Origin of the sequence: Pseudomonas trivialis (assembly GCF_036864995.1) — a bacterium.
In the GTDB taxonomy this organism is placed as follows: Bacteria; Pseudomonadota; Gammaproteobacteria; order Pseudomonadales; family Pseudomonadaceae; genus Aquipseudomonas; species Aquipseudomonas trivialis.
Window position 1 is genome coordinate 4935103 of sequence record NZ_CP142151.1, and the last position, 457925, is coordinate 5393027.

The following is a 457925-nucleotide window of genomic DNA, read 5'->3' on the forward strand; positions in this document are numbered from 1 at the left end:
CCTGTGCCTCGGGATGAGCGGAACTTTATCCAGGTGCACTACCTTCCGGCTCGTCGTGATCCCGCAGACCATATCGCGTATGGTGCGAACGCATTGCTTGGTCGCCTGCTGCGAGCGGTTAACTGGTCAGCCCAGCGCGATACTATCAAGCAGTTGACCACAGACATATCGGAAAGCCTAACCGACAACGAGTCGGTTCTGAATCTCAGTGCAGGGCTGTCCAAGACTTGGAAGGAGCTCCATAAAGGGCAGTTCTTCGCGAGCCCAAGTGTGACGTTCATTGCCAACGAAATTGAGTCACTGCTCCGACATCTGTCCGTATCTTTTTCGCCAGGCCACGGTGAGCAGATGGTCGATTTTTCAAGGCTTAGCGATGGTCAGAAATCGATGCTGTATCTGTCATTGGTTTTGTCATCACAGGCTATAGGACGGGCAGTGCTAAATGGCGATGATCAGTCCTTCGACTCGGATAAGCTAAGACCGGCGGTCTTCACGATTGTAGCCCTTGAGGAGCCCGAAAACAGCTTATCCCCCCACTATCTGGGTCGGATAGTTTCCTCGTTAAAAACACTAGTGGGCAGCCCAGGATTCGCTGACTCGCAAGCATTGATTGCCACCCATGCCCCGTCGATGTTGCGACGTGTCGAGCCATCTGCGATCAGGTACCTGCGGCTGGATGAAACGCGGAGCACGGTAGTGACCAAAATCAAAATGCCGCCCAACAAAAAAGGCGAGGCGTACAAGTTCGTAAGAGAGGCGATCCAGGCTCTACCCTGAAGTGTACTTCTCACGTTTGGTGATATTAGGGGAAGGTGATAGCGAGGAGATCGTGCTGCCTCGCTTGCTCGCAGCCAAAGGGTTACTAGTAGATGAAGCGGCTATTTCGATTGCGCCGTTAGGCGGCCGCCATATCAACCATTTTTGGAGACTTCTCAGCGGCCTGAAGATCCCTTACGTTACTCTTCTTGATCTTGACGTGGCACGGTTTGGTGGAGGTTGGGGGAGGATCAAGTATGTCGCTACTGAGCTCAAGGAGCACCGGCCAAATGAGCTTTACTTGCCGGAGGATCAGCTGGCAACGCTACCAAAATGGAACAATGCCACTCATAAGATTCTGAAGGTAGAAAAAGATCCGCAATACAGATCTTACATTGGTGACCTTGAGCCGATGGGGGTGTTTTTTTCGGCGCCAATGGACCTCGACTTTTCGATGCTCAAAGCTTTCCCTGAGGCTTACGGCTTGACGGCCGATAAGCTGCTTCCCCCGAAACTTGCCCAGGTCAAGTCCGTGCTAGGTGATAGCCATTTTGACGCCAAGCAGTACTCACTGACTGAGCGTAAGCACTTCATTGCGTATCACAAGCTTTTCAAACTCGATAGCAAACCCAAGTCACATATTGAAGCGCTTTCGCAACTGACCGATAAGCAGCTCAAGGACTCTATGCCTGCATCCTTAGAACGCTTGGCAGATTTCGTAATAGCCAAAGTCGAGGCGCTCCAGGAATGATCCTGATCGAAGATTGGACGCCCTCTGAAGGCATAGTGCTCGAACCGAATGCCACAACAGCGGTGAGGGAGCTCAAGCGTTGCGTTGCACTCACTGCTGGCCCAGGTTCAGGGAAATCCGAGTTGCTCGCACAGCGGGCCGATTTTTTGCTGACGACAGGAACATGCCGCTACCCGAAAAGAATTTTGGCCATCGCCTTCAAGGTCGACGCGAGCAACAACTTGAAAGAGCGAGTCTGGAAAAGATGTGGGGCTGAGTACGCTAATCGGTTCGATAGCTACACGTTTCACGGTTTCGCTAAACGGATCATTGAGCGCTTTCGGCCGGTTCTCACTGGTGATGACGCACTGGATGCCGGATTCCAAGTTGTGCCCAAGGGAAAGGCCCATCCTGTTCAGACCGAGTTTGGTCTTCTTATTCCACTGGCCATCAAGATCCTTGATGCTTATCCGATGGCTGTGAATGCCCTAAGGCAGACCTACAGCGATGTGTTTCTTGATGAGTTCCAAGACTGCACGAACGAGCAATACGCGCTGGTCAGCAAGATCTTCGCAAGTACAACGCGGCGAGTCACCGCAGTAGGTGATGTAAAGCAGAAAATTATGGGGTGGGCGGGTGCGCTTGATGGCGTATTTGGCAAATTTGAAAGTGACTTCTCTGCAACTCATCTCAACATTTACCGCAATTTTCGTTCGCAGCCACGGCTTCTACGTTTGCAAAACGAGATAGTCAAAGTCCTCGATCCAGGCTCTGAAATGCCAGAAAGCCTGCTTGAAGGAGAAGGCGGGGAGATCCATGCCCAAGCTTTCGACAACTGCACAGAAGAAGCCGCTAGCTTGGCAGCGCAAATCAACACTTGGATCAACGTGGAGGGTTTAGCTCCTTCTGAGGTCGCGGTTCTTGTGAGAAGCCAACCTGAGGCCTATACCACCCGGTTGGCAGTGGCACTCGACGCAATGGGCATATCACACCGTAACGAGAACCAGATGCAGGACCTAGCCACCGAGCCTATGGCAATGGTGATTGTGGACTACTTGCTATGCCTTTACGGTTCGCGAGAGCCCAGGGCGTGGACGAGGTTAATGCGCCGGATCATTCCTTCGGACGATGACGAGCAGGCCGGCGCCGTGCGCACCAACTGGAACAGATTCATCAAAGAGGCTCGTAAGTCAGCGGCCGAGGATTTGGCCAAGAACTGCTATGCACAGCGGTGGAGTCTTTTAAAGGAGTTCCTGTCAATGGTTGGTGTGAGTTTGCTCACGAGCCTTTCCAATGACTACGAGTCGAGGGATCGACTGAAGGAAGTCATCCGAGATATTAAAAAGCACATTGATGCCGCCTTAGAGCAGGAGCCCGACTTGATTCAGGCTCTGTCCCAACTGTCAGACGACCAGTCGATCCGGATCCTCACGGTTCACAAGAGCAAGGGTTTGGAGTTTGACTCTGTGATTTTGCTTGGTGTGGAAGAACAGGCCTATTGGGGCAATGACACTCATGAAACCCGTTGTACGTTTTTTGTCGGAGTGTCACGTGCCAAAAGGAGGCTGGTGGTAACCACGGCCCAAACCAGGGACAACCTCAGTAACATAAGCAGCTGGCGCTATAAGCGGAGCCCTCAAGCTGAGTTTATGACGTATATCTCAGAATGGCGGAGTGAAGTCCGTTAAAACAAGCATTCTACTCTCAAAGCCCTGCTTCAAGTACAGGCTTTTTGGATGTAAGAGCTGGTTGGGTTCGGGCAAAAGTTACATCCACGGCCACGACCGGTGTAACCCGACCAACACCAAATTTAATGCTATCGGCTAAGCGCGTTCTTCAACCCCAATAGTTCGGAAGGCCAAGCTGCCACAACTAACAACTGAAAAAATCAAAACTACTAACGCACTCAATCAAACAAAGGCCTATTTTCGGGCGAGATGACCACATCAGCTAACGTGATACTTTTTATTGGCTGATCGTACAATAAAAAATCTTGTATATCCAACGCTGCAAGCTCATAGCGATCAAATTGATTCAGCATCACATCTTCACGCAACTCCATAAGAAGTCGCCCCAGAACGTTCGCACCTACCAAGTTATGGTGTTCCGACGGTGAAGCCCCCCAGAACCTATCCTTTGAGGACTGTTCCACAATAGGAAGACTCTTTGTTTTTAGCAGCAGCTTTGAAAAATTATCCCAGTTCTGAAGAAGCTTTGCGCGCAAGCACCATCTCATAATCCTGACTCGTGTTCTCAGCCAATCCGGCCTAGAGTCGGAACGGTATGGCTTTGAACGCATTTTTGCGGTCATGGGGCTAGTTTGCGCAATTATCAGACGCTGAACGTCAGGGAGATGAGGAAAACGACACGCCTGATAAAGCGCTTCTGAAGTGAGAATTTTTTGGCCATTGACAAACAGGGGGAAGCCACCGGCCATATTGGAAAGTCCGCCAAACTCCTCGTTGGTTTTCAGGAACACTATGCTTTCGCTACGTTCGTACTCCCGTATGGCTACCTTCCCCATCTGATTCTACCTACCCCATTGTCTATTAAATGCCGCATCTGCGTTCGTCGAACGAGGAAATAAAGGATACCATGGATCCCCTACCCATAAAGCAAGCGGAGCATTATTAGGGCAATTTCGATAAGTAACAAACATTGATCCAAACCCAAGCATATCAAGGGTATTATAACCAAGCGGTCTATGTCTGGCTGGTAGATTTGGACAAATCGTTCTAATCTTGGCACCAGCTATTAAGAACTGCTGCTCGATTAAATCGCGGCCTGCAGCTGATGAAAATATTGCATGCCCTCCCCTGCTATTGCCGGCCCTAAACGCTGGCGGATGCGCCATATCTGCAATATAAGCCGTAACATCATCATCATCGGGCGCACTTTTAGGTCTTAATACATCTGTAATAGAGTTATGGTAGAGCCTATCCTCAAACTCAATAACGTACTTCCAGAAATAATTAATATTTTTTCCCGACGCTCTTATTACCTGATCAAGCCTCCGCCCAACATTATATTTCCCGTAGGAGTGCAACGCAATAGCTACAATGTACAACTGAGCATTCTGCGGCGCAGGGCCATTTATCCAAGATGTAAGATCTGTAAGCAATCTATTTCCGGAAAAAACAGCATCATCTAAATAAAAATAACAACTCGAGTCATCCGAATTAACTTCAACCTCCTCACCAAGTTCCTCTTCCACCAACCTTGAAAACATATCAACAAGATCTCGCTGGCTATTACCACCTTGTTGAATATCGAGGAGGGAAGCTTCAGACCAGAAGCCGGTTGCGTCATCACCGATAAAGTCATCGTCATAAATCAATCCTGAAAAAGTTTCCTCTATCTCACTTTTGGAGAAGTAGGTTTCTTTAAGGATGTGTACCGTTTCCCGCAGAACGTCTAGCTGCACGTCCTCATCGAACTGTGCTAGCCAACGTTCTACATGCGCCTCATCCGGCTCATTGATACTACCCTGCTTGTAGTCGAGCATGATTGCTAACAATTCAGCTACCAACCTCTGGCGTTCTGGCATAGCGGTCCCTCCCTGGTGCAATTAGAACAACAACGAGAAACCATATTGCCACCATGCGATTTTGAGGGATAGTGCTCCGGTATTTGACCAAAGCAAACGTCATAGCAGGAGGGCTCAACATGCTTGGGATTGAGGTCGCACAAATCTAAATCAGGAACGCGCTGCTCCTCCCTCCGGCTGGCGAGCTCGGTGAGGTTTTTCTGCGAAAGGGCTGGACCGACAGGCCTGAGGTTTAGAGGGGGCTGAATTTCCCATTGCACTGCCAAGGTCCATACCGGCAGCTTGTGTCGCTTCATCCCCTGGAAAGCGTCCATAGCTTAAAGCCCCAGGAACAAGCGTAGTGAAATCCCTGTGATCCAAGTTGAGGCTGGTCCGCAGCATAAACAGTACAAACACGGTACAGTACTCAGCTTAGGCAACCTTCTCAAAATTACGCTCAACACCAGAAAATACGGGGGCCCCAGCTATGCCAAGCTACGTTCACCTACGAACACTTTCTCTAGGCATAGCAGCTCGCCCAGCAACTCATAATCCCTTGGTCGTAGGTTCGAGTCCTACTGGGCCCACCATCTTGAAAGCCGCGCATTGCGCGGCTTTCGTCGTTTCTGGTCTCAGGCTTTTCCCGTTACAAGCCTGTAACATGCCCCCAACCGCCCCCCATCCCGGAGCCCCCTTGGCCACCCTAGACGAAATCGACCGCCAACTCATCGCTGCGCTGCAACTTAACGCACGCGAAAGCGTGGCCATGCTCGCTCGCCAGCTCGGCATCGCGCGCACTACGGTCACCTCTCGCCTGGCGCGGCTGGAGAAAACCCAGGTGATCACCGGTTACGGTGTCCGCCTCAGTCAACGTGTCGCCGACGGTGGTTTGCAGGCCTATGTAGGTATCACCGTACAACCACGCTCCGGCAAGGAAGTGCTGCGCAAACTCAGCGCCATGGCCCAGGTGCAGCAACTCTGCGCCGTCAGCGGCGAATTCGATTACGTGGCCTGGCTGCGCACCGATTCGCCCGAGCAACTCGACCAACTGCTCGATCAGATCGGCAGTGTCGACGGCGTTGAAAAAACCACCACGTCGATCATCCTCAGCAACAAACTGGATCGCGCACAACCAATCTGATCGATCGACTCGTCATATTGACTAAAACAAGCTCAATATGACGACACATTGCGTCTTATTAATGACCTCTGCGCTCCCTAAACTGGCTGCCATCTTTTCCTATACTCAGCGGGTCGCTTCCCGTCGAGTCGTCAACAAGGTCAGCCATGAGCATTCCGTCCAGCACCCTCAGCAAGACCATTCGCCACCCTGCCGACGGTAAAAAACCGATCACTATCTTCGGCCCGGATTTTCCGTTTGCCTTTGATGACTGGATCGAGCATCCGGCGGGCCTGGGCAGCATTCCTGCTGCCAATCACGGGGCCGAGGTGGCGATTGTCGGCGCGGGGATTGCCGGGTTGGTCGCGGCCTATGAGCTGATGAAGCTGGGTCTGAAACCGGTGGTGTACGAAGCCTCGAAAATGGGCGGCCGTTTGCGCTCCCAGGCGTTTGAAGGCGCCGAGGGCATCATTGCGGAGCTGGGCGGCATGCGGTTTCCGGTGTCGTCCACAGCGTTCTATCACTATGTGGACAAGCTGGGACTGGAAACCAAACCGTTTCCCAATCCGCTGACGCCAGCCTCCGGCAGCACAGTGATTGATCTGGAAGGCGAGACTTACTACGCGCAGAAGCTCTCGGACTTGCCGGTGCTGTTCCAGGAAGTGGCCGACGCCTGGGCCGATGCCCTGGAGGCCGGTTCGCAGTTCGGCGATATCCAGCAGGCCATCCGCGACCGCGATGTGCCGCGTCTGAAAACGCTGTGGAACAAGCTGGTGCCTCTGTGGGACGACCGCACTTTCTATGACTTCGTGGCCACCTCGAAGGCGTTCGCCAAGTTGTCGTTCCAGCATCGCGAAGTGTTTGGCCAGGTGGGTTTCGGCACCGGCGGCTGGGACTCGGACTTCCCCAACTCGATGCTGGAGATCTTTCGCGTGGTGATGACCAACTGCGACGATCACCAGCACCTGGTGGTCGGCGGCGTGGCGCAGGTGCCCATGGGCATCTGGCGCCATGTGCCGGAGCGTTGCGCCCACTGGCCGGCCGGCACCAGCCTCAGCTCATTGCACTGCGGCGCGCCACGCGCCGGGGTCAAGCGCATTGCCCATGCGGCGGACGGCCGTTTCGCAGTTACCGACAATTACGGCGACACCCGCGAATACGCTGCGGTGCTCACCACCTGCCAGAGCTGGCTGCTGACCACACAGATCGAATGCGACGAAACCCTATTCTCGCAAAAGATGTGGATGGCCCTGGACCGTACGCGCTACATGCAGTCGTCGAAAACCTTCGTGATGGTCGACCGCCCGTTCTGGAAGGACAAGGACCCGGAAACCGGCCGCGACCTGATGAGCATGACCCTCACCGACCGCCTGACCCGTGGCACTTACCTGTTCGACAATGGCGACGACAAGCCGGGCGTCATCTGTCTGTCGTACTCGTGGATGAGCGACGCGCTGAAAATGCTGCCGCAGCCCATCGATAAACGGGTGAAACTGGCGCTGGACGCCCTGAACAAGATTTACCCGAAAGTCGACATAAAGGCGCGCATCATCGGCGATCCGATCACCGTGTCCTGGGAAGCCGACCCGCATTTTCTCGGTGCCTTCAAGGGCGCATTGCCCGGCCACTATCGCTACAACCAGCGGATGTATGCGCACTTCATGCAGAAGGACATGCCCGCCGAGCAGCGTGGGATTTTCATTGCCGGCGACGATGTGTCCTGGACGCCTGCGTGGGTCGAAGGCGCGGTGCAAACCTCCCTCAACGCGGTGTGGGGCATCATGAATCACTTTGGTGGCGGCACTCACCCCGAGAACCCGGGACCGGGTGATGTGTTCGATGAAATCGGGCCGATTGCCCTGCCTGAATAACTGCCCGACTCAAGGAGCTGCGTCATGCGTGTCGCCCTGTATCAATGCCCGCCGCTGCCGCTGGACGTGGCCGGCAACCTCAAGCGCCTGCACCAGGTGGCGCAAGAGGCCGCCGGCGCCGATGTGCTGGTGCTGCCGGAGATGTTTCTCAGCGGCTACAACATTGGCCTCGAAGCGGCAGGTGCCTTGGCCGAGGCGCAGGACGGGGATTCTGCCCAGGCCATTGCCGAGATTGCGCGAAACGCCGGCTTGGCGATTGTGTACGGCTACCCGGAGCGCGCCGAAGATGGGCAAGTCTATAACGCTGTGCAGTTGATCGACGCGCAAGGTCAGCGCCTGTGCAATTACCGCAAGACGCACCTGTTCGGCGACCTCGACCGTTCGATGTTCAGCGCCGGCGGCGATGATTTTCCGCTGGTCGAACTTAACGGCTGGAAGCTGGGGCTGCTGATTTGCTATGACTTGGAGTTCCCGGAAAACACCCGGCGCCTGGCCCTGGCCGGTGCCGAGCTGATCCTGGTGCCCACGGCCAACATGGTGCCGTTCGACTTTGTGGCTGACGTCACCGTGCGGGCGCGCGCCTTCGAGAACCAGTGCTACGTGGCCTACGCCAATTATTGCGGGCATGAAGGTGAGATCCAGTATTGCGGGCAAAGCAGCATCGCCGCGCCGGACGGTCAGCGCGTCGCCCAGGCGGGATTGGACGAAGCCTTGATCGTCGGGGCGCTGGATCGCCAATCGATCCTCGCTGCCCGCGCCGCCAACCACTATTTGCAAGACCGCCGCCCGGAACTGTACGGCGCGCTGCACAAGCCCTGATCCAGCGGGTTTGTTAGCATAGGCACTTCCCTCGCTTCGGAAGTGCCCATGCCTGCGCCGGCCCAATCTCATCCCATCCACCTGACCTTGGCCAACGGCCTGCGCGTCTCGTTGCGCCATGCACCGCGCTTGAAGCGTTGCGCTGCAGCCTTGCGCGTGGCTGCCGGTAGCCATGATGTGCCGTTGGTCTGGCCTGGGCTGGCGCATTTTCTTGAGCATTTGTTGTTCCTGGGGACCGAGCGTTTTCCTGCAAGCGATGGGCTGATGGCTTACGTGCAGCGTCATGGTGGTCAGGTCAATGCCAGCACCCGCGAACGCGCCACCGACTTCTTCTTTGAGCTACCGGTCTCGACCTTTGCCGATGGGTTGGAACGGCTGGCAGACATGCTTACCCACCCTCGGCTGACAAGCGAAGACCAACTGCGCGAACGGGAAGTGCTGCATGCGGAGTTTATCGCCTGGTCCCAGGATGCGGCTGCGCAACAGCAAGTGGCGCTTTTGCAGGGCCTGGCGGCCGATCATCCGTTGCGGGGCTTTCACGCAGGCAATCGCGACAGCCTGCCGGTGGAAAGCGAGGCGTTTCAACAGGCCTTGCGGGCATTCCATGAGCATTTTTATCAAAGCGGGCAGATGACCTTGAGCCTTGCAGGCCCACAGCCGTTGGCAGAACTGGAGGCGTTGGCGCAACGCTTCAGCGACGCCCTGGCTTCAGGCCCCCTGCACCCGCAAACCTTGCCGCCGCCATTGATGCCCGGCCAGGCGCAGAGCTATCAACACCTGGCCGGCAATCACTTGCATCAGGTCATTTGCTGCGAAGCCCCTCGCGAAGCACTGGAATTTCTATGTACCTGGCTCAACGCTTCGGCACCGGGCGGGCTGCTGGCTGAACTGAAAACGCAGCAACTGGCCACCGCGCTGCACGCCTCGGTGCCGTACGACTTTGCGGGGCAGGCGCTGCTGGTTATCGACTTCACCGTCGAGACTCAAGAAACAGCGCAGATCGAGACACTGCTGTACGACTGGCTGAGCTTTTTTGCCCACAGTGACTGGACCTCCCTGCGCGAAGAATTCGCCCTGTTGGCCGCTCGTCAACAGCAGACCCAGGGCGCACTGGCGCTGGCCCGCAATCACGGCGAAGCACTGTCGGAACCTGCGGTCGCAGCACTCAAGGCCATGCTCGACTCATTGCACCTGCCCGTGTCCCGACACGGGTGGCAGCCTGCTCCCAACAATCCCTTCCTGCGCCCCCCTGTCAAGGAAGAGCGCGCAGGCCTGATTCGCGGCCAGACCAGCGCCCATCGCGGGTTGCGCACCTTTGCCCAGGATCGTTCACGGGGCCGCAAGGACGCATCGGCGCTGACCTTCAGCCATGCGCTGGCCGATGACAGTGATGAAGGCGCGTTGTATCTGCAGTGGCGCTTCAACGCGCCCGCCCCCGAGCTGGACAGTACGCTGCAGACATTGCGCGAAAATGCCGGTCAGGCCGGTGTCGAATTGTCTTTCGAGGCTACGAGCAATGACTGGCGGGTGAAGATGATCGGTCTTCAACAGCCAATGCCTGCGGTGCTCGAAGCCTTGGCCCATGCGCTGAACCAGCCGCAAGCGCCAGCTCCCGCGCCGGTGCCGATGATCGCCATTCGGGCACTGCTCAAGGCGCTGCCTGAGTGCTGTGCCAACGCGACCGGCGCCGATGAGACGCCAGCGTCATGGTCCGACGCTCGCTGGCAAGGCTTGGGCATAGGGCTGACAGCCATGTGCGAGACCGCGATCAAAGCGGCCGCCGCGCGCTTGCCTGGACAACCCGCGATCATCGATCACGACGTTGCAGATCTTGCCGGCCAACACCTTTGGCACGCAGTAAAAACCGACACGAGCGAAGCCGCCCTGCTGCTGTTCTGCCCCACACCGAGCGGATCCCTGGCCGATGAAGCCGCCTGGCGCCTGCTCGGTCACCTGCTGCAAGCCCCCTTCTACCAACGCCTGCGCGTCGAGCTGCAATTGGGCTACGCGATCTTCAGCTGCGTCCGACAGATCAACGGACAAACCGGACTGCTGTTGGGTGTGCAATCGCCCACGGCGTCATTGGAAGACATCGTCGGGCACCTGCAAACCTTCCTCCAGCAGTTGCCGACGTTGATCGAGCGCAGCGACGAGTTGGGCAACCAGCCCTTGGCCGAACAATTCGCCCTACAGGCGCTGCCCACCGCGCAAGCTGCAGAGCTGCTGTGGCACGCGCACCTGGCAGGCCACCCGTCGGATTACCTGCTGCAACTGCAACAACGGATTCTGGCGTGCACCCGGGGCGACCTGCTGCACGCCGCCCGGCAGTTGCAAAATGCAGCGGGTGGCTGGCGCTATGTCGCCAATGGCCCACGTATGATCGACTGAACAGCGATCATTGCTGCCTTTGCAAAAGGCTTTTTCCATCAAGACAGCGCTAACTTGAAAAGAATTGCGTAACATTCACACGCACACATCTGAACATCTCCGACAGGAGATGGACTATATGTATTACACATCCCATCCCTACGTAGGAGTAAGAACATGACCTGGTCCAAACCTGCTTACACTGATCTGCGCATTGGTTTCGAAGTCACCATGTACTTCGCCAGCCGTTAATCCGCTGGGTAATACAACGCCTCGGTTCGCCCGGGGCGTTTTTGTTTTGAGCTTTGTTTGATGGAGCGACCATGTTTGTCCAGATTCTAGGTTCCGCCGCCGGCGGTGGTTTCCCGCAGTGGAACTGCAACTGCGTGAACTGCGCAGGTTTTCGCGACGGCAGCCTGCGCGCCCACGCGCGCACCCAGTCATCCATTGCAATCTCCGACGATGGTGTGAATTGGGTACTGTGCAACGCCTCACCGGATATTCGCGCGCAGTTGCAAGGCTTTGCGCCGATGCAACCCGGACGGGCGCTGCGGGATACCGGCATCAGCGCGATCATCCTGATGGACAGCCAGATCGACCACACCACCGGCCTGCTGAGCCTGCGCGAAGGTTGCCCGCACCAGGTGTGGTGCACCGACATGGTCCATGAAGACCTGAGCACCGGTTTCCCGCTGTTCACCATGCTTACCCACTGGAACGGCGGCCTGACCTGGAACCGCATCGAACTGGACGCCAGCTTCACCATCCCGGCCTGCCCCAATCTGCGCTTTACCCCGCTGCCGCTGCGTAGCGCCGCGCCGCCCTATTCGCCGCATCGCTTCGACCCGCATCCGGGTGACAACATCGGCCTGATCGTCGAAGACCTGCGCACCGGCGGCAAGCTGTTCTACGCCCCAGGCCTGGGCAAGGTCGACGCGCCATTGCTGGAGATCATGGCCGGCAGCGACTGCCTGCTGGTGGACGGCACGATGTGGGACGACGATGAGATGCAGCGCCGCGGCGTCGGCACACGCACCGGTCGCGAGATGGGCCACCTGGCGCAGAACGGCCCCGGCGGCATGCTGGAAGTGCTGGAACAATTGCCCGAGCAGCGCAAGGTGCTGATCCACATCAACAACACCAATCCGATCCTCGATGAGGACTCACCCGAACGCGCGGAACTGGTGCGGCGCAATGTCGAAGTGGCTTACGACGGCATGAGCATTGAATTGTAGGAGCTATCGAAATGACTGACACAGCCCTGACCACCGCCGAATTTGAAGCAGCCCTGCGCGCCAAGGGTGACTTCTACCATATCCATCACCCTTACCACGTGGCGATGTACGAAGGTCGCGCCAGCCGCGAGCAAATTCAGGGCTGGGTCGCCAACCGCTTCTACTATCAGGTGAACATTCCCCTGAAAGACGCCGCGATCCTGGCCAACTGCCCCGACCGCGAAATCCGCCGCGAGTGGATCCAGCGCCTGCTCGACCATGACGGTGCGCCGGGTGAGGACGGCGGCATCGAAGCCTGGCTGCGCCTGGGCCAGGCGGTGGGCCTGGACCCCGACCAGTTGCGCTCCCAGGAACTGGTGCTGCCCGGCGTGCGCTTTGCGGTGGACGCCTACGTCAACTTCGCCCGCCGCGCCGGCTGGCAGGAAGCCGCCAGCAGTTCGTTGACCGAGCTGTTCGCGCCGCAGATCCACCAGTCGCGCCTCGACAGCTGGCCCCAGCATTACCCCTGGATCGATCCGGCCGGCTATGAGTATTTCCGTACCCGCCTGGGCCAGGCGCGCCGCGATGTGGAGCACGGTCTGGCGATCACGCTACAGCATTACACCACCCGTGCAGGCCAGGAACGCATGCTGGAAATCCTGCAGTTCAAACTCGACATTCTGTGGAGCATGCTCGACGCCATGAGCATGGCCTACGAACTCAAACGCCCGCCGTATCACAGCGTGACCGAGCAGCGGGTCTGGCATAAAGGGATCACCCTATGAGCTTTGATCGCAGCAAAAAACCCGTGTGGCGCCAAGGCTATCGCTACCAGTATGAGCCTGCGCAAAAAGGCCATGTGCTGCTGTACCCGGAAGGCATGATCAAGCTCAACGAAAGCGCCGCGCTGATTGGCGGCTTGATTGATGGCGAGCGCGATGTGGCGGCCATCATCGCCGAGCTGGACCGGCAATTTCCCGGCGTGCCTGAACTCGGTGAAGACATTGAGCAATTCATGGAGGTCGCCCGTGCTGAGCACTGGATCGAACTTGCCTGAAAAGCCGCCTGTCGGCCTGCCATTATGGCTGCTCGCCGAGCTGACCTACCGCTGCCCGTTGCAGTGCCCGTATTGCTCCAACCCGCTGGATTTTGCCGAGCAGGGCAAGGAGCTGACTACCGAGCAGTGGATAAAGGTATTTCGCGAAGCTCGCGAGATGGGGGCCGCGCAGCTGGGGTTTTCCGGCGGCGAACCGCTGGTGCGTCAGGACCTCGCCGAACTCATCAGCGAGGCGCGCAAGCTTGGGTTCTACACCAACCTGATCACCTCCGGCATCGGCCTCACCGAACAGAAGATCAGCGACTTCAAGAAAGCCGGCCTGGACCATATCCAGATCAGCTTCCAGGCCAGCGACGAGCAGGTGAACAACCTGCTGGCCGGCTCGAAAAAAGCGTTCGCGCAAAAGCTGGAAATGGCTCGCGCGGTGAAGGCCCACGGCTATCCGATGGTGCTTAACTTCGTCACCCATCGGCACAACATCGACAAGATCGACCGCATCATCGAGCTGTGCATTGCGCTGGAGGCGGACTTCGTTGAGCTCGCCACCTGCCAGTTCTATGGCTGGGCGCAGCTCAATCGGGTGGGATTGCTACCGACCCGGGAGCAACTGGTGCGCGCCGAGCGCATCACCAACGAATACCGCGCCAAGCTAGAAGCCGAGGGCCATCCCTGCAAGCTGATCTTCGTGACTCCGGATTATTACGAGGAGCGGCCCAAGGCCTGCATGAACGGCTGGGGCAGCATCTTCCTGACCGTCACACCGGACGGCACTGCCCTGCCCTGCCATGGCGCGAGGCAAATGCCGGTGCAATTCCCCAATGTGCGCGACCACAGCATGCAGCACATCTGGTATGACTCGTTCGGCTTCAATCGTTTTCGTGGCTATGACTGGATGCCCGAGCCGTGCCGTTCATGCGATGAAAAGGAAAAGGACTTCGGCGGCTGCCGCTGTCAGGCGTTCATGCTAACGGGGGATGCCAGCAATGCCGACCCGGTGTGCAGCAAGTCCGAGCACCACGGCATCATCCTGCAGGCAAGGGAAGAAGCCGAGCACGCCACTCAGACCATCGAACAACTGGCGTTTCGCAATGAGCGTAATTCACGGCTGATCGCAAAAGGCTGAAGGACCACCATAAGGTCTGAAAATGCGGGAGGGGCTTGCTCCCGATGGCGGTGGCTCAGTCAACAAATCAGTGACCGCTCCACTGCCATCGGGAGCAAGCCCCCTCCTGCATTTGATCTTCAGCGCAACAGACAGGCCTTAACGCTTGGCGATGATGTACACCGCATGGATGATGCCCGGGAAGTAACCGCACAGGGTCAACAGGATGTTCAGCCAGAACGCGCCGCCGAAACCTACTTGCAGGAACACACCCAGTGGCGGCAGCAGAATGGCGATGATGATGCGAATGATATCCATGGGTCAGCTCCAGAAAATCGGCTCGTGCGAGCCGTGTAGCTAATCGACCTTGGGCGTCCGCGAGGGTTCAGTGGTTTCTGGCATTGCGCCATCGTCAGACCCGCCCTGACTTTTTCGCAGGCAAAAGAAAACCCCGCCGAAGCGGGGCTTTGCAGACTGTTTCCCTGACATCCATTTCACTCCGCCATCCTGGCAGAATCCTACGTGTCCATGTTGTTGCTTTGCGCTTCCTGCGCGACGTCCATGTGAAGTAGATTATCGATGGATCCAATTTGGCGATAGAGGACGAATAGCAGTACGTCATGTAAGAGAATGCTTACACGCCTTTTAAAGCCTTAAAATAGTGCCTCATCCAGCAAAAACAATGATTCGCTACCGGCTTTGACCGACGCACTCAGCGAATGAATACGCGGCAGCAGGCGCGCAAAGTAGAAGCGTGCAGTGCCCAGCTTGCTCGCATAAAAGTCTTCGTCGCCTTGTTTGCCCCACGCTGCCTTGGCCATGCGCGCCCACATATAGGCGTAGGCCATATAGCCAAAGGCGTGCAGATATTCCACCGATGCCGCACCGATTTCATTCGGGTTGGTCCTGGCGCGGTCCAGCACCCAGGCGGTCAGCTCATCCAGGTTATCCACGGCCTTGCCGAGCGGCCGGGTGAATTCGCCCAGTTCGGCGCCAGCGGTGGCGATGAACTCGCGCACTTCATCGGCAAACAGCGTGTAGAAAGCGCCACCGCTGCCGACGATCTTGCGCCCCACCAGGTCCAGCGCCTGGATGCCGTTGGTGCCTTCGTAGATCTGGGTGATGCGTACATCACGCACCAGTTGCTCCTGGCCCCACTCGCGAATATAGCCATGGCCGCCAAACACCTGCTGACCCAGCACTGTGGTTTCCAGGCCCAGATCGCTGAGGAATGCCTTCGCCACTGGAGTGAGCAATGCGACGAGGTTGTCGGCACGCTCACGCGCGGCAGCGTCTTCACTGAACTTGGCGATGTCCAACTGCGTCGCCACGTAGGTGGAGAATGCGCGACCGCCTTCGTTCGACGCCTTCATGGTCAGCAGCATGCGACGCACATCGGGGTGCACGATGATCGGGTCGGCCGCTTTGTCTTTGGCCTGGGCGCCGGTTGGCGAACGGCTTTGCAGCCGGTCGCGCGCGTACTCAATCGCGTTCTGATAAGAGCGCTCACCGGAGGCCAGGCCCTGGATGCCCACGCCCAGACGCTCGTAGTTCATCATGGTGAACATTGCCGCCAGGCCACGGTTAGGCTCGCCCACCAGGAACCCCACGGCCCCGTCGAAGTTCATCACGCAGGTGGCGGACGCCTGAATCCCCATCTTGTGTTCGATGGAGCCGCAGCTCACCAGATTACGCGCGCCCAGGCTGCCGTCGGCATTGACCATGAACTTGGGCACCAGAAACAGCGAGATGCCCTTTGGCCCGGCTGGCGCGTCTGGCAGCTTGGCCAGCACCAGGTGAATGATGTTTTCAGTGAGGTCGTGTTCGCCACCGGTGATGAAGATCTTGGTGCCGCTGATGGTGTACGAACCATCCGCCTGCGGCTCGGCCTTGGTGCGAATAATCCCCAGGTCGGTGCCGGCATGGGCTTCGGTCAGGCACATGGAACCTGCCCACTCACCGGAATACATCTTCGGCAGATAAGTGGCCTTGAGCGCTTCGGTGGCGTGGGTGGCGATCGACACGCAGGCACCGGAGGTCAGCATCGGGTACAGGCCAAACGCCAGGCTGGCCGAGTTGATCATCTCTTCAACCTGGGCCGATACCGCTTTGGGCATGCCCATGCCCCCAAAGGCAGGATCGCCGCCAACACCCACCCAGCCGCCTTCGGCATAGGTTTTGTAGGCCTGTGGATAACCGTCCGGGGTAAACACGGCGGTGTCGTCCCAGCGACACCCTTGTTCATCGCCGCCACGGCTGATCGGGGCGATGGATTTGGCGGTGACTTTGCCGGCTTCCTCGAGGATCGCCTCGACGGTTTCGGCGTCGACGCTGTCTGCCAATGCCGGCAATTGGGCCCAGGTAGTGGCGACCTCGAACACTTCGTTGAGGACGAAGCGCATATCACGCAGCGGCGCTTTGTAATCAGCCATGGCAAACCTCGTGAGAACGTAAAAGTGATTCAATGGGATCGGTTTTACAGGCTCCAAGTGTAACCGAACAACTTTTCAAACACATAGCGTCAGTTCGTGACCGCCAAGTATTTCAGAGTCACGCCAAGCCCCTTCCCACACCGTTACAGCGCAAACGCATTCGCCGGCAAACTCATCAGGCAGTCACTCCCTGCCTCCACCGCCGCCCGGTGCATACCCGTACGCGGTAACAGCCGTTTGAAGTAAAAGTCGCACGTCGCCAGCTTGACCTGGGCAAACTCCGCGTCATCCAGCGCCTGCGCCGCAATCGCCATGCGCAGCCACAGGTACGCGAGAATGATGTAGCCGCTGTACATCAGGTAATCCACTGCCGCCGCGCCCACTTCGTCCGGGTTCTTCATTGCCGCCATCCCCACCCTGGTCGTCAACTCGCCCCACTCCTGATTCAACTGATTGAGCAGTGCCACCTGCGCCTTGAGCTGCGGATGCTCGGCGTTCGCCCCACAGAACTTATGCACAATTTTGGTAAACCCGCGCAGCAACTTGCCCTGGCTGCCGAGCACCTTGCGCCCCAGCAGATCGAGGGCCTGGATGCCATTGGTGCCTTCATAAATCGGCGCAATCCGCGCATCGCGCGCCAACTGCTCCATGCCCCATTCACGGATATAGCCGTGCCCGCCAAACACCTGCATGCCGTGGTTGGTCACCTCAAGCCCGGTGTCGGTCATGAAGGCCTTGCAGATCGGCGTGAGGAACGCCAGCAGGTCGTCGGCTTCCTGGCGCGCCGTAGAATCGCTGCTCAGGTGCGCCGTGTCGATCAACTGCGCAGTGAAATAAGTCAGAGCGCGATTGCCTTCGTTAAAGGCTTTCATGGTCAGCAACATGCGCCGCACATCGGCGTGCACGATGATCGGGTCGGCGGCTTTCTCGGGCGCTTTGGCGCCGGTCAGCGAGCGCATTTGCAGGCGGTCATTGGCGTATTTCACCGCCCCCTGGAAGCTCGTCTCGCCATTGCACAGGCCCTGCATCCCGGTGCCCAGGCGCGCGTGATTCATCATGGTGAACATGCAGTTGAGGCCCTTGTTCGCCTCGCCGATCAAAAAACCCCTGGCACCATCGAAATTCAGCACACAGGTGGCGGACGCCTTGATGCCCATCTTGTGTTCGATAGACCCGCAATGCACCGCATTGCGCTCGCCCGAATCAGCGTGAAACTTGGGCACGATAAACAAGGAGATGCCCTTGGTGCCCGCAGGCGCGTCCGGCAACTTGGCCAGCACCAGGTGGATGATATTGGCGCTCAGGTCGTGCTCGCCGGCAGAGATGAAAATCTTGCTGCCAGTGACCGCATAGCTGCCATCCGCCTGGGGCACGGCGCGGGTCTTGATCAGGCCCAGGTCGGTGCCGCAATGGGCTTCGGTGAGGCACATGGTGCCGGTCCATTCCCCGGCGGTGAGTTTGCTCAGGAACGTGGCTTTCTGTTCTTCGGTGCCGTGGGCATGGATCGCCGACATCGCGCCGTGGGTGAGGCCGGGGTACATGCCCCAGGATGTGTTGCTGGAACCGATCATCTCGCTCAGCACCAGGCCCAGTGACTGCGGCAAACCCTGGCCACCGTAGGCCGGGTCCGCCGCCACGCCATGCCAGCCGCCTTCCACATACTGGGCGAAGGCGTCCTTGAACCCCTTGGGCGTGGTGACCACCCCGTTGTCAAAGTGGCAGCCTTCCTCATCGCCGCTGCGGTTGAGCGGCGCGAGTACGTTTTCGCAGAATTTCGCGCCTTCTTCGAGGATCGCGCTGACCATGTCCGGGCTGGCGTCGGTCGCGCCCAGGGCGGCGTAATGGCTGTGGAAGTCGAACACGTTGTCGATCAGAAAGCGCATGTCGCGCAGGGGAGCTTTGTATTCAGGCATGACAGTTTCTCCGGCAGCAGATGGTTTCAACCTACTGCTGGCCGCTGCCGCGAACAATCACTGTAGCGCCGCTGAATACAGCGCCATTACTCAACCCGCAGCGCGCTCCATGCGTACCGCGCCGCGCCGGTTCTGCCCGGCCGCCACCACGCAGTTACGCCCGGCGCCCTTGGCCGCGTACAGCGCCTGGTCGGCGGATTTGAGCACTTCTTCGGGCGTGCGTTGCTCGGCCTGGCGTTCGGCCACGCCGATGCTGACGGTCACCGACACACTCGACGCGCCGCTGTCCGCGCGGCGCTGGCGGCCCTGTTGATCGTCGTTGGGCCGATCAGGGTTGCGCAGCTTGATGTCGTAATGGGCGACGATCTCGCGAATTTCCTCCAGGTGCGGCAAGCACTCGTCCAGGGTCTTGCCGGCAAACACCACGGCGAATTCTTCACCGCCGTAGCGATAGGCTCGCCCGCCGCCGTTGACCTTCGACAGCTTGCTCGCCACCAGGCGCAGCACCTGGTCGCCCACATCGTGCCCGTGGGTGTCGTTGAAGCGCTTGAAGTGATCGACGTCGGTCATTGCCAGCACATAGTTGCGCCCCAGGCGCTGCATGCGCTCGTTCAGCGCGCGGCGCCCCGGCAGGCCGGTCAGTTCATCGCGAAACGCCATCTGATAGGCCTCATGTGCGACGCCGGCTGCGATCATCAGCATCACCTGACTGCACATGATGTTCAGGGTAAACGGCAGGATGAACGTTTGCGGCAGCATCCAGAACAGCCCCAGCAACCCCACCAGTTGCGCTGCATGCAAGGGGCGCGGCTGATACCAGTACTGGGCGGCCAGGGTGACGAAGCCCACCAGGAACATCGGGTACGCCAACTGGATCAGGCTCATCCAGGTGCCATGCAGCATTGGCCAGCGAATCTCCGCCAGCCAGTCCAGCAGCCCCTGGGGATAACGCTGTTCAAGCGCCAGCGCAACGCTGCCCAGCGCCAGCAACACTGCGCAGCGTGCGATGAAATCGCGAAACAGGTGGGTCTTTTCCTGCCACAGCGCGTAAATGCTGAACAGCAACGGCAGCAACAGGCAACACAGATGAAACACCACCGCCGCGTCTGCGCGCACGCGGCCGTTGTCACGGTAGAAGTCGGTCTGGGTGTCGAGCAGGAAATACACGATGTACACGGTGATCATCAGGAACAGCTCGCGCTGGCGGCGATAAACCGCGCAGTACGCGCCGCCCAGCAGCAGCACCAGGGTCGGCAGCACGTTGAACAGCGAAGTGAAGAACACATTGAGGTCCTTCAGGTACGCAGCCGAAAGCCCCGCCAGCAACAGCAGCAATGAGGGCAGAAAGTGACTGAAGCGCACTGCGGACACGCGTGACAAGGGTTGAGCTCCGACCCGCAAATGGAGGATGGCATCGAGACACGGCGGCGACAGTTAATCACACTCTGCGGCGCACGCATCAAATTGCCATCACTTTAACGGCAGAAGGTCCCAATCCCTGAGCGCGACTCCGTACTTTTGTGTTCAACATCAATCGAATGTGGAGGGGGCTTGTTTCCTCCCACAAAAAAACCGCCGCCCCTGAGGGCGGCGGTTTCAGAACACTTCGAAGGCTTAGTAAGCCAGGCCGAAGTGTTCTTCTTTCATGTCCATCAGGTTGTTGGCGCCCGACAGCATGGTGGCCACGTGGGTACGGGTACGCGGCAGGATGCGCTGGAAGTAGAAGCGCGCGGTCTGCAGCTTGGCGGTGTAGAACGCCTCGTCGCTGGTGCCGGCCGCCAGTTTCTCAGCCGCCACTCGCGCCATGTCGGCCCAGAAGTAGGCCAGGCACGCGTAACCGGAATACATCAAGTAGTCCACCGAAGCGGCGCCGACTTCTTCACGGTCTTTCATCGCGGCCATGCCGACCTTCATGGTCAACTCGCCCCACTCCTTGTTCAGCGCCGCCAGCGGCGTCACGAACTCTTGCACCGCCTCAACACCTTCGTTGGCCTGGCAGAACTTGTGCACGATCTTGGTGAAGCCCTTGAGCGCTTCGCCCTGGGTCATCAGCACTTTACGGCCGAGCAGGTCCAGCGCCTGGATACCGGTGGTGCCTTCGTACAGCATCGAAATGCGGCTGTCGCGCACGTTCTGCTCCATGCCCCACTCGGCGATAAAGCCGTGGCCGCCGTAGATCTGCACGCCGTGGTTGGCCGATTCAAAACCGACTTCGGTCATGAACGCCTTGGCGATCGGCGTCATGAAGGCCAGCAGGCCGTCAGCCTGTTTTTTGGCTTCGTCGTCGGTGCCGTATTTAACGATGTCGACCTGCTTGGCGGTGAAGTACACCATCGCGCGGTTGCCTTCGGCGAAGGCTTTCATGGTCAGCAGCATGCGGCGCACGTCGGGGTGCACGATGATCGGGTCGGCAGCCTTTTCCGGCGCTTTCGGGCCGGTGAGGGAACGCATCTGCAGGCGATCACGGGCGTATTTCAAGCCACCCTGGAAGCCGATTTCGGCGTGGGCCAGGCCTTGCAGCGCGGTGCCCAGGCGAGCGGTGTTCATAAAGGTGAACATGCAGTTCAGGCCTTTGTTCGCCGGGCCGATCAGGTAACCGGTGGCCGCGTCGAAGTTCATCACGCAGGTGGCGTTGCCGTGGATGCCCATCTTGTGTTCCAGGGAGCCACAGCTCACTGCGTTGCGCGCGCCGATGGCGCCGTCTGCATCTGGAATGAACTTGGGCACGATAAACAGCGAGATGCCTTTGGTGCCGGCCGGTGCGTCCGGCAGGCGGGCCAGTACGATGTGGACGATGTTGTCGGCCATGTCGTGTTCACCGGCCGAGATGAAGATCTTGGTGCCCGAGACTTTGTACGAACCATCGGCCTGAGGCTCGGCCTTGGTGCGCAGCATGCCCAGGTCGGTGCCGCAATGCGGCTCGGTCAGGCACATGGTGCCGGTCCACTCGCCCGACACCAGTTTGGTCAGGTAAGCCTCTTGCTGCTCGGGAGTGCCGTGCTCGGAGATGGTGTTCATCGCACCATGGGACAGGCCCGGGTACATGCCCCACGACCAGTTGGCCTCGCCAACCATTTCGCTCACCGCCAGGCCCAGGGATTCCGGCAGGCCCTGGCCACCGTGCTCCACATCGTGGGCCAGGCTCGGCCAGCCGCCTTCGACGAACTGCTTGTAGGCTTGCTTGAAACCGGTCGGGGTCTTAACGCCTGACTCGCTCCAGGTGCAGCCTTCGATGTCGCCTACGCGGTTCAGCGGGGCCAGCACCTGCTCACAGAACTTGGCGCCTTCTTCGAGGATGGCGTCAACCATGTCCGGCGTAGCGTCCTGGCAAGCCGGCAGGCTTTGATAGTGCGCTTCATAGCCGAGCAGTTCGTCACGAACGAAGCGAATATCACGCAAGGGGGCCTTGTAGTCAGGCATAGCGATAAACCTCTGCTGATAAATCTGGGATGAACAAACCGCGCGGAAGTGCCAGGGCGGTCAAACAGGTGTTTGAAACATACGTTTACGACCTGGGGTTGTCAAGGGTCGTCCGGGCACCGTTTGTCTTGACGCACCTAAGGGCCAGGCACAACAAAGCGCACGCAAAGCCACTGCGTCAAATTGAGTGTAGAGATGATCAGGATAAAACCGCGCCAAATGTAAGAGGGGGCTTGCTCCCGATGGCGATACATCAGTCGTACATCCAGTGACTGACCCACCGCTATCGGGAGCAAGCCCCCTCTCAGCTGTTCAACGACTAGGCGTAAGTGTCGATCAGGCTGCCCAGCATTTCATCCGAGGCCTTGGCGACTTTGACGCCCAACTCTACTTGAAATTTACCCTGGGCCATTTCAACCATGTTGCTCGCCGAATTGGTTGCCTGGGCACGGTCGTTGGCTTGCAGACGGTCGCTTTGCGCGGCCGAAGGCTGAGTGGCGGCGGCGCTGGCGATCTTGCCGGCGGCCTGGTCGACACGGCTTTGCCCGGTCTGAATGCTGCTCAGTCCCGAGTAAAACGCGCTGCTTCCAGAGATTTCCATGGCGTAGGCCTGCCTTTAGAGAATCATGAAGCTGAATTGAAGCAGACAACCTGGCAAAAGGCCCGCTAAAAACACTAATGGCACAATGCCTGTCGATAGCCAAAATCAGTCAAGCTGGTGCAGATGCAGGTAGCTGGCGACCGCTTCAGCCCCGGCGTGCGTGAGTTTCGGCACGCGTCCCAGGCAAGGCGCCGGCAGGCGCTCGGCCAGGGTGGCGAGGTTTTCTTCCAGACGGGAGGTCGCCGGGTCGATGATATTGGCCACCCACCCCGCCAGCGTCAAACCGTCCCGCGCAATTGCTTCGGCCGTCAGCAGCGCATGGCTGATGCAGCCAAGACGCACGCCCACCACCAGAATCACCGGCAGCTTGAGCGCCATGGCCAGGTCCGAGAGGCTTTCCTGGTCCGCCAGGGGTACGCGCCAGCCGCCCGCGCCTTCGATCAAGGTGAAATCCGCCTGTCGCGCAAGGATTTGCTGCATCGGCCCGAGCAACGACGGCACCGTCAATGCCACACCCGCCTCGCGCGCTGCCAGATGCGGCGCGATGGCCGGCTCGAAAGCCACCGGGTTGACCTCGGCATAGCTCAGCGGCACGGAACATTCGGCCAGCAACGCCAGGGCATCGGCATTGCGCAAGCCTTCGTCCGTGACCTCACAACCCGACGCCACCGGCTTGCCCGCAGCGGTGCTTTTACCGGCCCGGCGCGCGGCATGCAGCAGGTCGGCGGCGACGGTGGTCTTGCCGACATCGGTGTCGGTGCCGGTGATGAAATACGCAGCGCTCATCGAGGTTTCTCCAGTACGGCGTACACCACTTGATAAGTGGCTGGCAGGCCAGGGGCCTGACGAAACTGCTCATAAGCGTCCACCAGCGCAACCATCCGCGCGCGGCCGGTCAGGCCGCCCGGACGGCCCGGGTTCAGGTTATGTGCCCCCAGGGCCTTCAGTTCGTGGGTCAGGCTGCGCACATCCGGGTAGTGCAATACATGGGGGCGCCGCTCCAGGCTCACCACCCGCAAGCCGCTGGCCGCACACAAGCGTTGATAGGCTTCGAACGGGCGGAAGCGATTCACATGAACCATACCATCGGCCGCGCGCCAGCTTTCGCGCAGCTCATCAAGCGTGCCCACGCATAAGCTGGAAAACGCCAGCACACCGCCCGGTTGCAGCACGCGCGATGCCTCACCGAGCACCGCCTCGAAATTGCCACACCATTGCACCGCAAGGCTGGAGAAGAGCAGCTGCACGCTGTCAGCCTTGAGCGGCAAGCGTTCGGCATCACCAGCGATAAAGTGAGAGGCGCCACCCAGCGGCCGCGCGTGATTGAGCATGCCTTGGGCAATGTCCAGCGCGACGCCTTCGCTGGCAGGCCACCGCTCGCCCAGCACACGGCTGAAATAGCCGGTGCCGCAGCCCATGTCCAGCCAGTGTTGTGACGCGCAGGCAGACGGCACACGGGCCAGCAGCGCATGCCCTACCGCACGCTGCAGCTCGGCCACGCTGTCGTAGCTGGCTGCGGCGCGGGAAAAAGAGGCCGCGACCTGGCGCTTGTCCGGCAACGCGCCCGGCAAGGCAGGATGGGAGAGATCAGTCATCAACGCACTCGTGTAAAAAAGCCTGGATGGCCGCCGCGACACCGTGGGGGTCCTCCAGAAAAAGCGTGACCGGCCTGTTCAATCAGGCCGATTTCCACATCGGGGAGCAACGCCAGCAATTGGCCGGCGGCTTCGGCGGGCACCAGTTCGTCAAGGCCGGCAAACAGATGCAACTGCGGCCCGCGAAACCCCTGCAGGGCGGCGCGGGTGTCCATTTGGGCGAGCAGCTCCAGGCCCGGCATCAGCGCACCGGGGGCACTATGCGGCGCGCCGCTGACCAACAAGCGCGACAACCCGCGAGGATCCGCGCAGCCCTTGGCACACAACAGGCCAAAGCGCTTGAGGGTGACCTGGGAGTCGGCGTGGCAGCCAGCGAGAAACGCATCGAACGTCTCGACGGGCATGCCGTGAGGCCAGCCGTCGTGGGCGACAAAACACGGGTTGCTCGCCAGCGTCAGCAGGCCGCAGCAGCGCTCACCGCGCCGCGCCGCCAGTTCCGAGGCGAGCATGCCGCCCAGGGACCAGCCGCCCAGCCAAGCGTTGTCCGGCAGCGTGGCATCGAGTTCGTCCAGCCATTCGTCGAGGTTGCTGGACGCCAGCGTCGGCAGCGGCTCGACCTGTACCTGCAGATGGGCGTTCAGGCCCCGCAGGGCGTCGGCCAGCGGTTCCAGCGGCGACACGCCAAGGCCCCAGCCGGGCAGCAGAATCAGGTGGTCACGCATGCTCGGCTTCCAGGCAGAAACACGCCTCCAATGCATTCAGCAGCTGTTGCACCTGCGCCTCGCTGTGGGCTGCCGTCAACGTCACGCGCAACCGGGCGCTGCCGGCGGGCACGGTGGGTGGGCGAATGGCGGTCACCATGATGCCGCGCTCGCGCAGCCGCTGCGACAGGCGCATGGCCTTGGCGCTGTCGCCAATCAGGATCGGCTGGATCGGCGTGAAACTGTCCATCAGCGCCAGGCCCATCTGCTCGGCGCCCCGGCGGAACTGGCGGATCAGCCCGTTGAGGTGCTCACGCCGCCAATGCTCGGTGCGCAGCAGCTCAAGGCTTTTAAGCGTGGCGCAGGCCAGCGCCGGGGGTTGGCTGGTGGTGTAGATATACGGCCGGGCGAACTGGATCAGGCTTTCGATCAGTTCCTCACTGCCCGCCACAAACGCGCCTGCGGTACCGAACGCCTTGCCCAGGGTGCCGACCAGCACCGGCACGTCCTCCTGGCTCAAGCCGAAATGCTCAACGATGCCACCACCAGTGGCGCCCAGCGGACCAAAGCCATGGGCGTCGTCCACCATCAACCAGGCACCTTTGGCGCGGGTTGCACGGGCCAGCGCTGGCAGGTCGGCCAAGTCGCCGTCCATGCTGAACACGCCATCGGTGACCACCAGCGTATTGCCGGTGGCTTTCTCCAGGCGCTTGGTCAGGCTCTGGGCATCGTTGTGCAGGTAGCGATTGAAGCGCGCGCCGGACAACAGACCGGCATCCAGCAGCGAGGCATGGTTGAGACGGTCCTCAAGCACTGTATCGCCCTGCCCCACCAACGCCGTGACCGCGCCGAGGTTGGCCATGTAGCCGGTGGTAAACAACAGCGCGCGTGGGCGACCAGTAAGGTCGGCCAGCGCTTCTTCCAGTTCATGGTGCGGCGTGGCATGGCCCACCACCAGGTGCGAAGCGCCTCCGCCCACGCCCCAGCGCGATGCACCGGCGCGCCAGGCTTCGATCACCTGCGGGTGATTGGCCAGACCCAGGTAGTCGTTGTTGCAAAAGGCAAGCAACGGCTGACTGTCGACAACCACCTGCGGCCCTTGCGGGCTCTGCAGCAACGGGCGCTGGCGGTAAAGGTGTTCGGCACGGCGGGCAGCAAGGCGCGCGGCAAGATCGAAGGACATTAGGCCTCGGTTTATCAGATTCAACTCGGCCAAAACTGTGGGAGGGAGCTTGCTCCCGATAGCGGTGTATCAGTCAATGCATGTACCGACTGACACGCCCTCATCGGGAGCAAGCCCCCTCCCACACTGGTCTCTCATTTCAATCAATCAAACAGCAGCGTTATAGAACTGCTCGCTGCTCTTGTGCTCCACCAGCGCCTGCTCAATCGCCGCCTGGTGCACCTCATCGGCGTGCTCTTCACGGGCCTCCGGCAAAATCCCCAGGCGCGAGAACAGCTGCATGTCCTTGTCCGCCTGCGGGTTGGCGGTGGTCAGCAGCTTGTCGCCGTAGAAGATCGAGTTGGCACCGGCAAAAAACGCCAGCGCCTGCATCTGCTCGTTCATCGCCTCACGGCCGGCCGACAGCCGCACATGGGACTGCGGCATCAGGATGCGGGCCACGGCGAGCATGCGGATGAAATCGAACGGGTCGATGTCCTCGGCGTTTTCCAGCGGTGTGCCGGCCACTTTCACCAGCATGTTGATCGGCACCGACTCCGGATGCTCCGGCAGGTTGGCCAGCTGGATCAGCAGGTTGGCGCGGTCGTCGAGGGACTCGCCCATGCCGAGGATGCCGCCGGAACAGATTTTCATCCCCGAATCGCGCACGTAGGCCAGGGTTTGCAGGCGCTCGCCGTAGGTGCGGGTGGTGATGATGCTGCCGTAGAACTCCGGCGACGTATCCAGGTTGTGGTTGTAGTAATCGAGGCCGGCCTGGGCCAGCGCTTCGGTCTGGTCCTGATCGAGACGGCCGAGGGTCATGCAGGTTTCCAGACCCATGGCCTTTACGCCCTTGACCATCTCCAGCACGTAAGGCATGTCCTTGGCAGACGGGTGTTTCCACGCCGCGCCCATGCAGAAGCGGGTCGACCCGATCGCCTTGGCGCGGGCGGCCTCTTCGAGGACCTTCTGCACTTCCATCAGCTTTTCTTTTTCCAGGCCGGTGTTGTAGTGGCCCGACTGCGGACAATATTTGCAATCTTCCGGGCAGGCGCCGGTTTTGATCGACAGCAGGGTCGACACCTGCACGCGGTTGGCGTCGAAATGCGCACGGTGCACGGTCTGCGCCTGGAACAACAGGTCATTGAACGGCTGCACGAACAGTGCTTTGACTTCGGCCAAAGACCAGTCGTGACGAAGAGTGGCAGTGAGGCTGGCGCTCATGGGCGATTCCTTGATTATGCTTGGGCAGACGCTGCGGGAAGGGCAATACCCACAGGCACGACACGGATGCTCGGCATATTTAAGGAAGATTCATGCACTGTCAACTTAACCTCAAACACGAAGTTTACATCTGGCTAAAAAACAACCAAACCTGTTTAGTCTGCGATGAAGCGACCCAATCCATCGATTGTGTGTGCAACGCCTGCGAAACCGAGCTGCCCTGGCTGATGGACGCGTGCGAAGTCTGCGCCCTGCCCCTGCCGATGGACGGCCTGATATGCGGCCAATGCCACACGCAACCGCCTGCATTTAAACAAGTGATCGCGCCCTGGACCTTCAGCTTTCCCGTCGACACCCTGATCAGCCGCTTCAAGCACCAGGCCCGCTGGCCCCTCGGGCACATGCTGGGGCGCTTGCTCGGGGTCTATCTGCAGCACCGCTTCGACACCACCGGACTCACGCGCCCCGACTGCCTGCTGCCGGTGCCCATGGCGCCCAGGCGCCTGCGCGAGCGCGGCTACAACCAGGCGCTGATGCTGGCGCGCTGGCTCAGCAGCGATCTCGACATCCCCTGCGACCCCTACCTGCTGCTGCGGCCCTTCGAGACCGTGGCCCAGCAGGACCTCGACGCCAAAACCCGCAAACGCAATCTGCTGCGCGCCTTCACCCTGGCCCCCGGCGCCCAGGTGCAAGGCCGTCACCTGGCGCTGGTGGACGACGTCCTCACCACCGGCGCCACCGCCCACAGCCTGGCGCGGCTGTTGATGGGCGCAGGCGCACGCCAGGTCGACGTGTACTGCCTGGCCCGCACGCCCAAGCCCGGAGCTTGACTCTCATGCGCCACGGCGGCAACGTCCGCTCATCCCACTGCAGTGTGTGCCCATGTCTCTGCCCACCCCCCTCAGCCAGCACATCATCCGCCGTCCGCAACGCATTGCCCTGCTCGGGCACATTGCCGAGCAGGGCTCCATCACCCGCGCCGCCAAAGCGGCCGGCTTAAGTTACAAGGCCGCCTGGGACGCAATTGATGAACTCAATAACCTCGCGCAAAAGCCGTTGGTGGAACGCAGCGTCGGCGGCAAGGGCGGTGGCGGCGCCAGGCTGACGCTTGAAGGCGAGCGCGTGTTGCGCCTCTATCAGCGCTTGCAGGCCTTGCAGGCCGAAGTGCTCGGTTCGGACGAGGCCGCCCGCGACTTCAACCTGCTGGGACGCTTGATGTTGCGCACCAGCGCGCGCAACCAGTTGCACGGCCAGGTCATCGCTATCCAGGCCCAGGGCCGTAACGACCTGATCCGCCTGGAACTGCCCGGCGGGCTGACCCTCGACGCGCGCATCACCCACGACAGCACACAACGGCTGGAGCTGGAGCCAGGCATGGAAGTGGTGGCCCTGATCAAGGCCGGTTGGCTGGAACTGTTGGCAACGGACCACGCCGCAACACCTGGACACAATTGCCTGAGCGGCAAAATCGACACGATTCTCGACGCCGACGGCGGCCCCAGCGAAGTGCGCATCATCCTGCCCAATGGCCCGGTGTTGTGCGCGCTGGCGCAGCCCGCCGCGCTCAAGGCCCTTGATGCCGTCGAAGGCCAGCCGATCCAAGTGCAGTTCGCGCCCGGCAATGTCCTGCTCGGCACGCCCGCGTAGGCGCTGACCGTCTTCAACCTGCAACAATTTCGTCACGCGTGCTCCTTAAGGTGTCTGCAAAAACCGCTGGGAGCCTGCAATGAACCTATTAGAAGAAAACCAAGCCACCGACCTTGAGCAAATGGTGGGCCTCACCCGTCGCCGCTTTATCGGCGCCGGCGCCCTGTGTGGGGCCGCGATGTTCCTCGGCGGCAACCTGCTCAGCCGCAGCGCCCTCGCGGTCAACGCCGCCTCCGCCAGCCCGCTGCTGGGCTTTGCCGGCATCGCCGCCGATACCCGCGACACCATCACCCTGCCGCCGGGTTACAGCGCTTCGGTGCTGATCAGTTGGGGCCAGCCGCTGAGCAGGCACGCGCCGGCGTTCGACGCGTCCGGCAACGGCAGCGCCAAGGCCCAGGAACAGCAGTTCGGCGACAACAACGACGGCATGAGCCTGTTCGCCTTTCCCGGCGACGACAACCGCGCGCTGCTGGCGATCAACAACGAGTACACCAACTACCGCTACCTCTACGCCCACGGCGGCGCGCCGCAGTCGGCCGAAGACGTGCGCAAGGCCTTGGCCAGCGAAGGCGTGTCGGTGATCGAGGTACGGCGCAGCGGCGACACTTGGCAGTTCGTTCAGGACTCGCGCTACAACCGACGCATCCACGGCAATTCGCCGATCCGCCTGAGCGGCCCCGCCGCCGGCCACGCCTGGCTGAAAACCAGCGCCGACAACACCGGCAAAAAAGTCCTCGGCACCTTCCAGAACTGCGCCAACGGCAAGACTCCGTGGGGCACGTACCTGACCTGCGAAGAAAACTTCACCGACTGTTTCGGCAGCAGCAACCCGCAGCAGAGCTTCGATGCCGCGCAAAAACGCTACGGCGTGGTTGCCGCCAGCAAAGAGATCAACTGGCACCCCCATGACCCGCGTTTCGACATGGCTAAAAACCCCAACGAACTCAATCGCCACGGCTGGGTGGTGGAGATCGACCCGTTCGACCCGCAATCCACCCCGGTCAAGCGCACTGCCCTGGGCCGCTTCAAGCACGAAAACGCGGCCCTGGCCGAAACCCGCGATGGCCGCGCCGTGGTGTATATGGGCGACGACGAGCGCGGCGAATTCATCTACAAATTCATCAGCCGCGACCCGATCATCCACGATAACCCCAAGGCCAACAGAGACCTGCTCGACCACGGCACCTTGTACGTGGCGATCTTCGACGCGGGCGATGGCGATGCGGATCATCCAAGGGGCAAGGGCCAATGGGTCGAGCTGACCCACGGTAAAAACGGCATCGACGCCAGCACCGGGTTTGCCAGCCAGGCCGAAGTGCTGATCCACGCACGCCTGGCCGCCAGCATCGTCAAGGCTACGCGCATGGATCGCCCGGAATGGATCGTGGTGAGCCCCACGGACGGCCAGGTCTACTGCACCCTCACCAACAACGCCAAGCGCGGCGAAGACGGCCAGCCGGTGGGCGGGCCCAACCCGCGCGAGAAAAACGTGTATGGCCAGATCCTGCGCTGGAAGGCCGACGCCGATAACCATGGCAGCAGCACATTCAGCTGGGACCTGTTTGTGGTAGCCGGCAACCCCGGCGTGCACGCCGGCCAGCCCAAGGGCGGTTCGTCCAACATCAACCCGCAGAACATGTTCAACAGCCCCGATGGCCTGGGGTTCGACAAGGCCGGGCGCTTGTGGATCCTCACCGATGGTGACTACAGCAATGCCGGCGATTTTGCCGGCATGGGCAATAACCAGATGCTCTGCGCCGACCCGAGTACCGGCGAGATCCGGCGCTTCATGGTCGGGCCGGTGGCATGCGAGGTGACGGGCATCAGCTTTTCGCCGGATCAGAAGACACTGTTCGTGGGGATCCAGCATCCAGGCGAAACCGGCGGCTCGACCTGGCCGGAGCATCTGCCCAATGGCAAGCCGCGGTCCTCCGTGGTCGCGATCCGGCGCGACGATGGGGGCATTGTCGGCGCCTGACCGCTACAGCCGCCTACCTTGATTTCAGCCAACCCAAAAACCCTGTGGCGACACCTCTGTGGCGAGCTCGCCACAGAGGTGTCGCCACAGACAACCACCTATCCCAGTCCCGGTGCGCTACCATACGAGGCCCGACGCGGCGCCCTGCTGCGCGCAGGAGTTCGCATGGCCCACCCGTTTGAAACGCTCACCCCCGACCTGGTCCTCGACGCCGTCGAAAGCATCGGTTTCCTTAGCGATGCGCGCGTGCTGGCGCTCAACAGCTACGAAAACCGCGTGTATCAGGTGGGCATCGAAGACAGCGAGCCGCTGATCGCCAAGTTCTATCGGCCGCAGCGCTGGACCAGCGAGGCGATCCTCGAGGAACACCGCTTCACCTTCGAGCTGGCCGAGTGCGACGTCCCGGTGGTTGCGCCGATGATCCACAACGGCGAAAGCCTGTTCGAACACGCCGGGTTCCGCTTCACGCTGTTTCCACGCCGGGGTGGCCGCGCGCCGGAGCCGGGCAACCTTGATCAACTGCACCGCCTTGGGCAACTGCTCGGCCGCTTGCATGCGGTGGGCTCAACCCGCCCGTTCGAACACCGCGAAGCCCTGGGTGTGAAGAACTTCGGCCACGACTCCCTCACCACCCTGCTCGAAGGCAACTTCATCCCCAAAAGCCTGCTGCCCGCCTACGAGTCGGTCGCCCGCGACCTGCTCAAGCGCGTGGAAGAGGTGTACAAGGCCACGCCGCACAAGAACATCCGCATGCACGGCGATTGCCACCCCGGCAACATGATGTGCCGTGACGAAATGTTCCACATCGTCGACCTGGACGACTGCCGCATGGGCCCGGCGGTGCAGGACCTGTGGATGATGCTCGCCGGTGATCGACAGGAATGCCTGGGGCAATTGTCGGAATTGATGGATGGCTATCAGGAATTCCATGACTTCGACCCGCGCGAACTGGCGCTGATCGAACCGCTGCGCGCCCTGCGCCTGATGCACTACAGCGCCTGGCTGGCCCGGCGCTGGGACGACCCGGCGTTCCCCCACAGTTTCCCGTGGTTCGGCAGCGAGCGTTATTGGGGCGATCAGGTGCTGGCGTTGCGCGAGCAGCTGTCGGCGCTCAACGAAGAACCCCTGAAGCTGTTTTAACAGGTGGAGGGGGCTTGCTCCCTCCCACCTAAAGCAAAGCCAATCCCCCAGGCTGACAAATATCCTTACAATCACGCCTTTGTCAGTTGCCCGAGCAAGGATTCCGCATGCACGCCGCCAACCCCCGCAAGGGGTACATCCTGGGCCTTAGCGCCTACATCATTTGGGGCCTGTTCCCGCTCTACTTCAAAGCCATCGCCAGCGTGCCCGCCGCCGAGATCATCGTGCACCGGGTGTTGTGGTCGGCACTGTTCGGCGGTTTGTTGCTGATGGTGTGGAAACACCCGGGCTGGTGGCGCGAGCTACGCGACAACCCCAGGCGCCTGGCGATCCTGGCCCTCAGTGGTTCGTTGATTGCGGCCAACTGGCTGACTTATGTGTGGTCGGTGAACAGCGGGCGCATGCTCGAAGCGAGCCTGGGTTACTACATCAACCCGCTGGTGAATGTGCTGCTGGGCATGCTGATCCTCGGCGAGCGCCTGCGCCGCCTGCAATGGGTGGCCGTGGGCCTGGCGACGGTGGGTGTGGCGCAGCAGGTGTGGCAGGTCGGCAGTTTGCCGTGGGTGTCGCTGGTGCTAGCGCTGACCTTCGGTTTCTACGGGCTGATCCGCAAGCAGGCGCCGGTCAAGGCGCTGCCGGGGCTGGTGGTGGAAACCTGGATGCTGGTGCCGATTGCCGTGGCGTGGTTGCTGTTCAATCCTTCGGCCCACAGCGCGCAGATGGCATTCTGGAGCACATCCGAAGCCTGGTGGCTGGTCGCGGCCGGTCCGGTCACGCTGGTGCCGCTGGTGTGTTTCAACGCCGCCGCACGGCATCTGCCCTATACCACCTTGGGGTTTTTGCAGTACATAGCGCCCACTCTGGTGCTGCTCCAGGCCGTGCTGCTGTTCGGCGAGCACCTGGCGCCGGCCACGCTGATCGCCTTCGCGTTCATCTGGGCCGGGCTGGCGGTGTACAGCGTGGATATCGGGTTGAACGCGCGCAAACGCTGATCACTCCTCGCTGCGCAGCTCCACCATCAAGTCATCGGCGAGTGTTTCCAGGGATTCCTGCAGGGTTTCCAGGGACAAGCCGGACGGCACCTGCAGCAGGGCTTCGGCGCTGAACAGCGGGTCGCCACTCATGGGCGCCGGGCGCACATCGGTGCTCAGGCGCTCCAGGTTGACGCCCTCGCGGCTTAGCAACGCCGTAATCTCACGCACGATGCCCGCGCGGTCATTGCCCAGCAGCGTCATCACAATCGACTTGGACGTCGACGCCTGCCCGCTGCTGCCCTCGCCCACCAGCACACGAATGCCATGGGTGGACAGGTCCTCCAGCGCGCCCACCAGCGCCTGTCGGCTCTCGGCCGGCACGCTCACTCGCAGAATCCCGGCAAACTGCCCGGCCATATGGGCCATGCGGCTTTCCAGCCAGTTGCCACCATGGGCGGCAATGTTCTGCGCGATGCGTTCGACGAGGCCGGGTTTGTCGGCGGCGATAATTGTGAGTACAAGATGGTCCATGGCGAAGCCCTCTGGAAATCAATCTACAAGGTGGACCCGCAGGCCCTCGAAAACAAATCGTGTACCATTTTTATTTTTATCTGGAACAATCCAACGGTTTCTTGAGAACATCCGGCTCTTCGCTGTGACCGCATGACCAAAACGGGTCGCCAAACGACCTGTTTAGTCTGATGTCCACAAGCACAAATCATCATGTAGTATGCCCAACCGTGCACTACATAATGATCATCAGATAAAGCGCATAAGCTCCGCAGAGTGAGGCAAGCAATGACTGAACACGTTCAAGTCGGTGGCCTGCAGGTCGCCAAAGTCCTGTTCGACTTCGTCAACAACGAAGCGATTCCCGGCACCGGCCTCACGGCCGAGCAGTTCTGGGCCGGCGCCGACCAGGTCATTCACGACCTCGCGCCGAAGAACAAGGCCCTGCTCGCCAAACGCGACGATTTTCAGGCGCAGATCGACGCCTGGCACCAGGCTCAAGCCGGCCAGGCCCACGACGCGGTGGCCTATAAAGCCTTCCTGCAAGACATCGGCTACCTGCTGCCGGAAGTCGCAGACTTCCAGGCCACCACTGAAAACGTCGACGACGAAATCGCCCGTATGGCCGGCCCGCAGCTGGTGGTGCCGGTGATGAACGCGCGCTTTGCCCTCAACGCCTCCAACGCCCGCTGGGGCTCGCTGTACGACGCGCTCTATGGCACCGACGCCATCAGCGAAGCCGACGGCGCCGAGAAGGGCAAGGGCTACAACAAGGTGCGTGGCGACAAGGTCATCGCCTTCGCCCGCGCCTTCCTTGACCAGGCCGCGCCACTCAGCGCCGGCAGCCATGCCGAGTCCACCGGCTACAAGATCGTCGATGGCGTGCTCATCGTGGCCCTTAAAGGCGGCAGCAACAGCGGCCTGCGCGACGATGCCCAACTCATCGGGTTCCAGGGCCCGGCAGCCGAGCCGATTGCGATCCTGCTGAAAAACAACGGCCTGCATTTCGAAATCCAGATCGACGCCAACACCCCGGTTGGCCAGACCGATGCCGCCGGCATCAAAGACATCCTGATGGAAGCCGCACTCACCACCATCATGGACTGCGAAGACTCCGTCGCCGCCGTCGATGCCGACGATAAAGTGGTGATCTACCGCAACTGGCTCGGCCTGATGAAGGGCGACCTGGCTGAAGAAGTCGCCAAGGGCGGTACCACCTTCACCCGCACCATGAACCCCGACCGCGTCTACACCGGCGTGCACGGCGAAGACGTGACGCTGCACGGCCGTTCGCTGCTGTTCGTGCGCAACGTGGGTCACCTGATGACCATCGACGCGATCCTCGATAAACACGGCAACGAAGTGCCCGAAGGTATTCTCGACGGCCTGCTCACCAGCCTGGCGGCGATCCACAGCCTCAACGGCAACAGCAGCCGCAGCAACAGCCGTACCGGCTCGGTGTACATCGTCAAACCGAAGATGCACGGCCCTGAAGAAGCCGCGTTCACCAACGAGCTGTTCGGTCGCATCGAAGACGTGCTGAACCTGCCACGCAACACCCTCAAGGTCGGGATCATGGACGAGGAGCGCCGCACCACGGTCAACCTCAAGGCCTGCATCCAGGCGGCCAGCGAGCGCGTGGTGTTCATCAACACCGGCTTTCTCGACCGCACCGGCGATGAAATCCACACCTCCATGGAAGCCGGCGCGATGGTGCGCAAGGCCGCCATGAAAGCGGAAAAATGGATCGGCGCCTACGAAAACTGGAACGTCGACATTGGCCTGCGCGCCGGCCTGCAGGGCCGTGCCCAGATCGGCAAAGGCATGTGGGCCATGCCCGACCTGATGGCCGCCATGCTCGAACAGAAAATCGCTCACCCCCTGGCCGGTGCCAACACCGCCTGGGTGCCGTCGCCAACCGCCGCCGCCCTGCATGCGTTGCACTATCACAAGGTCGACGTGTTCGCCCGCCAGGTGGAACTTGCCCAGCGCGAACGCGCCTCGGTGGACGACATCCTGACGATTCCGCTGGCCGGCACTACCGATTGGTCTGACGAAGAAATCCGCAACGAGCTGGACAACAACGCTCAGGGCATCCTCGGTTACGTGGTGCGCTGGATCGACCAGGGTGTGGGCTGCTCCAAAGTGCCGGACATCAACGATGTGGGCCTGATGGAAGACCGCGCCACCCTGCGTATTTCCAGCCAGCACATAGCCAACTGGCTGCGCCACGGAATCGTCAGCCAGGCCCAGGTGCTGGAAAGCCTCAAGCGCATGGCGCCGGTGGTGGACCGCCAGAATGCCGGGGATGCGCAGTACCGGCCGTTGGCGCCGGACTTCGACAGCAACATCGCGTTTCAAGCGGCGGTGGAGTTGGTGATTGAAGGAACCAAACAACCCAATGGCTACACCGAGCCGGTGCTGCACCGCAGGCGTCGGGAGTTCAAGGCCAAAAACGGCCTGTAAATGAAAAAGCCCTGATCTCTCGATCAGGGCTTTTTCTTTGGTTTCAGGTTGACTGGAGTAGCGCTATCGGGAGCAAGCCCCCTCCCACATTTGCAAGGCATTCACAGCTCGACATGTGGGAGGGGCTTGCTCCCGATGAGGCCAGCACCGTCACCTCACCATCAGGAAATCATCCCCAACTCCTGCTTCACCATCTGCGCCAACTTCACGCTATCAATCGGCTTGAGCAAAAAATCCACCACGCTCAAATGCATCGCATCAATCACATCCGGCGCCTCGGCGTCCCCCGACATGATGATGATAGGCAACGCCGCGCGGGTAGATTCACGCACTTGGCGGATCAGCTCAAGACCACTCCCGGGAGCCATGCGCAGGTCGGTAATCAACAAGCCGATCGAGCTGCTGGTTTTCAATAATTCCCACGCTGCCTCACCGCTGTCGGCCGTCATGCAGCGAATACCGTCCAGCCCCAGAATCTCCGCCAACAGTTCACGCGCATCCTTGTCGTCATCAACAATCAATACACGTTGTGGCGGTAAATCAGGTTCCAGCATCACGGCGCTCAGCGCCTCGCGCTCGGCATCACTCAAAATATCGTGGTCGGACATACAGTTCTCAGCAGTTCTATTCAATCTCGCAGCACACTCGTCAGACATCTGCGCAAGGGCGTTCAATGTGCACTTCGTCGGAAACTTTGCCTAGTGGGCGTTCCACGGGGTTTGCACGATAGTCCCATAGGGTTTTTCCCTAGTCCGTGCAGTCACTTCGCTACCTAGACTTACGTCCAATGGGCACCCGCCGTGCACCAGCCGACCATGCAGCACGATAACGACAAAAACATTGCGGTCACTGTTATGAGTAAAGCTGATGCTTTCGCCCAGGCGGGAAAAACCGCCGTGCTGCAGAACATCCACGGCACCCTGCAATTCCTGCAGCGCTTTTCGCCGTTCAACCAGATGGAAAACACGCACCTGGCGTTTCTGGTGGAACAATGCCAGTTGCGCTTTTACGGCCCCGGCGACAGCATCCTCAAACCGTCGGGCGGGCCGGTGGAGTACTTCTATATCGTCAAGCAAGGCCGCGTGGTGGGTGAACGCCCGGACTCGACCGAAACCACCTTCGAAATCACCACCGGCGAATGCTTTCCGCTGGCCGCATTGCTCGGTGAACGAGCGACCCGCACCGAACACAAAGCCGCCGAAGACACCTTCTGCCTGCAACTGAACAAGCCGGCCTTTATCAAGCTGTTTGCGCTGTCCAGCCCGTTCCGCGATTTCGCCTTGCGCGGCGTCAGCAGCCTGCTGGACCAGGTCAACCAGCAGGTGCAGCAAAAGGCCGTGGAAACCCTCGGCACCCAATACTCCCTGAACACCCGCCTGGGCGACCTTGCCATGCGCCATCCGGTGATGTGCAGCCCGCAGACACCGCTGCGCGAAGCCGTGACGCTGATGCATGAGCAGCAAGTGGGCAGCATCGTGATCGTCGACGACCAGCAGGCGCCCCTGGGCATCTTCACCCTGCGCGACCTGCGCCAGGTGGTGGCCGACGGCACCGGTGACTTCAGCCAGGCCATCGCGGGGCACATGACCCAGGCACCGTTTTTTCTCACCCCGGACCACAGCGCCTTCGACGCCGCAATCGCCATGACCGAACGGCACATCGCCCACGTGTGCCTGGTCAAGGACCAGCGCCTGTGCGGCGTGGTGTCCGAACGAGACCTGTTTTCCCTGCAACGGGTCGACCTGGTGCACCTGGCCCGCACCATCCGCAACGCGCCCAGGGTCGACAACCTGGTGGCGATGCGCGGCGAGATCGGTCAACTGGTGGAGCGCATGCTCGCCCACGGTGCCTCGTCCACCCAGATCACTCACATCATCACGCTGCTCAACGACCACACCGTGTGCAGGGTGATCGAACTGACCCTCGCCGAAAAGGGCGACCCGGGCGTGCCATTCAGTTGGCTGTGCTTCGGCAGCGAAGGGCGCCGCGAACAGACGCTCTACACCGATCAGGACAACGGCATCCTGTTCGAGGCCAGGGACGCCGCCGAAGCCGCCGAGCTACGCGGGCGCCTGCTGCCGTTGGCGCAGCAGATCAACCAGAGCCTGGCGCTGTGCGGCTTCAGCCTGTGCAAGGGCAACATCATGGCTGGCAACCCCGAGCTGTGTCTGTCTCGCTCTGAATGGGCACGCCGGTTTGCGGCGTTCATCCGCGAGGCCACCCCGGACAACCTGCTGGGTTCGAGCATCTATTTCGACCTGCGCGTGGTGTGGGGCGATGAGCAGGGCTGTGAGCAACTGCGCCAGGGCATCCTTGACCAGGTCGCCGACAACCGCATCTTCCAGCGCATGCTGGCCGAGAACGCCCTGCGCCAGCGCCCGCCGGTTGGGCGCTTTCGCGACTTCGTGCTGACACGCAACGGCGCCGAAAAGGCCACCCTCGATCTCAAGGTGCAGGGCCTTACGCCATTCGTTGACGGCGCGCGACTGCTGGCCCTGGCCAATGGCATTCACGCCAATAACACCCTGGAGCGTCTGCGCCAACTGGTGATAAAGGCCGTGATCGAGCCGCTGGATGGCGCCGCGTATGAAGAGGCCTATCACTTTATCCAGCAGACCCGCATGCAGCAGCACCAACTGCAAAGCCGGGAAAACCAGCCGTACTCCAACCGAGTCGACCCCGACAGCCTCAACCACCTGGACCGCCTTATCCTGCGCGAATCCCTGCGCCAGGCCCAACGCCTGCAGAGCAGCCTGACATTTCGGTACCAGCTGTGAGCCTGTTCAACTGGCTGCGCAAGACAAAACCGCGGCTCGACGCGGCGCAGCAGCAACACCTGCTGCAACTGCCCACACCCAGCGCACTGGGCGACGGTTCTTTGCGCAGCCAGCGCTGGGTGGTGGTGGACCTGGAAACCAGCGGTCTGAACCTTAACCGCGACCAGGTGCTGTCCATCGGCGCCGTGGTGATCGAGGACGGCGCGGTGGACTTCTCGCAACTGTTCGAACGCACGCTGCACCGCGCCGACAACCGGCTCAGCCCCAGCGTGCTGATCCACGGCCTGGGCCCCAGCGCCATCGCCGCCGGCAGCGACCCGGTGGAGGCGCTGCTGGACTTCATGGCGTTTGTCGGCGACAGCCCGCTGCTGGCCTTTCATGCGCCGTTTGATCAACACATGCTGGGCCGCGCGCTCAAGGACAGCCTGGGCTATCGCCTGGCCCACCCGTTCCTCGACGTGGCCGAGATCGCCCCGCTGCTGTGCCCCGACGCGCCACTGCGTGAAGCCGGGCTGGACGACTGGATCCACCACTTTGGCCTGCAGGTGGGCGAACGTCATCACGCCAGCGCCGATGCCCTGGCCACGGCGGAACTGATGCTGATCCTGTTCAGCCGCGCGCGCCGGCAGCACATCGACTCACCCAAGACCTTGCAGGAGCGCTTGGGCCAATGGAGACGGCGCAAACACGCGCCATCGGTTTAATGTCATCTCCCGACAAACGCCAATTGCGCCCATCCGATGCCTCTGCCACAATCGCGAATAATTCTCGTTAGTTTAAACAATTCGTTTATCCGGTGATGCCTTGTCGTCAGTCCAGCCTCCCCACAGTGAGCTTGTTGGTGCGTTGTATCGCGACCATCGTGGCTGGCTGCTGGCCTGGCTGCGGCGCAACGTGGCCTGCGCCAGCCGCGCCGAAGACTTGAGTCAGGACACCTTCGTGCGCCTTCTGGGGCGTACTGAACTGCGCGAACCCCGCGAGCCGCGTGCCTTCCTGGTGGCCATCGCCAAGGGCCTGCTGTTCGACTACTTCCGCCGCGCCGCGCTGGAACAGGCCTACCTCACCGAATTGATGCTGATCCCGGAAAGCGAACACCCCTCGCCCGAAGAACAGCAATTGATCCTCGAAGACCTCAAGGCCATCGACCGCCTGCTCGGCAAACTGTCGAGCAAGGCTCGCGCCGCGTTTCTGCACAGCCGTCTGGACGGCATGGGCCACGCCGAAATCGCCCAGCGCCTGGGCGTCTCGGTGCCCCGCGTGCGCCAGTACCTGGCCCAGGGGATTCGCCAGTGCTACATCGCCTTGTACGGCCAGCCGCTGTGATAGGTGCCAAACCGGTCTCGGCGCGGGTGCTGGATGCCGCGATTGCCTGGCAACTGTCCCTCGACGCGGGCGACGCCAGCGCGGTGGAACAGGAAGAATTGCGCAGATGGCTGGCCAGCGATGCCGAACACGCCCGCGCCTGGCGCCAGCTGGGCATGCTCGATCAGCGTTTCAGCGCAGCCTCGGGGCCGGCGCGGGCGGCCTTGCTGCAGTCGCGCGAAGGCATTCGCCACCGCGTGCGCAAGCTGGGCCGGGGCCTGGCGAGTATCGCGCTGGTGTGCGGGCTGGCGCTGTTTGCCGGCGAGCGCTATGTACCGCTGCATTACTGGCTGGCCGACCAACGCACCGCCACCGGCGAGCAACGCACGCTGACACTGGCCGATGGCACCTCGATCAACCTCAATACCCACAGCGCCATCGACGTGCGCTTCGACGAAAAGCGCCGCCTGATCGTGTTGCAGGCCGGGGAAATTCTGATCGAAACCGGCCATGACGACGCGCGCCCGTTTTACGTGCAAACCCCCGACGGCAGCCTGCGTGCGCTGGGCACGCGGTTCATCGTCAAGCGCGAAGACCACGCCACGCGCCTGAGCGTGTTGCAGTCGGCCGTGGCCGCGCAGCCTGAGGCGCAGCATCAGGCGCAGGTGGTCAAGGCCGGCCAGCAAGTGCTGATGCGCAGCGATGGTCTGGGCCCCTTGCTGGCCGTCACCCCCGGCGCTGACGCCTGGACGCGCGGCATGCTGGTGGTCGACAACGCGCGTCTCGCTGACGTGATCAAGGAGCTCGGCCGCTACCGTAGCGGCCACCTGGGCGTGGATAAAAACGTGGCCGACCTGCGCATCACCGGCAGCTTCCCGCTGCGCGATACCAACCTGGCGCTCAATGCATTGCTGCCGACGCTGCCGGTGCAGATCGAGCAGCACACACCGTGGTGGGTGACGGTGCGCGCCAGGCCTTGAAATGCGGGAGGGGGCTTGCCCCCGATGAGGCCCTCAACAACAACCCAAAAAATATTTACCGCCCGCCCTATCACTTTCCAATTCTCATCCGGCACCTAGGCAATCGAGAACTATTTCCATCAGGAGCCGCCCCTTCATGTCCCGCACGCTCGACACCTTGTTGCGCCCCAGCCTGTTAGCCGTGGCCATTGCCTTCGGCGCCCCGCTCGCCAGCCCCTCGCTGCTCGCCGCCGAACAAACCGCAAGCGTGCGCGCCTACAACCTGCCGTCCGCGCCACTGGCCAGCACCCTGAACCAGATCGCCAGCCAGGCCGGCCTTGCGTTGACCCTCAACCCGACGCTCGCCGCCGGCAAGACCTCGGCACCGGTCAAGGGCCAGTTCGATGCGCAGAGCGCGCTGCGTGAAGCCTTGCGCGGGACGGGGCTGCAACTGGAGCAAGGCACGGCAGGGACGTTTACGTTGGTGCCAATTCCGGACGGGGTTGTGGCGTTGCCGCAGACCAGCGTTATCGGGCAGGGCAATTATGAGAGTGCGTGGGGGCCGGTGGAGGGTTACCTGGCCAAGCGCACCGCCGCCGGCACCAAGACCGACACTGCACTGGTCGAAGCGCCGCGCTCGATTTCCGTTGCCACCCGCGAGCAGATGCAGGATCGCAACGTCCAGAACCTGGACGATGCCGTCAAATACATGCCCGGCATTGTGTCCGCCAGCTACGGCAGCGACACACGCTACGACTGGATGCGCGTACGCGGCTTCGAACCCACCCAATTCCTCGACGGCCTGCCACTGCCGCGCGGTGTGTACGCCAACCCTAAAGCCGAAACGTGGAATCTGGACCGCCTCGCCCTGCTGCGCGGCCCGGCTTCGTCGGTCTATGGCCAGACCCCACCGGGCGGTCTGCTGGACATGGTCAGCCGGCGTCCCAGCGCAGAATCGAGTAACGCGGTGCAGGTGCAGTACGGCAGTGACAACTACCGCCAGATCAACTTTGACAGCACCGGCAAAATCGATGACGAAGGCCGGTTTCTCTACAGCCTCAGCGGTGTGCTGCGTGATGCTGGCACCCAGGTCGACCATATCGACAATAAGCGCTACAACATCGCGCCCAGCCTGACCTGGAATATCGATACCGACACCAAGTTGACCCTGCTGTCACAGTTCACCCGCGATGATACCGGCACCACCAGCCAGTTCCTGCCGATCCAAGGCACCAAGATCAAATCACCGCTAGGCGAGGTTTCCCACCACAAGAACCTTGGCGATCCCGATTACGACTTCTACGACCGTACCTATTACGCGCTCGGCTATGCTTTCGAGCATCGCTTCAACGATACCTGGCAATTCAAGCAGAACCTGCGCTACACCAAGTCCGAGTTGGCGTTCCAACAACTGACGGTCGGCTCCTTCGCGTTCTCCCCTGCTGATGCCAATGGCAATATCAGCCGCTCCTCGACCAACGTGGACGAGGACATCAGCCAGTTCGCAGTGGATAACAATTTCCAGGCTGACTTCGCCACCGGCGACATCACTCACACTCTGCTGCTGGGTCTGGATCATCAGCGCACCGATACCTCTTACCTGGCGATTTTCGGTGACGGCGGCACCACCAACATTTTCAACCCGGTCTACGGTCAGCCGATCGTACGCCCGGCGCGCTCAACGGCCTTCTACGACTACAACCAGAAAACCGTGCAGACCGGCCTTTACGTGCAGGACCAAATGGCCCTCGATAACTGGCGCCTGACCCTTGGCGGCCGTGAAGACTGGGTACACCAGGGCACAACCTACTTCAATAAAAACGACGCCACCAATACCGACCGCAGCAAGAACTTCAGTGGCAACGCGGCGCTGAGCTATGTGTTCGACTCAGGTTTCGTGCCCTACCTTTCCTACGCCGAGTCGTTCCAGCCCGCGAGCAACGCCAGCGTAGACCCCGTCCAGTCGTTCAAACCGACCGAAGGCCAGCAGTGGGAACTGGGGATCAAATACCAGCCGCCCGGCTCCAACACACTGCTCAGTGCCGCGGTCTACGACCTGACGCAGAAGAATGTACAAGTCACCAGCTTCCAGTCCGGTGGCGCCTCGGTCACCGATCAGACCGGTGAAGTGAAGGTCAAGGGCCTGGAATTGGAAGCCGTATCTGACGTGACCGACAACCTCAAGGTAATCGCGGCCTATACCCTGGCCAAGTCTGAAGTGCAAAAGGGCCAGTACAAAGGCAACCGTCTGCAACTGATCCCCAATCAGCAAGCCTCGCTGTGGACCGACTACACCTGGCATACCGGACTACTCGACGGTTTCGGCATCGGCTTTGGCGCGCGCTACACCGGCAACACCTATGGCGACCAGGCCAACACCTGGACCGGCAAAGCCAATGCCTACACCGTGTTCGACGGCGCCGTACACTATGACCTGGGCCGACTGGACACCAGCCTCAAGGGTGCGTCGGTGAAAGTGAACGCCACTAACCTGTTCAACAAGGATTACATTTCCACCTGCGATGGCTCCTACTGCTACTTCGGCGACCAACGCAGCGTAGTCGCCAGTGCCACTTATCAGTGGTAATCCGCTGAGTTAACCACCAAGCCGTCCTCCGGGACGGCTTCGGTGCGTTTGAAGGCTAGAAAAATGAAAAGCAAAACCATCCGCCGCTGGTCCTTCATCCACACCTGGACCAGCCTGATCTGCACCGTATTCCTGTTGCTGCTCGCCCTCACCGGGCTGCCGCTGGTGTTCCATCATGAGATCGACCACCTGCTGGGCAATGAGCCGACGCTTGCGCAGATGCCGGCCGACACGCCGCAGCTCGATCTGGAACGACTGGTCGCCAAAGCCCAGGCCCATCGCCCGGGCGAGGCCATGCAGTACCTGGCCTGGGACGAGGACGACAAAAACGGGGTGATCGCGATCATGGCGGCGACCGCCGGCACCGAGCCCAATTCGTCGCACACCTTCATGCTCGACGCACGCACCGGTGAATCGGTGGAGATGCCCTCGGCCAATGGCGGTTTTACGCTGTTCGTGCTGCGCCTGCATGTGGACATGTTCGCCGGCCTGCCGGGCAAGTTATTGCTGGCGTTCATGGGCTTGCTGTTTGTGCTGGCGATTGTCTCCGGCACGGTGCTGTACCTGCCGTTCATGCGGCGCTTGAAATTCGGCACGGTGCGCCAGGATAAATCCACGCGCCTGCGCTGGCTCGACCTGCACAACCTGCTCGGCGCGGTCACCCTGACCTGGGCGCTGGTGGTGGGCGTGACCGGCGTGATCAGTGCCTGCGCCGACCTGATCATCGCTGCCTGGCGCGCCGACAGCCTCAGCGCCATGATCGAACCCTACAAAAACGCCCCGCCGCTGACGCAGCGCGCACCGGTCACAGAGTTGCTGAGCATTGCCGCCAACGCAGCGCCGGGCATGCAGCCGGACTTCATCGCCTTCCCTGGCACACGCTTTTCCAGCGAGCACCACTACGCCGTGTTCATGAAAGGCAGCACGCACCTGACCTCGCACCTGCTCACGCCGGTGCTGATCGACGCCCGCACCCTGGCCGTCACCGCCATTGCCGAACGGCCGTGGTACATGGACGCCATGGGCATGTCGCAGCCATTGCACTTTGGTGACTACGGCGGCATGCCGATGAAGATCCTGTGGGCGGTACTGGATGTGCTGACCATCATTGTGCTGGGCAGCGGGGTGTACCTGTGGCTCGTGCGGCGCAAGGCGGGCAAGGCATGAAACCGCGCCAGTCGAGTTTCTGGAAGGTGTTTGGCATACCGCTGGGGATCGGTCTGCTCAGTGCCGCCGGGCTGTTTGCAGCGCTGTTGGGCGACGGGCTCTGGGACGTTTTGAGCTGGGTGGGGCTGGGAGTTCCTGCGGTGATTGGCGCCTGGGGGTTGTTGGCGCGGCGCGGCTGAGTGCGCTATCGGGAGCAGGCCCCTCCCACATTTTGAATTGTGAATACTTTCAAAATGTGGGAGGGGGCTTGCTCCCGATGAGGCCCGAAAAAACACCACAATCTCCTCGCCAGCCACCGCCCAACCTCATAGGCTAGGCCCCAGTCCACTTCGAGGAATGCCCATGTCCACGCCCAGCATGACCCTGTTCCATAACCCCGCTTCACCCTTCGTGCGCAAAGTCCGTGTGCTGCTGATCGAAACCGGCCAGCAGGACCGCGTGGCCCTGCACGACTGCGTGCCGACGCCGGTCAGCCCGGACGCCCAAGTGGTGCAAGGCAACCCTGTCGGCAAGATCCCGGCCCTGCGCCTGACCGATGGCAGCATGCTGCACGACAGCCGAGTGATCCTCGATTACCTCGACCACCAGCACGTCGGCAACCCACTGATCCCTCGCGACGGCTCAGCCCGCTGGCGCCGCCTCACATTGGCCTCGATGGCCGACGGCATCCTGGATGCCGCCGTGCTGACGCGCTACGAGCTCGCCCTGCGCCCGGTGGAAAAACACTGGGCCCCGTGGCTGGATGAACAACGCAACAAAATACGCCGCACCCTCGCCGAGCTGGAACAGGATGCGATGGCCGAGCTGACCAGCCATTTCGACGTCGCCGCCATCAGCATGGCCTGTGCCCTGGCCTACCTCGATTTCCGTCATGCGGATATGCAATGGCGGGCGGATAACCCCAGGCTTGCGCAGTGGTATGCCGAGGTCAGCCAGCGGCCTTCGATGCTGCAGACCCAGCCACCTGCCTGACGTTCTGTGGCGAGCGGGCTTGCCCCGCGTTGGGCTGCGAAGCAGCCCCCTCAAGCAGATTGCGGTGCTTCAGACACTCCTCTGCGGCTGGTTTTGGGGCTGCTGCGCAGCCCAGCGCGGGGCAAGCCCGCTCGCCACAACAGCGTGTTGATCCTGCTCACCAACTGGTCCCTTAACTGTTGATCCTCGCGCAAGCCCATCATTGCTCAACCCCCTTGCGCCGGCCCACGCCGTACCAATCCAGTTTGCGCGTCAGCACCATCACCGTGCCGAGCAGGGCGAACAGCAACAGCGAGCCCATCAGCAGCGCATAATCCTCTGCGCCGAGCAGCCTGTACAACAAGCCATACAGCGCCGCCAACCCCGCCGAGAATCCCAGGCCATGGGCAAGGCTGCGCAGCACATGGCACAGGTAAAAGCCGATCAACAGCACACAGGCACTCGCCGAGATCAGATAGGCCAGGGCGAACCCCAGGTGCTCGGCCAACGACAGCAGCAGCAGGTAAAAGAACGCCAGGGCCACACCCACCAGGGCGTACTGGATCGGGTGCAGCGCGAGGTTCTTCAGCACTTCGAACAGGAAGAAGCCGCCAAAAGTGAGGGCGATGAACAGCAACGCGTATTTGATCGCGCGGTCGCTCTTGAGGTACTGGTCCACCGGATCGATGAAGTTCACGCCGAAGCTGCGGTTGTTGAAGTCCTCACAGGCCTGGCGGTCCAGGCAGCTTTGCAGGGCTTGCTCCAGGTTGGTGGCGAAAAACGAGGTTTGCCAGCGAGCGGTAAAGCCCTTGTTCGTCACCTCCCGTTGCGTCGGCAGGAAGTTGCCGATAAAGCTGGGGTGCGGCCAGTTGGAAGCGAGTGACACCTGGCTGGTCTTGCCCACTGGCACCACGTGCATCTGTTCGGTGCCTTGCAGGCGCAGGTCGAACGCGAACTCCAGCGCGGCGGGCTTGTGGCTGTCCAGCGCCGGCAGCGCCACGTGCACCCCCTCCCCCAGCCAGTCCACCTGGGAGCCCGGTGCGAACGCGAGGCGCTGGCTGCCCAGTTCCAGTTTCAGCGCATTTTCGATGCCGCGAATATCACTGACACCCACCGCCAGAAACGCCGGCTCAAAGCGGTAATCGGCAAAATTCTCGGTAATGCCCAACTGCTCAGGCAACTCGAAACGCCCGCTGATGCGGTTGTCGGCATGGAACAGCCGCGCCTGGTAGATGCCACGCGTACGCAGCTCGGTGTGCACCTGGCCATCGAGTTCAAAGCGCTCCGGCAGGAAATACAGACGACCGCGTTCTTCACGGGTTTCTTCGTAGCGTTGATTGAGTTTTTCATTGAGCTTCCACTCGCGCACGGTCCTGCGATACGGCACCACCATCACCGGCCCGGTGAGGCGCTGTGGGTAACTGGAGCTGCGGGCGATATCCGCCAATACGTCATCGCGCCTCTGCTGACGATCACTGATGAGGCCATCGATCATCATCAACGGAATCAGCAACAGCAACATCAGCAGCGCAATGGCGCCAAGTTTGTAAAGCAAGCTGCGGTTCATGGGGCTCTCCCTGTTTTGGATGGGCAGAGCGTGAGCCGCGCATGTGGGCGATTTATGTGGGCATCGTGGAGACTGTGTGGAGATGCAGCACCACTTGCACGCCGCCCGGCACATTGCCGATGTCCATGGCGCCGCCGTGCAGCTTCATCACTTCCTCGACAAAGTTGAGGCCCAGGCCGGTACTTTTGCGTCCGCTGGCCGGGCGCGGCAGCGAGTAAAAGCGCTCGCTCAGGCGCGGCAGGGCATAGTCGGGAATCGGCTGCGCCTGGTTGAACAGGCTGACGTCCACATCGTGATGCCGCACCTGCGCGCTAAACCTCAGCGTGCCGCCCGCCGGGGTGAAATCCAGAGCGTTATCGAGCAGATTGCCCAGCGCCTGGCGCAACAGAAAGGGCTCGCCGAACACCTGCACATCCGCCGCAATGGCCTGCTCAACCCGCAGCCCGGCGCCTTCGATACGCGCGCACTGCGCCTTGAGCACCTCATCGACCAATGCCCCCAGCGCAATGCTCGCCTGCTCTTCCAGGCCCTGGCGCTGTTCGACCTGCGCCAGGTTCAGCAGGCGTTCGATCAGGTGCTGCAGACGCGCGCTTTCGCTGTCGATATTGCCGACGAAGCGCTGCTGCTGCTCGCGGCTCATATCGCCCTGCAACAACTCCGCCGCGCCGCGAATCGCCGCCAGCGGGCTTTTCAACTCGTGGGTCAGGGTGTGCACGTAATGCTCGACGTATGCCTTGCCTTCCAATTGCGTGCGCATGTGCTCCACGGCGGTGGACAACTGCTTGAGCTCGCCACCCCGGTAATGCGGCAACTCGGCACGACTCCCTTCGCTCACCGCCTCGGCATAGGCGGTGAGACGCCGCAAGGCAGCGCTCAGCCACCACGACAGCAACGCGCCGAGCAGCAGGCCGAGCACCACCAGCCCGGCGCCGTACCACAGCAAACGGCGCTCGGTGCGGTCGACATAGGGCTGCAAGGAACTGTTGGGCTTGGCCACGGTGACCACGCCGATGATCCGGCCGTTGTCGCGGATCGGTGCGCCCACGTGCATCACCGACGAGGCCGGGTCGTCGGGGTCGCTGCGGGTGGAGCGCGCGCCGTATTCACCGCGCAGGGTCAGGTACACGTCATTCCAGCGGGAATAGTCCTGCCCCAGCGCTTCGCCCGCGGAGTCGAGCAGTACACGGCCTTGGGCGTCGGTCACATAGATGCGATGGTTGACCTGGTTTTTCGGCAGCCCCCAGATGGTCGCGCCCGGCTGGCGGCTGCCGTAGGCCGTGAGCAGCTGCGGCCAATGGCTTTGGCCAAGGGTGCCGTTCTTCACGTCATTGCGCAGCACTTCGGCCAGCAGGTTCGCGGTGTCCACCAGGGTTTCCTCGGTGGACTGGCGCACACCGGGGCGGATTTCGTTCATGACGGTGCTGAGCACGAAATAACCGGTAAGGCCGATAAACAGCGCATACACCAGGAAAATCCGCAGCCCCAGGCGCATCAGCTGTTGCCGGGGCTGTAGCTGTAGCCGAGGCCGCGATGGGTCTGGATCGGCTCGGCCTGCGCCGCCACGCTGCGCAATTTGCTGCGCAGGCTTTTGATGTGAGTGTCGATATTGCGCTCGTAGCCGGCGTCGGCGGGCACGCCCACCGCGTCCAGCAGTTGCTCGCGACTGAATACTCGCTCGGGTTGCTCCAGCAGGCTTTGCAACAGGCGGAACTCATGGCGGGTCAGGCTCAGGGGCTGGCCGCGATAGGTGATCTGCATGCGCTCCCGATCAATCTGGAACACTGCGGGCGCCACAACCGGGCCGACCCGCTTGAGAATCGCCCGCACCCGCGCCGCCACTTCACGCGGGCTGAACGGCTTGACCACATAGTCGTCGGCGCCGATCTCCAGCCCCACCACCCGGTCGATCTCGCCATCCCGGGCACTGAGAAACATCACGGGCACTTCGCTGAAACGGCGCAATTGCCTGCAGGTTTCAAAGCCGCTGATATCCGGCAGGCCAATGTCGAGAATCACCAGGTCGGCCGGGGTCTGGCGCTGATGCGCAAGCGCCGCCTGGCCGAGGGTCAGCCAAGTGGTGGCGAACCCTTCGCCCTGCAGGGCGAAGATCAGCGTATCGGCAATTGCGGCTTCGTCTTCGACAATCAGGATGTGCGCCATGGCGATCCGTCAGCAGTCCGGTTTGTCGGCAGTGTAGCGCCGCGCCGGGTTCACCGCCGCGCCGAATTCGCGCAGGGCCTTGGCGCCGATCAGCAGCGGATAGTTGAAGCTGCTGCGGTCGGTGAGGTTGACCTCGACGGTGCGCTTGACGTCGCCCAGGCACATTTCCAGGTCGATCACCGGGCGCTTGGTCACGCTGGTCTCGTCCTTGTCGTCATCCTCGTCAGCGCGGCTCTTGATCTTGCTGATGCGCGCGACCTTGTGCTCGTACACCTTGTTCGACGCGTCCTGGCCGCCTAGGCGAAAGCGCACCCAGTCGTCGCCGTCACGGGTGAAAGTCTGAATGTCGCGGGCCGACAGCGAGGCGGTCAGCGCGCCGGTGTCCATCTTGGCCTTGAAGGTCTCGCCGATCTCCGGCAACTGGATGTATTCGTAGCGCCCGTAGAGGGTCGGTTCGGCGGCCATGACGGGCAGGGCAACCAGGGTGAACGCGGCAAGGAGCAATTTCACGGCGTGATTTCCTCGAAAGAAGGTGGGCGGATTCTAGACCGCAAACCCGGCACTTAGTTGGATGAGCGAGCATAGCGTGCCCGTTGTGAAACATTCGTGGGGTGATTTGCGATTTGGCCTCTGCACTGCGCTTGCTTATGATGAGCGGCCCACAAGCATTCCAAGAGTTGCTTATGCGCCGCCTGCTCACCGGCTGTTCCGTCACGTTGCTGCTGTTGCTCAATACGCTGATCCTGATCGGCCCGTTACTGGTGTTCGCGCTGCTCAAGCTGGCAGCGCCGGGGCGCTGGCGCGACCATGCCTCGGCGGCGGTGATGTGGATCGCCGAGACCTGGGCCGAGATCGACAAGCTTATCTTCTCGCTGTGCATCCCGACCCAGTGGGACATTCGCGGCGGCGCCGACCTGCGACGCGACACCTCCTACCTGGTAATCAGCAATCACCAGTCGTGGGTGGATATTCCGGCACTGATCCAGGCGCTCAACCGGCGCACGCCATTTTTCAAGTTTTTCCTGAAAAAAGAACTCATCTGGGTGCCCTTCCTGGGCCTTGCCTGGTGGGCGCTCGACTACCCGTTCATGAAGCGCTACACCAAGGCGTTCCTGGCCAGACACCCGGAGCTGGCAGGGCAGGACCTGAAGATCACCAAACAGGCCTGTGAACTGTTCAAGCGCCAGCCGGTGACGGTGGTCAATTACCTGGAGGGCACGCGGTTCAACGAAGCCAAGCGGGTGCAGCAGGAATCACCCTTTACCCGCCTGCTCAAGCCCAAGGCGGGCGGCGTGGCGTTTGTACTGGCGGCGATGGGTGAACAGCTGGACGCGATCCTTGATGTGACCGTGGTTTACCCACAGGCAAAGATCCCGGGGTTCTGGGACTTGATCAGCGGCGGCGTGCCAACCGTGATCGTGGATATCCGCACCCGTGAGCTGGATCCGGCGTTGTGGCAGGGGGATTACGAAAACGATCCGGTGTTTCGCCAGACCGTCCAGAACTGGGTCAACCAGCTCTGGCAGGAGAAAGACGCGCGCATCGAACAGCTGCGCGCGCAGCAGGCTTAGCTGCCGGTGCCCCAGGCCTGGGCCAGCTTGCCCAGTACCGAGCCATTGGCGCCCTGACTGCCCAGGTATTGCAGGATCACCGGCGCAAACTGACCGATCATGCCGCTGTCCATGCCCAGGGCGCTGAACGCGGTGTTCAGGTCGTTGGTGTTCTTCACGTTGCCCAGCAGGCCGTCCAGGCCGCTGGTCTTGCTGCCGCCGCTCTGGCCGAGCATCCCGCTCAAGGCCCCGAGGCTGCCCAGTGCATTGTCGCCGGACAGCTTGTCCAGCCCCGGCACGCTCTTGGCCAATTGCGAATAGTCGTTGCCGCTCAGTTGGTTCTTGGCCAGGCCCAGCATGGCGCCGGTGCCGCCCACGGCCTGTTCGGGGGTGACATTGAGTTGCGAGGTGAGTGCGCTCAGCAGACCGGCCGTCTCGGACGACGGCGCGGCGGCAGCGGCCTTGTTGTTGCCGCCCTGCATGCCGGAAATCGCATTGGCCGCATCACCAAGGCTGAACCCTGCGGCGAACACCGGGGCCGCTGCCAGGGTCATCAGGCAGGAAAGGGCGAAACCGCGTGAAATTTTCATCGAAACAACCTCTGCAGGTGGGGGCGAAAGCAGGCGTTGGACTGGCGATAACAGGGCTTGTTCCCAACCGCATCCGAAACGCCTCGGCCCGCGTATAACGCTTACAGGCCGCCCGGAGCTGGATGGAATGACTGCGCAAATTGGATTACCCTCTGCCCACCGTGCGCAGTCCCGTCGCCCTCGTTCGAGAGCCTGGAGAAGCCCCATTACGCTGACCGATGCTGACCCATTACGCCCGCTGCTGGCCCAATGCGCCCTGGGCAACCGCCAGGCGTTCGAAACCCTGTACCGCAGCGTTTCGCCGCGCCTGCATGGGGTGGCCTACCGCTTCATGGGCCGTGCGGACCTCGCCGAGGACGTGTTGCAGGAGGCCTTCGTGCGCATCTGGTACAACGCGTCGCGCTACGAGCCACACCTCGCGTCGCCCATGACCTGGATGGTGAACATCACCCGCAACCTGGCCATCGACCAATTGCGCAAACGCCGTGAGCAACCCCTTGTCGACGGCCAGCAGGATGCCCTGCTCGACGAAGGCCCCAGCGCCTATGACCGGCTCGACAGCGAACGCAACGCCCGCGCCCTCAACCGTTGCCTGGACACCCTCGACGGCATGCAGCGCCAATCGATCACCGTGGCTTACTTTCGAGGCTTGTCATGCTCGGAGCTGGCCGAACACCTGGCGGCCCCCCTGGGCTCGGTCAAATCCTGGATTCGTCGCGGCATGGAACGCCTGCGCAGGTGCCTTGAATCATGAACTACCACACCACCGCCCTGCGTCGCGCCCTGGCCGCCGACTACGCTATCGGGCTGATGCCCGCCACCGCCCGTCGGCGGTTTGACGCCCTTCTGCTTAATGATGCCGCCTTGCGCGCAGAGCTTGGGCATTGGCAGGAGGCCCTTGCCAGCCTCACTGGCAGCCTGCCCGAACGCGCGGTGCCCGATCACGTGTGGTCAGCCATTCAGGCACGGATCGAGCCGCAGAGGCTGCACGTACCGGCGAAAAAACCGTGGTGGATGAAAATGCGCCTGCTGGCAACCGTGTGCGCCTTGATCGTGGCAGTGTTGATCGGCGTGCTCTACCCACGCGACACAGGCCTTGCATACCGCACCACGCTGGTCGCCGCCGACCAGCAGCCAGCGTTGCGGATCGACACGTTTGCCGATCACCTGCAGGTTGAACCGCTCGCAATAGCCGCATTGACGCCTGCGCAGGCGCTGGAATTATGGGTTATTCCCGCCGGTGGCAAACCGATCTCCCTGGGGTTGGTACCGACTGCAGGCAGGGGCCGAATTCCGTTGAGCGAGGCACAGCAAACGCTGCTCAAAGCCCCGGCCACTCTCGCCGTCACACTCGAACCCGAAGGTGGGTCACCGAGCGGCCAGCCGACCGGCCCAGTGCTATATAAAGGCCAATTGGCATCACTCTGACGAAGATCGCCGACGATGGGCTCCGGAACCCATCTTCATTGGCAAGGTCCATGAACTGACTACAAAATTTGTCAGGAAGAGACTTATGACTGCGATCCAACCCCCAGTGATTGAGCACAAGCCTCCATTCTGGAGCCGTGCGCGCCTGTTTATCGGCGCCTGTGTCGTCGTGGTTGCCGGTGTCGGCGGCGCGCTCTACACCAAAGACAGCGTCAAATCCGCCGCCACCCTGGTGACGACCGCCCAGCAGCCGGCAGCGCAGATCATGGCGCACAAGGATTACCTCGAAGTGCAGCCGATTGCCGCCACGGCCCCGGCGCCCGACCAAAGCCTGGAACTGTGGGCCATCCCCGAAGGCGGTACGCCCGTGTCCCTGGGGCTGTTGCCGGAAGACGGCAAAGGCATCATCGGCCTGAACCCGCGCCAGCAGGAAACCATCAGCAAACCGGTGGAATTGATGGTGAGTTCGGAAACCAAGGGCGGTTCGCTGAGCAAGCAGCCCACAGGCCCGACGGTGTACCAGGGTGCACTGGCTACCCGCTGACTCAAATCTATTGAACACAGCAGAACCCATGTGGGAGGGGGCTTGCCCCCGATGGCGGTGGATCAGCTACAAGTATGCTGACTGACACACTGCTATCGGGGGCAAGCCCCCTCCCACATTTGAACCGCATCGGCTGGGTGACTTGCTCGTGGCGGAGGATGACGCTTATAGTTCGGCCGTCGTCCACATGGCGATACGGGTTTGGCGACCCGGTGAATGGTGCAAAAGCTTCTGCTTTTTTGCAGGTTCTTTTGTAGCCGCAATAGCTGCTTTCATGGCGGCTGTGCGCGGGAGACCTTCAGGTCTGCCGGTTCCATTCCCGGTTCGCCAACCTGCGTACAGCTGCCACCCAATTCGTTTGGCGACGAATACGTGTGTAGCCCACCTCTATTTGAATGGGTTTTAAAACATGAACCGATACATACCACTCACCGGTCACGACAGCACCACCCCTTCCCTGCTCATCGACACCCAAGTCCCGCTGGACGTGCTCCACGACGCTGCGCTCTACCGCATCCTCGCCGTCACCCAAGTCATGGAAAACCTGGCCTTTCGCGAAGGCCTGCAAACCGACAACGTCATCCTCCAGGACTTTGCCCTGCTCTGCGCCATCCCGTTGCGCGATGGTTGTGATTTGCTGGATGTGATCAGCCGGCGGCTGCAATCGTAGGCATAGACCTGAACTTAAGTAGCCCGTTTCCGAAACATTAGTCCCCCCCTGCATGCGTCTTACATCAGTTGTAGTGCCTTCTATAGTCGTGTGCGCCACATTCACTAAGAGGTGCTAACAATGCAGGGGCCTTCTGCATTTACTTTTGAACTACATCCAACTCTTTCACTGTTCGGCTACAGACTTTCGTTAAATACCCACACATAAATTAAGCTCGAAATCTTCTATCACAATATTGCAATGCTAGGGCGTTGCGCGAGCAATTATTAACCAACGAAGACAGATCAATAGCATCTTCTACCGCCGCACAAGCAAGACCGACGCAATCTAAATGCCCATCATATTTTGATTAGGAAGTACCCTCAAACACAGGACATCATTCCCGCGTTCTCTCGGTCAAAAGCCTGTAACAGCAAAATAACTAAGTCGGGAGTGGGGGAGCGGTAGGAAGTCCTTGAAAATCCTCAACACAAACTGACGACCTCAGTTAAAAACCAAAAATGGAGTAAGTAATGAAAACAATGCTCGGAGTAGCAGCGGTAATTCTGATGGGAGCCCCTATTGCTCACGCTTCTGTAAAAGACGCCAAGGAAATATCAGAACTAACCACAAAAAAACAAACAATAACCCCCACCAAATTACTATTGCAGCTTTTGACAGGTCGAGATGCACCCGCGGCATGATTGCACTGTTACCTTTTTGCAATAATTAAATCGTAGGCTATCAGGGGATCTATTCCCCTGATATCCATTTTAAGGCATTCATGGAAGATCTAATTTACTTTACTGAAAACGTTCCTTCCGGAGTTATCGTCCCATCGACAGTCTTTACCTACCAAGGAGAAGAAGTTTTAATCAGTGGGCCAGCAGGCGTCTCGCGCATTTCGGCGAGTGATGAAGATGGCTTTCGAGAAGCCTTGGTCGGTGCAGGATCGTTGATTGAGGGACTTCCTGACGAAGTCCGCGGTATCATTGAGTTACTTGCTGATCCAATAACCAGCAGAACTGTCAGTTATCTGCTTTGCTCTGCGAAAAGCTGCCGCGATGTCATAGAGGACGTGATGGCACTTAGCCAGGCAAAAGTTATGATTGTAGGCTGCGGTGGTATAGGCAGTTCTGTGTGCATGTTATTAGCAGGTGCCGGCGTCAAAAACTTCTATTTAGTAGACGCTGATGTGATCGAGAAGAGTAATCTGAATCGACAATTTTTCTGGACGCTGAAAGATATCGGGCAAAAGAAAATCCATGTATTGAAACAGGCGCTTGATGCCCGATTTGAAGGTATCAGCGTCGATTACCTGGATGCAAAAGCCGACATGGATCATCTCTGCCAGATGGCTGCACTAGGTTTCGATGGCGTCGCTATTACGGCTGATAATCCTCCTACCTTGGCCAGAGATGGATGGAAAATATCGAAGACCTGTGGGATTCCAGTTGTAGCCGGTGGTTACCTGCACCATCTTTGCGCGTCATTTCACTTCGAGCCTCACGATTATCACGTTGTTGAAGAGGCAGCTCAAATGGCTGAGAACGAAAAATGGGCAGCCCTACCGAGCGCTATTATGCCCAGCTATGGGCCAATGAATTTATCGCTCGCTGCGGCATTGAGTTCAAACTTGATATCTTCTATAGCTAAATGCTCATTTGGAACACAGGAAACAAGTATAGCTCGTTGGGACTCCCGAACCACTTAGCCCACTAGAAGAGGTTTACACGTGCATAATAAAGGATGTATTTTTTGCGAAATCGTACATAGACAAGCGCCTTCACACATTTTCTGGGAGGATGATATGCATATTGCATTTCTTTCGATTTTCCCAAACACGGTTGGCGCTACAGTTGTCATTCCAAAGAAACATTATTCCAGCTATGCATTTGCTCAGGATGATGCGCCACTTGCTGAGCTCGTAATTGCCTCGAAGAAAATTGCGAGGATTCTTGATGACACACTGGAGGATGTGGGGCGAACCGCAATGGTTTTTGAAGGATATGGTGTAGACCATCTTCACGCGAAACTCTTCCCAATGCACGGGACGGGAAACCATAGCGAATTTAAAAAAATCTCATCAAATATTGATAGGTTTTTCGACCGGTACGAGGGATATATTTCTTCACATGATTGGCGACGTGCAGATGATGAGCAGCTAGCAGCCTTGGCGCAAAATTTAACTAGTGCAAGCAATCTGAAAAGTTGTTCTTCATGATTCCGCGAACCGTGCTTAGGCATGTTGCCCCGCCAAAGCGCGATGCGCGCTCTGACTACTAGAGGGATTTATTGCCCTGCATGCACCATAACAGCGCGGCATCGATAAATGCTGAAAGCATAGAATTCCTAAGACACAAAAAGGGCGATCCGTAGCAGACTGTGTGAAAACCTAGCAATCTGCTGGCCGGTTAAAGAAGATGCCCGTATCGCAAGATACGGGCATTTTGCTTATGCGCTATATCCAAGGTGAAGACCGCTCCCAGAGCGCGCTGTTTCCACTTTCGCTGGACGAACTTATCCCCGATGACCATCTGATTCGGGTGATCGAGGCCTACATTTCCCTGCTGGACCTTGAGCCGTTGGGTTTCGACAAAGCCAGGCCCAAGGCCACGGGACGCCCTTCGTACGATCCTGCCGATCTGCTCAAACTCTATTTGTACGGCTATTTCCAGCGTATTCGCTCGTCGCGACGACTCGAGGCCGAGTGTCAGCGCAACGTTGAAGTCATGTGGCTGTTGGGCCGACTGGCCCCTGACTTCAAAACCATCGCTGATTTTCGCCGTGACAACAGTGCGGCGTTCAGCGCCACCTGCCGCGCCTTTGTTCAGTTTTGCCGACACGCTGGCCTGATTGCTGGCGAGCTGGTGGCCATCGATGGCAGCAAGTTTCAGGCAGTGGCTTCGAATCGAAAGCACATGACGCCGAAAAAGCTCAAACACCAGGAAGCGGCGCTCGGGAAGCGCATTGCACGCTATTTGGCGCAGCTCGATGAGGCGGATCGTGGCGAGGAAGGGGAATTCATTGACCGCTCGGCGGTGCAGGCGACGCTTCGGGAGTTGCAGGTAAAAAAGGCCAATAACCAGACTTGCCAACTGCTCATGGAAGCTCAAGGTCTGGTTCAACACATTGTGGGCGAGTCCGATGCGCAAAAAATGCGCACGCCTTCTGGCAAGTTCGTGGCGTACAACATCCAAAGCGCCGTGGACGCTGAACATTGTCTGATTCTGCACCACGAGGTAACTCAGGATGGCGCTGATCGGCAGCAGCTTGAGCCAATGGCAAAAGCTGCTAAAACCGAGCTGAATCAATCGCAATTAAGCGTCACGGCCGATGCCGGCTACTCCAATGGCGAACAGTTTCAAGCCTGTGAAGATGTCGGCATCATGGCCTTCGTACCGCCTAATCGCTCGGTCAACAATCAAGGTGACGGTACTGTGTTTTTTGATCGCACGGACTTCAAATACGAGGAACAACGCGACGCTTATCAATGCCCTGGCGGTAAATGGCTAACACTTAAGCAGATGAGCAAGGCAATCGGATTTATCAGGCGACTATCGCCGATTGGCGTTTGTCCGTTAAAAAGCCGCTGTACCAAAACGAGCCGCCGCTACCTCACGCGCCATGCTCATGAAGCCGCTTTTGAACGGATGGAGCAGCGAATGCGGGCCCATCCCGAGATGATGGCTAGCCGACGATCTATCGTCGAACACCCCTTCGGTAATCTCAAGCAATGGCTATTTGGCAATGGCCGGTTCTTGCTACGACAGCTGAAAGGCGCCAGAGCCGAAATGGCACTGGCGGTACAAGCCTACAACCTGAAAAGGGCGATCAAGGTGCTCGGAGCACAAAAGCTGATGGCGTTGACGGGCTGAGAGGCCCATTATTTTTCAGATTTCAGAAAAGCCAATGCCCCGACAAGTCGGGGCATTGGCTTTTAAGTAGCGGCAGACTGCGTTTTCACACAGTCTGCCGTAGGTCGCCCTTTTCATTGGCACAACGATTTACGCCGCGCTGAACAGCTTATGCGGATCAATCACAAACTTCTTCGGCACACCTGCATCGAACTCGCCATAGCCACGCGGCGCGTCATCCAGGCTGATGACCTGCACACCGACGATGTCGGCAATGTTGATGCGGTCCCACATGATCGCCTGCATCAGTTGGCGGTTGTACTTCATCACCGGCGTCTGCCCGGTGTGGAAGCTGTGGGATTTGGCCCAGCCCAGGCCAAAGCGGATGCTCAGGCTGCCCATTTTCGCGGCGGCGTCCACCGCGCCTGGGTCTTCGGTGACGTACAGGCCCGGAATACCGATCTTGCCCGCCACGCGCACCACGCCCATCAGCGAGTTGAGCACGGTGGCCGGCGCTTCGGCCTTGACGCCGTCGTGGCCGTGGCCGCGTGCTTCGAAGCCCACGCAGTCAACGGCGCTGTCCACTTCGGGCTCGCCCAGCAATGCGGCGATCTGTTCGTGCAGCGGGGTGTCGGTGGACAAGTCGGCAATTTCGAAACCCTGGGCCTTGGCGTGCGCCAGGCGGATCGGGTTGACGTCGCCGATGATCACCACCGCCGCGCCCAGCAGACGCGCGGAAGCCGCTGCGGCCAGACCGACCGGGCCGGCACCGGCGATGTACACGGTGCTGCCTGGGCCGACGCCGGCAGTGACAGCGCCGTGGTAGCCCGTCGGCAGGATGTCGGAGAGGCAGGTCAGATCGCGGATTTTCTCCATGGCCTTGTCGCGGTCCGGCAGCTTCAGCAGGTTGAAGTCCGCGTACGGCACCAGCACGTATTCAGCCTGACCGCCGGTCCAGTCACCCATGTCGACATAGCCGTAGGCGCCACCGGCACGGGCCGGGTTGACGGTCAGGCACACGCCGGTGTGTTGCTCCTTGCACGAGCGGCAGCGACCGCACGCCACGTTGAAGGGTACGGAGACCAGGTCGCCGATTTTCAGGTTCTCGACATCGCTGCCCTTCTCGATCACTTCACCGGTGATTTCGTGACCGAGCACCAGGCCGGTCTGGGCAGTGGTGCGGCCGCGCACCATGTGTTGGTCGGAGCCGCAGATGTTGGTGGAGACCACGCGCAGGATAACGCCGTGTTCAATCTTCCTGCCACGGGGGTCCTGCATTTTGGGATAGTCGATTTTCTGTACTTCGACCTTGCCGTTGCCGAGATACACGACACCACGATTACCAGACATGCTTTCACCTCGCTGTTGTTTTTATGGAACTGCGTTGCCCCTTTTGGGTGGGCAGCGCGTTAAGTGCTCGGGTACAGATGCTGTTTCCTTGTGTTTTTCCTGCGGGCCTCATCAGGGGCGAGCCCCCTCCCACAGGGGAGTGCATTCCAAATGTGGGAGGGGGCTTGCTCCCGATGGCGCCAGTCAGAGCACCACGGTCCTATTGGCATTGAGAAACACCCGCCGCTCAATGTGATACCCCACCGCCCGCGCCAACGTCAGCCCTTCGATATCCCGCCCCTTGGCAATCAAGTCCTCGGGATAGTGACTGTGGTCCACCACTTCCACCCCCTGGGCAATGATCGGGCCTTCATCCAGATCGTTATTGATGTAATGCGCCGTGGCACCGACCAGCTTCACCCCCTTGTTGTACGCCTGGTGATAAGGCTTGGCGCCCTTGAAGCCCGGCAGCAACGAGTGGTGGATGTTGATCGCCTTGCCGTCCAGCTTGCGGCACAGCTCCGGCGACAGCACTTGCATGTAGCGCGCAAGAATCACCAGTTCTGCGCCCGTCTCTTCAATCACCTGCCACACCTGACGCTCCTGGGACGGTTTGTCGTTGGGGTCGAGGGGGAAATGGTAGTAGGGAATCTGGTGCCAGTCGGCCAACGGTTGCAAATCAGGGTGATTGGACACCACCGCGACCACGTCCATTGACAGTTGGCCGATGCGTTGGCGATACAGCAGGTCGTTGAGGCAGTGATCGGCCTTGGAGACCATGATCACCACTTTTGGCCGGTAGTTCGGCGCCGTCAGCTCGAAGATCATGCCAAAGGCTTCACCGCGCGTGGCCAGGCCATCGCGAAAACCCTGCTCGTCAAAACCATCTGGCTGGCGAAATTCCACCCGAATAAAAAATCTTCCCGAGAGGCGATCGTCGAACGAATGGTGCTCGGTGACGTAGCAGCCCTGCTCGAACAGGTAGCGGGTGACCGCGTCCACCGTGCCGAGCACGCTGGGGCAGTCGGCAGTCAAAATCCATGTATCGGGTGCGCGGCTCATGGTTTATTCCTCAGGCTTGAACACTCAGGCCGAACTCGGCCGAGGCATCCTGCAGCCACAACCACCAGTAATCCGAGAAGCTGCGACGAATCAGCAGTTCCCAGGTGTCTTCTGCCGTGTGGCGGATCACCAGTTGCGACTTGGCGAACACCGTGCCCACCGCCTTGCCCACCGGGAAGTTGTTGGGGTGCACGTCGTAGCTGGTGGACTTCATCAGCACATCGCGCACGTTCGGGCCGCTGAGCTCGAGGATCTGCTGGCCGCCGCTGACGTTGACGATCTGGATATGCAGCTCGCCCAGGGCCGCGCGCAGGTTTTGCTCGGCGGCAAACTCTTCACCGCCTGGCACGATCAACAGCCACTCATCCGGGCCGAGCCATTGCAGGCTGGTTTCGCCCTTGACGATGACCTGCAGGGCGCCCGGCAACTCAATGCCCAGGGCTTTGTGCACGCCAGCGGCGAAGGCGGCGTCATGGCCATCGCCACGGATGGTCAGGTGGCCGAGGAGTTTCTTTTCACGCACGGTCACGCCGGCATTGTTGCGGCCCTTGCCGACCAGGCTGGCGAGGTCGGCATGGTGCAGCGAGGATTCGGCTTTGGCGCCGGTGGTGGGGCGTTGTTGGTAAACATTGGCTGCTGTCATAAAGCACCTATCTGAATTCTGGGGTGACTGTTCAGGCCTCATCGGGAGCAAGCCCCCTCCCACATTTGAAATGTATTCACAAATCAAAATGTGGGAGGGGCTTGCTCCCGATGGCCGCGCCGCGGTCTATCAGATGTTCTGCCGATCCCCTTTCGGATCAAAGAACACCGAGGACACAATCTCCGCCTCGATCACACTGCCATCCGCCTGCGGCGAGAACACCCGTTCGCCGATGCGCTTCAAGCCGCCCTTCACCACACCCATGGCAAACGAATAACCCAGGGAGTTGTGCGCATAACTTGAGGTAACGTGACCGACCATCTTCATCGGAATCGTCTGCTTGGCATCCAGCACAAGCTGCGCGCCTTCGGGCAGCCACACATTCGGATCGATCGGCTTCAAGCCCACCAGTTGCTTGCGCTCTTCACGCACACAGTCTTCACGGTTCATGCCGCGCCAGCCGATCCACGAGAACGGCTTGGTGCGGCCTACGCACCAGCCCATGTTCAGGTCGTCCGGGGTCATCGAGCCGTCAGTGTCCTGGCCGACGATGATGAAGCCCTTCTCGGCCCGCAGTACGTGCATGGTTTCGGTGCCGTACGGGGTCAGGTTGTACTTTTTGCCGGCCTCGACGATTTTCTCCAGCACGCCCATGGCGTAGTCGGCCTGCACGTTGACTTCATACGACAGCTCACCGGTAAACGAGATGCGGAACACCCGCGCCGGGACGCCGCCGACCAGGCCTTCCTTCCAGGTCATGAACGGGAAGCCGTCCTTGTCCAGGTCGATATCGGTCACCTCACTCAGCAGCTTGCGGCTGTTGGGGCCGGACAGGGTCATGGTCGCCCAGTGGTCGGTGACCGAGGTGAAGTACACCTTGAGATCCGGCCATTCGGTCTGTTGGTAGATTTCCAGCCACTGCAGCACGCGAGCGGCGCCGCCGGTGGTGGTGGTCATCAGGAAGTGGTTGTCGGCGAGGCAGGCGGTTACGCCGTCGTCGAAGACCATGCCGTCTTCCTTGCACATCAGGCCGTAGCGCGCCTTGCCCACGTCGAGCTTGGTCCACGCATTGGTGTAGATACGGTTGAGGAACTCGCGGGCATCCGGGCCTTGAATGTCGATCTTGCCGAGGGTGGACGCGTCCAGCAGGCCGACGCTGTCGCGCACAGCCAGGCATTCGCGTTTCACTGCGGCGTGCAGGTCTTCACCGTTGCGCGGGAAGTACCACGGGCGTTTCCACTGGCCGACGTCTTCAAACTCGGCGCCGTTCTTCACGTGCCAGGCTTGCAGCGCGGTGTAGCGCACCGGTTCGAAGATGTGCCCACAGTGGCGGCCCGCTATCGCGCCGAAGGTGACCGGCGTGTAGTTGGGACGAAACATGGTGGTGCCCATCTGCGGGATGGTCACGTTCAGCGAGCGCGCGGCAATGGCCAGGCCGTTAACGTTACCCAGCTTGCCCTGGTCGGTGCCGAAGCCCAGCGCGGTGTAGCGCTTGACGTGTTCGACCGACTCGAAGCCCTCGCGGGTCGCCAGTTCGATGGCAGCGGCGGTGACGTCGTTCTGCAGGTCGACAAATTGTTTGGGCGCCCGTGCAGTGGCTTTGTCGTGGGGCACCTGGAACAGCGCCAGGGTTGGTTCTTCCAGACGGCTCAAGGCTTTTGGCAGCGTGCCTTCCACTGGCGCAAACCCGGCTTCGCTGGCCGCGCGCACGCCGCCTTCAAAACCGTCGGCCAACGAATCGCCAAGGCCATAAACGCCATTGATACCGCCGACGCACACGCGCTTCTGCGGCGCTTCGCCCGGCACGAAACCGAGGATGTCTTCACGCCAGGTCGGTTTGCCGCCCAGGTGCGAGGCCAGGTGCACCACCGGGCTGTAACCGCCGGAACTGGCGACCAGGTCGCAGTCCAGCCATTCGCCGGGGCTGCTGACTTTATGGGCTTTCACATCAATTGCGGCCACGCGTGCGGCGGTCACATGCTTGCTGCCACGCGCTTCGATCACGGCGCTGCCGGTGAGGATACGAATGCCCTTGGCGCGGGCTTCTTCCACCAGCGCGCCGCGTGGGTTGTGACGCGCATCGGCCACGGCCACCACGGTGAGGCCGGCGTCAAACCAGTCCAGTGCCACGCGGTAGGCATGATCGTTGTTGGTCGACAGCACCAGTTTCTTGCCCGGTGCCACGCCGTAGCGGCGCACGTAGGTCGACACCGCACCGGCGAGCATATTGCCCGGCACGTCGTTGTTGCCATACACCAGCGGACGCTCGCATGCACCGGTGGCCAGCACGACACGCTTGGCGCGCACCCGGTGGATACGCTGACGCACCACGCCAATCGGCGCACGGTCACCGAGGTGATCGGTGAGGCGTTCGTGAATGGTCAGGAAGTTATGGTCGTGGTAGCCGTTGACCGTGGCGCGGGGCAGCAGCACCACGTCCGGCAGAGCCTTGAGTTCTGCGATCACGCTGGCGACCCACTCGGTGGCCGGCTTGCCGTCGAGGCTTTCGCGCGAATCGAGCAACGAGCCGCCGAACTCTTCCTGCTCATCGGCGATGATCACGCGGGCACCGCTGCGTGCAGCCGCCAGTGCCGCGGCGAGGCCGGCAGGGCCTGCACCCACGATCAGCACGTCGCAGTGACGGTTGAAATTGTCGTAGGTGTCCGGGTCGTTCTCGGTCGGCGAGCGGCCAAGGCCGGCAGCCTTGCGGATGTACTTCTCGTAGGTCATCCAGAACGATTGCGGGTACATGAAGGTTTTGTAGTAGAAACCCGGCGGCATCAACTTGCCGCCGACCTTGCCGAGAATACCCATCATGTCGTTGTTCACGCTCGGCCAGCCGTTGGTGCTGGTGGCGACCAAACCCTGATACAGCGCCTGTTGCGTGGCGCGCACGTTGGGGATTTGCGTGGCTTCGGTGGCGCCGATCTGCAGCACCGCGTTCGGCTCTTCGGCGCCGGCGGCAAAGATGCCGCGCGGGCGCGAGTACTTGAAGCTGCGGCCGATGATGTCGACGCCGTTGGCCAGCAGGGCTGCGGCCAGAGTGTCGCCTTCAAAGCCTTTGTAGCTCTGGCCGTTGAAGGTAAACGTCAGGACCTTGTTGCGGTCGATGCGGCCACCGTTGGACAGGCGATTGATCTGGCTCATACCTTCTCTCCAGAGGCCTTGGCGGTGAATTGTGGCTGCTCACCGATCTTGTAGGTTTCAAGGATTTCGTAGGTCACGGTGTCGCGGGTGGCGTTGAAGTACTGACGGCAACCGGCGGCGTGAATCCACAGCTCGTGGTGCAGGCCACGGGGGTTGTCGCGAAAGAACATGTAGTCGCCCCACTCGGCATCGGTGCAGGCATTCGGGTCCAGCGGGCGCGGGATATGCGCTTGGCCGGACGCGTGGAATTCCTCTTCGGAGCGCAGTTCGCCACAGTGAGGACAGAAGATATGCAACATAGGAAATTTCTCCTGTTAGTGGGCGACGGCCGCAGCGCCGTGTTCGTCGATCAGCGCACCGTTGTGGAAACGGTCGATGGAGAAAGGTGCGGCCAATGGGTGCATTTCACCTTTGGCGAGGCTTGCGGCAAACACGTTGCCTGAGCCGGGAGTGGCCTTGAAGCCCCCGGTGCCCCAACCGCAGTTGAAGAACATGTTCGGTACCGGGGTCTTGGAAATGATCGGGCACGCATCCGGCGTGGTGTCGACGATGCCGCCCCATTGACGGTTCATGCGTACACGGGACAACACCGGGAACATCTCGACGATGGCCTGGATCGTGTGTTCGATCACCGGGTACGAGCCGCGCTGGCCGTAGCCGTTGTAGCCGTCGATACCGGCGCCGATCACCAGGTCGCCCTTGTCGGACTGGCTGATGTAACCGTGCACGGCGTTGGACATGATCACGCTGTCGATAATCGGCTTGATCGGCTCCGACACCAGCGCTTGCAGCGGGTGGGATTCGATTGGCAGACGGAAGCCCGCCAGCCCGGCCATGTGGCCCGAGTTACCGGCGGTCACCACACCGACGCGCTTGGCGCCGATAAAGCCCTTGTTGGTTTCCACACCGATGCACACGCCGTTTTCCTTGCGAAAACCGATCACTTCGGTCTGCTGGATCAAGTCCACGCCCAGTGCGTCAGCCGCGCGGGCAAAGCCCCAGGCCACGGCATCGTGACGGGCCACGCCGCCGCGACGTTGCACGGTGGCGCCCAGCACCGGGTAGCGAGTGTTCTTCGAGCAGTCGAGGTACGGGATCTCGTCGGCAACCTGTTTGGCGTTAAGCAGTTCGCCGTCCACGCCGTTGAGGCGGTTGGCGCTCACGCGGCGTTCGGAATCACGGATGTCCTGCAGGGTGTGGCACAGGTTGTAGACGCCCCGCTGGGAGAACATCACGTTGTAGTTGAGGTCCTGGGACAGGCCTTCCCACAGTTTCATCGCGTGTTCGTAAAGGTGCGCCGATTCATCCCACAGGTAATTGGAACGCACGATGGTGGTGTTGCGCGCGGTGTTACCGCCGCCCAGCCAGCCCTTCTCGACCACGGCCACGTTGGTGATGCCGTGCTCCTTGGCCAGGTAGTAGGCGGTCGCCAGACCATGCCCGCCACCGCCGACGATGACCACGTCGTAGACCTTCTTCGGGGTCGGCGTGCGCCACATCTTCTGCCAGTTTTCGTGATGGCTGAGGGAGTGCTTGAAGAGGCCGAAGCCCGAGTAGCGTTGCATAGTCATTACTCCAAAACCGCGCTCAGCGATAAACCGGGAAATCAGCGCACAGGGCAGACACGTGCTTGGCCACGTTGGCCTCGACGTCGGCATCGCCGAGGTTGTCGAGGATGTCGCAGATCCAGCCGGCCAGCTCGACGCACTGCGCCACTTTGAAACCGCGCGTGGTCACCGCCGGGGTGCCGATACGCAGGCCCGAGGTCACGAACGGCGACTGCGGGTCGTTCGGCACGGCGTTCTTGTTGACGGTGATGTGGGCGCGACCCAGGGCTGCGTCGGCGTCTTTGCCGGTGAGGCCCTGGCGGATCAGGCTGACCAGGAACAAGTGGTTGTCGGTGCCGCCGGAGACCACATCGTAGCCACGTTTGATAAACACTTCGGCCATCGCCTGGGCGTTGTCGATCACCTGTTGCTGGTAAACCTTGAAGCCAGGCTCAGCCGCTTCCTTGAAGCACACGGCCTTGCCGGCGATCACGTGCATCAGCGGGCCGCCCTGGGCACCGGGGAACACGGCGGAGTTGAGTTTTTTCTCGATCTCTTCGTTGGCCTTGGCCAGGATCAAACCGCCACGCGGACCGCGCAGAGTCTTGTGGGTGGTGGTGGTGACCACGTCGGCGTAGGGCAGCGGGTTCGGGTACAGGCCAGCGGCAACCAGGCCGGCGACGTGGGCCATGTCGACGAACAGCAGCGCGCCCACCTTGTCGGCAATCGCACGAAAGCGCGGGAAATCCAGAGTCTTGGAGTAGGCGGAGAAACCGGCCACGACCATCTTCGGCTTGTGCTCGACGGCCAGACGCTCGACTTCGTCGTAGTCGATCAGCCCGGTGTCGGTGTTGATGCCGTATTGCACCGCGTTGTACAGCTTGCCCGAGGACGACACTTTGGCGCCGTGGGTCAGGTGACCGCCGTGGGCCAGGCTCATGCCAAGGATGGTGTCGCCGGCGTTGATCAGCGCCAGGTACACCGCGCTGTTGGCCGACGAACCGGAGTGCGGCTGCACGTTGGCGTAATCGGCGCCAAACAGTTGCTTGGCACGCTCGATGGCCAGGGCTTCGACCTTGTCCACATGCTCGCAGCCACCGTAGTAGCGCTTGCCCGGGTAGCCTTCGGCGTATTTGTTGGTGAGGCCGCTGCCTTGCGCCTGCATCACACGTTTGCTGGTGTAGTTCTCCGACGCGATCAGCTCGATATGATCTTCCTGACGCTGCTCCTCGGCATTCATCGCCGCCAACAGTGCGTCGTCATATCCCTGGATCTGGTCTTGTTTGCTGAACATCGCGTCTCTCCCAGCCTTTCGTATTGTTGAGGCCCGTGCAGGGCCCTTTGATGCGATGGTAGGGCTGGGGCGTGCAGGTCAAATGCCTGCGCACGCCACGCAAAGGTGCGTTTACGACATCGCCTGAATATTGTGTAGAGGCCTCTGTGGGAGCTGGCTTGCCTGCGATGGCATCGCTGCGGTGCAACTGATGCTCCGAGGTGTCTGCACCGCAGGCAAGCCAGCTCCCACAGGGGTTAGGCGATGATCTTGCGAAGGAGGAAAAGCAGCAGAAAATGCGCCGGATACAAAGCATATGCCCAGCGACGCATGGCCGGCGGCGAGACATTTTTGACATGTCGCAACAAGACCAATCCGGCCAATGGCGCAATCAGGCACGCAGCCAGCCCGGTCAGCGCCACGATTGAGCCGCTATTGAGCAAAATCTGCCATTGATTAGCCGCCACACAAACCAAACCCGGTAACACACTGAAATACCATGGCCGGCGAAACACCAGCAGCATCGCCAGCGGCAGCAATACACCGAACACCCCGAACATCAAATGTGGGGAAAACACAGCACCTGACGCGAGCGCGATCAGCGCCAATCCTCGATCAATCAGCGCCTTCTGCTGCCATCCTCGGGCAACCAGCAGACCCAGCGCGAGGGTGGGCAGCACGTTCAAGGTATCGGCATCGTCGATAAACATCCGATACGGCACTTCGCTGATCACGCTGAACAGCAGCAGCCAGCCCAGATAACGCCAGTGGCCGGTCACCACTGCGGTGCGCATACGGTGCAGGTTCGCCGCAATCGCCAGGCAAAACCACGGGAACGCCAGGCGCCCCGGCACATACAGCCCATCCAGGCTCACACCGACGTAGCGCAGGTGATCGAGCACCATGCTCAGCAGCGCCAGCCACTTGAGCAGATCCAGGGCGCCATCACGCACGCGTGCGACAGGCGTAGTGTGAGTACCGTGCATAATTCCCCACTGACTTTGCATTTACAGTGCGTGCGCACCCCGGCCGATGTTGGGTAAAGTGCGCACCAACATCGACCACAGGAACGGGCCATGACCGACAAGAGCCAACAATTTGCCAGCGACAACTATTCCGGGATCTGCCCGGAAGCCTGGGCCGCCATGGAACAAGCCAACCAGGGCCATCAGCGCGCCTACGGTGACGATGAATGGACCCACCGCGCCGCCGACGGTTTCCGCAACCTGTTCGAAACCGACTGCGAAGTGTTTTTCGCCTTCAACGGCACCGCCGCCAACTCACTGGCGCTGTCGTCCCTGTGCCAGAGCTACCATAGCGTGATTTGCTCGGAAACCGCTCACGTCGAAACCGACGAATGCGGCGCGCCGGAGTTTTTCTCCAATGGTTCCAAGCTGCTCACCGCGCGCACCGAAAACGGCAAGCTGACCCCGGACTCGATTCGCGAAATCGCCCTCAAGCGCCAGGACATTCACTACCCCAAGCCGCGCGTGGTCACGCTGACCCAAGCCACTGAAGTGGGCAGTGTGTACACCCCCGAAGAAATCCGTGCCATCAGCGTCACCTGCAAGGAACTGGGCCTGAACCTGCACATGGACGGCGCGCGCTTCGCCAACGCCTGCGCCTTCCTCGGCTGCTCGCCGGCCGACCTTACCTGGAAAGCCGGGGTGGACGTGCTGTGCTTTGGCGGTACCAAAAACGGCATGGCGGTGGGTGAAGCAATCCTGTTCTTCAATCACAAGCTGGCCGAAGACTTCGACTACCGCTGCAAACAGGCCGGCCAGCTGGCATCGAAAATGCGTTTTCTCTCCGCGCCATGGGTGGGCCTGCTGGAAAACGACGCGTGGCTCAAGCACGCCCGCCACGCCAACCACTGCGCGCAGCTGCTGAGCAGCCTGGTGGCGGATATTCCCGGCGTGGAGTTGATGTTCCCGGTGCAGGTCAACGGCGTGTTCCTGCAACTCTCGGAACCGGCGATTACGGCGCTCACGGCCAAGGGCTGGCGGTTCTACACCTTCATCGGCAAAGGCGGCGCGCGGTTTATGTGTGCGTGGGATACCGAGGAAGAGCGTGTAAGGGAATTGGCCGCTGATATCAGGGAAGTGATGAACGCCTGACGCAGGAAATCGGAGAGTGGGTACTGGCCGATTGCCGAGGTTGTTTTATGGCATGTCCGACAGCCTACGATTTCAAAATCATTGACTAGCCTCTTGGAACCCGGAAGGAAAACGCAGACAGGTCTGCCACTTTCCGGGGCTGACCGCCCGCCGAATAAATCGGCAGGAAACGGAAATCCAATAGAGGGTTACACCATGGAAGATGCTGCACGCTACGCAATGAACGCAAAACAATTCGGCACTCTTGCGCCAACCTACATAGGTTGGGACGACTTCAGGAAACTGGCGAACGTCGGAGACACCATCAGGGAGCCTTCCAGGACCTTGACCGTTACCGGGAAAGTGTTCGAACTGACACCTTCAGGTGATCAGTTCGCCATCCACGTCTATACCCGATAACGATCAGGGGTAGCGCCGGGGACTCATCCACCCCGGCGCAGTCCCTGTGTTGGAGGGGGCAAGCCCCCTTCCACATTGAACCGTGCCTCCCTGGGTCGAGGCTTTATCAGAATTCGATACGCACATCGCCCTTCGGCACGCTGCAGCACGACAGGATGTAACCCTCGGCTTCGTCTTCTTCGGTAATCCCGCCGTTGTGCTCCATCTCCACTTCCCCGCCCAGCTTCATCACTTTGCACGTGCCACAGATGCCCATGCCGCAGGCCTTCGGAATCAGCAGGCCCAGCTTGGCGGCGGCCGCATGCACGGTTTCGCCCGGCGCCACACGAATGCTCTTGCCCGAGGCGATGAATTCCACCTGATGCAGGTCCGCCAGGTCGACTTCCGGAGCGTCGGCAGCCTGTTCGGCTTGCTCCACCGCGTCGGCGCGGGCTTCTGGTGGCGTGGCGCCGAAGGACTCTTCGTGATACCGCGCCATGTCGAACCCGGCCGCTTCCAGCAGGCGCTTCACCGCGCTCATGTACGGCGTGGGACCGCAGCAGAACACTTCGCGCTCGAGGAAGTCAGGCACCATCAGTTCGAGCATCTTGTGGTTCAGGTAGCCGCGATAACCCGCCCAGGGTTCGCCCAGGCCATGTTTCTCGCAGATCAGGTGCAGGCTGAAGTTATCGATCCGCGACGCCATGTGCTCCAGCTCGCGGTGGTAGATGATGTCTTTGGGCGAACGGGCGCTGTGGACGAAGGTCATGTCGACATTGGCATTGGTGTCGTAGAACCAGCGCGCCATGGACATCACCGGGGTGATGCCGACACCGCCGCTCAGGTACAGCACTTTGGGGCTGGGAAAATCGATGGCGTTGAACAGACCGACCGGCCCGTGCACCGCCAGCTCCTGCCCTTCATGCAGGGTATCGTGCAGCCAGTTGGAGACCCGGCCACCCGGTACGCGCTTGATGGTCACCGAAAAACTGTAGGGCACCGACGGCGAACTGGAGATGGTGTAGGAACGCATGATCGGCTGGCCTTCGATTTCCAGCTCCAGAGTGACGAACTGCCCCGGCTTGAAAAAGAACAGAATCGGCTGGTCGGCCATGAAGCAGAAGGTGCGCACGTCCCAGGTTTCCTGGATGACTTTGACGCAACGGACGATGTGCCGACCATTGGCCCAGGTCTGGGTCGTTACCGGATTCAGGAAATTGTTGGACATGCTTATTCTCCGTAGCCGTAGGTCGGCCTGATGGTGGCGATTCTGCGTAACGCCGGAACCACCCACTTACCTATCTGCGACATTCACATACTTACGGCGACCAGCCCCCAACGACAGGGGGTTGCGCGTCGGGATCAGATTGGGCCATGTCGCCCATGGATAAGGTTCGTCGCAACGCCGGCCCCACACTCACGCCCAACAAGACACTTTCTTTACGCCTTGCATTGCAACAACCGTAGCCACTTTCACCGGCCACACAGAATGGCCTTGAGGACACACACGATGGACGTCACCGCAACCTTAAGCTTGGGCGATCCGCTGGAACCCGCACGCAAGGCCACCGCGCAAATGCTGCAAGAGCGTGAGCGCACCTTTTCCCTGCCGCAGCCGTTTTACTCTGATGAGCGGTTGTTTGATATCGACATGCAGGAGATCTTCCAGAAAGAGTGGTTGATCGCCGGCATGACCTGCGAAATCCCTGCCAAGGGCAACTACCTGACCCTGCAGATCGGCAAGAACCCGATCATCGTGATCCGTGGCGCCGAAGGCGTGGTGCATGCGTTCCACAACGTGTGCCGTCACCGTGGCTCGCGCCTGTGCACCAGCGACAAGGGCAAGGTCGCCAAGCTGGTCTGCCACTACCACCAGTGGACCTACGAACTCGATGGCCGCCTGCTGTTCGCCGGCACCGAGATGGGCGCCGATTTCGACATGAAGCAGTACGGCTTGAAGCCGGTGAACGTGAAGACTGCCGGCGGCTACATCTTCATCAGCCTGGCGGAAAACCCGCCAGCCATCGATGACTTCCTGTCGACACTGAACCACTACATGGAACCCTACGACATGGAAAACACCAAGGTGGCGATCCAGACCACCTTGTTCGAAAAAGCCAACTGGAAGCTGGTGCTGGAAAATAACCGCGAGTGCTACCACTGCAACGCGTCGCACCCGGAACTGCTGAAAACCCTGCTGGAATGGGACGACGTCACCGACCCACGGGCCGACCAGGCCTTCAAGGACCACGTCGCCGCCTCGGCCGCCGCCTGGGACGCCGAGAAGATCCCTTACGCCCACGCCAGCTTCGGCCTGCGCAACCGCATCGTGCGCATGCCGCTGCTCAAGGGCACCGTGTCGATGACGCTGGATGGCAAACAGGGCTGCGCCAAACTGATGGGCCGCATCAAGAACCCGGACCTGGGCTCGATGCGCATCCTGCACCTGCCCCACTCCTGGAACCACTGCATGGGCGACCACATCATCGTGTTCACCGTGTGGCCGATCAGCGCCCAGGAAACCATGGTCACCACCAAGTGGATCGTGCACAAGGACGCGGTGGAAGGCGTGGACTACGACGTCGACCGCATGCGCCAGGTGTGGGACGCCACCAACGACCAGGACCGTCGCCTGGCCGAAGAGAACCAGCGCGGCATCAACTCCACCGCCTACCAGCCAGGCCCGTACTCCCAGACCTATGAGTTTGGCGTGGTGAACTTCGTGGACTGGTACAGCGAGCGGCTGCTCAATAACCTTGGCGCGGCGCCAGCGCCTTATCTCAAAGGTGTGGCTGCACACGAGTAACTGATTCCCCACAGATCAGAAATGTGGGGCTTTTGTGGGAGCTGGCTTGCCTGCGATGCGGACACCTCGCAGCCCGGTGGCACCGGGGTGATGCCATCGCAGGCAAGCCAGCTCCCACATTGGATATCATCAGTGTTCAAAAAATGCTCAGCCCCCTTCAAACCCTTTATCGCCCTGCCCTCCAGCCTTTACCCAACAACTTATCCACAAAGCCACCCACAGCAATTGTGGGCAACTGCATCGTTCAGCTGAAATTAAATCAAGAAAATCCGTGACTTATTCAGTTGGCGCAGTTTTATCCCGCACTGATCACTTATTGATCAACCCCATCAAAGCCACGAGCTGAAAGGGCTGCAGCGGTGCGCGAACACCTTATCCACAGAAGCACCAACAGACTTTGGGGGCAACTTTCAAAGCACTGTGGAAAACCATGTCAAAGCTTCATAAACCGGGGTATCCAGGGTTTTTTGGCAGCTGAAAACACGACATTGATCAGGATTTAACCAGATTCATGCAAGCCACGTTTTATAAGGCCTGTAGCTGATAGCGAACATCTTATCCACAGAAGCGCCAACAGACTTTGGGGGCAAGTTCAGGACTTGATCAGCGGAAAAACCCAATAAAAACCGCCAGTTAGCCTGGTTGTTTTTCGTACGGCAGGCTGCAGGGCTTGATTTACACGGGGTGTGGACATGCGCGAACAGGTTATCCACAGACGGGTCAACAGGGATTGTGGGTAATTGCCCAGGCACCGCTAAAACAACAGTGGGAGGGGAGCCAATCCCCTCCCACCGTTGTTCAGCGTACGACGCCTTCTTCGATGAGCAACTTGAGAATGGCCTGGGCGCCCTCTTCGGCGCTGACGCCCTTGAGCACCTGGCCACCGCCGCCGCTGGCCTTGGCCGTGGCGGCTTTCATGCGGTCGGCGCCGCTCTTGGCCTTGATCACTTTGAGGCGCTTGGGCCGAGGCTTGGCCGGGTGCAGCGAGGCGCCTGTGAATAACTCGTCTTCTTCGACTTCAACCTCGTGGGCCGCCAGCTCGCCGCGTTGCGCCGGGCCGTACGCGCTCTGCCGGGGCTTGGGCGCGGCGTTATCCACAGTCGCCAGAAACGGCAGGCGCACCTTCAGGCGCCGCCGCTGACCACGGGGCAACGCCTGCAGCACATGGGCCACGCCACCGTCGATGGACTCCACTTGCGCCAGCCCCACAATCAGCGGCCAGCCCAGGTGTTCAGCGAGCAAAAACGGCAGCATGCCCGAGCCTTCGCCGGTTTCGGCCTGGCTGCCGGTGAGCACCACCTGGGCGCCGGCCTCGCGCAAATAATCGCCGAGTACCGGCAGCGCATCGGCGCCGCTTGGTTGTTCCAGCACGTGCAATTGCGGCAGGCCCATGCCGAGGTAGCTGCGCAAGGTGGGCTCATTGATGTTGCCGGCGTGCAGCACCTGCAACTTGTCCCCAGCCATTTGCAGGCCCAGCTCGACGGCACGCGCGTCCTGCTCGGCACGGCGCGCCCGCCCGGAGGTGGGGTGGGCGCCGATGGACACCAGGCTGATTACATTGGTTGTCATGCTCATGTCCTCAAGCCGCGTCGCGCTTGGCGCCGTGGCGGTGGGCCTCGACCGCATCGATCAAGGCTTGCAGAATCGCGGCGCTTTCGCCGATCACCGACAGGTCGGCCCGTTTGATCATGTCGCAGCCCGCGTCAAGGTTGATCGCCACCACCTTGTCGCAGGCACCGATGCCTTGCAGGTGCTGGATCGCCCCGGAAATGCCCACGGCCACGTAGACCCGCGCCGTGACCCAGGTGCCGCTGGCGCCGACCTGGCGGTCACGCGCCATGAAGCCGTCGTCCACCGCCACCCGTGATGCGCCTTCGGTGGCACCGAGTGCGGCGGCGGTCTGGTGAAACAGTGCCCAGTCCTTGACCCCGTTGCCGCCGGAGAAAATGAATTCAGCCTCGGCCATGGGAATCGCTGCCGGGTCCACCGCCACCGCGCCCAAATCTTCGATACGCGGCAGGCTGCGCGCCAGGGTTGTGGATAACTCAACCGGTAATACCTCATGGCGCGTGTCGCTGACCGGCTCGGCGCATTCGACGGCGGCGAGGATCAGCCGTGGCAACGGCCGCGCCACATCCTGCTGGCCGGCACCGGCGCGGCCGATGCATTGTTCGTCCTTGACCTGCCACACCCGCGTGGCCGGACGTTCCTTGAGGCTGGCGGCAAAGCGTCGACCCAGCTCACCGCCGCCGCTGCGGCTGTCGGGCAGTAACCAGTGGCGTGGGTTGAACTGGTTATCCACAGCGCGCAGCCCCTGCACCCGTTGCTCCGGTGAATAACCGTCGAACTCGTGCCCCTCCAGCACCAGCAGGCGGTCGACGCCAGCGGTGGCGAATGTGCTTTCCTTGTGCTCGCCAAACACCACGGCCAGCACCGCGCCGTCGTGGCCGGCCAGTTGCCGTGCCAGGCCCAACAGATCACGGTCGTGGCTGCTCAGGCGGCCGCCGACCATGTCCGGCACCACGTTGATGTAAAACGCAGGCTCGGCAATCCGGTGCAACGGCAACTGCACTTCCACTGCCGCCGTACGCTTGGCCGCGCCGCCCTGCTGGGCGCCGCTGCGGTCGATGCGCTTGATGCCGTTGGGGCCGATAAAGCCCACGCCATGCACATTCTTGCGCATGACGCCGTTGGGCCCCATCCAGCTCTGCTGCACAGGCTGCATGGCCGCGTGCAAGGGATGCAGACGGTTACGGGCGATCCATTCGGCCCGTGGGTCGCGGCGGATAATGTCGCTCATCAATGCACCTCCGCAGGTTCACGCTTTAAGGGGGCTTTGGTCGGTGCAGCGTCTTCCAGCAACGCGTCAGCCACCAACTCGGCGATGTCCTTGATCAACGGCCGCGGTTCGACCACGCCTTCGAGCATTGCCGTGCATTGCGGGCAGCCCACGGCCACCAGTTCGGCGCCAGTCTCGCGGATGTCGTCCATGCGCATGTCCGGGATCCGTTGCTTGCCGGGAATGTCCGTGATCGGCGCGCCGCCACCGCCGCCGCAGCAGCGCGAACGGAAGCCCGAACGTTGCATCTCCTTGACCTCGATGCCCAGCGCACGCAGTACCTGACGCGGCGCCTCGTACTCGCCGTTGTAACGGCCCAGGTAGCAAGGGTCGTGGTAGGTCACGCTGTTGCCCTTGTGCTGGCCCAGGTTCAGCTTGCCCGCGTCGATCAGTTCGGCCATGAAGGTGCTGTGATGCTGCACCTGGTAGTTGCCGTTGAAGGCGCCGTATTCGTTTTTGAGTACGTGAAAACTGTGTGGGTCGCAGGTGACGATGCGTTTGAAGCAGTACTTCTCCAGGGTCTGGATATTGCGTGTCGCCAGCAGCTGGAAGGTCGCTTCGTCGCCCAGGCGGCGGGCCACGTCGCCGCTGTCGCGTTCTTCCAGGCCGAGGACGGCGAAGTCCACCCTGGCGGCCTTCAGCACTTTGACGAAGGCGCGCAGGGTGCGCTGGTTGCGCATGTCGAAGGCGCCGTCGCCGACCCAGAACAGCACATCACAGCTGGCCTTTTCGCTGAGCAACGGCAGGTTCAGATCCGCCGCCCAGTTGAGGCGACCGCCCGGGGCGAAGCCGCCGGGGTTGTCGGTGGCGATCAGGTTTTCGAGCACTTCAGCGCCCTTGTTCGGCGTGGCGCCCCTTTCCAGGGTGAGGTGGCGGCGCATGTCGACGATGGCATCCACATGCTCGATCATCATCGGGCACTCTTCCACGCAGGCGCGGCAGGTGGTGCATGACCACAGGGTCTCGGCATCCACCAGGCCGTTGACGATTGGCTGGTGCGGGTTGCCGCTGTGTTCGCCGATGGGTTTGCCCGGGTAGGGGCTGCCGGCAAATTTTGCGTCGGTGCCACCGGCCAGGCCGACGACCATGTCCTGGATCAGTTTTTTCGGGTTCAGCGGCTGGCCGGCGGCGAAGGCCGGGCACGCCGCTTCGCACTTGCCGCACTGCACGCAGGCGTCGAAACCGAGCAGTTGGTTCCAGGTGAAATCCTTGGGCTTTTCCACGCCCAGAGGCGCGCTTTTGTCCGTCAGGTCCAGCGGCTTCAAGCCGGTGGAGCGGCCGCCGCCGAAGCGTTCGGCGCGGCGGTGCCAGGCCAGGTGCAGGGCACCGGCGAAGGCGTGCTTCATCGGGCCGCCCCAGGTCATGCCGAAGAACATTTCGGACACGCCCCACAGCACACCCACGCTCAGCAATGCAGCGAGCAACCAACCGCCAAAGTCAGCGGGCAGAATGCCGGCGACCGGCAAGGTCACCAGGAAAAAGCTCACCGAAAACGCCAGCAGGCTTTTCGGCAGGCGCATCCACGGGCCTTTCGACAGGCGCGCGGGCGGGTTGCGGCGGCGCAGGTACATGAATATCGCGCCGACAAACATCAAGGTCGAGGCCAGTAGCAAAGCGTAGCCGAGGATACGGTTTTGCAGGCCGAACCCATGCACCAGGATCGCCAGCAGTGCGGACAGTACAAAGCCCAGCGCCGTGGCGACGTGGGTGTTGGCGATGTATTTGTCGCGGGCGACCACGTGGTGCAGGTCGACCATATAGCGTTTGGGCATGGCCAAAAGGCCGCCCAGCAGGTCGACTTTGGACGCGCGGCCACGGCGCCACATGTTTGCCCGGCGCAGGGCGCCGAGGACGGCGAGGCCCAGGGCGGCAAACAGGAGAATAGGCAGCAAGGTGTTCAACATGGTGAAGCTCCCACAGACCACACAAATCTAAAGTGAAACTGGCCTTTAATGTGGGAGGGGGCTTGCCCCCGATAGCAGTGGGTCAGCTAAAGCTGCATCAACTGACACTCCGCTATCGGGGGCAAGCCCCCTCCCACATTTTTCGACCGTGTGCGGGTCAGAAATCCTTGCACAAGCGCAGGGCGTCATAGATCGCAGCGTGGGTATTACGCTGCGCCACACAGTCACCGATGCGGAACAGCAAGTACCCCTCGCCCGCCTCGCTCAGGCACGGCTGCGGCTTGATCGCGAACAAGGCTTCGACGTCGATCTGGCCCTTGTTGCGCGAGGCTTCCTTGAGGGCGTAGTAGATGGCCTCGTCCGGGCGCACGCCGTTCTCGACCACCACCTGGTCCACCACCCGCTCCTCTTTGGCGCCGGTGTATTCGTTCTCCAGCACCGCCACCAGTTTGTCGCCCTCGCGATAGACCTTCTCCAGCATCATGTCGCCGGTCATGATCACTTCTTTCGGGTACATGCTGCGGTAGTAGGTGGGGAACGACGTACCGCCAATCGCCACGCCCGGCTTGATGTCGTCGGTGACGATCTCCACCTGGCAGCCCTTGTCGGCCAAAAAGTCTGCCACCGACATGCCGGTGAATTCGCAGATGGTGTCGTACACCAGCACGTTCTTGCCCGGTGCGACCTTGCCGTCGAGCACGTCCCAGCTGCTCACCACCAGGCCTTCGGCGGCGCCCCAGTGTTCGTTCTGCTCGATGAACGGATGCCCGCCTACCGCCAGCACCACCACGTCAGGACGCAGGTCGAGGATGGTGTCGGCGTCGGCGGCCACGCCCAGGCGCAGGTCGACTTTCAAGCGCGCCAGCTCCAGCTGGAACCAGCGGGTGATCCCGGCAATCTGGTCGCGCTGCGGGGCTTTCGAAGCAGTGGTGATCTGCCCGCCGATGAATTCCTTCTTCTCGAACAGGGTCACGTCGTGACCACGTTCGGCCGCCACGCGCGCAGCTTCCATCCCGGCCGGGCCGGCACCGACCACAACGACCTTGCGTTTCGGTCCGGTGGATTTTTCGATGATATGCGGCACGCCCATGTATTCACGGGAGGTCGCGGCGTTCTGGATGCACAACACATCCAGGCCCTGGTACTGGCGGTCGATGCAATAGTTGGCGCCGACGCACTGCTTGATCTGGTCGATCTGACCCATCTTGATCTTGGCGATCAGGTGCGGGTCGGCAATGTGCGCACGGGTCATGCCGACCATGTCCACGTAGCCGCCTTCGAGGATGCGCGTGGCCTGGTTCGGGTCCTTGATGTTCTGCGCGTGCAGCACCGGCACCTTGACCACTTCCTTGATACCGGCGGCCAGGTGCAGGAACGGCTCCGGCGGGTAGCTCATGTTGGGGATCACGTTGGCCAGGGTGTTGTGGGTGTCGCACCCCGAGCCCACCACGCCGATGAAATCGAGCATGCCGGTGTCGTCGTAATACTTGGCGATCTGCTTCATGTCCTCGTGGGACAAGCCGTCCGGGTGGAACTCGTCACCGCACAGGCGCATGCCCACGCAGAAGTCATCGCCCACTTCGGCGCGTACGGCCTTGAGCACTTCCAGGCCAAACTTCATGCGGCCTTCAAAGGTGCCGCCCCATTCATCGGTGCGCTTGTTGACGCGCGGGCTCCAGAACTGGTCGATCATGTGCTGGTGCACGGCGGACAGTTCCACACCGTCCAGGCCACCGGCCTTGGCGCGTTTGGCGGCGCTGGCGTAGTTGCCGATCACGCGCCAGATCTCTTCGGGCTCGATGGTCTTGCAGGTAGCACGGTGCACCGGCTCACGCACGCCGGACGGCGACATCAGGGTGGGCCAGTTAAAGCCATCCCAACGCGAGCGACGGCCCATGTGGGTAATCTGGATCATGATCTTGGCGCCATGCTTGTGCATGGCGTCGGCCAGGTTCTGGAAGTGCGGGATGATGCGGTCGGTGGACAGGTTCACCGAACTCCACCATTCCTGGGGGCTGTCGATGGCCACCACCGAGGAGCCGCCGCAGATGGCCAGGCCGATACCGCCCTTGGCTTTCTCTTCGTAATACTTCACATAGCGGTCGGTGGTCATGCCGCCGTCGGTGGCATACACCTCGGCGTGGGCGGTACTGAGCACGCGGTTGCGGATGGTCAGTTTGCCGATCTGAATCGGCGCAAACATTGCTTCGAAAGCCATGGCACGGTCCTCGGCTTACAACGGCTTGACGGTGAACAAACCATCTTCGTGGCCCTCTTCGGAGCCTCCGTAGACTTGTTCGGCCACAGTGCGAATCTTGCTGCCACGGGCTTGAAGGATCTGGTCCATGGCGCCGGCGAACCAGCCGGTGAACATGTAGTCGACCTTGCGTCCGACCTTGCCGTACACATAGACAAACGCCGAATGCTCAAGCTTGACGCTGGCGGTGCCTTTGTCCAGGTCGATGTCCTGGATCTTGAACAGGCCCCAGCCGCGTTGCGACAGGCGCTTCATGTAGTGCTCGAACACGGCGACGCCTTCCAGGCCGTGGCATTCGGCTTCCTTTTCACACCAGTGCCAGGCGGACTTGTAGCCGGCCTTGTAAAGGATCTCGGCGTAAGCATCCGCGCCCAGCACTTCTTCGATACCCATGTGGTTGTTGACGAAGAAATGGCGCGGCACGTACAGCATCGGCAGGGCGTCGGAGGTCCAGACACCGGTTTCGCTGTCGACTTCGATAGGCAATTGCGGGGCGATCTTGGCCATGGAAACTTAACTCCAGAAAAATTCGTAGTGGTGTAGCCGGTGGGTGTCTGGCTTATTCGCCCCAGACGTCCTTCAAGACGTTGACCCAGTTCTCGCCCATGATCTTGCGCACCACGCGTTCGCTGTGGCCGCGCTTGAGCAGGGTCTCGGTGAGGTTGGGGAATTCGCCCACGGTGCGGATGCCCAGCGGGTTGATGATCTTGCCGAAGCTGGTCAGGCGGCGGGCGTAGCCCTTGTCATGGGTCAGCATTTCGAAGAAATCCTGGCCATGGCCCTGGGTGAAGTCGGTGCCGATGCCGATGGCGTCTTCGCCGACGATGTTCATGGTGTATTCGATGGCTTCGGCGTAGTCGTCGATGGTCGAATCGATGCCCTTGGCCAGGAATGGCGCGAACATGGTCACGCCGACAAAACCACCATGGTCGGCAATGAACTTGAGCTCTTCATCGGACTTGTTGCGCGGGTGCTCTTTGAGGCCGGACGGCAGGCAATGGGAGTAGCACACCGGCTTTTTCGATTCGAGGATGACTTCTTCGCTGGTCTTGGAGCCGACGTGGGACAGGTCACACATGATGCCGACGCGGTTCATCTCGCCGACGATCTCACGGCCAAAGCCGGACAGGCCGCCGTCGCGCTCGTAGCAGCCGGTGCCGACCAGGTTCTGGGTGTTGTAGCACATCTGCACCACCCCCACGCCGAGCTGCTTGAAGATCTCGACATAGCCCAACTGGTCTTCAAAGGCGTGGGCATTCTGGAAGCCGAAGATGATGCCGGTCTTGCCCTGCTCTTTCGCGCGACGGATGTCGGCGGTGGTTTTTACCGGGATCACCAGGTCGCTGTTCTCACGGATCAGGGTCTGGCTGGCAACGATGTTGTTGATCGTGGCCTGGAAGCCTTCCCACACCGACACCGTGCAGTTGGCGGCAGTGAGGCCACCTTTGCGCATGTCTTCGAACAGGTCGCGGTTCCACTTGGCAATAATCAGACCGTCGATAACGATGCTGTCGGCGTGCAACTCGGCTGGGCTCATCAGGCGTCCCCTTATTGGCGATTCATGCGCCGAATCGTCTGCCGGCGCTTTGGGGCCAGCATATGCCCCGGGGCTGAACGGACCGGGTGCAAAAACGACAGGGGAATTGCCGAAAGCGTCAATCCGCGACAAAGGCTGCACAGACAGGCCTGACTGGCGGCTGTTCTTTGTCTTACGCTTGAGCCAGAATTCGGCCATCACCTGATATGAGACGGCGCAATGAAATCGATTTTCCTGGCTTTGGCACTCATCGCAACCGGCGTCCACGCCGCCGAAGACACCGACAGCACGCCGTGCGACGGCATCGAAAACGACCAGCAGACCCTGGCCTGCGCCACCTACAACAAGACCACCGCCGAGCAATTGCTCAAGGACAACTATCAGGGCCTGCTCGAGCGCATGGGTTCGACCTACGGCAGCGACAAGACCAAACTGGCCGACATTACCGCCCGTCTGAAGGACGCCCAGCAAAAATGGGAAAAACTGCGCGACGCCGACTGCGCCGTGGACACCTTCCCGGCGGTGACCGGCAGCAAGGCGTATGCAATTGCGCAGAATGATTGCCTGGCGCGGATGAGTGATGAACGGTCGGAGTTTTTGGAGTCGATTGGGCAGGAATAAGCGACAATCTGCGCCAACTTGATCTTATCCAGGGCTATTCATGACTATTTGCGGCATCGAAATCAAAGGCAGCGAAGCCATCATCGCGGTGGCCTCACTGGATAACCAGACGCTGACCCATGTGGCCCTGTCCACCAAGAAAATCGCCCTCGACGATGACGATGAAGCCGCCAATGTCAAAGCCTTTGCCGCGCAGGTGAGAGCCTTTGTGCAGGCCAACGTCGTCACCCGCATCGCGATCAAAAAGCGCAGTAAAAAAGGCGAGTTTGCCGGTGGCCCGACCACGTTCAAGATTGAAGGGGTGTTTCAGTTGCTGGATGGGGTTGAGGTGACGCTGCTGTCGCCCCAGACCATCAATGCGCAGAACAAGAAGCACAACTTTGACCTGCCGGCGACACTGAACAAGTATCAGCATGAGGCTTACAAGGCGGCGTGTTCGGCATTGCTGAAAAAATAAGCCACACCAGAATCTACTGTGGGAGGGGGCTTGCTCCCGATGGCGGCAGGTCAGTCAACAATCCACTCGCTGATGTACCGTCATCGGGAGCAAGCCCCCTCCCACATTTTGATTTTTGTCACCCTCTGCGCTCTTCACCAATCCTGTGGAAAGCGATTTATACCTAATGATGGACACAGCCATAGTTGGTTATAAATTGATCAAACCACCTCCCGTCGCCGATCCTCCCTCGGGCACTTGGCAAACCGCGCTCTATAGCTGCGGGTGAAATACGACGGCGACTCAAACCCGCACGCAATGCTCACCTCCAGCACGCTCATGCCGCTTTGGCGCAACAGCTGCCGGGCTTTTTCCAGGCGCAGGCCAAGGTAGAAGTTGCTTGGCGTGTCGTTCAGGTGCAAGCGGAACAGCCGCTCCAACTGGCGCCGGGTGACCTTGATCGCTTCGGCCAGGGCCAGTGTGCTCAACGGCGGTTCGGTGTGTTGCTCCATCTCGCCGATCACCTGCACCAGCTTCTTGTTGTTGATGCCGTAGCGCGTGGCGATCTGCATGCGCTGGTGGTCTTTGCGCGGGCGGATGCGGCCGAGCACGAACTGTTCGGAGACCTGGATCGCCAGGTCGGGGCCGTGGGCCTGAGCGATCAGGTCGAGCATCAGGTCGATGGAGGCGGTGCCGCCGGCGCAGGTGATGCGGCGGCGGTCGATTTCGAACAGTTCCTGAGTCACGCTCAGGTGCGGATACGACTCCTTGAAGGCATCGACGGCTTCCCAGTGCAGGGTCAGGCGGTGGCCGTCGAGCAGGCCGGCTTCGGCCAGCACGCAGGCGCCGGTGTCGATGGCGCCCAGGGTTACGCCGTCATGGTCGAGGCGGCGCAGCCAGTGCTGCAGGGCAGGTGTTGCGAACTGCAGCGGTTCGAAGCCGGTCACCACCAACAGCGTCGCGCCTTTGTTCAGCGGTTCCAGCGCGGCGTCGGCGTTGACCGACATGCCGTTGCTCGCCAGCACCGCACCGCCGTCGGCGCTCAGTATGTGCCAGCGGTACAGCTCGCCGCGAAAGCGGTTGGCCACTCGCAGCGGTTCCAGCGCAGAGATGAAGCCAATGGCGGAGAAGCCCGGCATCAGCAAAAAGTAGAAATCCTGGGACATGGTGGCGCTCTCGTCGGCAGGCTAAGTGGCACTGTGATACTCCCGTTGCCGGGCGGATTCAAGGGGGCAGGTCGCTGCAGTGCAAGCGCCGGTCGCCGCTGTGCGTTTTGTGCTCGACGAAGATCCGTAACGTGGCGTCACGGTGCACAAAGACGCCGAACCCCACAATAACGAGCTGCCGAGGCCCCTACCATGAAACGACAGATCAGCCGCTATGCGCTCGCCCTGAGCGCCCTCTTGAGTACACACGTGTTCGCGGCCGACGCAGCGTCCTGCCAGAACGTGCGCATGGGCGTGGTGAACTGGACCGACGTCATCGCCACCAGCGCCATGACCCAGGTCCTGCTCGATGGCCTTGGCTACACCACCAAGCAGACCAGCGCCTCCCAGCAGATTATCTTCGCCGGCATCCGCGACCGGCGCCTGGACCTGTTCCTGGGCTACTGGAACCCGCTGATGACCCAGACCATCACGCCGTTCGTCGAAGCCAGGCAAGTCAAAGTCCTCGACAAGCCGAGCCTGGAAGACGCCCGCGCCACCCTCGCCGTGCCGACTTACCTGGCCGACAAGGGCCTGAAAACCTTCGCCGACATCGCCAGGTTCGACAAGGAGCTGGGCGGCAAGCTCTACGGCATCGAGCCGGGTTCAGGCGCCAACACGCAGATCAAGGCGATGATCGCCAAGAACCAGTTCGGCCTCGGCAAATTCCAGCTGGTGGAATCCAGTGAAGCCGGCATGCTCGCCGCCGTCGACCGCGCCGTGCGCCGCAAGGAAGCCGTGGTGTTCTTCGGCTGGGCGCCGCACCCGATGAACGTCAACATTGCGATGACCTACCTCAGCGGCAGCGAAGACGCCCTGGGACCGAACGAGGGCATGGCAAGCGTGTGGACCGTCACCTCGCCCACCTACGCCCAACAGTGTCCCAACGTGCACAAGCTGCTGACCAATCTGACCTTCACTGCCGCCGACGAGAGTCGGATGATGCAGCCGCTGCTGGATCACAAGGACGCCCTGGAATCCGCCCGGCAGTGGCTCAAGGACCACCCGCAGGACCAGGCGCGCTGGCTGGAAGGCGTGACCACCTTCGACGGCAAACCGGCGGCAGCCAACCTGCAACTGACCGGTAAATAACCCGTTTTCAATCACCGTTTCGCGGTCGCTTTCGACCGCGAGCGGCACCACCACGCCTGTAAGGAACCGCCCCATGAATCACGACGTCATCATCACCTGCGCACTCACCGGTGCTGGCGACACGACCAGCCGCAGCCCCCACGTGCCGGTCACCCCCAAACAGATCGCCGCCGCTGCCGTAGAGGCCGCCAAGGCCGGCGCCACGGTGGTGCACTGCCACGTACGTGATCCAGAGACCGGCAAGTTCAGCCGCGACGTGGCGCTGTACCGCGAAGTGATGGAGCGCATTCGCGAAGCCGACATCGACATCATCGTCAACCTCACCGCCGGCATGGGCGGCGACCTGGAGATTGGCGGCGGCGAACACCCCATGGAGTTCGGCCCCAACACCGACCTGGTCGGCCCGCTGACCCGCCTGGCCCACGTCGAAGAACTGTTGCCGGAGATCTGCACCCTGGATTGCGGCACCCTCAATTTCGGCGACGGCGACACCATTTACGTGTCCACCCCAGCGCAATTGCGGGCCGGCGCCAAACGCATCCAGGAACTGGGCGTAAAAGCCGAGCTGGAAATTTTCGACACCGGCCACCTCTGGTTCGCCAGGCAGATGATCAAGGAAGGCCTGCTGGATAAACCGCTGTTTCAGCTGTGCCTGGGCATTCCCTGGGGCGCGCCGGCCGACACCACCACCATGAAAGCCATGGTCGACAACCTGCCGACCGACGCGGTGTGGGCCGGCTTCGGCATCGGCCGCATGCAGATGCCGATGGCGGCGCAGGCGGTGCTGCTGGGCGGCAACGTGCGGGTGGGACTGGAAGACAATCTGTGGCTGGACAAGGGTGTGCTTGCTACCAATGGCCAGTTGGTGGAGCGCGCCAGCGAGATCCTCAGCCGCCTGGGTGCGCGGGTCATGACCCCCGCCGAAGGCCGAATCAAGATGGGTCTGACCAAACGCGGTTAAAGAAGGTGGGAGGGGCTTGCTCCCGATAGCGGTGTGTCAGCCAATAAATCCATCAACTGACACATCGCCATCGGGAGCAAGCCCCCTCCCACAAGGGATCACCGAACTCTTTAGGAATGTCTCCATGAGCTTTATCACTGAAATCAAAACCTTCGCCGCCCTCGGCAGCGGTGTTATCGGCAGCGGCTGGGTGTCCCGCGCCCTGGCCCACGGCCTGGATGTGGTGGCCTGGGACCCGGCGCCCGGTGCGGAAGCCGCCCTGCGCAAACGCGTCGCCAATGCCTGGGGCGCACTGGAGAAACAGGGCCTGGCACCGGGCGCATCACAGGATCGCCTGCGCTTTGTGCCAACCATTGAGGAGTGCGTGAAAGACGCCGACTTCATCCAGGAAAGCGCCCCTGAACGCCTGGAGCTGAAACTGGAACTGCACAGCAAGATCAGCGCAGCAGCCAAGCCCGATGCCTTGATAGGCTCCAGCACCTCCGGCCTGTTGCCGAGTGAGTTCTACGAGGGCTCGACCCACCCGGAGCGTTGCGTGGTCGGGCACCCGTTCAACCCGGTGTATCTGCTGCCGCTGGTGGAAGTGGTGGGCGGCCGGCACACTGCGCCCGAGGCCATCCAGGCGGCAATCAAGGTGTACGAATCCCTCGGCATGCGCCCGCTGCATGTGCGCAAGGAAGTCCCGGGATTTATCGCTGACCGCCTGCTCGAAGCGTTGTGGCGCGAGGCGCTGCACCTGGTGAATGACGGCGTGGCCACCACCGGTGAGATCGACGATGCGATTCGCTTTGGCGCCGGGTTGCGCTGGTCGTTCATGGGCACTTTCCTCACCTACACCCTGGCGGGCGGCGATGCCGGTATGCGGCACTTCATGGCACAGTTCGGTCCGGCGTTGCAGTTGCCGTGGACTTACCTGCCCGCACCGGAATTGACCGACAAGCTGATCGACGATGTGGTCGATGGCACCCGCGATCAGTTGGGCAAACACAGCATTTCGGCGCTGGAGCGCTATCGTGATGATTGCCTGCTGGCAGTGCTTGAAGCGGTGAAGAGCACCAAGGCAAAACACGGTATGAGCTTCGCCGAATAAAGGACCACTTTCCATGCCCGCATTGATCACCTACACCACCAAAATCCAGCCCGCCTGGGTGGACTACAACGGTCATCTGCGCGATGCGTTCTATCTGCTGATTTTCAGCTACGCCACCGACGCGCTGATGGACACCCTGGGCCTGGACAGCGACAACCGCGAAGCCAGCGGCCACTCGTTGTTCACCCTGGAGTTGCACCTGAACTACCTGCACGAAGTCAAACTCGGCGCCGAAGTGCAGGTGCACACCCAACTGATCGCCTTTGATGCCAAGCGCCTGCACCTCTATCACAGCCTGCATCTGGCTGGAGAGGAAAAAGCACTGGCCGGCAACGAACAGATGTTGCTGCACGTCGACCTGGCCGGCCCGCACGCAACGCCGTTCAGCGAGGCCACACTGGCAAGACTCATGGCCCTCAGCGCCGGGCAGAAGGATCTTCCCAGGCCTGCCCTGCTGGGCCGGGTGATCGGTTTGCCGACAAAAAAAGCCCCGATCCAGCCGTGACGGGATCGGGGCAGAGGTGCTTGTGTGAGCCATGCATCCCGAGGGTGACCAAACCGTCAAGCTGCTTGCCTGGGTGCAGTGTGCCGGTTCATGCGCTCGGCACCTGACCCCAAAACGACACGCTCATAGCCATTCGAGGCATTCGGGCATTCTGCCCTTGCCGACCGGTCGGGGGCCTACCAGAATCCGAGTCAATCCAGCTCCGTTAACCAGGGTAAACGTCATGATGCACGCGGATTTGATTGACCAGGATGACCTGCTGAGCCAACTGCGCTCGCTGGGTTTCGAAGTGTCCAGCGGCGCCAGCGCCGAGCAGGCCTGCGAGTGTGCGGTGCGCGGGTTGAGTGAAGCGCGGGCGAAGGCGCTCAAGGGTATGGTCGAGCAGATGTATGGCGGCAGTGCGACGATCCTGCCGGCGGTGAGGCAGGCGATTGACAGGCAGTTGCTGCCGGCATTGATGCAGTTCAAACAGAATTCCGGCGCCTGACAGGGCGCTATCGGGAGCAAGCCCCCTCCCACATTTTGAATTGTGAATACCTTCAAATGTGGGAGGGGGCTTGCTCCCGATACAGGCGACGCGGTCTACAGCCTTACACTGGCAAACGTCGACTCATTGCGCGCCTGGCTCAACGCCGACATCGGCCCCGATAACGGCGACAACAGCGCCTGCGGAATCGGCAGCATCGCCACCTGCTGGGTGGTGTTGGAGCCGACGCGTTCATCGCGTGGCGGAATGCCGAAGTATTCGCGGTAGCACTTGGAAAAGTGCGGCGTGGACACGAACCCGCACACCGATGCCACTTCGATGATCGACATCGGCGTTTGCTTGAGCAACTGCCGGGCACGGATCAGGCGCAGCTTGAGGTAATAGCGCGACGGCGAGCAGTGCAGGTATTTCTGGAACAGCCGCTCCAGTTGGCGCCGCGATACAGCGACGTACACCGCCAGTTCATCCAGGTCGATCGGCTCTTCGAGGTTGGCTTCCATCAGCGCGACGATTTCCTGCAGCTTCGGCTGGTTGGTGCCGAGCATGTGCTTGAGTGGCACACGCTGGTGATCCTGTTCGTTGCGGATGCGTTCGTAGACGAACATCTCGGAGATGGCCGCCGACAATTCACGGCCGTGGTCGCGGCTGATCAGGTGCAGCATCATGTCCAGCGGCGCGGTGCCGCCGGAGCTGGTGAAGCGGTTGCGGTCCAGGGTGAACAGCCGCGTGCTCATGGCCACGCGCGGGAAGGCTTCCTGCATCGACGCCAGGCATTCCCAGTGCACGCTGCAATCGAACCCGTCGAGCAAACCGGCACAGGCCAGCGCCCAACTGCCGGTGCACACCGCACCCAGGCGGCGCGACTGGCGCGCCTGGCTCTGCAGCCACGACACGTGCTCACGGGTCACGGTGCGCTGGATGCCCACGCCGCCGCACACAATGACGGTGTCCAGGGCCGGGGCCTTGTGCATGGAGGCATCGGGCGTGATTTGCAGACCGTCGCTGGCCCACACCTGGCTGCCGTCGGCACTCAGGGTAGTCCAGCGATACAGTTCGCGACCGGACAGCTGATTGGCCATGCGCAGCGGTTCCACCGCCGACGCCAGGGAAATCAGCGTGAAATTGTCCAGCAGCAAAAAGCCGATGGATTGAGGCGCACGGTTCTGGGGTTGGGCCCCTGAGTTGAACGACGTCATCGCGGTATCTCCTCACACAAAGCAGTTGATGGCCTCAGGCGAGGCTCTTGTTATTGCGCTCTTCATCCATAAAGAAGAGAGGCTTTGAATTGATAGAGCAAATGCCGTGCCTGAATTTGAATGCCTATTCAATAAATCCTGAAAACGACCTGTTGACGCGTCTATATAAGCCCACGCAGGAAGTACGGGATAGGGCCGAAAAAGGCGCTCGTTTAAAAGGGGTGAGCAGATCGGTAGCACTTGTGGGAAGGCGCTTTGCGGGCGTAGGAGTAGTCTGTCACCCCATGCGCAGGTGACGGGTGATGGCGGGGGAAGTCGTTCGCTAGCTACTTATCTATTTGCGACGCGCTAAAAGGTGGCGCTTTTGGGTTCGGGTGTTCACTTTATGAGCAGCTTTGTTTGAACCACCGCTATCGCAGGCAAGCCCCCTCCCACATTTGAAGGTATTCACAATTCAAAATGTAGGAAGGGGCTTGCTCCCGATGCAGGCAACTCGGTCTCAGCACTCAACCGCGCTGACCGCCAAGCCACCGCGCGACGTTTCCTTGTACTTGTCATGCATGTCCGCGCCGGTATCGCGCATGGTGCGGATCACCCGGTCCAGGGAGATAAAGTGCTGCCCATCGCCACGCAGGGCCATTTGCGCGGCATTGATCGCTTTCACCGCGGCAATCGCATTGCGCTCGATGCACGGTACTTGCACCAGCCCGCCCACCGGATCGCAGGTGAGGCCGAGGTTGTGCTCCAGGCCGATTTCGGCGGCGTTGCACAGTTGCTCCGGGGTCGCACCAAGAATCTCCGCCAGCCCGGCGGCGGCCATGGCGCACGCAGAACCCACCTCGCCCTGGCAGCCGACTTCGGCGCCGGAGATCGACGCGTTCTTCTTGCACAGAATCCCCACCGCCGCAGCGCCGAGCATGTAGTCGACCACGTTGGCTTCGGTGACGTCTTCGCTGAATTTCATGAAGTAGTGCAGCACCGCCGGAATGATCCCTGCCGCGCCGTTGGTGGGCGCGGTGACCATACGCCCGCCGGCGGCGTTCTCTTCGTTGACCGCCAGAGCGAACAGGTTGACCCACTCCATGGCGCTCAGGGTCGAGCCGATCACATTCGGTTTGCCCAGCTCTTGCAGGCTGCGGTGCAGCCTGGCCGCACGGCGCCGCACATTCAGCCCGCCAGGCAGGATGCCTTCATGCTTGAGGCCCTGCTCCACGCAATCCTGCATGGCGCGCCAGAGCTTCATCAGGCCGCTGCGGATTTCCTCTTCGGAGCGCCACACTTTTTCGTTGGCCAGCATCAGTTCGGCGACGCGCAGGTTGTGGGTCTTGCACAACTGCAACAACTCGGCCGCGCTGGAAAAATCATAGGGCAGCTCGGTGCGGTCCATGTCGGCCACGCCGCTTTGCGCCTGGGCCTCATCCACCACAAAACCGCCACCCACCGAGTAGTAGGTGTCGCGGTGCAATTCGCCGTGTTGGTCAAACACCACAAGGGTCATGGCGTTGGGGTGAAACGGCAGGTTTTCGTCGAGCAGGCGCATGTCCCGCGCCCACACGAAGGGCACCGGCAAACGCCCGTCGAGCAGCAGCGTGTCGGTTTCGCGCAGGGTGCTGATGCGGATGCCGATCTGCGATGGATCAATGGCGTCCGGCCACTCGCCCATCAGGCCCATGACGGTGGCAGTGTCGCTGCCATGACCGATGCCGGTGGCCGACAATGACCCGTACAGCTGAACTTCGACGCGGCAAACCTGTTCCAACAGGTCACGTTCACGCAGTGTCTGAACGAACAACGCCGCGGCGCGCATGGGGCCGACGGTGTGAGAACTCGAAGGCCCGATGCCGATCTTGAACAGGTCGAAAACACTGATAGCCATAAACGTGAAACTCCTCGGTGGACACAAATCGGACACCCGGGAGCTGCTACGCTCAGATCGCCCAGATGGCGGCATCATCAGGCTTTTGTCGGCCGTCACGGCGTCTCACACCGACGCAACCATGCTCACCAGCGTCGCCTGCGTGCAATCGCCTGTTTTGGCCGCTTTTTGCGGTGCGCAAGGCTGAAAACTGCGGTTTTGCCTTGGGAAAAATCTGTAAGCGACGTCACCAATACTGGATACGACCCTCCCTGTACTGGATACGACGCCCCCTGTAGGCGTCAGATTTTCACTGGTACATGATCAGTCCCGACTCGTTTGCAAGGCACCGTGCCAGAGCTGCATCGCACGCTCCAACCGCAACACATATAAAGCGCGGCGATTGCCGCCAGAAAAAACACAGGAGTCTAGCCCTATGAAAGCTTCACCCTCGTTGTTGTTGGCCGCCATGCTGAGTCTGCCCGTCATGACTCACGCTGCAGAACCGGAACAGTGCAAGACCGTCAACTTCTCCGATGTCGGCTGGACCGACATTACCGTCACCACCGCGACCACCAGCGAAATCCTCAAAGGCCTGGGCTACAAGCCGCGCACCACGATGATTTCGGTACCTGTGACCTACAAGTCGCTGGCCGACGGCAAGAACATGGACATCTTCCTCGGCAACTGGATGCCGACCATGGAAAACGACATCAAGCAGTACCGTGATGCCGGCACCGTGGAAACCGTACGCGCCAACCTGGAGAACGCCAAGTACACCCTGGCCGTGCCGGAAGCGCTGTACAACAAGGGCCTGAAAGACTTCGCCGATATCGCCAAATTCAAGGACGAGCTGGACGGCAAGATCTACGGCATCGAGCCTGGCAATGACGGCAACCGCACCATCCAGACCTTGATCGACAAAGACGCCTTCGGCCTCAAGACCGCCGGTTTCAAAGTCGTCGAGTCCAGCGAAGCCGGGATGCTTTCGCAGGTGGAGCGCGCTGCCCGGCGCGACAAGGCCATCGTGTTCCTTGGCTGGGAACCGCACCCGATGAACACCCGCTTCAAGATGAAATACCTGACCGGGGGTGATGATTCATTCGGCCCCAACTACGGCCAGGTCACCATCTACACCAACACCCGCAAGGGCTACACCCAGGAGTGCAGCAACGTGGGCCAGTTGCTGAAAAATCTGGTGTTCAGCCTCGACATGGAAAGCACCCTGATGGGCAAGATTCTGGACGACAAACAGAAGCCCGACGCCGCCGCCAAGGCCTGGCTGAAAGCCAACCCGCAAGTCCTCGATACCTGGCTCGCCGGTGTCACTACCGTTGATGGCAAACCCGGGCTCGACGCTGTTAAAGCTTACCTCGCCAAATAACCCCCGCTGACCCCGGGCCGGTGCGCTGGCCCGGGATGTTTTCCCCTTCGCATGTGGACATTCACTACCATGCTGACTGAACAGAAAATCCCACTAGGCCAGTACATCGCTGCCTTCGTCGAATGGTTGACCGAACACGGTGCCAACTACTTCGACGCAATCGCATCGACACTGGAAACGATGATCCACGGCGTGACGTTCGCGCTGACCTGGTTCAATCCACTGGCATTGATCGGTCTGATTGCGCTGCTGGCTCACTTCATTCAACGCAAATGGGGATTGACTGTCTTTGTCATCGTCTCCTTCCTGCTGATCCTCAACCTGGGGTACTGGCAGGAAACCATGGAAACCCTCGCGCAGGTGCTGTTCGCCACCCTGGTCTGCGTGGTCATCGGCGTGCCGCTGGGCATTGTTGCCGCGCACAAGCCGATGTTCTACACCATGATGCGGCCGGTACTCGATCTGATGCAGACCGTACCGACTTTCGTCTACCTCATCCCTACCCTGACCCTCTTCGGGCTGGGTGTGGTGCCTGGCCTGATCTCCACGGTGGTGTTCGCGATTGCCGCGCCCATCCGGCTGACCTACCTGGGCATCCGCGATGTACCGCAAGAGTTGATGGACGCCGGCAAGGCCTTCGGCTGCTCGCGCCGTCAGTTGCTCTCGCGCATTGAACTGCCCCACGCGATGCCGAGCATTGCCGCCGGTATTACCCAATGCATCATGCTGTCGTTGTCGATGGTGGTGATCGCCGCGCTGGTGGGCGCCGACGGCCTCGGCAAACCGGTGGTCAACGCACTGAACACCGCCGATATCGCCCTGGGCTTTGAAGCGGGCCTGGCGATCGTGTTGCTGGCCATCATGCTCGACCGCATCTGCAAACAACCCGAAGCCAAAGCAGGGGGTGATGCATGAGCATTATCCGATTCGACAAGGTCGACGTGATCTTCTCCAAAGACCCACGCGAAGCGCTCAAGCTGCTGGACCAGGGCATGAGCCGTAACGAGATCCTGAAAAAGACCGGGCAGATCGTCGGCGTGGAAAACGCCAGCCTGGATATTCAAAAGGGCGAAATCTGCGTGCTGATGGGCCTGTCGGGCTCCGGCAAGTCGAGCCTGCTGCGCTGCATCAACGGCCTCAACACCGTGAGCCGCGGCCAGTTGTTCGTCGAGCATGAAGGCCGCCAGATCGACATCGCTTCGTGCACACCCGCCGAGCTTAAGATGATGCGCACTCAGCGCATTGCCATGGTGTTCCAGAAGTTCGCCCTGATGCCCTGGCTGACGGTGCGCGAAAACATCAGCTTCGGTCTGGAAATGCAGGGTCGCCCGGAGAAAGAACGACGCAAGCTGGTGGATGAAAAACTCGAGCTGGTGGGCCTGACGCAATGGCGCAACAAGAAGCCGGACGAGCTGTCGGGCGGCATGCAGCAACGTGTGGGCCTGGCCCGTGCGCTGGCGATGGACGCCGACATCCTGCTGATGGACGAACCTTTCTCCGCCCTCGACCCGCTGATCCGCCAGGGCCTGCAGGATGAACTGCTGGAACTGCAGCGCAAGCTGAACAAGACCATCGTGTTCGTCAGCCACGACCTGGATGAAGCGCTCAAACTGGGCAGCCGCATCGCGATCATGAAGGACGGCAAGATCATCCAGTACAGCGTGCCCGAAGAGATCGTGCTGAACCCGGCCGATGACTACGTGCGCACCTTCGTCGCGCACACCAACCCGCTGAACGTGCTGTGCGGCCGCAGCCTGATGCGCACGCTGGACAACTGCACGCGCGTCAACGGCTCGGTATGCCTGGACCCAGGCGGCGATTCGTGGCTGGACCTGGCCGAAGGCAATACCATCCAGGGCGCGCGGCAGAACGGCGTGGTCATGAATCTGCAGAACTGGGCGCCGGGCCAGGCCGTGGAAAGCCTGGAGCGGGTGCCGACGCTGGTGGATTCCAATATCGGCATGCGCGATGCGTTGCAGATTCGCTACCAGACCGGCAACAAGCTGGTGTTGCATGACAACAACAAGGTGGTAGGCATCCTCGGCGACAGCGAGCTGTACCACGCGCTGTTGGGCAAGAACCTGGGCTGACAGACACTGCACAACACATGTGGGAGGGGCTTGCTCCCGATAGCGGTGTATCAGCCACAGAGGATGTGGCTGACAGCCTGCAATCGGGAGCAAGCCCCCTCCCACATTTTTTTGCGCCGATTCCAGCCTGTGATTTTTATTGATTGAACGTTCAATCAAAACAAAATAGACTGGCCCTCAAGCCGATGGACGCATTTGGCCCATCAGCGGCCTAAGGAAGAGGTGAAACATGCCCAAGGTCGGTATGCAACCCATACGCCGCCAGCAATTGATCGAGGCCACTTTGACGGCCATCGACCAGGTCGGCATGGCAGACGCCAGCATTGCGCTGATCGCGCGTCTGGCCGGTGTGTCGAACGGCATCATCAGCCACTACTTTCAGGACAAGAACGGCCTGATCGCGGCGACCATGCGTTACCTGATGAACGTGCTGATCGAGCGCGTCCAGGAACGTCGACAGGCGTTGGAAGACGACAGCCCCCGTGCACACCTGCAGGTGATCATCGGCGGCAACTTCGACGCCAGCCAGGTCAGTGGCCCGGCAATGAAAACCTGGCTGGCCTTCTGGGCCGCCAGCATGCACCACCCGTCATTGCACAGGTTGCAGCGGATCAACGATCACCGCCTGTATTCCAACCTGTGCTGCCAGTTCCGCCGGGTGCTGCCGCTGCCCGAAGCACGCAGCGCAGCCCGCGGCCTGGCGGCCCTGATCGACGGTTTGTGGTTGCGCGGCGCCCTCTCGGGAGACGCTTTCGACACGGCGCAGGCGCAGCGGATCGCTTACGAATACATGGACTTCCAATTGGCCAAGCAGGCGAGCTAGCGCACCAATACGCGCTCAACTCACCAAACGCGCCAACCCATTAATGCACATGCGAGGACTTTATGGCCCGTTTCGAAACGCAAAAACTCTACATTGACGGCGGCTACAGCGACGCTGGCAGCGATGCCACCTTTGAAGCCATCAACCCGGCTAACGGTGAAGTTCTCGCCCACGTGCAACGCGCCACCTTCGATGACGTCGAGCGTGCCGTGGTCAGCGCCGAAAAAGGCCAGAAGATCTGGGCCGCGATGACCGCCATGGAGCGTTCGCGCATCCTGCGTCGCGCCGTCGACATCCTGCGCGAGCGCAACGATGAGCTGGCTGCCCTGGAAACCCTGGACACCGGTAAAGCTTTCTCCGAAACCCAATTCGTCGACGTCGTCACCGGCGCTGACGTGCTGGAATACTACGCAGGCCTGGTGCCCGCCATCGAAGGCGAGCAGATCCCGCTGCGCGACACCTCGTTCGTCTACACCCGCCGCGAGCCGCTGGGCGTGGTGGCCGGTATCGGCGCGTGGAACTACCCGATCCAGATCGCCCTGTGGAAATCCGCACCGGCCCTGGCCGCCGGCAACGCGATGATCTTCAAGCCCAGCGAAGTCACCTCGCTGACCACCCTGAAACTGGCCGAGATCTACACCGAAGCCGGCGTACCGGCAGGCGTGTTCAACGTGCTCACCGGCAGCGGCCGCGAAGTCGGCACCTGGCTCACCGAGCACCCGCGCATCGAGAAAGTCTCGTTCACCGGCGGCACCGACACCGGCAAGAAAGTCATGGCCAGCGCGTCCAGCTCCTCGCTCAAGGAAGTGACCATGGAACTGGGCGGCAAGTCGCCGCTGATCGTGTTCGAAGACGCCGACCTGGACCGCGCAGCCGACATCGCGATGATGGCCAACTTCTACAGCTCCGGTCAGGTGTGCACCAACGGCACCCGCGTGTTCGTGCCCAAGCATCTGCAAGCGGCGTTCGAAGCCAAGATCCTTGAGCGTGTGGCGCGTATTCGCGTCGGCGACCCGCAGGACGAAAACACCAACTTCGGCCCGCTGGTCAGCTTCGCCCACATGGAAAGCGTGCTCGGCTACATCGCCAAGGGCAAAGAGCATGGCGCACGCCTGCTGTGCGGCGGCGAGCGCATGACCGAAGGCGACCTGTCCAAAGGCGCCTACGTGGCCCCGACCGTGTTCAGCGATTGCACCGACGACATGGTGATCGTGCGTGAAGAAATCTTCGGCCCGGTGATGAGCCTGCTCACCTACGAGACTGAAGAAGAAGTGATCCGCCGCGCCAACGACACCGACTTCGGCCTGGCTGCGGGCCTTGTGACCAAAGACCTGAACCGCGCCCACCGCGTGATTCATCAGCTCGAAGCGGGCATCTGCTGGATCAACGCCTGGGGCGAGTCCGACGCGAAGATGCCGGTGGGCGGCTACAAGCAGTCGGGTGTGGGCCGTGAGAACGGGATCAGCTCGCTGAACAACTTCACCCGCATCAAATCGGTACAGGTTGAGCTGGGCGACTACGCCTCGGTGTTCTAAAACCGGGGGCAACGCCCCCTGTGGCGAGCGGGCTTGCCCCGCGTTGGGCTGCGAAGCAGCCCCATTCCAGCCCGGCACATTCTTTTTTCAGATAGAACTCCAGCGCTGACTTTGCGACTGCTGCGCAGTCGAACGGGGGGCAAGCCCCCTCGCCGCAAAAGCAGCCGAACCAAATTTTACGAGGGTACATTCATGTCCCAAGAATACGACTACATCATTGTGGGTGCCGGCTCCGCCGGTAACACCCTGGCGACCCGTCTGACCGAAGACGAAGGCGTCACCGTTCTGCTGCTGGAAGCCGGCGGCCCCGACTATCGTCTTGATTTCCGCACCCAGATGCCCGCAGCGCTGGCGTTCCCGCTACAGGGCCGTCGCTACAACTGGGCCTACGAGACCGATCCCGAGCCACACATGGACGGGCGCCGGATGGAATGCGGTCGCGGCAAGGGCCTGGGCGGTTCCTCGCTGATCAACGGCATGTGCTACATCCGCGGCAACGCGATGGACTATGACAACTGGGCCAAATTGCCGGGCCTGGAAGACTGGACTTACCTCGACTGCTTGCCGTACTTCCGCAAGGCCGAAAGCCGTGATATCGGCCCGAACGATTGGCACGGCGGCGATGGCCCGGTCAGTGTGACCACGCCCAAGGCCGGCAATAACCCGCTGTTCAGCTCCATGGTGGAAGCCGGCGTGCAGGCCGGTTACCCGCGTACCGAAGACCTGAACGGCTACCAGCAGGAAGGCTTCGGCCCGATGGACCGCACCGTCACGCCCAACGGCCGTCGCGCCAGCACCGCGCGCGGTTACCTGGACACCGCCAAGAAGCGTTCGACCCTGACCATCGTCACCCACGCCCTCACCGACAAGGTGCTGTTCGAAGGTAAACGTGCAGTGGGCGTGCGTTACCTGATCGGTGCCGCCGAAGAGCGCGTTGAAGCCCGTGCACGTAAAGAAGTATTGGTATGCAGCGGCGCCATTGCTTCGCCGCAACTGCTGCAACGCTCCGGCGTCGGCCCGGCCAAACTGCTGGAGAGCCTCGACATCCCGGTGGTCCACGACCTGCCCGGTGTCGGCGAAAACCTGCAGGACCACCTTGAGCTGTACCTGCAATACGCCTGCACCCAACCGGTGTCGCTGTACCCGTCGCTGCTCTGGTACAACCAGCCAGCCATCGGTGCCGAGTGGCTGTTCAACGGCACCGGCATCGGCGCCAGCAACCAGTTCGAAGCCGGCGGTTTCATCCGCTCGCGTCCGGAATTCGAATGGCCGAACATCCAGTACCACTTCCTGCCGGTGGCGATCAATTACAACGGCAGCAAGGGTGTGCAGGAGCACGGTTTCCAGGCGCACATGGGCTCCATGCGTTCGCCAAGCCGTGGTCGTGTGCAGGTGAAGTCGAAGAATCCACGGGACTACCCGAGCATCCTCTTCAACTACATGGCCTCGGAGCAGGACTGGGAAGAATTCCGCGATGGCATCCGCCTGACCCGCGAAATCATGCAGCAGCCGGCGCTGGACCCTTACCGCGGCCGCGAAATCAGCCCGGGCATCGAGGTGCAAACCGATGAACAGCTCGACACGTTCATCCGCGAGCACGCCGAAACGGCCTACCACCCTTCGTGCTCGTGCAAGATGGGCACCGACGAGATGGCCGTGGTCGATGGCGAAGGCCGCGTGCATGGCATGCAGGGCTTGCGTGTAGTGGATGCGTCGATCATGCCGATCATCACCACTGGCAACCTGAACGCGCCAACGATCATGATCGCCGAAAAAATTGCCGACAGGATCCGCAACCGCCAGCCGTTGCCGCGCAGCACTGCCGACTACTACGTGGCGGGCGATGCGCCGGTGCGCGGCAAGCCGCTGCGTGAGATTGCGCAGTAACTGATACCCCTTGTGGCGAGCGGGCTTGCCCCGCGTTGGGCTGCGTAGCGGCCCCAAAATCTTTGGGAGCGCTTTGCACTCCAACGCGGGGCAAGCCCGCTCGCCACAACGGTGCACCTGCCACAAAGAACTGCCTTTCCTTGATCAGCTCACCGGCCCAGGCCTACTCTGTTCGCCTGCCCGCGCTGAGCCGCCCACAAGGAAGGCCCCATGTTCGACCACCACGTCACACTCAAACAGCACTTCAACGCCCTGCGCACCACCGCCGACTTCTTTTCTCTGCGCTACGTGCGCGAATCCGGTCAGTACCTATCGGTGCGCAAGAACGTGGCCGAGCCGCCGCACCTCAGCCACGACGAAGGCGCCATGCTCACCGTGCGTCTCAACGGCGTGCAAGCCTACGCCGCGACCAACGACATCTCCCTCGCCGGCCTGCAAGCCGCCCTCGAGCGCGCCGAACAGCAAGCCCGCCAGATCAAACCCCATGCCTTGCTCGACCTGCACCAGCAGCCGGTGTCCAGCGACGTGGCTGATTATTTGTCGCCCAACCTCGAACACGCCTTCCCGTCCCTCAGCGACTGCTACCAATTGCTGGGCGATGAATCCGCCGCCGTGCCCAGGGACGAGCGCCTGGTGAGCTGGGACGTAAGCCTGGGCCTCACCCACGTCGAGCAGATCTACCTCAACAGTGCCGGCGCCGAACTGCGCCAGGCCCAGCGCTTTGTGTTCCCCGGCGTCAACGTCACCGCCTTTGATGGCCACGACAGCCAGACCCGTACCCTGGGCGGCAGCAACTTCGGCCAGCAGGGTGGCTTCGATGTGATCAGCCGCTTCGGCCTGATCGGCGCTGCGCCACGCGTCGCCGATCAGGCGCTGCAACTGCTGCTCGCGCCGAACACGCCCCAGGGCCCGCGCGACCTGCTGTTGATGCCCGACCAAATGATCCTGCAGATCCACGAGTCCATCGGTCACCCGCTGGAACTCGACCGTATCCTGGGGGATGAGCGCAATTACGCCGGCACCAGTTTCGTCAAGGCCAGCGACTTCGGTCATCTGCAATACGGCTCGCCGTTGCTCAACGTGACCTTCGACCCGGACATCCCCGAGCAACTGGCCAGCTATCACCATGACGATGACGGCACCCGCGCCAGCAAACAATTCCTGATCCGCGAAGGGCTGTTGCTCAAGCCTTTGGGCGGTGCCTTGTCGCAATTTCGCTCAGGCCTGGCAGGCGTGGCCAATAGCCGCGCCAGCGGTTGGAACCGTCCGCCCATCGACCGCATGGCCAACCTGAACATCGAGGCGGGCAACCAGAGCCTGGCGCAGATGATTGGCGCCATCGAGCACGGCATTCTGATGTCGACCAACCGCTCCTGGTCCATCGACGATGCACGCAACAAATTCCAGTTCGGTTGCGAATGGGGCCAGTTGATTGAAAACGGCGAACTCAAGGGCGTGGTGAAAAACCCCAACTACCGGGCCATTTCTGCGCAGTTCTGGCGCAACCTCAGCGCGGTGGGCGACGCCAGCACGTTCCAGGTATTGGGCACGCCCAACTGCGGCAAGGGCGAGCCCAACCAGGTGATCCGCGTCGGCCATGCGTCGCCGGCCTGTGTGTTCAGCAACGTGGATGTATTTGGGGGAGATGCCTGATGAACGATTTCAAGGCATTGGTGCAGTGGCTCCAGCAAGCCGTCACCGACAACGAACAATTTCACTTGGGCTACGCGGCCGAGTCGTCCGAATTCGTGCGATTCAACCACGCCAGGGTACGCCAGGCCGGGCATGTGCAGCAGGCCAGCCTGAACCTCAAGCTGATCAGTGATGGCCGGCATGCCGACCTCGGCATCACCCTGGCCGGCTCGCCAGCCCTGGATCGCCAGCGCCTCGCCGATGGCATGCAGCAGTTGCGCGAGACCTTGCCGTTGCTGCCACAGGATCCTTACCTGCTGCTCAATCAGGAGCCTTGGCAAAGCCACAATGAACAAGCAAGACCGCTGCCGGACCTGGCCCGTGTGCTGGATGAAATCAGCCAGGCCGCAGCCGACGTTGACCTGGTCGGTTTCTACGCCGCAGGCCCGATCAGCCGTGGCTTTGCCAGTTCGAACGGCGCGTTCGGCTGGCATCAGGCCAATAGTTTCAACTTCGACTTCAGCCTGTTCCACGCCAACGGTGAAGCAGTAAAGGCCAGCTACGCCGGGCACACGTGGGACAGCGCCGAATTCGCCGCGCGCCTGCAGCAGGCGCGCGCGCAGTTGGCGTTCCTCGGTCGCCCGCTGCACCCGCTGCCACCCGGGCAATACCGCGCCTACCTGGCACCGGCAGCGCTGGAAGAAGTCATCAGCATCATCACCTGGGGCGGTTTTTCGGCCCAGGCCATCGCCAGCAAAGGCAGCTCGCTGCAAAAGCTCTATGCCGGTGAGCAGCCGTTGAGCCCATTGGTGACCGTCACCGAGCAGATCAGTGGCTCGCTGAGCCAGGCGTTTTCCACCGAGGGCTACCCGCGCGGCGATGTCACGTTGATCAAGGCCGGTGATGCCTGCGACCAGTTGGTGAATTCGCGCAGCGCCGCCGAATACGGCCTGCCCGCCAACGGCGCCAGCAGTGATGAATCCCCCAGCGCCCTGCAGATGGCGGCGGGCACGCTCGCCCAGGCCGATATCCTCAAGCAACTGGGCACCGGGCTGTACATCAGCAACCTGTGGTACCTGAACTACTCCGACCTGCCGGCCGCCCGCCTCACCGGCATGACGCGCTTCGCCACGTTCTGGGTGGAGAACGGTGAAATCAAGGCGCCGGTCAGCACCATGCGCTTTGATGACAGCGTCTACAGCCTGCTCGGCTCGCAGCTGGAAGCGCTCACGGCAGAGCGGGAATTGCTGTTGTCGCCGAGCACCTACGGCCAGCGCAATACCGCGTCCAATCTGCTTCCGGGCGCGCTGGTCAACCGCCTCACCCTGACCCTCTAATCCCTGGGGAAGGGGGCTTGCTGCCGATGGTGGCGTATCAGTCATGCATGCGGTGACTGACACACCGCCATCGGCAGCAAGCCCCCTCCCACAGTGTCCTGCATTGCTTCTGACATCTCCTTCCGAACTTGCATTACTCCCCGTGCAGCCTGTTGTCGCCTGCTGAAAAGCTCGCTATAACGGTTAGTGGCAGACCGCCATCCCACAGGAAGTGCGACGATGAATCATGGAAGTTTCGTCATAGAGAAGCTGTTCAAGCATTACAACATTCACGTAGAGCAACTGGGCAACGACCCGCAGAAGAAAACCGTGCTGATGGTCAATGGCGCGCTGTCCACCACGCGCTCCTTTGCGCGCACCAGCAAGTGCCTGGCCGAACATTTCAATGTGCTGCTGTTCGACCTGCCGTTCTCCGGTTACTCGCGCGAACACAACACCGACCTCGACCTGGTGACCAAGGACGACGAGGTGCACATCCTGTGTGCGCTGGTGGAGCGCTTCGCGGTCAACCATCTGGTGTCGGCGTCCTGGGGCGGCATCTCCACGCTGCTGACCCTGGCCCATAACCCGCCGTCCATCGAAAGCTCGGTGGTGATGGCCCTGGCGCCCAACCTCAATCCCGTAATGCTCGACTACGTGGAACGCGTGCGCGTGCTGATCGAAGCCGATGACAAGTCCGCCGTCGGCCATCTGCTCAACGAGACGGTCGGCCAGTACCTGTCGCCGCGACTCAAGCGCAACAACCACCGCCACCTTTCAAACATGGCCACTACCGAGTACCGCCAGGCGCGTTTTCATATCCACCAGGTGCTGGCGCTGGGCGATGGCAACTACCTGCCGGCGCTGCGCCAGATCGAAACGCCGGTGCACTTTCTCAACGGCGCGCTGGACGCCTACACGCCGGCCGCCGATGCCCGTTTATTCAAGCAATATGTGGGAGGCAGCAGCTTTGCCGTGGCCGAACACACCGGCCACCTGCTCGACCTGGAGTCCCGCGAGGCGGCGGCAGCAGTGCACCGGGCGCTGTTGGACTTTTTGGTCGGCAAACACGCGACGCTGTCGGAATTAGACGAACCGCCAATGGGAAAACGTACGGCGGATGGCGCATAATCGGCGATACATAGCCAGCTAACCAAAGGACTGCCATGCCGATCCGCGCTCCTCTCGATGCCAAGACCGCTCGCTGGCTGCCCTGGGTAGTGGCGATTGCCTTCTTCATGCAGTCGCTGGACGGGACGATTCTCAACACGGCCCTGCCGGCCATGGCCCAGGACCTCGCGGAAAATCCGCTGCGCATGCAAGGGGTAGTGATCGCCTACATGCTCACCGTCGCCTTGCTGATCCCCGCGTCGGGCTGGATCGCCGACCGCTTCGGCACCAAAAAAATCTTCTTCGGCGCAATCATGCTGTTCAGCATCGGCTCGCTGCTGTGCGCGCTGTCCAGCAGCCTGAGCATGCTGGTGGGCGCGCGGGTCGTGCAGGGCCTGGGCGGCGCGCTGATGCTGCCGGTCGGCCGGCTGGTGGTGCTGCGCGCCTACCCGCGCTCCGAGCTGGTGCGGATCATGGGGTTCATCACGATTCCCGGCCTGCTCGGCCCGCTGCTCGGCCCGACCATGGGCGGCTGGATGGTGCAGTACGTGACCTGGCACTGGATCTTTCTGATCAACCTGCCGGTAGGCATTATCGGCTGCTTCGCCGTGTGGAAATTCATCCCCGACCTGCGCGGCAGCGAGCGCACGCGCTTTGACGGCATGGGCTTTGTGCTGTTTGGCGCGGCGATGGTGCTGATCACCATCGCCATGGAGGGCCTGGGCGAACTGCACCTGCCGCACCTGCGCGTGATGCTGCTGCTGTTCGGCGGGCTGGCCTGCCTGGCGGCGTACTGGCTGCGCGCCGGGCATATCGAGAACCCGCTGTTTTCGCCGGTGCTGTTCAAGACCCGCACCTTTGCCGTGGGCATTCTCGGCAACCTGTTCTCACGCCTGGGCAGCGGCGCCCTGCCCTTTCTGGTGCCGCTGCTGCTGCAGGTGGCGCTGGGTTATTCACCGTCCCAGGCCGGCATGAGCATGCTGCCCCTGGCGGCGGCAGCAATGTTCGCCAAGTCCATCGCGCGGCCGCTGATCGAACGCCTGGGTTATCGCGTGGTGCTCACCGGCAACACCCTGGCGCTGGGCCTGATGCTGGCGAGCATGGGCCTGGTCAGCGAGCAGACGCCCTACCCGCTGCTGCTGGCCATGCTGGCGGTGCTGGGGGCGATCAACTCGTTTCAATTTACCGCGATGAATACCGTCACCCTGATCGACCTCGATGACGCCCAGGCCAGCAGCGGCAACAGTTTGCTGTCAGTGGTCGCGCAATTGTCCCTGAGCCTGGGCGTGGCCTGCGCCGGTGCGCTGCTCGGCGGGTTCACCGCCGACGCCGGCAACGATGGCGTGAACACGGTGCTTGGCGCGTTCCAGCTGACCTTCCTCACGGTGGGCATCATGGCGATGCTGGCAGCGGCGATCTTCCTGCAGTTGTCGCCAAGCGACGGCAAACGGGCGATCAACCGCGAACACGATCTCGAGCACTGACGGGCGTCTCGTCTAGAACTTGCGGGGAAAATTTCACAGGGCTGCTACACTGCGCGACATTTTGTTTTGCAGAGCCAGTCCCGTGACTACCATCGCCACCGCTTTTAATACTTTGCCCCTGTCCGCCGCCATGCTGGCTAACCTCGACTCGCTGGGTTACGTCGAGATGACGCAGATCCAGGCGCAAAGCTTGCCGGTGATCCTCAAGGGGCTGGACCTGATTGCCCAGGCCAAGACCGGCAGCGGCAAGACCGCCGCCTTCGGCATCGGCCTGCTGAACCCGATCAACCCACGCTACTTCGGCTGCCAGGCGCTGGTGATGTGCCCCACCCGTGAGCTGGCCGACCAGGTCGCCAAGGAAATCCGCCGCCTGGCCCGCGCCGAAGACAACATCAAGGTGCTGACCCTGTGCGGCGGTGTGTCCCTCGGCCCGCAGATCGCCTCCCTCGAGCACGGCGCCCACGTCATCGTCGGCACGCCGGGGCGCATCCAGCAACACCTGCGCAAGGGTTCGCTGGTACTGGACGGCCTGAACACGCTGATCCTCGACGAAGCCGACCGCATGCTCGACATGGGCTTCTACGACGCCATCGAAGACATCATCAGCAAGACTCCGCCACGCCGCCAGACCCTGCTGTTTTCGGCCACTTACCCGGTGAGCATCAAGCAGCTGGCGTCCAAGTTCATGCGCGCGCCGCAACAGGTGAAAGCCGAAGCGTTCCACTCCGATGACCAGATCGAGCAGCGTTTCTACGAGATCTCCCCGGAAGAACGCATGGACGCCGTAACCAAGGTGCTGGCGCACTTCCGCCCCGCGTCGTGCGTGGCGTTCTGCTTTACCAAGCAGCAGGTGCAGGAAACCGTGGATCACCTGACCGCCAAGGGTATTTCCGCGGTCGGCCTGCACGGCGACCTGGAACAGCGCGACCGTGACCAGGTGCTGGCGATGTTCGCCAACCGCAGCACCTCGGTGCTGGTCGCCACCGACGTGGCCGCGCGCGGCCTGGACATCGACGCGCTGGACATGGTGATCAACGTCGAACTGGCCCGCGACTCGGAAATCCATATCCACCGCGTGGGCCGTACCGGCCGCGCCGGTGAGACCGGCATCGCCATCAGCCTGGTGGCGCCGTCCGAAGCGCACCGTGCCCAGGCTATCGAGCAACTGCAGAAGTCGCCGCTGAACTGGGACCAACTGGACAACCTCAAGCCGCAAAGCGGGGGTCCGTTGCTGCCGCAGATGAGCACCCTGTGCATCGCCGCAGGGCGCAAGGACAAAGTGCGTCCAGGCGACATCCTTGGCGCGTTGACCGGTGACGCGGGTATCCCCGGTGCCCAGGTCGGCAAGATCGCGATCTTCGATTTCCAGGCCTTCGTGGCCGTGGAACGCGGCATCGCCAAACAGGCGCTGCAGCGCTTGAACGACGGCAAGATCAAGGGCCGTTCGTTGCGCGTGCGGATCCTGTAAAAATCTCAAGCTATACAGAGATCCAAATGTGGGAGGGGGCTTGCCCCCGATGGCGGTGTGTCAGTCAGTCCATCTGTCACTGATACACCGCTATCGGGGGCAAGCACCCTCCCACAGTTTTGATTACATTTCAGATGAATATTTGTATGAGGACATGGCTGTGCGCTCGACCGAAGTTGTGATCATTGGCGCCGGCGCCGCAGGCTTGATGTGCGCACTGACCGCCGCCGGACGCGGGCGCAAGGTGATGCTGATCGACCACGCGAACAAGGCCGGCAAAAAGATCCTGATGTCCGGCGGTGGCCGCTGCAACTTCACCAATATGTACACCGAGCCTGCCAACTTCCTCTCGCACAACGCACACTTCTGCAAGTCTGCCCTGGCGCGCTACACCCAGTGGGATTTCATTGCGCTGGTGGCCAAGCACGGCGTGCCGTACCACGAGAAAAAACTCGGCCAGCTGTTCTGCGACAACAAGTCCAGCGACATCCTCGGCATGCTGCTCGACGAATGCATCCAGACCGGTGTGAGCCTGCACCTGGATACCTCGATCGAAACCATAGCCAGGGTCGACAACGGCTATCGCTTGCAGACCACCCTGGGTGAGCTGCACTGCGAATCCCTGGTGATCGCCACTGGCGGCCTGTCGATCCCGACCCTCGGCGCCACCGGCTTTGGCTATCAGGTAGCCAGACAGTTTGGCCACGAACTGCTGCCAACCCGTGCCGGGCTGGTGCCGTTCACCATCACCGACCAGCTCAAGGAACTGTGCGGCGAGCTGTCCGGTACATCGGTGGATTGCCTGGTCAGCTGCAACGGCCAGAGTTTTCGCGAGAACATCCTTTTTACCCATCGGGGCCTGAGCGGGCCGGCGATTCTGCAGATTTCCTCGTACTGGGAATCGGGCGACACGGTAGAGATCAACCTGCTGCCTGATCATGACGCGCACATCTGGCTGCAACAGCAACAGGCCGAGCGTCCCAACAGCGAGCTGAAAACCCTGCTGGGCGAAATCTTCACGAAAAAGATGGCCAACCTGCTGGCGGACACCTGGTTTGCGTCCAAGCCGATGAAGCAGTACACCCATGCCGAAATTGCCGACATCGCCAACAAGCTGGGCAACTGGCAATTGGTACCGGCGGGCACCGAAGGCTATCGCACCGCCGAGGTGACGCTGGGCGGGGTGGATACGCGGGAAGTGTCGTCCAAGACCATGGAATCCCTGAAAAGCCCCGGCCTGTACTTTATTGGTGAAGTGCTGGACGTGACCGGGCATCTGGGCGGGTTCAACTTCCAGTGGGCCTGGGCGTCGGGTTATGCGGCGGCGCAGTACGCCTGAAGGATGTACTCGATAAAATGTGGGAGGGGGCTTGCTCCCTCCCACATTTGGTTTGTGGTGTGCCAGAGAGATATTTTGCCCTCTGATGTGATCACCGCCCTTGCCGTGGCGTCATTACTGGCTCAATTTAGCGACATCGCTCCGGAAGACGCCCGACTTCATGTCATCGACCTCGTTCAAGCACTCCCTTAGGCGCCTGTGGGCGCTGGATAAATTCAGCTACAGCATTCGGGTGTTCATCGCCCTCACCGGCAGCATGGCGCTGTGCTGGTATCAGAATGAAATGGCGCTACTGATCCCGCTGTTCCTGGGGATCATCGCCAGCGCCCTGGTCGAGACCGATGACAGTTGGCAAGGCCGCCTCAACGCCCTGGCGGTGACGCTGGTGTGTTTCAGCATCGCCGCGCTGTCGGTGGAGCTGCTGTTCCCCTACCCCTGGTTTTTTGCCCTATCTCTGGCCCTGGCGACGTTTTGCCTGACGATGCTCGGCGCGCTGGGCGAACGCTATGGCGCGATTGCTTCGGCCACGCTGATTCTGTCGGTGTACACCATGATCGGCGTGGACCAGCGCGGCGGCGCGGTCACCGACTTCTGGCACGAGCCGCTGCTGCTGGTGGCCGGCGCGGCCTGGTACGGCGTGCTGTCGGTGCTGTGGCAGGCGCTGTTTTCCAATCAGCCGGTGCAGCAAAGCCTGGCGCGGTTGTTTCGTGAGTTGGGCCGCTATCTCAAGCTCAAGTCGTCGCTGTTCGAACCGATCCGCCAGCTGGATGTGGAGGCTCGCCGCCTGGAACTGGCGCAGCAGAATGGCCGGGTGGTCGCCGCGCTGAACGCCGCGAAGGAAATTATCCTGCACCGCGTGGGCAATGGTCGACCGGGCTCGAAGGTCAGTCGTTACCTCAAGCTGTACTTTCTCGCCCAGGACATCCACGAACGCGCCAGTTCGTCCCACTACCCGTATAACGCGCTGGCCGAGGCGTTCTTCCACAGTGATGTGCTGTTCCGCTGCCAGCGCCTGTTGCGTCAGCAGGGCAAGGCCTGCCAGGCGCTCGGCGAGTCGATCCAGTTGCGCCAGCCGTTCATCTATGACGACAGCTTCGCCGAGGCCCTCGGCGACCTGAACGCCTCGCTGGAACACCTGCGCCTGCAGAGCAATCCGGCCTGGCGCGGCCTGCTGCGTTCGCTGCGGGCCCTGGCGGCCAACCTGTCGACCCTCGACCGCCTGCTCGGCGACGCCAGCAACCCTGACGCCCTGGCCGACGCCACCGACAGCAACCTTCTGGACCGTGCGCCGCGCAACCTCAGGGAAATGTGGACACGCCTGCGCACCCAGCTCACGCCGACATCGCTGCTGTTTCGGCATGCGTTGCGCCTGTCTCTGGCGCTGACCATCGGCTACGCCACCCTGCATGCCATTCACGCGTCCCAGGGTTACTGGATCATCCTCACCACGCTGTTCGTTTGCCAACCCAACTACGGCGCGACGCGGCGCAAGCTCGGCCAGCGGATCATCGGCACGGCCATCGGCCTCACAGTGGCCTGGGCGCTGTTCGACCTGTTTCCAAGCCCCCTGGTGCAGTCGATGTTCGCCATCGCCGCCGGCCTGGTGTTCTTTATCAACCGCACCACCCGCTACACCCTGGCCACGGCCGCCATCACGCTGATGGTGCTGTTTTGCTTCAACCAGGTGGGCGATGGCTACGGGCTGTTTCTGCCACGGCTGTTCGATACTTTGCTGGGCAGCCTGATCGCGGGCCTGGCGGTGTTCCTGTTTCTGCCGGACTGGCAGGGGCGGCGCCTGAACAAAGTGCTGGCCAACACCCTGACCTGCAACAGCATCTACCTGCGCCAGATCATGCAGCAATACGCCGCCGGCAAGAGCGACGACCTGGCCTACCGCCTGGCCCGACGCAACGCGCACAACGCCGACGCGGCGCTGTCCACTACCCTGGCCAACATGCTGATGGAGCCGGGGCACTTTCGTAAGGAAGCCGACGTGGGCTTCCGCTTTCTGGTGCTGTCGCACACCCTGCTCAGCTATTTGTCAGGGCTGGGCGCACACCGCGACACGCAATTGCCGCCGCAGACGCGCGAGCAGTTGATCGACGGTGCGGGCGACAGCCTCGCGGCGAGCATCGATGAAATCGCCAGCGGCCTGGCCAACAAGCAACCGATTGCGATTCAAAGCGATGCAGAGGAAGCCCTGGCGGCGCAGCTTGAGCAGATGCCGGATGAAATCGATGAAGGGCAGCGGCTGGTGCAGACGCAGTTGGCGTTGATTTGCCGGCAGTTGGGGCCGTTGCGCACGTTGGCGGCGCATTTGATCAAGGATACCCGCGCGGCTTGAATCGCTATCGGGAGCAAGCCCCCTCCCATAGTTTGATGTGTGAATACCTTTCAAATGTGGGAGGGGGCTTGCTCCCGATTGGCCCTCAAGAACATTACATCCCGTGCTGTTTCATCAACCGCGCATAACTGCCATCAGCCTTCATCCTGGCAATCTCGCGATCAAACCCCGCCACAATCTGCGCATGCTCGGGGTTCTTCAGACTCACCAGGATATGCAGGCTGTTTTCACTCAACGGTCTGGGCAGAAACTCCACCGCATTGCGCACCCGCGCCGACTCACGCGCCAGGTAAAAGCGCGCCACGTATTCATCCTCCACCGTCAGTCGCACACGCTCGGCCGCCAACATGCGCACAGCCATCGCGAAGTTGTGCACCGGGATCTTCTGCAACTGTGTGTCGGCATCGAACGCCGCCGAATACGCATAGCCGCGCACCACCGCGATGGGCGCCTCGTGCAGTTGCGCCAGGTTCTCGAACTCGATGGGGTCTTCGCGGCGCTTGATGAATCGCACGCGATTGAGCAGGTACTCGGCGGAAAACTCCCCCAACTGCGTGCGCGCCTCGTCATACCAGGCGTTGATCAGCACGTCATAACGTCCATCGCCTACGCCCTTGAGTGCACGGGCCCAGGGCACCTGCTCGAAGTCACTGGCGTAGCCGGCGCGGGCCAGGGCAGTCGTGACGATATCGGTGGCCAGGCCGCCGTTGACCAGCGTGGCATCGGTAAACGGCGGCCACGCATCTGCAGTCAGGCGCAAACGCTGCGCGTACACGGGCTGGGCCAGCAACAACGCTCCAAATAAAGCAACGGCACGAGAGAATCGCGGCATGCTCAAAATCCTTGGCAGGCAGGCGGTGGCCCTGGCGCAGGGCAATCCTGAGGCTGTAACAGTAGCTCAGATTACACAAACTGACCGGCGGTGCACCCATACAATGATGGCAAATTGAGGTCACTCACAAAAATAGCTGATTTAGACACAGCCGCTCGTCCCGCTTACTATCGGCACCAGGCATTTATCGGACATTCATCATGACAGTGGATTGGCTCTGCAAGCATCACACCGACCTGGGCAAGGAACAGCTGTACGCCATCCTGCGGTTGCGTTGCGAAGTCTTCATCGTTGAGCAGCAGTGCGTTTATCAGGACATCGACGGGCAGGACCTGGACGGTGACACCCATCATCTGATGGCCTGGAAAGGCGATGAACTGGTGGCTTACCTGCGCCTGCTTGACCCAGCGCTGCAAGGCGGCGATGTGGTCATCGGCCGGGTGATCGTGGCGCCCTCGGCGCGCGGTACGGGGTTGGGGCACCAGATGATGGAAGAGACACTCAGGCAGATTGGGCATATCTGGCCGGACACACCGATTTATCTATCGGCCCAGGCGCATTTGCAAGGGTATTACGGGCGGTATGGGTTTGTGGCAGAGGGTGAGCAGTATATTGAGGATGGGATTCCACATAGGGGTATGCGGCGTGCTTGAGGGCGCTATCGGGGGCAAGCCCGACCACCGCCAGCTTCAGGGATACCCCAACACCCGCTTGATCGACGCCAGATTTGCCTTGATCCACTGACGGTCTATCGCCCCCCAACTGCGAATCCGATACTGCCCCGCATGGTTGCGGGCGCCGTCTTCCTGCTCGAACTCACACACAATATCCAGATCCGCCAACGCCGCAATCGTGTCCTGGGCGGTGCGGCGCGGCATGCCCGTCAGCTCGGTCAACGCCGGCACGCTGCTGGCCTGTCCGCTGTCGATCAGGTAGGCCACATACAGGCGGCGGTAGAAACTGCTCTTGGTCTTGCTCACGTCCATGGTCGTTCGCCTTGTGCTTAAGTCTTGCCCTGCAAATCGCGCCAGGTGAGGTACACCCGCAGGTCGAATTCCACCTGATGGTAGCCCGGCATCATGTACTCGCAGAGTTTGTAGAACGCTTTGTTGTGGTCCGATTCCTTGAAGTGCGCCAGCTCGTGCACCACGATCATGCGCAGAAACTCCGGCGCCGCTTCCTTGAACAGCGCGGCGATGCGAATCTCTTTCTTGGACTTGAGGTTGCCCCCCTGCACCCGGGAAATCGTGGTGTGCAGGCCCAGGGCGCGGTGCGTGAGATCCAGGCGGTTATCGAACAGCACCTTGTCGATGACCGGCGCATTACGCAGGTGTTCCTGCTTCAAGGCCAGGGCATACGCATACAGCGCCTTGTCGCTCTGCACGGCGTGGCGCTCGGGGTAGCGTTGCTCGAGGTAGGCGCTCAACTGGTCCCTGGCGATTAGTTGGCGAACTTGTTCCTGGAGGGCCGCCGGGTAGGCCTGGAGGTATTTCAGGGTGGTCATTGAGGTCTGCAACAGGCTTGGGATGGGCGCCAGTGTAGCGAATTCAACGTTGCCGAGCGCGTGCCCAGTCGACGACTTCGTCGGCCATCAAGGGCTTTGATGCCCATGTGCCCTGAATAAACCGGCAGCCATTGGCCTTGAGCCAATCGGACTGCGCCTGGGTATCCACGCCCTCGGCCACCACCAGTACGTCGAAATGCGTACACAGCTCGATAATGCTGCGGGCCATCGCTGCGTCCCGCGCCGAATCCGGCAGCCGGGCGACCAGTTGCGGGTCCAGCTTGAGGGTATCGAACGCCAGGTCACGAAGGTGGGCGAGTGAGCAGTTGCCCAAACCGAAGTCGTCCAGGGCGATCCGTACACCGATGCGGCGCAATAGCTTGAGCTGTTTGATGGATTCTTCGAGGTTGCTCATCAGGCTGTCTTCGCTGATTTCCACCTCCAGCTGACGGCCCTGCAACCCATGTCGGTCAAGCACCTGCTGCAACTGGGTCGCCAGGTTGGGCATATTGAACTGACTTGCGCTCAGGCTCACGCTCAGCACCAGTTCACCATCGAAACAGGTCTGCCAGGCCTGGCGTTGCGAGGCGACTTGCTGGTAAATCCAGGCGCTCAACTGGCTGATCAGCCGCGCTTCTTCCAACAGCGGCAGGAAAAGCCCCGGCGGTACGTCGCCAACGCTGGGGTGCTGCCAGCGCAACAGCGCTTCGACGCCGCGCAAACGGCTGTCGTCCAGGGATACCTGGGGCTGGTATACCAGGGTGAATTCCTTGTTATGGATTGCCGTGCGCACGCTGTCTTCCAGCATCAAGCGCGAGCGTGCGCGGCCGTTCATTTCCTGGTCGTAATAGCGATATTGCTGACGCCCCGCGCGCTTGGCTTCGTACATGGCAATGTCGGCCGCGCGCAGCAGGCCGTTCAGGTCCGAGCCACAATCGGGAAACGTGGCAATGCCGATGCTGACCCCAAGCATCACATCCAAACCGTCAACCTGATGACAAACAGACACTCGTTCGATCAGCTTCTCTGAGATCTTTGCCGCCTGCTCCGGGAACTCCAGCTCCAGCAACGCGGTGAATTCATCCCCACCCATGCGGCCGAGAAGGTCGCACGAGCCCAGGCATGCCTTGATCTGCTCGGACACCCAGCGCAGCACCCGGTCACCGGCATCATGGCCCAACGAGTCGTTCACCCGCTTGAACCCATCGAGGTCCAGGTACAGCAGCACCAGCGATGCCTCACTGCGCTCGCCGCGCAGCAGAATACTGTCCACCGCCTGTTGAAAGCCGCGACGGTTCAACAGCCCGGTCAACGGGTCGGTCACGGCCTGGAACTCCAGTTGCTGATGCAGGTGACGCACTTCGGACATGTCCAGCACCGTCACCACCATGGCCTTCTGCTCGACAGGCAGGCGCGCGCAGGACAGCGCCACCGGCACCTGCTGGCCTCGGCTGGTACGCAGGATCGCATCGTGCAGGCGCCAGGTTTCGCCGCTGCGGTAACCGGCGTACATCTGCGAATCGAGCCAGGCCGGCACATGGGGTTTTTGCAGGAAGCGCAGAAACTCCTGGCCCTGCAGCTCATCCGTGGTGGCGTTGAGCAGACGCGAGATCGCCGGGTTGGCGTACTGAATCACCCCGTTCTCGCCGACCACCAGGATGCCCTCGGCCGCATTGTCGAGCACCGAGGCGTTGAACGCGCGGGCCAGTTCCAGATCATGGCTCAAACGCTGCAAGGCCCGGCGGTTGCGCTGGTGGTCAAGCAACGCCTGGACCTTGGGCTTGAGGATAAGCGGATCGAAGGGCTTGAACAGGTAGTCGATGGCACCGCTGGCATAGCCTTCCAGCACGGAGGCCGGCGATTGCGCGTTGGCACTCAGGAAGATGATCGGCGTCATGCAGGTGCGCTGACTGCCGCGCATCAGGCGAGCGACTTCAAAGCCGTCCATGCCGGGCATCTTCACGTCCAGCAAGACCAGATCGACGTCATGCTCCAGCAACAGTCCCAGCGCTTGCACACCGGAATCGGCGGTTATCACCTGCCAGTCGTCATGCTGCAACAGCGCGCGCATGCTGATGAGGTTTTCCGGGTAATCATCGACCACCAGAAGAACCGAACTGCCATCGCGGTGGTGTGGAGCGCATTCCATGCTACGTCTCTTCCTTAGGAACTGACCCGGTCACTTCCGACAGAAAACCCGGACAAATACTGAGGCCTCACTCTAGCCTTGGAACCTGCAAATCAGAAGTGACGCAGGTGCCATCATTGCGCCAAAGCCGGGGAAGCCGACTAACGGTCGAGCGCTACACCCCACGGGGTGCGGGAACATGGCTTTTTGGTATTCCTTTGACGCCAGAAATTTGCCACAAAATAATTAACAACCTGGTGAGTTCCGCCTATAAATAACTCTGGAGCCCTCGGGCTAAAGCCTTCTCTTTCCTTAAAAGGCCAACACCATGATCGACCTTTCCACCTGGAACCTGAGCATTCCGGTAGGCTCGCCTCCCTCGACCATCGACACCCCCAAGCTGATGAATGGCTTCAAGGACCAGTACTTTCAGGCTGAAGGCAGCAACGTGCAATTCTGGACACCGGTAACCGGCACGCGTACCGACAATGCCATCTACCCCCGCAGCGAACTGCGCGAAACCTACGCCGACGGCCGCCTGCGCAACTGGAACTACCCCGACGCCGACAACTTCCTGCGCGCGACCCTGGAAGTGAATCAGGTGCCTTCCAGCGGCAAGGTCGTGATCGGCCAGATTCATGCCTACGACAGCCAGAAACCACTGATCAAGCTGGAATATCAGTTCAAGGAAAAAACCCAGAGCGGCAACATCGTCGCCAAAGTGCGCATGCGCCCGGACGACGAAGAAAGCCGCGTGATCACCGTCGCCACCAATGTGCCGCTGGACAAGAGCTTTACCTACGTGATCAATCTCAACAAGGCCGGGCTGCTGAGCGTGGAGGCTGCGGACGGGCAATGGAACGAGCGCATCGGCGCGGCATGGGGTGCGAAGCCTTTGTACTTCAAGGCGGGAGTGTACGTGCAGGACAACAGCGGCGACAGCAAGGAAGGCGCGCGGGTGAAGTTTGCGAAGTTGGATATTGATCACGAGTGACCTGATTCGTCCCTTGCGACGCTAAGCACGCTCCTGCGTGAGCGCCGGACGTATCTGGCGCTCACGCCGTGCAGCCTTAAAAAACCCACCACTATGGCAGCACCAACGTTATCTGTTTTGGCTGAAAAATATAAACCGTATTAGCGGAAATGGATGTAAAGGTAGAGTTAATCTCAATATCCCCCGGCCCGAGGGTTCTCATCGAGGGCATACCCACACCTACCATCAGGTCAACCGGTGCAGTGCCAGCGAATACCGTATATGAATGATTAAGGACCGCCGAAGGACTGCCCGTCGTTATATTTTCAATAGTAACCTCCCATGTATCGCCTGCCTGTAGCTTAACCGGCAACACACTGCCGGGCACCATCAAACCAAAGCCGCCATAATATTGAAACGTCGCATAGGGCTTATTATATAGGGTGTAGGCCACGTTTGATTTATCGGCGGGATCAAACCCTACTTGATCCTCAAGTTTATCGGTAAAAAAGTCCGAATAATAGGCATCAGGCTCTATCGAAAGCACTCTAAATTTAAATGGCATAACGCACCTCACATCGCAGTTGATCAAATTATGACAAGTGCAAAGTCAGGCACGTGTACCGGAGTTGCAAGGCGCCCACACGTGCCCTTCGTACTGCTACGCAACTGAAAACTATGGCATCACCAACGTTATCTGTCTTGTCGGAAAAATATAAATAGTACTGGTAGAAATGGACGTGAAGTAAGAGTCAACTTCAATAACGCCGGGCCCGAGTTTGTACATCCCGGGTCTGATACTCACTCCTGTGGCAAAATACTGCGGCGCTGTACCAGGATGCACCGTAGAAATATGGTTAAATACCGCCAAGGGGTCGCCCGTCGTTATATTTTGCATATCCACGTTCCATGTATCGCCAGGCTGTGGTTTAACGGGCAGCACACTGAAGGGCACCCTTAAATTAAAGCCGCCTTGATATTGAAACCTCGCATAAGGTTTATTATATTTAGTGTAGGCAACATTTAACGGGTCTTTATGATCAAAACCGACATCATCTTCCAGCGGATCCAGAGAAAATTCCGAATAGTAGTACTCAGGCTCAATCGAAAGTACTCTGTATCTGAATGGCATCATGCACCTCACATGCGACGGGCCCAGGATCCTGCCTATTGAAAACGATCATATAAGCCTTGCGATGCAAAACAACTGTCAACCTTGACAGTTGACAATCCCACCCCCATACCTTGCAAGCAGCAAGGCCCACGATGTCTGCCAGTTCTTCGCAAGCACGCTTGCGCCTACCTCATGTTATTCACTGCACATCAGCATAAAACCCATAGACGAATCACCCGCTGGTTTGTCATCACCTACCATGAGGGTCAGAACGTTAACGTAATTTATAGCGGGGACACTGCCTAACTTGGCGTGACCGTAGAAAACGTGATCATTGGAACTGACGTCAGTAACCGAAACCGCACAGAAGCGCGGCTTTTCTTTAAAAATACCGGGGATAAATCTGACCTTGTAATCTGAAAAGTAATCGGGCTGTGCAGTCAACTTCACCTCCGTTATCCACTCCGGTGATTGCGTGGTAATAGTGCCATCTTTATCGATAGACGCCGTGAATATCTGATTTTTTGCGAATACGGGCGCAGCCGTACCCATCGCCAGCAAGGCCATGATTGCGCCAGCAGCTTTGATAAATCTCATCATCAATGTTCCTTTGTTGAATGGGGTGTATTGCAGCCGTTACCTTAAACCACCCAAGCCGGATAAGATCACCGTTTTAAAGACAGTCAGAAAAAATAGAAATTACTGCAGGCATTGAGGATTTAAACTTACAAAGGCAATGGAATACCCAAGGCACTTCCCAATATCACGAGATTATTTACGTTTGCCAATTCTGCAGGACGGCACAAAACCGGACCTTGCCCAGCCTTAGCACTTACGACTCGCCATTCATGAATAGCAAAAACCAAAACAGTATTAAATATATACTTCCCGAATGAAAAACATAGACTGCATTAGCAGAATACAATTTGAAACTACAATTTTTTTCAATTATATTTGCGCCCAACGCTCTAGTGGCCGACATTTTTAAAAAGCACGCACATCCTGTTTACTGCCAGCATCAATTGTGCCTTTAACGTTAAAAACCGCTGCGGGATTCATCTTACCTGCATTGATATCAACTGAATTTGATCCTCCAGCCCCCCCAGGGCCAAACGGTTTCATTATGCCTCCCGGCGTCTTACATACATTTGCTGTCAAGGACGCCGCTGGCAATCAATTTGGCTTTCTCAGATCGATATACGCTTGCTGGGCTTTTAAATATCAAACTTTTTTAACCACAACGATAAAAATGAAAAGCGCCTCTCCTAAACCTTGAATCGCTTACTGCGTAGAAGCGCCAACTACAGCAACTCCAGAAGCACCTGCCTCTCCTGAAGAAGATAGATCGTATTAGTGGAGACTGACGTGTAAGCAGAAGTTATTTCAATTTCACCCAAGCCAAGCAAAACCATATTAGGCACCGATACGAATATATATAAACTCGAAACCACTCGCTCAGCATTAACCACTCTTGAATCCGTAAAAAAAGCCGATAAGTCATTCGTCTGGATATTCTTAATATTAACTTCCCACTTGTCGCCACTCTTTGGTATAAAGGGCAATGCGCTGTAGGGCAACTCTAAACTCATGCCATACGAATACGCATATTTTTCATACGTTACATTGGGTTTAGTGTATGTAGTATGTGGTGGCTTCTCGGAATAAAAGACGATTTCATTCTCGATCGTATGCTGAAACCCATGTGAACAGTAGGCATCAGGCGCTATCGCAAGTATTTTATATCTGAACGCCATCACGCACCTCATAAATTTGTTAATCTACGGACATGCTTCAAACCTCATCATAGAAGCCTTACCTTACAAAACAACTGCCAACATTCACAATTGACAAGCAGTTAGACAGACATATACAAATACATTCTGACTTTGAACAACCAAAACAGTAAGCTCGCCAACATAATACCACTCGATAAAAATCCAAAAAAAGCCCGCATTGCTGCGTGCCTCTTTTTAAACACCTGAGATTCAGTTCACCTTGGTGTTCAACTCACCGGTCAAAACTGGATATCTATCAATTTTAAATGAGGACTCATCAAAACGTTAAACACACTAAACTCTTCTGCAATAAACGGACGTGTCCGGCCTCACGCTTACAAGGTTTTTATGGAAAACTACGACAATATCAAATTTATTTGTATTGGCTGAAAAATATAGATTGCATTAGCAGAATACGATTTAAAGGAACAATTAATTTCGATTACACCTGCACCGAGTATTTTAATCGATGGCATATTTAAAAACTCACGCACATCCTGCTTATTACGACCAGCATCAATCGTTTTTGTAAAGCTAAAGACCGCCGCGGGATCACTCGTCGTGACATTTATAATATCAACAGTCCATTCATCACCCGTTTTTGGTGCAACGGGCAATACACTGAAGGGCATCACTAAACCCATACCACCCAAATACTTAAATGTCACATTAGGGTTACTTGGTTGAGTGCTTGCAGTGCTTAATGTGTTTTCAGGATCAAAATTCATTCCGTCTTCGAGTTTATTCGTATAAAAATCCGAACCGTACACATCAAGCGATATCAAAAGCAATTTATGTCTGAATGGCATCATACACCTCACATAATTACTCATCCAACGGCGCCTATTGAACGATGATCATAGAAGCCTTGCCATGGAAAACAACTGCCGACCTTGACAGTTGACAACCCAGGTAAAGAGCACTCAACACTATGTGAATATATTTATTAATTAAAACAGACACCTCGCGGTCACTGTGCCGCCTGATCAAATTTTTCACACAAAAAAGCCCGCATCGCTGCGGGCTTCTTTTCAATCGATCGCTGAGACTTAGTTCACCTTAGCGTTCAACTCACCCTTCAAATACCGCTGATACATCGCTTCCAACGAAATCGGCTTGATCTTCGAAGCATTGCCCGCCGTACCAAACGCTTCATAACGCGCAATGCACACATCACGCATCGCCGTCACGGTCGCACCGAAGAACTTGCGCGGGTCGAACTCGCTCGGGTTGGTGGCCATCAGGCGACGCATCGCACCGGTGGAGGCCAGGCGCAGGTCGGTGTCGATGTTGACCTTGCGCACGCCGTGCTTGATGCCTTCGACAATTTCTTCAACCGGCACGCCGTAGGTTTCTTTGATGTCGCCGCCATACTGGTTGATGATCGCCAGCCACTCCTGGGGCACAGAGGAAGAACCGTGCATCACCAGGTGGGTGTTGGGGATGCGCTTGTGGATTTCCTTGATGCGGTCGATGGCCAGTACGTCGCCGGTCGGCGGCTTGGTGAACTTGTAGGCGCCGTGGCTGGTGCCGATGGCGATGGCCAGGGCGTCGACCTGGGTCTTTTTCACGAAGTCAGCGGCTTCTTCCGGGTCGGTCAGCATCTGACTGTGATCCAGCACGCCTTCGGCGCCGATGCCGTCTTCTTCGCCGGCCATGCCGGTTTCAAGCGACCCCAGGCAACCCAGCTCGCCCTCCACCGAAACGCCGCAGGCGTGAGCCATGGCCACGGTTTGCTGGGTGACGCGTACGTTGTACTCGTAGTCAGTGGGGGTCTTGCCGTCTTCGCCGAGGGAGCCGTCCATCATGACCGAGCTGAAGCCCAGTTGGATGGAGCGCTGGCACACGTCAGGGCTGGTGCCATGGTCCTGGTGCATGCACACCGGGATGTGCGGAAATTCTTCGATGGCGGCGAGGATCAGGTGACGCAGGAAAGGCGCACCGGCGTATTTGCGGGCACCGGCCGAAGCCTGGACGATCACGGGGGAGTCGGTCTTGTCAGCGGCTTCCATGATGGCGCGCATCTGCTCAAGGTTGTTGACGTTAAAGGCTGGGACGCCGTAGCCGAACTCGGCTGCGTGGTCCAGCATTTGACGCATGCTGATAAGTGCCATTGTGTTGTCTCTCCCGGTAGAGGGTCGTTAATCGTGCAAGCCTGCCGTAGCGGCGGCTGCTATTCAAGTTATTGCAGATCAAGAGGTTAAGCCTGGCCTGCTGAATCGTTATAGCTGTCGGATTCAGTTGGCTTTGCAGCCCCTTCCGATCAAATCATCGGTGGCGACCCAGTAAACCAGGCCTTCCTCACCTTTTGTGTGAAACGCCAATTGGCCGTCGCTATACAGCACACCCGAGGCTGCAACCTCTTGCTTGAGGCGATAAACCTGGTCCGAACCGCCAAGGCGCACATCCACTTCGGAGCGGGCCGCATTGGCAAATCGCCAGTTGACCTCGGCCTTGCTGTCGCAGGTCCAGGTAGTCCACTTGTCAGCAGGCTCTGCCTTGCTGAACATGTTCATGCTGCTGCAACCGGCCAACAGGGCCAGTGCCGCCAGGGCGAAAACGCCTTTCATTGCCAATCCTCGCAGGGCGGCCAACGGCCGCCAGTTGATCAGACCCGTCAAGGGCAACCCTGTTCCTGACCGTTGGGCGCGGCGTCGTATTTCTCCAGCCGTTCATTGCCGATGCGCTTGTTGATCACCGGCATGGTCTCGGCCTGCCAGTCGGCCTGGTAGCAGCTGTTCTGCGGTGCCGCTGCCTTTTCAGGCGCAGGCGGCGCGCTGGGCGTACTGCCGCAGCCGGCCAGAAGGCCCACTGCGATCACCAGTGCCAACGACTTGATCATGGGAATGCTCCTTTTCCAGATCATGGCAGGCCTCAGCCCTTGGCCCGGGTTTCCAGCACTTCAACGGCCGGCAGGACTTTGCCCTCGACGAATTCGAGGAACGCGCCGCCACCGGTAGAAATGTAGGAGATCTGATCAGCAACGCCATATTTATCGATGGCCGCCAGGGTGTCACCACCGCCGGCGATGGAGAATGCCGAGCTCTCAGCGATAGCCTTGGCCAGCACTTGGGTGCCATTGCCGAACTGGTCGAACTCGAATACGCCGACCGGGCCGTTCCACAGAATGGTCCGGGACGCCTTCAGCAGTTCAGCGAAGTTGGCCGCAGTTTGCGGGCCGATATCCAGAATCATGTCGTCATCTGCCACGTCGGCGATGAGTTTGACGGTGGCTTCGGCGCTTTCGGCGAACTCCCTGGCAACGACCACGTCGACCGGCAATGGCACACTGACCTTGGCGGCAATGGCGCGGGCGGTGTCCAGCAGGTCCGGCTCGTACAGCGACTTGCCCACCGGGTGGCCAGCAGCCGCCAGGAAGGTATTGGCAATGCCGCCGCCAACGATCAACTGGTTGCAGATCTGGCTCAGGCTGTTGAGTACATCCAGCTTGGTGGACACCTTGGAGCCAGCGACGATAGCGGCCATCGGTTGTGCAGGCGCGCCCAGGGCCTTGCCCAGTGCGTCCAGTTCAGCGGCCAGCAACGGGCCAGCAGCGGCAACCTTGGCGAACTTGGCCACGCCGTGGGTCGACCCTTCGGCGCGGTGAGCAGTACCGAAGGCGTCCATCACGAACACGTCGCACAGCGCCGCATATTGCCGGGCCAGTTCGTCGCTGTTCTTTTTCTCGCCCTTGTTGAAGCGCACGTTTTCGAACAGCACGATGTCTCCGGCTTTAACGTCGACACCGTCCAGGTAGTCGGCCACCAGCGGCACATCACGGCCCAGGGCCTTGCTCAGGTATTGCGCCACCGGCTTGAGGCTGTTTTCAGCCGAGAACTCACCTTCGGTCGGACGACCCAAGTGGGAGCAGACCATCACGGCCGCGCCTTTTTCCAGAGCCAGCTTGATGGTCGGCAGCGAGGCCAGGATTCGCGCATCGCTGGTGACCACACCGTCCTTGACGGGGACGTTGAGGTCTTCGCGAATCAGTACGCGCTTACCTTGCAGATCGAGGTCGGTCATCTTCAACACGGTCATGGGTCGCAGTTCCTGAGTTACTGTTGAGGTTGTTGGGGTGAAGCCACTTGCAGGTAGTGCTGGGCCACGTCGAGCATGCGGTTGGCAAAGCCCCATTCGTTGTCGAACCAGGCCAGGATGTTCACCAGCCGGGGGCCGGAGACGCGGGTCTGGCTGGCGTCGACGATTGCCGAATGCGGGTCGTGGTTGAAATCACAACTGGCGTGGGGCAATTCGGTATAGGCCAGCAGGCCTTTGAGCGGGCCGCGGGTGGCGGCGTCGCGCAGTATCCGGTTGACCTCCACCGCATCGGTGTCGCTGATGCTCTGCAGGGTGATGTCCAGGCAAGACACGTTTACCGTCGGCACCCGTACGGCTTTGGCCTGGATTCGCCCGGCAAGTTCCGGCAGCAATCGCTCGATGCCACGGGCCAGGCCGGTGGACACCGGGATTACCGACTGGAACGCCGAGCGCGTGCGACGCAGGTCTTCATGGTGATAGGCATCGATTACCGGCTGGTCGTTCATCGCCGAGTGAATGGTGGTAATCGACACGTAATCGATGCCGATCGACCGATCCAGCAGGCGCAACAGCGGCACGCTGCAGTTGGTGGTACAGGACGCGTTGGACACCAGCAACTCGGCGCCGGTCAGGCAGTCCTGGTTGATGCCGTAGACAATGGTGGCGTCGACATCCGCCTCGCTGGCCATCGGTTGGGAAAACAGCACACGCGGCGCGCCGGCGTCGAGAAAACGCTGGCCGTCGGCGCGGGTGTTATAGACACCGGAACATTCCAGCACCAGGTCGACGCCCAATGCCTTCCAGTCGATGCCTTCGGGGGTGGCACTGCGCAATACCTGCACGCAGTTGCCATTGATATGCAGACAGTCGTCTTCAACCCGCACTTCGCCGGGAAAGCGGCCGTGGGTGGAGTCAAAGCGTGTCAGGTATTCGATGCTGGCCATGTCGGCCAGATCGTTGATCGCGACAATCTCAAACCCGGCTGCCGCCCCTCGTTCGAACAGCGCACGCAAGACGCAACGACCAATGCGGCCGTAGCCGTTGAGTGCAACTTTGTAGGGACGCGGTTGGGGCATGGGGTTCTCGATCAACTTGGGTGAAGGGGTGAATGTGCCACCGCCTTCGCGAGCAAGCCCGCTCCCACATTTTGATCGGGTTCACAGAGTTGGAATTGTGAACCCATTCAAGTGTGGGAGCGGGCTTGCTCGCGAAGAGTCCAGCACAGCCACCTCAATCTACAGCCTTAGTCTTCCAACAGCTCTTCAGCCTGACCCAGGATATTTTCCAGGGTGAAACCGAACTCTTCGAACAACGCTGGCGCCGGTGCCGACTCACCGTAGGTGGTCATGCCGATCACGCGGCCTTCCAGGCCCACGTACTTGTACCAGTAGTCGGCGTGTGCCGCTTCGATAGCGATACGCGCACTGACCTGCAACGGCAGAACCGACTGCTTGTAGTCGGCGTCCTGGGCTTCGAACAGGCTGGTGCACGGCATGGACACAACGCGTACGTTGCGGCCTTGCTCGGTCAGCTTGTCATAGGCCTGAACGGTCAGGCCTACTTCGGAACCGGTGGAGATCAGGATCAGTTCCGGCTCGCCAATGCAGTCCTTGAGCACGTAGCCGCCACGGCTGATATCGGCGATCTGCGCTTCAGTACGCACCTGGTGTTGCAGGTTCTGACGCGAGAAGATCAGCGCCGAAGGGCCGTCCTTGCGCTCGATGGCGTGCTTCCAGGCCACGGCGGATTCCACCGCGTCGGCCGGGCGCCAGCAATCCAGGTTCGGCGTGGTGCGCAGGCTGGTCAGTTGCTCGACCGGCTGGTGCGTCGGGCCGTCTTCGCCCAGACCGATGGAGTCGTGGGTGTACACATGGATCACACGCTTCTTCATCAGCGCAGCCATACGCACGGCGTTGCGCGCGTATTCCATGAACATCAGGAAGGTCGCGCCGTAAGGCACCAGGCCGCCGTGCAGGGACACGCCGTTCATGATGGCGCTCATGCCGAACTCGCGCACGCCGTAGTACATGTAGTTGCCGCTGGCGTCTTCGGCCGACACGCCTTTGCAGCCTTTCCACAGGGTCAGGTTGGAACCGGCCAGGTCGGCCGAGCCGCCGAGGATCTCGGGCAGCAGCGGACCAAAGGCGTTCAGGGTGTTCTGGCTGGCCTTACGGCTGGCGATGGTTTCGCCCTTGGCCGCGACTTCGGCGATGTAGGCCGAGGCTTTTTCCGAGAAGTCGGCCGGCAGGTCACCGGCCAGGCGACGTACCAGTTCGTTGGCCAGTTCCGGGAATTCGGCGGAGTAGGCGGCAAAACGCTGATCCCACTCGGCTTCAGCAGCCAGGCCTTTTTCCCTGGCGTCCCATTCGGCGGCGATATCGGCCGGAATTTCGAACGGGCCGTAGTTCCACTTCAGCGCTTCGCGGGTCAGGGCGATTTCCGCGTCACCCAGCGGGGCACCGTGGCAGTCTTCCTTGCCCTGCTTGTTCGGCGAGCCGAAGCCGATGGTGGTTTTGCAGCAGATCAGGGTCGGTTGCACGCTCTTGCGTGCAGTGTCGATGGCGGTCTTGATTTCTTCCGGGTCGTGGCCGTCGACGTTGCGGATCACCTGCCAGTTGTAGGCTTCGAAACGCTTCGGAGTGTCATCGGTGAACCAGCCTTCGACTTCGCCGTCGATGGAAATGCCGTTGTCATCGTAGAAGGCAATCAGCTTGCCCAGGCCCAGAGTGCCGGCCAGGGAGGCGACTTCATGGGAAATGCCTTCCATCATGCAGCCATCACCCAGGAACACGTAGGTGTGATGGTCGACGATGTCATGGCCAGGACGGTTGAATTGCGCGCCCAGGACTTTTTCAGCCAGTGCAAAACCCACGGCGTTGGCCAGGCCCTGGCCCAGGGGACCGGTGGTGGTCTCGACGCCCGGGGTGTAGCCGAATTCCGGGTGACCCGGGGTGCGGCTGTGCAGCTGGCGGAAGCTCTTGAGGTCGTCGATGGTGACGTCGTAGCCGGTCAGGTGCAGCAGCGAATAGATCAGCATCGAACCATGGCCGTTGGACAGCACGAAGCGGTCGCGGTCGGCGAAGGAGGGATTGCTCGGGTTGTGCTTCAGGTAATCACGCCAAAGGACCTCGGCGATATCCGCCATGCCCATCGGGGCACCGGGATGGCCGCTGTTGGCTTTTTGCACGGCATCCATGCTGAGGGCACGAATGGCGTTGGCACGCTCACGACGGCTGGGCATCGCTGTTCTCCTGAGGATTCTGAATAGTGAGTGATTAAAAGAAACGGAAAAAAGGACCGGCATTTTCCCTCAGCCACCGCCTGTGGGCAATGACAGATACTCACATGAGGCCGTTTTTCCTGTGGCTGGCGCGCCAATGCCCTGTAGAACCGCGCCACCCGCTCGTCCAGAAGATAGAGCGGCTGCTTATAACTGCCACTTATCGTTCAATATCAAAACTTTTTGATATTGGCCTTGCGATGACTCCACCCCATCACTAGACTGCTGGCCTTATGAACCTGACCGTGCCTTCCCTGCGTCCCGACGATAGCGATGAGCTGGCCGCCCTGTGCAAGGCCGCCGGTGACCCGTTGCGCCTGAACGTATTGCGCGCGCTGGCCAACGATTCGTTTGGCGTGTTGGAGCTGTCGCGGATCTTCGCCATCGGTCAGTCCGGCATGAGCCACCATCTGAAGGTACTGGCTCAGGCCGACCTGGTGGCCACCCGCCGCGAAGGCAACGCCATTTTTTACCGGCGCGCCCTGCCCCACACCGACTTGCTCGGCGGCAAACTGCACGGCGCCCTGCTCGAAGAAGTCGACAACCTGAGCCTGCCCGGCGACGTGCAGACACGCATCAGCGAGGTGCACGGGCAACGCGCAGCTGCCAGCCAGGATTTTTTCTCACGGGTGGCCGAGAAGTTTCGCGCCCAGCAGGACTTGATTGCCGGCCTGCCTCAGTATCGCGAAAGCGTATTGGCGCTGCTCGACAAGTTGAGCTTCAGTAACGAGGCCACCGCACTGGAGGTAGGCCCCGGCGACGGCGGTTTCCTGCCGGACCTGGCGCGGCGTTTTGTGCAGGTCACGGCGCTGGACAACAGCCCGGCGATGCTGGAGCTGGCCCGCCAGCTGTGTGAACGCGAGGCGCTGGACAATGTCACCCTGCAACTGGCTGATGCGTTGAGCGACACGCCCCTGCAGGCCGACTGCGTGGTGCTGAACATGGTCCTGCACCATTTCGCCGCCCCGGCAGACGCCCTCAAACAAATGGCCGGGTTGCTGCACCCCGGCGGTAGCCTGCTGGTTACGGATTTATGCAGCCACAACCAGAATTGGGCCAGGGAGGCCTGCGGTGATCTCTGGTTGGGTTTTGAACAGGACGATCTGGCCCGTTGGGCCACCGCTGCGGGACTCGTTCCCGGGGAAAGCCTCTATGTAGGTTTACGTAATGGTTTCCAGATCCAGGTCCGCCATTTTCAGCGACCGGCTGGCGACACTCACCATCGGTAAATATCAGGAAATCATCGAGATGAGCGAATACTCCCTTTTCACCTCCGAGTCCGTGTCTGAAGGGCATCCGGACAAAATCGCCGACCAGATTTCCGATGCGGTGCTGGACGCCATCATTGCTGAAGACAAATTCGCCCGCGTGGCGTGCGAGACGCTGGTGAAAACCGGTGTAGCGATCATCGCCGGTGAAGTGACCACCACCGCCTGGGTCGACCTGGAGCAGATCGTTCGTGACGTGATCACCGACATTGGCTACAACAGCTCCGACGTCGGTTTCGACGGCGCGACCTGCGGCGTGATGAACATCATCGGCAAGCAGTCCCCGGACATTAACCAGGGTGTGGACCGCGCCAAGCCGGAAGACCAGGGCGCCGGCGACCAGGGCCTGATGTTCGGCTACGCCAGCAATGAAACCGACGTGCTGATGCCGGCCCCGATCACCTTCTCGCACCAGTTGGTGCAGCGCCAGGCCGAAGCCCGTAAAAGCGGCCTGCTGCCGTGGCTGCGTCCGGACGCCAAGTCCCAGGTGACCTGCCGTTATGAAGGCGGCAAAGTCGTGGGTATCGACGCCGTTGTACTGTCGACCCAGCACAACCCTGACGTTTCCTACGCCGACCTGCGCGAAGGCGTGATGGAGCTGATCGTCAAACACGTGCTGCCTGCCGAGTTGCTGAGCAAGGACACCCAGTTCCACATCAACCCGACCGGCCAGTTCATCATCGGTGGCCCGGTGGGTGACTGCGGCCTCACCGGTCGCAAGATCATCGTCGACAGCTACGGCGGCATGGCCCGTCACGGCGGCGGCGCGTTCTCGGGTAAAGACCCGTCCAAGGTTGACCGTTCGGCGGCCTACGCAGGTCGTTATGTGGCCAAGAACATCGTGGCCGCCGGCTTGGCCGAGCGCTGCGAGATTCAGGTTTCCTACGCGATCGGCGTGGCCCAGCCTACGTCGATCTCGCTGAATACCTTCGGCACCGGCAAGATCAGCGACGACAAGATCGTCAAGCTGGTGCGTGAGATCTTTGACCTGCGCCCGTACGCAATCACCACCATGCTCGACCTGCTGCACCCGATGTACCAGGAAACCGCAGCCTACGGGCACTTCGGCCGTACGCCTGCGCAGAAGACCGTCGGCGACGACACCTTCACCACCTTTACCTGGGAAAAAACCGACCGCGCCAACGACCTGCGCACCGCCGCCGGCCTGTAACTTCGGCAAGCGGAAATACCCGGTAAAAAGCCCCGCCCTGTCGGGGCTTTTTTGTGCCCGTGGGAATCATTTAGGCTGAGGACCCTTTTCGAGCAAGGATGCTCATGATGCGTCTGGTGATTGTTCTCTTACTCTGTACCCTGGCCTGTCGAACATGGGCCGAAGATTGCCCCCCACAAGCGCAAATGCAGGTCGGCACCCTGGCCGAACAGATCCGATTGTGGGACGACAGCTACCACCGCCTCGGCCAGTCGCCCGTCAGCGATGAACTCTACGACCAGGCCCGCCAGCGTTTGGCCAACTGGCGCCAGTGTTTCCCCCAAACCACAACGGTGGCTGACCAGCCATTGGCCAGCGCGCGGGGCACGCTGCGCCATCCGGTCGCCCATACCGGCCTGGAAAAGCTCGCCGACGAAGCGGCCGTCGCAGCCTGGCTGAGCAATCGGCATGACGTGTGGGTTCAGCCCAAGGTTGACGGCGTCGCCGTCACGCTGCGGTACCGCAAAGGCCGCCTGACGCAGGTGATCAGCCGCGGCGATGGCCAGCTCGGCCAGGACTGGTCGGTGTCTGCGCGCAGGATTCCCGGCATTGTCCAGCAACTGCCGGAGCCCCTCGACCTGCTGCTGCAGGGCGAACTCTACTGGCGCCTCGACGACCACGTGCAATCGGCGCAGGGCGGGCTCAACAATCGCGGCAAGGTGGCCGGCCTGATGAACCGCCGACAGTTGAGTGACGCCGAGGCCGCCGGCATCGGCCTGTTCGTCTGGGCCTGGCCGGAAGGCCCACCCTCCTTCGTCGAACGCCTGGCCAGCCTTGAGCGCTGGGGCTTCAGCGATACCCGGCGCTACAGCCAGCCCATCCAGAACATCACCGATGCCGCACACTGGCGCACCTATTGGTACAACCAGCCCCTGCCTTTCGCCAGCGACGGCGTTGTGCTGCACCAGGCGCAGCGCGCACCCGCCGAGCGCTGGAAAGCCAGCCCGCCTTACTGGGCGGCCGCCTGGAAATACCCGACGGCCAAAGCCCTGGCGCTGGTGCGTGACGTCCAGTTCAAGATCGGTCGCACCGGGCGTATCACACCCATACTCGAACTCGAACCGGTGCGGCTGGACGACCGGCAGATCAGCCGGGTGAGTGCCGGCTCGCTGAAGCGCTGGCAAGCCCTGGACATCCGCCCTGGCGACCAGGTGTCGATCACCCTGGCCGGACAGATCATCCCGCATCTAGACCAAGTCATCCTGCGCAGCACCCACAGGGAGGACCTGGCCGTACCCGACCCGCGTCACTATCACGCCTTGAGTTGCTGGCAACTGGATCCGGGGTGCAATGAGCAGTTGCTCGCACGCCTGACCTGGCTGAGTGGTAACCAGGGGCTCGCACTGCCCCATATGGGCCGCGAAACCTGGAGCCTGTTGATCGAGGCAGGCCTGATCGCGAGCCTGCTCGATTGGTTGACCCTGGATGCAACAGAGCTTGCTAACATTGACGGCTTCGGTGATCGCAGCCGCGCGCGGGTAATTGACAGCCTGCGCAGCGCCCGGCAACGGCCGTTCGCGCAATGGCTCAAAGCCTTGGGTGTACCGCCTGCGGCACGCAACAATCTGCAAGGCGATTGGCAGACGCTGGTCGCCAGAGACCACCAGGCCTGGCTCGCCATCGATGGCATAGGCCCGGGTCGCGCGGCGCAACTGAGCGCTTTTTTTCGCGATCCGCACGTGCTGAGCCTGGCTGAAACACTACGCGTGGCCGGTATAGACGGGTTTTGAACCCTGCCCGGCCCCTTCGATTGCGACCCTGGAGTAATACATGAAATTTCTAGCCCCTTTCGCGCTGTTTACCGTCGCCAGTTTCATGACCATGCCGCTGCTGGCCGCTGAAGAAACCGACCCACTCACAGGCTGCGCCGCCAAGCGCCAGGCCATCAGCACCCAGATCGAGCAGGCCAGGGCGCAGGGCAACGGTGCGCAGCAGGCAGGCCTGGAAAAGGCACTGAGTGAAGTCACCGCCAACTGCACAGACGCATCCCTGAAAAAGGAGCGTGAGAACAAGGTGCTCGACGCCAAGCACGAAGTCAGCCGCCGTCAGGCCGACCTCGACAAGGCGATGAAAAAGGGTGACGCCGACAAGATCAACAAACGCAAGGACAAGCTGGCCGAGTCGCGCAAGGAGCTGCAGGACGCGGTGGAAGAGCTTGACCAATAACGGCCGCCAGTGATCGCAAAATTGTTTTCAGGAAGTGCATGCATGAATGTCACCGTTAAACCCTGGGGCCGCCGCCTGGCGTGGGCCCTACCGATGATCGCGCTGCTGGCCGGCTGCGACATGGGCAAAGACAACGGCAATGTCGCCGTTGAACCAGAGCCTGCCAAGCCCCCCGCCATCGCCACGTATGTCGGCGCGCCGTGGGAAGCCTTGCCTACCGTGTCCGACAGCGACCTGCTGGCCGGGTTCGAGTCCTGGCGCAGCGCCTGCCAACGCCTCAAAGCCGACCCGGTCTGGGGCACGACCTGCGCCGCAGCGGCCAGCGTGCCCGCCGATGCAGTGGCAGTGCGCGGTTTTCTCAAGGAGCGTCTGGACGTGTTCGGCCTGCGCTCGGCGGACGACAGCGCGAACGGCTTGATCACCGGCTATTACGAGCCGGTCTACCCCGGCAGCCTGACCGAAACCGCCAGCGCCCACGTGCCGGTGTACGGCGTACCGGATGACCTGATCATCGTCAATCTGGAGAGCATCTACCCCGAACTCAAAGGCAAACGCCTGCGCGGGCGCCTCGAAGGCCGCGTGCTCAAGCCTTATGACGATGCGGCCACCGTCAACAGCCAGGGCTCCACGGCCAAACCGATTGCCTGGCTGACCAACCCCATGGACCTGCAATTCCTGCAGATCCAGGGCTCCGGCCGTATTCAACTGGCCGATGGGCGCCAACTGCGCGTCGGCTATGGTGACCAGAACGGCTACCCCTACCGCCCCATTGGCCGTTGGCTGGTGGAGCAGGGCGAGCTGAAAAAAGAAGACGTGACCATGGGCGCCATCAGCGCCTGGGCCAAGGCCAACCCGCAACGCATACCCGAACTGCTGGCGAGCAATCCCAGCTACGTCTTCTTCAGCGCCCGCCCCGACAGCAACGAAGGCCCACGCGGCTCGCTCAATGTGCCCCTGACCGCCGGCTACAGCGTGGCGGTGGACCGCAAGGTCATCCCGCTGGGCAGTCTGCTGTGGCTGTCGACCACCAAACCGGACGGCTCACCCATCGCCCGACCGGTGGCCGCTCAGGACACCGGTGGCGCGATCACCGGCGAAGTGCGTGCGGACCTGTTCTGGGGCACCGGGGAGGCGGCGGGTGAATTGGCAGGCAACATGAAGCAGCAAGGGCAAATCTGGATGCTCTGGCCCAAGGGCGTAGCGTTGCCGCATGTACCGGATGCGCCGACCGGGACCTGACAACGCTATCGCCCAGCAAACTGAGGCTTTGTGGAGAGCGGGTCTGTTGTGGCGAGCGGGCTTGCCCCGCGTTGGGGTGCGAAGCGCCCCTAATTCAAGGGAAACGCGGGTTACCTGACGCTGCTCAGAACATGGGTTTGGGGCTGCTGCGCAGCCCAACGCGGGGCAAGCCCGCTCGCCACAGATCAGCCCCACCAAGACAGGCAGGTTTGCATCAGGCCTCAGATCGAGACGAAGAAGAAACTCGCAATCAGTGCCATGCCCACCACCCACACCAGCGAACGCAGCATCGCCCAGTCCGCCAGGTAGCAAATGATGTACAGCAGACGACTAGTGATAAACAGCACCGCCAGCACATTGATGGTCACCAGTTCGGCCGTGCCGGCCAGGTGCGCGATGATCACCGCCGCGGCGAACGCCGGGGTCACTTCAAAGCTGTTGAGTTGCGCACTGTGGGCGCGTTTGGCAAACCCATCGAGGGTTTCCAGGTAGGCGCGAGGGTCGTGGTTCTGCCGTGGGCCAAACTTGCCGCCGCTGAACTTGGCCACCCCCGTGCACAGGTAAGGCAGGAAAATTGCGATCAATACACACCAGAAAGCTACCGTCATCACTGAATTCCTTTTGTCGTTTTATGCAGCAATTAGCGTTCTAGCACTAAAAACGCCCAATCGCACCTAACCGCTTAGGTGCCATGGCACACACAAAGGTTCTATCGCGCTTTCGCCACCACGGCCTGCAACATCATGTTGATATTGCTGTCCATGCCCCATCAATCACTTTGCCTATCTTCCAAGGACCCCGGATGCTTGAACTTGTCGCCGCCTTCATTTGCCTCACCACCCTGCTCACCTATGTGAACTACCGGTTTATCGGCCTGCCGCCCACCATCGGCGTGATGGTCACTGCGCTGCTGTTTTCCCTGATTCTGCAAGGCCTGAGCTTTCTCGGCTTTCCTGGCCTGGAGGAACGCATCCAGCAGCTCATCGGCCAGATCGACTTCGGCGACCTGCTGATGAACTGGATGCTCTCATTCCTTCTGTTCGCCGGCGCCCTGCACGTCAACCTCAACGACCTGCGCAGCTACCGCTGGCCCATCGGCCTGCTGGCGACCTTCGGTGTGCTGATCGCCACCGTGGTGATCGGCAGCCTGGCGTATTACATCTTTGCCCTGTTCGGCTGGCACGTCAGCTTCCTGTACTGCCTGCTCTTCGGCGCGTTGATTTCGCCCACCGACCCGATTGCAGTGCTGGGCGTTCTGCGTACCGCCAACGCCTCGAAACCGCTGAAGACCACCATCGTCGGCGAGTCGTTGTTCAACGACGGCACGGCGGTGGTGGTGTTTACCGTGCTGCTGGGTATCGCGCAGTTGGGAGAAACTCCAACAGTGGGCGCCACCGCGATGCTGTTCGCCCATGAGGCGATTGGCGGCGTGGTGTTCGGCGGGCTGATCGGCTACCTCGTGTACCTGATGATCAAGAGCATCGAGCAGCACCAGATCGAAGTGATGCTGACCCTGGCGCTGGTGATCGGTGGCTCGGCGATGGCGTCCGAATTGCACGTCAGCGCGCCGATTGCGATGGTGGTGGTCGGCCTGATCATCGGCAACCTGGGACGCAAACTGGCCATGAACGACATGACCCGACGCTACCTCGACGGCTTCTGGGAATTGCTCGACGACATGCTCAATGCGCTGCTGTTTGCGCTGATCGGCATGGAGCTGCTGCTGTTGCCGTTCAACTGGCTGCACGTATTTGCGGCCAGTTTGCTGGCGGTGGCCATTCTGCTCTCGCGCCTGCTCACCGTGGCGCCGGCGATTCTGCTGCTGCGGCGCTGGCGCGCGGTGCCGCGCGGCACCATTCGCATCCTCACCTGGGGCGGTCTGCGCGGCGGCGTTTCGGTGGCATTGGCCCTGGCGTTGCCGTTGGGCCCGGAACGCGACCTGCTGCTGAGCATCACCTACATCGTGGTGTTGTCGTCGATCCTGTTGCAGGGTTTGAGCATCGGCAAACTGGTCAAGCGCGTGACCCGGGGCGAACCCGAGACCACGCCCGACGCTCACTGATCCTTCTTGACCTGCTGCGGATGCCTGGGGTCCGCAGCCTGTTTGCCGGGCAGGCTGCCTTCGCTGCGGATCTGCGCATGGCTGATCAAGGCAAAGATAAAACTGCCGCCGATGATATTGCCGGCCAGGGTCGGCCCGGCGAACACCAGCCAGAAATCGTGCCACGACAGCTCACCGGCGAACACCAGATAGGACACTTCCGCAGAGCCGACGACGATGTGGGTGAAGTCGCCCAACGCCATCAGGTAGGTGATGAGGATGATGATCCACATCTTGGCGCTTTCCATCGACGGGATCATCCACACCATGGTGGCGATCATCCAGCCCGAGACGATGCCCTTGGCAAACATCTGACCAGCGTTGTTTTCCATGATCTTGCGGCCGATCTCGAGGAAGGCCATGTCGGTCTTGGCGTCGAAGATCGGCAGGTGCAGCATCACGTAGGCCACCAGCAAGGTGCCGCACAGGTTGCCCACCAGCACCACCGACCACAGGCGCAACAACCGACCGACATTGGCCAGCGTCGGCTTGCTCATCACCGGCAGCACGGCCGTCAGGGTGTTTTCGGTAAAGAGTTGCTGGCGCGCGAGGATCACTGCCAGGAAGCCTGCGCAATAACCGAAGCTGGCGATGACCTTGAAGGCCTCACCATCCGGCAGGCGTGAGTTGAGCAACCCCATGGCCATCAGCGACAGCCCCATGGTCAACCCGGCGGCCAGTGCCGACCACCAGAGTGCGGCGACATTGCGCTCCAGTTCCTGATCGCCCTGGGTGCGGATGATTTCGTGCAGTACCGCCGCGCGGGGCGGCTGGTTCTCGTCTACGTCCTGCTGCTCTTCCTGCGACAGGTTGGGAGTCTTGCCGTCTGCTTGCGTGGCCATGGTGATACCTGAACGGGGGGCGATGTTCAGGTACGACCTATGGCCAATCAATAGCGTTCACTGGCCCCGGCAGTATTATTCGCTGAGGCCGTCTTCCTGGAACTGGTCCTTCACGTACTTGATCTCGGTACGCCCGTGGGGCGCGGGCAAACCGTCCTCGCCAAGGTTCACGAAGACCATTTTCTCGACGGTCAGGATGCTCTTGCGGGTGATCTTGTTGCGCACCTCACAGGTGAGCGTGATGGAGGTGCGGCCGAACTCGGTGGCGGTGATGCCCAGTTCGATGATGTCGCCCTGGCGCGAGGCGCTGACGAAGTTGATTTCGGAGATATATTTGGTGACGACGCGCTGGTTGCCCAGTTGGACAATCGCGTAGATCGCCGCTTCTTCGTCGATCCAGCGCAACAGGCTGCCGCCGAACAGGGTGCCGTTGGGGTTGAGGTCTTCGGGTTTAACCCATTTGCGGGTGTGGAAGTTCATGGTTACTCCAAAGCGTCTGGCCAAATGATGGGCAGCATCATGGCAGAGCCCGCGTCCAAGCTCTATGCACCAATGCCTATCGCGTCCATGAGCGATCTGCATGCCGCCGACGGAAAGGCTTGGGAAGTGCCACGTACACCGCTATAATCCCCACCGATTCAAAACGGTCATCTCTCCCTGATACCGTTCTCCCGCCACCTGTCCGAGGGGCGCTGCAGCAGGTTCACCCTGTCAGGCTCGGATGGGGCGTTGCCCGGCCTGGTTTCACGGCTGGATACTAAACGCACAACGGCGCCCATTCGCACACTACGAATGGAGGCTCTCTATGAGCGCTGTAATCACGCCTGCAGAATTCAACGACTACAAAGTCGCCGACATGTCCCTCGCCGCCTGGGGCCGTCGCGAAACCTTTATCGCCGAATCCGAAATGCCTGCCCTGATGGGCCTGCGTCGCAAGTACGCCGCTGAGCAGCCGCTCAAGGGCGCGAAGATTCTCGGCTGCATCCACATGACCATCCAGACCGCCGTGCTGATCGAAACCCTGGTTGCCCTCGGTGCCGAAGTGCGTTGGTCGTCCTGCAACATTTTCTCGACTCAGGACCAGGCCGCCGCTGCCATCGCCGCTGCCGGCATCCCGGTATTCGCCTGGAAAGGCGAGACTGAAGAAGAGTACGAGTGGTGCCTGGAGCAAACCATCCTCAAGGATGGCGCACCATGGGATGCCAACATGATCCTCGACGACGGCGGCGACCTGACCGAGCTGTTGCACAAGAAGTACCCGGCCATCCTCGACCGCGTCCACGGCGTGACCGAAGAAACCACTACCGGCGTGCACCGTCTGCTGGACATGCTGGCCAAGGGCGAGCTGAAAATCCCGGCCATCAACGTCAATGACTCGGTGACCAAGAGCAAGAACGACAACAAGTACGGCTGCCGTCACAGCCTCAACGATGCCATCAAGCGCGGCACCGACCACCTGCTGTCGGGCAAGCAGGCCCTGGTGATCGGCTACGGTGACGTGGGCAAGGGTTCGTCCCAGTCCCTGCGTCAGGAAGGCATGATCGTCAAGGTTTCCGAAGTCGACCCAATCTGCGCCATGCAAGCCTGCATGGACGGTTTCGAGGTGGTTTCGCCGTTCATCGATGGCGTCAATGACGGCACCGAAGCCAGCATCGACAAGGCCCTGCTGGGCAAGATCGACCTGATCGTGACCACCACCGGTAACGTGAATGTGTGTGACGCGAACATGCTCAAGGCCCTGAAAAAGCGCGCCGTGGTGTGCAACATCGGTCACTTCGACAACGAGATCGACACCGCTTTCATGCGCAAAAACTGGGCATGGGAAGAAGTGAAGCCACAGGTACACAAGGTTCACCGCACCGGCGCTGGCACCTTTGATCCGCAGAACGACGACTACCTGATCCTGCTGGCTGAAGGCCGTCTGGTAAACCTGGGTAACGCCACTGGCCACCCAAGCCGCATCATGGATGGCTCGTTCGCCAACCAGGTACTGGCGCAGATTTTCCTGTTCGAACAGAAGTACGCCGACCTGTCGCCCGCCCAGAAAGCCGAGCGTCTGACCGTGGAAGTACTGCCGAAGAAACTCGACGAAGAAGTGGCCCTGGAAATGGTCCGCGGCTTCGGCGGCGTGGTGACCCAACTGACCAAAACCCAGGCCGACTACATCGGGGTGACGGTTGAAGGCCCGTTCAAGCCGCACGCTTACCGGTACTGACAGCAGCAGCAAGCTTTTTAGCTACAAGCGTCAAGTGAAGGCGCTTGCGGCGAGGGCTTGCTACTTCCTTACTCTTTAAGCAGCCATGAGCGGTGAGCTTCAAGCGACAAGAACAGGCGCACCGCCCCTCTTGCAACTTGAAGCTTGCAACTTGCAGCTGGAGCCCTCCCCCATGTCCCAAGACCGTCGCTACAGCTTCGAGTTCTTCCCGACGAAGACCGATGCTGGGCATGAAAAATTGATGGCGACTGCCAAGCAGTTGGCCAGCTTCAACCCCGACTTCTTCTCCTGCACCTACGGCGCCGGCGGTTCAACCCGCGATCGCACGATCAACACCGTGTTGCAGCTGGAAAGTGAAATCAAGGTTCCCGCCGCACCGCACTTGTCGTGCGTGGGCGACAGCAAGGCTGACCTGCGCAGCCTGCTGACCCAATACAAAGCCGCTGGCATCAAGCGCATCGTAGCCTTGCGTGGCGACCTGCCGTCCGGCATGGGCATGGCCAGCGGCGAGCTGCGCTACGCCAATGAGCTGGTGAGCTTCATCCGCGAGGAAAGCGGCGATCACTTCCACATCGAAGTGGCGGCTTACCCGGAAATGCACCCCCAGGCGCGCAACTTCGAAGACGATCTGCAGAATTTCGTGCGCAAGGCCAACGCCGGCGCCGACAGCGCGATCACCCAGTACTTCTTCAACGCCGACAGCTACTTCTACTTTGTCGAGCGCGTACAGGCCATGGGCGTGAACATCCCGATCGTGCCGGGCATCATGCCGATCACCAACTACAGCAAGCTGGCGCGCTTTTCCGACGCTTGCGGGGCCGAGATCCCACGCTGGGTGCGCAAGCAACTGGAAGCCTACGGCGACGACGTCAAGAGCATCCAGGCGTTTGGCGAGCAGGTCATCACCCAGATGTGTGAACAGTTGTTACAAGGTGGCGCGCCAGGGTTGCACTTCTATACCCTGAACCAGACCGAGCCCAGCCTGGCCATCTGGAACAACCTCAAGCTGCCACGCTAAAGGTTGCCCGACCGTGCCAAGGCCCTCGTCTTTACGAGGGCCTTTGACGTTTTACCTGCCCACGGAACCCCGTCGTTCATGAATACAGCGTCCCCGTCTTCCCGCCCGCAACTGGTGTACCTGGTCTTCGGCTCCGAGACCTACCACCAGGAAGCCGTCTTCAGCGTCGCCAGCGCGCTGGCGTTTCTGCAGGCCACCCCGGACGCCGTGGATATCCAGGTATTCAGCGACAACCCTGAGCCCTATCGCCTGCTACCGGTGCGCGTGCGTGCGCTGGACGACGCCACGCGCAAACGCTGGAGCGAGCCTCACGGCTACCACTTTCGCACCAAGCACGTGGTATTGCGCCAGGTGCTCGAAGAGTCGCCGGTGGCGATGCTGATCGACACTGACACCTTCTTCCACCATTCGCCCCTGGCCCTGTTCGAGCGCGTGCAGCCCGGCACCCTGCTGTGCAATGCCTTCTACACCCGATACGGCGACAACCACGAAAGCATTCTCTACACCGCCCTGCACCAGCGCCTGCTGGAGATGGGCGTGGCGGACGATGACATGATGACCCTCAACTCCGGGGTCATGGGCCTGACCCGGCAGGACGCGGCGGTGCTGGATCGCTCGATTGAACTGATGGACGAGCTGTTCCCCCACGCCCAGGGCGCCTACACCCTGGAAGAATTCTGCCTGTCGATTGCCGCCTACCGCACCGTCAACGTGCGCGAATGCCCGGACCTGATCCACCATTACTGGAGCCGCAAGCAGCTGTTCCGGGCCAAGGTCAAGGCGTGGATCGCCAAGCACGCAGCGGCGCCCACCAGTGCCCTGGCTCTGGCCGACACGCGCCAGGTGTCCGCCCACCTGCCACGCCCGCCACGCCTGCAACGCCTGATGTACAAATTGATCACGCTGGTGCTGCCCAAGCATCAGCAACAGTTCATCCGCGAAATTCTCTACGGCTGCTACGAACACGAGAATGAATTCGACCAGGCATGTGGCCCGGTTTGGTGGGACAAGGCGCGGCAGAATCAGGAAGAGCGCCAGAAACGCCCCCTCGATGCCCACCAGCTTGAACACTGGTTCGCCAACCCCGTGGTGCGCCTGATTCTGGGCGAGCGGCGTACGGCAATCTATCAACACCTGATGATGACACCCGGCAAATAGCCGTCGTCGCAAATGCCCGTGCCAGCGCTTCTCTTTAGCGCTGGAGCATCGTAACCTCAGGCCATGCCCGTCCTTTTCAAGCTGTTGAACGCTGCCCTTTTTACTTGCCTGAGCCTGGCCGCTTACGGCGAGACACTGCGCATTGTCACCGAGCCCTGGGCGCCCTATGTGTACGACGACAAGGGCACCATGCGCGGGCTCGACTACGAAACCACGGTGATTGTGTTCGAGCGCCTGGGCGTGCAAGTGCAGTGGCAATTCCTGCCGTGGAAGCGCTGCCTGGCGATGCTCGAGCAGGGGCACGCCGATGGCGTGCTGGATATTTTTCGCAATCACGAGCGCGACGCCCAACTGCTGTACCCGAGCGAACCGCTGTCGACCGTGGAGTTCGTGTTGTTCTATGCCAACGACCGCCCGCACCCGGCCAGGTCCCTGGATGACCTTGCCGGCCTGACGGTGGGTACGTCGCCGGGTTATCTCTACGCGGACAGCTTCAACGACGCGCCGCAGTTCAACCGCGAGCCCGCTGCGAGCCATGAAGCCAACTTCGGCAAACTGCTGCTCGGGCGCATCGACCTGGCAATCACCGACCGCCGCGTAGGACAACATCTGATCAAGAGTCTTGCGTTGCAGGACAAGGTCAGCCAGGCACCACTGGTGGTCAACCGCCAGCCGCAGTTTCTCGCCGTGCGCCGTGGCGCGGGCATGGACCTGCTGGTACAGCGCTTTGCCGCCGAGCTCAAACGCTTCAAGCAGGAGCCCGCCTACGCCGCCCTGAGCGCCAAATATGCCGGCGTGCAGGCTATTTCGGCAGCGCAAGACACCGTTGAGCAGCAGGAAAGCGGCGTAAAGTGATTGCTCTGTTATACTCCGGCCTTCCCGCCAGGCTTACGCCCGGCCGCTGAGGTCTTGAAAAAGGCACCCAACCCCGCTACAGCGCAGCTTTGCAGCCCGCGCGAGCCGGTGGAGTGCCCGCCAGACGCAGCAGGACCGGACGGGATTACGCTCCCCTAAGCGCCATTCACGCCCGGCAAGATTATCCCTTTGGGCCAAGCCCTAACTAAAACAGGATTACTCATGTCCTTTGCTTCCCTCGGTCTCTCCGAGGCTTTAGTCCGCGCCATCGAGGCAGCGGGCTATACCGAGCCTACTCCGGTGCAACAGCGGGCCATTCCCGCCGTGTTGCAAGGTCGCGACCTGATGGTTGCGGCGCAGACAGGTACTGGTAAAACCGGCGGTTTCGCCCTCCCGATTCTGGAGCGGTTGTTCCCCAACGGTCACCCGGACAAATCCCAGCGTCACGGCCCGCGCCAACCGCGCGTACTGGTCCTGACCCCCACCCGCGAACTCGCCGCCCAGGTGCACGACAGCTTCAAGCTGTATGCCCGCGACCTGAAGTTCGTCAGCGCCTGCATCTTCGGCGGCGTCGGCATGAACCCGCAGGTTCAGGCCATGTCCCGTGGCGTTGACGTGCTGGTTGCCTGCCCGGGTCGCTTGCTCGACCTGTGCGGCCAAGGCAGCGTCGACCTGTCCCACGTGGAAATCCTCGTGCTGGACGAAGCCGACCGCATGCTCGACATGGGCTTTGTCCATGACGTGAAAAAGGTCCTTGCCCGCCTGCCGGCCAAACGTCAGAACCTGCTGTTCTCGGCGACGTTCTCCAACGACATCACCGCCCTGGCCGGCAAGCTGCTGCACAACCCGGAACGCATCGAAGTCACGCCGCCCAACACCACGGTCGAGCGTATCGAGCAGCGCGTCTTCCGCCTGGCCGCCAGCCACAAGCGCTCGTTGCTGGCGCACCTGATCACCCACGGCGCGTGGGAACAGGTGCTGGTGTTCACCCGCACCAAGCACGGCGCCAACCGCCTGGCCGAGTACCTGGACAAGCACGGCCTCACCGCCGTCGCCATCCACGGCAACAAGAGCCAGAACGCGCGCACCAAAGCCCTGGCCGACTTCAAGGCCGGTGAAGTGCGCATCCTGGTGGCCACCGATATCGCCGCGCGCGGCCTGGATATCGACCAGTTGCCGCACGTAGTCAACTTCGAGCTGCCAAACGTCGATGAAGACTATGTGCACCGTATCGGCCGTACCGGCCGGGCCGGTCGTTCGGGCGAGGCCATCTCGCTGGTTGCACCGGACGAAGAAAAACTGCTGAAAAGCATCGAGCGCATGACCAAGCAGAAAATCGCCGACGGCGACCTGATGGGCTTCGACTCGAGCGCCGTAGAGGCCGAAAAGCCGGAAGTGCGCGAGCGTCCGGACGTGCGTAACCCGCGCAACCCACGCGGTCCGAAGGGCGATGGCCCGAACGGTGGCGGTGGCGGCGGTGGTCGTCGCGACAAGGGCAAGGACAAGGGCGGCAAAGACAAAGCGCCTGCCAATGCCCGTGGCGAACGCCCGGCCCGTGAGCAGAAGCCTCGTGAAGGTACTCCGGCGCGCGAACAGCGCCAACCGAGCCAGCCGCCACGCGCCGCCTCGGACCGCGCCCCGGACGAGTTCCTGGACGATGACGTGGACAACTTCGGTAACCGCGTCGACTACGTGCCCCAGGCCAAACCGGCTCAGGGCCGTGGCCGTCGTCCGGGTGCTCCGGCACAAGGCGCCGGCGCTGGCGCAGCGGCTCCACGTGGCGGTCAGCCCCAAGGTGCTCGCCAGAACGGCCCGCGCAACAGCAGCGGTGGCACCACCGGCACCCCGCCGGCCAAACGCAGCGGCCCGCGCAACGGCGCACCGCGTGACGGCCAGGCCCGCCGCGAAGACTCGCGCAGCAACAACCGCCGCCCGGCCCGTGACGAGCCACAACGCTCCTCCGAGCCAGCCGTGCAGAACCCGCGCAGCGGCCCGGCGCCGAAGATTATCCACAAGGAGTCCAAAGCCGACCGCTTTCCGACACCCGAGCAGTTGGATCAACTGCCAGGCCGTCCTCGTGGTGAGAAACCAGCGCTGCTGACCCGCAACCGCTGAGTTTCAAAAAGCCATAAAAAATGCCCCGGCTCTTTGGAGACGGGGCATTTTTTTTGCCTGTGACACAGATCAAAAATGTGGGAGGGGGCTCGCTCCCGATAGCGGTGTATCAGTATCAACCATGCTGACTGACATGCCGCTATCGGGAGCAAGCCCCCTCCCACACTGAACGCATTCAGGCGAGAAAATTACTTCTGCTTCACGCCTTCCAGCGAGATGTCCAAGTCAACAGTCTGCGACGTCGGGCCTGGGCCCTTGATGCCGAAGTCGGTCAGGTTAAGCGTGGTGGTGGCGTTGAAGCCGGCACGTTCGCCGCCCCATGGATCCTTGCCTTCACCGTTGAAGGTGGCCTTGAATACCACAGGCTTGGTCACGCCGTGGAAGGTCAGGTCGCCAGTCACGTCAGCAGTTTTCTCGCCGGTGGATTTAACGGCAGTGGACACGAACTTGGCATCGGCAAACTTGGCGACGTCCAGGAAGTCCTTGCTGGAGATGTGCTTGTCACGCTCGGCGTGGTTGGACCACAGGCTCGCGGTCTTCACGTCGACTGCGATTTTGCTGGCTTCAGGCTTGGCGGCATCCCAGCTGAAGGAGCCATCCCAGTCCTTGAAGGTACCGTGGATGTAGCTATAGCCCAGGTGGCTGATTTTCCAGTCGATGAAGGCGTGTTGGCCTTCCTTGTCGATCTTGTAGTCAGCGGCCATTACCTGGCCTGCGGACAACAGCGCGGTACCGATTGCCAGAGCAGCGAGGGTCTTTTTCAACATGCTTTCTATTCCTTGTGAGTCGAGGTTGAACATCAGGCTTTGCGCCCCAGCATTCGCAGCAGGGTCACATCACGGTCGATAAAGTGGTGTTTCAACGCAGCCACGCCATGCAAACCGGCGAAGACCACCAACACCCAGGCCAGGTACAGGTGGACCCAGCCGGCGGTGTCTCGCCTGGTCCGGTAGACCGGAAACCAGCGCAGGAATTTCAAACAGGCCAAATACCGGGATACCGACACCGTCTGCGGTGGAAATCAGGTAACCGGCAATCATCACCGCAAATAGGCCCACATACAGAAATGCGTGGCCGAAGGCGGCACCGATACGGGTCATACGACTGTAGCTGGCCAGGGCCGGCGGCGGCGGACTGAGCAGGCGCCACACCACCCGCACCAGCATAATGGCGAACAGCGTGATGCCAATGCTCTTGTGCAACTCCGGGCCGTGCTTGCGCCAGCCGTCGTAATAGTCAAGGCCGACCATCCACAAACCCAGCCCAAAGAGACCAAACACCGTCAGGGCCACGCCCCAGTGCAGAACCATGCTGACCCAACCGTAACGGGCCGAAGAGTTGCGTAACTGCATGTACTTAATCCCGTAAGCGCTCTGGCCAAGACTAGCGATTTATCTATCGAATTAAAGCCGAAAATCTTGCTTTGAAATATCGAAAAATACGATCTGGAGAGTATGAACAGTAAATTAACATTGGATTAAGGACTATCCAGAATAAACGTGACACACCGTCCTGCGTTTACTGCCAATTCATCCGTAATGGGTTGTGACACAGCCCCCCATTGCATAGGCTTGCGCGATTGTTTCGCCTGCGCCCGGCGCAGGACCGCTTCGAGGAGATCACCGATGGGCCTGAATAACCAGTGGATGCAGCGCGACCTCGCGGTGCTGTGGCATCCCTGCACCCAGATGAAAGACCACCAGCAACTGCCATTGATCCCGATCAAGCGCGGCGAAGGGGTGTGGCTGGAAGACTTCGAAGGCAAGCGCTACCTCGACGCCGTCAGTTCATGGTGGGTCAACGTGTTCGGCCACGCCAACCCGCGCATCAACCAGCGCATCAAGGACCAGGTCGACCAGCTGGAACACGTCATCCTCGCCGGTTTCAGCCACCAGCCGGTGATCGAGCTGTCCGAGCGTCTGGTGGCGATGACGCCGGAAGGCCTGACCCGCTGCTTCTACGCCGACAACGGCTCGTCATGCATCGAAGTCGCCTTGAAGATGAGCTTTCACTACTGGCTCAACCGCGGCCTGCCGAATAAAAAGCGCTTCGTCACCCTCACCAACAGCTACCACGGCGAAACCATTGCGGCGATGTCGGTGGGCGACGTGCCGCTGTTTACCGAAACCTACAAGGCGCTGCTGCTCGACACCCTCAAAGTGCCGAGCCCGGACTGCTACCTGCGCCCCGACGGCGTGAGCTGGGAAGAACACTCGCGCACAATGTTCCTGGCCATGGAACAGACCCTGGCCGAGCACCACGACACCGTCGCCGCCGTGATCGTCGAACCGTTGATCCAGGGCGCTGGCGGCATGCGCATGTACCACCCTGTGTACCTCAAGCTGCTGCGCGAAGCCTGTGACCGCTACGGCGTGCACCTGATCCACGATGAAATCGCCGTGGGCTTTGGCCGCACAGGCAGCATGTTCGCCTGTGAACAGGCCGGCATCCGCCCGGACTTCCTGTGCCTGTCCAAAGCCCTCACCGGCGGTTACCTGCCGCTGGCGGCCGTGGTCACCACCGACGATGTGTACGACGCCTTCTACGACGACTACCCGACCCTGCGCGCCTTCCTGCATTCCCACAGCTACACCGGCAACCCGCTGGCCTGCGCTGCGGCCCTGGCAACCCTGGATATTTTCGAAGAAGACAACGTCATCGAAAACAACAAGGCACTGGCCCAGCGCATGGGCACGGCCACCGCGCACCTGGTGGACCACCCTCACGTCTCGGAAGTGCGCCAGACCGGCATGGTATTGGCCATCGAAATGGTCCAGGACAAAGCCACCAAGACCGCCTACCCGTGGCAGGAACGCCGTGGCCTCAAGGTCTTCGAGCACGCCCTGGAGCGCGGCGCGCTGTTGCGGCCGCTGGGCAGCGTGGTGTATTTCCTGCCGCCGTATGTGATTACACCGGAGCAGATCGACTTCCTGGCCGAAGTGGCCAGCGAAGGCATCGATATCGCGACCAACAGCAAAGTCAGCGTTGCAGTGCCGACGGACTTCCACCCAGGCTTCCGTGATCCGGGTTGATTGCCTTCACACCTTTTCCAGAGAATAGAAATGAGACTGTCCCGCTTTTTCACCGACGCGCCGCTGAGCCTTGGCGAGCATGAACTGCCCGAAGCCCAGGCGCACTACATCAGCCGTGTGCTGCGCATGGGCGAAGGCGACGCCGTGCAATTGTTCGACGGCTCCGGCCAGGAGTTCCTGGGCAGCCTGCTGGAAGTGGGGAAAAAACGCGTCACTGTGCAACTCACCGAAAGCTTCGCTGGCCAGGCTGAATCGCCCCTGCACATCCACCTCGGCCAGGGCCTCTCGCGTGGCGAGCGTATGGACTGGGCAATCCAGAAAGCCACCGAGCTGGGCGTCAACGCCATCACGCCGATTTTCAGCGACCGCTGTGAAGTGCGTCTCAAGGATGAACGCGCCGACAAACGCCTGCTGCACTGGCGCCAGGTGGCAATCAGCGCGTGTGAGCAATGCGGGCGTTCGACGGTGCCGGTGATTCATCCGCCGTTGTTGCTGGCCGATTGGCTGAAGCAGACCGAGGCGGATTTGAAACTGGTGCTGCACCCGGTGGCCGAGCCGATGGTCAGCCATGCGAGGCCTGCGAACCTGGCATTCCTGATCGGGCCTGAGGGTGGGCTGACGGATGGAGAAGTCGAAACCGCACAAAGCGCCGGTTTCCACGCTGCCCGCCTTGGCCCGCGGGTATTGCGCACCGAAACGGCACCGGTGGTGGCACTGGCCGTTGCCCAGCAATTGTGGGGCGACTTCTAACCTGCCTTGCAAACTCAATCAGGTGGGAGCTGTGCCAGCTCCCACCTGATTGATCGGGTTATCACGTCATCACTCCACCGGGTCACTCACCGGTTTGGCAATAATCGCCTTCAACTCGCTGGTCATCGGGAATTCCAGGTTCAGGCCCTTCGGCGGGATCGGCTGTTCGAACCAGCGCTGGTAAATCCCGTTGATCTCGCCACTGCGGTACAGGTCGCCGAGCGTCTCGTTGACCACCGCGAGAAACTGCGGGTCGTCCTTGCGCACCATGCAGCTGTAGATCTCTCGCGACTGCTCCTCGCCCACCACCACCCAGTTATGCGGATCCCTGGCCTTGGCACGCTCGCCGTAGAGCAACGCATCGTCCATATAGAATGCCACTGCGCGACCTGTCTCGAGCATCTTGAACGCTTCGCCGTGGTCCTTGGCGCTGATCACGAACATATTGGCCTTGTGCTCGGCGTTGTAACTCTTGAGAAAGCGTTCGTTTGTAGTGCCGGCGGTAGTCACCACGTTCTTGCCAGTGAGGTCAGAGAACCCCTTGATTCCGCTGTCTTTGGCCGTCAGCAACTGGCCTTTCACGTAAATAAACCCGTAGGAAAACGCCACTTGTTTCTGCCGGTCGGCGGTCACACCCGTGGAGCCGCACTCCAGGTCGACAGTGCCGTTCTGCACCAGCGGAATACGTGTTTGCGAGGTCACCAGGTTGTATTTCACCTTAAGGTCGGCCCCTCCGATTTTCTGCTGGATACGCTCGACGATCTTGCTTGCCAGGTCTACCGAATAGCCCATGGGCTTGCCGCTGTTATCCCCCACATAGGAAAACGGTACCGACGCATCGCGATAACCCAGGGTGATGGATCGGGCATTGGCGATCTTGCTTAGCGTGCCGTCCAAAGGGGTTTGAGTCGCATAGGCCTGCGCGCCAAACAAAAGCCCCAGGGTGCAGCCGGTCAACAGGATTCTTTTCATTGTTATGCTCCGTTGGTTTTTGAGTTATTTACGTACGGCAATCACGCTGATTTCCACCAGCACAGTCGGCCGCGCCAGCTCCGCTTGCAGCGTGGTGCGTGTAGGCGCCAGTCCCGGCGACAGCCACGCGGACCACACCTCGTTCATCGGCGCAAAACCGCTGTCGATGTCTTTCAGGTAAATCGTCGCGTTCAGCAGGTGATCCTTATCGCTGCCCGCCTCGGCCAACAGCGCATCGACTTTGGCCAGCACTTCGCGGGTTTGCGTTATCACGTCCTGCCCTTCCCCCGGCACCTGGCCCGAGAGGAACACCAGGTCCTTGAAAGTGACTGCGCCACTGAGACGCTCGTTGCTGCTGATTCGGTTGATGGTCATGGGGCATCCTCAAGCGGCGCGGGGCGTCAGGCCCTGCATGTCAATGGAAGGAACCTGCTGGTTGATCAGTTCAGCCAACAGTTGGGCGCTGCCGCTGGCCAAGGTAAAACCGAGGGCGCCGTGACCGAGGTTCAGCCACAGGTTGCGATAAACACTGGCACCAATCAGCGGCACGCCGGTTGGGGTAGCTGGACGCATGCCGGCCCATTCGACCGCGTGGGCGTAGTCGCCGGTCAGCGGAAACGTCTCCAGAGCCTGGCGCTTCATCAGGGCCAGCCGTTTGGGCTCAAGGCTGGCATCAAAACCGACGATATCCACCATGGCAGCTATGCGCAGTTGCTCACCGATGCGCGCGTAGACGATCTTGCGCTCATAGTCGGTGATGCTCACATTCGGCGCCTGGTGCTGCGCGCCAATCGGCACGCTCAGGCTGTAGCCCTTAAGCGGATATAACGGCAGTGATAATCCCGGCAAGCCCAACTCAGCGCTGCGATGCCCTGCCGCCAGCACCACTTGCTCGGTCGGCATCACCTCATCACCCAACTCGAGGGTGTGCACCTCCCCGTTGGTGTGACGAATGCCGGTGACCCTGCGCCCCAACAAAAACGTGCAACGCCCCGATGCCTCAAGCCGCGCCGCCAATTGCTGGCAAAAGGCATGACAATCCGCTACTTCCTCGTTGGGCGTGTAGATCCCGCCGACAAAATCACCACCCGCGAGCGCCGGTTCCAGGCGCGTGCAATCGGTAGCGGACAGCACCTGCTGCTGCAGGCTATCCGTGACCTTGCTGCGTGCATGCGCGAAGGTCGCGGCGCTGCGAAAGGTCACCAGCTTGCCGTTGCGCCGCCAGTCGAAATCGCCCAGGCGATCCGCCTCGCGCCATTGCTGCAAGGTGCCTTGGCTCAAGGTCGCCAGGCGCAGCAAGTGGGCGGCGTTGCGCTTGTTCACCGAGCCCCGGCAGGCGCCGATAAAGGCCGCCATCCAACGCCATTGCTGAGGATCAAGCCGGGGGCGCAGCTTCAGGGGTGAGTCACCGCGCAACAACCAGCCAATCGCCTGCAGCGGTACCCCGGCATCGGCCAGGGGTGCAACATAGCGGTAGGACAGCTGTCCGCCATTGGCGAAGCTGGTTTCGCTGCCCAGGCTGTCGCGCGCATCGATCACGGTCACTTCATGGCCGGCACGCACCAGCGCATACGCGCTCGCCAAGCCAATGACCCCACCTCCGATGATGCAGACCTGCCTGGCCATACCTTCCCCCAGCCGTTGATTAAGAGCGCTCAAGCCTAGGGGCAGGTGACAGGCTGCAGACAATGAATAAAGATGGTCTACCTATAAACAAAGGTTATGGACTTGCCATGCGCTTGCGTCATATCGAAATCTTCCAGGCCATCCGCCAGACCGGCTCCGTGAGCGCCGCCGCACAGTTGCTGCACGTCTCACAACCGGCGGTGACCAAGGTGTTGCAGCACGCCGAGCTGCAATTGGGTTTTCCATTGTTCCTGCGGGTTCGCGGCAAGTTGCAGCCCACGCCGGAGGCGCTGGCGCTGGAAAGCGAAGTCGAGAAAGTCACCGCGAGCCTGCAAGGTGTGCGGCGCCTGGCCAAGAGTTTGCGCCGCGCGCCGGGACACAGCGTGCGTATCGGCGCGATCCCGGCACTGGCGTTGTCGTTGTTGCCGCCGGCGGTGTTGGAATGGAGACGCGACTACCCGGACATCGCCTGCGAGCTGTCCAGCGACCACAGCCGCGAGCTGGTACAAAAGCTGTTGATGCGCGAGATTGACCTGGCGCTGACGCTGAATTTCTCCGGCCATCCGGGGCTTACCACCCAGGTACTCGCCAACGGCGTGCTGGTGGCGCTGGCGTCCAAGGGTTATTGGCCCGACGCCGAGCTGAACCAGCCATTGCCCCTGGTCGACTTGGCGGGCGCTCCGCTGATCGGCCTTTCCAGCGCCGACCCGCTGGCGACCAAGCTCGACAGTTACCTGGAAAATGTCGACCCGCCGCCGCGCGTGACGATATCGGTGCAGACTTACTCCCTGGCCCGCGCCATGGTCGAGTCCGGTGCCGGCCTGACCGTTATCGACCCCTTTACCGCGCTTGGCGCATCCACCGCCACCACCTGCATCCGCACACTCACCCCGCCGCTGCCGATCACCCTTTACGCCCTGACCCGGGCCGACGAGCCGCCGCCGCATATGCTGGCGAAGTTGCTGAGCATCGCCAGCCAATGGGCACAAAAACAGTTGGCGACGCTATAACGGCAGGAGTGAGCTTGCTCCTGCCGTCTATCGATCAGAGCACGTAATGCATGATCGCCACGAAATGCAGCAGGCTCCCGCCGATCACGAACAGGTGCCAGATCCCATGGGAATGGCGCAGCCGGTCCTCCAGGGCAAAAAAGATAATGCCCACGGTGTACAGCACCCCGCCCGACGCCAGCCATGCAAACCCCGCCGTGCCCAGCGCGGCGAGCAGCGGCTTGACCGCCACCAGCACGATCCAGCCCATCACGGCATAGATCACAATCGACAGGACCCGCGCTTCGGAGCGCGGCTTGATCTCCTGCAGGATGCCGATCACCGCCAGCCCCCACACAATCCCGAACAGCGTCCAGCCCCACGGCCCGCGCAACGTCACCAGGCAAAACGGCGTGTAGCTGCCGGCGATCAATAAATAGATCGAAAAGTGATCAACCTTCTGCATGATCTCTTTTCGCCGGCCCTGCACGCTGTGGTACACCGTCGAGGCGCTGTACAGCACCATCAACGTAAAGCCATAAATCGCCACGCTGACGATCTTCCAGGGGCTGCCGTCCAGGCTCGCCACCACCAACATCCACACAGCGCCAATACACGCCGCGACCGCACCAAGCAAATGGCTCCAGGCGTTGAATCGTTCTCCGTGGTACATCTGTCGTAAACCTCCCGTCAGCCAAAAGAACAGGCTGGCAAGCGTCCAGCCTTGCGCATCAGAGTGCAAGTGCTGTGTGTTGTTCCTGGCTGGGAGCGCTGAGCTTTTGCAGGCACAATCGAGGGCATTCGAACCCGAGCCACGGCCATGCTGATCGACGAAGAATTCACCCTCAAGAAGCTGGAAATCTTCCTGGCGTTCATGCGCACTGGCAACCTGGCACGCGCCGCTGCCGAGTTGCACACCAGCAACGTCAGCGTGCACCGCGCCATTCACTCCCTGGAAAACGCCCTGCGCTGCCCGCTGTTCAAGCACGAGGGGCGTAACCTTACGCCGCTGGAAAGCGCCTATGTACTCGAAGAGCGCGCACAAAAACTGGTGGCCGACGTGGTCGACAGCGTGCGCCTGACTCGCGAAGCCGCCGGTTTCTCCGCCGAGCGTTTCAAGCTGGGCTCGCTCTACTCGCTGACCGTAAAGACCGTGCCGCAACTGATCATGGGCCTCAAAATCCGCCGCAGCGAACTCAACATCGACCTGATCCTGGGCTCCAACTTCGACCTGCTCTACAAGCTTAAGAACATGGAGGTGGACGCGATCCTCATCTCCCTGGACGAACACGCCAACGACCCCGACTGCGAGCAGATCGCACTGTTTTCCGACGATATCTTCCTCGCTACGCCCGCGGATTCACCCTTCGACCGCGAGCAGGAGATCGACCTGGCCGATGTGCGCGACGCGACTTTCATCACCCTCACCCAAGGCTTCGCCACCCACCAGGATGGCAACCGGGTGTTCAAGCAGGCGGGGTTCGAGCCGAAGGTGGCGATGCAGGTCAATGACATCTTCACCTTGCTGAGCATGGTCAGTTCCGGCGTGGGCTACGCCTTGCTGCCAGGGCGGATTGCAGCGGTGTACGAGAACCGCGTGAAGCTGATACCGCTGCAAGCCAGATACCGGTTGCAGCAGCAGATTGGGGTGGTGTTCTTGAAGGCCAAGGAGAGAGATCCGAACTTGCTCGCCCTGCTGGCGGAGTGTCGGATGTATGCCAATCGGCAACTGCCAGCCTGATACACCGCTATCGGGAGCAAGCCCCCTCCCACACTTGACTGCATTCCAGCATGAGTACGCGGTCAACCTGTGGGAGGGGGCTTGCTCCCGATAGCGCCAGACCAGCCACCACCCACCTCGAATTCAGCCCACCAACCCCCGCACAATGAAGTAGAGCAGCGAAGGCCCCAGCAAACACCCAAGCCCGGTATGGAACGTCGCAGTCAACGCCCCATACGGCACCAACCGCCGATCCGTCGCCGCCAGCCCCGCCGTTACCCCGCTGACCGTGCCGGCCAGCCCACCAAACACCATCGCCGAACGCGGGTTGTCCAGCCCCATCCAGCGCGCCGCCACCGGCGTGCCCACCATCACCAGAATCGCCTTGATCAACCCGGTGGCAATCGACAGCGCCATCACATCGGAGGTCGCGCCAATTGCCGCGCCGGTGACCGGGCCGACGATATAAGTCACGGCGCCTGCGCCGATGGTGGTCATGCTGACCGCATCGCGATAGCCGAACACCCAGGCCATGCTCGCACCGACAATAAACGGCAGGATCGTGCCCAGCAGCAGCGCAATCACACCGATCATCCCGGCCTTGCGCGCTTCGGTGGCCTGCACCTCAAACGCGGTGGCGACGATGGCGAAATCGCGCAGCATTGCGCCGCCCATCAGGCCGATGCCGGAGAACAGCGCCAGGTCCGCCAGGCCCTTTTGCCCGCCGGTCAACGTGCCGCCCACCCAGGCCAGCACCAGGCCGATCACGATAGCAATCGCCGAACCATGAATGCGCCCGAACGTGAGGCGTTTGGACAGCACCACGGAAATCCACATGACTACGCCGACGAAGGCAAACGCGGTAATCAGACCGTTATGTTCCAGGCCTTTCTCGATAAGGTCCCACATGTCAGCGACCTCCCGCAGCGAGGATCAACGGCTCTTCGGGCGGCAACGGCTCTCCCTTGTGCGTGCGGCTGATCAGGGCGATGGTGCATCCGCACACCACCACGGAACCGATGGCCGCGAGCACCGCCACTGGCCCGCCGTGCAACGCAGTGACCACGTTCTGCTGCGCCGCCATCGCCACCACCACGGGGATGTACATGGCGCCCCAGAAACCCACGCCCATCTCGCAATCCTTGGTCATGCCGCCGCGCTTTTGCATCCACAAACGCGCGCAGATCAGCAGGATCATCGCGATCCCCACTCCGCCCACATTGGATTTGACGCCCAGCAACACGCCCAGCATGTCGCCCATGATCACGCCCGCCAGCGTGCAGATCGCCAGTAATGCCACACCGTAGATAATCATTGTTGTTGTCCTCAAAGTGCTCGTTCGAAAGTTTTTGTTGTTGTGCTTCGAAAGCCTTGGGTAGTGCTCTATCGGTGGCGGCGTTCCTCCTCTTGCAGCAGGGCCTGCAGGGTGTCCAGGCGCGCACCTTCGCAGGCGATCACCGTGCCCTGATCAAACACGCGACGTGACAGGCCAGTGAGCACGGCGCCGGGGGGCAGTTCTATCTGCAGGCGCACGCCGCGCTCGTAGGCGCTTTGCACGGTGCCGCGCCAGTCGACGATGCGGCACATGTTGAAAGCCAGGTCATCGCGCAACTGCTCGGGGTTGTGGATCGGCCGCGCGCGGGTGCTGCTCAGGTAGGTGATGCGCGGTTTCTTCAGTGGCACGAACGCCTGCGCCAGCGCCTGGGCCGGTTGTTCAAGCAGCGCGCAGTGAGACGGCACGCTGACGGCCAGGCGCCTGGCCACGCCGTTGCCCTTGATGCGCTGGGCGACGCGCTGCATGGCCTCGTCACTGCCGGCGATGACGGTCTGGTTATCGGCGTTGATATTGGCCAGGTACACCGGTGTTTCGGCGCTGTGAATCTCCGCCAGCAGGGTTTCGACGGTGGATAACTCGGGCCCGATCAGCGCGGTCATGCCGTAGCCCTGTGGATAAGCGTTTTGCATCAGTTCGCCGCGCAGGGCCACCAGCCTGAGCGCATCGGCAAAATCCAGCGCCCCGGCGATCACCGCTGCCGGGTAGGCGCCAATGGACAGGCCCGCCACGTAATCCGGCGTGTGCTGCAACCGCCGTGCGTGGGCGACGCCTGCGATCAACAGGCACAGCTGAACGGCACGGGTCGATGCCAGGGCCTGCGCCGAATCGAGTTGGCGCACTTCTTCACTCAGGGCGGCGCTGGCCTCGTCCAGCACATCGGCAGGCAGTTGCTCAAGCATGCGTGGCCGTTGCGCGCCCTGCCCCGGAAACACCAGCAGGCTGCTCATGCCACGGCCTCCCAGGGGTCGGCGACCAGCTGCGCACCGCCACTGGTTTTGAGCAGCACGCGGCGCGATCCGCCGGCCCATTCGCGCAGGGCAACGGCGCCGAACGGGGTTTGCAGTTGCAGGTCCACGGCGCATACCGCCGTGTCGAGAACGGCCAGCAAGTCCCGCGCATTTCCGCGCTCAAGCCGCTCGGGACGGCGCAGAATCAAATCCAGATCGCTGTGGGCATGCAGCGCTTCAATGCCGGTCGCCAATTCAAATCCGGCGCTGCCGGCGACGCCCCAGGTGTGCTGAACCAACAGCGGGCGCAGGTGCTCGATCGCGCGCAGTGCAGGGATATCCCGAGGCGAAACCACGGCGCCGAGCGCTTCCGGCACCACCCGCCGGGTCACCTGCGCAAGGGGCATCACTGCGGCAAAACGCTGCTCACGCAAACGCCCGCGCACACCGACCGCCACATGGCCCGGCGCGACGAGCGCGCGGCGCACCACCACCGGATGGCCGGCGCTGATGGCCTCCACCGCCCAGGCCGGGGCGTCGGCGGGCAACTGCGCCGGGGTCATGCCCCAGAGCAGGTCGTGGGCGTTCACCATTGCTCCCGCAGCAGCTGGCGCACATGGCTGGAGGCGGCGCGATTGCTGGCGCCCAGACGACCGCTCAAGTCACGGCCGTCTACATCGTTGATGGCCTTGAGCAGGCAGTCGCCGACCCGCGCCACATCGTCCGCCGTGGGCTGTTCGATCTGGCTGACCGACAGGGTCTCCCACAGCAAGCCAAGGCTGGCGAAGCTGTCGATGTCGTAAGCCATGGGCGGCACACTGGCGGCCAGGGCTTCGAGCTCTTCGACGCTGCGCAGGGTCACCCGCGCGGCCGAGGCCTTGCCCATGGCATGCACCATCACGCCCGGATCGCGCAGGGCAATCAGCCGGTTGGCCTGGTAGCCGTGGGCGAGAAACGCGCCGGACATGGCTTTGCCCACCAGCAGCCCGATCACCGGGTGCCCGGCCAGGCGTGCGCGGGCATAACTGTCGGCGGCGGCGGCCAGGGCCTGGTGAATGCCGAGGGCTTCTTCGCGGCGGCCGTAGGCCTGGCTCGGCACATCGACGATGGCGATGATCGGGCGCCGGTCACCACGGGCAATGGCGTCGTCCACCGCCTTGGCCAGGCCCCAGCCTTCCAGCAAGCCGACCTCGCCATTGCGTGCACGGGGGAAGCGGTTATCCGGGTCGGTGACCACGGCAATAAAGCGCACCGGCTGTCCACCCAATACGCCGTCAGCGACTTTCAGCGAGGCCGGCAAGCTTTCGACCGCCGTTGCGCCCGCGCTCAAGGCGTTAAACCATTGCAACCCTCTCATGAGCGCTCTCCCTGATACAGCGCGCGAACCGTCGCCGGCTCGATTTGCGGGGTGGCGTCCAGCGCGTTCAAACGCGCCAGGTAATGCTCGGCCTGCCGGCTGCGTTGTTGCGCGGGCACACCCTGCTGCAACAGCGCGGTGACGGTCTGCTGGATCTGCGCCACATCGTCGGCCACATAACGGTCGGCCAGGCCGCTGTTGAAACGCTGCTCGCCGCCGGTCAGGCTCCAGATAAACGGGCGGTCGCGGGAATCGTATTCTTCCAGGCCCGCTTCCTGTTCGATCACTTGCGGGCCATTCAGGCCCAGGCGTGCTTCGCGGGTGACCACAAGGTAGCTGCATAACCCGGCCGCGATGGACATGCCACCGAAGCAGCCCACACTGCCCGCCACCACGCCAATCACCGGCTGGTACTGGCGCAGGTCGACAATTGCCGCGTGAATATCGGCAATCGCGGCCAGGCCCAGGTTGGCTTCCTGCAAGCGCACGCCGCCGGTTTCCAGCAGCAATACGGCACGGGTCTCGATGCCGTTGCGGTTGTCTTCAGCCGCCAGCTCCAGCGCCCCGGCGATTTTGGCACCGCCCACTTCACCGAGGCTGCCGCCCTGAAAATTGCCTTCAATGGCGGCGATCACTACCGGCAGACCGGCGATGCTGCCCTTGGCGATCACCACGCCATCATCGGCCTGGGGCACCACGCCCTGACGGCTGAGCCACGGGGACATGACGCGCTGAAACGGATCGATCAATTCTCGAAACGTGCCGCTGTCGAGCAGCGCCCTGGCGCGCTGCCGGGCGCCGAGTTCGACGAAGCTGTGCTTGTTGAGCAAGTCAGTCATGGCCGATCTCCTCAAAACCCTGCTCCAGGCGCAGGCGCACCACGCCCGGGGTGGCACCGAAATCGTGGATATCGATGTTCAACGCCGGCGGCGTGTGTTCCTGAAAGATGCGTTCGAACAGGTGCTGCCAACGCAGCTGCGCGCCGTTCACCGAGGTCTGCACCTGGATGCTCAGCGTACCGGGCGTGCCCGGTTCCAGCAGCACTTCCAGATCGCCCGAGCCGACGCAGCCCACCAGCGCACGGCCTTTGGGCGGCTGCCCGGCGGGGAATTCAAAGGACAAGGTTTCCATCACAGCGCTCCGTCGAGGCGGTCGATAAACAGGCAGGCGGCCAGCAGGTCGGCGGCGCCGCCGGGGGAGGCGTTCAGCGCCAGCAGTTGCTGGTCGAGTGCGTGCAATTGGCGGCGCCCGGCGAGGGTGGCGCTGCCGCCGGCGTCGAGCACGGCCTGGGCGCCCAGCTGCATCGCCTGCAGGCCTTCAAGGCCGGCGCGGTAGAGCACGCAGGTGTCGCCAAGGTCCGTCATGATCGCGAGCAAGGCATCCAGGCGCGCGTTCTGTTCGCCGGTGTTCTGCTGACGGCTTTTGCGCAGTTGCGGCAGGCCGCGTTGCATCACTGAGGGGAAGCCGAGCTGGGCTTCTTCTCGGGCGCCGCGTGCGCCGTAGCGCTGGGCAACCAAGGCGCCGTGGCTTGCGGTGTGCGGCGCGTAGCGGTCGTTGAGCTGGGCCAGTCGGGCGGCGTTCAGCGTGAGGGCGCGTGGCTCCAGCGCGGCGGCAGCGGTGAGCAGGCCGAGCGCCCAGATCGCACCGCGATGGGTGTTCACGCCGTCGGTGGTGACGAGCATCGCCTGCTCGCCTTCGCGGCCGATACGGCCGAGGGCTTCGCGCAGGGGCACGCCGACCTCGCCGCACTCCAGCGCCGCTTCAGCCATGGCCTTGAACATCGGCCACAGCGACAACGCCGAAGCGTGCATCAGGCCCAGGTGCAGATCGCTGTGAGCGCCGTTGCCACGACGGTCCACCAGTGCGGGTTTGGGCGACAGGTCGGCTTCATCGATCAGCGCATCGACGGCCAGATCGGCCAGGCGATCGGCCAGGCTCAGTTCATGCAGTTTGAGGGCGCGCATTTACCAGCTCCTGAATTTGGCGGGCGGGTTGTACAGGCCACCAGACCAGTCCACCAGGTCGGCCACGCTCTTGGCGGCCAACAGCTCGCGGGTGGCGTCGGTGCGGCGGATACCGAGGTCTTCGGGCAACGCGATCAAGCCTTCGCGGCGCATGCGCGCGGTGTCCTTGGGGTTATGGCGCAGGCCGATGGCGGTGACGCCGGCAACGGCAGCGATCATCGCCTGGCGCTCTTCGAGGGAGCGCGCCTTGTACAGGTAGGCGATGCCTTCTTCGGTGAGCAGATGGGTGACGTCATCGCCGTAGATCATGATCGGCGCCAGGGACATGCCGCTTTTGCGCGCCACGTCCACCGCATCGAGGGTGTCGACGAAGGTGGGTTTGCCGCCTTCCTGGAAGGTCTCGACCATTTGCACCACGAGTTTTTTGCCGCGTTCCAGCAACGCTTCGGGCGCGTCGCCGTGGCGCATGTCCAGCCACGCCGGAGTGCCGTGTCGGCGACCGCGCGGGTCGTGCCCCATGTTCGGCGCACCGCCGAAACCGGCGAGGCGGCCACGGGTGACGGTGCTGGAATGGCCGTCGCCGTCCACTTGCAGGGTGGCGCCGATGAACAGGTCCACCGCGTATTGGCCGGCCAGCTGGCTGAACATCCGGTTGGAGCGCATCGAGCCGTCGCGGCCGGTGAAGAACACGTCCGGGCGGGCGGCGATGTAGTTCTCCATGCCCAGTTCGGTGCCGAAGCAGTGCACGCTTTCCACCCAGCCGCTTTCGATGGCGGGGATCAGCGTGGGGTGCGGGTTGAGGGTCCAGTTACGGCAGATCTTGCCCTTCAGGCCCAGGGATTCACCGTAGGTGGGCAGGATCAGCTCAATAGCGGCGGTGTTGAAACCGATGCCGTGGTTGAGCGACTGCACGTTGTGTTTTTCGTAAATGCCACGGATCGCCATCATCGCCATCAGCACATGCACCGGTTTGATGTGGCGTGGGTCGCGGGTGAACAGCGGTTCGATGTAGAACGGTTTGTCGGCCACCACCACGAAATCCACCCAACTGGCGGGGATGTCGACACGGGGCAAGTCACTGACGTCATCCACCAGTTGGTTGACCTGCACGATGACGATGCCATCGCTGAACGCCGCAGGTTCGATCAGCGCCGGGGTGTCTTCGGTGCTGGCGCCGGTGTAGATGTTGCCGGCGCGGTCGGCCATGAACCCGGCCGAGAGCACCACGTTGGGAATCAGGTCCACCACCAGGCGCGCATAGAGTTCGATGTAGGTGTGGATCGCGCCGATTTCCAGCAGGCCGTCTTCTAGCAACTGGCTGATGCGCAGGGATTGAGTGCCGGCGAAGGAGAAATCCAGCTTGCGGGCGATGCCTTTTTCGAAGAGGTCCAGGTGCTCGGAACGGCCGACACTGGGCATGATCATGTGCAAATCGTGGAGCTTGGCGGGGTCGGCCTTGGCCAGCGAGCGGGAAAGGAAATCGGCTTGCTTCTGGTTATTGCCCTCCAGCACCACGCGGTCGCCGGGCAGGATCAGCGCTTGGAGGGCTTCGACGATCCTGTCGCCGGGCAACACAGCCCCGTCTGCGAAGTGCGAAACCAGCCCGAGCCGCCGCCGCTTCTCGTCGCGCCGCCGCGTCCAGCGCGCGTTCGGGGTGCTTGTTGTTGTCATGGTTGCTCCACGGGTTTGCTGTCGTGGGCTTACCTTAGGAGTGAATGGGGGGGCTATCAATCAAGCTGGGTGGTGGATCGTTACGGCTGGAGTAATGGAGTATGAGCAAATGCGGACTTGGGCTGAATGAAGAACAACATGTGGGAGGGGGCTTTCTCCCAACAGCCCAAAATCCTGCAGGAAAATTCCGAGAGCCCGCCGCTCTACAATTTCATGTCTATGTTCAAAGCCCCCAAACCCTCAAGCGGGTAGCTGCGGTACTCATAAACCTCCCCGCGCACTATGAGGTGGATGATTCCATCCACTTGACTCACTTGGACATCAGGCTCTTTGGTTTTCAAAAAAAGGGTGCCGAAACCAGCGTTGTCAGTATTTCCTGATCGCTACCCAAGTTCTTGTGAACGTAGTACCTGTAGGAAAATCCCACTGTCGCGCCGCCCTGGTCGTCGCGTACCCCATAAATTGAGCTGCCGTTGCCCAAGGTGTATTTCAAAACCACTTCGTCCAGATCCGGGGTACCGGATGACATGATCCAATTGCCCCCTATGTAAATCAGGCAGGCCACCAGCAAGCAGTTTCGCAGGACCGGCAAGAGCCCCTTAATAGCCCTGAGAAATTGCATATTCAATACCTCTTTTTATCCAATATTGATCACGAGGGTCATCGCCAAAAGGGTCACCGCCCCACCATGATCCAAACTCAGGCCTGGTAGTTTTTGCGAATGTTTGAGCGACACCTGCTGCCCGTAACAGCACATGCTCGGGAATACCCAATACCGTACCTGTAGCACCGTAATTGAAATTACCAAAAGCTTCGTACTGACGCCCTCGCTTCTTGTAGTTCCATGGCCCGGCAGCCCTGACCTGGGAATAGAACCAGGAATAGGCGAATGCCGAGCCTGGCTGAAGATGAATACGCTTGCATTCGGATATCGCCATGTTTTCAAAAATTGAAATACCAGGCGGCATAAGTGGTACGGCCATTTGCGGGTCCTTGCTGGCAGTGAGGAGCGCAGAAATTAACCACTTCACTCACGCCTGAAAACCCAATAAATCAAAGTGCGGAACCCGCCTACAGCAATGACATCCTATTCTGACAAGACCTTCAGGTTGTTACTCGGAACCTGTCTCTCTAGTCTTTTTTCGTCCAAACCCATCACGGGCGAACATCATGAATCCGAACCCTAAACCCAATATTGGCATGCACAACCCACCTCACCCAGGCGAAATTTTGCTTGAGGATGTGATCCCTGCCGTAGGCATCACCATCACTGAAATGGCAAGGCGCCTGGGCTTCGCCCGTGAGACGTTTTCCAGGATCTTGCATGGCCATGCCCCAATCAGCCCGGACCTTGCAGTCAGGTTGGAGCGCGCCAGTGTGAGTACCGCACAGCTATGGTTGTCGATGCAAAGCGCCTACGACCTGTGGCAGGCAGAACACCATGAGCAGCCGTTGATTGAGCGGTTTGCGCGGATCGATTGAAGGCTGAAGCCGAGCGCAATTCACTGTGGGAGGGGGCTTGCTCCCGATAGCAAGCGGTCGGTTGATGAATAGGCAACTGACCCACCGCTATCGGGAGCGGCCCCCTCCCACATGGAATCTTCACACGGCATGTCATCAGGCCAGGCCGGACTCGACCAGCAGCGCTTCAAGCCCCATCAAATCCGGCACTCTCGCCACATGCTCGCCCACCTGCACCGCCGCCAGCTCCAGCGGGCACAGCGGCACGTCGACGTAGCTTAATTCGCTGTCGAGCTTGTACGAGCGGGGAATCCCCTGGATCACCAGCGCAATGAACTTCAGCGTTGGCCTCCCGCCGAGGGCGTTCAGCACCACGATGCGCGAACGCTCGCCGGTCAGGCTGGCTTCGCCGCACACCGCTTCAAAGCTGATCAACGGAATCTGCCGATCACGCCAGGTCACTTGCCGCAGATACCACGGCGGCGCATCACTGGCCGGCTCTCCACGCTGGAAGTCGATCAACTCGGCAATGGCGACGTTGGGTAATACCAGGTGACGATCAGCCAGGGGCAGCAGCAGGCCGGTGAGTTGGGTGGCGCGGTGGTCAAGCATGGGACTTGCTCCAATAGGCGATGCTTTCCAGCAGCACCGACTCCTGGTACGGCTTGCCGAGGTAGTCGTTGACGCCGATGGCCATGGCGCGGTCGCGGTGTTTCTGGCCGGTGCGCGAGGTGATCATGATGATCGGCAGGCGCATCAGCCGTGGGTCGTTGCGCACCTGGATCGCCACTTCGAAACCATCCATGCGCGGCATTTCGATGTCGAGCAGCATCAGGTCCGGGGTGTGTTCCTCAAGCACAGCCAGAGCGTCGATGCCGTCCTTGGCGGTGAGCACGTTCATGCCGTTGCGCTCCAGCAGGCGGCTGGTGACTTTGCGCACGGTGACCGAATCGTCCACCACCAGCACCAGCAGCGCACGCTTTTTCAGCGGGTCGTTGAGCACCAGCGGCGCGTCCAGCGCCTGCGCCGGCAAGGCCGGTTGCCGCGCGCGGATATGCGCCAGCAGGTCGATGATCAGCACCACGCGGCCATCGCCCAGAATCGTTGCGCCGGACAGCCCCTGCACCCCGGCAAACTGCGGACCCAGGCCCTTGACCACAATCTCGCGCGTGCCCGCCATGGCATCCACATGCACCGCCACGCGTCGCTCATTGCAGTGCACCAGCAACACCGGTACCGGTTGGTACTCGCCCAGCAGTTTCGGGCGGCCGACGGTGTGCAGCAGATCGCCCAGGTAGAACAGCTCATAGCGTTGGCCGGCGTACTCGTAACACGGCGGGCCCTGTTGATAATGCCCGGCCAGTTCATGGGGGGGCACGCGCACCAGGCCTTCAATGGTGTTGAGCGGGATCGCGTATTGATCGTCTGCGCACTGCACCATCAACGCGCGGTTGACCGACACGGTGAACGGCAGGCGAATGCGAAAGTGCACGCCCGCTCCCGAGGTCGAATCGATCACCATTGAGCCGCCCAGCTGGCGCACCTCTTCATGCACCACGTCCATGCCCACGCCACGCCCGGAAATCTGCGTGATTTTCTCGGCGGTGGAAAACCCCGGCTGCAGGATGAACTGCAACACGTCACGGTCGCTCATTTCCTGATCGGGCTTGAGCAGCCCGCGCTTGATCGCCTTGCGCCGCACCGCGTCGAGGGGCACGCCGGCGCCGTCGTCGCGCATGTCGAACACGATGTCGCCGCCTTCGTGGGTCAGGTCCAGGGTGATGCGGCCCGTCTCGGGCTTGCCCGCCGACAGGCGGGCCTCACGCGATTCCAGGCCATGGTCGACGGCGTTGCGCAGCATATGTTCGAGCGGCGCGACCATGCGCTCCAGCACGTTGCGGTCCATCTCGCCCTCGGCATTGCCGACCACGAATTCCACGTCCTTGCCCAACTCTTGCGCCACCTGGCGCACGATGCGCTTGAGGCGTGGCAGCATGCGTTCGAACGGCACCATGCGGGTGCGCATCAGGCCTTCCTGCAAGGCGGTGTTGATGCGCGCCTGTTGCTGCAACAGGTCATGGGCATCCTGGTTACGACGCTCAAGGGTTTCCTTGAGATCCAGCAGGTCGCTGGCCGACTCGGACAGCGCGCGGGACAACTGCTGCAACTGTGAGTGGCGGTCCATTTCCAGCGGATCGAATTCTTCATAGCCCAGGCGTTCAGCCTCGGCCTGCTGACGGCTGAGCAGGCGGCCCTGGGTTTCGCTGTCGAGCCGGCGCAGTTGGTCACGCATGCGTTCGATGGTGGTTTCCACCTCGCTCAACGCGGCGCGCGCGTCGTTGACCTGCTGTTCGATGCGTCCTCGGAAGATCGAGGTTTCGCCGGCCAAATTGACCAAATCGTCGAGCAGGTCGGCGGAGATCTTCACCATGTCGGCGTTCGGGTCGACGGCCGTTTCGGTCTTGCCCGCCGGCAACGCCACCGGCCCCAGCGGTTCCGCGCTGGGCTGCACCAGGCTTCTGATGCGCGTGATCAGCTTGTCCACCGAGCCCACCGGCAGGCCATCGGCGACCGCGTCGATCATCTGCGCCAGGCGGTCGTGGCAGCCTTGCAGCAAGGCGAACAGCTCGGCCGACGGCGCAAGCAAGCCGGCGGATAGCCCTTCGTAGAGAAATTCCAGCTCATGGGCCAGGTCGCCAATCGGCGCGATCTCGACCATGCGCGCGCCGCCCTTGAGGGTGTGCAGGTCGCGCAGCAGGGTTTCCACTTCCTGGCGACCGCCCGGCTCGGCCTGCCAGCGCAGCAGCGCGGCGCCGGAACTGTCGAGGATATCGGCCGCTTCTTCGAGGAAGATATCCAGCAGCTCGGGGTCGGCACTGGCGGCCTGCGGTGCGCCAACCGGTGCAGCCGGCGTACTGGCCTGGCGAAACGCACGCAGCGTGTCGATCAGTTCGCGGCTATCGCTCAGCGGCTGATGGTCGCGCAGCTCTTCCAGTTGCAAGGCCAACTGCTCGTGACTGGCCATCAGCAGGCGCGACAGTTCGGCCGAGTAGCTGTAGCGGCGGTCCACCAGGCCTTCGTACAGGCATTCAAGCTCCTGGGCGAGGTCGCCCACCGGCTCGATTTCGGCCATGCGCGCGCCACCCTTGAGGGTGTGCAGATCGCGTTGCAGGGACGACAGTGGCGCGGCGTTTTCCGGGTCCAGCAGCCAGCGTTTGAGCGACTGGCCGGCGCTGTCGAGAATGTCCACTGCCTCTTCGAGGAAGATCTCGACGATCTCGTCGTCCATCGCCGTTGCCTGCTCCAACTGCGCCGTGGCGGCGCCCAGTTCGGCGATGTTCGGGGCGTTGTGGCCGTCGCGGGTGATCAGCCCGGTGGCGGACGGGTCGAGTGCATCGTCGAGCAGCTCGCGCAGGGCCTGCAAACGGGCCGGTGCCGGGCTGATTTCCTGGCCGGCGGCCAACTGGTCGAGCATGTTGATCAATGCTTCGTGGGCCTGTTCGGCCTCATGAAAAAACCGCGCGCTGACCGCAAGGCTGCTTTCTTCCACGGCGCCATAAAGGTCGAGCAAGGCTTCACACAGGGCATCGATGGGGTGCAGGTCGGCGAGGTGTGCGCCCTCCCCCAGCGTGGTCAATTCGTCCAGCAGCGCGCTCAGCTCCTGGCGCTCGCCAGGGTGCTGCTGCCAGCGGCGCAGCAGGTTTTCGGCATCCAGCAGAATGTCCATGCCCTGGGCCAGGAAGTTGCTGATCAACTGCGGGTCGCGCTTGATGCGCAGGCCCGTGCCGGGAGCGTCGAGCAAGGCTTGAAGCTGCTGGTCGAGCAACGCCTGGGTGCGGCTGATCAACTCTGCCGCGCCTTTGATCGGCACCAGCGGGTCGCGGTGCAACTGGCGCAGGCCTTGCTGGAACAGGCCTTCGGCTTCCAGCAGCAATTCCACTTCGTCCAGGTCCAGCGGCAGGCGGTGGGCCTTGTATTCACGGGTCAGGTGATCGAGCGGACGCGCCAGTTCGGCGATGGGCAACACACCGGCCATGTAGGCGCTGCCCTTGAGGGTGTGCAGCGCGCGTTGCAAGGCGTCGCTGACGTGCAGCGGAACGTGCTCGGCGGCCTGGTGCAGAAAGTGATTGAGGCTCTCGAGGTGGCTCTGGGCTTCGTTGCGGAAAATCTCCAGCAGCATCGGGTCGTGGGGTTCGACCGCGTGGGTTGGCGTGCCGCTGGCCAAGGCGTGGGCGCGCGCGGCCAGGGCGTCGACTTCATCGCGCTGGCGCTGGTCGTCGCCGGCAAAATCGGCAATCAGTTCCGGCAGCAGGGCCACGGTTTCATCCAGCACCTCTTGCACGTCGGCGCCAAGGACCACGCTGCGCTCCAGCACGCGGTTGAGCAGGTTTTCCACGGCCCAGGCCAGCTCGGCCAGTACCAGCGCGCGCACCATGCGGCCGCTGCCCTTAAGGGTGTGAAAGGCGCGGCGCATTTCGGCCTGGGCGGTTTTGTCGGCGCTGTTGGGCAGGTCACGGTGCAGCACCTCGAGGACTTCGTCGGTTTCTTCGAGGAAAACTTCGCGCAGTTCGTCGTCGATGGGGGCTTCGTCGGCCGGCGGCGGCAACAGGCTGCCGGGGCGCTGTCGGGCCGGCGGGTTCAGGCGTGAGGTGGGGCTGGCCAGGGCGTCGAACTGCGACTGGCTCGGCGCCTCATCGCTCGAAAGCGCACCCTCCGGCGCCACCAGCGCCTGGCGCCAGGGTTTGGCCGCAGGCAGGTAACCCAGCGCGGTCAGGCCCTGGGTGGCCATCTCCAGCACCCGTTCGCCGTCGGCGTCGGGGTCCTGGAGCATGCGTTCGAGGTAGTACTCCAGGCTGCTGATCACCTCGGCGAAATGCTCCAGCTGCACCTCGGACGGTGCGGCATCCTTGACCATCAGCTGTTCATTCACGTAGTCGGCGCAGCCGCGCATCAGGCTCGCCGCGCGGGGCAAGGGGATCATGGCCAGCGCGCCACGTACTTGGCTCAGCAGCTCTGGCAGCGACTCCAGGTGCTGGCGGTCCCAATCCGCTTCGAGGCAATCGATCACCAGCTCCCTGGCCTGCTTGAGGCACTGGCAGGATTCGCGGATCACCAACTGGTGAATCTGGGTCAGGTCGGTGGTGGGCAGGCGGCTCTCCTCGCGGCCCTGCGCCTCCACGGTACCGACCATGCCCGCCAGCGTGGCTTCGACGTAGAGCAACGCGCCCGCCACGTCCATCAGCACCGGATCATTGGGTTCGCGCTGCCCCTGGGCCAGGCTCTGCACCACGGCCAACTGGTCGATGATCACTTTGCGCGGCTGGCCGAAGCCCAGCACCGCCAGGGTGTCGGCGATCTGGCGCAGCGGCGCCAGCAGCGCGTCGAGGTCGCCGATGTGCTGGCGGTCGCTGCGCACGAACAGGTCCAGCCGCTCCTTGACCCGCACCAGTTCTTCACACAATGCACCAAGCACCGAGCCCATGGCATTGCGGTCCGGCCCGGCCAGGCGCGCACGCTCGGCATCCACCAGCGCGCTGTCGGGCAAGGCGTCATCCAGGCCGTAGCGTTCCTTCAAACTCTGCATGCGCGGCGTCGGCCGGGTCACCTTGGCGACGTAGAACAACAGGCTCTTGAGCAAGCCATCCGGCGCCGGCTGGTTGATGCCGCCAATGCCCTGGGCGAGCAGACGCTTGAGTTGTTTGCCACTGGCCTTGAGCAGGCTGCGCAACGCCGGGCTGTTGGCGATCACGCCGGTGAGCATGCCCTCGACCAGCGCCGAGGTGACCTGCCACAAGGGCAACAGCGGCGCGCCCTGGCACAGCGCTTCGAGGCGCGCGAACACTCGCGCCATGTCTTCCAGGTTGCTCGGGCCGTGGTCCTCGCGCAGCAACCCGGCCAGCGCCTGCTGCAACCATTGCTGCCACTGGCGCAATTGCTCGTGAAGCTCGGGCTGATCGCGCTGGGCCAGGGCGTCGTCGGGCAGCGGCGCAATCGACAGCAACTGCGGGCTGAACAGGCTGGTTTCCGACAGCAGGCTTTCGCCACGGGCGCTGCGCAGGTCGTTGAGCAAAGGCAGCACCACCAGCGGCAAATCGCGGCGGGCGCTGTGCACGCGGTCCAGGTACAGCGGCAGTTGGCCGAGGGCCTGTTGCAGCAGGCGGATGCTTTCGTCGCGCTGGCTGACGCGTTCAGCCTGCAGCGCCAGGGCCAGTTCCTCGATCTCTTCGGCGAGCAACGCCGCGCCGTAGAACTCGACCATTTGCAGCGCGCCATGCACTTGGTGGATGCACGCCAGGCACTCGCCCAGGGCGTCGGCGTCGCGGGTTTCGACAAACGCGTCCAGCGCTGAACGGGCCTGTTTCAGGGTTTCGGCAATGTCGCCCTTGACCCATTCGAGGGCCACGTAGTCGTGCCGATCAACCATAACTGCTCCGCTTAGAATTCGTGGGTTGCTGGTGTTGCCAAGATCTCGACAGTAAAGGAGATCCCATGTGGGAGGGGCTTGCTCCCGATGGCGATGGGTCAGGCACCTGATTCATTGACTGATGTACCGCTATCGGGAGCAAGCCCCCTCTCACATTTGAATCGCATTTCAATCGTCGACCGGTTTGGGCGGCGGAAGGGTGAAACCCGACACCGAACGCCGCAACTGGCTGGCCATTTTTGCCAGGTTGCCGATGCTCTCGGCGGTCGCCGTCGAGCCCGACGAGGTCTGGGTGGTGATCTGCTGAATCACATTCATGGTCAGGGAGATCTGCCCCGCCGACGACGTCTGTTGCTGCGCCGCATTGGAAATACTCTGGATCAGCGCCGCCAGGGTCTTGGACACACCTTCGATCTCCTCCAGCGCCACACCGGCGTCCTGGGCCAATCGCGCGCCGCGCACCACTTCGGTGGTGGTCTGCTCCATGGAAATCACGGCTTCGTTGGTGTCGGCCTGGATCGCCCGCACCAGGGTTTCAATCTGCCGGGTGGCCGCCGATGAGCGCTCGGCCAGGCGCTGCACTTCATCGGCCACCACGGCGAACCCGCGCCCGGCGTCACCGGCCATGCTCGCCTGGATCGCGGCGTTCAGGGCGAGGATGTTGGTCTGGTCGGCGATGTCGTCAATCAGGCTGACGATATCGCCGATTTCCTGGGACGACTCGCCCAGGCGCTTGATGCGTTTGGCGGTGTCCTGGATCTGTTCGCGAATGTTGTCCATGCCGTGGATGGTGTTGTGCACCACCTCGTTGCCCTTGTTGGCGATCTCCACCGAGCGCTCCGCCACCGCCGAGGATTCGGCGGCGTTGGCCGAGACGTGGTCGATGGACTGGGCCATCTGGTTGATCGCGGTGGAGGCTTCGGCGATCTGCTGGGCCTGATGCTCCGAGGCCTGGGCCAGGTGCATGGCGGTGGCCTGGGTCTCTTGCACGGCACCGGCCACCTGGCCCGCCGTGAGGTTGATGGTGGCGACCAGATCGCGCAGTTGGTCCACGGAATAGTTGATCGAGTCGGCAATGGTGCCGGTGAAGTCCTCGGTCACCGAGGCCGTTACAGTGAGGTCGCCGTCGGCCAGGTCTTCGATTTCATCGAGCAGGCGCATGATCGCGTTCTGATTGCGCTCGTTCTTCTCGGCGGTTTCACGCAGTTGGCGGTTGGTTTCGCGCACCATCACCAGGCCGATCAGGATGATCGAGGTCAGCGCCAGCAAGCCCAGCACGTAGCCGCCGATGGTGTCGAAGCTGCGTCCGCTGGCGAGGTTTTCGAAACCGGTGGCCAGGTGCGAGGCTTCATCGAGCAGGGTCTGCGACAGGTTGAAGATATTGCTCGCCGAGGCACGCACCTGGAACAGTTGCGGCGAGGTCTCGAGGATTTCATCCACCGAGCCGGACACGAACTCGAACAGCTCGGCGATTTCTGTCAGCCGCGCGCGGGCGTCACGGTCTTCGACCTGGGTGATGCGCAGCCCGGGGTTGCCGTTGAGCATGCCATTGAGCACCACGCCAAAGCGGTTGGCGTCGCGGCCAAAGGCATCGGCGGCCTGCACGGCGGTTTCGTCGCCAGCAAGCACGGTGTTGACCGCACCCAGGATGCGTTCGGCCAGCAACGACTGACGCTGGGCCAGGGCCACCTGGCTTGCGGGGGCACCGCGCTGCAGCAGGATGTCGACGACTTTTTCCGACTCCATCTGCAATTGCGGCACGGTTTCGGCCAGGGTCGCGGCCACCTGATGCAGGGACAGCACCGTCTGTTCGCTGGCGAGGATTGCGTCGGTGTTTTTCAGCAGCGCTTCCCAGTCGGTCTGCACCGCGCGCATTTCGTTGCGCACGGCACTGGGCGCGGCGGGCAGGCCGGTGTCCCGGTCGCCTTTTTTCAGGTAGCCCCAGCGCTGCGCGAAGTCGTTGCGCGCTTCGGCGAGCAGCTTGAACGCCGCCGCCTTGCCGGCGGCGGCTTCGGTGGCGTTCTTGGCGATGCGCTGGGACAGCACGCGCAGCTCGCCGGCGTGGCCGATGTACTGTTTATCGTAGGTGGACTGGGTGTTGAGGTACGCGAAGTTGGCAAACAGCAGCATGATGAACACGATCAACGCGATGAACAGCACGATGATCTGTGAACGGCTGCGCGACGCGGCCTGGGGCCTGGGCGTGGTCGGGGTGGTCATGCGGCTACATCCATAAAGCCCGGGGCCTCGGCCAGGGCGAAGGGGCTGAACACCTGCCATTGCGGCTCGCCGTCGAAGCGGCCCTGGATATACGGCGCGTCGGGGCGGGCATCGCTCACCAGCGCGTCTTGTGCGAAATGCTGCATCCCCACCACCTCATCCACCAGCAGCCCGACAAACAGCTCGTTGACCTCCACCACCAATACCCGCCGCTGCTTGCGCACCCTGGACAGGGGCAGGCCGAGGAACCCGCCCAGGTCCATCACCGGCAACAGTCGCCCGCGCAGGTTGGCCACGCCCTTGACCCAGGGCTTCACGCCGGGCATCAAGGTGCAGCGCGGTTCATGCAGCACCTCGGCGACTTCACCGATGGGCGCCACGTACCAGTGCTGCCCCAGGCGAAAGCCGATGCCGCTCCAGCGTTGCAGGCGGGTTTCCTGGGACGGCAGGTCGGCGGCCAGCAGGCGACAGCGGCGGTCGATGTCCAGCAGCAGCTCGAAGGCGGTGTGCGACTCGGTCATGATGGCGTGTCGTCAGCCGGCCAGCACCTTGTTGAGGGTGGCGATCAGGGTGTCTTCGTCCACCGGTTTGGTCAGGTAATCCTTGGCGCCCTGGCGCGCGCCCCAGATCTTGTCGGTTTCCTGGTCTTTGGTGGTGATGATGATGATCGGGATGCCGTTGGTTTCCGGCTCCTTGGACAGTTGGCGCGTGGCCTGGAAGCCGTTGAGGCCAGGCATCACGATGTCCATCAGCACGGCGTCGGGCTTTTCCTGACGGGCCAGTGCCACGCCGTCCGCGCCGTTCTCGGCTTTCAGCACCTGGTGGCCGTGCTTTTCCAGCATGCCGGTGAGTTTGTACATTTCGGTCGGCGAATCGTCGACGATCAGAACACGTGCCATGGTTTTCCCCACTACATTGGTCGGCGCCGGCCCACGGGGGCGGCGTCAGTGTGCTTGTTCTACTGCGGCGAACCCGGGCACGCAGGCCTTGATCGCGCCCAGCAGTTCTTCCTTGCTGAACGGCTTGGTCAAAAACTGATCGACCCCCACGATGCGCCCCTTGGCCTTGTCGAACAGACCGTCCTTGGACGACAGCATGATCACGGGGATCGCCTTGAACGCCGGGTTGTTCTTCACCAGCGCGCAAGTCTGATAGCCATCCAGGCGCGGCATCATGATGTCGACGAAAATAATGTGCGGGTGATGATCGACAATCCGGGCCAGGGCATCGAAACCGTCGATGGCCGTGATCACGTCGCAGCCCACGTTCTTCAACAGGGTTTCGGCGGTGCGGCGGATCGTCTTCGAATCGTCGATCACCATCACTCTCAAGGCGTTGGAATGCTGTTCCATAGTTGCTCTACCATCGCCACAGCGAATCGGTTTTTCGTGCGTGCTGCCTGACGACGCACAGCATGAGCGCCGCAAGCCTTGGAATTCAAGGGCTGGTGCGCTGTGGCAGTCTTTTTAGCACAGTCTCGGGGTGCAATCTATCGAGGCACCCGCGCGGTGGTTTTTCCTTGACCCACAACAGCCGCAGCGCCACTCTGACGCCACTTTTTATGCGCCTATCTGCAGAGGAAATCCCCCATGAGCGTTCGCGTCGGCATTGTCATGGACCCTATCGCCAGCATCTCCTATAAAAAGGACAGCTCGCTAGCCATGCTGCTGGCCGCTCAGGCCCGTGGCTGGACTCTGTTCTATATGGAGCAGCGCGACCTTTACCAGGGCGACGGCGAGGCCCGTGCCTGCATGCGCCCGCTGCAGGTGTTTGCCAACCCCGGGAAATGGTTCGAGCTGCAAGACGAAATCGACAGCCCGCTGAGCGATCTGGACGTGATCCTGATGCGCAAGGACCCGCCGTTCGACATGGAGTTCGTCTACTCCACCTACCTGCTGGAGCAGGTCGAGCGCGCCGGCGTGCTGATCGTCAACAAGCCGCAGAGCCTGCGTGACTGCAACGAAAAGCTGTTCGCCACGCTGTTTCCGCAGTGCACGCCGCCCACCGTGGTCAGCCGTCGTGCCGATGTGCTGCGTGAATTTGCCGCCAAACATGGGGATGTGATTCTCAAACCGCTGGACGGCATGGGCGGCACCTCGATTTTCCGCCACCGCGCCGGCGACCCCAACCTGTCGGTGATCCTGGAGACCCTGACCGTGCTGGGCACCCAGCAGATCATGGGCCAGGCCTACCTGCCGGCGATCAAGGACGGCGACAAGCGCATCCTGATGATCGACGGCGAACCGGTGGATTACTGCCTGGCGCGGATTCCGGCGGCGGGCGAGACTCGCGGCAACCTGGCGGCGGGTGGGCGCGGTGAAGCGCGTCCGCTGTCGGACAAGGATCGCTGGATTGCAGAACAGGTCGGCCCGACCCTGCGCGAAAAGGGCCTGCTGTTTGTCGGCCTGGACGTGATCGGTGAGAACCTCACGGAAATCAACGTGACCAGCCCGACCTGTATTCGCGAGATCGATAACGCATTTGGCACGAACATCGGCGAAATGCTGATGGCCGCGATTGAGCGCAAGCTGCAATCCAAGTGACATAGACAGCCGGACACACGCCAACATTGCGTTATCATGCCCCACCTGTGAAACGCGCGATGTTGGTTTTTTTGTCATGACGCTCCCGCCCCAACTGCCCCCCGAACTCTCCCAAAGCGGCGTGCGCCCGGCTGATCGGCTCGGATTTACCCTGTTTCTGGCAGCGTTGATTCACCTGGCATTGATCCTCGGTGTGGGCTTTAGCATGGTCGAGCCCAGGCAGATCACCCAGACGCTGGAAATCACCCTCGCCACGTTCAAAAGCGAAAAGACGCCCGAGAAGGCCGATTTTCTTGCCCAGGAAAACCAGCAGGGCAGCGGCACGCTCGACAAGAAAGCCGTGCCCAAGACCACTGAAGTGGCGCCCTTCCAGGACAACAAGGTCAATAAGGTCTCCCCGCCGCCGGCGCCAAAGCCAGAGGTCAGGCAGGCCGCGCCCAAGCCTGCGGTGACTACCGTCGCGCCCAAACCGAAAAAAGCGCCGGTGCAGCGCGAAAAGACCAAAACCGACCCGCAGCCCGAACCGGCAAAGCCGGCACCGACGTTCGACAGCTCAACCCTGTCCGACGAGATTTCCAGCCTGGAAGCCGAACTGGCCCACGAACAACAGCTGTACGCCAAGCGCCCGCGTATCTACCGGCTCAACGCGGCCTCGACCATGCGCGACAAAGGTGCCTGGTATAAGGACGAGTGGCGCAAGAAGGTCGAGCGCATCGGCAACCTGAACTACCCGGAAGAAGCGCGGCGTCAGCAGATTTACGGGAATTTGCGTCTATTGGTGTCAATCAACCGTGATGGCACGCTGTACGAAGTGCAGGTACTGGAGTCCTCCGGCCAGCCGCTGCTGGACCAGGCCGCTCAGCGCATCGTGCGCCTGGCCGCGCCCTTTGCGCCGTTTTCCGGCGACCTGAACGACGTGGACCGCCTGGAAATCATCCGCACCTGGAAATTCGCCAAGGGCGATCGGCTGTACAGCAACTGATGACAATTGCCTTGTGCAATTCATCCCCGGCTTGTCAGGTCGCCCCTCCACCGCCACACTACCGGACATGAAAAATGTCAGCCCGACCTACCTCAAGCACCACTTCCTGATCGCCATGCCCCACATGGCCGACCCGAACTTTGCGCAGACCTTGACCTACATTGTCGAGCACACCGCCAATGGTGCCATGGGGTTGGTGGTGAACCGCCCGCAGGAACTGAACCTGGCCGATATCCTCGAGCAACTGCGCCCGGACATCGACGCGCCCGCCCGTTGCCAGGGCGTGCCGATCTACATCGGCGGGCCGGTGCAGACCGATCGCGGCTTCGTGCTGCATCCGACCGGGCCGACGTTCCAGGCCACGGTGGACCTGGACGGTGTGTCGCTGTCCACCTCTCAGGACGTGCTGTTCGCCATCGCCGACGGCGTGGGCCCGGAGCAAAGCGTGATCACCCTGGGCTACGCCGGCTGGGAAGCCGGGCAACTGGAGGCGGAGCTGGCGAGCAACGCCTGGCTGACCTGCCCGTTCGACGCCGACATCCTGTTCAACACCGCCAGCGAACTGCGCCTGGAAGCGGCCGCTGCCAAGCTGCGGGTCAACCTCAACCTGCTGACAAGCCAGGCGGGGCACGCCTGATGGCTTTGCGCTTGATCCTCGGGTTCGACTACGGCACCAAACAGATCGGCGTGGCCGTCGGCCAGGTGATCACCGGCCAGGCGCGCGAGCTGTGCACCTTGAAGGCCCAGAACGGCGTGCCGGACTGGAATCAGGTCGAAGCCCTTATCAATGAATGGAAGCCCGACGCCGTGGTGGTCGGCCTGCCCTTGAACATGGACGGCACCCCCAGCGAGATGTGCCTGCGCGCCGAAAAATTCGCGCGCCGCCTCAATGGCCGCTACAACCTGCCCTTCTATACCCACGATGAACGCCTGACCACCTTTGAAGCCAAGGGTGAGCGCCGCGACCGTGGCGGGCAGAAGGGCAGCTACCGCGACAACCCGGTAGACGCTATCGCCGCGGCCCTGTTGTTGCAGGGCTGGCTGGATGAAAACACGGCTTTATTTGCATCCTGACTGACGCGGCATGCCGCGTCTTTTTACGTTTGAGCCCGGACCTTGCCTGCGCGAGGCCTACCAAGGAGCCCCCATGAGCCTGCCCAATCCCGCCGAACTGATCACCCAGATGGCCACACGCCTCAGGGCCCACCTGGAACACCGCGGCATCAGCGAACCGCGCTTCATCGGCATTCGCACCGGCGGCGTGTGGGTGGCCCAGGCGTTGCTGACCGAGCTGGGCAGCGAGTCGCCGCTGGGCACTCTGGACGTGTCGTTCTACCGTGACGACTTCAGCCAGAACGGTCTGCACCCGCAAGTGCAACCCTCGGCGCTGCCGTTTGAGGTGGAAGGCCAACATCTGGTGCTGATCGACGACGTGCTGATGAGCGGCCGCACCATTCGCGCCGCCCTCAACGAGCTGTTCGACTACGGGCGCCCGGCCAGCGTGACGCTGGTGTGCCTGCTGGACCTGGACGCCGGCGAATTGCCGATCAGCCCGGACGTGGTCGGCGCGACACTGTCTTTGGCTGCCCACCAGCGGGTAAAATTGTCCGGTCCCACGCCGCTCGAACTCGAACTGCAAGACCTCGCCCTTTAAACCGCCTTGTAAAGAGTCCCCGCGATGACGCCTCTAGATGCCAAGCGCCCGCTGCAGCTCAATGCTCAGGGTCAGTTGCAACATTTCTTGTCCCTCGACGGTTTGCCTCGCGAACTGCTCACCGAAATCCTCGACACCGCCGACTCGTTCCTCGAAGTCGGCGGGCGCGCGGTGAAGAAGGTCCCGCTGCTGCGCGGCAAGACCATCTGCAATGTGTTCTTCGAGAACTCCACGCGCACCCGCACCACCTTTGAGCTGGCGGCCCAGCGCCTGTCGGCCGACGTGATCACGCTGAACGTGTCCACCTCGTCGGCGAGCAAGGGCGAAACCCTGCTCGACACCCTGCGAAACCTCGAAGCCATGGCCGCCGACATGTTCGTGGTGCGCCACGGCGACTCCGGCGCCGCGCACTTCATCGCCGAGCACGTGTGCCCGCAGGTGGCGATCATCAACGGCGGCGACGGCCGTCACGCCCACCCGACCCAGGGCATGCTCGACATGCTCACCATCCGGCGGCACAAGGGCAGCTTTGAAAACCTTTCGGTGGCCATCGTCGGCGACATCCTGCACTCGCGGGTGGCGCGCTCGAACATGCTGGCCCTCAAAGCCCTGGGCTGCCCGGATATCCGCGTGATCGCGCCCAAGACCCTGCTGCCGATCGGCATCGAGCAATACGGCGTCAAGGTCTACACCAACATGACCGAAGGCCTCAAGGACGTGGACGTGGTGATCATGCTGCGCCTGCAACGCGAACGCATGTCCGGTGGCCTGCTGCCGAGCGAGGGTGAGTTCTACCGCCTGTTCGGCCTGACCACCGTACGCCTGGCCGGCGCGAAACCGGATGCCATCGTGATGCACCCGGGCCCGATCAACCGGGGCGTGGAGATCGAGTCGGCGGTGGCCGACGGCAACCAGTCGGTGATTCTCAATCAGGTGACCTACGGCATCGCCGTGCGCATGGCGGTAATGTCCATGGCCATGAGCGGGCAAACCGCGCAACGTCAATTCGAGCAGGAGAACGCCCAGTGAAGCTCAGCATCCTTGGCGCGCACGTTATCGATCCGGCTACCGGCCTGGATCAAGTTACCGATCTGCATCTGGAAGCCGGCAAGATCATTGCCATCGGCGCTGCGCCCGCAGGTTTCAGCCCGACTGAAAGCATCGACGCCAGCGGCTTGGTGGCCGCACCGGGCCTGGTGGACCTGAACGTCGCCCTGCGCGAGCCGGGCTACAGCCGCAAGGGCAGCATTGCCAGCGAAACCCGCGCCGCCGCTGCCGGTGGCGTGACCAGCCTGTGCTGCCCGCCGCACACCAAACCGGTGCTGGACACCTCGGCGGTGACCGAGCTGATCCTCGACCGCGCCCGCGAGGCCGGCAATTGCAAGGTGTTCCCCATCGGTGCCCTGAGCAAAGGCCTGGACGGCGAGCAGCTTGCCGAGCTGATCGCCCTGCGCGACGCCGGTTGCGTGGCCTTCGGCAACGGCCTGGAGAGCTTTCGCAGCACCCGCACCCTGTGCCGTGCCCTGGAATACGCGGCCACCTTCGACCTGACGGTGATCTTCCATTCCCAGGACCGCGACCTGGCCGAAGGTGGCCTGGCCCATGAAGGCGCCGTGGCCAGCTTCCTCGGCCTGCCGGGCATCCCGGAAACCGCCGAGACCGTGGCCCTGGCGCGCGACCTGCTGCTGGTGGAACAAAGCGGCGTGCGCGCGCATTTCAGCCAACTGACCAGCGCACGCGGGGTTGCCCTGATCGCCCAGGCCCAGGCCCGTGGCTTGCCGGTGACGGCGGACGTGGCGCTGTACCAGTTGATCCTCACGGATGAAGCGCTGATCGACTTCTCCAGCCTGTACCACGTGCAGCCGCCGCTGCGCACATTGGCCGACCGCGAGGGTTTGCGGGCGGCGGTCAAATCCGGTGTGGTGTCGGCGATTTCCAGCCATCACCAGCCCCACGAACGCGACGCCAAGCTGGCGCCGTTTGGCGCGACCGAGCCAGGTATCAGCAGCGTTGAGCTGTTGCTGCCCCTGGCGATGACCCTGGTGGAAGACGGCTTGCTGGACTTGCCGACGTTACTGGCACGCCTGAGCAACGGCCCGGCCGAGGCCTTGCGGCTGCCGGCGGGCAAGTTGGCAGTGGGGGCGGCGGCGGACCTGGTGTTGTTTGACCCGGCCAGCTCGACGATTGCCGGGGAGCATTGGCTGTCCAAGGGTGAGAACTGCCCGTTTATCGGGCATAGCCTGCCGGCGACCGTGCGTTATACCTTGGTGGACGGCCGCATCAGCTACCAGGCCTGACCCGGCTTTTAAAGTGGGCACAGTAAATGTGGGAGGGGCTTGCTCCCGATTGCAGTGGGTCAGCAACAGATGAGCTGACTGGTCCACCGCTATCGGGAGCAAGCCCCCTCCCACATTTGAGCTCCATCAGGCTTATGAACGCCATCAGGGTTACGCGATTTATCGGCCGCTATTGCGTTCGGCATTGCGGATCGAAATCTGCGTATTCAAGGTCCAGAAGTCATACAACACCCCCACCAGGAACAACCCGCCGGTCAGCAGGTAGATCAGGCCGGTGATCCATTTGCCCTGGTACATGCGGTGCACACCGAACACGCCCAGAAACGCCAGCAGAACCCACGCAATGTTGTATTCGATAGGCCCGGCGGTAAAACGCAGATCGGCTTCACGGTCCATGGCCGGGATCAGGAAGAAGTCGATCAGCCAGCCGATACCCAGCAAACCCAGGGTGAAAAACCAGATCGTTCCGGTCACGGGTTTGCCGTAATAAAAACGATGGGCGCCGGTAAAACCGAAAATCCACAGCAGGTAACCGATCACCTTGCTGTGGGTGTCTTGCTGCTGGCCAATCTGTTGATAGGTGTTCATCGCGTACCTCATCTGCCTCGATAGATAAATTTTTTCACTTTCTTTGTGACTTTTTTACAAGCGCCCGACGTACGGCAAATGGTATCTTCCCTGCCCTGAAAGCCTTATGCCACCTGACTTGTGTCCGACAATGGCAGTCAATCGTCGCCATTTTCCTGATTTTGCCGTCAAGGTTCAGTCGACAAACGGCCTGAGATCGACACAAAAAGCTGTTATAAAGTTGCGCGCTAACCCATATGAGCCACGCCGAATGCGACCTTTCTTCAAGACATGGCTAACCATCTGCCTATTAATGCCACTGGCCGCTCACGCCACCAATCGTGAGCAACGTCTTCCCAACGTTAACGGTTTCACCCCTAAAGTTCATAGCACCCCAGTCAACGCCAAATCAGCCAAGCTGACCGTCAAGCGCCCGACTCAACTGAGCAAGGCACACGGCAAAGCGACTCCAGCGCTGATGGCCGTCAACACCAGACAGAGCAGCACTGTTCTCAGCCGCGCCGTGAATGTGCTCGGTACTCCTTATCGTTGGGGCGGCAGCAGCCCAAGTAAAGGGTTCGACTGCAGCGGTTTGGTGAAATATGCCTTCAATGACGTCAAGGCGGTGGATTTGCCGCGTACGTCCAACGCCATGGCCGCCGGCCACGGGCAGAAGGTTGACCGCAAGGACCTGAAGCCGGGCGACCTGCTGTTCTTCAAGTTGAAGAGTCGCCAGGTTAACCACGTTGCCATTTACCTGGGCAACGACCGCTTCATCCACGCACCGCGTCGTGGCAAGTCGGTGAGCATCGACACGCTGAAAAAGCCGTTCTGGGACAAGAACTACGTGATCGCCAAGCGCGTGCTGCCCAAAGAGCAGAACAACAACCTGCGGATCGTGCAGCGCTGATTTTCCAGGCTCACAGGCAGTAAATGTGGGAGGGGGCAACCCCCTCCCACATTTGGGTTTCATTGTCCTTGAGACCTATATATCCCCAGGCACTGTTGCCTTCTCGCGTGCGTCCTCCCGGCTGATCAGCCCCTCGTTCACCAGCGCCTTCAAGCTCATGTCCAGCGTCTTCATCCCCACCGCTCCGCCGGTCTGAATCGCCGAGACCATCTGCGCCACCTTGTCCTCGCGAATCAGATTACGAATGGCCGGCGTGCACAGCATGATTTCATGGGCCGCCACGCGCCCGCCGCCGGGCTTCCTGACCAGCACCTGTGACACCACTGCCTGCAGCGATTGCGCCAGCATCGAGCGCACCATGGCCTTTTCCCCCGCCGGGAATACATCCACCAGCCGGTCCACGCTCTTGGCCGCCGAGGTGGTGTGCAGGGTACCGAACACCAGGTGCCCGGTCTCCGCCGCCGTCAACGCCAGGCGAATGGTTTCCAGGTCGCGCAATTCGCCGATCAGGATCACGTCCGGGTCTTCGCGCAGCGCCGAGCGCAGGGCCGTCGAAAAGCTGTGGGTATCGCGGTGCACCTGGCGCTGGTTGATCAAGGCCATGTTCGGCCGGTGGATAAATTCGATGGGGTCTTCCAGCGTGAGGATGTGCTGGCGCCGATGCCGATTGAGGTCATCGATCATCGCCGCCAGCGTGGTGGACTTGCCAGACCCTGTTGGCCCGGTCACCAGCACCAGGCCGCGCGGCAAGCGGGCGATGCGCTGGAAGACCTCGCCCAGCCCCAGGCTCTCCAGGCTCTGGACCTCGCAGGGAATGGTGCGAAACACCGCACCCACGCCACGCGCCTGCTGGAACACGTTCACCCGGAACCGCGCCACGTCCGGCAGCTCGAACGCAAAATCCGTTTCAAGAGATGTTTCGAAATCCTTTTGCTGGTGTTGATTGAGCAAAGGGCTCAACAAGTCCGCTACTTGCGGTGGTGAAAGCACCGGCCAATCCAGTGGCCATACCTCGCCATCAATACGCAACATCGGCACCAGACCCGCCGACAGATGCAGGTCGGAGGCGCCACGGCGCACGCTGGCCGCCAGCAATTGAGTGATATCCATAGGGCTTTCCATTTCCAGTAGAATGCCGCGGACTCCATATCCACGGGTGCATCTTGAATGTCGACGATAGCAGACAACATCGGCCAGGTTAGCCAGCGCATCCGCGCCGCAGCCGAGGCCGTGCAACGTGACCCGAGCAGCATCCACCTGCTGGCCGTGAGCAAGACCAAACCCGCCGAGGCCGTGCGCGAGGCCTATGCCGCCGGGGTGCGCGACTTCGGCGAGAACTACCTGCAGGAAGCGCTGGGCAAACAGGCGCAATTGTCCGACCTGCCCTTGAGTTGGCACTTCATCGGCCCCATTCAATCGAACAAGACGCGCGCGATCGCCGAAAACTTCGCCTGGGTGCATTCCGTGGACCGCCTGAAAATCGCACAACGCCTGTCCGAACAACGCCCGGCCGACCTGCCGCCGCTCAATATCTGCATCCAGGTCAACGTCAGTGGCGAAGCCAGCAAGTCCGGCTGCACGCCCGCCGACCTGCCGGCCCTGGCGAACGCCATCAGCGCCCTGCCGCACCTGACGCTGCGAGGCCTGATGGCGATCCCTGAGCCGACTGAAGACCGCGCGGCACAGGACGCCGCGTTCGCCAGCGTGCGCGAGTTGCAAGCCAGCCTGAATCTGGCGCTGGACACACTTTCCATGGGCATGAGCCACGACCTCGCGTCGGCCATCGCCCAGGGCGCCACCTGGGTGCGGGTCGGTACCGCGCTGTTTGGCGCCCGCGACTACGGCCAGCCGTCACATGGCTGACGTTCATTTAGCTAAGGACCTGTCATGAAAGACACGCGTATTGCCTTTATCGGTGCCGGTAACATGGCGGCCAGCCTGATCGGCGGCCTGCGGGCCAAGGGCCTGGACGCCGCGCAGATCCGCGCCAGCGACCCGGGCGACGAGACCCGCGCGCGCGTCAGCGCCGAGCACGGTATCGAGACCTTCGCCGACAATGCCGAGGCCATCCACGGCGTCGATGTGATCGTGCTGGCGGTCAAGCCACAGGCCATGAAAGCTGTGTGCGAAAGCCTGCGGCCAAGCCTGCAACCGCATCAGCTTGTGGTATCGATTGCCGCCGGTATCACCTGTGCCAGCATGAACCACTGGCTCGGCGCCCAGCCGATCGTGCGTTGCATGCCCAATACCCCGTCGCTGCTGCGCCAGGGCGTGAGCGGCCTCTACGCCACCGCCGAAGTCAGCGCCACACAGCGTGACCAGGCCCAGACGTTGCTGTCTGCCGTGGGCATCGCCGTATGGCTTGCGCAAGAGCAGCAACTGGATGCGGTCACCGCCGTGTCCGGCAGCGGCCCGGCGTACTTTTTCCTGCTGATCGAAGCCATGACCGCCGCCGGCGTCAAACTGGGTCTGCCCCATGACGTGGCAGAACAGCTGGCCGAGCAGACAGCGCTGGGCGCGGCAAAAATGGCTGTCGCCAGCGAGGTGGACGCCGCCGAACTGCGCCGTCGCGTGACCTCGCCGGGCGGCACCACGCAAGCGGCCATCGAATCGTTCCAGGCCGGGGGCTTTGAAGCCCTGGTGGAAACAGCACTGAGTGCTGCGGCACATCGTTCGGCCGAGATGGCCGAGCAACTGGGCAAATAGTCGTCCCTTACCAAGGTAATCAAACATGCTCGGAATCAATGACGCTGCCATCTTCATCATCCAGACCCTGGGCAGCCTGTACCTGCTGATCGTGCTGATGCGCTTTATCCTGCAACTGGTGCGGGCGAACTTCTACAACCCGCTGTGCCAGTTCGTGGTCAAGGCCACGCAACCGCTGCTCAAGCCGCTGCGCCGGGTGATCCCGAGCCTGTTCGGCCTGGACATGTCGTCGCTGGTGCTTGCGCTGCTGCTGCAAATGCTGCTGTTCGTGGTGATCCTGATGCTCAGTGGCTATCAGGCCTTCACGCCGCTGCTGTTGCCGTGGGCGCTGATCGGGGTGTTCTCGCTGTTTTTGAAGATCATTTTCTGGTCGATGATCATCAGCGTGATCCTCTCGTGGGTTGCACCGGGCAGCCGCAGCCCGGGCGCGGAGCTGGTGTACCAGATCACCGAGCCGGTGCTTGCGCCGTTCCGTCGCCTGATTCCCAACCTGGGCGGCCTGGATATTTCGCCGATCTTCGCGTTTATCGCAATCCAGCTGCTGCAAAGCTGGGTGATTCCGCGGCTGGCGTTCTATGCGTTCATGCCCAAAGAGCTTTTCGGCCTGATCTGAACGAACGCGGCAAAAATGTGGGAGGGGCTTGCTCCCGATGGCGGAGTGTCAGTTGAAATACAGGTGACTGACACACCGCTATCGGGAGCAAGCCCCCTCCCACATTTGATATCTGCGCGCGGGGGCAGGCCTTTGCTTGCCGCTGGCCCCCCCGCTCTTTAGACTTACGCCTCATTTAAACGAGAGCAGGGTCGATGTCAGCTGCCTTCCCCCCGATTCTGTTGGACTGGTCGTGCCCCAAGTGGCGCACTTCAGCGAACCGCTGGCCCTGGCCTGCGGCCGGTCGCTGCCGGCCTATGACCTGATCTATGAAACCTATGGCCAGCTGAACGCCACGGCGAGCAACGCCGTGCTGATCTGCCACGCCCTGTCTGGCCATCACCACGCCGCCGGCTTCCACAGCGCCGACGAGCGCAAGCCCGGTTGGTGGGACAGCTGCATCGGCCCCGGCAAGCCCATCGATACCCATAAGTTCTTTGTGGTGAGCCTCAACAACCTCGGCGGCTGCAACGGCTCCACCGGCCCGAGCAGCCTCAACCCGGAAACCGGCAAGCCGTTCGGCGCCGACTTCCCGGTGCTCACCGTGGAAGACTGGGTGCACAGCCAGGCGCGCCTGGCCGACCTGCTCGGCATCGGGCAGTGGGCAGCGGTCATCGGCGGCAGCCTGGGCGGCATGCAGGCCCTGCAATGGACCATCACTTACCCGGATCGCGTGCGCCACTGCCTGGCTATCGCCTCGGCGCCAAAACTGTCGGCGCAGAACATTGCCTTCAACGAAGTGGCACGCCAGGCAATCCTTACCGACCCCGAATTCCACGGTGGTTCGTTCCAGGAAGCCGGCGTGATTCCCAAGCGCGGCCTGATGCTGGCGCGCATGGTCGGGCACATCACTTACCTGTCCGATGACTCCATGGGCGAGAAATTCGGCCGGGGTCTCAAGAGCGAAAAGCTCAACTACGACTTCCACAGCGTCGAGTTCCAGGTGGAAAGCTACCTGCGTTATCAGGGCGAGGAGTTCTCCGGACGCTTTGACGCCAACACCTACCTGCTGATGACCAAGGCCCTGGACTACTTCGACCCGGCGGCCAACCATGACGATGACCTGGCGAAAACCTTTGAGCACGTCACCGCCAGCTTCTGCGTGATGTCGTTCACCACCGACTGGCGCTTCTCGCCGGCACGCTCACGCGAGCTGGTGGACGCCTTGATGGCCGCCAAAAAGAATGTCTGCTACCTGGAGATCGACGCACCGCAAGGCCATGACGCCTTCCTGATTCCGATCCCGCGTTACTTGCAGGCCTTCAGCAATTACATGAACCGCATTATTTTGTGAGAACGCCATGAGAGCCGACCTGGACATCATCCAAGACTGGATCCCCGCCGGCAGCCGCGTGCTCGACCTGGGCTGCGGCGATGGCGAACTGCTGAGCTGGCTGCGCGACCACAAGCAAGTCACCGGCTACGGCCTGGAAAACGACCCGGACAACATCGCCCAGTGCGTGGCCAAGGGCATCAACGTGATCGAGCAGGACCTGGACAAGGGCCTGGGCAACTTTGCCAGCAACAGCTTCGACATCGTGGTGATGACCCAGGCCCTGCAAGCGGTGCACTACCCGGACCGCATCCTCGACGAAATGCTGCGTGTCGGTCGCCAGTGCATCATCACCTTCCCCAACTTCGGCCACTGGCGCTGCCGCTGGTACCTGGCCACCAAGGGCCGCATGCCGGTCTCGGATTTCCTGCCCTACACCTGGTACAACACGCCGAACATCCACTTCTGCACCTTCGAAGACTTCGAAGCCCTGTGCGGCGAGCGTGAAGCCAAGGTGATCAACCGCCTTGCCGTCGATCAACAGCACCGCCACGGCTGGGCGAGCAAGCTATGGCCCAACCTGTTGGGCGAAATTGGTATCTACCGGGTCAGCAGTCCTGGCCTGACCGACCACAAGATTGCCGTCTAATCATTTTCAAGAGGAACGCTCATGAGTCGCCTGGCTGTTTTTCTATTGACCGCATGCCTGGGCGCCAGCGCCATGGCCGCCGACGTTATCGATCCCAACCGCACCAAGGAATTCGGCGATATCACCGTGCGTTACAACACCTTCACCTCCAGCTTTCTGCAACCTGAAACCGCCCAGGCCGTGGGTGTGGTGCGCAGCAAGAACAAGGGGCTGATCAACGTGTCGGTGTTCAAGGGCGTGACCCCGGTGACGGCGCAGGTGACGGGCACCATCAAGGACCTGAGCGGCAAAAGCGAAGTGCTGACGTTCAAGCAGATCACCGAAAAGGGCGCGACCAACTACCTCGCGCCCTACTCGGTGCCACAACAGGAATACAAGACTTTCACGATCAACGTTGAAACCGGCGGCAAGGCCCACAGTTTCAACTTTGTCCAAGAACTTTTCCCGGCCGAATGATGAACCTCACCCAACTCGTACTGGCCAGCCATAACGCCGGCAAACTCAAAGAACTCCAGGCCATGCTCGGCGAATCCGTGCAACTGCGCTCGATTGGCGAATTCAGCCAGGTCGAGCCGGAAGAGACCGGCCTGTCATTCGTCGAAAACGCCATCCTCAAGGCACGCAACGCGGCACGCCTCTCGGCCTGCCGGCGCTGGCGGATGATTCGGGGCTGGCGGTGGATTTCCTGGGTGGTGCGCCGGGCATCTATTCGGCGCGCTATGCCGACGGTAAAGGCGACGCAGCCAATAACGCCAAGCTGCTGGACGCCCTCAAGGACGTGCCGGACGCCGAGCGTGGCGCGCAGTTCGTCTGCGTGCTGGCACTGGTGCGCCATGCCGATGACCCGTTGCCGATTCTGTGTGAAGGCCTGTGGCACGGGCGCATCCTGCATGCGGCCAGCGGTGAGTACGGTTTTGGTTATGACCCACTGTTCTGGGTGCCGGAGCGCAATGTCTCCAGCGCCGAGCTGAGCCCGGCCGACAAGAACCAGATCAGCCATCGCGCCCGCGCCATGGTGTTGCTGCGTCAGCGTCTGGGCTTGAAATGACGCAGAACACCTCTGCGCAGCCGCTGATCCACGGCGGCGCGCAAACACCCCGGGCGGCCTTGCCGGTGCTGCCGCCCCTGGCGCTGTACATCCACATTCCGTGGTGTGTGCGCAAATGCCCGTATTGCGACTTCAACTCCCACACCGCGAGCACCGTGCTACCGGAAGAGGAGTACGTGGACGCGCTGCTGGCCGACCTCGACCAGGACCTGCACGCCGTTTACGGCCGGGAACTGAGTTCGATCTTCTTCGGCGGCGGCACGCCCAGCCTGTTCAGCGCGGCGGCGCTGGGACGCCTGCTCGAAGGCGTGCAGGCGCGCATCCCGTTTGCCAGCGATATCGAGATCACCCTGGAAGCCAACCCCGGCACGTTCGAGCAAGAGAAGTTCGTGGCGTACCGCAAACTGGGGATTAACCGCCTGTCCATCGGCATCCAGAGCTTCCAGCAGCAAAAACTCGAGGCCCTGGGCCGCATCCATAATGGCGACGAAGCGGTACGCGCGGCGGGTATGGCGCGCCAGGCCGGGTTCGACAACTTCAACCTCGACCTGATGCACGGCCTGCCGGACCAGTCCCTGGACGATGCGTTGAGCGACCTGCGCCAGGCCATTGCGCTGAAGCCGACGCACCTGTCCTGGTACCAACTGACCCTGGAACCCAACACCGTGTTCTGGAACCAGCCGCCCGCGTTGCCGGAAGACGACACGCTGTGGGATATCCAGGAAGCCGGTCAGGCGCTGCTCGCCGAGCACGGTTACGCGCAATATGAAGTGTCGGCCTATGCCCAACCGGGCCGCCCGGCGCGGCATAACCTCAATTACTGGAGCTTTGGCGACTTTATCGGCATTGGTGCCGGCGCTCACGGCAAGCTCAGCCACCCGGACGGGCGCATCGTGCGCACCTGGAAAACCCGCGCGCCGAAGGACTACCTCAACCCGACCAAAAGTTTCCAGGCCGGGGCGAAAGAGCTGACCAACGACGAACTGCCGTTCGAGTTCCTGATGAACGCGCTGCGTCTCACCGAAGGTGTCGACGCCGGGCTCTACGCCGAACGCACCGGCCTCGACCTTGCCAGCCTTGATGAGGCGCGCCGCGACGCAGAACAAAGTGGCTTAATGCAGGTCGAACCGTCACGCCTGGCGGCGACCGACCGCGGGCAACTCTTTCTCAATGACCTGCTGCAGAAATTTCTGAGCTGACGCTTCTTAAGGAAATCGAATGGATCTGGTACTCGACCTGCTCGCCACCGCATCCCGCTGGAGCCGCAGCAACCTGTCGGAAATCTCACTGGCCCTTGTGGGCTGCTTGCTGGTGCTGTTCGGCGCCGACATCAAAGGCTGGGTGGAAGGCCGCCTGGGCAGCATCGCCGGCGCCTTGCGCGTGCCCTTGATGGCGCTGCTGTGCCTGATCGGCAGCGGCGCCGCGCTGATCTACGCCACGCCGTGGATTGTGCGCGGGCTGGGCCAGTTCAATAACTACAGCCTGGCGCCGGTGCTGGTGGTGGTGCTGGTGTTGATTGGGGTTGTGGCGGATCGTCGCTGACCGCCAACTCAACACAGAAATACAAGCCCCATACCACATTGGATTGGATTGCATTTCAAGTCAGGGCCGGCGGGTCAGGCCAGCTTTTCGAACTTCAAATCCCACACACCATGCCCCAACCGCTCGCCGCGACGTTCGAACTTGGTGATCGGCCGCTCGGCCGGGCGGGGTACGCATTTGCCGTCTTCAGCGAGGTTGCGATAGCCCGGCGCGACGTTCATCACTTCCAGCATGTATTCGGCATAGGGCTCCCAATCGGTGGCCATGTGCAGGATGCCGCCGACTTTCAGCTTGCTGCGCACCAGTTCCGCGAAGGAAGCCTGGACGATGCGGCGCTTGTGGTGACGTGCTTTGTGCCATGGGTCGGGGAAAAACAGCATCAGGCGGTCGAGGCTGTTGTCGGCAATGCAGCGGTTGAGCACTTCAATCGCGTCGCAGTCATAGACTCGCAGGTTGGTCAGGCCCTGGGTGAGCACGCCGTTGAGCAGCGCGCCGACACCTGGGCGATGCACTTCCACACCGATGAAGTCCTGCTCCGGCGCGGCGGCGGCCATTTCCAGCAGGGAGTGACCCATGCCGAAGCCGATTTCCAGGGAACGCGGGGCCGAGCGACCGAATACCTGGTCGTAGTCCACCGGCGCATCGGCCAGGGGCAGCACGAATAAAGGTGTGCCCTGCTCCAGGCCCTTCTGCTGGCCTTCGGTCATGCGGCCGGCGCGCATCACGAAGCTCTTGATGCGGCGGTGTTTGGAGTCGTCGGCAACGTCCACGGTGTTCGGCGTTTCGTTTGATTCAGTCATCAATGGCTCTTACTTGATCAGACCATCCAGCGGCGAAGAGGCGCTGGCGTAGAGTTTTTTCGGCATGCGCCCGGCGAGGTAAGCCAGACGGCCCGCGACGATAGCGTGTTTCATGGCTTCGGCCATCATGATCGGTTGCTGGGCATTGGCGATGGCCGAGTTCATCAGTACGGCTTCGCAGCCCAGCTCCATGGCGATAGTGGCGTCGGAGGCGGTGCCCACGCCGGCATCCACCAGCACCGGAATTTTCGCTTCTTCGAGGATGATCTGCAGGTTGTACGGGTTGCAGATCCCCAGGCCCGTGCCGATCAGCCCGGCCAGCGGCATCACGGCGATGCAGCCAATTTCGGCCAGTTGGCGGGCGATGATCGGGTCGTCGCTGGTGTAGACCATCACGTCGAAGCCTTCCTTGACCAGGGTCTCGGCGGCCTTGAGGGTTTCGATCACGTTGGGAAACAGGGTTTTCTGGTCGGCCAGCACTTCCAGCTTCACCAGGTTGTGGCCGTCCAGCAGCTCACGGGCCAGGCGGCAGGTGCGCACGGCTTCGATGGCGTCGTAGCAACCGGCGGTGTTGGGCAGGATGGTGTAGCGATCCGGCGGCAGGATATCCAGCAGGTTCGGTTCGCCCGGGTTCTGGCCGATATTGGTGCGGCGCACGGCAACAGTCACGATTTCGGCGCCCGAGGCTTCGATGGCCAGGCGGGTTTCTTCCATGTCGCGGTATTTGCCGGTGCCGACCAGCAGGCGGGACTGGTAGGTACGACCAGCCAGGACGAAGGGCTTGTCGCTACGAACGATGCTCATGGGAAATCCTCGTGATGGGGTGAGGTTCTGCAGAATGCGAGGTGGCGACTAGCCGCCGCCGATGGCGTGGACCACTTCGACCTGGTCACCGTCGGCGAGCGCAGTGGCGGCGTGCTGACTGCGCGGGACGATATCCTGATTGAGCTCCACTGCGACACGGCGTCCGGTCAGTTCCAGGCGGGTCAGCAGGACCTCGACGGAGGCGCCGTCGGGCAGTTCAAAGGGGTCGCCGTTCAACTGAATGCGCATGCCAGGGGCCGCCATCGTTTTTAGGGGCCAGCATTCTAGCGTGATTGGGACCTGAAGGTCAGCTCCAAGCGTCAAGCGGTCAGCTGCAGGCGCCACGCCACCAAACCGAGGAAGAACCAGCCAAGCAGAAACGCCAGCCCGCCGAACGGGGTGATGATGCCCAGCTTGCTGATGCCGGTCAGGGTCAACGCGTAGAGGCTGCCGGAGAACAGCAGGATGCCGACTACAAACGCGATGCCTGCCCAGGTCACCATGCGGCCGGGGATATGGGCGGCCAGCAGCGCCACACCGAACAGCGCCAGGGCGTGCACCAGCTGGTAGGTCACGCCGGTCTGGAAAATCGCCAGATACTCGGCGCTCAGGCGGTTTTTCAGGCCATGGGCAGCAAAGGCCCCCAGGGCCACACCGGTAAAGCCAAAAAAGGCAGCCAACATCAGAAAGCTACGCAGCATGTGGAACTCCAATCAGACGCATCGGGCAGGGTCTGTATAATGGCCCGCTCAACGGGTTCGGCCAAGCCATCTCTATGCTGCGTGTCCTCTTCAGTCGTTTTCTCAAAGTCGTGAAATGGTTTGCCATCGGCAGCGTTTTGCTGGTGCTGCTGTTGCGCGTCGTGCCGCCGCCGTTCACCGCGCTGATGGTGGAGCGCAAGGTCGAGTCGTGGTTCGACGGCGAACCCATTGACCTGCAACGCAGCTGGGTGCCGTGGGATGACATTTCCGACGACCTCAAGCTGGCGGTGATGGCCGGTGAAGACCAGCGCTTCCCGCAGCATTGGGGGTTCGATTTCGGCGCGATCCAGGCGGCCATCGTGCACAACGAGCGCGGTGGGTCGATTCGGGGGGCCAGCACGTTGAGCCAGCAGGTGTCGAAGAACCTGTTTCTGTGGTCTGGCCGCAGTTATCTGCGCAAGGGGCTGGAGGCCTGGTTTACCGGCCTGATCGAGGTGCTGTGGCCCAAGCAACGGATTCTTGAGGTGTACCTCAACAGCGTGGAGTGGGATGACGGTGTGTTTGGCGCAGAGGCGGCGGCGCGGCATCATTTTGGGGTGAGTGCCAAGGGGCTTTCGCGGCAGCGAGGCCAGCTATCTGGCGGCGGTGTTGCCCAACCCGCGGGTATGGAGTGCCAGCCATCCAACGGCGTATGTGGCGCGGCGGGCGGCGTGGATTCGTCAGCAGATGAATCAACTCGGCGGCGATGGCTACCTGCTCGAGCTGAACAACTCCCGCAAGGCACCCTGGTCCGACTGACACAACACCTAAACAAATGTGGGAGGGGCTTGCTCCCGATAGCGGTGGATCAGCCAGCTTGTCTGTAGCTGACCCACTGCTATCGGGAGTAAGCCCCCTCCCACATGTTTAAGCGGCGATCGACAGCTTCAGCTTGTTCATCGCGCTTTTCTCAAGCTGACGAATCCGCTCGGCCGACACGTTGTACTTCTGCGCCAGGTCGTGCAGCGTGGCTTTTTCTTCCGCCAGCCAGCGCTGGTAAAGGATGTCACGGCTGCGGTCGTCCAGCACTTCCAGCGCTTCGTGCAGGTTGTGATTGGCGTTGTCGCTCCAGTCGGCGTCTTCCAGTTGACGCGCCGGGTCGTACCGGTGGTCTTCCAGGTAGTTGGCCGGCGACTGGAAAGCGCTGTCGTCGTCCGCTTCGGCGGCCGGGTCGAAGGCCATGTCATGGCCCGTCAAGCGGCTTTCCATCTCGCGCACTTCACGGGGCTCCACACCAAGGCTTTCGGCCACGCGGTGGACTTCCTCGTTGTTCAGCCACGCCAGGCGCTTTTTCTGGCTGCGCAGGTTGAAGAACAGCTTGCGCTGGGCCTTGGTGGTCGCGACTTTCACGATGCGCCAGTTGCGCAGGATGAACTCGTGGATTTCCGCCTTGATCCAGTGCACGGCAAACGACACCAGGCGCACACCCATTTCGGGGTTGAAACGCTTGACCGCTTTCATCAGGCCCACATTGCCTTCCTGAATCAGGTCAGCCTGGGCCAGCCCGTAGCCGCTATAGCTGCGGGCGATATGTACGACAAAACGCAGGTGGGCGAGCACCATCTGCCGAGCCGCCCCCAAATCCTGCTCATAGTAGAGACTCTCGGCCAGTTCACGCTCCTGCTCGGGCGTCAGCAATGGAATGCTGTTGACCGTGTGCACATAGGCTTCCAGGTTTCCACCCGGAACCAGGGCATACGCAGGTTGCAAAGAAGTGGTCATACGAAAAAACCTCCGACTCACATAACTCGTGCCGTTCAGCACTGCGAAAATTGACCGGGGAACCGTAGGACAAGTTCCCTAAACCGCTGATACGGTCAATAGAAACGAAACCACATTAATCCGGCATTAACTACTTGGGCGCCAGCTCACGTAAATGCCGCGCCACGGCAATCCAGGCACCGATATAACCCAACAATACCGCGCCAAGCAAGAGCGAAAGGCCATCGGCCACCGGCACGCCGGCCAGGGCAAAATCACTGCCGTACAAGCCGGCAAGCCCTGTTACCGCGTCGTTCAGCCAGTCCAGGCCAAAAGCCAGCACGCCCCAGGACAAAAACCCGGCACCCAGGCCATAAAGCGCGCCCATGTACAGAAAAGGACGACGCACATAGCTGTCTGTGCCGCCAACCAGTTTAATCACTTCTATCTCGGTACGACGGTTTTCAATATGAAGACGAATGGTATTGCCTATCACCAAAAGTAATGCAGACACCAACAACACCGTCAAACCGAACACAAAGCGGTCACCCAGCTTGAGGATCGCGGCCAGCCGCTCTACCCACACCAGATCAAGTTGCGCCTGTTGCACCTTGGGCATCTGCGCCAGTTTCTGGCGCAGGGCCTCCAGGGTCGGCTTGTCGACTTCATCGGGCGTCACCAGCACCACGCCCGGCAGCGGGTTCTGCGGCAGTTCCTTGAGCGCCTCGCCCAGGCCGGACTGCTGCTGGAATTCTTCAAGGGCCTGGTCGCGGCTGACGTACTCGGCATCCGCCACGCCCGGCATGTTCTTGATTTCATCGCGCAACGCCTCACCCTGCTGGGTGCTGGCATCCAGGTTCAGGTACAGCGAAATCTGCGCCGCACGCTGCCAGGAACCGCCCAGGCGCTCCACGTTGTTGAGCAGCAGCGACAAGCCCATCGGCAGGCTGAGGGCCACGGCCATCACCAGGCAGGTAAAAAAGCTGCCGACCGGCTGCTTGCCCAGCCGACGCAGGCTGTCGAGCAGGCTGGCGCGATGGCTTTCGATCCAGGCGTGCAGCAGGGTGCTGAAGTCCGGGCCGTCATCGTCGTCGCGTTTTTTCTTGCTCGGTTGCGGATCGGCCGGTTTCGGCGCCACGCGTTCGGATACTTTTGGACTGCGTGTAGCACTCATACGCCTGCCTCCCCGTCACCAATCAGGCGACCGCGTTGCAACGTAAGCATGCGGTGGCGCATGCGCGCGATCAGCGCCAGGTCATGGCTGGCGATCAGCACGCTGGTGCCCAGGCGGTTGATGTCTTCGAACACGCCCATGATCTCGGCCGCCAGACGCGGGTCGAGGTTGCCGGTGGGTTCGTCCGCCAGCAGCAGGGCCGGGCGGTGCACAATGGCGCGGGCGATGCCGACGCGCTGTTGCTGACCGGTAGAGAGGTCGCCGGGGTAAAGGTCGGTTTTATCCGATAGCGCCACGCGCTCTAGGGCCGAATCCACGCGCTTGATGATCTCGGCCTTGGACAGCCCGAGAATCTGCAATGGCAACGCAACGTTGTTGAACACCGTGCGATCGAACAGCAACTGGTGATTCTGGAACACCACGCCGATCTGGCGGCGCAGAAACGGGATCTGCGCATTGCTGATGGTGGCCAGGTCCTGGCCGGTCAGCAGCAGTTTGCCGGTGGTCGGGCGCTCCATGGCCAGCAGCAGACGCAACAACGTACTTTTGCCGGCACCGGAGTGACCGGTAACGAAAAGGAACTCGCCGCGCCGCACCCGAAAGCTCAGCTCATGCAAGCCCACATGCCCGTTGGCATAGCGTTTACCGACTTGCTCGAATCGAATCATGAACGCTCCCGCTCGGCAAACAGTGCCTGTACAAAGGGTTCGGCTTCAAAGGTGCGCAGGTCGTCGATGCCCTCACCGACGCCGATATAACGAATCGGCAACCCGAACTGCTTGGCCAGGGCAAAGATCACACCGCCCTTGGCCGTGCCGTCGAGCTTGGTCAGGGCCAGGCCGGTCAGTTGCACCGTCTGGTTGAATTGCTTGGCCTGGCTGATGGCGTTCTGACCGGTCCCGGCGTCGAGCACCAGCAGCACTTCATGGGGGGCGTCGGCATCCAGCTTGCCGATCACGCGGCGCACCTTCTTCAGCTCTTCCATCAGGTTGTCTTTGGTGTGCAGGCGACCGGCGGTGTCGGCGATCAATACGTCGATATTGCGCGCCTTGGCGGCCTGCACAGCGTCGAAGATCACCGAGGCGGAATCGGCGCCAGTGTGCTGGGCGATCACCGGGATCTTGTTGCGCTCGCCCCACACCTGCAACTGCTCCACCGCAGCGGCGCGGAAGGTGTCACCAGCGGCCAGCATGACTTTCTTGCCTTCGAGCTGCAGCTTCTTGGCCAGCTTGCCGATGGTGGTGGTCTTGCCGGCGCCATTGACGCCCACCACTAGGATCACGAACGGTTTGTTCGGGGTGATCACCAGCGGCGCTTCCACGGGCTTGAGCATCCCGGCCAGTTCGGCCTGCAAGGACTTGTACAGCGCGTCGGCGTCGGTAAGTTGCTTGCGCGCGACCTTCTGGGTCAGGCTCTGGATGATTACCGCTGTGGCTTCGACGCCCACGTCGGCGGTGAGCAGACGGGTTTCGATGTCTTCCAGCAGTTCGTCATCGATGGTCTTGCGACCCAGGAACAGGCTGGCCATGCCTTCGCCGATGCTGGCGCTGGTCTTGCTCAGGCCTTGCTTGAGGCGGGCGAAAAAGCCGGTCTTGCCGGCTTCGACAGCGACGGGTTCCGGCTCGATGACTGCAGGCACGGCGGCGTCGAAGACGGGCGCAGGCTCAGGTACCGGTTCAGCCACCACGGGAATCGGCGGCGCAACGTGCTCAGCGAGCACGTCTTCAACCAGCGCCACAGGCTCTTCGGCCACGGGCAATTCGGGCCACGGCTCGGGTTCAGGTTCCGGCTCGGGTTCAGGTTCCGGCTCTGGTTCCGGCGCCACCTCGGCCACCGGCTGCAACACCGGCTCAACGATAGGCAACACCACCGGCGCCGGCGTCTGGGCAACCGGCTCGGCTTCTACTATAGGTTCGGGGATCGGTTCAGCTTGAACCTGCGGCTGCGGTTCGACGGTATCCTGCGGTTTCTTACGCAGCCAGCCGAACAGGCCTTTCTTCTCGCCAGCCGCAGCTGGGGTCTTCTTGTCGTCGTTGGAACCAAACATGGAGACGGCTATCTCAAGGTAGCGATGCGCCAGGGGGCACGTCGGTAAATAAAATTCGATGCGTAACAGACTGTTTTTCAGCCAGCTCGTTCATGCGCAACATTTTGTAAGGCCTAAATAGGGCCTTAACGGGACCGCCGCAGTGGCCGTCCGCAAATCCGATCAGTATCCTAGCACCTCCTCGCCCGCCGACGCTAAGACCAAGCGGGCAGCCCAACAGGTTTAAAAACGAATGAATGCTCTAGCCCGCCGCGCCGCAGGCCTGCTGTTCGGTACAGTTTGTCTGCCTCTTTCAGCTTTGGCTGCCGATCCACAACCCACCCATGAATTCACCCTCGACAACGGCCTCAAAGTGGTCGTGCGCGAAGATCATCGTGCGCCGGTGGTGGTTTCCCAGGTCTGGTACAAGGTTGGCTCGAGCTACGAAACCCCCGGCCAGACCGGTTTGTCCCACGCCCTGGAGCACATGATGTTCAAGGGCAGCGCCAAAGTGGGTCCGGGCGAAGCTTCGCTGATCCTGCGCGACCTGGGCGCTGAAGAAAATGCGTTCACCAGCGATGACTACACCGCGTATTACCAGGTGCTGGCCCGCGATCGCCTGGGCGTCGCCTTCGAGCTGGAGGCCGACCGCATGGCCAGCCTGCGCCTGCCGGCCGACGAGTTCAGCCGCGAGATCGAGGTCATCAAGGAAGAACGCCGCCTGCGCACCGACGACAACCCGATGTCCAAGGCCTTCGAGCGCTTCAAGGCCATGGCTTTTCCGGCCAGCGGCTACCACACGCCGACTATCGGCTGGATGGCCGACCTGGACCGCATGAAGGTTGAGGAACTGCGCCACTGGTACCAGTCCTGGTACGTGCCCAACAACGCCACGCTGGTGGTGGTCGGCGACGTGACCCCGGACGAGGTGAAGACTCTGGCCCAGCGCTACTTCGGCCCGATCCCCAAGCGTGACGTGCCCCCGGCCAAGATCCCCATGGAATTGGCCGAACCCGGCGAGCGCCTGCTGACCCTGCGCGTGCAGACCCAACTGCCCAGCGTGTTCCTCGGCTTCAACGTGCCAGGCCTTGCCACTGCCGAAGACAAGCGCTCGGTGCAGGCCCTGCGCCTGATCTCGGCTCTGCTCGACGGCGGCTACAGCGCGCGTATCTCGGAACAACTGGAGCGTGGTGAAGAGCTGGTGTCCGCCGCTTCCACCCGCTACGACGCCTACAGCCGTGGCGACACCCTGTTCATCCTTTCGGCCACTCCCAACCAGCAGAAGAAAAAGACCATTGCCCAAGCCGAAGCCGGCCTGTGGCGGCTGCTGGAAGACTTGAAAGCCAAGCCACCGACCGCCGAAGAGCTGGAGCGTATTCGCGCCCAGGTCATCGCCGGGCTGGTGTACCAACGAGACTCCATCACCAGCCAGGCCACGTCCATTGGCTCCCTGGAAACCGTGGGCCTGTCCTGGCAGCTCATGGACACCGAGCTTGCCGACCTGCAAAGCGTGACCCCGCAAGACATCCAGAAGGCTGCACGCACCTATTTCACCCGCGAACGTCTGAGCGTCGCCCATATTCTGCCCGAGGAGACCGCTCATGAGTGATCGCAAAAGCCTGATCCTGCCCGGCCTGATCGCCGTCACGCTGGTGGCGGCCAGTGCCGTGTACTTCCTGCGCCCGAGTGAATCGGTGGCCAGCCCGGCGCTGGAAAAAGCCCAGTCCGCCAGCAAACTGCAGTCGCTGGCCGAGCTGGACGGCAATGCGCCGACCAATCGCAAGCTCGACGTGCAAAGCTGGACCACCGCCGAAGGCGCCAAGGTGCTGTTCGTCGAAGCCCATGAACTGCCGATGTTCGACATACGCATCCTGTTCGCTGCCGGCAGCAGTCAGGACGGCGACGTGCCGGGCCTGGCGCTGATGACCAACGCCATGCTCAACGAAGGCGTGCCGGGCAAGGACGTCAGCCAGATCGCCAGCGGCTTTGAAGGCCTGGGCGCCGACTTTGGCAATGGCGCCTACCGCGACATGGCGCTGGTGTCCCTGCGCAGCCTGAGCGCCAGCGACAAGCGCGATGCGGCGCTGGCGCTGTTCGACGACGTGATCGGCAAGCCGACCTTCCCCGCCGATTCCCTGGCGCGGATCAAGAACCAGATCCTCGCCGGCTTCGAATACGAGAAGCAGAATCCCGCCAAACTGGCGAGTCTTGAGCTGTTCAAGCGCCTGTATGGCGACCACCCTTACGCGCATCCGAGCGAAGGCAACCCCGACAGCGTGCCGAAGATCAGCCAGGCGCAATTGCAGGCGTTCCATGCCAAGGCCTATGCGGCGGGCAACGCAGTGATTGCAGTGGTGGGCGACATGACCCGTGCCGAAGCCGAGGCCATGACCGCCAAGGTGTCTGCCTCGCTGCCCAAGGGCCCGGCGCTGGCAAAGATTGCCCAGCCGACCGAGCCGAAGGCGGGCCTGAGCCATATCGAGTTTCCGTCCAAGCAGACGCACCTGCTGTTCGCGCAGTTGGGCATCGACCGGGCCGACCCGGACTACGCGGCCTTGTCCCTGGGCAACCAGATCCTCGGTGGCGGTGGCTTTGGCACACGCCTGATGAGCGAAGTACGCGAGAAACGCGGCCTCACTTACGGCGTGTACTCGGGCTTCTCGCCGATGCAGGTGCGCGGTCCGTTCATGATCAACCTGCAGACCCGCGCCGAAATGAGCGGCGGCACCCTGCGCCTGGTCGAGCAGGTGCTGGCTGATTACCTGAAGACCGGCCCGACGCAAAAGGAGCTAGATGACGCCAAGCGCCAACTGGCCGGCAGCTTCCCGCTGTCCACCGCGAGCAACGCCGATATCGTCGGCCAGCTGGGCGCCATGGGTTTCTACAACCTGCCGCTGAGCTATCTGGAAGATTTCATGAAACAATCCCAGGCCCTGACCGTAGAGCAAGTCAAGGCGGCCATGAACAAACACTTGAGCGCCGACAAGATGGTCATCGTGACCGCCGGCCCGACGATTGCGCAAAAGCCACTACCGCCCCCCACTGATAAACCCGCCGAGCAGCCGCTCGGGGTTCCGGAGCATTAATGGCCAGTTCATCTCGCCCGAAAAAACCTGTCCACAACGTGCATAACGGTGTGGGCCAACTGCGCATCATTGGTGGTGAATGGGGCAGCCGCAAGCTGAGCTTCCCCGACGTCGTGGGCCTGCGCCCGACGCCCGACCGCGTGCGTGAAACCCTGTTCAACTGGCTTGCGCCGTACATCGCAGGCGCCAGCGTGCTGGACCCGTTTGCCGGCAGCGGCGCGCTGTTTCTGGAGGCGCTCTCCCGTGGCGCGTCCCGGGCCCAGGCGCTGGACGCGAGCAACGTGGCGGTCTCCAGCCTCAAGGAACACCTGGGCACCCTGCGCTGCACCAACGGCCAGGTGCAGACCGCCGATGCGCTGCGCTACCTGGAAACCCAGGTGGCCAGCGAATACGACGTGGTGTTCCTCGACCCGCCGTTCAACCAGAACCTGCTGCCGACGGTGTGCACGCTGCTCGAAGATCGCCAATGGCTGGCGCCGGATGCGTGGGTCTACACCGAGAGCGAAACCGCACCGTCCACCCTCGGCCTGCCGGGCAGTTGGCGCTTGCACCGGGAGCAGAAGTCCGGCCGGGTGTATTACGCGTTGTGGCATCGTTTGGTCGAAAGCGCCGTCTGAGCAGGCGGTTTCTTTTTGTGGCTGGTGGGCTTGCCCTGACGAGCGGGCTGTTATGGCACAGTAAGCCGGTTCGCCACAAAAAGAGAGTGCAATGACTCCCTCCACCGACCTGTTCAAACCCGCTTTCGGCCTCGGCAACCCCCACCTGCAAACCTTGTGGGGGCCGTTATGGCGCCCCACTACGCACCTCGAACGCCAACGCGAGCGCCTGTGGCTGGACGACGGTGATTTTCTCGATATTGACTGGCACGGACCTCACGACGCCAAGGCACCGCTGGTGCTGGTATTGCACGGGCTAACCGGTTCGTCCAACTCGCCCTACGTCGCCGGTCTGCAAAAGGTCCTCGCCGCCCAGGGCTGGGCCAGTGCCGCGCTGAACTGGCGCGGCTGTTCCGGCGAGCCGAACCTGTTGGCGCGCAGCTATCACTCCGGGGCCAGCGAGGATCTGGCGGCAGCGATTGCCCATCTGCAGGCCAAGCGGCCGTTGGCGCCGCTGTACGCGGTGGGCTATTCGCTGGGCGGCAATGTGCTACTCAAGCACTTGGGCGAAACCGGCGCGGCGTCAGGGTTGCAAGGCGCGGCGGCGGTGTCGGTGCCGTTTCGCCTGGACCAGTGCGCCGACCGCATCGGCCTGGGTTTTTCGCGGGTCTATCAGAAGCACTTCATGCGCGAAATGCTGGCGTATATCCGCGTCAAGCAAAGCCGCTTCACGCAGGATGGCCGCACGGACGGCCTGAAAACCCTGGAAGCCCTGGGCTCCCTGGAAAAGATGCGCACGTTCTGGGACTTCGATGGACGGGTGACTGCGCCGCTGCATGGTTTCATCAGTGCCGAGGATTACTACCGCAAGGCGTCGAGTCGCTATTACCTGGACGGTATTCGAACGCCAACTCTGATTATCCAGGCGGCGGACGATCCGTTCGTGTTTGCCCATAGCCTGCCCGAGGCCAGCGAGTTATCGGATTGCACCGAGTTCGAGTTGCTGGTCAAGGGCGGGCATGTGGGCTTCGTGGACGGTTCGCTCAAGCGCCCGACCTATTACCTCGAACGCCGCATCCCCCAATGGCTGCTCACACAGCAGAAATAATGTGGGAGCAAGCCCCCTCCCACAATTGATTGGGTTTACAGACCAGGCGCTCAGTCGCCCGTGGCAATCGCCCGCGCAGGATCCGTGATCCACTCACTCCACGACCCCGCATACAACTTGCCCAACGGGTAACCCGCCAGACCCAGGGCGAACAGGTTATGGCAGGCGGTGACGCCGGAACCGCAATACGCCACCAGTTCCTTGGGCGACCGCCCCTGCAACTGCGCGGCAAACCGCTGCTTGAGCTGCTCGACCGGCAGAAACCGCCCATCACTGCCCAGGTTCTCGTTGAATGCCGCGCACTGTGCCCCGGGAATGTGCCCGGCAATCGGGTCGATGGGCTCAACGTCGCCACGAAAACGCGCCGGGGCTCGCGCATCGATCAGGGTCAGGCTCGGCTGGCCCAGGCGGTTTTGCAGATGCTCGGCATCCAGCACCAGGCCATGATCGGGCGTGCCGGTAAAGTCGCCCGGCTCGATCACCGGCGCGTCCAGGCTCAAGGGGAAACCGGCGGCATGCCAGGCCTTCAAGCCACCGTCCAGGATAAACACACCGTCCCGCTTGCCCAGCCACACCAGCAACCACCAGGCGCGGGCGGCAAAGGCGCCAGGGCCATCGTCATACAGCACCACCTCGGTGTCGGCACTGATGCCCCACGCGCGAAGTTGTTCGGCGAGGGTCTGCGCCTGCGGCAGTGGGTGACGCCCAGTCACGCCTTTGGTGACAGGACCGCTCAGATGGCGCTCAAGGTCAGCATATTGCGCGCCCTCAATATGCCCTTCGGCATAGCTGCAACGCCCGTAATCCGGGTCTTCCAGGGCAAATCGGCAATCGAGGATCACCAACGCGCCACGCGTTTGGCGCTCGGCCAGGTGCTGGGGGCTGATCAGTTGGGCAAGCGGCATGACAGACTCCTAAATAGATTCGGGAAAGGTCTACTTCACTTCATCCAGCGCCTGATTCAACGGCACGTAAAACTCCTTGAACAGCCCATCCACCGCTTCTTTGGCCTGGGGCGTGACAAACCCCGCCTCCAGCACCAGCACCTGATACACCCCGCGCTTGATCGCTTCGGCACTCAAATGGGTGGAGTTTTCGTTGGTGGTGCACAAAAAGCGCACCCAGGAGGTGAGGATGATCCAGGCGTTGAGGGTCAGGGCTTCGGTCTGGATCGGGTCCATATTGAGAATGCCGGCATCGACAAACCCCTGATAGATGGCCCCGCCCTGGATCAGGCAGCGCTGGGAAAACCGCCGGTAGCCGGTGGCCATTTCGGGGTCGCTTTCCAGCAGGTGTTCGAGGTCGCGATGCAGGAACCGGTAGCGCCACATGCCGGCCAGCACGGCCTGCAGGTAGAAACGCTTATCTTCCACACGCATCGCGCGGCCCTGGGGCGGGCGCAGGAAACTGTCCACCAGCGCTTCGTATTCGCGGAACAGCACGGCGATGATCGCCTGCTTGTTGGGGAAGTGGTAGTACAGGTTACCCGGCGAAATTTCCATATGGGCGGCGATGTGGTTAGTGCTGACACTGCGCTCGCCCTGCTGATTAAAAAGCTCCAGGCTGGTGTGCACAATGCGTTCGCTGGTCTTTACTCGTGGTGCCATGGGGGATCAGCTTCCATACACGGAATGGGGCATCTTACGGCCTAACCGTGCCGGGATAAATCCGCATAGGGCTGCAATGTTATTTGACAATTTAGAGCAATGACTCTAAAAATCCAGGCAGACCAATAACAATCGGGGCTGCACCATGTCTGCCACTGTTGCTTACCTGCAGGACTCCCAGGCGCTGGATGAGCTTCAGCCGCTGTTCGACGCCCAGCGCCGCGCCTACGCCGCCAACCCGATGCCACCTGCCGCGCAGCGCCAGCAATGGCTCAAGGCCTTGCGCGAATTGCTCAGCGCCGAACGCCAGGCGTTGATCCGCGCGATCAGCGAGGATTTCAGCCACCGCAGCGCAGACGAAACCCTGTTCGCCGAGCTGATGCCGAGCCTGCATGGCATCCACTACGCCAGCAAACATCTCAAGGGCTGGATGAAACCGTCGCGCCGCGCCGTAGGCATTGCCTTCCAGCCCGCCTCAGCCAAAGTCATCTACCAACCGCTCGGCGTGGTCGGGGTGATCGTGCCCTGGAATTACCCGCTGTACCTGGCCATCGGCCCGCTGGTCGGAGCGCTGGCGGCCGGTAATCGGGTGATGTTGAAGCTCAGCGAGTCCACCCCCGCCACCGGCGAGCTGCTCAAAACGCTGCTGGCGAAGATCTTCCCCGAAGACCTGGTGTGCGTGGTGCTGGGCGAAGCCGACGTGGGCGTGGCGTTTTCCAGGCTGCGTTTCGATCACCTGCTGTTCACTGGCGCCACCAGCATCGGCAAGCATGTGATGCGCGCGGCCGCCGAGCACCTCACGCCAGTCACGCTGGAGCTGGGCGGCAAGTCGCCGGCGATTGTCTCCGCCGATGTGCCGCTCAAGGATGCCGCCGAGCGCATCGCTTTTGGCAAAGCCTTGAATGCCGGACAAACCTGTGTGGCGCCGGACTACGTGCTGGTGCCGGAACACCGTGTGGACGCTTTCGTGGAGGCCTACGGCAAGGCGGTTCGCGGGTTCTATCCGACGCTGCTCGACAACCCGGACTACACCGCGATCATCAACGAACGACAGCTGGCGCGGCTCAATGCCTATATCAAAGACGCCACCGACAAGGGCGCCACGCTAGTCCCACTGTACGACCAGAGCCAGGCACGGCGCATGGCCCACAGCCTGCTGCTGAATGTCAGCGACGACATGACCGTAATGCAGGACGAAATCTTCGGCCCGGTGCTGCCTGTCGTGCCCTATCGCGACATCGACCAGGCCTTTGCCTACATCAACCAACGCCCTCGCCCGCTGGCGCTGTATTACTTCGGCTACAACAAGCGCGAACAAGACCGAGTGCTGCACGAAACCCATTCGGGCGGCGTCTGCCTGAACGACACCCTGCTGCACGTGGCCCAGGACGACCTGCCGTTTGGCGGCATCGGCCCATCGGGCATGGGCCACTACCACGGCCACGAAGGCTTTCTCACCTTCAGCAAAGCCAAGGGTGTGTTGGTCAAGCAACGCCTGAACGCGGCGAAGCTGATCTACCCGCCCTACGGCAAATCGATCCAGAAGCTTATTCAGAAGCTGTTTGTTCGCTGATTCCGCCACCCACGGGACAACAATAACAATGAACCCCAGCCTGACTGATTCCCCTGCGCTGTCACGGCGCGGCATCCTGAAAATCGGCCTGTGCGCCAGTGCTTTCCTGGCTACCGCAGGGCTAGGCGCCAGCCTCAGCGGCTGCTCCGCCAGCACCCCGGCCAGCGGCTTTGCGATGCTGCGCAGCAGCGACATGCCATTTTTGCGGGCGGTGATGCCGGTGTTGCTCGACGGTGTCGCCAGCGCCCAGGAGGTCGCCGCCGGGATTGAAGACGCGCTCAAAAAGCTCGATTACAGCCTGCAATACCTGTCGCCTGAGATGTTCAAGCTCACCCAGCAGTTGTTCGACGTCTTGGGCATGGGCATTACCCGCGGCCCGCTGACCGGCATCTGGGGCAGCTGGGAAAACGCCAGCAGCGAGCAGATCCGTCACTTCCTGCTGCGTTGGGAGAACAGCTACCTCAACCTGCTGCGCATGGGTCAGGGCTCGTTGCTCAAGCTGGTGATCATGGCCTGGTATTTCCGTCCGGCGTCCTGGGCCCATTGCGGCTACCCCGGCCCGCCTCACATCTGACAGTGACTGCAACTTCGCACAACAAAAACAAGAGTGCCCACCTATGCCCGTACCCGATCTGTTCCGCGACGGCCTGGCCCGTGGCTGGAAAACCCACAACGGCGCCGCCCTCGACCATGACCTGACCCTGGAAGCCGACGTCGCGATCATCGGCAGCGGCGCCGGTGGCGGCACCACCGCCGAGATCCTCAGCGCCGCCGGTTACAAGGTGCTGCTGATCGAGGAAGGCCCACTCAAGACCAGCAGCGACTTTAAGCTGCTGGAGGACGAGGCCTACGCCAGCCTGTATCAGGAAGGCATCGGACGCATGAGCAAGGACGGCGCCATCACCATCCTGCAAGGTCGGGCCGTGGGCGGCACCACGCTGATCAATTGGACCTCCAGCTTTCGCACGCCGGACGCCACCCTCGCCCACTGGGCCAGCGAATACGCGGTGACGGGCCACAGCAGCACCGAGATGGCACCCTGGTTCGAAAAAATGGAGCAGCGCCTGGGCATTGCGCCCTGGGCACTGCCGCCGAACGCCAACAACGATGTGATCCGCAAGGGCTGTGAAAAACTCGGCTACAGCTGGCACGTGATCCCGCGCAACGTGCGTGGTTGTTTCAACCTGGGCTACTGCGGCATGGGCTGCCCGGTGAATGCCAAGCAGTCGATGCTGGTGACCACCATTCCCTCCACCCTGGAGCAAGGCGGCGAGTTGCTCTACCTCGCTCGCGCCGAGCAGTTCAACTACAGCGGCGATGCCATCAGCAGCCTGGCATGCGTGGCCATGGACGAGCGTTGCGTGGCGCCGACCGGGCGCAGGATCACGGTGAAAGCCAGGCATTACGTGCTGTCCGGCGGCGGCATCAACAGCCCGGCACTGCTGATGCGCTCCAACGCGCCGGACCCGCATTCGCGGCTCGGCAAGCGCACCTTTCTGCACCTGGTGAACTTCTCTGCGGGGCTATTTGATGAGGTGATCAACCCGTTCTACGGCGCGCCGCAGTCGATTTATTCAGACCATTTCCAATGGCAGGACGGCGTTACCGGCAAAATGTCCTACAAACTGGAAGCGCCACCCCTGCACCCCGGATTGGCCAGCACACTGTTTGGCGGCTACGGCAGCGCGAACGCGTTGGACATGGGCCAGTTACCCAACACCCACGCCATGCTTGCGCTGTTGCGCGACGGGTTTCACCCCGACAGCCCGGGAGGCACCGTCGGTTTACGCGGTGATGGCACGCCGGTGCTCGACTATCAGGTGTCGCCCTATGCCTGGGACGGCCTGCGCCGCGCGTTTCACAGCATGGCCGAGATTCAGTTCGCGGCGGGCGCCAGGTCGGTCAAGCCGCTGCACCATGACGCGCGCTACGTGAACAGCCTGGCCGACGCCCGCCGCATGATTGACGAATTGAGCCTGGAACTGCACCGGACAACCCTGGGCAGCGCCCATGTGATGGGCGGGTGTGCCATGGGCGAAGACCCGAAAAACGCGGTGGCCGACAGCCTCGGACGCCATCACCAGTTGTGCAATCTGTCGATCCACGATGGCTCGCTGTTCCCCACCAGCATTGGCGCCAACCCGCAATTATCGGTGTACGGCTTGAGCGCCAAACTGGCGACGGCGTTGGCCGAACGTCTGAAAACGGCATGAAAAAACCGCCGATCAGCGGTATGTATCTACATAAGTCGACTTTCCCGACCGGGATGGCTGCGATACCATCCGGTTCCCCAACGGACTCCGCCAGGACGACGCGATGAACCGAGTGTTGTATCCAGGAACCTTCGACCCGATTACCAAAGGCCATGGCGATCTGGTCGAGCGCGCCTCTCGCCTGTTCGACCATGTGATCATCGCGGTCGCTGCCAGCCCCAAGAAAAACCCGCTGTTTCCCCTGGAGCAGCGCGTGGAACTGGCGCGTGAGGTCACCCGGCACCTGCCCAACGTCGAAGTGGTGGGCTTTTCGACGTTACTGGCGCATTTCGCCAAGGAGCAGAACGCCAATGTGTTCCTGCGTGGCCTGCGCGCGGTGTCGGATTTCGAATACGAATTCCAGCTGGCCAACATGAACCGCCAACTGGCACCGGACGTCGAGAGCCTGTTCCTCACGCCTTCGGAGCGTTACTCGTTCATTTCGTCGACGCTGGTGCGGGAAATCGCCGCGCTGGGCGGAGATATCACCAAGTTCGTTCACCCCGCCGTGGCGGATGCGCTGACACTGCGCTTCAAGAAGTAAGGGTTGCCAGGCGTCTCTCGCCTATTGCCGCAGGTCATGTGCGCTCGCACTGCGGGCGCCAATGCGGCACAATTGCGCGCATTAGTCGTTTTCAGTTGCCTTGGCTGACAGCTCTGGCAGGAGTTTCCATGTCCCTGATCATCACCGACGATTGCATCAATTGCGACGTCTGCGAACCCGAGTGCCCGAACGCTGCGATTTCCCAGGGCGAAGAGATCTACGTGATCGACCCCAACCTGTGCACCCAGTGTGTCGGCCACTACGACGAACCGCAGTGCCAGCAGGTGTGCCCGGTGGATTGCATTCCGCTGGATGAGGCCCACCCTGAAACTGAAGAGCAGTTGATGGAGAAGTACCGGTTGATTACCGGCAAGGCCTGAACAGTTGTGTTGCCCAGCAGGGCCTCATCGGGAGCAAACCCCCTCCCACACTGGACCGAGTTGAACACGATCCAATGTGGGAGGGGGCTTGCTCCCGATGGCCATCTCAGCCTTCACCCGGCAATCAGCGCTGACACCTGGGGCAAAACACACTCGCCCGCTGCCCCAACAGGACATTGCGCAACTCGATCCCGCACACCTTGCACGCCTCACCACCCCGGCCGTAGGCGAACAGTTCCTGCTGGAAATACCCCGGCTGCCCGTCACCGCCAATAAAGTCGCGCAACGTGGTGCCGCCGCGCTCGATGGCAGCCGCCAGCACCCGCTTGATCTCGATCGCCAGCTTCAAATAACGCGCCCGCGAAATACCGCCCGCCGCCCGACGCGGATCGATCCCCGCCGCAAACAGCGCTTCGGTCGCATAGATATTGCCCACGCCCACCACCACCGCGTTGTCCATGATGAACGGCTTGATCGCCATCGACCGCCCACGTGACATCTGGAACAGCCGCTCGCCGTCAAACAGGTCGGTCAACGGCTCCGGCCCCAGGCTCAGCAGCAACGCGTGGTTGTGCGGGTCCTGGCTCCAGAGCATGGCGCCGAAACGTCGCGGGTCGGTGTAGCGCAGCGCCAGGCCCGATTCCAGCTCGATATCCACATGCTCATGCTTGGCCGCCGGCAGCCCGATTTCAACCATGCGCAGGTTGCCCGACATGCCCAGATGGCTGATCAGCGTGCCCACTTCGGCATTGATCAACAGGTACTTGGCCCGCCGCTCCACGCCCACGATGCGCTGCCCGGACAGGCGCACATCCAGGTCCTCCGGGATCGGCCAGCGCAGGCGCCGTTCACGCACCACCACGCGACTGACGCGCTGGCCTTCCAGGTGCGGCGCAATCCCGCGACGGGTGGTTTCGACTTCGGGTAACTCGGGCATGTGTACCTCTTGGCTGACGGGTCAGTTCGCGCCCAGCTCGCGGATCGACAACTTCATGCTTTCAAAGTCGTAGTCCGACAGGCCGACGTAATCGAGCACCAGGTGACCAATGGCATTCCACTCATGGTCTTCTGCCTGACCGCCCAGCACGCGGTGAGAGGAACAGATGTGCTCGGCCATCTTCAGGATCGCCAGCAGGTTTTTAAGCTGCGGAGTGCGCGACGACTCATCGCTGAAAATCGCCAGGGCGTTATGGTGATTGGCGATGGCATCGGTCACATGCTCCGGCAAGCGCCAGGACTTGGCGGTGTAGTAGCCGACCACCGCATGGTTGGTGTTGAACGCGTTGTTCTCGGTGTCGACCACCCGACAGTCGGGGCCGGCATTGGCGTAGGCCTGCTCGAGCACCGTCATGTAGTCGGGGAAACGCTTGAGCATCAGCGGCACGCCGCAATCGTGAAACAAGCCCAGGGCATAGGCTTCATCGACGGTCTGCGAGCCGGTGCGCTTGGCCAGGGTGAGGCAGGTCATGGCCACGTCCTGGGCGGTGTCCCAAAAGCGATTGAGGGTGACGATGGTGTCATCGCTCATCTCGCCCTTGATCGACTGCGCATTGATCAGGTTGATGATCGAGCGGCTACCCAGCAGGTTCACCGCGCGCTGGATCGAAGCGATCTTGTTGCTCAGGCCGTAATACGGCGAGTTGACGATTTTCAGCAGCGCGCCGGACAAGCCAGGGTCCTGGGCGATCAACCGGGCAATGACGCCCAGGTCCGGATCGGGCATGTACTGCTCCATCTGCAAATCCACCATGATCTGCGGTTGGGGCGGTACGCTGATACCTTGCAGGGCCTGCTGGATCTGCTCGGCGGAAAGCTCTTGGGACATAAGTACACACTCTGGGCTAGGTGGCGATTCTAACCTCTAAGCAAACCTGACCGACACCTCAAAACCGGATCAAATATGGGAGCTGGCTTGCCTGCGATGGCATCAACGCCGTACGTCAGGTACACCGCAGCGCCTGCATCGCGAGCAAGCCCGCTCCCACATGTCCGGCGGCGGGGCGAGTTCCTACACAACACGGTATACTCCCGCTCTTTTTCCGGAGCGACGTCATGTCCCTGCCAAGCCTGCGTCTCAAAGCCAACGCCGATCGTCGTTTGCGCAACGGCCACCTGTGGGTCTACAGCAACGAAATCGATGTGGCCGCCACCCCACTCAACGGCTTCCAGGCGGGCGACCAGGCCATCCTCGAAGCGGCCGGCGGCAAGACCCTGGGCATTGTGGCCATGAGCCCGAACAACCTGATCTGCGCCCGCCTGCTGTCGCGCGACATCAAGCTGCCGCTGGACAAGTCGCTGCTGGTGCACCGCCTCAACGTCGCCCTGTCCCTGCGTGACCGCCTGTTCGACAAGCCGTTCTACCGCCTGGTCTACGGCGATTCCGACCTGCTGCCGGGCCTGGTGGTCGACCGTTTCGGCGACATTCTGGTGGTGCAGATCGCTTCCGCGACCATGGAAGCCCATAAGGACGACGTGATCGCCGCCCTCACCCAGGTGCTCAAGCCCAGCGGCATCCTGTTCAAGAACGACTCCGCCGCGCGCGACGCCGAAGGCCTCAACCGTTACGTCGAAACCGTGTTCGGCCTGGTGCCGGAGTGGGTCGCCCTGGAAGAGAACGGCGTGAAATTCGAAGCCCCGGTGATTCAGGGCCAGAAGACCGGCTGGTTCTACGATCACCGCATGAACCGCGCCCGCCTGGCCCCATACGCCAAAGGCAAACGCGTACTCGACCTGTACAGCTACATCGGCGGCTGGGGTGTGCAGGCTGCGGCGTTCGGCGCCAGTGAAGTGTTCTGCGTCGACGCCTCGTCCTTCGCCCTCGACGGCGTCGAGCGCAACGCCGCCCTGAACGGCGTTGCCGAGAAAATGACCTGCATCGAAGGCGACGTCTTTGAAGCGCTTAAAGAACTGAAAGCCAGCGAAGAACGCTTCGACGTGATCGTCGCCGACCCACCGGCCTTCATCAAACGCAAAAAAGACATGAAAAACGGCGAAGGCGCCTACCGCCGCCTGAACGAGCAAGCCATGCGCCTGCTCAGCAAGGACGGCATCCTGGTCAGCGCCTCGTGCTCTATGCACCTGCCGGAAGACGATCTGCAAAACATCCTCCTCACCAGCGCCCGCCACCTGGACCGCAACATCCAGATGCTCGAACGCGGCGGCCAGGGCCCGGACCACCCGGTGCACCCGGCGATTGTCGAGACGCGGTATATCAAGAGCATTACGTGCCGGTTGTTGCCTAATAGCTGATTGAAACCGAATCATCTGTAGGCGCGAGCTTGCTCGCGCCTACAGGCAGACGGCCATTCCCTCCAGCCGCCAGCGGTGTAGAATCGGCCCTATTCATCGCCAGTCATCCCCCGGCGGGTTTATGAGCTCAAGGCCCAGGCATGCGGCGATCCCGCAACGCGAGAGGCAACTTTTGCGCACGCAGCCATTTTCTGAGTGTGTCAGACGTCCATAGAAGCTCACTCCCCTCAAGAACCTGATTAGCCGCCCGGAGTGCTCCATGCCAGATTACCGCTCGAAAACATCCACCCATGGCCGCAACATGGCCGGCGCGCGCGCGCTGTGGCGTGCCACGGGGATGAAGGATGACGACTTCAAGAAGCCGATCATCGCGATTTCCAACTCGTTTACCCAGTTCGTGCCCGGCCACGTGCACCTCAAGGACCTGGGCCAACTGGTCGCCCGCGAGATCGAACGCGCCGGCGGCGTGGCCAAGGAATTCAACACCATCGCCGTGGACGACGGCATCGCCATGGGTCACGACGGCATGCTGTATTCGCTGCCGAGCCGCGAGATCATCGCCGACTCCGTCGAATACATGGTCAACGCCCACTGCGCCGACGCCATCGTGTGCATCTCCAACTGCGACAAGATCACCCCTGGCATGCTGATGGCTGCCCTGCGCCTCAACATTCCGGTGATCTTCGTGTCCGGCGGCCCGATGGAAGCCGGCAAGACCAAACTCGCCTCTCACGGCCTCGACCTGGTCGACGCCATGGTGATCGCCGCCGATTCCAGCGCTTCTGACGAGAAGGTTGCGGAATACGAGCGCAGCGCCTGCCCGACCTGCGGCTCATGCTCCGGCATGTTCACCGCCAACTCGATGAACTGCCTGGTCGAAGCCCTGGGCCTGGCCTTGCCGGGCAACGGTTCCACGCTGGCCACCCACAGCGACCGCGAGCAGTTGTTCCTGCAGGCCGGCCGTACCATCGTCGAGCTGTGCAAGCGTTACTACACCGAGAATGATGAGTCGGTATTGCCGCGCAATATCGCCAACTTCAAGGCGTTCGAAAACGCCATGACCCTGGATATCGCCATGGGCGGTTCCACCAACACCATCCTGCACTTGCTCGCCGCCGCTCAGGAAGCCGAGATCGATTTTGACCTGCGCGACATCGACCGTCTGTCCCGCCATGTGCCGCAGCTGTGCAAGGTCGCGCCGAACATCCAGAAGTACCACATGGAAGACGTGCACCGCGCCGGCGGGATCTTCTCGATCCTCGGTTCTTTGGCCCGTGGCGGCCTGCTGCACACCGACCTGCCGACCGTGCACAGCAAATCCCTGGCCGAAGGCATCGCCAAATGGGACATCACCCAGACGGACGACGAAGCGGTGCATCACTTCTTCAAGGCCGGCCCGGCGGGCATCCCCACCCAGACCGCGTTCAGCCAGTCGACCCGTTGGGACACCCTGGACGACGACCGTGAAAACGGCTGCATCCGCAGCGTCGAGCACGCCTATTCCCAGGAAGGCGGCCTGGCCGTGCTGTACGGCAACATCGCCGTCGACGGTTGCGTGGTGAAAACCGCCGGCGTGGATGAGTCGATCCATGTGTTCGAAGGTCGCGCCAGGATCTACGAAAGCCAGGACAGCTCGGTACGCGGCATCCTCGCTGACGAAGTGAAGGAAGGCGATATCGTGATCATCCGTTACGAAGGCCCGAAAGGCGGCCCGGGCATGCAGGAGATGCTCTACCCCACGTCCTATCTGAAATCCAAGGGTCTGGGCAAAGCCTGCGCCCTGCTCACCGACGGCCGTTTCTCCGGCGGCACCTCGGGCCTGTCCATCGGCCACGCTTCACCGGAAGCTGCTGCCGGCGGCGCAATTGGCCTGGTGCAGGATGGCGACAAGGTGCTGATCGACATTCCGAACCGCTCGATCAACCTGTTGGTCAGCGATGAAGAACTGGCGGCACGCCGGGTCGAGCAGGACAAGAAGGGCTGGAAGCCGGTGGAGAAGCGTCCGCGCAAAGTCACCACCGCCTTGAAGGCCTACGCGCTGTTGGCAACCAGTGCCGACAAGGGCGCGGTGCGTAACAAGGCGATGCTCGACGGCCTGTAAGCTCGCCCATAAAAATGCCCCGCCTGGTGCGGGGCATTTTTTTGTCTGGAGAAAATCCCCCGGGCAATGAGGATCAAAAATGTGGGGGGCTTGCTCCCTCCCACAGTTGCCTGTGTACACCCGGAGTTACTGAATCTCGTCGGGCTTGACGATCACCCAGTTCTTGTCCGCCGTCACCGGCAGCCCTTCCTTGGCCTGGGCAGCTGCGTGCTTGGCCATCATGCCATTCAGTTGGGTCATGTATTTGTCCTTGCGGTTGATCCACAGGTGGATGCCGCCCTTGGCCACGTCCACATCGTGGAACAGCATGTAGCCATCGCTGGTCGGTGTGTCGCCGCCGACGATCACCGGTTTTTTCCATTCGTCGATGTAGGTCAGGATTGCGGCGTGCTTGCCGGCCATCCAGGTCGCCGGGGTCCACAGGTAGGGGGTGAGTTCCAGGCCAAGGTTGGCCTTCTCGTCATACTTGCCGGCAGCGATCTGTTTGCGTGCGGTGGTCAGCTCGCCGGTCTTGCGGTCCTTGAGCAGGGTGCTCACGCCGATGACGTTTTCGGGTTTGACGTTGTAGCCGTACTTCGGATCGGCCGCAACCATGCGCACCAGCTCTTCGGACGCGGCAGTCATCACGTACACCTCAATGCCATTTTCCATCAGCTTGTTGTACAGCTCGGCCTGGTCGGTGAAGACCTTCGGCGGCTGCACCTCGGATTTCTTCACCACGTCGCCTTCGAAATAGCTGACCGGCACCGGTTTGCCGGACGCCATCAGCTCATCCACCTGCACCTTCAGCTCCTTGAGGGTGAAACCGGAGAACACCTGGGCCACCCACGGGTAGCAGACCATGTCGTCCACTTCGCACAGGCGATAGTAGTAACTGAACAGGCTTTCCTTGTGCTCGGCGGTGTCTTTGAACGGCATCAGCTTGAGCGAGGGGTCGAGACTGTCACGCGTAATCAGCCCCTTGTTTTCCATGAAAGGCAGCAGGGATTCTTCGAGGTCGTAGCGGTAGCTGGTGTTGTCCATGTCGAAGACCGCGTAGTTACCCTTGTTGGCGTTGGCCGCGATCATTTCATTCAGTTGCTTGGCGGCCGGCGCAGGCCAGTGTTTCAACTCGGTGGCGGCGAACGCCTGACTGGCGAGACCGAGGCAAAGTGCGGCAGCAAGAAGTTTCGGCGCGAGCTTCATAGGCGTGGGTTCCCTGAGTGAAAGACACCGACCCTAACAAATCCCTGTGACAGTTCCCATGTCGTGCACGACCGTACACATCGTGATTGCGGCAGGCACATACGCCTGAACGTCACATGCTTATTCCAAAAACGACAGTCACCATTCCATATCGGTATTAAATCAATATATTTCAAGGTGTTAGCCTTCCCGGTTCGCAATCGCAGGCTCTCGCGATTGGCTGCCTTCTCATTGGAGCTTCAATGAATCTGCCCCTGATCCTCAACTTGCTGGTGTTCGTGGCCCTGCTGCTGGGCCTGGCACAAACCCGTCGCACGAACTGGAGCCTGGCGAAAAAGGTGCTGTTTGCCTTGGCGCTTGGCGTTGCGTTCGGTGTGGTATTGCACGCCATCTATGGCGCCGGGCACCCTGTGCTCAAGGCCTCGATCGGCTGGTTCGACCTGGTCGGCAACGGCTACGTGCAACTGCTGCAAATGATCGTGATCCCGCTGGTGTTCGCCTCGATCCTCAGTGCCGTGGCGCGCCTGCATAACGCTTCGTCCCTGGGCAAGATCAGCTTCCTGACCATCGGTACGCTGCTGTTCACCACGGCAATTGCGGCATTGATCGGCATCGGCCTGACCAACCTGTTCGGCCTTACCGCCGAAGGGCTGGTGGCCGGCACCCAGGAAATGGCGCGCCTGCAAGTGATCCAGAGTGATTACGCGGGCAAGGTCGCCGACCTGAATATCCCGCAATTGCTGTTGTCGTTCGTGCCGGCCAACCCGTTCGCCGACCTGGCCCGGGCCAAGCCGACGTCGATCATCAGCGTGGTAATTTTCGCCGCGTTCCTCGGGGTTGCCGCGCTGCAACTGCTCAAGGACGACGTGGAAAAAGGCCGCAAGGTCGTCAACGCCATCGACACCCTGCAAGCCTGGGTGATGCGCCTGGTGCGCTTGGTGATGAAACTGACGCCGTATGGTGTATTGGCGCTGATGACCAAGGTGGTCGCCAGCTCCAACCTGCAGGACATCATCAAGCTCGGCAGCTTCGTGGTGGTGTCGTACCTGGCCCTGGGCCTGATGTTTGTGGTGCACGGCCTGCTGCTGTCGCTGGTCGGGGTCAACCCGCTGCGGTTTTTCCGCAAGGTGTGGCCGGTGCTGACCTTTGCCTTCACCAGCCGCTCCAGCGCGGCGGCGATTCCGCTGAGCATTGAAGCGCAGACCCGTCGCCTGGGCATCCCGCAATCCATCGCCGGCTTTGCCGCCTCGTTCGGCGCGACCATCGGCCAGAACGGTTGCGCCGGTCTCTACCCGGCGATGCTGGCAGTAATGGTGGCGCCCACCGTGGGCATCAACCCGCTGGACCCGCTGTGGATCGCAACCCTGGTGGCGATTGTGACCTTGAGTTCGGCCGGTGTGGCCGGCGTGGGCGGCGGCGCGACCTTCGCCGCGTTGATCGTATTGCCCGCGATGGGCTTGCCGGTGTCACTGGTGGCGCTGCTGATTTCCGTGGAACCGCTGATCGACATGGGCCGCACGGCGCTGAACGTGAACGGCTCAATGACGGCCGGCGCGATTACCAGCCAGATCATGGGGCAGACGGATAAGGCCTTGCTGGAGGCCGATGAGCATTCGGAGTTAGCGCAGGCGTGATAAACCTGCTATTGCGGGCAAGCCAGCTCCCACATTGAACGAATTTGCAATTCAAAATGTGGGTGCTGGGTTGTCTGCGATGCTTTTAAGCCGTCGAAAAGTGTTTAGAACGAGGAGCCCAGTGTGGGCCGACCAGACAACTGAATTGCTAGTAGCCCATTTCTATCTCGGGTGACGGCTCAACCCCCTCCAGCACTCGCTCAGCCAGCAACTGTGCCACTTCAATCAACTGCGCAACACCCAGCGCACCGTCCCGCCGCGAACTGTCCAGTTCAAACGCAAAGTCGAGGGTCAGGGCGTGGACTGACGCCAGTGTTTCGGTGAGGTTGACCAGCAGGTCTTCGGTGGGGATACCGTCTTTCACGCTCAATAGCACGACGGGCACGTCGTTGCAGTCGAGCGGGGGATTGGGGGTGGGTTTGATCATTGCGAAGCTCCTTACGAAAGTGGAGCCGCCACTGATCGCCGCGACGCGATGGAGGGTGGCAGCTGCACGCAGGTTCGCGGACCGGTGAAGGAGCAACCCGGCATACCCAAAGGTATCCCGCGCACAGCCGCCATATCGCCGCACAGTAGACGATAAAAAAGCGTCTACTGAAAGTGAGAGGGTGCTATTGCTCCGTAGTAAGCCGGGCCGCGACGCCCGACCGCTTGCGCGGTGTGCGGTGTGCGGTGTGCGGTGTGCGGTGTGCGGTGTGCGGTGTGCGGAGACTAGGGGGCAGGCTTCCTAGGGGCAACCTCAAAACCTTGTCGGAAATTTCTGTTTCTACTAATACCTAGCCGAACGGTCAGTTGTCTGGTTTTCCAGCATTGAGCAGCATTTCCCTGGCGCCACCGAGGCGCGTCTGAAAGGGAAATGCTATGAAGCAAACCGCTACTGATACCCAACCTGCAACTTATCCATGTAGCTACGCCACACTCAGCCCCAAAACGCGCGTGGGTAGCGAGATCATGTCCGCTTATCGCGCAAAGAGCCTGATATGAGGCGCTACAACATCATGGTCGGCGCGAAGACTACCGCTGGCGGCGAAGTGATCAGCGGTTTGAAAGGCGCCACCTTCAACGGCCTGATGATCGCCAGGGAGGGTGACAGAGTTGCTTGTCCGGCATGCGGCACTGAAGGTGTCATTGCCCTTGCCGGCCCTCATCTGCACGAAGATTGGGGCGGTCAACAAGCGGCGCTTGAAGGCGATCTGTGCATGTGCAAATGCGATCCGTCACCGACGCTGATCGCAAATCAACACGCCAAAAGCCAAGGCTTCGAACCACAACCCCAGCGCGATACCTTCACCTGGACAGGACCAGACACACCCAACCCGCCCGTTTCCAACTTCTCCAACCCCGGCGCAATGAATCGTGCTTCTGACGCGTGCGTGTTCGCCAAGTCATGCATTTCGGTGCCGGTCGGTTCCACGGCTGCGGGAACGAGCCGTGAGCACGCCAAAAACTTTGGCACCACGGCCGTCATGGCTTCGACCGGAACTGCGAGTGCTGTCGCAAAAGTTGCAGGGACAATTGGCAGCGACCTTGGCGCCTGGGCGGTGCGAGGGCTGGTCAGTGCCGGTTCAGCACTCAATGTCACGCTGCTGGCTTTCTGGCCACGGGATATAGGTGATTCAACGCTATATACCTCGGAACAACTCGCGGGAATGCGCTCGGTCAGTACGCGAGTGCGGTTTCAGTTTCGTCAGGATGAATCAGGTGAGTTGCGTGTTTACGGCATACACACCAAGCCTGAACGCGGCGCTGACCGTGTGCCGGTTGCGCATGCCAGATGGAACGCGGACAAAAGCGCGATGGTGGCGGTGCTCGATGGCATCAGCATCACCTGGACGCCGAACAATGGGCCGGTGGTCAACGTGCCGAGCCCGTATCCGGGTACGCAGGAACGCCTGGATAACTTGTTCGTTCATCCGATCGCGGAGGGGCAGGATTCGGCGATCAGCCACTATCCAGGCCGGGAAGCTGAGGATGTTACCTGGCAGGATACGATTATTTCGTTTCCTGCGGACTCGGGTGTGCCGCCGTTGTATTTGGTCTTTGCCAAGCCTGCGGTCACGCCGTTGGAGGTTGATATTTATAGTGCATTCAATAAACGACTGCGCAACGGTTTGCATGTGGATCACATGCCCTCGCAGGCCGCGATAAGACGTCATCTCGAAAGCTATGCAATAAGCTTCACAGAGAAGCAGCTTAAGGAAGCATTAAAGAACGCCGCAAGCATTGCGATTCCGTCTTACATTCATCAAAAGTTTAGTGAGACCTATGGCTGGCGAAATACAGAGGAAAAACAGGCGTTAGATGCTGGTGATCTTCGTCTCGCGGTAGACCGCAATTTCAATGCTATAAAGCCATATCTTCTGGATCACGGCTTCGCCGAGTCTGAACTCGAGACGGCGCGTGCTCAAATGCATAAAATCAACGAAAACCAAGGGTGGTACTAGGATGGATGCCGTGAAAATTAATCGTTTAGTAAGAGGCTTGGGCCGCACTTACGACGAGTTTCTTCTCGAGGGCTTACTGAGTGCCGGATCGATAAAACCACTCTTTTCCAATAGCCAGAATACCCATTTCATCGATAAGCCAGAGCCAGGTGTTGAACTTTGGTTTTGGGCTGAAACCATGCGATTAGAGCGAATCGTTTTTTGCCTGATAGCGCTGGCGGAGGGAGAGCCAAAGTACGTAGGTGAGTTACCTGCACCCTTTGCCCTCTCGATGAATCAAGAGAGTATTCAAAACACACTTGGAAAGCCAAACGAGTCCAAAGGGCCAGCGAAGTTACCGTTGCCGATTGGAACTACAGGAGGATATGACTCCTTTCGTCTCAGCTTGGAGTTTCACTCAAACGCGAGGGTCGCTGCGCAATATCTACCGAATAAATCCGTATGTGGTTTAGCGTTCACTTTGGTTGACATGGGCCACGATTGACCGCGCCTGATTCCACGTCAGGCGCGTTTTTGATAGTTTCCTCCGCTCCGCGGGGGGGACGATCTCAGCCGCGTTCCCACACTTCAAAGCTATACGCCGGCTTTCCCCCCTCAGCCGCATTTTCAACCGTCGACACCAGCCTCCACTGGCTGCGATCAAACTCGGGAAACCACGCGTCCCCCTCCGGGCTCAGCGCCACTCGCGTCAGATAAAGCCGATCCGCCTGTTCCAGCCCCTGCGCATACAATTGCGCGCCGCCGATCAGCATCAGCTCGTCCACACCTTGCTCCAGCGCCCATTGTTCAGCGCGCTGCACCGCCGCTTCCAGTGACGGAAAAACTTGCGCACCTTCAAGCGCCAGATCGGTCTGACGGCTGACCACCAGGTTCAAGCGCCCCGGCAACGGTCGGCCCAGGGAATCCCAGGTCTTGCGCCCCATGATGATCGGCTTGCCCAGGGTGGTGGCCTTGAAATATTTGAAATCCCCCGGCAAATGCCAGGGCATGCTGTTGTCGACGCCGATCACGCGGTTTTCACCGAGGGCTGCGATCAGGCTTAAAGGGAGAGTTTTTTTCATGGCGACGAGAATACCAGACCCGCCAGACTGCGGTTATGCTCCAGGCTCACTTGTTCAACAGGACCGCGCGTGACAGCACTGACCCCCCTGCAAAAACTCTGGCTGACGGAAACCGTGCGCCTGCGTGAAGAACACGCCGGCCCCCTGGAAGACCTCGAAGCCAACCGCCTGGCCCGCACGGCCGGTGGCGACCTGCCGACACGCATTGTGCACCGCGCCCTGCACCTGGCCGAGCGCGACGGCCTGAGCGCCGCCCTCTCCCGCTGGCTGCAAGGCGCGCGTCTGGCGCTGGTGCTGCTGGCCATCGTCGCCGTGATCAGCGGCGCCGGCCTGGGGTTTGCCGCGCTGGGTAACGGCCTCGTGCCCGTGAATGTGTTCTGGGCTCTGGGCAGCCTGCTCGGCTTGAACCTGATCCTGTTGATGAGCTGGGCGCTGGGCCTTTTGTTTGCCGGCGAACACAGCGCCAGCCTCGGGCGCCTGTGGCTGTGGCTCAGCGAAAAACTTGCACGCGACGCCAGGGCCGCCCAACTGGCGCCCGCCTTGTTGCTGCTGTTGCAACGCCGCAAACTCAATCGCTGGGCGGTCGGCGTGCTGGTCAACAGCCTGTGGCTGCTGGCCCTGCTCAGCGCCCTGGTGATTGTGCTGACACTGCTCGCCACCCGCCGCTACGGCTTCGTGTGGGAAACCACCCTCCTCGGTGCCGACAGCTTTGTCGCCGTGACCCAGGCCCTCGGCGCCCTGCCCGCCGCGCTCGGTTTCAACGTGCCGAACGTCGAGATGATCCGCGCCAGCGGCGACGCCGCGCTGAATATCGAAAGCGCCCGCCAGGCCTGGGCTGCCTGGCTGGTCGGTGTGTTGCTGGTGTATGGCGTGCTGCCAAGACTGGTCCTCGCTTTGCTGTGCCTGTGGCGCTGGAAACGCGGGCGCGCCGCCCTGAGCCTGGACCTCAACCTGCCCGGCTACAGTCAACTGCGCGAGCGGCTGATGCCGAGCAGCGAGCGCCTCGGGGTCAACGATGCCGCGCCACAACAGCTGCATCACGTCACCGGCGGCATCAGCGACCTGGCGAGCGACGGTGCCCTGCTGGTGGCCATCGAACTGGACGATCAGCGCAGCTGGCCGCCGAAACTGCCCGCCAACGTAAAGCACGCCGACATCCTCGACAGCCGCGAATCACGCAACACGCTGTTGGAACAACTCACGCGCTTTCCGCCCGCGCGTCTGGTCATCGCCTGCGACCCGCGCCGCTCGCCGGATCGCGGCAGCCTGGCGCTGATCGCTGAACTGGCGCGCAGTGCCACCGCCACCCGCGTGTGGCTGCTGCAAGCGCCGCCCGGCCAGGCGCTGGACGCCGAGCGCCTGGGCGATTGGCACAGCGCGCTGCAACAGCTGGAACTGCCCTTCGCCGACAGCGCGCCCTTGAACTGGCTGGAGACCGGTCATGACTAAACCGCTGATACTCGCCGTGGTCGGCCACACCAACGTGGGCAAGACCTCGCTGCTGCGCACCCTCACCCGTGACGTGGGGTTCGGCGAGGTCTCCCATCGCCCCAGCACCACGCGGCATGTGGAAGGCGCGCGCCTGTCGGTGGATGGCGAAGCCTTGCTGGAGCTGTACGACACGCCCGGCCTGGAAGATGCCATCGCACTGCTCGACTACCTGGAACGCCTCGACCGCCCCGGCGAACGCCTCGATGGCCCGGCGCGTCTGGCCCGCTTCCTCGACGGCAGCGAAGCGCGCCAGCGTTTCGAACAGGAGGCCAAAGTGCTGCGCCAACTGCTGGCCTCGGACGCCGGCCTCTATGTGATCGACGCCCGCGAGCCGGTGCTGGCCAAGTACCGCGACGAGCTGCAGGTGCTGGCCAGTTGCGGCAAACCGTTGCTGCCGGTGCTCAATTTCGTCAGCGGCAGCCAGCACCGCGAGCCGGACTGGCGCGAAGCCCTGGCGCGCCTGGGCCTGCATGCACTGGTGCGTTTCGACAGCGTGGCGCCGCCCGAAGACGGTGAACGCCGCCTCTACGAAAGCCTGGCCCTACTACTGGAAACCGCGCGGCCGCAATTGGAACGCTTGATTCTCGACCAGCAAGCCCAACGCCAGGCCCGCCAGCAAAGCGCCGCGCGCTTGATCGCCGAGCTGTTGATTGATTGCGCCGCATGCCGACGCAGCGTGGTTACCGAAGATGAGCAGCAAGCCGTCGGCGATCTGCGCAAGGCCGTGCGCCAGCGCGAACAAAAATGCGTGGAGGCGTTGCTCAAGCTGTTCGGCTTTCGCCCCCAGGATGCCGCCGCCAGCGACCTGCCACTGCTGGACGGGCGCTGGGGCGATGACCTGTTCAACCCGGAAACCCTCAAGCAACTCGGTGTGCGCGTCGGCGGCGGAATCGCTGCCGGTGCAGCCGCCGGCGCTGGCGTGGATTTACTGGTCGGTGGCCTGACCCTCGGCGCCGCCGCGCTTGCCGGCGCAATTGCCGGTGGCGCGCTGCAAACCGCACGCAGCTACGGCAGCCGCCTGCTGGGCAAGATCAAGGGCCAGCGTGAACTGACCGTCGACGACAGCGTGCTGCGTCTGCTCGCCCTGCGCCAACTTCAGTTGCTCAAGGCCCTGAACCTGCGCGGCCATGCGGCGATGCACAGCATCAAGGTCGACACGCCCCAGGACAAAACCTGGCGCGAAGGCAAGCTGCCGGACGCACTGCACAAGGCCCGCGCCCATCCGCAGTGGTCATCGCTTAACCCCGGTGCCAAAGTCAGCCAAGCCGAACGTCAGGAGCAGGTCGAAGCGCTGGCCAGGCGGCTGGACCAGCCCTAAGCCGCCAACACCTGCCGGGCCTTGGCCTTGAGCAGGTCGAGGTCGAGTACCGGCACATGCATGGCTTTGGCCTGCTCGTCCCAATAACGCAGGCGCAGGCTGATGTGACACAGCGGGTCCTGTTCAAAGGCCTGGGCCTCTTCGGCACTCATTACGCCACCCTGATAAGCCAGCGTGCGCCGACTGGCTTCGCTTAGCCGCGCGTAATAGTCCGGCTGGCTGAAGGTGAGGTAACGCTTGGCCTGTACGTGGTATTCCACCAGCCGGGCCAGGCGTTCGCTGAAACCGGCACGGCGCAGGTAGTCCGCGCCCAGTCGCTCATGGCTGACCACGCCATAACCGCCCATGTTCTCGCCGCCCTGCCCGCACAGGTGGCCGATATCGTGGAAGAACGCCGCCAGCACCACTTCATCGTCAAAACCCTCGGCCATCGCCAGTTGCGCGGCCTGGGACATGTGCTCGATCTGCGACACCGGCTCGCCGATGTAATCCGCCGTGCCGTGCTGCTCGTACAGGCCGAATACCTCCGCTATCGCCTGCTCCCGGTCCATCACGCCTCCCCCCACAACGTGGTGATATTTCGCTCGCCAAACGCCGGGCCCACGCTCATGCCCACGCCGGTGTGCATCAACGCCGCGCTCACGCCCGGTGCTGCGCGCAGGAATGAAAACGGACCCGGCCCTCGCGAGCCATAAACGCCCTGCCAACGTTCGACCACCTGGACCTTACAGCCCAGGGTCTGCTCGGCCAGTTCGATCAGCCAGTCGTCGACCTGCTCGGCATTGAACGGTGAGGCATCGCTGCCGTAGTCGTGGGAATCGCCGATGATCAGTTCGCCATGGGGCGTGGGGCTGATCAGCAGATGAATGCCGTGTTGATGCAGGTGCGGCGCCTCGCGCAGGATCTGCGCCTGCACCGGCGCGGCTTCGGGCAAATCGGCAAACGCGCCGTAGTGCACGCAACTGAGGCCCGTGAGCAAAGCGTGTTGCAGGTTCAGATTGCGCGCAGGCCGGGCGCGCAGCATTTGCAGGCGGCAGATATGCGGGTTGAGCTGGGCGATCGGCTCGGCCAACAGGGTCTGGTAGTCGTGGCCGGAGCAGACAATGATCTGCTCACCGCGAAAACTCCCCGCCGTGCTGTGCAACTGGCCGGGTTCGACGTCGCGCACCAGTGTGGAAAAATAGAACTCCACGTTCAGCTCCTGGCTGAGGTAGTGGATCAGCGCCGGGATCGCTTCGCGCGAATACAGCTGCTGATCGTCCTTGCCATGCAGCGCGGCGCGGTGATGGCGGAACTGGCCGTCGTACAGGCCGCGCATCGCGGCGCCCTGCAACAGCTCGACGTTGTAGCCGTATTCACGGGCCCGCCCGGCGCAGAAGGCTTCTAGCAGGTGCTCTTCGGCTTCGGTGCGGGCGAACAGGTACGCGCCATTGCGCTTGAGTTGCAGCCCGGCGACCTCGGCCCAGTGCCCCCAGATGGCGCGACTCTCCCGCGCCAGGTCAAGCATCGTGCCTGGCGGCTGGCCGGTGACCAGGGCCTGGCCGAAGTTGCGCACCGAGGCGCCCAGCGGCGTGGCGCTGCGCTCGAACACCTTGACCTTGAGGCCGCGCTTGGCGGCGGCGTAGGCGTGGGACAGGCCGAGGATTCCGGCGCCGACGATTAACAGATCACTGTGTTGTGTCATGGAGTGATGCCCTGAATGTGAGACCGCTATCGGGAGCAAGCCCCCTCTCACAGTTGGTGTGCGAACACATTCAAATGTGGGAGGGGGCTTGCTCCCGATGAGGCCATCAGCCTTAAGAAAACCTTACTGGCCCGCCACCTTCTCCGACTTGCCGTCATAGCGCTTGCGCCACTCGGTCAGGATGCTGTCGCGGTTCTTCGACGCCCACGCAAAGTCATTCTTGATCAGGCGCTGCTCGTAGTCCGCCGGCAATTCGGTCTGCGGCTTGGCGATGCCCGGTTGGGCGAGCACGGCGAAGTTGTCCTTGTACAGGTCCATTGCCGCCGGGCTGGCGGAGAAGTCGGCAAGCTTTTTGGCCGCGTCGGCGTGGGCAGTGCCTTTCATCACAGCGGTGGCTTCAATGTCCCAGCCCAGGCCTTCCTTGGGCAGGATGATGTCCAGCGGCGCGCCCTGGCGTTTCAACTGCACGGCCGGGTATTCAAACGAGATACCAATCGGGAATTCCCCGGAGGCGGCCAGCTTGCACGGCTTGGAGCCGGAGTGAACGTACTGGCCGATGTTCTGGTGCAGGTCGTCCATGTACTGCCAGCCCTGCTTCTCGCCGAAGGTTTGCAGCCAGGCGCTGACGTCGAGGAAGCCAGTGCCGGACGACGCAGGATTTGGCATCACGATCTTGCCCTTGTATTCGGGTTTGGTCAGGTCCTGCCAGCTCACCGGTTTGGTCAGGCCCTGTTTCTCGGCCTCAACGGTGTTGAAGCAAATGGTCGCCGCCCACACGTCCATGCCGACCCAGGCCGGTGGGTTGGCGGCGTCGCGGTAGTTTTTGCCGATCTTGTCCAGATCCTTCGGCGCATAGTTTTCAAGCATGCCCTGCTGATCGAGGATCGCCAGACTCGATGCCGCCAGGCCCCACACCACGTCAGCCTGCGGGCGGGCTTTTTCGGCCAGCAGCTTGGCGGTGATGATGCCGGTGGAGTCGCGTACCCATTTGATCTCGACGTCAGGGTTGGCTTTTTCGAAGGCTTGTTTGTAGGTCTTCAACTGCTCGGCTTCGAGGGCCGTGTACACGGTCAGTTCGGTCTTGGCGAAGGCATTCAGGCTGAATGCGGTGAGGACTGCAGCGACCAGCGTCAGGGGCTTGAACATGGAACACCTCCTTCAAGGGTTATTGGCCGGGCGCGCTCTGGCGCCAGGCTTGAGAGCGGCGCAATGCGCCACGTGAGGCCCACGCCAGCAACAGCGAGACGCTGCCTGAGGTGAACAGAATCAGGGTCGACATCGCCGCCGCGCCGCCCACATTGCCGGCGTCGTCCATGTTCAACACGGCGACGGCGGCGAGGATGGTGTCGGGGCTGTAGAGGAAGATGGCGGCGGACACGGTGGTCATCGCCGACACAAACAGGTAGCGCACGATGTCCAGCAGCGCCGGCAGGCAGATCGGCACGGTCACGCGCAAATAATGGCGGTACAGCGGCGCCTTGAGGGACAGCGCAGCGGCTTCGAACTCGGCGTCCAACTGGCGCAGCGCAGTGGTGGCGGTCATCTGCGCAGTGGTCAGATAATGCGCAATGGTGCACACCACCAGCAGGGTCATGGTCCCGTAGAACACATGCAGCGGGTTGCCGTTGAGATTGAAAAAGAACACGTAGCCCAGGCCCAGCACCAGGCCCGGCACCGCCATCGGCACAAAACTGAGCAGGCGCAGGGCCAGGTTCAGGCCCTTCTGACCCTTGGTTTTTTCCATCAGGTAAGCGCTGGTGAAGATCAGCGCGCTGCCGATCAATGCGCTGCACAGTGCCAGGGTCAGGCTATTGCGGTAGGCCAGCCAGCCGCCGCCGGCGGTGTCTTCGAACTGGTAGTGACTGAGCGACAGCGACAGGTTGTACGGCCAGAATTTCACCAGCGAGGAGTACACCGCCATGCCGAAGACCAGCAACAGCGCGGCGCAGATCAGCACCACGATGGCCAGGTAGCAGGCGTCCCGTGCCCGCGATGGCGCCGGCCGGAAAACCTGGGCGCGGCCGCTCATGGCGTCGCCGTGGCGACGGCGCAACCAGGCATCGACGCCAAAGCTGAACAGCGCCGGCAGCAGCAACACCATGCCGATCAACGCGCCGCGCCCGAACTGTTGCTGGCCGACCACCGCTTTGTAGGCTTCCAGCGCCAGCACCTGATAATCACCGCCCACCACCACCGGCACGCCGAAATCAGTGATGGTCAGGGTAAACACCAGGCAGAACGCGGCAAACACTGCCTGGCGCGTGGCCGGCCAGGTGATGCTGCGAAACGCCCGGGCGGGACTGGCGCCCATGCTCGATGCGGCATCGAACAGCCGCGCATCCGCCAGCGAGAGCGCCGACAGCAGAATCATCAAAGCGTGTGGGAAGGTGTAGATCACCTCCCCCAGCACGATCCCCCAGAAACCGTAGATATTGTCCGCGAGCAATCCGCGCAGCAGGCCCTGGTTGCCGAACAGGTAAACCAGCGCAATGCCCGGCAGCATCGACGGGGCCATCAGCGGCAGCAGCGACAGGCCGCGCCAGATCGGCTTGGCGGGGATCAACGTGCGTTGCAGGGCGTAGGCGAACAGGTAGGCCAGCGGTACGACAATCGCCGCCACGCTGAGGGAGACTTTCAGGCTATTGCCCAGCAGCCAGTGGAAGTTGTCGCTGGTGACCAGTTCCCGCGCCGCTACCAGCCCGCCGCCCTGCCCGGCCTCGCTGCTGAAGCCGCGCCAGAAGATCGCCAGCAACGGCAGCAGGACCGCGACGCCCAGCAGCAGCAACCACACCAGCTTGCCGCCGAGCACGAACAGGCGGTCGCCCATTTCAGCGCGCGACACCTGGCGCGGCAACGTCATGACCGCCGCCATCTCAGGCGAACACCTGCAGGCTGCGCGGCGGCAGGGCCACCCAAATGTGCTGGGCGCCCAGGCGCGGCATGGCTTCCGGGGCCAGTTCGGCCAGCAGCGGGTGGCCGGGCAAGTGCTCAAGCTCGAAGCTCATGCGGCAGCGGTTGCCGAGGAACGTGATCTCGCGCACCTTGGCCGGGAACAGGTTTTCTTCATGCACGGGCGGGTTGACGCTGATGGCTTCCGGGCGGCAGAACAGCCGCCCGGAGGTGGCCACGCCCGCATCGTCGGCCAGGCGCATGTTCAGCCCGCCGACCTGAGCGTGGCTGGCACTGTTGCGGCTGAACGGCAGCCAGTTGCCCTGGCCGACAAACTCGGCCACGAACGGCGTGGCCGGACGGTCGTAGATCGCTTGGGGTGTGGCGTATTGCTCGACCTTGCCGTTGTTCATCACGGCAATACGGTCGGCCATCAACATGGCTTCGTCCTGGTTATGGGTGACCATCAGCGTGGTGACGCCCAGCCGCCGTTGCAGCTGGCGCAGTTCGGTGCACAGGTGCTCACGCACCCGGGCGTCGAGGGCCGACATGGGTTCGTCCAGCAACAGCAACGACGGCGCCGGTGCCAGGGCGCGCGCCAGGGCCACGCGCTGCTGCTGGCCGCCGGAAAGTTGGCCGGGGTATTTCTTTTCACTGCCGACCAGGTCTACCAGTTCGAGCATCTGGCCGACGCGCTGGCGCACTTCATCGCGGCCGCTGCCGGTGAGGCCGTAGCCGATGTTCGCTTCGACGGTGAGGTTGGGAAACAGCGCGTAGGACTGGAACAGAATGCCGTAGTCCCGCGCCTGGGGCGGCAACAGCGATACGTCGCGCTCGCCCAGGTAAAGCTCACCGCTGTCCTGACGCTCAAGGCCGGCGATGCAGCGCAGCAAGGTGGTCTTGCCGCAACCGGACGGGCCCAGCAGGCACACCAGCTCGCCGGCGGCGACGTCCAGGGACACGTTGTCCAGCGCGGTGAAGGCACCGAAGCGTTTCTGGATACCGCGCACGCGCATCGGCGCACCGGGGTTGTTCAGGGCTGTGTTCATGGGGACACCTCATCAAACGGATGAAGGCCATGCTAGGGGGGCAATGCGTCGCGGGTGTGGCAGGAAGGCAAAACCCGGTGATAGTGGTATTGGTGGGTTTGGGTAGGCCTTAAGGAATGAGTTGTCTGGGCCACCACAAAACCTCAGAGCGGCGACATCTCCTGCGCCAACCCCAGAAACGCCGCCGGCAAGCGCGCGCCCTTCCTCTCCTTGAGGCAGTACAGATACTCCGGAATCTGCGGCGCATTCTCGATGGTCAGCACGCGCAACTGCGGGTCATGGGGCACTTCCTGTCGCGCAATGATGCTGATACCGATATTGCGCAGCACCGCCTCGCGGATCGATTCGCGGCTGCCGATTTCCAGCAGTGGGCCGTAACTTACGCAGGCGCCGTGCAACATCTCTTCGGTCAACCGGCGCGTGGTGGAACCTGCTTCGCGCATCAACAAGGTGTGCCCGGCCAGGGCCGTGAGCGGCACATGATCGAGCGCAGCCAGCGGATGATTGCGATGCACCGCCAGCACCAGCGGGTCGCTGCCCAATACGCGACGAATCAACCGCGGGTCTTCCAGCAGTTGCGAAGACGCGGCGACGTCGACGCGATAGTCATCCAGCGCTTCAAGCACCTGCTGCGAGTTGCCGATTTCCACCGACACGTCCACCAGTGGGAGGCGCTCGCGGAAGGCTTTGACCAGGTCGAGAATGTAGTACGGCGCCGTGGCGGCAATTCTCAGCGCGCCCTGCACCTGGCCATTGTTGCGCAGGAAAAACTCGATATCCGCTTCCTGCTGCAACAGCGCCTTGACCATCGGCAGCATCCGCGCGCCGTCGTCGCTGACCGTCAGGCGGCGCCCGCCACGGTAGAACAGCTCAATGCCGTATTGGCTTTCCAGATGACGAATCTGAGTGGTGACGGTGGGCTGGCTCAGGCCGAGCTTTTTTGCCGCCTGGGTGATGCTGCCCAGGCGGGCGACCATGAAAAACGCTTTCAGCTCGGCACTCAGCACACCCGCCCCTCATCGTTTATTTGCGCAACAGGCGCAGGCCATTGAACACCACCAGCAGGCTCACGCCCATGTCGGCGAACACCGCCATCCACATGGTGGCCATGCCGAGGAAGGTGACGGCCAGGAAGATCGCCTTGATCACCAGCGCCAGGGCGATGTTCTGCTTGAGGATACGCGAGGTTTGTCGCGACAAACGAATGAATGCCGGGATCTTGCGCAAGTCATCGTCCATCAGCGCGACGTCGGCGGTTTCGATGGCGGTGTCGGTGCCGGTCGCCGCCATGGCAAAGCCGATTTCGGCGCGGGCCAGGGCCGGGGCGTCGTTGATGCCGTCGCCGACCATGCCGACGCGGTGGCCCTGCTGGTAGAGGGTTTCGATGGCTTGCAGCTTGTCGGTGGGCAACAGGTCGCCCTGGGCCTGGTCGATCCCGACCTGGGCGGCAATCGCCTGCGCTGTGTGGGTGTTGTCGCCGGTGAGCATCAGGGTCTTGATGCCCAGCTCGTGCAATTGCCGGATGGCTTCGCGGCTGCTGTCTTTCACCGTGTCGGCCACGGCGAACAGCGCAAGCGGGCCGGACGCGTCGAGCAGCAGCACCACGGACTTGCCTTGTTTCTCCAGGGCGAACAGCTTTTCTTCCAGTTCGGGCGAGCAAAGGCCCAGGTCTTCCACCAGGCGATGGTTGCCCAGGTGGTAGGTCTGACCATTGATATCGCCGCGCACCCCGCGACCGGGCAGGGCTTCGAAGTTATCCACAGCGTGCACCGGCAGTTTTTTATCCACAGCCGCGCTGGCGATTGCCAGCGACACCGGGTGGTCTGAACGCCCGGCCAGGCTGGCGGCAAGCGCGGGGGCGCTGTCTTCGATGCTGGGGAACAGCGCCAGGTAATCGGTTTGCACCGGCTTGCCGTGGGTGATGGTGCCGGTCTTGTCCAGAGCCAGGTAGTCGAGTTTGTAACCGCCCTCCAGGTAAACGCCGCCCTTGATCAGGATGCCCTTGCGCGCCGCCGCCGCCAGGCCACTGACGATGGTCACCGGGGTGGAAATCACCAGCGCGCAGGGGCAGGCCACCACCAGCAGCACCAGGGCGCGGTAGATCCAGTCGAACCAGGCGCCAGCCATGAACAACGGCGGGATGATTGCCACGCCCAGGGCAAACAGGAACACCACGGGGGTGTAGATCTTCGAAAAGCTGTCGACAAAACGTTGGGTCGGCGCGCGGGCGCCCTGGGCCTGTTCCACGGCGTGGATGATCCGCGCCAGCGTGGAGTTGTTGGCCGCCGCCGTCACTTTGTATTGCAGGGAACCGGCCTGATTGATGGTGCCGGCGAAGACCTTGTCGCCCACGGTCTTTTCAATGGGCAGGCTTTCACCGGTAATCGGCGCCTGGTCGATGGTGGACTGGCCGGCGGTGACTTCACCGTCCAGGCCGATGCGCTCGCCGGGTTTGACCCGCACGATGGCGCCTAGATCGATACCTTTGACGTCCTTTTCGACCCAACTTCCGTCAGCCTGCTGCACCGTCGCCTGCTCCGGCGTCATCTGCATCAAACCACTGATGGCATTGCGCGCGCGGTCCAGGGATTTGGCTTCGATCAACTCGGCCACGGTGAACAGGAACATCACCATCGCCGCTTCCGGCCACTGGCCGATCAACACGGCGCCGGTCACCGCAATGCTCATCAGCGCGTTGATGTTGAGGTTGAGGTTCTTCAGGGCGATCCAGCCCTTTTTATAGGTGGTGAGGCCGCCGCTGAGGATCGACACCAGCGCCACCAGCGCAATCAGCCAGGTCGGCGCCACGCCGGAAAAATGCAGCACCTCGGCGCCCAGCGCGCCGACGCCGGACAACGCCAGCGGCCACCAGTGTTTTTTCGCCGGCGGCTCGGCGGCCGGCGTGCCCTCTTCAATCGGATCGGCCTGCATCCCCAGGGACTTGATCGCCTCGACGATCGGCGCGGTGCTCGGCAGGTCATGGGTAACGCCGAGGATACGGTTGATCAGGTTGAATTCCAGCTGCTGCACGCCGGTCAGCTTGCCCAGTTTGTTCTGGATCAGCGTCTGCTCCGTGGGGCAGTCCATCGCTTCGATACGAAAGGTGCTCAGGCGCGAGCCCGCCGTGGGTGCCTCGCTCAGTTGCACCCGCGCCGGCGCCGGCTCACCGGAACAGCAGGCGCCGCCATGGTTGTGCACGGGCGTGAGTTTTTTGGGTGCATGATCGTGGGTGTGCGGGGAATCGCTCATTCTGTCGCGTCCTTAAAGGTGCCTGTTGCCAAGTAAAGACCCTGTAGCCACTATAGGGTCAAGCACCCATTTGGAGATTGCTGCAATGAAGATCGGCGAATTGGCCAAACACACCGACTGCGCAGTGGAAACCATCCGCTACTACGAGAAGGAAGGCCTGCTGCCGCCCCCGGCGCGCACCGAGGCCAACTACCGCGTGTACACCCTGGCGCACACCGAGCGACTGATCTTCATCCGCAACTGCCGCAGCCTGGACATGACCCTCGAAGAAATCCGCAGCCTGCTCGGCCTGCGCGACAGCCCGCAGGACCAGTGCGAGAACGTGAATGCGTTGGTTGATGAGCACATCCACCATGTGAAAGCACGTATCGACGGGCTGCTGGCGTTGCAGGAACAGCTGCTCGACCTGCGCCAGCGCTGTGGCGGCGGGCCGGAGTGCGGGATTCTGCAGCGGCTGGAGGTAAGCGGAAGTGTGCAGGCCAGCGAAGCGGAGCCTTCGCACGTGGGTCGCAGCCACGGGCACTGATACCGCAAGGATTAACACCAGATCCAAATGTGGGAGGGGGCTTGCTCCCGATTGCAGAGCGTCAGTCAACAGATGCTTGAATGACACACCGCTATCGGGAGCAAGCCCCTCCCACACTTGACCGAGAACGACGCTTAGATCGCGACGTCAGCCTTGATGCTCGGATCAGCGTCGTAGCCCACGATCTCGAAATCTTCAAACCTGTAATCGTAGATCGACGCAGGCTTGCGCTTGATCACCAGCTCCGGCAGCTTCTTCGGCGTGCGCGCCAGCTGGGTGCGGATCTGCTCCATGTGGTTGCTGTAGGCATGGGTGTCGCCAGTGGTAACGATGATCTCGTGAGGGATCAGGTCGCACTGTTGGGCCAGCATGTGGGTGAGCAACGCCAGCGCGGCGGTGTTGTACGGCAGGCCGAGGAACACGTCGGAGCTGCGGATATACAACTGCATCGACAGGTGGCCGTCATGCACGAACGCCTGGTACAGCAAATGGCACGGCGGCAGGGCCTGCTTGCCGTTGCGCGCGTTTTCCTGAGGGCTTTGGGTTTCGTCGGGCAGGTACTCGACGTTCCAGCCGTGAAACAGGATGCGGCGGCTGTTGGGGTTGGTCTTGAGCGTGTGCACCATGTAGTCGATCTGGTTGATGGTGCCGCCGTCTTTGGTCGGCCAGGCGGTCCACTGCTCGCCGTACACCGGGCCGAGGTCGCCGTCTTCGGTGGCCCATTCGTCCCAGATTTTTACGCCGTTCTCATTGAGCCACTTGATGTTGGTGTTACCGCTCAACATCCAGATCAGTTCGTTGGCGATGCTTTTGAAGTGCAGCTTCTTGGTGGTCAGCAGCGGGAAGCCGTCGGCCAGGTTATGCCGATACTGACGGGCGAACACGGCTTTGGTGCCGGTGCCGGTACGGTCGCCCTTGGTCAGGCCATTGGTCACGACGTCGTTCAGCAGTTCGAGATATTGCTTCATGTGCTTACCTGTATCGTTGAAGCCGAGGCGCACCTCGGCATTCGTATTTAAAGCGCGGCGTTCTTGATGCCTTGCGGGCGGTTGTAGGCCCACCACAGCATGCCCAGGCCGGCGATGATCATCGGCAGGCTCAGCACTTGCCCCATGGTCAACCAGCCCCACGCCAGGTAGCCCAACTGGGCGTCCGGCACCCGCACGAACTCGACGATGAAGCGGAAGATCCCGTAGAACAGCGCGAACATCCCCGACACGGCCATGGTCGGGCGTGGCTTGCGCGAGAAGATATAAAGGATAAGGAACAGTGCCACACCTTCCAACGCGAACTGGTACAACTGCGACGGGTGGCGCGGCAGTTGCGCCGGGTCGCTGAACGGCGGGAACACCATGGCCCACGGCACGTCGGTCGGCTTGCCCCACAATTCGGCGTTGATGAAGTTGCCAATGCGCCCGGCGCCCAGGCCAATCGGCACCATCGGCGCGATAAAGTCCATCAGCTGGAAAAACGACTTGCCGTTGCGGCGGCCAAACCACCAGGCGGCGATCATCACGCCGATAAAGCCGCCGTGGAACGCCATGCCGCCCTTCCACACCTCGAAGATCAGCGTAGGGTTGGCGACGTACGCCGGCAGATCGTAGAACAACACATAGCCCAGTCGCCCGCCGACGATCACGCCCATCGACAACCAGAAGATCAGGTCGGAGAGCTTTTCCTTGGTCCAGGTTGGGTCGAAGCGGTTCAGGCGCCGGGACGCCAGGAACCAGGCACCGCCGATGCCGACCAGGTACATCAACCCGTACCAATGGATTTTCAGCGGACCAATGGCCAGGGCCACCGGGTCGATCTGCGGGTAAGGCAGCATTGCGACTCCTCGTTAAACAGTTAGTCATGACGCACCGGACCATGCCGATGCGCGATTAAGCCTGCGTTACAGCGGCCAGATCAATCAGGAAGTTCACATACAACCAAACAGCCCGGCATGTTAACGGATGGAAGGTGCGCGGCCCAACTGCGTTGTCATGGAACGCCTGCGGTTGTGTGGGTAGAGTGGCAAAAAACACAACAGGGAATCACCCGATGTGCCTGATTGTCTTCGCCTGGCGGCCGGGCCATGCCCGGCCGCTGATCGTCGCGGCCAACCGCGATGAATTCTACGCACGCCCCACTCTGCCGCTGGCCCAATGGCCGGACGCGCCTGATGTTTACGCCGGCCGTGACCAGGAAGCCGGCGGCACCTGGCTGGGAATCAGTGCCGACGGGCGCTTTGCCGCCCTGACCAATATCCGCGAGCCGCACCAGCCACCAGCACGCACCTCACGCGGTGAGCTAGTGGCACGGTTTCTCAGTGGTTCGCAGCCCATTGACCAATATTTGGCCGAAGTTAATGGCCGTTCGATTGAATATGCCGGGTTTAACCTGCTGCTGGGTACGCGGGACGAAATGTGGCATTACAACGCCAACGAGAGCCAGCCGACCCGCTTGAAGCCTGGGGTTTATGGCTTGTCCAATGCCGGCCTGGACACCCCCTGGCCGAAGTTGCTCAAGGCCAGAGCGGCGCTGGGCGAGTTGCTGGAAGACCCACAGCCGCAAGCCTTGCTGGCGATCATGAGCGACCCGCAGACCGCACCGTTTGCGCAGTTGCCGGATACCGGCGTGGGGTTGGCCACCGAGAGTCTGTTATCCAGCGTGTTTATCGCCAGCGCCAGTTACGGAACGCGGGTGAGTACGGCGCTGATTGTGAATGCAGACGGTACGCGGCGCATGGTGGAGCGCAGTTTCGGCCCACAGGGTGGGCGATTGGGTGAAATCGAACTCAACCTCTAATCCCAAAACAGATTCAATGTGGGAGGGGCTTGCTCCCGATAGCGGTCTATCAGTCAAATAGTTGTTGACTGACACTCAGCTATCGGGAGCAAGCCCCCTCTCACATTTGGATCGTCTGCAGCATTCAGAGCGTCTTGGCAGAACCCGGGTTGATCATCCGCGTCAGCCCCAGGTTTTTCAGCGCCAGTTGCAACGAGCTGTGGATAACTTGCGGATTGTCGATGGTCATCAGCTCGGCCAGCAGCTCCTTGGCCATGCCCAGTTCCACCTGACGCAGCATCCACTTCACCTTCGGCAAGTTGGTGGCGTTCATCGACAGGCTGTCAAAACCCATCGCCATCAACAGCACCGCCGCTGCCGGGTCGCCGGCCATTTCGCCGCAGATGCTCACCGGCTTGCCTTCGGCATGGGCGTCGCGCACCACATGTTGCAGGGCTTGCAGAACCGCCGGGTGCAGGTAGTCGTAGAGGTCGGCCACGCGCGGGTTGTTGCGGTCCACAGCCAGCAGGTATTGGGTAAGGTCGTTGGAGCCGACCGACAGGAAGTCCACCTGCCGCGCCAGTTCCTTGGCCTGGTACACCGCCGCCGGGATTTCGATCATCACGCCAATCGGCGGCATCGGCACGTCCGAACCTTCGTCGCGCACTTCGCCCCAGGCACGGTGGATCAGGTGCAGCGCCTCTTCCAGCTCGTGGGTGCCGGAGATCATCGGCAGCAGGATGCGCAGGTTGTTCAGGCCTTCGCTGGCCTTGAGCATGGCGCGCGTCTGCACCAGGAAGATTTCCGGGTGGTCGAGGGTCACGCGGATGCCGCGCCAACCGAGGAAGGGGTTGTCTTCCTTGATCGGGAAATACGAAAGGGATTTATCGCCGCCGATATCGAGGCTGCGCATGGTCACCGGCAACGGGTGGAACGCCTGCAGTTGCTCGCGGTAGATCGCCAGCTGTTCCTTCTCGCTCGGGAATCGCTGGTTGATCATGAACGGCACTTCGGTGCGGTACAGCCCAACGCCTTCGGCACCGCGCTGTTGCGCGCGGGCGACGTCAGCAAGCAGGCCGGTGTTCACCAGCAGCGGCACGCGGTGGCCGTCGAGGGTCACGCACGGCAGTTCGCGCAGCGAATCGAGGCCCAGCGCCAGTTGTTTCTCTTCTTCCACCACTTCGGCGTACTGCTTGCGCAGCAGCTCGCTGGGGTTGGTGAAGACTTCACCGCGATGACCGTCGACGATCATGTCGATGCCATCGACCTTGGAATACGGCAGTTCCACCAGGCCCATCACCGTCGGGATGCCCATGGCCCGGGCCAGGATCGCGACGTGGGAGTTACCCGAACCCAGTACCGACACCAGGCCCACCAACTTGCCCTCCGGCACTTCGCCGAGCATGGTGGCGGTCAGTTCTTCACTGATCAGGATGGTGTTGTCGGGGTAGACCAGGTTGGTGGTGCGGTCTTCCTGCAGGTAGGCCAGCAGACGGCGACCAAGGTCGCGCACATCCGAGGCGCGCTCGCGCAGGTAGGCGTCGTCCATCAATTCGAAACGGTTGACGTGATCGGTGACCACCTGGCGCAGTGCGCCCTGGGCCCACTGGCCGGTCTTGATCACGGTCTTGACTTCGTTACCCAGGGACGCGTCGTCGAGCATCATCTGGTATACGTCGAACAGCGCACGCTCTTCGGGGCGCAGTTGGGTGGCCAGCTTGGTCGACAGGTTGCGCATGTCGGCGCGCACGCCTTCCAGGGCGGTCTTGAACAGTTTGATTTCGGCGTCAATGTCCTTGACGGTCTTGTCCGGCACCACATCGAGGTCGGCCGGCGGCAACATGACCACTGCCGTACCGACCGCTGCGCCCGGCGAACCCGGCACGCCAATGAACTTGGCCTCCTGGATACCCTTGCCCTCACGGCCCAGGCCGCGAATCGAGCCCGTCGCCTCGGCGTGTGCGATAACCCCGGCGAGCTGCGCGCTCATGGTCACGAGGAAGGCTTCTTCCCCTTCATCGAACTGACGACGTTCCTTTTGCTGGATAACCAACACGCCGACGACGCGGCGGTGGTGAATGATCGGTGCGCCGAGGAAGGACGCGTAGCGCTCTTCACCGGTTTCGGCAAAGTAGCGGTAACGAGGGTGATCGGCTGCGTGTTCAAGGTTGAGCGGTTCTTCACGCGTCCCCACCAGGCCCACCAGCCCCTCGTTGGGCGCCATGCTGACCTTGCCGATGGAGCGCTTGTTCAGGCCCTCGGTGGCCATCAGCACAAAACGGTTGGTCTCGGGGTCCAGCAGGTAGACCGAGCAGACCTGGCTGCCCATGGCTTCCTTGACGCGCAACACAATAATCCCCAACGCCGCCTTGAGATCCTTGGCGGAGTTAACTTCCTGGACGATCTTGCGCAGCGTATTGAGCATGGCTCGGGGTCGAACTCCGTCGTCAGTCGCGCGATAAAAGGCGCGGGGCAAGCTCTTTGAGCGCGCGACGATACACTTCGCGCTTGAATGTCACCACCTGGCCCAACGGGTACCAATAGCTGACCCAGCGCCAGCCATCGAACTCCGGTTTACCGGTCAAATCCATCCGCACCCGCTGCTCGTTGGAGATCAGGCGCAAAAGAAACCATTTCTGCTTCTGGCCGATGCACAGCGGTTGGCTGTGGGTACGCACCAGGCGTTGCGGCAAACGATAGCGCAACCAGCCACGGGTGCAGGCCAGAATTTGCACATCTTCGCGTTCAAGGCCCACTTCTTCGTTCAACTCACGGTACAAGGCGTCTTCAGGGGATTCGTCGGGGTTGATTCCGCCTTGAGGAAACTGCCAGGCATCCTGGTTGATTCGGCGAGCCCATAGCACCTGTCCGGCATCATTCGTAAGAATGATCCCGACATTAGGACGGAAACCATCGGGGTCGATCACGGCAACAACCTCGCAAACGCATGTCGCCGCATTGTTCCACAAAGGTTGATCAAGCGGCAACGAGGCTTCTTAGCTTATGTGCACTCTTGTGAAAAGTCCGTATTCTGGACGCCTTTTTACAGACTTTTCAGCGAGTAACTGCAATGCGCCTGGCTTTATTCGACTTGGACAACACCCTTCTCGGCGGTGACAGCGACCACGCCTGGGGCGATTACCTGTGCGAGCGCGGGATTCTCGACGCGGTGGCCTACAAGGCGCGTAACGATGAGTTCTATCAGGACTACCTGGCCGGCCGGCTCGACAATGCCGCCTACCTCAACTTCAGCCTGGAAGTCCTCGGCCGCACCGAGCGGGCCCAGTTGGATGAATGGCACCGCGACTTCATGCGCGACTGCATCACGCCACTGATGCTGCCGCTGGCGGCACAGCTGCTGGCCAGGCACCGCGCCGCCGGCGACAAGCTGGTGATCATCACCGCGACCAACCGCTTCGTCACCGCGCCGATTGCCGAACTGCTGGGGGTCGAGACGCTGATCGCTACTGAATGCGAAGAGGTTGATGGGCGCTACACCGGGCGCAGCACCGACGTACCGTGCTTTCGCGAAGGCAAGGTGACGCGCTTGAACCGTTGGCTGGAAGAGACCGGCTACAGCCTGGAAGACAGTTATTTCTACAGTGATTCGATGAATGATTTGCCGTTGCTGGAGCAGGTGACACACCCGGTGGCGGTGGACCCGGACCCGAATCTGCGGGCTGAGGCCGAGAAGCGTGGCTGGCCGGTGATTACCCTGCGCGGCTGACGACCCTATCGCAGGCAAGCCAGCTCCCACACTTGACTGTATTCACAGATCAACATGTGGGAGGGGCTTGCTCCCGATGCAGGCAACTCGGCTTCTAAACCGGCTTGGCCCCCATCAACCCGGCAATCACCACAAACCCCACCAGGCTGACCACCGCCAGCACCCGCGTGAAGTTCAGGCTGCCACCCTCACCCCTGCGCAGGCGATTGAGCCGCGCCACCAGCCAGAACCAGGCCAGCGCGGCCACGGTATACACAATACTCGAGCCCAGAATCCAGGTTTGCCCCAGCGGCCAGCCCGTCAGGTGTGCCAGCCACCAGCCGGTGAACGGCATGCTCACCACGCACCCCCCATCAATAACCATACAAACACCCACGGGCGCTGCAGGGTCACCACCGGGCCTGCGCTGCGTTTGCGCCAAGCCAGCAGCGCCAGGCCAATACCGCTGAGCAACAGCAATACCGTGGCAGCAATGTGGATAACTTTCAGGGTGATCAGGGTTTCCATCGCTCGTATTCCTTAAAGGTCGCGCCTGCAGCGTAGTCACTATCCGAGGAAGAGTGTGTAGGCCGGGTTCTCGCTTTCATCCCAGTACGGGTAGCCAATCGCGTCGAGGGCCGCCGGCACCAGGTGACGTTCGTCCGCTGGCACTTGCAGGCCGGCGACCACACGGCCGTCTGCCGCACCGTGGTTACGGTAGTGAAACATCGAGATGTTCCAGCGCCCGCCCAACTTGTTAAGGAAGTTGAACAAGGCCCCCGGTCGCTCCGGGAACTCGAAACGGAACACCACTTCATTGCTGACATGCGCCGCATGCCCGCCGACCATATGACGAATGTGCAATTTGGCCAGTTCGTTCTCGGTCAGGTCCAGCACCGGGAAACCCTGCTGGGTGAGGCTGGCGATCAGCGCGCTGCGCGGGTCGTTGTCCGGGTGGGTCTGCACGCCGACAAAGATGTGCGCCTCGCTGCCGGAGTGGTAACGGTAGTTGAACTCGGTGATCTGACGCTTGCCCACGGCCTCGCAGAACGCCTTGAAGCTGCCCGGCCGTTCGGGGATGGTCACGGCGATGATAGCTTCGCGGCCCTCGCCCAGTTCGGCGCGCTCGGCCACATGGCGCAGGCGGTCGAAGTTAACGTTGGCGCCGGAGTCGATGGCAACGAACGTCTGCCCGCTGACGCCGCGGGTCTCCACGTATTTCTTGATACCGGCCACGCCCAGTGCGCCGGCCGGCTCGGTGATGGAGCGGGTATCGTCGTAGATGTCCTTGATCGCCGCGCAGATTTCATCGGTGCTGACGGTAATCACTTCATCCACATAATTCTTGCAGATTTCGAAGGTGTAATGGCCGATCTGCGCCACCGCCACGCCATCGGCAAACAGGCCCACGGTCGGCAGCACCACGCGTTCGCCGGCGGCCATGGCCTCTTGCAGGCAGTTGGAATCGTCCGGCTCGACGCCGATGACCTTGATCTCCGGGCGCAGGTATTTCACGTACGCCGCGATGCCGGCGATCAACCCGCCGCCGCCCACCGGCACGAAAATCGCGTCCAGAGGCCCAGGGTGCTGGCGCAGGATTTCCATCGCCACGGTGCCCTGCCCGGCAATGGTGTGCGGATCATCGTAGGGATGGATGTAGACGTAGCCTTGTTCGTCGACCAGCTTGAGCGAGTAGGCCAGCGCCTCCGGGAAGGAATCGCCGTGCAGCACCACGATGCCGCCCCGGGAGCGCACGCCTTCGACCTTGATCTCGGGTGTAGTCTTGGGCATCACGATAGTGGCTTTGACCCCCAGCACCTTGGCCGCCAGGGCCAGGCCTTGGGCGTGGTTGCCCGCCGACGCGGTGACCACGCCGCGTGCGCGCTCCTCGCTGCTGAGCTGGGTGAGCTTGTTGTAGGCGCCGCGAATCTTGAACGAAAACACCGGCTGCAAGTCTTCGCGTTTGAGCCAGACCTTGTTGTCCAGGCGTTCGCAAAGCTGCGGGGCGATCTGCAACGGGGTTTCTACGGCAACGTCGTAAACGCGCGAGGTGAGGATCTTTTTGACGTAGTCTTCAAGCATCGGCGGCAATCACTGGGCGAGTGGGACAGGACCGGTGAGTCTAACCCGGCCTTTGGCCGTACGACCACACGAATCCCGAGGTTTTGTTGGGTTATACTCGCCGCCCTCGATAACTCCCCGCCCGTTCCGGAGCCCGCATGACCCAGGATCAACTCAAACAGGCAGTGGCCCAGGCCGCCGTCGATTTAATCCTTCCCAGACTCGACGACAAAAGCGTCGTCGGTGTCGGCACCGGCTCCACCGCCAACTGCTTTATTGATGCGCTGGCCCTGCACAAGGGCGCGTTCGACGGCGCCGTGGCCAGCTCCGAAGCCACCGCCGCGCGCCTCAAGGGCCATGGCATTCCTGTGTACGAGCTCAACACCGTTAGCGACCTGGAGTTCTACATCGACGGCGCCGATGAGAGCGACGAGCACCTGAACCTGATCAAGGGCGGCGGCGCAGCCCTGACCCGCGAGAAGATCGTCGCGGCCGTGGCCAAAACCTTTATCTGCATCGCCGATGCCAGCAAGCTGGTGCCGGTGCTCGGCGCTTTCCCGCTGCCGGTGGAGGTGATCCCCATGGCCCGCAGCCACGTGGCCCGCGAGCTGGTGAAGTTGGGCGGCGACCCGGTGTACCGCGAAGGCGTGCTGACCGACAACGGCAACATCATCATTGACGTGTTCAATATGCAGATCACTGATCCGGTGGCGCTGGAAACGCAGATCAATGCAATTGTCGGCGTGGTCACCAACGGCCTGTTCGCTGCTCGCCCGGCGGATGTGTTGTTGCTGGGTACCCCTGAAGGCGTGAAAACCCTCAAAGCCTGACACAGTCGCTAAATGTGGGAGGGGGCTTGCTCCCTCCCACATTGGATCTTCAGCGGTTCAAGCGTCCGGTTTCTTGAACACATAAAACAGGTTCGGCTCGCTCACCAGGTACAGGCTGCCCTGGTCATCCATGGCGATCCCTTCGGCCTGTGGCACGCGCTTCTTCAATCCATGGCGTCCATTGAGCAGCGACAAGGTGCTCAATGGGCGACCGTCGATATCCAGCTCCAACACCAGAAACGACTCATCCGACAGCGCCAGCAAATGGCCGCTGCGCTCGTCGTACTGCAGGCTCGACAGGTCGCGCACGAACAGCCCGGCATCGCGCTTGGGGTTATTGATCACGTGCACCGAGTAGGTTTTTTCCGCTTTGAAATGGGGAAACCCGTGAACCTCGTAGATCAGCATCGGGTCGCGCTCCTTGGCGACGAACAGGCGCTTGCCCACCGAGTCGTAGGCCAGGCCTTCAAAGCCCTTGTTGCTGCCCATGTGCACGCCCAGGGTCATTTGCTCGGCGTCGGCCGCGTCGAGAAATTGCGTGTCATCGTCCACATGCACTTTGATCAGCCGTTGCTGGCGCTCGTCGCTGATCACGTAGATGTTGTCGCTGATGAACTCCACCGCCTCGGCATCGCCAAACCCCACCAGCGCAATGCGCCGCAGGATCCTGCCGTCCAGGGACAGCTCGATCAGTTCGGCGTTTTTGTTGGTCACAGTAAACAGGCTTTTGCGCACCGGGTCGTAGGTGAGCGCCGAGACATCGTCGTCCAGACCCTCGATTTTCTGCGCTTCGAGGGTGACCTGGTAATCGTTCAGGCCGATGGAGCGCTGGTCGGTCGGCTGGCGCCACACTTGCCAGTTGAACCAGGCCCGCTCGAACAGGCGAAACTGCTGGGCGACGACCACGCCGGCCACCAGCGCGATCAACAACAGGATGAGAAAAGCAGGTTTGGGACGGGCAAGTCGACGCATCGGGGCGGGCTCGGAAAAAAACTGGCGAATAGATATCAAGGTCGCCTGAATTTAAACTTAAACGCGCCCGGCTGTCTGGCGAATGCCGTTTACAGGGATCAAACCGACGCAATCCGCCGGTTATTTATGCTTTTCGAAGCGGTAGAACAGGTTGGGCTCACTGACCATATAGAGGTTGCCCTCGTCATCCATGGTCACCCCTTCGGCACGGGGAATGGTGTTCTTCAGGCCGTTGAAACCACCGAGCAGGGTCATGAAGCTGACTTGCTTGCCATGCTCGTCCAGCTCGAGCAGCAGGTGCGAGTCGGCTGACAGCACCAGCAGGTGGCCGGTACGTGGGTCGACCGCCAGGGCCGACAGGTTGCGTACATCCAGTTCGTTGCTGCTCAGCTTCTGCTTGGCGCCGACCAGGGTCTGGCTGCCATCGCTTTTCCAGGTGAACAGCGCAGGCGGGCGCTCTTCGCCGAGCACCAGTTGCTGGTTGCGCGGGTCCCAGGCGACGGCTTCAAAGGCCTTGTTCTGGTCCTTGGACGGGCCGAGGTCATAACTGGGGAAGTCGGCTTTGTTCAGCGCAGTGGTACCGGCATCGATCCTGACGATGGTAAGGCTGTGCTGACGCTCATCGACCACGGCGATCAGGCCGTTTTCCATCACCGTCACGGCTTCCGGGTTGTTCCAGCCATTGAGCGGCATCTTGCGCAGCACGTCGCCTTGCAGGCTCAGCTCGACCAGAAACGGGTTCTTGCCCATCACCGAAAACAGCGTTTTGCTTTGCGGATTGTAGGAGACGTCCGACGCCTCATCCCCTTCCATCCCGGGCAGCAATTTGGCGTCGATCACCGCGTGATAGTCCGGCAGCCAGATGCTTTGCTGGCGTTCTGCCGGGGATTCGAAGCGTTCGAGCACCCACAGCACGCCCCGGTCGTCCCAATGCATGGCCCAGGCCACGCCATACAGAACCGCAGCGGCCAGGAATACCCAGGAATACCAGCGCATGAAACGGCGGGGGCGAAGCGTGGATTTGGAGGTAGGCAGAGGCACGGCCATGGGTCGCTTTTCCGGAAAGTCAGCGGTAGGGAATAGCACAGGATGCGAAGGGCTGCGCGTTAGAAGCGGGGATTATGCAGACGGCGTGTGAAAAAAATGCAAAGACGGGAGTGCACGCCGCAACACTCTGTGGCGAGCGGGCTTGCCCCGCGTTGGGCTGCGCAGCAGCCCCAAAACCATGCGCTGAGCAGTGTCAGGTGTACCGCGCTTTTCTTGATTGGGGGCGCTTCGCACCCCAACGCGGGGCAAGCCCGCTCGCCACAGCAAGCCCGCTTGCCACAACGGACCCGCTTGCCACAGAGGCTCCAGTTTGCGGCGCGACGGCGCTGAGTCGAAGATGTGCGGAGCCTCCCACAGGTTTTGACCGCGTCCTTTTAGCGAACGACGCTTTCGAAGCGGGTGCCGCCCGCCAGTTCCAGCACCAGTTCATCGCCCACATTCAGCGGGCCCACGCCAGCGGGAGTGCCGGTGAGGATGACGTCGCCAGCCTGCAGCGAGAAGCAGCCGGCCATGTGCTGGATCATCGGGATGATCGGGTTGAGCATCAGCGCGCTGTTGCCGTCCTGGCGCACTTCGCCGTTGATGGTCAGGCGGATGCCTATGTCGGTGACGTCCGGGTACGTGCTGCTCACCACGAAGGGGGCAATCACCGCCGCGCCGTCGAACGACTTGGCGATTTCCCAGGGCAAACCCTGGGATTTGAGTTCGGCCTGCTTGTCGCGAAGCGTCAGGTCCAGGGCCGGGGCGAAGCCGGAGATGGCGTCCAGCACTTCTTCACGGTTAGGGTTGTTCGACAGGGGCTTGCCGATCAGCACCGCGATTTCCGCCTCGTAGTGCACCGAGCCACGCTCGGTGGGGATGGCGAAACCGCCCTCCAGCCCGACCACGCAACTGCCCGGTTTGATGAACAGCAGCGGTTCGGTGGGCACCGGGTTGTTCAGTTCCTTGGCATGTTCGGCGTAGTTACGCCCGATGCACACCACTTTGCCCAACGGGAAGTGGATATTGGTGCCGTCGATATACTTGTGCTGGTAGCTCATGGAACGACTCCTTCAGGTGCGTTTAAACAGCGAAGATCTTGCCGGGGTTCATGATCCCGTTCGGGTCGAATACCGCTTTCACGGCCTTCATGTATTCGATTTCAACCGGTGAGCGGCTGTAGGTCAGGTAATCGCGCTTGGTCATGCCCACACCGTGTTCGGCGGAGATCGAGCCGTTGTATTTCTGCACGGTTTCGAACACCCACTTGTTCACGGTGGCGCACTTGGCGAAGAACTCATCCTTGCTCAGGTTTTCCGGCTTGAGGATGTTCAGGTGCAGGTTGCCGTCGCCGATGTGGCCGAACCAGACGATTTCGAAGTCGGGGTAGTGCTCGCCAACGATCGCATCGATTTCCTTGAGGAAGGCCGGGACCTTGGAGACGGTCACCGAGATGTCGTTCTTGTACGGCGTCCAGTGGGAAATGGTCTCGGAGATGTATTCGCGCAGTTTCCAAAGGTTGTGCAGCTGGGTGTCGCTCTGGCTCATCACGCCGTCCAGCACCCAGCCCTGCTCCACGCAGTGCTCGAAGGTTTCCAGCGCATGGTTGGCGACGTCTTCGGTGGTGGCTTCGAATTCCAGCAACGCGTAGAACGGGCAATCGGTCTCGAACGGCGCGGGCACATCGCCACGGCCCATGACCTTGGCCAGGGCCTTGTCGGAAAAGAACTCGAAGGCGGTCAGGTCCAGCTTGCCCTGGAACGCGTGCAATACCGGCATGATTGAGTCGAAGTCGGTGGTGCCGAGCACCATGGCCGTGAGGTTTTTCGGCGCTCGGTCCAGGCGCATGGTGGCCTCCACCACAAACCCCAGGGTACCTTCGGCGCCGATAAACAGCTGACGCATGTCATAGCCGGTGGCGTTCTTGATCAGGTCGCGGTTCAGTTCCAGCACATCGCCCTTGCCGGTGACAACCTTCATGCCGGCCACCCAGTTGCGGGTCATGCCGTAGCGAATCACCTTGATTCCGCCGGCATTGGTGCCGATGTTGCCGCCAATCTGGCTGGAACCGGACGAGGCGAAGTCCACCGGGTAATACAGGCCGTTTTCCTCGGCGACGTTCTGCAACTGCTTGGTGACCACGCCCGGCTGGCAGACGGCGGTGCGGTCGGTGAGGTTCACGTCGAGAATCTGGTTCATGTAGTCGAACGACACCACCACCTCGCCATTGGCCGCCACCGCCGCCGCCGACAGCCCGGTACGCCCGCCGGACGGCACCAGCGCAACCTTGCGCTCATTGGCCCAACGAACGATGGCCTGCACCTGTTCGATGGTCTTGGGGAAGACGATGGCGGTGGGCGCCGGTGCGAAATGCTTGGTCCAGTCCTTGCCGTAGGTTTCCAGGGAGTCGGCATCGGTCAGCACCTTGCCAGGCTCAACCAGGGTCTTCAGCTCATCAATCAGGGCAACCTGGGTCATCGACAGAACTCTCGAACAATTCATGGTCATCCTGAGAACGCTTCACGTCGCAGGAATAGGTGTTTAGCGGGGTGCGTATGCTAGCATACCGCCCCCGCAGGACAGACCCAAAGGGCGTTTCTGCGGTGACGGCTTTCCTGCCGTCCGGGTCAGCTTAAGCGATCCGATTCCCTGCCATTTTTCTCCGGGATACAGGTTTACGCAGATGAGCAAGACTTCTCTCGATAAGAGCAAGATCAAGTTCCTTCTTCTGGAAGGCGTCCACCCATCGGCCGTCGACGTCCTGAAGGCCGCCGGGTACACCAGCATTGAGTACATCACCAGTTCTCTGCCGGAAGCCCAACTGAAGGAAAAGATCGCCGATGCGCACTTTATCGGCATTCGCTCCCGCACTCAGCTGACCGAAGAAATCTTCGATCACGCCAAGAAACTCGTGGCGGTCGGCTGTTTCTGCATCGGCACCAACCAGGTTGACCTGAACGCTGCGCGCGAGCGCGGCATCGCGGTGTTCAACGCGCCGTATTCCAACACTCGTTCCGTTGCGGAGCTGGTGCTGGCCGAGGCCATCCTGCTGTTGCGCGGTATCCCCGAGAAGAACGCTTCCTGTCACCGTGGCGGCTGGATCAAGAGCGCGGCCAACTCCTTCGAGATCCGTGGCAAAAAGCTGGGCATCATCGGCTACGGCTCGATTGGTACGCAGCTGTCGGTGCTGGCCGAAGGCCTGGGCATGCAGGTGTTCTTCTACGACACCCTGACCAAGCTGCCATTGGGCAACGCCACTCAGGTGTCGAGCCTGAACGAGCTGCTGGGCATGTCCGATATCGTCACCCTGCACGTACCGGAAACGTCCGAGACCCAGTGGATGATGGGCGAGAAGGAAATCCGCGCGATCAAGAAAGGCGGGATCCTGATCAACGCCGCGCGCGGCACCGTGGTCAAGCTGGACGTCCTGGCCGACGCGATCAAGGACAAGCACCTGATCGGCGCCGCCATCGACGTGTTCCCGGTGGAGCCGCGCTCCAACGACGACGTCTTCGAAAGCCCGCTGCGTGGCCTGGACAACGTGATCCTGACCCCGCACATCGGCGGTTCCACCGCTGAAGCCCAGGCCAACATCGGTCTGGAAGTGGCCGAGAAGCTGGTCAAGTACAGCGACAACGGTACCTCGGTGTCGTCGGTGAACTTCCCGGAAGTGGCCCTGCCGGCTCACCCTGGCAAGCACCGCCTGCTGCACATCCACCAGAACATTCCGGGTGTGATGATGGAGATCAACAAAGTGTTTGCGGAAAACGGCATCAACATCTCCGGTCAGTTCCTGCAGACCAACGAGAAGGTCGGCTACGTGGTGATCGACGTCGATGCCGAGTACTCGGACCTGGCGCAGGAGAAGCTGCAGCACATCTCCGGCACTATCCGCAGCCGCGTATTGTTCTGACGTTTCACGCCGTACAAAAAATGGGAGACCCGCAGGGGTCTCCCATTTTTTTAGCCGAACAACGCTTACTTGACGTTAACGGTGATGACCTTGGACACCACGGTCGGGTTGAACTGCATGTGCAGCTTGTCGCCCGCCACCAGTTGCAAGGTGTGCTTGCCCGGGGTGAGGGTCAGTTCGGTTTCGGTCTGGGCCTTGCCGTAATGGATCACGGTGTCGGTGGCCGGGATCGGCAGCTTGGCGTCCGGCAGTTCCTTCTGGTCGATCAGCAGATGATGGTGGCCGGTGCCGGCGGCCTGCTCGGTGGCCGGGGCCAGCTTCAAGCCTTCCATGCCGAACTTGACGGTGAAGGTCTTGTCGACGGTGGCGCCGTCCTTGGGCGAGACGATAAACACCTTGGCACCCTCAGGTGGAGCGCTGCGCGGGATGCCGTCAGCGGCGCCAGCCAACATCGATGCACCCAGCAGCAGGCTGGCCAGGGCGGTACGAGACATAAGGGCTTTCATTCGCTTCTCCAGTTTTGTATGAAATCTGTAGGTTCAGGACAACTTCGCGACATATTGCTGTCCAAGGCACTCGACACCCTGACAAAGCGATGCTGATCGGCGCCTCGCACATTCGAATCTAGGAGTGACCATGCGCTTCTCGCCTGACCTGTTACTGTTGCTACCCCTCTTGAGCCCCTTGGCTCACGCCGAGTTGATCGACGATATCAACGATCGCGGCGAACTGCGCATCGTCCTGCAAGCCAATACGCCGCCTTACAACTTCAAGGACGGCGACAAGCTCACCGGTTTTGAAGTGGAGCTGGGCGAACAACTGGCCAAGGAGATGGACCTGCGCCCCTCGTTCATCACCACCGATGACGCCGACATGCTGTCGGGCGTGGAAACCGGCAAGTACGACGTGGCCATCAACCATATCGCTATGACTGCCGAGCTTGAGGATCGTTTCGATTTCAGCGAGGCGTACAGCGAGAAACCCGAGCTGGCGATTCCGTTTCAGAAGGGCAACCCGGCGTTCAAGGTGAGCCTGGACAACGCGTTGCATCGAGTGAAGGCCGATGGCCGGTTGAAGGCGATGTGGCAGAAATGGTTAAAGCCTGAGTAACACACGGTGAATATGCAAGGCGCTGGAGCCTCTGTGGCGAGCGGGCTTGTTGTGGCGAGCGGGCTTGCCCCGCGTTGGGGTGCGAAGCGCCCCCAATCAAGGAAAACGCGGTGTGCCTGACACTGCACTGCGCATGGTTTTGGGGCTGCTTCGCACCCCAACGCGGGGCAAGCCCGCTCGCCACAACAAGCCCGCTCGCCACAAAGATACAAAGATGTGGTTACCTGAAGTTTCAGGTTTTGAATCAGCACATTATTTTTTGATAAGTGCTGAGTCCCGCCGATTCAATGCTTAGAAAGGCTCATTGCCCCGCCGGCGAAACCAGCCCGTGAGCGACAGCCGCTCGCGCGTGGCGGGCAACACTTCGTGGGGCACTTCGCCCGACAGGAACACTACCAGGCTGCCGCCGGTGGGCATCACATCGTGTTCGGTGCCGCCCTTGAGGTACATGCGCAACTGGCCGCCGTGCTCGGGCAGCCAGACGTCATTCAGGTAGATAACGGCCGATACCATGCGCCGATCATCGTCGCGAAAACGGTCCACATGCCTGAGATAAAACGCGCCGGGTGGGTACATCGCAAAATGGCTTTCGAAATCTTCCAGGCCCAGGAACAGGCCACGGTTCATGGCCAGGCGCAGGCTGTCCATCACGGCCATGTAAGTGTCGCAGACGGCGGCGTCGCCCTCCTCCAGCCACTGGATATGGTCACCGCGAATCCCCTCGCGAATCTCCTGCGCCGGGCCGCGCCCCACGGCCGCCGGCGCCAGTTCACCTTCGGCCGCACGTTTACGGCACTCAGCCGCCAACTCCAGGGTCAGAACCTCGGGCAGGAAGGCGTGCTGCTGCGACCAGCCTTTTTCGGCCAGGTCGTCGACAATGCGTTGCAGCAAGGGGTGATCGAGGGGTATTTGCATGGCGCGCATAGTATCCATACGCCTGGGAATTCGACAGCGCCGTCGAGCGACTGAACACACTTTAGTCAGGTGACTGATAGGACTTCTCGACAAATCCTACGCCCGACACGGACAATAGTGGCCGACTGACAGGAGTCCTTATGCGTCGTTTGTTTTTTTCCTTGCTGATGTTCTGCGTGTTGCCCGCCTGGGCAGACGGCCATGACCAGTTGTACAAGGTCGCCGGCTGGGCTGAACAACGTGCGCATTTCAATGACGCCCTCAGCGCCGCCCAGCAGCGCTATCGCAACAGCCTGCCGCCGGCGGTGTATCAGGCGCTGGTGGACAACAGCAACAAACGCTTCGCCGCCCAGGCCATGGACCAGCGGGCCGAGGCGCAATTGCGCAAGCACCTGGCCGACCCGCAACCGGCGCTGAGTTTTTTCCAGTCGCCGCTGGGCCGCAAGATCGTCGCCGCCGAGTTGCTCGCCACGCGCCGCGACCAACTGGCGAAAAACGCCCAGGGCCTGCCGAAAATCCAGGCCGACGCCACCCGCAGCCTGATCATCGGTCACCTGGCCCAGGCGTTGCCCGCCCGTGAAGCCGGCGCGGAAGTCAGCCTGGCGATTGCCGGCGTGGCGGCCGACAGCCTGAGCCAGATGATCCCCGGCTTGCTCGGCGGCGGTCAGGCCCAGGGCATGTTGAACGGGCAACGCGAACGGCTGATGCAGCAGATCGATAAGGACCTGAACAACACCTTGCTGTACGTCTATCGGGATTTGTCCGACCCGGAGCTGGAGGAATTCGCGACCTTTGCAGAGTCGCCGCAGGGCAAGGCGTATTACCAGGCGGCGCTGGCGGCGATCCGGGCAGGACTGGCGGTGGGCCAAAGCACTTCAAGCCTGGCACCGTAGAAAATGTGGGAGGGTGCAAACCCCCTCCCACATTGCGACCCGGATTACTTCAGGTGGTCAGTCAAATAACGGAAGTATTCTTCGCGAATCGGCGCAATCTCATTGGCCAGGTGATGCCTGCCCCTGGGCAACATCAGCACCTCGGGTTGTTCGAACTTGCTGCGCAGCACCTGCAGGTTGTGCTGCCAGTCTACCGTCATGTCTTCCTGGCCCTGCACAATCACTACCCGCCTTGCGCTGCGCGGCGCCGCTTCGATGCGCTTGATCCATTGCACCAGCGCCCCCACCCAGGCGGTAGGCAATTGCCGGGGTTGCAGCGGATCGGCTTCAAGAAACGGTTTGAATTCGGGGTCGTGGGTGTTTTCGCTGAACCGCCGCGCGATGCCTTTGACGAATGGCCGCAGCAGGTAATAGCTGAGCTGCGACCAGCCCCAGGCGCGCGGGCGCACCAACGGGGACAGCAGCAGGACCTTGCCCTGGGCCGGACTGTCGGCGCCGTGGCTGAGCAAGTGGTCCACCACCACCGCGCCGCCGGTGCTTTGCCCGAACAGGTGCCAGGGCTGCGGCAAGTGCAACGCCTGGGCCTGCTCGAACAACCCATGCACCACGTGCTGATACACCGCGAAATCATCGATGCTGGCGCGCGTGCCGCTGGACAGACCGTGCCCGGGCAGATCGCAGGCGATTACTACAAAACCCTGTTCCAGCGCCCAGTCCACCACATGCCGATACAGCCCCATGTGGTCATAGAAGCCATGAAACAGAAACATCGTCGCCACCGGCACCGGCGGCCACCATACCTGCGCCACCACCTCGAACCCGTCCACCTCGAAGCGCCCCAGACGGCTCACCACCTTGCGCGAAGGCAAGTCGAGCCCGTAGAAGCGCTGGTACACTCGCGCCTCGGCTGACAGCGGTTGCGCATCCACCAGCGGGCGCAGACTCGCGCGCAGATGATCGGGGTCAAAGGTGACAGGCATAAAGGATTCCAGACTCACGGTGAAGATGAAGATCGAGCTGCGATATTCATCTGTCGAGGCAGGCATGGCAAGCTACGCGCCCTTTGAGGATCGATCCGAATGCGACAGCCCTACCGTTCCGCCCTGTTCGCCGGCCTGTTGCTGGTCCTCTGCACCGGCGTGCTGTGGGCGGCGTATGCCTGGTTTCAGGGCCGCTACCTGCGCGCCTTCAGCGCACACACGGCGGTATTCTCTGGCGATGCGCTGCGCCTGCCCGCCGAACTTGCCGGCCCCGGCCCGATTCGCCTGGTGCACTTCTGGGACCCGGTCTGCCCGTGCACGGTCGGCAACCAGCAGCACCTGGGCGACCTGATCGACCACTACGCGCCCAAAGGCGTCGAGTTCTATGCCGTGCAAAAGCCCGGCAGCCACGGCCAGTTGCCCGCCAACCTGCTGGCGCTCAAAGCCCTCGATGCGCTGCCCGGCGCCGAGCAGATACCGGCCAGCCCGGCCGTGGGTATCTGGGACCACAGCGGCAAGCTCGCCTACTTCGGGCCGTACAGCGAAGGGCTCACGTGCAACGCCGGTAACAGTTTTATCGAACCGATCCTGCAGGCGCTGGAGGGCGGGCGTGAAGTCAACGCCACCCACACCCTCGCGGTGGGCTGCTATTGCTCGTGGAGTTCGGCCAGTGTTGCGCCCTGAACAGGCAACCTGAACGTAGGCTGTTGCGCCAGCGAACTTCGAAAACCACGGCGGCCGGCTGCGGTATGTTGGCCGCTCCCAGACCACCGCACAGACCCCATGAGCCAACTGACTTTCATCCTCTGGATCCTCAACGTCATCGTTGATACGTCCGGCCAACTGGCCTTCAAGGCCGCCGCCACCAACAGTGCGGAATTTTCCGGCATGGCCCACTGGCGCCACATGCTGGCGCGCCACTGGTTCTGGATCGGCATCGGCCTCTACGTGATCGAGTTCGTGCTGTGGCTGGCCTTTCTGTCGCTGGTGCCGTTGTCGGTGGCGGTGATGCTCGGCTCGTTCAATATCGTGGTGATCATGATTGCCGGCCGCCTGTGGTTCAAAGAAAGCCTGACCAAATGGCGCTTGATCGGCATCCTGCTGATCGCCCTGGGCACTGTCGTTGTGGGGTTCGGCTGATGAAACGTTTTTATATCCTTGGTTTTCTCTCGCTGATCTTTTTCGACACCCTGGCCCAGGTCAGTTTCAAGTACGCCTCGATCCACGCCGAACCCCTGGCGATGGATGTGGCCTGGCTGGTCCGCGTGTTTGGTCACCCCTGGATCTACGGCGCGTTTGTTGGCTATATCGGTGCGTTCTTCACCTGGATGACCTTGATGAAACACGCGCCCATCGGCCCGGCGTTCGCGGCGTCCTACCTGGAGCTGATCAGCGTGACGCTGGTGTCAGTGTGGCTTTTCAACGACACGCTGACCCTTCCCAAGGTCATCGGCGGCCTGCTGATCGTGGCGGGCATTCTGTGTCTGGCGCGCCAGGAAAGCCCCGAGGCCAAGACCGGCGAGACGGCGCTGGAAACCTCGCCCTCCTGAGGGTTACCTCGCAGCCCAACCTTGATGAATCTGCCTGACCAGTCGCGCATTCAGCGCGTTCTGTTGCTGCTGCCAGATCTGCACCTGATCCGGCGGTAGCGCCACCTGGCCGTCCGACGCACTCAACCAACGCTTGAACGCACCCTGATAATGGTATTCGGACACGTCGCCAGTAATATCGGCACCGATAATCCGACCCTGACAGGCCTCGATCAATGCCGCCAGGTGATGTTCCAGAAACTCACCCTGATCCCAATTGGTGTTCACCACGTCCGGGCTCAGCACGTCCTTGTCGATGGACAGGTACACCGGCAGCGCTCGATCAAACTGCGCCAGAAACGCGCTCATCAGCGCATCGGCATGGCTGAAGGCGCGATTGCCGCGTCTACAGCCCACCCAATTCATCCAGCGCGTATCGACGTTGACGTTCCAGTAGGTCAGCTTGCCCTTGAGCAGCGGCGACCAGTGATTTTCCCAGGCGTGGCCCAGGCCAATGTCCTGCGAGCCGATACCCAGCACATGCACATGCTCGACCTGCGGCAGACGGCTGGCCCAGTACACCCATGAACCGCAGTGGATGCCGAACGGGTAGCGCATGTTGTCAGGGTGGTTGTCGCAGATGATCAGCTGGAATTTCTGCTGCGTGGGCAGGCGCTTGAGCAGCAGATGACTGAGGTGGTGATAGTCGCCGCTGCCGGTGAACACACAGCCATGCTCGTCGGGCATTCGCGTATCGAGGGCTTTTTCCAGCGCGTGGAATTGCTTCCAGCGGCAGCCGAAGCGGATGGTTTCCTGCCAGGCCTGCAACGGCAGGTACACCGCGTCGGGAATGTCACTCACGGCCCCGTCAAAATCGAGGATCAGCGGTGCCAGGGCCTTCATGACGTGTGCTCCTGATGCCATTGGGTGTCGCTTTCAAAGTGATGACGCCAGCGGTTGCCCAGCCTGCGCAGCAGCGGGTTGCGCACCCACACCAGATGCCGGGTGAAGGTGAAGCTGGCGCCGAGGCTGGCCTTGACCTCAGGGTCGGTCCAGCCCGCCACGTAAAAATCCAGGCCCTGGGCAATGGCGTATTCCAGGTTCACGAACCAGCTGACCACATACAGGTTGAAGTCCAGCGCCAGCGGGTAGTTGAGGCCGATGTACTTGTCGAGCAGCTTGCCGTCCTGCACGTAGCACAGGTTGTAGCCGACCAGTTCGTCGCAGTGCCAGTAACAGAACACGCGTCCATGGCTGTGGGCGTCGCGCAGCAGTTCGGTAAAGAACGCCGGGGTGAGCAGGTCAAAATGGATCTCGCTCTGGTCGTATACCGCGCGGTACAGCCCGTAGAGGCACGCCAGCCAGGCGTCGTCGTTGAAGCGCGCGTCGCCGGTCTGCAGCACTTCGATGTGCAGCGCCTCACGGCTGCGCAGTTTGCGCCGGATATTGCGGCGACGGCTGTGGGAAAGGCGCGCGAGGTAGTCGTCGACGCTGCTGAAGTTGATCGGCACATACGCCAGCGCCTGGCCTTCCAGGCTGATGAAGCCGCGACGAGTGCAGTCATCGATCAGGGCTTGCGCGTAGTGGTTGTCGGCCTCGCTCAGCAGCGGCGATTGGCACGGCACGTCCTTGACGATGGTGAGCGCACGCTGCGGCGCGCATTCATGTTGCAGCCACTGGGCAAGGTCCTGGGGCGACACGCCCTGGGGGAACGGCGCATATTCGCTGACGGTGGTGCCCACAAAGCAGCTGTCGATCCGCAGCCAGGCATGCCAGAGCCCGTAGCCTGGCCAGCCGCGCACACGTTCCACGAAGGTGTCGTCGGCGGTGGTCAGCAGGTCGAAGGGGGTGAAGAAATATGGCAGGCCCTGATGGGAAACCTGCGCGTCAAAACCCACCGGCGGGTGCCGCAAAAAACCTGCAATCAGCGAGGGCGCTTCCAGGCAGCCGGTATAGGCAACCTCGGGACGCAGCGGGGCGGGCAACGGTTGCAGGGCGCAGGTCATGGCAAAAAAGCTCGAAAGTATCCCGCGCCATAGTGCCCCAGCGGGGTGCGGGCCACTTGAACCTCGGCTGTCGAGGCGGCAATCGGCATTTCATCGCCAAACCCATTAGACTTCGATGACCTTTGAAGGCGACTGACCAAGGACCGTCCATGAAACGCAGCCTGATCGTGCTTGCCCTGCTGATCGTCGCCGTCATGGCCGGCGTTGGCGGCTATGTCTACAGCAAACAACCGACCCGTCAGGGCACGCAGACGCTGGCCAACCTGCAAGGCTCGGTCACGGTGCGCTATGACGAGCGTGGCGTGCCGCACATTCGCGCGGGCAACGAGGCCGATCTGTATCGCGCCCTCGGCTATGTGCAGGCCCAGGACCGGCTGTTCCAGATGGAGATGATGCGGCGCCTGGCCCGTGGCGAACTGGCCGAGGTGCTGGGGCCCAAACTGCTGGAGACCGACAAGCTGTTTCGCAGCCTGCGCATTCGCGAGCGCGCCGCTGACTACGTGGCGCACATGGACCACGAGTCCGCGACCTGGAAAGCCCTGCAAGCCTACCTCGACGGCATCAACCAGTATCAGGCCGGCCACCCCAGCCCCATGGAGTTCGACGTGCTGGGCATTGCCAAGCGGCCGTTCACCGCCGAGGACAGCGTCAGCGTTGCCGGGTACATGGCCTACAGCTTTGCCGCCGCGTTTCGTACCGAGCCGTTGCTGACCTATATCCACGACCGGTTGGGCAGCGACTACCTGAAGGTCTTCGACCTCGACTGGCAACCCAGGGGCGCCCTGAACCTGGCAGACAGCGACTGGCAACACCTCGGCGCCCTCGCCCAACTGAGCGACCAGGCCCTGGCCGACAATGGTTTGCCGCAGTTTGAAGGTAGCAACGCCTGGGCCATCAGTGGCAGCCGCACCCAGAGCGGCAAGCCGTTGCTGGCGGGCGATCCGCATATTCGTTTTTCGGTGCCGTCGGTGTGGTACGAGGCGCAGCTATCGGCGCCGGGCTTTGAGCTGTATGGCTACCACAACGCGCTGTCGCCGATGGCGTTTCTGGGGCACAACCTGGACTTCGGCTGGAGCCTGACCATGTTCCAGAACGATGACCTCGACCTGATCGCCGAGAAGACCAACCCGGACAACCCAAACCAGGTCTGGTACCACGGCCAATGGGTCGACATGACCAGCAGCGAGCAACAGATTACGGTCAAGGGCCAGGAGCCGGTCACCCTCACCCTGCGCCGCTCGCCCCACGGCCCGATCATCAACAGTGTGCTCGGCGATAACAGCGGCACGACGCCGATTGCCATGTGGTGGGCGTTTCTCGACTCCGACAACCGTAGCCTCGAAGGCTTCTACGAACTCAACCGCGCCGACACCCTGGCCAAGGCGCGCGCGGCGTCTTCCAAAGTGTCGGCACCGGGCCTGAACATCGTGTGGGCCAATGCCAAGGGCGACATCGGCTGGTGGGCGGCGGCACAATTGCCGATTCGGCCGCCGGGCGTGAATGCCGGGATGATCCTCGACGGCAGCACACCGGAAGGCGACAAATTGGGCTTCTACCCGTTCAGCGCCAACCCGCAGGAAGAGAACCCGGCGCGGGGTTACGTGGTGTCCGCCAATGCCCAGCCGGTATCGCCCAGCGGCATGGAAATCCCCGGTTATTACAACCTGCCCGACCGTGGCCAGCAGTTGAATGCGCAGTTGAGCGACAACAGCGTGAAGTGGAACGTCACCAACAGCCAGGCTCTGCAACTGGGCACCACCACGGCGTTCGGCCCGCGCCTGCTGGCGCCGTTGTTGCCGGTGCTGCGCGAGGTGGTCAAGGACCCGGCCCAGTTGCAACTGGTGGAGCAACTGGCGGCGTGGAAAGGCGATTACCCGCTCGATTCCACCAGTGCCACGCTGTTCAACCAGTTCCTGTTCAACCTGGCCGAGGCGGCTTTCCACCCCAAACTCGGCGACGCACTCTTCAAGACCCTGCTCAGCACCCGCGTGATCGACGCCGCGCTGCCGCGCCTGGCTGCGTCCGCGGACTCGCCCTGGTGGGACGGCAAGCGCGCCGACACCGTCAAGCGCGCGTGGGACAACAGCCTGAGCCATCTCAAGGCTACGTTCGGCGACGACCCGACGCAGTGGCAATGGGGCAAGGCGCACACCCTGACCCACGGGCATCCGCTGGGCTCGCAAAAGCCGCTGGACCAGATCGTCAACGTCGGCCCGTTCGCCGCGCCCGGCACCCACGAAGTACCGAACAACCAGTCAGCCAATATCGGCCCGGCGCCCTGGCCCGTCACCTACGGCCCCTCCACCCGACGCCTGATCGACTTCGCCGACGCCGCCCACGCCCTCACCATCAACCCGGTCGGGCAAAGCGGCGTGCCGTTCGACGCGCATTACAGCGACCAGGCACAAACCTACATTGAGGGCGGTTACGAACAGGCGCACTTCACCGACGAGGAAGTCACCGCCAACACGCGCGGCACGCTCAAGCTGCTGCCAGCGCGATAGGCATTGGTCGAGGGGTACTCCCAAACCGGTGCCTCAAACCGGTGCGGCGAAGTTGAGCCTGAACCGCTGCGGCGTCACCCCCAGCCGGCGGCTGAACACGCTGCGCATGTGCTGTGCATCGCGAAAGCCGCATTGATAAGCCACCGTCTTGAGCGGCGCGCGGGTGCTTTCGAGCATCACCCGCGCGGCGTCCACGCGTGCACGCTCGACGAACTCCGCCGGAGTGATGTGCGCTTCACGGGCGAACACCCGGGAGAAATTGCGCGCACTCATGCTGGCCGCCCTGGCCAGATCGGCGATGGTCAAATCCCCGGTTAAATTGGCCAACACATACAACTGCACCCGAGCCACCGCCGAGGAGGTGTCGGCATGGGGTGTGAGAAATGGGCTGAACTGCGACTGCCCGCCCGAACGCTGGGTGAACACCACCAGGCGCTTGGCCACGCTCAAGGCCACCTCCGGCCCGTGATCCTGGGCCAGCAGGTACAACGACAAATCGATACCCGCCGTCACACCGGCCGAGGTGTAGAGGTTGCCGTCCTGCACGTAAAGACGGTCGGCCTCTACCCGCGTCGAGGGGCACAGACGCGCCAGGTCAGCGGCATCGTTCCAATGCGTTGTCACGGTTTTCCCGCCCAGCAAACCGGCACGCGCGAGCATGAACGCGCCGTTGCAGATCGACCCGAAGCGCTGCGAGCAGGCCGCTGCGCCGCGCAGCCAATCATAGAACTGCGCGCCGAAGTCCTCGAAGGGCAACTGCGGGCCGCCGGCGACCAGCAGCAGGTCACAGGTTTGCAGAGCTTCGCTGTAGTGCTTGTGGGCTTGCAGCGACAACCCATTGGAAGCGGCCATCATGCCGTGACCCACACCGATCACTTCCAGTTGGTAATGGTCCTCGGGCGCCAGGAATCGGTTCGCCTCGCAGAACACATCCATGGGTCCGCTCACGTCCAGCGACTGGACGCCAGGGAAGATCAGGATGGCGACGGTTCTATGCATGACGACACCTTATATGGGGCGGGCCCGACACCCTGTAGGAGCTGACTTGCCTGCGATGCAGACACCTCGGTGTATCAGGTATATCGAGGGGATGCTATCAGGCAAGCCACCGCCCCCATTCGACCGAGTACACCCCTGGCACGATGTGTCGGCATATTGGCCGCAATCGCACCCTCGCCGCGATGGCCGCCCGGCAGGTGCGCGACCAGACTGGGGGCTTCCCACAGGAGAACAACCATGACCACGACCATCGCCGGCATCAAGATCCCCGACAGCGCCCTGGCCAGGGCCGCTACCGACTACATCCGCGACATCGAGTCCGACCTGCTCTACCACCACTCGCGCCGGGTGTTCCTGTTTGGCGCATTGAGCGGTGAACGCAAGCAGTTGGTGTACAACCCTGAGTTGCTCTACGTCGGCGCGATGCTCCATGACCTGGGCTTGATGGAAGGCCATCGCAGCGACGACGAGCGCTTCGAAGTGGACGGCGCCAATGCGGCGGCGAAGTTTCTCAAGCCTTACGGGCTGAGCGATGACGATATCGAGCAGGTATGGCTGTCCATCGCCCTGCACACAACCCCGGGGGTGCCGCAGCATCTGCGTCCCACGGTGGCGCTGGTAACCGCCGGTGTGGAAATGGACGTGCTGGGCATGGACTACGCCGCGTTCAGCAGCGCGCAGCGCGAGGCTGTGGTGCATGCGCATCCACGCGGTGAGGGGTTCAAGGAGTGCATCATCTGCGCATTTGCCGACGGCTTGCGCCATCGTCCGCAGACCACGTTTGGCAACGTAAAGACCGATGTTCTGCTGGACCAGCTGCCGGGGTTCAAGCCGACGAATTTTGTGCAGGTGATTCGCACGTCGCCGTGGGCAGCGTAATCAACTTGAAATGCAATTAAAGGTGAGAGGGGCTTGCTCCCGATAGCAGTGGGTCAGTCTCACTTCAATTGACTGACACCCTGCTCTCGGGAGCAAGCCCCCCACACTTTAAATCGGAGCCGGCGCGCGACGCTTGTCCGGCTGTTGCCAGCCATCCGCCGCCGCTTCTTCGATGGCTTGCTGGATCGCCTTCTTGCGATGCTCTTCGGCACGCCGGCTGAAGAACCACACCAGAAACGTCACCAGCGACACCGCCAACAGAATCAGACTCGCCACGGCGTTGATCTCGGGTTTGACCCCCAGGCGTACCGCCGAGAACACTTCCATCGGCAAAGTGGTCGAACCCGGTCCCGACACGAAGCTGGCCAACACCAGGTCGTCCAGCGACAGCGCAAACGACATCATGCCGCCCGCCGCCAGCGACGGCGCGATCATCGGGATGGTGATCAGGAAGAACACCTTCCACGGCCGTGCGCCCAGGTCCATCGCCGCTTCTTCAATCGACAGGTCCAGCTCACGCAGGCGCGCCGACACCACCACCGCCACGTACGCCGCACAGAAGGTGGTGTGGGCGATCCAGATGGTGACGATGCCACGCTCCTGAGGCCAGCCGATCAGTTGCGCCATCGCCACGAACAGCAGCAACAGCGACAGACCGGTGATCACTTCGGGCATCACCAGCGGCGCGGTCACCAGGCCGCCGAACAGCGTGCGGCCCTTGAACTGGCTGATGCGCGTCAGCACGAAGGCCGCCAGCGTACCCAGCGCCACTGCCGCCACCGCCGTGTAGCAGGCGATTTCCAGCGAGCGCGCCACCGAGCCCATCAACTGTGTGTTGTCCAGCAGGCCCACGTACCACTTGATCGACCAACCGCCCCACACCGTCACCAGCTTGGATTCGTTGAACGAGTAGATCACCAGGATCAGCATCGGCAAGTAGATGAACAACAAGCCTGCGACCAGCATGAAGCTGGAGAAACGAAAGCGCTTCATATCTTGCCCTCCAGCTCTTTGGCCTGGCTGCGGTTGAACAGGATGATCGGCACGATCAGGATCGCCAGCATCACCACCGCCAGGGCGGACGCCACCGGCCAGTCACGGTTATTGAAGAATTCCTGCCACAGCACTTTACCGATCATCAGGGTTTCCGGGCCGCCGAGCAGTTCGGGGATCACGAACTCGCCTACCACCGGGATAAACACCAGCATGCAACCGGCAATGATGCCGTTCTTGGACAGCGGCACGGTGATTTTCCAGAAGCTGTTGAAGGTGCTCGAACCCAGATCGGATGCGGCTTCCAGCAGGCTCTGATCGTGCTTAACCAGGTTGGCGTACAGCGGCAGGATCATGAACGGCAGGTACGAATAGACCACGCCGATATACACCGCAATGTTGGTGTTGAGGATCTGCAGCGGCTCGCTGATCAGCCCCATGGACATCAGGAAGCCATTGAGCAGACCGTTGTTGCTGAGGATGCCCATCCACGCATACACGCGGATCAGGATCGCGGTCCAGGTCGGCATCATGATCAGCAGCACCAGCACGGTCTGCATCTCTTTGCGCGCGGTGGCGATGGCGTAGGCCATCGGGTAACCGACCAACAGGCACAGCAGCGTGCTGAAAAACGCCATTTTCAGCGAGCCGAGGTAAGCGGCAATGTACAGCTCATCCCCCGCCAGCAAGCTGTAGTTGGCCAGGTTCAGCACCACTTGCAGCTTCTGCTCAACGTAGGTGTAGATCTCGGTGTACGGCGGGATCGCCACATCGGCTTCGGCAAAGCTGATTTTCAACACGATGAAAAACGGCAGTGCGAAAAACAGGAACAGCCACAGGAACGGAATCCCGATGACCACCTGCTTGCCACTGGGGACGAGGCGGTTCAAGCGCCGCTTGAGTTTTTTTGTGTTCATGAGCGCAGTACCACGCCGCTGTCGTCTTCCCACCACACGTACACCTGATCACCCCAGGTAGGACGCTGGCCACGGCGCTCGGCGTTGGCGACGAAGGACTGCACCAGTTTGCCGCTCGGCAGCTCCACGTAGAACACCGAGTGCCCCCCCAGGTAGGCGATGTCGTGCACCTTGCCGCTGGACCAGTTGTGTTCGCAGGTCGGCATCTCTGAGGTGACCAACAGTTTTTCCGGGCGGATGGCGTAGGTCACCGACTTGTCTTCCACCGAAGTGGCGATGCCGTAGCCCACGTAGATGTCGCGGTCCAGGTCCGGGCACTTGAGCACCGCGTGACCTTCGGCGTCGTCCACCACCTGGGTTTCGAAGATGTTGACGTTACCGATGAATTCGCACACCAGACGGCTGGTCGGCGTCTCGTAGATATCGATCGGGCTGCCGATCTGCGCGATCCAGCCAAGGTGCATGATCGCGATGCGCTCGGCCATGGTCATGGCCTCTTCCTGGTCGTGGGTGACCATCACGCAGGTCACGCCGACGCGCTCGATGATCTCCACCAGCTCGAGCTGCATCTGCGAGCGCAGTTTCTTGTCCAGCGCGCCCATCGGCTCATCGAGCAGCAGCAGTTTCGGGCGCTTGGCCAGGGAACGGGCCAGGGCCACGCGCTGGCGCTGACCGCCGGACAACTGGTGCGGCTTGCGCTTGGCGTACTGGCTCATCTGCACCAGCTTGAGCATCTCGGCCACGCGGGCGTCGACTTCGGCTTTGGGGATCTTGTCCTGTTGCAGGCCGAAGGCGATGTTCTGCGCCACGGTCATGTGCGGGAACAGCGCGTAGGACTGGAACATCATGTTGATCGGCCGCTCGTAGGGCGGCATGTCGGTGATGTCCACACCGTCGAGGTAGATGCGGCCTTCGGTCGGGCGCTCGAAACCTGCGAGCATGCGCAGCAGGGTGGACTTGCCCGATCCCGAACCGCCGAGCAGGGCAAAGATCTCGCCTTTTTTGATTTCCAGGGACACATCGTCCACGGCAATCGTCTCGTCGAACTTCTTCGTGACCCGGTCGATTTTGACCAGCACCTTCTTCGGTGTCTGGTCGCCCTCGAGGGCTTTCTTGTAGGCGCCGGAGGCAACAGCCATTTACGAAACTCCCAAAAAAGAGTGCAGTTCGCCCAATGCGGGCGAACCCTGGATAGTTTGAGCGCTACTTGCCCGTCTTGACCTTGGTCCAGCTACGGGTCATCAAGCGTTGCACCTTCGGGGGTAGCTCGAAGTTGACGAATGTCCGGTCGAGAACCGCCTGCGGTGGGTAAACCGCTGCGTCGGTGCGTATCGATTGCTCCATCAGTGTGTCCGACCCCGGGTTAGGGTTGGCGTAACCGACGTAATCACTGACCTGGGCGATCACCTCAGGTTGCAGCAAATAGTTGATGAAGGCGTGGGCTTCCTTGACGTTGGTGGCGTCCTTGGGAATCGCCAGCACGTCGAACCACAGGTTGCCGCCTTCCTTGGGAATCGCGTAGGCGATGTTCACGCCCTTGCCTGCCTCGGCCGCACGGGCCTTGGCCTGGAACACATCGCCGGAGAAACCGGCCGCCACGCAGATATTGCCGTTGGCCAGGTCCGAGATGTATTTGGAGGAATGAAAGTAGGTCACGTAGGGCCGCACTTTGAGCAGCTTCTCTTCGGCCTTCTTGTAGTCGGCCGGGTTGGTGCTGTTGGGATCCAGGCCCATGTAATTGAGCACCGCCGGCAGCATCTCATCGGCTGAGTCCATGAACGACACGCCGCAGCTGGCGAGCTTCTTCATGTTTTCCGGTTCGAACAGCACCGCCCAGGAGTCGATATGGTCGACGCCCAGCACCTCTTTCACTTTATCGACGTTGTAGCCGATGCCGTTGGTGCCCCACAGGTACGGCACAGAATACTGGTTACCCGGATCGTTCTTTTCCAGACGCTTGAGCAACGCCGGGTCAAGGTTGGAATAGTTAGTCAGCAATGACTTGTCGAGCTTCTGAAACGCCCCGGCCTTGATCTGCTTGCCGAGAAAGTGGTTGGACGGCACCACCACGTCGTAGCCGGTGCGCCCGGTCAGCAGCTTGCCTTCCAGGGTTTCGTTGGAATCAAACACGTCGTACACGGGCTTGATGCCGGTGGCCTTTTCGAAGTTGGCCAGGGTGTCAGGGCCGATGTAGTCCGACCAGTTATAAATATGCACAGTCGGTGCAGCCTGCACGCTGACAGCCAGCGTGATACCTGCACCCACCAGCAAGGCTTTGCGAAATAAAGAAATTGGCAAGTGGAGGTCCTCTTCAATAGTTGGCCCTGAAGTTGTTGCCCGGCAACAAAACCGGCGCGCAACTTACCTTCGATAAACCGATCCGGCAAAACTTTCTTTCATTTAATTGATGTGCGGGAGGGCGTTTGTGCCCTCCCACGGGTAGCAGGGCTTACTTGCCCGACTTGATCTTGGTCCAGCTGCGTGTCATTTCACGCTGGGTGGCGGCCGGCAGGTCGGCAATCGCGTACAGCTTGGCTTGCACGTCCGCTGGCGGGTAGATGCCCGGGTCGCTGGTGATGTCTTTATCGACCAGTGCGGTAGCCTTCTCGTTACCATTCGGGAAACGCACGCTGTTGGTGATCGACGCCATCACTTCCGGCTTGAGCAGGTAGTTCATGAACTTATAGGCGGCATCGACGTTTTCGGCATCCTTGGGAATGGCGACCATGTCGAAGAAGCTGCCGGCGCCTTCCTTGGGAATGTCGTAGGCCACCTTGACCTTGCCACCGGCTTCGGCCGCGCGGGACTTGGCCTGCTGGATGTCACCCGAGTAACCCACGGCTACGCAGATGTTGCCGTTGGCCAGGTCGGAGATGTACTTGGACGAGTGGAAGTAGCCGATCGAAGGACGGATTTTCAGGAACAGCGCTTCGGCTTGCTTGAGGTCGTCTTTCTTCTGGCTGTCGGTTGGCAGGCCCAGGTAATGCAGGGCAATCGGCAGCATTTCGGTTGGCGAATCGAGGAAGCTCACACCGCAGCTTTTGAGCTTGGCGATGTTCTCGGGCTGAAGCAGCACATCCCACGAGTCGATCTTGTCCACGCCCAGCGCAGCCTTGACCTTCTCCGGGTTGTAGCCGATGCCGATGGAGCCCCACATGTACGGGAACGCGTGCTTGTTGCCCGGGTCGCTGACTGACACGGCTTTGAGCAGGGATTTGTTCAGGTTGCTGTAGTTGGGCAACTTGGACGTGTCCAGCTCCTGGTACACACCCGCCTTGATCTGCTTGGCGAGGAAGTTGTTCGACGGCACGACGATATCGTAGCCGGACTTGCCCGCCAGCAACTTGGCTTCCAGGGTTTCGTTGCTGTCGAACACGTCGTACACCACTTTGATGCCCGACTCTTTTTCAAAGTTGGCGATGGTGTCCGGTGCAATGTAGTCGGACCAGTTGTACACGTGCAGCACTTTACTGTCTGCCTGGGCCGCGCCCGCCATTGCGCCCATCAGGGACAAGGCGAGGAGGGTCTTGCCAGCGTTTTTCAAACCTGATGCCTTCATTATGGTGATGCTCCGATTTTTTCTTTATTAGCCACAGCCTGCGTTATTTGATGCGTGCTGAGACTAGCACTTAGCCCTGCAATTGGGCCAAGGTCAGGTCCAGGCAGGTACCCGCCTTGGTCACCAGCTCGTCAATTTCCGCGTGGCTGATCACAAGCGGCGGAGAAATGATCATGGTATCGCCCACGGCACGCATGATCAGGCCGTTGTTGAAGCAAAAGTTACGACAGATCATGCCTGCGCCACGGCCTTCATAACGCTTGCGCGTGGCCTTGTCCTGCACCAGCTCAATCGCACCCAGCAAGCCAACACCGCGTACTTCGCCCACCAGCGGATGATCCGCAAGCTCGCGCAGACGTTTCTGCAAATAGGGTGCCGTTTCATCCTGCACACGCTGGATGATTTTCTCTTCGCGCAGAATACGGATGTTTTCCAGCGCCACCGCCGCCGCCACCGGATGCCCGGAGTAGGTGAAGCCGTGGTTGAAATCGCCGCCTTCATTGAGCACGGCCACCACGTCGTCGTGCACGATCAGCCCGCCCATGGGGATGTAGCCCGAGGTCAGGCCCTTGGCGATGGTCATCATGTGCGGCTTGAGCCCGTAGAAATCGCTGCCGAACCACTCACCGGTTCGGCCGAAGCCGCAGATCACTTCGTCGGCGACAAACAGAATGTCGTACTTCGCAAGAATTTCCTTGATGCGCGGCCAGTAGGTCGCAGGCGGCACGATCACGCCACCCGCGCCCTGGATCGGCTCGGCAATAAAGGCGCCGACGTTGTCCACGCCCAACTCCAGGATCTTGGCTTCCAGCTGGTCGGCGGCCCATACGCCGAACGCCTCCGGGCTCATGTCGCCGCCTTCGCCAAACCAGTACGGCTGAGCGATGTGGGTAATGCCCGGGATCGGCAGGTCGCCCTGCTCGTGCATATAGGTCATGCCGCCCAGGCTGGCGCCGGCCACGGTGGAGCCGTGGTAGCCATTCTTGCGGCTGATGATGGTTTTCTTGTTCGGCTGGCCCTTGATCGCCCAATAGTGGCGGACCATGCGCAACATGGTGTCGTTGCCTTCGGAGCCGGAGCCGGCGAAGAACACATGATTCATGCCGGCGGGCGCGACGTCGGCGATGGCCTTGGCCAACTCCAGGGCCGGCGGGTGGGCAGTCTGGAAGAACAGGTTGTAGTACGGCAGGGCTTTCATCTGTTTGGCGGCGGCGTCGGCCAGCTCATCGCGTCCGTAGCCGATGGCCACGCACCACAGGCCGGCCATGCCGTCGAGGATCTTGTTGCCTTCGCTGTCCCACAGGTAAACACCGTGGGCCTTGGTGATGATCCTCGGGCCTTTCTCTTTCAATTGCTTGAAGTCGCTGAACGGCGCCAGGTGGTGATCGTTGCTCAAGGCTTGCCATTCACGGGTTTGCGGGTTGTTGCTGGACATACAGGTCTCCTGGTTCGGTGAAGGGCGCGCCGTCTGCACAGCGCGCCCGGCGCATCAGACGGCGAAGAGCAGGAATTCCCGCTCCCACGAACTGATCACACGCTTGAAGTTTTCATGCTCGGCCCGCTTGACTGCGACGTAGCCGGTGATGAATTTCTGCCCGAGGTATTTCTCGATGGTCTTGCTGTTTTCCATGCGTTCCAGGGCGTCTTCGATGGTCAACGGCAGGCGCAGGTTGCGTCGCTCGTAGCCTCGGCCCACCACTGGCGCGCTGGGGTTGTGCTGCTCGACCATGCCGATGTAGCCACACAGCAGGCTGGCGGCAATCGCCAGGTACGGGTTGGCGTCGGCGCCCGGCAGGCGGTTTTCGACACGGCGGTTCTGCGGGCCGGCATCCGGTACGCGCAGGCCGACGGTGCGGTTCTCTTCGCCCCACTCCACATTCACCGGCGCCGAAGTGTCGGGCAGGAAGCGGCGGAACGAGTTCACGTTGGGCGCAAACAGCGGCAGCAGTTCTGGGATGAACTTCTGCAGGCCGCCGATGTGATTGAGGAACAGCTGGCTCATGGTCCCGTCTTCATTGGAGAAGACGTTCTTGCCGGTGGCGATATCGATGATGCTCTGGTGCAGATGCATCGCGCTGCCCGGCTCGCCGGTCATGGGTTTGGCCATGAAGGTGGCGGCCACGTTGTGCTTGAGCGCGGCTTCGCGCATGGTGCGCTTGAACACGAGGATCTGGTCGGCCAGGGACAGCGCGTCGCCGTGACGGAAGTTGATCTCCATCTGCGCGGTGCCGTCTTCGTGGATCAGGGTGTCGAGGTCCAGCTCCTGCAGTTCGCACCAGTCGTAGACGTCTTCGAACAGCGGGTCGAATTCGTTGGCCGCTTCGATGGAGAAGGATTGACGGCCGGTCTCCGGGCGCCCGGAACGGCCAATCGGCGGTTGCAGCGGGAAGTCCGGGTCTTCGCAGCGTTTGGTCAGGTAGAACTCCATCTCCGGCGCCACGATGGGCTGCCAGCCTTTGTCGGCGTAGAGCTTGAGCACTTTCTTGAGTACGTTGCGCGGCGACAGCTCGATGGGGTTGCCTTGCTTGTCGTAGGTGTCGTGGATCACCTGAGCGGTGGGCTCGATGGCCCAGGGCACGAGGAACACGGCGTTCTGGTCGGGGCGGCAGATCATGTCGATGTCGGCCGGGTCGAGCAGTTCGTAATAGATGTCGTCTTCGACATAGTCGCCGGTCACGGTCTGCAACAGCACGCTCTCGGGCAGGCGCATGCCTTTTTCGGCGATGAACTTGTTGGTCGGCGAGATCTTGCCTCGGGTGATACCGGTGAGGTCGCCAATCATGCATTCGACTTCTGTGATCTTGTGGTCTTTCAACCAATCGGTGAGCTGGTCGAGGTTGTTACTCATAAATGCCTCTGGGCTGGGTTTCCTGGCGTCCATTAAAGGCCAGGCGTTGGTTGACGCAGCATCCGCGTCGTTTTTTCGTTCAGGGTAGGAGCTTACCTGCCATTTGCTGCAACGTTGCATTCCTCAGGCCAACCTTGTGCGTAATTTTGATCGGCGCGGCAGTCATCTGCGGCGTGATCGCAATCGAGGAGGCAAAAAAGAGGTAGGCCCGGGCGTCAAGAATATTGGCCGGCGCGCGGTGCTTGGCGAGGGATAAATGGAGAGATGACAGGACTTGTCTGATACAGGTCAAGACGCCAACTGGCGGAAGGCGAGACATGAAGCACCCCGGTATTATTGCTGTTATGGGTTTGAATCGAGCTTAGCCTTGTTCATTTTTTTACACAACACCCCCGTAAAAAATACAACACGGCCCGCTTTAGGCTGCGATTCCCCAGCCGCCCAAACCCAAAAAAATGCCGCAAAAAGCCCCAAAAAAGGCCACGCGGCGCTTTTTCAGGGCAAAAAAGGCCTCGCTTGACTTCGGCATGCCGTTCGGGTTGACTGAAACCAGAAAAGATCAATGATTGATATTTTTAACAACAAAGGTGTTGCATCATGTCGGTACCCCCGCGTGCCGTTCAGCTTAACGAAGCGAACGCGTTCCTTAAGGATCATCCTGAGGTTCTGTACGTAGACCTTCTAATTGCGGATATGAATGGTGTGGTGCGCGGCAAGCGCATCGAACGCACCAGCCTCCACAAGGTTTACGAGAAGGGCATTAACCTGCCTGCCTCTTTATTTGCCCTGGATATCAACGGCTCGACGGTGGAAAGCACCGGCCTGGGTCTGGACATCGGTGATGCTGACCGAATCTGTTATCCAATCCCCGACACCCTGTGCAATGAACCCTGGCAAAAGCGCCCTACCGCGCAACTGCTGATGACCATGCACGAACTGGAAGGTGAACCTTTCTTCGCCGATCCTCGCGAAGTACTGCGCCAGGTGGTGAGCAAATTCGACGATCTTGGCCTGACCATCTGCGCCGCCTTCGAGCTTGAGTTCTACCTGATCGACCAGGAGAACGTGAACGGCCGCCCCCAACCGCCCCGCTCGCCGATCTCCGGCAAACGTCCGCACTCGACACAGGTCTACCTGATCGACGACCTCGACGAATACGTCGACTGCCTCCAGGACATTCTGGAAGGCGCCAAAGAGCAAGGCATCCCGGCCGACGCCATCGTCAAGGAAAGTGCCCCAGCGCAGTTCGAAGTGAACCTGCACCACGTTGCCGACCCGATCAAGGCCTGCGACTACGCGGTACTGCTCAAGCGACTGATCAAAAACATCGCCTACGACCATGAGATGGACACCACCTTCATGGCCAAGCCCTACCCGGGCCAGGCTGGCAACGGTTTGCACGTACACATTTCGATCCTGGACAAAGACGGCAAGAACATCTTTGCCAGCGAGGATCCCGAGCAGAACGCCGCATTGCGTCACGCGATCGGCGGTGTGCTCGAGACCCTGCCCGCCCAGATGGCGTTCCTGTGCCCGAACGTCAACTCCTACCGTCGTTTCGGCGCACAGTTCTACGTGCCGAACTCGCCGTGCTGGGGCCTGGACAACCGCACCGTGGCGATTCGCGTGCCCACCGGTTCGTCCGATGCGGTGCGTATCGAACACCGCGTGGCCGGCGCCGATGCCAACCCTTACCTGCTGATGGCTTCGGTCCTCGCGGGCGTGCACCACGGTCTGACCAACAAGATCGAGCCGAATGCACCGGTGGAAGGCAACAGCTACGAGCAGAACGAACAAAGCCTGCCGAACAACCTGCGCGATGCCTTGCGCGAGCTGGACGACAGTGAAGTGATGGCACGGTACATCGATCCCAAATACATCGATATTTTCGTCGCCTGCAAGGAAAGCGAGCTGGAAGAGTTTGAACACTCCATCTCCGACCTTGAGTACAACTGGTACCTGCATACCGTTTAAGCGGTTGCGGTAGTTGAAAAGACGCTGCTGACTTCGGTCAGTGGCGTTTTTTTTGGGCTTATTCAAGGAGACCGAGACGGCTTCATCGGGAGCAAGCCCCCTCCCACATTGGATCTGTGAATACATTTCAACATGTGGGAGGGGGCTTGCTCCCGATGGCGGCCTGGCAGACAACACACCTTCCTACTCATACAATGCCTGCTGCCTTGTAGGAGACTTCCATGTCCACCCGCCCCGCCGCCACTCGCAAACCCCGTGCCCGCAGCCAGGCGCGGATCGACACGATCCTGGATGCCGCCCGCGCGTTGCTGGCCGCCGAAGGCGTGGCCGGTTTGTCGATCTACAGTGTGGCCAAGCGCGCGCAGATTCCGGCGGCGTCGGTGTACCACTTTTTTGCCAGTGTGCCGGCGTTGCTGCAAGCGTTGACGGCGGATGTGCACGCGGCCTTCCGTGCGGCCATCGAGGCCCCCATCGAGCATGACTCGCTCAAGCAATGGCGCGACCTGTCCGCTGTCGTCGAGCAGCGCATGCTCAGCATCTACGCGTACGATGCTGTCGCGCGCCAGTTGATCCTCACCCAGCACGGGCTCACTGAAGTGACCCAGGTCGACCGTCAGCATGATCTGGAGTTGGGGGATTTGATGCTGGCCGTGTTCAACCGCCACTTCGAGGTGCCGCCGCTACCCGACGATGTGGACGTGTTTGCATTGGCGCTGGAGTTGAGCGACCGCGTGTATGCGCGCTCTGTGCATCAGCATGGGCGGATTACGCCGCGCATGGCGGAGGAAGGGATGCGGGTGTTTGATGCGTATGTGGGGCTCTACTTGCCGCAATATTTGCCCAAACGGGGCCTGATCGCGGGCAAGCCCGCTCCCACATTTTGATGTGTGAACACCGTCGAATGTGGGAGCTGGCTTGCCTGCGATAGTGATCTCACAAGCGACGCCACTCACAACTTGGCAATCGACACCTCAGTGGATTTCACAAAGGCGATCACTTCACTGCCGATCACCAGTTCCAGCTCTTTGACCGAGCGCGTGGTGATCACCGACGTGACGATGCCCGAGGCGGTCTGTACGTCGATTTCCGAGAGCACGTCACCGACCACGATTTCCTTGATGGTGCCCTTGAACTGGTTGCGCACGTTGATGGCTTTGATAGTCATGGTGTTTTTCCTGTGTGGGTTATTGAGCCCAACGCAATTGCGTCGGCAGCGGTGAAACAGGTTCGGGTTCCGGCGGCACGCCGGGCAAGGACAGCACGCGGTTGAGCACTTCGGCTTCCAGTGCAGCCAGTCGATGTGAACCACGGGCACGCGGGCGCTGCAGGTCGACGGTGAGGTCCAGGCCGATTTCGCCGTCTTCGATCAGGATCACCCGGTCGGCAATCGCCACGGCTTCGCTGACGTCGTGGGTGACCAGCAACACAGTGAAGCCGTGCTTTTGCCAGAGGTTTTCGATCAGTTGCTGCATTTCGATGCGGGTCAGGGCATCCAGTGCGCCCAACGGCTCGTCGAGCAGCAGCAGGCGCGGTTGGTGGATCAGCGCGCGGGCCAGCGCCACCCGTTGCTTCTGCCCGCCGGACAAGGCCGCCGGCCATTCATCGGCACGCTCGGCCAGGCCCACCGCCTCCAGCGCGTCCAACGCCCGCGGGCGCCAGTTACCCTTGAGGCCCAGGCCCACGTTGTCGATGATCTTTTTCCACGGCAGCAGGCGCGCTTCCTGAAACATCAGCCGCGTGTCTTCAATCGCCTCGTCGAGCGGCGCCGACCCGGCCAGCAGCTGGCCGCCGCTGGCTTTATCCAGGCCCGCCAGCAGGCGCAGCAAGGTGCTTTTACCGCAGCCACTGCGACCGACCACGGCGACGAACTGACCGGCAGGGATATGCAGATCGATCTCTTTGAGTACTTCCCGCGCACCAAAGGACTTGCGCAATTTGCGCACCGCGAGCGGGATGCCCTTGAGCAGGCGCGGAGGTTGTTGAGCAGTCATGCCGCACCTCCCTTATGCACTTGATAGGCCGGGTGCCAGCGCAACCAGACCCGTTCCAGGCCACGCGCGGCCAGGTCGGCCAGTTTGCCGAGGATCGCGTACAACACGATGGCCAGCAGCACCACGTCGGTTTGTAGAAATTCCCGCGCGTTCATCGCCAGGTAGCCGATGCCGGAGCTGGCCGAGATGGTTTCCGCCACGATCAGCGTCAACCACATGAAGCCCAGGGCAAAGCGCACGCCCACCAGGATCGACGGCAACGCGCCGGGCAGAATTACCTGCCAGAACAGGCTGAAACCGGACAAGCCATAGCTTCGCGACATTTCCACCAGTGCCGGGTCGACGTTGCGGATGCCGTGATACGTGTTGAGGTAGATCGGGAACAGCGTGCCGAGGGCGACGAGGAAAATCTTCGCCGTCTCATCAATGCCGAACCACAAGATCACCAACGGAATCAGCGCCAGGTGCGGCACGTTGCGGATCATCTGCACCGAGCTGTCCAGCAAACGCTCGCCCCAGGTCGACAGACCAGTGATAAAGCCCAGCGCCAGGCCGATGCCGCCGCCGATCACGAAGCCCAGGCCGGCCCGCCAGCCACTGATGGCCAGGTGCGTCCAGATTTCGCCGCTGCGCACCAGGTTGACCCCGGCCTCAATCACTGCGCTGGGCGCCGGCAGAATGCGCGTCGACAACCAGCCCGCCGACACCGACAACTGCCACACCGCCAGCAACAGAATCGGCAGCACCCAGGGCGCCACGCGATGGCTCAATTTTTCAACATTCATGGCGTCCCCTCAGCTCTGTGAAGCGGCTTTGGGAAGAATGTCGTTGGCGACCATTTCGCCGAACGGGCTGACGTAGCCGGTGCTTTTCGGCTGCTCGGCCTGTTCGATATCCAGGTGCGGGAACAGCAGCTCAGCCACGCGATACGACTCTTCCAGGTGCGGGTACCCGGAGAAGATAAAGGTGTCGATGCCCAGGTCCGCGTATTCCTTGACCCGCGCCGCAACCGTCGGGCCATCGCCCACCAGCGCAGTGCCCGCCCCGCCACGTACCAGACCGACGCCGGCCCACAGGTTGGGGCTCACTTCGAGGTTGTCGCGGCTGCCACCATGCAAGGCGGCCATGCGCTGCTGACCCACCGAGTCGAAGCGCGCCAGCGAAGCCTGGGCGCGCGCGATGGTTGCGTCGTCCAGGTGGGAGATCAGTTTGTCGGCGGCTTTCCACGCTTCTTCGTTGGTTTCGCGCACGATCACATGCAGGCGAATGCCGAAGCGCACGGTGCGCCCGTGCTTGGCGGCCTTGGCGCGAACTTGCTCAATCTTTTCTGCCACTGCGGCCGGCGGCTCGCCCCAGGTCAGCACCATCTCCACCTGTTCGGCGGCCAGGTCCTGGGCGGCTTCGGAAGACCCGCCGAAGTACAGCGGAGGGCGCGGTTGCTGGATCGGCGGGTAGAGCAGCTTGGCGCCTTTGACGCTGATGTGCTCGCCGTCGTAATCCACGGTTTCGCCTTCCAGCACACGGCGCCAGATGCGGGTGAACTCCACCGAGGCCTGGTAGCGCTCTTCGTGACTCAAGAACAGGCCGTCGCCGGCCAGCTCTTCCGGGTCGCCACCGGTCACCAGGTTGAACAACGCACGGCCGCCGGACAGACGATCCAGGGTTGCGGCCTGACGCGCGGCCACCGTCGGCGAAATGATGCCGGGGCGCAGGGCGACGAGAAACTTCAAGCGCTGGGTCACCGGGATCAGCGAGGCGGCTACCAGCCATGAGTCTTCGCAGGAGCGTCCGGTGGGGATCAGCACCCCGCCGAACCCGAGGCGGTCAGCGGCCTGGGCGACTTGCTGCAGGTAGCCGTGGTCGACGGCACGCGCCCCTTCGGCAGTGCCAAGGTAATGGCCGTCGCCGTGGGTAGGCAGGAACCAGAAAATATTGAGGCTCATGGAGTTGTCTCCTGAAGAAATCGAATTACGGCGCTGTGGCCACGGTGGCGGGCGGTGTCCAGATCACGTCCTTGATGCTCAAGGGCTTGGGAATCAATTTGAGCTGGTAGAAGGTGTCGGCGATTTTCTGCTGGGCGGCGACCACTTCCGGGGTCAGGAACAGCGCACCGTAGCCCTGGCGTTTCACCGAGGTCAGGGTGATGTCGGCCGGCAGAGCCAAGCAGCGGCGCCACCTGAGCGGTGACTTCCTGCGGGTTGGCCTTGGACCATTCGCCGACTGCGCGCACTTCTTCCACCAGCGCCTTGATCACGTCCGGGTGCTGTTGCGCGTAGGGTTTGGTGGCGAGGTAGAACTGGTGGTTGTCGGCGATGCCGGTGCCGTCACGCAGGGTGCGCGCCTGCAGTTGTTTCTCGGCGGCGGCCTGGTACGGGTCCCAGATGACCCAGGCGTCAACACTACCCCGCTCGAATGCCGCGCGGGCATCGGCAGGCGGCAGGAAGACGGTCTGCACGTCGGTGTATTTGAGCCCGGCATCTTCCAGGGCACGCACCAGCAGGTAGTGCACGTTGGAGCCTTTGTTGAGCACGACTTTTTTGCCCTTGAGCGCGGCCACCGACTTGATCGTGGAATCCTTGGGCACCAGGATCGCTTCGCTGGTGGGCGCCGGCGGCTCGTAGGCCACGTAGAGCAGATCGGCACCGGCCGCCTGGGCGAATACTGGCGGGGTTTCGCCGGTGACGCCGAAGTCGATGGCGCCGACATTCAGGCCTTCAAGCAGCTGCGGGCCGCCGGGAAATTCCGTCCACTGCACCTGCACGCCTTGGGCAGCCAGGCGTTTTTCCAGGCTGCCCTTGGCCTTGAGCAGCACCAGGGTGCCGTATTTCTGATAGCCGATCCGCAAAGTTTCGGCGGCCTGGGCGTTAACAATGACGCCGAAGGACACAGCCGCAGCAAACAGTGCGACCAGACCACGACGCAAGATGACAGTGCGCATGGCGCTCTCTCCAAATAGTGCGATGAGGGGGTTGGCTGCACCTGCTTGGCCGTTGGCGGCTGAGTAAGGTGAGTGTTACCGGATATCGGGGTGAGGCTTAAATGCTCCAGCGAGCACTCAACAAACGTTCATTCAACACGTCCGGATCCAGCGGTTTTGGGCGGCGGGCCATGGCGCTGTAGAGCTGCTCGACGGCTTCGCGCAGTCGCGCCTCAAGCACCGGCACCAGTTGCGCCTGGACACTGCCCTCGCCGTAGGCGATCTGGCTGTCCTCAGCGAAAATGCCGTGCAGCAATTCCTGAGCCTTGAGCGCCGACAGCACCGGCTTCAAGGCGTAGTCCACCGCCAGCATGTGGGCGATGCTGCCGCCGGTGGCCATCGGCAGTACTACCTTGTGCGCCAGGGCGCGTTCGGGCAGCAGGTCGAGCACGGTTTTCAGCGCGCCGGAGAAAGAGGCCTTGTACACCGGCGTGGCGATCACCAGGCCGTCGGCATTGGCCACCTGTTGCAACAGGTCGATCACCTTGGGGCTGTCAAAGCGCGCATGCAGCAAGTCTTCGGCCGGGAAGTCCCGTACCTGGTAACTCACCACTTCGACGCCTTTGTCTTGCAACCACTGACGGGTTTTTTCCAGCAGCACCCCGGAGCGGGAACGCTGACTGGGACTGCCTCCGAGTGTTACGACCAACATGCGGGAATTCCTTTGAGCAAGTGCCGGCGTTCGCTGTGTGGCGATGGCGCCAAGATGGGACAGACCTTAGCAGCAGATTTATATATCTATAAATCTTATTTTTTCATTTGTTTATTCCATAAATACATATGCGATTTATGAAAATCCAGGCGAAAAAAAAGGCCGTCGAAACGGCCTGAAAAACCCCTGCTTTGTAAGCTGTGAAATGCGGCAAAAACTGTGGGAGGGGGCTTGCCCCCTCCCACATTGGGTTGTGTGTTAGCGGTTAGGTTGCGGAGTGAGGCGCAGGTACGGCTTCACGGCGCGGTAGCCCTTGGGAAAGCGCTTCTGGATCTCTTCCTCGTCCTTGAGCGACGGCACGATCACCACTTCATCACCATCCTGCCAGTTGGCCGGGGTGGCGACCTTGTGGTTGTCGGTCAGCTGCAACGAATCGATGACCCGCAGGATTTCATGGAAGTTGCGGCCAGTGCTGGCCGGATAAGTGATGGTCAGGCGGATTTTCTTGTTCGGGTCGATCACGAACAGCGAGCGCACGGTGAGGGTATCGCTAGCGTTCGGGTGGATCAGGTCGTAGAGGTCCGAGACTTTGCGGTCGGCGTCGGCCAGGATCGGGAAGTTGACCACGGTGTGCTGGGTTTCGTTGATGTCTTCGATCCACTTGTGATGGGAGTCCACCGGGTCTACGGACAGGGCAATGGCCTTGACGCCGCGCTTGGCGAATTCGTCCTTGAGTTTGGCGGTGAAGCCAAGCTCAGTGGTGCACACTGGCGTGAAGTCGGCCGGGTGCGAGAACAACACCCCCCAGCTGTCGCCCAGCCATTCATGGAAATGAATTTTACCGGCGCTGGAATCCTGTTCGAAATCGGGGGCGATATCGCCCAGTCTGAGGCTCATGGCATGGCTCCTGGTGAGTGCTTATGGCGCCCACTGTGCATGCTTCGGCATTTATTTAAAAAGAATAAATAACGATTTATCCAGACGATAAAGGAATATTAAAAATCTGTTCACTGGACGCTGAGGCACGCGGGGATCAACATCGATTTCAAGGTTCGAGAAGGCCTTGAGACGCTGCAAAGAGGGATTCAGGAAGGGCTTGCGGGGGTTGAGCCCGACTTGAAGCAACACACCTTGCCCGGCATTGCGCCGGGCAAGGCTTTACGCTGTTACTTGAATGCGTAGCTGTAGCTGACGATTACACGGTTTTCGTCCTGATCGCGCGCTGCGGCAACATCGTTGCGCCACATAGCGTTTTTCCAGGCGACGCCGAGGTTTTTCAGCGGGCCTTCCGGGATCACGTAGGCAACAGTGATGTCACGTTCCCACTCGGACTGACCGGTGAACTCGGCACGGCTGCCGTTGACGGTGTCGATGTCGGTACCTTTGAGGTAGACGATACCGGCGGTCAGGCCAGGCACGCCAACCTTGGCGAAGTCATACGCGTAGCGAGCCTGCCAGGTACGTTCGCCAGCACGGGCGAACTTGGCGATCTGCATGTCAGTGGTCAGGTAAGCCGACGAACCGTCGCCCTGGTTCAACCAAGGGAAGTCACTGTTACCGTTGCTGACCTGGTAACCACCACCGAAGGTGTGGCCGGCAATGGTGTACAGGAACAGGCCGCTGTACAGGTTGTTGTCAACCTTGCCACGACCGGAGTTCACGCCGCTGTAGTTGCCCGACGAGAAGAAGGCTGCTTCGCTGCCGTTCTTGCCGTCATCGGAGCTGTGGAAGTAACGCAGGTCAGACTTCAATACGCCCGGGCCGATTGCCCAGTTGTGGGTCAGACCCAGGAAGTGCTGCTTGTAGAAATCTTCCAGGTTGCCGTAGTAGTACTGGGCAGTCAGGTCTTTGGTGATCTTGTAGTCACCACCGGCGTAGTAGAACTTGTTGCTGTCACGCCAGTTCACGCCACGGGTGTTGGCACCAGCGATCGACAGGTTGTCGACGTTGCTGGAGTTACGACCCTTGGCTTTTTCGATCTGACCGGCAACCAGCGTCAGGTCCTTGATGTCGTTGGTGGTGATCTGGCCACCCTGGAAGGTCTGCGGCAGCAGACGACCGTCGTTGGTCACGATAACCGGCAGCTTGGGTTGCAGCGTACCCAGCTTCAATTCGGTCTGGGAGATCTTGGCTTTGGCAGTCAGGCCCAGGCTCGAGTAGTTATCAACGGCTTCGCCATTGGACTTGCTCGGGAACACGGTGCCGCCGTACGAACCAGGGCTGGTAGCGGTCGCCGGGCTAGCGCCGTTGGTGCCGCCGCCCGAATCCAGGCGAATGCCCAGCAGGCCGATGGCATCAAGACCGAAGCCTACGGTGCCTTGGGTGTAACCGGAGATGAAGCGCAGATCGAAGCCCTGGCCCCATTCTTCCTGCTTGTTCTGTACACCAGCGGCCTTGTTGGCAGCGGTGCCGGCAGCCGCGTCGCGGTTGTCGGTATTGATGTAAAAGTTACGCACACCCAGCGTTACTTTACTGTCATCGATGAAACCGGCAGCGCCTGCTTGCTGGGCGATTGCGCCCAAAGCTACAGCCACAGCCAAGGTGGACTTCTTCATGTACCGCTCCTCTCGTTTCTAATTTTTGTGTTTCTTTGGTCGCGGGTCTGACGCCCTTGATCCACAGATGCGCGATTAGCACCGGTTAGTGACTGACAAGTCAATCGTAACCTTGTGTGTCTACTACCTTCGTCTAATCACAGTTGATTTGGTCCGTGCAGGGTAATGAGTTTCTCATACACCCAAAAAGAATTATTTCATCCTTTTTCATACGATTCAGGAATAAGACTTTGCAGGACAGCGAACCGGTCAGAGTAGACGAGTTGCCGCGCAACCTAATTCCAGAAAGATATTAATCAAAGCTTTTTTAGATCGTTTAACGACAATGCAGACGTCACTCACGACCAGAAAGGCGCGCCATCATGGCTAAGCGCTATCTTGGCGTCAATTTGTTACAGTTTTTGTGTCACTAATAATTTCTTTGGTTGTCCAAGCGGCCGATTTGATCGCTGGCAATGTTGTATCGGCGCGGTTCCACGGTTCTGAAGTATTGAAAAAAATGTGGGAGGGGGTTTGCTCCCGATGGCATTCAATCAGTCAACACATCAGTGACTGAGCCAAGGCTATCGGAAGCAAGCCCCCTCCCACATTTTGAAAGGTGCCATCTTTTAAAGCGCTTTTTCGAAGATCTTGGAGTTGCGCTGGTAGTTGTACAGCGACGCCCGCGCCGAAGGCAGGCGATCTACGCTGCTGGGTTCAAAGCCGCGCTCGCGGAACCAGTGCGCGGTGCGCGTGGTAAGCACGAACAAGGTCTTCAAGCCCTGGGCCCTGGCACGGCCCTCGATACGCTCGAGCAACACATCACCGCGTGCGCCATGGCGGTATTCCGGGTTCACCGCCAGGCAGAGCCAGCTCACCGGCGTCGGAATCGGCGATCTGATACAGCGCTGCGCAGGCGATGATCATCCCTTCGCGCTCCACCACGCTGAACTGCTCGATCTCGCGCTCCAGCACTTCCCGCGAACGGCGTACCAGAATGCCCTGCTCTTCCAGCGGGCTGATCAGGTCAAGCAAACCGCCTACGTCTTCAATTGCCGCCTCGCGTACCAGTTCGAATTGCTCCTGGGCCACCAGCGTGCCGCCGCCGTCGCGGGTAAACAGCTCGGTGAGCAAGGCGCCGTTCTCGGCATAGCTGACGATATGGCTGCGCCCCACGCCGCCGCGGCAAGCCTGGGCGGCAGCGTCGAGCAGTTCAGCCTGATAATTGCTGCCCAACCGCTGCAGATGCGCCGGCACTTGCTGCGGGCGCAACTCACGTACCAGGCGACCATTTTCGTCGATCAGACCAAGGTCGGCGCCAAACAGCAGCAGTTTGTCGGCAGCCAGGTCGATGGCGGCGCGGGTGGCCACATCTTCACAGGCCAGGTTGAAGATCTCGCCGGTGGGCGAGTACCCCAGCGGCGACAGCAGCACGATGGAGCGTTCGTCGAGCAGGCGATTGATGCCCTTGCGGTCGACCCGGCGCACTTCGCCGGTGTGGTGATAGTCCACGCCGTCGAGCACGCCGATGGGCCGCGCGGTGACCAGATTGCCACTGGCCACACGCAGGCGTGAACCCTGCATGGGCGATGAGGCCATGTCCATGGACAGGCGCGCCTCGATGGCGATGCGCAAGTGCCCGACCGCATCGATCACGCATTCCAGGGTGGCAGCATCGGTGATGCGCATGCCTTCGTGATAGGCGGACGTAAGGCCACGCGCTTCAAGGCGGGTTTCAATTTGCGGACGCGAGCCGTGCACCAGCACCAGCCGCACACCCAGGCTGTGCAGCAGCACCAGGTCGTGGACGATATTGCCGAAGTTGGGGTGGTCCACACCGTCGCCAGGCAACATGACCACAAAGGTGCAGTCGCGGTGGGCGTTGATGTAAGGGGAAGCGTGACGAAGCCAATTGACGTATTCGGGCATAACACCTGGGCCTGTAATAAAAAGCAGCCGAAAAAGGAAGGATCGTGAAAGCGCACGGCGGGCTGATGGTTATCGTCGGAACAGGCTTGGCGACACGCTCACTCTCCTTCTATGGACGTACAGGCAGGGGTTAATTTATGCAGGTTTGAGGCAGTAATGTTCGATCAGTTCGCGCAATAACTGCACTGTAGGCGTCAAGCGTGACATTTCGAGGTACTCGCCCGGCTGGTGCGCACAGGCGATATCGCCAGGGCCGAGCACCAGGGTTTCGCAACCAAGGCGCTGAAGATAAGGCGCTTCGGTGCCAAACGCCACTGCTTCGGCACGATGGCCGGTCAAACGCTCCGCAACCCGCACCAGTTCGGCGTCTTCGGGCTGTTCGAACGGTGGCACTTCGGGAAACAGCGGCGCGTAGTCGATTTGAACGTGATGGCGCTCGGCCAGAGGTGCGAGTTTCTGCCGGATAGCGGCACGCAGCACTTCGGGGTCCATGCCAGGCAAGGGCCGCAGGTCGAACTCCAGGGAGCACTGGCCGCAGATGCGGTTGGGGTTGTCGCCGCCGTGGATGCAACCCAGATTCAGGGTGGGCTGCGGCACGCTGAATTGCGGGTTGCGGTATTCGCGCTGCCAGGCCAGTCGCAGGCCGCGCAGTTCGCCGATGGCATCGTGCATGGCTTCAAGGGCGCTGTGGCCCAGGCTCGGGTCCGACGAATGGCCGCTGCGGCCGAGGATGTCGATGCGCTCCATCATCACGCCCTTGTGCAGGCGGATCGGTCTCAGGCCAGTGGGCTCGCCGATCACCGCCGCGCGGCCCAGCGGACGCCCCGCTTCGGCCAACGCCCGGGCGCCGGACATGGAACTCTCCTCATCGCAGGTGGCGAGAATCAGCAACGGCTGTTTGAACGGCTGGTCGAGCAGCGGCAGCACCGCTTCGATGGCCAGGGCGAAAAAACCCTTCATGTCGCAGCTGCCCAATCCTACCCAGCGGCCGTCGACTTCCGTTAGCTTGAGTGGATCGGTCTTCCACAAGGCGGCGTCATACGTCACCGTGTCGCTGTGCCCGGCCAGCACCAGCCCGCCGGGACCGCTGCCGAAGGTGGCCAGCAGGTTGAACTTGCCGGGGCTGACCTGCTGGATGTCGATGGCAAAGCCCAGATCGCCCAGCCAACTGGCGAGCAGATCGATCACCGGGCGGTTGGTCTGGTCCAGAGACGCCTGCGTGCAACTGACCGATGGCGCGGCAATCAGCGCGGCGAATTGCTCTTTCAGGGTAGGTAACGGCATGCGCGGCCTCTCGACTTCACGGATTGAGCCCACTATAGAGCCATCTGCACGACACAATAAACCGTTGCGGCGCGTTGCCGGGCTCAGTCCTGTACACTGCACGGCCTTGGCAGCCACTCTTTTCCCCGGCTGCACTCCCGATCCTGGATTTTCCGGCCATGCAGAAAGAAACCGAAATCAAGCTCCGCGTCAGCCGCGAAACCCTCGCTGCGCTGCGTGAGCACCCGCTACTGAAAAAACGCAACAAAAGTGGCTGGGAACGCCGTGAGTTGATGAACCAGTATTTCGACACCCCCGAGCGCGACCTGGCCCAGGCCAAGGTTGCCCTGCGCCTGCGCAAGGACGGTGACGAGATTATCCAGACCCTCAAGACCCGCGGCCAAAGCATCGCCGGCCTGTCGGAACGCAACGAGTACAACTGGAACCTGCCCAAAGCCAAGCTCGACGTGAAGAAACTCGACGGCGAATGCTGGCCCGAACAACTGGCCGAGCTGGACAAAAAGACCCTCAAGCCGATCTTCACTACCGATTTTGTGCGCGAGCGCGCCGAAATCGCCTGGGGCCGTGGCAAAGCCAAGGTGGTGATCGAGGCCGCCCTGGACCTGGGCCACGTGGTGGTCGGCAAGCAGAAAGAAGAAATCTGCGAGCTGGAGCTGGAGCTGCGCGAAGGCGAACCGGCGGCCCTGCTGGAACTGGCCGCCGAGCTGGCCGCCACCCTGGCGCTGATGCCGTGTGACATCAGCAAGGCCGAGCGCGGCTACCGCCTGTACGACGCCGGCAGCTACTCCCTGAGCCTGCCGGCGCCGCAGATCCACGCCGAAATGCCGCTGGACGACGCCTTCGCCGCGATCATGTGGCACCTGCTGGGCAGCAGCCAGCGCCTGGCCGAGCAATACCGGTTCAACGGCCATTGGCGGTTGTTGCAGGACTGGGTCGATCACCTCGGCGAACTGCGCGCCCTGATCGGCAGCCTCGGTCAGGCGGCGCCACGCCAGTCCACCAGCGAACTGCGCAGCGCACTCGATGCCCTGCTCGAAGACTGGCGCCCGCTGGTACAGGCCGGTGATGACGACGAAGACATTCGCAAAGCCGCGCCGGAGCAGTTCGCCGAAGAGCTCGAAGACGTGCGCTGGGGCCTGTTCTCGTTGAACACCTCGCGCTGGCTGCTGGCCCGCACCTGGACCGCCGAGCGCACCGTGCGCGGCAACCGCCAGGGCGCAGCGCAACTCACCAACTGGCTGCCACGCCTGCTGGCCGACGATGCTGTCGCCCTGCAACTGCCGCGCTACCAGCAGCAACCCGAAGACCTGGCCGAGCAACTGCCGCGCATCGAGCGCATCCAGGCCTGGCTGCATCACGCACGTCAGGTGGTGGATATTGCCGAGCTGGACCGCCTGTACGGCGAGCTGAACAAGCTGGTGCAACTGGCCAACCAGCCGATCACCGATGAGTCGCTGGACGCGCGGATGCATCAGGCGATTGCGGTGTATCAGAACCGCGCGTGGAAGACGTTGCTGCGCTTGTAATACCAGACCACGGCTCTGTGGCGAGCGGGCTTGCCCCGCGTTGGGGCGCGAAGCGCCCCCAATCAAGGAAAACGCGGTATACCTGATATCGCTCAGCGCCTGGTTTCGGGGCTGCTGTGCAGCCCAATGCAGGGCAAGCCCGCTCGCCACGGGAATGTGACTGCCTTCCCATTGTTCAGCGTAAAAGCCTGCAATACACCCTGAGAGGCAAAAATACAGCACCTGACTAGCCTGAGAAGACGTCCAGCGCTTCTCAGGTAAATCTGCATGTCTGTTGATCACCGTTTGCAATTGCACGCGTTGCTGCCGCCTCTGGTCGAGGCCGGGCTGGTCGCAGCCGACGTCGCACAGCGCCTGTCGACATTGCCCGCCGGCAACCGGCATCCGCTGGAACTCATCGCGGCCCAGGGCGCCGACCTGGAAGCGCTGACGCAATGGCTCGCCCGGCAGGCCGGGCAACCCTATCTGCGTATCGACCCGTTGAAGATCGACGTGGCGACGGTGGTGCCGCTGATGTCCCATGCATTCGCCCAACGTCACGCGATCCTCGCCGTGGCCGTGGATGCCCACACCGTCACCGTCGCCAGTGCCCAGCCCTATGTCACCGAGTGGGAAGCCGGCCTGGCGCAGGTGCTCAAACGCTCGATAAAACGCGTGGTAGCCAACCCCCAGGCAATCGAGCACTGCATGCGCGAGTTCTACCGCCTGGCGAAGTCGGTGCGCGGCGCGGATCAGAAAATCGCGGCGCCTGCCAACGTCGAACTGCTCAACCTCGGCGGCAGCGATCAGGAGCCGGATGCCAACGACGCGCATATCGTCACGATCGTCGACTGGCTGTTGCAGTACGCCTTCGGCCAGCGCGCCAGCGATATTCATATCGAACCTTGCCTGGACCAGGGCCGCGTGCGCTTTCGCATCGATGGGCTGCTGCATGATGTCTATCAATTCCCGCCCCAGGTCACAATGGCAGTGGTCAGCCGCCTGAAAAGCCTGGGCCGGATGAACGTGGCGGAAAAACGCAAACCCCAGGACGGCCGCCTCAAGACCAGAAGCCCTGCGGGCGCCGAGGTAGAGTTGCGACTGTCGACCTTGCCCACAGCCTTTGGCGAGAAACTGGTGATGCGGATTTTCGACCCCCAGGTGCTGCTCAAGGACTTCGACCAGCTCGGCCTGTCGCCCGAAGACCAGCAGCGCTGGCACGCCATGACCCGCCAGGCCCATGGCATCATCCTGGTCACCGGCCCGACCGGTTCCGGCAAGACCAGCACCCTCTACACCACGCTCAAGCGATTGGCGACCCGCGAGGTCAACCTGTGCACAGTGGAGGACCCGGTCGAAATGGTCGAGCCGGCGTTCAACCAGATGCAGGTGCAGCACAATATCGACCTGACGTTCGCCAGCGGCATCCGCGCCCTGCTGCGCCAGGACCCGGACATCATCATGATCGGCGAGATACGCGACCAGGAAACCGCCGAAATGGCAATCCAGGCGGCACTTACCGGGCACCTCGTGCTGTCGACCCTGCACACCAACGATGCGCCCAGCGCCATCAGCCGCTTGCAGGAGCTGGGGATTGCTCACTATTTGATCAAGGCCACCTTGCTGGGGGTAATGGCCCAGCGTCTGGTACGCCTGTTGTGTCCCGACTGCAAGTGCGTTTCGGGCGATACCTGCGAGGCCGTGGGGTGCGCAGAGTGTCGTGACAGCGGTTACCGAGGCCGGGCCGGCGTCTACGAAATCATGGTGATGGATGAGGCGCTCAAGACACTGATCACGCCCGGCACCGATGTGCAGGCATTGCGCAAGGCGGCGTTGCGGCGAGACATGCACAGCCTGCGGATGGCCGGGTTGCTGAAGGTACAGGCCGGGCTGACCACCCTGGCCGAAGTGCTGCGGGTCACCCCTGGAGATTCAGAAATAATCCTTTGATTGTCGGACAATGAAACCGTCTTTATCGGCGACAACCCCGTTACAATCGGCCGAACGTCGTTTTACCAACACCATCAGATAGGGAATCGCAATGCAGATCGGAACCGTACTGCTTCTTTTCGTGGGTTTGGCCATTGCCATTCTTTTCATGGGCTTCAAGGTGGTGCCCCAGGGCTACCAGTGGACGGTCGAGCGTTTTGGCCGCTACACCAACACCCTCAAGCCTGGCCTCAATATCATCATTCCGGTCATGGACCGCATCGGTCGCAAGATCAATGTGATGGAAAGCGTGCTGGATATCCCACCCCAGGAAGTGATCACCGCCGACAACGCCACTGTGCAGATCGACGCCGTGTGCTTCTTCCAGGTGGTAAACACCGCCCAGGCGGCCTACGAGGTCAACAACCTCGAGCACGCCATCCGCAACCTGCTGCAAACCAATATCCGTACCGTGCTTGGCTCCATGGAACTGGACGCCATGCTCAGCCAGCGTGACGGCATCAACGAAAAGCTGCTGCGCACCGTCGACGAAGCCACGGCGCCGTGGGGCATCAAGATCACGCGTATCGAAATCAAGGACATCAGCCCGCCGGCAGACCTGATGGCTGCCATGTCCGGGCAGATGAAGGCCGAGCGGATCAAGCGTGCGCAGATTCTCGAAGCCGAAGGCCTGCGTGCCTCGGCGATCCTGACCGCCGAGGGCAAGAAGCAGGCGCAGATCCTCGAGGCCGAGGGTAGCCGACAAGCCGCATTCCTGGAGTCTGAAGCCCGTGAGCGTCAGGCCGAAGCGGAAGCCCGCGCCACGCAAGTGGTGTCGGAGGCAATCGCGTCGGGCAACGTGCAGGCGGTCAACTATTTTGTCGCGCAAAAGTACATCGACGCCCTGGGCAAGCTGGCGTCGGCGAACAACAGCAAGGTGATCCTCATGCCACTGGAGGCCAGCCAGGTGATCGGCGCTGTCGGTGGTATCGGCGAGATCGTCAAGGCAACGTTCGACAACAAGAAAGGCTGAGGCCATCGCCATGTGGGAATTCCTTCAGCATCTATCGTTCTGGGACTGGCTGGCACTGGGTACCGTGTTGTTGATTCTCGAGGTGTTCGGGGCCGGCGGGTATCTGCTGTGGATGGGCATCGCGGCCGCTGCGGTGGGCGTGATCAAGTTCGTGGTCCCCTCGCTGGGGTTGGAGTGGCAACTGCTGCTGTTCGCCCTGCTGTCGATTCTGACGGCGGTGTACTGGTGGAAGCGTCAGCGCAGCAGCGCCAAGGCGAGCGATCAGCCGAGTCTGAACGAGCGGGGCTCGGAGCTGATCGGCCGCACCTTTGTTGTGCATCAAGCCATTGTGGATGGCCGGGGCAAGGTGAAAGTCGGCGACAGCGTATGGATGGTGACCGGCCCGGATACGCCTGCAGGCGCTCAAGTGCGGGTGATCGGCCAGGACGGCGTGGTATTGAAAGTCGAAACTGTTCAGTCATGATTGAACTCGATCGGTCTGATTACAATCAAACCCAACAGACAACCACCGGAGTCACCTACCATGCGTCTTAAATATGCTGTCGCAACCCTCGCTGTGCTATCCCTCCCAGTCGGTTCAGCCATGGCCGACAGCTTCTGGCGCAATGTCATCTCGTCTGGGGCCACGACCGGCTCGACGTACCTGACCTTCAAGGACCACAAGATGGTGGTTGCCGCTCAAGACGACGCAGGCAGCTTCGTTGCCAGCGATGGCGGCATCCGCGGCCCGTACCTGGAAGCCGCCATGCAGAAAGTCCGCGCCGACAACCCTGGCCTGCAGGCTACGGATATGGAGCTGGCCAACGCTATTCTCGCGAAGAATGCCGTTACCGAGTGATACCCGCTCTAAAGAATGCCGCTTTTTCAAGCGGCATTTTTTTGCCTGCCAGATGACAATTCGTTCACCGGCGACAGGCTATATTCAGTCGAACCGTGCAACCATGCCGGGTACTCACAGCCTTTATTCGTCGCCACTCTGAAACGGATGCCTTCCTCGTCATGAGCCAACAGCCCTTCCTGCCGTTTTCCAAACCCACCATCGATGAAGCCACTATCTCGGCGGTCGGCGATGTGCTGCGCTCTGGCTGGATCACCAGCGGGCCGAAAGTGCAGGCATTCGAAGCACAGCTGTCGGAATATTTTGGCGGGCGCCCGGTGCGCACGTTCAACTCGGGCACCTGCACCATGGAGATTGCCTTGCGCATCGCCGGTATCGGACCGGGCGATGAAGTCATTACCACGCCAATCTCGTGGGTCGCCACGGCCAACGTGATCCTGGAAGTCGGCGCCACCCCGGTGTTTGCCGATATAGATCCGGTCACCCGCAATATCGATCTGACGCAGGTCGAAGCGGCCATTACCCCGCGTACCAAGGCGATCATCCCGGTGTACCTGGCCGGTCTGCCGTTGGACATGCCAATGCTTTACGCACTGGCCAACAAGTACAACCTGCGCATCATTGAAGACGCCGCCCAGGCCCTGGGCTCCAGCTGGGATGGCGAGCGCATTGGCGCCACCGGCGACTTCGTTTCCTTCAGTTTCCAGGCGAACAAAAACATCACCTCGTCCGAGGGCGGTTGCCTGGTATTGAACAACGCCGAGGAAGCACGCCTGGCGGAAAAGTATCGCCTGCAGGGTGTTACCCGCACTGGCTTTGACGGTCTGGACGTGGATGTGTTGGGCGGCAAGTTCAACATGACCGATATCGCCGCGGCCATCGGCCTGGGCCAGTTCGCCCATATCGAAAAAATCACCGCCCACCGCCAAAATCTGGCGCGGCATTACTTCCAGTGCTTCGGCAGTGATTTTGAACAGGTATACGGCGCGCAATTGCCGCCGGAGGACTTCGAAAACAGCAACTGGCACCTGTTCCAACTGGTGCTGCCGGAACGCCAGGACGGCTTGCCCGCCCGCGCTACGTTCATGGAGCAGATGCAGGCCCATGGCGTAGGCATCGGTTACCACTACCCACCGATCCACCTGCTGAGCCTTTATCGGGCACAGGGCTTCAAGGAAGGCATGTTCCCGGTGGCGGAAAAAGTGGGCCGTTTGATTGTGTCGTTGCCGATGTTTACGGCAATGACCGAGGCGGATGTGGAGCGAGCGGTAGCGGCGGTCAAAGCGGTACTGAAAGCGACTGAAAAATCCGGCTCACCTCAACCCAATGTGGGAGCTGGCTTGCCTGCGATGACATCACTGCGGTGTAACTGATACACCGAGGTGTCTGCATCGCAGACAAGCCAGCTCCCACACTGGTTTGTGCTGTTTCAACGCTTTGCGTTTACTCGCCGATAGCAGCCTTGTAGCCGGCGGCGTCCAGCAGTTTATCCAGATCAGCCGGGTTACTTGGCTTGAGCTTGAAGATCCACGCACCGTAAGGGTCGGAGTTCAGCAGCTCGGGGCTGCCACTCAACTCTTCGTTCACGGCGATCACTTCGCCGGCCACTGGCGCGTAGATATCCGAGGCGGCCTTCACCGACTCAACCACCCCCGCCTGCCCTTCGGCTTCAAACGTGGCGCCCACTTCGGCCAACTCAACAAACACCACATCCCCCAGCGCTTCCTGGGCGTGGTCGGAAATCCCGACGGTCACCGTGCCGTCGGCTTCCAGACGGGCCCACTCGTGACTTTCGGCAAAACGCAGTTCGGCAGGGATAGTGCTCATATTCTGTGCCCTCTAGAAGGAATGTCAGCGGCCAAATGGCCTGCCGGAAATAGTTAGATCAGTGTCTTGCCATGGCGCACGAAGGTCGGTTTGACCACTCGAACCGGGTACCACTTGCCGCGGATTTCCACCTCGGCCCGGTCGGCCGTCGCCGTCGGTACACGCGCCAGGGCAATGGATTTGCTCAGCGTAGGGGAGAAACTACCACTGGTGATCTCTCCTTCGCCAACATTGGCGATACGAACCACCTGATGAGCGCGTAAAACGCCGCGTTCTTCCAGGACCAAACCCACCAGTTTGAACTGCACACCTGCCGCCAGCTCGGCTTCCAGCGCCGTGCGCCCGATGAAGTCGCGCTCGACCGGCTCCCAGGCGATGCTCCAGGCCATGTTGGCCGCCAGGGGCGAAACGTCCTGATGAATATCCTGACCATACAGGTTCATGCCCGCTTCCAGGCGCAGGGTGTCGCGGGCGCCGAGGCCGATGGGGGAAATACCGGCACCGACCAGGTCGTTGAAAAAGCCCGGTGCCTGTTCGGCCGGCAGGACAATTTCCAGACCATCTTCGCCGGTGTAGCCGGTGCGAGCGATAAACCAGTCGCCGTCGGCCTGGCCTTCAAAGGGCTTGAGTTGGTGGATCAGAGTGCTACGGGATTGGGTCACCAGCTCGGCGATTTTCTGCCGGGCATGGGGGCCTTGAATGGCGAGCATCGCCAGTTCCGAGCGCTCATGCAGTTGCACCTGGTAGTCGCCAAGCTGCGCCTGCATCCAGGCCAGGTCCTGATCACGGGTGGCGGCGTTGAACACCAGCCGGTAACCGGTTTGGGTGCGATAGACGATCATGTCGTCCACCACGCCGCCCTGCTCGTTGAGCATGGCGCTGTAAAGCGCACGGCCGCAGCCCTGCAAACGATCAACGTCATTGGCCAGCAGGTGCTGGAGCCACTCCCTGGCCTGAAGGCCTGTGACATCGATCACGGTCATGTGGGACACATCGAACACCCCGCAGTCGCGTCGCACCTGATGGTGCTCCTCAACTTGCGAGCCGTAGTGCAGAGGCATATCCCAACCGCCAAAATCGACCATTTTCGCGCCCAGGGCGAGATGCAGGTCATACAGAGGCGTACGCTGTCCCATGGGTTTCTCCTTCCGGGCTTGGCGAAGATGCGCAGGCTTGCCATATGCGCTGAACACCTTTAATTACAAGGCCTGCAGCCACGCACAGCGACCCGATCCGAAAGACGGCGCGCACCGAATGCCGCGCATTGTAGCTGCAAGCTGTAGGACTGGCACCTAGCCGATTGACCGGGCCGAGCGACGAATCAGGCCGATGACGGGCAACAGGCCGACACACACTAGCGTCAAGGCCGGCAGCGACGCCCGTGCCCACTCGCCCTCGCTGGTCATTTCAAAGATCCGCACCGCCAGCGTGTCCCAGCCAAACGGGCGCATCAGCAGGGTGGCGGGCATTTCCTTGAGCACATCGACGAACACCAGCAGCGCCGCACTCAACGTGCCCGGCAGCAACAGCGGCAGATACACTTTGCAAAACAGTCGTGGCCCACTGACCCCCAGACTGCGCCCCGCTTCAGGCAATGACGGGCGGATGCGTGCCAGGCTGTTTTCCAGCGGCCCATAGGCCACCGCAAGGAACCGCACCAGATACGCCAGCACCAGCGCCAACAGGCTGCCCAGCAACAACGGCTTGCCCGCACCGCCCAGCCAGCCGGACAGCGGCACCACCAGCACGCGGTCCAGATAGCTGAACGCCAACATGATCGACACCGCCAGCACCGACCCCGGCAACGCATAACCGACGTTGGCCAGACTGACGCCGGAGCGAATCGCCCGGGTCGGCGCCAGGCGGTTGGCGAACGCCAGCAGCAGCGCCACGCTGACGGTGATGAGCGCCGCGATACCGCCCAGATAAAGGGTGTGCACGATCAGCCCCGCGTAACGTTCATCCAGATCGAAGCGGCCACGCTGCCAGAACCACACCACCAACTGCAGCATCGGAATCACAAAGGCACAGGCCAATACCAGACCACACCAGGCAGTGGCCGCCGCCGCCTTGACCCCGCGCAAGTGATACAGCGCCTTGCCTCGTGGCCGTTCATTGCCGGGTCGGCTGGAGCCCCGCGCGCGCCGCTCGCCGTACAGCACCAGCATCACCACCAGCAGCAACAGGCTGGCCAGTTGGGCCGCGCTGGACAGGCTGAAAAAACCGTACCAGGTCTTGTAGATCGCGGTGGTAAACGTGTCGAAGTTGAACACCGAGACCGCGCCAAAATCCGCCAGGGTCTCCATCAACGCCAACGCCACACCCGCGCCGATCGCCGGCCTGGCCATCGGCAACGCGACTCGCCAGAACGCTTGCCACGGCGATTGTCCGAGTACCCGCGCCGCCTCCATCAAGCCTTTGCCCTGGGCCAGGAATGCGCTGCGCGCGAGCAGATACACGTAAGGGTAGAAGACCAGCACCAGCACGATGATCACGCCGCCGGTGGAGCGCACGCGCGGCAGGCGCAAGCCGTTGCCGAACCCTTCGCGCAGCAGGCTCTGCACCGGGCCTGCAAAATCCAGCAGGCCGACAAAGACAAAGGCCAGTACATACGCCGGAATCGCAAAAGGCAGCATCAACGCCCAGTCGAGCCAGCGCCGTCCGGGGAACTCGCAGAGGCTGGTCAGCCAGGCCAGGCTGACGCCCAACAGGGTCACACCGACGCCAACGCCAAGCACCAGCGTGAGCGTATTGCCCAGCAGGCGTGGCATCTGGGTATCCCACAGGTGGGCCCAGATTTGTGCATCAACACTTTGCCAAGACAGCAACAGCACGCTCAGTGGCAATAGCACCAGGGCGGCGACGGTGAACACCGGCAGGTACCAGCGGCGTTGGACGGGGTGGGCCAAGAGCAAACTTCCTGCGAATGACAATCCAAAGGCAAAACCCAGCGTGGGAGGGGGCTTGCTCCCGATAGCGGGTTGTCAGTCTACTCATCAGTAACTGATCCACTGCTATCGGGAGCAAGCCCCCTCCCACATTTTGATCTGCGGCGCTTTACACGTTCAGTTCCAGCCAGCGCGATCCATAAGGCGAATCGCCTCAGCCTGACGCTTGCCCGCCACTTCCACCGGCAAGGTATCGGCCACGAACTTGCCCCAGGTCGCCACTTCGGCAGAAGGCGGCACCGCCGGGTTGGCCGGGAACTCCTGGTTCACATCCGCAAAAATCTTCTGCGCCTCAGGCGTGGTCATCCACTCCACCAGCGCCTTGGCGGCTTCCGGGTGCGGCGCGTGCTTGGTCAGGCCGATACCCGACAGGTTGACGTGCACGCCACGGTCGCCCTGGTTCGGCCAGAACAACTTCACCGCCAGCTCCGGCTTCTGCTTGTGCAGGCGACCGTAGTAGTAGGTGTTGACGATGCCCACGTCGCATTGCCCGGCGTTGATCGCCTCCAGCACCGCAATGTCGTCAGAGAACACGTCGGTGGACAGGTTGTTGACCCAGCCCTTGACGATTTCCTCGGTCCTGGCCGCGCCATGGGTTTCGATCAGGGTGGCGGTCAGCGATTGGTTATAGACCTTCTTCGCCGTGCGCAGGCACAGGCGGCCTTCCCATTGTTTGTCGGCGAGGGCTTCGTAAGTGGTCAGGTCGCCCGGCTTCACCCGGTCGGTGGAATAGGCGATGGTGCGCGCGCGCAGGCTCAAGCCGGTCCAGGCGTGAGCGGATGAGCGATATTGCAAAGGGATGTTCTTGTTGATGACCGCCGAGGTGAACGGTTGCAGGATGCCCATGTGCTCGGCCTGCCACAGGTTGCCGGCGTCAACGGTGAGCAGCAGGTCGGCGGTGGCGTTTTCGCCCTCGGCCTTGATGCGCTGCATCAGCGGGGCTTCCTTGTCGGTGATGAACTTCACCTGCACGCCGGTCTTTTGGGTGTAGGCGTCGAACACCGGCTTGATCAGTTCGTCGATGCGCGAGGAGTAGACCACGACTTCGTCGGCTGCCTGGGCGCTGCTGCAGCCGATCAGGGTGAGTGCCAGGGCAGTCAGGAGGCGCTTGGGTGCCGACATGGGGGCGGTCGCTCATTTGCAAAAAGAGGGCAAATGATAAGGACTCACATTTGGTAACGCTTGGTGGAGGCGTTACCAGATGTTGCACGGCAGTGTCAGGGTTTCGCCAACTCCGGCAGATCCCCGGTCAGCCCCAACGCCTGACGCACGAATACAGCCTTGGCTTCAGGCATCTGGTTGACCACCTTCAACCCGGCATTACGCAACCAGCGCAACGGCAGCTGATCGGCCTGGAACAGGCGCTCGAAGCCTTCCATCGCCGCCATCAACGCCAGGTTGTGCGGCATGCGCCGACGTTCGTAGCGGCTCAGTACTTTCACTTCGGCCAGGCGTTCACCGCGCTCGCTAGCCGCCCGCAGCACCTCGGCGAGCACTGCGGCATCGAGCAACCCCAGGTTAACGCCCTGCCCCGCCAGCGGATGAATCGCGTGGGCCGCATCGCCGATCAGTGCCAGGCCTTCGGCCACGTAGCGCTTGGCATGACGCTGGCGCAAGGGCACACAGACGCGCGGGTCGGCGCTGACCACCGTTCCCAGCCGCCCTTCGAATGCGCGCTCCAGCTCACGGCAGAAGCGTTCATCGTCCAGCGCCATCAAGCGTTCGGACTCAGCCGGCGTGGTCGACCACACAATCGAACACCATTCCTGCTGCCCGTCCCGATCCAGCGGCAGAAATGCCAGCGGGCCGGTATCGGTGAAGCGCTGCCACGCCGTACGCTGGTGCGGCTGGCTACTGCGCACGCTGGTGACGATGGCGTTGTGCAGGTAGTCCCATTCGCGGGTGGGGGTGCCGGTCAGGCGGCGCACGGCGGAGTTGGCGCCATCGGCGGCCACCACCAATGGCGTACGCAGCTTGCGGCCATCTGCCAGGGTCAGCAGCCAATCGTCGCCGGAACGACGCATCTGCTCCAGGCGTGCATTGGCCAGCAAGCCCAGGTCGCAGTCGTGCAGGCGATCGAGCAAGGCGTCCTGCACCACACGGTTTTCAACGATATGCCCGAGCACGTCGGCGTGCACACTGGCCGCCGAAAAGTGGATCTGCCCGGTGCCGCTGCCGTCCCACACCTGCATTTCGCCATATGGGCTGGCACGGCGCGCCACGATGCCATCCCACACGCCAAGCCGTTCGAGGATGCGCTGGCTGGCGGCCGACAAGGCGCTCACCCGCGGCTCGAACGCTGCGTCTGGGTCAAACGGTTTGACGCTCAGCGGGCTGCCATCGAGCAGCAACACCTGCAGGCCACTGCCCTGCAACGCCAGCGCCAGGGCGCTTCCGACCATTCCGGCCCCGACAATCAGCACATCTGCGCGCATGTCCATGCTTTAAACCTGCCTCGCTGGCGGCCTGCGCCGCACGTAAAGGGTTTTGCCGACGCACCTGATCAAGCAAGGCATCGTCGATAAAGAATTCACTCACACATCCGAGCGCGTACCCAGGCCCATGGCCTGACGGGCGAACCAGCGCTTGGCCGGCGGCAAGAGGTCCAGGCCCAGCAGGCCGAGGTTACGGCCCAATGCCACCAACGGCTGGCCGCTGCCAAACAGCCGCGTCACCTGGTCGGAGAAGCCCACGGTCAGTTGCTGATCGCCGCGCTGACGGTCGCGATAAGCCTGCAAGGTCGCCAGGTCGCCCGGTACCTGCGGACCGGCCAGCAGGGCTTCGGCCAGGGCATCCGCATCGCGCAGGGACAGGTTGAAGCCCTGCCCGGCAATCGGATGCAGGCTATGGGCCGCATTGCCAAGGATCGCCAGGTGCGAGCGCACTTGTTCTTCAGCCTCCACCAGGGTCAGCGGGTACAAATGACGCGCGCCGACTTGCTTGAACGTGCCCAGGCGGTAGCCGAACACGCTCTGCAGTTCGCTGAGGAAGCTGCGCTCATCGAGGTCGACCAAGCGCTGGGCATCCATGCCGATACGGGTCCAGATCAGCGCGCAACGGTTGTCCGGCAGCGGCAGCAAGGCCATCGGGCCGTCATCGGTAAAACGCTCGAAAGCCTCGCCGTTGTGGGCTTCGCTCGGGGTCACATTGGCGATCAGCGCGCTCTGGTTATACGGCCGGGTTTTGACGCCGATGCCGAGCTGTTCACGCAAGCTGGAACGGCCACCGTCGGCCAGCACCGCAAGGTCGCAAGACAGCACCGTTTCATCGTTGAGGGTCAGGCGATAGCCGTCCGGCAACGGCTCCATACGCGTGACTTCCGCGGGGCAGCGCCAGCTCACCACGTCTTTATCAAGGCTCTGCCACAGGCATTGGCCGAGCCAGGCATTTTCCACTACATAGCCCAGGGCCGGCACGCCTTCCTCCAGAGCGGACAGGCGCGCGGTGGAGAAACGGCCACGGTCAGACACGTGAATCTGCTTGATCGGCTCGGCGCGGCGGGAAATGTCCTGCCAGACGCCCAGCCGCTGATAGATCTGCCGCGCGCCGAATGACAGCGCCGAGGACCTCGCATCGTAGCTTGGCTGGTAGCTGTCGCCAGGGGCGAAGGGTTCGATCAGCATGATCTTCCAGCCCCGCGCCTTGGCGCCTGCCTGCAATGCCAAGGCAAGGCTCGCGCCCACCAGACCGCCGCCGACAATCGCCAGGTTGACCCGGCTCATCGCGCAGCCGCCATCAACGCTTCGATCTCGGCCACGGTCTTGGGCACGCCGCCGGTCAGGATTTCACAGCCCTTCTTGGTCACTACCACGTCGTCCTCGATGCGCACGCCAATGCCACGCCATTTCTTTGCCACGTTCTGGTTATCCGGGGAAATATAGATACCCGGCTCCACGGTCAACACCATGCCTACTTCCAGCACACGCCACTCACCACCGACCCGGTATTCACCGACATCGTGCACGTCCATGCCCAGCCAGTGGCCGGCGCGGTGCATGTAAAACGCGCGGTAGGCTTCGCTGGCGATCAGTTCGTCGACATCGCCCTGCAGCAGCCCGAGGCTTACCAGCCCGGCGGTGATCACGCGCACGGTCGCCTCGTGGGCCTGGTTCCAATGTTTGTTCGGCGCGATTTCGGCAAAGGCGGCTTCCTGGGACGCCAGCACGATCTCGTAAATCGCCTTTTGCTCGGCCGAGAACCTGCCGTTGACCGGCCAGGTGCGCGTGATATCGCTGGCGTAGCAGTCGATCTCGCAACCGGCGTCGATCAGCACCAGATCGCCGTCCTTGAGCAACGCGTCATTCTGTTGGTAATGCAGGATGCAGCTGTTGCGTCCGGCAGCGACGATGGAGCCATAGGCCGGCATTTTCGCGCCACCCTGGCGGAACACGTAATCCAGCTCGGCTTCGAGGCTGAACTCATGCAAACCAGCGCGACTGGCCTGCATCGCCCGCACATGGGCCGCGCAGGAAATGCGCGCGGCCTCACGCATCACCTTAAGCTCTGCCGCTGACTTGTACAGACGCATGTCGTGCAAAAGGTGATCCAGGGCCACGAACTCTTTGGGCGGCTGGGCGCCCAGGTGGGCTTTGGAGCGGATCACGTTGATCCACTCCATCACGTGGCGGTCGAACTCGGCATTGCTGCCCATGGCCGAATACACCCGGTCGCGGCCTTCGATCAGGCCGGGCAGGATGTCGTCGATATCGGTGATAGGGAAAGCGTCGTCAGCGCCAAAGTCGCGGATCGCGCCTTCGGTGCCGGCGCGCAGGCCGTCCCACAGTTCGCGCTCGGCGTTGCGCTCGCGGCAGAACAGCACGTACTCGCCGTGCTGTCGACCGGGCATCAGCACGATCACCGCCTGCGGTTCCGGGAAGCCGCTCAGGTACTGGAAATCGCTGTCCTGGCGGTAGACATGCTCGACATCGCGATTACGAATGGCCACCGCAGCGGCCGGCAGAATCGCGATGCTGTTGGGTTCCATCTGCGCCATGAGCGCCTTGCGGCGCCGGGTGTATTCCGCTTTGGGGATATGGATCATGGGCAGAGGGGCTTCCTTTTTAGTGCAACGACGGCTTGGGTGCAGCGGGCTCAGCGGACTTTTTGGTCTCGGTGAACAGCAGCAGCGGCGCCACGCGCAGGTATTCCATGACCTCCATGTAGTCGCCTTCGCCGTCTTCGGATTCTTCCAGGGCATCTTGCACCTGGGAGATAGCGGCGAGGTCCTGCAGCACTTCCCTGGCGTCGGTGCTCAGCTCCAGGCCGCCGGCGTTCACGCCGAAACCGTGGAGAAAGCCCTGGCACCACTGGCCCAGCGCGGCGGCGCGGTCGGCCAGCGGTGCGTCGTCGGAGGGCAGCAGCAGGACGACGGTGACGTCATCGCCAGTCAGCTCGCCCTTGACCATCTCTTGCAGGCCGATCAACGCGTTGCGCACGTTATCAGTGGGTTCGGTCTCCAGCAGCTCGGCCACATCGGCCAGCCAGTTGTCGGCATCAAAGCCCACACCGGTGCAACTGCGCCCCAACAGCACGCCGTGCAGTTCGGCAGGCGAGCAAGGGTGGCCGCTGGTGCTCAGCAGTTTGGAAAAGGCATCGTACGGGGAGTTCTGAATAGGCATGGTGAGCTAGGCGCCAGACGGCGCAATGTCTAGAATGGAGCGCTGTATCCTAGCACCGGCAGACGTACCAAGACTATCGAGGGCGTCAGATCGTTTATCCTGCAGTTGCCATTCATCAGACAAATCCAGTGGAACCCAATGGAAGACACCGACCTGCAAGCGCTGATGGCCAGACTCGAATTGCTAATTGATCGGGTCGAGCAACTTAAGAGTCAAAACGGACTCCTACTAGCTCAGGAAAAAACCTGGCGCGAGGAACGCGCTCACCTCATTGAAAAAAACGAAATCGCCCGGCGTAAGGTCGAATCGATGATTTCGCGCCTGAAGGCCCTGGAGCAAGACTCATGAGTTCAAGCAATAGCGTTACCGTGCAGATCCTCGACAAAGAATATTCGATCATCTGCCCCCAGGAAGAACGCAACAATCTGGTGAGCGCTGCCCGCTACCTGGACGGCAAGATGCGTGAAATCCGCAGCAGCGGCAAAGTGATCGGCGCCGACCGCATCGCCGTGATGGCCGCGCTGAACATCACCCACGACCTGCTGCACAAGCAGGAACGCCCCGATGTACAGGCCAGCGGCTCGACCCGCGAGCAGGTGCGCGACCTGCTCGACCGCGTCGATCTGGCGCTGTCCAGCGATTCGGACGCAGCCAAGGGCTGATTGCCAAGTCTGTTTAAGGTATACTCGCCCCACTCCCTGGCGTGCTTGCCAGTCGGCGATGTCCCGGAGCCGATTCGCACTACCCTGGAAGTTGCACGTTGGGCTGGTGTGCATGTCCGCTAGACGGAAAGCCTTAAAGCCTACTGCTTCTTCCACCTTGAACTTTCGGGTTCAAGGGCTTAGTCGACAGCGGTTCTGTCGGGGAGCCTGAATTCCCAAACTCAATGCCAGTCTTCGGACTGGCATTGTTTTATGAGCCGAAAACCCATGACCGAACCTGCGCCGCTTTCCCGTCCGCAACTTCGACGCATGTTGCGCAAGGCCCGTCGTGCCCTCACGCCGAGCGAGCAGCGCCAGGCTGCCCTTGGCCTGTATCGGCAACTGGCACAGCACCCGCTGTTTCGCCGGGCCAAACATATTTCCCTGTATCTGCCGACGGACGGTGAAATCGATCCGCGCCTGCTGCTGCGTGCAGCCCAGCGCCGGGGCAAGGCCACCTACCTGCCGGTGCTGAGCGCCTGGTCGCGAACCAAGATGGTGTTCCAGCGCGTGCGGCCCGGGGAGATCTTGCGGCCCAACCGCTTTCGTATTCTGGAGCCACGGGTGAATGCCCGCCGCCAGCGCAAGGTGTGGGCACTGGACCTGGTGCTGCTGCCGCTGGTGGGGTTCGATGATGTTGGCGGACGCCTGGGCATGGGTGGCGGATTCTATGACCGCAGCCTGGCCTACCTCGCCCGCCGCAAGCACTGGCGCAAGCCTACGCTGCTGGGGCTGGCCCATGAATGTCAGAAGGTCGATCGCCTGGCGCAGGCCAGTTGGGATGTGCCGTTGGCAGGCACCGTCACTGACAGGCAATGGTATATCGCAGGAGCGCCACTGGAATCAGCGGCGACTTGAAGCAGGGTTAATGCTTGTACTGTTGCTGCACGGGAGAAAGCTGAGCCGGCGCATCGGTCTTGTTTGTCCACAAGCTTTGCGCATACCCGGTGGTCACGACGCCCAGACCAAATAAAATCACCAAAATCCATAGTAAATCCGGTTTACGTTGCATCGATTGCCCCCCTTCAGGCATCTCGTACACGATGACAACAACGTTCCAAAGTAGTCCGTTGCAGCTGCGTCAAGCTTAAAAGCCGGCATTCTGCGGTAACGTGAACCAACACGCAAACCTTGGCGCCAACCGACTGTCGGTTTGTCATGGAATTGCCCGACAGCTCGCCCAACGCCTTTTTCAGGAACCCCACAATGGCCTACTGGCTGATGAAATCCGAGCCCGACGAACTCTCCATAAACGGCCTGCAAAAGCTCGGCGAAGCCCGCTGGGACGGGGTGCGCAATTACCAGGCGCGCAACTTCCTGCGAGCCATGGCCCTGGGCGATGAATTCTTTTTTACCATTCCAGTTGCCCCGAGCCCGGCATTGCCGGCATCGGCAAAATCATCAAGGCTGCTTACCCCGACCCTACCGCGCTGGAGCCAGAAAGCCACTACTTCGACGCCAAGGCCAGCGCCGATAAAAATCCGTGGAGTGCGATCGATGTGGCGCATGTGCAGACGTTTCCCAAGGTGCTGGGCCTGGGTTACCTGAAACAGCAAGCCGCGCTCGCCGAGTTGCCGCTGGTGCAAAAAGGCAGCCGTTTGTCGGTGATGCCGGTCACGGCTGAGCAATGGGCAACCGTGCTGGCGCTGCGCTGAGCGCACGACACACCTGGACGCATACCTGTCCGAACGGCTAGTCGCGGCGGACAACAGGGTTTGGCAGAATCGTCGACCCCGTTGTCCAGGAAGGAAGATCCCGTGACGCGTTCCACCTGTGCTTACCTACCCGCCATAGACGGCATGCGCGCCATAGCCGTGCTCAGCGTGATCATTTTCCACCTGGATTTTCTCGACCTGCTGCCCGGCGGATTCACCGGCGTCGACCTGTTTTTCGTCATCTCAGGCTATGTGATCAGCCAATCCCTGTGGGAGCGCCGTGACCTGCCTCTGGGCGCGTACCTGAAAGACTTCTACCGTCGCCGCCTGCTGCGCATCATGCCGGCGTTACTGGCGGTACTCTCTGTGAGTTTCATGCTGTCGGCGATGTTCACGCCGCAGTTCTGGCTCAGCGAACTGATCGACCGTACGGGCCTCGCGGCTTTCTTTGGCCTGAGCAACTTCGTGCTGGCCTGGAATACCGACACCTATTTCTCCCCCACTGCCGAACTCAACCCTTACCTGCACACCTGGTCGCTGGGAGTTGAAGAGCAGTTCTACCTGATCTTCCCGGCATTGTTTTTTATCTGGTTACGCTACCGGCAACGCGTTGCGATCGTGTGGGCCGTGCTGCCGTTGATGGCCGCTGCTTCGCTGATCGCCGGGGCCTATCAGGTCAACGCCGCGCCGCTGTCGGCGTTCTACCTGCTGCCCGGGCGCTTTTGGGAACTGGCTTCGGGAGCGCTGCTGTTCCAGCTCATCGGCACGGCGCCGCGCTTCAACCGATGGGCTCCTGCCATGTTGGCCGCCGGCCTGGGTTTGGTCTTCGTCGGCTTGCTGTTGGCCAAACCCGGCCGATTCCCGTTTCCCTGGGCTTTGGTCAGCGTGGCGGGCGCGCTCTTGATGCTTGCCGGAATCGTGCTGCAAGCCGATCAACCACCTGGTGCGCTGCAACGCCTGCTGCAAAACCGGGTGGTGACCTACCTCGGCCGACTGTCGTATTCGCTGTACCTGTGGCATTGGCCGGTCGCGGTGTTCCTGCGCTGGACCACCGGGCTCGAGCTGCTTGCGGTGCAACTGCTTTACCCGGTGCTGGTACTCGCCCTCGCGGCAGCGTCCTACCACTGGATCGAGATGCCGATTCGCACCGGCCGCTCCGTGGTGCAACGCCAGGCATGGCCTGCGATTGCCAGTGTTGCGGGCGTCACCGGGCTGCTGTGGCTGGGGGCGCAGTGGGTATCGACGAACGCATCGGCCTTGTCACTCAGCCATACCCGCGACAGTTACACCTGGTATGCCTACAAACATTATCCACAGGAAGACTTTGAAACCCTCGATGACCCGCGTCTGCAGGGACGGCAGCTGTTCGTCATGGGAGACTCGCATACGGCGACCTACCGTACCTTGTTGAAGCTGATCTCGCTCAAGCTCGGGGTGACGGTGGTGGAATATGAACAAGGGGGTTGCGCTGTGGCAAGCTTGATCGGGCCAGACCCGTCACGCTGCGCCCCGTCGCGCGAAGCTCAGCTCAAGCAGATCGAGTCCCGCGCCAAGCCGGGTGACGTGGTGTTCCTGGCCTCCCTGCGCATGCCTGAACTCACCGCCCGCCCGTGGCGCGAAGGTGAGTCAGCGATAATCGATGAAGCCTTGAAAGAACTGACTGACGAGAACATGGAAGCGGCGCGAACCGATGCCGAGCGATTATTGCAACGCCTGCAGGCGGCGCAGCTCAACATTCTGATCGACGCCCCCAAACCTGTGTTCAAGGCCGCGCCCAATCGTTGCTCGGACTGGTTCAATCACATGAACCCGGTGTGCAAGCCGGGCCTGACGATGGAGCGCAATCAGCTTGAGCGGCTGCGCGCGTCGCAGATGCAATTGCTGCGACAACTGGAGACGCGTTATCCGGCCTTGCATACCTGGGACCCGTTGCCGCTGTTATGCCCAGGTGCCACCTGCTCGGCCTACGAGGAAAACGCCAAACCGTTGTTCTTCGACTCCAACCACCTCAGTGGCCATGGCAACCGCGTACTGGAGCCCGCGTTTACCGCAGCCTTGCTGAAGATATGGGAGGTGCCGCCGGTTACTGAATGATCAGGTTGTTGAACAGCAGGTCTTCCACCATCGGCTTGCCGGTCTCATCGTTCATGACCTGCTGGGTTTGCTTCAGAGCTTCCTGACGCAGTTTTTCCTTGCCTTCGACGGTGCTCATGGCTTCGTTGGTCTGTTGGGTAAACAGCGCCACCAACTGATTACGAATCAGCGGGTCATTGGCCTTGACCGCCGCAGCCGCTTCGGTACCGGTGACACGCAGGGCAATATCGGCTTTGAACACCTTGAGTTTCGCCGTGCCGTCGAGGCCATAGTTGCCCACGAACGGCGGGGTCAGGCTGATATAACTGACCTTCGGCGCCTCACCTTCCTTGGCCTCTTCGGCCTGAGCCGCCATCGGCAAGCTCAGGGCCAGCATCAACAGGATCCACGCTTTCACAATTCATTCCTCACATTCGGTTGCCAAGCAGCATAACGCCAGCGAGGCAGAGCACAAGCTTATGGCGACTCATCAGGCCCGGGCATGCTCGTTGACCCACGGGCGTTCTCTCCTACACTTATCGGCCAAGACGCCAAAAGGAATAGTCCGATGAAAGCTGTGCTGTGCAAAGCCTTCGGCCCCGCCGAAACCCTGGTGCTGGAAGAGATCGAAAGCCCGGCGTTCAAAAAGAACGAAGTGCTGTTGGACGTGCACGCAGCCGGGGTGAATTTCCCGGACACTCTTATTATCGAGGGCAAGTACCAGTTCAAGCCGCCCTTCCCGTTCTCACCGGGTGGCGAAGCGGCCGGGGTGGTCAGCGCAGTCGGCGAGAAAGTCAGCCACCTGAAAGTCGGCGACCGCGTGATGGCCCTGACCGGCTGGGGCAGCTTTGCCGAACAGGTCGCCGTGCCGGGCTACAACGTACTGCCGATTCCGCCGAGCATGGACTTCAACATCGCCGCCGCCTTCAGCATGACCTACGGCACCTCGATGCACGCGCTCAAGCAACGGGCCAACCTGCAACCTGGCGAGACCCTGCTGGTACTCGGCGCTTCCGGGGGCGTGGGCCTGGCCGCAGTGGAAATCGGCAAGGCCATGGGCGCGCGGGTGATCGCCGCCGCCAGCAGCGCCGACAAACTTGCCGTGGCCAAGGCGGCCGGCGCCGATGAACTGATCAACTACAGCGACGCCAGCCTCAAGGACGAGGTCAAGCGCCTGACCGACGGCAACGGCGCCGATGTGATCTACGACCCAGTGGGCGGCGACCTGTTTGACCAGGCCATCCGCGCCATTGCCTGGAACGGTCGCTTGCTGGTGGTCGGTTTTGCCAGCGGACGCATTCCCGAACTGCCGGTGAATCTGGCACTGCTCAAGGGGGCGGCGGTGGTCGGTGTGTTCTGGGGCTCGTTCGCGCAGCGTCAGCCGCAGGACAATGCGGCGAACTTTCAGCAGTTGTTCACCTGGTATGGCGAAGGCCGGTTGAAACCGCTGGTGTCGAAAATGTATCCGCTGGATCAGGCGGCCCAGGCGATCAACGACCTGGGGCAGCGCAAGGCTGTCGGCAAAGTCGTCGTCCAAACTCGCTGAATGCAGTGAAATGCAATCACTGCGGGAAGGGGCTTGCTCCCGATTGCTGACCCACCGCTATCGGCAGCAAGCCCCCTCCTACATCTGGAGCGCTGATGTGCCCTGGCGCGCAATCACGACTCGCACTTATCCATTTACGACGTGTTCGGATTTCTTGTGTTTGCCCATGAGAGGCGGTGCTATTTTCGGTAACGAAACTGTAACATTCGCATCCGCAGTCAAAACAAGAAATCTGGAGCTCTTGAATGTTTGCTTTCTTTCGTCCTGCCGCGCACCAGGCGCCCCTGCCTGAAGAAAAAATCGACAGTACCTATCGACGACTGCGCTGGCAGATCTTCGCCGGTATTTTCATCGGCTACGCCGGTTACTACCTGCTGCGCAAAAACTTCTCCCTGGCCATGCCCTACCTGATCGACGAGGGTTATACCCGTGGTCAACTGGGCCTGGCGATGTCGGCGATCGCGATTGCCTACGGCCTGTCCAAGTTCCTCATGGGCCTGGTGTCCGACCGCTCCAACCCGCGCTACTTCCTGCCCTTCGGCCTGTTGGTGTCGGCGGGTGTAATGTTCATTTTCGGTTTCGCACCCTGGGCAACGTCCAGCGTGACCATGATGTTCATCCTGCTGTTCATCAACGGCTGGGCCCAGGGCATGGGCTGGCCACCTAGCGGGCGGACCATGGTGCACTGGTGGTCGCAGAAAGAGCGCGGCGGCGTGGTGTCGGTGTGGAACGTGGCGCACAACGTCGGCGGCGGCCTGATAGGTCCGCTGTTTCTGCTGGGCATGGCCTGGTTCAACGACTGGCATGCGGCCTTCTACGTGCCGGCGACCGTGGCGCTGCTGGTGGCGGCGTTTGCCTTCATCACCATGCGTGACACCCCGCAGTCGGTGGGCCTGCCGCCCATCGAGCAATACAAGAACGATTACCCGGAAGGCTACGATGCGAGCCACGAAGAAGAATTCAGCGCCAAGGAAATCTTCGTCAAATACGTGCTGCGCAACAAAATGCTGTGGTACATCGCGTTTGCCAACGTTTTCGTCTACCTGCTGCGCTACGGCGTGCTGGATTGGGCGCCAACGTACCTCAAGGAAGCCAAGCACTTTACGGTCGACAAGTCCTCGTGGGCCTACTTCTTCTACGAGTGGGCAGGTATTCCGGGCACGCTGTTGTGCGGCTGGATGTCGGACAAGATCTTCCGTGGCAACCGTGGCCTGACCGGCATTGTGTTCATGGCCCTGGTGACCGTGGCGACTCTGGTGTACTGGCTCAACCCGCCAGGCAACCCGACTGTCGACATGATCGCCCTGGTGTCGATCGGCTTCCTGATCTACGGCCCGGTGATGCTGATCGGCCTGCAGGCGCTGGAACTGGCACCGAAGAAGGCCGCCGGCACCGCTGCAGGCTTCACTGGTCTGTTCGGTTACCTGGGTGGTTCGGTGGCCGCAAGTGCCGCCATGGGCTACACCGTGGACCATTTCGGCTGGGACGGTGGCTTTGTGCTGCTGATCGGCGCGTGCCTGCTGGCGATTGCGTTCCTGATCCCGACCCTGTGGCACACCAACAGTGTCAGCTCGGCGCGTTAATCAGTCGCGCAATCCTTGATACAACGCTTGAGCCGCGCCTCCAGGTTTTTATCTGGCATGGCGTGGCTGCGCAGGGCGTTGACGGTCTGCTCGACATAATCGCGAGTGGTGCCGTAACGCCCGCAAGCACTCTGCAACACGTGGTTGAGCACAATATCGGGCAAGTTGCCGGCATAGCTGGGCAAGTGTCGCTCCAATACAAATCCCAGCGCCTGAACCTGACTGCCATCTTCCAGACGGCAGCTGAGCCAGTGCGGCTTGTAGGAGGGATAAGGCATCTCGCGCTGCCACAAGGCGTAAAGCGACGCCTCCAGTTGATCTTCCGGCAAGCGATAGGCAAACCCGCTGCACGAACCGCCGCGATCTAGTCCGAATACCAGCCCCGGCAACTCCGGCGTACCCCGGTGCTCGTGGGACCACAGGTACAGCCCGCGATGATAGCCATGCACCCGAGCCCGCACGCGTTCGGTCGACGAACATTCAGGGCGCCAGATTAACGAACCGTAAGCAAACAGCCACACCGGCCCACCCTTGTGCCGAGCCATGGTGGCCTGCATCGAGCTCATCAATTGTTCGTGAGTGAGTTGCGGCCCCAGATCGAGTCGCGGAGGGTAAGCCAATTGCAGAAGATCGGTTTCTATGGCGGTCATGGCGAAAAGCGGTGCGCCTCCTGTGTATTACCAGTTGTGAGGGACTTTACCGCAATAGAACGCAGCGCTGTAAGCGCATGGCCCACCTTTGGTCAGGATTGAGCCCGGCACTTCCGCTACTTTCAGCCCCGGTTCAGCCTTGTAACGCGTCCCGGCGCCAGAATGGCGCACACGTTACGGCCCGTTGTCCGCTTTTCACACTGACTACCGAGGTCGCCTCCATGAAAAAGATCCGACTGCCAGGCCTGCTGTTTCTGGCCCAGGCCACCACCGCTTTCGCTGCAGAAGTGCCACCGGCCGAAGACGACAAAGGCTTCTGGTATGCGCAGACCAGCGTGTATACCCGGCACTTTTCGCCCGACCCTGACCACAACAACAAGCAGAACCTGATCGGCCTGGAACGCAATGAGGCCTCAGGTTTTGTGTATGGCGGGGCGACGTTTCGCAACTCGTTCGGCCAGCGTTCCTACTACGCCTACGCAGGCCAGCGCTATGACATGGCGGACTACCCCGTCTACCTGAAGATCACGGGCGGAGCGATCCAGGGCTATCGCGGTAAATACCGCGACAAGATCCCATTGAACCGGCTTGGCGTGGCACCGGTGGTTATCCCGTCGGTGGGCACGTATTACGGGCCGGTGGCGGCGGAGGTGGTGTTGCTCGGGTTCAATGCAGTGATGCTGACCACGGGCGTGCGATTCTAAGCGGAGCAGCGCCCACAGAGCTTAAGCGCATAACCTCAGGGGCGTGGCGCGTAGGCAAACACGTCGGCACGCATCTGATGGGCGTCCATGCCGGCTTCGACCAGCGCATCAAGGGTGCCGTAGATCATTGCCGGTGAACCGCTGGCGTACACATGCACCGCCGAAAGGTCGGTGATGTCTTCGCACACGGCTTCATGCAGCAATCCGCAGCGCCCTTCCCAGCCGCACAGGTCGCTGACCACCTTGTGCAGAAACAGATTGGGCAATTGCAGCCACTGGTCCCAGTGTTCGATTTCGTAGAAATCCTCCGGCCGACGCACGCCCCAGTACAGGTGCACCGGGTGTTTGAAGCCCGACGCGCGGCAATGCTCGATCAGGCTGTGCATCTGTGCCATACCGGTGCCGGCGGCGATCAGCACCAGCGGGCCGTCCGGCAGCTCGGCCAGGTGCGTGTCGCCAAACGGCAATTCGACGCGGACCATCCGGTCACGCTGCAATTGTTCGAGCAAGTCGCGGGCGCTGTCCTCGCGCACCAGTACATGCAGTTCCAGCTCGCGCCCGGAATGGGGCGCCGAAGCCAGGGAGAACGCCGACTTTTTCTCGCCATTGTCCCGCTCGATCATCAGGTACTGCCCGGCGTGGTAACGCACCGCCTTGCCGGCCGGTGCAAGCAGGCGCACGCGCCATACATCGCCACCGACCTCGACGCATTCACTCAATTGGCACGCCAATTTGCGCAACGGCAACTCTCCCGGCGCCAGCACGCCATCCCACAATACAATGCAATCTTCCAGCGGCTCGGCGATGCAGGTGTAGAACTCGCCATGGTCGAGCACCTCGCCATTTTGCTGCACGCGCCCTTCCACCAGCAGCGCCACGCACACGTGGCACACGCCATTGCGACACGCCTGGGGGCATTCGTAGCCCAGGCGGCGTGCGCCTTCGAGGATTCGCTCGCCGGGGACAAGCTCCAATACAGCGCCGGAAGGTTGCAGGGTTACACGCATCAATCTATTCCCAATTCTTTCCAGATCGCATCGACACGTGCCGTGACGGCTTCATCCTTGACGATCACCCTGCCCCACTCACGGGTGGTTTCGCCCGGCCATTTGTGCGTGGCATCCAAGCCCATTTTCGAACCCAGGCCCGACACCGGCGAGGCGAAGTCAAGGTAGTCGATCGGCGTGTTATCGATCATCACCGTGTCGCGCTTGGGGTCCATGCGCGTGGTGATGGCCCAGATCACATCATTCCAGTCGCGGGCATTGATGTCGTCGTCGGTGACGATAACGAACTTGGTGTACATGAACTGTCGCAAAAACGACCACACACCTAGCATTACCCGCTTGGCATGGCCCGGGTACGACTTCTTCATGGTCACGATGGCCATCCGGTACGAACAGCCTTCGGGCGGCAGGTAGAAGTCGGTGATTTCCGGGAACTGCTTTTGCAGAATCGGCACGAACACTTCGTTGAGCGCCACGCCGAGAATGGCTGGCTCATCGGGCGGGCGGCCGGTGTAGGTGCTGTGATAGATCGGTTTGATCCGATGGGTGATGCGCTCCACGGTAAACACCGGGAAGCTGTCGACTTCGTTGTAGTAGCCGGTGTGGTCGCCGTAAGGGCCTTCATCGGCCATTTCGCCGGGGTGAATCACGCCTTCGAGGATGATTTCGGCAGTGGCCGGCACTTGCAGGTCGTTGCCACGGCATTTCACCAGCTCGGTGCGGTTACCCCGCAACAGGTCAGCGAACGCGTATTCGGAGAGGCTGTCGGGCACCGGGGTCACGGCACCCAGGATCGTGGCCGGGTCGGCACCCAGCGCCACGGAGACCGGGAACGGCTGGCCGGGATGTTTTTCGCACCACTCGCGAAAATCCAGCGCGCCGCCACGGTGGCTCAGCCAGCGCATGATCACCTTGTTGCGGCCGATCACTTGCTGACGGTAAATGCCGAGGTTCTGGCGATCCTTGTTCGGGCCTTTGGTGACGGTCAGCCCCCAGGTGATCAGCGGGCCAACGTCGCCAGGCCAGCAGGTCTGCACCGGAAGCATGGCCAGGTCCACGTCATCGCCTTCGATGACCACTTCCTGGCACACCGCGTCCTTGACCACCTTGGGTGCCATGGCAATGATCTTGCGAAAGATCGGCAGCTTCGACCAGGCATCCTTCAACCCCTTGGGCGGCTCGGGCTCCTTGAGGAAGGCCAGCAGCTTGCCGATCTCGCGCAGCTCGCTGACGGACTCGGCGCCCATGCCAAAGGCCACGCGTTCGGGGGTGCCGAACAGGTTGCCGAGCACCGGAATATCAAAGCCGGTCGGGTTCTCGAACAGCAGCGCCGGGCCCTTGCTGCGCAAGGTGCGGTCGCAAATCTCAGTCATTTCCAGCACCGGGGAAATCGGCATCTGGATGCGTTTCAACTCTCCGCGCTGCTCAAGTTGCTGCACGAAATCCCGAAGATCCTTGAATTTCATTAACCCTGCCACCCGTAAAATAGGCTTACATCCTACCTGCTCTGAGGACGGCTGGCAGCTTAATTGGCCGTCAGCCCCCGTGATTGGAGCGAACTGAACAAGGGCTCCAGGAACGCCTCGATGTGCCGCGCGCCCACGTCGGACAGGTGATTATCGTCGGTGTACAGCGCACGCCCATTGAGTTCTACCCGGCACAGGCCGTCGGCGCCACACAGCTGGGGCGCCGGGTCCAGCACCCTTACACCGCTGTCGGCGGCGGCCAATTCGTCGAACAGGTTGGAGATGAATGCCTCGCGCGCCAAGTGCTTGGCCACCGGCAGTCCTTCACGGTCCACCGGCCGGTGCATCATGGCCAGGCGGCTGAGGCGGTACGGCACGATGATTTCCTGCAGCGGCACTTCCTTGACCAGCCACACACGGTGCCCCGCCGCTCGCAAGCCCTTGATGCGCGCGCGCATGCCGTCGGCGAAGCGTTGTTCGGCCACCGCGCGTACGTACTGGCCGGTACTCGGGTCCTTGAGCGCGTGCTCCTTGTCACCGGACATCTGCCCATACAGATACAGACTCCAGCGCGCCGCCAGCACCACATCGCTGATCGGCTGTTCGCTCATGGCCTTCTCGACGCGGCGATTGAAATGCGCGCAGCGGGCAATGTTTTCCAGGCCATCCAGCGGCACACAACCGGCGAAACTGGCCTCCATCAGGCTGATGTCGTGCTTCTTTGCGCCGATTTCGAGCGCCGGAATCAAGGCGGTCGCGTGGCTGTCGCCCCACACCAGCGCAGACACCGCCGGATTTTTCGGACCGAAGTGACAGAACAGGCGCTCATCGGGCGTGTCCTTGTCTGCCATGCAGGCCATCAACTCGGGGCTCCACTTCTTCGCCTGGGCATACCGCAGCGCCTGCTCGGACAAGCGCGACGGCACCCCATCGGCCTTGCGCAGCGCCACGCCCGTGAGGCCGATGGACAGGATGCCAACCGCTGCCGCAACGAGAATCGCCTTGCGTGTTGCCAGCAGGCGCTTCTCCCTGAAGGGGGTTTCCACAAAGCGCCAGGACAGATAGCCCAACACCAGGCTCAGCAGCATCAGAGCGCCCAGTTCCGTGGCGCTCAAGCCATCGACCGCCGCGTAGTTGGCGTACACGAATACCGGCCAGTGCCAGAGGTACCAGGAGTACGAGATAAGCCCAAGGCCCACCATCACCTTCGAGCTCAGCAGGCGGCCCACCCAGGTGTATTGTTGCCCGTTGGCCCAGATCAGTCCGACCACGCCAAGCACCGGCAGCAGAGCGGCGGCGCCGGGGAAGGCTGTCTGTGAATCGAAGCCGAATACGGCAATCAGGATCAACCCCATCGCCCCCAGGCTGACCCACTGGGCCAGGGCCGGTGAGGCGCGCCACTCACGCGCGGGCAGCACCGCCAGCATGGCGCCGGCGAGCAATTCCCAGGCGCGCAAATGCAACAGGAAGAAGGCTTTTTGCGGTTCATGCTCCACCGCCCAGACGCTCATGCCGAACGACACCAGCAACACGCCGAACAGGGCCAGGCGCCAGTGCTTCAAGCGGCTTGAAAGCAGGGTCAGCAGCAAGGGAAAGAGGATATAGAACTGTTCTTCGACCGCCAGCGACCAGGTGTGCAGCAGCGGCTTGATGTCGGACGCCGCCTCGAAATAGCCATGCTGGCGCGCAAACAGCAGGTTGGAGGTGAAGATCACCTGATAGTGCGCCGCCCGCCCCAGCTCCTCATAGTCTTTGGGCGCCAGCAGGAACCAGCCCGCCACCAGCGTCGCCACGATCATCACGAACAGCGCTGGCAGAATGCGCCGGGCACGCCGCGCCCAGAACTCCACAAAACTGAAGCGCCCGGCCTGGCGTTCGCGCCAGATGATCGAGGTGATCAGGAAACCCGAAATCACGAAGAACACATCAACGCCAACAAAGCCGCCGGTGACGCCCGGCACGCCAAAGTGAAACAACACAACAGCCAGAACCGCGATAGCACGCAGGCCATCAATGTCTCTTCGGTAAGCAAGAACAGTCATAAATCAATGTCAGCCAGATACGAATGGGGATGAGCGTAGACGCACTCGTGTTTTTTTGTGTCTCAACTGACACGTATGCCGCGAACCGCTCATTTGTGACACAAAAAAATGGCGCCCCAAAGGGCGCCATTCTCACGGACCTGAAGTGTTATTTACGCTTCATCGACAAGAAAAACTCGTCGTTGGTCTTGGTGGTTTTCAGCTTGTCGATCAAAAACTCGATGGCAGCGACTTCATCCATCGGGTGCAGCAGCTTGCGCAGGATCCACATGCGCTGCAGTTCGTCGTCAGCCGTCAGCAACTCTTCGCGGCGGGTGCCGGAACGGTTGATGTTGATGGCCGGGAACACGCGTTTTTCAGCGATGCGACGGTCCAGGGGCAGTTCCATGTTGCCGGTACCCTTGAACTCTTCGTAGATCACTTCATCCATCTTCGAACCGGTTTCAACCAGCGCGGTGGCGATGATGGTCAGCGAGCCGCCTTCTTCGATGTTACGCGCGGCGCCGAAGAAACGTTTCGGTTTCTCCAGGGCGTGAGCGTCGACACCACCGGTGAGTACCTTGCCGGAGCTCGGGATCACGGTGTTGTAGGCACGCGCCAGACGGGTGATGGAGTCGAGCAGGATCACCACGTCCTTCTTGTGCTCGACCAGGCGCTTGGCCTTTTCGATCACCATTTCGGCAACCTGCACGTGGCGGGTTGGCGGCTCGTCGAACGTCGAGGCAACCACTTCGCCGCGCACGGTGCGCTGCATTTCGGTCACTTCTTCCGGACGCTCATCGATCAGCAATACGATCAGGTGAACTTCCGGGTTGTTGCGCGCGATGTTCGCGGCAATGTTCTGCAGCATGATCGTTTTACCGGCTTTCGGCGGTGCGACGATCAGGCCGCGCTGGCCCTTGCCGATTGGCGCACACAGGTCGATCACGCGACCGGTCAAGTCTTCGGTGGAACCGTTGCCGGCTTCCATCTTCATGCGCACGGTCGGGAACAGCGGGGTCAGGTTCTCGAAGAGAATCTTGTTTTTCGCGTTCTCGGGACGATCGAAGTTGATCGTGTCGACCTTGAGCAGGGCGAAATAACGCTCGCCTTCCTTCGGAGGGCGGATCTTGCCAACGATGGTGTCACCGGTGCGCAAGTTGAAGCGACGGATCTGGCTCGGCGAGACGTAGATATCGTCCGGGCCGGCGAGATAGGAAGCGTCTGCAGAGCGGAGGAAGCCGAAGCCGTCCTGGAGAATCTCCAGCACGCCATCACCGGAGATTTCCTCGCCGCTTTTTGCGTGCTTTTTGAGCAGGGAGAAAATCACGTCCTGCTTGCGCGAACGGGCCATATTTTCTATGCCCATTTCTTCGGCCAGTTGGAGCAGGTCGGTAATCGGCTTTTGCTTGAGTTCAGTCAGATTCATATAGGAATGACGTAATCATTTATGGAGGGGGAAATTAAGCTTTTGGCTTAATGAGGCCGCGCCGCAGAGAAGGCGACAGGATCGCGTACTAATCGAAAAGGAATGCGTCGGCGACGGCTTGCAGGGGGCAGTGGAGAAACCAGTGCGGGGCCGAATGTACCACCTGAATTTCGGAGCGTCCAGCCCTGTTTCACGAAAAAGCCCCGCGATTTGCGGGGCTTTTTTGACGGCGCTTAGATGTTGGCGTCGAGGAAAGCTTGCAGCTGGGACTTCGACAGCGCACCTACCTTGGTGGCCTCAACGTTGCCGTTCTTGAACAGCATCAACGTAGGGATACCACGCACGCCATGCTTGGCCGGGGTTTCCTGGTTGTCATCGATGTTCAATTTGGCGATGGTCAGCTTGCCTTCATACGTGGTTGCAATGTCGTCCAGGACCGGAGCGATCATTTTGCAAGGGCCACACCATTCAGCCCAGTAGTCAACCAGCACCGGGCCTTGAGCCTGAAGGACTTCTGCATCAAAGGTCGCGTCGGTGACGTGCTTGATAAGATCGTTGCTCATGGATGTCTCCGGATTGTAAGCAAAAAAACGTTGCCCATCATAGCCGCCCTTCCCCCGTTCAGGAAGTCGCCTCTGATTGAGTGTTGCTATGGCGGCGCATGAGTTTGGGTATGAGCCACTCAGGGCGACACGGGGGTCACGAAGGCAATCCCGGTGCGCAACGCCGCATTGCGTACGTGTTCCTGCATGGCTTTCTGCGCCGCTGCGCTCGCGCGCCGGGCCAGTGCGCGCAGGATCCTGCGGTGTTCCTGCCAGGTCTCCATGGCCCTCTCCGGCCGGATGAACGGTAGCTTCTGGCTTTCCAGGAACACCTCGGCGCTGGCACTGAGGATGCTCACCATCGCCTGGTTACCGCTGGCCAGCAGGATGCGTTGGTGAAAGTCGAAGTCCAGCCGCGCAGCCGCTTCGAAATCGCCGGCCCTGAGGACCTTGCGCATCGCCTCGACATTGTCCTCCAGGCCATCGAGCTCATCGAGGGTCAACGTCATCGCCGCCAAACCGGCGGCGAACCCTTCAAGGGCATAGCGCAATTGAAAGATATCCAGCGGCGTGACCTGCGCCGCAAACGGCCAGGCAAACCCGGGCGACTCCTGCGCCGCTTGCACGAACACGCCTTTGCCCGGCTGCACGCTGACCACGCCCAAGGCACTCAGGGACGACAACGCCTCGCGCAACGACGCGCGGCTCACCCCCAACTGCAGCGCCAGGTCACGCTGGGACGGCAGTGCATCGCCCGCGCAAAAGCCTTGCTCCTTGATCAGTTTGCGGATGGCCTGCAGGGCCGCTTCCGGTACGGCTTGGGCGATGGAATGCATAAAAAACTCAAGGTTCCAGTCAACTGAGCGGCTAGTTGTAAAGCTATTCCGGGCCGTCGGCAAGCCACGCCCCAAAGGGGCTCGTGCGGTTTTGGCGACGCTCGAAAAAGGTGCGAAAAGCGCGCGAACTGTTCAGACCAGTAAGACCACCTGAACTCAGCAAATCCCGGCCCCGCAGACGATTCAGGGAAGGCTGGCATGGGCTGTGCAATCACGCACAGCAGTCAAATTCAGAAAATCCCTTCGCCCTTCCCGGAGAGTTGCCATGACCAAGCGCTGCAGCGCCCTGCTCACTGCCCTGTTTGCCAGCCTGATGCTGAGCCAGGCGCCCGCCCAGGCCAACGGTCTGGACGATATCGTCGCCCGTGGCACCCTCAAGGTCGCCGTGCCCCAGGACTTCCCGCCGTTCGGCTCGGTCGGCCCCGACATGAAGCCGCGCGGCTTGGACATCGACACCGCCAAGCTGCTGGCCGACCAGCTCAAGGTCAAACTGGAACTGACGCCGGTCAACAGCACCAACCGCATCCCGTTCCTCACCACCGGCAAGGTCGACCTGGTGATCTCCAGCCTGGGCAAGAACCCCGAGCGCGAGAAGGTCATCGACTTCTCCCGGGCCTACGCGCCGTTCTACCTGGCCGTATTCGGCCCGCCCGACGCCGCCGTCAGCACCACCGACGACCTCAAGGGCAAGACCATCAGCGTCACCCGCGGCGCCATCGAAGACATCGAGCTGAGCGCCGTGGCGCCCAAGGAAGCGACCATCAAGCGCTTCGAAGACAACAACTCGACCATCGCTGCCTACCTCGCCGGCCAGGTCGACCTGATTGCCAGCGGCAACGTGGTGATGGTGGCAATCAGCGAGCGCAACCCCAAGCGCGTGCCAGCACTGAAAGTGAAACTCAAGGATTCGCCGGTGTACGTGGGCGTGAACAAGAACGAGCCGGCACTGCTGGAAAAGGTCAACCAGATCCTGACGGCGGCCAAGGCCGATGGCAGCCTGGAAAAGAACGCACTGCAGTGGCTTAAAGAGCCATTGCCTGCCGACCTCTGATACCACGGAGCTGAGTTATGGCGTATCAATTTGACTTCGTGCCGGTGCTGGCCAATACCGACCTGCTGTTGCGCGGCGCGCTGTTCACCCTTGAGCTGACGGCCATCGGCGCGATTCTGGGGGTGGCCCTGGGCATCGTCGGGGCGGTAGTGCGCGCATGGAAGATCCAGCCATTCGCCTGGTGCTTCGGCGTCTATGTCGAGTTGATCCGCAACACGCCGTTTCTGGTGCAGTTGTTCTTCATCTTCTTCGGCTTGCCGTCGCTGGGGCTGAAAATCACCGAATGGCAGGCCGCCGTGCTGGCAATGGTGATCAACCTCGGAGCCTACTCCACCGAGATCATTCGCGCCGGCATCCAGGCCATCCCGCGTGGGCAACTGGAAGCGGCGGCAGCGCTGGCGATGACGCGCTTCGAAGCGTTTCGCCACGTAGTGCTGTTGCCCGCGCTGGGCAAGGTGTGGCCGGCGTTGAGCAGCCAGATCATCATCGTGATGCTCGGTTCGGCGGTGTGTTCGCAGATCGCCACCGAAGAACTCAGCTTTGCCGCCAACTTCATCCAGTCGCGCAATTTCCGTGCGTTTGAAACCTATGCCCTGACCACCCTGGTGTACCTGTGCATGGCGCTGATGATTCGTCAGTTGCTCAACTGGATCGGGCGCCGCTTTGTAATGAGGAACGCCCAATGAGTGATTTTTCGTTCTGGGACATCGTGCGCAACCTGCTCACCGGCCTGCAATGGACGCTGTTGCTGTCGCTGGTGGCCTTCGTCGGCGGCGGCGTGATCGGCCTGCTGGTGATGACGATGCGCATCAGCCGCAAGGCCTTTGCGCGCAATGTGGCGCGCGGCTATATCGAACTGTTCCAGGGCACGCCGCTGCTGATGCAGCTGTTCCTGGTGTTTTTCGGTGTAGCCCTGCTCGGCGTGGATATCTCGCCCTGGCTCGCCGCCGCGATTGCCTTGACCCTGTTTACCAGCGCCTACCTGGCCGAAATCTGGCGCGGCTGCGTCGACTCCATCGCCAATGGGCAGTGGGAAGCCTCGGCCAGCCTGGCGCTCAACCCGCTTGAGCAACTGCGCTACGTGATCCTGCCCCAGGCGCTGCGCATTGCCGTGGCGCCCACCGTGGGTTTCTCGGTGCAGGTGGTCAAAGGCACCGCCGTGACCTCGATCATCGGTTTCACCGAACTGACCAAGACCGGCGGCATGCTCGCCAACGCCACCTTCGAACCCTTCATGGTCTACGGGCTGGTGGCCCTTGGTTACTTCCTGCTCTGCTACCCCTTGTCCCTCAGTGCGCGCTACCTGGAAAGGAGACTGCATGCCTCTGCTTAGAATTTCCGCCCTGCATAAGTATTACGGCGATCACCACGTCCTCAAGGGCATCGACCTGACCGTTGAAGAAGGCCAGGTGGTGGCGATCATCGGCCGCAGTGGCTCGGGTAAGTCCACCCTGCTGCGCACCCTCAACGGCCTGGAATCGATCAACGACGGCGTGATCGAAGTCGATGGCGAATACATCGATGCGGCACGCGCCGACCTGCGCAGCCTGCGGCAGAAAGTCGGCATGGTGTTCCAGCAGTTCAACCTGTTCCCGCACCTCACCGTTGGCGAAAACGTGATGCTCGCGCCCCAGGTGGTGCAGAAAGTGCCCAAGGCCAAAGCCGCGCAGCTCGCCAGGCAGATGTTGGAGCGCGTGGGGCTCGGGGAAAAGTTCGACGCCTTCCCCGATCGCCTGTCCGGCGGCCAGCAGCAGCGCGTCGCCATTGCCCGCGCGCTGGCCATGTCGCCCAAGGTGCTGTTGTGCGACGAAATCACCTCGGCGCTGGACCCGGAACTGGTCAACGAAGTGCTCAGCGTGGTGCGCCAACTGGCCAGGGATGGCATGACGCTGATCATGGTCACCCACGAAATGCGCTTCGCTCGCGAGGTCGGCGACAAGCTGGTGTTCATGCACCAGGGCAAGGTGCATGAAGTGGGTGATCCGAAGGTGTTGTTCGCCAACCCGCAAACGCCCGAACTCGCCAACTTCATAGGTTCGGTGGAGCAACCCGTCTGAGCGCAGGCTGGCGCACACGTGCCGCGCGACCCGCGCGCGGCACTTACTCAAGCACAACGCGTTGGCGCCAGCGGTCGATCGTGGCACGATGGCAAGGTTATCGACCGAGATCCCCAAACCATGCCGCAATCCCAAGCCAAGAATCTGTCCCTGATCGCCGCCATAGACCTGGGCTCCAACAGCTTTCACATGGTCGTGGCCAAGGCCCAGAACGGTGAAATCCGCATCCTCGAGCGGCTCGGCGAAAAAGTGCAGTTGGCGGCCGGCATCGACGACGCGCGCCAGCTCAACGAAGAATCCATGCAGCGCGGGCTCGATTGCCTCAAGCGCTTTGCCCAACTGATCAACGGCATGCCCCTGGGCGCGGTGCGCATCGTCGGCACCAATGCCCTGCGTGAAGCGCGCAACCGGGGCGAATTCATCCGTCGCGCCGAAGAGATCCTCGGACACCCGGTGGAAGTCATCTCCGGCCGTGAAGAAGCGCGCCTGATCTACCTCGGCGTGTCCCACACCCTCGCAGACACCCCCGGCAAGCGCCTGGTGGCGGACATCGGTGGCGGCAGTACCGAGTTCATCATCGGTCAGAGATTCGAGCCACTGCTGCGTGAAAGCCTGCAGATGGGTTGCGTCAGCTACACCCAGCGTTATTTCAAGGACGGCAAGATCACCCCGGCGCGCTATGCCCAGGCCTACACCGCCGCGCGGCTGGAGATCATGAGCATCGAGCATGCCCTGCACCGCCTTACCTGGGATGAGGCCATTGGCTCCTCCGGCACCATCCGCGCCATCGGCCTGGCCCTGAAGGCCGGCGGCCATGGCACCGGCGAAGTGAATGCCGAAGGGCTGGCGTGGCTCAAGCGCAAACTGTTCAAGCTGGGCGATATCGAGAAAATCGACTTCGACGGCATCAAGCCCGACCGCCGCGCCATTTTCCCGGCCGGCCTTGCGATTCTCGAAGCGATCTTCGACGCCCTCGAGCTGCAACGCATGGACCACTGCGACGGCGCCCTGCGTGAAGGCGTGCTGTACGACCTGCTGGGCCGTCATCACCACGAAGACGTGCGCGAGCGCACCCTCACCTCGTTGATGGAGCGTTATCACGTCGATCAGGAACAGGCCGCCCGCGTGGAGCGCAAGGCGCTGCATGCGTTCGACCAGGTGGCCGCCGACTGGGACCTGGAAGACGGCGTCTGGCGCGAATTGCTGGGCTGGGCCGCCAAGGTGCATGAGGTGGGCCTGGACATCGCCCACTACCATTACCACAAGCACGGCGCCTACCTGATCGAGCACTCGGACCTCGCCGGCTTTTCCCGGGAAGACCAGCAAATGCTCGCGCTGCTGGTGCGCGGCCATCGCCGTAACATTCCCAAGGACAAGTTCGCCGAATTCGGCGACGACGGCATCAAGCTGATTCGCCTGTGTGCGCTGCTGCGCTTTGCGATCCTGTTCCACCACATCCGTGGCACCCAGGAAATGCCCCAGGTCACCCTGCGCGCCAACGGCGACAGCCTGGACGTGGTGTTCCCCAAAGGCTGGCTGGACGAGAACCAACTGACCCAGGCGGACTTCGCCCAGGAAGCCGAGTGGCTGACGCGGGTGGGGTTCAGCCTGAACCTGCGCTAAAGAACACCGCAAAACAAATGTGGGAGGGGCGGTGCGACGATTCGACTTGCCCCCGATAGCGGTGGATCAGCCAATGAATCTGTTGACTGACACACTGCAATCGGGGGCAGGCCCCCTCCCACACTTTCAGACCTTATTGCCTGTTAGTTCACCGTCAGAATCGGACTGCCCAACCGCTCCAGCAGCGTCGCCTGCGCACTGCGCGGGTTCTGGTTGCCGGTTGGTGTGTTGCGCACGTAGCGGCCGTCCGACTGCAGGCTCCAGCTGTGGGTGTTATCGGTGAGATAACTTTCCAGCTCCTTCTTGACCCGCATGATCAGCTTCTTGCCCTCTACCGGGAAGCAGGTCTCCACGCGCTTGTCGAGGTTGCGCTCCATCCAGTCGGCACTGGAGAGGAACATCTGCTCTTCACCGCCGTTGAGGAAGTAGAACACCCGCGTGTGCTCCAGGAAGCGGCCGATGATCGAGCGCACGTGGATGTTGTGCGACACCCCGACGATGCCCGGACGCAGGCAGCACATGCCGCGCACCACCAGGTCGATGCGTACGCCGGACTGGCTGGCCTTGTACAGCGCGCGGATGATCTTCGGATCGGTCAGCGAGTTGAACTTGGCAATGATGTGCGCCGGTTTGCCGTCGAGGGCGAACTGAGTCTCGCGGGCAATCATGTCGAGCATGCCCTTCTTGAGCGTGAACGGCGCGTGCAGCAGCTTCTTCATGCGCAAGGTCTTGCCCATGCCGATCAACTGGCTGAACAACTTGCCGACGTCTTCACACAAGGCGTCGTCGGAGGTCAGCAGGCTGTAGTCGGTGTAGAGCTTGGCGTTGCCGGCGTGATAGTTGCCGGTGCCCAAGTGCGCGTAACGCACGATCTCACCGGCCTCGCGGCGCAGGATCAGCATCATCTTGGCGTGGGTCTTGAAGCCGACCACGCCGTAGATCACCACCGCGCCGGCCGCCTGCAGGCGGCTGGCCAGTTGCAGGTTGGACTCTTCGTCAAAGCGCGCACGCAGCTCGATCACCGCCGTGACTTCCTTGCCGTTGCGCGCGGCATCGACCAGGGCGTCGACGATTTCCGAATTGGCGCCGGAACGGTACAGGGTCTGACGCACGGCCAGCACATGCGGGTCCTTGGCGGCCTGACGCAGCAGGTCGACCACCGGCGTGAACGACTCGAACGGGTGCAGCAGCAGGATGTCCTGCTTGCTCACCACGCTGAAAATGTTCTCGCTGTTTTGCAGCAGCTTGGGAATCTGCGGGGTGAACGGCGTGTATTGCAGCTCCGGGTGACTGTCCAGGCCGGTGATGCTGAACAGGCGCGTGAGGTTGACCGGGCCATTGACCTGGTACAGCTCGGACTCGGCGAGGTTGAACTGCTTGAGCAGGTAGTCCGACAGGTGTTTGGGGCAGGTGTCGGCCACTTCCAGGCGCACGGCATCGCCGTAGCGTCGCGAAAACAGCTCGCCACGCAGAGCGCGGGCCAGGTCTTCGACGTCTTCGGAGTCCAGCGCCAGGTCGGCGTTACGGGTCAGGCGGAACTGGTAGCAGCCCTTGACCTTCATGCCCTGGAACAGGTCATCGGCATGCGCATGGATCATCGACGACAGGAATACATAATTGTCGCCAGCACCCCCCACCTCTTCCGGTACCTTGATGATGCGTGGCAACAGGCGCGGCGCCGGGATGATCGCCAGGCCCGAGTCGCGGCCGAACGCATCGATGCCTTCCAGCTCGACGATGAAGTTGAGGCTCTTGTTCACCAGCAACGGGAACGGGTGCGTCGGGTCGAGGCCGATGGGGGTGATGATCGGCGAAATCTCGTCGCGGAAATAGCGACGCACCCAGGTCTTGATCTTGGTGGTCCAGTGACGACGACGGATGAAGCGAACCTGATGCTTCTCCAGCTCCGGCAGCAGGATGTCGTTGAGGATCGCGTACTGGCGGTCCACATGACCGTGCACCAGCTCGCTGATGCGCGCCAGCGCCTGGTGCGGCTGCAGGCCGTCGGCCCCGGCCTGTTCACGGGCGAAGGTGATCTGCTTCTTGAGGCCGGCCACGCGGATCTCGAAGAACTCGTCCAGGTTGCTGGAAAAGATCAGCAGGAACTTGAGCCGCTCCAGCAACGGGTAGGACTCATCCAGCGCCTGTTCCAGCACGCGAATGTTGAATTGCAGCTGTGACAGCTCGCGGTGGATGTACAGGCTGCTGTCATCCAGGTTGGTCACCGCGGCCACCGGGGCCGGCGCAGGCGCATCGGCGACCACGGCAGGCGGGGCCTGCTCAAACTCCGGCGGGGTCTCGGCGACTTGTTCAACCACCGGGTGAGCGTCTTTTACGGCAACGTCGGTAAGTCCTTCGGTATTCATCGAGTGTTCCTGTGAGGGCTATTGTTGCTCTCTAAGCAATTGGGCTGCGCGGGCGGCAAAATAGGTCAGGATGCCATCGGCCCCGGCACGTTTAAAGGCAGTCAGGGATTCCAGGATTACCCCTTCACTCAACCATCCATTCTGTATTGCCGCCATGTGCATGGCGTATTCGCCGCTGACCTGATAGACAAAGGTCGGCACCTTGAATTCCTGTTTGACCCGGTAAAGGATGTCCAGGTACGGCATACCGGGCTTGACCATCACCATGTCGGCGCCTTCGGCCAGGTCGGTCGCCACTTCGTGCAGGGCCTCATGGCTGTTGGCCGGGTCCATCTGGTACGAGGCCTTGTCGGCCTTGCCCAGGTTCAGCGCCGAGCCCACCGCATCGCGGAACGGGCCGTAATAGGCGCTGGCGTATTTGGCCGAATAGGCCATGATCCGCACATTGACGTGCCCGGCCAGCTCCAGGGCTTCGCGGATCGCCTGGATGCGACCGTCCATCATGTCCGACGGTGCCACCACCTGGGCGCCTGCGGCGGCATGGGACAACGCCTGTTTGACCAGCGCATCGACGGTGATGTCGTTCTCGACATAACCGTCCTGATCCAGAATGCCGTCCTGGCCATGGGTGGTGAACGGGTCTAGCGCCACGTCGGTGATGATACCCAGTTGCGGGAAGCGCTCGCGCAGGGCGCGGGTGGCGCGCTGCGCAATGCCTTGCGGGTTCCAGGCTTCGGCGGCATCCAGAGACTTGAGCGCAGGCGGCGTGACGGGAAACAGCGCCAGCGCCGGGATCCCCAGTTCAACCCACTGCACCGCTTCTTCAAGCAGCAGATCGATGGTCAAGCGCTCCACACCCGGCATCGACGCCACCGCTTCCCGGCGGTTTTCACCGTCGAGCACAAATACCGGCAGGATCAGGTCATTCGTCGTCAGCACATGTTCACGCACCAGGCGGCGAGAAAAATCATCACGACGATTGCGACGCAGACGAGTGGCGGGGAACAGGCGATTGGCAGGGGTAAAGCTCACGACGGACTCCTGAGCCCGCGTTTCACGGGCGAGCGTTGCAGTTATAAGCGGCCATTATGACGAAGGAATGACAGTTGTGCTTATCGGCGCGACCTGTAGGCACATTCGTCATTCGCGTAGGAATTGTTCACTTCGTGACACATCTCGATACTTTCATGAATCTTCGTGAAGGCGTAGGCTGCGCGTTCATTTCGCCAGCACCCAGACCATGCTTCAACAATTTCTGCATGACTTCGGCTACTTTGCCCTCTTCCTCGGCACGTTCTTCGAAGGTGAGACCATTCTGGTACTCGCAGGCTTCCTGGCGTTCCGTGAATACATGGACATCAAACTGGTAGTGGTAGTGGCCTTTTTCGGCAGCTACGCCGGCGACCAGCTTTGGTATTACATGGGCCGCAAGCACGGCCGCAAATTGCTGGCGCGCAAGCCGCGCTGGCAGTTGATGGGCGACAAGGCACTGGAGCACATCCGCAAACACCCGGATATCTGGGTACTGAGCTTCCGCTTCGTCTACGGATTGCGCACGGTGATGCCCGTGGCAATCGGCCTGTCCGGGTACCCGCCGCTGCGCTATCTGGTCCTCAACGGCATTGGCGCTGCGATCTGGGCTGCCGCGCTGGGCGCTGCGGCCTATCACTTTGGCGCGGTGCTTGAAGGCATGCTGGGCAGCGTGAAGAAGTACGAGCTGTGGGTGCTCGGCGCCCTGATCCTGCTGGGCTTTGTGCTGTGGCTGCGGCGCCGCTTCAAGAATGCGCGGATTGCCCGCGAAGAATGCGCCCAGGCCAGGGCCCGAGAGGCGGCCGACCAAGTTGCGGTCGAAACACCTGTCGAGCAAACCGACCGCAAATAATGAACACCCCGCCGCCGTTGCGATCCATCTAGAGAGCGTTCCATGCGCGGGGTGCCGGTTACCCGTCAATCGCCATCCCACGCCCTCAACCAGGAGAAATGCCCATGAGCAAAAAAATTGCAGTGATCCTTTCCGGCTGTGGCGTGTACGACGGCGCAGAAATCCAGGAAAGCGTGATCACCCTGCTGCGCCTGGATCAGCGCGGTGCTCAGGTCCAATGTTTTGCTCCGGATATGGCGCAGTTGCACGTGATCAATCACCTCACGGGCGAAGAGATGCCCGAGTCGCGCAATGTGCTGGTGGAGTCGGCGCGCATCGCTCGTGGTGAGGTCAAGGACATTGCTGAAGCCAGCGCCGCCGACTTCGATGCGCTGATCGTGCCGGGCGGGTTTGGCGCGGCGAAGAACCTGTCGAATTTCGCCGTGCAAGGCGCCGCTTGCAGTGTCAACCCGCAGGTACTGGCGCTGGCCGAAGCCTTTGCCGAAGCCGGCAAGCCAGTGGGCCTGATCTGCATCTCGCCAGCCCTGGCCGCGAAGATCTACGGCCCGGGCGTGACTTGCACCATCGGCAACTGCGCCGACACCGCCGCCGCCCTCGACAAGATGGGCGCCACGCATCAGGAATGCGCGGTAGAGGATATTGTCGAGGATACGGCGCGCAAACTGGTGAGTACACCTGCCTACATGCTGGGCAAGAACATCAGTGAAGTGGCCTCGGGCATCAACAAGCTGGTGGATCGCGTGCTGGAACTGACTCACGAGAACGACTGAGGGTCAGGACTGGCGCATCAATTGGGTCAGGATACGGTCCAGTGAGTTGGCGAACGCCTGTTTGTCCTTCTCGCCATGGGGCGGTGGCCCACCGCCCATCTGACCTTGTTCGCGCAGGTCGGTGAACAGGTTGCGCACCGCCAGCCGTTCGCTCATGTTGGCCGGGCTGAATTCCTTGCCACGCGGGTCAAGGGCGGTGACGCCCTTTTTCACCAGGCGATCGGCCAGAGGCACATCGCTGCAAATCACCAACTCGCCGGGCGCGGCGTGTTCCACCAGGTAATCGTCCGCCGCATCCGGCCCGCTGGGCACCACGATCAGCTTCACGCAGGCAAAGCCTGGCTTGATCTGACTCTGCCCGGCGACCAGGATCACTTCGAACCGGCGCTTGAGGGCGAACTTCACCACCTGATCCTTGGCCGCCCGAGGACAGGCGTCTGCATCGATCCATACGCGCATACAGCATCTCCAACACAAAATAACGTGCAGGCAGCCACATCCCCGTGGCGGGCGGGCTTGCCCGCGTTGGGGTGCGAAGTGCCCCTAATCCAGCAAAACGCGGTGTACCTGATACGGCTCAGCGCCTGGTTTTGGGGCTGCTGCGCAGCCCAACGCAGGACAAGCCTGCTCGCCACAGGGAATCTGCGCTTAACTGAACGGCATTAGGGCAAGCCCGCTAGCCACAGAGCTTCCAGTTTGCTGCGCGACAGCGCTAAGCCGAAGACCTGGCGGAGCCTCCCATATTTTTTACCGGCTGCGGCGGTACAACACCACAATCGCCAGGATAGCCACCGCCTGCGCGCTTAACGAATACGCGTCGGCGTGAATCCCCAGCCAGTCGAACTCAAAGAACGCCACCGGCCGTGTGCCAAAGACACCGGCTTCCTGCAGCGCTTTGACGCCATGCCCGGCGAACACCACCGACAGCGCGCACAGCAGCGCTGCGTTGATGCCGAAGAACAGCGCCAGAGGCAATCTCGCCGAGCCGCGCAGGATCACCCAGGCCAGGCCCACCAACAACACCAGCGCCGTGGCGCCACCGGCCAGCACCGCGTTGTGCCCGGCCGGGCCTGCCTGCAGCCACAGGGTTTCGTAGAAAAGGATCACCTCGAACAGCTCGCGGTACACCGAGAAGAACGCCAGCAGCGCAAAGCCGAACCGCCCGCCGCCGCCCACCAGGCTGCTCTTGATGTAATCCTGCCAGTCCGCCGCATGACGGCGGTTGTGCATCCACACGCCGAGCCACAGCACCATCACGCTGGCGAACAGCGCCGTGCAGCCTTCGAGCAATTCGCGCTGGGCACCGCTGACGTCAATCACGTACGCCGCCAATGCCCAGGTCGCGAGGCCGGCCACCAGCGCCAGGCCCCAGCCCACATTGACACTGCGCACCGCCGACTGCTGGCCGGTATTGCGCAGGAAAGCGAGGATCGCCGCCAGCACCAGAATCGCCTCCAGGCCTTCGCGCAGCAGAATCAACAGGCCGGAGATATAGCTCAACGACCAGCTCAAGCCGTCGCTGCCGAGCAGGTCGGCGGACTCGCCGAGCTTGCCCTTGGCCACGTCCAGGCGCTGCTGCACCTGTTCCAGCGGCAGGCCGTCCTGCAACGACTGCCGATAGGCCATCAGGGCTTTCTCGGTGTCCTTGCGCACGTTAGCGTCGACGTTGTCCAGCGAGCTTTCCACCAGCTCGAAGCCTTCCAGGTAGGCCGCAACGGATAAGTCATAGGCCTGCTCGTGGTCACCGTTACGGAACGCAGCGATGCTTTTGTCCAGTGTGGTGGCGGTGTATTCAAGCAATTGCGCGGGGCCGCGCGTGACCTGCGGCGGCTGCGCACGCTGGGCGCGGAAAGTCGCAGCGGCGGCCGGGCCACTGGTCGTCAGCACCTCATTGGGGGTCTGGCGGGCCAGGTCGGCGAGGTTGAAGGGCTGCCCGCTCCTGGCCGCGGCCGGGTCGGCGGTGAAGCCCGCGAGGTAGGTGGCCAGGTCCCAACGTTGACGGTCGTCCAACTGATCGGCGAACGACGGCATATCGCTGCCTTCGATGCCCAGGCCAAGGGTGTTGTAGATCGCGTAGAGGCTCAAGCGGTCGAAACGCGCCGCGTCGCGCAGGTCGCCAGGCGCAGGCTCCATGCCCAGCGCGGCCGGGCCGTCCCCGGCGCCGGTGGCGCCATGGCACACCGAGCAATGCTGAGCGTAGAGCGGCGCACCGCGCGTCGGGTCCGGCGTAATGGCCGGTGCCTGGCTGACTTCATAGGCCACCGCCAGCCTGGCGCCCAACTGCCGGGCTTGGCGGGCGACTGTGGCGCCGTCCGCACGGGCGCTGACAGCAGCCAGCAATTGATCGACGCCTGTGACCAATTCGGCGCGTTCGGGTTTCTCCGGCAACTGTGCGACCAGCCCCTGCAATGCGCCGATAGACTCCACTTGCTCGCGGTAGTGCGATGGATCCACCACCTCGCCCGACGCCACGGTCGGTGGGTAGTCGGCGCTGACGTAGTCCAGCAGATGCAAGGCTTGTGGGGCACCTTCGGCGGTGGCGGCCAGCAGATTGAGGCTGCACGACATCAACCCCGGCAACAGCAGCCAGGCGAGAAAACGGAAGGGGGCGGTCATGAATGAATCTCAGGGGGAAATACGAAGTAACACTATTGTTCAGCTTTAACCGATTGGACTCAAGCTTATTTGGCAGCGCCGCAACCCCCTGTGGGAGGGGGCTTGCTCCCTCCCGCAGGTTGATCTGTGTTTAGTGCACGTTATGCCGTGGCGCGGTGCAGGCTGGCGAGGAAGCCTGCCGCCCCCACGAACAGCCCGGCGAACGTGCGGTTCACACGCTTCTGCTGCGTGGGCGTGCGCAACAGGCGCAGGACTTTGGAGGCCAGCCCGGTATAACCGGCCATCACGATCATGTCGACGCTGATCATGGTCGCGCCGATGATCAGGTACTGGATCGCCAGCGGCGCCTGCGGATTCACGAACTGCGGCAACACCGCCAGCATGAACACCAAGGCCTTGGGGTTGCTGGCATTGACCAGGAAACCGCGAAACATCATGGCCATCGGCTTGCCGATCTGGCGCGGAGTGGCATCATCGGTGAGGTCCATGGGCAAGGCGCGCCATTGCTTGATGGCTAGGTACACGAGATACGCCACGCCAAACCATTTGATCGCATAGAACGCGGTGGACGACGTCGCCAGAATGGCACCCAGGCCCCCCGCCACCACGGCAATCTGCATCGCCAGGCCCAGTTGCAGGCCAATGGCGTTCCAGTAGCCACGCGCAAAACCGTATTGCAGGCCGCTGGACATCGAGGCGATAGCGCCCGCGCCAGGGGACAGGGAGATGATCCAACTGGCGAGGAAAAACGCCAGCCATGTATCGAGTGCCATTGCACACCTCAAGGGGGAGTTTGCTGTTGTGCCCTAAGCTAACGCCGCCGAATGAAGGCTGGCTATCAGTTTTTTACAGCGGCGAGATATTGCCGGGCCAGCGCCGCACCGAACGCTGGAAGAACAGGCTGTTGGGCACCTGCACAATGGCACTGTTGGTGCCGGCCTCTTCCACTTCGATCAACGTGGTGTAAAGCAGGTTGATCGCGACCACGCGCCCCTTAACGCCGGGCTTGTCGACGGTGTCCACCAGCTCGACGATATCACCCAGGCGAAACGGCCCGACGGTAAAGATCAAAATCGCGCACAGCAGGTTGGACAACACCGACCACATGGCGAAGAACGCCACCGCCGCCACCGCCACGAACCCTGACAACGCCGTCCACAGCACAGTGGCGGACACGCCCAGGCGACCCAGCACGAAGATCAGCGCACTGCCCATGATCAGCCAGCGCAGCCCTCCGCGCAGGGGCATCAGCAACTGGGGCGGGAACGGGTAACGCTCACCCAGGCGAGTCAGGCCCTTGGCAACGAAGCGCTGGGCAAAATAGCCGGCCAGCAGAATGAGCAGAATCTGCACACCGATCCAGATCGGCGCCACCCATTGCGCCGGCAGCGGCAGTTGCAGCGCTTCCATCAGGACAGCGCCTCCAGCTCCGCTTGCAGGGATTCCAGCAGTTCGAGGGCTTCCATCCAGGTTTCCTCCAACTGGCCTTCACGCACCTTGAGTCTGGCCTGCTCGGCCAGCAGGTCGCGCAATTCATCCTTGCGTGCGGTCTCGTACACGGCGCTGTCACCCAGGCTGGCTTCGATGCTGGCCAGACGCTCGTGCACCTTGCCCAGTTCGGCTTCCAGCTTGTCGGCTTCGCGCTTGTGCGGCGCCAACTGCTGGCGCAAGGCGGCGGCGGCCTGGCGCTGGGCCTTCTTATCGGTCTTGTCCGGGTTGACCGGCGTGTTGCTGGCCGGCGCGTTGCGCAGACGGTAATCGGTCAGCCAGCGCGCGTAGTCATCCAGGTCGCCATCGAACTCTTCGACTTTGCCATCAGCCACCAGCAGGAAGTTGTCGGTGGTGCTCTTGAGCAAGTGACGATCGTGAGACACCACCAGAACCGCGCCGCTGAACTCCTGCAGGGCCATTGTCAGCGCAAGGCGCATTTCCAGGTCCAGGTGGTTGGTCGGTTCGTCGAGCAGCAGCAGGTTCGGCCGGTCCCAGGCGATCAAGGCCAGGGCCAGGCGGGCCTTTTCGCCGCCGGAAAAATTCAGCACCGGCTCATCGATGCGCGCGCCACGGAAGTCGAAACCGCCGAGGAAATCGCGCAGGACCTGCTCACGTTCGGTCGGTGCCAGGCGCTGCAGGTGCAGCAACGGGCTGGCCTTGGAATCGAGCGAGTCGAGCTGGTGCTGGGCGAAGTAGCCCACCACGGTGTTTTCGCCGCGGGTGAGGCGGCCGGCCAGCGGCGAGAGCTCACCGGACAGGTTCTTGATCAGCGTCGACTTGCCCGCGCCATTGGGGCCGAGCAAACCAATGCGCGCACCCGGCGTAAGCTGCAGCCGGACCTTCTCCAGGATGGTCTTGTCGCCGTAACCCAGGCGCGCATCCGAAAGGTCCAGCAACGGGCTGGAGATTTTCACCGACTCGCGGAACACGAAGTCGAACGGCGAATCCACGTGGGCCGCCGACAGTTCTTCCATGCGCTCCAGGGCCTTGATCCGGCTCTGGGCCTGACGGGCCTTGGTGGCCTGGGCCTTGAACCTTGCGATGTAGCTTTCCATGTGCGCACGCTGCGCCTGTTGTTTCTCGAACGCCTGTTGCTGCTGGGCCAGGCGCTCGGCGCGCGCGCGTTCGAACGCGGTGTAGCCGCCACGGTAGAGGGTGATTTTCTTCTGTTCGACGTGGGCGATGTTGTCGACCACGGCGTCGAGGAAATCCCGGTCGTGGGAAATCAGCAGCAAGGTGCCCTGGTAGTTCTTGAGGAAGTCTTCCAGCCACAGGATCGCATCGAGGTCCAGGTGGTTGGTCGGCTCATCGAGCAGCAACAGATCGGAGGGGCACATCAGCGCCTGGGCCAGGTTCAGGCGCATGCGCCAGCCGCCGGAGAAGTCGGCGACCGGGCGGTCCATCTGTTCGTTGGCAAACCCCAGGCCGGCGAGCATTTTGCGCGCGCGGGCGTCGGCGGTGTAGCCATCGGCGCTGTCCAGCTCAGCGTGCAGGCGGGCCTGAGCGGCGCCATCCTGGGCTTTCTCGGCCTCGGCGAGGTCGTGTTGCACCTGACGCAGACGCAGGTCGCCATCGAGCACGTAGTCGATCGCGATGCGGTCCAGGGTGTCGATCTCCTGGCGCATATGGGCGATGCGCCAGTCGGTCGGCAGCAGGCAGTCCCCGGAATCCGGGGTCAGCTCACCGAGCAACAAGGCGAACAACGTGGATTTGCCGGCGCCATTGGCACCGATCAGGCCGGCTTTGTGACCGGCGTGCAGGGTCAGCTCGGCGTCTTCAAGAAGACGTTGCGGGCCACGCTGTAATGTTAGGCTTTGAAGTCGGATCATAATGGCGGCGGAGTCTACCAGCTTCGTTGGCCGCTGGCTTGGGTGTGAATATGTGCGCTGACCTGTGGAGCTTTGCCCTCTCGACCTACGCCCGTCCCGGCGTCGAAGCAGCGTGCCTGCGCTTGCAGGAAAATGGCGCGGATGTGTGCCTGTTGCTGTGCGGCGCCTGGCTGGAGGCGCGGGGCGTAGCGCCGAAGGCCGAACGTCTGGAGGCATTGCAGCAGCTTGCTCGTCCGTGGCGCGAACAGGTTGTCGAGCCGCTGCGAGAGCTACGCGTGCAATGGCGTGAATTGGCGCAGCAGGAGGGTCAACTGGAGACGTTACGCACGGGGGTCAAGGCGCTGGAATTGGAAGCGGAACGGGCGCTGCTGACTCGACTGGAACAACGGGCGCAGGGCTGGCCGCAGGATGAGGCGAAGGGTCACTACGGATGGCTTGAAGGCCTGGCGACCGAAGTCGCCAACCTTGACCACAACGCGCTCCAGCAACTGCGCGTCGTGGTTGCCAGCACTTAGGAAGCGCTGGTTGGCGTGGTGCTTGGTGCTGCCGGTGCAGAGGTGCTGCTGGCCGGTGCGGTTGGAGCGGTGGATGCTGTCGAAGTAGCGGTCGATGCAGCAAGCTTGGCCGGTGCTGGTTTTGCAGCAGCAGGTTTAGCGGCTGGCTTGGCAGCCGGTTTTGCGGCAGCAGGTTTAGCGGCTGGCTTGGCGGCCGGTTTTGCAGCAGCAGGTTTAGCGGCTGGCTTGGCGGCTGGTTTTGCGGCAGCTGTTTTAGCGGCTGGTTTTGCAGCAGCTGGTTTTGCGGCAGCTGTTTTAGCAACTGGCTTGGCAGTTGGTTTGGCAGCAGCTGTCTTGGCAACTGGCTTGGCAGCTGGTTTGGCAGCAGCTGTTTTAGCAACTGGCTTGGCAGCTGGTTTTGCAGCGGCTGTCTTGGCAACTGGCTTGGCAGCAGGTTTCGCAGCGGCTGTCTTGGCAACTGGCTTGGCAGCAGGTTTCGCAGCAGCCGTTTTGGCAACTGGCTTGGCAGCGGCTTTAGCCGGAGCCTTCGCTGCAACGGCCTTGCTCGCAGGCTTTTTAGCCGTGCTTGCCGCGACCGCTTTGGCTGGCGTACGCGCGCCCAGGGCCTTGGCGACGGCTTCTTTCACACGACCAACGCCCTGGGCCAGTTTCAGGCTTTCCTGAGCGTCTTTTTTCAGTTGGGAAATATACGTGCGGGTCTCAGACTGGCGATCTTTGAGAGCGTCCAGCAAGTCTTCGAGTTCCTTGACTGCGTCTTTGGCCTTGGCTTGTGCCTTGGACTTGCCGGCAGTGGCGGCGTCTTGCAGTTTGGTGCGGGATTTGTGCAGCTTTTCCTGCGCTTTGCCGCGTTGTTTTTCCAGTTTGGCGAGCAGTTTTTCTGCATCGGCCAAGGCCTGGGCACAAGCGCTTTCCAGATGTTCGAGCAGGCTGCCCGACAGTTGTTGGAGCAAATGCAACGGGGTATTAACAGGCTTCTGTTTGGCCGACATGGTTTACCTCCTGACTGACGTGGGTGCGGCTCATACTAGCCCTCTGCTCTTACCGCCGCTAGCGCATGTTGACAGTATCGATTGACTTGCGTTGCGCCCTGCGAAAATTCTTATCGGCCTGACCGGAATCCACGACACTTTTTACCCTTCCACACTGGCATAATCCGTCGCACTTTCGGCGGGAGCAAGCCTATGTCGCGTTACCTTTTTCTTGTGCTTGGCTTGGTTGTCTGCATTGCTGACGCGAGCGAACAATCGCCGTCCAGCGCTGCTACCCAGGACCAGCATGACCTCGCGTACAGCCTGGGCGCCAGTCTTGGTGAACGGCTGCGCCAGGAAGTCCCCGACCTGCAGATCCAGGCCCTGATCGACGGGCTTAAACAAGCCTATCAAGGCAAGCCGTTGGCGCTGGACAGCGCGCGTATCGAAAAACTGCTTGCCCAGCACGAGGCACAGACTGAGACCGAGGCGCAGGCGCCCCAAAGTGAAAAGGCACTGGCCGCCGAGCAACACTTTCTCGCCAGGGAAAAAGCCGCGCCTGGTGTGCGCGAATTGGCCGATGGAATCCTGCTCACGGAGCTGACGCCGGGGACCGGCAACAAGCCGGCAGCCAGCGATCAGGTTCAAGTCAAATACGTGGGTCGGTTGCCGGACGGCACGGTGTTCGATCAGAGCACGCAACCGCAGTGGTTTCGCCTGGACAGCGTGATCAGCGGCTGGCGCAGCGCGTTGCAGCAGATGCCGGTGGGCGCAAAATGGCGCCTGGTGATTCCATCGGCGCAGGCCTATGGCGCAGACGGCGCGGGTGAGTTGATCCCGCCCTACACACCGCTGGTGTTTGAGATCGAATTGCTGGGCACGCGTCATTGAGCCAAAAAAAACGGTGCGACATGCGCACCGTTTTTTGTACCGCCAAGGGTCAGGCCTGGGTAACAGCCTCGTCCTTGTGAGCGTTGTGCAGCACTTCGATCAGGCAATCTTCCAGTTCGAAACGCTCATGCAACAGTGCACCCAACTCTTTGAATTTTTCAGCAACACATTTGCCCGCATCACACAGGTCGTTGAAGGCAACAAGCTTCTCAGTGATCGCGTCGAGGCGAGGATAAAGCGTATCTGCCAGCTCCAACCCACGCTCATCACCGAAGGCTTCTGCTTCCTTGGTCAATTGATCGTAGACACCGAAATGGCCGGCTGACACGTAGTCCATCAGCACACCGCAGAAGTCCTGCAACAATTCGCCGTTCTCGACCAGCGCTTCGGGCTTGGCGCCAAGCGCATCGAAGGACCGAATCAGTTCGTGACGCGCCTTCAACCAGCTGTCTATCAGCTTGTGCACCCCACCCCAGCGTTCCTGGGCATTCCGGCAACTTTCCAACATGATGATCTCTCTTCCCTAGGGGATGCGTTCGCCTTGTGCCGCGCAACACTCAACGGTGAAGCGCCAGCCGCGCAAAGCTGCAACTGACAATCGGTTTCAATGACGCGTGCGGGCCAGATTATGCCCGCACGACTATGGCTTCAAGGTACGCAGGACAGAAAGTTCATACAAGCGTTTAATCCCGTCCTACGAACGGCCCTCCACAGTCATTGCCTCGCAACGGCCGCTCGGCGACCGAACAACAGCGGTGAAAACTGCAGGATGCCCAGTATCAGCATCGCCACGAAAAACAGCAGGCTCCACTCGGGAAGGCTCAGGTCAAACAGCGTCCAGTTGATCTCGACGCAATCGACGGTGCCCCTGAACGTCAGTTGCAGCGCCTGCCAGGGCGACAGGTTTTCAATCATGTATTGCAGGTTCGGCCAGCAGTCGCCGGTCTGCTCCGGCGCGGCATTCTGCAACAGCACCTGGCGCACAGCGGTAACGGCGCCGAGTAATGCGCAGCCCATGCTCGCCAGACCATAAAAGTAGCTGGCCGAACGTTTTTTTGGATTATGAAGGGCGGCAACCAGATTGATCAGCATGAAGGTCGCCAGCAGAATGCGTTGCACCTGGCACAGGAAACAAGGCCGTAGCAACGCGCCGTACTCAAGATAAAAAGACGCACCCAACGTCAGCGCACCGGCCACGAAGGCCAGAAGAAACAAGGAGCGTGAAGGGGCCAAAGACATTGTTATCCGTACCGCAAGAGATAGGTCGTTACGGTAGAGGAAAGTCCTGCCGCCTTTCAATACGCGCAGGGGCAGACAATTCCGCGAGAACACAGGGATATGCCGTCAGACCCTGGATGACTTCAAGAAGCTGTCAGTAGGAATTTACTACACGGCGACCTGAACCCAGGTTTTACGCGGCAATCAGTGGTTTGACCCTCAGAATCGTCCGAGCCAACCCACATCACTTTTCCTACTTCAAACCCGTACGGGCACCGGCAAGGGAGACGCCAGAAGCCGGCTGTCCAACAAGCCCAGGCCTTCCTGGAACAACTGGTTGCTGCGCTCGGTATCGCCCAATTGAGCCAACAGGCGTGCCAGTTCAGCACAGGCCTCAGGATTGCGCTGCACCTGCAGGCTGCTTTCCAGGTAGTCACGCGCCTTGCCCCACAGACTGTTCTGCAGGCACAGGCGACCCAGGGTCAGCAACAGGCTGGCATCGCCGGGGTGGTCCTTGAGCCAACCCTCGGCAAATTTCAGCTGCCGCGCCGGATCGCTGCCGCGCAGCAAACCGTAGAGTCGGATCAGGTGACTGTCGTAGCCGCGCTTGATAGCACCGCGCAGGGCTTCCTCGGCTTGCGCATCCGCCCCCAATTGGCGCAGTTGCTCAGCGTAGGCCAGTACCAGTTGCGGCTCCTGACGCTGTGCGGATGTCAGTTGCTGCCAAGCCCTCTCCAGCGACTGCAACCCCGCTTCGCCCTGTTCTTCGCGCTGTACGGCAAGACCGAGATTTTCACCCCAGGCGCGGCGCTCCAGTTCAGCCAGCTCGGCGGCAGGCAGCACCTTGTCCTTGCGCAACTCGGGCAGCAATCGGATCACCGACGACCAATCGCCACGCTGCTGATGCAGACGTTGCAACTGGCGCAGCACCTGCGCGTTGTGAGGATGACGAGCATGCATGGCCTGCAGGGTGGTCAACGCGCCGTCGGTATCACCGCGATCCATCTGCAACTGTGCATGGCTCAAGGCGACCGCCAGTTCGGCCTGGGGCTGACGCTCCAGCGCGCGCTCCAACAGGCTGTCGCACTCCTCATAACGCCCTTGCTCGTTGGCAGCGCGGGCGGCGCCGAGGTAGTACAGCAATGGCTGACGCTCAGCCTCGGCAGCGCGGTGCAGATGGCGCTCGGCGCTGGCCCAGCGGCCTTCGGCAAGGTCCATCTGGCCTTGTTCGATTGCGATCTGCACGCGACGGCTGCGATTGCGCCGCGACCACGGGTTGACCACGCCACCGGAGGTCATCACCAGACTCAGCAGTACCCGCAGCAGGTAGATCACCAGGCCGATCACAAAGATCGCGACCAGCGTCGCCCAAAGGCTCGACTCGTAATGCAGCAGGTGCGGATAGGTAATCAGCACGTAGCCGGTATGTTTCGAAATGCCCACGGCCAGAGCCAGGGCAATGGCAATCGCCAGCACCAGGATCACATAGAAACGCTTCATCGGCTCTACTCCTGGGTCGCCGGCTTGCTCGCCGACGCCTTGGCCTCATCGGCAGACAAATGACGACGCTCGAGGTAGGCCTGCACAGCAGCCAGGCTCGCGGCCAGGTCCGGCGTCACCACCGAAACGGCCTTGGGCTCAAGCTCGGCGATACGTGCCAGCATGGCCTTGCTCTGCGGATTGTCCTGATTGAAGTTGTCCTGCAACACGCTGCGCGCCTCACCCAGCGAGCGGCTGTACACCGCCGATTCGCCATTGAGCGCCGCCCACTGCGCCTGCTCCAGGGCCAGGCTCAGGGCCAGGCGCACCTGGTTCAGGCCCTGGCCTGCCAGCAATGGGCGAATCGTGTCATCAGGGTTGAAGTTGATGCGGAAGTAACGGGAAACCTGTTCCCACCACTGGCTCAGGCGGTTTTGCGTATCGTCGGTAGGGCGCCCCTGGGAGGCGGGCTCGGTGAGTGAGTACTCCGGCGCGATAGCCGACAGCTGCACCACCTGATCACGCAGTGCCGCCAATTGCAGGTACAACCCGGTGCGGTCCGGCTGCTCGGTGCTGCGCAGTGCCGCCAGGCTCTTGGCCAATTGTTCACGGGCGGCGTAGGCACCCGGATCGCTCTGCTCACGAAGGATCTCGTCGGCACCCTGGACCAGCGACTGGGCACTGTTGATGTCCTGCAGGGCGGAGAGGCGCAGGCTCGCCAGACGGATCAGGTGCTCGGCCTCAGCCAGACGCCAATCCTTGCGGCTGGCGCCGAGTACGGTTTCCAGGCGCTGGTTCAGCCGCTGCTGGTCACCCTGCAATTGGGCAACCAGGCGCCGACGCTCTTCCAGTTCATCCGCAGCCGGCAGTTGCGCCAGGCGCGCGGCCAACTGCTGCTGGCTCTGCTTGAGGCTCTGGGACTGGTCGTCGAGGGTCTGCACCTGGCCCAACTGTTGCTGGCTGCTGGCTTGCAGTGCACGCACCTGCCACACCCCCCAACCGCCAACGGCAACGCCTGCGGCGCCGAGCAGCAAGGCGACGATTGCCAGGCCATTACCACGGCGTGGCGCGGTAACCGGTGTCTCGACCGGCGCATCGAGCGCGGGCTGAGTCTCATCTTTAGGCAAGGCTGTTTCGCTCACGTATCCGTCCTTTGCGTATCAGAGAGTGGGAACGGGATAACTCCGTAACGCCACTAACAAAGCCGCGGCACTCGCACCGCGACAATCCACAACTTTTTCTGCGCCGGCAGCCTGCGCCATCTCACAGACTCGCGGGCTGGGCACGAACAATGGCAACTGTGCCACCAGCGGCCAATCAGCGCCCGCCAGGGCCTGCAGGTGTGTAAAACCCTGCCCACTGCTGACCACCAGCCCGTTCAAGCGTTCCAACTGGATGCGTTGTACCAGCACCCGCGAATCATAGGTCGGAAGAAAACGCCGATACAATTCCAGATAGTCGACACTAGCACCTCTGGCGCGCAAACACTGCGCAAGCAACTCCCGTCCGCCTTCGCCGCGCAGGATCAGCACCCTTGCACCGGGACGTGCGACGGCCTCATGCAGAGCGGGCAAGGCAAGCAACGCCTCACTGTCATCGCCGGTTTGCGGACAGTGAACCTTGAGGCCCTGATCGGCCAATACCTGCGCCGTCGCGGCCCCCACGCTGAACCACGGCACTTGCCGCCAATGGGGCTCCATGTGTTGCAGGGCAGTGCGTGCGGCCGGCTTGCTCACCACGATGACTGCGCAATAGCGGCCCAGGTCACGGAACACTGCCTGCTGCTCGGGGGTGACGGGCAACGGTTCGATGTCCAGCAAGGGCAGGCTGCTGCTGAAAACACCGGCGTCGGCCAGCGACGCCGCCAGGGCCGTCGACTCCTCGGCCGGCCGCGTCAGCAGCACCCGCCAGCCGCTCACTGCGGTCCGGCCTCGCCGTACACTTTTTGCAGAATGGCGCCGGCGCCTTTTTCCAGCAATGCTTCGGCCACCTGAATGCCCAGCGCCGTCGCTTCACTCTGTGGCCCGCGCGTCTCGGCGGTGAGCAGCAAACCACCGTCCGGGTCGCCAACCAGCCCGCGCAGCCACAGGTTTTCGCCCTCGAGCACCGCGTAGCAGGCAATCGGCACCTGGCAGCCACCGTTGAGGTGTTTGTTCAGGGCGCGCTCGGCGGTGACCCGCACCTCGGTATCCTGGTGATCCAGCGGCTTGAGCAGCGCGTGGATTTCACTGTCGACGGTGCGGCATTCGATGCCTACCGCGCCCTGCCCGCCAGCGGGCAAGCTGTCTTCGACGCTGATCGCCGAGGTGATACGGTCTTCAAAGCCCAGGCGGATCAAACCGGCGGCGGCCAGGATGATCGCGTCATATTCACCGGCATCCAGCTTGGTCAGGCGGGTGTTGACGTTGCCACGCAGAAAGCGGATTTGCAGGTCCGGGCGACGCGTGAGCAACTGCGCCTGACGGCGCAGGCTCGACGTGCCGACAATACTGCCAAGGGGCAGCTCATCCAGGGATGCGTAAGTATTGGACACAAAGGCATCACGCGGGTCTTCACGCTCGCAGATACAAAAAGGCCCAGGCCTTCAGGGAAGTCCATGGGCACATCTTTCATCGAGTGCACGGCGATGTCGGCGTGGTTCTCCAGCAGTGCGGTTTCCAGTTCCTTGACGAACAGACCCTTGCCGCCAATCTTGGACAGTGGCGAGTCGAGCAGCTTGTCGCCGCGACTGACCATGGGCACCAGGCTCACCTTGAGGCCCGGATGGGCCAGCTCAAGGCGGGCCTTGACGTATTCGGCCTGCCACAAGGCCAGGGCACTTTTACGGGTGGCGATGCGGATTTCGCGAAGAGACATTGAACGATCCGTACTGGGTAGATACGGCAGATAATAACAGCTCAGGCCAGTGCGCCTTGACTTGAATCAGCACGGGCAGCACCCCATCCGTGGGGCTAAAGCTGCTGCATCATCTTGCGCACGCCGGCGACATGGCGCCGACTCACGATCAACGCATCGCCATTGAGCCCTTTGAGGAACAACTGAAAGTGTCCCAGCGGCGTGCGCTGCAAACGCTCGATACGCTCACGGGCCACCAGCGCATTGCGATGGATGCGCACGAAGCGCTCGCCGAACTCATCCTCAAGCGCCTTGAGCGGCTCGTCGAGCAAGACTTCGCCGGCCTCGTGACGCAAGGTCACGTACTTGTGATCAGCAATAAAATAGACCACCTGGTCCAGTGGGATAAGCTCGATGCCTTTACGGGTACGCGCGCTGATATGGCTGCGCGGCCCGTTACCGCTTTGGGCAGCAGGCTGAGTCAGGGCGGCCAGTTGCAGGCGGTTGGGGCGCTCGGCTTTTTTCAGGGCCTTGAGCAGACCTTCGCCGGCCACAGGTTTGGTCAGAAAGCTCACACCGCTGTCTTCCAGGGTCTGCGCAGAAAACTCTTCCTCGGCCGCACACAGCACCACCGCCGGAGGTGATTCGCGCTCGCTCAGGCGGGCCGCGACTTGCAGGCCATCAAGGCCCGGCATGCGGATATCGAGCAGCACCACATCGGGCTTGAGACTGTCGATCAGCGTCAACGCCTCTTCGCCGGTGGTGGCACTCGGTTCCAGGACTGTATAACCCTCGAGCTCTTTGACCAGACGGCTCAGACGCTCGCGGGCTTGGGGTTCGTCATCAACGATCAGGACATTCATATTGCGCTGGATTCCTGCGTGAGTCTCGCACAAGGATAGCGTAGACAGGTGCGGTGACTTGCGTCACAGCGATCCACGCTAAGACTGGTACGAACGGCAAAAAGTGCCCCGGCAGCGGCACCCATGTTTACCCGGACCTGTTCACTAGCGCCCAGGACCTGCTGCCTCCGGGCATCTTCGTAGGGTTTGCTGATACACAATCCGAATACCCCCTTTTTCAATGGACAGTCAGCCTCTGACCGCATTACCCGACTTTGGTGCGTTCATACACTGTCAGTCCAACTGTAGACGCTCGCCAGAACGATATTGCTCAATCGTCAAATATCGTATCAATAAGCCCGCGCTTCCAGTCTCGTCCCGGACGCGGCCGGCGGCAAGGCGCTTGGCCATCTCTGGCACAAATAAATTGCCGATCACCCGCAGCAGCGCCTCCAAGGGCAACCCTGTTATTATCGGCGCCACATTCCATGCCTCTTTCAAGCAGACCACGAGCGAATCCATGAGCACCGACAAGACCAACCAGTCCTGGGGCGGCCGCTTCAGTGAACCCGTCGACGCCTTCGTCGCCCGCTTCACCGCCTCCGTTAATTTCGACCAGCGCCTGTACCGCCACGACATCATGGGCTCCATTGCCCACGCCACGATGCTGGCCAAGGTCGGCGTGCTGACCGATGCCGAGCGCGACAGCATCATCGACGGTCTGACCACCATTGGCGGTGAAATCGAAGCCGGCACGTTCGACTGGCGCGTCGATCTGGAAGACGTGCACATGAACATCGAGGCGCGCCTTACGGATCGCATCGGTGTAACCGGCAAAAAACTGCACACCGGCCGCAGCCGTAACGACCAGGTGGCCACCGATATCCGCCTGTGGCTGCGTGACGAAATCGACCTGATCCTGGCTGAAATCACCCGCCTGCAAAAGGGTCTCCTGGAGCAGGCCGAGCGTGAATCGGACACCATCATGCCCGGTTTCACTCACCTGCAGACCGCGCAGCCAGTGACTTTCGGCCATCATTTGCTGGCCTGGTTCGAAATGCTCAGCCGCGACTACGAGCGCCTGGTGGACTGCCGCAAGCGCGCCAACCGCATGCCCCTGGGCAGCGCCGCACTGGCCGGCACCACGTACCCGATCGACCGCGAATACACCGCGCAACTCCTAGGCTTTGATGCCGTGGGCGGCAACTCCCTGGACGGCGTGTCGGACCGTGACTTCGCCATCGAATTCTGCGCTGCCGCCAGCATCGCCATGATGCACCTGTCGCGGTTCTCCGAAGAGCTGGTGCTGTGGACCAGCGCGCAATTCCAGTTCATCGACCTGCCGGACCGCTTCTGCACCGGCAGCTCGATCATGCCGCAAAAGAAAAACCCCGACGTGCCCGAGCTGGTTCGCGGCAAGAGCGGCCGCGTATTCGGCGCGCTGATGGGCCTGCTGACCCTGATGAAAGGCCAGCCGCTGGCCTACAACAAGGACAACCAGGAAGACAAGGAACCGCTGTTCGACGCCGCCGACACCCTGCGCGACTCGCTGCGCGCGTTCGCCGACATGATCCCGGCGATCAAGCCCAAACACGCGATCATGCGTGAAGCGGCCTTGCGTGGTTTCTCCACCGCGACAGACCTGGCCGACTACCTGGTGCGCCGTGGCCTGCCGTTCCGCGACTGCCACGAAATCGTCGGGCATGCCGTGAAGTACGGCGTGGACAGCGGCAAGGACCTGGCAGAAATGAGCCTGGAAGAACTGCGCCAGTTCAGCGACCAGATCGAGCAGGACGTGTTCGCCGTACTGACCCTGGAAGGCTCGGTGAATGCCCGCAACCACATCGGCGGCACTGCACCGGCACAGGTGAAAGCTGCGGTCGCGCGCGGCCAGGCATTGCTCGCCAGCCGCTGAAACCATTGCAGGCAAGCAGCTCCCCCTCTGGAATGCATTCCAACTGTGGGAGGGGCTTGCTCCCGATAGCGCAAAGTCAGCCAACACATGTGCTGACTGACATACTGCTATCGGGAGCACGCCCCCTCTCAAATTGGCTTACTTTTTCGCCGCAATCATCGCCCGAAACGCGGGCATCGCCGCCTGCCGGTCCGCCTCGACCTTCCGTGCGTTCGGCATGTCATTCAAACGCTCGAGCAACGCCCTCGCCTTCGGCAACTCAGCCAGCAAATCCAGGCCAAACAACTTCTCGCCCACGCCACACGCCAGGTTCAAGCTGTACATGAAGTACAGGTCGGCAATCGTGAAGCTCTCCCCCGCCACATACGGCGCAAACTTGCCGTGACGCCCCAGGGAACCAACGCCCAACAGTAACTCGGCGCGGGATTTTTCCTTGATCGCCTCCGGCACCGACAGGCCAAAAAATGCCTCGGCGAAACACGCGCGGGCGGGCAACTCGATGTACAGCTCGATTTCCCGGCACAGCGCCAGCACCTGGGCCCGCGCGAAGGGGTCGCCCGGCAGCAACGCCGGTCCTTCCTGGGTTTGCTCGATGTATTCGAGGATCACACTGGTTTCGTTGATGAAGCCCTGTTTCACCTCCAGCACCGGCACCTTGCCGCGCGGGCTGACCATCAGGGTTTCCTGAGTTTGCCCGGCATAAAAAGGCACCTCTTCAAAGGGCAGTCCCTTTTCCAGCAGCGCCAGCTTGACCATGTTGTAGTAGTTGCTGACCGAAAATCCGTAAAGCTTGAGCATCGCAAAGCCTCCAGGCCGTGTGCGGGGTTGGCTGCAAGCGTTATAGATCCTCGCGACCTGCCTGACCAGCAGCATCACCCACCTGAATGGAGGTAGACTGGCGCCCTTTCCTTGAGGAGCCTGCCATGAGCGAGCCAACCGACATCGACAGCGACGAAGAAGAATTCACTGAAAACACGCTGATCCAAGCGATCGAAAACCAGATCGAAAGCGACAACCCGCCGGCTGCCAAAGCCGTGTTCAACAAGCTGACGCTGGTGGGTTACGAGCGCGAAGACATCCTGAATTTGATGGCCCATGTGCTGGCGTTCGAGATCGACGCGATGCTCGACGAAGACCGCGCCTTCGATACCGACTGGTACGAAACAGCGTTGCGGGCGCTGCCTGAACTGCCGCCGGAAAAGGAATAGCCCCGGCACGCAGCAACACGCTGGACAGTTCGGCAAAGTGCGTTCACCTTATGGCCTGCTAGCCTCTAATAAATTTAGAACGTCTGGAGTCCTTATGTCGTATACCCCTGAGTTGGTTGCCGAACTGGAAATCCTTGCACTCTTCAACCTGGACAGCTCCCAGGAAGGCCTGAAAGTCCATCAGACCGCCGCCCCCACTGCCGTTGCCGCCGCCAGGCGCCTGTTTGACAAAGAACTGATTACCCAGCCCGATGGTGGCTATCTGACCAGCCTTGGTCGCGATGCTGCCGAACACGCCCAAGGGCTGCTGACCATCCTGAGCACCGCCCAAAAAGAAGCCGCCTGACACCTGATACCGCCCATGGAGTCCGCTGCCTGCGGATTCCGCGGGCGTTACTGTGGGTGAGCGAAAAATTCCGGCACTAAACACCACTCCCCTCTAAAACTCCTGCGCATCTGACTGTAGACTCCTACACGGCCGCCCGCGTCGGGCTCTGCGAGCCAACGAGTTCGACATGACCCGCACCCATGAAATACGCCCTGACTTGGACGAGGGCATCGACCGCAAGGTGCTGGCCCAACTGCGTGGGCGTTTCATGGCGCTCAACGAAGGTCGCATGGCCCGTGCCGTCGAAGGGCTGACGCCGCGCCAGCACAGCGTATTGACGCTGCTGCCACTGTTTTTCCACGTCAACCATCCGCTGTTGCCCGGCTACGTATCGGGCAGCACGCCGGCCGGGCTGTCGAATTTCGAACCCGATGCCCAGGCCCTGGCCGAAGCCCAGCGGCTGACCCGCTCGTTCTCCTACAAGCCGCGCCCCGGCAACCAGCCCAGGCCGATCCACGGCCTGTTTCTGATGGGCAGCCTGGGCACTCTGGCCCAGGCGGACCAGAGCGACATGGACGTGTGGGTGTGTCATGCCGCAGACCTTGGCGACACCGAACTGGCCGAACTGCGTAAAAAATGCCAGTTGCTGGAGGCCTGGGCGCTGACCCTGGGCGCCGAGGCGCATTTCTTCCTGATCGAGCCGACGCGGTTTGTGCTGGGGGAGCGCGATACGCAACTGAGTTCCGACGATTGCGGCACCACTCAGCACTACCTGCTGCTGGACGAGTTCTACCGCACCGCCATCTGGCTGGCCGGTCGCACCCCGATCTGGTGGCTGGTGCCGGTGTACGAAGAATCGCGATATGCCGAGTTCACCCACACGCTGATTTCCAAGCGTTTTATCCGCGCCGATGAAACCCTCGACCTCGGCCACCTGGCACGCATTCCCCCGGGCGAATTCATTGGCGCCGGGCTCTGGCAACTGTTCAAAGGCATCGAGTCCCCCTACAAGTCGCTGCTCAAGCTGTTGCTGACCGAGGTCTACGCCAGCGAACACCCGAACGTGGACTGCCTGAGCCTGCGCTTCAAACGCGCCGTGTTCGCCGACCGTATGGACCTGGATGAGCTGGATCCATACATCGTGGTGTACCGCCGTATCGAGGAATACCTCAACGCGCGCAACGAACCCGAGCGCCTGGAGCTGGTGCGACGTGCGCTGTACCTGAAGGTCAACTGCAAGCTCAGCGCCGGCCAGCGCACCGCCAGTTGGCAACGCTTGCTGCTCGAGCGCCTGGCCGATGAGTGGGGCTGGGACCCGCGCCAGCTGGCCCTGCTGGACAGCCGCAGCCAGTGGAAAGTGCGCCAGGTAGCGGCCGAGCGCCGCGCTCTGGTCAACGAGCTCAATTACAGCTACCGGTTCCTGACCCAGTTCGCACGCACCGAACAGACCGTCAGCCTGATCAACCGGCGCGACCTCAATGTACTGGGACGGCGCTTGTACGCAGCGTTCGAGCGCAAGGCCGGCAAGGTCGAATTCATCAACCCCGGCATTGCCCCGGACTTGGCCGAAGACACGCTGACGCTGGTGCAGTCGCCCAACCGCAAGGAGCCCGACCAACACCACTGGGGCCTGTACAACGGCAGCCTCACCGCCCTGGAGTGGGAGCACTTTGCACCGATCAAGCGCAGCCGCGACCTGCTCGAAATGCTCACCTGGTGCCACCGCAACGGCGTGATCGACAGCAGCACACGCCTGGCCCTGCACCCGGGCACCAGCGACATGACCGAGTTCGAACTGTTCAACCTGCTGGGCAGCCTGCAGCAAACCCTCCCCCTGCCCTTGCCCAGCGTCGATGAAACCCGCCTGCTGCGCTCGGCGGTGCCCGACGAGGTGTTGCTGCTGATCAACGTCGGCGTCGACCCGCTCAAGCACCACCGCGACCTGAATATCCTGATGACCACCGAGCGTACCGACTCCCTGAGTTACTCCGGCGTGCGCGACAACCTGGTACTGACCCTGGACCAGGTCACCCTCAACAGCTGGAACGAGGTGATGGTCAGCCGTTACGACGGTCCCCACGCGCTGCTCGATTGCCTGCGCGACTACCTCAACCAGTTGCCTCTCGATCATCTGCCGCGCCTGCGCGTGCGCTGCTTCTGCCACAACCGTGCGCCGTTCATTGCCCAGCGCGTGGAGGAGATTTTCGACACCGCGCAACACTTGATGCTGGGGCAATCCAACCACCGTTACCTGCTGCAGGTACAACAGCACTACCACGTAATGGAATTGACGCCTGGCCAGGCCAACCATGTGTCGCTGCCGACTCAGCAAGCGCTGATCGCCTACCTCGGCGAAGAACTGGCCAGTTACAGCCCGTGGCACTTGGATGCCATGGCCCTGGAAGATCACGACCTGGCGCTGTTGCTGCCGATGGGCCTGGCCGATTGCGTGCAGGTGTTCTACCGGGTCAATGAAGGCTTCGCCGAGCTGTATGTGCTGGATGAGTTCAACGCGCTCTGGCAACAGCGCTTGCCGTTTCACGACGAGCAGAGCCTGCTGGCGCCGTTGCAGCGTTTTCTGCAATCGATCATCTATCGGCGTGACGCGTTATCGCCGCTGGATCCACTGCAACCGCAGGGCGCAGTCCACGTCCTGTATTACCAACTGCTGCCTTCGGGCAGCAACCGTGCGCGCGGGGTCGAGCCGCGTCCGGCGCCTTCGACGCCGGCCAACAAGTCCTTTTATGAGGTGCAGGCAATCATCGCCAGGGCGGCGCCAGGCCAGGTGGGCATTACCCTGTACTGCAATCAGCGGGAGTTTTGCGAACTGGAATTCGGCGACCAGCTGTTCACCGTGGTCGCCCGGGAAATCGTCGGGCAACGCCGGGAAACCGAGCGCTACCGCTGCTACATCACCGACCTCGACCTGTCCGGCCTGCTCGGTGATGTGCAAAGTCCGAGCAACCTGTACCTGCGCTACAAGGCCGAACTGGAAGTGTCGCTGAACGAGGCGCTCAGCCAGATTTAAAGCGGAAAGGCGCCGCCGTCCTTTGGCTGGCCTTCGACGTTGAGCAGCTCCAGCTTGAGGGTCTTGCCGCCGGGCGCCGGCCAGTCGATGTGCTGGCCAACCTGCAGGCCGAGCAGCGCGCTGCCGACCGGCGCCAGGATCGAAACCTTGCCTTCATCGGCATTCGCGTGCTTCGGGTACACCAGAGTCAGGTGGTAATCCTTGCCGCTGCCTTGCTCGCGGCAATGCACGCTGGAGTTCATGGTCACGACACCCGCAGGCACTTCATCGTGGCCAACCACCTCTTCGGCGCGGTCGAGTTCGGCTTGCAACGCTTCGACACCGGGAAACTCGTCGCCCAGGCGGTCGATCAGTTGCTCCAGACGCTGCACGTCAAGACGGGTGAGGATGATGGAAGGTGCGGTGGTCATGATTCAGGCAGACTCCTTTTTCTGCACAAAAAGCAAAACCCCGCCAGGAAAGGCGGGGTTCTCACGGGCCTCGATGGGTTGAGGCGTAGCCGGACACTACCACAGCGTCACAAATAAACAAGACGACCTCAGGCGAGTGCCCGGCGCTGCTCGGCCTCGGCGCAGATCGTGCGGCGCCGGGCATCGTCGGCGGAGCGCCATTCGCGGATGTCTTCCACATGACGGAAGCAGCCGCGGCAGACTTTCTCCTCGTCCAGGCGACACAAACTGATACAAGGTGACGGCACCGCCGGACTCACATTACTGAACAGCGGCTTGGGCGGACGCGTGGGGGCAGGCTGGCTCACGGTCAAATCTCGTCGAAATCCAGCTCGGCGCCGGATTGTTCCAGAACCAGACGGGCCAGCATCTCGCTGAGCAGCTCATCGCTGGTATCGCACTGCCAGTTGTTGTCTTCTTCGTTGTAGTCGAAGTGAAAACCACCGGAACGTGCCGCCAGCCACAACTGCCGCAACGGTTCCTGCCGGCTAAAGATCAACTGAGTGCCGTTCTCGAACTTGACCGTCAACACGCCGGCCGAGTTTTCCAGGTCCACGTCCAGGCCGCTGTCGTCGAAAATATCCTCCAGCGCCTGCTGGGTCGAATCCACCAGATCGTGAAAACGGGCTTCGGTCAAACTCATTGTGGCAACCTCAAAAGTGTCGGGTTCTGCTCAAGCGCCGCACGATACGGAGGCGCCTGCGTGAATGCAACGGATACCGATTTCATTACCGATGACGGTACGAATTATCACCGGCCAGCGTAGCTCTATTCCCGAACGAGTCGGCAAACCCCCGCCGGACGGGTATTTCGGCGCATAGGCAAGCTGGCGGGTGGTCGGTATACTCGGGCGCAATTAATGCATATTCAAGGATTTCGCCATGAAGCGCCTGATCTCTTCCCTTGCTGCGCTCGTCGCGGTCGCTTGCCTCGTTAGTGCCTGTGGACAAAAAGGCCCGCTGTACCTGCCCGATGACAGCAAGGACCCCAACGAACAGGCGCAATCGTCGCAGAAGCCTTCAAAAGCGCACAAGCACGACACTTACTAAGGGAACACCATGGACGCTTTTAACTACCGGGACGGTGAACTGTTCGCGGAAGGCGTGGCGTTGTCGGCAATTGCCGAGCGCTTTGGCACCCCGACCTATGTGTACTCGCGTGCGCACATCGAGGCGCAGTACCGCTCCTTCACCGACCCGTTGAACGGCGTGCCGCACCTGGTGTGCTACGCAGTCAAGGCCAACTCCAACCTGGGCGTACTCAATGTCCTGGCGCGTCTGGGCGCCGGTTTCGACATCGTGTCCCGTGGCGAGCTGGAGCGCGTGCTCGCCGCCGGCGGCCAGGCTGACAAGATTGTGTTCTCCGGTGTCGGCAAGAGCCGCGACGATATGCGCCGCGCCCTGGAAGTAGGCGTGCACTGCTTCAACGTCGAATCCACCGACGAGCTGGAGCGCCTGCAGGTAGTGGCCGCCGAGCTCGGCGTTCGCGCGCCGATCTCGCTGCGCGTCAACCCGGACGTCGATGCCGGCACCCACCCGTACATTTCCACCGGTCTCAAAGAGAACAAGTTCGGCATCGCCATTGCCGACGCCGAAGACGTGTACATCCGTGCCGCCCAACTGCCGAACCTGGACGTGCTGGGCGTCGACTGCCACATCGGCTCGCAACTGACCAGCCTGCCACCGTTCCTCGATGCCCTCGACCGCCTGCTGGCGCTGGTCGACCGCCTCGGCGACTGCGGCATCTACCTGCGCCATATCGACCTCGGTGGCGGTGTGGGCGTGCGTTATCGCGACGAAGAGCCGCCGCTGATCGCCGACTACATCCAGGCTGTGCGCGAGCGTATCGAAGGCCGAGACCTGGCGCTGTTGTTCGAGCCGGGCCGCTACATCGTCGCCAATGCCGGCGTGCTGCTGACTCAGGTCGAGTACCTCAAGCACACCGAACACAAGGATTTCGCCATCGTCGATGCGGCGATGAACGACCTGATCCGCCCGGCGCTGTACCAGGCCTGGATGAACGTCACCGCCGTGGCCCCTCGCGACAGCGAAGCGCGCGCCTACGATATCGTCGGGCCGATCTGCGAGACCGGCGACTTCCTGGCCAAGGATCGTCAACTGGCGCTCGCCGAAGGCGACTTGCTGGCCATTCATTCGGCCGGCGCCTATGGGTTTGTCATGAGTTCCAACTACAACACGCGCGGGCGTACCGCCGAGGTGCTGGTGGACGGTGATCAAGCATTTGAAGTGCGTCGCCGCGAGACGGTAGCCGAGTTGTATGCTGGCGAAAGCCTGCTGCCGGAGTAAGCCATGCTGCTGCGTTTTACCAAGATGCACGGGCTGGGTAACGATTTCATGGTCCTCGACCTGGTCAGCCAGCACGCGCACATCCTGCCCAAGCACGCCAAACAATGGGGCGACCGGCACACCGGCATTGGTTTCGACCAGTTGCTGATCGTCGAGGCGCCGAGCAACCCGGAGGTGGATTTCCGCTACCGGATCTTCAATGCCGACGGCACCGAAGTGGAACAGTGCGGCAACGGCGCCCGCTGCTTCGCGCGCTTTGTGCTGGACAAGCGCCTGACCGCCAAGCGCCAGATCCGCGTCGAGACCAAGGGCGGGGTGATCGAGCTGGATATCCGCAATGACGGCCAGATCAGCGTCAACATGGGCGCGCCGCGCCTAGTGCCGGCGGACATCCCGTTCCAGGCCGACGCGCAGGCCGCAAGCTACCCGCTGGATGTGGACGGCAACAGCGTCGAGATCGCCGCCGTGTCCATGGGCAATCCCCATGCGGTGCTGCAGGTCAACGACATCAACAATGCGCCGGTGCATGAACTGGGGCCGAAGATCGAGCATCATCCGCGCTTTCCGGCGCGGGTGAACGTGGGCTTCATGCAGGTGATCGACCGCTCCCGCGCGCAACTGCGTGTGTGGGAACGCGGCGTCGGCGAAACACAGGCCTGCGGCACCGGTGCCTGCGCCGCCGCCGTGGCCGCGATCAGCCAGGGCTGGATGGATTCGCCGCTGCTGATCGACCTGCCCGGTGGACGCCTGTCCATCGAATGGGCAGGCCCGGGCCACCCGGTACTGATGACCGGGCCGGCCTCGCGTGTATACGAAGGACAAGTCCGTCTATGAGTGAGCCAAGCCAATGACCGATAAACCTCGAGTACCCGCACACGCTACCCCGAGCGAAAGTCTGGAGGCCGCTGCAGTCGCGGCGTACCTTGAGGCTAATCCAGACTTCTTCGTCGAACACGAAGAGCTGCTGCCGGCCCTTCGTATTCCGCACCAGCGCGGCGATACCGTGTCGCTGGTGGAGCGGCAGATGAAGATCCTGCGCGAGCGCAACATCGAAATGCGCCATCGGCTCTCGCACCTGATGGACGTGGCCCGTGATAATGATCGCCTGTTCGACAAGACCCGCCGCCTGATCCTGACCCTGATGGACGCCGCCAGCCTGGAAGAAACGGTAATGGCCGTCGAGGACAGCCTGCGTGAGGACTTCCAGGTGCCTTTTGTCAGCCTGATCCTGTTCAGCGAGAACCCGATGCCGGTAGGGCGCTGGGTCAGCGGCAGCGACGCACAGACCGCCATCGGCGGCCTGTTGTCCGAAGGCAAGAGCATCAGCGGCACCTTGCGTGAACACGAGTTGGACTTTCTGTTCGGTGCCGAACAGCGCAAGCAGATCGGCTCCACCGCCGTGGTCGCCCTCAGTCACCAGGGCCTGCACGGCGTACTGGCCATCGCCAGTCGTGACCCGCAGCACTACAAGAGTTCGGTGGGCACGCTGTTTCTGACCTACATCGCCGAAGTGCTGGGCCGCGTGTTGCCGCGCTACACCACCGCCCTGCGCGCGGTGCGCTAGCCATGCAAGGGCAACTGGACGCTTATTGCGCGCACCTGCGCAACGAGCGCCAGGTGTCGCCGCACACCCTGGAAGCCTACCGGCGCGACTTGAACAAGGTGTTGGCCTGGTGCGAAAAGCAGCACGTCACCAGTTGGAAAGCCCTGGACATCCAGGCCCTGCGCAGCCTGATCGCCAGGCTGCACCAGCAAGGCCAGTCGTCGCGCAGCCTGTCGCGCCTGCTGTCGGCGGTGCGCGGCCTTTACCATTACCTGAACCGCGAAGGCTTGTGCGACCACGACCCGGCCAATGGCCTGTCGCCGCCCAAGGGCGAACGGCGCCTGCCCAAGACCCTCGACACGGACCGCGCCCTGCAATTGCTCGATGGTGCGGTGGAGGATGATTTCCTCGCTCATCGCGATCAGGCGATTCTGGAGCTGTTCTACTCCTCGGGCCTGCGCCTCTCGGAGCTGACCGGCCTGAACCTCGACCAGTTGGACCTCGCGGATGGTCTGGTGCAGGTACTGGGCAAAGGCAGCAAGACCCGCGTCCTGCCGGTCGGTAGAAAGGCCCGCGAGGCCCTGCAACTGTGGTTGCCGTTGCGGGCGCTGGCCAATCCGGTGGACAACGCAGTATTCATCAGCCAGCAAGGCCGGCGACTGGGGCCGCGAGCCATCCAGGTTCGGGTCAAGGCGGCGGGCGAGCGTGAGCTGGGGCAGAACCTGCACCCGCACATGCTGCGGCACTCTTTTGCCAGCCATCTTCTCGAATCCTCCCAGGACCTGCGCGCGGTCCAGGAACTGCTCGGCCACGCCGACATCAAGACCACGCAGATCTACACCCACCTGGACTTCCAACACCTGGCAACGGTGTACGACAGCGCCCATCCACGGGCCAAACGCATCAAGGGCGGCGACTCATGAGTATCAAGCTGATCACCTTCGACCTGGACGACACGCTCTGGGACAACGTACCCGTCATCATCAGCGCCGAAGCGTCGATGCGCGAATGGCTGGCGCTCAATGCATCCAAAGTCGGCGACCTGCCCTTGGAGCATTTCGCCAGCCTGCGCCAGCAAGTGTTGCAGCGCCATCCGGAGCTCAAACACCGTATCAGCGTGCTGCGCCACCGCGTGCTGATGCTGGCCTTCGAGGAAGCGGGCTACCCGCAGCCTGAAGCCACGCAAATGGCCGACGTCTGCTACGAGGCGTTCATTCACGCGCGGCATCAGCTCACCGTATTCCCCGACGCTGAGCCGATGCTCAAGGCGCTGCGCCAGCACTTCCTGCTCGGCGTAATCACCAACGGCAACGCCGACGTGCAGCGTGTGGGCCTGGCGGATTATTTTCACTTTGCGCTGCGCGCCGAAGACATCGGCATCGCCAAGCCGGACTCGCGATTGTTTGAGGAAGCGCTGCAACGTGGCGGCGTGGATGCCAGTGAGGCGGTGCATGTGGGCGATCATCCCGGGGATGATATTGCCGGCGCGCAGCAGGCCGGGTTGCGTGCGGTGTGGTTCAACCCGACGGGCAAGGCGTGGGAGGCGGACAAGCACCCGGATGCCGAGATTCGCAGCCTGACGCAGTTGCCGGGGTTGCTGTCAGGCTGGAAGTAACGCGCTTGCTGCAACACTGAGTATCAATTGTGGGAGGGGGCTTGTTCCCTCCCACATTGCCTTGTGTTGATTTATAAATTTGCGTCAGCCATGAAAAAGCCCGCAGCGACGGCGGGCTTTTTCCTGCAGGCAGGTAGCTGACCTCAGATAGGTCGGCTGCCGTACTTGTTATCCGGCTTTTTCGGCGGATCCGCTACGACATTGGGTTCGACCTCGACCACTTTGCCGCCTTTGGCGAGGAACTCTTCCATCGCACGGGCCAGGGCATCGCGCTCTTTGTTCTTGGCTTCAACGCTCGGCAACTCGTCTACCGACACGGCAGCCTTGGCTTTACCCTTGGCTTTGGGCGCGGCATCATCGCCTTCGCCACCGCCATCATCGGCCTCGTCGGCAACGTCTTCAGCCGCTGCTTCAAGACCTTCTTCGGTGTCGTCTTCATCACCTACTTCGAGGTCGTCTTGTTCCAGATCATCGTCGCTCATGTTCTACCTCATGACTTGCGAAAAGCAGATTAGTTATAGCCCAGCTTTATCCTCTGTCGAGGTTGCCGGAAAAAAATCACATCCACCGGATAACCAGTGGCTTAAGCCTCGTCACCGTACAACGTGGCGAGGACTTTTCGAGCACCGCCATGATCACGGTGCTCGCCCAGATAAACACCTTGCCAGGTCCCCATCGCCAAGCGGCCGGCGCTTACCGGCAGACTCAACTGGCAGCCCAGCAGACTGGCCTTGAAGTGCGCAGGCAGATCATCCGGTCCTTCGTCATTGTGTTCGAACCCTGGACGACCTTGCGGCACCAGCGAGTTGAAAAACCGTTCGAAGTCACGACGTACCGCCGGGTCGGCATTCTCGTTGACCGTCAACGAGGCCGAGGTGTGCTGCAGCCACAGATGCAACAGGCCCACGCGACACGACTTCAGCTCAGGCAAGCCGGCAAGCAGCTCGTCGGTCACCAGGTGAAAGCCCCGAGGCTTGGCCCGCAGGGTAATCAGGGTCTGTTGCCACATACAGTTCTCCGCCCATCGGCGCGCATTCTAGCGCGCTCTGGGAAAAAACAAAGTGCCGAATACGCCTACATGCCTGTAAGACTTTCGCACCCTTGAAAGCACCGAGCGCGCCCCATTACAAACTCGGCGCAAAAACCGGTACAGCGTGTTATGACTGACAAACGCCAGACAAAAAAATGCCCGGCAAGCCGGGCAGTTTTTTTCGCATGCTTACAAGTTGTAACCACGCTCGTTATGTTGCGCCAGGTCGAGGCCAACCGCCTCTTCTTCTTCGGTAACCCGCAGGCCCATGACCATATCGAGTACCTTGAGGATAACGAAGGTCACAATGGCTGTGTAGATCACGGTAAAACCGACGCCTTTGCACTGGATCCAGACCTGCGCTGCGATGTCGGTCACGGTACCGAAGCCGCCCAATGCAGGGGCTGCGAATACACCGGTGAGGATCGCACCAACGATACCGCCGATACCGTGCACGCCGAAGGCGTCCAGGGAGTCGTCGTAGCCCAGCTTGCGCTTGAGCGTGGTGGCGCAGAAGAAGCAGATCACACCGGCCGCCAGGCCGATAATCAGCGCGCCCATCGGGCCCACGGTACCGGCAGCCGGCGTAACGGCAACCAGACCGGCCACAACACCCGAGGCAATGCCCAGTGCGCTTGGCTTACCGTGCGCGATCCACTCGGCGAACATCCAGCCCAGCGCCGCCGCAGCGGTAGCGATCTGGGTCACCAGCATCGCCATGCCGGCGGTGCCATTGGCCGCAGCCGCAGAACCGGCGTTGAAACCGAACCAGCCGATCCACAGCATCGCGGCGCCCACCAGGGTGTAACCCAGGTTGTGCGGAGCCATTGGTGTGGTCGGGAAACCTTTACGCTTGCCGAGCACGATGCACGCCACCAGGCCAGCCACACCGGCGTTGATGTGCACCACGGTGCCGCCGGCGAAGTCCAGCACGCCCCAGTCCCACAGCAGGCCACCATTACCGCTCCAGACCATGTGCGCGATCGGCGCATAAACCAGGGTGAACCAGATGGCCATGAAGATCAGCATCGCGGAGAATTTCATGCGCTCGGCGAATGCACCGACGATCAGCGCGGGGGTGATGATGGCGAACGTCATCTGGAAGGTGATGAACACCGCTTCAGGGAACAGCGCCGCAGGCCCGGTGATGCTGGCCGGGGTCACGCCTGCCAGGAACGCCTTGCCCATGCCGCCGAAGAAGGAGTTGAAGTTGACCACGCCCTGTTCCATACCGGTGGTATCGAACGCGATGCTGTAGCCGTAGACGACCCAAAGGATGCTGATCAGGCCAGTGATGGCAAAGCACTGCATCATCACCGACAGAATATTTTTGGAGCGGACCATGCCGCCGTAGAACAGCGCCAGGCCCGGAATGGTCATGAACAGCACCAGGGCGGTGGCGGTCAGCATCCAGGCGGTGTCGCCGGAGTTGAGGACTGGAGCCGCCACTTCGTCTGCCGCCATGGCCAGGCTTGGCATTACGATGGACAACAGGGCTCCGAGCCCTGCGAGTTTACGCAGAGTCATATTGTTTTCTCCTGGGGCGTTGGGGTTTGGCGGCTTAGATTGCGTCGGTATCGGTTTCGCCGGTACGGATGCGAATAGCCTGTTCCAGATTGACCACGAAGATCTTGCCGTCACCGATCTTGCCGGTGTTGGCGGCCTTGGTTATCGCTTCGATAACCCGGTCAAGATCCTTGTCGTCAATGGCGACATCAATCTTCACCTTCGGCAGGAAATCCACCACGTATTCCGCACCGCGATACAGCTCGGTGTGACCCTTCTGCCGACCGAAGCCTTTGACCTCAGTAACGGTAATGCCCTGCACGCCGATCTCGGACAATGACTCGCGTACATCGTCCAACTTGAACGGCTTGATGATGGCAGTGACTAGCTTCATGAAAACTCTCTCCCGAATTGGTGGACTTGCACCAGGAAAACAAACCCGACTCAAGTCTAAGCGCAGTGCCTGGCTTTGTAACGCATCGTTGCCTCGGCATTCACCGTTGCAACGCAAGCGAACCACTGGTGACGAAACCTGTACCCCTGATCCATCGGCGCACTGCATTCGTCACAGCGACTGCATCAGTGCATGGGTCATGATCGACTAAGCAGAAACCTTGCCAGCTCCATAAAAACCAGTGAAATCAGCCGTTTGCCCATTTATGCCGCAGCGCACGGGAGTTTGGTGGTGGTAATGCGCACAAAAACAGTGCGCGGTCTCTCGGCCCGATGCGCGAAAAGCGTGCGTCGGCGCGTTTGAAAAAGACTATAGACGCTGCGTGATACACTGCCGGCCAACAGTTATTCCGGAATATTTCCCATGCTCGCGCCCAAAGACTTCCTCGACGCCCTGAGCGGCCATGCCTCTCGCCTGTTCAGCGGCGACACCCCGCTGCCCCGCAATGAAATTGAAAGCCAGTTCAAGGCGTTGCTGCAAAGTGGCTTCAGCAAACTCGACCTGGTAAGCCGCGAAGAATTTGACAGCCAGATGGTGGTATTGGCCCGCACGCGTGCGCGGTTGGAGAGCCTGGAGGCCAAAGTCGCGGAGCTGGAAGCACGGCTGACACCCCCTGTCGCTGAATAAACGCGGAAATTATGGGAGGGGGCTTGCTCCCGATATCGGTGTGTCAGACACCACATATACGTCTGACATACTGCCATCGGGAGCAAGCCCCCTCCCACATTTATCCTGTGTCGTGCACCGGATACGTTCTGTAAAAACCTCCTAGCGTCGCTCTGTCCAGCCTCGTCTACCCTTGAAAAACCCGCACAAAGCGGCCCTCCATTTCAAGGAACGCGCATGTCCCTCGCCATCGTCCACAGCCGCGCCCAGGTTGGCGTCGAAGCGCCCGCCGTCACTGTCGAGGTGCATATGGCCAATGGTTTGCCGTCCCTGACGCTGGTGGGGTTGCCCGAAACCGCCGTCAAGGAAAGCAAGGACCGCGTACGCAGCGCCATTCTCAATTCGGCCCTGCAATACCCGTCGCGCCGCATCACCCTCAACCTCGCGCCCGCCGACCTGCCCAAGGACGGCGGGCGTTTTGATTTGGCGATTGCGCTGGGCATTCTGGCGGCCAGTGTGCAGGTGCCGGCGTTGATGCTCGATGACGTGGAGTGTCTCGGGGAATTGGCGTTGTCCGGCGAGGTGCGCGCCGTCAAAGGCGTGCTGCCGGCGGCGCTGGCCGCGCGCAAGGCCGGGCGCACCGTGATAGTGCCGCGGGCGAATGCCGAGGAGGCGTGCCTGGCGTCGGGCTTGAAGGTCATAGCGGTGGATCACCTGCTACAGGTGGTCGCGCACCTGAATGGGCATGTGCCGATTGAGCCTTACAAGTCAGACGGCTTGCAGTACTTGAACAAGCCGTATCCGGACCTGAGCGAAGTGCAGGGCCAGCTCTCGGCCAAGCGCGCCCTGCTGATCGCAGCGGCGGGCGCGCATAACCTGCTGCTCAGCGGCCCTCCCGGCACCGGCAAGACCCTGCTCGCCAGCCGCCTGCCAGGCCTGCTGCCCCCGCTGAGTGAGCAGGAGGCGCTGGAAGTCGCGGCGATTCAATCGGTCGTCAGCCTGGCGCCCTTGAGCCACTGGCCGCATCGGCCGTTTCGCCAGCCGCATCACTCCGCATCCGGCCCGGCCCTGGTGGGCGGGGGATCGAAGCCGCAACCGGGGGAAATCACCCTGGCGCACCATGGCGTGCTGTTCCTCGATGAATTGCCGGAGTTTGACCGCAAGGTGCTGGAGGTGCTGCGCGAACCCCTGGAGTCAGGGCACATCGTGATCTCCCGCGCCCGTGACCGCGTGAGTTTCCCCGCGCGCTTTCAACTGGTGGCCGCGATGAACCCGTGCCCTTGCGGGTACATGGGCGAGCCCAGTGGTCGCTGTCGCTGTACGCCGGAACAGGTTCAGCGCTATCGCAACAAGCTCTCCGGACCGTTGCTGGACCGGATTGACCTGCACCTGACCGTGGCACGGGAGACCACCGCGCTCAATCCCATTCAAAACGAGGGTGACACAACAGCCAACGCCTCGGCGCGCGTTGCCGAGGCGCGCGAGCGTCAACAGCAACGCCAGGGGTGTGCAAATGCCTTTCTGGACCTGCCGGGATTGCGCGAACATTGCACGCTGGCAAAGGTCGACGAGCGCTGGCTGGAGACGGCCTGCGAACGGCTGACGTTGTCCCTGCGTGCGGCACACCGGCTGCTCAAGGTGGCGCGCACGCTGGCGGACCTTGAACAACAAGACGCCATCGCGCGCCACCATCTGCAAGAGGCACTGCAATACCGCCCGGCGGCACTCACTTGAGCCTTGGCGCAGGCTCAACTGTGATTGTGTCTGTAAGGTCTTAGCGGAACCGGTCTACCTCATGACGCAAGCCCGCCGCCAACGTCTCCAGCTCCTTGGCGGTAATCGCCAGGTTCGACACCACTTCCCGCTGCTCGCTGTTGGCCATCGCAATGCTCTGCAGGTTGCTGCTGAGCAGAGTTGCAGTGCTGCTCTGTTCCTGGGTAGCCGTGGTAATGGCGGCAAACTGCTGACCGGCCGAGCGGCTTTGCTCGTCGATACGCGCCAGGGCCGAGGCCACGTCGGCGTTGCGCGACAGGCCTTCCTGCATCAGGACATTGCCCTGTTCCATGGTGCTGATGGCGTTGCCGGTTTCCTGCTGGATGCTCTGGATCATCACGGAAATTTCATCGGTGGCCTGGCGGGTTCGCGAGGCCAGGTTGCGCACTTCGTCGGCGACCACGGCGAAGCCACGACCTTGCTCACCGGCGCGGGCGGCTTCGATGGCCGCGTTGAGCGCCAGCAGGTTGGTCTGTTCGGCGATGGCAGTGATCACACCGACAATGCCGCCGATTTCCTGGGAGCGCTGGCCAAGGGTATTGATCACCGTGGCGGTGCTGTTCAGGGCGGTGGCGATATGTTCCAGAGACGACGACGCCTCTTGCATCGAGGTACGGCCGATGCGGGTTTGCTGGGCGTTTTCCTGAGCGAGGCGCTCGGTGTTGCCCATGTTGTCGGCGATGTTCAGGGAGGTGGCGCTGAACTCTTCCACCGCGCCAGCCATGCTGGTGATCTCACCGGACTGCTGCTCCATGCCTTCATAGGCACCACCCGACAACCCGGACAACGCCTCGGCACGGCTGTTGACCTCTTCGGCCGCCTTGCGGATCTGCGACACCATGGTCGACAACGCTTCACCCATCTGGTTGAAGCTACGCGCCAACTGGCCGATCTCGTCATGGCTGGAGACATTGAGGCGTGCGCTCAAATCGCCCGCGCCCAAGGCTTCGGCCTGGCGCACCAGGTCGCTCAGGGGCGCCAGTTTGCTGCGCAACAGCCACACGATCGCGCCCACCGCCAGCAACATCGCCAGTACACTGCCAATCACCAGCCGCATGCCGACGTCCCAGGTCACGGCACGAATTTCGGCCTTCGGCATGCTTGCCACCACGGCCCAGGGGCCACCTTCGAAGGGCACCGACACGCTGTAGAAATCTTCGTTCTTGTCACTCCAGAAGCGGCCTGAGCCAGGCTTTTTCGCCAGGTCCAGCATCACCGGCACCGCTTGATCCGGCGCCTGCACGCCAGCGGGCGGCACCAGCCAGTGCTTCTGTTCATCCAACAGGGCAAGGGAGCCGGTCTGACCGATGCGGAAGCGCTTGAGGTTTTCGAACTGCGCGGCCTGCGCGTCGGTGTAGTCAAAGCCGATGAACAGCACGGCGATGACCTTGCCGCTGCTGTCGCGTACCGGGCTGTACTGGGTCATGTAGGAGCGGTCGAACAACACGGCGCGGCCGATATAGACCTGGCCATTGAGCACGCGCTGATAGGCCGGACCCTGGCGGTCCAGCACGGTGCCGATGGCGCGGCTGCCGTCCTGCTTGGTCAGGGAGGTGCTGACGCGGATGAAGTCGTCGCCGCTGCGCACGAATACCGTGGCCACACCGCCGGACATCTGCTTGAACTCATCCACTTCCGTGAAGTTGTTGTTGAGCACATCGCTGCCCAGCAACAGGCTCGGGGTCTGCACGCCGCCCACGGCGATCATCTGATCGGCGCGCACGCTCAACCCGGCGCTGAAGCGCTTTTCAAACAGGCCGGTGAGGCGCTGCGTGCTCTCGCGCAAGGTGCTGTGGAAGGTATTGAGCTGATCGGCGAGCAATCGCGCCTCACTGGCCAGATGCTCCTCGCGGGTGGCAAGGTTGGCGGAGTCGAGAGAACGCAAGGCGAAAACGGTACTGCCGCCGATGGCGACAGCCAGAATCACGGCCAATGCGAGGCCTAACTGTGAGGCAATCCGGGCGCGAGGTTGAGACATGACAGCTCCTGACCGAGGCCAGGATCATCCTGATCTCATAGCGATGCTCGGCAAATTATCTAGTGGGAAACGTCGGGGTGAAGGTCCGACACACCTACTTCGGCGGGGTTTGCCAATACTTGAGAGAATCAAGGGGGCATTACGCAAACGATTGCATTCATCTCTTTTTACAATTGCGCGCAAAGCACCGAGAATCCCCCTTCCCCATCCTTGCGCCTTGTCGAGTGTGATGATCATGCAACCTGCGGCACGTACCGAACTCTGGGCCATTCTGCGGCTGTCAGGGCCATTGATCGCCTCACAGTTGGCGCACATGCTGATGGTGCTGACCGACACGTTGATGATGGCCCGCCTGAGCCCTGAAGCCCTGGCCGGTGGCGGCCTGGGCGCGGCGACTTATTCGTTCGTGGCGATTTTCTGCATTGGCGTGATTGCAGCGGTGGGCACGCTGGTTGCCATTCGTCATGGTGCAGGGGATATCGAAGGCGCCACCCGCCTGACCCAGGCCGGGCTGTGGCTGGCCTGGTTGATGGCGTTGGCGGCGGCCTTGCTGCTGTGGAACCTCAAGCCGGTGCTGCTGATGTTCGGTCAGACCGAAACCAACGTGAATTCGGCGGGGCAGTTCCTGACCCTGCTGCCGCTCGCCCTGCCCGGCTACCTGAGCTTCATGGCCTTGCGCGGCTTCACCAGCGCCATCGGCAAGGCAACGCCGGTGATGGTGATCAGCCTGGGCGGCACGGTGGTCAACTACCTGCTCAACCATGCATTGATCGAAGGCATGTTCGGCCTGCCCAAGCTCGGCCTGATGGGCATCGGCCTGGTGACTGCCATTGTCGCCAATGGCATGGCGCTGGCCCTGATGGCGTACATCCGCAGCAACCGCGTCTATGCCGCCTACCCGCTGAGCACCGGCCTGCTGCGCCTCAATACCCACTACCTGCGCGAGCTATGGCGCCTGGGCCTGCCGATTGGCGGCACCTATGCGGTGGAGGTCGGGCTGTTCGCCTTTGCGGCGCTGTGCATGGGCACCATGGGCAGCACGCAGTTGGCGGCGCATCAGATTGCCCTGCAGATCGTCTCGGTGGCGTTCATGGTGCCGGCGGGTATGTCCTACGCGGTGACCATGCGCATCGGCCAGCACTACGGCGCCGGGCAATTGCTGAAGGTGCGTACGGCCGGACGCGTGGGCATGGGCTTTGGCGGCGTGGTGATGCTGGGATTTGCCGGGGTATTGTGGCTGTATTCCGACCCGCTGATCGGGCTGTTTCTCGACCACAATGACCCGGCGTTCCACGATGTGATCGTGCTGGCCGTCAGCCTACTGGCCGTGGCGGCCTGGTTCGAACTGTTCGACGGTGTGCAGACCATCGCCATGGGCTGCATCCGTGGGCTCAAGGACGCCAAGACCACCTTTCTGGTGGGGCTCGGGTGCTACTGGCTGATCGGCGCGCCGGCGGCGTGGTTGATGGCGTTCACCTTTGGCTGGGGGCCCACAGGGGTGTGGTGGGGGCTGGCGCTGGGATTGGCGTGTGCTGCGGTGAGCCTGACCTGGGCGTTTGAAGCGAAGATCAAGCGGATGATTCGGCAGGAGGCACTGCCTGATTAAAACGGTGGGAAGCGGCTTGCTCTCTCCCACCGTTTATGGGGTTTTCACGTCAGCCCAGTTGCGCCTGTTGGCCCTTGCCGTGAGTCAGATACTGCACTAACTCCGGCAACGGCAACGGCTTGCTGATCAGGTAGCCCTGGGCCTGGTCGCAGCCGAACAGGCGCAGCAACGCCAGTTGCTCCGGCGTTTCCACGCCTTCGGCCACCACTTCCAGGTTGAGGTTGTGGGCCAGGTTGATCATGGCATGGACCAGCTTGCGGTTCTCTTCGCGCTCTTCCATGCCGCCGACAAAGCTCTTGTCGACCTTCAGCAAGGCAATCGGCAGGCTGTTGAGGTGCACGAACGACGAAAAGCCGGTGCCAAAGTCGTCCAGAGAAAACCGCACGCCGAGGCGGCCGAGGGCGTCCATGGTCTGCTTGACCAGATCACTGCGGCGCATCACGGCGGTTTCGGTCAGCTCGAATTCCAGCCATTGTGCTTCCACGCCACGCTCGGTGATCAGCCGACTGAGGGTGGACAGCAACTGGCTGTCCTGGAACTGGCGAAACGACAGGTTGACCGCCATGTGCAGCGGCGGCAGGCCACGCTCGCGCAGGTCCTGCATGTCGCGCAGGGCGCGGGAGATCACCCAGTAACCCAGCGGCACGATCAGGCCGCTCTGTTCGGCCAGGGGCACGAATTCGCTGGGCGCCAGCAGCCCGCGCTCGCCGTGGCGCCAGCGCACCAGGGCTTCGAGGCCGACGATACGGCCGTCGCCCAGGTCCAGGCGCGGCTGGTAATGCAGTTCCAGCTCGTCGCGGCGCAAGGCGCGGCGCAGTTCGCTTTCGAGGTCGGCAAGGCTGCGCGCATTGCGGTTGATGCGCTCGTTGAAGATATGAAAGGTGCAGCCCTGGGTGCTCTTGGCTTGCTGCATGGCGATGTGCGCATGCCACATCAACGGGTCGGCGCCGGCGCGCGCGCGGGCATGGGCCACGCCCAGGCTGCAGCCGATCAGCAGGCTTTCACCGTCCACCCAGTACGGCTCGGCCATGACCTGGGTGATGCGCTCAGCCATCCATTCAGCGCGCTGGGGTGCGCGGCGGGTGTCGATCAACAGGGCGAATTCGTCGCTGCCCAGGCGTGCCAACTGGTCGCCGGCTTCGAGTTGGCTCTTGAGCCGTGAGACCACTTGCAGGATCAGCCGGTCGCCGGCTTGATGGCCGAGGGCGTCGTTGGCGTGGCGGAAATTGTCGAGGTCCAGGTGACCGAGGGCCAGGCCGCGTCCTTCATTATCGGCCAGCCGCGCCGCCAACAGGGTCTGGAAGCCCTGACGGTTGGCGATCCCCGTGAGCGGGTCCTGCTCGGCCAGACGCTGCAGTGTGTGTTCGAGCACGCCACGTTCACGCACATGGCGCAGGCAACGGCGCACCGTGCCGGCGTCCAGTGCATCACGCACCAGCCAGTCACTGACCCCCAGCGGTGAAACCAGCGGCTCCTCCTCCAGCAGCAATACGCACGGCAGGCTGCAGCGGCCTGGCCCGGGTTGCAGGCCGGGGGTGGTCAACAACACGGCGCTGTGGTCGTCATCGAATAGACGGCTCACCGAGTCCCAGTTGGGCGCGCTGATCAACACAGCTGCGTCGCCCATCGGCGCCAGGCACTCGCGCAACAAGGCTGCCCACTCAGGCGCATCGGACAGCAGCAGCAAACGCAAGGGTTCGACAGGCGTAGCCAAGCTAGCTCCCTAGACTCTGCAAAATTTCGTTGGCGGCGGGCATTATGACGTGCGGCCTGATAATCACCAATGATAGGGGTTATCAAATACGCAAGTTGTCAGAAAAAGACCTGAAAACGCGTCACATCCTGCGGCAAAGTAACAAAACCGGCAAATTTAGATCGAGTGGTACGTCACACCGTCGATCCAGAGCAGCAGAATCTTGCCAGCCTGTTAAAATGCCCGCCCTTTTGAACAACGACTTCCCGAATTCTGTATGTCCCGACTCAATCCCCGGCAGCAAGAAGCCGTGAACTACGTCGGCGGCCCTCTATTGGTGCTCGCCGGCGCGGGCTCCGGCAAAACCAGCGTGATCACCCGCAAGATCGCGCACCTGATCCAGAACTGCGGCATCCGTGCCCAGTACATCGTCGCCATGACTTTTACCAACAAGGCGGCGCGGGAAATGAAAGAGCGCGTCGGCACCCTGCTCAAGGGTGGCGAAGGCCGTGGGCTCACCGTGTGTACGTTCCACAACCTGGGGCTGAACATCATCCGCAAGGAGCATGCGCGGCTGGGCTACAAGCCGGGCTTTTCGATCTTCGACGAGACCGACGTCAAGTCGCTGATGACCGACATCATGCAGAAGGAATACGCGGGCGACGACGGCGTCGACGAGATCAAGAACATGATCGGGTCGTGGAAAAACGACCTGATCCTGCCTGCCGAGGCGCTGGAAGCGGCGCGCAATCCCAAGGAGCAGACCGCCGCCATCGTCTACACCCACTACCAGCGCACGCTCAAGGCGTTCAACGCGGTGGACTTCGACGACCTGATCCTGCTGCCGGTAAAGCTGTTCCAGGAACACAAGGACATCCTCGAAAAGTGGCAGAACAAGGTGCGCTACCTGCTGGTGGACGAATACCAGGACACCAACGCCAGCCAGTATCTGCTGGTGAAGCTGCTGATCGGCACGCGCAACCAGTTCACCGTGGTCGGCGACGATGACCAGTCGATCTACGCCTGGCGCGGCGCCCGCCCGGAAAACCTGATGCTGCTCAAGGACGACTACCCCTCCTTGAAGGTCGTCATGCTGGAACAGAACTACCGCTCCACCAGCCGCATCCTGCGGTGCGCCAACGTGCTGATCTCCAACAACCCCCATGAGTTTGAAAAACAGCTGTGGAGCGAGATGGGCCATGGCGACGAGATCCGCGTGATCCGCTGCCGCAACGAAGACGCCGAAGCCGAGCGCGTGGCGGTTGAACTGCTCACGCTGCACCTGCGGACCGACCGGCCCTACAGCGATTTCGCCATCCTGTATCGCGGCAACTACCAGGCCAAATTGATCGAGTTGAAGCTGCAGCACCATCAGATTCCCTATCGCCTGTCGGGCGGCAACAGCTTCTTCGGGCGCCAGGAAGTCAAAGACCTGATGGCCTACTTCCGGCTGATCGTGAACCCCGATGACGACAACGCCTTCCTGCGGGTGATCAATGTCCCACGCCGGGAAATCGGTTCGACTACGCTGGAAAAGCTCGGTAACTACGCCACCGAACGCAAGATCTCGATGTACGCCGCCACCGATGAAATCGGCCTGGGCGAGCACCTGGACACGCGCTTCACCGATCGCCTGGCGCGCTTCAAGCGCTTCATGGACAAGGTGCGTGAACAATGCGCCGGCGAAGACCCGATCAGCGCCCTGCGCAGCATGGTCATGGACATCGATTACGAGAACTGGCTGCGTACCAACAGCTCCAGCGACAAGGCCGCCGATTACCGCATGGGCAACGTCTGGTTCCTGATCGACGCGCTGAAAAACACCCTGGAAAAAGACGAAGACGGCGAAATGACCGTCGAAGACGCCATCGGCAAGCTGGTGCTGCGCGACATGCTCGAGCGCCAGCAGGAAGAGGAAGACGGCGCCGAAGGCGTGCAGATGATGACCTTGCATGCCTCCAAAGGCCTGGAATTTCCCTACGTGTTCATCATGGGCATGGAGGAGGAAATTCTCCCGCACCGTTCCAGCATCGAAGCCGACACCATTGAGGAAGAACGCCGACTGGCCTATGTGGGCATTACCCGCGCACGTCAGACGCTGGCCTTCACCTTTGCCGCCAAGCGCAAGCAATACGGCGAAATCATCGATTGCGCCCCCAGCCGGTTCCTGGACGAACTGCCGCCGGACGATCTGGCCTGGGAAGGCAACGACGACACCCCAACCGAGGTCAAGGCCGTTCGCGGCAACACTGCCCTGGCCGACATACGCGCGATGTTAAAGCGCTAGAATCGACTACTTTTTAATCTACTTTCGGCGCAGACCGCGCCATTAGAGGAAGCTTTCCGTGGAAGCACTGCACAAGAAAATTCGCGAAGAAGGCATCGTGCTTTCCGATCAGGTTCTCAAGGTCGACGCCTTCTTGAACCACCAGATCGATCCGGCGCTGATGAAACTGATCGGCGACGAGTTCGCCGCGCTGTTCAAGGATTCGGGCATCACCAAGATTGTCACCATCGAAGCCTCGGGCATCGCGCCGGCGATCATGACTGGCCTGAATCTGGGCGTGCCGGTGATTTTCGCCCGCAAGCAGCAGTCCCTGACCCTGACCGAAAACCTGCTGTCGGCGACCGTGTATTCCTTCACCAAGAAGACCGAAAGCACCGTGGCCATTTCGCCGCGCCACTTGACCAGCAGCGACCGCGTATTGGTGATCGATGACTTTTTGGCCAACGGCAAAGCCTCCCAGGCACTGATCTCGATCATCAAGCAGGTCGGCGCGACCGTTGCCGGGCTGGGCATCGTGATCGAGAAGTCGTTCCAGGGCGGCCGTGCGGAACTCGATGCGCAGGGCTATCGGGTTGAATCGCTGGCGCGGGTGAAATCCCTGGCCGGTGGTGTCGTCACCTTCATCTAAGCCAACACAGCTCTAAAATGTGGGAGGCTCCGCCAAATTTGCGACTTGGCGCTGTCGCGCAGAAAACTGGAGCCTCTGTGGTGAGCCGGCCTGTTGTGGCGAGCAGGCTTGCCCTGCGTTGGGCTGCACAGCAGCCCCAAAGAAGGCTCTGAGCAGTATCAGGTACACCGCGCTTTTCTTAATTGGGGGCGCTTCGCACCCCAACGCGGGGCAAGCCCGCTCGCCACAACAAGCCCGCTCGCCACAAGGAAGCGGATTGCCTGAGATAACTCATTTGCGTGGGTCTTTCAGTGTGCGGTGGCTTGGAGGCCCGCGAGCAGCAGGCGCTGATACAAGTCCTCTTTCAGGCCTTCCGGCGTGTCCAGGCGCATTCGCGCCAGGTGCCTGGGAAAGGCCTCCGGCTCCGGCGCATCCAGCGCCGCACGGCCCAGCTCAAGAATCTCCGTCAGCTTGAATTTGCTCTTGAGCCAATTCAACGCGCGCAACAGATCCCGTTCTTCGTCGGTAAAATCAGTGCCCAGCGGGTACTCCGGGAACAACCGGCCATGCCGCGCCTGAATCGCTTTCAAGCGCTCTGGCGTGTTGTCACGAAAGCGCGGATCCAGCTGAAAATCCCTGGGCAACTTGCCGGCCTTTTGCGCGCGCTCGATCAGGTCACCCTGGAACCGTGAGTCGGTGATATTGAGCAGCGCCTCGATCACCTGGGCATCGGTCTGACCCCGCAGGTCGGCGATGCCGTACTCGGTGATGACGATATCGCGCAGGTGCCGAGGAATGGTGCAGTGGCCATATTCCCAGACGATATTGGAGCTGACCTCCCCCGCCGACTCGCGCCAGCTGCGCAGGATCAGGATCGAGCGTGCACCTTCCAGCGCATGCCCTTGGGCGACGAAGTTGTACTGCCCGCCGACGCCGCTGAGTACCCGGCCATCTTCAAGCTGGTCAGCCACGCCGGCGCCGAGCAGGGTCACCATGATCGCGCTGTTGATGAATCGCGCATCCAGGCGTTGCAAGCGCTTGAGTTCTTCCTGGCCATACAGCTCGTTGATGTAGCTGATGCGTGTCATGTTGAATTCAAGGCGCTTGGCGTGCGTCATTTCCTGCAGGCGCTGGTAAAAACTGCGGGGCCCCAGGAAGAAGCCGCCGTGAACCGACACGCCGTCGGGCTGCGCCGCATCATCGAGCAGGCCGGCGTTGGCCTGCTCCTGAGTCGCCACATCCGGGTAGACCTTGCGCCGTATGATCCCCGCATCCGCCAGCACCAGAAGGCCGTTGACGAACATTTCGCTGCAGCCGTAGAGGCCACGGACGAAGGGATCGACACCGCCTTCACGGCTGATCAGGCGCGCCCACTGGTACACATTCAGGTCGGTGAGCAGCAGGCGGTAAGCCTCATTATCGGCCTGGCGCGCAAGCAAGGCGGCGGTCAGCGCGTCCCCCATGGAGCCGATGCCGATCTGCAACGTGCCGCCATCGCGCACCAGGGTGCTGGCATGCACGCCGATAAAGTGGTCCTGGAAGCCCACCGGCATATTGGGCGTGGAGAACAGCGTGGTGTTGTCTTTCTCGTCGAGCAGGTAATCGAAGGCATCCATGCCCAGCTCGGCATCGCCGGGCATGTAGGGCAAATCGCTGTGCACCTGGCCGACGACGAGAATGGTTTCCCCGGCTTCGCGGCGCTTGGCGATCATCGGCAACAGGTCGAGGGAAATATCCGGGTTGCAGCTCAGGCTCAGGCGGTCGGGATGTTCAGGGCTGCTCGCAACCAGTTGCGCCACCAGGTTCAGCCCGGCGGCGTTGATATCGCGCGCCGCGTGGCTGTAGTTGCTGCTGACGTAATCCTGCTGCGCGGCCGCACTGTGCAGCAGGCTGCCGGGCTGCATGAAAAACTGCTGCACGCGGATGTTCTTCGGCAGGCTGTCCTTGTTCAGGTCAGCGAGGAAATCCAGCTCGGGGTAATCGCCAAACACGCGCTCGATGAAGGGTTCGAGGAAGCGTTTCTGCAAGCCGTCGCCCATCGTCGGGCGGCCCAGGCTGAGTGCGGTGTAGACAGTCAAGGCGCGGTCCGGCAGCGTGGCGATACGCCGGTAAAGCGCATTGACGAACTGATTGGGTTTGCCCAGACCCAGAGGGATGCCCAAGTGGATATGCGCTGGCAACCGCGCCAGTACGTCGTCAACTGCTTGCTCGATTGAACACAACTGCACCATCCGACCCTCCTGACATTCCATGATGTGGGATTGGACCGAGATTGCCGGGTCTTTGCTGCAATGAACAGCATCGAAACACAAATGACGCTCACAAAAAAAGCCGCGGGTCAGCGGCTTTTTGGCGAAGATCGAATTATTTCAACCCAGACATTTTCTCGATGGCGCCCTTGAGTTCGTCATCCGAGCAATCCCCGCAGGTGCCCTTGGGCGGCATGGCATTGATACCGGTGATGGCTTTGGCAAGCAAACCATCAAGACCACCCTGCTCCTGGGCGCGTTTACCCCAGTCTGCCGCATCGCCGATTTTCGGCGCGCTCAACAAGCCGGCGCTGTGACATGCGGTGCAATGCTGGGCGATCACCTCATCCGGCGACCTCGCACTGGCGCCGCCTGCTGCTACGCCAACGTCCGTGCCTGTGCAGACCTGACCCTGAACACAAACCTGGCCTACGGGCTCCAGACGCTTGGCAATGTCGTCGTCGGTTGCCGCCTGGGCGCTGAAAGCCAACAGGGCCAACAAGGTGACTGGTGCAGCCAGCATTCTACTGATCCGGTTCACGCGTTCACCCTCATGGTGGCTGTTCACGCCTGCGGCCAGGGTTTCGCAGGCAGCGCGCCTCATTGCTTAAAAATTCGCGGGGGTGGCTGCGCTGATCAGTCGCGCCGGCACGTCGAACGGGTTGCGAAAACGATGAGGTCTGCTGCTCTCGAAGTAGTAGCTATCGCCCGCTTCGAGCACAAACGTTTCAAGATCGACCACCAGCTCCAGACGCCCCTCCACCAGGATCCCGGTTTCCTCGCCTTCGTGGGTGAGCATTTCTTCGCCCGTGTCGGCACCCGGCGGGTATATTTCGTTGAGAAACGCAATCGCCCGGCTGGGGTGCGCCCGGTCGACCAGCTTCATGGTGACGGCGCCGTCGGAAATGTCGATCAGCTCGTGGGCTTTATAGACGATCTGCGTGGGTACTTCCTGGAGAATCTCCTCGGAAAAGAACTCAACCATGGACATGGGGATACCGCCCAACACCTTGCGCAAGGAGCTGATCGAGGGGCTGACGCTGTTTTTTTCGATCATCGAAATGGTGCTGTTGGTAACGCCCGCGCGCTTGGCAAGCTCACGCTGGGAAAGACCTTTGAGTTTACGGATGGATTGCAGTCGTTCGCCGACGTCCAATGCTGGTGCCTCCTGGGATTCAGGCTTTGTTGTAGTTGAGCGTTATCATGGCGACAGCGTTCAGTATTTACAACACTTGGGCCTGAATCCCGGACGGCCGTCTCGCTCGCTTGCGATCAAGCGCCGCAATAGAGCCTTGGCACGCGGCGCAGATTGCAGAAGATCTGATAGGGGATGGTCTCGGCGGCAGCGGCTACGTCACTGGCAAGAATGTGTTTGCCCCACAGCTCCACGGTGGAACCCAGGCCGGCCTGCGGGATATCCGTGAGATCGACGCACAGCATGTCCATGGACACACGCCCTAACAACTGACTGCGCTGACCCGCCACCAGCACCGGCGTGCCGGTAGGCGCATGGCGCGGGTAGCCGTCGGCGTAACCCATGGCCACCACGCCGACGCGCATCGGCCTGGGCGTGATGAACCTGGCGCCGTAACCCACCGGCTCGCCGGCCGGCAGATCACGCACGCAAATCACTTTCGACTCCAAAGTCATCACCGGCTGCAGGCGCGCGGCGATGGCCTGGTCTTCGCCAAACGGGGTGGCGCCGTACAGCATGATGCCGGGGCGCACCCAGTCGCTGGACACGTGTGGCCAGCCCATCACCGACGGTGAATTGCGCAGGCTGACCTCGGCAGGCAAGCCCTGACGCGCCGCGTCGAACACCGCCACCTGTTCATCACTGCGCACGCAGTCGAGTTCATCGGCACGGGCGAAATGGCTCATGAGTACGATCTTTGCCGTCTTGCCGCTGGCCAGCAGGCGCTGATAAGCCGACGGGTAATCCTCGGGATGCAGACCGACGCGGTGCATGCCCGAGTCGAGCTTGAGCCAGACGGTCAGCGGTTTGCTCAAGGGGGCCTGTTCGATGGCCTCCAGTTGCCACAACGAATGCACCACGCACCAGAAATCGTGCTCGATGATCAGCGGCAGTTCGTCGGCTTCGAAGAACCCTTCCAGCAGCAGCACCGGCGCACGAATGCCGGCCTCTCGCAGTTCCAGGGCTTCCTCGATGCACGCCACGGCAAACCCGTCAGCCTCGGCTTCCAGCGCCTGGGCCACCCGCACAGCGCCGTGGCCATAGGCGTCGGCCTTGACCACCGCGAGGGCCTTGGCTCCCGCGACCTCACGGGCCAATTGGTAGTTGTGGCGCAGGGCCTGGAGATCAATGAGGGCACGGGCAGGACGCATGGCGGCAGGCTTCTATCCAGTAGGCGGCAAGGTAAAAAAAACGACACCGACTGAACGCGTCGGCGCCGGATCGGTATTTATGGCAACGCTGCCACGACTGACAGCTCTACCAGAATGTCCGGTTCGCACAGCTTGGCCTCAACCGTGGCGCGAGCCGGGGCGACACCCTTGGGCAGCCACTGGTCCCATACCGCGTTCATGCCGGCAAAATCGGCGTCAATGTCTTTGAGGTAGATGGTCACCGACAGCAACCGCGTTTTGTCGGTACCGGCGAGGTCCAGCAAACGCTCGATGTTGACCAGGGTTTCGCGGGTCTGCTGTGCGATACCGGCGCTCATGTCGTCGCCGACCTGCCCCGCCAGATATACAGTGCCGCTGTGGACCACAATCTGACTCATGCGCTCATTGGTGAGCTGGCGCTGGATGGACATGTTTTGCGGACTCCTGGTGACTACCATAACGGGAAATATCGAGGCCTTCGGCGCTGATCTGCGGAGTTTTACGCGCGATCAGGTCGGCCAGCAAGCGACCGGAGCCACAGGCCATGGTCCAGCCGAGGGTGCCATGACCGGTATTGAGGAACAGGTTCCTGAATGGGGTGGCACCCACAATCGGCGTGCCATCGGGCGTGGTCGGGCGCAGGCCGGTCCAGAAATTCGCCTGGGCCAGATCGCCGCCCTGAGGATAAAGGTCGTTGACGATCATCTCCAGGGTTTCGCGTCGACGCGGGTTCAGCGACAGGTCAAAACCGGCTATTTCGGCCATGCCGCCGACACGGATGCGGTTGTCGAAACGGGTGATCGCGACCTTGTAGGTCTCGTCGAGAATGGTCGACGTTGGCGCCATCGCCGGGTTGGTGATCGGCACAGTCAACGAGTAACCCTTGAGCGGGTACACCGGCGCCTTGATCCCCAGCGGTTTGAGCAGCTTGGGCGAGTAACTGCCCAAGGCCAGTACGTAGCGGTCGGCGGTTTCCAGTTTGCCGTCGACCCACACACCATTGACGCGGTCGCCGGCCCAGTCGAGGCGCTGGATATCCTGTTCGAAGCGGAACTCCACACCCAACTGCCTGCACATGTCAGCCAGGCGCGTGGTGAACAGCTGGCAATCGCCGGTCTGGTCGTTCGGCAGGCGCAGGGCGCCGGCAAGAATATCGGTGACACTGGCCAGGGCCGGCTCAACGCGGGCGATGCCGGCGCGGTCGAGCAACTCGAACGGCACACCCGACTCCTGCAGCACGGCGATGTCCTTGGCAGCGCCGTCGAGCTGCGCCTGGGTGCGGAACAACTGCGTCGTCCCAAGGCTGCGGCCTTCGTAGGCAATGCCGGTTTCGGCGCGTAATTCGTCGAGGCAATCGCGGCTGTACTCGGACAGACGCACCATGCGCTCCTTGTTCACCGCATAGCGGCTGGCCGTACAGTTGCGCAGCATTTGCGCCATCCACAGGTATTGGTCGATATCGGCAGTGGCCTTGATCGCCAGCGGCGCGTGGCGTTGCAGCAACCACTTGATCGCCTTGAGCGGCACGCCCGGCGCGGCCCACGGCGAGGCATAGCCTGGCGACACCTGGCCGGCGTTGGCGAAGCTGGTTTCCATGGCAGCGGCAGGCTGACGGTCGACCACAACCACCTCATAGCCGGCCCGTGCCAAATAGTAGGCACTGGTCACACCAATGACGCCGCTACCCAAAACCAGAACGCGCATTTTTTATCCTCATCGCGGGCTCAGCCGCTGACGTGTGTTATTGGAGCAATGATGGGCGCAGTGTAAAAAAGAATGTCCAGTGCATTTCACTATATAAGTGCCTATATTTGGCGACAATTCTCGGCAAAAACCCTTTTCACAGAGGCGTATCCCCTATGCGTACCAACACCCAGACCAAGCGGGAGCTGGACAAGATCGACCGTAATATCCTGCGCATCCTGCAAGCCGATGGGCGTATTTCGTTCACGGAGCTGGGGGAAAAGGTCGGGCTGTCGACCACGCCCTGTACCGAGCGGGTGCGGCGCCTGGAGCGCGAGGGGATCATCATGGGCTACAACGCGCGGCTCAATCCGCAGCATTTGAAGGGGAGTTTGCTGGTATTTGTCGAGATCAGCCTCGATTACAAGTCGGGCGACACCTTTGAGGAGTTCCGCCGCGCCGTGCTGAAACTGCCCCATGTGCTGGAGTGCCACCTGGTGTCAGGCGACTTCGACTACCTGGTGAAAGCGCGGATTTCCGAGATGGCGTCGTACCGCAAACTGCTCGGCGACATCCTGCTCAAGCTGCCCCATGTGCGCGAATCCAAGAGCTATATCGTGATGGAAGAGGTGAAGGAGAGCCTGAACCTGCCAATTCCAGACTAACCGCGCGCATTCAATTGCTAGACCAGCACCTGCCGGGTGCTGGCCATGTATGCGTGAATCTGCTTCTCCACCCGCGGATGGATCAACTCCACCGGCCGCCGCCCATTGGGGCAAGGCAGGGTTTTGGTTGTGCCAAACAGCCTGCAAATCAGCGGGCGCTCGTCATACACGGTGCAGCCGTTGGGCCCCAGGTGCACACAGTTCAGCTCATCCATTGCCGCATCCTGTTCGGCAGCAGTCTTGCGCGGCAGGCGTGACATTTCCTCGGGCGAGGTGGTCACCGGCCCACAGCAGTCATGGCAGCCGGGGACGCACTCGAACGAAGGAATCTGCTTGCGCAGTGCGCTGATTTTCTGGCTGTTGCAACTCATCGAAACCCATACCAAACGGCGAACAGGCGTGGATTCTGCCGCAAAACGCCGCCCACAGACAGCTCCGCTCGACCGTTGTATCCTGCGTCAAATTTTTCACACAGGGAGGTTCCCATGACCACCAGCGCCCGACACACCACGTCCTACTACGCCGCCAGCAGCGTGCCGCAGCCCGATTACCCGGCGCTTGCAGGCGACGTGAGCGCCGACGTGTGCGTGATCGGCGGCGGTTATTCGGGGCTCAACACGGCGCTGGAGCTGGCCGAGCGCGGCTTCAGCGTGGTGTTGCTGGAGGCGCGCAAAATTGGCTGGGGCGCCAGCGGGCGCAACGGCGGTCAGCTGATTCGCGGCGTCGGCCATGGCCTGGACCAGTTCGCCAACGTGATCGGCAGCGACGGCGTGCGCCAGATGAAACTCATGGGTCTGGAAGCGGTGGAAATCGTGCGTGAACGCGTCGAACGCTTCCAGATCCCCTGCGATCTCACCTGGGGCTATTGCGACCTGGCCAACAAGCCCCGCGACCTGCAAGGCCTGGCCGAAGACGCCGAAGAACTGCGCAGCCTCGGCTATCGCCACGAAGTGCGCCTGCTGCAAGCCTCAGAGATGGGCAGTGTGATCGGCTCCGAGCGCTATGTGGGCGGCATGATCGACATGGGTTCCGGCCACCTGCACCCGTTGAACCTGGCGCTGGGCGAAGCGAACGCCGCGCAGCGACTGGGGGTACGACTGTTCGAACAATCCGAGGTCACGCGCATCGACTACGGCCCCGAGGTCACCGTGCACACAACCCACGGCCAGGTACGCGCCAAGACCCTGGTGCTGGCCTGCAACGCCTACCTGAACGAGCTCAACCCGCACTTGAGCGGCAAAGTACTGCCCGCCGGCAGCTACATCATCGCCACCGAACCGTTGGACGAGGCGCAGGCTGCCAGGCTGTTGCCGCAAAACATGGCCGTATGTGATCAGCGGGTCACGGTGGATTACTTCCGCCTGTCTGCCGACCGCCGCCTGCTGTTCGGCGGTGCCTGCCACTATTCCGGGCGCGATCCCCAGGATATCGGTGCCTACATGCGGCCCAAGATGCTGAAGGTGTTCCCGCAACTGGGCAACGTGAAGATCGACTACCAATGGGGCGGCATGATTGGCATCGGCGCCAACCGTCTGCCGCAGATTGGCCGGCTGGCGGACCAACCCAATGTGTATTACGCGCAGGCCTACGCGGGGCATGGCCTGAATGCCACCCACCTGGCCGGCAGGCTGCTGGCCGAAGCCATCAGCGGCCAGCAACAGGGGCGCTTCGACCTGTTCGCCCAGGTGCCGCACATGACCTTCCCCGGCGGCAAGCATTTGCGCTCACCGCTGCTGGCCCTGGGCATGCTTTGGCATCGTCTCAAAGAGCTGGTGTGATCAGCCGCGCCAGAACGGCTTGAGTCCTTCCTCGCGCGCCTGTTCTTCAGTCAGGCCGATGTCACGCAATTGCTCCCGGGTCAGCGTCAGCAGGGCCTTGCGGGTATGGCGACGCAGCCAGAACAAATCCCAGCGTTCCCGGGCAGGCGCCGACCGCACGCGCCTCCGCCCGGCTTCCAGTTCCTGACCCTGTAGCGCCAGCCGCACATCGCAGATCCCGTTCATGTTGCTGCCCCTTGTTGGCTCGTTGCCTTGAGTGACAAGCATGGGTGCTGCAGTAAAACCAATACAGATCCAATACAGCTTTATTAAATCCATACAGATGCTGCCCATTCATGGTTGAATCCTGTATTTTTCGCCTATCTGTATTGGTCCCCTGGAATGGCCGTCATGACTCTTTACGTCAATCTTGCCGAATTGCTCGGCACCCGGATCGAACAGGGCTTCTACCGCCCCGGCGACCGCCTGCCTTCAGTGCGGGCTTTGAGCGTGGAGCACGGCGTCAGCCTGAGCACCGTGCAACAGGCTTATCGCGTGCTGGAAGACAGCGGCCTGGCGACGCCCAGGCCCAAGTCGGGCTACTTCGTACCGGTGAGCCGTGAGCTGCCGGCGCTGCCCGAAGTGGGCCGCCCGGCGCAGCGGCCGGTTGAAATCTCGCAGTGGGATCAGGTTCTGGAACTGATCCGCGCAGTGCCGCGCAAGGATGTCATACAGCTAGGTCGCGGCATGCCGGATGTATTGTCGCCCACCCTCAAACCGCTGCTGCGCAGCCTCGCCCGCGTGAGTCGGCGCCAGGACATGCCGGGCCTGTATTACGACACGATCCTCGGCTGTCTGGAACTGCGTGAGCAAATTGCGCGGCTGTCACTGGATTCCGGTTGCCAGTTGACCGCCGACGACATTGTGATCACCACCGGCTGCCACGAAGCGCTGTCGGCCAGCATCCACGCGATTTGCGAACCCGGCGATATCGTGGCGGTGGACTCGCCCAGCTTTCATGGCGCCATGCAGACACTCAAGGGCCTGGGCATGAAAGCCCTGGAAATCCCCACCGACCCGCTCACCGGTATCAGCCTGGAAGCGCTTGAACTGGCCCTGGAACAGTGGCCGATCAAAGTCATTCAACTGACCCCCAACTGCAACAACCCGCTGGGCTACATCATGCCCGAGGCACGCAAGCGCGCACTGCTGACCCTGGCCCAGCGCTTTGACGTCGCGATCATCGAAGACGACGTGTATGGCGAACTGGCCTACAGCTACCCGCGCCCGCGCACCATCAAGTCCTTCGACGAAGACGGTCGCGTACTGCTGTGCAGTTCGTTCTCGAAAACCTTGGCGCCGGGCCTGCGCATCGGCTGGGTGGCGCCAGGCCGTTACCTGGAGCGGGTGCTGCACATGAAATACATCAGCACCGGTTCTACCGCCACCCAGCCGCAGATTGCGATTGCCGAATTTCTCAAGGGCGGGCATTTCGAGCCGCACTTGCGGCGCATGCGCACGCAATATCAGCGTCAGCGCGACCTGATGCTCGACTGGGTCAGCCGCTATTTCCCCGCTGGCACCCGCGCCAGCCGGCCACAGGGCAGCTTCATGCTGTGGATAGAGTTGCCGGAGGGCTTCGACACCTTGAAGCTCAACCGCGTACTGGTGGAACAAGGCGTACAGGTGGCGGTGGGCAGCATCTTTTCTGCGTCGGGCAAGTACCGCAATTGCCTGCGCATGAACTACGCTGCCAGGCCGACGCCGCAGATTGAAGAAGCCGTGCGCAAGGTCGGCGCCGCCGCGATCACCCTGCTGGCCGAGGCGGCGCACTGACCTTTCCCGTAAACTCGTCGTCAGATGTCGACAACCGCCCTGATCTGGAAACCACGCCCTTGATGATTCGACGGCTTTTACCGTTTTGCCTGTTGGGCGCCCTGGCGCTGGGCGGTTGCGCCACCACGAGCGCACCGCGTATCCCCAGCGACGCGCTGCCCGCCGCGCAATCGTCATTCGGCCGCTCGATCCAGGCCCAGGCGGCGCCGCATCAGGGCCAGTCAGGCTTTCGGCTGTTGCCCAACAGCAGCGAAGCCTTCATGGCCCGCGCCGAACTGATCCGCAATGCCCAGAGCAGCCTCGACCTGCAGTACTACATCGTTCACGACGGCATCAGCACGCGCATGCTGGTGGATGAATTGCTCAAGGCCGCCGACCGTGGCGTGCGCATCCGCATCCTGCTCGATGACACCACCAGCGACGGCCTCGACCAGATCATCGCCACCCTCGCCGCCCATCCCAAAATCGACATTCGCCTGTTCAACCCGCTGCACCTGGGGCGCAGCACCGGCGTCACCCGGGCCATGGGCCGCCTGTTCAACCTGTCGCTGCAACACCGGCGCATGCACAACAAGCTGTGGCTGGCGGACAACAGCGTGGCCATCGTGGGCGGTCGCAATCTGGGGGACGAGTACTTCGACGCCGAGCCAAACCTGAATTTCACCGACATCGACATGCTCAGCGTTGGACCTGTGGCCGAGCAACTGGGCCACAGTTTCGATCAGTACTGGAACAGCGCCCTGAGCAAACCCATCGATGAGTTTGTCTCCAACGTGCCCACCAAAGGCGACCTGGCGGTTGCACGCAAGCGGCTGGAGGCCTCACTGGCCGAATCGCGCCAGCAGAATCACGTGCTGTACAACCGCTTGCGCACCTACCAGACCCAACCGCGCATGGACATCTGGCGGCGCGAACTGATCTGGGCCTGGAACCAGGCGCTGTGGGACGCGCCGAGCAAAGTGCTGGCCAAGGCCGACCCGGACCCGCGCCTGCTCCTGACCACCCAATTGGCGCCGGAGCTGGAAGGCGTCAAGCAAGAGCTGATGATGATCTCGGCGTACTTCGTGCCCGGCCAGCCGGGGCTGGTGTATTTGACCGGGCGCGCCGACGCCGGCGTATCGGTAAGCCTGCTGACCAACTCGCTGGAAGCCACCGACGTGCCAGCCGTGCACGGCGGCTACGCGCCGTATCGCAAGGCGTTGCTGGAACACGGCGTGAAACTCTATGAACTGCGTCGCCAGCCCGGCGACCCCAGTGCCGGCAGCGGGCCGCACCTGTTCCGGCGCGGCAGCTTCCGTGGCTCGGACTCCAGCCTGCACAGCAAGGCGATGATCTTTGACCGGGAGAAGTCGTTTATCGGCTCATTCAACTTCGACCCGCGCTCGGTGCTGTGGAACACCGAAGTGGGCGTGCTGGTCGACAGCCCGGAGCTGGCCGAACACGTGCGCAACCTGGCGCTGCAAGGCATGGCGCCAGCCTTGAGTTATGAGGCGAAACTGCAGGATGGCAACGTGGTGTGGGTGACCGAGGATAACGGCCAGATGCACACCCTGACCCGCGAGCCGGGCAACTGGTGGCGGCGCTTCAATGCGTGGTTTGCCACCAGCGTTGGCCTGGAACGCATGCTTTAAAAGCAATACAGATCAGGCGGGTTGGGCGGTGCCGAATGCGCCCTGGCGCAGCAAAAGTATGACCAACCCGAACGCCCCTGCCGCCATCAGCAACGGCAGCGCATGCCCGCTGATCCACTGGCTGCCCGCACCGGCCACCAGCGGGCCGATCAGGCAACCGATGCCCCACAGCTGCGCCACGTGGGCATTGGCGCGCACCAGCGCATCATCGCGATACCGTTCGCCGATCAGAATCAGCGACAGCGTAAACAACCCACCCGCACTTGCACCGAACAGCACCCACACCGGCCAGATCAGCGGCGTATGCATCACCAAGGGAATCGCCAGGCTCGATGCCAGCAACAGCACCGCACAACTCAGGAACAAGGTGCGCCGTGGCAGGTAATCCGCCAGGGCGCCGATAGGCAATTGCAGCAGCGCATCGCCGACCACCACCGTGCTGACCATCGCCAATGCAACCTCTGCGGTAAAGCCCTGCTGCAGGCAATACACCGGCAGCAGCGTCAGAATCATCGCCTCGAACGCGGCGAACAGCGCCACCGCCCAGGCAATCGCGGGCAGGCTCAGGCAGAAGCGCCACAGCTCGCCGAAGGTCACACTGAAGGCATCGGCCGTCGGCGCGCCAGAGCGGCCCAGCAATAACAGCGGCGCCACCAGCAGCAGGCCCACACCCACCCAGAAACCATAGTCATGCCCGGTGCCGATCACGCCCAACAGCAGCGGCCCCGACAATTGGCTCAGCGCATAACTGCAGCCATACAGCGCTACCAGCCGGCCGCGCCACTGCTCCACCACCAGTTGGTTGATCCAGCTTTCGCCGAGGATAAACACAATGGTCAGGATCACCCCAATCATCAGCCGCAGTACCAGCCACACCGGGTAGCTGGGCAGAATCGCCAGCAGGCCGATGGACACAGCCCCTGCCCACAGGCACAGGCGCATCAGGTTGGCCGTGCCAAGCCACGCCGCCAGCCGGCTGGACACCTTGGCGCCAAGCAGCACGCCAAACGCCGGCATCGCCGCCATCACGCCAATGGCGAAACTGCCGTAGCCCCAGCCTTCAAGGCGCAGGGACACCAGCGGCATGCTCACGCCCAACGCCAGGCCGACGCTGAGTACCGAGGCCAACACGGCGAAGTAGGTCGCCCAACGCATTGCCATGCTCCTGTGGATAATTCTTGAGTACACACAAAACAGTGTGGGAGGGAGCTTGTCCCCCGATAGCGGTGGATCAGCCCGCACTTATGGTGCCTGACACACTGCTATCGGGGGCAAGCCCCCTCCCACATTTGTACTGCTGTGCTGGTTAGAGCTTGATCCAGGTGGACTTCAGTTCGGTGTATTTGTCGAACGCATGCAGCGACTTGTCGCGACCATTACCCGACTGCTTGAAACCACCAAACGGCGCGGTCATATCGCCGCCGTCGTACTGGTTGACCCACACACTGCCCGCACGCAGCGCCTTGGCGGTCAGGTGTGCCTTGGAGATATCGGCGGTCCACACCGCAGCGGCCAGGCCGTAGACGGTGTCGTTGGCGATCTTGACCGCCTCTTCAGCACTGTCGAAGGTGATCACCGACAGCACCGGGCCGAAGATCTCTTCCTGGGCGATTTTCATGGCATTGGTCACGCCGTCGAAGATCGTCGGCTCGACGTAGGTGCCACCGGTTTCCTCAAGGATCCGCTTGCCGCCAACGACCAGCTTGGCGCCGTCCGCATGGCCGGCTTCGATGTACGACAGCACGGTGTTCATCTGCTGGGTGTCCACCAGCGCGCCCACGGTGGTGGCCGGGTCCAGCGGGTTGCCTGGCTTCCAGCCTTTGAGGGCTTCGATCACCAGCGGCAGGAAGCTGTCCTTGATCGAACGCTCGACCAGCAGGCGCGAACCGGCAGTGCAGACTTCACCCTGGTTGAAGGCGATGGCGCTGGCGGCGGATTTGGCGGCGGCCTGCAGGTCCGGCGCATCGGCGAACACGATGTTCGGGCTCTTGCCGCCGGCTTCCAGCCAGACGCGCTTCATGTTCGATTCGCCGGAGCGGATCAGCAGTTGCTTGGCAATTTTGGTCGAACCGGTGAACACCAGGGTGTCGACGTCCATGTGCAGCGCCAGCGCATTCCCCACGGTGTGGCCGTAGCCCGGCAGCACGTTGAACACGCCTTTGGGAATACCGGCTTCAACGGCCAGGGCGGCGATGCGGATGGCGGTCAGCGGGGATTTTTCGGACGGCTTGAGGATCACCGAGTTACCGGTGGACAGCGCAGGGCCCAGTTTCCAGCAGGCCATCATCAGCGGGAAGTTCCACGGCACAATAGCGCCAACCACGCCGACCGGCTCGCGGGTGACCAGGCCCAGTTGATCGTGCGGAGTGGCGGCGACTTCATCGTAGATCTTGTCGATCGCCTCGCCACTCCAGCTCAGCGCATTGGCGGCGCCGGGCACGTCGATGTTCAGGGAGTCGCTGATCGGCTTGCCCATGTCCAGGGTTTCAAGCAGCGCCAGCTCTTCGGCATTGGCCTTGAGCAGCGCGGCGAAACGGATCATGGTGGCTTTGCGCTTGGCCGGCGCCAGGCGTGACCAGACACCGGAATTGAAGGTGGCGCGGGCGTTTTCGACGGCGCGCTGGGCGTCGGCGACGTCGCAACTGGCGATAGTGGCCAGCAGGCGGCCGTCGACCGGGCTGATGCATTCGAAGGTGTCACCGGAAACGGCAGCGGTGTATTCGCCATTGATGTAGGCGCGACCTTCGATCTTCAGGTCCTTGGCGCGTTGTTCCCAGTCGGCACGGGTCAGGGTGGTCATGCGAGTGTCCTCCTCTTATGAATACAAGGGCCGGGCTATGCCCGGCGGCCTTAAAGAATGCGTGCCCGGCCAGCCTGCTGTTCGGCTCAAGGCAGCTGCCACCCTAAACCAGCGGCCGGTGATGTTTCAATATATTTGACATAACGCCGGAAAACGCCCTTGCGATGTTCATTTTAATAAACATAGACTTTGGGCTCTCCTACCGCAGGCCAGACGGGACACGCACATGAGCATCCAGGATATCGTCGACTTCAGCCAAGCCAGCACCGCCCCTGAACGCTATCGCCCTGCCGCCGAAAAAATCCTCAAAGGCGATCCCGAACAGACTCTCTACAACCACTACAACAGTCCGTGCGGCCAGATGAGCGCCGGGGTGTGGGAAGGTGAAGTCGGGCAGTGGAAGGTCAACTACACCGAGCACGAGTACTGCGAGATTGTGCAGGGTGTGTCGGTATTGCGCGATGGCGACGGCAACGCCAAAACCCTGCGCGCCGGCGACCGCTTCGTGATACCGGCTGGCTTCAGCGGTACCTGGGAAGTGTTGGAGGCGTGCCGCAAGATCTACGTGGTGTTCGAACAGAAAGCCTGATCAGGCAAATTCCAGGCAAAAAAAAGCCCGAATCGTGAGAAACGGGCTTTTTTCACAAGGAGGAAAACCAATTACTTGATTTTGCCTTCTTTGTAGATCACGTGCTTGCGAACGCGCGGGTCGAACATTTTCTTTTCGAGCTTGTCCGGGGTAGTACGCTTGTTCTTGTCGGTAGTGTAGAAGTGACCAGTACCGGCGCTAGAGATCATTCGAATCAATTCACGCATGATAGAGCTCCTTAGATCTTGCCGGCGGCGCGGATTTCGGCCAGCACGACAGTGATGCCACGCTTGTCGATGATACGCATGCCTTTGGCAGATACACGCAGGCGAACAAAACGTTTCTCTTCTTCAACCCAGAAGCGGTGATGCTGCAGGTTCGGCAGGAAACGACGACGGGTTTTGTTATTTGCGTGGGAAATGTTATTCCCAGTCACCGGACCCTTACCGGTAACTTGACAGACTCTCGACATGCCTCAGCCCTCTAAAACCACATGCCCAACCCGGCATGGGTTGGCCGCTTAATCTCTCAGTCATTTGGCGCCAGGCGCCGCGTTTCTTTAAGGGTCTTACCGGCTACACCTACAGTGAAGGAACCGGGCCCCTAGAAAAGAGCGCTGCTTTATACCAGAAAGACCCTGGCGCAACAACAGCCCGTATGTTTTTACCGGAGTAAATCTGCGCTGTTGTCGCCTGAACCGTTGCCAGGAGGGGCCGCTGTCACAGCCGACCGCTCGTCGCACAGAATGATTTTCAGCGCTCGCGCGCACCGCAAAGGGCAGCGCGAAACCGTCTGAGGCGCCATCAAAACAGCATTTGCGGCAAAAGCACAGGCAAAAATGGGCTAGTCATTTATTCATCAGACCACTACGGTAGGACTTTTCCAGACTGCACTCGCAGATGGGCCTTCGATCTGCAAAGGAAACCGACTATGCGCCTCGCTGCCCTACCGTTCCTGCTAGCCCCTTTCTTCATCGCCCCGCTGGCGTCTGCTGCCACCAACCTGAGCGTGTGCACCGAGGCCAGTCCCGAAGGGTTCGATGTGGTGCAGTACAACTCGCTGACCACCACCAATGCCTCGGCCGATGTGCTGATGAACCGCCTGGTGGACTATGACGCAGCCAGCGGCAAGCTGGTGCCTAGCCTGGCGGACAGCTGGGACGTCTCGCCGGACGGCCTGACCTACACCTTCAAGCTGCACCCCGACGTGAAATTCCATCGCACCGCGTATTTCACACCAAGCCGTACCCTCACGGCGGAAGACGTGCGCTTCAGCTTCGAACGCATGCTCGACCCGGCCAACCCGTGGCACAAGATCGCCCAGAGCGGCTTCCCCCACGCGCAATCCCTGCAATTGCCCACGCTGGTCAAGAAGATCGATGCCCTCGACCCGCTGACGGTGCGCTTTACCCTGGATCACGCCGACTCGACCTTCCTTGCGGCGCTGAGCATGGGCTTTGCCTCGATCTACCCGGCCGAATACGCCGACAAACTGCTCAAGTCCGGCACCCCGGAGAAGCTCAACAGCCAGCCCATAGGCACCGGCCCGTTCGTCTTCACGCGGTTCCAGAAGGACGCCGTGGTGCGTTACAAGGCCAACCCGGAGTACTTCGCCGGTAAACCGGCGGTGGACAACCTGATCTTTGCCATTACCCCTGACGCCAACGTGCGTCTGCAGAAACTGCACCGTGACGAATGCCAGATCGCCCTGTCGCCCAAGCCGCTGGATGTGGGCGAAGCCGAGAAAGACCCGGCGCTCAAGGTGGAAAAAACCGCAGCGTTCATGACCGCTTTCGTTGCCATCAACAGCCAGCATCCACCGCTGGACAAGCCGGAAGTGCGCCAGGCCATCAACCTGGCCTTCGACAAGGACAGCTATCTTAAAGCGGTGTTTGAAGGCACTGCCGAAGCAGCCAACGGTCCGTTCCCGCCCAATACCTGGAGCTACGCCAAAGACTTGCCGGGTTATCCACAGGACCTCGCCAAGGCCAAGGCGCTGCTGGCGCGTGCCGGACTCAAGGACGGCTTCAAAACCACTATCTGGACGCGCCCCACCGGTAGCCTGCTGAACCCCAACCCGAATCTGGGCGCACAGCTGTTGCAGGCGGACCTGGCCAAGGTGGGCATTCAGGCCGAAATCCGCGTGATCGAATGGGGCGAGCTGATCCGCCGCGCCAAGGCCGGTGAGCATGACCTGCTGTTCATGGGCTGGGCCGGTGACAATGGCGACCCGGATAACTTCCTGACCCCGCAATTTTCCTGCGCGGCAGTCAAATCCGGCACCAACTTCGCCCGCTATTGCGACCCTGCGCTGGACAAACTCATCAGTGCCGGCAAGACCACCAGCGAGCAAGGGGTGCGCAGCAAGCTGTATCAGCAGGCCCAGGCGCAGATCCAGCAGCAGGCGCTGTGGTTGCCGTTGGCACATCCGACAGCGTTTGCCCTGACGCGCAAGAATGTCGAGGGGTATCAGGTAAGTCCGTTTGGCCGGCAGGATTTCTCCAGGGTCAACGTCAAACCGTAATCGCTGCGGCGGGTGGCATTACATCCACCCGTACTCCGCCATCGACAATGGATCACCGTCCCCCACGATGATGTGATCCAGCACCCGCACATCCACCATTTCCAGGGCACTTTGCAAGGTCCTGGTCAATTTTCGATCAGCCGCGCTGGGCTCGACACTGCCCGAAGGATGGTTGTGGCACAGGATCAACGCCGCGGCGTTGTAAGCCAACGCACGCTTGACCACCTGCCGGGGATAAACCTGCGCCTTGTCGATGGTGCCTTGGGACAAGGCCTCGAAACCCAGCACGCGGTGCCTTGAGTCGAGAAACAGGCAGCCAAAAATCTCGTGAGGCTCATGGCGCAGCAGCGCCTTGAGGTAATCACGCACGGCTTCGGGGCTTTCCAGCACCGAATAATGGCGCAAACCCTCGGCCATATGGCGCCGGGCTATTTCCAGCACCGCCTGCAGTTGGGCGTATTTTGCCGGGCCCAGGCCCAATTGCTGGTTGAACAGTGTCTGGCTCGCCTCCAGCAGCGGGCGCAGGCCGCCAAAGCGCGTCAACAAATGACGCGCCAGGTCCACCGCGCTCAGGCCGCAAACCCCGGTACGCAGGAAGATCGCCAGCAATTCGGCGTCGGACAGACTCGCGGCGCCCCATTCCAGAAGCCTCTCTCGCGGCCGTTCAGCGGCTGGCCAATCGCGAATACTCATGTCACATCCCTCTCCATATGCACCCCGCGCGCCGCTGTTGCCAGGCGGGCGCTGTGTTATCGTAGGCCCTCTTTTTTGCCTGCGATTTCACCTGGGGAGCAGGCATCGCGGGCGTCACTGAACTGGCTTCACTGAACTGGAAAGGCAAACCAATGCAGCGTCTGTATCGGAAACGCATCGTTCTCGGCGTCGGCGGCGGCATTGCCGCCTACAAGAGCGCAGAGCTGGTTCGCCGGCTCCTGGACCAGGGCGCCGAAGTGCGCGTGGTCATGACCCGCGGCGGCAGCGAATTCATCACGCCGCTGACCATGCAGGCCCTGTCCGGCCACCCGGTTCACCTGGACCTGCTGGACCCGGCCGCCGAAGCCGCCATGGGTCATATCGAACTGGCCAAATGGGCCGACCTGGTGCTGATCGCCCCGGCCACCGCCGACCTGATCGCCCGCCTGGCCCAGGGCATTGCCGATGACCTGCTGACCACCCTGGTACTGGCCACCGACGCCACCGTCGCCATCGCCCCGGCGATGAACCAGGCCATGTGGCGCGACCCGGCCACCCAGGCCAACACCCAACTCCTGCAAAGCCGTGGCCTGAAGGTGTTCGGCCCGGCGTCCGGCAGCCAGGCCTGCGGCGACGTCGGCATGGGCCGCATGCTCGAAGCCAACGACTTGGCGCTGTGCGCCGCCGAGTGCTTCCAGCACCTGGCCCTGACCGGCAAACACGTGCTGATCACCGCCGGCCCGACCCAGGAAAACATCGACCCGGTGCGTTACATCACCAACCATAGCTCAGGAAAAATGGGCTTTGCGCTGGCAGAAGCGGCGGTCGAGGCAGGCGCACGCGTCACCCTGATCACCGGTCCGGTGCATTTGCCGACCCCCGATCGCGTCACGCGAATCGACGTAGTCAGCGCCCGGGACATGCTGGCGGCCTGTGAAGCCGCGATTCCGTGCGACCTGTTTATCGCCTCGGCAGCGGTTGCGGATTACCGCCCGGAAGTCATCGCCCCGCAAAAGCTCAAGAAAGACCCTACGAGCGGTGACGGCCTGCTCCTGCAAATGGTGCGCAACCCGGACATCCTGGCCACCATCGCCACCCGCCCGGACCGCCCGTTCAGCGTCGGCTTCGCCGCCGAGACCGAGCACCTGCTCGACTACGCCGCTCGCAAACTGAAAGACAAAAACCTCGACCTGATCGTTGCCAATGATGTCGCCAACCCCAGCATCGGCTTCAACAGCGAGGAAAACGCCTGCAGCGTGATTGATCGCGAGCTGCATGCCACCCTTTTCGCCCAGACCAGCAAGGGCAAGATTGCCCGCCAACTGATCTCCTTTATCGCCCAACGGCTGAACCAGGTTTAATCTCCATGCACGCTTTGCAAGCCAAGATCCTCGACCCCCGCATCGGCACCGACTTCCCGCTGCCCGCCTACGCCACGCCCGGTTCAGCCGGCCTGGACCTGCGCGCCATGCTCAAGCAGGACACCGTTCTCGAGCCTGGCCAGACCATCCTGATTCCTACCGGCCTGTCGATCTACGTAGGTGACCCAGGCCTGGCCGCGCTGATCCTGCCGCGCTCGGGTCTTGGTCACAAACACGGCATCGTGCTGGGCAACCTGGTGGGCCTGATCGACTCCGACTACCAGGGCGAACTGATGGTGTCGTGCTGGAACCGCGGCCAGACCGCGTTCAACATTGCCGTGGGCGAGCGCATCGCCCAGCTGGTGCTGGTACCGGTGGTACAGGCGCAATTCGAACTGGTCGAGGAATTTGACGAAACACAACGCGGCGCCGGCGGTTTTGGGCATTCCGGCAGCCACTGACTAAGCTGAACCTGGCCGGATGCGTCTATCCGGCCAGACGCCACCGCATGGCTTTTCAGGAAGAAGAATGCGCGGTTTTAATCAGCGAGATTTTCACAGCAAAATCAAAGCATTACGCTTTAACAAGGCAGGCACCGACGCGCCGATGGCCTTTTTGCACTACGAACTCCCCGCCGAAAACGCCGTCATACCCTTCAGTTTGAGCCTGCCGGTCAGTCAGTTAAAGGCCAGCCTTGCCCCTTTCCAACGGAGATTCCCCCCGCGATGAGTACCGCACCCCGCGTCGCCCCGACCTTTCCCGACAGCATCTTCCGCGCCTACGACATTCGTGGCGTGGTGCCCAAGACCCTGACCGCCGAAACCGCCTATTGGATCGGCCGCGCCATCGGCGCCCAGAGCCTGGCCCAGGGCGAGCCGAACGTCTCGGTGGGCCGCGATGGACGCTTGTCCGGCGCGGAGCTGGTGGAGCAACTGATCCAGGGCCTGGTCGACAGCGGCTGCCATGTCAGTGACGTCGGCCTGGTGCCCACGCCAGCGCTGTACTACGCGGCCAACGTACTGGCCGGCAAATCCGGCGTGATGCTGACCGGCAGCCACAACCCGTCCGACTACAACGGCTTCAAGATTGTCATTGCCGGCGACACTCTGGCCAACGAACAGATCCAGGCCCTGCACACGCGCCTGAAGACCAATGACCTGACCAGCGGCCAGGGCAGCATCACCAGGGTCGACATCCTGCAGCGCTACTCCGATGAAATCACCCGTGACGTCAAACTCGCACGCCGCCTCAAGGTGGTGGTGGACTGCGGCAACGGCGCGGCCGGCGTAATCGCCCCGCAACTGCTCGAAGCGCTGAACTGCGAAGTGATCCCGCTGTTCTGCGACGTCGATGGCCACTTCCCCAACCATCACCCGGACCCGGGCAAGCCTGAAAACCTGGTGGACCTGATCGCCAAGGTCAAGGAAGTCGGCGCCGATGTGGGCCTGGCCTTTGACGGTGACGGCGACCGTGTCGGTGTGGTGACTGAAACCGGCGAGATCGTGTTTCCGGACCGCCTGCTGATGCTGTTCGCCCGCGACGTAGTGGCGCGCAACCCTGGCGCCGAGATCATCTTCGACGTCAAATGCACCCGCCGCCTGACGCCGCTGATCAAGGAATACGGCGGTCGTCCGCTAATGTGGAAGACCGGTCATTCGTTGATCAAAAAGAAAATGAAGGAAACCGGCGCTCTGCTCGCCGGCGAAATGAGTGGCCATGTGTTCTTCAAGGAGCGCTGGTTCGGGTTCGACGACGGCATCTACAGCGCTGCGCGTCTGCTGGAGATCCTCAGCAAGGAAAAATCCACCTGCGAAGAGCTGTTTCAGACCTTCCCGAATGATATTTCCACGCCAGAGATCAATATCCATGTGACCGAGGAGAGCAAATTCAGCATCATTGACACATTGCACGATGCACAATGGGGCGAAGGTGCCAACCTGACCACCATTGATGGTGTGCGAGTCGATTACGCCAAAGGCTGGGGCCTGGTTCGCGCGTCCAACACCACGCCGGTGCTGGTCCTGCGTTTCGAGGCGGATACCGAGGCTGAGTTGCAGCGCATCAAGGACGTGTTCCACGCCCAGTTGAAACGTGTTGCCCCTGATCTCCAATTACCGTTCTGATTTTTTGCCCGGAGCCCTGAATGACCCTCGAACGCGAAGCCGCTGCCAATACCGCCAAGGTCCTGTCCGAAGCGTTGCCCTACATTCGACGCTACGTCGGCAAGACGCTGGTGATCAAATACGGCGGCAATGCCATGGAAAGCGAGGAGCTGAAAACCGGCTTTGCCCGCGACATCGTGATGATGAAAGCCGTGGGCATCAACCCGGTGGTGGTACACGGCGGCGGCCCGCAGATCGGCGACCTGCTCAAGCGCTTGTCGATCGAGAGTCATTTCATCGATGGCATGCGCGTTACTGACGCGCAGACCATGGACGTGGTGGAGATGGTTCTTGGCGGCCAGGTCAACAAGGACATCGTCAACCTGATCAACCGCCACGGCGGCAGCGCCATCGGCCTGACCGGTAAAGACGCGGAGCTGATCCGGGCGAAAAAAATGACGGTGACCCGTCAGACGCCGGAGATGACTCAGCCGGAAATCATCGACATCGGCCAGGTGGGCGAAGTGATCGGCATCAACACCGATTTGCTGAACCTGCTGGTGAAGGGCGATTTCATCCCGGTGATCGCGCCCATCGGCGTGGGCGCAAACGGTGAGTCCTACAACATCAACGCCGACCTGGTGGCGGGCAAGGTGGCTGAAGCGTTGAAGGCTGAAAAGCTGATGCTGCTGACCAACATCGCCGGCTTGATGGACAAGGAAGGCAAGGTGCTGACCGGTCTGACCACGCAACAGGTGGACGATCTGATCGCCGACGGCACCATCTATGGCGGCATGCTGCCAAAGATTCGTTGTGCGCTGGAAGCCGTGCAGGGCGGCGTCGGCAGCTCGCTGATCCTGGATGGCCGCGTGCCGAATGCGATCCTGCTGGAAATCTTCACCGATACTGGTGTGGGCACGCTGATCAGTAATCGCAAGCGTCCCTGAACAACGTCGTAATCAAAATGTGGGAGGGAGCAAGCCCCCTCCCACATTGTCTTTCTGACACAAAGCTATCGGTGTCAGACGCCGAACTGCTCGCGGTACGCACGCACCGCTGGCAAATGCTGCTTGAGCTGCGCGTCATCTTCCAGGTATTGCAGCACCTGGTTCAGCGACACGATGCTCACCACCGGAATGCCGAAATCACGCTCCACTTCCTGGATGGCCGACAACTCACCGTTGCCGCGCTCCTGGCGGTTCAGCGCGATCAGCACGCCGGCGGCCTTGGCGCCTTCCTGAGACGCGATGATCTGCATCACTTCACGAATGGCGGTGCCGGCGGTGATCACATCGTCGATGATCAGCACATCACCCTTGAGCGGAGCACCAACCAGGCTACCGCCTTCGCCATGAGCCTTGGCCTCTTTGCGATTGAAGCACCATGGCAAATCCAGCTCATGATGTTCAGCCAGGGCCACGGCGGTAGCGGCCGCCAGAGGGATGCCCTTGTAGGCCGGGCCGAACAGCACGTCAAAGGAAATCCCGCTTTCAACGATGGCCGCCGCGTAGAAACGACCCAGCTGAGCCAGGGCCGAACCCGAGTTGAACAAGCCTGCATTGAAGAAGTAGGGGCTGGTGCGCCCGGACTTCAGGGTGAACTCACCGAAGCGCAAAACGCCGCGATCGATGGCAAAACGAATGAAATCGCGTTGATACGCCTGCATGAAAAAAGCCTCAGATACCACGGATTTAGCTAATTAGGTAGACGGCGTGTATCATACACGCACGCGATTTTTGGGGCCATTTATGCGGATCATCAGTGTGAACGTCAATGGTATTCAGGCTGCAGTCGAGCGTGGTTTGCTCAGTTGGCTGCAAGCACAGAATGCCGACGTCATCTGCCTGCAGGACACCCGCGCCTCCGCCTTTGAACTGGACGACCCAGCCTTCCAACTGGATGGCTACTTCCTTTATGCCTGCGATGCCGAAGTGCCCACCCAAGGTGGCGTGGCTTTGTACTCGCGGTTGCAACCCAAGGCGGTCATCAGCGGCCTGGGCTTTGAGACAGCCGACCGCTACGGGCGCTACCTGCAAGCCGATTTCGACAAGGTCAGCATCGCGACCTTGCTGCTCCCTTCGGGGCAGAACGGCGATGAAGACTTGAACCAGAAGTTCAAGCTAATGGACGATTTCGCCCGTTACCTGGATAAACAGCGGCGTAAACGTCGCGAGTACATTTATTGTGGCTCGCTGTACGTGGCGCAACAGAAGCTGGATATCAAGAACTGGCGCGACAGCCAGCAATCCCCGGGCTTCCTGGCGCCGGAACGGGCCTGGATGGACGAGATTGTCGGCAACATGGGCTATGTGGATGCCCTGCGCGAAGTCAGCCGTGAAGGCGATCAGTACAGCTGGTGGCCGGACAACGAACAGGCCGAGATGCTCAACCTGGGCTGGCGTTTCGATTACCAGTTACTCACCCCGGGGCTGCGCCGGTTCGTTCGCAGCGCACGCCTGCCCCGTCAGCCGCGCTTCTCGCAGCACGCGCCGCTGATCGTGGACTACGACTGGACCCTGACCATCTGAGGTCTTTTCCAGGCACAAAAAAACCGACATCGCTGTCGGTTTTTTTGTGGGCGCTCATTATTTGACCAGTCGCCAGGTCAAGGGATAGCGATAAGCGATGCCCTTGTTGGCCTTGATCGAACCGATGATCGTCAACACCACGCTGGCGATGGCCAGGGCCGTCATCAGGAAAAACCCGATGACTGCAAACGCCAGCACGATGCAGACGATCCAGGCGATGGCCACGGTGATCTGGAAATTCAAGGCTTCCTTGCCCTGGTCATCGATGAACGGGTCCACTTCCTTCTTCATCTGCCACAGGATCAGCGGCCCCACGACGCTGCCGAAGGGGAAAACGAACCCCAGAAACGCCGCGAGATGGCACAACATTGCTCCCTGGCGCACTTCGTACGAAGGCGTGGGCACCGGTAGTTGCTGGTCATTCATGGCGCTTCTCCTTGAGGCGGATTTCAGTCAGCCAGGGCGGCGTTCTGCAGTGCGAAAATCTCGGTCATGCCTTTCTGGGCCAGGGCCAGCATGGCATTCAGCTCGGCCGGCTGGAATGGCGCGCCTTCAGCGGTGCCCTGTACTTCGATAAAGCCACCGGTGCTGGTCATCACCACGTTGAGGTCGGTCTCGGCGGCCGAGTCTTCCAGGTAGTCCAGGTCCAGTACAGGCTCGCCCTGGTACATGCCCACCGACACGGCGGCGATCATCTGCTTGAGCGGGTCACCGCCCTTGAGGCCGCCGCGCTTCTTGATGACTTTGAGTGCATCCACCAGGGCCACCATGGCGCCGGTGATGGACGCGGTGCGCGTACCACCGTCGGCCTGGATCACGTCGCAGTCGACGTAAAGGGTCACATCGCCCAGCTTGGACATGTCCAGGGCCGCGCGCAGGGAGCGGCCGATCAGGCGCTGGATTTCCAGGGTACGGCCGCCCTGTTTGCCACGGCTGGCTTCGCGCTGGTTACGCTCGCCGGTAGCGCGCGGCAGCATGCCGTACTCGGCGGTCAACCAGCCCTGGCCCTGGCCCTTGAGGAAACGCGGTACGCCGTTCTCGACGCTGACGGTGCAGATCACCTTGGTATCGCCAAACTCGACCAGTACGGATCCCTCGGCGTGTTTGGTGTAGTTGCGGGTGATGCGGATCGAGCGCAGCTGATCGGCAGCGCGACCACTTGGACGTTTCATAGGGAATTCCTGTACTGAGGACGAAAAACTGCCGAGCATTATAGAGCCGCGAACCGATTCGGGGCACTTCTTAAAATCCGGTTACGTTTGGGCGCGCCCGCCCCACTGCGCTACAATCCTGCGCCTTCTTAACCATCAGCCCGTGTGTGCGGGCTGCAACGCGAGGTACCTCCATGGTGCACAGCATGACCGCCTTCGCCCGCGTCGAACAAGCAGGCGCCCAGGGCACCCTGAGCTGGGAGCTGCGCTCGGTCAACAGCCGCTACCTGGAGCCGCACCTGCGTCTGCCCGAATCGTTCCGCGACCTCGAAGGCGCCGTGCGTGAAGCCCTGCGCCAGGGCATCTCCCGGGGCAAGCTGGAATGCACCCTGCGTTTTACCGAAGAAACCACCGGCAAGCCGCTGCAAGTGGATCGCGAGCGCGCCGCGCAACTGGTCGCCGCCGCCGAAACCATCGCCGGCCTGATCAAGCAGCCGGCGGCATTGAACCCGCTTGAAGTATTGGCCTGGCCCGGCGTGCTGGTGGCCGACGCCAGCGACCCGCAAGCCCTCAACGCCCAGGCCCTCGCGCTGTTCACCCAGGGCTTGAAGGAGCTCAAGGTCGGCCGCGAGCGCGAAGGCGCCGAGCTGGCGCGTTTGATCAGCGAGCGCCTGACCTCCATCGAAGCCGACGTGGTCATTCTGCGCGAGCTGGTGCCGCAGATGCTTGCCACCCAGCGCCAGAAGGTGCTCGACCGCTTCACCGACATGAAGGCCGACCTCGACCCCATGCGCCTGGAGCAGGAAATGGTGCTGCTGGCGCAGAAAAGCGACGTCGCCGAAGAACTCGACCGTCTCAGCACCCACATCCTCGAAGTGCGCCGCGTGCTCAAGTCCGGCGGCGCCGCCGGTCGGCGCCTGGACTTCCTGATGCAGGAACTCAACCGCGAAGCCAATACACTCGGCTCCAAGGCGTTTGACCCGCGCAGCACCACCGCCGCAGTCAACCTCAAAGTGTTGATCGAGCAGATGCGCGAACAAGTACAGAATATTGAGTAAGGCAACCTTCATGACCCACAGCACCGGCACCCTTTACATCATTTCCGCCCCTTCGGGCGCGGGCAAGAGCAGCCTGGTCAAAGCCTTGACCGACGCTGACCAGCAGATCCGCATTTCGGTCTCTCACACCACCCGCGCCATGCGCCCGGGCGAAGTGAACGGCGTGCACTATCACTTCGTCGAGCGCACCGAGTTCGTCAGGATGATCGAACACGGCGATTTTCTGGAGCGCGCCGAAGTGTTCGGCAACCTCTACGGCACCTCGCAAAGCCACCTGCAGCAGACCCTGGACGAAGGCCATGACCTGATCCTGGAAATCGACTGGCAGGGCGCGGAGCAAGTACGCCAATTGATGCCCAAGGCACGTTCGATCTTCATTCTGCCGCCCTCGCTAGAAGCCTTGCACCAGCGCCTGACCAACCGTGGCCAGGACAGCGACGAGATCATCGAAGGCCGCATGCGCGAAGCCGTCAGCGAAATGAGCCACTACGTCGACTACGACTACCTGATCATCAATGATGATTTTGCCCACGCGCTGGACGACTTGAAGGCGATTTTCCGTGCCAATCAGCTCCAGCAAAAGCGCCAGCAGCAACGTTTCGGCAAGTTACTGGCCGAACTGCTCGGCTGATTGACGCTTCCCAAAACCGCCGCAAGGGCCTTACATTGGCACTTGCAGCGGTTTTGCGAAGGTTTCGCGAAAATCAGCGCTTCCCTAAACGCTGGTGTTTTTTTAAACTGCTCAGTCCGCTCGCCCAGCCGGGCAGCGCGCATCTTGCATTCGCTCCGAGGAATACCATGGCCCGCGTAACCGTTGAAGACTGCCTAGAACACGTGGATAACCGCTTTGAGCTGGTCATGCTCTCTACCAAGCGTGCCCGTCAACTGGCCACTGGCGGCAAAGAGCCTCTGGTCCAGTGGGAAAACGACAAGCCTACCGTTGTGGCCCTGCGCGAAATCGCCGAAGGCCTGATGAGCTACGAGTTCATCGCCAACGCCGAAATCGTTGAAGACGAACCGCTGTTTGCAGCGTTCGAGGACGAGTCCAACGAGGCCGTCTAAGCCTATGCCTGGTCGACGTAGCAAGGCGCGGGGTCACAGCCTTCGGCAGGAGTTCACACTTTGCCGAGCATAGACGCCCTCGCCGATCGCTTATCGGCCTACCTCGGTCCAGACCAGGTCAACCTGGTCCGCCGAGCGTATTTCTACGCCGAACAAGCTCACGACGGCCAACGCCGCCGCAGTGGCGAGGCGTATGTCACCCATCCTCTTGCGGTGGCCAATATTCTTGCCGACATGCACATGGACCATCAGAGCCTGATGGCCGCGATGCTGCATGACGTGATCGAAGACACCGGCATCGCCAAGGAAGCGCTCAATGCGCAATTTGGCGAAACCGTGGCCGAACTGGTCGACGGGGTCAGCAAACTGACCCAGATGAACTTCGAGACCAAGGCCGAAGCCCAGGCGGAAAACTTCCAGAAAATGGCCATGGCCATGGCCCGCGACATTCGGGTCATCCTGGTGAAACTGGCCGACCGGCTGCACAACATGCGCACGCTGGAAGTGCTGTCCGGCGAAAAACGCCGGCGCATCGCCAAGGAAACCCTGGAAATCTACGCGCCCATCGCCAATCGGCTGGGCATGCACGCCATTCGTATCGAATTCGAAGACTTAGGCTTCAAGGCCATGCACCCGATGCGGTCGGCACGCATCTACCAGGCGGTCAAGCGCGCCCGGGGCAACCGCAAGGAAATCGTCAACAAGATCGAAGAGTCCCTGAGCCATTGCCTGGCCATCGACGAAATCGAGGGCGAAGTCAGCGGGCGGCAAAAGCACATCTACGGCATCTACAAGAAGATGCGCGGCAAGCGTCGAGCCTTCAACGAGATCATGGACGTGTACGCGTTCCGCATCATCGTTGACAAGGTCGATACCTGCTACCGCGTGCTCGGCGCTGTACATAATTTGTACAAACCACTGCCGGGCCGCTTCAAGGACTACATCGCAATTCCCAAGGCCAACGGCTACCAATCGCTGCATACCACGCTGTTCGGTATGCATGGCGTGCCGATCGAGATCCAGATCCGCACCCGCGAAATGGAAGAAATGGCCAACAACGGCATCGCCGCCCACTGGCTGTACAAATCCAGCGGCGACGAGCAGCCAAAAGGCACCCATGCCCGCGCCCGCCAGTGGGTCAAGGGCGTGCTCGAAATGCAGCAACGGGCCGGCAACTCTCTGGAATTCATCGAAAGCGTGAAGATCGACCTGTTCCCGGACGAGGTCTACGTGTTCACGCCCAAAGGCCGCATCATGGAGCTGCCCAAAGGCTCCACGGCGGTGGATTTTGCCTACGCGGTACACACCGACGTCGGCAACAGCTGCATTGCCTGTCGGATCAATCGCCGTCTCGCGCCGCTGTCCGAGCCGCTGCAAAGTGGCTCCACGGTGGAGATCGTCAGCGCACCAGGCGCCCGCCCGAACCCGGCCTGGCTCAATTTCGTGGTCACCGGCAAGGCACGCACGCACATCCGCCATGCGCTGAAACTGCAGCGCCGTTCCGAATCGATCAGCCTGGGCGAACGCCTGCTGAACAAGGTGCTCAACGGCTTCGACAGTGCTCTGGACAAGATCGCGCAGGAGCGTGTGAATGCGATGCTCCACGAGTATCGCCAGGAAACCATCGAGGATCTTCTGGAAGACATCGGCCTGGGCAATCGCATGGCCTATGTGGTGGCGCGTCGACTGCTCGGCGAAGGCGAACAACTGCCGAGCCCGGAAGGCCCGCTGGCAATTCGCGGCACCGAGGGCCTGGTGCTCAGCTATGCCAAGTGCTGCACGCCGATCCCGGGCGACCCGATTGTCGGGCATCTGTCGGCAGGCAAGGGCATGGTGGTGCACCTGGACAACTGCCGCAACATCACCGAAATCCGCCACAACCCGGAAAAATGCATCCAGCTCTCGTGGGCCAAGGATGTCACCGGCGAATTCAACGTCGAGCTGCGCGTGGAGCTGGAACACCAGCGTGGCCTGATCGCCCTGCTGGTCAGCAGCGTCAACGCGGCCGACGGCAATATCGAAAAAATCAGCATGGACGAGCGCGATGGCCGCATCAGCGTGGTCCAGCTGGTGGTCAGCGTGCACGACCGCGTGCACCTGGCCCGCGTGATCAAAAAGCTGCGCGCTTTGATCGGGGTTATCCGCATCACCCGTATGCGTGCCTAACCCACCTCTAACAAGGAGTCACACATGACCAAGACCGTAATCACCAGCGACAAAGCCCCGGCCGCCATCGGCACCTACTCCCAGGCGATCAAGGCGGGCAATACCGTCTACATGTCGGGCCAGATCCCGCTGGACCCAAAGACCATGGAACTGGTTGAAGGCTTCGAAGCACAGACCGTACAGGTGTTCGAAAACCTCAAGTCCGTGGCCGAAGCTGCAGGCGGTTCGTTCAAGGACATCGTCAAACTGAACATCTTCCTCACCGACCTGAGCCACTTCGCCAAGGTCAACGAGATCATGGGCAAATATTTCGAACAGCCCTACCCGGCACGCGCGGCCATCGGCGTGGCTGCCCTGCCAAAGGGTGCACAGGTCGAAATGGACGCGATCCTGGTCATCGAATAAAACACCCGGCGCAGCTTTCGCAAGAGGCCGCGCCGACTTTGTTTCAGAAGGATTTCATGATGCGCAAAGCGCTTGTAGCCTCTTCGTTGCTCGCCCTGTTGCTCGGCGGCTGTGCCAGCAACCCTGCCGACCGGGATGTAAGCGGCACCTGGATCAATCAGGTCGCCATCGACGCGGCAGCCAAGGGCGGCCCTTTGCGTGAAGCCTTGCAACGCTTTGGCCCGAACCTCGAATGGGAGGTCAACACCAAGGCCGCGCAGGCGCGTTATTACAACGGCTTTGAAGTGGCTGAAGGCAAGCTGACCGGTGAGAAATCCGGCGCCTGGAGCGTGGACTTCTACGGCAGTTCCGCCACCGAACTCAAGCGCAAAGGCCGGCAACTGCTGCAAGTGGCCAACGACAACGAGCCCGAGCAGCTGTTTGCCCGCGCCAAGGACCCTGCGCCAGAAGGCGCGCCATTGGGCGCCAACTTCGAACGCGCCCTGTATGGGGCCTATATGGGCGGCGACTGGAAAATCACCGACGGCTTCGGCGACGGCGCCACGGTGCAGTTCCAGGCGGACGGCAAGGTCGCAGGCTTGCCCGGCGTAGACCGCTACTCGCTGTGCCTGGCAGGCGACTGCGCCTCGATGAGCGGTGGCTACGACAGCATCTGGCTGCAACTGAACGGCCAGGGCAACCCGTGGATTTTTGCGCGCAAGGGCAAACAGCTGGAGATCTTTCAGGCGGTGAATACTGCACAGGCGGACGAAGTGCCGTCGTTTACCCCTGGCCCTCGCCAATGGCTGCTTGAGAAGTAACAACCACCAAAGCTCGGATCAAAATGTGGGAGCAAGCCCCCTCCCACATTTTTTTGACCGTGTTTTTCAACCTTTGAGGATCGCGGCATAACCTTCACGATAAGTCGGGTAGGCCGGCTCCCATCCCAACGCCTTGACCCGCTTATTGCTGCACCGCTTGCTGCCCGCGCGCCGCACACTGGCGTCCTCGGACCACTCGGTCACTCCCAGATACTCACGCAACCAGCCCACCACATCGGCCAGCGGCGCAGGCTCGTTGTCCACGCCGATATAGACCTTGTCCAGCGAACCGCCCTGCTCCACATGGCGCAATAAAAACGCCAGCAAACCGGCCGCGTCGTCCGCGTGGATGCGGTTGCCATATAAAGGTGGGTCGGTCGCCACGCGATAACCTTTGCGCACCTGAGTCAGCAGCCACTCACGGCCCGGGCCATAAATGCCGGTCAAGCGCACGACGCTCGCCGGGATGCCGCTGTTGAGTGCCACCTGCTCGGCTTCCAGCATCACCTGGCCGGAATAGCCCTGCGCCTGGGCGTCGGACGTTTCGTCGACCCACTCGCCATGCTGCTGACCGTAAACGCTGCTGCTGGAGACAAACAGCAGATGCCTGGGCTGCTGGCCATAGTCATCCAGCCACTCCAGCACATGCTGCAACCCCTGCACGTAAGCCGCACGATAGCCGGCCTCGTCGTGGTCGGTCGCGGCGGCGCAGTACACCAGGTAATCCACCCCGCCAATCGGCCAGGTGTCAGGGCAATCCTTTTTGAACAGGTCGCCGGCGATGCCAATGACGCCCTCGGGCAGGCGCGAAATATCGCGCCGCAGGCCATGAACCTCCCATCCCGAGGCCAGCAATTGGCTAGCCAGCCGACTACCCACGTCGCCGCAACCGGCAATCACAACAGAAGGCGCAGACATCACAAAACTCCATTCTCAAAGGCGCAGGTTAGCTGCGCTCGGGGTTCAGCGGCCAGTAAAAATAGAAATAAAGTAACACTGGCACTTTAGTTAACAAGAATTACTTGCAATAATGACCGCCCATTTGTCCTCGGCCCGCGACGGGTCTGGAAGGACGATCACTCCATTTTTTCTCCTCAGGTCCGGCCAGCATGACACGTATTACAACCCCCGCTTCGCCAACCAAGCTGCACAGCCCATCCCGCGCCTGGCGCGCGATTGCTGCGTTGCTGTTCAGCGTAATGCTGGCACCGACCGCCGCATTCGCTGATGCCAGCGCTCCCGCAGCGCCCGCCGCTGCCGAGCAAAATGCCACGACCCCGGCCGCACCCGCCGCGCCGGCAGCGACCGACCCGGCTGCGCCAGCCCCCGCCGACGGCACCGGCGTCGTACTGGAAGAAGACAACACCCTGGGCATGGCCCACGACCTGTCCCCATGGGGCATGTACCAGAACGCCGACGTGGTGGTGAAAGCCGTGATGATCGGCCTGGCCATCGCCTCCATCATTACCTGGACCATCTGGATCGCCAAAGGCTTCGAGCTGCTGGGTGCCAAGCGTCGTCTGCGCACTGAAATCGTCCACCTGAAAAAAGCCACCACCCTCAAGGAAGCCAGTGAAACGGCGACCAGGAAGGGCACCCTGGCCAACACCCTGGTGCACGACGCGCTCGAAGAAATGCGCTTGTCAGCCAACGCCCGTGAGAAAGAAGGCATCAAGGAGCGCGTGGCCTTCCGCCTCGAGCGCCTGGTAGCCGCCTGCGGCCGCAACATGAGCAGCGGCACCGGCGTGCTGGCGACCATCGGTTCCACCGCGCCCTTCGTCGGCCTGTTCGGCACCGTATGGGGCATCATGAACAGCTTCATCGGCATCGCCAAAACCCAGACCACCAACCTCGCCGTCGTTGCCCCCGGCATCGCCGAAGCCCTGCTGGCCACGGCCCTGGGCCTGGTTGCGGCAATCCCTGCGGTGGTGATCTACAACGTCTTCGCCCGTTCGATTGCCGGCTACAAGGCCCAGGTATCGGACGCATCGGCAGAAGTCCTGCTTCTGGTCAGCCGCGACCTCGATCACCTGCCTCCCGAGCGCAGCTCGCAACCGCAGATGGTAAAAGTGGGGTAATCGGCCATGGGCCTGCATTTGAATCAAGGCGACGACGAGCTCGTCGAGAACCACGAAATCAACGTCACGCCGTTTATCGACGTGATGCTGGTGCTGCTGATCATCTTCATGGTCGCGGCGCCGCTGGCCACCGTGGATATCAAGGTTGACCTGCCCGCCTCCAGCGCCAAGCCGGCACCGCGCCCGGAGAAGCCGATTTTCCTCAGCGTCAAGGCGGACCAGCGTCTGTTCCTGGGCGAAGAAGAGGTCAAGCCTGAATCCCTGGGTCCGGTGCTCGACGCCAAGACCCAGGGCAAGAAAGACACGACGATCTTCTTCCAGGCCGACAAGGGCGTGGATTACGGCGACTTGATGAGCGTGATGGATGCCCTGCGGGCAGCCGGCTACCTCAAGGTAGGTCTGGTCGGACTTGAGACGGCAGCCAAGAAATGATCACGACGCGCCACAAACTGACGCGTTATGGCACCAGCCTCGCCGTCGTACTGGGCGTGCATGCCGTCGCGATTGCCATCGCGCTCCATTGGTCGGCACCGCGTACGGTGGTGCTGCCGCCAGCGGCCATGGTCATCGACCTGGCACCTGCGCCTGCGCCGCCACCACCACCGGCACCGCCAAAAGTGGTAACGCCGCCACCGGCACCGGTGGAAGAACCGCCGCTGCCGAAACTGGCCGAAGCGCCCAAGCCGACCATCCAGGTGCCCAAGCCGGTCAAGCCCAAACCCAAACCGCAGCCGCCCAAGCCGGTGGAAAAGAAGCCCGAGCCGCCCAAGGAGAAACCTTCCGACCAGCCGCCGAGCGATGCGCCACAGAACAACGCCCCGGTTGAAAAATCGGCGCAGCCGGCACCCGGACCATCGCCGCAACAGTTGGCGGCCAAGGCTTCCTGGGAAGGCACGCTGCTGGCGCATTTGCAGAAGTACAAGAAGTACCCGCCAGGCGCCCAGGCCCGTGGCAAGGAAGGCCTGAACCGCTTGCGCTTCGTGGTCGATGGCGAAGGCAACGTGCTGTCCTATGAGTTGGTGGGCCGCTCCGGCAACGCCGACCTGGACCGCGCGACCCTGGACATGATCCGTCGTGCCCAGCCGCTGCCCAAACCGCCGGCCGACATGTTGAAAGGCGGCAGCGTCGAAATCGTCGCGCCGTTTGTCTACAACATCGAAAAGCGTCGCCGGTAAGCGATGCTTCTGCGGGAGGGGGCTTGCTCCCTCCCACATTGTTTTTCAGCACATCTCAGGCAGTCCCCGCTCAATCCCCAACAAACTTCTGATAACGTGCGTCTATCGATTGCAGTCGGTATGCTTGGCCCGCAACTTCATGGACGCCCGCTATGACTCTTACAGAATTACGCTACATCGTGACCCTCGCCCAGGAGCAACACTTCGGCCATGCGGCCGAGCGTTGCCACGTCAGCCAGCCGACGCTGTCGGTGGGCGTGAAAAAGCTTGAAGACGAACTCGGTGTGCTGATTTTCGAGCGCAGCAAAAGCGCCGTGCGCCTCACGCCGGTAGGCGAAGGCATCGTCGCCCAGGCCCAGAAGGTGCTGGAGCAGGCGCAAAGCATTCGCGAACTGGCCCAGGCCGGCAAGAACCAGCTGACCGCACCGCTCAAGGTCGGCGCCATCTACACCGTCGGCCCGTACCTGTTCCCCCACCTAATTCCGCAACTGCACCGCGTCGCGCCGCAGATGCCGCTGTACATCGAAGAAAACTTCACCCACGTGCTGCGCGACAAACTGCGCAACGGCGAGCTGGACGCGATCATCATCGCCCTGCCGTTCAATGAAGCCGATGTACTGACCCTGCCGCTCTACGACGAGCCGTTCTACGTGCTGATGCCGGCCTCCCATCCCTGGACGCAGAAGGCCACCATCGACGCCGGCCTGCTCAACGACAAGAGCCTGCTGCTGCTCGGCGAAGGCCACTGCTTCCGCGATCAGGTGCTCGAAGCCTGCCCGACCCTGACCAAGGGCAACGACGGCGCCAAGCACACCACGGTTGAATCCAGCTCCCTGGAGACCATTCGCCATATGGTTGCGTCCGGCCTGGGTATCTCGATCCTGCCGCTGTCGGCGGTGGACAGCCATCACTACGCCCCCGGCGTGATCGAAGTGCGTCCACTCACGCCGCCGGTGCCGTTTCGCACCGTGGCGATCGCCTGGCGTGCCAGCTTCCCACGGCCAAAAGCCATTGAGATCCTCGCCGACTCGATCCGCCTGTGTTCGGTGGCCAAGCCGCCCGCTGCGAGCTAAGCAAACGTATGACTGAGCTGTCGCAGGTGTCGGTGATGGCACTCAAGGGTGTCGGTGAGGCGATGGCCGAGAAACTGGCCAAGGTCGGCCTGGAAAACCTCCAAGATGTGCTGTTCCACCTGCCCCTGCGTTATCAGGACCGCACCCGCGTCGTGCCCATTGGCCACCTGCGCCCCGGGCAGGACGCGGTGGTCGAAGGCACCGTCAGCGGCGCCGATGTGGTGATGGGCAAGCGCCGCAGCCTGGTGGTGCGCCTGCAGGACGGCACCGGCGGCCTGAGCCTGCGCTTCTATCACTTCAGCAATGCACAAAAGGAAGGCCTCAAGCGCGGCACCCGCGTGCGCTGCTACGGCGAAGCGCGCCCTGGCGCCTCCGGGCTGGAAATCTATCACCCCGAATACCGCGCCATCACCGGCGACGAACCACCGCCGGTGGACACCACCCTCACGCCCATCTACCCGCTCACCGAAGGCCTCACCCAACAGCGCCTGCGCCAGTTGTGCATGCAGACGCTGACGATGCTCGGCCCCCAGAGCCTGCCCGACTGGCTGCCCCTGGAGCTGGCCCGCGACTATCAACTGGCGCCATTGGCCGATGCGATTCGCTACCTGCATCACCCACCGGCCGATGCCGATGTCGACGAACTCGCCCTCGGCCATCACTGGGCCCAGCATCGCCTGGCCTTTGAAGAACTCCTGACCCACCAACTGTCCCAACAACGCCTGCGCGAAAGCATGCGCTCCCTGCGCGCGCCGGCGATGCCCAAGGCCACACGCCTGCCGACGCAATACCTGGCCAACCTGGGCTTTGCGCCGACCGGTGCGCAACAGCGCGTGGGCAATGAAATCGCCTACGACCTCAGCCAGCACGAACCCATGCTGCGCCTGATCCAGGGTGACGTGGGCGCGGGCAAGACCGTAGTCGCCGCCCTCGCCGCCCTGCAGGCGCTGGAAGCCGGCTACCAGGTGGCGCTGATGGCGCCCACCGAGATCCTCGCCGAACAACACTTCATCACCTTCAAACGCTGGCTCGAACCCCTGGGCCTGGAAGTCGCCTGGCTGGCCGGCAAGCTCAAGGGCAAGGTGCGCGCAGCCGCGCTGGAGCAGATTGCCAATGGCGCCCCGATGGTGGTCGGCACCCACGCGCTGTTCCAGGACGAAGTGCAGTTCAAGAACCTGGCCCTGGTGATCATCGACGAACAACACCGCTTCGGCGTGCAGCAACGCCTGGCATTGCGCCAGAAAGGCGTGGGCGGGCGCATGAACCCGCACCAGTTGATCATGACCGCCACGCCGATCCCGCGCACGCTGGCCATGAGCGCCTACGCCGACCTCGACACCTCGATCCTCGACGAACTGCCGCCCGGCCGTACGCCGGTCAACACCGTGCTGGTCACCGACACGCGGCGCGTCGAAGTGATCGAACGCGTGCGCGGCGCCTGCGCCGAAGGGCGCCAGGCCTATTGGGTGTGCACGCTGATTGAAGAGTCCGAAGAGCTGACCTGCCAGGCCGCTGAAACCACCTTCGAGGACCTCACCAGCGCCCTCGGTGAGCTCAAGGTCGGGCTGATCCACGGCCGCATGAAGCCTGTGGAAAAAGCCGCGGTCATGGCCGAGTTCAAGGCCGGCAACCTGCAACTGCTGGTCGCCACCACCGTGATCGAGGTGGGTGTGGACGTGCCCAACGCCAGCCTGATGATCATCGAAAACCCCGAGCGCCTGGGCCTGGCGCAACTGCACCAGCTGCGCGGCCGCGTGGGCCGGGGCAGCGCCGCCAGCCATTGCGTGCTGCTGTACCACCCGCCGCTGTCGCAGATCGGTCGCCAGCGCCTGGGGATCATGCGCGAGACCAACGACGGTTTTGTGATCGCCGAAAAAGACCTCGAACTGCGCGGTCCCGGCGAAATGCTCGGCACCCGCCAGACCGGCCTGCTGCAATTCAAGGTCGCCGACCTGATGCGCGACGCCGACTTGCTGCCCGCCGTGCGCGATGCGGCGCAAGCGTTGCTGGAGCGCTGGCCCGAGCACGTCAGCCCGCTGCTGGATCGCTGGTTGCGGCATGGGCAGCAATACGGCCAAGTGTGACGGCTGGCGCAGTTATCCAACCCTCACCCGTAACAAGCTGGTTATACTTCGGTGACTGTACGAATTTGGATCAGGCCATGTCAGAAGTCGCCCTCGCCTCCGCCCCACTGACCGCCCCGTCGGTTATTCAGGCGCTGCTCGCAAAACTCGCCATCCCCTACACGGAAGTCGCCGAACACGCGGGCCTGAACCCCGCGCGAAAGGTCCAGGCAGTCTTGTTGGAAGACGCGGTAGGCGCCCTGATGGTGCTGTTCCCCCAGAACCAGTTGCTCGACCTCAACCGCCTCGCCGAACTTACCGGCCGGCGCCTTACGGCCGTAGCGCCGGACCGCGTCAAGCGCATGCTCAGCAAACACGACCTGAACCTGCTGCCGGGCCTGCCGCCACTGACCAGTTCGCCGTGCCTGTATGAAGGCAGCCTGCTGAACGAGCCTAGCCTGCTGGTGCATTCGGGCGAAGCCGGTCTGCTGCTGGACATTCCCACCGACGCCTTCAAGACCCTCCTCACCAAGGCCAGCGCCGCGCAGTTCGGCGAGCCGCTGCGCAATATCCGTCCCAACCTCGACCGCCCCAATGACGACCGCGAGGAAATCACCCAGGCGATGCAGGCGTTCACCGCCCGCCGTATCCAGCAACGCCTGGAAGCGACCATCGAGATCCCGCCGCTGGCCGACACCGCGCAGAAGATCATCAAGCTGCGTGTCGACCCCAATGCCACCATCGATGACATCACCGGCGTAGTCGAAACCGACCCGGCCCTGGCCGCCCAGGTCGTCAGTTGGGCCGCGTCGCCGTACTACGCCTCGCCGGGCAAGATTCGCTCGGTGGAAGACGCCATCGTGCGTGTGCTGGGCTTTGACCTGGTGATCAACCTGGCGCTGGGCCTGGCCCTGGGCAAGACCCTCAGCCTGCCCAAGGACAACCCGCACCAGGCCACGCCTTACTGGCACCAGTCGATCTACACCGCCGCCGTCATCGAAGGCCTGACCCGCGCCATGCCGCGCGCCCAGCGCCCGGAAGCCGGCCTGACGTATCTGGCCGGCCTGCTGCACAACTTCGGTTACCTGCTGCTGGCCCACGTGTTCCCGCCGCATTTCTCGCTGATCTGCCGGCACCTGGAAGTCAACCCGCACCTGTGCCACAGCTATGTGGAGCAACACTTGCTGGGCATCAGCCGCGAACAGATCGGCGCCTGGCTGATGCGCTTCTGGGACATGCCGGACGAACTGTCCACCGCGCTGCGCTTCCAGCACGACCCGTCGTATGACGGTCAGTACGCCGAATACCCGAATCTGGTGTGCCTGGCCGTGCGCCTGCTGCGCAGCCGGGGCGTGGGCTCCGGGCCGGATGAGGCGATTCCGGATGCGCTGCTGGCACGGCTCGGGCTGAGCCGCGAAAAGGCGGAAGAGGTGGTGGGCAAGGTGCTGGATGCCGAGGTGCTGCTGCGCGAGTTGGCGTCCCAGTTCAGCCAGGGATAACGCTGACGACTGTCAGAAAGCTATCGCAGGCAAGCCAGCTCCCACAGTCAACCGAGTTCCAGCCTTGGAATACGATCCCCTGTGGGAGCTGGCTTGCCTGCGATGAATTCAACTCGGTCTTTCCAAAGGCCTACTTCTTTTTCTTCGGCCTCAAATACTTGGTCAGCCCCTGAAACCAGATCACCAGCGCCGGGTTGCCCTTGATCTGGATCGACTTGTCCTGAATCCCCGTCATGAACGCCAGTTGCTTGTTTTTCGCCTGCATCGTGGCAAAGCCGTAGGCGGCATCCTTGAACGCAATCGCAAACGCCGGCGCGGGGTGAACGCCCGAGCGGCTGGTGATGCGCTGGTCTTTGACAATGAAGTGACGGGCAACCTTGCCGTCGAGGGTTTGCAACTGGAAGGCCAGGTCTTTATCGCCCAGCTGTTGCTGGAAGGCAGGATTGGTGCGGCTGGCTTTGCCCATCATCAGGCCCAGCACCCACAGCAGGAGACGAAATTTCATGCACACGGCCTCGGTGTAATTATTGAGTGGCCGCAGCAGTTTAACGATTTGCCAAAAGAACGCCACCGATCTGCCGCAATAGCGGAAGATCGGCTGGCGTTTGACGCTTATAGCAGCATGTTGCTTAAACAGCCGGGCAAGGCACCGGTGCCCAATCGGCCAGGTTCGGATCGCGGCATGTGCCTTCGATCTGGGTTTTACCGGCGTTGGCCACCTGCTTGCTTTCAGCCTGCTTGGCCTGCACGGTCTGGATGCTCTTCTCGGTGGTCACGGCTTCCTTCGGCACCACCGGCAGCGGAGGACGCTTGGTCACGGCTTTGCCGCCGGTTTTTTTCTTGCCTGAGGCCGCCGCAGGGGTCGTCGTATCAGCGGTCGCCACCGTCACTACGTCGTTACGCTGCACACCCACTTGCTGCAGGTCTTTTTCGTAGGCCTGGGTGTAGTTGTTCAGGTCTTCGCTGGCCTTGCCGTTGACCGCAACGATCAGGTCATTGGATTCCTTCAAGCCCGATACGATTTCCGCCAGGCGCTTGCGGCCTTCGGTGTCGTTGACGGTCTTGGCCTTGCGGTCGGCCACCAGCTTGGTGAATGCGCTCTGGTAGCACTGTTGCGAAGCCTTGGCGTAGGCGGTGCTGCGGTCGATGTCGGCGGCGCTTTTATTGAAGTCGGTCGAGTACGACGCAATGCGCTGATTGTCATCGCTGATCTGCTTCTGGCGCTCGGTGTAATAACCCGCCGCGCCGCCGGCCAGGGCGCCGCCCGCTGCGCCGATGGCGGCGTTACGACCACGCTTTTCCTTGTCGCCAGTCAGGGCGCCCAGCAGTGCACCGCCGGCGGCGCCGATGGCTGCACCGGTAACGACTGACCGCGTCATGTTCGAGTCGGTGGCACGCAAGTGCTGCACCGGCTCGTAGCAGTTGGGGTAGTACTCGACCTTGGTGGTGGACGCGACTTTGCCGGCCGGCGAAGTGGCGCAACCGGTGAGGACCGTGCTGAAACCGGCCGCGATCAGCAGCAGGTGACGCTTGGAGACCGCCTTACGGGAAAAAAGCATAGGTTGTGTTCTCTTTTAAGTTTGACATGCCCAGCACGGCCCAACGCCGTCTGAGTCCCTTCCAAGCTCGCTGCAACCAACGGTCAAGACCGCTGACCGCTCGCTGCGAGCAATTCCTTCAAGATCGCCGCCGGGTCGGCCCGCTGTTGCTTGCGGTAGTTGCCGACATGGCGAACGAACAGTGTCGCGCGCGTCACCAGGCTCTTGCCGAGCACTGGCTTGCGATCCAACTCTTCCTTGATCCGTTGAAACTGCGCCTGGATCACCGCATCGGTGTAGCGCGTGCCGGTCGCCAGGTTATCGATGTAGATCGCCACCGCGCCGTCGAGGGCGCTGCGGCCGTTGGTGATCGCCATGGCCAACAGCTCGGCGCTGGCGGTGTCCTTGTTGTCCAGCGCCTGCTGACGGCTCTTCTGCAGGTTGGCCAGGCGGATGTTGTAGTTGCCGATGGTCTCGGCCACCAGCGCCGCCGACTGAATCAGGTTGCCCGCCGCTTCCTCGCGTTGCTGGGCGATCAGCGAGACGTTGCGCTTGAGCTCTTCATTGACCAGCCCCAGCTCGGCTTGCAGCTTGGGATCGACGCTGGTGGCAATGATGCTGTCCAGGCGCTTGGTCGGGTCCTGGGCGTCGTCGATGGCGTCGGTCAGCGAGGCCAGTCGGCCTTCTTTCTGCCACTGCGCAAACAGTTCCTTGTAGCGAGAACGCGGTGCCGACAGCGCGCCAATCGCCACGCGAAAACCCGTGGTCTCGTTGCTTTGCTCGGTGCCATCGGCGGCGAACAGCGGGTATTCGCGGCGCATGCCGGTAAACAGCGTGCCCTCGCCTTCCAGGTAGTTGCCGCCCTTGACCACAAAACCACCATAGGTGCCCTGGCGACGACCGGCGTGCACCAGTTGGAAGGATTCCTGGACCATTTCTGCCGCGTTGCCGATCACATCGAACAGGCCGATTGGGTTGGGCAACTTTGTGCCGATGGGCATCAGCCGCGCAGCCTGGCCGGTGCCGCCGGCAACCTGATTGAACACCGCCCAATCGGCCAGCGGGCCATCGCTTTCGCTGCCTTCCAGGCGACGCGGAAACAGCCGCCCTTCCAGGTCCTGGCGGCTCACCGCCTGACCACCGCGTGCGGCGAACTCCCATTCCACTTCGGTCGGCAGGCGCACAAAGCCCAGGCCGCCGTCCTCGGCCGAGGTGCCGCGACCGCTCACTGGCAGCAGGTCTCGGTGGTGTTTCATCAGCCAGGCGCTGTACACCGCCGAGAAGCGCTCGGCCTCAAAGCGCGACAGCTTCACCTTGGGCAAACGCCCGGCCATGCCGCTGGGCGCATCGCACGCAGGCGCAGGCTCGCCACTGGCCAGGGACTGCGCCTGGGCCATGACCTGGGCGTACTGGCGCGCAGTCACTTCGTACTTGCCGATGAAGTAGAGCATCGGCTTGAGCGGAGTCTTGGCGTCGGTCTTGGGCATCAAGGGCGCGATGACCTTGTTCCAGCCCTGCGGCAAATCCTTGAGGGTGAACTGGCCGTTGATGAAGTCGCGGCGGTAGCCGGAGATAAACGACTGCTGGTAGCCGGCCTCGCCTTCGGCAAAGGGATAGCCGAGGCTGATCTCGCGGTCGTCCAGAGTGCCCTGGGCCAGCACGTAGGCGTAGCGGAACACCATGTTGCCGTCGCAGGGCAGCGGCAGGCTCACGTCGTCCGGCAACGGTTTTGGATTGTCGAGCTTGTCGCTTGCCTCATCGGCCCAGGCCAGCGAGGCCAGGCTCAGCGCCACGCAGGCGCCCAGTAATTTATACATCTCTGATTCCTTCAGAAGCCTGGATACGTGACACTCGCCAACCGCCACACGCCGCCGCCACGGCGCTCACGCCGAGCACGGCCACCAGTGCCACGCCGTAATGCCGCGCCAGCAAGTAGCTGGCATGCTCGCCCGGCACCTGCACGAACAGCCGATTCAAACCTGTCTCGGCCAGGCCATACAGCCCGGCACTGAGTACGGCGGCAATGCCTGCGCTGTACAGCGCCTGCACCATCACAAACAACAACAGCGCGGCGGTGGAAAACCCCAACAGGCGCAGCACCGACAATTCGCGCCGCTTGCGCGCCACCGCCGCCAACGCACCGGCAAGCATCGCCGCAAACGCACCCGCCAGGGCCAACCCGGCGATGATCCAGAATACGATCGACAGGTTGCGGCTTAACGACTGCACCTGGGCGATGGTGTTCGCCTGGGTCGATACCAACAGGTTCTGCCCGGCGAAATACACCCGCAGCGACTCCACATCAGCGAGGCTGCGCGCGTACAGGCGGAACGCCGGATACACCCGCTGCTCGACCGCACTAACCTCATCACCCGGCCAACCCAATGCCGGCACCGCGCGGCCATCGCGGTAATCTTCCGCCGCTTCGAGCAAGGCCAGGTCGGCAAACAGACCGTCACGGGCGAAGGCTTCCAGCGGCAACACCGCCAGCACCTGCACCCGCGTGCGCTGTTCTTCCACACGCCCCGCTACCTGACGGGCGAAGCGGGCCTCCAACAGATCCCCCGGCCGCGCCGCGAGCCTCTCGGCGGCGGTATGGCTCAACACGATCTGGTCCAGGCCTTTCGGGATTGGCAAACCATCCAACAATGGATCACCCGCTGCGGTCGGCAGCATTTCCAGCACCAGTGCGCCCACCTGCGCCGTCGCCGCAATCTGCCGCGTACGCGGGATGGCAAATGACACATCGGGGCGCTGGCCGAGCTGCTCGATCAATGCGCTGCTGAATCGACCACCACCCAGCGGAATAATTTCACGGGTGGAGGGGTCCGTCTCCAGGCGTTCGGTCAAACTGCTGACCAGTCCAAATTTCAGGCCGAACAACACCAGCAACGGCGCGATCACCGCTACCAGCGCCAGCACCGAACAGGCCGACAGCCAGGCGTCCCTGCGGTAGTCCTGCCAGGCGAGCGAGGCCACCAGAGCGATGCGCATCAGCAGGCCTCCCCGAGGGTTGCGGTGACGCCGCCATCGGCATCGCGCCGGCAACTGATGCGCCGCACCGGCAAGCCGCTGGCGCGGGCCAGCGGTTCGTCATGGGTGGCGATCACGCAGGCAGCACGCTGCTCACGGGCCCGATCCAGCAGCGCCTGCATCACCCGCTCGGCGTTCAGCGGGTCGAGCGAAGCGGTCGGCTCGTCCGCCAGCACCAATTGCGGCGCATGGGCCAGGGCGCGCGCGCAGCTCACCCGTTGGCGCTGGCTCACCGACAGCGCGGCAGGCGACTTGCCCATCTGATCGCTGATGCCCAGTTGCTCGGCCAATCGCGCCACGCTGCCGTCGTCCTCGAGCCCCAGCAGTTGCCTGGGCAAGGCGATATTGCCGCGCACATCGAGAAACCCCAGCAGGCCACCGGTTTGCAGCACATAGCCCAGGTGACGGCTGCGCAGCGCGGCCAGGGCCGATTGCCGATCGGCGCGCCACAGCCCGCCGATGTCCTGTTGATGAAATTCAAACCGGCCCACCTGATCAGGCGCCAGCACCAGCGCCAGCAGGTCCAGCAAGGTGCTTTTGCCACAGCCACTGGGGCCCACAATTGCCACTTGCTCACCGGCACGCAACGCCAGCGCCGGAATCACCAGGCTGTAGCGCTGGCTGCCGACGCCCCGGCTCTTGTGCACCGCGCAGAGGTTCAGCATCACGGCAGCGTCGACAAAGGCACGCGGTACAACGCATCGCCCGGCTCGGCATCGCCGAATCGGACCCAGTTGGCCAGGTCATTGTGAAAGGTTTCGTAGAGGCGGATTTTCGAATCCAGCTCGTCGATAAAGTCTTCCTGCTCGGCCACGCTCAGCGACAACCACAGGTCCTGAGTCATGTTCAGCGACTTGCTGCGATACGGCAGGCCCTCCAGGTATTCACCAAGAATGCCGCCGTCGGCCAGGTTACCGCCCTTGCGCAAGGCTTGCGGGTCGCGGCTCATGTAGGCCGAAGCGCTGGCGATTTCCTGGAAGAAGTCCTTGGGCGAGGTCTGGGTCTTGCGTGCGGCATCGACGATCAGTTTCAGCGACTGCTGCAAGTCGTTGAGCTGCAACTTGGTCAGCATCACGCACACCTGGAACGCCGGCAGCGCCGGGTTGGTGAGGTCACGGTCGGCGGTCCAGGCGCTCACCAGTTGCGGCGCCTGGCTCGCGGTCTTGCGGCCAAGGAAATCCATGTGCATCGCATAGCCCACCGCTGCCGACTTGTCCGCCAGACTCGGGGCAGCGCTCAACAACGGCACCGGCTGCGGCGTGTTGCTGCGCACCTGGTGCACCAGGTTGGCGAACACCGTGCCGATCTCATCGACACGCTCGCCCAGTTTGCGCACATCACCACCGGGCACCGGCGTATACAGGTCGCCGATCTGCGGGTTGGCGTCGGCCGTAAGGATGCGGTACTGGCTCTCGGCGCCGGCATGGGTTTTCTTGCCGGCATCGGTGCGCAGGTGCAGGGCGTAGACCTTGATCTGCTTGCCCAGCGCGGCCTGGCGCACTTCGGCTTCGTTCATCTGGGTGGCGGCGAACGGATCGTTCTTGCGCAGCGCGCCTGCATCGGTCACCAGCAGGATGATGCGCCCGCCGTAGCCGGACCAGTCCATGCCTTCCACTGCCTGCATCACCCCGGCAAACGCGTCTTCGTTGAATGAATGGCTCGACACGGTGGAGGCCTTGACCTGGCGCGCCATGTCGAGAAACCGCTGCGGGTCGCGACCCTGATCGAGGCTGATCAGGGTCTTGGCCACGTATTCCAGGCCAGGGGTTTTCTTGATGCTGTTGCGAAAGCCCACCAGGCCAAAGCTGACGCTATCCAGCTCGCCGCGCTCGGCGATGCGGGTTTGCAGCTCGTGCACCACGTCGCGAATCTGGTCGATGTAGGGCTGCATCGACACGGTCGTATCCACCACCATCACCACCGCGGTGCGGAAGGCATCGGCGTTGATTGCAGGCGTGGCGGGCCTGGCCACGGCGCTGCTGCCGGGATCGATGGACGCCACGTTGAGCAACTGCACCGGCTGGCCGTTTTCGTCGAAGCTCTCTTTGGAATCGAAGATCGGCAACAGGTAGAACTGGTTCTGCGGCACGGCGCTGGCGGCAGGTTCAAGAGCCAGCACCTGTTGATTGTCGTCGCTGTTTTTCTGCGCCCTGGCCAGGGCACTTTTCGCGGCAGACGGGTCCGCCAGCAGCTTTTCCACCTCGCCGGGCTGGCGCAGGAACATCACCGGCGCACGGCCCGAACGTTCGGTGAACTTGAGCACCAGGCTCTGTTTCCAGTCGCTGACCTGGGAGGCCGGCAACCAACCGTCGCTGCGTCCATCGGTGGCAGCGCCCACGCGCACCCAGGGCTGGCCGCCGGCCGTCTTGCGCTGGTACACGTAGAGCACGGAGAACGCCGGGAGCGCCTTGCCGGACGCACCGCCGGCGTCGCTTGCAAGCGTTGCCCCGGGCTTGCTGAGCACGCGCTGGAACAGGGTTTTCTTGCCGGCCATCAACAGCGGGCGCTGGCCGCCATCCGCCTCGGCCACCGCCGCAGGTGCCGTGACGGCCTTGGGTACTGCGGCCGCTGGCGGCGTGGCCGGCTCATCGTTGCCGCTCAACCACCAGAAGCTCGCGCCGCCAATGGCCAGCGCCACGGCAACCGCCACGGCGGCCAGGGCCAACACCGGCCCACGGTGCTGTTCGGACACCGCGCGATGCTGGGTCGGCGTCACCACCGGCTGACGCACCACTTGCGGTTGCGGCTTGGCGGTCGGGATCTCGATGGATTCGGGCGTGATGCCCGCCAGGTCGAAACTCATCGGCATCGGCAGCGGCCGCACCAGGGTGGCCTCCGGGGAATCCATCGGCAGTTGATCGAGCGCAACCAGCAACGCCGCCGCATCCGCGAACCGCTCGGCCGGGTCCTTGGCCAGCAGCTTGCGCAGCACACCCTGATAACGCCCGTGGTGCACCGGCAATTCCGGCAACGGTTCGGTGAGGTGCGCCAGCGCCGTGGAGAGTGCGTCGGTGCCGTTGTAGGGCAGCTTGCCAACGAGGATTTCGTAGAGCACCACGCCCAGCGCGTACAGATCGGCGCGGCCATCGATCTCCTGGCCCCGCGCCTGCTCCGGGCTCATGTAACTCGGCGTGCCCACGGCAAACCCGGCCTGGGTGAACTGGGTGCGGTCGTCGAGGGACTTGGCGATGCCGAAGTCCGACAACACCGCTGTGCCATCGGCGCGAAACAGGATGTTCGCCGGCTTGACGTCACGGTGCACCAGACCCTGGGCATGGGCATACCCCAGCGCCGAGGCAATCTGGCGGATCAGCGTCACCCCCTGCTGCGGCGTCATGCCGGCGGCGATGCGCTCCTTGAGCGTGCCGTTGGGCAGGTATTCCATGGCCATGTAATACAGCTCACCGACATTGCCGATGTCATGGATGGTCACCGTGTGCGGGTGCGACAGCCGCGCCAGGGTCTTGCCTTCGCGCAGGAAGCGCTCGCAGAAACTCGGGTCGGCCGCCAGCGCCGCCGCCATCACTTTCAGGGCGACCTTGCGCTCCAGCGAACGCTGTGTCGCCAGGTACACGCTGGCCATGGCGCCTTCGCCGATCTCGCCGTCGATGTCGTAACCCGGGATCAGGATGTTCATGCCGATACCTTCACGACGATGGCGGTGATGTTGTCCGGCGCGCCCCGGTTGAGCCCCAGGTGCACCAGGCTGCGCACGATTTCATCGGGTGCGTTGTGGCCGAGTACTTCGCGGATTTCGTGATCTTCGACGGTCTTGGTCAGGCCGTCGCTGCATAACAGGTAGCTGTCGCCGGGAGCGATCAGCAGCTCCACCGCCGCCAGGTTCAACTGGGCCTCCACGCCCACGGCGCGGGTGACGATATTGGCGCGCGGGTGCGTGCGGGCATCGGCTTCGCTGAGCAGGCCGCTATCCTGCAGGTCCTGCACGTAGCTGTGGTCGCGGGAGATGCTGTCGAGCACGCCGTCGCGCAGGCGATACAGGCGACTGTCGCCGGCCCACAGGCACACGCCGCGCAGGCCACGGGCGGCGAGCAGCACCACGGTGCTGCCCATCAGGCTGACGCCACGGTTGGCAGTTTCTTCGCGCACGGCCGTGTTGATGCGGACCAGATCGTTGCGCAGCGCCGCTGTGTATTCGTCGAGGGAACGGCCCATCGCCACACTGCGCAGGCTGTCGACGATCAGGCTGCTGACATAGTCCCCCGCCGCGTGCCCGCCCATGCCGTCGGCCACCACCCACAGGCGGTTTTCCGGCAGGTCCAGGCACGCGTCTTCATTGACTTGGCGCACCATGCCCACATGGCTTTTGCTCGCGGATTTGTACGTCGACCCCATCTACACCACACCTTCTTGTCCGAGCAAAAACTGCGCAAAATCGTCGGTGGCAGGCAAGCCCTGGCACCGTAATAAACTGGGGGCGATCCGCTGCGAACCACGGCCCCACCACAGGCTGGCACCCTCGCAGGCCTGTTCGGCCAGCGCGGCCAGTCGCCCGTGGGGCAAGGTGGCAGCCACCCGTTGCAGGCCGGCGAAACGGCTGTCGACCGCACGCGGTTCGGTCGCCGGCACGCCAAGCCGGTCGAGCCCGGCATTGAAACCTTCGAAGGTAGCGCCGGCATCCAGGGTGCTCAGCAACAGTTCTTCGGCCTGTTCGAACCAGGCATCCGGCCCACCCACCAGCGAAGCCGGGTTGGTGTCGTGATCGAGCAAGGCCACCACCGCCAGCGGGAAATAGCGCCCCACCCGATCGATGCTCGGCATCACCACGCCCGCCGCAGCATCCGGCCCGCACACGCCCGGCGCCAGCACAAAGCGCCACAGCGGGCTCACCAGGTAGACGTTGAGCCAGTCGCCGCCCAGGCTGTTCTGGCTGGCGAGCAGACCCGCCGCCAGCCAGCTGTCCCACGGGCCGACAAAACTCTGGGGCAAGGCGCGGCTGACAAAATCGCCTCGGCTGGCCAACTTGCCGTAGAAGCCCAGGGCGGTCATAGCCGCTCCGGCAGGCTGAAGCCACTGAGTACGCGGCTTTTGAACGGGTTGAACGCACTGTTGGCGCGCAGTTCGTAGGCGATGCTCGCACCGTCCACCCGCAGGCGCAGGTTGAAACGGTCCGGCGAGTTGCCGGCGGTAAGGTCCGATTGCTCCAGCAGGCGGAACCACGCCCACGGGCCGTCCAGCGTCACACCGGAGCGGCCACTGGCCGACGGCGGCATGATGGAAATGCGCACCACGCCAATGCTGCCGGGGTTCGGCCATTGCATCGCCACCGGGCGACTCGGGCCGTGGTCGTAGCTCAATTGCTGGCCGTCGAGGTCGAGCAGAAATTGGGTGATGGTCGGGTCCATCGACACCGGCTTGAGTTCAAAGCGCACGATGGGCTGGGTGCCCCCCGCTCTAAAGAACGCGTCACGAATCGCCGCCGCACGCTGGAAGGTTTGCAGCACGCCCGGGGCGATCCCGAGCTTCTGCGCCGCGCCCGGCTGCCAGCGCCAGGTCTGGCTCGACGTGTCCACGTAAGGCTGCAGGTACTTGCGAAAGTAGTTGTCCATCACCCCGCCCACGCCGAAGAACTGGCCGAAGTCATCCAGGGTCGCGTCGCGCGCGCTGCCCGGTGACATCGGATAGCGCCCGGCCAACGACTGGCGGTACACATTGACCACCTCGCTGACCCAGGCCGCGTTCAGTTGGTTACGCACCCCGCCCATCATGCTGTTGGTGGTGGAGTTGACCACCGACTTGACCATGCCCTGCACCAGCGGCGGCTGACGTTCGGCATTCAGACTGACCCGCGTGGCCGCAGCAGCGGCCTGATTCTTCGCCTCGCCCAGCAGCGCGTCGCCGCTGGCGCCGACCATCGCACTGACCTGCACATACAGCGCGTTCATGTCCGCGAGCAGGCCGTCGATGGCAGCGGGTTCGCCTTCGTTTTTGCTGACGATGCTGTTGAGTTCAGCAAAATGCGCGGTTACCGGATCATCCGCCGCCGCCGGGGTGTTGGCGGTCGGTTGTTCCTGGCCGAGCAGGCTGCCCAGGCGCTCCTTGAGCTTGTCGACGCCGCCTTCCACCGGCACGCCCTTGGCCACCAACTGACGCTCTTCGGCTTGCAGGTCGGTTTCCCTGGCCACCGCCACCAGCAGTTTTTTCAGCGGCGACGTCGGCCCGGAGATCACCCGCAGCACATCGGCCGCCTGGGCCACGCTGGTGATGGGCACGAAATCGATGTCCGCGAGCAACGCATCCCACTGGCGTTGGTAATCCTGGAAGTACAAGCGGCGCACGTCGGCGGCCAGGCTCACCACGTTCTGTTGATCGGCCGGTTCATTGCCCAGTACCCATTGCTCTTCCGCAAGGGTGCCGGTCTGGTTGAGACTGCTCAGCAGGAACGCCTGGCGATACCCCTTGGCGGTAAAAAACCCACTCAATGGCTCGCCCAACGGCTTGCCGCTCTTGCGGCTGAACACCAGCGCGGCATCTCGCCCGGCCGCCTCGTTGAGGCGAAAGTCCGGGATGCCGTCCGGCAGTTTCTGGCGCTTGACCCGGTCATACACGCGCTGGGCCACCGGCAGTTGCTGCAACTGGCGACGCAGGTCGTCGATCAGGCGCGGGTCCAGTCGCGCATTCGGCGGATGGCGGTCGAACAGCGCCTGCAAATGCCCGGTCAGCGCTTGGCGCTGATCGGCCGGCAGGTCCCGTGGCAGGTTGCGGTCCCAGTCCAGCGCAATCCAGGCCTTGATGAAGTCCGGGTCGTAATGCTCGCTGTCAGCCAGCATCAGATAGGCCTTGAGGCCTTCGTACAGGAAGTCCGAATTGCCGCCGCCGTGCAGTTGCTCTTCGATGCGCGTCACCAGACGGGGCGCAAACACGGCGATCAACAGCTTGCGGTAGACACTGGCGGATTCGGCTTCGAGCATGTCGCCCTGATACAGCCCCAGGCCTTCGGACCAACTGGGCGAGTCGCCCGCCAGGTTCTTCACCGCATTGAGCAGCGGCAGTACGGCGAGCACGTCGCGCTGTGCCGGGCTGAGGTTCTGCACGGTCTGGCCCAGGGGCGCGACCTTCTGGTCGACCTGGGCGATATAGGCTTGGTTGGCACGATAACTCACCCACCACACAGCGCTGACCACAACGACCAGCGCCACAGTGGCCGCGAGAACGCCGCGCGCCAGCCATTTGCGCCGCCGCTCGACCTTCGGGTTCACGCCAACCAGTCCACGCTCGGCAAACGCCACGGCGGTGAAGAGTTTTTCGATGAAGTAACTGCGCCCGGTGCCGCTCTGGCGTGCCAGGTGCTGGCGGTCCAGGTTCATGCTCTGGGCCATCGCACCGATCAGGCGATCGATCGGGCTGCCTTCCTGAGTGCCGCTGGTGAAGTAAACGCCGCGCAACAGCACGCGCTCTTCGAACGCATTGGGCTTGAACACGCCTTCGAGGAAGCTTTGCAGGCAATCCTTCAGCGCACCGAACTGCTGCGGGAAGCCGTAGATCAGGTCGCGCCGCGCCGGGTCGCGTTCCTGTTGCAGGCGCTCCACCAGGCGCTCGTTGAGACGCTGTTCCAGGCCGGCAAATTCGCTCTGCAGATGGGCTAGCGGGCTGTCGCTGTTTTTCCCCTCGTCCAGGGCAAAGGTCATGCCCCACACCTGGGCGCGGTCCTCCTTGCTCAGGTTGTCGAAGAACTCCATGAAGCCCGGCACCAGGTCGAGCTTGGTCAGCATCAGGTAGATCGGGAAGCGCACGCCCAACTGGGTGTACAGCTCCTGGATACGCAGACGGATTGCCGCAGCGTGGGCGGCGCGCTCGGCGTCGGTGCCGAGCAGCAAATCCGACAGACTGATGGCGATGAACGCACCGTCGATGGGGCGACGCGAGCGCTGCTTTTTCAGCAGGTCGAGAAAGCCCAGCCACGCGGCCTTGTCCACCGTCGAGTTGCTGTCCTGGGTGGTGTAGCGGCCGGCGGTGTCGAGCAGTACCGCCTGATCGGTAAACCACCAATCGCAATTGCGCGTGCCGCCAACCCCACGTACCGCGCCGGCGCCGAGCTGGGCGGCCAGCGGAAAATGCAGGCCGGAATTGACCAGCGCGGTGGTCTTGCCAGACCCCGGCGGCCCGATGATCACGTACCACGGCAGCTCGTAGAGGTTGCGCCGCTCATCACCGCCCAGCTTGGCTTTTTTCAGCAGCGCCAGGGCTTCGTCCATGCGCTGGCGCAGGGTCGACAATTCTTCGGCAGTGGCCACGCTGTTGGGGTCCGCCGGGGTGTCGGCAGCGAGGCTGCGCAGCACTTCGGCGGCCTGCCGGCGGGCCTGAATGATGCGCCACACGCGGTAGCCGACCCACACCGCAAACACCAGGATGATCAGCGCCCAGCGCCGTCCTTCGGGCACCAGCACGTCGAGCAACGGCCCGACAAACCAGATGATCAGGCTCAGGGCGATCAGGCCCAGCAGCGGGATCACCCAGCGAATCATGAAACTGAAAAACGCCTTCACTCGACGCCCTCCGCCAATACAGTGATTTCAACCCGGCGATTGCGGGCACGGCCTTCTGCGGTGGCGTTGGTCGCCAGCGGTTCGGTGTCGCTGCGGCCTTCGGCACTGAAGCGCTCGGCCTGGCCGGTCTTGGCGGCGAGAATCTCCAGTACCGACTTGGCCCGCGCTTCGGACAAGGCCCAGTTGGACGGGAAGCGCAACGTGGCAATCGGGCGGTTGTCGCTGTGGCCGGTAACACGCACCTGGCCCTTGACCTTGCGGATGGCGTCAGCGATGCGCAGCATCAACGGCTGGTAGTTGTCGACGATGCTCGCGCTGGCCGAGGCGAACAGCTCGTCACCCTTGATCGTCACCACGGAGCGGTCGACCTTGTCCTCCACCGCAACGCGACCGGCCTTGATGTCTTCGGCCAGAAAGCCCGCCAGGCGCGGCCGTTCGATGACTTTGGGCTGCGCCACCGGACGGTCGATGGCCTGCACCGGGATCTCGCCCAGGGCGTGGATATTCTTGAACACCGGCTCCGCGTCCGAGGCCAGCTTCAGGCGCAAGCCGAACAGCAACGCCAGCAGCAGCGCCAAGCCAATGGCCACGGCGATCCACGGCGGCATGAACTGCGCCAGGCGATCGCGCGCCACGGTCACGCCGCGCCAGTGCGGCGACAGCTCGCGCTCATGCTCACCACGGGCACTGCGAATCGCTGCGGCGGTGCGCTCACGTAGCGCTTCGAGCTGGCTGCGACCGTCGTTCATCACGCGGTAGCGACCTTCGAAACCCAGACACAGACACAAGTACAGCAGCTCCAGCAGGTACAGACGTTCCCGTGGGCTTTGCAGGCAATGGTCGAGCAACTGAAAGACCTTTTCGCCGCCCCAGGCTTCGTTGTGCACGGTGATCAGCAGGCTCTGTTTACCCCAGTCACTGGTGCTGCCCCACGGCGTGCTGAGCACGGCTTCATCGAGGGCGGTGCACAGCGCGTAACGCGCCAGCAGCACTTCGTTGCGCGGGATACCGGCGGCTTCGGCGCGCTCTTCGAACTGGCGCAGGTAGGCCAGCAACTGCGCGCGCAGGCTGGCCGGTGCCGGGTGGGCGATGGTGTTGCGCAGGCGCGTCAGCAGCGCCAACAGCGGGCCGGCAGCACTTTCCAGCGGGTTGAGGCCCTGGCTTTTGCCGGTGAGAATCGGCGCCGCCGGCATTGCCAACGGGGCAGGCTCGGCACGCGCAGGTTCCGGCGCGCGACCACCCGGGCGCGGCATGAACTGGGTGCGGTCATCGTCATTGGGATGCATCGCGGTTTATCCTCGAATCGCCCAGAAGGCCAGGTTCAAGCCCGGGAACTGCCCGGCGATATGGAAGGCGAACCCACCGGAATTACCCAGTTGCTGCCAGTGTTCGCTGCCACGGTCCAGCTCGTAGTAGGTGGAGCCTGCGTGGTACGGCAGTTGGCGCGGCGCCACCGGCAAGGGCAGCAGGCCGATACCCGGCAGTTGCAGGTTGACCAGGTCGCGGATGTGCTCCACCGAACCGACCTTGCTCTGCTGGCCGAAGCGCGCGCGCAGGGTTTCGCCGGGTACATCGGCACGCACCACGAGGATGAAGCTGGCACTGTCGAGCAGGGTCTTGTCCGCCAGCATGGCAACGTGCACGCCGTAGGCTTTCTCGACAATCGGGATCGGTGTGGCCTTGCTGTCGATCAGCATCGACAGCGCTTCACGTAGCGCCGCCATCACCGGAGCGAAGCTCAGGGCCAGGTCGTCGTGCTGGTAGTGCGGGTATTCCTGGGGGCGTCGACCCGAGGTGGCAAAGGTGGAGAACTCACCGGCCAGACTCACCAGTTCGCTGAAGAACCGCTCCGGGTGCAGCGGGCTCAGTTGGGTCAGGTGCTGGATCAGCGGCTGCGCACGGTTGACCAGTTGCAGCAGCATGAAATCGGCAATCTCCGAGGCGCCGCCAGCGCCCGAAGCCACCACGCGACCGGCCAGGGCTTCGCCGCGCTGGTGCAGCAGGCCGAGCAATTCACTGCGAAACGCGCTCAGCGGTTTGCTGGCGGCCACGTCCAGCACCGGCGGGATGTAGGTGTCGTCGAGCACCAAGGCGCGGTCGGCGCGTTTTTCCTTGATGCGCACCAGGCCCACGGCGGCGTAGTCGCTGATGCCATCTTCGGCGATGAGCAGGCGCAAGGCACGCGCGCCCACGGCCACGGGTGTGCGGTTTTCGAACGGTGCGTTATCGTCGCGCACTTCGCGCACCTGGCTCACGTAACGCGCTGCTTCCAGCGCTTCGCCGGCCTCTACCGTGTCCCGCGCACCGGCACGCTTGAGCGGCAAGGCCAGGTACACCAGGCCGTCGCGCAGGTTGTCGTCGATGTTCAGCGGGCTTGGCGCCAGGTCATCCTGAGGAATATTGAACGGCGTGCCATCGGGCAACAGGCCCCGCGCCGAGACAATCGCCAGCTTGCCCTGGGCCAGCAGGCCCTGGTCGATCAGCAGCTCGGAAAAGCCCCAGGCGCCGGCAGACAGCGGGCGGCTGCGAGCATCAATCAGGTTCTCGAGGTAACGGTCATGCTGCTGGAAGTGCTGCGTTCCGATGAACATGCCTTCCGACCAGACCACGCGATTGTTCCAGGACATGGGAGCTCCGATGATTTCTTATTGGGCAGGGCTGGAGGGGGAGCCACGACGTCGGCGCGCACGGCACGTACATCGAGGCTGATCTGGTGTTCGGTGTTCTGGCGCGGCGGCACGTTGATCACCGTGCGCCATTGCGCGCGATCCAGTTCGCGATAGCCCACCAGCAGGCCAACCTGGCGCGTGGCGGGGTCGAGGGGGCGCCGGATGCTCAGTTGCTGGCCGGGCTGTACCATCACTTCGTCCTGGTCCAGCAGGTCGAGGCCGAGGGTGGACTGCGCGCGGTCGGCCAGGGCGAAGTAGTCTGCGCGGGCGAAGGTGGCGGCGTTTTTCAGTTCGAAAATGCGCACCCGTACCGGCGCGGCCTGGCCATTGGCGCCGGGGTTGAGCCCGGCAATGGCGTGAAAATGCAGCGTGATGGCGGCGCTGTTCGCGTCGGCGTCAGCCGCGCTTTCGGGCCTGGCCGCATCCTTCGCACACGCCGTCAGCAGCAGCGCGGTGGCGGCTGCGAGTAAAAACCTGAAAATCATCCTGTGTCCTCAATGACGTACTTGGCTATCCGTTGAATCCTGGGTCGCGTCGGGGTCAGCGACGCTGTCGTGCACTGTGCTCCTCGTAGGCCCGGCTGAACTCGCGGCCGAACAGGTCCTGGAAATCTTCCTGGGCCTCGCGGGAAATATTGCTGTAGAGCTCGGTGAACTGCTGCCAGTACTGGGCCTGACGCGAACCATTGAAAAGACTCGACAGCCCGCCGGGCTTGCCCATGCGCTCTTCCAGCTGCGCCGGTTCAAAGCGCGCCAGCAAGTGCTTGAGCGCCGCTTCCACGCCGGCCATCACCGCCAGCTGGTGCGCGCGCAGGTCATCGAAACTCTCGCGCACGGCCACATCCGGCGCCATGAACGCCTGGTTGCCATGACGCAGCAACAGCAGTAACGCTTCGTCGGCATTCGGGGCGAATTTCAACGGATTGTTTTCGGCGGGCTGGATCATGGTCTGCTGCATGCGGAACTCGCCCTTGAGGCTGGCGCGGGCACGCAACACATCTATCAGGCCCTCGACCATCAGCCGGTAGCTGCGGCCGATGCTCTCCATCTGGGCGCTGGCGGCGGCGTTGTCCAGGCGCAGCGCGTCAAGGCCGGCACCGCGCAGGAAGGCTTGCAAAAGGTCGGGCTGGGGCGGAGTTTCGGCCACGGGGAGCACAGGCTCGACCACAGGTGGCGCGGTGATAATGGGTGCGGGGGGCGGCGCGTCGCCAAGCAGGTCCCAGTCTTCGGGAATCACTGCAGCCGACGCTCCAGGCGGTTCGACAAGCGACGCGACGACGGGCGCGGGTGGGCGGAAATCGTGTTGCTCGGACGGCACATGATCGGCCACGGTCGGCGGCGGTACGGCGGCGGGGGCGAGAAAGTCGAACAGGTCCGGCAGGGTGTCCATCGACGAGGCGCCCTGGAACTGCGGTGCAATCGCAGGCGTGGCCTTGGGCGTGTTCGCAACAGCGCCCATCAGCGCCTCGAAGCTGTTCGGCGAGTCACCGGCAAAGGCTTGGCTATCAATGGCTTGCACATTGAAATCGATGCGCGCCTGGATTTCGTAATCACCAATACGGATCAACTCGCCGTCCTGTAACGGCTCGCTGTTACCGCGCCGCATACGAATGCCGGCGTTAACCAATTCAACACCGTTGGTGCTGTTATCGGTTAAATAGTAACGGCCATCCTTGTATTGAATAACGCAATGTTGTGAGGAGACCAGGCGCTCTGGATCAGGCAATACCCAGTCATTTTCCGAACTGCGGCCGATCGCCATCGAGCCCTGATTAATGGACTTTTCGGGGCATTGCCCAGGGGTGATCTTGTGATAACTAGTGATAGTCAAACACAGCGACATCTTGCCTCCTTGCTGATACTTCGCCGCGCAGGCGATTCCCGGGACAACGTTTCCCGAGATTCCCCTTCAGGTCGCGCAACCGAGCTTCGAAACCTGCTTTTGTCAGCATGATCGCTGATCTTAACCGGGCTCTGTGACAAAAATCCTGCGGGGGTGCTTCACTCGACCCGCCAGTCGCACAAGTTGTTAAGCACCGCACATCTGTCACAGAGGGCGAATAGCTTACCTTGACAAGGCGTAACTACTACACCAAAAATGCACAACTTCTTGCATAGACGTGATGTCACATTAGTGGCATGCGATTTATATGACAAAGAAACCATGCAAAGTTCCTCGCGCAACTAATGCATGAATTGCTCGCCCTCCAGCGGGCTGATAGGGAGATCAATTTCAGTGGATGTGCCGTTGCTGCTCACCGCCGTTTCCGCGAACTCGCCATGTGGCGAAGACATGGAATATGACGCGCAATTTCTCCAACTGGAACGTGATGCCAAGGGCCAGCCCGAGCGCAGCATGGGCGACTCCATCCTGCCCGCCGAACCCCCGGAGTGGCGCAGCATCCAGCAGCAAAGCCTCGACTTGCTGCAGCGCAGCAAAGACCTGCGCATCACCCACTTTCTGCTGCAAAGCGCCCTCGCCCTCCAGGGTGTCGCGGGGCTGGCCGACGTCCTCACGCTGATCGATGCGCTGCTGCGCCAATACTGGGCCGAGCTGCACCCGCGCCTGGATGCCGACGACGACAACGACCCGACCGTGCGCATCAACGCCCTCTCCGGCCTGGCCAGCGACACCACCGTCCGCCTGCTGCGCGAAAGCATCCTCACGCGCTCACGCACCTTCGGCCCGGTGACCCTGCGCGCCGCGCTCAATGCCAGCGGCCTGCTGAGCTTCCCCGATGAGCAACTCGGCGCGCAGCAACTCAACGCTGCGTTCCTCGACAGCGATCCCGACCAGCTGCAAGCCACCCGCGACGCCCTGAGCGCGGCGCGTGCCGCCTGCGAAGCCATCGAACAACAGGTCAACGATCAGGTCGGTTCCGCCCAGGGCGTGGACCTCAGCGCCTTGAAGCTGCCGCTCAAACAGGCGTTGCACCTGCTCAATCAAGCGGTGCCCGGCACCGACAGCAGCCGCGAACCCGAGGCCGTCAGTGACGACAGTGCCCCCTCGGTCGACTTCGCCGCAGCCCCGGCCGCACCGCGTCCGGCTGGCGATATCGCCAGCCGCGATGACGTGCTGCGCAGCCTCGACAAGATCCTTGCGTATTACACCCGGCACGAGCCTTCGAGCCCGCTGCCGGTGCTGTTGAATCGCGCAAAGAATCTGGTGCACGCCGATTTCGCGGCCATCGTGCGCAATCTGATTCCCGACGGCATGTCCCAATTTGAAAACCTGCGCGGCCCGGACGGCGAGTAAGCCGCTTGACTGAGCAGTAACAACACCGTCGCTCAAGCGACCAGGAGCAGCAACGTGGCGAAGCAAAGTTCTCAGAAGTTCATCGCGCGCAACCGCGCGCCTCGGGTGCAGATCGAGTACGACGTCGAGCTTTACGGCGCCGAAAAAAAGGTCCAGCTGCCCTTCGTGATGGGCGTGATGGCCGACCTCGCCGGCAAGCCTGCCGAGCCTCTGGCGGCGGTCGCCGACCGCAAGTTCCTTGAAGTGGACGTCGACAACTTCGACTCGCGCCTCAAGGCCATGCAGCCGCGCGTAGCGTTCCATGTCCCCAACGAACTGACCGGCGAAGGCAACCTGAGCCTGGACATCACCTTCGAAAGCATGGACGACTTCAGCCCCGCCGCCGTGGCGCGCAAGGTCGACTCGCTGAACCAGCTGCTCGAAGCGCGCACCCAACTGGCCAACCTGCTGACCTACATGGACGGCAAGACTGGCGCTGAAGAAATCATCATGAAGGCGATCAAGGACCCGGCACTGCTCCAGGCACTTGCCAGCGCGCCGAAGCCTGTAGGGGATCAGTAATCATGACCGACACTACCGTTCGCGAAGGCGCGCTCAACCTGGGCGCCACCGAAGAAACCAGCGAGTTCGCATCCCTGCTGATGCAGGAATTCAAGCCCAAGACCGAGCGTGCCCGCGAAGCCGTGGAAACCGCCGTGCGCACCCTGGCCGAACAGGCTCTGGCGCAAACCGATCTGGTGTCCAACGACGCGATCAAGTCGATCGAATCGATCATCGCCGCCATCGACGCCAAGCTCACCGCCCAGGTCAACCAGATCATTCACCACCAGGACTTCCAGCAACTGGAAAGCGCCTGGCGTGGTCTGCACTACCTGGTCAACAACACCGAGAGCGATGAGCAGCTGAAGATTCGCGTGCTCAACATCTCCAAGCCCGAACTGCACAAGACCTTGAAGAAATTCAAGGGCACCGCGTGGGACCAGAGTCCGATCTTCAAGAAGATGTACGAAGAGGAATACGGTCAGTTCGGCGGCGAACCTTATGGCTGCCTGGTGGGCGACTACTACTTCGACCAGTCGCCACCGGACGTGGAGCTGCTGGGCGAGCTGTCGAAAGTCTGTGCCGCCATGCACTCTCCGTTCATCGCTGCGGCCTCGCCGACCGTGATGGGCATGGGCTCGTGGCAGGAGCTGTCGAACCCGCGCGACCTGACCAAGATCTTCACCACCCCGGAATACGCCGGCTGGCGCTCGCTGCGTGAATCGGAAGACTCGCGCTACATCGGCCTGACCATGCCGCGCTTCCTCGCGCGCCTGCCGTACGGCGCCAAGACCGACCCGGTGGAGGCCTTCGCCTTCGAAGAAAACACCGACGGCGCCGACAGCTCCAAGTACACCTGGGCCAACGCCGCGTACGCGATGGCGGTGAACATCAACCGTTCGTTCAAACACTACGGCTGGTGCTCGCGCATCCGTGGCATCGAGTCCGGCGGCGAAGTGGAAAACCTGCCGGCGCACACGTTCCCGACCGACGATGGTGGCGTGGACATGAAGTGCCCGACCGAAATCGCCATCAGCGACCGCCGTGAAGCGGAACTGGCCAAAAACGGTTTCATGCCGCTGCTGCACAAGAAAAATACCGACTTCGCCGCGTTCATCGGCGCCCAGTCGCTGCAAAAACCAGCCGAATACGACGACCCGGACGCCACTGCCAACGCCAACCTGGCCGCGCGCCTGCCGTACCTGTTCGCCACCTGCCGTTTCGCGCACTACTTGAAGTGCATCGTGCGCGACAAGGTCGGCTCCTTCAAAGAGAAGGACGAGATGCAGCGCTGGTTGCAGGACTGGATCCTCAACTACGTCGACGGCGACCCTGCGCACTCCACCGAAACCACCAAGGCCCAGCACCCGTTGGCTGCCGCCGAAGTGATCGTGGAAGACGTCGAGGGCAACCCGGGTTACTACAACTCCAGGTTCTACCTGCGCCCGCACTACCAGCTTGAAGGGCTGACGGTGTCGTTGCGTCTGGTCTCGAAGCTGCCTTCGGCGAAAAGCGCCTGATCCAACGTTGAGCTAGCTCTTCTGTGGGAGGGGCTTGCTCCCGATGGCATCACCTCGATCGGCCTGACAGACCGAGTTGCCTGCATCGGGGCAAGCCCCCTCCCACAGAGAAGCACTGCCCCTTTCGGGGCATAACAAATTCAGTGGCCTGGGCCACACAGGGAGAAAACATGGCTGTTGATATTTTCATCAAGATTGGCGACATCAAGGGCGAGTCCATGGACAAGGCCCACAAGGACGAAATCGACGTGCTGAACTGGAGCTGGGGCATGGCCCAGTCCGGCAACATGCACGTGGGCGGTGGCGGCGGCGCCGGCAAGGTGAATATCCAGGACCTGTCGCTGACCAAGTACGTCGACAAGGCGTCGCCCAACCTGATGATGCACTGCGCCAGCGGCAAGCACATCGACAAGGTCAAGCTGACCGTGCGCAAGACCGGTGGCGAGAGCCAGGTTGAGTACATGGTGATCAACCTGGAAGAAGTGCTGGTCACGTCCCTGAGCACCGGCGGTTCGGGCAGCGATGATCGCCTGACCGAAAACGTCACGCTGAACTTCGCCCAGGTGCTGGTCGACTACCAGCCGCAGAAAGCCGACGGCACCAAAGACGGCGGCCCGATCAAGTTTGGCTGGAACATCCGGTCCAACACCAAGCGTTGATAAAACACACCCCCGTCGTTACGCGCCGGGGGTTTTGGTGCTTGCTCGCATTCGACCTTTTCCTCTTCGGTATCTGAGTCATGGCCAAACCGTCGTTTATCAATTTGTGGAACAGCTACCCCACCGTCAAAAACCCTTGCGACCAACCGTGGGGCAATCAGTGCGCTATCCGTATGAGCGTCGCGCTCAATGGCGAGCTGAATATCAAGGTCAATAAATCGACCTATACCGACCCAAAATGCAAACACGACCATGCTCGCGGTGCTGAATCCCTGGCCAATTGGCTCTGGCGTCATCACTTGGGCCGTCCAACCATTCTCAGTGGCAGTGCGGCCGACCGGCTGACGCTGAATCAAAAAACCGGAATTGTTTTCTTCAAGGATTGCTTTGCACGTGCCGGCGAACCCGAGAGCGAGCGTACAGGTGACCATATCGACCTGTGGAACCGAGGCCGAACCAAAGGCTTTTTCGATGGCGACTTTCTCTCCAAACAGGTCTGGTTCTGGGAATTGCAATGATCGCTAAAACGTTAAAATCAATGCTGTTCGCCAACCTGTTGATCAGCTTGAGCGCGTGCGCCGAGCCCGCTCTGAACCCGCTCGACGCACCTGCTCGCACGCAGGGGGTATTCGCCGGTCAGGCCATCCAGCTCGTGGACGCCAAGGGTCAATGTGCGGTGCTCAAGCCCGACCAGACTCATCTGGCACTGGGAATGGAATGGCCCTGCTACTTCAACCTGAATCCAAAAGGTGAATTACGGGTAGAGACGTTCAGGGGTGTGCCGATTTTTCTGGTCGAGCGTAGCGTGCCAGAGCCTCCACCGAGCCGAGACTGCCTGACCCAATCCCAGGCCGTACGCTTGATCAACGGTCGCCTGGAAGCATCAACGGTCAACCCAAGCGCCATGTGCGGCTATGGTCAGGAAGACCAGAAAATGTTTACGGCCCTCTTCCGGTGGTAACCGAAATCGCTTCCCGCGACCGTCTGCAACCGTCCCTGCTGGACCGGCTGACCGACGATGACCCGACCAACCCCAAGGAGAGCGCCGACAGACGCGTGCTGTCCCTGAGCCAATTGAAAGCCTCGGTGCTGCGCGACCTGGCGTGGCTGCTCAACACCACTTCGCTGCTTGATGCCGATGCCACCCTGCACACACCGGCCGGCACTTCCGTGGTCAATTACGGCCTGCCGGCGCTGGCGGGCAACAGCGTTTCCAGTGTCGACATCAAGGCGCTCGAAGCGTTGATCTACCAGGCCATCGCCACCTTCGAACCGCGTATCCTGCGTCACACCTTGCGGGTCAAGGCCCGTGTCGGCCAGGACGAGATGAATCACAACGCCCTGAGTTTCGAGATCGAAGGCGACCTGTGGGCGCAGCCGGTGCCGTTGCGCCTGCTGCTGCAAACCGACCTCGATCTTGAGTCCGGCCATGTACGCGTGGTCAACGCCGACCAGCGGAGACGCCCATGAACCCGCGCCTGCTGGAGCTGTACAACCAGGAACTGCACCACGTGCGCGAAAGCGCCGCCGAGTTCGCCCGGGAATACCCGAAGATCGCCAGTCGGCTGACGTTGTCCGGTATGGACTGCGCCGACCCGTACGTCGAACGCCTGCTCGAAGGTTTTGCCTACCTCACGGCCCGCGTGCAGCTCAAGCTCGACGCCGAGTACCCGACCTTCACCCACAACCTGCTGGAAATCGCCTACCCGCACTATCTGGCGCCAACGCCGTCGATGACCGTGGTGCAGCTGCAGACCGACCCCGACGAAGGCTCTCTGGCCAGCGGCTTTCCCCTGCCCCGCGACACCGTATTGCGCGCCGCACTGGGCCGCGAAACCCAGACCTGCTGCGAGTACCGCACTGCGCACCCGGTGACGTTGTGGCCGCTGCAGGTGAGCAACGCCGAGTACTTCGGCAACCCCGCCGCCGTGCTCGGCCGCCTGGCTGCCAGCGAGCCGAAAGCCAAGGCCGGCCTGCGCCTGACCCTGCGCACCGGCGCCGAACTGCCGTTCAACAGCCTCGATCTGGACAACCTGCCGCTGTACCTCAGCGGTGCCGACGAGCAACCGTTCCGCCTCTACGAACAATTGCTCGGCAATGCCTGCGCCGTGTTTGCGCGCAAGCCGGGTGGCGACTGGGTCGAGCGCCTGCCCAAAGACGCGCTGCGCTCGCGAGGCTTTGACGATGCCGACGCGGCAATGCCGGTGGTGGCGCGTGCGTTTCAGGGCTATCGCCTGCTGCAGGAATATTTCGCCCTGCCCCATCGCTTTCTGTTCGTCGAGTTCGCCGAACTGAGCCGCGCGGTCAAACGCTGCGACGGCCAGGAGCTGGAGCTGATCGTGCTGTTCGACCGCCACGAGCCGAGCCTGGAAGGCAGTGTCGGTGCGGCGCAGTTCCTGCCGTTCTGTACGCCGGCGATCAACCTGTTCCCCAAGCGCGTGGACCGTATCCATTTGTCCGACCGCGTCAACGAACACCATGTGATCGCCGACCGCACCCGGCCAATGGACTTCGAGATTCACTCCTTGAGCGGCATCACCGGCCACGGTACCGGGCCGGAGCAACCGTTCCTGCCGTTTTACGCGGTGCGCGATCCGTCGCGTTACGGCCGTGATCAGGCGTACTACACCGTGCGCCGCGAGCCCCGTGTATTGTCCAGCGACCAGCGCCGCAACGGCCCGCGCTCCACCTACGTGGGCAGCGAAACCTTCGTCAGCCTGGTGGACAGCCGTCAGGCGCCTTATGGCCACGACTTGCGTCAACTGGGCGTGACCGCGCTGTGCACCAACCGCGACCTGCCGCTGTTCATGAGCGTGGGCAACGGCAAGACCGATTTCACCTTGGCCGACAGCGCGCCGGTGTTGGCCGTGCGTTGTGTGGCTGGGCCGAGCCGTCCGCGCGCCAGCCACGCCCACGACGCCAAGGCGTGGCGGCTGATCAGCCAGCTGTCGCTCAACTATTTGTCCCTGAGCGAGCAAGGCCAGGGCGCCGGCGCCTTGCGCGAACTCCTGCGCCTGTATGGCGACAGCAACGACGCCGCCCTGCCATTGCAGATCGAAGGCCTGCGCGAGGTCAGCAGCAAAGCCGTGACCCGGCGCTTGCCGATGCCCGGCCCGATTGTGTTCGGGCGCGGCCTGGAGATCACCCTGGAATTCGATGAGAACGCGTTTCGCGGCACCGGCGTGTTCCTGCTCGGTGCGGTGCTCGAACGCTTCCTGGCACGCTACGTGTCGATCAACAGTTTTACCGAGACGGTGATCCGTACCACCGAACGCGGCGAGATCATGCGATGGAAAGCCACGCCCGGACGGCGTCCGACCCTGTGAGTACCCTGGAGGCGATGCACCAGGCGCCCTGGGAATATGACTTCTTCCAGGCGCTGCGGCGTATCGAGTGCGAATCGCCGGACCTGCCGCGCCTGGGCCATTCCCTGCGCCTGGCGGACGACCCGCTGCGCCTCGGGCAACAGGCCGATTGCACCTTCGCCCCGGCCACTTTGGCTTCGGTCGACCCCGGCGGCGAGGGCAAACCGGCGCGGCTCGAACAGTTCTTCTTTGGCCTCGGCGGCCCCAACGGCCCGCTGCCGCTGCACATCACCGAGTACGTGCGCGAGCGTCAGCGCAACAACGCCGACAGCACCAGCAAGCAGTTCCTGGATGTGTTCCATCATCGTCTGCTGAGCCTGTTTTACCGGGCCTGGGCCGAGGCGCGGCCGACGGTCAGCCACGACCGCCCGGACGATGACTACTGGTCCGCGCGCCTGGCGGCGTTAAGCGGACGAGGCATGCCGAGCCTGTTGAATCAGGGGCTGATCCCCGACACGGCGAAGCTGCATTACAGCGGCCACCTGTCAGCGCAAACCCGCTACCCGGACGGCTTGAAAGCCATCCTCAGCGAGTACTTCGGCCTGCCGGTGGAAATCGAGGAATACGTCGGCCAATGGCTGGAACTGCCCGAACGCAGCCGCGTGGGTGTCAGCGCCAACCAGTTGGGCGTGGATTTCTGCCTGGGCAGCCATGTGTGGGACCGTCAGCATAAATTCCGCATCCGCCTGGGCCCGCTCACGCTCCAGGACTACATGGGCATGCTGCCAGGCGGTCAGCCGTTCAACGAGCTGGTGGCGTGGGTGGCCGAGTACCTGGGCCATGAACTGGATTGGGACCTGAACCTGATTCTGCAACAACCCGAAGTCCCGGCGCTGCAACTCAACGGCCAGTTCCGCCTGGGCTTCAACACCTGGCTCGGCCAACCCGAGCGGGACGCCAACGACCTAATCCTGGCCCGGCATTACGCCGATCACGCCACCACCTCAAGGAATCCAGAGCATGGGTGAAATCAGTCGCGCCGCACTGTTCGGCAAACTCAACAGCGTGGCCTACAAGGCCATCGAAGCCGCCACCGTGTTCTGCAAGCTGCGGGGCAACCCCTATGTGGAACTGGCCCACTGGTTCCACCAGTTGCTGCAACTGCAGGACTCGGACCTGCACCGCATCATCCGCCAGTTCAACGTGGAACCGGCGCGCCTGGCCCGTGACCTCACCGAAGCCCTGGACCGTCTGCCGCGCGGCTCGACGTCGATCACCGACCTGTCCTCTCACGTGGAAGAAGCCGTGGAGCGCGGCTGGGTGTACGGCAGCCTGATGTTTGGCGAAAGCCAGGTGCGTACCGGGTATCTGGTGCTCGGCATCTTGAAGACACCGAGCCTGCGTCACGCACTGCTGGGCTTGTCCGCCGAGTTCGACAAGATCAAACCCGAAGCCCTGAGCGAACGCTTTGACGAATACGTCGGCGACTCGCCGGAAAACGCCTTGAGCGCCAGCGACGGTTTCAATGCCGGCGTGCCCGGCGAAGCCAGTGGTGCCATGGCGCCCAGCGCGATGGGCAAGCAGGAAGCGCTCAAGCGCTTCACCGTCGACCTCACCGAACAGGCGCGCAGTGGCAAGCTCGACCCGATTGTTGGCCGTGATGAAGAGATCCGCCAACTGGTGGATATCCTTATGCGCCGGCGCCAGAACAACCCGATCCTCACCGGTGAAGCCGGCGTGGGCAAGACCGCCGTGGTCGAAGGATTTGCCCTGCGTATCGTCGCCGGTGACGTACCGCCAGCGCTCAAGGACGTGGAACTGCGCAGCCTCGATGTGGGCCTGCTGCAAGCCGGCGCCAGCATGAAAGGCGAGTTCGAACAGCGCCTGCGCCAGGTCATCGAAGACGTGCAAGCCTCGCCCAAGCCGATCATTCTGTTCATCGACGAAGCCCACACCCTGGTGGGTGCTGGTGGCGCCGCCGGTACCGGCGATGCGGCCAATCTGCTCAAGCCTGCGCTGGCCCGTGGCACCTTGCGTACCGTGGCCGCCACCACCTGGGCCGAGTACAAAAAGCACATCGAGAAAGACCCGGCCCTGACCCGCCGCTTCCAGGTGGTCCAGGTGGCCGAGCCGTCGGAAGACAAGGCGCTGCTGATGATGCGCGGCGTCGCATCGACCATGGAGAAACACCATCAGGTGCAGGTGCTCGATGAAGCCCTGGAAGCCTCGGTGAAGTTGTCGCATCGCTACATCCCTGCTCGCCAGTTGCCGGATAAATCCGTGAGCCTGCTGGACACTGCCTGCGCCCGCGTCGCCATCAGCCTGCACGCCGTGCCCGCCGAAGTGGACGACAGCCGCCGCCGTATCGAAGCGCTGGAAACCGAGCTGCAGATCATCGCCCGCGAACATGCCATCGGCATCGACATTGGTGCGCGCCAGAGCAACAGCGAAGCGCTGCTGATTGCCGAGCGCGAGCGCCTGGCGACGCTGGAAAGCCGCTGGTCCGAAGAGAAGGCACTGGTAGACGAGTTACTCGCCACCCGCGCGACCTTGCGCGAAAAAGCCGGTGTGGTGGACAGCGGCAACGACCAATTGCGCGCGCAACTGATCGACCTGCAACAGCGCCTGACCGCACTGCAAGGCGAAACCCCGCTGATTCTGCCGACCGTGGATTATCAGGCCGTGGCCTCGGTGGTCGCCGACTGGACCGGCATCCCGGTGGGCCGCATGGCGCGCAACGAACTGGAGACGGTGCTCAACCTCGACCAGCACCTGAAGAAACGCATCATTGGCCAGGACCATGCGCTGCAGATGATCGCCAAACGCATCCAGACGTCTCGCGCCGGCCTCGACAACCCGAGCAAGCCGATTGGCGTGTTCATGCTCGCCGGCACCTCTGGCGTGGGCAAGACCGAAACCGCCCTGGCCCTGGCTGAAGCCATGTACGGCGGCGAGCAGAACGTGATCACCATCAACATGAGCGAGTTCCAGGAAGCCCACACGGTGTCGACGCTCAAGGGCGCGCCGCCGGGCTATATCGGCTACGGCGAAGGCGGCGTGCTGACCGAAGCGGTGCGGCGCAAACCCTACAGCGTGGTGCTGCTGGACGAGGTGGAAAAAGCCCACCCGGACGTGCATGAGATCTTCTTCCAGGTGTTCGACAAGGGCGTGATGGAGGATGGCGAAGGCCGCGTGATCGACTTCAAGAACACCCTGATCCTGCTGACCACCAACGCCGGCACCGAGCTGATTTCCCAGGTATGCAAGGACCCGGCGAACATCCCCGAGCCTGAGGAAATCGCCAAGGCCCTGCGCCAGCCGCTGCTGGAGATTTTCCCGCCAGCGCTGCTGGGCCGGCTGGTGACCATTCCTTACTACCCGCTGAGCGACGAGATGCTCAAGGCGATCACCCGCCTGCAACTGAACCGTATCAAGAAGCGTGTGGAGAATACCCACAAGGTCGCCTTCGACTACGACGACGCGGTGGTCGACCTGATCGTGTCGCGCTGCACCGAAACCGAAAGCGGCGGGCGCATGATCGACACTATCCTCACCAATACGTTGCTGCCGGACATGAGCCGTGAGTTCCTCACGCGCATGCTTGAAGGCAAGGCGCTGGCGGGGGTGCGGATCAGCAGTCGGGATAACGAATTGCACTATCAGTTTGGCTGACAGAGTGCGGTTAAAACTGTGGGAGGGGGCTTGCTCCCGATAGCGGTGAATCAGTCACTCCATGTATCAACTGACGCACTGCAATCGGGAGCAAGCCCCCTCCCACATTTGATCCGGTTTCTTCAGTTATTCAGTTATTACAGGACAACCGATGCTATTCAACCAAGCCTCACGCCTGGCCCGGATCACCAGCCCCCTCGGGCAGGATGTGCTGCTGCTCAATGAAATGGGCGGCGGTGAAGAGCTGGGAAGGCTGTTCAACTATGAGCTGCAACTGACGTCACTGGACGCCAACATCGACCTCAACCAGTTGCTCGGCAAACCGATGAGCGTGGGCGTGCAACTGGCGGACGGCGGTGAGCGGCACTTCCACGGCATCGTCGCGCGCTGCAGCCAGAACATCGACCAGGGCCAGTTCGCCAGTTACCAGGTGACGTTGCGTCCATGGTTCTGGCTGCTGAGCCGAACCTCGGACTGCCGGATTTTCCAGAACCTGAGCATCCCGCAGATCATCAAGCAGGTGTTTCGCGACCTGGGCTTTTCCGACTTCGAAGACGCCCTGAGCCGGCCGTACCGCGAGTGGGAATACTGCGTGCAGTACCGCGAGACCAGCTTTGATTTCGTCAGCCGCCTGATGGAACAGGAAGGGATCTACTACTTCTTCCGCCATGAACAGGACCGCCACGTGCTGGTGCTGGCCGACGCCTATGGCGCCCACACCACGGTGCCCGGCTACGCATCGATTCCGTACTACCCCAAAGACGAGCAGCAGCGCGAGCGCGACCACATGCACAACTGGCACCTCGCCCAGGAAGTGCAGCCGGGCTCGCTGGAGCTTAACGACTACGACTTCCAGCGCCCCAGCGCCAGCATCGACGTGCGTTCGGCCATGCCGCGCCCGCACGCCGCCGGCGACTACCCGTTGTACGACTACCCCGGCACTTACGTGCAAAGCGCCGATGGCGAACACTACGCGCGCACCCGCATCGAGGCGCTGCAAACCCTGCATGAGCAGATCGAGTTCGCCGGCAATGCCCGTGGCCTGGGTTCAGGCCATCTGTTCAGCCTCACCGGCTTCAGCCGTCAGGACCAGAACCGCGAATACCTGATCGTCGGCTGCCGCTATTACATCACCCAGGAAAGCCTGGAAAGCGGCGGCGGCTCGGGTTCGGCGCAATTCGAAAGCAGCCTGACCTGCATCGCTGCCCAGCAAAGCTTCCGCCCGCTGGCCAACACCCATCGGCCCATCGTCAAAGGCCCGCAGACGGCGCTGGTGGTCGGCCCCAAGGGCGAGGAAATCTGGACCGACCAGTACGGCCGCGTGAAGGTGCATTTTTACTGGGACCGTCACGACCAGTCCAACGAGAACAGCTCGTGCTGGATTCGTGTGTCGCAGTCCTGGGCCGGCAAAAACTGGGGCTCGATGCAGATTCCACGCATCGGCCAGGAAGTGATCGTGAGCTTTCTGGAAGGTGACCCGGACCGCCCGATCATCACCGGGCGGGTGTACAACGCCGAGCAGACGGTGCCTTACGACCTGCCGGAGAATGCCACCCAGAGCGGCATGAAAAGCCGTTCGAGCAAGGGCGGCACGCCGGCCAACTTCAATGAAATCCGCATGGAGGACAAGAAGGGGCTGGAGCAGTTGTATATCCATGCCGAAAGGAACCAGGACATCGTGGTGGAGGTGGATGAAAGCCATTCGGTGGGGCATGACCGCAATAAAAGCATCGGGCACAACGAGACGGTGACCATCGGCAACAACCGACTGCGCATCGTCAAGCAGGAAGACATCCTCTCGGTGGGCCAGAGAAAGACCGACAGCATCAGCCAGAGCTACGTGATCGAAGTGGGCGAAAACCTGCGCCTGGTCTGCGGCGAAAGCGTCCTGGAGTTGAACGCCAGCGGGCAGATCAACCTCACCGGCGTGCAAATCAGCTTCTACGCCAGCGGCGACGCCGAGTTCAACACCGGCGGCGTGCTGCACCTGAACAACGGCGGCGGCGCCGGCGCAACACCTGATGGTCAGGGCGTTAAAGCCGCTATCGATGCCAATATCAAAGCCGCCTTCCCCGCCCCCAAAAGCTCCTGACGAGACTGCTTGCCATGACGTACCGCATCAACGAATTCCAGTTTCAATTGCCGGCCGCCGAGTTGCAGGACGCGACGATCAACATCCTCAAATTCCCCGAGCTGGGCACCTCCCTGATCGTCAGCCGCAGTTTGCTGGCCGATGGCGAAACCTTGCACAGCAACTTCAACGACCAGCTCCAGCGCCTGGAAAAGCAAGTGCAGGATTTGCGTTATCAGCCGGGCGTCGACGTGCGCCTGGGTACGGCGCAGGAAGTCGAAGGCATCGAACTGCGCAGCCAGTTCAATAAGGGCAATGACAAGGTGTTCCAGTATCAACTGGCACTGGTGATTCCGGGCACGCGCAAGATGCTTGCCTTGAGTTATGTGAAGGCGGACGCGCTTGGGGATGCCGAGGCGGCGCATTGGGCATTGATAAAAAATTCGCTGTCGTTCGACGTGCCACAGTGACGAAACCTCTGGATGTCTGACGCTCTGCTATGGGCCGCACGGTTGGGGGATGGCTTGTCCCATACCTCAGTGATGGCCGATATCCTTGGCGGCGTGCTCGAAGTCGCCGCTAACGTGGCGATCACTGCGTTGGCCACGGCTGCCGTGGTAGCGGCCACCGGGATCACCGTCGCGACAGGTGGGCTTGGCGCGTGCGTATTGGGCGCCGTCGTCGGCGTTATTGTCGGCGTCGCCATGAGCAAGACCGGTGCTGACAAAGGGCTGAGCGCCATGTGCGAGGGTATCGGCAACGCGCTGTTCCCTCCCGCAGTGATGGCAACGATCATCAGCGGGTCGACAGATACCCTGATCAACTCAATACCTGCGGCGCGAGCTGCCGGGGTTATACCCTCCCACGTCGCCCCGGCGGGCACCGAAAACCAAGCGCCTGCCCCCGCGTCTGACGATGCAGAAGAACCAGGCTACCTGGATATGGCCAAAGGTTTTTTCTCCCAGATGTGGCGCCCCACTGTCGCCACCCCCGCACCAGGTGCCGTTCCCAAACCCCTGGATCTGGTGACCTGCACCAAACATCCACCGATGCCACCGCAGTTTCTTGCAGAAGGATCTGAAAAGGTTACGGTCAACGGCCAGCCGGCTGTGCGCAGCGGCGACCGCAGCACGTGTGATGCGACGGTTGTGTCAGCGGGACTTATTTCGCCAAACGTGACCATCGGCGGTGGTTCAGTGGTGGTACGCGAGATTCGCAGCGGCAAGACGCCGGGAGTGGGCCTGGCAGTGACCGCACTGATGATGCTCAAGGGTGGCAAGGGCAAATTTCTAAGTAATCTGCCCTGCATGCTGCTGGCGGGCGTCAACTCATTTGTCGTCAGTCAGGCCATGGGCGCCTTGGCCAATGCGGCCATGGGCTCATCCAACCCGGTGCATGCCAGCACCGGGGCCAAGGTACTGGGCGGCCCGCAAGAGCTGGACTTTGCCCTGCCCGGCATCATGCCGATCGATTGGCAGCGGTTCTACAACAGCCGGGACGAACGCCGCGATGGTCTGTTCGGGTGTGGCTGGAGCGTTTCCTACGAGGTCAGCGTCCAGCGTCTCCCCCACCCTGAGGGGGGTGAGCAACTGCTATACATCGACGAGCAGGGCCGGCGCATAAACATGGGGTTCATTCCCTTGGGCGGCGCGGTGTTCAGTGCTGACGAGGGGCTGAGCGTGCGACGCCACCTCAGTGGCCAACTGCTGATCGAAAGTGCTGATGGCTTGTATCGACTGTTTGAACCAGCGCCGCAGGAGACTTCGCTGCTACGCCTGAGCCAGCTGGGCGATCGCAATGACAACCGTATTTACCTGGACTATGACGACAACGGACGGCTGCGGCAGCTGCGAGACACCTTCGATCTGGTTAAGGTCGAACTGAATTACGACGCCACCTGGCCAAGCCGTGTCAGTCATATCGAGCGGCTGTACCCTGATCAGCGCCGTGAAGTACTGATGCATTACGCCTACGACAGCTGCGGCGACCTGGCAGCCGTGCGACAGTCCGACGGGCAGGTGAAACGCCGGTTTGCCTATGACTCCGGCCGGCGCATGACCGAGCATCAATTACCTACCGGGCTGCGCTGTTTCTACCAGTGGGCGTGGGTGGATGAGCGCGAATGGCGCGTGGTTCGGCACTGGACGGATAGCGGCGACACCTACAGATTCGACTATGAGCTGGACAACGGTATCACCCGTATCATCGACGGGTTGGAGCGCGTCAGCACCCGCCACTGGGATGCACGGCACCAGATCATCAAGTCCATCGATGCTCTGGGACGTACCTGGGCGTTCCAATGGAATGCTGAAAGCCAACTGCTGGGCGCGACCGACCCTAGCGGTGGGCAATACCAGTTCAGCTACGATGAAGCCGGTAATCTGAGCGAGACCACCGACCCGCTGGGGCGCAGTGAATCAACCCTTTGGCTGGAACATTGGGCGCTGCCGCTGGTGGAGACCGACGCCGCCGGCAACGCTTGGCAGTACCGGTATGACTCACGTGGCAATTGCATCGGCGAAACCGATCCGCTGGGCCACGTGACGACTTATCGTCACGACGCTCACGGACAAGTCCTGGAAATTATCGACGCGCGCGGTGCAAGCAAGAGCTTGCGCTGGACGCCTTTGGGTCAACTCAGCGAGCACACCGACTGTTCGGGCCTGACGACCCGCTTGAGTTACTGCAAGCGTGGGCTGCTGCTCAGCAGTACCGACGCCCTTGGCGAGCGCACGAGCTTCGCTTATGACGATCAGGGGCGGCTGACCAGCAAACAGTTGCCAGATGGCCGCAGTGAGCACTATCAGCGTGACGCCAGTGGGCAATTGGTCGGCTACAGCGACCCCGCCGGGCACACCACGCACTTCCAACACTCGCCAAGCGGACGGTTGCGCCAGCGTACGGACGCCCACGGCCGCCGTGTGGAGCTGAGTCATGATGCCTACGGTCGCCTGCTGAACCTGACCAACGAGAACGGCGAGCGCTATCGCTTCGACTGGGACGCCGGTGATCGACTGACCCTGGAGCAGCGCCTGGACGGCACACTCAAGCGCTATGCCTACGATCCGCTGGATAATGTCACTCGCGTGGAGACGGTTGCTTCACCTGGCGCCGAAGGCTCCATCACTCACGACCTGGAGCGAGACCCTGCCGGGCGACTGATCACGAAAACCACCGCAGACGGGCGCACAGAATATAGCTATGACGAACAGGATCAGGTCACAGCCATCCGCTTCACCGGCCATGACGGCGGGCAACAAAGCCTGGAGTTCGGGTATGACGCCCTCGGCCAGCTGATTCTTGAACAGAGTACCGGCGGCCGCCTGGAACACCACTACGACGAGCTGGGCAACCTGATACAGACGCAGCTTCCCGATGGACGCTGGCTCAACCGATTGCGCTACGGAAGCGGGCACCTGCATCAGATAAACCTGGATGGCCAGGTGATCAGTGATTTCGAGCGCGACCGGCTGCACCGCGAAGTGCTGCGTACCCAGGGACGTATCAGCACCCGCAGCGAATACGATCGTTGCGGTCGGATTCGTGTTCGCCAGCGTCGGCAACAGGGGCAGTCGGTACTGCTGCCAGCGGTACAAACCCGATACGGCTATGACACCAGCGATCAACTGGTGGAACGCGTCGCCAGCCAGCCAGGCGCAACGCACCGCCAACTTCTGCATTACGACGCTACCGGACGCATTCTCGCCAGCCAGGACAACCTTCAGGGCCAGCGGGAAGTCTTCGCCTTTGATCCAGCCGCCAATTTATTGGACGGCACGGGACGCGTGGCCCACAACCAGTTACTGAGCTATCGCGACAAGCGCTACCGTTACGATGGTTTTGGCCGGGTAGTTGAAAAACGCAGCGCTCGGCGCGGCTCCCAGCACTTGAGCTATGACGCTGAGCAACGCCTGGCCCAGGTACACAATGACGATGGTTCTGTGGTCAAGATGACTTACGACCCGCTCGGTCGACGCATCGCCAAGACCACCTTCGACCGCCAGGGTACGCAGCAGAGCCAGACCCGTTTCACTTGGGATGCGATGCAACTGCTGCAGGAGCACCAAGGCCCGCAGACCAGTCTCTATCTCTATGCCGATGAGGGTTATGAGCCCCTGGTCAGGATTGATGGTCTGGGTGACCAGAAAAAGGTGCGCTACTACCACAACGACCTCAACGGTCTGCCAGAGCAACTCTCGGAAAGCGACGGCCATAGGGTATGGAAGGCGAGTTACGAAGTCTGGGGCAATACCGTCGAGGAAGTACGCGAACCCTATTTCGTCGAAGAGCAGAACCTACGGTTCCAGGGCCAGTACCTGGACCGGGAGACTGGACTGCACTACAACACCCTGCGCTTTTATGACCCCGATATCGGGCGCTTCACCACGCCCGATCCAATTGGTCTGGCAGGCGGACTTAATCTCTACCAATACGCGCCCAACCCGGTGAGCTGGATCGACCCCTTGGGCCTGATGAAATGCTCAAGCCCACCCAAAGGCCGCAAGGTCAATCGCACGGTGTATCGATTCGAGGAGCCTGGACGCATCGGTACGACCTGGCAGGCACATAAGTGGAATGTGGAGTCCCGACACCGATACACGGCCAAGGGACTGGGTGGCGTGTATGGCGCCAACTCGCGCAAGACCGCATTGGGCGAAGTCACCCATTGGGGTGTGGACCTGTCCTCACGGGTACTGGTCAGCAAAAAGGTGCAGTTAAACAACGTGCTGGACCTGACGCGCGCCGACGTGCGCAAACAATTAGGTGTATCACTCAAAAGCATTACGGGTGACAAATACACCGAAACTCACCAGATCGGCAGTTGGGCGAAAGCCAATGGCTATGATGGGATTCTTGCCCCATCCGCGCGAAACCCGACCGGCAGCAACTTAATATCATTTGCAGGGTTCTGATCATGCCACTTGAAGATGAATACCCCGGCGATGCCGATTGGCAAAGTACGGTAGAGCTGTACAAGGAAGACTATCTCGACGAAGACGCACACACCCTTGCGCAAGCACTGGGCGGCGACCTGGACTTGGCCGTTGTGCTGCGTGGCAGGCGTGGGCTCAAGGAAGGGCTGTGGTGGATCGAGCGCAAAGTTCCTGCCCTCGACAATGTACGGCCTGTCGACTGCCTTGAGGATCCGCGGCTGATCAAGCGCCTGCGAACAGCTTTGATGAGCATGCCGTAACCACACGGGGGCAGCTGACTGACGATGGAAAGTCTCGATAGAATCGACACGTCCCTGGGCACCGCGCATGTCTGACGCTCTATGGGCGGCCCGAATGGGCGATGCGCTGTCCCACACCTCAATGATGGCGGACATCCTCGGCGGGGTGCTGGAGGTGGCGGCCAATATCGCGATCACCGCCGTAGCGACCGCCGCCGTGGTTGCGGCCACTGGCATTACCGTGGCCACCGGCGGCCTCGGCTGCTTTTTGCTGGGCGCGGTGGTGGGCACGATTGTCGGGCTGGCCATGAGCAAGACCGGAGCCGACAAAGGCTTAACGAATTTATGCGACAGCTTCAGCAACGCCCTGTTTCCACCCACGGTGCAGGCCAACATTCTCACCGGCTCCACCGACACCCTGACCAACAACATTCCGGCCGCGCGAGCAGCAGGGGCAATCAGCTCCCATGTCGCGCCGGCCGGTACCGAACTGGAAGAGCCCGAACCGGAGCCAGAAGCCAGCTACCTGGACATGGCCGAGGGTTTCTTCTCACAGATGTGGCGTCCGACTGTCGCTACACCGGCGCCCGGCGCTGTGCCCAAGCCGCTGGACCTGGTGGTGTGCATGAAGCACCCGCCAATGCCGCCGCAGTTTCTGGCCGAGGGTTCAGACAAAGTCACGATCAATGGTCAGCCGGCGGTACGCAGCGGTGACCGCAGTACGTGCGATGCCACCGTGGTGTCCTCCGGGCTGATCTCGTCCAACGTGACCATTGGTGGCGGCTCGGTGGTGGTGCGCGAGATTCGCAGCGGCAAGACGCCGGGCGTGGGGCTGGCGGTGACGGCGCTGTTGATGCTCAAGGGCGGCAAGGGCAAGTTCTTCAGCAAGCTGCCGTGCATGCTGATCAGCGGTGCGACGTCGATGGCCGTCAGCAGCGCGATGGGTGCGATGGCGAATGCGGCGATGGGCTCGTCGAACCCAGTCCATGCCGCCACTGGCGCGAAAGTGCTGGGCGATGTCGAGGAACTGGACTTCGTGCTGCCCGGCATCCTGCCGATTGCCTGGCAACGGGTCTACAACAGCCGCGATGAACGCGCGGGCAGCTTGTTGGGTGCTGGCTGGAGCGTGGCTTATGAAGTGTGCGTCGAAATTCTGCCCCATCCTGAGGGTGGTGAAACGCTGATCTACACCGACGAGCAGGGCCGAGCAATCGACATGGGCTCGATTCCTTTGGGCGGCGCGGTATTCAGCGCCGGTGAAGGGCTCGCGGTGCGCCGCCATCTCAATGGGCAGTTGCTGATCGAAAGCGACGATGGCCTGTACCGGTTGTTCGAGCCGTCTGCCAACCCGGCGCGGCTGCGTCTGAGCCAACTCGGCGACCGCAATGACAACCGTATTCATATCGACTACGACGAAGCCGGGCATCTGCTACGACTGCGCGATACGTTCGACCTGGTGCAGGTTGAGCTGGTTCGTGAACAGGGCCAATTGGCGCGCATCGAACGTTTGTATCCCGATCAGCGTCGTGAAGTGCTGGCCAGCTATGGCTATGACATGGCCGGGAGCCTGGCTGAAGTACGCGACGCGACCGGCCAGGTACAGCGGCGTTTTGCCTACGACAACGGCCAGCGGATGGTGGAGCATCAACTGCCCACCGGGTTGCGCTGTTTTTATGAGTGGGCCTGTGTTGAAAACCTGGAATGGCGTGTGGTCCGGCATTGGACCGATGAGGGCGACGCTTACCAGTTCGACTATGACTTGCAGGCTGGTCTCACGTGTATCACCGACGGTTTGCAGCGGGTCAGCACCCGTTTGTGGAACACGCAGCACCAGATCATTCAGTACAGCGACAACCTCGGCCAGACTTGGCTGTTTGAGTGGAACGACGAACGCCAATTGCTCAGCGCCACCGATCCGCAAGGCGGGCGCTATGAATACAGCTATGACGAGGCCGGTAACCTGATCGGCGAGAGCGACCCGTTGGGGCGCAGCGATTCGACGTTGTGGCTGGAGCATTGGGCCTTGCCACTGGTGGAAACCGACGCGGCCGACAACAGCTGGCAGTATCGCTACGACCCGCGTGGCAACTGCGTCGCCGAAACCGATCCGCTGGGCCACGTCACCCGCTACCGCTATGACGACCACGGCCAGCCGGTGGAAATCATCGACGCCACCGGCAAGAGCAAAAAGCTGCGCTGGAACCCGTTCGGGCAGTTGGTGGAACACGTTGATTGCTCGGGCTATCCAACCCGCTTTGGCTACGACACGCGCGGCAACTTGCAGGTGATCACCGACGCCCTCGGCGAGCGCACCTTGTTCAGCTATGACGCCCAGGGTCGCCTGCTCAGCAGCCAACTGCCGGACGGACGCACCGAGCAATACCAGCGCGACGTCAGCGGGCAATTGCTGGGGTACACCGACCCGGCCGGGCACACCACGCTCTATCAGCACAACCGTCGCGGCCAGGTCCGCCAGCGTACCGACGCCCACGGCCGACAGGTGCAGTTCGGTTATGACAGCTATGGGCGGCTGCAAGCGCTGATCAACGAGAACGGTGAGCGCTACCGGTTCTCCTGGGATGCCGGGGATCGGCTGACAGAACAGCAGGACCTCGACGACAGCGCCAAACGTTACAGCTACGACCCACTGAATAATGTGATTGCGGTGACCGCTGTTCCCGCCCCACACGACAGTGGCCTGGCGGTAGTCCCGCAAACCCTGCCCGCTCCTATCGTGCATGAGCTGGAGCGCGACTCGGTTGGCCGACTGATCGCCAAGACCACCGACGATGGTCGTACCGAGTACCTTTACGATGCGATCGATCAGCTCACGGCGGTCACCTTCACGGATCTGCAAGGCAACGCCCAAACCCTGGGTTTCGCCTACGACGCCCTCGGCCAACTGCTGGTCGAACAGAGTTCAGCCGGCAACCTGCAACACTACTACGACGAACTCGGCAACCTGATCCAGAGCCAACTGCCCGACGGTCGCTGGCTCAATCGCCTGTACTACGGCAGCGGCCATCTGCACCAAATCAACCTTGACGGCCAGGTGATCAGCGACTTCGAACGTGACCGCCTGCACCGGGAGGTACTGCGCACCCAGGGCCAGCTCAGCACCCGCAGCGAATACGACCGCAGCGGCCGACTGCGCTCACGCCAGCGCCGTCACGCCAACCAGCCGTCCCTGCTGCCCGCTGCGGCGCAAAAACAGTTCGAATATGACCCTGCCGACAACCTGATCGGCAAACTCGACCAGCAACCCGCCGCACAACATCGCCAACTGCTGCATTACGACGCCACCGGCCGCATCATCGCCAGCCAGGACAGCCTGCACGGCCAGCGCGAAACATTCGCCTACGACGCCGCCGCCAACCTGCTCGACGGCCCGCAACCGGGCGCCGGGTTGGTGGTGCATAACAAACTGCTGACCTATCAGGACAAGCGTTATCGCTACGATGCGTTTGGCCGGATGATCGAGAAACGCAGCGCCAAGCGCGGTGTGCAGCGGTTTGCGTATGACGCTGAAAGCCGGCTGATAGAAGTGCGCAACGAAGATGGCCGCGTGGTCAGGATGACCTATGACCCGCTGGGGCGCAGGATTGAAAAAACCGAGCACGGCAGTGATGGGTACCCGTTGGGGGAGACGCGATTTACGTGGGATGGCCTGCGGTTGTTGCAGGAGCATAAACACAGCCAGACGAGTCTTTATGTTTATGGAGATGACGGCGGATATGAGCCTCTGGCTCGTGTCGATGGCGTTGGGTCGCTGCAAAAAATTCGCTATTACCACAACGACCTGAATGGGTTGCCGGAACAGCTGACCGAGGCGGATGGACATAACGTCTGGCAGGCGACGTATCGGGTGTGGGGCAACACGCTGGAGGAAGTGCGCGAACCTTATTACATTGAGGAGCAGAACCTGCGATTCCAGGGGCAGTACCTGGACCGGGAGACGGGGCTGCATTTCAATACGTTCAGGTTTTATGATCCGGATGTGGGAAGGTTTACTACGCCGGATCCGATTGGGTTGGCCGGGGGGTTGAACCTCTATCAGTACAGCCCAAATCCCATCGGCTGGATCGATCCCTGGGGTTGGAGTTGCGTTCAGTTCAAACGCTGGAAACGCGGCCAAGCCATAGACAAACCGTTGCCGAATGGCAAAGCTCCCGCATGGGATGTGGTAAGAAATCGTTACTGGAAAAACCGCTATGAAGCTTCAAAAGCCTCTGGTGAATTCAGTCCGGCTAACTTGAGCCGTATGAAACGTGGTACGGCACCTCTGGACGCCAACGGAAACTCAATGGAATTGCATCACCACAACCCTCAAAGAAACGGTGGTAGGGATGTGAATAATCCTCGAAATCTGCGTGAGGTCACTCGTGAGCAGCACGCAGCACTTGATGAGTTCAGACATTTAGGAAGCAAGTAATGACCGCTATAGACATCATTAAAGAATTCGTTGAAGGCTCTATTTCACCTAAAGAATTCGAGGAGAAAGTTTATGCAGATGCAACTATCGAAGCCTTACTGAAAGGAGAGAAAAACCTGCCAGCTTATGTCAGTGAACCTGATCTCTATACTTATACAATCAGTCTGGATTTTCGAAATCTTGAGTGTATCTACAACATCCAATCACTTCTATCTGGTGTTCTGAGCAAGAACGGCATTACTCACACGGTGGAAAAAAAGTACGAAAATCTATTTAACCTGACACTAAAAATTCAACCAAAGTGGCTGATGCTACCGTCCGAATATCTATCAAACCTAATCGAAGAGAAAAAAATCTGAGTCAAAAAGATTTGCAGTCTTGGTTGAAGGAAAAAATAAAAACTGATTTCCGGTGTCTCAAAACACAGCCAAAATGGCTTCAAGGCCCAGAATGGCCAATAGAAAACGGAAAGCCAATGGTTTTCGTGGGTCAGCTCGACATCAGCGAATTGAGCCATGACAGCGCACAGGCTTACCTATTTTTTGATGACGATAAAAAAACCTTCCACACCATCACCCAAGTTTGTTGATTAGCAGTTAAGCGAGGTGGACATTTAGAATTTATAGTTAAATAAATTCATCCCCCTTAACCCTTCACCGACTTGCAAGGCAACGGCCAAGCCCTGGGTTTCGCCTACGACGCTGTCGGTCAGTTGCTTGGCGAACGAGTGCCGGCGGCAACCTGCAACACCACTACGACGAACTCGGCAACCTGATCCAGAGCCAACTGCTGTTTTTACGCAGCAAAAATGGGCACCCGACCCAGTCGGCGTGCCCATTTTTTCCGTACCACCCCGCCTCCCTTCGAGGCAGTACTGCCCGTTACGGGTTAACACTGTCCTTCAACGACTTGCCCGGCTTGAACGCAACGGTATTGCTCGCCTTGATTTTCACCGGCTCGCCGGTCTGCGGGTTTTTGCCGGTGCGGGCGCCGCGGTGGCGCTGCAGGAAGGTGCCGAAACCAACGAGGGTGACGCTGTCCTTGCGGTGCAGGGCACCGGTGATTTCTTCGAGGACGGCGTTAAGCACGCGGTTGGCCTGTTCTTTGGTCAGGTCCGCTTTTTCAGCGATGGCGGCTGCGAGTTCTGGTTTACGCATAGATGAAGCCTCTTTGACGGTTTTTTGTTGTTATGTCCGTGCCACTCTCTGGCGGAACGGCGCCCAAAGCGCCGCAGGCTCTACTCTGCGGCAGACGGGAGTGAGGATGGCATGCCCACAGACGCCGCGCCAGCCTCGCGGCGACCTTTCTCTAGGCAAAAACGTGCTTATTCCGACAGAACGACAGGCATTTACGCCAGCAAAGGCGGGAGTTCCTTGTTGAGCGCCAGTTTTTCCATCACGGCGCTGCCGGTCAGCGCGTAACCCAGCAGGCGGCCGCTGGCGTCGCGGCACAGGGCCTTGATGTTGGCGCCCTCGCCTTCGACACTCCACACGCCTTCGGTACCCCGTGGCGGTGGCGACACCACCAGTGGGCAAACCGGGGTTTTCACCGTAACCGGCATTGGCCCATAGCTGACCGCCGTGGCATTGCCGGCCAGGGTCTGGGCCAGGGCGCGGGCGCAGGTCATGAGGGGCATCACGTACAGCAGGTTCAAGCCATCGACCTCGGCGCAGTCGCCCAGGGCGTAGATATTGGCATGGGAGGTCTTGAGGTGGCGGTCCACCATGATTCCACGGTTGATCTGCAGGCCGGCGGCGGCGGCGAGGTCGACGCGCGGGCGCAGGCCGATGGCCGAGACCACCAGGTCGCACGGGATCACCTTGCCGTCCGACAAGTGGGCCTCAAGACCATCCGCCGTGCGTTGCAGGCGGTTGAGCACCGGGCCCAGGTGGAAACGCGCGCCCAGGCCTTCCAGGCCGGCCTGTACCGCAACGGCCGCCGCCGGGTGCAGCAGGGTCGGCATGACTTGTTCGCACGGCGCCACCAGGTCGATTTCATAGCCGCCGAGGATCAGGTCGTTGGCGAATTCACAGCCGATCAGGCCGGCGCCGAGCACCAGCACACGACGTTTACCCGCAGCGGCGGCGCGAAAGCGGGCGTAGTCTTCGAGGTCGTTGATCGGAAAAATCAGCTCAGCCGCATCACCTTCGACCGGCACGCGTACGGTTTCGGCGCCCCAGGCCAGGATCAGGTCGCGGTAGGTCACCGCTTCCTCGCCAATCCACAGGCGCTTGTGGCCGGGGTCAATGCCGCTGATGCGGGTGTGGGTACGCACTTCGGCCTTGAGTTGCTCGGCCATGGCGCCCGGTTCAGCCATGCTCAACCCATCGGCCTCCTTGTTCTTGCCAAAGCCGGTGGAGAGCATGGGCTTGGAGTAGGAGCGCCCGTCATCGGCGGTGATCAGCAGCAAAGGCGTGTCGCTGTCGAGCTTGCGAAACTCCCGGGCCACGTTGTAACCGGCCAGTCCTGTGCCGATGACCACGACAGGTGCGTTCATTCCTTTCTCCTTGTAATACGTTTCTCAAACTTCGAATCAGCCGATTTCGATCATCTCGAAATCCATCTTGCCCACGCCGCAGTCCGGGCACAGCCAGTCTTCCGGGACGTCCTGCCACAGGGTGCCCGGCGCGATTCCGTCATCCGGCCAGCCGTCCTTTTCGTCGTAGATCAGGCCGCAGACTACACATTGCCACTTCTTCATTACTTGCTTCCTCAGGGTCCAGGCATTTTGGCCGGCGGTCCATATTCTGCATTGCCGCACGGCTCAGGGCGTTTTGTACTGACAGGGGCCGCCGGATGCAAGCACGTTCGGCGCAAACGGCCGGTTCAGCCCGGCAAAAGGTCGGGACGCCATGGTAAGCTCGGCGCCTCTTTTACTGCCCATACTGACTCGCCGTGCCGCACTCAACCGCGCTTTCCGATGCTTGCCAATGGCTGCCCCAGAGCCTTCTGCGCCCGACACCCACGCCCCTGATCCTCGATTGGCTGTTCGACGAAGGCTCGCTCACGCGGCGGCTGACAGGGTTGTCCAACGACGCGTTCAGCGTGACGCCGCTGGTCGAAGGCTGGCAAGCGCTGCGGGACGATGAATGCGCGGCGCTGGGCCTGCCGCCGGCCACGCTCGGCTGGGTGCGGGAGGTGTACCTGCGCGGGCACAGCCAGCCGTGGGTATTTGCCCGCAGCGTGGCGTCGCGCAGTGCGTTGCAGGGTGACGGCTTGCACATGGACGCGCTGGGCAGCCGCTCGCTGGGTGAGTTGTTGTTCTGTGACCACGCGTTTACCCGTCAGGCCATTGAAGTCTGCCATTACCCACGCCAGTGGCTGCCCACGCCGGACCAGGCCGACGGGCTGTGGGCACGCCGCTCGCGCTTTGATCGCGGAGCATTGAGCGTGCTGGTGGCGGAAACCTTCCTGCCGGGCTTCTGGCAGGCGCTGCATGACCATCCGGAGAGTTGCTGATGTATCAACGTGTGCTCAAGTCCCTGAATCGCCTGAACCCCAGGGCCTGGGATTTCATTCAATTGACGCGCATGGACAAGCCCATCGGTATCTACCTGCTGCTGTGGCCGACACTGTGGGCGCTGTGGATCGCCGGCAAGGGCGCGCCGTCGCTGCTCAATATCGTGATTTTTGTGCTCGGCGTGGTGCTCACCCGTGCGGGCGGCTGCGTGATCAACGACTGGGCCGACCGCAAGGTTGACGGCCATGTGAAGCGCACCGAGCAACGCCCGCTGGTCAGCGGCAAAATCAGCTCGAAAGAGGCGTTGGTATTTTTTGCGCTGCTGATGGGCGTCAGTTTCCTGCTGGTGCTGCTGACCAATGCCAGCACCATCCTGCTGTCCCTCGGCGGCCTGGCGCTGGCGGCAAGCTATCCGTTCATGAAGCGCTACACCTATTACCCGCAGGTGGTGCTGGGCGCGGCGTTTTCCTGGGGCATGCCGATGGCGTTTACCGCCGAAACCGGCCACCTGCCGGCCACTGCCTGGCTGCTGTATATCGCCAACCTGCTGTGGACGGTGGGGTATGACACCTATTACGCAATGACCGACCGCGACGACGATGTGAGGATCGGGGTGAAATCCACGGCGATTCTGTTTGGCGATGCCGATCGGGTGATCATTCTCACCCTGCAGGGCCTGTCGCTGGTGTGCCTGTTGCTGGCCGGCGCGCGGTTCGAGCTGGGCGGCTGGTTCCAGCTGGGGCTGCTGGCGGCGGCGGGCTGTTTTGTGTGGGAGTTCTGGTACACGCGGGACAGGGACCGCATGAAATGCTTCAAGGCGTTTTTGCACAACCACTGGCCGGGGTTGGCGATTTTTGTGGGGATTGTGCTGGATTACGCGGTTCGCTGAGGTGTTTGCGGCGACGGTTCGGAGGCCATCGGGAGCAAGCCCCCTCCCACATTTGAATGCATTCACAGATCAAAATGTGGGAGGGGGCTTGCTCCCGATGCGCTCACCAGCGGCGCAGTCTCAAGGTTTGATGATGTGCCAGACGCCACCCTTGCCATCACCGGTCTTTTCCCCGGCCTTGGTGTCACCCTTGAACGTGTACACCGGCTTGCCCTTGTAGGCCCACTGGCTGGTCTGATCGTCGCGGGTGATGACCGTCCAGTCGCCGGCCTTGGTATCAGTGGATTCCGCCTTCAGCGGCGGCCAGTTGATTGCGCACTGGTCCTTGCACGCGGACTTGCCATCGGCATCTTTGTCGAAGGTGTAGAGGGTCAGGCCCTTGTGGTCCACCAGCAGACCGTCTTTGGTCATTGCAGGCTCTGCGGCGGACGCCAGGCCAGGCAGCGCCAGTGCAGCCGATACCAGCAGGGCTTTCCAGGAAACAGTGCGGTACGTCATCGGAACCTTCCTCTTGTGGTTGTCAGGATTCGGACCCAAAGGGTAGTCCAGAGTGCCGTGAATTGCCCAGGCGAAGAAATTACTGTCACACGACTGCAATAATTCCGTTATCTAATGCGGCGCAAGACAGTTAAATGACAAGAGGATTTTCGAGCATGGTTGGCAGGAGCATTCTGATCGTCGACGACGAAGCGCCCATCCGCGAGATGATCGCCGTTGCGTTGGAAATGGCCGGCTACGACTGCCTGGAGGCGGAAAACTCCCAGCAGGCCCATGCCATTATCGTCGACCGCAAGCCGGACCTGATCCTGCTGGACTGGATGCTGCCCGGCACCTCCGGCATCGAGCTGGCCCGCCGCCTAAAGCGTGACGAGCTGACCGGTGACATTCCGATCATCATGCTCACCGCCAAGGGCGAAGAGGACAACAAGATCCAGGGTCTGGAAGTGGGCGCGGATGACTACATCACCAAGCCGTTCTCCCCACGCGAGCTGGTCGCGCGCCTGAAGGCCGTGCTGCGCCGTGCCGGGCCGACCGATGGCGAAGCGCCAATCGAAGTCGGCGGCCTTATCCTGGACCCGATCAGCCACCGTGTGACCATCGACGGCACACCGGCGGAGATGGGGCCCACCGAATACCGCCTGTTGCAGTTCTTCATGACGCATCAGGAACGCGCCTACACCCGCGGCCAGTTGCTGGACCAGGTGTGGGGCGGCAATGTGTACGTGGAAGAGCGTACCGTGGACGTGCATATCCGCCGCCTGCGCAAAGCCTTGGGCGATGCCTACGAGAATCTGGTACAAACCGTGCGCGGTACCGGCTATCGGTTTTCTACCAAGGGCTGAGCCCCGCCTCTGACTTAAGCGCCTGACTTAACCGCTGACAAGGACGCATGTTCAAGTGAATCAAAACTGGCATGGCACCCTGATCCGCCACATGCTGCTGCTGATCACCGCCTGCCTGCTGGTGGGCCTGATCAGCGGTTATTACGGCTGGAGCCTGGCGGTGGGTATCGCCCTGTATCTGGGCTGGACCCTCAAGCAATTGCTGCGTTTGCACGAATGGCTGCGCCAGCACAAACCCGACGAAGCGCCCCCCGACGGCTACGGCCTGTGGGGCGAAGTGTTCGACAGCATCTACCACCTGCAACGCCGCGACCAGCGGGTGCGCGGACGCCTGCAGGCGGTGATCGACCGGGTGCAGGAGTCCACCGCCGCGCTCAAGGATGCGGTGATCATGCTCGACAGCGACGGCAACCTGGAATGGTGGAACCGCGCCGCCGAGACCCTGCTGGGCCTCAAGACGCCCCAGGACAGCGGTCAGCCGGTCACCAACCTGGTGCGTCACCCGCGCTTCAAGGAATACTTCGAGCAGGACAACTTCGAAGAAGCGCTGGAAATCCCCTCGCCCACCAACGACCGGGTGCGCATCCAGCTGTACCTGACGCGCTACGGCAACAATGAACACCTGATGCTGGTGCGCGATGTCACGCGCATCCACCAGATGGAACAGATGCGCAAGGACTTCGTCGCCAACGTTTCCCACGAATTGCGCACGCCGTTGACAGTGATCTGCGGCTACCTGGAGACGCTGCTGGACAACGTCGACGGTATCAACCCGCGCTGGACCCGCGCCCTGCAACAGATGCAGCAGCAGGGTTCGCGCATGCAGACCCTGCTCAACGATTTGCTGCTGCTGGCCAAGCTGGAAGCCACCGACTACCCCTCGGATAACCATCCGGTGGCGGTGAAAAGCCTGTTGCACACCATCAAGAACGACGCCCAGGCCCTCTCCGGTGAACGCGGGCAGCAGATCAGCCTGGAAGCCGACCCGTCGATCCTGCTCAAGGGCAGCGAAGGCGAGTTGCGCAGTGCGTTTTCCAACCTGGTGTTCAACGCTGTGAAGTACACCCAGGACAAAGGCAACATCCGCATCCGCTGGTGGGCCGACGAACACGGCGCGCACCTGAGCGTGCAGGACTCCGGCATCGGCATCGACGCCAAGCACCTGCCGCGCCTGACCGAGCGCTTCTACCGCGTCGACTCCAGCCGCAATTCCAATACCGGCGGCACCGGCCTGGGTCTGGCCATCGTCAAGCATGTGCTGCTACGCCATCGCGCACGCCTGGAAATCAGCAGCGTGCTGGGGCATGGCAGCACGTTCACCTGCCATTTTCCGCCGACGCAGGTGACGCGCTCACCCCTGGTCGACGAAGACCTGTAACCCAAGAGCACTGTAGATCCCTGTGGGAGCAAGCCCCCTCCCACATTGGAATTGTGTTGCCCTGAAAGCGTTATTCCAGAGCTCGCCCGCCAGCGGGTACTAGGCAAGCGCCCCGCCAGCCGCTACATTGGCCGCCTTGCGCCTGCCTTTCGGGGCCTGCCTGCCATCCCTAATTGAACACACGGAACCCGCAAAACCCCATCATGGACCCTTCCCCTGGTATCACCTTCGCCACACTCTTCGCCGATTTCGGCATGATTCTTTTTGCACTGGTCCTGGTACTGCTCAACGGTTTCTTCGTTGCGGCGGAGTTTGCCATGGTCAAACTGCGCTCCACCCGGGTGGAGGCCATCGCCCACACCAACGGCTGGCGCGGGCAGATCCTGCGCACCGTACACAGCCAGCTCGACGCCTACCTGTCGGCCTGTCAGCTGGGTATCACCCTCGCCTCCCTCGGCCTGGGCTGGGTCGGTGAGCCGGCGTTTGCGCATATCCTCGAGCCCTTGCTGGGTGCCGCAGGCGTCGAATCGCCGGAAGTGATCAAGGGTGTGTCGTTCTTTGCCGCCTTCTTTGTGATTTCCTACCTGCACATCGTGGTCGGCGAGCTGGCGCCCAAATCCTGGGCGATTCGCAAGCCCGAGCTGCTGTCGCTGTGGACGGCAGTGCCGCTCTACCTGTTCTACTGGGCGATGTACCCGGCGATTTACCTGCTCAACGCCAGCGCCAACGCGATCCTGCGTATCGCAGGCCAGGGCGAGCCTGGCCCACACCATGAGCACCATTACAGCCGTGAAGAACTCAAGCTGATCCTGCACTCCAGCCGTGGCCAGGACCCAAGCGACCAAGGCATGCGCGTACTGGCCTCGGCCGTGGAGATGGGCGAGCTGGAAGTGGTCGACTGGGCCAACTCCAGGGAAGATTTGGTAACCCTGGACTTCAATGCCCCGCTCAAGGAAATCCTCGCGCTGTTTCGCCGCCACAAATTCAGCCGCTACCCGGTGTATGACGCCGAGCGCAATGAATTCGTCGGCCTGCTGCACATCAAGGACCTGCTGCTGGAGCTGGCGGCGCTCGATCACATCCCCGAGTCATTCAACCTGGCCGAGCTGACCCGCCCGCTGGAGCGCGTGTCACGGCACATGCCGTTGTCGCAGTTGCTGGAGCAATTCCGCAAGGGCGGCGCGCACTTCGCTTTGGTGGAAGAAGCCGACGGCAACATCATCGGCTACCTCACCATGGAGGATGTGCTGGAAGTGCTGGTGGGTGATATTCAGGACGAACACCGCAAGGCCGAGCGCGGCATCCTGGCCTACCAACCGGGCAAACTGCTGGTACGCGGCGACACCCCGCTGTTCAAGGTCGAACGCCTGCTGGGCGTGGACCTGGACCACATCGAAGCCGAAACCCTGGCCGGCCTGATCTACGACACCTTGAAACGGGTGCCGGAAGAAGAGGAAGTGCTGGAGGTGGAAGGCCTGCGGATCATCATCAAGAAGATGAAAGGGCCGAAGATCGTGCTGGTCAAGGTTGTGATGCTGGATTGAGTCTTGTGTAGCGAGCCCGCTTGTCGTGGCGAGCGGGCTTGTTGTGGCGAGCGGGCTTGCCCCGCGTTGGGCTGCGTAGCAGCCCCAAAACATGCTCTGCGCAGTGTCATGTAAACCGCGTTTTCCTTGATTGGGGGCGCTTCGCACCCCAACGCAGGGCAAGCCCGCTCGCCACAGAGAGGTGGTCGGCTGGAAATACTCATGCGCGGCGCTTGATGATGAGAGAGAGCAAGCCCCTCCCACATTGGAAGATCAGGCACCCGGCACGAAGTGCTTCTGAGCCGTGCCGCGCGCGATCAGGCGGGAGATGTAGTCGAGCTTCTGCGCGTCCTGGTCGATGAACCGAAAGGTCAGTTGCAGCCAGTCGCTGTCGGGCCTGGGTTCGAAGGCGACGATGGCGTGCAGGTAGCCGTTGAGGCGCGCGACTTCGGCGTTGTCGCCCTGCTCAAGGTCGAGCACGGCGCTTTCCAGCACTTGGGGCAGTACCTCCCCGCGACGCACCACCAGCAGCGCCTCCTTGATGCTCAGCGCCTTGATCACGCATTGCTGGGTGCCGCTGGACAGACGCAACTGGCCCTGGCCACGACCGCTGGCAGGCGAAGCGGCCGGGGCGGCCGGCGGTGGGGTGTTGAGCAGGCCTTTGCTCGGCGCCGCCACCGGAGCCGGCTGGATGGCTTCGGGCCTGCCGCCGGTGAGGGCGCTAAGGGAATCGTTGCCGAAGGCCGAGCTCATTTTGGTCGGTGCGCTGGCGATCAGCGCGTCGAGGCGGCCTACCTTGTGCAGCGCCTGGCGCACCTTGCTCAGCAACTGCTCATTGGTAAACGGCTTGCTGACGTAGCCGGAAACTCCGGCCTGGATTGCCTGCACCACGTTCTCCTTGTCGCCACGGCTGGTCACCATCACGAAGGGCATGGCCTTGAGGTGTTCCTGTTCGCGGCACCAGGTCAGCAATTCCAGACCGGACATCTCCGGCATTTCCCAGTCACACAGCACCAGGTCGTAGGTTTCGCGCATCAGGATGGATTGCGCTTTTTTGCCGTTTACCGCGTCTTCAAGCTTGATCCCCGGGAAGTAATTGCGCAGGCACTTCTTCACCAGGTCGCGAATAAACGAGGCGTCATCCACCACCAATACACTGACTTTACTCATCGACCCTTCATCCTATAAAAACCTTGGCTGGCAGCACGCCTGACTGATGGCATCTTGCCAAAACTCTGCAATCACGTTCGGACTTTATTTCATCTTTGGCGCAATAACATTCAACTGGCCCCAAACGAAAACGCCCGGCCAATGGCCGGGCGTTAATTTCACGGGCAACCTTACTTATCGTCAGGTTCGCCCGGAACATTAGGCATTTGATCGGCAGTGCCCTCAACTTCGGCCTTCATGCGCTTGAGGCCCATGTGCCGCACGTCGGTGCCGCGCACCAGGTAAATCACCAGTTCCGAGATATTGCGCGCGTGATCGCCGATGCGTTCCAGCGAACGCAGCACCCAGATTATATTCAGGACCCTCGAAATAGAGCGCGGGTCTTCCATCATGTAGGTGGCCAACTCGCGCAGGGCCGTCTTGTACTCACGGTCGATGATCTTGTCGTACTGCGCCACCGACAACGCCAGATCGGCATCGAAGCGGGCAAATGCGTCGAGGGCATCGCGCACCATGTTGCGCACCTGATCACCAATGTGGCGCACTTCCACATAACCGCGCGGCGCTTCGCCTTCTTCGCACAGCTGGATGGCCCGGCGCGCGATCTTGGTGGCCTCGTCGCCAATGCGCTCAAGGTCTATCACCGACTTGGAAATGCTGATGATCAGACGCAGGTCGGAGGCCGCCGGCTGGCGACGGGCGAGAATGCGCAGGCATTCCTCGTCGATGTTGCGTTCCATCTGGTTGATCTGGTCGTCGATCTCGCGCACTTGCTGGGCCAGGCCCGAGTCGGCCTCGATCAGCGCGGTGACCGCATCGTTGACTTGTTTTTCAACCAGCCCGCCCATCGCCAGGAGGTGGCTGCGCACTTCCTCAAGCTCGGCGTTGAACTGCGCGGAGATGTGATGGGTGAGGCCTTCTTTGCTAATCATGTTGGCGTCCTTGGAGCGTCCGGTAAGGTGCGGAGAACCGCAGCGTCAGTGCAATCGGAACCACAGCTTCCTAGCCGTAGCGACCGGTGATGTAGTCCTCGGTCTGCTTCTTCGCCGGATTGGTGAACAGGGTGTCGGTGTCGCCGAATTCCACCAGCTTGCCCATGTACATGAACGCGGTGTAGTCGGAAACCCGTGCTGCCTGCTGCATGTTGTGGGTCACGATGACGATGGTGAATTTGGATTTGAGTTCGTAGATCAGCTCTTCGACTTTCAGCGTGGAGATCGGGTCGAGGGCCGAGCAGGGTTCGTCGAGCAGCAGCACTTCCGGCTCCACGGCGATGGTACGTGCGATCACCAGACGCTGCTGCTGGCCGCCGGACAAGCCGAGTGCCGATTCGTGCAGGCGGTCCTTGACCTCGTCCCACAGTGCCGCGCCCTTGAGCGCCCACTCCACCGCTTCGTCGAGGACGCGCTTCTTGTTGATGCCCTGGATGCGCAGGCCGTACACCACGTTTTCGTAGATGGTCTTGGGAAACGGGTTGGGCTTCTGGAACACCATGCCGACGCGACGACGCAGCTCGGCCACGTCTTCGCCCTTGCGATAGATGTTGGTGCCGTAGAGGTTGATCGCGCCTTCCACACGGCAGCCATCCACCAGGTCGTTCATGCGGTTGAAGGTGCGCAGCAGCGTGGACTTGCCGCAGCCGGACGGGCCGATGAAGGCGGTCACGCGCTGCTTGGGGATGTTCATGCTGACGTCGAACAGCGCCTGCTTTTCACCGTAGTACAGGCTCAGGCCAGGCACTTCGATCGCCACGGTTTCCTGGGCCAGGCTCAGGCTTTGCTTGTCGCGACCCAGGGCGGACATGTTGATGCCGTGGGATTGGGTTTCATGTTGCATGGTCTCACTCCGTTCGTAGCTGCCAGCGTCTAGCTGCAAGCTGCAAGATTTGAGCAAAAGCGGCTTGTAGCTTGCCGCTTGTGGCTAATGGCTTTAGCTGTCCAACGCTTTGTACTTCTCGCGCAGGTGGTTACGGATCCACACCGCCGACAGGTTGAGCGTGGCGATCACCAGCACCAGCAACAGCGCAGTGGCGTAAACCAGGGGGCGAGCCGCTTCGACGTTGGGGCTCTGGAAGCCAACGTCGTAGATATGAAAGCCCAGGTGCATGATCTTCTGGTCCAGGTGCAAGTACGGGTAGTTGCCGTCCACCGGCAGCGACGGCGCCAGTTTCACTACGCCCACCAGCATCAGCGGCGCCACTTCGCCAGCGGCGCGGGCCACGGCGAGGATCATGCCGGTCATCATGGCCGGGCTGGCCATTGGCAGCACGATCTTCCACAGCGTTTCCGCCTTGGTTGCACCCAGCGCCAGGGAGCCTTCACGCACGGTGCGCGGAATGCGCGCCAAGCCTTCTTCGGTGGCCACGATCACCACCGGCACTGCCAGCAGCGCCAGGGTCAGCGAGGCCCACAGCAGGCCCGGCGTGCCGAAGGTGGGTGCCGGCAGGGCTTCGGCGAAGAACAGGCGGTCCACCGAGCCACCCAGCACATACACGAAGAAGCCCAGGCCGAACACGCCATAGACGATGGCCGGGACGCCCGCCAGGTTGTTCACGGCGATGCGGATAACCCGCGTCAGGGTGTTCTGCTTGGCGTATTCGCGCAGGTACACCGCCGCCAGTACGCCGAACGGCGTCACGATCATCGCCATGATCAACGTCATCATCACGGTGCCGAAAATCGCCGGGAAGATCCCGCCTTCGGTGTTGGCTTCCCGCGGGTCATCGCTCAGGAATTCCCACACCTTGCTGAAGTAGAAGCCGATCTTGGTCAGCGTGCCCATCGCATTCGGCTGGTAGGCGTGCACCACCTTGCCGATGCCGATTTCAATTTCCTTGCCATTGCCGTCGCGCGCCGTCAGCGCATCGCGGTTGAACTGGGCGTGCAGGTCGGCCAGACGCGCCTCGATATCCTGATAACGCGCGTTCAGCTCAGCGCGGTCAGCCTCCATGTCGGCCTGGGCGGCGGCGTCGAGCTTGCCTTCCAGTTCCAGTTTGCGCCCGTGCAGGCGGATACGTTCGAGACCGGCGTTGATCGCGCCAATGTCGGACTTCTCCAGGGTTTTGAGCTGAGCGGCCAGTGCGTTCACACGGTCGACGCGGGCTTGCAGCTCCGGCCACGCAGCCTCGCCCTCGGCGATCACCTTGCCGTCCTGCTTGACGTTGACCAGGGTGCCGTAGAAATTGCCCCACTCACGACGCTCGATGGTCATGAGGTTCTTCGGCGTGGTCTGGTCCTTCAACCATTCGCCAACGATCCAGGTGAAGTCATTGCCGTTGAGGTCGCGGTTGCCGACCTTGATCAGCTCGCGGGTCATGAACTCCGGGCCCGCATCGGGCACCGGCAGGCCCGCGCTTTTCAGGCGTTCGCGTGGTACTTCTTCCTTCTGCACCACTTCGCCGATGACGATATGGTTTTCCTGGCCCGGCACGTTGTAGCTGGCCTGGATCAGGTCGGCCGGCCAGAAGTGGCCCAGGCCACGCACCGCAATCACGGCCAGCAAACCCAGGGTCATGATGACCGCGATGGACACAGCGCCACCGCTGATCCAGACGCCCGGGGCGCCGCTCTTGAACCATCCGTTCAGGGAGTTCTGTTTCACAGACTTCTACCTTTCTTAAAGCGACGAGTACTTCTTGCGCAGACGCTGACGGATCAGCTCGGCGAGGGTGTTCATGATGAAGGTGAACAGCAGCAGCACCAGCGCCGAGAGGAACAGCACGCGGTAGTGACTGCCGCCCACTTCCGACTCCGGCATTTCTACCGCGACGTTGGCCGCCAGCGTACGCAGGCCTTCGAACAGGTTCATCTCCATCACCGGGGTGTTGCCGGTGGCCATCAGCACGATCATGGTCTCGCCCACGGCGCGACCCATGCCGATCATCAGCGCCGAGAAAATCCCCGGGCTGGCGGTCAGGATCACCACGCGTGTCATGGTCTGCCACGGCGTGGCGCCCAGCGCCAGGGAGCCCAGGGTCAGGCCGCGCGGGACGCTGAACACGGCGTCTTCGGCGATGGAGTAGATGTTCGGGATCACCGCAAAACCCATCGCCAGGCCCACCACCAGCGCGTTGCGCTGGTCATAGGTAATGCCCAGGTCGTGGGAGATCCACATGCGCATGTCGCCGCCGAAAAACCAGGTTTCCAGGTACGGGCTCATGTACAGCGACAGCCAGCCCACAAACAGGATTACCGGGATCAGGATCGCGCTTTCCCAGCCATCGGGAACCCGCAGGCGGATCGACTCAGGCAGGCGGCTGAACACGAAACCGGCCACCAGGATGCCAATCGGCAGCAGCATCAGCAGGCTGAAAATCCCCGGCAGATGCCCCTCCACATACGGCGCGAGGAACAGACCGGCGAAGAAGCCAAGGATCACCGTCGGCATGGCTTCCATCAGCTCGATCACCGGCTTGACCTTGCGGCGCAGGCTCGGCGCCATGAAGTAGGCGGTGTAGATCGCCGCAGCCACCGCCAGCGGTGCAGCCAGCAGCATGGCGTAGAACGCCGCCTTCAAGGTGCCGAAGGTCAGCGGTGCGAGGCTCATCTTGGGTTCGAAATCGGTGTTGGCGGCCGTCGATTGCCAGACGTATTTGGGCTCGTCGTAGTTCTCGTACCAGACCTTGCTCCACAGCGCGCTCCACGAAACCTCGGGATGCGGGTTGTCGAGCAGCAACGGTTGCAGCTTGCCACCGGCCTCGACGATCACCCGGTTGGCCCGCGGCGACAGGCCGTACACGCCCAGGCCGTCGACCACCGGATCGACCAGCAGAGTGCGGTGCGCGGTGCTGTGGAACACGCCGAACTGGCCGGACGCATCCAGTGCGGTAAAGCCCTTGCGACGCTCTTCGGCGCTGATTTCCACAATGGGCGAGGTGCCCATCTGGAACGTGCGGATCTGCTTCAGGCGCTGCTCGCCATCCGGGTCGCGGGCCATGAACCACTGGGCCAGGCCACCCTTGGAGTTACCGACGATCAGCGAGATACCGCCTACCAGCTGAGTGCTGGCGGTGATTTCGGCGTTGCCGTCTTCGAGCAATTTGTAGCGACCGTTGAGGTTTTTGTCGCGCAGGCTGAACACATCGGCCAGGGCGCGACCGTTGATCACGTACAGCCATTGCTGGCGCGGGTCGATGAAGATCGCCTTCACCGGCTCGGTCATCTGCGGCAGCTCGATGCGCTTCTGCTCGCTGGTGACTTCGCCGGTCATCATGTTTTCTTCGCGGCTCAGGGACAGCACGTTCAGGAACGAGCCGGCGGAACCGGCCAGCACCAGCGTGGAGTCGGTGGCGTTGAGGGCCACATGCTCCAGCGGGCGGCCGGCGTCATCCAGTACGATCGGCGTTTCGCCGTACGGGTATTCGATGGCAGGGGTGATGGTTTTCTTGCCGTCCGGGTATGACACCTTATAGGTGTGGCGGAACACCAAAGACTGACCGTTGGACAGGCCGAGCACCACCAGCGGGCTGCCGGGCTGGTCTTCACCGATGGATGCCACGCTGGCACCGGCCGGCAGCGGCAGGTCGACGCGCTTGAGTTCTGCGCCGGTAGTGATGTCAAAGAACAGCGCCTGGCCCTTGTCGGAAACCCGCATGGCCACCTGGTTCTGTTCCTCAAGGGAGATCATCAGCGGCTTGCCCGCGTCCTGGATCCAGGCCGGGGTGAGTGCGTCTTCCCTGGTCAGCGAAGCACCCTGGAACAGCGGTGCTACTACATAGGCAAGAAAGAAGAAAATCAGAGTGATGGCGCCGAGGACGGCGAGACCGCCGACCAGCACGTACCAGCGGGTCAGGCGATCCTTGAGCGCGCGGATGCGGCGCTTGCGTTGCAGCTCAGGCGTATTGAAATCAATGCGCTTGGGGGGGAAGTCGTCGTCATGGTGGAATTGGCCAGATCATTCATGCGCACACCCTAGCGGTCCTGTATGACAGAAAGATGACAATGCGGTGACGCAGGAAATCCGCCGCGCAGCGGAGCTGGCAGCGGATAAAAGAATTTTTGGTGCAGGCCGCTTGTGTGGGAGTCGGGCTTGCCCGCGATGGCATCAACACGGTTCAACGTTCAACCGCGTCGCCAGCATCGCGGGCAAGCCCGCTCCCACAGAGAAGCATGCATCTACACCCGGTATTACGGGCTTAGTTGCCTTCTTTCAGACCCAGGTCAGCCAGTGCCTTGGCGGCAACCTTGGCTGGCAGCGGGATGTAGCCGTCTTTCACGACAACTTCCTGGCCCTGCTTCGACAGTACCAGTTTCACGAACTCGGCTTCCAGCGGTGCCAGCGGCTTGTTCGGGGCTTTGTTGACATAAACGTAGAGGAAACGCGACAGCGGGTACTTGCCGTTCAGGGCGTTTTCTTCGGTGTCTTCGATGAAGTCCGTGCTGCCTTTTTTGGCCAGGGCCACGGTTTTCACGCTGGCGGTCTTGTAGCCGATGCCCGAGTAACCGATGCCGTTGAGCGAAGAGCTGATCGACTGCACAACCGAAGCCGAGCCAGGCTGTTCGTTCACGTTAGGCTTGTAGTCGCCTTTGCACAGGGCTTCTTCCTTGAAGTAGCCGTAGGTGCCGGATACCGAGTTGCGACCAAACAGTTGCACCGGCTTGTTGGCCAGGTCGCCGGTCACACCCAGGTCGCCCCAGGTTTTCACGTCGGCTTTGGCACCGCACAGGCGAGTCGAGGAGAAGATCGCGTCGACCTGTTCCATGGTCAGGTGCTGGATCGGGTTGTCCTTGTGTACGAAAACAGCCAGGGCATCCACGGCCACCGGAATAGCGGTGGGCTTGTAGCCGTACTTCTGCTCGAAAGCAGCCAGCTCGGTGTCCTTCATCTTGCGGCTCATCGGGCCCAGGTTGGAGGTGCCTTCAGTCAGCGCAGGGGGTGCAGTGGCGGAGCCGGCAGCTTGAATCTGGATGTTGACGTTCGGGTATTCCTTCTTGTAACCCTCGGCCCACAGGGTCATCAGGTTAGCCAGGGTATCGGAACCGACGCTGGACAGGTTGCCCGACACACCAGTGGTCTTAACATAAGCCGGGATTGCCGGGTCAACACCAGCGGCCACCGCGTTGGCGGTCGCAACGCCAGCAGCGACAAAAGTCATTGCCGCCATCAAACGCTTCAGTTTCATGCCTTGCTCCTAGCAGATAGGGATAGTTGGATCGGGGCCAAGTATCGAGAGGCCGTGTGAACACTCTATGTCGAGAATATGACAGTTAGATGAAAGGCCACTATCGCAAGCAAGGGGGACTTGAGCGTCCCAAGGGGCTCCCACGCAGGGCGTGGGAGTAATCAATCAGCGTCCACGCGTCCAAAGGTACCCGCCCACCAGCGCGCCCATCACACACAGTGCGGCCACATAGTAGGCAGGGCCCATCGGGCTTTCCTTCATCAGCAACGACACCGCCAGCGGCGTCAGCCCGCCGAAGATGGCGTAGGCCACGTTGTAGGAAAACGACAACCCGCTGAAACGCACCACCGGCGGGAAGGCTTTGACCATGACGTAAGGCACCACACCGATCACACCGACAAACAGGCCGGTCAGGGTGTACAGCGGGAACAGCCAGTTCGGGTGCTCGATGAGGCTGTGATACAGCGTCCACGATGTCGCCAGCAGCAGCAGGCAACCGCTGACCAGTACGCGCCCGGCACCGAAGCGGTCGGCCAGTGCGCCGGAAGCGATGCAACCCAGGCTCAGGGTCACGATGGCCAGGCTGTTGGCCTGCAGCGCAACTGTCGGGCTGAAGTGGTAGACGGTTTGCAGCACGGTCGGGGTCATCAGGATAACCACCACGACGCCGGCCGACAGCAACCAGGTCAGCAGCATCGACAACACGATGGCGCCACGGTGATCGCGCAATACCGCGCGCAACGGCAGCTCGGCGGCCAGGGCCTTGCGCTGCTGCATCTCGGCGAAGATCGGCGTTTCATGCAGCCAGCGGCGCAGGTACACCGACAGCAGGCCAAACACGCCGCCAAGCAGAAACGGGATACGCCAGGCGTAATCCGAGACCTGCTCGGGGCTATAAAGCGTGTTGATGGCGGTGGCCACCAGCGAACCCAACAGGATGCCGGCGGTGAGGCCGCTGGTCAGGGTGCCGCAGGCGTAGCCAATGTGGCGCGGCGGGACGTGTTCGGAGACGAACACCCAGGCGCCGGGCACTTCGCCGCCAATGGCCGCGCCCTGGATGACGCGCATCAACAGCAATAACAGCGGCGCCCACAGGCCGATCTGCGCGTAGGTTGGCAGCAGGCCCATGATCAGGGTCGGCACGGCCATCATGAAGATGCTCAGGGTGAACATCTTCTTGCGGCCCAGCAGGTCGCCGAAGTGCGCCATGATGATGCCGCCCAGCGGGCGCGCCAGGTAGCCGGCGGCGAAGATGCCGAAGGTCTGCATCATGCGCAGCCATTCGGGCATGTCGACGGGAAAGAACAGTTTTCCGACCACGGTGGCGAAAAACACGAAGATGATGAAGTCGTAGAATTCCAGCGCCCCGCCCAAGGCAGACAGCGACAGGGTTTTATAGTCGTTGCGGGTCAGCGGGCGCGAAGGTGGCGCACTGCTTGCGGGCACGGAGGACATGGCAAGGCTTCTCTTATAGTAATCAGCGTAATGAAGGACGCACGCCGTGACGGGCGGCGGCTTGGCAAGATAGCAAATCGCTTGTAAAAGCACAGCGCCAGGAGAACAGTTGCGCGCAAAAGCCCCCGTACAGCGCTTGATTAGTGACCAAATGAGCCCCTGGAGGTCGTAGTGACGCCAACCTGTGGATATACTCGGCCCTTGCAAGTGCAAGACCCGCAGTCTTGACGGGCTGCTGTGCCAAAACGCCGTTGGGTGTCATCCAGCCGGTTTGGCAGAGTTTCCCTTCAGTACGCCTTACGAGAAACGCATCGAGCGGTGTATGTTGGTGCTGAAACGTTTTTCCGCAAGACGGCTATCCATTTGAAATACCCATGAAGCGTCACGGGTCAGAGGCACCCTCGGCATGATCGAACTCGAACAAGAAGATCCAATTCCGCAAGGCGATCTCGCCCTGCAAATCACCGCGCTCCCCCGTGAAACCAACGGTTTTGGCGATATCTTCGGCGGCTGGCTGGTCGCACAGATGGACTTGGCCGGCACGGCAATGGCCAGCAAGGTCGCCGGTGGTCGCGTGGCCACCGTGGCGATTGACCGCATGGCCTTCCTGGTACCGGTGGCGGTGGGCGCGCAGTTGTCCTTCTATACCCAGGCCCTGGAAATCGGCCGCAGCTCGATCCAGATGATGGTCGAAGTGTGGAGCGACGACCCGCTGTCCAGCGAATGGCGCAAGGTGACCGAGGCGGTCTTCGTGTTCGTCGCCATCGATGGCAGTGGTCGCACCCGCTCGGTGCCGTCACGCGCGCGTTAAACCTCGCGCGGTTTTGACGGTCCATTGCCCCATTGCCTGCCATTGAGAGAGCTGTGACATGCCGACGCCCCACGTTGAAACCGTAAAGATCGACGAGCTGGACTGCTGGCGTATTCGCCACAACGGCGCCGAACTGATGGTGGCCCAACAGGGCGCGCATATCTTCAGCTATCAGCGCCAGGGCGAGCAGCCGATGATCTGGCCGAACCCCGAGGCGGTGTTCAAGCAAGGCAAAGGCATTCGTACTGGCGTGCCAGTGTGCTGGCCATGGTTTGGTGTGTTCGACCGCAACCCGCAGAGCGTGAAGGCGATGCGCCAAAGCGAACAACCGGCCGGTGCCCATGGTTTTGTGCGAACTGCGATCTGGGAATTGGCTGCGACCGAACTCGAAGGTGAAGCATTGCGTGTGGACCTGGCCCTGCCAGTGCCTGCCGGCGGCTTTCCTGGCTGGCCCCACCAGGTCGACCTGAAGCTGAGCCTGCTGCTGGACGACCAACTGCACATCCGCCTGACCAGCCACAACCGTGACGACCACAGCGTGACACTCAGTCAGGCGCTGCACACCTATTTCGCGGTCAGCGATGCGCGCAACGTGCAGGTTGAGGGTCTGGATGGCCTGACGTATATCGATACCGCCGATGGCTGGACCGAGAAACAGCAGTCCGGCCTGCTGCACTTCGCCGCCGAAACCGACCGTATCTATCTCGACACCCCGACGCAGCTCAACATCGTCGACAAAGACTGGCAGCGCCGCATCCAGCTCACCAGCCAGGGCTCCCACTCCACCGTCATCTGGAACCCCTGGACCGAACGCGCCAATGCCTTCGACGACATGGCCGACGATGGCTGGACGGGCATGCTGTGCATCGAGACGGCGAATGTGCTGGATGATGTGCTGGCATTGGCCCCGGGCGAAAGCCACACCCTGGCCGTGAGCATCACAGCCCTCCCCCTGTAAACCCGATTCAAATGTGGGAGCTGGCAGGTTCGTTTCTTACAGGTCGGATTCCTTGACTACGCGGACCTTGCCCGCGTCCAGCGCATACGCCGCATCCGCCAAATCGTTATTCACCTTCTCCACCTTCAACGTCCCCGTGACCCACAGCGGCGTGTAGATATCATCCAGCTTCAGCCCCTTGGGATAGCGCACCAGCACCAACTGGTTGGGCGGCGGTGGCGGCACGTGGATACAGGCGCCCGGGTATGGCACCAGGAAGAACAGCGTGCTGCGACCCTTTGCATCGGTTTCCAGCGGCACCGGGTAGCCGCCGATGCGGATGTTCTTGCCGTTCATGGCGGCCACCGTCTTGGTGGAATACATCACCGCCGGCAACCCCTTGCTTTGCTTGAGGCCACCCTTGTCGGTGAACGTGCCTTGGGCTTCGGGGGAGTTGTGGTCGATCTCGGGCATGGCTTCGAGGGCTTTCTGGTCCGACAGGGGCATCAGGTCGAGCCAGTCGGTTTCCGGCAGTTCGCCGGCGTGCGCCAGGCCTGAGCCCAGCAAGAGGAGTGTCAACAGTAGACGGCGCATGGAGAAGCTCGGCAAATTCAAGTGCCGAGTATTCTAGCCCTCTGCGCCT

General features: G+C 61.7%; 415 protein-coding genes, 1 other RNA gene, 14 pseudogenes and 1 riboswitch (1 of these 431 running past the window's edge). Of the genes and pseudogenes, 208 read left to right on the top strand and 222 right to left on the bottom strand.

Annotated elements, in window-relative coordinates; translation table 11 throughout:
- Both VRB54_RS21875 and VRB54_RS21880 read left to right on the top strand, forming a co-directional pair.
- Positions 1-1507 (top strand): annotated as a pseudogene (locus VRB54_RS21875) (ATP-dependent nuclease) (it extends 450 nt beyond the left edge of the window).
- Complete coding sequence (locus VRB54_RS21880) at positions 1504-3174, top strand: ATP-dependent helicase (RefSeq protein ID WP_338478720.1); 1671 nt, start codon at positions 1504-1506, stop codon at positions 3172-3174. The pseudogene VRB54_RS21875 and the gene VRB54_RS21880 overlap by 4 nt, the downstream one beginning before the upstream one ends.
- Positions 3175-3392: 218 nt before the next feature.
- Here the strand turns inward: VRB54_RS21880 and VRB54_RS21885 are convergent, their stop codons facing one another.
- Positions 3393-3965 carry an NADAR family protein gene (locus VRB54_RS21885; RefSeq protein ID WP_338478721.1) on the bottom strand — a complete coding sequence of 191 codons (573 nt, stop codon included), beginning with the start codon at positions 3963-3965 and terminating at the stop codon, positions 3393-3395.
- Positions 3966-4016: 51 nt separating this feature from the next.
- Positions 4017-5033, bottom strand: coding sequence for a phosphoribosyltransferase-like protein (locus VRB54_RS21890; RefSeq protein ID WP_338478722.1), 1017 nt, complete (start codon positions 5031-5033; stop codon positions 4017-4019).
- A gap of 673 nt (positions 5034-5706) precedes the next feature.
- On the opposite strand from VRB54_RS21890, the gene VRB54_RS21895 reads away from it, so the two are divergent.
- From VRB54_RS21895 to pqqE, 9 genes are all read left to right on the top strand, one after another.
- Positions 5707-6153: an Lrp/AsnC family transcriptional regulator gene (locus VRB54_RS21895; protein WP_003232633.1), complete on the top strand. Its 447-nt coding sequence runs from the start codon at positions 5707-5709 to the stop codon at positions 6151-6153.
- A gap of 146 nt (positions 6154-6299) precedes the next feature.
- On the top strand, positions 6300-8003 hold the full coding sequence (locus VRB54_RS21900; protein ID WP_338478723.1) for a flavin monoamine oxidase family protein: 1704 nt from the start codon (positions 6300-6302) through the stop codon (positions 8001-8003).
- Between the two features lie 24 nt (positions 8004-8027).
- Complete coding sequence (locus VRB54_RS21905) at positions 8028-8822, top strand: carbon-nitrogen hydrolase family protein (protein WP_338478724.1); 795 nt, start codon at positions 8028-8030, stop codon at positions 8820-8822.
- 48 nt (positions 8823-8870) lie between these two features.
- Positions 8871-11210, top strand: coding sequence for a pyrroloquinoline quinone biosynthesis protein PqqF (gene pqqF, locus VRB54_RS21910; RefSeq protein WP_338478725.1), 2340 nt, complete (start codon positions 8871-8873; stop codon positions 11208-11210).
- A gap of 156 nt (positions 11211-11366) precedes the next feature.
- Positions 11367-11441 (top strand): pyrroloquinoline quinone precursor peptide PqqA, encoded by a 75-nt coding sequence (pqqA, locus tag VRB54_RS21915; RefSeq protein ID WP_003194766.1) that lies wholly within the window; start codon positions 11367-11369, stop codon positions 11439-11441.
- 71 nt (positions 11442-11512) lie between these two features.
- Positions 11513-12424 carry a pyrroloquinoline quinone biosynthesis protein PqqB gene (gene pqqB, locus VRB54_RS21920; protein ID WP_057006653.1) on the top strand — a complete coding sequence of 304 codons (912 nt, stop codon included), beginning with the start codon at positions 11513-11515 and terminating at the stop codon, positions 12422-12424.
- An 11-nt stretch (positions 12425-12435) separates the two neighbouring features.
- Positions 12436-13188 (top strand): pyrroloquinoline-quinone synthase PqqC, encoded by a 753-nt coding sequence (pqqC, locus tag VRB54_RS21925; RefSeq protein WP_338478726.1) that lies wholly within the window; start codon positions 12436-12438, stop codon positions 13186-13188.
- Positions 13185-13460, top strand: coding sequence for a pyrroloquinoline quinone biosynthesis peptide chaperone PqqD (gene pqqD / locus VRB54_RS21930; RefSeq protein ID WP_057006651.1), 276 nt, complete (start codon positions 13185-13187; stop codon positions 13458-13460). The genes pqqC and pqqD overlap by 4 nt, the downstream gene beginning before the upstream one ends.
- Positions 13453-14583, top strand: a complete 1131-nt coding sequence (gene pqqE, locus VRB54_RS21935; protein WP_422396118.1) for a pyrroloquinoline quinone biosynthesis protein PqqE — start codon at positions 13453-13455, stop codon at positions 14581-14583. The genes pqqD and pqqE overlap by 8 nt, the downstream gene beginning before the upstream one ends.
- A 138-nt stretch (positions 14584-14721) precedes the next feature.
- Here pqqE and VRB54_RS21940 read toward each other — a convergent pair whose 3' ends face one another.
- The 11 genes and pseudogenes from VRB54_RS21940 to bioB all read right to left on the bottom strand — a co-directional run bounded on the left by VRB54_RS21940 (position 14722) and on the right by bioB (position 27610).
- Positions 14722-14880 (bottom strand): YqaE/Pmp3 family membrane protein, encoded by a 159-nt coding sequence (locus VRB54_RS21940; RefSeq protein WP_003194776.1) that lies wholly within the window; start codon positions 14878-14880, stop codon positions 14722-14724.
- A gap of 335 nt (positions 14881-15215) precedes the next feature.
- Positions 15216-16994: an acyl-CoA dehydrogenase C-terminal domain-containing protein gene (locus VRB54_RS21945; protein WP_338478728.1), complete on the bottom strand. Its 1779-nt coding sequence runs from the start codon at positions 16992-16994 to the stop codon at positions 15216-15218.
- Positions 16995-17137: 143 nt separating this feature from the next.
- Complete coding sequence (locus VRB54_RS21950; RefSeq protein WP_338478729.1) at positions 17138-18907, bottom strand: acyl-CoA dehydrogenase C-terminal domain-containing protein; 1770 nt, start codon at positions 18905-18907, stop codon at positions 17138-17140.
- Between the two features lie 90 nt (positions 18908-18997).
- Positions 18998-20287 carry a GGDEF domain-containing protein gene (locus VRB54_RS21955; protein WP_209985581.1) on the bottom strand — a complete coding sequence of 430 codons (1290 nt, stop codon included), beginning with the start codon at positions 20285-20287 and terminating at the stop codon, positions 18998-19000.
- 234 nt (positions 20288-20521) lie between these two features.
- Complete coding sequence (locus tag VRB54_RS21960) at positions 20522-22327, bottom strand: phenylacyl-CoA dehydrogenase (protein WP_338478730.1); 1806 nt, start codon at positions 22325-22327, stop codon at positions 20522-20524.
- 319 nt (positions 22328-22646) lie between these two features.
- Entirely contained in the window at positions 22647-22928 is a 282-nt protein-coding gene (locus VRB54_RS21965; protein ID WP_338478731.1) for a pyrroloquinoline quinone biosynthesis protein PqqE, read from the bottom strand.
- Positions 22929-23033: 105 nt separating this feature from the next.
- The gene (gene bioD / locus VRB54_RS21970; RefSeq protein WP_338478732.1) at positions 23034-23714 is read right to left on the bottom strand and encodes a dethiobiotin synthase; all 681 of its coding nucleotides are present in this window, start codon (positions 23712-23714) and stop codon (positions 23034-23036) included.
- Entirely contained in the window at positions 23711-24523 is an 813-nt protein-coding gene (gene bioC / locus VRB54_RS21975; protein ID WP_338478733.1) for a malonyl-ACP O-methyltransferase BioC, read from the bottom strand. Before bioC ends, bioD begins: the two co-directional genes overlap by 4 nt.
- Positions 24516-25245: pseudogene (locus VRB54_RS21980) on the bottom strand (alpha/beta fold hydrolase). The gene bioC and the pseudogene VRB54_RS21980 overlap by 8 nt, the downstream one beginning before the upstream one ends.
- Positions 25238-26407: an 8-amino-7-oxononanoate synthase gene (bioF, locus tag VRB54_RS21985; RefSeq protein WP_338478734.1), complete on the bottom strand. Its 1170-nt coding sequence runs from the start codon at positions 26405-26407 to the stop codon at positions 25238-25240. The pseudogene VRB54_RS21980 and the gene bioF overlap by 8 nt, the downstream one beginning before the upstream one ends.
- Positions 26408-26554: 147 nt before the next feature.
- Positions 26555-27610 carry a biotin synthase BioB gene (gene bioB / locus VRB54_RS21990; RefSeq protein WP_003232664.1) on the bottom strand — a complete coding sequence of 352 codons (1056 nt, stop codon included), beginning with the start codon at positions 27608-27610 and terminating at the stop codon, positions 26555-26557.
- 92 nt (positions 27611-27702) lie between these two features.
- Between bioB and VRB54_RS21995 the strand changes: the two genes are divergently transcribed.
- From VRB54_RS21995 to rarD, 5 genes are all read left to right on the top strand, one after another.
- Positions 27703-28440, top strand: a complete 738-nt coding sequence (locus tag VRB54_RS21995; protein WP_338478735.1) for a ComF family protein — start codon at positions 27703-27705, stop codon at positions 28438-28440.
- A gap of 52 nt (positions 28441-28492) precedes the next feature.
- Positions 28493-29257, top strand: coding sequence for a TOBE domain-containing protein (locus tag VRB54_RS22000; RefSeq protein ID WP_338478736.1), 765 nt, complete (start codon positions 28493-28495; stop codon positions 29255-29257).
- Between the two features lie 79 nt (positions 29258-29336).
- Entirely contained in the window at positions 29337-31235 is a 1899-nt protein-coding gene (locus VRB54_RS22005; RefSeq protein ID WP_338478737.1) for a PhoX family phosphatase, read from the top strand.
- A 165-nt stretch (positions 31236-31400) separates the two neighbouring features.
- The gene (locus VRB54_RS22010; protein ID WP_209985616.1) at positions 31401-32375 is read left to right on the top strand and encodes a serine/threonine protein kinase; all 975 of its coding nucleotides are present in this window, start codon (positions 31401-31403) and stop codon (positions 32373-32375) included.
- A 107-nt stretch (positions 32376-32482) separates the two neighbouring features.
- Positions 32483-33367, top strand: a complete 885-nt coding sequence (rarD, locus tag VRB54_RS22015) for an EamA family transporter RarD (RefSeq protein WP_338478738.1) — start codon at positions 32483-32485, stop codon at positions 33365-33367.
- Here the strand turns inward: rarD and VRB54_RS22020 are convergent, their stop codons facing one another.
- Entirely contained in the window at positions 33368-33880 is a 513-nt protein-coding gene (locus tag VRB54_RS22020) for a glycine cleavage system protein R (RefSeq protein ID WP_338478739.1), read from the bottom strand.
- 267 nt (positions 33881-34147) lie between these two features.
- Here VRB54_RS22020 and VRB54_RS22025 point away from each other — a divergent pair, with 267 nt between their 5' ends.
- A complete protein-coding gene (locus VRB54_RS22025; RefSeq protein ID WP_338478740.1) occupies positions 34148-36325 on the top strand; it encodes a malate synthase G in 2178 nt (725 codons plus the stop codon).
- 161 nt (positions 36326-36486) lie between these two features.
- On the opposite strand, the gene VRB54_RS22030 is transcribed toward VRB54_RS22025, so the two are convergent.
- Positions 36487-36933, bottom strand: a complete 447-nt coding sequence (locus tag VRB54_RS22030; protein WP_338478741.1) for a response regulator — start codon at positions 36931-36933, stop codon at positions 36487-36489.
- A gap of 246 nt (positions 36934-37179) precedes the next feature.
- Between VRB54_RS22030 and VRB54_RS22035 the strand changes: the two genes are divergently transcribed.
- The 8 genes from VRB54_RS22035 to VRB54_RS22070 all read left to right on the top strand — a co-directional run bounded on the left by VRB54_RS22035 (position 37180) and on the right by VRB54_RS22070 (position 46089).
- A complete protein-coding gene (locus tag VRB54_RS22035) occupies positions 37180-39102 on the top strand; it encodes a putative nucleotidyltransferase substrate binding domain-containing protein (protein WP_338478742.1) in 1923 nt (640 codons plus the stop codon).
- Positions 39099-39806, top strand: a complete 708-nt coding sequence (locus tag VRB54_RS22040; protein WP_338478743.1) for a 3'-5' exonuclease — start codon at positions 39099-39101, stop codon at positions 39804-39806. The genes VRB54_RS22035 and VRB54_RS22040 overlap by 4 nt, the downstream gene beginning before the upstream one ends.
- A 100-nt stretch (positions 39807-39906) precedes the next feature.
- Positions 39907-40425: an RNA polymerase sigma factor gene (locus VRB54_RS22045; protein WP_003238039.1), complete on the top strand. Its 519-nt coding sequence runs from the start codon at positions 39907-39909 to the stop codon at positions 40423-40425.
- Positions 40422-41384 carry a FecR family protein gene (locus VRB54_RS22050; RefSeq protein WP_338478744.1) on the top strand — a complete coding sequence of 321 codons (963 nt, stop codon included), beginning with the start codon at positions 40422-40424 and terminating at the stop codon, positions 41382-41384. The genes VRB54_RS22045 and VRB54_RS22050 overlap by 4 nt, the downstream gene beginning before the upstream one ends.
- Before the next feature lie 136 nt (positions 41385-41520).
- The gene (locus VRB54_RS22055; protein ID WP_338478745.1) at positions 41521-43950 is read left to right on the top strand and encodes a TonB-dependent siderophore receptor; all 2430 of its coding nucleotides are present in this window, start codon (positions 41521-41523) and stop codon (positions 43948-43950) included.
- 63 nt (positions 43951-44013) lie between these two features.
- Positions 44014-45117, top strand: coding sequence for a PepSY-associated TM helix domain-containing protein (locus VRB54_RS22060; protein WP_338478746.1), 1104 nt, complete (start codon positions 44014-44016; stop codon positions 45115-45117).
- Positions 45114-45296 carry a hypothetical protein gene (locus tag VRB54_RS22065; protein WP_209985641.1) on the top strand — a complete coding sequence of 61 codons (183 nt, stop codon included), beginning with the start codon at positions 45114-45116 and terminating at the stop codon, positions 45294-45296. Before VRB54_RS22060 ends, VRB54_RS22065 begins: the two co-directional genes overlap by 4 nt.
- Before the next feature lie 163 nt (positions 45297-45459).
- On the top strand, positions 45460-46089 hold the full coding sequence (locus VRB54_RS22070) for a glutathione S-transferase family protein (RefSeq protein ID WP_338478747.1): 630 nt from the start codon (positions 45460-45462) through the stop codon (positions 46087-46089).
- A gap of 199 nt (positions 46090-46288) precedes the next feature.
- Here VRB54_RS22070 and creD read toward each other — a convergent pair whose 3' ends face one another.
- From creD to VRB54_RS22090, 4 genes are read right to left on the bottom strand one after another with little or no spacing between them, the layout of a single operon-like run.
- A complete protein-coding gene (gene creD / locus VRB54_RS22075; RefSeq protein WP_338478748.1) occupies positions 46289-47635 on the bottom strand; it encodes a cell envelope integrity protein CreD in 1347 nt (448 codons plus the stop codon).
- A gap of 52 nt (positions 47636-47687) precedes the next feature.
- Positions 47688-49127: a two-component system sensor histidine kinase CreC gene (gene creC, locus VRB54_RS22080; protein ID WP_338478749.1), complete on the bottom strand. Its 1440-nt coding sequence runs from the start codon at positions 49125-49127 to the stop codon at positions 47688-47690.
- Positions 49127-49795, bottom strand: coding sequence for a two-component system response regulator CreB (gene creB / locus VRB54_RS22085; RefSeq protein WP_338478750.1), 669 nt, complete (start codon positions 49793-49795; stop codon positions 49127-49129). The genes creC and creB overlap by 1 nt, the downstream gene beginning before the upstream one ends.
- A gap of 9 nt (positions 49796-49804) precedes the next feature.
- The gene (locus VRB54_RS22090) at positions 49805-50305 is read right to left on the bottom strand and encodes an ATP-dependent zinc protease (protein WP_209985655.1); all 501 of its coding nucleotides are present in this window, start codon (positions 50303-50305) and stop codon (positions 49805-49807) included.
- Positions 50306-50478: 173 nt separating this feature from the next.
- Here VRB54_RS22090 and VRB54_RS22095 point away from each other — a divergent pair, with 173 nt between their 5' ends.
- Entirely contained in the window at positions 50479-51366 is an 888-nt protein-coding gene (locus VRB54_RS22095; protein WP_338478751.1) for an acyltransferase, read from the top strand.
- On the opposite strand, the gene VRB54_RS22100 is transcribed toward VRB54_RS22095, so the two are convergent.
- The gene (locus VRB54_RS22100; protein WP_322212080.1) at positions 51363-51935 is read right to left on the bottom strand and encodes a DUF2780 domain-containing protein; all 573 of its coding nucleotides are present in this window, start codon (positions 51933-51935) and stop codon (positions 51363-51365) included. The genes VRB54_RS22095 and VRB54_RS22100 overlap by 4 nt on opposite strands.
- 127 nt (positions 51936-52062) lie before the next feature.
- Here VRB54_RS22100 and VRB54_RS22105 point away from each other — a divergent pair, with 127 nt between their 5' ends.
- The 8 genes from VRB54_RS22105 (at position 52063) to VRB54_RS22140 (ending at position 58434) form a co-directional block, all read left to right on the top strand.
- The gene (locus VRB54_RS22105; RefSeq protein ID WP_338478752.1) at positions 52063-52689 is read left to right on the top strand and encodes an RNA polymerase sigma factor; all 627 of its coding nucleotides are present in this window, start codon (positions 52063-52065) and stop codon (positions 52687-52689) included.
- Entirely contained in the window at positions 52686-53363 is a 678-nt protein-coding gene (locus VRB54_RS22110) for an anti-sigma factor (RefSeq protein ID WP_338478753.1), read from the top strand. The genes VRB54_RS22105 and VRB54_RS22110 overlap by 4 nt, the downstream gene beginning before the upstream one ends.
- A gap of 85 nt (positions 53364-53448) precedes the next feature.
- Positions 53449-53907: an anti-sigma factor domain-containing protein gene (locus VRB54_RS22115; RefSeq protein WP_338478754.1), complete on the top strand. Its 459-nt coding sequence runs from the start codon at positions 53449-53451 to the stop codon at positions 53905-53907.
- A gap of 409 nt (positions 53908-54316) precedes the next feature.
- Entirely contained in the window at positions 54317-54577 is a 261-nt protein-coding gene (locus VRB54_RS22120; protein ID WP_338478755.1) for a hypothetical protein, read from the top strand.
- A 512-nt stretch (positions 54578-55089) separates the two neighbouring features.
- The gene (locus tag VRB54_RS22125; RefSeq protein ID WP_338478756.1) at positions 55090-55260 is read left to right on the top strand and encodes a hypothetical protein; all 171 of its coding nucleotides are present in this window, start codon (positions 55090-55092) and stop codon (positions 55258-55260) included.
- A gap of 80 nt (positions 55261-55340) precedes the next feature.
- Entirely contained in the window at positions 55341-56270 is a 930-nt protein-coding gene (locus VRB54_RS22130) for a ThiF family adenylyltransferase (RefSeq protein ID WP_322212084.1), read from the top strand.
- A gap of 21 nt (positions 56271-56291) precedes the next feature.
- Positions 56292-56780: an HIT family protein gene (locus VRB54_RS22135; protein ID WP_322212085.1), complete on the top strand. Its 489-nt coding sequence runs from the start codon at positions 56292-56294 to the stop codon at positions 56778-56780.
- 232 nt (positions 56781-57012) lie between these two features.
- Positions 57013-58434, top strand: a complete 1422-nt coding sequence (locus VRB54_RS22140; RefSeq protein ID WP_338481142.1) for an IS1182 family transposase — start codon at positions 57013-57015, stop codon at positions 58432-58434.
- A gap of 129 nt (positions 58435-58563) precedes the next feature.
- On the opposite strand, the gene fdhA is transcribed toward VRB54_RS22140, so the two are convergent.
- The 8 genes from fdhA to VRB54_RS22180 form a co-directional block, all read right to left on the bottom strand.
- Positions 58564-59763, bottom strand: a complete 1200-nt coding sequence (gene fdhA / locus VRB54_RS22145) for a formaldehyde dehydrogenase, glutathione-independent (RefSeq protein WP_090401752.1) — start codon at positions 59761-59763, stop codon at positions 58564-58566.
- Between the two features lie 183 nt (positions 59764-59946).
- Complete coding sequence (gene purU / locus VRB54_RS22150; RefSeq protein WP_003234431.1) at positions 59947-60804, bottom strand: formyltetrahydrofolate deformylase; 858 nt, start codon at positions 60802-60804, stop codon at positions 59947-59949.
- Positions 60805-60814: 10 nt separating this feature from the next.
- Complete coding sequence (locus VRB54_RS22155; RefSeq protein WP_338478757.1) at positions 60815-61447, bottom strand: sarcosine oxidase subunit gamma; 633 nt, start codon at positions 61445-61447, stop codon at positions 60815-60817.
- 129 nt (positions 61448-61576) lie between these two features.
- Positions 61577-64594 (bottom strand): sarcosine oxidase subunit alpha, encoded by a 3018-nt coding sequence (locus VRB54_RS22160; RefSeq protein ID WP_338478758.1) that lies wholly within the window; start codon positions 64592-64594, stop codon positions 61577-61579.
- Complete coding sequence (locus tag VRB54_RS22165) at positions 64591-64893, bottom strand: sarcosine oxidase subunit delta (RefSeq protein WP_003234437.1); 303 nt, start codon at positions 64891-64893, stop codon at positions 64591-64593. Before VRB54_RS22165 ends, VRB54_RS22160 begins: the two co-directional genes overlap by 4 nt.
- Before the next feature lie 15 nt (positions 64894-64908).
- Entirely contained in the window at positions 64909-66159 is a 1251-nt protein-coding gene (locus tag VRB54_RS22170; protein ID WP_209985679.1) for a sarcosine oxidase subunit beta, read from the bottom strand.
- A gap of 22 nt (positions 66160-66181) precedes the next feature.
- Positions 66182-67435 carry a serine hydroxymethyltransferase gene (glyA, locus tag VRB54_RS22175; protein ID WP_338478759.1) on the bottom strand — a complete coding sequence of 418 codons (1254 nt, stop codon included), beginning with the start codon at positions 67433-67435 and terminating at the stop codon, positions 66182-66184.
- Between the two features lie 236 nt (positions 67436-67671).
- The gene (locus tag VRB54_RS22180) at positions 67672-68400 is read right to left on the bottom strand and encodes a TraX family protein (protein ID WP_338478760.1); all 729 of its coding nucleotides are present in this window, start codon (positions 68398-68400) and stop codon (positions 67672-67674) included.
- A gap of 90 nt (positions 68401-68490) precedes the next feature.
- On the opposite strand from VRB54_RS22180, the gene VRB54_RS22185 reads away from it, so the two are divergent.
- Positions 68491-69531 (top strand): low specificity L-threonine aldolase, encoded by a 1041-nt coding sequence (locus tag VRB54_RS22185; protein WP_338478761.1) that lies wholly within the window; start codon positions 68491-68493, stop codon positions 69529-69531.
- 505 nt (positions 69532-70036) lie between these two features.
- On the opposite strand, the gene gbcB is transcribed toward VRB54_RS22185, so the two are convergent.
- A complete protein-coding gene (gene gbcB / locus VRB54_RS22190; RefSeq protein ID WP_057006609.1) occupies positions 70037-71137 on the bottom strand; it encodes a glycine-betaine demethylase subunit GbcB in 1101 nt (366 codons plus the stop codon).
- A 282-nt stretch (positions 71138-71419) separates the two neighbouring features.
- On the opposite strand from gbcB, the gene gbcA reads away from it, so the two are divergent.
- The gene (gbcA, locus tag VRB54_RS22195; protein ID WP_338478762.1) at positions 71420-72715 is read left to right on the top strand and encodes a glycine-betaine demethylase subunit GbcA; all 1296 of its coding nucleotides are present in this window, start codon (positions 71420-71422) and stop codon (positions 72713-72715) included.
- A gap of 798 nt (positions 72716-73513) precedes the next feature.
- Here the strand turns inward: gbcA and VRB54_RS22200 are convergent.
- The 6 genes from VRB54_RS22200 to VRB54_RS22225 all read right to left on the bottom strand — a co-directional run bounded on the left by VRB54_RS22200 (position 73514) and on the right by VRB54_RS22225 (position 81252).
- Positions 73514-74284 carry an electron transfer flavoprotein subunit beta gene (locus VRB54_RS22200; RefSeq protein ID WP_338478763.1) on the bottom strand — a complete coding sequence of 257 codons (771 nt, stop codon included), beginning with the start codon at positions 74282-74284 and terminating at the stop codon, positions 73514-73516.
- Between the two features lie 10 nt (positions 74285-74294).
- On the bottom strand, positions 74295-75515 hold the full coding sequence (locus VRB54_RS22205) for an electron transfer flavoprotein subunit alpha/FixB family protein (RefSeq protein WP_338478764.1): 1221 nt from the start codon (positions 75513-75515) through the stop codon (positions 74295-74297).
- On the bottom strand, positions 75515-77458 hold the full coding sequence (dgcB, locus tag VRB54_RS22210) for a dimethylglycine demethylation protein DgcB (protein ID WP_338478765.1): 1944 nt from the start codon (positions 77456-77458) through the stop codon (positions 75515-75517). Before dgcB ends, VRB54_RS22205 begins: the two co-directional genes overlap by 1 nt.
- Before the next feature lie 157 nt (positions 77459-77615).
- Positions 77616-79676 (bottom strand): dimethylglycine demethylation protein DgcA, encoded by a 2061-nt coding sequence (dgcA, locus tag VRB54_RS22215; RefSeq protein ID WP_209985706.1) that lies wholly within the window; start codon positions 79674-79676, stop codon positions 77616-77618.
- Between the two features lie 15 nt (positions 79677-79691).
- Entirely contained in the window at positions 79692-80222 is a 531-nt protein-coding gene (locus VRB54_RS22220; RefSeq protein WP_003234458.1) for a DUF5943 domain-containing protein, read from the bottom strand.
- Positions 80223-80274: 52 nt separating this feature from the next.
- The gene (locus tag VRB54_RS22225; RefSeq protein WP_014720245.1) at positions 80275-81252 is read right to left on the bottom strand and encodes a dipeptidase; all 978 of its coding nucleotides are present in this window, start codon (positions 81250-81252) and stop codon (positions 80275-80277) included.
- A gap of 219 nt (positions 81253-81471) precedes the next feature.
- On the opposite strand from VRB54_RS22225, the gene VRB54_RS22230 reads away from it, so the two are divergent.
- Together VRB54_RS22230 and VRB54_RS22235 are read left to right on the top strand one after the other, a co-directional pair.
- Positions 81472-81873 carry a lysozyme inhibitor LprI family protein gene (locus tag VRB54_RS22230; protein ID WP_338478766.1) on the top strand — a complete coding sequence of 134 codons (402 nt, stop codon included), beginning with the start codon at positions 81472-81474 and terminating at the stop codon, positions 81871-81873.
- A gap of 40 nt (positions 81874-81913) precedes the next feature.
- Positions 81914-82330, top strand: a complete 417-nt coding sequence (locus tag VRB54_RS22235) for a DUF3010 family protein (protein WP_338478767.1) — start codon at positions 81914-81916, stop codon at positions 82328-82330.
- Positions 82331-82530: 200 nt separating this feature from the next.
- Here the strand turns inward: VRB54_RS22235 and VRB54_RS22240 are convergent, their stop codons facing one another.
- Positions 82531-83475 (bottom strand): GlxA family transcriptional regulator, encoded by a 945-nt coding sequence (locus VRB54_RS22240; RefSeq protein WP_338478768.1) that lies wholly within the window; start codon positions 83473-83475, stop codon positions 82531-82533.
- 192 nt (positions 83476-83667) lie between these two features.
- On the opposite strand from VRB54_RS22240, the gene VRB54_RS22245 reads away from it, so the two are divergent.
- The 5 genes from VRB54_RS22245 (at position 83668) to VRB54_RS22265 (ending at position 87649) form a co-directional block, all read left to right on the top strand.
- Positions 83668-84606, top strand: a complete 939-nt coding sequence (locus VRB54_RS22245; RefSeq protein ID WP_338478769.1) for a choline ABC transporter substrate-binding protein — start codon at positions 83668-83670, stop codon at positions 84604-84606.
- A 73-nt stretch (positions 84607-84679) separates the two neighbouring features.
- Complete coding sequence (locus VRB54_RS22250) at positions 84680-85567, top strand: 3-keto-5-aminohexanoate cleavage protein (RefSeq protein ID WP_338478770.1); 888 nt, start codon at positions 84680-84682, stop codon at positions 85565-85567.
- Between the two features lie 124 nt (positions 85568-85691).
- Positions 85692-86657: an L-carnitine dehydrogenase gene (locus VRB54_RS22255; protein WP_338478771.1), complete on the top strand. Its 966-nt coding sequence runs from the start codon at positions 85692-85694 to the stop codon at positions 86655-86657.
- A gap of 13 nt (positions 86658-86670) precedes the next feature.
- Complete coding sequence (locus VRB54_RS22260; RefSeq protein ID WP_338478772.1) at positions 86671-87162, top strand: thioesterase family protein; 492 nt, start codon at positions 86671-86673, stop codon at positions 87160-87162.
- Between the two features lie 223 nt (positions 87163-87385).
- Positions 87386-87649 (top strand): hypothetical protein, encoded by a 264-nt coding sequence (locus tag VRB54_RS22265; RefSeq protein WP_338478773.1) that lies wholly within the window; start codon positions 87386-87388, stop codon positions 87647-87649.
- Between the two features lie 95 nt (positions 87650-87744).
- On the opposite strand, the gene VRB54_RS22270 is transcribed toward VRB54_RS22265, so the two are convergent.
- Positions 87745-88845 (bottom strand): GlxA family transcriptional regulator, encoded by a 1101-nt coding sequence (locus tag VRB54_RS22270; protein ID WP_209985736.1) that lies wholly within the window; start codon positions 88843-88845, stop codon positions 87745-87747.
- A gap of 499 nt (positions 88846-89344) precedes the next feature.
- Positions 89345-90721, bottom strand: a complete 1377-nt coding sequence (locus VRB54_RS22275) for an L-serine ammonia-lyase (protein ID WP_338478774.1) — start codon at positions 90719-90721, stop codon at positions 89345-89347.
- Positions 90722-91136: 415 nt separating this feature from the next.
- On the opposite strand from VRB54_RS22275, the gene VRB54_RS22280 reads away from it, so the two are divergent.
- The 13 genes from VRB54_RS22280 (at position 91137) to yccS (ending at position 109112) form a co-directional block, all read left to right on the top strand.
- Positions 91137-92084 (top strand): choline ABC transporter substrate-binding protein, encoded by a 948-nt coding sequence (locus tag VRB54_RS22280; protein ID WP_338478775.1) that lies wholly within the window; start codon positions 91137-91139, stop codon positions 92082-92084.
- 69 nt (positions 92085-92153) lie between these two features.
- Entirely contained in the window at positions 92154-92999 is an 846-nt protein-coding gene (choW, locus tag VRB54_RS22285; protein WP_015373144.1) for a choline ABC transporter permease subunit, read from the top strand.
- Positions 92996-94174 (top strand): choline ABC transporter ATP-binding protein, encoded by a 1179-nt coding sequence (gene choV, locus VRB54_RS22290; protein WP_003234473.1) that lies wholly within the window; start codon positions 92996-92998, stop codon positions 94172-94174. Before choW ends, choV begins: the two co-directional genes overlap by 4 nt.
- Positions 94175-94403: 229 nt before the next feature.
- Positions 94404-94997: a transcriptional regulator BetI gene (gene betI / locus VRB54_RS22295; protein ID WP_338478776.1), complete on the top strand. Its 594-nt coding sequence runs from the start codon at positions 94404-94406 to the stop codon at positions 94995-94997.
- A 62-nt stretch (positions 94998-95059) separates the two neighbouring features.
- Entirely contained in the window at positions 95060-96532 is a 1473-nt protein-coding gene (gene betB, locus VRB54_RS22300) for a betaine-aldehyde dehydrogenase (RefSeq protein WP_338478777.1), read from the top strand.
- A 192-nt stretch (positions 96533-96724) separates the two neighbouring features.
- Positions 96725-98419, top strand: a complete 1695-nt coding sequence (betA, locus tag VRB54_RS22305; RefSeq protein WP_338478778.1) for a choline dehydrogenase — start codon at positions 96725-96727, stop codon at positions 98417-98419.
- Positions 98420-98629: 210 nt separating this feature from the next.
- A complete protein-coding gene (locus VRB54_RS22310; RefSeq protein ID WP_338478779.1) occupies positions 98630-100072 on the top strand; it encodes a TldD/PmbA family protein in 1443 nt (480 codons plus the stop codon).
- A complete protein-coding gene (locus VRB54_RS22315) occupies positions 100072-101388 on the top strand; it encodes a TldD/PmbA family protein (protein ID WP_338478780.1) in 1317 nt (438 codons plus the stop codon). Before VRB54_RS22310 ends, VRB54_RS22315 begins: the two co-directional genes overlap by 1 nt.
- Positions 101389-101607: 219 nt before the next feature.
- Positions 101608-102498: an alpha/beta hydrolase gene (locus tag VRB54_RS22320; protein ID WP_338478781.1), complete on the top strand. Its 891-nt coding sequence runs from the start codon at positions 101608-101610 to the stop codon at positions 102496-102498.
- Positions 102499-102533: 35 nt separating this feature from the next.
- The gene (gene mdtD, locus VRB54_RS22325) at positions 102534-103961 is read left to right on the top strand and encodes a multidrug transporter subunit MdtD (protein ID WP_338478782.1); all 1428 of its coding nucleotides are present in this window, start codon (positions 102534-102536) and stop codon (positions 103959-103961) included.
- Between the two features lie 130 nt (positions 103962-104091).
- Positions 104092-105429: an ATP-dependent RNA helicase DbpA gene (gene dbpA, locus VRB54_RS22330; RefSeq protein ID WP_256681411.1), complete on the top strand. Its 1338-nt coding sequence runs from the start codon at positions 104092-104094 to the stop codon at positions 105427-105429.
- A gap of 160 nt (positions 105430-105589) precedes the next feature.
- Positions 105590-106768 carry an NAD(P)/FAD-dependent oxidoreductase gene (locus VRB54_RS22335; RefSeq protein ID WP_338478783.1) on the top strand — a complete coding sequence of 393 codons (1179 nt, stop codon included), beginning with the start codon at positions 105590-105592 and terminating at the stop codon, positions 106766-106768.
- A 160-nt stretch (positions 106769-106928) separates the two neighbouring features.
- Positions 106929-109112, top strand: a complete 2184-nt coding sequence (yccS, locus tag VRB54_RS22340; RefSeq protein WP_338478784.1) for a YccS family putative transporter — start codon at positions 106929-106931, stop codon at positions 109110-109112.
- A 94-nt stretch (positions 109113-109206) separates the two neighbouring features.
- Here the strand turns inward: yccS and VRB54_RS22345 are convergent, their stop codons facing one another.
- A complete protein-coding gene (locus tag VRB54_RS22345) occupies positions 109207-109944 on the bottom strand; it encodes a substrate-binding periplasmic protein (RefSeq protein WP_338478785.1) in 738 nt (245 codons plus the stop codon).
- Between the two features lie 200 nt (positions 109945-110144).
- Here VRB54_RS22345 and VRB54_RS22350 point away from each other — a divergent pair, with 200 nt between their 5' ends.
- Positions 110145-110597, top strand: a complete 453-nt coding sequence (locus VRB54_RS22350) for a GNAT family N-acetyltransferase (protein WP_338478786.1) — start codon at positions 110145-110147, stop codon at positions 110595-110597.
- A 36-nt stretch (positions 110598-110633) separates the two neighbouring features.
- Here VRB54_RS22350 and VRB54_RS22355 read toward each other — a convergent pair whose 3' ends face one another.
- The 3 genes from VRB54_RS22355 to VRB54_RS22365 are packed head-to-tail and all read right to left on the bottom strand — an operon-like array spanning position 110634 to position 113597.
- Positions 110634-110930 carry a winged helix-turn-helix domain-containing protein gene (locus tag VRB54_RS22355; RefSeq protein WP_338478787.1) on the bottom strand — a complete coding sequence of 99 codons (297 nt, stop codon included), beginning with the start codon at positions 110928-110930 and terminating at the stop codon, positions 110634-110636.
- Between the two features lie 17 nt (positions 110931-110947).
- Positions 110948-111448: a M48 family metallopeptidase gene (locus VRB54_RS22360; protein ID WP_338478788.1), complete on the bottom strand. Its 501-nt coding sequence runs from the start codon at positions 111446-111448 to the stop codon at positions 110948-110950.
- A gap of 43 nt (positions 111449-111491) precedes the next feature.
- On the bottom strand, positions 111492-113597 hold the full coding sequence (locus tag VRB54_RS22365) for a putative bifunctional diguanylate cyclase/phosphodiesterase (protein WP_338478789.1): 2106 nt from the start codon (positions 113595-113597) through the stop codon (positions 111492-111494).
- Positions 113598-113904: 307 nt separating this feature from the next.
- On the opposite strand from VRB54_RS22365, the gene VRB54_RS22370 reads away from it, so the two are divergent.
- Positions 113905-114570 (top strand): polysaccharide lyase family 7 protein, encoded by a 666-nt coding sequence (locus tag VRB54_RS22370; RefSeq protein WP_338478790.1) that lies wholly within the window; start codon positions 113905-113907, stop codon positions 114568-114570.
- A 91-nt stretch (positions 114571-114661) separates the two neighbouring features.
- Here VRB54_RS22370 and VRB54_RS22375 read toward each other — a convergent pair whose 3' ends face one another.
- The 12 genes from VRB54_RS22375 to tkt all read right to left on the bottom strand — a co-directional run bounded on the left by VRB54_RS22375 (position 114662) and on the right by tkt (position 124717).
- A complete protein-coding gene (locus VRB54_RS22375) occupies positions 114662-115114 on the bottom strand; it encodes a hypothetical protein (RefSeq protein ID WP_338478791.1) in 453 nt (150 codons plus the stop codon).
- Between the two features lie 111 nt (positions 115115-115225).
- Entirely contained in the window at positions 115226-115684 is a 459-nt protein-coding gene (locus VRB54_RS22380) for a hypothetical protein (protein ID WP_338478792.1), read from the bottom strand.
- Positions 115685-115858: 174 nt separating this feature from the next.
- Entirely contained in the window at positions 115859-116263 is a 405-nt protein-coding gene (locus VRB54_RS22385) for a hypothetical protein (protein WP_422396066.1), read from the bottom strand.
- A gap of 384 nt (positions 116264-116647) precedes the next feature.
- Positions 116648-116785: a hypothetical protein gene (locus VRB54_RS22390; protein WP_338478794.1), complete on the bottom strand. Its 138-nt coding sequence runs from the start codon at positions 116783-116785 to the stop codon at positions 116648-116650.
- Positions 116786-116964: 179 nt separating this feature from the next.
- Positions 116965-117417 carry a hypothetical protein gene (locus VRB54_RS22395; protein ID WP_338478795.1) on the bottom strand — a complete coding sequence of 151 codons (453 nt, stop codon included), beginning with the start codon at positions 117415-117417 and terminating at the stop codon, positions 116965-116967.
- A gap of 377 nt (positions 117418-117794) precedes the next feature.
- The gene (locus VRB54_RS22400) at positions 117795-118271 is read right to left on the bottom strand and encodes a hypothetical protein (RefSeq protein WP_338478796.1); all 477 of its coding nucleotides are present in this window, start codon (positions 118269-118271) and stop codon (positions 117795-117797) included.
- 216 nt (positions 118272-118487) lie between these two features.
- Complete coding sequence (gene fba / locus VRB54_RS22405; protein WP_003234513.1) at positions 118488-119552, bottom strand: class II fructose-bisphosphate aldolase; 1065 nt, start codon at positions 119550-119552, stop codon at positions 118488-118490.
- Positions 119553-119675: 123 nt separating this feature from the next.
- Positions 119676-120008: an MliC family protein gene (locus VRB54_RS22410; RefSeq protein WP_338478797.1), complete on the bottom strand. Its 333-nt coding sequence runs from the start codon at positions 120006-120008 to the stop codon at positions 119676-119678.
- Between the two features lie 47 nt (positions 120009-120055).
- Complete coding sequence (locus VRB54_RS22415) at positions 120056-120280, bottom strand: hypothetical protein (RefSeq protein WP_338478798.1); 225 nt, start codon at positions 120278-120280, stop codon at positions 120056-120058.
- 32 nt (positions 120281-120312) lie between these two features.
- A complete protein-coding gene (locus tag VRB54_RS22420) occupies positions 120313-121476 on the bottom strand; it encodes a phosphoglycerate kinase (protein WP_338478799.1) in 1164 nt (387 codons plus the stop codon).
- A 17-nt stretch (positions 121477-121493) separates the two neighbouring features.
- A complete protein-coding gene (epd, locus tag VRB54_RS22425) occupies positions 121494-122552 on the bottom strand; it encodes an erythrose-4-phosphate dehydrogenase (protein ID WP_338478800.1) in 1059 nt (352 codons plus the stop codon).
- 167 nt (positions 122553-122719) lie between these two features.
- Entirely contained in the window at positions 122720-124717 is a 1998-nt protein-coding gene (tkt, locus tag VRB54_RS22430; protein ID WP_338478801.1) for a transketolase, read from the bottom strand.
- A 272-nt stretch (positions 124718-124989) separates the two neighbouring features.
- Here tkt and VRB54_RS22435 point away from each other — a divergent pair, with 272 nt between their 5' ends.
- From VRB54_RS22435 to VRB54_RS22455, 5 genes are all read left to right on the top strand, one after another.
- A complete protein-coding gene (locus VRB54_RS22435) occupies positions 124990-125985 on the top strand; it encodes a metalloregulator ArsR/SmtB family transcription factor (RefSeq protein WP_338478802.1) in 996 nt (331 codons plus the stop codon).
- Positions 125986-126004: 19 nt separating this feature from the next.
- A complete protein-coding gene (gene metK, locus VRB54_RS22440; protein ID WP_083356355.1) occupies positions 126005-127195 on the top strand; it encodes a methionine adenosyltransferase in 1191 nt (396 codons plus the stop codon).
- Positions 127196-127299: 104 nt separating this feature from the next.
- The gene (gene ligB / locus VRB54_RS22445; RefSeq protein WP_338478804.1) at positions 127300-128964 is read left to right on the top strand and encodes an NAD-dependent DNA ligase LigB; all 1665 of its coding nucleotides are present in this window, start codon (positions 127300-127302) and stop codon (positions 128962-128964) included.
- A gap of 40 nt (positions 128965-129004) precedes the next feature.
- Positions 129005-129400 (top strand): DUF1090 domain-containing protein, encoded by a 396-nt coding sequence (locus VRB54_RS22450; RefSeq protein WP_338478806.1) that lies wholly within the window; start codon positions 129005-129007, stop codon positions 129398-129400.
- 42 nt (positions 129401-129442) lie between these two features.
- A complete protein-coding gene (locus VRB54_RS22455; RefSeq protein WP_338478807.1) occupies positions 129443-130639 on the top strand; it encodes a murein transglycosylase A in 1197 nt (398 codons plus the stop codon).
- Between the two features lie 221 nt (positions 130640-130860).
- On the opposite strand, the gene VRB54_RS22460 is transcribed toward VRB54_RS22455, so the two are convergent.
- Positions 130861-131247 (bottom strand): MAPEG family protein, encoded by a 387-nt coding sequence (locus tag VRB54_RS22460; protein ID WP_057006563.1) that lies wholly within the window; start codon positions 131245-131247, stop codon positions 130861-130863.
- Between the two features lie 194 nt (positions 131248-131441).
- On the opposite strand from VRB54_RS22460, the gene VRB54_RS22465 reads away from it, so the two are divergent.
- Complete coding sequence (locus VRB54_RS22465; protein WP_338478808.1) at positions 131442-132701, top strand: sodium:proton antiporter; 1260 nt, start codon at positions 131442-131444, stop codon at positions 132699-132701.
- Here the strand turns inward: VRB54_RS22465 and VRB54_RS22470 are convergent.
- Together VRB54_RS22470 and VRB54_RS22475 are read right to left on the bottom strand one after the other, a co-directional pair.
- Positions 132695-133582, bottom strand: coding sequence for a formate/nitrite transporter family protein (locus VRB54_RS22470; protein WP_338478809.1), 888 nt, complete (start codon positions 133580-133582; stop codon positions 132695-132697). The genes VRB54_RS22465 and VRB54_RS22470 overlap by 7 nt on opposite strands.
- Before the next feature lie 75 nt (positions 133583-133657).
- A complete protein-coding gene (locus tag VRB54_RS22475; RefSeq protein WP_034128915.1) occupies positions 133658-134062 on the bottom strand; it encodes an acyl-CoA thioesterase in 405 nt (134 codons plus the stop codon).
- Between the two features lie 198 nt (positions 134063-134260).
- Positions 134261-134366, top strand: a riboswitch (S-adenosyl-L-homocysteine riboswitch).
- Positions 134367-134387: 21 nt separating this feature from the next.
- Here VRB54_RS22475 and ahcY point away from each other — a divergent pair.
- From ahcY to VRB54_RS22500, 5 genes are all read left to right on the top strand, one after another.
- A complete protein-coding gene (gene ahcY, locus VRB54_RS22480) occupies positions 134388-135797 on the top strand; it encodes an adenosylhomocysteinase (protein WP_231423490.1) in 1410 nt (469 codons plus the stop codon).
- A gap of 172 nt (positions 135798-135969) precedes the next feature.
- Positions 135970-136815, top strand: coding sequence for a methylenetetrahydrofolate reductase [NAD(P)H] (metF, locus tag VRB54_RS22485; protein ID WP_209985829.1), 846 nt, complete (start codon positions 135970-135972; stop codon positions 136813-136815).
- 78 nt (positions 136816-136893) lie between these two features.
- On the top strand, positions 136894-137973 hold the full coding sequence (locus VRB54_RS22490) for a hypothetical protein (RefSeq protein WP_338478810.1): 1080 nt from the start codon (positions 136894-136896) through the stop codon (positions 137971-137973).
- A gap of 63 nt (positions 137974-138036) precedes the next feature.
- Positions 138037-138828 carry a transporter substrate-binding domain-containing protein gene (locus VRB54_RS22495; protein ID WP_338478811.1) on the top strand — a complete coding sequence of 264 codons (792 nt, stop codon included), beginning with the start codon at positions 138037-138039 and terminating at the stop codon, positions 138826-138828.
- 222 nt (positions 138829-139050) lie between these two features.
- A complete protein-coding gene (locus tag VRB54_RS22500) occupies positions 139051-140943 on the top strand; it encodes a DEAD/DEAH box helicase (RefSeq protein ID WP_338478812.1) in 1893 nt (630 codons plus the stop codon).
- A gap of 188 nt (positions 140944-141131) precedes the next feature.
- Here the strand turns inward: VRB54_RS22500 and VRB54_RS22505 are convergent, their stop codons facing one another.
- Both VRB54_RS22505 and VRB54_RS22510 read right to left on the bottom strand, forming a co-directional pair.
- Positions 141132-141710, bottom strand: a complete 579-nt coding sequence (locus VRB54_RS22505; protein WP_209985844.1) for a YceI family protein — start codon at positions 141708-141710, stop codon at positions 141132-141134.
- Between the two features lie 32 nt (positions 141711-141742).
- Positions 141743-142295 (bottom strand): annotated as a pseudogene (locus VRB54_RS22510) (cytochrome b).
- Between the two features lie 273 nt (positions 142296-142568).
- On the opposite strand from VRB54_RS22510, the gene VRB54_RS22515 reads away from it, so the two are divergent.
- Together VRB54_RS22515 and VRB54_RS22520 are read left to right on the top strand one after the other, a co-directional pair.
- Positions 142569-143975, top strand: coding sequence for an adenosylmethionine--8-amino-7-oxononanoate transaminase (locus tag VRB54_RS22515; protein ID WP_338478813.1), 1407 nt, complete (start codon positions 142569-142571; stop codon positions 143973-143975).
- A gap of 30 nt (positions 143976-144005) precedes the next feature.
- Positions 144006-144725, top strand: coding sequence for a 16S rRNA (uracil(1498)-N(3))-methyltransferase (locus tag VRB54_RS22520; RefSeq protein WP_338478814.1), 720 nt, complete (start codon positions 144006-144008; stop codon positions 144723-144725).
- A 69-nt stretch (positions 144726-144794) separates the two neighbouring features.
- Here the strand turns inward: VRB54_RS22520 and VRB54_RS22525 are convergent, their stop codons facing one another.
- The 3 genes from VRB54_RS22525 to VRB54_RS22535 are packed head-to-tail and all read right to left on the bottom strand — an operon-like array spanning position 144795 to position 147323.
- A complete protein-coding gene (locus VRB54_RS22525) occupies positions 144795-145697 on the bottom strand; it encodes a transporter substrate-binding domain-containing protein (protein WP_338478815.1) in 903 nt (300 codons plus the stop codon).
- A gap of 24 nt (positions 145698-145721) precedes the next feature.
- Positions 145722-146072 (bottom strand): RidA family protein, encoded by a 351-nt coding sequence (locus tag VRB54_RS22530; RefSeq protein ID WP_338478816.1) that lies wholly within the window; start codon positions 146070-146072, stop codon positions 145722-145724.
- A gap of 9 nt (positions 146073-146081) precedes the next feature.
- A complete protein-coding gene (locus tag VRB54_RS22535; protein WP_338478817.1) occupies positions 146082-147323 on the bottom strand; it encodes a D-amino acid dehydrogenase in 1242 nt (413 codons plus the stop codon).
- Between the two features lie 107 nt (positions 147324-147430).
- On the opposite strand from VRB54_RS22535, the gene VRB54_RS22540 reads away from it, so the two are divergent.
- The gene (locus VRB54_RS22540) at positions 147431-148333 is read left to right on the top strand and encodes a LysR family transcriptional regulator (protein WP_338478819.1); all 903 of its coding nucleotides are present in this window, start codon (positions 147431-147433) and stop codon (positions 148331-148333) included.
- 34 nt (positions 148334-148367) lie between these two features.
- Here the strand turns inward: VRB54_RS22540 and trhA are convergent, their stop codons facing one another.
- The gene (trhA, locus tag VRB54_RS22545; protein ID WP_338478820.1) at positions 148368-148985 is read right to left on the bottom strand and encodes a PAQR family membrane homeostasis protein TrhA; all 618 of its coding nucleotides are present in this window, start codon (positions 148983-148985) and stop codon (positions 148368-148370) included.
- Positions 148986-149132: 147 nt separating this feature from the next.
- Between trhA and VRB54_RS22550 the strand changes: the two genes are divergently transcribed.
- Positions 149133-150053 carry a LysR family transcriptional regulator gene (locus tag VRB54_RS22550; protein WP_338478821.1) on the top strand — a complete coding sequence of 307 codons (921 nt, stop codon included), beginning with the start codon at positions 149133-149135 and terminating at the stop codon, positions 150051-150053.
- A gap of 123 nt (positions 150054-150176) precedes the next feature.
- Here the strand turns inward: VRB54_RS22550 and madM are convergent, their stop codons facing one another.
- The 11 genes from madM to VRB54_RS22605 all read right to left on the bottom strand — a co-directional run bounded on the left by madM (position 150177) and on the right by VRB54_RS22605 (position 158290).
- Positions 150177-150941: a malonate transporter subunit MadM gene (gene madM, locus VRB54_RS22555; protein WP_057006546.1), complete on the bottom strand. Its 765-nt coding sequence runs from the start codon at positions 150939-150941 to the stop codon at positions 150177-150179.
- Position 150942: 1 nt separating this feature from the next.
- Entirely contained in the window at positions 150943-151347 is a 405-nt protein-coding gene (gene madL, locus VRB54_RS22560) for a malonate transporter subunit MadL (RefSeq protein ID WP_124425307.1), read from the bottom strand.
- 68 nt (positions 151348-151415) lie between these two features.
- Positions 151416-152315, bottom strand: coding sequence for a malonate decarboxylase subunit epsilon (gene mdcH / locus VRB54_RS22565; RefSeq protein WP_338478822.1), 900 nt, complete (start codon positions 152313-152315; stop codon positions 151416-151418).
- The gene (locus tag VRB54_RS22570; protein WP_338478823.1) at positions 152312-152908 is read right to left on the bottom strand and encodes a malonate decarboxylase holo-ACP synthase; all 597 of its coding nucleotides are present in this window, start codon (positions 152906-152908) and stop codon (positions 152312-152314) included. The genes mdcH and VRB54_RS22570 overlap by 4 nt, the downstream gene beginning before the upstream one ends.
- Complete coding sequence (mdcE, locus tag VRB54_RS22575; protein WP_338478824.1) at positions 152902-153672, bottom strand: biotin-independent malonate decarboxylase subunit gamma; 771 nt, start codon at positions 153670-153672, stop codon at positions 152902-152904. The genes VRB54_RS22570 and mdcE overlap by 7 nt, the downstream gene beginning before the upstream one ends.
- Complete coding sequence (locus VRB54_RS22580) at positions 153669-154511, bottom strand: biotin-independent malonate decarboxylase subunit beta (protein WP_338478825.1); 843 nt, start codon at positions 154509-154511, stop codon at positions 153669-153671. The genes mdcE and VRB54_RS22580 overlap by 4 nt, the downstream gene beginning before the upstream one ends.
- A complete protein-coding gene (locus VRB54_RS22585; protein ID WP_338478826.1) occupies positions 154504-154803 on the bottom strand; it encodes a malonate decarboxylase subunit delta in 300 nt (99 codons plus the stop codon). The genes VRB54_RS22580 and VRB54_RS22585 overlap by 8 nt, the downstream gene beginning before the upstream one ends.
- Positions 154803-155636, bottom strand: a complete 834-nt coding sequence (locus tag VRB54_RS22590) for a triphosphoribosyl-dephospho-CoA synthase (RefSeq protein WP_338478827.1) — start codon at positions 155634-155636, stop codon at positions 154803-154805. The genes VRB54_RS22585 and VRB54_RS22590 overlap by 1 nt, the downstream gene beginning before the upstream one ends.
- Entirely contained in the window at positions 155637-157307 is a 1671-nt protein-coding gene (gene mdcA / locus VRB54_RS22595; protein ID WP_338478828.1) for a malonate decarboxylase subunit alpha, read from the bottom strand.
- A 337-nt stretch (positions 157308-157644) separates the two neighbouring features.
- Complete coding sequence (locus VRB54_RS22600) at positions 157645-157929, bottom strand: hypothetical protein (protein ID WP_338478829.1); 285 nt, start codon at positions 157927-157929, stop codon at positions 157645-157647.
- Entirely contained in the window at positions 157907-158290 is a 384-nt protein-coding gene (locus VRB54_RS22605; protein ID WP_338478830.1) for a polymorphic toxin type 44 domain-containing protein, read from the bottom strand. Before VRB54_RS22605 ends, VRB54_RS22600 begins: the two co-directional genes overlap by 23 nt.
- A 211-nt stretch (positions 158291-158501) precedes the next feature.
- Between VRB54_RS22605 and VRB54_RS22610 the strand changes: the two genes are divergently transcribed.
- A complete protein-coding gene (locus VRB54_RS22610; RefSeq protein WP_338481144.1) occupies positions 158502-158789 on the top strand; it encodes a HigA family addiction module antitoxin in 288 nt (95 codons plus the stop codon).
- Positions 158790-158924: 135 nt separating this feature from the next.
- Here VRB54_RS22610 and VRB54_RS22615 read toward each other — a convergent pair whose 3' ends face one another.
- The 6 genes from VRB54_RS22615 to pilG form a co-directional block, all read right to left on the bottom strand.
- Positions 158925-159380 (bottom strand): chemotaxis protein CheW, encoded by a 456-nt coding sequence (locus VRB54_RS22615; protein WP_338478831.1) that lies wholly within the window; start codon positions 159378-159380, stop codon positions 158925-158927.
- Entirely contained in the window at positions 159373-165192 is a 5820-nt protein-coding gene (locus VRB54_RS22620; protein ID WP_338478832.1) for an Hpt domain-containing protein, read from the bottom strand. The genes VRB54_RS22615 and VRB54_RS22620 overlap by 8 nt, the downstream gene beginning before the upstream one ends.
- Before the next feature lie 168 nt (positions 165193-165360).
- Positions 165361-167412, bottom strand: coding sequence for a methyl-accepting chemotaxis protein (locus tag VRB54_RS22625; protein ID WP_060548141.1), 2052 nt, complete (start codon positions 167410-167412; stop codon positions 165361-165363).
- Positions 167409-167933 carry a chemotaxis protein CheW gene (locus VRB54_RS22630; protein ID WP_057006531.1) on the bottom strand — a complete coding sequence of 175 codons (525 nt, stop codon included), beginning with the start codon at positions 167931-167933 and terminating at the stop codon, positions 167409-167411. The genes VRB54_RS22625 and VRB54_RS22630 overlap by 4 nt, the downstream gene beginning before the upstream one ends.
- A 12-nt stretch (positions 167934-167945) precedes the next feature.
- Positions 167946-168311: a twitching motility response regulator PilH gene (gene pilH / locus VRB54_RS22635; RefSeq protein WP_003234583.1), complete on the bottom strand. Its 366-nt coding sequence runs from the start codon at positions 168309-168311 to the stop codon at positions 167946-167948.
- A gap of 45 nt (positions 168312-168356) precedes the next feature.
- On the bottom strand, positions 168357-168764 hold the full coding sequence (gene pilG / locus VRB54_RS22640; protein WP_003234584.1) for a twitching motility response regulator PilG: 408 nt from the start codon (positions 168762-168764) through the stop codon (positions 168357-168359).
- 237 nt (positions 168765-169001) lie between these two features.
- Between pilG and gshB the strand changes: the two genes are divergently transcribed.
- From gshB to VRB54_RS22675, 7 genes are all read left to right on the top strand, one after another.
- Positions 169002-169955, top strand: coding sequence for a glutathione synthase (gshB, locus tag VRB54_RS22645; RefSeq protein WP_338478833.1), 954 nt, complete (start codon positions 169002-169004; stop codon positions 169953-169955).
- A 76-nt stretch (positions 169956-170031) separates the two neighbouring features.
- Positions 170032-170937, top strand: a complete 906-nt coding sequence (locus VRB54_RS22650) for an energy transducer TonB (RefSeq protein ID WP_338478834.1) — start codon at positions 170032-170034, stop codon at positions 170935-170937.
- Positions 170938-171004: 67 nt separating this feature from the next.
- Positions 171005-171574 carry a YqgE/AlgH family protein gene (locus VRB54_RS22655; RefSeq protein WP_209990541.1) on the top strand — a complete coding sequence of 190 codons (570 nt, stop codon included), beginning with the start codon at positions 171005-171007 and terminating at the stop codon, positions 171572-171574.
- The gene (gene ruvX, locus VRB54_RS22660) at positions 171574-172011 is read left to right on the top strand and encodes a Holliday junction resolvase RuvX (protein WP_003234589.1); all 438 of its coding nucleotides are present in this window, start codon (positions 171574-171576) and stop codon (positions 172009-172011) included. The genes VRB54_RS22655 and ruvX overlap by 1 nt, the downstream gene beginning before the upstream one ends.
- A 73-nt stretch (positions 172012-172084) precedes the next feature.
- Positions 172085-172591: a bifunctional pyr operon transcriptional regulator/uracil phosphoribosyltransferase PyrR gene (gene pyrR, locus VRB54_RS22665; protein ID WP_338478835.1), complete on the top strand. Its 507-nt coding sequence runs from the start codon at positions 172085-172087 to the stop codon at positions 172589-172591.
- Positions 172592-172615: 24 nt separating this feature from the next.
- Positions 172616-173620, top strand: a complete 1005-nt coding sequence (locus VRB54_RS22670; protein WP_338478836.1) for an aspartate carbamoyltransferase catalytic subunit — start codon at positions 172616-172618, stop codon at positions 173618-173620.
- Positions 173617-174888, top strand: coding sequence for a dihydroorotase (locus VRB54_RS22675; protein WP_338478837.1), 1272 nt, complete (start codon positions 173617-173619; stop codon positions 174886-174888). The genes VRB54_RS22670 and VRB54_RS22675 overlap by 4 nt, the downstream gene beginning before the upstream one ends.
- Before the next feature lie 159 nt (positions 174889-175047).
- Here VRB54_RS22675 and VRB54_RS22680 read toward each other — a convergent pair whose 3' ends face one another.
- Entirely contained in the window at positions 175048-175476 is a 429-nt protein-coding gene (locus VRB54_RS22680; protein ID WP_422396067.1) for an NINE protein, read from the bottom strand.
- 250 nt (positions 175477-175726) lie between these two features.
- Between VRB54_RS22680 and VRB54_RS22685 the strand changes: the two genes are divergently transcribed.
- Positions 175727-176365, top strand: a complete 639-nt coding sequence (locus VRB54_RS22685; protein WP_338481146.1) for a C40 family peptidase — start codon at positions 175727-175729, stop codon at positions 176363-176365.
- Positions 176366-176440: 75 nt separating this feature from the next.
- On the opposite strand, the gene VRB54_RS22690 is transcribed toward VRB54_RS22685, so the two are convergent.
- Complete coding sequence (locus tag VRB54_RS22690) at positions 176441-177475, bottom strand: type IV pilus twitching motility protein PilT (RefSeq protein WP_338478838.1); 1035 nt, start codon at positions 177473-177475, stop codon at positions 176441-176443.
- Between the two features lie 57 nt (positions 177476-177532).
- Between VRB54_RS22690 and VRB54_RS22695 the strand changes: the two genes are divergently transcribed.
- The 9 genes and pseudogenes from VRB54_RS22695 (at position 177533) to VRB54_RS22735 (ending at position 184235) form a co-directional block, all read left to right on the top strand.
- The gene (locus VRB54_RS22695; RefSeq protein ID WP_231422732.1) at positions 177533-178228 is read left to right on the top strand and encodes a YggS family pyridoxal phosphate-dependent enzyme; all 696 of its coding nucleotides are present in this window, start codon (positions 177533-177535) and stop codon (positions 178226-178228) included.
- Positions 178229-178252: 24 nt separating this feature from the next.
- Positions 178253-179071: a pyrroline-5-carboxylate reductase gene (proC, locus tag VRB54_RS22700; RefSeq protein WP_338478839.1), complete on the top strand. Its 819-nt coding sequence runs from the start codon at positions 178253-178255 to the stop codon at positions 179069-179071.
- Between the two features lie 25 nt (positions 179072-179096).
- Positions 179097-179684, top strand: a complete 588-nt coding sequence (locus tag VRB54_RS22705; RefSeq protein WP_057006518.1) for a YggT family protein — start codon at positions 179097-179099, stop codon at positions 179682-179684.
- A 226-nt stretch (positions 179685-179910) separates the two neighbouring features.
- Positions 179911-181017: a homoserine O-succinyltransferase MetX gene (gene metX, locus VRB54_RS22710; protein WP_338481147.1), complete on the top strand. Its 1107-nt coding sequence runs from the start codon at positions 179911-179913 to the stop codon at positions 181015-181017.
- A gap of 7 nt (positions 181018-181024) precedes the next feature.
- The gene (gene metW, locus VRB54_RS22715) at positions 181025-181645 is read left to right on the top strand and encodes a methionine biosynthesis protein MetW (protein WP_003234603.1); all 621 of its coding nucleotides are present in this window, start codon (positions 181025-181027) and stop codon (positions 181643-181645) included.
- A gap of 21 nt (positions 181646-181666) precedes the next feature.
- Complete coding sequence (locus VRB54_RS22720; protein WP_338478840.1) at positions 181667-182101, top strand: DUF4426 domain-containing protein; 435 nt, start codon at positions 181667-181669, stop codon at positions 182099-182101.
- Positions 182098-182693 (top strand): annotated as a pseudogene (rdgB, locus tag VRB54_RS22725) (RdgB/HAM1 family non-canonical purine NTP pyrophosphatase). Before VRB54_RS22720 ends, rdgB begins: the two are co-directional and overlap by 4 nt.
- Positions 182690-183892: a radical SAM family heme chaperone HemW gene (gene hemW / locus VRB54_RS22730; RefSeq protein ID WP_338478841.1), complete on the top strand. Its 1203-nt coding sequence runs from the start codon at positions 182690-182692 to the stop codon at positions 183890-183892. The pseudogene rdgB and the gene hemW overlap by 4 nt, the downstream one beginning before the upstream one ends.
- Before the next feature lie 19 nt (positions 183893-183911).
- Positions 183912-184235, top strand: a complete 324-nt coding sequence (locus tag VRB54_RS22735; protein ID WP_057006512.1) for a DUF3392 domain-containing protein — start codon at positions 183912-183914, stop codon at positions 184233-184235.
- Between the two features lie 74 nt (positions 184236-184309).
- On the opposite strand, the gene trmB is transcribed toward VRB54_RS22735, so the two are convergent.
- The 4 genes from trmB to VRB54_RS22755 form a co-directional block, all read right to left on the bottom strand.
- Complete coding sequence (gene trmB, locus VRB54_RS22740; RefSeq protein ID WP_338478842.1) at positions 184310-185035, bottom strand: tRNA (guanosine(46)-N7)-methyltransferase TrmB; 726 nt, start codon at positions 185033-185035, stop codon at positions 184310-184312.
- A 9-nt stretch (positions 185036-185044) separates the two neighbouring features.
- Positions 185045-185839, bottom strand: a complete 795-nt coding sequence (locus VRB54_RS22745; RefSeq protein WP_017845016.1) for a thiazole synthase — start codon at positions 185837-185839, stop codon at positions 185045-185047.
- A gap of 48 nt (positions 185840-185887) precedes the next feature.
- The gene (gene thiS / locus VRB54_RS22750) at positions 185888-186088 is read right to left on the bottom strand and encodes a sulfur carrier protein ThiS (RefSeq protein ID WP_338481148.1); all 201 of its coding nucleotides are present in this window, start codon (positions 186086-186088) and stop codon (positions 185888-185890) included.
- 71 nt (positions 186089-186159) lie between these two features.
- The gene (locus VRB54_RS22755) at positions 186160-186540 is read right to left on the bottom strand and encodes a DUF423 domain-containing protein (RefSeq protein ID WP_338478843.1); all 381 of its coding nucleotides are present in this window, start codon (positions 186538-186540) and stop codon (positions 186160-186162) included.
- 74 nt (positions 186541-186614) lie between these two features.
- Here VRB54_RS22755 and mtgA point away from each other — a divergent pair.
- Positions 186615-187338: pseudogene (gene mtgA, locus VRB54_RS22760) on the top strand (monofunctional biosynthetic peptidoglycan transglycosylase).
- A 108-nt stretch (positions 187339-187446) separates the two neighbouring features.
- Here the strand turns inward: mtgA and rpoH are convergent.
- The 4 genes from rpoH to ftsY form a co-directional block, all read right to left on the bottom strand.
- Entirely contained in the window at positions 187447-188301 is an 855-nt protein-coding gene (gene rpoH / locus VRB54_RS22765; protein WP_003234621.1) for an RNA polymerase sigma factor RpoH, read from the bottom strand.
- Positions 188302-188431: 130 nt separating this feature from the next.
- Positions 188432-189454, bottom strand: coding sequence for a permease-like cell division protein FtsX (gene ftsX / locus VRB54_RS22770; RefSeq protein WP_209985947.1), 1023 nt, complete (start codon positions 189452-189454; stop codon positions 188432-188434).
- Positions 189451-190122, bottom strand: coding sequence for a cell division ATP-binding protein FtsE (gene ftsE / locus VRB54_RS22775; protein ID WP_338478844.1), 672 nt, complete (start codon positions 190120-190122; stop codon positions 189451-189453). The genes ftsX and ftsE overlap by 4 nt, the downstream gene beginning before the upstream one ends.
- Positions 190119-191501, bottom strand: coding sequence for a signal recognition particle-docking protein FtsY (gene ftsY, locus VRB54_RS22780; protein ID WP_338478845.1), 1383 nt, complete (start codon positions 191499-191501; stop codon positions 190119-190121). The genes ftsE and ftsY overlap by 4 nt, the downstream gene beginning before the upstream one ends.
- Before the next feature lie 232 nt (positions 191502-191733).
- On the opposite strand from ftsY, the gene VRB54_RS22785 reads away from it, so the two are divergent.
- The 4 genes from VRB54_RS22785 (at position 191734) to VRB54_RS22800 (ending at position 196270) form a co-directional block, all read left to right on the top strand.
- Positions 191734-193089, top strand: a complete 1356-nt coding sequence (locus VRB54_RS22785; RefSeq protein WP_338478846.1) for a pitrilysin family protein — start codon at positions 191734-191736, stop codon at positions 193087-193089.
- Positions 193082-194566 carry a pitrilysin family protein gene (locus tag VRB54_RS22790; protein ID WP_338478847.1) on the top strand — a complete coding sequence of 495 codons (1485 nt, stop codon included), beginning with the start codon at positions 193082-193084 and terminating at the stop codon, positions 194564-194566. Before VRB54_RS22785 ends, VRB54_RS22790 begins: the two co-directional genes overlap by 8 nt.
- Entirely contained in the window at positions 194566-195183 is a 618-nt protein-coding gene (gene rsmD / locus VRB54_RS22795; protein WP_338478848.1) for a 16S rRNA (guanine(966)-N(2))-methyltransferase RsmD, read from the top strand. Before VRB54_RS22790 ends, rsmD begins: the two co-directional genes overlap by 1 nt.
- A 91-nt stretch (positions 195184-195274) precedes the next feature.
- Positions 195275-196270: a hydrolase gene (locus tag VRB54_RS22800; RefSeq protein WP_338478849.1), complete on the top strand. Its 996-nt coding sequence runs from the start codon at positions 195275-195277 to the stop codon at positions 196268-196270.
- A gap of 50 nt (positions 196271-196320) precedes the next feature.
- Here the strand turns inward: VRB54_RS22800 and VRB54_RS22805 are convergent, their stop codons facing one another.
- Positions 196321-197175, bottom strand: a complete 855-nt coding sequence (locus tag VRB54_RS22805) for a sulfurtransferase (protein ID WP_338478850.1) — start codon at positions 197173-197175, stop codon at positions 196321-196323.
- A 30-nt stretch (positions 197176-197205) separates the two neighbouring features.
- A complete protein-coding gene (locus VRB54_RS22810) occupies positions 197206-197877 on the bottom strand; it encodes a TetR/AcrR family transcriptional regulator (RefSeq protein ID WP_338478851.1) in 672 nt (223 codons plus the stop codon).
- A 145-nt stretch (positions 197878-198022) separates the two neighbouring features.
- On the opposite strand from VRB54_RS22810, the gene VRB54_RS22815 reads away from it, so the two are divergent.
- The 5 genes from VRB54_RS22815 to VRB54_RS22835 all read left to right on the top strand — a co-directional run bounded on the left by VRB54_RS22815 (position 198023) and on the right by VRB54_RS22835 (position 202626).
- A complete protein-coding gene (locus VRB54_RS22815) occupies positions 198023-199450 on the top strand; it encodes a coniferyl aldehyde dehydrogenase (RefSeq protein WP_338478852.1) in 1428 nt (475 codons plus the stop codon).
- Positions 199451-199478: 28 nt separating this feature from the next.
- Entirely contained in the window at positions 199479-200024 is a 546-nt protein-coding gene (locus tag VRB54_RS22820; protein ID WP_338478853.1) for a twin-arginine translocation pathway signal protein, read from the top strand.
- Positions 200025-200067: 43 nt separating this feature from the next.
- Positions 200068-201663, top strand: coding sequence for a GMC family oxidoreductase (locus VRB54_RS22825; RefSeq protein ID WP_338478854.1), 1596 nt, complete (start codon positions 200068-200070; stop codon positions 201661-201663).
- A 103-nt stretch (positions 201664-201766) separates the two neighbouring features.
- Positions 201767-202246 carry a pantetheine-phosphate adenylyltransferase gene (gene coaD, locus VRB54_RS22830; RefSeq protein WP_003234650.1) on the top strand — a complete coding sequence of 160 codons (480 nt, stop codon included), beginning with the start codon at positions 201767-201769 and terminating at the stop codon, positions 202244-202246.
- Positions 202247-202374: 128 nt separating this feature from the next.
- Complete coding sequence (locus tag VRB54_RS22835) at positions 202375-202626, top strand: YfhL family 4Fe-4S dicluster ferredoxin (RefSeq protein ID WP_003213796.1); 252 nt, start codon at positions 202375-202377, stop codon at positions 202624-202626.
- Between the two features lie 124 nt (positions 202627-202750).
- On the opposite strand, the gene mutM is transcribed toward VRB54_RS22835, so the two are convergent.
- Both mutM and VRB54_RS22845 read right to left on the bottom strand, forming a co-directional pair.
- A complete protein-coding gene (mutM, locus tag VRB54_RS22840; protein ID WP_338478855.1) occupies positions 202751-203563 on the bottom strand; it encodes a bifunctional DNA-formamidopyrimidine glycosylase/DNA-(apurinic or apyrimidinic site) lyase in 813 nt (270 codons plus the stop codon).
- A 21-nt stretch (positions 203564-203584) separates the two neighbouring features.
- Positions 203585-204451, bottom strand: coding sequence for an HDOD domain-containing protein (locus VRB54_RS22845; RefSeq protein WP_209985986.1), 867 nt, complete (start codon positions 204449-204451; stop codon positions 203585-203587).
- Between the two features lie 227 nt (positions 204452-204678).
- Between VRB54_RS22845 and VRB54_RS22850 the strand changes: the two genes are divergently transcribed.
- Both VRB54_RS22850 and ilvD read left to right on the top strand, forming a co-directional pair.
- Positions 204679-205875, top strand: a complete 1197-nt coding sequence (locus tag VRB54_RS22850) for a class I SAM-dependent rRNA methyltransferase (protein WP_057006494.1) — start codon at positions 204679-204681, stop codon at positions 205873-205875.
- A 259-nt stretch (positions 205876-206134) separates the two neighbouring features.
- Complete coding sequence (gene ilvD / locus VRB54_RS22855) at positions 206135-207976, top strand: dihydroxy-acid dehydratase (protein WP_338478856.1); 1842 nt, start codon at positions 206135-206137, stop codon at positions 207974-207976.
- Between the two features lie 126 nt (positions 207977-208102).
- Here ilvD and VRB54_RS22860 read toward each other — a convergent pair whose 3' ends face one another.
- Positions 208103-209161: a haloacid dehalogenase-like hydrolase gene (locus VRB54_RS22860; RefSeq protein WP_338478857.1), complete on the bottom strand. Its 1059-nt coding sequence runs from the start codon at positions 209159-209161 to the stop codon at positions 208103-208105.
- A gap of 242 nt (positions 209162-209403) precedes the next feature.
- Between VRB54_RS22860 and VRB54_RS22865 the strand changes: the two genes are divergently transcribed.
- Entirely contained in the window at positions 209404-210795 is a 1392-nt protein-coding gene (locus VRB54_RS22865) for an L-cystine transporter (protein WP_338478858.1), read from the top strand.
- Between the two features lie 148 nt (positions 210796-210943).
- Here VRB54_RS22865 and VRB54_RS22870 read toward each other — a convergent pair whose 3' ends face one another.
- A complete protein-coding gene (locus VRB54_RS22870; RefSeq protein ID WP_338478859.1) occupies positions 210944-211222 on the bottom strand; it encodes a DUF6124 family protein in 279 nt (92 codons plus the stop codon).
- Positions 211223-211775: 553 nt separating this feature from the next.
- Between VRB54_RS22870 and VRB54_RS22875 the strand changes: the two genes are divergently transcribed.
- Together VRB54_RS22875 and VRB54_RS22880 are read left to right on the top strand one after the other, a co-directional pair.
- Complete coding sequence (locus VRB54_RS22875) at positions 211776-213239, top strand: S-type pyocin domain-containing protein (RefSeq protein ID WP_338478860.1); 1464 nt, start codon at positions 211776-211778, stop codon at positions 213237-213239.
- A 10-nt stretch (positions 213240-213249) separates the two neighbouring features.
- Entirely contained in the window at positions 213250-213723 is a 474-nt protein-coding gene (locus VRB54_RS22880) for a DUF6392 family protein (RefSeq protein ID WP_338478861.1), read from the top strand.
- 64 nt (positions 213724-213787) lie between these two features.
- Here the strand turns inward: VRB54_RS22880 and VRB54_RS22885 are convergent, their stop codons facing one another.
- Entirely contained in the window at positions 213788-214300 is a 513-nt protein-coding gene (locus VRB54_RS22885) for a dihydrofolate reductase (RefSeq protein WP_338478862.1), read from the bottom strand.
- A 69-nt stretch (positions 214301-214369) separates the two neighbouring features.
- Between VRB54_RS22885 and VRB54_RS22890 the strand changes: the two genes are divergently transcribed.
- Positions 214370-215749 (top strand): DUF2868 domain-containing protein, encoded by a 1380-nt coding sequence (locus tag VRB54_RS22890; protein WP_338478863.1) that lies wholly within the window; start codon positions 214370-214372, stop codon positions 215747-215749.
- Positions 215742-217109: a DUF3482 domain-containing protein gene (locus VRB54_RS22895; RefSeq protein ID WP_338478864.1), complete on the top strand. Its 1368-nt coding sequence runs from the start codon at positions 215742-215744 to the stop codon at positions 217107-217109. The genes VRB54_RS22890 and VRB54_RS22895 overlap by 8 nt, the downstream gene beginning before the upstream one ends.
- Here the strand turns inward: VRB54_RS22895 and VRB54_RS22900 are convergent.
- The 7 genes from VRB54_RS22900 to VRB54_RS22930 all read right to left on the bottom strand — a co-directional run bounded on the left by VRB54_RS22900 (position 217106) and on the right by VRB54_RS22930 (position 225980).
- On the bottom strand, positions 217106-217660 hold the full coding sequence (locus VRB54_RS22900; RefSeq protein WP_338478865.1) for a phosphonate degradation HD-domain oxygenase: 555 nt from the start codon (positions 217658-217660) through the stop codon (positions 217106-217108). The two genes, VRB54_RS22895 and VRB54_RS22900, sit on opposite strands and share 4 nt — an antisense overlap.
- Entirely contained in the window at positions 217660-218793 is a 1134-nt protein-coding gene (locus VRB54_RS22905; protein ID WP_338478866.1) for a TIGR03364 family FAD-dependent oxidoreductase, read from the bottom strand. The genes VRB54_RS22900 and VRB54_RS22905 overlap by 1 nt, the downstream gene beginning before the upstream one ends.
- Before the next feature lie 123 nt (positions 218794-218916).
- Entirely contained in the window at positions 218917-219939 is a 1023-nt protein-coding gene (locus VRB54_RS22910) for a putative 2-aminoethylphosphonate ABC transporter substrate-binding protein (protein WP_231422749.1), read from the bottom strand.
- Positions 219940-219958: 19 nt separating this feature from the next.
- Positions 219959-221665, bottom strand: coding sequence for a putative 2-aminoethylphosphonate ABC transporter permease subunit (locus VRB54_RS22915; RefSeq protein WP_338478867.1), 1707 nt, complete (start codon positions 221663-221665; stop codon positions 219959-219961).
- Position 221666: 1 nt separating this feature from the next.
- Positions 221667-222731 (bottom strand): putative 2-aminoethylphosphonate ABC transporter ATP-binding protein, encoded by a 1065-nt coding sequence (locus VRB54_RS22920; protein ID WP_231422751.1) that lies wholly within the window; start codon positions 222729-222731, stop codon positions 221667-221669.
- A gap of 143 nt (positions 222732-222874) precedes the next feature.
- Positions 222875-223738: a LysR family transcriptional regulator gene (locus VRB54_RS22925; RefSeq protein ID WP_338478868.1), complete on the bottom strand. Its 864-nt coding sequence runs from the start codon at positions 223736-223738 to the stop codon at positions 222875-222877.
- 16 nt (positions 223739-223754) lie between these two features.
- Entirely contained in the window at positions 223755-225980 is a 2226-nt protein-coding gene (locus VRB54_RS22930; RefSeq protein ID WP_338478869.1) for a heavy metal translocating P-type ATPase, read from the bottom strand.
- A gap of 85 nt (positions 225981-226065) precedes the next feature.
- On the opposite strand from VRB54_RS22930, the gene cadR reads away from it, so the two are divergent.
- A complete protein-coding gene (cadR, locus tag VRB54_RS22935) occupies positions 226066-226506 on the top strand; it encodes a Cd(II)/Pb(II)-responsive transcriptional regulator (protein WP_338478870.1) in 441 nt (146 codons plus the stop codon).
- 134 nt (positions 226507-226640) lie between these two features.
- Here cadR and VRB54_RS22940 read toward each other — a convergent pair whose 3' ends face one another.
- A complete protein-coding gene (locus tag VRB54_RS22940; RefSeq protein WP_122307967.1) occupies positions 226641-227474 on the bottom strand; it encodes a thymidylate synthase in 834 nt (277 codons plus the stop codon).
- A 47-nt stretch (positions 227475-227521) separates the two neighbouring features.
- A complete protein-coding gene (gene lgt, locus VRB54_RS22945) occupies positions 227522-228334 on the bottom strand; it encodes a prolipoprotein diacylglyceryl transferase (RefSeq protein WP_057006477.1) in 813 nt (270 codons plus the stop codon).
- 215 nt (positions 228335-228549) lie between these two features.
- Between lgt and VRB54_RS22950 the strand changes: the two genes are divergently transcribed.
- Positions 228550-229296, top strand: a complete 747-nt coding sequence (locus tag VRB54_RS22950; protein WP_338478871.1) for an NRDE family protein — start codon at positions 228550-228552, stop codon at positions 229294-229296.
- 124 nt (positions 229297-229420) lie between these two features.
- On the opposite strand, the gene ptsP is transcribed toward VRB54_RS22950, so the two are convergent.
- Both ptsP and VRB54_RS22960 read right to left on the bottom strand, forming a co-directional pair.
- A complete protein-coding gene (gene ptsP / locus VRB54_RS22955; protein WP_209986037.1) occupies positions 229421-231700 on the bottom strand; it encodes a phosphoenolpyruvate--protein phosphotransferase in 2280 nt (759 codons plus the stop codon).
- 22 nt (positions 231701-231722) lie between these two features.
- Complete coding sequence (locus VRB54_RS22960; protein WP_003234706.1) at positions 231723-232202, bottom strand: RNA pyrophosphohydrolase; 480 nt, start codon at positions 232200-232202, stop codon at positions 231723-231725.
- 143 nt (positions 232203-232345) lie between these two features.
- On the opposite strand from VRB54_RS22960, the gene VRB54_RS22965 reads away from it, so the two are divergent.
- Positions 232346-233002 (top strand): HAD family hydrolase, encoded by a 657-nt coding sequence (locus VRB54_RS22965; protein ID WP_338478872.1) that lies wholly within the window; start codon positions 232346-232348, stop codon positions 233000-233002.
- 94 nt (positions 233003-233096) lie between these two features.
- Here the strand turns inward: VRB54_RS22965 and VRB54_RS22970 are convergent.
- Together VRB54_RS22970 and ilvA are read right to left on the bottom strand one after the other, a co-directional pair.
- Positions 233097-233509, bottom strand: a pseudogene (locus tag VRB54_RS22970) (DUF2269 family protein).
- A gap of 39 nt (positions 233510-233548) precedes the next feature.
- Positions 233549-235063, bottom strand: coding sequence for a threonine ammonia-lyase, biosynthetic (gene ilvA, locus VRB54_RS22975; protein ID WP_338478873.1), 1515 nt, complete (start codon positions 235061-235063; stop codon positions 233549-233551).
- Between the two features lie 137 nt (positions 235064-235200).
- Here ilvA and rpiA point away from each other — a divergent pair, with 137 nt between their 5' ends.
- Positions 235201-235872: a ribose-5-phosphate isomerase RpiA gene (gene rpiA / locus VRB54_RS22980; protein ID WP_209986049.1), complete on the top strand. Its 672-nt coding sequence runs from the start codon at positions 235201-235203 to the stop codon at positions 235870-235872.
- Positions 235873-235929: 57 nt separating this feature from the next.
- On the opposite strand, the gene VRB54_RS22985 is transcribed toward rpiA, so the two are convergent.
- The 4 genes from VRB54_RS22985 to VRB54_RS23000 form a co-directional block, all read right to left on the bottom strand.
- A complete protein-coding gene (locus tag VRB54_RS22985) occupies positions 235930-236844 on the bottom strand; it encodes an SdiA-regulated domain-containing protein (RefSeq protein ID WP_338478874.1) in 915 nt (304 codons plus the stop codon).
- Positions 236845-236964: 120 nt separating this feature from the next.
- On the bottom strand, positions 236965-237891 hold the full coding sequence (locus VRB54_RS22990; protein ID WP_338478875.1) for an SdiA-regulated domain-containing protein: 927 nt from the start codon (positions 237889-237891) through the stop codon (positions 236965-236967).
- Positions 237892-238265: 374 nt separating this feature from the next.
- Complete coding sequence (locus VRB54_RS22995) at positions 238266-238931, bottom strand: fumarylacetoacetate hydrolase family protein (RefSeq protein WP_057006468.1); 666 nt, start codon at positions 238929-238931, stop codon at positions 238266-238268.
- Between the two features lie 22 nt (positions 238932-238953).
- Positions 238954-240348, bottom strand: a complete 1395-nt coding sequence (locus VRB54_RS23000; protein WP_338478876.1) for an FAD-binding oxidoreductase — start codon at positions 240346-240348, stop codon at positions 238954-238956.
- A gap of 205 nt (positions 240349-240553) precedes the next feature.
- On the opposite strand from VRB54_RS23000, the gene serA reads away from it, so the two are divergent.
- On the top strand, positions 240554-241783 hold the full coding sequence (serA, locus tag VRB54_RS23005; RefSeq protein ID WP_338478878.1) for a phosphoglycerate dehydrogenase: 1230 nt from the start codon (positions 240554-240556) through the stop codon (positions 241781-241783).
- 65 nt (positions 241784-241848) lie between these two features.
- Here serA and VRB54_RS23010 read toward each other — a convergent pair whose 3' ends face one another.
- Positions 241849-242289: a DUF4399 domain-containing protein gene (locus VRB54_RS23010; RefSeq protein WP_057006465.1), complete on the bottom strand. Its 441-nt coding sequence runs from the start codon at positions 242287-242289 to the stop codon at positions 241849-241851.
- Positions 242290-242419: 130 nt separating this feature from the next.
- Between VRB54_RS23010 and VRB54_RS23015 the strand changes: the two genes are divergently transcribed.
- Positions 242420-242893 (top strand): transporter substrate-binding domain-containing protein, encoded by a 474-nt coding sequence (locus VRB54_RS23015; RefSeq protein ID WP_338478879.1) that lies wholly within the window; start codon positions 242420-242422, stop codon positions 242891-242893.
- Positions 242894-243184: 291 nt separating this feature from the next.
- Here the strand turns inward: VRB54_RS23015 and VRB54_RS23020 are convergent, their stop codons facing one another.
- Complete coding sequence (locus VRB54_RS23020) at positions 243185-243817, bottom strand: 2OG-Fe(II) oxygenase (RefSeq protein WP_338478880.1); 633 nt, start codon at positions 243815-243817, stop codon at positions 243185-243187.
- A 131-nt stretch (positions 243818-243948) separates the two neighbouring features.
- On the opposite strand from VRB54_RS23020, the gene VRB54_RS23025 reads away from it, so the two are divergent.
- On the top strand, positions 243949-244701 hold the full coding sequence (locus VRB54_RS23025; protein ID WP_057006462.1) for a DUF2059 domain-containing protein: 753 nt from the start codon (positions 243949-243951) through the stop codon (positions 244699-244701).
- Positions 244702-244745: 44 nt separating this feature from the next.
- Here VRB54_RS23025 and VRB54_RS23030 read toward each other — a convergent pair whose 3' ends face one another.
- Complete coding sequence (locus VRB54_RS23030; protein WP_338478881.1) at positions 244746-245681, bottom strand: alpha/beta hydrolase; 936 nt, start codon at positions 245679-245681, stop codon at positions 244746-244748.
- Between the two features lie 99 nt (positions 245682-245780).
- Between VRB54_RS23030 and VRB54_RS23035 the strand changes: the two genes are divergently transcribed.
- From VRB54_RS23035 to VRB54_RS23045, 3 genes are all read left to right on the top strand, one after another.
- Positions 245781-246365, top strand: coding sequence for a DUF6436 domain-containing protein (locus tag VRB54_RS23035; RefSeq protein ID WP_338478882.1), 585 nt, complete (start codon positions 245781-245783; stop codon positions 246363-246365).
- 99 nt (positions 246366-246464) lie between these two features.
- Entirely contained in the window at positions 246465-246821 is a 357-nt protein-coding gene (locus VRB54_RS23040) for an EamA family transporter (protein WP_057006461.1), read from the top strand.
- Positions 246821-247231, top strand: a complete 411-nt coding sequence (locus VRB54_RS23045) for a DMT family transporter (RefSeq protein ID WP_209986087.1) — start codon at positions 246821-246823, stop codon at positions 247229-247231. The genes VRB54_RS23040 and VRB54_RS23045 overlap by 1 nt, the downstream gene beginning before the upstream one ends.
- A gap of 3 nt (positions 247232-247234) precedes the next feature.
- Here the strand turns inward: VRB54_RS23045 and VRB54_RS23050 are convergent, their stop codons facing one another.
- Both VRB54_RS23050 and VRB54_RS23055 read right to left on the bottom strand, forming a co-directional pair.
- Entirely contained in the window at positions 247235-248113 is an 879-nt protein-coding gene (locus tag VRB54_RS23050) for a hypothetical protein (RefSeq protein WP_338478883.1), read from the bottom strand.
- Positions 248110-249216, bottom strand: a complete 1107-nt coding sequence (locus tag VRB54_RS23055; RefSeq protein ID WP_338478884.1) for a GNAT family N-acetyltransferase — start codon at positions 249214-249216, stop codon at positions 248110-248112. Before VRB54_RS23055 ends, VRB54_RS23050 begins: the two co-directional genes overlap by 4 nt.
- Before the next feature lie 149 nt (positions 249217-249365).
- Between VRB54_RS23055 and VRB54_RS23060 the strand changes: the two genes are divergently transcribed.
- Positions 249366-251720 carry a penicillin acylase family protein gene (locus VRB54_RS23060; protein WP_338478885.1) on the top strand — a complete coding sequence of 785 codons (2355 nt, stop codon included), beginning with the start codon at positions 249366-249368 and terminating at the stop codon, positions 251718-251720.
- Positions 251721-251753: 33 nt separating this feature from the next.
- On the opposite strand, the gene VRB54_RS23065 is transcribed toward VRB54_RS23060, so the two are convergent.
- Positions 251754-252719 carry a GlxA family transcriptional regulator gene (locus VRB54_RS23065; RefSeq protein WP_338478886.1) on the bottom strand — a complete coding sequence of 322 codons (966 nt, stop codon included), beginning with the start codon at positions 252717-252719 and terminating at the stop codon, positions 251754-251756.
- 237 nt (positions 252720-252956) lie between these two features.
- Between VRB54_RS23065 and VRB54_RS23070 the strand changes: the two genes are divergently transcribed.
- Positions 252957-253598: an HD domain-containing protein gene (locus tag VRB54_RS23070; protein WP_338478887.1), complete on the top strand. Its 642-nt coding sequence runs from the start codon at positions 252957-252959 to the stop codon at positions 253596-253598.
- Positions 253599-253706: 108 nt separating this feature from the next.
- Here VRB54_RS23070 and VRB54_RS23075 read toward each other — a convergent pair whose 3' ends face one another.
- The 7 genes from VRB54_RS23075 to VRB54_RS23105 form a co-directional block, all read right to left on the bottom strand.
- Positions 253707-254591 carry an ABC transporter permease subunit gene (locus VRB54_RS23075; protein ID WP_209986118.1) on the bottom strand — a complete coding sequence of 295 codons (885 nt, stop codon included), beginning with the start codon at positions 254589-254591 and terminating at the stop codon, positions 253707-253709.
- Positions 254588-255508 (bottom strand): ABC transporter permease subunit, encoded by a 921-nt coding sequence (locus VRB54_RS23080; protein WP_057006456.1) that lies wholly within the window; start codon positions 255506-255508, stop codon positions 254588-254590. The genes VRB54_RS23075 and VRB54_RS23080 overlap by 4 nt, the downstream gene beginning before the upstream one ends.
- Entirely contained in the window at positions 255505-256647 is a 1143-nt protein-coding gene (locus tag VRB54_RS23085; protein WP_105697208.1) for an ABC transporter ATP-binding protein, read from the bottom strand. Before VRB54_RS23085 ends, VRB54_RS23080 begins: the two co-directional genes overlap by 4 nt.
- 64 nt (positions 256648-256711) lie before the next feature.
- Positions 256712-257806 (bottom strand): polyamine ABC transporter substrate-binding protein, encoded by a 1095-nt coding sequence (locus VRB54_RS23090; protein WP_338478888.1) that lies wholly within the window; start codon positions 257804-257806, stop codon positions 256712-256714.
- 151 nt (positions 257807-257957) lie between these two features.
- On the bottom strand, positions 257958-259052 hold the full coding sequence (locus VRB54_RS23095; protein ID WP_209990556.1) for a polyamine ABC transporter substrate-binding protein: 1095 nt from the start codon (positions 259050-259052) through the stop codon (positions 257958-257960).
- 85 nt (positions 259053-259137) lie between these two features.
- Positions 259138-260502 (bottom strand): aspartate aminotransferase family protein, encoded by a 1365-nt coding sequence (locus tag VRB54_RS23100; RefSeq protein ID WP_338478889.1) that lies wholly within the window; start codon positions 260500-260502, stop codon positions 259138-259140.
- 54 nt (positions 260503-260556) lie between these two features.
- Positions 260557-261915 (bottom strand): glutamine synthetase family protein, encoded by a 1359-nt coding sequence (locus VRB54_RS23105; protein WP_057006451.1) that lies wholly within the window; start codon positions 261913-261915, stop codon positions 260557-260559.
- A 597-nt stretch (positions 261916-262512) separates the two neighbouring features.
- Between VRB54_RS23105 and VRB54_RS23110 the strand changes: the two genes are divergently transcribed.
- Together VRB54_RS23110 and VRB54_RS23115 are read left to right on the top strand one after the other, a co-directional pair.
- Positions 262513-263889, top strand: a complete 1377-nt coding sequence (locus tag VRB54_RS23110) for a glutamine synthetase family protein (protein ID WP_003234758.1) — start codon at positions 262513-262515, stop codon at positions 263887-263889.
- Positions 263890-264110: 221 nt separating this feature from the next.
- Positions 264111-264773: a TetR/AcrR family transcriptional regulator gene (locus VRB54_RS23115; RefSeq protein ID WP_338478890.1), complete on the top strand. Its 663-nt coding sequence runs from the start codon at positions 264111-264113 to the stop codon at positions 264771-264773.
- 65 nt (positions 264774-264838) lie between these two features.
- On the opposite strand, the gene VRB54_RS23120 is transcribed toward VRB54_RS23115, so the two are convergent.
- The 10 genes and pseudogenes from VRB54_RS23120 to argE form a co-directional block, all read right to left on the bottom strand.
- Complete coding sequence (locus VRB54_RS23120; protein WP_003176783.1) at positions 264839-265054, bottom strand: TOBE domain-containing protein; 216 nt, start codon at positions 265052-265054, stop codon at positions 264839-264841.
- Positions 265055-265073: 19 nt separating this feature from the next.
- On the bottom strand, positions 265074-265880 hold the full coding sequence (gene ssuB / locus VRB54_RS23125; protein WP_338478891.1) for an aliphatic sulfonates ABC transporter ATP-binding protein: 807 nt from the start codon (positions 265878-265880) through the stop codon (positions 265074-265076).
- A complete protein-coding gene (ssuC, locus tag VRB54_RS23130; protein ID WP_338478892.1) occupies positions 265877-266665 on the bottom strand; it encodes an aliphatic sulfonate ABC transporter permease SsuC in 789 nt (262 codons plus the stop codon). The genes ssuB and ssuC overlap by 4 nt, the downstream gene beginning before the upstream one ends.
- A gap of 9 nt (positions 266666-266674) precedes the next feature.
- Complete coding sequence (gene ssuD / locus VRB54_RS23135) at positions 266675-267823, bottom strand: FMNH2-dependent alkanesulfonate monooxygenase (RefSeq protein WP_338478893.1); 1149 nt, start codon at positions 267821-267823, stop codon at positions 266675-266677.
- Between the two features lie 25 nt (positions 267824-267848).
- A pseudogene (locus tag VRB54_RS23140) lies at positions 267849-268818 on the bottom strand (sulfonate ABC transporter substrate-binding protein).
- A gap of 97 nt (positions 268819-268915) precedes the next feature.
- Entirely contained in the window at positions 268916-269509 is a 594-nt protein-coding gene (ssuE, locus tag VRB54_RS23145; RefSeq protein ID WP_057006445.1) for an NADPH-dependent FMN reductase, read from the bottom strand.
- A 258-nt stretch (positions 269510-269767) separates the two neighbouring features.
- Positions 269768-270406, bottom strand: a complete 639-nt coding sequence (locus VRB54_RS23150; RefSeq protein ID WP_338478895.1) for a peroxiredoxin — start codon at positions 270404-270406, stop codon at positions 269768-269770.
- 269 nt (positions 270407-270675) lie between these two features.
- Positions 270676-272064 (bottom strand): OprD family porin, encoded by a 1389-nt coding sequence (locus VRB54_RS23155; RefSeq protein ID WP_338478896.1) that lies wholly within the window; start codon positions 272062-272064, stop codon positions 270676-270678.
- A gap of 608 nt (positions 272065-272672) precedes the next feature.
- Positions 272673-273972: pseudogene (gene argA / locus VRB54_RS23160) on the bottom strand (amino-acid N-acetyltransferase).
- A 135-nt stretch (positions 273973-274107) separates the two neighbouring features.
- A complete protein-coding gene (argE, locus tag VRB54_RS23165) occupies positions 274108-275256 on the bottom strand; it encodes an acetylornithine deacetylase (protein WP_338478897.1) in 1149 nt (382 codons plus the stop codon).
- A 158-nt stretch (positions 275257-275414) separates the two neighbouring features.
- On the opposite strand from argE, the gene VRB54_RS23170 reads away from it, so the two are divergent.
- From VRB54_RS23170 to VRB54_RS23195, 6 genes and pseudogenes are all read left to right on the top strand, one after another.
- Positions 275415-276782, top strand: a complete 1368-nt coding sequence (locus tag VRB54_RS23170) for an inorganic triphosphatase (protein WP_209986162.1) — start codon at positions 275415-275417, stop codon at positions 276780-276782.
- 267 nt (positions 276783-277049) lie between these two features.
- Positions 277050-278725: pseudogene (locus VRB54_RS23175) on the top strand (GspE/PulE family protein).
- Positions 278726-278802: 77 nt separating this feature from the next.
- Positions 278803-279723, top strand: a complete 921-nt coding sequence (locus tag VRB54_RS23180) for an SPFH domain-containing protein (RefSeq protein ID WP_003176797.1) — start codon at positions 278803-278805, stop codon at positions 279721-279723.
- 10 nt (positions 279724-279733) lie between these two features.
- On the top strand, positions 279734-280186 hold the full coding sequence (locus VRB54_RS23185; RefSeq protein ID WP_338478899.1) for an NfeD family protein: 453 nt from the start codon (positions 279734-279736) through the stop codon (positions 280184-280186).
- 60 nt (positions 280187-280246) lie between these two features.
- Complete coding sequence (locus tag VRB54_RS23190) at positions 280247-280561, top strand: DUF2388 domain-containing protein (protein ID WP_057723397.1); 315 nt, start codon at positions 280247-280249, stop codon at positions 280559-280561.
- Positions 280562-280722: 161 nt separating this feature from the next.
- Positions 280723-281856: pseudogene (locus VRB54_RS23195) on the top strand (DegT/DnrJ/EryC1/StrS family aminotransferase); the annotation flags it as partial.
- A gap of 148 nt (positions 281857-282004) precedes the next feature.
- Here VRB54_RS23195 and gcvH read toward each other — a convergent pair.
- The 8 genes from gcvH to VRB54_RS23235 form a co-directional block, all read right to left on the bottom strand.
- Positions 282005-282388: a glycine cleavage system protein GcvH gene (gene gcvH, locus VRB54_RS23200; protein ID WP_209986175.1), complete on the bottom strand. Its 384-nt coding sequence runs from the start codon at positions 282386-282388 to the stop codon at positions 282005-282007.
- A gap of 53 nt (positions 282389-282441) precedes the next feature.
- On the bottom strand, positions 282442-283524 hold the full coding sequence (gcvT, locus tag VRB54_RS23205) for a glycine cleavage system aminomethyltransferase GcvT (protein ID WP_338478900.1): 1083 nt from the start codon (positions 283522-283524) through the stop codon (positions 282442-282444).
- A gap of 156 nt (positions 283525-283680) precedes the next feature.
- Positions 283681-285297: an iron ABC transporter permease gene (locus VRB54_RS23210; RefSeq protein ID WP_338478901.1), complete on the bottom strand. Its 1617-nt coding sequence runs from the start codon at positions 285295-285297 to the stop codon at positions 283681-283683.
- Positions 285298-285453: 156 nt separating this feature from the next.
- Positions 285454-286458, bottom strand: a complete 1005-nt coding sequence (locus VRB54_RS23215) for an extracellular solute-binding protein (RefSeq protein WP_338478902.1) — start codon at positions 286456-286458, stop codon at positions 285454-285456.
- A 95-nt stretch (positions 286459-286553) separates the two neighbouring features.
- Positions 286554-287771, bottom strand: a complete 1218-nt coding sequence (locus VRB54_RS23220) for a 2-octaprenyl-3-methyl-6-methoxy-1,4-benzoquinol hydroxylase (RefSeq protein WP_338481149.1) — start codon at positions 287769-287771, stop codon at positions 286554-286556.
- A 99-nt stretch (positions 287772-287870) separates the two neighbouring features.
- Complete coding sequence (gene ubiH / locus VRB54_RS23225; RefSeq protein WP_338478903.1) at positions 287871-289058, bottom strand: 2-octaprenyl-6-methoxyphenyl hydroxylase; 1188 nt, start codon at positions 289056-289058, stop codon at positions 287871-287873.
- Positions 289055-290377 carry a Xaa-Pro aminopeptidase gene (pepP, locus tag VRB54_RS23230; RefSeq protein ID WP_338478904.1) on the bottom strand — a complete coding sequence of 441 codons (1323 nt, stop codon included), beginning with the start codon at positions 290375-290377 and terminating at the stop codon, positions 289055-289057. The genes ubiH and pepP overlap by 4 nt, the downstream gene beginning before the upstream one ends.
- Before the next feature lie 19 nt (positions 290378-290396).
- Complete coding sequence (locus VRB54_RS23235; protein WP_057006429.1) at positions 290397-290954, bottom strand: YecA family protein; 558 nt, start codon at positions 290952-290954, stop codon at positions 290397-290399.
- 138 nt (positions 290955-291092) lie between these two features.
- Between VRB54_RS23235 and VRB54_RS23240 the strand changes: the two genes are divergently transcribed.
- From VRB54_RS23240 to VRB54_RS23255, 4 genes are all read left to right on the top strand, one after another.
- Complete coding sequence (locus tag VRB54_RS23240) at positions 291093-291302, top strand: TIGR02449 family protein (protein ID WP_003177365.1); 210 nt, start codon at positions 291093-291095, stop codon at positions 291300-291302.
- Positions 291299-291616 (top strand): cell division protein ZapA, encoded by a 318-nt coding sequence (locus tag VRB54_RS23245; RefSeq protein ID WP_003234809.1) that lies wholly within the window; start codon positions 291299-291301, stop codon positions 291614-291616. The genes VRB54_RS23240 and VRB54_RS23245 overlap by 4 nt, the downstream gene beginning before the upstream one ends.
- A gap of 30 nt (positions 291617-291646) precedes the next feature.
- Positions 291647-291825, top strand: a non-coding RNA gene (gene ssrS / locus VRB54_RS23250) — 6S RNA.
- Between the two features lie 58 nt (positions 291826-291883).
- The gene (locus VRB54_RS23255; RefSeq protein ID WP_338481150.1) at positions 291884-292513 is read left to right on the top strand and encodes a 5-formyltetrahydrofolate cyclo-ligase; all 630 of its coding nucleotides are present in this window, start codon (positions 291884-291886) and stop codon (positions 292511-292513) included.
- A 7-nt stretch (positions 292514-292520) separates the two neighbouring features.
- On the opposite strand, the gene VRB54_RS23260 is transcribed toward VRB54_RS23255, so the two are convergent.
- Entirely contained in the window at positions 292521-292667 is a 147-nt protein-coding gene (locus tag VRB54_RS23260; protein ID WP_338478905.1) for a hypothetical protein, read from the bottom strand.
- Between the two features lie 194 nt (positions 292668-292861).
- On the opposite strand from VRB54_RS23260, the pseudogene VRB54_RS23265 reads away from it, so the two are divergent.
- Positions 292862-293310 (top strand): annotated as a pseudogene (locus VRB54_RS23265) (EVE domain-containing protein).
- Between the two features lie 102 nt (positions 293311-293412).
- Positions 293413-295404: an acyltransferase family protein gene (locus VRB54_RS23270; protein ID WP_338478906.1), complete on the top strand. Its 1992-nt coding sequence runs from the start codon at positions 293413-293415 to the stop codon at positions 295402-295404.
- Here the strand turns inward: VRB54_RS23270 and VRB54_RS23275 are convergent.
- Positions 295394-295801, bottom strand: coding sequence for a flagellar basal body-associated protein FliL (locus VRB54_RS23275; RefSeq protein ID WP_338478907.1), 408 nt, complete (start codon positions 295799-295801; stop codon positions 295394-295396). The two genes, VRB54_RS23270 and VRB54_RS23275, sit on opposite strands and share 11 nt — an antisense overlap.
- 150 nt (positions 295802-295951) lie before the next feature.
- On the opposite strand from VRB54_RS23275, the gene VRB54_RS23280 reads away from it, so the two are divergent.
- Together VRB54_RS23280 and glpT are read left to right on the top strand one after the other, a co-directional pair.
- Complete coding sequence (locus VRB54_RS23280) at positions 295952-296929, top strand: NADPH:quinone oxidoreductase family protein (RefSeq protein ID WP_003234819.1); 978 nt, start codon at positions 295952-295954, stop codon at positions 296927-296929.
- A gap of 245 nt (positions 296930-297174) precedes the next feature.
- The gene (gene glpT, locus VRB54_RS23285) at positions 297175-298512 is read left to right on the top strand and encodes a glycerol-3-phosphate transporter (RefSeq protein WP_003234821.1); all 1338 of its coding nucleotides are present in this window, start codon (positions 297175-297177) and stop codon (positions 298510-298512) included.
- Here glpT and VRB54_RS23290 read toward each other — a convergent pair.
- Positions 298509-299162 carry a gamma-glutamylcyclotransferase gene (locus tag VRB54_RS23290; protein WP_338478908.1) on the bottom strand — a complete coding sequence of 218 codons (654 nt, stop codon included), beginning with the start codon at positions 299160-299162 and terminating at the stop codon, positions 298509-298511. The genes glpT and VRB54_RS23290 overlap by 4 nt on opposite strands.
- Before the next feature lie 221 nt (positions 299163-299383).
- On the opposite strand from VRB54_RS23290, the gene VRB54_RS23295 reads away from it, so the two are divergent.
- Positions 299384-299866, top strand: a complete 483-nt coding sequence (locus VRB54_RS23295; protein WP_338478909.1) for a sn-glycerol-3-phosphate transporter — start codon at positions 299384-299386, stop codon at positions 299864-299866.
- Between the two features lie 35 nt (positions 299867-299901).
- Here the strand turns inward: VRB54_RS23295 and VRB54_RS23300 are convergent, their stop codons facing one another.
- From VRB54_RS23300 to VRB54_RS23325, 6 genes are all read right to left on the bottom strand, one after another.
- The gene (locus VRB54_RS23300) at positions 299902-300873 is read right to left on the bottom strand and encodes a CDP-6-deoxy-delta-3,4-glucoseen reductase (RefSeq protein WP_338478910.1); all 972 of its coding nucleotides are present in this window, start codon (positions 300871-300873) and stop codon (positions 299902-299904) included.
- Positions 300873-302339, bottom strand: coding sequence for a 4-hydroxy-3-polyprenylbenzoate decarboxylase (ubiD, locus tag VRB54_RS23305; RefSeq protein ID WP_338478911.1), 1467 nt, complete (start codon positions 302337-302339; stop codon positions 300873-300875). The genes VRB54_RS23300 and ubiD overlap by 1 nt, the downstream gene beginning before the upstream one ends.
- Before the next feature lie 59 nt (positions 302340-302398).
- A complete protein-coding gene (locus tag VRB54_RS23310) occupies positions 302399-304381 on the bottom strand; it encodes an acyltransferase family protein (protein ID WP_338478912.1) in 1983 nt (660 codons plus the stop codon).
- Between the two features lie 148 nt (positions 304382-304529).
- Positions 304530-305789, bottom strand: coding sequence for a transcription termination factor Rho (gene rho / locus VRB54_RS23315; protein ID WP_003176825.1), 1260 nt, complete (start codon positions 305787-305789; stop codon positions 304530-304532).
- Between the two features lie 233 nt (positions 305790-306022).
- Positions 306023-306352, bottom strand: coding sequence for a thioredoxin TrxA (gene trxA / locus VRB54_RS23320; protein ID WP_338478913.1), 330 nt, complete (start codon positions 306350-306352; stop codon positions 306023-306025).
- A 119-nt stretch (positions 306353-306471) separates the two neighbouring features.
- Complete coding sequence (locus tag VRB54_RS23325; protein ID WP_338478914.1) at positions 306472-307167, bottom strand: FadR/GntR family transcriptional regulator; 696 nt, start codon at positions 307165-307167, stop codon at positions 306472-306474.
- Between the two features lie 265 nt (positions 307168-307432).
- Between VRB54_RS23325 and VRB54_RS23330 the strand changes: the two genes are divergently transcribed.
- The 5 genes from VRB54_RS23330 to ppx all read left to right on the top strand — a co-directional run bounded on the left by VRB54_RS23330 (position 307433) and on the right by ppx (position 311898).
- Positions 307433-308218 carry a transporter substrate-binding domain-containing protein gene (locus VRB54_RS23330; RefSeq protein ID WP_338478915.1) on the top strand — a complete coding sequence of 262 codons (786 nt, stop codon included), beginning with the start codon at positions 307433-307435 and terminating at the stop codon, positions 308216-308218.
- Between the two features lie 17 nt (positions 308219-308235).
- Entirely contained in the window at positions 308236-308904 is a 669-nt protein-coding gene (locus VRB54_RS23335) for an amino acid ABC transporter permease (protein WP_003234839.1), read from the top strand.
- A complete protein-coding gene (locus VRB54_RS23340; protein ID WP_209986227.1) occupies positions 308901-309551 on the top strand; it encodes an amino acid ABC transporter permease in 651 nt (216 codons plus the stop codon). The genes VRB54_RS23335 and VRB54_RS23340 overlap by 4 nt, the downstream gene beginning before the upstream one ends.
- Positions 309538-310275 carry an amino acid ABC transporter ATP-binding protein gene (locus VRB54_RS23345; RefSeq protein ID WP_338478916.1) on the top strand — a complete coding sequence of 246 codons (738 nt, stop codon included), beginning with the start codon at positions 309538-309540 and terminating at the stop codon, positions 310273-310275. The genes VRB54_RS23340 and VRB54_RS23345 overlap by 14 nt, the downstream gene beginning before the upstream one ends.
- Positions 310276-310395: 120 nt before the next feature.
- A complete protein-coding gene (gene ppx, locus VRB54_RS23350) occupies positions 310396-311898 on the top strand; it encodes an exopolyphosphatase (protein WP_057006411.1) in 1503 nt (500 codons plus the stop codon).
- 143 nt (positions 311899-312041) lie between these two features.
- Here ppx and ppk1 read toward each other — a convergent pair whose 3' ends face one another.
- A complete protein-coding gene (ppk1, locus tag VRB54_RS23355) occupies positions 312042-314264 on the bottom strand; it encodes a polyphosphate kinase 1 (protein WP_338478917.1) in 2223 nt (740 codons plus the stop codon).
- Positions 314265-314282: 18 nt separating this feature from the next.
- On the bottom strand, positions 314283-315296 hold the full coding sequence (gene hemB / locus VRB54_RS23360) for a porphobilinogen synthase (RefSeq protein ID WP_338478918.1): 1014 nt from the start codon (positions 315294-315296) through the stop codon (positions 314283-314285).
- A 208-nt stretch (positions 315297-315504) separates the two neighbouring features.
- Here hemB and VRB54_RS23365 point away from each other — a divergent pair, with 208 nt between their 5' ends.
- Both VRB54_RS23365 and elbB read left to right on the top strand, forming a co-directional pair.
- Positions 315505-316146, top strand: coding sequence for a DedA family protein (locus tag VRB54_RS23365; RefSeq protein WP_338478919.1), 642 nt, complete (start codon positions 315505-315507; stop codon positions 316144-316146).
- 104 nt (positions 316147-316250) lie between these two features.
- Positions 316251-316916, top strand: coding sequence for an isoprenoid biosynthesis glyoxalase ElbB (gene elbB, locus VRB54_RS23370; protein ID WP_338478920.1), 666 nt, complete (start codon positions 316251-316253; stop codon positions 316914-316916).
- Positions 316917-316919: 3 nt separating this feature from the next.
- Here the strand turns inward: elbB and VRB54_RS23375 are convergent, their stop codons facing one another.
- The 5 genes from VRB54_RS23375 to VRB54_RS23395 form a co-directional block, all read right to left on the bottom strand.
- Positions 316920-317375 carry a YaiI/YqxD family protein gene (locus VRB54_RS23375; RefSeq protein WP_338478921.1) on the bottom strand — a complete coding sequence of 152 codons (456 nt, stop codon included), beginning with the start codon at positions 317373-317375 and terminating at the stop codon, positions 316920-316922.
- A gap of 288 nt (positions 317376-317663) precedes the next feature.
- Positions 317664-319532, bottom strand: coding sequence for a cytochrome c/FTR1 family iron permease (locus VRB54_RS23380; protein WP_338478922.1), 1869 nt, complete (start codon positions 319530-319532; stop codon positions 317664-317666).
- Between the two features lie 140 nt (positions 319533-319672).
- Positions 319673-320305 carry a LysE family transporter gene (locus tag VRB54_RS23385; RefSeq protein ID WP_209986263.1) on the bottom strand — a complete coding sequence of 211 codons (633 nt, stop codon included), beginning with the start codon at positions 320303-320305 and terminating at the stop codon, positions 319673-319675.
- Between the two features lie 73 nt (positions 320306-320378).
- Entirely contained in the window at positions 320379-320942 is a 564-nt protein-coding gene (locus tag VRB54_RS23390; protein WP_057006403.1) for a mechanosensitive ion channel family protein, read from the bottom strand.
- The gene (locus VRB54_RS23395) at positions 320942-322852 is read right to left on the bottom strand and encodes an ATP-binding cassette domain-containing protein (protein ID WP_338478923.1); all 1911 of its coding nucleotides are present in this window, start codon (positions 322850-322852) and stop codon (positions 320942-320944) included. The genes VRB54_RS23390 and VRB54_RS23395 overlap by 1 nt, the downstream gene beginning before the upstream one ends.
- Positions 322853-322902: 50 nt before the next feature.
- Between VRB54_RS23395 and VRB54_RS23400 the strand changes: the two genes are divergently transcribed.
- Positions 322903-323367 (top strand): TIGR02444 family protein, encoded by a 465-nt coding sequence (locus VRB54_RS23400; protein ID WP_338478924.1) that lies wholly within the window; start codon positions 322903-322905, stop codon positions 323365-323367.
- Here VRB54_RS23400 and VRB54_RS23405 read toward each other — a convergent pair.
- A complete protein-coding gene (locus VRB54_RS23405) occupies positions 323364-324356 on the bottom strand; it encodes an AlgP family protein (protein WP_338478925.1) in 993 nt (330 codons plus the stop codon). The two genes, VRB54_RS23400 and VRB54_RS23405, sit on opposite strands and share 4 nt — an antisense overlap.
- Before the next feature lie 192 nt (positions 324357-324548).
- Here VRB54_RS23405 and VRB54_RS23410 point away from each other — a divergent pair, with 192 nt between their 5' ends.
- Entirely contained in the window at positions 324549-325226 is a 678-nt protein-coding gene (locus VRB54_RS23410) for an FKBP-type peptidyl-prolyl cis-trans isomerase (RefSeq protein ID WP_338478926.1), read from the top strand.
- Between the two features lie 49 nt (positions 325227-325275).
- Here the strand turns inward: VRB54_RS23410 and rsd are convergent, their stop codons facing one another.
- The 8 genes and pseudogenes from rsd to VRB54_RS23450 all read right to left on the bottom strand — a co-directional run bounded on the left by rsd (position 325276) and on the right by VRB54_RS23450 (position 332134).
- On the bottom strand, positions 325276-325734 hold the full coding sequence (gene rsd, locus VRB54_RS23415; RefSeq protein WP_338478927.1) for a sigma D regulator: 459 nt from the start codon (positions 325732-325734) through the stop codon (positions 325276-325278).
- 206 nt (positions 325735-325940) lie between these two features.
- Positions 325941-326465, bottom strand: coding sequence for a disulfide bond formation protein B (locus VRB54_RS23420; RefSeq protein ID WP_338478928.1), 525 nt, complete (start codon positions 326463-326465; stop codon positions 325941-325943).
- A 237-nt stretch (positions 326466-326702) separates the two neighbouring features.
- Positions 326703-327944 (bottom strand): heme biosynthesis protein HemY, encoded by a 1242-nt coding sequence (locus VRB54_RS23425; protein ID WP_338478929.1) that lies wholly within the window; start codon positions 327942-327944, stop codon positions 326703-326705.
- A 5-nt stretch (positions 327945-327949) separates the two neighbouring features.
- A complete protein-coding gene (locus VRB54_RS23430; protein WP_338478930.1) occupies positions 327950-329065 on the bottom strand; it encodes a uroporphyrinogen-III C-methyltransferase in 1116 nt (371 codons plus the stop codon).
- Positions 329066-329083: 18 nt separating this feature from the next.
- Complete coding sequence (locus tag VRB54_RS23435) at positions 329084-329842, bottom strand: uroporphyrinogen-III synthase (RefSeq protein ID WP_338478931.1); 759 nt, start codon at positions 329840-329842, stop codon at positions 329084-329086.
- Positions 329839-330779 (bottom strand): annotated as a pseudogene (gene hemC / locus VRB54_RS23440) (hydroxymethylbilane synthase). The gene VRB54_RS23435 and the pseudogene hemC overlap by 4 nt, the downstream one beginning before the upstream one ends.
- Before the next feature lie 95 nt (positions 330780-330874).
- Complete coding sequence (locus VRB54_RS23445) at positions 330875-331621, bottom strand: LytR/AlgR family response regulator transcription factor (RefSeq protein ID WP_209986288.1); 747 nt, start codon at positions 331619-331621, stop codon at positions 330875-330877.
- A gap of 273 nt (positions 331622-331894) precedes the next feature.
- On the bottom strand, positions 331895-332134 hold the full coding sequence (locus VRB54_RS23450) for a hypothetical protein (protein WP_338478933.1): 240 nt from the start codon (positions 332132-332134) through the stop codon (positions 331895-331897).
- Between VRB54_RS23450 and argH the strand changes: the two genes are divergently transcribed.
- Positions 332121-333515, top strand: coding sequence for an argininosuccinate lyase (gene argH, locus VRB54_RS23455; RefSeq protein WP_057006391.1), 1395 nt, complete (start codon positions 332121-332123; stop codon positions 333513-333515). The genes VRB54_RS23450 and argH overlap by 14 nt on opposite strands.
- A gap of 138 nt (positions 333516-333653) precedes the next feature.
- On the opposite strand, the gene VRB54_RS23460 is transcribed toward argH, so the two are convergent.
- Complete coding sequence (locus VRB54_RS23460) at positions 333654-334313, bottom strand: glutathione S-transferase (protein WP_338478934.1); 660 nt, start codon at positions 334311-334313, stop codon at positions 333654-333656.
- Positions 334314-334438: 125 nt separating this feature from the next.
- On the opposite strand from VRB54_RS23460, the gene VRB54_RS23465 reads away from it, so the two are divergent.
- The 3 genes from VRB54_RS23465 to VRB54_RS23475 all read left to right on the top strand — a co-directional run bounded on the left by VRB54_RS23465 (position 334439) and on the right by VRB54_RS23475 (position 338079).
- Positions 334439-334723: a hypothetical protein gene (locus VRB54_RS23465; RefSeq protein WP_338478935.1), complete on the top strand. Its 285-nt coding sequence runs from the start codon at positions 334439-334441 to the stop codon at positions 334721-334723.
- Between the two features lie 94 nt (positions 334724-334817).
- On the top strand, positions 334818-335069 hold the full coding sequence (locus tag VRB54_RS23470; RefSeq protein ID WP_003231553.1) for a TIGR02647 family protein: 252 nt from the start codon (positions 334818-334820) through the stop codon (positions 335067-335069).
- A 169-nt stretch (positions 335070-335238) separates the two neighbouring features.
- Positions 335239-338079, top strand: a complete 2841-nt coding sequence (locus VRB54_RS23475; RefSeq protein WP_338478936.1) for a class I adenylate cyclase — start codon at positions 335239-335241, stop codon at positions 338077-338079.
- On the opposite strand, the gene rnk is transcribed toward VRB54_RS23475, so the two are convergent.
- From rnk to cyaY, 3 genes are all read right to left on the bottom strand, one after another.
- Positions 338076-338489: a nucleoside diphosphate kinase regulator gene (gene rnk, locus VRB54_RS23480; RefSeq protein ID WP_003231557.1), complete on the bottom strand. Its 414-nt coding sequence runs from the start codon at positions 338487-338489 to the stop codon at positions 338076-338078. The genes VRB54_RS23475 and rnk overlap by 4 nt on opposite strands.
- A 128-nt stretch (positions 338490-338617) precedes the next feature.
- Positions 338618-338836: a DUF1289 domain-containing protein gene (locus VRB54_RS23485; RefSeq protein ID WP_338478937.1), complete on the bottom strand. Its 219-nt coding sequence runs from the start codon at positions 338834-338836 to the stop codon at positions 338618-338620.
- A 2-nt stretch (positions 338837-338838) separates the two neighbouring features.
- Complete coding sequence (gene cyaY, locus VRB54_RS23490) at positions 338839-339171, bottom strand: iron donor protein CyaY (protein WP_003231561.1); 333 nt, start codon at positions 339169-339171, stop codon at positions 338839-338841.
- Between the two features lie 238 nt (positions 339172-339409).
- Between cyaY and lptM the strand changes: the two genes are divergently transcribed.
- From lptM to VRB54_RS23520, 6 genes are read left to right on the top strand one after another with little or no spacing between them, the layout of a single operon-like run.
- The gene (gene lptM / locus VRB54_RS23495; protein ID WP_003195417.1) at positions 339410-339577 is read left to right on the top strand and encodes an LPS translocon maturation chaperone LptM; all 168 of its coding nucleotides are present in this window, start codon (positions 339410-339412) and stop codon (positions 339575-339577) included.
- A 9-nt stretch (positions 339578-339586) separates the two neighbouring features.
- Positions 339587-340834, top strand: coding sequence for a diaminopimelate decarboxylase (lysA, locus tag VRB54_RS23500; protein ID WP_231422795.1), 1248 nt, complete (start codon positions 339587-339589; stop codon positions 340832-340834).
- A gap of 3 nt (positions 340835-340837) precedes the next feature.
- Positions 340838-341668 carry a diaminopimelate epimerase gene (gene dapF, locus VRB54_RS23505; RefSeq protein WP_338478938.1) on the top strand — a complete coding sequence of 277 codons (831 nt, stop codon included), beginning with the start codon at positions 340838-340840 and terminating at the stop codon, positions 341666-341668.
- 13 nt (positions 341669-341681) lie between these two features.
- Complete coding sequence (locus tag VRB54_RS23510) at positions 341682-342398, top strand: DUF484 family protein (protein WP_057006385.1); 717 nt, start codon at positions 341682-341684, stop codon at positions 342396-342398.
- A gap of 2 nt (positions 342399-342400) precedes the next feature.
- Complete coding sequence (xerC, locus tag VRB54_RS23515; RefSeq protein WP_338478939.1) at positions 342401-343300, top strand: tyrosine recombinase XerC; 900 nt, start codon at positions 342401-342403, stop codon at positions 343298-343300.
- Complete coding sequence (locus VRB54_RS23520; protein ID WP_338478940.1) at positions 343297-343992, top strand: HAD-IA family hydrolase; 696 nt, start codon at positions 343297-343299, stop codon at positions 343990-343992. The genes xerC and VRB54_RS23520 overlap by 4 nt, the downstream gene beginning before the upstream one ends.
- 143 nt (positions 343993-344135) lie before the next feature.
- Here VRB54_RS23520 and sutA read toward each other — a convergent pair whose 3' ends face one another.
- From sutA to glnK, 4 genes are all read right to left on the bottom strand, one after another.
- A complete protein-coding gene (gene sutA / locus VRB54_RS23525) occupies positions 344136-344474 on the bottom strand; it encodes a transcriptional regulator SutA (protein ID WP_338478941.1) in 339 nt (112 codons plus the stop codon).
- A 101-nt stretch (positions 344475-344575) separates the two neighbouring features.
- Positions 344576-345001 (bottom strand): secondary thiamine-phosphate synthase enzyme YjbQ, encoded by a 426-nt coding sequence (locus VRB54_RS23530; protein ID WP_338478942.1) that lies wholly within the window; start codon positions 344999-345001, stop codon positions 344576-344578.
- 210 nt (positions 345002-345211) lie between these two features.
- The gene (locus VRB54_RS23535; RefSeq protein WP_057006380.1) at positions 345212-346549 is read right to left on the bottom strand and encodes an ammonium transporter; all 1338 of its coding nucleotides are present in this window, start codon (positions 346547-346549) and stop codon (positions 345212-345214) included.
- Between the two features lie 34 nt (positions 346550-346583).
- Complete coding sequence (gene glnK, locus VRB54_RS23540) at positions 346584-346922, bottom strand: P-II family nitrogen regulator (protein ID WP_002555808.1); 339 nt, start codon at positions 346920-346922, stop codon at positions 346584-346586.
- Positions 346923-347345: 423 nt separating this feature from the next.
- Here glnK and VRB54_RS23545 point away from each other — a divergent pair, with 423 nt between their 5' ends.
- Together VRB54_RS23545 and VRB54_RS23550 are read left to right on the top strand one after the other, a co-directional pair.
- Positions 347346-347609 (top strand): accessory factor UbiK family protein, encoded by a 264-nt coding sequence (locus tag VRB54_RS23545; RefSeq protein WP_338478943.1) that lies wholly within the window; start codon positions 347346-347348, stop codon positions 347607-347609.
- 216 nt (positions 347610-347825) lie between these two features.
- On the top strand, positions 347826-349322 hold the full coding sequence (locus VRB54_RS23550; RefSeq protein ID WP_338478944.1) for a YifB family Mg chelatase-like AAA ATPase: 1497 nt from the start codon (positions 347826-347828) through the stop codon (positions 349320-349322).
- A 40-nt stretch (positions 349323-349362) separates the two neighbouring features.
- Here VRB54_RS23550 and VRB54_RS23555 read toward each other — a convergent pair whose 3' ends face one another.
- A complete protein-coding gene (locus VRB54_RS23555) occupies positions 349363-351339 on the bottom strand; it encodes a methyl-accepting chemotaxis protein (RefSeq protein WP_338478945.1) in 1977 nt (658 codons plus the stop codon).
- Between the two features lie 229 nt (positions 351340-351568).
- Here VRB54_RS23555 and VRB54_RS23560 point away from each other — a divergent pair, with 229 nt between their 5' ends.
- Complete coding sequence (locus tag VRB54_RS23560; RefSeq protein ID WP_338478946.1) at positions 351569-352945, top strand: NorM family multidrug efflux MATE transporter; 1377 nt, start codon at positions 351569-351571, stop codon at positions 352943-352945.
- A 49-nt stretch (positions 352946-352994) separates the two neighbouring features.
- Here VRB54_RS23560 and VRB54_RS23565 read toward each other — a convergent pair whose 3' ends face one another.
- Positions 352995-354659: a bifunctional diguanylate cyclase/phosphodiesterase gene (locus tag VRB54_RS23565; RefSeq protein ID WP_338478947.1), complete on the bottom strand. Its 1665-nt coding sequence runs from the start codon at positions 354657-354659 to the stop codon at positions 352995-352997.
- A 256-nt stretch (positions 354660-354915) separates the two neighbouring features.
- Between VRB54_RS23565 and rep the strand changes: the two genes are divergently transcribed.
- A complete protein-coding gene (gene rep / locus VRB54_RS23570; RefSeq protein WP_057006374.1) occupies positions 354916-356925 on the top strand; it encodes a DNA helicase Rep in 2010 nt (669 codons plus the stop codon).
- Between the two features lie 58 nt (positions 356926-356983).
- Entirely contained in the window at positions 356984-357553 is a 570-nt protein-coding gene (locus VRB54_RS23575; RefSeq protein ID WP_338478948.1) for a xanthine phosphoribosyltransferase, read from the top strand.
- A 287-nt stretch (positions 357554-357840) separates the two neighbouring features.
- Here VRB54_RS23575 and VRB54_RS23580 read toward each other — a convergent pair whose 3' ends face one another.
- The 6 genes from VRB54_RS23580 to dadA form a co-directional block, all read right to left on the bottom strand.
- On the bottom strand, positions 357841-359763 hold the full coding sequence (locus VRB54_RS23580) for an acetyl-CoA hydrolase/transferase C-terminal domain-containing protein (protein ID WP_338478949.1): 1923 nt from the start codon (positions 359761-359763) through the stop codon (positions 357841-357843).
- 133 nt (positions 359764-359896) lie between these two features.
- Entirely contained in the window at positions 359897-360322 is a 426-nt protein-coding gene (locus VRB54_RS23585) for a c-type cytochrome (RefSeq protein WP_338481151.1), read from the bottom strand.
- Between the two features lie 66 nt (positions 360323-360388).
- Positions 360389-360937, bottom strand: coding sequence for a cupin domain-containing protein (locus tag VRB54_RS23590; RefSeq protein WP_338478950.1), 549 nt, complete (start codon positions 360935-360937; stop codon positions 360389-360391).
- A 116-nt stretch (positions 360938-361053) separates the two neighbouring features.
- Entirely contained in the window at positions 361054-362127 is a 1074-nt protein-coding gene (alr, locus tag VRB54_RS23595; RefSeq protein ID WP_338478951.1) for an alanine racemase, read from the bottom strand.
- A 77-nt stretch (positions 362128-362204) separates the two neighbouring features.
- A complete protein-coding gene (locus tag VRB54_RS23600; RefSeq protein WP_338478952.1) occupies positions 362205-362558 on the bottom strand; it encodes a RidA family protein in 354 nt (117 codons plus the stop codon).
- Positions 362530-363831 (bottom strand): D-amino acid dehydrogenase, encoded by a 1302-nt coding sequence (gene dadA, locus VRB54_RS23605; RefSeq protein ID WP_338478953.1) that lies wholly within the window; start codon positions 363829-363831, stop codon positions 362530-362532. Before dadA ends, VRB54_RS23600 begins: the two co-directional genes overlap by 29 nt.
- A 155-nt stretch (positions 363832-363986) precedes the next feature.
- Between dadA and VRB54_RS23610 the strand changes: the two genes are divergently transcribed.
- Entirely contained in the window at positions 363987-364475 is a 489-nt protein-coding gene (locus VRB54_RS23610) for an Lrp/AsnC ligand binding domain-containing protein (protein WP_003206849.1), read from the top strand.
- A gap of 17 nt (positions 364476-364492) precedes the next feature.
- On the opposite strand, the gene VRB54_RS23615 is transcribed toward VRB54_RS23610, so the two are convergent.
- Positions 364493-364846 carry a YkgJ family cysteine cluster protein gene (locus tag VRB54_RS23615; protein WP_209986414.1) on the bottom strand — a complete coding sequence of 118 codons (354 nt, stop codon included), beginning with the start codon at positions 364844-364846 and terminating at the stop codon, positions 364493-364495.
- 114 nt (positions 364847-364960) lie between these two features.
- Between VRB54_RS23615 and VRB54_RS23620 the strand changes: the two genes are divergently transcribed.
- Positions 364961-366253, top strand: coding sequence for an FAD-binding oxidoreductase (locus VRB54_RS23620; RefSeq protein ID WP_338478954.1), 1293 nt, complete (start codon positions 364961-364963; stop codon positions 366251-366253).
- On the opposite strand, the gene VRB54_RS23625 is transcribed toward VRB54_RS23620, so the two are convergent.
- On the bottom strand, positions 366254-366478 hold the full coding sequence (locus VRB54_RS23625; protein WP_338478955.1) for a DUF1127 domain-containing protein: 225 nt from the start codon (positions 366476-366478) through the stop codon (positions 366254-366256). It abuts the gene before it with no gap.
- A gap of 165 nt (positions 366479-366643) precedes the next feature.
- Here VRB54_RS23625 and VRB54_RS23630 point away from each other — a divergent pair, with 165 nt between their 5' ends.
- Positions 366644-368068: a PLP-dependent aminotransferase family protein gene (locus tag VRB54_RS23630; RefSeq protein ID WP_338478956.1), complete on the top strand. Its 1425-nt coding sequence runs from the start codon at positions 366644-366646 to the stop codon at positions 368066-368068.
- A gap of 62 nt (positions 368069-368130) precedes the next feature.
- The gene (locus VRB54_RS23635) at positions 368131-369699 is read left to right on the top strand and encodes a phospholipase D family protein (protein WP_338478957.1); all 1569 of its coding nucleotides are present in this window, start codon (positions 368131-368133) and stop codon (positions 369697-369699) included.
- Between the two features lie 12 nt (positions 369700-369711).
- On the opposite strand, the gene VRB54_RS23640 is transcribed toward VRB54_RS23635, so the two are convergent.
- Complete coding sequence (locus tag VRB54_RS23640; protein ID WP_338478958.1) at positions 369712-370854, bottom strand: MFS transporter; 1143 nt, start codon at positions 370852-370854, stop codon at positions 369712-369714.
- A gap of 151 nt (positions 370855-371005) precedes the next feature.
- Positions 371006-372499, bottom strand: a complete 1494-nt coding sequence (locus VRB54_RS23645) for an aldehyde dehydrogenase (RefSeq protein WP_338478959.1) — start codon at positions 372497-372499, stop codon at positions 371006-371008.
- Positions 372500-372725: 226 nt separating this feature from the next.
- On the opposite strand from VRB54_RS23645, the gene VRB54_RS23650 reads away from it, so the two are divergent.
- Positions 372726-373088 (top strand): cupin domain-containing protein, encoded by a 363-nt coding sequence (locus VRB54_RS23650; protein WP_209986437.1) that lies wholly within the window; start codon positions 372726-372728, stop codon positions 373086-373088.
- 71 nt (positions 373089-373159) lie between these two features.
- Here VRB54_RS23650 and rpmG read toward each other — a convergent pair whose 3' ends face one another.
- Both rpmG and rpmB read right to left on the bottom strand, forming a co-directional pair.
- Entirely contained in the window at positions 373160-373315 is a 156-nt protein-coding gene (gene rpmG, locus VRB54_RS23655) for a 50S ribosomal protein L33 (RefSeq protein WP_003176906.1), read from the bottom strand.
- A gap of 11 nt (positions 373316-373326) precedes the next feature.
- On the bottom strand, positions 373327-373560 hold the full coding sequence (gene rpmB, locus VRB54_RS23660; RefSeq protein ID WP_003176907.1) for a 50S ribosomal protein L28: 234 nt from the start codon (positions 373558-373560) through the stop codon (positions 373327-373329).
- 458 nt (positions 373561-374018) lie between these two features.
- Here rpmB and VRB54_RS23665 point away from each other — a divergent pair, with 458 nt between their 5' ends.
- A complete protein-coding gene (locus VRB54_RS23665) occupies positions 374019-375611 on the top strand; it encodes an ABC transporter substrate-binding protein (RefSeq protein ID WP_338478960.1) in 1593 nt (530 codons plus the stop codon).
- Between the two features lie 18 nt (positions 375612-375629).
- Here VRB54_RS23665 and radC read toward each other — a convergent pair whose 3' ends face one another.
- On the bottom strand, positions 375630-376304 hold the full coding sequence (radC, locus tag VRB54_RS23670) for a RadC family protein (protein ID WP_338478961.1): 675 nt from the start codon (positions 376302-376304) through the stop codon (positions 375630-375632).
- 152 nt (positions 376305-376456) lie between these two features.
- Between radC and coaBC the strand changes: the two genes are divergently transcribed.
- From coaBC to argB, 5 genes and pseudogenes are all read left to right on the top strand, one after another.
- Positions 376457-377665 carry a bifunctional phosphopantothenoylcysteine decarboxylase/phosphopantothenate--cysteine ligase CoaBC gene (gene coaBC / locus VRB54_RS23675; RefSeq protein ID WP_057006359.1) on the top strand — a complete coding sequence of 403 codons (1209 nt, stop codon included), beginning with the start codon at positions 376457-376459 and terminating at the stop codon, positions 377663-377665.
- A 5-nt stretch (positions 377666-377670) separates the two neighbouring features.
- The gene (dut, locus tag VRB54_RS23680) at positions 377671-378126 is read left to right on the top strand and encodes a dUTP diphosphatase (RefSeq protein WP_209986446.1); all 456 of its coding nucleotides are present in this window, start codon (positions 377671-377673) and stop codon (positions 378124-378126) included.
- Between the two features lie 67 nt (positions 378127-378193).
- The gene (locus VRB54_RS23685) at positions 378194-378394 is read left to right on the top strand and encodes a hypothetical protein (protein WP_338478962.1); all 201 of its coding nucleotides are present in this window, start codon (positions 378194-378196) and stop codon (positions 378392-378394) included.
- A pseudogene (locus tag VRB54_RS23690) lies at positions 378376-379788 on the top strand (phosphomannomutase/phosphoglucomutase); the annotation flags it as partial. The gene VRB54_RS23685 and the pseudogene VRB54_RS23690, both read left to right, overlap by 19 nt.
- A gap of 20 nt (positions 379789-379808) precedes the next feature.
- Positions 379809-380714 (top strand): acetylglutamate kinase, encoded by a 906-nt coding sequence (gene argB / locus VRB54_RS23695; protein WP_209986455.1) that lies wholly within the window; start codon positions 379809-379811, stop codon positions 380712-380714.
- 74 nt (positions 380715-380788) lie between these two features.
- Here argB and pyrE read toward each other — a convergent pair whose 3' ends face one another.
- Positions 380789-381433 carry an orotate phosphoribosyltransferase gene (gene pyrE, locus VRB54_RS23700; protein ID WP_338478963.1) on the bottom strand — a complete coding sequence of 215 codons (645 nt, stop codon included), beginning with the start codon at positions 381431-381433 and terminating at the stop codon, positions 380789-380791.
- 82 nt (positions 381434-381515) lie between these two features.
- Here pyrE and VRB54_RS23705 point away from each other — a divergent pair, with 82 nt between their 5' ends.
- A complete protein-coding gene (locus tag VRB54_RS23705; RefSeq protein ID WP_003195493.1) occupies positions 381516-382295 on the top strand; it encodes an exodeoxyribonuclease III in 780 nt (259 codons plus the stop codon).
- Positions 382296-382352: 57 nt separating this feature from the next.
- On the opposite strand, the gene VRB54_RS23710 is transcribed toward VRB54_RS23705, so the two are convergent.
- Entirely contained in the window at positions 382353-382721 is a 369-nt protein-coding gene (locus VRB54_RS23710) for a DUF4870 domain-containing protein (protein ID WP_003231635.1), read from the bottom strand.
- A gap of 23 nt (positions 382722-382744) precedes the next feature.
- Entirely contained in the window at positions 382745-383467 is a 723-nt protein-coding gene (gene rph / locus VRB54_RS23715) for a ribonuclease PH (RefSeq protein ID WP_003176917.1), read from the bottom strand.
- Positions 383468-383640: 173 nt separating this feature from the next.
- Between rph and VRB54_RS23720 the strand changes: the two genes are divergently transcribed.
- The 6 genes from VRB54_RS23720 to VRB54_RS23745 all read left to right on the top strand — a co-directional run bounded on the left by VRB54_RS23720 (position 383641) and on the right by VRB54_RS23745 (position 388937).
- Entirely contained in the window at positions 383641-384504 is an 864-nt protein-coding gene (locus tag VRB54_RS23720) for a YicC/YloC family endoribonuclease (RefSeq protein ID WP_338478964.1), read from the top strand.
- 10 nt (positions 384505-384514) lie between these two features.
- Positions 384515-385135 carry a guanylate kinase gene (gmk, locus tag VRB54_RS23725; RefSeq protein ID WP_338478965.1) on the top strand — a complete coding sequence of 207 codons (621 nt, stop codon included), beginning with the start codon at positions 384515-384517 and terminating at the stop codon, positions 385133-385135.
- A gap of 167 nt (positions 385136-385302) precedes the next feature.
- Positions 385303-385566: a DNA-directed RNA polymerase subunit omega gene (gene rpoZ, locus VRB54_RS23730; protein WP_003176920.1), complete on the top strand. Its 264-nt coding sequence runs from the start codon at positions 385303-385305 to the stop codon at positions 385564-385566.
- A gap of 60 nt (positions 385567-385626) precedes the next feature.
- Positions 385627-387732, top strand: a complete 2106-nt coding sequence (gene spoT, locus VRB54_RS23735; protein ID WP_338478966.1) for a bifunctional GTP diphosphokinase/guanosine-3',5'-bis pyrophosphate 3'-pyrophosphohydrolase — start codon at positions 385627-385629, stop codon at positions 387730-387732.
- Between the two features lie 24 nt (positions 387733-387756).
- Positions 387757-388137: a RidA family protein gene (locus tag VRB54_RS23740; protein ID WP_003176922.1), complete on the top strand. Its 381-nt coding sequence runs from the start codon at positions 387757-387759 to the stop codon at positions 388135-388137.
- A gap of 59 nt (positions 388138-388196) precedes the next feature.
- Positions 388197-388937, top strand: coding sequence for a hypothetical protein (locus VRB54_RS23745; protein ID WP_231422306.1), 741 nt, complete (start codon positions 388197-388199; stop codon positions 388935-388937).
- A 66-nt stretch (positions 388938-389003) separates the two neighbouring features.
- Here VRB54_RS23745 and VRB54_RS23750 read toward each other — a convergent pair whose 3' ends face one another.
- The gene (locus tag VRB54_RS23750; protein WP_338478968.1) at positions 389004-389855 is read right to left on the bottom strand and encodes an SDR family oxidoreductase; all 852 of its coding nucleotides are present in this window, start codon (positions 389853-389855) and stop codon (positions 389004-389006) included.
- A 191-nt stretch (positions 389856-390046) separates the two neighbouring features.
- Between VRB54_RS23750 and exbB the strand changes: the two genes are divergently transcribed.
- From exbB to VRB54_RS23780, 6 genes are all read left to right on the top strand, one after another.
- On the top strand, positions 390047-391015 hold the full coding sequence (gene exbB, locus VRB54_RS23755; protein WP_338478969.1) for a tonB-system energizer ExbB: 969 nt from the start codon (positions 390047-390049) through the stop codon (positions 391013-391015).
- A 6-nt stretch (positions 391016-391021) separates the two neighbouring features.
- Positions 391022-391447: a TonB system transport protein ExbD gene (exbD, locus tag VRB54_RS23760; protein ID WP_003231649.1), complete on the top strand. Its 426-nt coding sequence runs from the start codon at positions 391022-391024 to the stop codon at positions 391445-391447.
- Positions 391444-392190 (top strand): energy transducer TonB family protein, encoded by a 747-nt coding sequence (locus VRB54_RS23765; RefSeq protein WP_057006349.1) that lies wholly within the window; start codon positions 391444-391446, stop codon positions 392188-392190. The genes exbD and VRB54_RS23765 overlap by 4 nt, the downstream gene beginning before the upstream one ends.
- 152 nt (positions 392191-392342) lie before the next feature.
- Entirely contained in the window at positions 392343-393263 is a 921-nt protein-coding gene (locus VRB54_RS23770) for a hydrogen peroxide-inducible genes activator (protein WP_057006348.1), read from the top strand.
- Between the two features lie 8 nt (positions 393264-393271).
- Positions 393272-395347, top strand: a complete 2076-nt coding sequence (gene recG, locus VRB54_RS23775; protein WP_338478970.1) for an ATP-dependent DNA helicase RecG — start codon at positions 393272-393274, stop codon at positions 395345-395347.
- Positions 395348-395424: 77 nt separating this feature from the next.
- Positions 395425-396825 carry an aminoacyl-tRNA deacylase and HDOD domain-containing protein gene (locus VRB54_RS23780; protein WP_338478971.1) on the top strand — a complete coding sequence of 467 codons (1401 nt, stop codon included), beginning with the start codon at positions 395425-395427 and terminating at the stop codon, positions 396823-396825.
- Positions 396826-396955: 130 nt separating this feature from the next.
- Here the strand turns inward: VRB54_RS23780 and VRB54_RS23785 are convergent, their stop codons facing one another.
- From VRB54_RS23785 to tagH, 13 genes and pseudogenes are all read right to left on the bottom strand, one after another.
- A complete protein-coding gene (locus tag VRB54_RS23785) occupies positions 396956-397330 on the bottom strand; it encodes a hypothetical protein (RefSeq protein WP_057006710.1) in 375 nt (124 codons plus the stop codon).
- Positions 397331-397454: 124 nt separating this feature from the next.
- Positions 397455-398384 (bottom strand): type VI secretion system-associated lipoprotein TagQ, encoded by a 930-nt coding sequence (tagQ, locus tag VRB54_RS23790; RefSeq protein ID WP_057006346.1) that lies wholly within the window; start codon positions 398382-398384, stop codon positions 397455-397457.
- Positions 398385-398467: 83 nt separating this feature from the next.
- Complete coding sequence (locus VRB54_RS23795) at positions 398468-400180, bottom strand: formylglycine-generating enzyme family protein (protein ID WP_338478972.1); 1713 nt, start codon at positions 400178-400180, stop codon at positions 398468-398470.
- Positions 400173-401357, bottom strand: coding sequence for an ABC transporter permease (locus VRB54_RS23800; protein WP_338478973.1), 1185 nt, complete (start codon positions 401355-401357; stop codon positions 400173-400175). Before VRB54_RS23800 ends, VRB54_RS23795 begins: the two co-directional genes overlap by 8 nt.
- On the bottom strand, positions 401357-402061 hold the full coding sequence (locus VRB54_RS23805; RefSeq protein ID WP_338478974.1) for an ABC transporter ATP-binding protein: 705 nt from the start codon (positions 402059-402061) through the stop codon (positions 401357-401359). The genes VRB54_RS23800 and VRB54_RS23805 overlap by 1 nt, the downstream gene beginning before the upstream one ends.
- Complete coding sequence (locus VRB54_RS23810; protein ID WP_338478975.1) at positions 402061-405033, bottom strand: serine/threonine-protein kinase; 2973 nt, start codon at positions 405031-405033, stop codon at positions 402061-402063. Before VRB54_RS23810 ends, VRB54_RS23805 begins: the two co-directional genes overlap by 1 nt.
- Complete coding sequence (locus VRB54_RS23815; protein ID WP_338478976.1) at positions 405030-405749, bottom strand: PP2C family protein-serine/threonine phosphatase; 720 nt, start codon at positions 405747-405749, stop codon at positions 405030-405032. Before VRB54_RS23815 ends, VRB54_RS23810 begins: the two co-directional genes overlap by 4 nt.
- Entirely contained in the window at positions 405750-406403 is a 654-nt protein-coding gene (tagF, locus tag VRB54_RS23820; RefSeq protein WP_338478977.1) for a type VI secretion system-associated protein TagF, read from the bottom strand.
- Positions 406400-409900 (bottom strand): type VI secretion system membrane subunit TssM, encoded by a 3501-nt coding sequence (gene tssM / locus VRB54_RS23825; RefSeq protein WP_338478978.1) that lies wholly within the window; start codon positions 409898-409900, stop codon positions 406400-406402. The genes tagF and tssM overlap by 4 nt, the downstream gene beginning before the upstream one ends.
- Positions 409897-411186 carry a DotU family type VI secretion system protein gene (locus tag VRB54_RS23830; protein ID WP_338478979.1) on the bottom strand — a complete coding sequence of 430 codons (1290 nt, stop codon included), beginning with the start codon at positions 411184-411186 and terminating at the stop codon, positions 409897-409899. Before VRB54_RS23830 ends, tssM begins: the two co-directional genes overlap by 4 nt.
- 6 nt (positions 411187-411192) lie before the next feature.
- Positions 411193-412527: a type VI secretion system baseplate subunit TssK gene (gene tssK / locus VRB54_RS23835; protein ID WP_231422294.1), complete on the bottom strand. Its 1335-nt coding sequence runs from the start codon at positions 412525-412527 to the stop codon at positions 411193-411195.
- Between the two features lie 18 nt (positions 412528-412545).
- A pseudogene (gene tssJ, locus VRB54_RS23840) lies at positions 412546-413054 on the bottom strand (type VI secretion system lipoprotein TssJ).
- Positions 413055-413109: 55 nt separating this feature from the next.
- A complete protein-coding gene (gene tagH / locus VRB54_RS23845; protein ID WP_338478980.1) occupies positions 413110-414411 on the bottom strand; it encodes a type VI secretion system-associated FHA domain protein TagH in 1302 nt (433 codons plus the stop codon).
- A 393-nt stretch (positions 414412-414804) separates the two neighbouring features.
- On the opposite strand from tagH, the gene tssA reads away from it, so the two are divergent.
- The 16 genes from tssA (at position 414805) to VRB54_RS23925 (ending at position 437555) form a co-directional block, all read left to right on the top strand.
- The gene (gene tssA, locus VRB54_RS23850) at positions 414805-415824 is read left to right on the top strand and encodes a type VI secretion system protein TssA (protein WP_338478981.1); all 1020 of its coding nucleotides are present in this window, start codon (positions 414805-414807) and stop codon (positions 415822-415824) included.
- A gap of 54 nt (positions 415825-415878) precedes the next feature.
- Positions 415879-416385 (top strand): type VI secretion system contractile sheath small subunit, encoded by a 507-nt coding sequence (gene tssB / locus VRB54_RS23855; RefSeq protein ID WP_338478982.1) that lies wholly within the window; start codon positions 415879-415881, stop codon positions 416383-416385.
- 2 nt (positions 416386-416387) lie between these two features.
- On the top strand, positions 416388-417884 hold the full coding sequence (tssC, locus tag VRB54_RS23860; RefSeq protein ID WP_057006334.1) for a type VI secretion system contractile sheath large subunit: 1497 nt from the start codon (positions 416388-416390) through the stop codon (positions 417882-417884).
- Between the two features lie 170 nt (positions 417885-418054).
- Positions 418055-418543, top strand: a complete 489-nt coding sequence (locus tag VRB54_RS23865) for a type VI secretion system tube protein Hcp (protein ID WP_338478983.1) — start codon at positions 418055-418057, stop codon at positions 418541-418543.
- A gap of 80 nt (positions 418544-418623) precedes the next feature.
- Positions 418624-419061, top strand: a complete 438-nt coding sequence (locus tag VRB54_RS23870; protein ID WP_003231694.1) for a type VI secretion system amidase effector protein Tae4 — start codon at positions 418624-418626, stop codon at positions 419059-419061.
- Positions 419058-419504, top strand: a complete 447-nt coding sequence (locus tag VRB54_RS23875) for a hypothetical protein (protein WP_338478984.1) — start codon at positions 419058-419060, stop codon at positions 419502-419504. The genes VRB54_RS23870 and VRB54_RS23875 overlap by 4 nt, the downstream gene beginning before the upstream one ends.
- Entirely contained in the window at positions 419498-420013 is a 516-nt protein-coding gene (gene tssE / locus VRB54_RS23880) for a type VI secretion system baseplate subunit TssE (RefSeq protein ID WP_338478985.1), read from the top strand. The genes VRB54_RS23875 and tssE overlap by 7 nt, the downstream gene beginning before the upstream one ends.
- A complete protein-coding gene (tssF, locus tag VRB54_RS23885; protein ID WP_003231700.1) occupies positions 420010-421869 on the top strand; it encodes a type VI secretion system baseplate subunit TssF in 1860 nt (619 codons plus the stop codon). The genes tssE and tssF overlap by 4 nt, the downstream gene beginning before the upstream one ends.
- Positions 421833-422876, top strand: a complete 1044-nt coding sequence (tssG, locus tag VRB54_RS23890; protein ID WP_338478986.1) for a type VI secretion system baseplate subunit TssG — start codon at positions 421833-421835, stop codon at positions 422874-422876. Before tssF ends, tssG begins: the two co-directional genes overlap by 37 nt.
- Positions 422869-425520: a type VI secretion system ATPase TssH gene (gene tssH / locus VRB54_RS23895; protein WP_338478987.1), complete on the top strand. Its 2652-nt coding sequence runs from the start codon at positions 422869-422871 to the stop codon at positions 425518-425520. Before tssG ends, tssH begins: the two co-directional genes overlap by 8 nt.
- Positions 425521-425671: 151 nt before the next feature.
- Entirely contained in the window at positions 425672-427612 is a 1941-nt protein-coding gene (locus tag VRB54_RS23900; protein ID WP_338478988.1) for a type VI secretion system Vgr family protein, read from the top strand.
- A 14-nt stretch (positions 427613-427626) separates the two neighbouring features.
- Complete coding sequence (locus VRB54_RS23905; RefSeq protein WP_338478989.1) at positions 427627-428061, top strand: DcrB-related protein; 435 nt, start codon at positions 427627-427629, stop codon at positions 428059-428061.
- Between the two features lie 12 nt (positions 428062-428073).
- Positions 428074-432504 (top strand): RHS repeat-associated core domain-containing protein, encoded by a 4431-nt coding sequence (locus VRB54_RS23910; RefSeq protein ID WP_338478990.1) that lies wholly within the window; start codon positions 428074-428076, stop codon positions 432502-432504.
- A 2-nt stretch (positions 432505-432506) separates the two neighbouring features.
- A complete protein-coding gene (locus tag VRB54_RS23915; protein ID WP_231422282.1) occupies positions 432507-432785 on the top strand; it encodes a hypothetical protein in 279 nt (92 codons plus the stop codon).
- A 67-nt stretch (positions 432786-432852) separates the two neighbouring features.
- The gene (locus VRB54_RS23920) at positions 432853-437196 is read left to right on the top strand and encodes an RHS repeat-associated core domain-containing protein (protein ID WP_338478991.1); all 4344 of its coding nucleotides are present in this window, start codon (positions 432853-432855) and stop codon (positions 437194-437196) included.
- Positions 437196-437555: a hypothetical protein gene (locus VRB54_RS23925; protein WP_338478992.1), complete on the top strand. Its 360-nt coding sequence runs from the start codon at positions 437196-437198 to the stop codon at positions 437553-437555. The genes VRB54_RS23920 and VRB54_RS23925 overlap by 1 nt, the downstream gene beginning before the upstream one ends.
- A gap of 522 nt (positions 437556-438077) precedes the next feature.
- Here the strand turns inward: VRB54_RS23925 and VRB54_RS23930 are convergent.
- From VRB54_RS23930 to VRB54_RS23940, 3 genes are all read right to left on the bottom strand, one after another.
- Positions 438078-438353: an HU family DNA-binding protein gene (locus VRB54_RS23930; RefSeq protein WP_003213368.1), complete on the bottom strand. Its 276-nt coding sequence runs from the start codon at positions 438351-438353 to the stop codon at positions 438078-438080.
- A gap of 191 nt (positions 438354-438544) precedes the next feature.
- Positions 438545-439693: an NAD(P)/FAD-dependent oxidoreductase gene (locus VRB54_RS23935; RefSeq protein ID WP_338478993.1), complete on the bottom strand. Its 1149-nt coding sequence runs from the start codon at positions 439691-439693 to the stop codon at positions 438545-438547.
- Between the two features lie 36 nt (positions 439694-439729).
- Complete coding sequence (locus VRB54_RS23940) at positions 439730-439897, bottom strand: rubredoxin (RefSeq protein WP_003213373.1); 168 nt, start codon at positions 439895-439897, stop codon at positions 439730-439732.
- Positions 439898-440091: 194 nt separating this feature from the next.
- On the opposite strand from VRB54_RS23940, the gene VRB54_RS23945 reads away from it, so the two are divergent.
- Complete coding sequence (locus VRB54_RS23945; protein ID WP_338478994.1) at positions 440092-440655, top strand: chorismate--pyruvate lyase family protein; 564 nt, start codon at positions 440092-440094, stop codon at positions 440653-440655.
- Positions 440655-441545 carry a 4-hydroxybenzoate octaprenyltransferase gene (gene ubiA / locus VRB54_RS23950; protein WP_338478995.1) on the top strand — a complete coding sequence of 297 codons (891 nt, stop codon included), beginning with the start codon at positions 440655-440657 and terminating at the stop codon, positions 441543-441545. Before VRB54_RS23945 ends, ubiA begins: the two co-directional genes overlap by 1 nt.
- 120 nt (positions 441546-441665) lie before the next feature.
- Here ubiA and VRB54_RS23955 read toward each other — a convergent pair whose 3' ends face one another.
- Entirely contained in the window at positions 441666-442043 is a 378-nt protein-coding gene (locus VRB54_RS23955) for a hypothetical protein (protein WP_338478996.1), read from the bottom strand.
- Positions 442044-442198: 155 nt separating this feature from the next.
- Here VRB54_RS23955 and phoB point away from each other — a divergent pair, with 155 nt between their 5' ends.
- The 3 genes from phoB to VRB54_RS23970 all read left to right on the top strand — a co-directional run bounded on the left by phoB (position 442199) and on the right by VRB54_RS23970 (position 445810).
- Positions 442199-442888 (top strand): phosphate regulon transcriptional regulator PhoB, encoded by a 690-nt coding sequence (gene phoB, locus VRB54_RS23960; RefSeq protein WP_003231714.1) that lies wholly within the window; start codon positions 442199-442201, stop codon positions 442886-442888.
- 55 nt (positions 442889-442943) lie between these two features.
- Entirely contained in the window at positions 442944-444266 is a 1323-nt protein-coding gene (phoR, locus tag VRB54_RS23965) for a phosphate regulon sensor histidine kinase PhoR (RefSeq protein ID WP_422396068.1), read from the top strand.
- A 203-nt stretch (positions 444267-444469) separates the two neighbouring features.
- The gene (locus VRB54_RS23970; RefSeq protein WP_338478997.1) at positions 444470-445810 is read left to right on the top strand and encodes a hemolysin family protein; all 1341 of its coding nucleotides are present in this window, start codon (positions 444470-444472) and stop codon (positions 445808-445810) included.
- 252 nt (positions 445811-446062) lie between these two features.
- Here VRB54_RS23970 and VRB54_RS23975 read toward each other — a convergent pair whose 3' ends face one another.
- From VRB54_RS23975 to VRB54_RS24005, 7 genes are all read right to left on the bottom strand, one after another.
- A complete protein-coding gene (locus tag VRB54_RS23975) occupies positions 446063-446959 on the bottom strand; it encodes a response regulator (RefSeq protein ID WP_338478998.1) in 897 nt (298 codons plus the stop codon).
- A gap of 170 nt (positions 446960-447129) precedes the next feature.
- Entirely contained in the window at positions 447130-447891 is a 762-nt protein-coding gene (gene phoU / locus VRB54_RS23980) for a phosphate signaling complex protein PhoU (protein WP_057006316.1), read from the bottom strand.
- 70 nt (positions 447892-447961) lie between these two features.
- On the bottom strand, positions 447962-448795 hold the full coding sequence (gene pstB, locus VRB54_RS23985) for a phosphate ABC transporter ATP-binding protein PstB (protein WP_003231719.1): 834 nt from the start codon (positions 448793-448795) through the stop codon (positions 447962-447964).
- Between the two features lie 93 nt (positions 448796-448888).
- On the bottom strand, positions 448889-450559 hold the full coding sequence (gene pstA, locus VRB54_RS23990; protein ID WP_322212199.1) for a phosphate ABC transporter permease PstA: 1671 nt from the start codon (positions 450557-450559) through the stop codon (positions 448889-448891).
- 15 nt (positions 450560-450574) lie between these two features.
- Positions 450575-452608, bottom strand: a complete 2034-nt coding sequence (locus VRB54_RS23995; protein WP_338481153.1) for an ABC transporter permease subunit — start codon at positions 452606-452608, stop codon at positions 450575-450577.
- Positions 452609-453092: 484 nt separating this feature from the next.
- The gene (locus VRB54_RS24000) at positions 453093-454079 is read right to left on the bottom strand and encodes a phosphate ABC transporter substrate-binding protein PstS (protein WP_015886581.1); all 987 of its coding nucleotides are present in this window, start codon (positions 454077-454079) and stop codon (positions 453093-453095) included.
- Between the two features lie 165 nt (positions 454080-454244).
- A complete protein-coding gene (locus VRB54_RS24005) occupies positions 454245-455534 on the bottom strand; it encodes an MFS transporter (protein ID WP_338478999.1) in 1290 nt (429 codons plus the stop codon).
- 406 nt (positions 455535-455940) lie between these two features.
- On the opposite strand from VRB54_RS24005, the gene VRB54_RS24010 reads away from it, so the two are divergent.
- Both VRB54_RS24010 and VRB54_RS24015 read left to right on the top strand, forming a co-directional pair.
- Positions 455941-456345, top strand: a complete 405-nt coding sequence (locus tag VRB54_RS24010; RefSeq protein WP_003176975.1) for an acyl-CoA thioesterase — start codon at positions 455941-455943, stop codon at positions 456343-456345.
- 58 nt (positions 456346-456403) lie between these two features.
- On the top strand, positions 456404-457303 hold the full coding sequence (locus tag VRB54_RS24015) for a D-hexose-6-phosphate mutarotase (protein WP_338479000.1): 900 nt from the start codon (positions 456404-456406) through the stop codon (positions 457301-457303).
- Positions 457304-457339: 36 nt separating this feature from the next.
- On the opposite strand, the gene VRB54_RS24020 is transcribed toward VRB54_RS24015, so the two are convergent.
- The gene (locus VRB54_RS24020) at positions 457340-457876 is read right to left on the bottom strand and encodes a DUF3299 domain-containing protein (protein WP_050784921.1); all 537 of its coding nucleotides are present in this window, start codon (positions 457874-457876) and stop codon (positions 457340-457342) included.
- Between the last annotated feature and the right edge of the window lie 49 nt (positions 457877-457925).

Coding starts and splice junctions, on each gene's coding strand:
- VRB54_RS22070 (WP_338478747.1), top strand. CDS start 45,460: ATGTCCACGCCCAGCATGACCCTGTTCCATAACCCCGCTTCACCCTTC.
- VRB54_RS22420 (WP_338478799.1), bottom strand. CDS start 121,476: ATGACCGTGTTGAAGATGACCGACCTCGATCTGCAAGGTAAGCGCGTA.
- VRB54_RS22360 (WP_338478788.1), bottom strand. CDS start 111,448: ATGACCACCCTGAAATACCTCCAGGCCTACCCGGCGGCCCTCCAGGAA.
- rnk (WP_003231557.1), bottom strand. CDS start 338,489: ATGACCACCGCACCTTCCATCATCCTCACCCGTCTTGACGTGCAGCGT.
- hemW (WP_338478841.1), top strand. CDS start 182,690: ATGACGCAGAACACCTCTGCGCAGCCGCTGATCCACGGCGGCGCGCAA.
- VRB54_RS23930 (WP_003213368.1), bottom strand. CDS start 438,353: ATGCGTAAACCAGAACTCGCAGCCGCCATCGCTGAAAAAGCGGACCTG.
- VRB54_RS22500 (WP_338478812.1), top strand. CDS start 139,051: ATGTCCTTTGCTTCCCTCGGTCTCTCCGAGGCTTTAGTCCGCGCCATC.
- VRB54_RS23555 (WP_338478945.1), bottom strand. CDS start 351,339: ATGTCTCAACCTCGCGCCCGGATTGCCTCACAGTTAGGCCTCGCATTG.
- pqqC (WP_338478726.1), top strand. CDS start 12,436: ATGACTGACACAGCCCTGACCACCGCCGAATTTGAAGCAGCCCTGCGC.
- rpoH (WP_003234621.1), bottom strand. CDS start 188,301: ATGACCACTTCTTTGCAACCTGCGTATGCCCTGGTTCCGGGTGGAAAC.
- VRB54_RS22965 (WP_338478872.1), top strand. CDS start 232,346: ATGCGCCTGGCTTTATTCGACTTGGACAACACCCTTCTCGGCGGTGAC.
- VRB54_RS22020 (WP_338478739.1), bottom strand. CDS start 33,880: ATGGACCATCTTGTACTCACAATTATCGCCGCCGACAAACCCGGCCTC.
- VRB54_RS23385 (WP_209986263.1), bottom strand. CDS start 320,305: ATGGCACTCGATACATGGCTGGCGTTTTTCCTCGCCAGTTGGATCATC.
- VRB54_RS23685 (WP_338478962.1), top strand. CDS start 378,194: ATGCGCGGTTTTAATCAGCGAGATTTTCACAGCAAAATCAAAGCATTA.
- VRB54_RS22690 (WP_338478838.1), bottom strand. CDS start 177,475: ATGGATATCACTCAATTGCTGGCGGCCAGCGTGCGCCGTGGCGCCTCC.
- pyrR (WP_338478835.1), top strand. CDS start 172,085: ATGAGCCTGCCCAATCCCGCCGAACTGATCACCCAGATGGCCACACGC.
- metW (WP_003234603.1), top strand. CDS start 181,025: ATGAGAGCCGACCTGGACATCATCCAAGACTGGATCCCCGCCGGCAGC.
- VRB54_RS23445 (WP_209986288.1), bottom strand. CDS start 331,621: ATGAATGTCCTGATCGTTGATGACGAACCCCAAGCCCGCGAGCGTCTG.
- VRB54_RS23740 (WP_003176922.1), top strand. CDS start 387,757: ATGACCAAGACCGTAATCACCAGCGACAAAGCCCCGGCCGCCATCGGC.
- VRB54_RS22745 (WP_017845016.1), bottom strand. CDS start 185,839: ATGAGCATCGTTCGTAGCGACAAGCCCTTCGTCCTGGCTGGTCGTACC.
- VRB54_RS21965 (WP_338478731.1), bottom strand. CDS start 22,928: ATGGAAATCTCTGGAAGCAGCGCGTTTTACTCGGGACTGAGCAGCATT.
- VRB54_RS22100 (WP_322212080.1), bottom strand. CDS start 51,935: ATGAAAATTTCACGCGGTTTCGCCCTTTCCTGCCTGATGACCCTGGCA.
- VRB54_RS22650 (WP_338478834.1), top strand. CDS start 170,032: ATGACGCTCCCGCCCCAACTGCCCCCCGAACTCTCCCAAAGCGGCGTG.
- proC (WP_338478839.1), top strand. CDS start 178,253: ATGAAAGACACGCGTATTGCCTTTATCGGTGCCGGTAACATGGCGGCC.
- VRB54_RS21905 (WP_338478724.1), top strand. CDS start 8,028: ATGCGTGTCGCCCTGTATCAATGCCCGCCGCTGCCGCTGGACGTGGCC.
- VRB54_RS23470 (WP_003231553.1), top strand. CDS start 334,818: ATGTCGTATACCCCTGAGTTGGTTGCCGAACTGGAAATCCTTGCACTC.
- cadR (WP_338478870.1), top strand. CDS start 226,066: ATGAAGATCGGCGAATTGGCCAAACACACCGACTGCGCAGTGGAAACC.
- VRB54_RS22125 (WP_338478756.1), top strand. CDS start 55,090: ATGAAAACAATGCTCGGAGTAGCAGCGGTAATTCTGATGGGAGCCCCT.
- argE (WP_338478897.1), bottom strand. CDS start 275,256: ATGCCGTTACCTACCCTGAAAGAGCAATTCGCCGCGCTGATTGCCGCG.
- VRB54_RS22685 (WP_338481146.1), top strand. CDS start 175,727: ATGCGACCTTTCTTCAAGACATGGCTAACCATCTGCCTATTAATGCCA.
- VRB54_RS23280 (WP_003234819.1), top strand. CDS start 295,952: ATGAAAGCTGTGCTGTGCAAAGCCTTCGGCCCCGCCGAAACCCTGGTG.
- ptsP (WP_209986037.1), bottom strand. CDS start 231,700: ATGCTCAATACGCTGCGCAAGATCGTCCAGGAAGTTAACTCCGCCAAG.
- coaD (WP_003234650.1), top strand. CDS start 201,767: ATGAACCGAGTGTTGTATCCAGGAACCTTCGACCCGATTACCAAAGGC.
- VRB54_RS22805 (WP_338478850.1), bottom strand. CDS start 197,175: ATGCCGCTTGCCCAACTGATCAGCCCCCAGCACCTGGCCGAGCGCCAA.
- VRB54_RS23920 (WP_338478991.1), top strand. CDS start 432,853: ATGTCTGACGCTCTATGGGCGGCCCGAATGGGCGATGCGCTGTCCCAC.
- VRB54_RS22460 (WP_057006563.1), bottom strand. CDS start 131,247: ATGACGGTAGCTTTCTGGTGTGTATTGATCGCAATTTTCCTGCCTTAC.
- gcvT (WP_338478900.1), bottom strand. CDS start 283,524: ATGGGACAGCGTACGCCTCTGTATGACCTGCATCTCGCCCTGGGCGCG.
- VRB54_RS23240 (WP_003177365.1), top strand. CDS start 291,093: ATGGAAGACACCGACCTGCAAGCGCTGATGGCCAGACTCGAATTGCTA.
- VRB54_RS23110 (WP_003234758.1), top strand. CDS start 262,513: ATGTCGGTACCCCCGCGTGCCGTTCAGCTTAACGAAGCGAACGCGTTC.
- VRB54_RS23765 (WP_057006349.1), top strand. CDS start 391,444: ATGATCACGACGCGCCACAAACTGACGCGTTATGGCACCAGCCTCGCC.
- VRB54_RS23255 (WP_338481150.1), top strand. CDS start 291,884: ATGACCGAACCTGCGCCGCTTTCCCGTCCGCAACTTCGACGCATGTTG.
- VRB54_RS23325 (WP_338478914.1), bottom strand. CDS start 307,167: ATGCATTCCATCGCCCAAGCCGTACCGGAAGCGGCCCTGCAGGCCATC.
- VRB54_RS23115 (WP_338478890.1), top strand. CDS start 264,111: ATGTCCACCCGCCCCGCCGCCACTCGCAAACCCCGTGCCCGCAGCCAG.
- VRB54_RS22065 (WP_209985641.1), top strand. CDS start 45,114: ATGAAACCGCGCCAGTCGAGTTTCTGGAAGGTGTTTGGCATACCGCTG.
- VRB54_RS23475 (WP_338478936.1), top strand. CDS start 335,239: ATGACCCGCACCCATGAAATACGCCCTGACTTGGACGAGGGCATCGAC.
- dbpA (WP_256681411.1), top strand. CDS start 104,092: ATGCTGGCTAACCTCGACTCGCTGGGTTACGTCGAGATGACGCAGATC.
- VRB54_RS22120 (WP_338478755.1), top strand. CDS start 54,317: ATGAACCGATACATACCACTCACCGGTCACGACAGCACCACCCCTTCC.
- VRB54_RS22585 (WP_338478826.1), bottom strand. CDS start 154,803: ATGGAAACCTTGTCCTTTGAATTCCCCGCCGGGCAGCCGCCCAAAGGC.
- VRB54_RS22035 (WP_338478742.1), top strand. CDS start 37,180: ATGAGTAAAGCTGATGCTTTCGCCCAGGCGGGAAAAACCGCCGTGCTG.
- VRB54_RS22435 (WP_338478802.1), top strand. CDS start 124,990: ATGAACCTGACCGTGCCTTCCCTGCGTCCCGACGATAGCGATGAGCTG.
- VRB54_RS23580 (WP_338478949.1), bottom strand. CDS start 359,763: ATGGTGCAGTTGTGTTCAATCGAGCAAGCAGTTGACGACGTACTGGCG.
- VRB54_RS23460 (WP_338478934.1), bottom strand. CDS start 334,313: ATGCTCAAGCTTTACGGATTTTCGGTCAGCAACTACTACAACATGGTC.
- VRB54_RS23420 (WP_338478928.1), bottom strand. CDS start 326,465: ATGTCTTTGGCCCCTTCACGCTCCTTGTTTCTTCTGGCCTTCGTGGCC.
- rpiA (WP_209986049.1), top strand. CDS start 235,201: ATGACCCAGGATCAACTCAAACAGGCAGTGGCCCAGGCCGCCGTCGAT.
- VRB54_RS23800 (WP_338478973.1), bottom strand. CDS start 401,357: ATGCGCATCGCTCTGGTGGCCTCGCTCGCCTGGCAGGACTACCGCAGG.
- VRB54_RS22680 (WP_422396067.1), bottom strand. CDS start 175,476: ATGAACACCTATCAACAGATTGGCCAGCAGCAAGACACCCACAGCAAG.
- radC (WP_338478961.1), bottom strand. CDS start 376,304: ATGAGTATTCGCGATTGGCCAGCCGCTGAACGGCCGCGAGAGAGGCTT.
- VRB54_RS23620 (WP_338478954.1), top strand. CDS start 364,961: ATGACCACCAGCGCCCGACACACCACGTCCTACTACGCCGCCAGCAGC.
- VRB54_RS22845 (WP_209985986.1), bottom strand. CDS start 204,451: ATGTCCCAAGAGCTTTCCGCCGAGCAGATCCAGCAGGCCCTGCAAGGT.
- VRB54_RS23710 (WP_003231635.1), bottom strand. CDS start 382,721: ATGAATGACCAGCAACTACCGGTGCCCACGCCTTCGTACGAAGTGCGC.
- VRB54_RS22605 (WP_338478830.1), bottom strand. CDS start 158,290: ATGGCCGTACCACTTATGCCGCCTGGTATTTCAATTTTTGAAAACATG.
- alr (WP_338478951.1), bottom strand. CDS start 362,127: ATGCGTCCTGCCCGTGCCCTCATTGATCTCCAGGCCCTGCGCCACAAC.
- tssF (WP_003231700.1), top strand. CDS start 420,010: ATGAACCCGCGCCTGCTGGAGCTGTACAACCAGGAACTGCACCACGTG.
- VRB54_RS23020 (WP_338478880.1), bottom strand. CDS start 243,817: ATGCGCGCCATGCAAATACCCCTCGATCACCCCTTGCTGCAACGCATT.
- ligB (WP_338478804.1), top strand. CDS start 127,300: ATGATGCGTCTGGTGATTGTTCTCTTACTCTGTACCCTGGCCTGTCGA.
- metK (WP_083356355.1), top strand. CDS start 126,005: ATGAGCGAATACTCCCTTTTCACCTCCGAGTCCGTGTCTGAAGGGCAT.
- VRB54_RS23395 (WP_338478923.1), bottom strand. CDS start 322,852: ATGATCCGACTTCAAAGCCTAACATTACAGCGTGGCCCGCAACGTCTT.
- VRB54_RS23215 (WP_338478902.1), bottom strand. CDS start 286,458: ATGTCGGCACCCAAGCGCCTCCTGACTGCCCTGGCACTCACCCTGATC.
- VRB54_RS22110 (WP_338478753.1), top strand. CDS start 52,686: ATGAACTACCACACCACCGCCCTGCGTCGCGCCCTGGCCGCCGACTAC.
- VRB54_RS23900 (WP_338478988.1), top strand. CDS start 425,672: ATGCTATTCAACCAAGCCTCACGCCTGGCCCGGATCACCAGCCCCCTC.
- phoB (WP_003231714.1), top strand. CDS start 442,199: ATGGTTGGCAGGAGCATTCTGATCGTCGACGACGAAGCGCCCATCCGC.
- betB (WP_338478777.1), top strand. CDS start 95,060: ATGGCCCGTTTCGAAACGCAAAAACTCTACATTGACGGCGGCTACAGC.
- dut (WP_209986446.1), top strand. CDS start 377,671: ATGCACGCTTTGCAAGCCAAGATCCTCGACCCCCGCATCGGCACCGAC.
- VRB54_RS21880 (WP_338478720.1), top strand. CDS start 1,504: ATGATCCTGATCGAAGATTGGACGCCCTCTGAAGGCATAGTGCTCGAA.
- mdtD (WP_338478782.1), top strand. CDS start 102,534: ATGCCGATCCGCGCTCCTCTCGATGCCAAGACCGCTCGCTGGCTGCCC.
- VRB54_RS22505 (WP_209985844.1), bottom strand. CDS start 141,710: ATGTTGAAAAAGACCCTCGCTGCTCTGGCAATCGGTACCGCGCTGTTG.
- VRB54_RS23645 (WP_338478959.1), bottom strand. CDS start 372,499: ATGACCACCCTGACCCGTGCCGACTGGGAACAACGCGCCAAGGACCTG.
- phoU (WP_057006316.1), bottom strand. CDS start 447,891: ATGATTAGCAAAGAAGGCCTCACCCATCACATCTCCGCGCAGTTCAAC.
- VRB54_RS22245 (WP_338478769.1), top strand. CDS start 83,668: ATGAAACGACAGATCAGCCGCTATGCGCTCGCCCTGAGCGCCCTCTTG.
- elbB (WP_338478920.1), top strand. CDS start 316,251: ATGAGCAAAAAAATTGCAGTGATCCTTTCCGGCTGTGGCGTGTACGAC.
- VRB54_RS22105 (WP_338478752.1), top strand. CDS start 52,063: ATGACTGCGCAAATTGGATTACCCTCTGCCCACCGTGCGCAGTCCCGT.
- VRB54_RS22800 (WP_338478849.1), top strand. CDS start 195,275: ATGACTCCCTCCACCGACCTGTTCAAACCCGCTTTCGGCCTCGGCAAC.
- VRB54_RS23535 (WP_057006380.1), bottom strand. CDS start 346,549: ATGACTCTGCGTAAACTCGCAGGGCTCGGAGCCCTGTTGTCCATCGTA.
- VRB54_RS22220 (WP_003234458.1), bottom strand. CDS start 80,222: ATGGCCAAGATCGCCCCGCAATTGCCTATCGAAGTCGACAGCGAAACC.
- glpT (WP_003234821.1), top strand. CDS start 297,175: ATGTTTGCTTTCTTTCGTCCTGCCGCGCACCAGGCGCCCCTGCCTGAA.
- VRB54_RS22815 (WP_338478852.1), top strand. CDS start 198,023: ATGTCTGCCACTGTTGCTTACCTGCAGGACTCCCAGGCGCTGGATGAG.
- VRB54_RS23785 (WP_057006710.1), bottom strand. CDS start 397,330: ATGAAATTTCGTCTCCTGCTGTGGGTGCTGGGCCTGATGATGGGCAAA.
- VRB54_RS23075 (WP_209986118.1), bottom strand. CDS start 254,591: ATGAAGCGCTTTCGTTTCTCCAGCTTCATGCTGGTCGCAGGCTTGTTG.
- VRB54_RS23375 (WP_338478921.1), bottom strand. CDS start 317,375: ATGCGCGTATGGATCGATGCAGACGCCTGTCCTCGGGCGGCCAAGGAT.
- VRB54_RS22400 (WP_338478796.1), bottom strand. CDS start 118,271: ATGAGTAATTATGTGAGGTGTATGATGCCATTCAGACATAAATTGCTT.
- VRB54_RS22140 (WP_338481142.1), top strand. CDS start 57,013: ATGCGCTATATCCAAGGTGAAGACCGCTCCCAGAGCGCGCTGTTTCCA.
- VRB54_RS23815 (WP_338478976.1), bottom strand. CDS start 405,749: ATGGGGTCGACGTACAAATCCGCGAGCAAAAGCCATGTGGGCATGGTG.
- VRB54_RS22395 (WP_338478795.1), bottom strand. CDS start 117,417: ATGGCGTTCAGATATAAAATACTTGCGATAGCGCCTGATGCCTACTGT.
- VRB54_RS22235 (WP_338478767.1), top strand. CDS start 81,914: ATGACTATTTGCGGCATCGAAATCAAAGGCAGCGAAGCCATCATCGCG.
- VRB54_RS21950 (WP_338478729.1), bottom strand. CDS start 18,907: ATGCCTGAATACAAAGCTCCCCTGCGCGACATGCGCTTTCTGATCGAC.
- bioC (WP_338478733.1), bottom strand. CDS start 24,523: ATGACTGATCTCTCCCATCCTGCCTTGCCGGGCGCGTTGCCGGACAAG.
- VRB54_RS22230 (WP_338478766.1), top strand. CDS start 81,472: ATGAAATCGATTTTCCTGGCTTTGGCACTCATCGCAACCGGCGTCCAC.
- VRB54_RS23780 (WP_338478971.1), top strand. CDS start 395,425: ATGTCAGAAGTCGCCCTCGCCTCCGCCCCACTGACCGCCCCGTCGGTT.
- VRB54_RS22785 (WP_338478846.1), top strand. CDS start 191,734: ATGAATGCTCTAGCCCGCCGCGCCGCAGGCCTGCTGTTCGGTACAGTT.
- epd (WP_338478800.1), bottom strand. CDS start 122,552: ATGCCCCAACCGCGTCCCTACAAAGTTGCACTCAACGGCTACGGCCGC.
- pilG (WP_003234584.1), bottom strand. CDS start 168,764: ATGGAACAGCATTCCAACGCCTTGAGAGTGATGGTGATCGACGATTCG.
- creC (WP_338478749.1), bottom strand. CDS start 49,127: ATGCGCCTGGGGCTGCGGATTTTCCTGGTGTATGCGCTGTTTATCGGC.
- VRB54_RS22450 (WP_338478806.1), top strand. CDS start 129,005: ATGAAATTTCTAGCCCCTTTCGCGCTGTTTACCGTCGCCAGTTTCATG.
- ftsY (WP_338478845.1), bottom strand. CDS start 191,501: ATGTTTGGTTCCAACGACGACAAGAAGACCCCAGCTGCGGCTGGCGAG.
- VRB54_RS23060 (WP_338478885.1), top strand. CDS start 249,366: ATGAAACGCAGCCTGATCGTGCTTGCCCTGCTGATCGTCGCCGTCATG.
- VRB54_RS23260 (WP_338478905.1), bottom strand. CDS start 292,667: ATGCAACGTAAACCGGATTTACTATGGATTTTGGTGATTTTATTTGGT.
- VRB54_RS22515 (WP_338478813.1), top strand. CDS start 142,569: ATGGGCCTGAATAACCAGTGGATGCAGCGCGACCTCGCGGTGCTGTGG.
- VRB54_RS23750 (WP_338478968.1), bottom strand. CDS start 389,855: ATGTCTGCGCCTTCTGTTGTGATTGCCGGTTGCGGCGACGTGGGTAGT.
- VRB54_RS21900 (WP_338478723.1), top strand. CDS start 6,300: ATGAGCATTCCGTCCAGCACCCTCAGCAAGACCATTCGCCACCCTGCC.
- VRB54_RS23335 (WP_003234839.1), top strand. CDS start 308,236: ATGGCGTATCAATTTGACTTCGTGCCGGTGCTGGCCAATACCGACCTG.
- metF (WP_209985829.1), top strand. CDS start 135,970: ATGTCCCAAGACCGTCGCTACAGCTTCGAGTTCTTCCCGACGAAGACC.
- VRB54_RS22370 (WP_338478790.1), top strand. CDS start 113,905: ATGATCGACCTTTCCACCTGGAACCTGAGCATTCCGGTAGGCTCGCCT.
- trhA (WP_338478820.1), bottom strand. CDS start 148,985: ATGTACCACGGAGAACGATTCAACGCCTGGAGCCATTTGCTTGGTGCG.
- pqqF (WP_338478725.1), top strand. CDS start 8,871: ATGCCTGCGCCGGCCCAATCTCATCCCATCCACCTGACCTTGGCCAAC.
- ssuC (WP_338478892.1), bottom strand. CDS start 266,665: ATGAATGTTGAAAAATTGAGCCATCGCGTGGCGCCCTGGGTGCTGCCG.
- VRB54_RS23520 (WP_338478940.1), top strand. CDS start 343,297: ATGAGTATCAAGCTGATCACCTTCGACCTGGACGACACGCTCTGGGAC.
- VRB54_RS22170 (WP_209985679.1), bottom strand. CDS start 66,159: ATGCAACGCTACTCGGGCTTCGGCCTCTTCAAGCACTCCCTCAGCCAT.
- ssuD (WP_338478893.1), bottom strand. CDS start 267,823: ATGAGCCTCAATATTTTCTGGTTCCTGCCTACCCACGGCGACGGCCAT.
- trmB (WP_338478842.1), bottom strand. CDS start 185,035: ATGACTGAATCAAACGAAACGCCGAACACCGTGGACGTTGCCGACGAC.
- VRB54_RS23405 (WP_338478925.1), bottom strand. CDS start 324,356: ATGTCGGCCAAACAGAAGCCTGTTAATACCCCGTTGCATTTGCTCCAA.
- madM (WP_057006546.1), bottom strand. CDS start 150,941: ATGTGGGACCTTATCGAGAAAGGCCTGGAACATAACGGTCTGATTACC.
- VRB54_RS23035 (WP_338478882.1), top strand. CDS start 245,781: ATGCGACAGCCCTACCGTTCCGCCCTGTTCGCCGGCCTGTTGCTGGTC.
- recG (WP_338478970.1), top strand. CDS start 393,272: ATGACTGAGCTGTCGCAGGTGTCGGTGATGGCACTCAAGGGTGTCGGT.
- VRB54_RS21890 (WP_338478722.1), bottom strand. CDS start 5,033: ATGCCAGAACGCCAGAGGTTGGTAGCTGAATTGTTAGCAATCATGCTC.
- VRB54_RS22255 (WP_338478771.1), top strand. CDS start 85,692: ATGAGCTTTATCACTGAAATCAAAACCTTCGCCGCCCTCGGCAGCGGT.
- lgt (WP_057006477.1), bottom strand. CDS start 228,334: ATGCTGCCTTACCCGCAGATCGACCCGGTGGCCCTGGCCATTGGTCCG.
- VRB54_RS23030 (WP_338478881.1), bottom strand. CDS start 245,681: ATGCCTGTCACCTTTGACCCCGATCATCTGCGCGCGAGTCTGCGCCCG.
- VRB54_RS22620 (WP_338478832.1), bottom strand. CDS start 165,192: ATGGTTGATCGGCACGACTACGTGGCCCTCGAATGGGTCAAGGGCGAC.
- VRB54_RS23510 (WP_057006385.1), top strand. CDS start 341,682: ATGACCGATAAACCTCGAGTACCCGCACACGCTACCCCGAGCGAAAGT.
- VRB54_RS22160 (WP_338478758.1), bottom strand. CDS start 64,594: ATGAGCCAGATCAATCGCCTGTCCAACGGTGGCCGCATCGACCGCAAC.
- VRB54_RS23870 (WP_003231694.1), top strand. CDS start 418,624: ATGGCCAAACCGTCGTTTATCAATTTGTGGAACAGCTACCCCACCGTC.
- VRB54_RS23600 (WP_338478952.1), bottom strand. CDS start 362,558: ATGTCCATCCAGCGCCAGCTCACCAATGAGCGCATGAGTCAGATTGTG.
- VRB54_RS23025 (WP_057006462.1), top strand. CDS start 243,949: ATGCGTCGTTTGTTTTTTTCCTTGCTGATGTTCTGCGTGTTGCCCGCC.
- ahcY (WP_231423490.1), top strand. CDS start 134,388: ATGAGCGCTGTAATCACGCCTGCAGAATTCAACGACTACAAAGTCGCC.
- VRB54_RS23910 (WP_338478990.1), top strand. CDS start 428,074: ATGTCTGACGCTCTGCTATGGGCCGCACGGTTGGGGGATGGCTTGTCC.
- VRB54_RS22920 (WP_231422751.1), bottom strand. CDS start 222,731: ATGAACACAGCCCTGAACAACCCCGGTGCGCCGATGCGCGTGCGCGGT.
- yccS (WP_338478784.1), top strand. CDS start 106,929: ATGTCATCGACCTCGTTCAAGCACTCCCTTAGGCGCCTGTGGGCGCTG.
- VRB54_RS23640 (WP_338478958.1), bottom strand. CDS start 370,854: ATGCGTTGGGCGACCTACTTCGCCGTGTTGGCCTCGGTACTCAGCGTC.
- VRB54_RS23745 (WP_231422306.1), top strand. CDS start 388,197: ATGCGCAAAGCGCTTGTAGCCTCTTCGTTGCTCGCCCTGTTGCTCGGC.
- VRB54_RS23045 (WP_209986087.1), top strand. CDS start 246,821: ATGAAACGTTTTTATATCCTTGGTTTTCTCTCGCTGATCTTTTTCGAC.
- pstB (WP_003231719.1), bottom strand. CDS start 448,795: ATGCAACATGAAACCCAATCCCACGGCATCAACATGTCCGCCCTGGGT.
- VRB54_RS23300 (WP_338478910.1), bottom strand. CDS start 300,873: ATGCGTGTAACCCTGCAACCTTCCGGCGCTGTATTGGAGCTTGTCCCC.
- purU (WP_003234431.1), bottom strand. CDS start 60,804: ATGAGCCGCGCACCCGATACATGGATTTTGACTGCCGACTGCCCCAGC.
- VRB54_RS23290 (WP_338478908.1), bottom strand. CDS start 299,162: ATGACCGCCATAGAAACCGATCTTCTGCAATTGGCTTACCCTCCGCGA.
- VRB54_RS23010 (WP_057006465.1), bottom strand. CDS start 242,289: ATGAAAGCCCTTATGTCTCGTACCGCCCTGGCCAGCCTGCTGCTGGGT.
- VRB54_RS22550 (WP_338478821.1), top strand. CDS start 149,133: ATGCTGATCGACGAAGAATTCACCCTCAAGAAGCTGGAAATCTTCCTG.
- VRB54_RS23970 (WP_338478997.1), top strand. CDS start 444,470: ATGGACCCTTCCCCTGGTATCACCTTCGCCACACTCTTCGCCGATTTC.
- VRB54_RS21940 (WP_003194776.1), bottom strand. CDS start 14,880: ATGGATATCATTCGCATCATCATCGCCATTCTGCTGCCGCCACTGGGT.
- thiS (WP_338481148.1), bottom strand. CDS start 186,088: ATGCGCATTCAGTTGAACGGCGACCCCTTTGAACTGCCCGACGGCGCC.
- VRB54_RS24015 (WP_338479000.1), top strand. CDS start 456,404: ATGCCGACGCCCCACGTTGAAACCGTAAAGATCGACGAGCTGGACTGC.
- VRB54_RS22205 (WP_338478764.1), bottom strand. CDS start 75,515: ATGAGCGACATTATCCGCCGCGACCCACGGGCCGAATGGATCGCCCGT.
- choV (WP_003234473.1), top strand. CDS start 92,996: ATGAGCATTATCCGATTCGACAAGGTCGACGTGATCTTCTCCAAAGAC.
- VRB54_RS22580 (WP_338478825.1), bottom strand. CDS start 154,511: ATGACTGACTTGCTCAACAAGCACAGCTTCGTCGAACTCGGCGCCCGG.
- VRB54_RS21995 (WP_338478735.1), top strand. CDS start 27,703: ATGCACTGTCAACTTAACCTCAAACACGAAGTTTACATCTGGCTAAAA.
- VRB54_RS23365 (WP_338478919.1), top strand. CDS start 315,505: ATGCTTCAACAATTTCTGCATGACTTCGGCTACTTTGCCCTCTTCCTC.
- VRB54_RS23770 (WP_057006348.1), top strand. CDS start 392,343: ATGACTCTTACAGAATTACGCTACATCGTGACCCTCGCCCAGGAGCAA.
- xerC (WP_338478939.1), top strand. CDS start 342,401: ATGCAAGGGCAACTGGACGCTTATTGCGCGCACCTGCGCAACGAGCGC.
- VRB54_RS23630 (WP_338478956.1), top strand. CDS start 366,644: ATGACTCTTTACGTCAATCTTGCCGAATTGCTCGGCACCCGGATCGAA.
- ubiD (WP_338478911.1), bottom strand. CDS start 302,339: ATGAAATTCAAGGATCTTCGGGATTTCGTGCAGCAACTTGAGCAGCGC.
- VRB54_RS22705 (WP_057006518.1), top strand. CDS start 179,097: ATGCTCGGAATCAATGACGCTGCCATCTTCATCATCCAGACCCTGGGC.
- VRB54_RS22055 (WP_338478745.1), top strand. CDS start 41,521: ATGTCCCGCACGCTCGACACCTTGTTGCGCCCCAGCCTGTTAGCCGTG.
- VRB54_RS22810 (WP_338478851.1), bottom strand. CDS start 197,877: ATGGCACCACGAGTAAAGACCAGCGAACGCATTGTGCACACCAGCCTG.
- VRB54_RS23380 (WP_338478922.1), bottom strand. CDS start 319,532: ATGACCGCCCCCTTCCGTTTTCTCGCCTGGCTGCTGTTGCCGGGGTTG.
- VRB54_RS22990 (WP_338478875.1), bottom strand. CDS start 237,891: ATGGCCGTGCCTCTGCCTACCTCCAAATCCACGCTTCGCCCCCGCCGT.
- VRB54_RS23865 (WP_338478983.1), top strand. CDS start 418,055: ATGGCTGTTGATATTTTCATCAAGATTGGCGACATCAAGGGCGAGTCC.
- VRB54_RS23055 (WP_338478884.1), bottom strand. CDS start 249,216: ATGACCTGCGCCCTGCAACCGTTGCCCGCCCCGCTGCGTCCCGAGGTT.
- sutA (WP_338478941.1), bottom strand. CDS start 344,474: ATGAGCGACGATGATCTGGAACAAGACGACCTCGAAGTAGGTGATGAA.
- ppx (WP_057006411.1), top strand. CDS start 310,396: ATGCCGCAATCCCAAGCCAAGAATCTGTCCCTGATCGCCGCCATAGAC.
- VRB54_RS22905 (WP_338478866.1), bottom strand. CDS start 218,793: ATGACACAACACAGTGATCTGTTAATCGTCGGCGCCGGAATCCTCGGC.
- VRB54_RS22025 (WP_338478740.1), top strand. CDS start 34,148: ATGACTGAACACGTTCAAGTCGGTGGCCTGCAGGTCGCCAAAGTCCTG.
- VRB54_RS23065 (WP_338478886.1), bottom strand. CDS start 252,719: ATGCATAGAACCGTCGCCATCCTGATCTTCCCTGGCGTCCAGTCGCTG.
- VRB54_RS22280 (WP_338478775.1), top strand. CDS start 91,137: ATGAAAGCTTCACCCTCGTTGTTGTTGGCCGCCATGCTGAGTCTGCCC.
- VRB54_RS23545 (WP_338478943.1), top strand. CDS start 347,346: ATGCTCGCGCCCAAAGACTTCCTCGACGCCCTGAGCGGCCATGCCTCT.
- tkt (WP_338478801.1), bottom strand. CDS start 124,717: ATGCCCAGCCGTCGTGAGCGTGCCAACGCCATTCGTGCCCTCAGCATG.
- VRB54_RS23120 (WP_003176783.1), bottom strand. CDS start 265,054: ATGACTATCAAAGCCATCAACGTGCGCAACCAGTTCAAGGGCACCATC.
- exbD (WP_003231649.1), top strand. CDS start 391,022: ATGGGCCTGCATTTGAATCAAGGCGACGACGAGCTCGTCGAGAACCAC.
- VRB54_RS22000 (WP_338478736.1), top strand. CDS start 28,493: ATGTCTCTGCCCACCCCCCTCAGCCAGCACATCATCCGCCGTCCGCAA.
- VRB54_RS22910 (WP_231422749.1), bottom strand. CDS start 219,939: ATGTTCAAGCCCCTGACGCTGGTCGCTGCAGTCCTCACCGCATTCAGC.
- VRB54_RS23720 (WP_338478964.1), top strand. CDS start 383,641: ATGGTGCACAGCATGACCGCCTTCGCCCGCGTCGAACAAGCAGGCGCC.
- VRB54_RS23040 (WP_057006461.1), top strand. CDS start 246,465: ATGAGCCAACTGACTTTCATCCTCTGGATCCTCAACGTCATCGTTGAT.
- VRB54_RS23425 (WP_338478929.1), bottom strand. CDS start 327,944: ATGAAGCGTTTCTATGTGATCCTGGTGCTGGCGATTGCCATTGCCCTG.
- dadA (WP_338478953.1), bottom strand. CDS start 363,831: ATGCGCGTTCTGGTTTTGGGTAGCGGCGTCATTGGTGTGACCAGTGCC.
- VRB54_RS21945 (WP_338478728.1), bottom strand. CDS start 16,994: ATGGCTGATTACAAAGCGCCGCTGCGTGATATGCGCTTCGTCCTCAAC.
- VRB54_RS23795 (WP_338478972.1), bottom strand. CDS start 400,180: ATGTATAAATTACTGGGCGCCTGCGTGGCGCTGAGCCTGGCCTCGCTG.
- VRB54_RS22455 (WP_338478807.1), top strand. CDS start 129,443: ATGAATGTCACCGTTAAACCCTGGGGCCGCCGCCTGGCGTGGGCCCTA.
- VRB54_RS22465 (WP_338478808.1), top strand. CDS start 131,442: ATGCTTGAACTTGTCGCCGCCTTCATTTGCCTCACCACCCTGCTCACC.
- VRB54_RS23080 (WP_057006456.1), bottom strand. CDS start 255,508: ATGAACACAAAAAAACTCAAGCGGCGCTTGAACCGCCTCGTCCCCAGT.
- VRB54_RS23635 (WP_338478957.1), top strand. CDS start 368,131: ATGATTCGACGGCTTTTACCGTTTTGCCTGTTGGGCGCCCTGGCGCTG.
- VRB54_RS22365 (WP_338478789.1), bottom strand. CDS start 113,597: ATGGAATGCGCTCCACACCACCGCGATGGCAGTTCGGTTCTTCTGGTG.
- VRB54_RS23390 (WP_057006403.1), bottom strand. CDS start 320,942: ATGGAAGCGCTGCAACTGCCGCTGCCGGCGCAATGGGTGGCGCCGATC.
- VRB54_RS22860 (WP_338478857.1), bottom strand. CDS start 209,161: ATGAAGCTCGCGCCGAAACTTCTTGCTGCCGCACTTTGCCTCGGTCTC.
- glnK (WP_002555808.1), bottom strand. CDS start 346,922: ATGAAGCTAGTCACTGCCATCATCAAGCCGTTCAAGTTGGACGATGTA.
- VRB54_RS23805 (WP_338478974.1), bottom strand. CDS start 402,061: ATGCTGAACCTCTGCGCGGTGCACAAGAGCCGGGGCGTCGGCAGCCAG.
- VRB54_RS23220 (WP_338481149.1), bottom strand. CDS start 287,771: ATGCGCGCAGATGTGCTGATTGTCGGGGCCGGAATGGTCGGAAGCGCC.
- VRB54_RS24020 (WP_050784921.1), bottom strand. CDS start 457,876: ATGCGCCGTCTACTGTTGACACTCCTCTTGCTGGGCTCAGGCCTGGCG.
- creB (WP_338478750.1), bottom strand. CDS start 49,795: ATGGCGCACATCCTGATTGTCGAAGACGAAGCCGCAATTGCCGATACG.
- VRB54_RS22670 (WP_338478836.1), top strand. CDS start 172,616: ATGACGCCTCTAGATGCCAAGCGCCCGCTGCAGCTCAATGCTCAGGGT.
- VRB54_RS22240 (WP_338478768.1), bottom strand. CDS start 83,475: ATGTCCCAGGATTTCTACTTTTTGCTGATGCCGGGCTTCTCCGCCATT.
- VRB54_RS22535 (WP_338478817.1), bottom strand. CDS start 147,323: ATGGCCAGGCAGGTCTGCATCATCGGAGGTGGGGTCATTGGCTTGGCG.
- VRB54_RS22570 (WP_338478823.1), bottom strand. CDS start 152,908: ATGGTGAACGCCCACGACCTGCTCTGGGGCATGACCCCGGCGCAGTTG.
- VRB54_RS22030 (WP_338478741.1), bottom strand. CDS start 36,933: ATGTCCGACCACGATATTTTGAGTGATGCCGAGCGCGAGGCGCTGAGC.
- VRB54_RS22885 (WP_338478862.1), bottom strand. CDS start 214,300: ATGAAAAAAACTCTCCCTTTAAGCCTGATCGCAGCCCTCGGTGAAAAC.
- gmk (WP_338478965.1), top strand. CDS start 384,515: ATGACCCACAGCACCGGCACCCTTTACATCATTTCCGCCCCTTCGGGC.
- VRB54_RS22345 (WP_338478785.1), bottom strand. CDS start 109,944: ATGCCGCGATTCTCTCGTGCCGTTGCTTTATTTGGAGCGTTGTTGCTG.
- rho (WP_003176825.1), bottom strand. CDS start 305,789: ATGAATCTGACTGAACTCAAGCAAAAGCCGATTACCGACCTGCTCCAA.
- VRB54_RS23610 (WP_003206849.1), top strand. CDS start 363,987: ATGCGTACCAACACCCAGACCAAGCGGGAGCTGGACAAGATCGACCGT.
- VRB54_RS22265 (WP_338478773.1), top strand. CDS start 87,386: ATGATGCACGCGGATTTGATTGACCAGGATGACCTGCTGAGCCAACTG.
- VRB54_RS22940 (WP_122307967.1), bottom strand. CDS start 227,474: ATGAAGCAATATCTCGAACTGCTGAACGACGTCGTGACCAATGGCCTG.
- VRB54_RS22320 (WP_338478781.1), top strand. CDS start 101,608: ATGAATCATGGAAGTTTCGTCATAGAGAAGCTGTTCAAGCATTACAAC.
- VRB54_RS22005 (WP_338478737.1), top strand. CDS start 29,337: ATGAACCTATTAGAAGAAAACCAAGCCACCGACCTTGAGCAAATGGTG.
- VRB54_RS22185 (WP_338478761.1), top strand. CDS start 68,491: ATGACCGACAAGAGCCAACAATTTGCCAGCGACAACTATTCCGGGATC.
- VRB54_RS22895 (WP_338478864.1), top strand. CDS start 215,742: ATGACTAAACCGCTGATACTCGCCGTGGTCGGCCACACCAACGTGGGC.
- VRB54_RS22875 (WP_338478860.1), top strand. CDS start 211,776: ATGAGGCGCTACAACATCATGGTCGGCGCGAAGACTACCGCTGGCGGC.
- VRB54_RS23410 (WP_338478926.1), top strand. CDS start 324,549: ATGTCGCGTTACCTTTTTCTTGTGCTTGGCTTGGTTGTCTGCATTGCT.
- VRB54_RS22995 (WP_057006468.1), bottom strand. CDS start 238,931: ATGAGCTACCAGCACAAGTATATCGACGGCACCAATATCCACTTCCCG.
- argH (WP_057006391.1), top strand. CDS start 332,121: ATGAGCACCGACAAGACCAACCAGTCCTGGGGCGGCCGCTTCAGTGAA.
- VRB54_RS22540 (WP_338478819.1), top strand. CDS start 147,431: ATGCGCTTGCGTCATATCGAAATCTTCCAGGCCATCCGCCAGACCGGC.
- gshB (WP_338478833.1), top strand. CDS start 169,002: ATGAGCGTTCGCGTCGGCATTGTCATGGACCCTATCGCCAGCATCTCC.
- mutM (WP_338478855.1), bottom strand. CDS start 203,563: ATGCCCGAGTTACCCGAAGTCGAAACCACCCGTCGCGGGATTGCGCCG.
- VRB54_RS23190 (WP_057723397.1), top strand. CDS start 280,247: ATGCGTCTTAAATATGCTGTCGCAACCCTCGCTGTGCTATCCCTCCCA.
- VRB54_RS23615 (WP_209986414.1), bottom strand. CDS start 364,846: ATGAGTTGCAACAGCCAGAAAATCAGCGCACTGCGCAAGCAGATTCCT.
- VRB54_RS23625 (WP_338478955.1), bottom strand. CDS start 366,478: ATGAACGGGATCTGCGATGTGCGGCTGGCGCTACAGGGTCAGGAACTG.
- VRB54_RS22615 (WP_338478831.1), bottom strand. CDS start 159,380: ATGCTTGACCACCGCGCCACCCAACTCACCGGCCTGCTGCTGCCCCTG.
- rsmD (WP_338478848.1), top strand. CDS start 194,566: ATGGCCAGTTCATCTCGCCCGAAAAAACCTGTCCACAACGTGCATAAC.
- rsd (WP_338478927.1), bottom strand. CDS start 325,734: ATGTTGGAAAGTTGCCGGAATGCCCAGGAACGCTGGGGTGGGGTGCAC.
- ubiA (WP_338478995.1), top strand. CDS start 440,655: ATGTATCAACGTGTGCTCAAGTCCCTGAATCGCCTGAACCCCAGGGCC.
- VRB54_RS22950 (WP_338478871.1), top strand. CDS start 228,550: ATGTGCCTGATTGTCTTCGCCTGGCGGCCGGGCCATGCCCGGCCGCTG.
- VRB54_RS22695 (WP_231422732.1), top strand. CDS start 177,533: ATGTCGACGATAGCAGACAACATCGGCCAGGTTAGCCAGCGCATCCGC.
- VRB54_RS23550 (WP_338478944.1), top strand. CDS start 347,826: ATGTCCCTCGCCATCGTCCACAGCCGCGCCCAGGTTGGCGTCGAAGCG.
- VRB54_RS22720 (WP_338478840.1), top strand. CDS start 181,667: ATGAGTCGCCTGGCTGTTTTTCTATTGACCGCATGCCTGGGCGCCAGC.
- VRB54_RS23810 (WP_338478975.1), bottom strand. CDS start 405,033: ATGAACATCCTGATCCCGGGTTACGACATCGACGGCGAGATCGGCGAA.
- fdhA (WP_090401752.1), bottom strand. CDS start 59,763: ATGTCTGGTAATCGTGGTGTCGTGTATCTCGGCAACGGCAAGGTCGAA.
- VRB54_RS23465 (WP_338478935.1), top strand. CDS start 334,439: ATGAGCGAGCCAACCGACATCGACAGCGACGAAGAAGAATTCACTGAA.
- VRB54_RS22490 (WP_338478810.1), top strand. CDS start 136,894: ATGAATACAGCGTCCCCGTCTTCCCGCCCGCAACTGGTGTACCTGGTC.
- tagQ (WP_057006346.1), bottom strand. CDS start 398,384: ATGCTTTTTTCCCGTAAGGCGGTCTCCAAGCGTCACCTGCTGCTGATC.
- VRB54_RS23330 (WP_338478915.1), top strand. CDS start 307,433: ATGACCAAGCGCTGCAGCGCCCTGCTCACTGCCCTGTTTGCCAGCCTG.
- betA (WP_338478778.1), top strand. CDS start 96,725: ATGTCCCAAGAATACGACTACATCATTGTGGGTGCCGGCTCCGCCGGT.
- VRB54_RS23560 (WP_338478946.1), top strand. CDS start 351,569: ATGATCATGCAACCTGCGGCACGTACCGAACTCTGGGCCATTCTGCGG.
- VRB54_RS22625 (WP_060548141.1), bottom strand. CDS start 167,412: ATGACCACCCCGACCACGCCCAGGCCCCAGGCCGCGTCGCGCAGCCGT.
- VRB54_RS23180 (WP_003176797.1), top strand. CDS start 278,803: ATGCAGATCGGAACCGTACTGCTTCTTTTCGTGGGTTTGGCCATTGCC.
- VRB54_RS22835 (WP_003213796.1), top strand. CDS start 202,375: ATGTCCCTGATCATCACCGACGATTGCATCAATTGCGACGTCTGCGAA.
- dgcA (WP_209985706.1), bottom strand. CDS start 79,676: ATGGCTTTCGAAGCAATGTTTGCGCCGATTCAGATCGGCAAACTGACC.
- mdcE (WP_338478824.1), bottom strand. CDS start 153,672: ATGAGAGGGTTGCAATGGTTTAACGCCTTGAGCGCGGGCGCAACGGCG.
- VRB54_RS22475 (WP_034128915.1), bottom strand. CDS start 134,062: ATGAACTTCCACACCCGCAAATGGGTTAAACCCGAAGACCTCAACCCC.
- pqqB (WP_057006653.1), top strand. CDS start 11,513: ATGTTTGTCCAGATTCTAGGTTCCGCCGCCGGCGGTGGTTTCCCGCAG.
- lysA (WP_231422795.1), top strand. CDS start 339,587: ATGGACGCTTTTAACTACCGGGACGGTGAACTGTTCGCGGAAGGCGTG.
- ssuB (WP_338478891.1), bottom strand. CDS start 265,880: ATGACTGCTCAACAACCTCCGCGCCTGCTCAAGGGCATCCCGCTCGCG.
- tssK (WP_231422294.1), bottom strand. CDS start 412,527: ATGTCCTGGAACAATCGCGTGGTCTGGTCGGAAGGCATGTTCATCGGA.
- exbB (WP_338478969.1), top strand. CDS start 390,047: ATGACACGTATTACAACCCCCGCTTCGCCAACCAAGCTGCACAGCCCA.
- VRB54_RS22655 (WP_209990541.1), top strand. CDS start 171,005: ATGAAAAATGTCAGCCCGACCTACCTCAAGCACCACTTCCTGATCGCC.
- VRB54_RS23925 (WP_338478992.1), top strand. CDS start 437,196: ATGACCGCTATAGACATCATTAAAGAATTCGTTGAAGGCTCTATTTCA.
- pilH (WP_003234583.1), bottom strand. CDS start 168,311: ATGGCACGTGTTCTGATCGTCGACGATTCGCCGACCGAAATGTACAAA.
- ssuE (WP_057006445.1), bottom strand. CDS start 269,509: ATGTTGGTCGTAACACTCGGAGGCAGTCCCAGTCAGCGTTCCCGCTCC.
- VRB54_RS22495 (WP_338478811.1), top strand. CDS start 138,037: ATGCCCGTCCTTTTCAAGCTGTTGAACGCTGCCCTTTTTACTTGCCTG.
- ppk1 (WP_338478917.1), bottom strand. CDS start 314,264: ATGAATACCGAAGGACTTACCGACGTTGCCGTAAAAGACGCTCACCCG.
- VRB54_RS23100 (WP_338478889.1), bottom strand. CDS start 260,502: ATGTCCAGCAACAACCCGCAAACCCGTGAATGGCAAGCCTTGAGCAAC.
- VRB54_RS22850 (WP_057006494.1), top strand. CDS start 204,679: ATGTCCCTGCCAAGCCTGCGTCTCAAAGCCAACGCCGATCGTCGTTTG.
- betI (WP_338478776.1), top strand. CDS start 94,404: ATGCCCAAGGTCGGTATGCAACCCATACGCCGCCAGCAATTGATCGAG.
- ilvA (WP_338478873.1), bottom strand. CDS start 235,063: ATGCTTGAAGACTACGTCAAAAAGATCCTCACCTCGCGCGTTTACGAC.
- ruvX (WP_003234589.1), top strand. CDS start 171,574: ATGGCTTTGCGCTTGATCCTCGGGTTCGACTACGGCACCAAACAGATC.
- madL (WP_124425307.1), bottom strand. CDS start 151,347: ATGATTATCTACGGTGTGGCATTACTGGCGATCTGCACGCTGGCGGGC.
- bioF (WP_338478734.1), bottom strand. CDS start 26,407: ATGTCCTTCGATCTTGCCGCGCGCCTTGCTGCCCGCCGTGCCGAACAC.
- VRB54_RS24005 (WP_338478999.1), bottom strand. CDS start 455,534: ATGTCCTCCGTGCCCGCAAGCAGTGCGCCACCTTCGCGCCCGCTGACC.
- VRB54_RS22385 (WP_422396066.1), bottom strand. CDS start 116,263: ATGATGAGATTTATCAAAGCTGCTGGCGCAATCATGGCCTTGCTGGCG.
- VRB54_RS22275 (WP_338478774.1), bottom strand. CDS start 90,721: ATGGCTATCAGTGTTTTCGACCTGTTCAAGATCGGCATCGGGCCTTCG.
- cyaY (WP_003231561.1), bottom strand. CDS start 339,171: ATGAGTTTGACCGAAGCCCGTTTTCACGATCTGGTGGATTCGACCCAG.
- gbcB (WP_057006609.1), bottom strand. CDS start 71,137: ATGTCCAACAATTTCCTGAATCCGGTAACGACCCAGACCTGGGCCAAT.
- VRB54_RS23665 (WP_338478960.1), top strand. CDS start 374,019: ATGCGCCTCGCTGCCCTACCGTTCCTGCTAGCCCCTTTCTTCATCGCC.
- VRB54_RS22525 (WP_338478815.1), bottom strand. CDS start 145,697: ATGAAAAGAATCCTGTTGACCGGCTGCACCCTGGGGCTTTTGTTTGGC.
- choW (WP_015373144.1), top strand. CDS start 92,154: ATGCTGACTGAACAGAAAATCCCACTAGGCCAGTACATCGCTGCCTTC.
- VRB54_RS23530 (WP_338478942.1), bottom strand. CDS start 345,001: ATGTGGCAACAGACCCTGATTACCCTGCGGGCCAAGCCTCGGGGCTTT.
- VRB54_RS22060 (WP_338478746.1), top strand. CDS start 44,014: ATGAAAAGCAAAACCATCCGCCGCTGGTCCTTCATCCACACCTGGACC.
- tssH (WP_338478987.1), top strand. CDS start 422,869: ATGGGTGAAATCAGTCGCGCCGCACTGTTCGGCAAACTCAACAGCGTG.
- VRB54_RS22375 (WP_338478791.1), bottom strand. CDS start 115,114: ATGCCATTTAAATTTAGAGTGCTTTCGATAGAGCCTGATGCCTATTAT.
- dapF (WP_338478938.1), top strand. CDS start 340,838: ATGCTGCTGCGTTTTACCAAGATGCACGGGCTGGGTAACGATTTCATG.
- VRB54_RS22590 (WP_338478827.1), bottom strand. CDS start 155,636: ATGCGCGCCCTCAAACTGCATGAACTGAGCCTGGCCGATCGCCTGGCC.
- mdcH (WP_338478822.1), bottom strand. CDS start 152,315: ATGAGCAGCCTGCTGGTGTTTCCGGGGCAGGGCGCGCAACGGCCACGC.
- VRB54_RS22260 (WP_338478772.1), top strand. CDS start 86,671: ATGCCCGCATTGATCACCTACACCACCAAAATCCAGCCCGCCTGGGTG.
- tssG (WP_338478986.1), top strand. CDS start 421,833: ATGGAAAGCCACGCCCGGACGGCGTCCGACCCTGTGAGTACCCTGGAG.
- gcvH (WP_209986175.1), bottom strand. CDS start 282,388: ATGAGCACTATCCCTGCCGAACTGCGTTTTGCCGAAAGTCACGAGTGG.
- ubiH (WP_338478903.1), bottom strand. CDS start 289,058: ATGAGCCGGGTCAACCTGGCGATTGTCGGCGGCGGTCTGGTGGGCGCG.
- VRB54_RS22180 (WP_338478760.1), bottom strand. CDS start 68,400: ATGCACGGTACTCACACTACGCCTGTCGCACGCGTGCGTGATGGCGCC.
- VRB54_RS23150 (WP_338478895.1), bottom strand. CDS start 270,406: ATGAGCCTCAGACTGGGCGATATCGCCCCCGATTTCGAACAGGATTCC.
- VRB54_RS23155 (WP_338478896.1), bottom strand. CDS start 272,064: ATGAAGAAGTCCACCTTGGCTGTGGCTGTAGCTTTGGGCGCAATCGCC.
- VRB54_RS22315 (WP_338478780.1), top strand. CDS start 100,072: ATGAACGATTTCAAGGCATTGGTGCAGTGGCTCCAGCAAGCCGTCACC.
- bioB (WP_003232664.1), bottom strand. CDS start 27,610: ATGAGCGCCAGCCTCACTGCCACTCTTCGTCACGACTGGTCTTTGGCC.
- argB (WP_209986455.1), top strand. CDS start 379,809: ATGACCCTCGAACGCGAAGCCGCTGCCAATACCGCCAAGGTCCTGTCC.
- fba (WP_003234513.1), bottom strand. CDS start 119,552: ATGGCACTTATCAGCATGCGTCAAATGCTGGACCACGCAGCCGAGTTC.
- bioD (WP_338478732.1), bottom strand. CDS start 23,714: ATGAGCGCTGCGTATTTCATCACCGGCACCGACACCGATGTCGGCAAG.
- VRB54_RS23830 (WP_338478979.1), bottom strand. CDS start 411,186: ATGCATCCCAATGACGATGACCGCACCCAGTTCATGCCGCGCCCGGGT.
- pepP (WP_338478904.1), bottom strand. CDS start 290,377: ATGATCCATATCCCCAAAGCGGAATACACCCGGCGCCGCAAGGCGCTC.
- VRB54_RS21960 (WP_338478730.1), bottom strand. CDS start 22,327: ATGCCTGACTACAAGGCCCCCTTGCGTGATATTCGCTTCGTTCGTGAC.
- VRB54_RS23340 (WP_209986227.1), top strand. CDS start 308,901: ATGAGTGATTTTTCGTTCTGGGACATCGTGCGCAACCTGCTCACCGGC.
- VRB54_RS23975 (WP_338478998.1), bottom strand. CDS start 446,959: ATGAGTAAAGTCAGTGTATTGGTGGTGGATGACGCCTCGTTTATTCGC.
- VRB54_RS22520 (WP_338478814.1), top strand. CDS start 144,006: ATGAGACTGTCCCGCTTTTTCACCGACGCGCCGCTGAGCCTTGGCGAG.
- VRB54_RS23905 (WP_338478989.1), top strand. CDS start 427,627: ATGACGTACCGCATCAACGAATTCCAGTTTCAATTGCCGGCCGCCGAG.
- VRB54_RS23235 (WP_057006429.1), bottom strand. CDS start 290,954: ATGCCTATTCAGAACTCCCCGTACGATGCCTTTTCCAAACTGCTGAGC.
- VRB54_RS22410 (WP_338478797.1), bottom strand. CDS start 120,008: ATGAAAGGCGTTTTCGCCCTGGCGGCACTGGCCCTGTTGGCCGGTTGC.
- VRB54_RS22755 (WP_338478843.1), bottom strand. CDS start 186,540: ATGCTGCGTAGCTTTCTGATGTTGGCTGCCTTTTTTGGCTTTACCGGT.
- VRB54_RS22470 (WP_338478809.1), bottom strand. CDS start 133,582: ATGGCCACGCAAGCAGACGGCAAGACTCCCAACCTGTCGCAGGAAGAG.
- tagF (WP_338478977.1), bottom strand. CDS start 406,403: ATGACCGCCCTGGGCTTCTACGGCAAGTTGGCCAGCCGAGGCGATTTT.
- VRB54_RS23345 (WP_338478916.1), top strand. CDS start 309,538: ATGCCTCTGCTTAGAATTTCCGCCCTGCATAAGTATTACGGCGATCAC.
- VRB54_RS22095 (WP_338478751.1), top strand. CDS start 50,479: ATGCGCCGCCTGCTCACCGGCTGTTCCGTCACGTTGCTGCTGTTGCTC.
- VRB54_RS22825 (WP_338478854.1), top strand. CDS start 200,068: ATGCCCGTACCCGATCTGTTCCGCGACGGCCTGGCCCGTGGCTGGAAA.
- VRB54_RS22130 (WP_322212084.1), top strand. CDS start 55,341: ATGGAAGATCTAATTTACTTTACTGAAAACGTTCCTTCCGGAGTTATC.
- ftsX (WP_209985947.1), bottom strand. CDS start 189,454: ATGAGTGCTACACGCAGTCCAAAAGTATCCGAACGCGTGGCGCCGAAA.
- VRB54_RS23310 (WP_338478912.1), bottom strand. CDS start 304,381: ATGACTGTTCTTGCTTACCGAAGAGACATTGATGGCCTGCGTGCTATC.
- VRB54_RS23105 (WP_057006451.1), bottom strand. CDS start 261,915: ATGAGTAACAACCTCGACCAGCTCACCGATTGGTTGAAAGACCACAAG.
- rarD (WP_338478738.1), top strand. CDS start 32,483: ATGCACGCCGCCAACCCCCGCAAGGGGTACATCCTGGGCCTTAGCGCC.
- dgcB (WP_338478765.1), bottom strand. CDS start 77,458: ATGTTGAACACCTTGCTGCCTATTCTCCTGTTTGCCGCCCTGGGCCTC.
- VRB54_RS23170 (WP_209986162.1), top strand. CDS start 275,415: ATGCAGAAAGAAACCGAAATCAAGCTCCGCGTCAGCCGCGAAACCCTC.
- VRB54_RS22165 (WP_003234437.1), bottom strand. CDS start 64,893: ATGTTGCATATCTTCTGTCCTCACTGTGGCGAACTGCGCTCCGAAGAG.
- VRB54_RS22600 (WP_338478829.1), bottom strand. CDS start 157,929: ATGCAATTTCTCAGGGCTATTAAGGGGCTCTTGCCGGTCCTGCGAAAC.
- VRB54_RS22530 (WP_338478816.1), bottom strand. CDS start 146,072: ATGACCATCAACCGAATCAGCAGCAACGAGCGTCTCAGTGGCGCAGTC.
- rpoZ (WP_003176920.1), top strand. CDS start 385,303: ATGGCCCGCGTAACCGTTGAAGACTGCCTAGAACACGTGGATAACCGC.
- pyrE (WP_338478963.1), bottom strand. CDS start 381,433: ATGCAGGCGTATCAACGCGATTTCATTCGTTTTGCCATCGATCGCGGC.
- VRB54_RS22390 (WP_338478794.1), bottom strand. CDS start 116,785: ATGAAACCGTTTGGCCCTGGGGGGGCTGGAGGATCAAATTCAGTTGAT.
- VRB54_RS22270 (WP_209985736.1), bottom strand. CDS start 88,845: ATGACGTCGTTCAACTCAGGGGCCCAACCCCAGAACCGTGCGCCTCAA.
- VRB54_RS23955 (WP_338478996.1), bottom strand. CDS start 442,043: ATGACGTACCGCACTGTTTCCTGGAAAGCCCTGCTGGTATCGGCTGCA.
- VRB54_RS23705 (WP_003195493.1), top strand. CDS start 381,516: ATGCGGATCATCAGTGTGAACGTCAATGGTATTCAGGCTGCAGTCGAG.
- VRB54_RS23935 (WP_338478993.1), bottom strand. CDS start 439,693: ATGAACGCACCTGTCGTGGTCATCGGCACAGGACTGGCCGGTTACAAC.
- VRB54_RS23070 (WP_338478887.1), top strand. CDS start 252,957: ATGACCACGACCATCGCCGGCATCAAGATCCCCGACAGCGCCCTGGCC.
- coaBC (WP_057006359.1), top strand. CDS start 376,457: ATGCAGCGTCTGTATCGGAAACGCATCGTTCTCGGCGTCGGCGGCGGC.
- ftsE (WP_338478844.1), bottom strand. CDS start 190,122: ATGATTCGATTCGAGCAAGTCGGTAAACGCTATGCCAACGGGCATGTG.
- VRB54_RS22915 (WP_338478867.1), bottom strand. CDS start 221,665: ATGGCGGCGGTCATGACGTTGCCGCGCCAGGTGTCGCGCGCTGAAATG.
- VRB54_RS23015 (WP_338478879.1), top strand. CDS start 242,420: ATGCGCTTCTCGCCTGACCTGTTACTGTTGCTACCCCTCTTGAGCCCC.
- gbcA (WP_338478762.1), top strand. CDS start 71,420: ATGGACGTCACCGCAACCTTAAGCTTGGGCGATCCGCTGGAACCCGCA.
- rep (WP_057006374.1), top strand. CDS start 354,916: ATGTCCCGACTCAATCCCCGGCAGCAAGAAGCCGTGAACTACGTCGGC.
- VRB54_RS23650 (WP_209986437.1), top strand. CDS start 372,726: ATGAGCATCCAGGATATCGTCGACTTCAGCCAAGCCAGCACCGCCCCT.
- rpmG (WP_003176906.1), bottom strand. CDS start 373,315: ATGCGTGAATTGATTCGAATGATCTCTAGCGCCGGTACTGGTCACTTC.
- pqqD (WP_057006651.1), top strand. CDS start 13,185: ATGAGCTTTGATCGCAGCAAAAAACCCGTGTGGCGCCAAGGCTATCGC.
- VRB54_RS22870 (WP_338478859.1), bottom strand. CDS start 211,222: ATGATCAAACCCACCCCCAATCCCCCGCTCGACTGCAACGACGTGCCC.
- VRB54_RS22350 (WP_338478786.1), top strand. CDS start 110,145: ATGACAGTGGATTGGCTCTGCAAGCATCACACCGACCTGGGCAAGGAA.
- VRB54_RS22735 (WP_057006512.1), top strand. CDS start 183,912: ATGGATCTGGTACTCGACCTGCTCGCCACCGCATCCCGCTGGAGCCGC.
- VRB54_RS22310 (WP_338478779.1), top strand. CDS start 98,630: ATGTTCGACCACCACGTCACACTCAAACAGCACTTCAACGCCCTGCGC.
- VRB54_RS22200 (WP_338478763.1), bottom strand. CDS start 74,284: ATGACAACCAATGTAATCAGCCTGGTGTCCATCGGCGCCCACCCCACC.
- VRB54_RS23400 (WP_338478924.1), top strand. CDS start 322,903: ATGTGCGCTGACCTGTGGAGCTTTGCCCTCTCGACCTACGCCCGTCCC.
- rpmB (WP_003176907.1), bottom strand. CDS start 373,560: ATGTCGAGAGTCTGTCAAGTTACCGGTAAGGGTCCGGTGACTGGGAAT.
- VRB54_RS24010 (WP_003176975.1), top strand. CDS start 455,941: ATGATCGAACTCGAACAAGAAGATCCAATTCCGCAAGGCGATCTCGCC.
- lptM (WP_003195417.1), top strand. CDS start 339,410: ATGAAGCGCCTGATCTCTTCCCTTGCTGCGCTCGTCGCGGTCGCTTGC.
- VRB54_RS22010 (WP_209985616.1), top strand. CDS start 31,401: ATGGCCCACCCGTTTGAAACGCTCACCCCCGACCTGGTCCTCGACGCC.
- VRB54_RS23940 (WP_003213373.1), bottom strand. CDS start 439,897: ATGAAGAAGTGGCAATGTGTAGTCTGCGGCCTGATCTACGACGAAAAG.
- VRB54_RS22415 (WP_338478798.1), bottom strand. CDS start 120,280: ATGATCAAGTCGTTGGCACTGGTGATCGCAGTGGGCCTTCTGGCCGGC.
- rph (WP_003176917.1), bottom strand. CDS start 383,467: ATGAAACGTCCAAGTGGTCGCGCTGCCGATCAGCTGCGCTCGATCCGC.
- trxA (WP_338478913.1), bottom strand. CDS start 306,352: ATGAGCAACGATCTTATCAAGCACGTCACCGACGCGACCTTTGATGCA.
- VRB54_RS22155 (WP_338478757.1), bottom strand. CDS start 61,447: ATGACAGCAGCCAATGTTTACCAACAACGCCCCACCACCGGCGCCAAA.
- mdcA (WP_338478828.1), bottom strand. CDS start 157,307: ATGACAACAACAAGCACCCCGAACGCGCGCTGGACGCGGCGGCGCGAC.
- VRB54_RS22790 (WP_338478847.1), top strand. CDS start 193,082: ATGAGTGATCGCAAAAGCCTGATCCTGCCCGGCCTGATCGCCGTCACG.
- VRB54_RS23875 (WP_338478984.1), top strand. CDS start 419,058: ATGATCGCTAAAACGTTAAAATCAATGCTGTTCGCCAACCTGTTGATC.
- VRB54_RS22115 (WP_338478754.1), top strand. CDS start 53,449: ATGACTGCGATCCAACCCCCAGTGATTGAGCACAAGCCTCCATTCTGG.
- tagH (WP_338478980.1), bottom strand. CDS start 414,411: ATGTCGCTGTGTTTGACTATCACTAGTTATCACAAGATCACCCCTGGG.
- VRB54_RS24000 (WP_015886581.1), bottom strand. CDS start 454,079: ATGAAACTGAAGCGTTTGATGGCGGCAATGACTTTTGTCGCTGCTGGC.
- VRB54_RS23185 (WP_338478899.1), top strand. CDS start 279,734: ATGTGGGAATTCCTTCAGCATCTATCGTTCTGGGACTGGCTGGCACTG.
- VRB54_RS22820 (WP_338478853.1), top strand. CDS start 199,479: ATGAACCCCAGCCTGACTGATTCCCCTGCGCTGTCACGGCGCGGCATC.
- creD (WP_338478748.1), bottom strand. CDS start 47,635: ATGAACCGCAGCTTGCTTTACAAACTTGGCGCCATTGCGCTGCTGATG.
- VRB54_RS22985 (WP_338478874.1), bottom strand. CDS start 236,844: ATGCGTCGACTTGCCCGTCCCAAACCTGCTTTTCTCATCCTGTTGTTG.
- VRB54_RS22630 (WP_057006531.1), bottom strand. CDS start 167,933: ATGACCGAGTCGCACACCGCCTTCGAGCTGCTGCTGGACATCGACCGC.
- tssC (WP_057006334.1), top strand. CDS start 416,388: ATGACCGACACTACCGTTCGCGAAGGCGCGCTCAACCTGGGCGCCACC.
- VRB54_RS22225 (WP_014720245.1), bottom strand. CDS start 81,252: ATGAGCCCAGCCGAGTTGCACGCCGACAGCATCGTTATCGACGGTCTG.
- VRB54_RS22865 (WP_338478858.1), top strand. CDS start 209,404: ATGAATCTGCCCCTGATCCTCAACTTGCTGGTGTTCGTGGCCCTGCTG.
- VRB54_RS23085 (WP_105697208.1), bottom strand. CDS start 256,647: ATGGCTGTTGCCTCCGGCGCCTACAAGAAAGCCCTCGAGGGCGACCAG.
- VRB54_RS23915 (WP_231422282.1), top strand. CDS start 432,507: ATGCCACTTGAAGATGAATACCCCGGCGATGCCGATTGGCAAAGTACG.
- VRB54_RS22930 (WP_338478869.1), bottom strand. CDS start 225,980: ATGAGCGATTCCCCGCACACCCACGATCATGCACCCAAAAAACTCACG.
- VRB54_RS22250 (WP_338478770.1), top strand. CDS start 84,680: ATGAATCACGACGTCATCATCACCTGCGCACTCACCGGTGCTGGCGAC.
- VRB54_RS23050 (WP_338478883.1), bottom strand. CDS start 248,113: ATGAAGGCCCTGGCACCGCTGATCCTCGATTTTGACGGGGCCGTGAGT.
- VRB54_RS22380 (WP_338478792.1), bottom strand. CDS start 115,684: ATGATGCCATTCAGATACAGAGTACTTTCGATTGAGCCTGAGTACTAC.
- VRB54_RS23245 (WP_003234809.1), top strand. CDS start 291,299: ATGAGTTCAAGCAATAGCGTTACCGTGCAGATCCTCGACAAAGAATAT.
- VRB54_RS23295 (WP_338478909.1), top strand. CDS start 299,384: ATGAAAAAGATCCGACTGCCAGGCCTGCTGTTTCTGGCCCAGGCCACC.
- VRB54_RS22355 (WP_338478787.1), bottom strand. CDS start 110,930: ATGGACGTGAGCAAGACCAAGAGCAGTTTCTACCGCCGCCTGTATGTG.
- VRB54_RS22900 (WP_338478865.1), bottom strand. CDS start 217,660: ATGGACCGGGAGCAGGCGATAGCGGAGGTATTCGGCCTGTACGAGCAG.
- VRB54_RS23000 (WP_338478876.1), bottom strand. CDS start 240,348: ATGACCCAGGTTGCCCTGATTGATGAGCTGAAGACCCTGGTTGAGCCT.
- serA (WP_338478878.1), top strand. CDS start 240,554: ATGAGCAAGACTTCTCTCGATAAGAGCAAGATCAAGTTCCTTCTTCTG.
- ilvD (WP_338478856.1), top strand. CDS start 206,135: ATGCCAGATTACCGCTCGAAAACATCCACCCATGGCCGCAACATGGCC.
- glyA (WP_338478759.1), bottom strand. CDS start 67,435: ATGTTCAGCAAACAAGACCAGATCCAGGGATATGACGACGCACTGTTG.